The organism is Microbacterium sp. JZ37 (genome assembly GCF_035188445.1).
GTDB lineage: Bacteria > Actinomycetota > Actinomycetes > Actinomycetales > Microbacteriaceae > Microbacterium > Microbacterium barkeri.
The window spans coordinates 1367716-1818964 of sequence record NZ_CP045253.1 but is presented as its reverse complement, the minus strand read 5'-3'; the positions used below and the strand labels follow the sequence as shown (position 1 = coordinate 1818964).

440 protein-coding genes, 16 tRNA genes, 1 other RNA gene, 1 pseudogene and 4 riboswitches (2 of these 462 running past the window's edge) are annotated in these 451249 nt (G+C 71.8%); of the genes and pseudogenes, 193 read left to right on the top strand and 265 right to left on the bottom strand.

What is annotated here, in order from left to right:
• Together GC092_RS08340 and GC092_RS08335 are read left to right on the top strand one after the other, a co-directional pair.
• Positions 1-975, top strand: the 3' portion of a protein-coding gene (locus tag GC092_RS08340) for a DUF885 domain-containing protein (RefSeq protein WP_324011317.1). Its footprint begins 699 nt before the window's first position; 975 of the gene's 1674 nt are visible here — the last part of the coding sequence; its start codon lies off the left edge, out of view; its stop codon occupies positions 973-975.
• 54 nt (positions 976-1029) lie between these two features.
• The gene (locus GC092_RS08335) at positions 1030-2064 is read left to right on the top strand and encodes an LLM class flavin-dependent oxidoreductase (RefSeq protein ID WP_324011314.1); all 1035 of its coding nucleotides are present in this window, start codon (positions 1030-1032) and stop codon (positions 2062-2064) included.
• Positions 2065-2067: 3 nt separating this feature from the next.
• Here GC092_RS08335 and GC092_RS08330 read toward each other — a convergent pair whose 3' ends face one another.
• Positions 2068-3351, bottom strand: coding sequence for an MFS transporter (locus GC092_RS08330; RefSeq protein ID WP_324014881.1), 1284 nt, complete (start codon positions 3349-3351; stop codon positions 2068-2070).
• 122 nt (positions 3352-3473) lie between these two features.
• Here GC092_RS08330 and GC092_RS08325 point away from each other — a divergent pair, with 122 nt between their 5' ends.
• From GC092_RS08325 to GC092_RS08310, 4 genes are read left to right on the top strand one after another with little or no spacing between them, the layout of a single operon-like run.
• The gene (locus tag GC092_RS08325; RefSeq protein WP_324011312.1) at positions 3474-4823 is read left to right on the top strand and encodes an MFS transporter; all 1350 of its coding nucleotides are present in this window, start codon (positions 3474-3476) and stop codon (positions 4821-4823) included.
• Positions 4824-4832: 9 nt separating this feature from the next.
• The gene (locus GC092_RS08320) at positions 4833-5588 is read left to right on the top strand and encodes an SGNH/GDSL hydrolase family protein (protein ID WP_271171821.1); all 756 of its coding nucleotides are present in this window, start codon (positions 4833-4835) and stop codon (positions 5586-5588) included.
• Between the two features lie 47 nt (positions 5589-5635).
• Positions 5636-6658 (top strand): LLM class flavin-dependent oxidoreductase, encoded by a 1023-nt coding sequence (locus tag GC092_RS08315; protein ID WP_324011310.1) that lies wholly within the window; start codon positions 5636-5638, stop codon positions 6656-6658.
• Positions 6659-6677: 19 nt separating this feature from the next.
• Complete coding sequence (locus GC092_RS08310; RefSeq protein ID WP_324011309.1) at positions 6678-6965, top strand: hypothetical protein; 288 nt, start codon at positions 6678-6680, stop codon at positions 6963-6965.
• A gap of 3 nt (positions 6966-6968) precedes the next feature.
• Here GC092_RS08310 and GC092_RS08305 read toward each other — a convergent pair whose 3' ends face one another.
• Genes GC092_RS08305 through GC092_RS08295 form a run of 3 tightly spaced genes read right to left on the bottom strand, consistent with a single transcriptional unit; the run spans position 6969 to position 8365 of the window.
• Positions 6969-7697, bottom strand: a complete 729-nt coding sequence (locus GC092_RS08305; RefSeq protein WP_324011307.1) for an SDR family NAD(P)-dependent oxidoreductase — start codon at positions 7695-7697, stop codon at positions 6969-6971.
• 10 nt (positions 7698-7707) lie between these two features.
• Positions 7708-8049 (bottom strand): DMT family transporter, encoded by a 342-nt coding sequence (locus tag GC092_RS08300; protein ID WP_324011305.1) that lies wholly within the window; start codon positions 8047-8049, stop codon positions 7708-7710.
• A gap of 1 nt (position 8050) precedes the next feature.
• Entirely contained in the window at positions 8051-8365 is a 315-nt protein-coding gene (locus GC092_RS08295) for a DMT family transporter (RefSeq protein ID WP_271171826.1), read from the bottom strand.
• Between the two features lie 10 nt (positions 8366-8375).
• A riboswitch (guanidine-III (ykkC-III) riboswitch) is annotated at positions 8376-8440 on the bottom strand.
• 111 nt (positions 8441-8551) lie between these two features.
• Between GC092_RS08295 and GC092_RS08290 the strand changes: the two genes are divergently transcribed.
• Positions 8552-9226 carry a GOLPH3/VPS74 family protein gene (locus GC092_RS08290; protein ID WP_324011303.1) on the top strand — a complete coding sequence of 225 codons (675 nt, stop codon included), beginning with the start codon at positions 8552-8554 and terminating at the stop codon, positions 9224-9226.
• Between the two features lie 40 nt (positions 9227-9266).
• A complete protein-coding gene (locus tag GC092_RS08285; RefSeq protein ID WP_324014879.1) occupies positions 9267-9995 on the top strand; it encodes a formylglycine-generating enzyme family protein in 729 nt (242 codons plus the stop codon).
• A 2-nt stretch (positions 9996-9997) separates the two neighbouring features.
• Here GC092_RS08285 and GC092_RS08280 read toward each other — a convergent pair whose 3' ends face one another.
• Entirely contained in the window at positions 9998-10909 is a 912-nt protein-coding gene (locus GC092_RS08280; protein ID WP_324011302.1) for a hypothetical protein, read from the bottom strand.
• 31 nt (positions 10910-10940) lie between these two features.
• The gene (locus GC092_RS08275) at positions 10941-11504 is read right to left on the bottom strand and encodes a dihydrofolate reductase family protein (protein ID WP_324011301.1); all 564 of its coding nucleotides are present in this window, start codon (positions 11502-11504) and stop codon (positions 10941-10943) included.
• Between the two features lie 162 nt (positions 11505-11666).
• On the opposite strand from GC092_RS08275, the gene GC092_RS08270 reads away from it, so the two are divergent.
• Positions 11667-12503, top strand: coding sequence for a phosphotransferase family protein (locus GC092_RS08270; protein WP_324011300.1), 837 nt, complete (start codon positions 11667-11669; stop codon positions 12501-12503).
• A gap of 11 nt (positions 12504-12514) precedes the next feature.
• On the opposite strand, the gene GC092_RS08265 is transcribed toward GC092_RS08270, so the two are convergent.
• Positions 12515-12913, bottom strand: coding sequence for a VOC family protein (locus tag GC092_RS08265; protein ID WP_324011299.1), 399 nt, complete (start codon positions 12911-12913; stop codon positions 12515-12517).
• A 73-nt stretch (positions 12914-12986) separates the two neighbouring features.
• On the opposite strand from GC092_RS08265, the gene GC092_RS08260 reads away from it, so the two are divergent.
• Complete coding sequence (locus tag GC092_RS08260) at positions 12987-13562, top strand: TetR/AcrR family transcriptional regulator (RefSeq protein ID WP_324011297.1); 576 nt, start codon at positions 12987-12989, stop codon at positions 13560-13562.
• A gap of 3 nt (positions 13563-13565) precedes the next feature.
• Here the strand turns inward: GC092_RS08260 and GC092_RS08255 are convergent, their stop codons facing one another.
• Entirely contained in the window at positions 13566-14033 is a 468-nt protein-coding gene (locus GC092_RS08255) for an ASCH domain-containing protein (RefSeq protein ID WP_324011296.1), read from the bottom strand.
• A gap of 62 nt (positions 14034-14095) precedes the next feature.
• Between GC092_RS08255 and GC092_RS08250 the strand changes: the two genes are divergently transcribed.
• Complete coding sequence (locus GC092_RS08250) at positions 14096-14572, top strand: GNAT family N-acetyltransferase (protein WP_324011294.1); 477 nt, start codon at positions 14096-14098, stop codon at positions 14570-14572.
• A gap of 232 nt (positions 14573-14804) precedes the next feature.
• Positions 14805-15518 carry a transglycosylase family protein gene (locus GC092_RS08245; protein ID WP_324011293.1) on the top strand — a complete coding sequence of 238 codons (714 nt, stop codon included), beginning with the start codon at positions 14805-14807 and terminating at the stop codon, positions 15516-15518.
• 50 nt (positions 15519-15568) lie between these two features.
• On the opposite strand, the gene GC092_RS08240 is transcribed toward GC092_RS08245, so the two are convergent.
• Both GC092_RS08240 and GC092_RS08235 read right to left on the bottom strand, forming a co-directional pair.
• Complete coding sequence (locus GC092_RS08240) at positions 15569-16324, bottom strand: phosphotransferase (protein WP_324011290.1); 756 nt, start codon at positions 16322-16324, stop codon at positions 15569-15571.
• Positions 16321-17073, bottom strand: coding sequence for a class I SAM-dependent methyltransferase (locus tag GC092_RS08235; protein ID WP_324011289.1), 753 nt, complete (start codon positions 17071-17073; stop codon positions 16321-16323). The genes GC092_RS08240 and GC092_RS08235 overlap by 4 nt, the downstream gene beginning before the upstream one ends.
• Before the next feature lie 115 nt (positions 17074-17188).
• Here GC092_RS08235 and GC092_RS08230 point away from each other — a divergent pair, with 115 nt between their 5' ends.
• Positions 17189-17854, top strand: a complete 666-nt coding sequence (locus GC092_RS08230; protein ID WP_324011287.1) for an HAD family hydrolase — start codon at positions 17189-17191, stop codon at positions 17852-17854.
• Positions 17855-17881: 27 nt separating this feature from the next.
• On the opposite strand, the gene GC092_RS08225 is transcribed toward GC092_RS08230, so the two are convergent.
• Positions 17882-18403, bottom strand: a complete 522-nt coding sequence (locus tag GC092_RS08225; protein WP_324011286.1) for an RES domain-containing protein — start codon at positions 18401-18403, stop codon at positions 17882-17884.
• Positions 18404-18463: 60 nt separating this feature from the next.
• Here GC092_RS08225 and GC092_RS08220 point away from each other — a divergent pair, with 60 nt between their 5' ends.
• Genes GC092_RS08220 through GC092_RS08205 form a run of 4 tightly spaced genes read left to right on the top strand, consistent with a single transcriptional unit; the run spans position 18464 to position 20337 of the window.
• Positions 18464-18697 (top strand): PLDc N-terminal domain-containing protein, encoded by a 234-nt coding sequence (locus tag GC092_RS08220; RefSeq protein WP_271171838.1) that lies wholly within the window; start codon positions 18464-18466, stop codon positions 18695-18697.
• A 16-nt stretch (positions 18698-18713) separates the two neighbouring features.
• Positions 18714-18986 (top strand): GNAT family N-acetyltransferase, encoded by a 273-nt coding sequence (locus GC092_RS08215; RefSeq protein ID WP_324011283.1) that lies wholly within the window; start codon positions 18714-18716, stop codon positions 18984-18986.
• Positions 18987-19001: 15 nt separating this feature from the next.
• Positions 19002-19223, top strand: coding sequence for a GNAT family N-acetyltransferase (locus tag GC092_RS08210; RefSeq protein ID WP_324011282.1), 222 nt, complete (start codon positions 19002-19004; stop codon positions 19221-19223).
• A gap of 31 nt (positions 19224-19254) precedes the next feature.
• Entirely contained in the window at positions 19255-20337 is a 1083-nt protein-coding gene (locus GC092_RS08205) for a DNA polymerase IV (RefSeq protein WP_324011280.1), read from the top strand.
• 52 nt (positions 20338-20389) lie between these two features.
• Here the strand turns inward: GC092_RS08205 and GC092_RS08200 are convergent, their stop codons facing one another.
• The 5 genes from GC092_RS08200 to GC092_RS08180 form a co-directional block, all read right to left on the bottom strand.
• A complete protein-coding gene (locus tag GC092_RS08200) occupies positions 20390-21961 on the bottom strand; it encodes an HNH endonuclease signature motif containing protein (protein ID WP_324011279.1) in 1572 nt (523 codons plus the stop codon).
• 128 nt (positions 21962-22089) lie between these two features.
• The gene (locus GC092_RS08195; RefSeq protein WP_324011278.1) at positions 22090-22683 is read right to left on the bottom strand and encodes a dihydrofolate reductase family protein; all 594 of its coding nucleotides are present in this window, start codon (positions 22681-22683) and stop codon (positions 22090-22092) included.
• A 37-nt stretch (positions 22684-22720) separates the two neighbouring features.
• Positions 22721-23227, bottom strand: a complete 507-nt coding sequence (locus GC092_RS08190; RefSeq protein ID WP_324011276.1) for an HIT family protein — start codon at positions 23225-23227, stop codon at positions 22721-22723.
• Between the two features lie 33 nt (positions 23228-23260).
• Entirely contained in the window at positions 23261-23605 is a 345-nt protein-coding gene (locus GC092_RS08185) for a VOC family protein (protein ID WP_324011275.1), read from the bottom strand.
• A 106-nt stretch (positions 23606-23711) separates the two neighbouring features.
• Positions 23712-24371 (bottom strand): DedA family protein, encoded by a 660-nt coding sequence (locus GC092_RS08180; RefSeq protein WP_324011273.1) that lies wholly within the window; start codon positions 24369-24371, stop codon positions 23712-23714.
• Positions 24372-24478: 107 nt separating this feature from the next.
• Here GC092_RS08180 and GC092_RS08175 point away from each other — a divergent pair, with 107 nt between their 5' ends.
• Both GC092_RS08175 and GC092_RS08170 read left to right on the top strand, forming a co-directional pair.
• The gene (locus tag GC092_RS08175; RefSeq protein ID WP_324011272.1) at positions 24479-25876 is read left to right on the top strand and encodes a sensor histidine kinase; all 1398 of its coding nucleotides are present in this window, start codon (positions 24479-24481) and stop codon (positions 25874-25876) included.
• Complete coding sequence (locus GC092_RS08170) at positions 25873-26529, top strand: response regulator (protein WP_324011271.1); 657 nt, start codon at positions 25873-25875, stop codon at positions 26527-26529. The genes GC092_RS08175 and GC092_RS08170 overlap by 4 nt, the downstream gene beginning before the upstream one ends.
• 92 nt (positions 26530-26621) lie before the next feature.
• Here the strand turns inward: GC092_RS08170 and GC092_RS08165 are convergent, their stop codons facing one another.
• Genes GC092_RS08165 through GC092_RS08145 form a run of 5 tightly spaced genes read right to left on the bottom strand, consistent with a single transcriptional unit; the run spans position 26622 to position 30998 of the window.
• Positions 26622-27080, bottom strand: coding sequence for a pyridoxamine 5'-phosphate oxidase family protein (locus GC092_RS08165; protein WP_324011270.1), 459 nt, complete (start codon positions 27078-27080; stop codon positions 26622-26624).
• A 4-nt stretch (positions 27081-27084) separates the two neighbouring features.
• Positions 27085-29478: an ATP-binding cassette domain-containing protein gene (locus GC092_RS08160; RefSeq protein ID WP_324011267.1), complete on the bottom strand. Its 2394-nt coding sequence runs from the start codon at positions 29476-29478 to the stop codon at positions 27085-27087.
• Positions 29479-29513: 35 nt separating this feature from the next.
• Positions 29514-29924, bottom strand: coding sequence for a VOC family protein (locus tag GC092_RS08155; RefSeq protein ID WP_416383266.1), 411 nt, complete (start codon positions 29922-29924; stop codon positions 29514-29516).
• Between the two features lie 5 nt (positions 29925-29929).
• The gene (locus GC092_RS08150) at positions 29930-30379 is read right to left on the bottom strand and encodes a helix-turn-helix transcriptional regulator (RefSeq protein WP_324011264.1); all 450 of its coding nucleotides are present in this window, start codon (positions 30377-30379) and stop codon (positions 29930-29932) included.
• Between the two features lie 37 nt (positions 30380-30416).
• Positions 30417-30998, bottom strand: a complete 582-nt coding sequence (locus tag GC092_RS08145; protein WP_416383306.1) for an LOG family protein — start codon at positions 30996-30998, stop codon at positions 30417-30419.
• A gap of 81 nt (positions 30999-31079) precedes the next feature.
• Between GC092_RS08145 and GC092_RS08140 the strand changes: the two genes are divergently transcribed.
• Positions 31080-32000, top strand: a complete 921-nt coding sequence (locus tag GC092_RS08140; protein WP_282977739.1) for an AEC family transporter — start codon at positions 31080-31082, stop codon at positions 31998-32000.
• Here the strand turns inward: GC092_RS08140 and GC092_RS08135 are convergent.
• Together GC092_RS08135 and GC092_RS08130 are read right to left on the bottom strand one after the other, a co-directional pair.
• The gene (locus tag GC092_RS08135) at positions 31945-32604 is read right to left on the bottom strand and encodes a DedA family protein (RefSeq protein ID WP_324011261.1); all 660 of its coding nucleotides are present in this window, start codon (positions 32602-32604) and stop codon (positions 31945-31947) included. The two genes, GC092_RS08140 and GC092_RS08135, sit on opposite strands and share 56 nt — an antisense overlap.
• A 149-nt stretch (positions 32605-32753) precedes the next feature.
• Positions 32754-33872, bottom strand: coding sequence for a glycosyltransferase family 4 protein (locus GC092_RS08130; protein ID WP_324011259.1), 1119 nt, complete (start codon positions 33870-33872; stop codon positions 32754-32756).
• A gap of 139 nt (positions 33873-34011) precedes the next feature.
• Between GC092_RS08130 and GC092_RS08125 the strand changes: the two genes are divergently transcribed.
• Complete coding sequence (locus GC092_RS08125; protein ID WP_324011257.1) at positions 34012-36183, top strand: amylo-alpha-1,6-glucosidase; 2172 nt, start codon at positions 34012-34014, stop codon at positions 36181-36183.
• The gene (locus tag GC092_RS08120) at positions 36180-36515 is read left to right on the top strand and encodes a MerR family transcriptional regulator (protein ID WP_271171857.1); all 336 of its coding nucleotides are present in this window, start codon (positions 36180-36182) and stop codon (positions 36513-36515) included. The genes GC092_RS08125 and GC092_RS08120 overlap by 4 nt, the downstream gene beginning before the upstream one ends.
• Here the strand turns inward: GC092_RS08120 and GC092_RS08115 are convergent.
• The 4 genes from GC092_RS08115 to GC092_RS08100 all read right to left on the bottom strand — a co-directional run bounded on the left by GC092_RS08115 (position 36418) and on the right by GC092_RS08100 (position 40530).
• A complete protein-coding gene (locus GC092_RS08115) occupies positions 36418-37608 on the bottom strand; it encodes an acyltransferase family protein (RefSeq protein ID WP_324014878.1) in 1191 nt (396 codons plus the stop codon). The genes GC092_RS08120 and GC092_RS08115 overlap by 98 nt on opposite strands.
• Positions 37609-37922: 314 nt before the next feature.
• A complete protein-coding gene (locus GC092_RS08110; RefSeq protein WP_324011255.1) occupies positions 37923-38591 on the bottom strand; it encodes a response regulator in 669 nt (222 codons plus the stop codon).
• Positions 38588-39766, bottom strand: a complete 1179-nt coding sequence (locus tag GC092_RS08105) for a sensor histidine kinase (protein ID WP_324011254.1) — start codon at positions 39764-39766, stop codon at positions 38588-38590. Before GC092_RS08105 ends, GC092_RS08110 begins: the two co-directional genes overlap by 4 nt.
• On the bottom strand, positions 39763-40530 hold the full coding sequence (locus GC092_RS08100) for an SDR family oxidoreductase (RefSeq protein ID WP_324011252.1): 768 nt from the start codon (positions 40528-40530) through the stop codon (positions 39763-39765). The genes GC092_RS08105 and GC092_RS08100 overlap by 4 nt, the downstream gene beginning before the upstream one ends.
• Before the next feature lie 145 nt (positions 40531-40675).
• Between GC092_RS08100 and GC092_RS08095 the strand changes: the two genes are divergently transcribed.
• From GC092_RS08095 to ppgK, 5 genes are all read left to right on the top strand, one after another.
• Entirely contained in the window at positions 40676-41137 is a 462-nt protein-coding gene (locus GC092_RS08095) for an NfeD family protein (RefSeq protein WP_324011250.1), read from the top strand.
• Between the two features lies 1 nt (position 41138).
• Positions 41139-42068 carry an SPFH domain-containing protein gene (locus tag GC092_RS08090; RefSeq protein ID WP_271171863.1) on the top strand — a complete coding sequence of 310 codons (930 nt, stop codon included), beginning with the start codon at positions 41139-41141 and terminating at the stop codon, positions 42066-42068.
• A complete protein-coding gene (locus GC092_RS08085) occupies positions 42065-42832 on the top strand; it encodes a glycerophosphodiester phosphodiesterase family protein (protein WP_271171864.1) in 768 nt (255 codons plus the stop codon). The genes GC092_RS08090 and GC092_RS08085 overlap by 4 nt, the downstream gene beginning before the upstream one ends.
• Before the next feature lie 94 nt (positions 42833-42926).
• Positions 42927-43307, top strand: coding sequence for an RNA polymerase-binding protein RbpA (locus tag GC092_RS08080; RefSeq protein WP_271171865.1), 381 nt, complete (start codon positions 42927-42929; stop codon positions 43305-43307).
• An 86-nt stretch (positions 43308-43393) separates the two neighbouring features.
• Positions 43394-44149, top strand: a complete 756-nt coding sequence (gene ppgK, locus GC092_RS08075; protein ID WP_271171866.1) for a polyphosphate--glucose phosphotransferase — start codon at positions 43394-43396, stop codon at positions 44147-44149.
• 57 nt (positions 44150-44206) lie between these two features.
• Here the strand turns inward: ppgK and rnpB are convergent.
• From rnpB to GC092_RS16135, 3 genes are all read right to left on the bottom strand, one after another.
• An RNA gene (rnpB, locus tag GC092_RS08070) (RNase P RNA component class A) lies at positions 44207-44575 on the bottom strand.
• Between the two features lie 33 nt (positions 44576-44608).
• A complete protein-coding gene (locus GC092_RS08065; protein WP_324011248.1) occupies positions 44609-46357 on the bottom strand; it encodes a bifunctional 3'-5' exonuclease/DNA polymerase in 1749 nt (582 codons plus the stop codon).
• Complete coding sequence (locus GC092_RS16135; protein WP_374727771.1) at positions 46315-46425, bottom strand: hypothetical protein; 111 nt, start codon at positions 46423-46425, stop codon at positions 46315-46317. The genes GC092_RS08065 and GC092_RS16135 overlap by 43 nt, the downstream gene beginning before the upstream one ends.
• Before the next feature lie 678 nt (positions 46426-47103).
• Here GC092_RS16135 and GC092_RS08055 point away from each other — a divergent pair.
• The 3 genes from GC092_RS08055 to GC092_RS08045 all read left to right on the top strand — a co-directional run bounded on the left by GC092_RS08055 (position 47104) and on the right by GC092_RS08045 (position 47904).
• Positions 47104-47176: transfer RNA gene (locus GC092_RS08055), tRNA-Val, on the top strand.
• Between the two features lie 203 nt (positions 47177-47379).
• A complete protein-coding gene (locus GC092_RS08050; RefSeq protein ID WP_324011246.1) occupies positions 47380-47562 on the top strand; it encodes a hypothetical protein in 183 nt (60 codons plus the stop codon).
• Between the two features lie 66 nt (positions 47563-47628).
• A complete protein-coding gene (locus GC092_RS08045; RefSeq protein ID WP_271171870.1) occupies positions 47629-47904 on the top strand; it encodes a hypothetical protein in 276 nt (91 codons plus the stop codon).
• A gap of 18 nt (positions 47905-47922) precedes the next feature.
• Here the strand turns inward: GC092_RS08045 and GC092_RS08040 are convergent, their stop codons facing one another.
• Positions 47923-48723 carry an MOSC domain-containing protein gene (locus GC092_RS08040; protein ID WP_324011244.1) on the bottom strand — a complete coding sequence of 267 codons (801 nt, stop codon included), beginning with the start codon at positions 48721-48723 and terminating at the stop codon, positions 47923-47925.
• Between the two features lie 200 nt (positions 48724-48923).
• Between GC092_RS08040 and aceE the strand changes: the two genes are divergently transcribed.
• From aceE to GC092_RS08010, 6 genes are all read left to right on the top strand, one after another.
• Entirely contained in the window at positions 48924-51650 is a 2727-nt protein-coding gene (gene aceE, locus GC092_RS08035) for a pyruvate dehydrogenase (acetyl-transferring), homodimeric type (protein WP_282977756.1), read from the top strand.
• A gap of 80 nt (positions 51651-51730) precedes the next feature.
• Complete coding sequence (locus GC092_RS08030; protein ID WP_271171873.1) at positions 51731-52936, top strand: PucR family transcriptional regulator; 1206 nt, start codon at positions 51731-51733, stop codon at positions 52934-52936.
• A gap of 91 nt (positions 52937-53027) precedes the next feature.
• Positions 53028-53936, top strand: a complete 909-nt coding sequence (locus GC092_RS08025) for an ACP S-malonyltransferase (RefSeq protein ID WP_324011242.1) — start codon at positions 53028-53030, stop codon at positions 53934-53936.
• A 20-nt stretch (positions 53937-53956) separates the two neighbouring features.
• On the top strand, positions 53957-54961 hold the full coding sequence (locus GC092_RS08020; RefSeq protein ID WP_324011240.1) for a beta-ketoacyl-ACP synthase III: 1005 nt from the start codon (positions 53957-53959) through the stop codon (positions 54959-54961).
• Positions 54962-55051: 90 nt separating this feature from the next.
• Complete coding sequence (locus GC092_RS08015; RefSeq protein ID WP_271171876.1) at positions 55052-55297, top strand: acyl carrier protein; 246 nt, start codon at positions 55052-55054, stop codon at positions 55295-55297.
• An 84-nt stretch (positions 55298-55381) separates the two neighbouring features.
• On the top strand, positions 55382-56623 hold the full coding sequence (locus GC092_RS08010; RefSeq protein ID WP_271171877.1) for a beta-ketoacyl-[acyl-carrier-protein] synthase family protein: 1242 nt from the start codon (positions 55382-55384) through the stop codon (positions 56621-56623).
• Between the two features lie 88 nt (positions 56624-56711).
• Here GC092_RS08010 and GC092_RS08005 read toward each other — a convergent pair whose 3' ends face one another.
• Positions 56712-57215: a DUF3145 domain-containing protein gene (locus tag GC092_RS08005; RefSeq protein ID WP_271171878.1), complete on the bottom strand. Its 504-nt coding sequence runs from the start codon at positions 57213-57215 to the stop codon at positions 56712-56714.
• Positions 57216-57500: 285 nt separating this feature from the next.
• Positions 57501-58106, bottom strand: coding sequence for a helix-turn-helix domain-containing protein (locus tag GC092_RS08000; protein ID WP_282977759.1), 606 nt, complete (start codon positions 58104-58106; stop codon positions 57501-57503).
• Between the two features lie 77 nt (positions 58107-58183).
• On the opposite strand from GC092_RS08000, the gene GC092_RS07995 reads away from it, so the two are divergent.
• On the top strand, positions 58184-59530 hold the full coding sequence (locus GC092_RS07995; protein ID WP_324014876.1) for a pyridoxal phosphate-dependent decarboxylase family protein: 1347 nt from the start codon (positions 58184-58186) through the stop codon (positions 59528-59530).
• Here GC092_RS07995 and GC092_RS07990 read toward each other — a convergent pair whose 3' ends face one another.
• Positions 59531-60031 (bottom strand): low molecular weight protein-tyrosine-phosphatase, encoded by a 501-nt coding sequence (locus GC092_RS07990; protein WP_282977760.1) that lies wholly within the window; start codon positions 60029-60031, stop codon positions 59531-59533.
• Positions 60032-60139: 108 nt separating this feature from the next.
• On the opposite strand from GC092_RS07990, the gene GC092_RS07985 reads away from it, so the two are divergent.
• Positions 60140-61342 (top strand): NAD(P)/FAD-dependent oxidoreductase, encoded by a 1203-nt coding sequence (locus GC092_RS07985; RefSeq protein ID WP_324011236.1) that lies wholly within the window; start codon positions 60140-60142, stop codon positions 61340-61342.
• Between the two features lie 10 nt (positions 61343-61352).
• Here GC092_RS07985 and GC092_RS07980 read toward each other — a convergent pair whose 3' ends face one another.
• The 4 genes from GC092_RS07980 to GC092_RS07965 all read right to left on the bottom strand — a co-directional run bounded on the left by GC092_RS07980 (position 61353) and on the right by GC092_RS07965 (position 63391).
• Positions 61353-61574, bottom strand: a complete 222-nt coding sequence (locus GC092_RS07980) for a hypothetical protein (protein WP_324011234.1) — start codon at positions 61572-61574, stop codon at positions 61353-61355.
• A gap of 92 nt (positions 61575-61666) precedes the next feature.
• The gene (locus tag GC092_RS07975; RefSeq protein WP_324011232.1) at positions 61667-62056 is read right to left on the bottom strand and encodes a DUF6234 family protein; all 390 of its coding nucleotides are present in this window, start codon (positions 62054-62056) and stop codon (positions 61667-61669) included.
• A gap of 142 nt (positions 62057-62198) precedes the next feature.
• Positions 62199-62272 (bottom strand) — tRNA-Ile (locus GC092_RS07970).
• 15 nt (positions 62273-62287) lie between these two features.
• On the bottom strand, positions 62288-63391 hold the full coding sequence (locus GC092_RS07965; RefSeq protein ID WP_271172181.1) for a DMT family transporter: 1104 nt from the start codon (positions 63389-63391) through the stop codon (positions 62288-62290).
• 66 nt (positions 63392-63457) lie between these two features.
• Between GC092_RS07965 and def the strand changes: the two genes are divergently transcribed.
• From def to GC092_RS07950, 3 genes are all read left to right on the top strand, one after another.
• On the top strand, positions 63458-64024 hold the full coding sequence (gene def / locus GC092_RS07960; protein ID WP_271171882.1) for a peptide deformylase: 567 nt from the start codon (positions 63458-63460) through the stop codon (positions 64022-64024).
• Positions 64025-64157: 133 nt separating this feature from the next.
• Positions 64158-64679 carry a septum formation family protein gene (locus GC092_RS07955; RefSeq protein ID WP_271171883.1) on the top strand — a complete coding sequence of 174 codons (522 nt, stop codon included), beginning with the start codon at positions 64158-64160 and terminating at the stop codon, positions 64677-64679.
• A 47-nt stretch (positions 64680-64726) separates the two neighbouring features.
• On the top strand, positions 64727-66679 hold the full coding sequence (locus tag GC092_RS07950; protein WP_324011230.1) for a glycoside hydrolase family 15 protein: 1953 nt from the start codon (positions 64727-64729) through the stop codon (positions 66677-66679).
• Positions 66680-66683: 4 nt separating this feature from the next.
• On the opposite strand, the gene GC092_RS07945 is transcribed toward GC092_RS07950, so the two are convergent.
• From GC092_RS07945 to dusB, 7 genes are all read right to left on the bottom strand, one after another.
• Positions 66684-68051, bottom strand: a complete 1368-nt coding sequence (locus GC092_RS07945; protein ID WP_324011228.1) for a glucose-6-phosphate dehydrogenase — start codon at positions 68049-68051, stop codon at positions 66684-66686.
• 228 nt (positions 68052-68279) lie between these two features.
• On the bottom strand, positions 68280-70760 hold the full coding sequence (locus GC092_RS07940; RefSeq protein WP_324011227.1) for a family 43 glycosylhydrolase: 2481 nt from the start codon (positions 70758-70760) through the stop codon (positions 68280-68282).
• Between the two features lie 359 nt (positions 70761-71119).
• A tRNA-Asn gene (locus GC092_RS07935) sits at positions 71120-71192 on the bottom strand.
• A gap of 86 nt (positions 71193-71278) precedes the next feature.
• The gene (locus tag GC092_RS07930; RefSeq protein ID WP_271171887.1) at positions 71279-72061 is read right to left on the bottom strand and encodes an ATP-binding cassette domain-containing protein; all 783 of its coding nucleotides are present in this window, start codon (positions 72059-72061) and stop codon (positions 71279-71281) included.
• A gap of 21 nt (positions 72062-72082) precedes the next feature.
• The gene (gene dnaG / locus GC092_RS07925; RefSeq protein ID WP_324011224.1) at positions 72083-73948 is read right to left on the bottom strand and encodes a DNA primase; all 1866 of its coding nucleotides are present in this window, start codon (positions 73946-73948) and stop codon (positions 72083-72085) included.
• Positions 73948-75324, bottom strand: a complete 1377-nt coding sequence (locus tag GC092_RS07920; RefSeq protein WP_271171889.1) for a deoxyguanosinetriphosphate triphosphohydrolase — start codon at positions 75322-75324, stop codon at positions 73948-73950. The genes dnaG and GC092_RS07920 overlap by 1 nt, the downstream gene beginning before the upstream one ends.
• Positions 75314-76468: a tRNA dihydrouridine synthase DusB gene (dusB, locus tag GC092_RS07915; RefSeq protein ID WP_324014815.1), complete on the bottom strand. Its 1155-nt coding sequence runs from the start codon at positions 76466-76468 to the stop codon at positions 75314-75316. Before dusB ends, GC092_RS07920 begins: the two co-directional genes overlap by 11 nt.
• A gap of 66 nt (positions 76469-76534) precedes the next feature.
• Between dusB and GC092_RS07910 the strand changes: the two genes are divergently transcribed.
• Positions 76535-77032 (top strand): glutathione peroxidase, encoded by a 498-nt coding sequence (locus tag GC092_RS07910; protein ID WP_324014813.1) that lies wholly within the window; start codon positions 76535-76537, stop codon positions 77030-77032.
• Here GC092_RS07910 and GC092_RS07905 read toward each other — a convergent pair whose 3' ends face one another.
• The 3 genes from GC092_RS07905 to recO are packed head-to-tail and all read right to left on the bottom strand — an operon-like array spanning position 77033 to position 79299.
• A complete protein-coding gene (locus GC092_RS07905) occupies positions 77033-77713 on the bottom strand; it encodes a DsbA family oxidoreductase (protein ID WP_324014811.1) in 681 nt (226 codons plus the stop codon).
• Positions 77714-77750: 37 nt separating this feature from the next.
• On the bottom strand, positions 77751-78551 hold the full coding sequence (locus tag GC092_RS07900) for an isoprenyl transferase (RefSeq protein ID WP_282977770.1): 801 nt from the start codon (positions 78549-78551) through the stop codon (positions 77751-77753).
• Between the two features lie 19 nt (positions 78552-78570).
• Positions 78571-79299, bottom strand: a complete 729-nt coding sequence (recO, locus tag GC092_RS07895; RefSeq protein WP_282977771.1) for a DNA repair protein RecO — start codon at positions 79297-79299, stop codon at positions 78571-78573.
• A 36-nt stretch (positions 79300-79335) separates the two neighbouring features.
• Between recO and GC092_RS07890 the strand changes: the two genes are divergently transcribed.
• Entirely contained in the window at positions 79336-80106 is a 771-nt protein-coding gene (locus GC092_RS07890; RefSeq protein WP_271171895.1) for a trimeric intracellular cation channel family protein, read from the top strand.
• A gap of 60 nt (positions 80107-80166) precedes the next feature.
• Here GC092_RS07890 and leuA read toward each other — a convergent pair whose 3' ends face one another.
• Positions 80167-81921: a 2-isopropylmalate synthase gene (gene leuA / locus GC092_RS07885; protein WP_324014809.1), complete on the bottom strand. Its 1755-nt coding sequence runs from the start codon at positions 81919-81921 to the stop codon at positions 80167-80169.
• Positions 81922-82146: 225 nt separating this feature from the next.
• Positions 82147-82884 carry a GAP family protein gene (locus tag GC092_RS07880; protein ID WP_324014807.1) on the bottom strand — a complete coding sequence of 246 codons (738 nt, stop codon included), beginning with the start codon at positions 82882-82884 and terminating at the stop codon, positions 82147-82149.
• A gap of 117 nt (positions 82885-83001) precedes the next feature.
• Between GC092_RS07880 and GC092_RS07875 the strand changes: the two genes are divergently transcribed.
• Positions 83002-84201, top strand: coding sequence for a sensor histidine kinase (locus GC092_RS07875; protein WP_324014805.1), 1200 nt, complete (start codon positions 83002-83004; stop codon positions 84199-84201).
• Positions 84198-84836, top strand: a complete 639-nt coding sequence (locus GC092_RS07870; protein ID WP_324014803.1) for a response regulator — start codon at positions 84198-84200, stop codon at positions 84834-84836. Before GC092_RS07875 ends, GC092_RS07870 begins: the two co-directional genes overlap by 4 nt.
• A gap of 8 nt (positions 84837-84844) precedes the next feature.
• Here GC092_RS07870 and era read toward each other — a convergent pair whose 3' ends face one another.
• From era to lepA, 11 genes are all read right to left on the bottom strand, one after another.
• A complete protein-coding gene (gene era, locus GC092_RS07865; protein ID WP_271171900.1) occupies positions 84845-85756 on the bottom strand; it encodes a GTPase Era in 912 nt (303 codons plus the stop codon).
• Entirely contained in the window at positions 85749-87185 is a 1437-nt protein-coding gene (locus GC092_RS07860; RefSeq protein WP_324014800.1) for a hemolysin family protein, read from the bottom strand. Before GC092_RS07860 ends, era begins: the two co-directional genes overlap by 8 nt.
• Positions 87182-87649 carry an rRNA maturation RNase YbeY gene (ybeY, locus tag GC092_RS07855; RefSeq protein ID WP_324014798.1) on the bottom strand — a complete coding sequence of 156 codons (468 nt, stop codon included), beginning with the start codon at positions 87647-87649 and terminating at the stop codon, positions 87182-87184. Before ybeY ends, GC092_RS07860 begins: the two co-directional genes overlap by 4 nt.
• Entirely contained in the window at positions 87646-88734 is a 1089-nt protein-coding gene (locus tag GC092_RS07850; RefSeq protein ID WP_271172182.1) for a PhoH family protein, read from the bottom strand. The genes ybeY and GC092_RS07850 overlap by 4 nt, the downstream gene beginning before the upstream one ends.
• A gap of 4 nt (positions 88735-88738) precedes the next feature.
• Entirely contained in the window at positions 88739-89089 is a 351-nt protein-coding gene (locus GC092_RS07845) for an HIT domain-containing protein (RefSeq protein WP_271171903.1), read from the bottom strand.
• A gap of 23 nt (positions 89090-89112) precedes the next feature.
• Entirely contained in the window at positions 89113-89844 is a 732-nt protein-coding gene (locus tag GC092_RS07840) for a 16S rRNA (uracil(1498)-N(3))-methyltransferase (RefSeq protein ID WP_324014797.1), read from the bottom strand.
• A 5-nt stretch (positions 89845-89849) separates the two neighbouring features.
• On the bottom strand, positions 89850-90956 hold the full coding sequence (dnaJ, locus tag GC092_RS07835; RefSeq protein WP_324014794.1) for a molecular chaperone DnaJ: 1107 nt from the start codon (positions 90954-90956) through the stop codon (positions 89850-89852).
• Positions 90957-91010: 54 nt separating this feature from the next.
• A complete protein-coding gene (gene hrcA / locus GC092_RS07830; protein ID WP_324014792.1) occupies positions 91011-92051 on the bottom strand; it encodes a heat-inducible transcriptional repressor HrcA in 1041 nt (346 codons plus the stop codon).
• Between the two features lie 102 nt (positions 92052-92153).
• On the bottom strand, positions 92154-93371 hold the full coding sequence (gene hemW / locus GC092_RS07825) for a radical SAM family heme chaperone HemW (RefSeq protein ID WP_324014791.1): 1218 nt from the start codon (positions 93369-93371) through the stop codon (positions 92154-92156).
• A complete protein-coding gene (locus GC092_RS07820; RefSeq protein WP_324014789.1) occupies positions 93371-94021 on the bottom strand; it encodes a DUF1990 domain-containing protein in 651 nt (216 codons plus the stop codon). Before GC092_RS07820 ends, hemW begins: the two co-directional genes overlap by 1 nt.
• 27 nt (positions 94022-94048) lie before the next feature.
• The gene (lepA, locus tag GC092_RS07815) at positions 94049-95899 is read right to left on the bottom strand and encodes a translation elongation factor 4 (protein WP_282977780.1); all 1851 of its coding nucleotides are present in this window, start codon (positions 95897-95899) and stop codon (positions 94049-94051) included.
• Positions 95900-96070: 171 nt separating this feature from the next.
• Between lepA and GC092_RS07810 the strand changes: the two genes are divergently transcribed.
• The 7 genes from GC092_RS07810 to rpsT all read left to right on the top strand — a co-directional run bounded on the left by GC092_RS07810 (position 96071) and on the right by rpsT (position 106088).
• Positions 96071-98875: an ExeM/NucH family extracellular endonuclease gene (locus GC092_RS07810; protein ID WP_324014788.1), complete on the top strand. Its 2805-nt coding sequence runs from the start codon at positions 96071-96073 to the stop codon at positions 98873-98875.
• Positions 98876-99116: 241 nt separating this feature from the next.
• A complete protein-coding gene (locus GC092_RS07805; protein ID WP_271171911.1) occupies positions 99117-100100 on the top strand; it encodes an ABC transporter permease in 984 nt (327 codons plus the stop codon).
• A 1-nt stretch (position 100101) separates the two neighbouring features.
• The gene (locus GC092_RS07800) at positions 100102-101046 is read left to right on the top strand and encodes an ABC transporter permease (protein WP_324014786.1); all 945 of its coding nucleotides are present in this window, start codon (positions 100102-100104) and stop codon (positions 101044-101046) included.
• Complete coding sequence (locus tag GC092_RS07795) at positions 101043-102968, top strand: ABC transporter ATP-binding protein (protein WP_271171913.1); 1926 nt, start codon at positions 101043-101045, stop codon at positions 102966-102968. The genes GC092_RS07800 and GC092_RS07795 overlap by 4 nt, the downstream gene beginning before the upstream one ends.
• 173 nt (positions 102969-103141) lie before the next feature.
• The gene (locus GC092_RS07790) at positions 103142-104869 is read left to right on the top strand and encodes an ABC transporter family substrate-binding protein (RefSeq protein WP_324014784.1); all 1728 of its coding nucleotides are present in this window, start codon (positions 103142-103144) and stop codon (positions 104867-104869) included.
• Positions 104870-104947: 78 nt separating this feature from the next.
• Positions 104948-105682, top strand: a complete 735-nt coding sequence (locus GC092_RS07785; RefSeq protein WP_324014782.1) for an alpha/beta fold hydrolase — start codon at positions 104948-104950, stop codon at positions 105680-105682.
• Positions 105683-105827: 145 nt separating this feature from the next.
• Positions 105828-106088: a 30S ribosomal protein S20 gene (gene rpsT, locus GC092_RS07780; RefSeq protein WP_271171916.1), complete on the top strand. Its 261-nt coding sequence runs from the start codon at positions 105828-105830 to the stop codon at positions 106086-106088.
• A 69-nt stretch (positions 106089-106157) separates the two neighbouring features.
• Here rpsT and holA read toward each other — a convergent pair whose 3' ends face one another.
• Positions 106158-107198 (bottom strand): DNA polymerase III subunit delta, encoded by a 1041-nt coding sequence (holA, locus tag GC092_RS07775; protein WP_271171917.1) that lies wholly within the window; start codon positions 107196-107198, stop codon positions 106158-106160.
• 46 nt (positions 107199-107244) lie between these two features.
• Positions 107245-108117, bottom strand: a complete 873-nt coding sequence (locus GC092_RS07770; protein ID WP_324014780.1) for a transposase — start codon at positions 108115-108117, stop codon at positions 107245-107247.
• Between the two features lie 61 nt (positions 108118-108178).
• Here GC092_RS07770 and GC092_RS07765 point away from each other — a divergent pair, with 61 nt between their 5' ends.
• Together GC092_RS07765 and GC092_RS07760 are read left to right on the top strand one after the other, a co-directional pair.
• A complete protein-coding gene (locus tag GC092_RS07765) occupies positions 108179-108595 on the top strand; it encodes a YccF domain-containing protein (protein ID WP_271171919.1) in 417 nt (138 codons plus the stop codon).
• A gap of 96 nt (positions 108596-108691) precedes the next feature.
• Positions 108692-109105, top strand: a complete 414-nt coding sequence (locus GC092_RS07760) for a hypothetical protein (protein ID WP_324014778.1) — start codon at positions 108692-108694, stop codon at positions 109103-109105.
• A gap of 18 nt (positions 109106-109123) precedes the next feature.
• Here the strand turns inward: GC092_RS07760 and GC092_RS07755 are convergent, their stop codons facing one another.
• From GC092_RS07755 to leuS, 4 genes are all read right to left on the bottom strand, one after another.
• Positions 109124-109786, bottom strand: coding sequence for an NUDIX hydrolase (locus GC092_RS07755; protein ID WP_324014776.1), 663 nt, complete (start codon positions 109784-109786; stop codon positions 109124-109126).
• The gene (locus GC092_RS07750) at positions 109783-112149 is read right to left on the bottom strand and encodes a ComEC/Rec2 family competence protein (RefSeq protein ID WP_324014775.1); all 2367 of its coding nucleotides are present in this window, start codon (positions 112147-112149) and stop codon (positions 109783-109785) included. The genes GC092_RS07755 and GC092_RS07750 overlap by 4 nt, the downstream gene beginning before the upstream one ends.
• Before the next feature lie 5 nt (positions 112150-112154).
• Positions 112155-112769, bottom strand: a complete 615-nt coding sequence (locus GC092_RS07745) for a ComEA family DNA-binding protein (RefSeq protein ID WP_324014773.1) — start codon at positions 112767-112769, stop codon at positions 112155-112157.
• Positions 112770-112904: 135 nt separating this feature from the next.
• Complete coding sequence (leuS, locus tag GC092_RS07740) at positions 112905-115457, bottom strand: leucine--tRNA ligase (protein WP_324014772.1); 2553 nt, start codon at positions 115455-115457, stop codon at positions 112905-112907.
• Positions 115458-115567: 110 nt separating this feature from the next.
• Here leuS and GC092_RS07735 point away from each other — a divergent pair, with 110 nt between their 5' ends.
• Genes GC092_RS07735 through GC092_RS07715 form a run of 5 tightly spaced genes read left to right on the top strand, consistent with a single transcriptional unit; the run spans position 115568 to position 120251 of the window.
• Positions 115568-116275, top strand: coding sequence for a DedA family protein (locus GC092_RS07735; protein WP_324014873.1), 708 nt, complete (start codon positions 115568-115570; stop codon positions 116273-116275).
• Between the two features lie 5 nt (positions 116276-116280).
• Positions 116281-117312, top strand: a complete 1032-nt coding sequence (locus GC092_RS07730; RefSeq protein WP_271171925.1) for an App1 family protein phosphatidate phosphatase — start codon at positions 116281-116283, stop codon at positions 117310-117312.
• A 9-nt stretch (positions 117313-117321) separates the two neighbouring features.
• On the top strand, positions 117322-118032 hold the full coding sequence (locus GC092_RS07725; RefSeq protein ID WP_282977794.1) for an SOS response-associated peptidase: 711 nt from the start codon (positions 117322-117324) through the stop codon (positions 118030-118032).
• Positions 118033-118069: 37 nt separating this feature from the next.
• On the top strand, positions 118070-119350 hold the full coding sequence (locus tag GC092_RS07720) for a M18 family aminopeptidase (protein ID WP_324014768.1): 1281 nt from the start codon (positions 118070-118072) through the stop codon (positions 119348-119350).
• A gap of 1 nt (position 119351) precedes the next feature.
• A complete protein-coding gene (locus tag GC092_RS07715; RefSeq protein WP_324014766.1) occupies positions 119352-120251 on the top strand; it encodes a 3-methyladenine DNA glycosylase in 900 nt (299 codons plus the stop codon).
• Here GC092_RS07715 and GC092_RS07710 read toward each other — a convergent pair.
• The gene (locus GC092_RS07710) at positions 120242-121597 is read right to left on the bottom strand and encodes a glycoside hydrolase family 3 N-terminal domain-containing protein (RefSeq protein WP_324014764.1); all 1356 of its coding nucleotides are present in this window, start codon (positions 121595-121597) and stop codon (positions 120242-120244) included. The two genes, GC092_RS07715 and GC092_RS07710, sit on opposite strands and share 10 nt — an antisense overlap.
• Before the next feature lie 173 nt (positions 121598-121770).
• Between GC092_RS07710 and GC092_RS07705 the strand changes: the two genes are divergently transcribed.
• The 4 genes from GC092_RS07705 to GC092_RS07690 all read left to right on the top strand — a co-directional run bounded on the left by GC092_RS07705 (position 121771) and on the right by GC092_RS07690 (position 127164).
• Positions 121771-123405 carry an ABC transporter substrate-binding protein gene (locus tag GC092_RS07705; RefSeq protein WP_324014763.1) on the top strand — a complete coding sequence of 545 codons (1635 nt, stop codon included), beginning with the start codon at positions 121771-121773 and terminating at the stop codon, positions 123403-123405.
• A 66-nt stretch (positions 123406-123471) separates the two neighbouring features.
• The gene (locus GC092_RS07700; protein ID WP_282977801.1) at positions 123472-124554 is read left to right on the top strand and encodes an ABC transporter permease; all 1083 of its coding nucleotides are present in this window, start codon (positions 123472-123474) and stop codon (positions 124552-124554) included.
• 1 nt (position 124555) lies between these two features.
• Positions 124556-125518, top strand: a complete 963-nt coding sequence (locus GC092_RS07695) for an ABC transporter permease (RefSeq protein WP_324014760.1) — start codon at positions 124556-124558, stop codon at positions 125516-125518.
• Positions 125515-127164, top strand: coding sequence for an ABC transporter ATP-binding protein (locus GC092_RS07690; RefSeq protein ID WP_324014759.1), 1650 nt, complete (start codon positions 125515-125517; stop codon positions 127162-127164). The genes GC092_RS07695 and GC092_RS07690 overlap by 4 nt, the downstream gene beginning before the upstream one ends.
• 39 nt (positions 127165-127203) lie before the next feature.
• Here GC092_RS07690 and moaA read toward each other — a convergent pair whose 3' ends face one another.
• Together moaA and GC092_RS07680 are read right to left on the bottom strand one after the other, a co-directional pair.
• Positions 127204-128220, bottom strand: coding sequence for a GTP 3',8-cyclase MoaA (moaA, locus tag GC092_RS07685; protein WP_282977804.1), 1017 nt, complete (start codon positions 128218-128220; stop codon positions 127204-127206).
• Between the two features lie 47 nt (positions 128221-128267).
• Complete coding sequence (locus GC092_RS07680) at positions 128268-129407, bottom strand: ATP-binding cassette domain-containing protein (RefSeq protein WP_324014757.1); 1140 nt, start codon at positions 129405-129407, stop codon at positions 128268-128270.
• 135 nt (positions 129408-129542) lie between these two features.
• Here GC092_RS07680 and GC092_RS07675 point away from each other — a divergent pair, with 135 nt between their 5' ends.
• The 4 genes from GC092_RS07675 to GC092_RS07660 are packed head-to-tail and all read left to right on the top strand — an operon-like array spanning position 129543 to position 132632.
• Positions 129543-130688 (top strand): ThiF family adenylyltransferase, encoded by a 1146-nt coding sequence (locus tag GC092_RS07675; RefSeq protein ID WP_324014755.1) that lies wholly within the window; start codon positions 129543-129545, stop codon positions 130686-130688.
• On the top strand, positions 130685-131923 hold the full coding sequence (gene glp, locus GC092_RS07670; protein WP_324014753.1) for a molybdopterin molybdotransferase MoeA: 1239 nt from the start codon (positions 130685-130687) through the stop codon (positions 131921-131923). The genes GC092_RS07675 and glp overlap by 4 nt, the downstream gene beginning before the upstream one ends.
• The gene (moaC, locus tag GC092_RS07665; protein WP_271171938.1) at positions 131920-132402 is read left to right on the top strand and encodes a cyclic pyranopterin monophosphate synthase MoaC; all 483 of its coding nucleotides are present in this window, start codon (positions 131920-131922) and stop codon (positions 132400-132402) included. Before glp ends, moaC begins: the two co-directional genes overlap by 4 nt.
• Positions 132399-132632, top strand: coding sequence for a MoaD/ThiS family protein (locus tag GC092_RS07660; protein WP_282977811.1), 234 nt, complete (start codon positions 132399-132401; stop codon positions 132630-132632). The genes moaC and GC092_RS07660 overlap by 4 nt, the downstream gene beginning before the upstream one ends.
• A 3-nt stretch (positions 132633-132635) precedes the next feature.
• On the opposite strand, the gene GC092_RS07655 is transcribed toward GC092_RS07660, so the two are convergent.
• Together GC092_RS07655 and GC092_RS07650 are read right to left on the bottom strand one after the other, a co-directional pair.
• Positions 132636-133073: a molybdenum cofactor biosynthesis protein MoaE gene (locus GC092_RS07655; protein WP_324014752.1), complete on the bottom strand. Its 438-nt coding sequence runs from the start codon at positions 133071-133073 to the stop codon at positions 132636-132638.
• Positions 133070-133564, bottom strand: coding sequence for a MogA/MoaB family molybdenum cofactor biosynthesis protein (locus GC092_RS07650; protein ID WP_271171941.1), 495 nt, complete (start codon positions 133562-133564; stop codon positions 133070-133072). Before GC092_RS07650 ends, GC092_RS07655 begins: the two co-directional genes overlap by 4 nt.
• A 47-nt stretch (positions 133565-133611) precedes the next feature.
• On the opposite strand from GC092_RS07650, the gene GC092_RS07645 reads away from it, so the two are divergent.
• Genes GC092_RS07645 through GC092_RS07630 form a run of 4 tightly spaced genes read left to right on the top strand, consistent with a single transcriptional unit; the run spans position 133612 to position 137429 of the window.
• Positions 133612-134334: an NUDIX hydrolase gene (locus GC092_RS07645; protein WP_416383299.1), complete on the top strand. Its 723-nt coding sequence runs from the start codon at positions 133612-133614 to the stop codon at positions 134332-134334.
• 25 nt (positions 134335-134359) lie between these two features.
• On the top strand, positions 134360-135193 hold the full coding sequence (locus GC092_RS07640) for a hypothetical protein (protein ID WP_324014750.1): 834 nt from the start codon (positions 134360-134362) through the stop codon (positions 135191-135193).
• A 52-nt stretch (positions 135194-135245) separates the two neighbouring features.
• A complete protein-coding gene (locus tag GC092_RS07635; RefSeq protein WP_324014748.1) occupies positions 135246-135839 on the top strand; it encodes a DnaJ family domain-containing protein in 594 nt (197 codons plus the stop codon).
• A 30-nt stretch (positions 135840-135869) separates the two neighbouring features.
• On the top strand, positions 135870-137429 hold the full coding sequence (locus GC092_RS07630) for a deoxyguanosinetriphosphate triphosphohydrolase family protein (RefSeq protein ID WP_324014745.1): 1560 nt from the start codon (positions 135870-135872) through the stop codon (positions 137427-137429).
• Here GC092_RS07630 and GC092_RS07625 read toward each other — a convergent pair.
• The 5 genes from GC092_RS07625 to GC092_RS07605 form a co-directional block, all read right to left on the bottom strand.
• Positions 137383-137790 carry a ribosomal maturation YjgA family protein gene (locus tag GC092_RS07625; RefSeq protein ID WP_324014744.1) on the bottom strand — a complete coding sequence of 136 codons (408 nt, stop codon included), beginning with the start codon at positions 137788-137790 and terminating at the stop codon, positions 137383-137385. The genes GC092_RS07630 and GC092_RS07625 overlap by 47 nt on opposite strands.
• A complete protein-coding gene (locus GC092_RS07620; protein WP_324014742.1) occupies positions 137787-138434 on the bottom strand; it encodes an SDR family oxidoreductase in 648 nt (215 codons plus the stop codon). The genes GC092_RS07625 and GC092_RS07620 overlap by 4 nt, the downstream gene beginning before the upstream one ends.
• A gap of 108 nt (positions 138435-138542) precedes the next feature.
• Positions 138543-138989 carry a hypothetical protein gene (locus GC092_RS07615; protein ID WP_324014740.1) on the bottom strand — a complete coding sequence of 149 codons (447 nt, stop codon included), beginning with the start codon at positions 138987-138989 and terminating at the stop codon, positions 138543-138545.
• An 81-nt stretch (positions 138990-139070) separates the two neighbouring features.
• Positions 139071-139967, bottom strand: coding sequence for a formate dehydrogenase accessory sulfurtransferase FdhD (fdhD, locus tag GC092_RS07610; protein WP_324014738.1), 897 nt, complete (start codon positions 139965-139967; stop codon positions 139071-139073).
• 2 nt (positions 139968-139969) lie between these two features.
• Entirely contained in the window at positions 139970-142273 is a 2304-nt protein-coding gene (locus tag GC092_RS07605; protein WP_324014736.1) for an FdhF/YdeP family oxidoreductase, read from the bottom strand.
• Between the two features lie 110 nt (positions 142274-142383).
• Here GC092_RS07605 and GC092_RS07600 point away from each other — a divergent pair, with 110 nt between their 5' ends.
• The gene (locus GC092_RS07600) at positions 142384-142725 is read left to right on the top strand and encodes a hypothetical protein (RefSeq protein ID WP_271171951.1); all 342 of its coding nucleotides are present in this window, start codon (positions 142384-142386) and stop codon (positions 142723-142725) included.
• A 31-nt stretch (positions 142726-142756) separates the two neighbouring features.
• On the opposite strand, the gene GC092_RS07595 is transcribed toward GC092_RS07600, so the two are convergent.
• The 5 genes from GC092_RS07595 to nagE form a co-directional block, all read right to left on the bottom strand.
• The gene (locus GC092_RS07595; RefSeq protein ID WP_282977824.1) at positions 142757-143167 is read right to left on the bottom strand and encodes a four-helix bundle copper-binding protein; all 411 of its coding nucleotides are present in this window, start codon (positions 143165-143167) and stop codon (positions 142757-142759) included.
• A 104-nt stretch (positions 143168-143271) separates the two neighbouring features.
• Positions 143272-144186: a carbohydrate ABC transporter permease gene (locus GC092_RS07590; RefSeq protein ID WP_282977825.1), complete on the bottom strand. Its 915-nt coding sequence runs from the start codon at positions 144184-144186 to the stop codon at positions 143272-143274.
• The gene (locus tag GC092_RS07585; protein ID WP_271171954.1) at positions 144183-145154 is read right to left on the bottom strand and encodes a carbohydrate ABC transporter permease; all 972 of its coding nucleotides are present in this window, start codon (positions 145152-145154) and stop codon (positions 144183-144185) included. The genes GC092_RS07590 and GC092_RS07585 overlap by 4 nt, the downstream gene beginning before the upstream one ends.
• A 2-nt stretch (positions 145155-145156) precedes the next feature.
• Positions 145157-146446 (bottom strand): ABC transporter substrate-binding protein, encoded by a 1290-nt coding sequence (locus tag GC092_RS07580; RefSeq protein WP_324014731.1) that lies wholly within the window; start codon positions 146444-146446, stop codon positions 145157-145159.
• Positions 146447-146678: 232 nt separating this feature from the next.
• Positions 146679-148601: an N-acetylglucosamine-specific PTS transporter subunit IIBC gene (nagE, locus tag GC092_RS07575; RefSeq protein ID WP_324014730.1), complete on the bottom strand. Its 1923-nt coding sequence runs from the start codon at positions 148599-148601 to the stop codon at positions 146679-146681.
• A 164-nt stretch (positions 148602-148765) separates the two neighbouring features.
• On the opposite strand from nagE, the gene GC092_RS07570 reads away from it, so the two are divergent.
• Both GC092_RS07570 and GC092_RS07565 read left to right on the top strand, forming a co-directional pair.
• Positions 148766-149293 carry a MarR family winged helix-turn-helix transcriptional regulator gene (locus tag GC092_RS07570; protein WP_324014727.1) on the top strand — a complete coding sequence of 176 codons (528 nt, stop codon included), beginning with the start codon at positions 148766-148768 and terminating at the stop codon, positions 149291-149293.
• 40 nt (positions 149294-149333) lie between these two features.
• Positions 149334-150092 (top strand): helix-turn-helix domain-containing protein, encoded by a 759-nt coding sequence (locus GC092_RS07565; protein WP_271171958.1) that lies wholly within the window; start codon positions 149334-149336, stop codon positions 150090-150092.
• Here GC092_RS07565 and GC092_RS07560 read toward each other — a convergent pair.
• Positions 150079-150864, bottom strand: coding sequence for a helix-turn-helix domain-containing protein (locus GC092_RS07560; RefSeq protein ID WP_324014724.1), 786 nt, complete (start codon positions 150862-150864; stop codon positions 150079-150081). The genes GC092_RS07565 and GC092_RS07560 overlap by 14 nt on opposite strands.
• A gap of 311 nt (positions 150865-151175) precedes the next feature.
• Here GC092_RS07560 and GC092_RS07555 point away from each other — a divergent pair, with 311 nt between their 5' ends.
• On the top strand, positions 151176-151493 hold the full coding sequence (locus GC092_RS07555; protein WP_271171960.1) for a DUF7882 family protein: 318 nt from the start codon (positions 151176-151178) through the stop codon (positions 151491-151493).
• Positions 151494-151552: 59 nt separating this feature from the next.
• Here the strand turns inward: GC092_RS07555 and GC092_RS07550 are convergent, their stop codons facing one another.
• Entirely contained in the window at positions 151553-152005 is a 453-nt protein-coding gene (locus GC092_RS07550) for an SRPBCC family protein (protein WP_271171961.1), read from the bottom strand.
• 165 nt (positions 152006-152170) lie between these two features.
• Here GC092_RS07550 and GC092_RS07545 point away from each other — a divergent pair, with 165 nt between their 5' ends.
• On the top strand, positions 152171-152806 hold the full coding sequence (locus tag GC092_RS07545; protein ID WP_324014721.1) for a hypothetical protein: 636 nt from the start codon (positions 152171-152173) through the stop codon (positions 152804-152806).
• Positions 152807-152856: 50 nt separating this feature from the next.
• Here the strand turns inward: GC092_RS07545 and GC092_RS07540 are convergent, their stop codons facing one another.
• The 3 genes from GC092_RS07540 to GC092_RS07530 are packed head-to-tail and all read right to left on the bottom strand — an operon-like array spanning position 152857 to position 154620.
• Positions 152857-153420, bottom strand: coding sequence for a DUF3618 domain-containing protein (locus tag GC092_RS07540; RefSeq protein WP_271171963.1), 564 nt, complete (start codon positions 153418-153420; stop codon positions 152857-152859).
• Positions 153417-153836 (bottom strand): phage holin family protein, encoded by a 420-nt coding sequence (locus tag GC092_RS07535; RefSeq protein WP_271171964.1) that lies wholly within the window; start codon positions 153834-153836, stop codon positions 153417-153419. Before GC092_RS07535 ends, GC092_RS07540 begins: the two co-directional genes overlap by 4 nt.
• Positions 153826-154620, bottom strand: a complete 795-nt coding sequence (locus tag GC092_RS07530) for a F0F1 ATP synthase subunit B family protein (RefSeq protein WP_324014720.1) — start codon at positions 154618-154620, stop codon at positions 153826-153828. The genes GC092_RS07535 and GC092_RS07530 overlap by 11 nt, the downstream gene beginning before the upstream one ends.
• Before the next feature lie 191 nt (positions 154621-154811).
• Between GC092_RS07530 and GC092_RS07525 the strand changes: the two genes are divergently transcribed.
• Together GC092_RS07525 and GC092_RS07520 are read left to right on the top strand one after the other, a co-directional pair.
• A complete protein-coding gene (locus GC092_RS07525) occupies positions 154812-155594 on the top strand; it encodes an alpha/beta fold hydrolase (RefSeq protein ID WP_324014718.1) in 783 nt (260 codons plus the stop codon).
• Positions 155591-156271 (top strand): esterase/lipase family protein, encoded by a 681-nt coding sequence (locus GC092_RS07520; protein ID WP_271171967.1) that lies wholly within the window; start codon positions 155591-155593, stop codon positions 156269-156271. The genes GC092_RS07525 and GC092_RS07520 overlap by 4 nt, the downstream gene beginning before the upstream one ends.
• A gap of 4 nt (positions 156272-156275) precedes the next feature.
• Here the strand turns inward: GC092_RS07520 and GC092_RS07515 are convergent, their stop codons facing one another.
• Positions 156276-157157, bottom strand: a complete 882-nt coding sequence (locus GC092_RS07515) for a manganese catalase (protein WP_271171968.1) — start codon at positions 157155-157157, stop codon at positions 156276-156278.
• Between the two features lie 319 nt (positions 157158-157476).
• On the opposite strand from GC092_RS07515, the gene GC092_RS07510 reads away from it, so the two are divergent.
• Positions 157477-158301, top strand: a complete 825-nt coding sequence (locus GC092_RS07510; RefSeq protein ID WP_324014717.1) for a sigma-70 family RNA polymerase sigma factor — start codon at positions 157477-157479, stop codon at positions 158299-158301.
• Positions 158302-158336: 35 nt separating this feature from the next.
• Here the strand turns inward: GC092_RS07510 and GC092_RS07505 are convergent, their stop codons facing one another.
• Positions 158337-159314, bottom strand: a complete 978-nt coding sequence (locus GC092_RS07505) for a glycosyltransferase family 9 protein (protein ID WP_416383298.1) — start codon at positions 159312-159314, stop codon at positions 158337-158339.
• 108 nt (positions 159315-159422) lie between these two features.
• Between GC092_RS07505 and GC092_RS07500 the strand changes: the two genes are divergently transcribed.
• From GC092_RS07500 to GC092_RS07470, 7 genes are read left to right on the top strand one after another with little or no spacing between them, the layout of a single operon-like run.
• Complete coding sequence (locus GC092_RS07500; protein ID WP_324014713.1) at positions 159423-159980, top strand: D-glycero-alpha-D-manno-heptose-1,7-bisphosphate 7-phosphatase; 558 nt, start codon at positions 159423-159425, stop codon at positions 159978-159980.
• Positions 159977-161038, top strand: a complete 1062-nt coding sequence (locus tag GC092_RS07495; RefSeq protein WP_324014711.1) for a glycosyltransferase family 9 protein — start codon at positions 159977-159979, stop codon at positions 161036-161038. The genes GC092_RS07500 and GC092_RS07495 overlap by 4 nt, the downstream gene beginning before the upstream one ends.
• Entirely contained in the window at positions 161035-162069 is a 1035-nt protein-coding gene (locus tag GC092_RS07490; protein WP_324014709.1) for a glycosyltransferase, read from the top strand. The genes GC092_RS07495 and GC092_RS07490 overlap by 4 nt, the downstream gene beginning before the upstream one ends.
• Entirely contained in the window at positions 162066-163316 is a 1251-nt protein-coding gene (locus GC092_RS07485) for a glycosyltransferase (protein WP_324014708.1), read from the top strand. Before GC092_RS07490 ends, GC092_RS07485 begins: the two co-directional genes overlap by 4 nt.
• Positions 163313-163942: a D-sedoheptulose-7-phosphate isomerase gene (locus GC092_RS07480; RefSeq protein WP_282977846.1), complete on the top strand. Its 630-nt coding sequence runs from the start codon at positions 163313-163315 to the stop codon at positions 163940-163942. Before GC092_RS07485 ends, GC092_RS07480 begins: the two co-directional genes overlap by 4 nt.
• Positions 163939-165279, top strand: coding sequence for a D-glycero-beta-D-manno-heptose 1-phosphate adenylyltransferase (gene rfaE2, locus GC092_RS07475; protein WP_324014706.1), 1341 nt, complete (start codon positions 163939-163941; stop codon positions 165277-165279). The genes GC092_RS07480 and rfaE2 (GC092_RS07475) overlap by 4 nt, the downstream gene beginning before the upstream one ends.
• Before the next feature lie 42 nt (positions 165280-165321).
• Positions 165322-166029 carry an SDR family oxidoreductase gene (locus GC092_RS07470; RefSeq protein ID WP_271171977.1) on the top strand — a complete coding sequence of 236 codons (708 nt, stop codon included), beginning with the start codon at positions 165322-165324 and terminating at the stop codon, positions 166027-166029.
• A 48-nt stretch (positions 166030-166077) separates the two neighbouring features.
• Here GC092_RS07470 and GC092_RS07465 read toward each other — a convergent pair whose 3' ends face one another.
• Positions 166078-167247: a glycosyltransferase family 9 protein gene (locus tag GC092_RS07465; protein WP_324014704.1), complete on the bottom strand. Its 1170-nt coding sequence runs from the start codon at positions 167245-167247 to the stop codon at positions 166078-166080.
• Between the two features lie 147 nt (positions 167248-167394).
• Between GC092_RS07465 and GC092_RS07460 the strand changes: the two genes are divergently transcribed.
• From GC092_RS07460 to GC092_RS07430, 7 genes are all read left to right on the top strand, one after another.
• On the top strand, positions 167395-168771 hold the full coding sequence (locus GC092_RS07460; protein ID WP_324014702.1) for an aldehyde dehydrogenase family protein: 1377 nt from the start codon (positions 167395-167397) through the stop codon (positions 168769-168771).
• Entirely contained in the window at positions 168768-170255 is a 1488-nt protein-coding gene (rfaE2, locus tag GC092_RS07455; protein ID WP_324014700.1) for a D-glycero-beta-D-manno-heptose 1-phosphate adenylyltransferase, read from the top strand. The genes GC092_RS07460 and rfaE2 (GC092_RS07455) overlap by 4 nt, the downstream gene beginning before the upstream one ends.
• Positions 170255-171277 carry a glycosyltransferase family A protein gene (locus GC092_RS07450; RefSeq protein WP_324014699.1) on the top strand — a complete coding sequence of 341 codons (1023 nt, stop codon included), beginning with the start codon at positions 170255-170257 and terminating at the stop codon, positions 171275-171277. The genes rfaE2 (GC092_RS07455) and GC092_RS07450 overlap by 1 nt, the downstream gene beginning before the upstream one ends.
• Complete coding sequence (locus GC092_RS07445; RefSeq protein WP_324014870.1) at positions 171195-171365, top strand: DUF2795 domain-containing protein; 171 nt, start codon at positions 171195-171197, stop codon at positions 171363-171365. The genes GC092_RS07450 and GC092_RS07445 overlap by 83 nt, the downstream gene beginning before the upstream one ends.
• Before the next feature lie 69 nt (positions 171366-171434).
• The gene (locus tag GC092_RS07440) at positions 171435-172319 is read left to right on the top strand and encodes a metalloregulator ArsR/SmtB family transcription factor (protein WP_324014697.1); all 885 of its coding nucleotides are present in this window, start codon (positions 171435-171437) and stop codon (positions 172317-172319) included.
• Positions 172320-172360: 41 nt separating this feature from the next.
• Positions 172361-172771 carry an arsenate reductase ArsC gene (locus GC092_RS07435; protein WP_282977859.1) on the top strand — a complete coding sequence of 137 codons (411 nt, stop codon included), beginning with the start codon at positions 172361-172363 and terminating at the stop codon, positions 172769-172771.
• A gap of 103 nt (positions 172772-172874) precedes the next feature.
• Complete coding sequence (locus GC092_RS07430) at positions 172875-173843, top strand: TIGR03557 family F420-dependent LLM class oxidoreductase (protein WP_271171984.1); 969 nt, start codon at positions 172875-172877, stop codon at positions 173841-173843.
• Between the two features lie 31 nt (positions 173844-173874).
• Here GC092_RS07430 and GC092_RS07425 read toward each other — a convergent pair whose 3' ends face one another.
• Together GC092_RS07425 and GC092_RS07420 are read right to left on the bottom strand one after the other, a co-directional pair.
• Positions 173875-174159: a DUF2188 domain-containing protein gene (locus GC092_RS07425; protein WP_271171985.1), complete on the bottom strand. Its 285-nt coding sequence runs from the start codon at positions 174157-174159 to the stop codon at positions 173875-173877.
• A gap of 108 nt (positions 174160-174267) precedes the next feature.
• Positions 174268-174993 (bottom strand): B3/B4 domain-containing protein, encoded by a 726-nt coding sequence (locus GC092_RS07420; protein ID WP_324014694.1) that lies wholly within the window; start codon positions 174991-174993, stop codon positions 174268-174270.
• Positions 174994-175192: 199 nt separating this feature from the next.
• Between GC092_RS07420 and GC092_RS07415 the strand changes: the two genes are divergently transcribed.
• From GC092_RS07415 to GC092_RS07405, 3 genes are all read left to right on the top strand, one after another.
• Positions 175193-176320, top strand: coding sequence for a Gfo/Idh/MocA family protein (locus tag GC092_RS07415; RefSeq protein ID WP_324014692.1), 1128 nt, complete (start codon positions 175193-175195; stop codon positions 176318-176320).
• The gene (locus tag GC092_RS07410; protein WP_324014690.1) at positions 176317-177048 is read left to right on the top strand and encodes a ThuA domain-containing protein; all 732 of its coding nucleotides are present in this window, start codon (positions 176317-176319) and stop codon (positions 177046-177048) included. The genes GC092_RS07415 and GC092_RS07410 overlap by 4 nt, the downstream gene beginning before the upstream one ends.
• 119 nt (positions 177049-177167) lie before the next feature.
• Positions 177168-177467, top strand: coding sequence for a hypothetical protein (locus tag GC092_RS07405; protein WP_271171989.1), 300 nt, complete (start codon positions 177168-177170; stop codon positions 177465-177467).
• Between the two features lie 63 nt (positions 177468-177530).
• On the opposite strand, the gene GC092_RS07400 is transcribed toward GC092_RS07405, so the two are convergent.
• Positions 177531-178547, bottom strand: a complete 1017-nt coding sequence (locus GC092_RS07400; protein ID WP_324014688.1) for a YeiH family protein — start codon at positions 178545-178547, stop codon at positions 177531-177533.
• Positions 178548-178635: 88 nt separating this feature from the next.
• Between GC092_RS07400 and GC092_RS07395 the strand changes: the two genes are divergently transcribed.
• On the top strand, positions 178636-179553 hold the full coding sequence (locus GC092_RS07395; RefSeq protein ID WP_324014687.1) for a LysR family transcriptional regulator: 918 nt from the start codon (positions 178636-178638) through the stop codon (positions 179551-179553).
• A 1-nt stretch (position 179554) separates the two neighbouring features.
• Here GC092_RS07395 and GC092_RS07390 read toward each other — a convergent pair whose 3' ends face one another.
• From GC092_RS07390 to GC092_RS07375, 4 genes are all read right to left on the bottom strand, one after another.
• The gene (locus tag GC092_RS07390; protein WP_324014686.1) at positions 179555-180433 is read right to left on the bottom strand and encodes a sulfurtransferase; all 879 of its coding nucleotides are present in this window, start codon (positions 180431-180433) and stop codon (positions 179555-179557) included.
• Positions 180434-180510: 77 nt separating this feature from the next.
• Entirely contained in the window at positions 180511-181092 is a 582-nt protein-coding gene (gene msuE / locus GC092_RS07385) for an FMN reductase (protein ID WP_324014685.1), read from the bottom strand.
• A gap of 94 nt (positions 181093-181186) precedes the next feature.
• On the bottom strand, positions 181187-181474 hold the full coding sequence (locus GC092_RS07380) for an Rdx family protein (protein WP_271171994.1): 288 nt from the start codon (positions 181472-181474) through the stop codon (positions 181187-181189).
• A 30-nt stretch (positions 181475-181504) separates the two neighbouring features.
• Complete coding sequence (locus GC092_RS07375; RefSeq protein WP_271171995.1) at positions 181505-182092, bottom strand: helix-turn-helix domain-containing protein; 588 nt, start codon at positions 182090-182092, stop codon at positions 181505-181507.
• 100 nt (positions 182093-182192) lie between these two features.
• Between GC092_RS07375 and GC092_RS07370 the strand changes: the two genes are divergently transcribed.
• Complete coding sequence (locus GC092_RS07370) at positions 182193-182813, top strand: class I SAM-dependent methyltransferase (protein ID WP_324014683.1); 621 nt, start codon at positions 182193-182195, stop codon at positions 182811-182813.
• A gap of 18 nt (positions 182814-182831) precedes the next feature.
• Entirely contained in the window at positions 182832-184397 is a 1566-nt protein-coding gene (locus GC092_RS07365) for an MFS transporter (RefSeq protein ID WP_324014682.1), read from the top strand.
• Positions 184398-184461: 64 nt separating this feature from the next.
• On the opposite strand, the gene GC092_RS07360 is transcribed toward GC092_RS07365, so the two are convergent.
• The 3 genes from GC092_RS07360 to GC092_RS07350 form a co-directional block, all read right to left on the bottom strand.
• A tRNA-Ala gene (locus GC092_RS07360) sits at positions 184462-184537 on the bottom strand.
• Between the two features lie 71 nt (positions 184538-184608).
• Positions 184609-184983 carry a ribosome silencing factor gene (gene rsfS, locus GC092_RS07355; RefSeq protein ID WP_374727730.1) on the bottom strand — a complete coding sequence of 125 codons (375 nt, stop codon included), beginning with the start codon at positions 184981-184983 and terminating at the stop codon, positions 184609-184611.
• Positions 184983-185201, bottom strand: coding sequence for a hypothetical protein (locus GC092_RS07350; protein ID WP_324014681.1), 219 nt, complete (start codon positions 185199-185201; stop codon positions 184983-184985). The genes rsfS and GC092_RS07350 overlap by 1 nt, the downstream gene beginning before the upstream one ends.
• Between GC092_RS07350 and GC092_RS07345 the strand changes: the two genes are divergently transcribed.
• Complete coding sequence (locus GC092_RS07345) at positions 185194-185397, top strand: hypothetical protein (protein ID WP_324014680.1); 204 nt, start codon at positions 185194-185196, stop codon at positions 185395-185397. The two genes, GC092_RS07350 and GC092_RS07345, sit on opposite strands and share 8 nt — an antisense overlap.
• 385 nt (positions 185398-185782) lie before the next feature.
• Positions 185783-186172, top strand: a complete 390-nt coding sequence (locus tag GC092_RS07340; RefSeq protein ID WP_324014679.1) for a hypothetical protein — start codon at positions 185783-185785, stop codon at positions 186170-186172.
• A gap of 5 nt (positions 186173-186177) precedes the next feature.
• On the opposite strand, the gene nadD is transcribed toward GC092_RS07340, so the two are convergent.
• The 7 genes from nadD to rplU form a co-directional block, all read right to left on the bottom strand.
• On the bottom strand, positions 186178-186777 hold the full coding sequence (nadD, locus tag GC092_RS07335) for a nicotinate-nucleotide adenylyltransferase (RefSeq protein WP_271171999.1): 600 nt from the start codon (positions 186775-186777) through the stop codon (positions 186178-186180).
• Between the two features lie 10 nt (positions 186778-186787).
• Positions 186788-186988: a hypothetical protein gene (locus GC092_RS07330; protein ID WP_271172000.1), complete on the bottom strand. Its 201-nt coding sequence runs from the start codon at positions 186986-186988 to the stop codon at positions 186788-186790.
• A 43-nt stretch (positions 186989-187031) separates the two neighbouring features.
• Positions 187032-188318 carry a glutamate-5-semialdehyde dehydrogenase gene (locus tag GC092_RS07325; RefSeq protein WP_271172001.1) on the bottom strand — a complete coding sequence of 429 codons (1287 nt, stop codon included), beginning with the start codon at positions 188316-188318 and terminating at the stop codon, positions 187032-187034.
• Positions 188315-189139 carry a glutamate 5-kinase gene (proB, locus tag GC092_RS07320; protein WP_271172002.1) on the bottom strand — a complete coding sequence of 275 codons (825 nt, stop codon included), beginning with the start codon at positions 189137-189139 and terminating at the stop codon, positions 188315-188317. The genes GC092_RS07325 and proB overlap by 4 nt, the downstream gene beginning before the upstream one ends.
• Positions 189136-190644, bottom strand: coding sequence for a GTPase ObgE (gene obgE / locus GC092_RS07315; protein ID WP_324014676.1), 1509 nt, complete (start codon positions 190642-190644; stop codon positions 189136-189138). The genes proB and obgE overlap by 4 nt, the downstream gene beginning before the upstream one ends.
• A gap of 103 nt (positions 190645-190747) precedes the next feature.
• Complete coding sequence (rpmA, locus tag GC092_RS07310) at positions 190748-191002, bottom strand: 50S ribosomal protein L27 (protein WP_271172004.1); 255 nt, start codon at positions 191000-191002, stop codon at positions 190748-190750.
• Positions 191003-191020: 18 nt separating this feature from the next.
• Complete coding sequence (gene rplU / locus GC092_RS07305; RefSeq protein WP_271172186.1) at positions 191021-191329, bottom strand: 50S ribosomal protein L21; 309 nt, start codon at positions 191327-191329, stop codon at positions 191021-191023.
• Positions 191330-191564: 235 nt separating this feature from the next.
• Between rplU and GC092_RS07300 the strand changes: the two genes are divergently transcribed.
• Complete coding sequence (locus GC092_RS07300) at positions 191565-191831, top strand: DUF4031 domain-containing protein (RefSeq protein ID WP_271172005.1); 267 nt, start codon at positions 191565-191567, stop codon at positions 191829-191831.
• Positions 191832-191851: 20 nt separating this feature from the next.
• Here the strand turns inward: GC092_RS07300 and GC092_RS07295 are convergent, their stop codons facing one another.
• A complete protein-coding gene (locus GC092_RS07295) occupies positions 191852-194290 on the bottom strand; it encodes an Rne/Rng family ribonuclease (RefSeq protein WP_324014673.1) in 2439 nt (812 codons plus the stop codon).
• Positions 194291-194575: 285 nt separating this feature from the next.
• Between GC092_RS07295 and GC092_RS07290 the strand changes: the two genes are divergently transcribed.
• On the top strand, positions 194576-195172 hold the full coding sequence (locus GC092_RS07290; RefSeq protein ID WP_324014671.1) for a vitamin K epoxide reductase family protein: 597 nt from the start codon (positions 194576-194578) through the stop codon (positions 195170-195172).
• Positions 195173-195273: 101 nt separating this feature from the next.
• Here GC092_RS07290 and ndk read toward each other — a convergent pair whose 3' ends face one another.
• The 4 genes from ndk to ileS are packed head-to-tail and all read right to left on the bottom strand — an operon-like array spanning position 195274 to position 200807.
• Positions 195274-195687: a nucleoside-diphosphate kinase gene (gene ndk, locus GC092_RS07285; RefSeq protein ID WP_271172008.1), complete on the bottom strand. Its 414-nt coding sequence runs from the start codon at positions 195685-195687 to the stop codon at positions 195274-195276.
• Positions 195688-195727: 40 nt separating this feature from the next.
• Positions 195728-196150: a DUF4233 domain-containing protein gene (locus tag GC092_RS07280; RefSeq protein WP_324014668.1), complete on the bottom strand. Its 423-nt coding sequence runs from the start codon at positions 196148-196150 to the stop codon at positions 195728-195730.
• Entirely contained in the window at positions 196126-197484 is a 1359-nt protein-coding gene (locus GC092_RS07275) for a bifunctional folylpolyglutamate synthase/dihydrofolate synthase (RefSeq protein WP_271172010.1), read from the bottom strand. The genes GC092_RS07280 and GC092_RS07275 overlap by 25 nt, the downstream gene beginning before the upstream one ends.
• Positions 197481-200807, bottom strand: coding sequence for an isoleucine--tRNA ligase (ileS, locus tag GC092_RS07270; protein ID WP_324014666.1), 3327 nt, complete (start codon positions 200805-200807; stop codon positions 197481-197483). Before ileS ends, GC092_RS07275 begins: the two co-directional genes overlap by 4 nt.
• A 269-nt stretch (positions 200808-201076) precedes the next feature.
• Between ileS and GC092_RS07265 the strand changes: the two genes are divergently transcribed.
• Complete coding sequence (locus GC092_RS07265; protein WP_324014664.1) at positions 201077-201733, top strand: pentapeptide repeat-containing protein; 657 nt, start codon at positions 201077-201079, stop codon at positions 201731-201733.
• 15 nt (positions 201734-201748) lie between these two features.
• Here the strand turns inward: GC092_RS07265 and GC092_RS07260 are convergent, their stop codons facing one another.
• Complete coding sequence (locus GC092_RS07260) at positions 201749-202120, bottom strand: endonuclease domain-containing protein (protein ID WP_324014662.1); 372 nt, start codon at positions 202118-202120, stop codon at positions 201749-201751.
• 915 nt (positions 202121-203035) lie between these two features.
• Here GC092_RS07260 and valS point away from each other — a divergent pair.
• Positions 203036-205600, top strand: coding sequence for a valine--tRNA ligase (valS, locus tag GC092_RS07255; protein ID WP_324014660.1), 2565 nt, complete (start codon positions 203036-203038; stop codon positions 205598-205600).
• Positions 205600-205827, top strand: coding sequence for a hypothetical protein (locus tag GC092_RS07250; RefSeq protein WP_324014659.1), 228 nt, complete (start codon positions 205600-205602; stop codon positions 205825-205827). Before valS ends, GC092_RS07250 begins: the two co-directional genes overlap by 1 nt.
• Before the next feature lie 29 nt (positions 205828-205856).
• On the opposite strand, the gene GC092_RS07245 is transcribed toward GC092_RS07250, so the two are convergent.
• A complete protein-coding gene (locus tag GC092_RS07245; protein ID WP_324014658.1) occupies positions 205857-206102 on the bottom strand; it encodes a hypothetical protein in 246 nt (81 codons plus the stop codon).
• Positions 206099-206707 carry a winged helix-turn-helix domain-containing protein gene (locus tag GC092_RS07240; RefSeq protein WP_271172017.1) on the bottom strand — a complete coding sequence of 203 codons (609 nt, stop codon included), beginning with the start codon at positions 206705-206707 and terminating at the stop codon, positions 206099-206101. The genes GC092_RS07245 and GC092_RS07240 overlap by 4 nt, the downstream gene beginning before the upstream one ends.
• Positions 206708-206806: 99 nt before the next feature.
• Between GC092_RS07240 and GC092_RS07235 the strand changes: the two genes are divergently transcribed.
• Complete coding sequence (locus GC092_RS07235; protein WP_324014657.1) at positions 206807-208867, top strand: M3 family metallopeptidase; 2061 nt, start codon at positions 206807-206809, stop codon at positions 208865-208867.
• A 4-nt stretch (positions 208868-208871) separates the two neighbouring features.
• Here GC092_RS07235 and GC092_RS07230 read toward each other — a convergent pair whose 3' ends face one another.
• Both GC092_RS07230 and GC092_RS07225 read right to left on the bottom strand, forming a co-directional pair.
• Entirely contained in the window at positions 208872-209546 is a 675-nt protein-coding gene (locus GC092_RS07230; RefSeq protein WP_282977890.1) for a response regulator, read from the bottom strand.
• The gene (locus tag GC092_RS07225; protein WP_324014656.1) at positions 209543-210631 is read right to left on the bottom strand and encodes a sensor histidine kinase; all 1089 of its coding nucleotides are present in this window, start codon (positions 210629-210631) and stop codon (positions 209543-209545) included. Before GC092_RS07225 ends, GC092_RS07230 begins: the two co-directional genes overlap by 4 nt.
• Positions 210632-210869: 238 nt before the next feature.
• Between GC092_RS07225 and GC092_RS07220 the strand changes: the two genes are divergently transcribed.
• A complete protein-coding gene (locus GC092_RS07220) occupies positions 210870-212684 on the top strand; it encodes an APC family permease (protein WP_324014867.1) in 1815 nt (604 codons plus the stop codon).
• Between the two features lie 51 nt (positions 212685-212735).
• Here GC092_RS07220 and clpX read toward each other — a convergent pair whose 3' ends face one another.
• The 3 genes from clpX to GC092_RS07205 form a co-directional block, all read right to left on the bottom strand.
• Positions 212736-214007, bottom strand: coding sequence for an ATP-dependent Clp protease ATP-binding subunit ClpX (gene clpX, locus GC092_RS07215; RefSeq protein ID WP_271172021.1), 1272 nt, complete (start codon positions 214005-214007; stop codon positions 212736-212738).
• Between the two features lie 147 nt (positions 214008-214154).
• Positions 214155-214820: an ATP-dependent Clp protease proteolytic subunit gene (locus GC092_RS07210; protein WP_271172022.1), complete on the bottom strand. Its 666-nt coding sequence runs from the start codon at positions 214818-214820 to the stop codon at positions 214155-214157.
• Between the two features lie 23 nt (positions 214821-214843).
• Positions 214844-215437, bottom strand: a complete 594-nt coding sequence (locus GC092_RS07205; RefSeq protein WP_271172023.1) for an ATP-dependent Clp protease proteolytic subunit — start codon at positions 215435-215437, stop codon at positions 214844-214846.
• 222 nt (positions 215438-215659) lie between these two features.
• On the opposite strand from GC092_RS07205, the gene glgX reads away from it, so the two are divergent.
• Genes glgX through treZ form a run of 3 tightly spaced genes read left to right on the top strand, consistent with a single transcriptional unit; the run spans position 215660 to position 221864 of the window.
• A complete protein-coding gene (gene glgX / locus GC092_RS07200; protein ID WP_324014653.1) occupies positions 215660-217843 on the top strand; it encodes a glycogen debranching protein GlgX in 2184 nt (727 codons plus the stop codon).
• Complete coding sequence (treY, locus tag GC092_RS07195; protein ID WP_324014651.1) at positions 217840-220143, top strand: malto-oligosyltrehalose synthase; 2304 nt, start codon at positions 217840-217842, stop codon at positions 220141-220143. Before glgX ends, treY begins: the two co-directional genes overlap by 4 nt.
• Positions 220140-221864: a malto-oligosyltrehalose trehalohydrolase gene (treZ, locus tag GC092_RS07190; RefSeq protein WP_324014650.1), complete on the top strand. Its 1725-nt coding sequence runs from the start codon at positions 220140-220142 to the stop codon at positions 221862-221864. Before treY ends, treZ begins: the two co-directional genes overlap by 4 nt.
• A gap of 60 nt (positions 221865-221924) precedes the next feature.
• Here treZ and tig read toward each other — a convergent pair whose 3' ends face one another.
• The 3 genes from tig to GC092_RS07175 all read right to left on the bottom strand — a co-directional run bounded on the left by tig (position 221925) and on the right by GC092_RS07175 (position 223688).
• The gene (gene tig / locus GC092_RS07185) at positions 221925-223373 is read right to left on the bottom strand and encodes a trigger factor (RefSeq protein ID WP_271172027.1); all 1449 of its coding nucleotides are present in this window, start codon (positions 223371-223373) and stop codon (positions 221925-221927) included.
• 70 nt (positions 223374-223443) lie between these two features.
• Positions 223444-223520 (bottom strand) — tRNA-Pro (locus GC092_RS07180).
• Positions 223521-223614: 94 nt separating this feature from the next.
• Positions 223615-223688 (bottom strand) — tRNA-Gly (locus GC092_RS07175).
• A 153-nt stretch (positions 223689-223841) separates the two neighbouring features.
• On the opposite strand from GC092_RS07175, the gene GC092_RS07170 reads away from it, so the two are divergent.
• Both GC092_RS07170 and GC092_RS07165 read left to right on the top strand, forming a co-directional pair.
• Positions 223842-224024 carry a hypothetical protein gene (locus GC092_RS07170; RefSeq protein WP_324014648.1) on the top strand — a complete coding sequence of 61 codons (183 nt, stop codon included), beginning with the start codon at positions 223842-223844 and terminating at the stop codon, positions 224022-224024.
• Between the two features lie 47 nt (positions 224025-224071).
• Complete coding sequence (locus GC092_RS07165; protein ID WP_324014646.1) at positions 224072-226936, top strand: helix-turn-helix transcriptional regulator; 2865 nt, start codon at positions 224072-224074, stop codon at positions 226934-226936.
• Here GC092_RS07165 and GC092_RS07160 read toward each other — a convergent pair whose 3' ends face one another.
• Entirely contained in the window at positions 226937-227482 is a 546-nt protein-coding gene (locus tag GC092_RS07160) for a gamma carbonic anhydrase family protein (protein WP_324014644.1), read from the bottom strand. It abuts the gene before it with no gap.
• 183 nt (positions 227483-227665) lie between these two features.
• Here GC092_RS07160 and GC092_RS07155 point away from each other — a divergent pair, with 183 nt between their 5' ends.
• Positions 227666-228151, top strand: a complete 486-nt coding sequence (locus tag GC092_RS07155) for a Dps family protein (protein ID WP_271172031.1) — start codon at positions 227666-227668, stop codon at positions 228149-228151.
• Between the two features lie 82 nt (positions 228152-228233).
• On the opposite strand, the gene GC092_RS07150 is transcribed toward GC092_RS07155, so the two are convergent.
• From GC092_RS07150 to GC092_RS07135, 4 genes are read right to left on the bottom strand one after another with little or no spacing between them, the layout of a single operon-like run.
• Complete coding sequence (locus tag GC092_RS07150; RefSeq protein ID WP_324014866.1) at positions 228234-229748, bottom strand: amidohydrolase; 1515 nt, start codon at positions 229746-229748, stop codon at positions 228234-228236.
• Positions 229736-230758 carry an Fpg/Nei family DNA glycosylase gene (locus tag GC092_RS07145; protein ID WP_324014641.1) on the bottom strand — a complete coding sequence of 341 codons (1023 nt, stop codon included), beginning with the start codon at positions 230756-230758 and terminating at the stop codon, positions 229736-229738. The genes GC092_RS07150 and GC092_RS07145 overlap by 13 nt, the downstream gene beginning before the upstream one ends.
• A 3-nt stretch (positions 230759-230761) precedes the next feature.
• Positions 230762-231259, bottom strand: a complete 498-nt coding sequence (locus GC092_RS07140) for a ribose-5-phosphate isomerase (protein WP_271172033.1) — start codon at positions 231257-231259, stop codon at positions 230762-230764.
• A 41-nt stretch (positions 231260-231300) separates the two neighbouring features.
• Positions 231301-232503, bottom strand: coding sequence for a ferrochelatase (locus GC092_RS07135; RefSeq protein ID WP_324014639.1), 1203 nt, complete (start codon positions 232501-232503; stop codon positions 231301-231303).
• A gap of 183 nt (positions 232504-232686) precedes the next feature.
• Between GC092_RS07135 and pepN the strand changes: the two genes are divergently transcribed.
• The 3 genes from pepN (at position 232687) to GC092_RS07120 (ending at position 236810) form a co-directional block, all read left to right on the top strand.
• Entirely contained in the window at positions 232687-235236 is a 2550-nt protein-coding gene (gene pepN / locus GC092_RS07130) for an aminopeptidase N (protein ID WP_324014637.1), read from the top strand.
• Positions 235237-235305: 69 nt separating this feature from the next.
• Positions 235306-236391, top strand: a complete 1086-nt coding sequence (locus GC092_RS07125) for a mechanosensitive ion channel family protein (protein ID WP_324014636.1) — start codon at positions 235306-235308, stop codon at positions 236389-236391.
• Positions 236388-236810: a globin gene (locus GC092_RS07120; RefSeq protein WP_271172037.1), complete on the top strand. Its 423-nt coding sequence runs from the start codon at positions 236388-236390 to the stop codon at positions 236808-236810. Before GC092_RS07125 ends, GC092_RS07120 begins: the two co-directional genes overlap by 4 nt.
• Before the next feature lie 18 nt (positions 236811-236828).
• Here the strand turns inward: GC092_RS07120 and GC092_RS07115 are convergent, their stop codons facing one another.
• Positions 236829-237491, bottom strand: coding sequence for a DUF8185 domain-containing protein (locus tag GC092_RS07115; RefSeq protein ID WP_271172038.1), 663 nt, complete (start codon positions 237489-237491; stop codon positions 236829-236831).
• A 121-nt stretch (positions 237492-237612) separates the two neighbouring features.
• On the opposite strand from GC092_RS07115, the gene GC092_RS07110 reads away from it, so the two are divergent.
• Positions 237613-238473 carry an acyl-CoA thioesterase gene (locus GC092_RS07110; RefSeq protein WP_324014864.1) on the top strand — a complete coding sequence of 287 codons (861 nt, stop codon included), beginning with the start codon at positions 237613-237615 and terminating at the stop codon, positions 238471-238473.
• On the opposite strand, the gene sufU is transcribed toward GC092_RS07110, so the two are convergent.
• From sufU to GC092_RS07095, 3 genes are all read right to left on the bottom strand, one after another.
• Positions 238457-238894 carry a Fe-S cluster assembly sulfur transfer protein SufU gene (gene sufU / locus GC092_RS07105; RefSeq protein WP_324014633.1) on the bottom strand — a complete coding sequence of 146 codons (438 nt, stop codon included), beginning with the start codon at positions 238892-238894 and terminating at the stop codon, positions 238457-238459. The two genes, GC092_RS07110 and sufU, sit on opposite strands and share 17 nt — an antisense overlap.
• A complete protein-coding gene (locus tag GC092_RS07100; protein WP_324014630.1) occupies positions 238891-240156 on the bottom strand; it encodes a SufS family cysteine desulfurase in 1266 nt (421 codons plus the stop codon). Before GC092_RS07100 ends, sufU begins: the two co-directional genes overlap by 4 nt.
• 68 nt (positions 240157-240224) lie before the next feature.
• On the bottom strand, positions 240225-240707 hold the full coding sequence (locus GC092_RS07095) for an acyl-CoA thioesterase (RefSeq protein WP_271172041.1): 483 nt from the start codon (positions 240705-240707) through the stop codon (positions 240225-240227).
• 420 nt (positions 240708-241127) lie between these two features.
• Between GC092_RS07095 and GC092_RS07090 the strand changes: the two genes are divergently transcribed.
• From GC092_RS07090 to GC092_RS07080, 3 genes are all read left to right on the top strand, one after another.
• A complete protein-coding gene (locus tag GC092_RS07090; protein WP_324014629.1) occupies positions 241128-242435 on the top strand; it encodes a quaternary amine ABC transporter ATP-binding protein in 1308 nt (435 codons plus the stop codon).
• On the top strand, positions 242435-243382 hold the full coding sequence (locus tag GC092_RS07085; RefSeq protein WP_324014628.1) for an ABC transporter permease: 948 nt from the start codon (positions 242435-242437) through the stop codon (positions 243380-243382). The genes GC092_RS07090 and GC092_RS07085 overlap by 1 nt, the downstream gene beginning before the upstream one ends.
• Positions 243383-243447: 65 nt before the next feature.
• On the top strand, positions 243448-244356 hold the full coding sequence (locus GC092_RS07080) for a glycine betaine ABC transporter substrate-binding protein (protein WP_324014627.1): 909 nt from the start codon (positions 243448-243450) through the stop codon (positions 244354-244356).
• 67 nt (positions 244357-244423) lie between these two features.
• Here GC092_RS07080 and ettA read toward each other — a convergent pair whose 3' ends face one another.
• Entirely contained in the window at positions 244424-246103 is a 1680-nt protein-coding gene (gene ettA, locus GC092_RS07075) for an energy-dependent translational throttle protein EttA (RefSeq protein ID WP_271172045.1), read from the bottom strand.
• Positions 246104-246230: 127 nt separating this feature from the next.
• Between ettA and GC092_RS07070 the strand changes: the two genes are divergently transcribed.
• Complete coding sequence (locus tag GC092_RS07070; protein WP_324014626.1) at positions 246231-247094, top strand: hypothetical protein; 864 nt, start codon at positions 246231-246233, stop codon at positions 247092-247094.
• Between the two features lie 3 nt (positions 247095-247097).
• Here the strand turns inward: GC092_RS07070 and ssb are convergent, their stop codons facing one another.
• Complete coding sequence (ssb, locus tag GC092_RS07065; protein ID WP_324014625.1) at positions 247098-247580, bottom strand: single-stranded DNA-binding protein; 483 nt, start codon at positions 247578-247580, stop codon at positions 247098-247100.
• Positions 247581-247725: 145 nt separating this feature from the next.
• On the bottom strand, positions 247726-248271 hold the full coding sequence (msrA, locus tag GC092_RS07060) for a peptide-methionine (S)-S-oxide reductase MsrA (protein ID WP_271172048.1): 546 nt from the start codon (positions 248269-248271) through the stop codon (positions 247726-247728).
• 66 nt (positions 248272-248337) lie between these two features.
• Here msrA and GC092_RS07055 point away from each other — a divergent pair, with 66 nt between their 5' ends.
• Positions 248338-248604 carry a hypothetical protein gene (locus GC092_RS07055; RefSeq protein WP_271172049.1) on the top strand — a complete coding sequence of 89 codons (267 nt, stop codon included), beginning with the start codon at positions 248338-248340 and terminating at the stop codon, positions 248602-248604.
• Positions 248605-248607: 3 nt separating this feature from the next.
• On the opposite strand, the gene GC092_RS07050 is transcribed toward GC092_RS07055, so the two are convergent.
• Positions 248608-250041, bottom strand: coding sequence for a MocR-like transcription factor YczR (locus GC092_RS07050; protein WP_271172190.1), 1434 nt, complete (start codon positions 250039-250041; stop codon positions 248608-248610).
• A 66-nt stretch (positions 250042-250107) separates the two neighbouring features.
• Between GC092_RS07050 and GC092_RS07045 the strand changes: the two genes are divergently transcribed.
• Positions 250108-250758 carry a membrane protein YczE gene (locus GC092_RS07045; protein WP_324014624.1) on the top strand — a complete coding sequence of 217 codons (651 nt, stop codon included), beginning with the start codon at positions 250108-250110 and terminating at the stop codon, positions 250756-250758.
• Positions 250759-250767: 9 nt separating this feature from the next.
• On the opposite strand, the gene GC092_RS07040 is transcribed toward GC092_RS07045, so the two are convergent.
• The gene (locus tag GC092_RS07040) at positions 250768-250971 is read right to left on the bottom strand and encodes a methyltransferase (RefSeq protein ID WP_309299956.1); all 204 of its coding nucleotides are present in this window, start codon (positions 250969-250971) and stop codon (positions 250768-250770) included.
• Positions 250972-251116: 145 nt separating this feature from the next.
• Between GC092_RS07040 and GC092_RS07035 the strand changes: the two genes are divergently transcribed.
• From GC092_RS07035 to GC092_RS07010, 6 genes are all read left to right on the top strand, one after another.
• Positions 251117-251189, top strand: a tRNA-Arg gene (locus GC092_RS07035).
• A gap of 40 nt (positions 251190-251229) precedes the next feature.
• On the top strand, positions 251230-251856 hold the full coding sequence (gene orn / locus GC092_RS07030) for an oligoribonuclease (protein WP_271172051.1): 627 nt from the start codon (positions 251230-251232) through the stop codon (positions 251854-251856).
• 39 nt (positions 251857-251895) lie between these two features.
• Positions 251896-251971, top strand: a tRNA-His gene (locus tag GC092_RS07025).
• Positions 251972-252072: 101 nt separating this feature from the next.
• Positions 252073-252420 (top strand): metallopeptidase family protein, encoded by a 348-nt coding sequence (locus GC092_RS07020; RefSeq protein WP_271172052.1) that lies wholly within the window; start codon positions 252073-252075, stop codon positions 252418-252420.
• Complete coding sequence (gene clpS / locus GC092_RS07015) at positions 252417-252728, top strand: ATP-dependent Clp protease adapter ClpS (RefSeq protein ID WP_282977914.1); 312 nt, start codon at positions 252417-252419, stop codon at positions 252726-252728. The genes GC092_RS07020 and clpS overlap by 4 nt, the downstream gene beginning before the upstream one ends.
• A 14-nt stretch (positions 252729-252742) precedes the next feature.
• The gene (locus GC092_RS07010; RefSeq protein ID WP_324014618.1) at positions 252743-253219 is read left to right on the top strand and encodes a DUF2017 family protein; all 477 of its coding nucleotides are present in this window, start codon (positions 252743-252745) and stop codon (positions 253217-253219) included.
• Between the two features lie 66 nt (positions 253220-253285).
• Here the strand turns inward: GC092_RS07010 and GC092_RS07005 are convergent, their stop codons facing one another.
• The 6 genes from GC092_RS07005 to GC092_RS06980 form a co-directional block, all read right to left on the bottom strand.
• A complete protein-coding gene (locus tag GC092_RS07005) occupies positions 253286-254830 on the bottom strand; it encodes an HNH endonuclease signature motif containing protein (RefSeq protein ID WP_324014616.1) in 1545 nt (514 codons plus the stop codon).
• Between the two features lie 54 nt (positions 254831-254884).
• Entirely contained in the window at positions 254885-255454 is a 570-nt protein-coding gene (locus GC092_RS07000; RefSeq protein ID WP_324014614.1) for a nucleoside/nucleotide kinase family protein, read from the bottom strand.
• Positions 255438-255758, bottom strand: a complete 321-nt coding sequence (locus GC092_RS06995) for a hypothetical protein (RefSeq protein WP_271172056.1) — start codon at positions 255756-255758, stop codon at positions 255438-255440. Before GC092_RS06995 ends, GC092_RS07000 begins: the two co-directional genes overlap by 17 nt.
• 31 nt (positions 255759-255789) lie before the next feature.
• On the bottom strand, positions 255790-257052 hold the full coding sequence (gene dinB, locus GC092_RS06990) for a DNA polymerase IV (protein ID WP_324014612.1): 1263 nt from the start codon (positions 257050-257052) through the stop codon (positions 255790-255792).
• 92 nt (positions 257053-257144) lie between these two features.
• A complete protein-coding gene (locus GC092_RS06985; protein ID WP_271172058.1) occupies positions 257145-257906 on the bottom strand; it encodes a YebC/PmpR family DNA-binding transcriptional regulator in 762 nt (253 codons plus the stop codon).
• 102 nt (positions 257907-258008) lie between these two features.
• Positions 258009-258911, bottom strand: coding sequence for a L,D-transpeptidase (locus GC092_RS06980; RefSeq protein WP_324014610.1), 903 nt, complete (start codon positions 258909-258911; stop codon positions 258009-258011).
• A gap of 72 nt (positions 258912-258983) precedes the next feature.
• Between GC092_RS06980 and pdxY the strand changes: the two genes are divergently transcribed.
• Entirely contained in the window at positions 258984-259835 is an 852-nt protein-coding gene (gene pdxY, locus GC092_RS06975; protein WP_324014609.1) for a pyridoxal kinase PdxY, read from the top strand.
• Between the two features lie 39 nt (positions 259836-259874).
• On the opposite strand, the gene pdxT is transcribed toward pdxY, so the two are convergent.
• Together pdxT and pdxS are read right to left on the bottom strand one after the other, a co-directional pair.
• Positions 259875-260471 (bottom strand): pyridoxal 5'-phosphate synthase glutaminase subunit PdxT, encoded by a 597-nt coding sequence (pdxT, locus tag GC092_RS06970; protein ID WP_324014607.1) that lies wholly within the window; start codon positions 260469-260471, stop codon positions 259875-259877.
• Between the two features lie 2 nt (positions 260472-260473).
• Entirely contained in the window at positions 260474-261364 is an 891-nt protein-coding gene (pdxS, locus tag GC092_RS06965; protein ID WP_324014606.1) for a pyridoxal 5'-phosphate synthase lyase subunit PdxS, read from the bottom strand.
• A gap of 102 nt (positions 261365-261466) precedes the next feature.
• On the opposite strand from pdxS, the gene GC092_RS06960 reads away from it, so the two are divergent.
• On the top strand, positions 261467-262795 hold the full coding sequence (locus tag GC092_RS06960; RefSeq protein WP_324014604.1) for an aminotransferase class I/II-fold pyridoxal phosphate-dependent enzyme: 1329 nt from the start codon (positions 261467-261469) through the stop codon (positions 262793-262795).
• A 272-nt stretch (positions 262796-263067) separates the two neighbouring features.
• On the opposite strand, the gene GC092_RS06955 is transcribed toward GC092_RS06960, so the two are convergent.
• The 7 genes from GC092_RS06955 to GC092_RS06925 form a co-directional block, all read right to left on the bottom strand.
• Positions 263068-263640 carry an HIT family protein gene (locus GC092_RS06955; protein WP_271172064.1) on the bottom strand — a complete coding sequence of 191 codons (573 nt, stop codon included), beginning with the start codon at positions 263638-263640 and terminating at the stop codon, positions 263068-263070.
• A 1-nt stretch (position 263641) separates the two neighbouring features.
• The gene (gene thrS / locus GC092_RS06950) at positions 263642-265570 is read right to left on the bottom strand and encodes a threonine--tRNA ligase (RefSeq protein WP_324014863.1); all 1929 of its coding nucleotides are present in this window, start codon (positions 265568-265570) and stop codon (positions 263642-263644) included.
• Between the two features lie 135 nt (positions 265571-265705).
• A tRNA-Val gene (locus GC092_RS06945) sits at positions 265706-265777 on the bottom strand.
• Positions 265778-265813: 36 nt separating this feature from the next.
• Positions 265814-265886, bottom strand: a tRNA-Gly gene (locus GC092_RS06940).
• A 1-nt stretch (position 265887) separates the two neighbouring features.
• Positions 265888-265959 (bottom strand) — tRNA-Val (locus GC092_RS06935).
• A 28-nt stretch (positions 265960-265987) separates the two neighbouring features.
• Positions 265988-266058, bottom strand: a tRNA-Cys gene (locus GC092_RS06930).
• Between the two features lie 50 nt (positions 266059-266108).
• Positions 266109-266181 (bottom strand) — tRNA-Gly (locus GC092_RS06925).
• A gap of 197 nt (positions 266182-266378) precedes the next feature.
• Here GC092_RS06925 and GC092_RS06920 point away from each other — a divergent pair.
• From GC092_RS06920 to GC092_RS16130, 3 genes are all read left to right on the top strand, one after another.
• Positions 266379-266454: transfer RNA gene (locus GC092_RS06920), tRNA-Val, on the top strand.
• A 155-nt stretch (positions 266455-266609) separates the two neighbouring features.
• A complete protein-coding gene (locus GC092_RS06915) occupies positions 266610-267269 on the top strand; it encodes a sugar O-acetyltransferase (protein WP_324014602.1) in 660 nt (219 codons plus the stop codon).
• A complete protein-coding gene (locus tag GC092_RS16130) occupies positions 267256-267459 on the top strand; it encodes a DUF2180 family protein (RefSeq protein WP_416383297.1) in 204 nt (67 codons plus the stop codon). The genes GC092_RS06915 and GC092_RS16130 overlap by 14 nt, the downstream gene beginning before the upstream one ends.
• On the opposite strand, the gene GC092_RS06910 is transcribed toward GC092_RS16130, so the two are convergent.
• From GC092_RS06910 to zapE, 3 genes are all read right to left on the bottom strand, one after another.
• Complete coding sequence (locus GC092_RS06910) at positions 267435-268040, bottom strand: type II toxin-antitoxin system PemK/MazF family toxin (protein WP_324014600.1); 606 nt, start codon at positions 268038-268040, stop codon at positions 267435-267437. The genes GC092_RS16130 and GC092_RS06910 overlap by 25 nt on opposite strands.
• A 77-nt stretch (positions 268041-268117) precedes the next feature.
• Positions 268118-269380: an ammonium transporter gene (locus GC092_RS06905; RefSeq protein ID WP_324014598.1), complete on the bottom strand. Its 1263-nt coding sequence runs from the start codon at positions 269378-269380 to the stop codon at positions 268118-268120.
• Positions 269381-269572: 192 nt separating this feature from the next.
• Entirely contained in the window at positions 269573-270595 is a 1023-nt protein-coding gene (gene zapE / locus GC092_RS06900; RefSeq protein ID WP_324014597.1) for a cell division protein ZapE, read from the bottom strand.
• Positions 270596-270706: 111 nt separating this feature from the next.
• Between zapE and GC092_RS06895 the strand changes: the two genes are divergently transcribed.
• Together GC092_RS06895 and GC092_RS06890 are read left to right on the top strand one after the other, a co-directional pair.
• Positions 270707-271612, top strand: coding sequence for a sulfurtransferase (locus tag GC092_RS06895; protein ID WP_324014596.1), 906 nt, complete (start codon positions 270707-270709; stop codon positions 271610-271612).
• A gap of 10 nt (positions 271613-271622) precedes the next feature.
• Positions 271623-272060 carry a SufE family protein gene (locus GC092_RS06890; protein ID WP_324014594.1) on the top strand — a complete coding sequence of 146 codons (438 nt, stop codon included), beginning with the start codon at positions 271623-271625 and terminating at the stop codon, positions 272058-272060.
• A 6-nt stretch (positions 272061-272066) separates the two neighbouring features.
• On the opposite strand, the gene GC092_RS06885 is transcribed toward GC092_RS06890, so the two are convergent.
• On the bottom strand, positions 272067-273272 hold the full coding sequence (locus GC092_RS06885; protein ID WP_271172070.1) for an alpha/beta hydrolase family protein: 1206 nt from the start codon (positions 273270-273272) through the stop codon (positions 272067-272069).
• A 25-nt stretch (positions 273273-273297) separates the two neighbouring features.
• Here GC092_RS06885 and GC092_RS06880 point away from each other — a divergent pair, with 25 nt between their 5' ends.
• The 4 genes from GC092_RS06880 (at position 273298) to GC092_RS06865 (ending at position 278510) form a co-directional block, all read left to right on the top strand.
• On the top strand, positions 273298-273873 hold the full coding sequence (locus tag GC092_RS06880; protein WP_271172071.1) for a DUF3000 domain-containing protein: 576 nt from the start codon (positions 273298-273300) through the stop codon (positions 273871-273873).
• Positions 273870-275084 (top strand): ribonuclease D, encoded by a 1215-nt coding sequence (locus GC092_RS06875; protein ID WP_324014593.1) that lies wholly within the window; start codon positions 273870-273872, stop codon positions 275082-275084. Before GC092_RS06880 ends, GC092_RS06875 begins: the two co-directional genes overlap by 4 nt.
• Before the next feature lie 73 nt (positions 275085-275157).
• Complete coding sequence (locus GC092_RS06870) at positions 275158-276366, top strand: thiolase family protein (RefSeq protein ID WP_324014591.1); 1209 nt, start codon at positions 275158-275160, stop codon at positions 276364-276366.
• A gap of 5 nt (positions 276367-276371) precedes the next feature.
• A complete protein-coding gene (locus tag GC092_RS06865) occupies positions 276372-278510 on the top strand; it encodes a 3-hydroxyacyl-CoA dehydrogenase NAD-binding domain-containing protein (protein WP_324014862.1) in 2139 nt (712 codons plus the stop codon).
• A 60-nt stretch (positions 278511-278570) separates the two neighbouring features.
• Here the strand turns inward: GC092_RS06865 and dxs are convergent, their stop codons facing one another.
• From dxs to dut, 5 genes are all read right to left on the bottom strand, one after another.
• Entirely contained in the window at positions 278571-280532 is a 1962-nt protein-coding gene (gene dxs, locus GC092_RS06860) for a 1-deoxy-D-xylulose-5-phosphate synthase (RefSeq protein ID WP_324014590.1), read from the bottom strand.
• Positions 280533-280638: 106 nt separating this feature from the next.
• Entirely contained in the window at positions 280639-283521 is a 2883-nt protein-coding gene (locus tag GC092_RS06855; protein ID WP_271172075.1) for an aconitate hydratase, read from the bottom strand.
• Positions 283522-283704: 183 nt separating this feature from the next.
• Positions 283705-284430 carry a DUF3159 domain-containing protein gene (locus GC092_RS06850; RefSeq protein WP_324014588.1) on the bottom strand — a complete coding sequence of 242 codons (726 nt, stop codon included), beginning with the start codon at positions 284428-284430 and terminating at the stop codon, positions 283705-283707.
• A complete protein-coding gene (locus GC092_RS06845; protein ID WP_271172077.1) occupies positions 284427-285050 on the bottom strand; it encodes a DUF3710 domain-containing protein in 624 nt (207 codons plus the stop codon). The genes GC092_RS06850 and GC092_RS06845 overlap by 4 nt, the downstream gene beginning before the upstream one ends.
• Positions 285047-285496: a dUTP diphosphatase gene (dut, locus tag GC092_RS06840; protein WP_282977938.1), complete on the bottom strand. Its 450-nt coding sequence runs from the start codon at positions 285494-285496 to the stop codon at positions 285047-285049. Before dut ends, GC092_RS06845 begins: the two co-directional genes overlap by 4 nt.
• A 12-nt stretch (positions 285497-285508) precedes the next feature.
• On the opposite strand from dut, the gene GC092_RS06835 reads away from it, so the two are divergent.
• Positions 285509-286018, top strand: coding sequence for a DUF3093 family protein (locus GC092_RS06835; RefSeq protein WP_271172079.1), 510 nt, complete (start codon positions 285509-285511; stop codon positions 286016-286018).
• On the opposite strand, the gene GC092_RS06830 is transcribed toward GC092_RS06835, so the two are convergent.
• The gene (locus GC092_RS06830) at positions 285993-286286 is read right to left on the bottom strand and encodes a DUF4193 domain-containing protein (protein WP_271172080.1); all 294 of its coding nucleotides are present in this window, start codon (positions 286284-286286) and stop codon (positions 285993-285995) included. The two genes, GC092_RS06835 and GC092_RS06830, sit on opposite strands and share 26 nt — an antisense overlap.
• 231 nt (positions 286287-286517) lie before the next feature.
• On the opposite strand from GC092_RS06830, the gene sepH reads away from it, so the two are divergent.
• A complete protein-coding gene (sepH, locus tag GC092_RS06825; protein ID WP_324014585.1) occupies positions 286518-287555 on the top strand; it encodes a septation protein SepH in 1038 nt (345 codons plus the stop codon).
• Positions 287556-287558: 3 nt separating this feature from the next.
• Here the strand turns inward: sepH and GC092_RS06820 are convergent, their stop codons facing one another.
• A complete protein-coding gene (locus GC092_RS06820) occupies positions 287559-288683 on the bottom strand; it encodes an alkaline phosphatase family protein (RefSeq protein ID WP_324014583.1) in 1125 nt (374 codons plus the stop codon).
• Positions 288684-288782: 99 nt separating this feature from the next.
• Here GC092_RS06820 and GC092_RS06815 point away from each other — a divergent pair, with 99 nt between their 5' ends.
• A complete protein-coding gene (locus GC092_RS06815) occupies positions 288783-291230 on the top strand; it encodes a DNA gyrase/topoisomerase IV subunit A (RefSeq protein ID WP_324014581.1) in 2448 nt (815 codons plus the stop codon).
• Positions 291231-291256: 26 nt separating this feature from the next.
• Here GC092_RS06815 and GC092_RS06810 read toward each other — a convergent pair whose 3' ends face one another.
• On the bottom strand, positions 291257-293338 hold the full coding sequence (locus GC092_RS06810) for a DNA gyrase/topoisomerase IV subunit B (RefSeq protein WP_282977945.1): 2082 nt from the start codon (positions 293336-293338) through the stop codon (positions 291257-291259).
• A 214-nt stretch (positions 293339-293552) separates the two neighbouring features.
• On the opposite strand from GC092_RS06810, the gene GC092_RS06805 reads away from it, so the two are divergent.
• Positions 293553-293768: a DUF7455 domain-containing protein gene (locus GC092_RS06805; RefSeq protein ID WP_271172085.1), complete on the top strand. Its 216-nt coding sequence runs from the start codon at positions 293553-293555 to the stop codon at positions 293766-293768.
• A 60-nt stretch (positions 293769-293828) separates the two neighbouring features.
• Here the strand turns inward: GC092_RS06805 and GC092_RS06800 are convergent, their stop codons facing one another.
• Together GC092_RS06800 and GC092_RS06795 are read right to left on the bottom strand one after the other, a co-directional pair.
• Entirely contained in the window at positions 293829-294863 is a 1035-nt protein-coding gene (locus GC092_RS06800) for an alanine racemase (RefSeq protein ID WP_324014579.1), read from the bottom strand.
• Entirely contained in the window at positions 294860-295543 is a 684-nt protein-coding gene (locus tag GC092_RS06795; protein ID WP_324014578.1) for an alanine racemase, read from the bottom strand. Before GC092_RS06795 ends, GC092_RS06800 begins: the two co-directional genes overlap by 4 nt.
• A 49-nt stretch (positions 295544-295592) precedes the next feature.
• Here GC092_RS06795 and GC092_RS06790 point away from each other — a divergent pair, with 49 nt between their 5' ends.
• On the top strand, positions 295593-296615 hold the full coding sequence (locus tag GC092_RS06790) for a sugar-transfer associated ATP-grasp domain-containing protein (protein ID WP_324014577.1): 1023 nt from the start codon (positions 295593-295595) through the stop codon (positions 296613-296615).
• Positions 296616-296670: 55 nt separating this feature from the next.
• Here the strand turns inward: GC092_RS06790 and GC092_RS06785 are convergent, their stop codons facing one another.
• From GC092_RS06785 to GC092_RS06775, 3 genes are all read right to left on the bottom strand, one after another.
• On the bottom strand, positions 296671-297384 hold the full coding sequence (locus GC092_RS06785) for a coenzyme F420-0:L-glutamate ligase (RefSeq protein ID WP_271172089.1): 714 nt from the start codon (positions 297382-297384) through the stop codon (positions 296671-296673).
• On the bottom strand, positions 297384-298691 hold the full coding sequence (locus GC092_RS06780; protein WP_282977951.1) for an RNA polymerase sigma factor: 1308 nt from the start codon (positions 298689-298691) through the stop codon (positions 297384-297386). Before GC092_RS06780 ends, GC092_RS06785 begins: the two co-directional genes overlap by 1 nt.
• Positions 298692-298901: 210 nt before the next feature.
• Positions 298902-299837, bottom strand: a complete 936-nt coding sequence (locus tag GC092_RS06775; protein ID WP_324014576.1) for a proteasome assembly chaperone family protein — start codon at positions 299835-299837, stop codon at positions 298902-298904.
• 75 nt (positions 299838-299912) lie between these two features.
• Between GC092_RS06775 and GC092_RS06770 the strand changes: the two genes are divergently transcribed.
• The 3 genes from GC092_RS06770 to sucB all read left to right on the top strand — a co-directional run bounded on the left by GC092_RS06770 (position 299913) and on the right by sucB (position 304601).
• A complete protein-coding gene (locus GC092_RS06770) occupies positions 299913-301406 on the top strand; it encodes a leucyl aminopeptidase (protein ID WP_324014574.1) in 1494 nt (497 codons plus the stop codon).
• The gene (gene lpdA, locus GC092_RS06765; protein WP_324014572.1) at positions 301403-302776 is read left to right on the top strand and encodes a dihydrolipoyl dehydrogenase; all 1374 of its coding nucleotides are present in this window, start codon (positions 301403-301405) and stop codon (positions 302774-302776) included. The genes GC092_RS06770 and lpdA overlap by 4 nt, the downstream gene beginning before the upstream one ends.
• 67 nt (positions 302777-302843) lie before the next feature.
• Complete coding sequence (gene sucB / locus GC092_RS06760) at positions 302844-304601, top strand: 2-oxoglutarate dehydrogenase, E2 component, dihydrolipoamide succinyltransferase (protein ID WP_324014571.1); 1758 nt, start codon at positions 302844-302846, stop codon at positions 304599-304601.
• Between the two features lie 45 nt (positions 304602-304646).
• On the opposite strand, the gene GC092_RS06755 is transcribed toward sucB, so the two are convergent.
• The gene (locus tag GC092_RS06755) at positions 304647-305897 is read right to left on the bottom strand and encodes a hypothetical protein (RefSeq protein WP_324014570.1); all 1251 of its coding nucleotides are present in this window, start codon (positions 305895-305897) and stop codon (positions 304647-304649) included.
• Between the two features lie 143 nt (positions 305898-306040).
• Here GC092_RS06755 and GC092_RS06750 point away from each other — a divergent pair, with 143 nt between their 5' ends.
• Positions 306041-306745: a DUF4191 family protein gene (locus GC092_RS06750; protein WP_271172096.1), complete on the top strand. Its 705-nt coding sequence runs from the start codon at positions 306041-306043 to the stop codon at positions 306743-306745.
• Positions 306746-306802: 57 nt separating this feature from the next.
• On the opposite strand, the gene GC092_RS06745 is transcribed toward GC092_RS06750, so the two are convergent.
• The gene (locus tag GC092_RS06745; protein ID WP_282977963.1) at positions 306803-307234 is read right to left on the bottom strand and encodes an RDD family protein; all 432 of its coding nucleotides are present in this window, start codon (positions 307232-307234) and stop codon (positions 306803-306805) included.
• A 138-nt stretch (positions 307235-307372) separates the two neighbouring features.
• Between GC092_RS06745 and glnA the strand changes: the two genes are divergently transcribed.
• On the top strand, positions 307373-308797 hold the full coding sequence (gene glnA / locus GC092_RS06740; protein WP_324014568.1) for a type I glutamate--ammonia ligase: 1425 nt from the start codon (positions 307373-307375) through the stop codon (positions 308795-308797).
• Positions 308798-308875: 78 nt separating this feature from the next.
• Entirely contained in the window at positions 308876-309619 is a 744-nt protein-coding gene (locus GC092_RS06735) for a ParA family protein (protein ID WP_282977965.1), read from the top strand.
• A 22-nt stretch (positions 309620-309641) separates the two neighbouring features.
• Here the strand turns inward: GC092_RS06735 and GC092_RS06730 are convergent, their stop codons facing one another.
• From GC092_RS06730 to GC092_RS06675, 12 genes are all read right to left on the bottom strand, one after another.
• On the bottom strand, positions 309642-312647 hold the full coding sequence (locus GC092_RS06730; RefSeq protein ID WP_324014566.1) for a bifunctional [glutamine synthetase] adenylyltransferase/[glutamine synthetase]-adenylyl-L-tyrosine phosphorylase: 3006 nt from the start codon (positions 312645-312647) through the stop codon (positions 309642-309644).
• A gap of 16 nt (positions 312648-312663) precedes the next feature.
• Positions 312664-314001: a glutamine synthetase family protein gene (locus tag GC092_RS06725; RefSeq protein WP_271172101.1), complete on the bottom strand. Its 1338-nt coding sequence runs from the start codon at positions 313999-314001 to the stop codon at positions 312664-312666.
• Positions 314002-314049: 48 nt separating this feature from the next.
• Positions 314050-314277: an SPOR domain-containing protein gene (locus GC092_RS06720; RefSeq protein WP_271172102.1), complete on the bottom strand. Its 228-nt coding sequence runs from the start codon at positions 314275-314277 to the stop codon at positions 314050-314052.
• Positions 314278-314286: 9 nt separating this feature from the next.
• Positions 314287-315849 (bottom strand): apolipoprotein N-acyltransferase, encoded by a 1563-nt coding sequence (lnt, locus tag GC092_RS06715; RefSeq protein WP_324014564.1) that lies wholly within the window; start codon positions 315847-315849, stop codon positions 314287-314289.
• A gap of 57 nt (positions 315850-315906) precedes the next feature.
• Positions 315907-318348, bottom strand: a complete 2442-nt coding sequence (locus tag GC092_RS06710; RefSeq protein WP_324014562.1) for a DEAD/DEAH box helicase — start codon at positions 318346-318348, stop codon at positions 315907-315909.
• 38 nt (positions 318349-318386) lie between these two features.
• Positions 318387-319202, bottom strand: a complete 816-nt coding sequence (gene tatC / locus GC092_RS06705) for a twin-arginine translocase subunit TatC (protein ID WP_271172105.1) — start codon at positions 319200-319202, stop codon at positions 318387-318389.
• Positions 319203-319208: 6 nt separating this feature from the next.
• On the bottom strand, positions 319209-319469 hold the full coding sequence (gene tatA, locus GC092_RS06700) for a Sec-independent protein translocase subunit TatA (RefSeq protein ID WP_271172106.1): 261 nt from the start codon (positions 319467-319469) through the stop codon (positions 319209-319211).
• A 106-nt stretch (positions 319470-319575) separates the two neighbouring features.
• Complete coding sequence (locus tag GC092_RS06695) at positions 319576-320550, bottom strand: helix-turn-helix transcriptional regulator (protein WP_324014560.1); 975 nt, start codon at positions 320548-320550, stop codon at positions 319576-319578.
• On the bottom strand, positions 320547-321536 hold the full coding sequence (locus tag GC092_RS06690) for a helix-turn-helix transcriptional regulator (protein ID WP_324014559.1): 990 nt from the start codon (positions 321534-321536) through the stop codon (positions 320547-320549). The genes GC092_RS06695 and GC092_RS06690 overlap by 4 nt, the downstream gene beginning before the upstream one ends.
• Before the next feature lie 34 nt (positions 321537-321570).
• Positions 321571-322554, bottom strand: a complete 984-nt coding sequence (locus GC092_RS06685) for an FKBP-type peptidyl-prolyl cis-trans isomerase (RefSeq protein ID WP_324014556.1) — start codon at positions 322552-322554, stop codon at positions 321571-321573.
• A 10-nt stretch (positions 322555-322564) separates the two neighbouring features.
• On the bottom strand, positions 322565-323572 hold the full coding sequence (locus GC092_RS06680) for a tRNA (adenine-N1)-methyltransferase (RefSeq protein WP_324014554.1): 1008 nt from the start codon (positions 323570-323572) through the stop codon (positions 322565-322567).
• 23 nt (positions 323573-323595) lie between these two features.
• The gene (locus tag GC092_RS06675; RefSeq protein WP_282977978.1) at positions 323596-324264 is read right to left on the bottom strand and encodes an HAD family hydrolase; all 669 of its coding nucleotides are present in this window, start codon (positions 324262-324264) and stop codon (positions 323596-323598) included.
• A 72-nt stretch (positions 324265-324336) separates the two neighbouring features.
• On the opposite strand from GC092_RS06675, the gene GC092_RS06670 reads away from it, so the two are divergent.
• Positions 324337-325188: a PAC2 family protein gene (locus tag GC092_RS06670; RefSeq protein ID WP_271172111.1), complete on the top strand. Its 852-nt coding sequence runs from the start codon at positions 324337-324339 to the stop codon at positions 325186-325188.
• Between the two features lie 36 nt (positions 325189-325224).
• On the opposite strand, the gene GC092_RS06665 is transcribed toward GC092_RS06670, so the two are convergent.
• From GC092_RS06665 to GC092_RS06640, 6 genes are all read right to left on the bottom strand, one after another.
• Positions 325225-326058, bottom strand: coding sequence for an undecaprenyl-diphosphate phosphatase (locus tag GC092_RS06665; protein WP_271172112.1), 834 nt, complete (start codon positions 326056-326058; stop codon positions 325225-325227).
• A gap of 107 nt (positions 326059-326165) precedes the next feature.
• Entirely contained in the window at positions 326166-327245 is a 1080-nt protein-coding gene (locus tag GC092_RS06660; RefSeq protein WP_324014550.1) for an AAA family ATPase, read from the bottom strand.
• A 62-nt stretch (positions 327246-327307) separates the two neighbouring features.
• Entirely contained in the window at positions 327308-328603 is a 1296-nt protein-coding gene (locus GC092_RS06655; RefSeq protein WP_324014548.1) for a M20/M25/M40 family metallo-hydrolase, read from the bottom strand.
• A gap of 60 nt (positions 328604-328663) precedes the next feature.
• Positions 328664-328749 (bottom strand) — tRNA-Leu (locus GC092_RS06650).
• 107 nt (positions 328750-328856) lie between these two features.
• Positions 328857-329945 (bottom strand): VIT1/CCC1 transporter family protein, encoded by a 1089-nt coding sequence (locus tag GC092_RS06645; RefSeq protein WP_324014546.1) that lies wholly within the window; start codon positions 329943-329945, stop codon positions 328857-328859.
• A gap of 113 nt (positions 329946-330058) precedes the next feature.
• Positions 330059-331816: a DEAD/DEAH box helicase gene (locus GC092_RS06640; RefSeq protein WP_374727734.1), complete on the bottom strand. Its 1758-nt coding sequence runs from the start codon at positions 331814-331816 to the stop codon at positions 330059-330061.
• A gap of 138 nt (positions 331817-331954) precedes the next feature.
• Between GC092_RS06640 and GC092_RS06635 the strand changes: the two genes are divergently transcribed.
• Positions 331955-332779 carry an SGNH/GDSL hydrolase family protein gene (locus tag GC092_RS06635; RefSeq protein WP_282977987.1) on the top strand — a complete coding sequence of 275 codons (825 nt, stop codon included), beginning with the start codon at positions 331955-331957 and terminating at the stop codon, positions 332777-332779.
• Positions 332780-332782: 3 nt separating this feature from the next.
• Here GC092_RS06635 and GC092_RS06630 read toward each other — a convergent pair whose 3' ends face one another.
• Positions 332783-333610, bottom strand: a complete 828-nt coding sequence (locus GC092_RS06630; RefSeq protein ID WP_324014539.1) for a TrmH family RNA methyltransferase — start codon at positions 333608-333610, stop codon at positions 332783-332785.
• An 88-nt stretch (positions 333611-333698) separates the two neighbouring features.
• Here GC092_RS06630 and GC092_RS06625 point away from each other — a divergent pair, with 88 nt between their 5' ends.
• On the top strand, positions 333699-334565 hold the full coding sequence (locus GC092_RS06625; RefSeq protein ID WP_271172118.1) for a Sir2 family NAD-dependent protein deacetylase: 867 nt from the start codon (positions 333699-333701) through the stop codon (positions 334563-334565).
• Between the two features lie 24 nt (positions 334566-334589).
• Complete coding sequence (locus GC092_RS06620) at positions 334590-335165, top strand: histidine phosphatase family protein (protein WP_324014535.1); 576 nt, start codon at positions 334590-334592, stop codon at positions 335163-335165.
• Positions 335166-335211: 46 nt separating this feature from the next.
• On the opposite strand, the gene GC092_RS06615 is transcribed toward GC092_RS06620, so the two are convergent.
• On the bottom strand, positions 335212-336306 hold the full coding sequence (locus GC092_RS06615; RefSeq protein ID WP_324014533.1) for a polysaccharide deacetylase family protein: 1095 nt from the start codon (positions 336304-336306) through the stop codon (positions 335212-335214).
• A gap of 135 nt (positions 336307-336441) precedes the next feature.
• Between GC092_RS06615 and GC092_RS06610 the strand changes: the two genes are divergently transcribed.
• Complete coding sequence (locus GC092_RS06610) at positions 336442-336915, top strand: Lrp/AsnC family transcriptional regulator (protein WP_271172121.1); 474 nt, start codon at positions 336442-336444, stop codon at positions 336913-336915.
• Between the two features lie 7 nt (positions 336916-336922).
• On the opposite strand, the gene GC092_RS06605 is transcribed toward GC092_RS06610, so the two are convergent.
• Positions 336923-337798, bottom strand: coding sequence for an alpha/beta fold hydrolase (locus GC092_RS06605; protein ID WP_324014531.1), 876 nt, complete (start codon positions 337796-337798; stop codon positions 336923-336925).
• Between the two features lie 67 nt (positions 337799-337865).
• Here GC092_RS06605 and GC092_RS06600 point away from each other — a divergent pair, with 67 nt between their 5' ends.
• On the top strand, positions 337866-338636 hold the full coding sequence (locus GC092_RS06600; RefSeq protein ID WP_324014529.1) for a 3'-5' exonuclease: 771 nt from the start codon (positions 337866-337868) through the stop codon (positions 338634-338636).
• A gap of 3 nt (positions 338637-338639) precedes the next feature.
• On the opposite strand, the gene GC092_RS06595 is transcribed toward GC092_RS06600, so the two are convergent.
• Positions 338640-339869, bottom strand: a complete 1230-nt coding sequence (locus GC092_RS06595; protein WP_282977997.1) for a CDP-glycerol glycerophosphotransferase family protein — start codon at positions 339867-339869, stop codon at positions 338640-338642.
• Between the two features lie 136 nt (positions 339870-340005).
• Between GC092_RS06595 and GC092_RS06590 the strand changes: the two genes are divergently transcribed.
• Complete coding sequence (locus tag GC092_RS06590) at positions 340006-341037, top strand: glycosyltransferase family 2 protein (protein WP_324014861.1); 1032 nt, start codon at positions 340006-340008, stop codon at positions 341035-341037.
• Between the two features lie 4 nt (positions 341038-341041).
• Here the strand turns inward: GC092_RS06590 and GC092_RS06585 are convergent, their stop codons facing one another.
• The 3 genes from GC092_RS06585 to GC092_RS06575 all read right to left on the bottom strand — a co-directional run bounded on the left by GC092_RS06585 (position 341042) and on the right by GC092_RS06575 (position 345288).
• The gene (locus GC092_RS06585) at positions 341042-342472 is read right to left on the bottom strand and encodes a CDP-glycerol glycerophosphotransferase family protein (protein ID WP_324014526.1); all 1431 of its coding nucleotides are present in this window, start codon (positions 342470-342472) and stop codon (positions 341042-341044) included.
• Positions 342469-343731: a CDP-glycerol glycerophosphotransferase family protein gene (locus tag GC092_RS06580; protein WP_324014524.1), complete on the bottom strand. Its 1263-nt coding sequence runs from the start codon at positions 343729-343731 to the stop codon at positions 342469-342471. Before GC092_RS06580 ends, GC092_RS06585 begins: the two co-directional genes overlap by 4 nt.
• A gap of 63 nt (positions 343732-343794) precedes the next feature.
• Positions 343795-345288, bottom strand: a complete 1494-nt coding sequence (locus tag GC092_RS06575; protein WP_324014521.1) for a S1C family serine protease — start codon at positions 345286-345288, stop codon at positions 343795-343797.
• A 107-nt stretch (positions 345289-345395) separates the two neighbouring features.
• Here GC092_RS06575 and GC092_RS06570 point away from each other — a divergent pair, with 107 nt between their 5' ends.
• The gene (locus tag GC092_RS06570) at positions 345396-346622 is read left to right on the top strand and encodes an aminotransferase class I/II-fold pyridoxal phosphate-dependent enzyme (RefSeq protein ID WP_324014519.1); all 1227 of its coding nucleotides are present in this window, start codon (positions 345396-345398) and stop codon (positions 346620-346622) included.
• Here GC092_RS06570 and GC092_RS06565 read toward each other — a convergent pair.
• Together GC092_RS06565 and GC092_RS06560 are read right to left on the bottom strand one after the other, a co-directional pair.
• Positions 346601-347407 (bottom strand): carbon-nitrogen hydrolase family protein, encoded by an 807-nt coding sequence (locus GC092_RS06565; protein ID WP_324014517.1) that lies wholly within the window; start codon positions 347405-347407, stop codon positions 346601-346603. The genes GC092_RS06570 and GC092_RS06565 overlap by 22 nt on opposite strands.
• Positions 347408-347416: 9 nt before the next feature.
• On the bottom strand, positions 347417-347956 hold the full coding sequence (locus GC092_RS06560; protein ID WP_282978004.1) for a DUF6328 family protein: 540 nt from the start codon (positions 347954-347956) through the stop codon (positions 347417-347419).
• 90 nt (positions 347957-348046) lie between these two features.
• Here GC092_RS06560 and GC092_RS06555 point away from each other — a divergent pair.
• Positions 348047-348123: transfer RNA gene (locus GC092_RS06555), tRNA-Met, on the top strand.
• A gap of 244 nt (positions 348124-348367) precedes the next feature.
• Here the strand turns inward: GC092_RS06555 and GC092_RS06550 are convergent.
• Together GC092_RS06550 and GC092_RS06545 are read right to left on the bottom strand one after the other, a co-directional pair.
• Positions 348368-351310: a UPF0182 family membrane protein gene (locus tag GC092_RS06550; protein ID WP_324014512.1), complete on the bottom strand. Its 2943-nt coding sequence runs from the start codon at positions 351308-351310 to the stop codon at positions 348368-348370.
• Between the two features lie 49 nt (positions 351311-351359).
• Complete coding sequence (locus tag GC092_RS06545) at positions 351360-352487, bottom strand: YlbL family protein (protein ID WP_416383296.1); 1128 nt, start codon at positions 352485-352487, stop codon at positions 351360-351362.
• 121 nt (positions 352488-352608) lie between these two features.
• Here GC092_RS06545 and GC092_RS06540 point away from each other — a divergent pair, with 121 nt between their 5' ends.
• Positions 352609-354024: a zinc-dependent metalloprotease gene (locus GC092_RS06540; RefSeq protein WP_324014511.1), complete on the top strand. Its 1416-nt coding sequence runs from the start codon at positions 352609-352611 to the stop codon at positions 354022-354024.
• Between the two features lie 788 nt (positions 354025-354812).
• Here the strand turns inward: GC092_RS06540 and GC092_RS06535 are convergent.
• Together GC092_RS06535 and nudC are read right to left on the bottom strand one after the other, a co-directional pair.
• Positions 354813-356522 (bottom strand): ATP-dependent helicase, encoded by a 1710-nt coding sequence (locus GC092_RS06535; protein WP_324014510.1) that lies wholly within the window; start codon positions 356520-356522, stop codon positions 354813-354815.
• Positions 356519-357409, bottom strand: coding sequence for an NAD(+) diphosphatase (nudC, locus tag GC092_RS06530; protein ID WP_282978012.1), 891 nt, complete (start codon positions 357407-357409; stop codon positions 356519-356521). The genes GC092_RS06535 and nudC overlap by 4 nt, the downstream gene beginning before the upstream one ends.
• 64 nt (positions 357410-357473) lie before the next feature.
• Between nudC and GC092_RS06525 the strand changes: the two genes are divergently transcribed.
• Complete coding sequence (locus GC092_RS06525; RefSeq protein ID WP_282978014.1) at positions 357474-358721, top strand: phosphotransferase; 1248 nt, start codon at positions 357474-357476, stop codon at positions 358719-358721.
• A 6-nt stretch (positions 358722-358727) separates the two neighbouring features.
• On the opposite strand, the gene GC092_RS06520 is transcribed toward GC092_RS06525, so the two are convergent.
• Positions 358728-362222, bottom strand: coding sequence for an ATP-dependent helicase (locus GC092_RS06520; RefSeq protein ID WP_416383305.1), 3495 nt, complete (start codon positions 362220-362222; stop codon positions 358728-358730).
• Positions 362223-362224: 2 nt separating this feature from the next.
• The gene (locus tag GC092_RS06515; RefSeq protein ID WP_324014506.1) at positions 362225-365458 is read right to left on the bottom strand and encodes an ATP-dependent helicase; all 3234 of its coding nucleotides are present in this window, start codon (positions 365456-365458) and stop codon (positions 362225-362227) included.
• 137 nt (positions 365459-365595) lie between these two features.
• Here GC092_RS06515 and GC092_RS06510 point away from each other — a divergent pair, with 137 nt between their 5' ends.
• Together GC092_RS06510 and GC092_RS06505 are read left to right on the top strand one after the other, a co-directional pair.
• A complete protein-coding gene (locus GC092_RS06510) occupies positions 365596-365820 on the top strand; it encodes a DUF3107 domain-containing protein (RefSeq protein ID WP_271172138.1) in 225 nt (74 codons plus the stop codon).
• Between the two features lie 17 nt (positions 365821-365837).
• Positions 365838-366128, top strand: a complete 291-nt coding sequence (locus tag GC092_RS06505; RefSeq protein ID WP_271172139.1) for a hypothetical protein — start codon at positions 365838-365840, stop codon at positions 366126-366128.
• A gap of 22 nt (positions 366129-366150) precedes the next feature.
• On the opposite strand, the gene GC092_RS06500 is transcribed toward GC092_RS06505, so the two are convergent.
• A complete protein-coding gene (locus GC092_RS06500) occupies positions 366151-366885 on the bottom strand; it encodes a ferritin-like fold-containing protein (RefSeq protein ID WP_271172140.1) in 735 nt (244 codons plus the stop codon).
• A gap of 201 nt (positions 366886-367086) precedes the next feature.
• On the opposite strand from GC092_RS06500, the gene GC092_RS06495 reads away from it, so the two are divergent.
• Entirely contained in the window at positions 367087-368505 is a 1419-nt protein-coding gene (locus tag GC092_RS06495) for a DEAD/DEAH box helicase (protein ID WP_324014503.1), read from the top strand.
• A 3-nt stretch (positions 368506-368508) separates the two neighbouring features.
• Here the strand turns inward: GC092_RS06495 and GC092_RS06490 are convergent, their stop codons facing one another.
• Positions 368509-369384 (bottom strand): PHP domain-containing protein, encoded by an 876-nt coding sequence (locus GC092_RS06490; RefSeq protein ID WP_324014501.1) that lies wholly within the window; start codon positions 369382-369384, stop codon positions 368509-368511.
• Positions 369385-369478: 94 nt separating this feature from the next.
• On the opposite strand from GC092_RS06490, the gene GC092_RS06485 reads away from it, so the two are divergent.
• Entirely contained in the window at positions 369479-370507 is a 1029-nt protein-coding gene (locus GC092_RS06485) for an endonuclease/exonuclease/phosphatase family protein (protein WP_271172143.1), read from the top strand.
• A gap of 1 nt (position 370508) precedes the next feature.
• On the opposite strand, the gene GC092_RS06480 is transcribed toward GC092_RS06485, so the two are convergent.
• Positions 370509-370904: a DUF3054 domain-containing protein gene (locus GC092_RS06480; protein WP_271172144.1), complete on the bottom strand. Its 396-nt coding sequence runs from the start codon at positions 370902-370904 to the stop codon at positions 370509-370511.
• Positions 370905-370957: 53 nt separating this feature from the next.
• Between GC092_RS06480 and GC092_RS06475 the strand changes: the two genes are divergently transcribed.
• A complete protein-coding gene (locus tag GC092_RS06475) occupies positions 370958-372370 on the top strand; it encodes an aminopeptidase P family protein (protein ID WP_271172145.1) in 1413 nt (470 codons plus the stop codon).
• Between the two features lie 9 nt (positions 372371-372379).
• Here GC092_RS06475 and GC092_RS06470 read toward each other — a convergent pair whose 3' ends face one another.
• On the bottom strand, positions 372380-373060 hold the full coding sequence (locus tag GC092_RS06470) for an alpha/beta hydrolase family protein (RefSeq protein ID WP_324014499.1): 681 nt from the start codon (positions 373058-373060) through the stop codon (positions 372380-372382).
• Positions 373057-373770: a general stress protein gene (locus GC092_RS06465; RefSeq protein ID WP_324014497.1), complete on the bottom strand. Its 714-nt coding sequence runs from the start codon at positions 373768-373770 to the stop codon at positions 373057-373059. Before GC092_RS06465 ends, GC092_RS06470 begins: the two co-directional genes overlap by 4 nt.
• 131 nt (positions 373771-373901) lie before the next feature.
• Between GC092_RS06465 and GC092_RS06460 the strand changes: the two genes are divergently transcribed.
• Genes GC092_RS06460 through GC092_RS06450 form a run of 3 tightly spaced genes read left to right on the top strand, consistent with a single transcriptional unit; the run spans position 373902 to position 376860 of the window.
• A complete protein-coding gene (locus tag GC092_RS06460; RefSeq protein ID WP_271172148.1) occupies positions 373902-375191 on the top strand; it encodes a magnesium transporter MgtE N-terminal domain-containing protein in 1290 nt (429 codons plus the stop codon).
• Positions 375191-375721, top strand: a complete 531-nt coding sequence (locus GC092_RS06455; RefSeq protein WP_416383304.1) for a DUF1003 domain-containing protein — start codon at positions 375191-375193, stop codon at positions 375719-375721. Before GC092_RS06460 ends, GC092_RS06455 begins: the two co-directional genes overlap by 1 nt.
• Positions 375718-376860 (top strand): Mrp/NBP35 family ATP-binding protein, encoded by a 1143-nt coding sequence (locus GC092_RS06450; protein ID WP_324014495.1) that lies wholly within the window; start codon positions 375718-375720, stop codon positions 376858-376860. Before GC092_RS06455 ends, GC092_RS06450 begins: the two co-directional genes overlap by 4 nt.
• Positions 376861-376866: 6 nt before the next feature.
• On the opposite strand, the gene GC092_RS06445 is transcribed toward GC092_RS06450, so the two are convergent.
• The gene (locus GC092_RS06445) at positions 376867-377262 is read right to left on the bottom strand and encodes a twin-arginine translocase TatA/TatE family subunit (protein ID WP_271172150.1); all 396 of its coding nucleotides are present in this window, start codon (positions 377260-377262) and stop codon (positions 376867-376869) included.
• A 79-nt stretch (positions 377263-377341) separates the two neighbouring features.
• Here GC092_RS06445 and GC092_RS06440 point away from each other — a divergent pair, with 79 nt between their 5' ends.
• Positions 377342-377977, top strand: a complete 636-nt coding sequence (locus tag GC092_RS06440; protein WP_324014492.1) for an O-methyltransferase — start codon at positions 377342-377344, stop codon at positions 377975-377977.
• Positions 377978-378054: 77 nt separating this feature from the next.
• On the opposite strand, the gene GC092_RS06435 is transcribed toward GC092_RS06440, so the two are convergent.
• The 3 genes from GC092_RS06435 to dapE all read right to left on the bottom strand — a co-directional run bounded on the left by GC092_RS06435 (position 378055) and on the right by dapE (position 380620).
• Positions 378055-378225, bottom strand: coding sequence for a DUF3117 domain-containing protein (locus GC092_RS06435; RefSeq protein ID WP_156240919.1), 171 nt, complete (start codon positions 378223-378225; stop codon positions 378055-378057).
• 95 nt (positions 378226-378320) lie between these two features.
• Positions 378321-379562 (bottom strand): hypothetical protein, encoded by a 1242-nt coding sequence (locus tag GC092_RS06430; protein WP_324014490.1) that lies wholly within the window; start codon positions 379560-379562, stop codon positions 378321-378323.
• Positions 379544-380620 carry a succinyl-diaminopimelate desuccinylase gene (gene dapE, locus GC092_RS06425; protein WP_324014488.1) on the bottom strand — a complete coding sequence of 359 codons (1077 nt, stop codon included), beginning with the start codon at positions 380618-380620 and terminating at the stop codon, positions 379544-379546. Before dapE ends, GC092_RS06430 begins: the two co-directional genes overlap by 19 nt.
• A 79-nt stretch (positions 380621-380699) precedes the next feature.
• Here dapE and dapD point away from each other — a divergent pair, with 79 nt between their 5' ends.
• Complete coding sequence (dapD, locus tag GC092_RS06420; RefSeq protein WP_324014487.1) at positions 380700-381653, top strand: 2,3,4,5-tetrahydropyridine-2,6-dicarboxylate N-succinyltransferase; 954 nt, start codon at positions 380700-380702, stop codon at positions 381651-381653.
• 81 nt (positions 381654-381734) lie between these two features.
• On the opposite strand, the gene GC092_RS06415 is transcribed toward dapD, so the two are convergent.
• From GC092_RS06415 to GC092_RS06355, 13 genes are all read right to left on the bottom strand, one after another.
• A complete protein-coding gene (locus GC092_RS06415) occupies positions 381735-382583 on the bottom strand; it encodes an IS3 family transposase (protein WP_324013273.1) in 849 nt (282 codons plus the stop codon).
• Positions 382580-382906, bottom strand: coding sequence for a helix-turn-helix domain-containing protein (locus GC092_RS06410; protein WP_324013271.1), 327 nt, complete (start codon positions 382904-382906; stop codon positions 382580-382582). The genes GC092_RS06415 and GC092_RS06410 overlap by 4 nt, the downstream gene beginning before the upstream one ends.
• Before the next feature lie 253 nt (positions 382907-383159).
• The gene (locus GC092_RS06405) at positions 383160-384455 is read right to left on the bottom strand and encodes a citrate synthase (RefSeq protein WP_271172155.1); all 1296 of its coding nucleotides are present in this window, start codon (positions 384453-384455) and stop codon (positions 383160-383162) included.
• A 180-nt stretch (positions 384456-384635) separates the two neighbouring features.
• Positions 384636-385748 (bottom strand): succinyldiaminopimelate transaminase, encoded by a 1113-nt coding sequence (gene dapC, locus GC092_RS06400; RefSeq protein ID WP_324014485.1) that lies wholly within the window; start codon positions 385746-385748, stop codon positions 384636-384638.
• A 4-nt stretch (positions 385749-385752) separates the two neighbouring features.
• Positions 385753-386073 carry a ferredoxin gene (fdxA, locus tag GC092_RS06395; RefSeq protein ID WP_271172157.1) on the bottom strand — a complete coding sequence of 107 codons (321 nt, stop codon included), beginning with the start codon at positions 386071-386073 and terminating at the stop codon, positions 385753-385755.
• Between the two features lie 47 nt (positions 386074-386120).
• The gene (locus tag GC092_RS06390) at positions 386121-386519 is read right to left on the bottom strand and encodes a histidinol dehydrogenase (protein WP_324014484.1); all 399 of its coding nucleotides are present in this window, start codon (positions 386517-386519) and stop codon (positions 386121-386123) included.
• A gap of 2 nt (positions 386520-386521) precedes the next feature.
• On the bottom strand, positions 386522-388426 hold the full coding sequence (gene typA / locus GC092_RS06385; protein ID WP_282978040.1) for a translational GTPase TypA: 1905 nt from the start codon (positions 388424-388426) through the stop codon (positions 386522-386524).
• A gap of 100 nt (positions 388427-388526) precedes the next feature.
• Complete coding sequence (locus GC092_RS06380; RefSeq protein WP_324014482.1) at positions 388527-389075, bottom strand: PH domain-containing protein; 549 nt, start codon at positions 389073-389075, stop codon at positions 388527-388529.
• Complete coding sequence (locus tag GC092_RS06375) at positions 389072-389617, bottom strand: PH domain-containing protein (protein WP_324014481.1); 546 nt, start codon at positions 389615-389617, stop codon at positions 389072-389074. Before GC092_RS06375 ends, GC092_RS06380 begins: the two co-directional genes overlap by 4 nt.
• Entirely contained in the window at positions 389614-391272 is a 1659-nt protein-coding gene (locus tag GC092_RS06370; protein ID WP_324014479.1) for a dipeptide ABC transporter ATP-binding protein, read from the bottom strand. Before GC092_RS06370 ends, GC092_RS06375 begins: the two co-directional genes overlap by 4 nt.
• Positions 391273-391295: 23 nt before the next feature.
• Positions 391296-392228 (bottom strand): ABC transporter permease, encoded by a 933-nt coding sequence (locus GC092_RS06365; RefSeq protein WP_271172163.1) that lies wholly within the window; start codon positions 392226-392228, stop codon positions 391296-391298.
• The gene (locus tag GC092_RS06360; RefSeq protein ID WP_271172164.1) at positions 392218-393147 is read right to left on the bottom strand and encodes an ABC transporter permease; all 930 of its coding nucleotides are present in this window, start codon (positions 393145-393147) and stop codon (positions 392218-392220) included. The genes GC092_RS06365 and GC092_RS06360 overlap by 11 nt, the downstream gene beginning before the upstream one ends.
• 183 nt (positions 393148-393330) lie before the next feature.
• On the bottom strand, positions 393331-394962 hold the full coding sequence (locus GC092_RS06355) for a peptide ABC transporter substrate-binding protein (RefSeq protein WP_324014477.1): 1632 nt from the start codon (positions 394960-394962) through the stop codon (positions 393331-393333).
• 243 nt (positions 394963-395205) lie between these two features.
• On the opposite strand from GC092_RS06355, the gene GC092_RS06350 reads away from it, so the two are divergent.
• Positions 395206-395967 (top strand): CPBP family intramembrane glutamic endopeptidase, encoded by a 762-nt coding sequence (locus tag GC092_RS06350; protein WP_324014476.1) that lies wholly within the window; start codon positions 395206-395208, stop codon positions 395965-395967.
• Between the two features lie 113 nt (positions 395968-396080).
• Here GC092_RS06350 and GC092_RS06345 read toward each other — a convergent pair whose 3' ends face one another.
• From GC092_RS06345 to GC092_RS06330, 4 genes are all read right to left on the bottom strand, one after another.
• Positions 396081-397010, bottom strand: coding sequence for a hypothetical protein (locus GC092_RS06345; RefSeq protein ID WP_324014474.1), 930 nt, complete (start codon positions 397008-397010; stop codon positions 396081-396083).
• Positions 397011-397221: 211 nt separating this feature from the next.
• Positions 397222-397641, bottom strand: coding sequence for a GNAT family acetyltransferase (locus tag GC092_RS06340; RefSeq protein WP_324014472.1), 420 nt, complete (start codon positions 397639-397641; stop codon positions 397222-397224).
• The gene (locus GC092_RS06335) at positions 397638-398105 is read right to left on the bottom strand and encodes a GNAT family N-acetyltransferase (protein WP_271172169.1); all 468 of its coding nucleotides are present in this window, start codon (positions 398103-398105) and stop codon (positions 397638-397640) included. The genes GC092_RS06340 and GC092_RS06335 overlap by 4 nt, the downstream gene beginning before the upstream one ends.
• On the bottom strand, positions 398102-398710 hold the full coding sequence (locus GC092_RS06330; protein WP_324014471.1) for a GNAT family N-acetyltransferase: 609 nt from the start codon (positions 398708-398710) through the stop codon (positions 398102-398104). Before GC092_RS06330 ends, GC092_RS06335 begins: the two co-directional genes overlap by 4 nt.
• Positions 398711-398759: 49 nt before the next feature.
• On the opposite strand from GC092_RS06330, the gene GC092_RS06325 reads away from it, so the two are divergent.
• Positions 398760-399239: an NUDIX hydrolase gene (locus GC092_RS06325; RefSeq protein WP_324014470.1), complete on the top strand. Its 480-nt coding sequence runs from the start codon at positions 398760-398762 to the stop codon at positions 399237-399239.
• 119 nt (positions 399240-399358) lie between these two features.
• Here the strand turns inward: GC092_RS06325 and gcvP are convergent, their stop codons facing one another.
• The 7 genes from gcvP to thiM form a co-directional block, all read right to left on the bottom strand.
• The gene (gene gcvP, locus GC092_RS06320) at positions 399359-402208 is read right to left on the bottom strand and encodes an aminomethyl-transferring glycine dehydrogenase (RefSeq protein WP_324014468.1); all 2850 of its coding nucleotides are present in this window, start codon (positions 402206-402208) and stop codon (positions 399359-399361) included.
• Positions 402205-402585, bottom strand: coding sequence for a glycine cleavage system protein GcvH (gcvH, locus tag GC092_RS06315; RefSeq protein WP_271173689.1), 381 nt, complete (start codon positions 402583-402585; stop codon positions 402205-402207). Before gcvH ends, gcvP begins: the two co-directional genes overlap by 4 nt.
• Positions 402582-403712 (bottom strand): glycine cleavage system aminomethyltransferase GcvT, encoded by a 1131-nt coding sequence (gcvT, locus tag GC092_RS06310; protein ID WP_324014466.1) that lies wholly within the window; start codon positions 403710-403712, stop codon positions 402582-402584. Before gcvT ends, gcvH begins: the two co-directional genes overlap by 4 nt.
• 10 nt (positions 403713-403722) lie before the next feature.
• Positions 403723-405150 (bottom strand): L-serine ammonia-lyase, encoded by a 1428-nt coding sequence (locus tag GC092_RS06305; protein WP_324014465.1) that lies wholly within the window; start codon positions 405148-405150, stop codon positions 403723-403725.
• Positions 405151-405200: 50 nt separating this feature from the next.
• Positions 405201-405290, bottom strand: a riboswitch (glycine riboswitch).
• Positions 405291-405381: riboswitch (glycine riboswitch) on the bottom strand. It abuts the riboswitch before it with no gap.
• 27 nt (positions 405382-405408) lie between these two features.
• The gene (gene thiD / locus GC092_RS06300; protein WP_324014463.1) at positions 405409-406917 is read right to left on the bottom strand and encodes a bifunctional hydroxymethylpyrimidine kinase/phosphomethylpyrimidine kinase; all 1509 of its coding nucleotides are present in this window, start codon (positions 406915-406917) and stop codon (positions 405409-405411) included.
• Positions 406914-407585 (bottom strand): thiamine phosphate synthase, encoded by a 672-nt coding sequence (thiE, locus tag GC092_RS06295; protein WP_324014462.1) that lies wholly within the window; start codon positions 407583-407585, stop codon positions 406914-406916. The genes thiD and thiE overlap by 4 nt, the downstream gene beginning before the upstream one ends.
• The gene (thiM, locus tag GC092_RS06290; protein WP_324014461.1) at positions 407582-408415 is read right to left on the bottom strand and encodes a hydroxyethylthiazole kinase; all 834 of its coding nucleotides are present in this window, start codon (positions 408413-408415) and stop codon (positions 407582-407584) included. Before thiM ends, thiE begins: the two co-directional genes overlap by 4 nt.
• Positions 408407-408502: riboswitch (TPP riboswitch) on the bottom strand. (Overlaps the previous gene by 9 nt.)
• Positions 408503-408557: 55 nt before the next feature.
• On the opposite strand from thiM, the gene GC092_RS06285 reads away from it, so the two are divergent.
• The 6 genes from GC092_RS06285 to GC092_RS06260 all read left to right on the top strand — a co-directional run bounded on the left by GC092_RS06285 (position 408558) and on the right by GC092_RS06260 (position 415080).
• The gene (locus GC092_RS06285) at positions 408558-409259 is read left to right on the top strand and encodes an NUDIX hydrolase (protein ID WP_271173695.1); all 702 of its coding nucleotides are present in this window, start codon (positions 408558-408560) and stop codon (positions 409257-409259) included.
• Positions 409260-409342: 83 nt separating this feature from the next.
• Entirely contained in the window at positions 409343-410674 is a 1332-nt protein-coding gene (gene nadA, locus GC092_RS06280; RefSeq protein WP_282979524.1) for a quinolinate synthase NadA, read from the top strand.
• On the top strand, positions 410671-412188 hold the full coding sequence (gene nadB, locus GC092_RS06275) for an L-aspartate oxidase (RefSeq protein WP_324014460.1): 1518 nt from the start codon (positions 410671-410673) through the stop codon (positions 412186-412188). The genes nadA and nadB overlap by 4 nt, the downstream gene beginning before the upstream one ends.
• On the top strand, positions 412182-413033 hold the full coding sequence (gene nadC, locus GC092_RS06270; RefSeq protein ID WP_324014459.1) for a carboxylating nicotinate-nucleotide diphosphorylase: 852 nt from the start codon (positions 412182-412184) through the stop codon (positions 413031-413033). The genes nadB and nadC overlap by 7 nt, the downstream gene beginning before the upstream one ends.
• Before the next feature lie 3 nt (positions 413034-413036).
• Positions 413037-414158 (top strand): cysteine desulfurase family protein, encoded by a 1122-nt coding sequence (locus tag GC092_RS06265; protein WP_324014458.1) that lies wholly within the window; start codon positions 413037-413039, stop codon positions 414156-414158.
• Positions 414159-414192: 34 nt separating this feature from the next.
• Complete coding sequence (locus tag GC092_RS06260; protein WP_324014457.1) at positions 414193-415080, top strand: glycosyltransferase family 2 protein; 888 nt, start codon at positions 414193-414195, stop codon at positions 415078-415080.
• Positions 415081-415260: 180 nt separating this feature from the next.
• Here the strand turns inward: GC092_RS06260 and GC092_RS06255 are convergent, their stop codons facing one another.
• A complete protein-coding gene (locus GC092_RS06255) occupies positions 415261-416142 on the bottom strand; it encodes a hypothetical protein (RefSeq protein WP_324014456.1) in 882 nt (293 codons plus the stop codon).
• A gap of 215 nt (positions 416143-416357) precedes the next feature.
• Positions 416358-418232, bottom strand: coding sequence for an ABC transporter ATP-binding protein (locus tag GC092_RS06250; RefSeq protein ID WP_324014854.1), 1875 nt, complete (start codon positions 418230-418232; stop codon positions 416358-416360).
• 151 nt (positions 418233-418383) lie between these two features.
• Between GC092_RS06250 and GC092_RS06245 the strand changes: the two genes are divergently transcribed.
• Positions 418384-419880, top strand: a complete 1497-nt coding sequence (locus GC092_RS06245; RefSeq protein ID WP_324014455.1) for an MDR family MFS transporter — start codon at positions 418384-418386, stop codon at positions 419878-419880.
• 232 nt (positions 419881-420112) lie between these two features.
• Here GC092_RS06245 and GC092_RS06240 read toward each other — a convergent pair whose 3' ends face one another.
• Positions 420113-420256, bottom strand: a complete 144-nt coding sequence (locus GC092_RS06240; RefSeq protein ID WP_271173703.1) for a MetS family NSS transporter small subunit — start codon at positions 420254-420256, stop codon at positions 420113-420115.
• Entirely contained in the window at positions 420253-421818 is a 1566-nt protein-coding gene (locus GC092_RS06235; RefSeq protein WP_324014454.1) for a sodium-dependent transporter, read from the bottom strand. Before GC092_RS06235 ends, GC092_RS06240 begins: the two co-directional genes overlap by 4 nt.
• A 110-nt stretch (positions 421819-421928) precedes the next feature.
• On the opposite strand from GC092_RS06235, the gene GC092_RS06230 reads away from it, so the two are divergent.
• Positions 421929-422912, top strand: coding sequence for a bile acid:sodium symporter family protein (locus GC092_RS06230; protein WP_324014453.1), 984 nt, complete (start codon positions 421929-421931; stop codon positions 422910-422912).
• 47 nt (positions 422913-422959) lie between these two features.
• Here GC092_RS06230 and GC092_RS06225 read toward each other — a convergent pair whose 3' ends face one another.
• The 3 genes from GC092_RS06225 to GC092_RS06215 all read right to left on the bottom strand — a co-directional run bounded on the left by GC092_RS06225 (position 422960) and on the right by GC092_RS06215 (position 424719).
• Entirely contained in the window at positions 422960-423469 is a 510-nt protein-coding gene (locus GC092_RS06225) for a COG4315 family predicted lipoprotein (protein ID WP_324014452.1), read from the bottom strand.
• 63 nt (positions 423470-423532) lie between these two features.
• Positions 423533-424216 carry a zf-HC2 domain-containing protein gene (locus GC092_RS06220; RefSeq protein WP_324014451.1) on the bottom strand — a complete coding sequence of 228 codons (684 nt, stop codon included), beginning with the start codon at positions 424214-424216 and terminating at the stop codon, positions 423533-423535.
• A complete protein-coding gene (locus GC092_RS06215; protein WP_271173708.1) occupies positions 424213-424719 on the bottom strand; it encodes a sigma-70 family RNA polymerase sigma factor in 507 nt (168 codons plus the stop codon). Before GC092_RS06215 ends, GC092_RS06220 begins: the two co-directional genes overlap by 4 nt.
• 83 nt (positions 424720-424802) lie before the next feature.
• Here GC092_RS06215 and GC092_RS06210 point away from each other — a divergent pair, with 83 nt between their 5' ends.
• The gene (locus tag GC092_RS06210; RefSeq protein ID WP_324014450.1) at positions 424803-425282 is read left to right on the top strand and encodes a DUF2231 domain-containing protein; all 480 of its coding nucleotides are present in this window, start codon (positions 424803-424805) and stop codon (positions 425280-425282) included.
• Between the two features lies 1 nt (position 425283).
• Here the strand turns inward: GC092_RS06210 and GC092_RS06205 are convergent, their stop codons facing one another.
• Positions 425284-425901, bottom strand: coding sequence for a class I SAM-dependent DNA methyltransferase (locus GC092_RS06205; protein ID WP_324014449.1), 618 nt, complete (start codon positions 425899-425901; stop codon positions 425284-425286).
• Positions 425902-425953: 52 nt separating this feature from the next.
• On the bottom strand, positions 425954-427270 hold the full coding sequence (locus GC092_RS06200; protein ID WP_324014448.1) for a cytochrome P450: 1317 nt from the start codon (positions 427268-427270) through the stop codon (positions 425954-425956).
• Between the two features lie 136 nt (positions 427271-427406).
• Here GC092_RS06200 and GC092_RS06195 point away from each other — a divergent pair, with 136 nt between their 5' ends.
• Positions 427407-429287, top strand: coding sequence for a penicillin-binding transpeptidase domain-containing protein (locus tag GC092_RS06195; RefSeq protein WP_324014447.1), 1881 nt, complete (start codon positions 427407-427409; stop codon positions 429285-429287).
• Between the two features lie 15 nt (positions 429288-429302).
• Here GC092_RS06195 and GC092_RS06190 read toward each other — a convergent pair whose 3' ends face one another.
• From GC092_RS06190 to GC092_RS06180, 3 genes and pseudogenes are all read right to left on the bottom strand, one after another.
• The gene (locus GC092_RS06190; protein ID WP_324014852.1) at positions 429303-429845 is read right to left on the bottom strand and encodes a mismatch-specific DNA-glycosylase; all 543 of its coding nucleotides are present in this window, start codon (positions 429843-429845) and stop codon (positions 429303-429305) included.
• A gap of 162 nt (positions 429846-430007) precedes the next feature.
• A pseudogene (locus GC092_RS06185) lies at positions 430008-430220 on the bottom strand (putative quinol monooxygenase); the annotation flags it as partial.
• Entirely contained in the window at positions 430220-430837 is a 618-nt protein-coding gene (locus GC092_RS06180) for a TetR/AcrR family transcriptional regulator (protein WP_324014446.1), read from the bottom strand. The pseudogene GC092_RS06185 and the gene GC092_RS06180, both read right to left, overlap by 1 nt.
• Before the next feature lie 58 nt (positions 430838-430895).
• On the opposite strand from GC092_RS06180, the gene GC092_RS06175 reads away from it, so the two are divergent.
• Positions 430896-431825, top strand: a complete 930-nt coding sequence (locus GC092_RS06175; RefSeq protein WP_324014445.1) for an alpha/beta fold hydrolase — start codon at positions 430896-430898, stop codon at positions 431823-431825.
• Positions 431826-431844: 19 nt separating this feature from the next.
• Here GC092_RS06175 and GC092_RS06170 read toward each other — a convergent pair whose 3' ends face one another.
• Positions 431845-432354 carry a pyridoxamine 5'-phosphate oxidase family protein gene (locus GC092_RS06170; RefSeq protein WP_324014444.1) on the bottom strand — a complete coding sequence of 170 codons (510 nt, stop codon included), beginning with the start codon at positions 432352-432354 and terminating at the stop codon, positions 431845-431847.
• Between the two features lie 62 nt (positions 432355-432416).
• Entirely contained in the window at positions 432417-433286 is an 870-nt protein-coding gene (locus GC092_RS06165) for a sigma-70 family RNA polymerase sigma factor (protein WP_324014443.1), read from the bottom strand.
• 88 nt (positions 433287-433374) lie between these two features.
• On the opposite strand from GC092_RS06165, the gene GC092_RS06160 reads away from it, so the two are divergent.
• Positions 433375-433878, top strand: a complete 504-nt coding sequence (locus GC092_RS06160; RefSeq protein ID WP_324014442.1) for a carboxymuconolactone decarboxylase family protein — start codon at positions 433375-433377, stop codon at positions 433876-433878.
• Between the two features lie 57 nt (positions 433879-433935).
• Here the strand turns inward: GC092_RS06160 and GC092_RS06155 are convergent, their stop codons facing one another.
• A complete protein-coding gene (locus GC092_RS06155; RefSeq protein WP_324014441.1) occupies positions 433936-434496 on the bottom strand; it encodes an NAD(P)H oxidoreductase in 561 nt (186 codons plus the stop codon).
• Positions 434497-434594: 98 nt separating this feature from the next.
• On the opposite strand from GC092_RS06155, the gene GC092_RS06150 reads away from it, so the two are divergent.
• A complete protein-coding gene (locus GC092_RS06150; RefSeq protein WP_324014440.1) occupies positions 434595-435029 on the top strand; it encodes a MarR family winged helix-turn-helix transcriptional regulator in 435 nt (144 codons plus the stop codon).
• Between the two features lie 96 nt (positions 435030-435125).
• Here the strand turns inward: GC092_RS06150 and GC092_RS06145 are convergent, their stop codons facing one another.
• The gene (locus tag GC092_RS06145) at positions 435126-436097 is read right to left on the bottom strand and encodes a helix-turn-helix transcriptional regulator (RefSeq protein ID WP_324014439.1); all 972 of its coding nucleotides are present in this window, start codon (positions 436095-436097) and stop codon (positions 435126-435128) included.
• A gap of 105 nt (positions 436098-436202) precedes the next feature.
• On the opposite strand from GC092_RS06145, the gene GC092_RS06140 reads away from it, so the two are divergent.
• Together GC092_RS06140 and GC092_RS06135 are read left to right on the top strand one after the other, a co-directional pair.
• A complete protein-coding gene (locus tag GC092_RS06140; protein ID WP_324014438.1) occupies positions 436203-436619 on the top strand; it encodes a VOC family protein in 417 nt (138 codons plus the stop codon).
• Positions 436620-436722: 103 nt separating this feature from the next.
• The gene (locus GC092_RS06135; protein WP_324014437.1) at positions 436723-437631 is read left to right on the top strand and encodes an alpha/beta hydrolase; all 909 of its coding nucleotides are present in this window, start codon (positions 436723-436725) and stop codon (positions 437629-437631) included.
• Positions 437632-437645: 14 nt separating this feature from the next.
• Here the strand turns inward: GC092_RS06135 and GC092_RS06130 are convergent, their stop codons facing one another.
• From GC092_RS06130 to GC092_RS06090, 9 genes are all read right to left on the bottom strand, one after another.
• Positions 437646-438338 (bottom strand): nucleotidyltransferase domain-containing protein, encoded by a 693-nt coding sequence (locus GC092_RS06130; RefSeq protein ID WP_324014436.1) that lies wholly within the window; start codon positions 438336-438338, stop codon positions 437646-437648.
• A 71-nt stretch (positions 438339-438409) separates the two neighbouring features.
• The gene (locus tag GC092_RS06125) at positions 438410-438952 is read right to left on the bottom strand and encodes a putative immunity protein (RefSeq protein ID WP_324014435.1); all 543 of its coding nucleotides are present in this window, start codon (positions 438950-438952) and stop codon (positions 438410-438412) included.
• A 56-nt stretch (positions 438953-439008) separates the two neighbouring features.
• Positions 439009-439446 carry an HIT family protein gene (locus GC092_RS06120; protein ID WP_324014434.1) on the bottom strand — a complete coding sequence of 146 codons (438 nt, stop codon included), beginning with the start codon at positions 439444-439446 and terminating at the stop codon, positions 439009-439011.
• 53 nt (positions 439447-439499) lie between these two features.
• Complete coding sequence (locus GC092_RS06115; protein WP_416383295.1) at positions 439500-439628, bottom strand: hypothetical protein; 129 nt, start codon at positions 439626-439628, stop codon at positions 439500-439502.
• Between the two features lie 262 nt (positions 439629-439890).
• Positions 439891-440196, bottom strand: a complete 306-nt coding sequence (locus GC092_RS06110) for a hypothetical protein (protein WP_324014432.1) — start codon at positions 440194-440196, stop codon at positions 439891-439893.
• A gap of 236 nt (positions 440197-440432) precedes the next feature.
• Positions 440433-442289 carry a hypothetical protein gene (locus tag GC092_RS06105; RefSeq protein WP_324014431.1) on the bottom strand — a complete coding sequence of 619 codons (1857 nt, stop codon included), beginning with the start codon at positions 442287-442289 and terminating at the stop codon, positions 440433-440435.
• Positions 442282-442758 carry an ABC-three component system middle component 2 gene (locus GC092_RS06100; protein ID WP_324014430.1) on the bottom strand — a complete coding sequence of 159 codons (477 nt, stop codon included), beginning with the start codon at positions 442756-442758 and terminating at the stop codon, positions 442282-442284. The genes GC092_RS06105 and GC092_RS06100 overlap by 8 nt, the downstream gene beginning before the upstream one ends.
• Positions 442755-443852 (bottom strand): ABC-three component system protein, encoded by a 1098-nt coding sequence (locus tag GC092_RS06095; RefSeq protein ID WP_324014429.1) that lies wholly within the window; start codon positions 443850-443852, stop codon positions 442755-442757. Before GC092_RS06095 ends, GC092_RS06100 begins: the two co-directional genes overlap by 4 nt.
• A 238-nt stretch (positions 443853-444090) precedes the next feature.
• Positions 444091-445364 (bottom strand): IS3 family transposase gene (locus GC092_RS06090; RefSeq protein WP_324014851.1). Its coding sequence is split into 2 segments (ribosomal slippage): positions 444091-445094 and positions 445094-445364, totalling 1275 coding nucleotides; the frame shifts between segments, so codons are not numbered across the junction.
• A 64-nt stretch (positions 445365-445428) separates the two neighbouring features.
• Between GC092_RS06090 and GC092_RS06085 the strand changes: the two genes are divergently transcribed.
• The gene (locus tag GC092_RS06085) at positions 445429-446031 is read left to right on the top strand and encodes a TetR/AcrR family transcriptional regulator (protein ID WP_099421948.1); all 603 of its coding nucleotides are present in this window, start codon (positions 445429-445431) and stop codon (positions 446029-446031) included.
• Entirely contained in the window at positions 446028-446612 is a 585-nt protein-coding gene (locus tag GC092_RS06080; RefSeq protein ID WP_324014428.1) for a hypothetical protein, read from the top strand. Before GC092_RS06085 ends, GC092_RS06080 begins: the two co-directional genes overlap by 4 nt.
• A gap of 36 nt (positions 446613-446648) precedes the next feature.
• Here the strand turns inward: GC092_RS06080 and ychF are convergent, their stop codons facing one another.
• Positions 446649-447722 carry a redox-regulated ATPase YchF gene (gene ychF, locus GC092_RS06075; RefSeq protein WP_282979560.1) on the bottom strand — a complete coding sequence of 358 codons (1074 nt, stop codon included), beginning with the start codon at positions 447720-447722 and terminating at the stop codon, positions 446649-446651.
• 111 nt (positions 447723-447833) lie between these two features.
• On the opposite strand from ychF, the gene GC092_RS06070 reads away from it, so the two are divergent.
• Complete coding sequence (locus GC092_RS06070) at positions 447834-448910, top strand: FUSC family protein (protein ID WP_324014427.1); 1077 nt, start codon at positions 447834-447836, stop codon at positions 448908-448910.
• On the opposite strand, the gene GC092_RS06065 is transcribed toward GC092_RS06070, so the two are convergent.
• Both GC092_RS06065 and GC092_RS06060 read right to left on the bottom strand, forming a co-directional pair.
• Positions 448900-450792, bottom strand: coding sequence for a YhgE/Pip family protein (locus tag GC092_RS06065; protein ID WP_324014426.1), 1893 nt, complete (start codon positions 450790-450792; stop codon positions 448900-448902). The two genes, GC092_RS06070 and GC092_RS06065, sit on opposite strands and share 11 nt — an antisense overlap.
• Positions 450789-451249: the 3' portion of a hypothetical protein gene (locus tag GC092_RS06060; protein ID WP_324014425.1), read on the bottom strand. 391 nt of this gene lie beyond the right edge of the window; only the last 461 of its 852 coding nucleotides appear in the window; its start codon lies off the right edge, out of view; its stop codon occupies positions 450789-450791. Before GC092_RS06060 ends, GC092_RS06065 begins: the two co-directional genes overlap by 4 nt.

The window sequence follows — 451249 nt, the reverse complement described above, 5'->3', positions numbered from 1 at the left end:
GGGCGCGAGCTCTACGCCCTCAACTCGCGCCGCTTCCTGGGCGCGACGATCGACCTCGACGAGACGTACGAGTGGGGCATCGAGGAGCTCGCCCGCATGGTCGCCGAGCAGGAGTCGATCGCGCGCGAGATCGTGCCGGGAGCGAGCGTCGCGGAGGCCGTCGCGTTCCTCGAGGCCGACCCGTCGCGGAAGCTCGTGGGGACCGAGGCGCTGCGGGCGTGGATGCAGGAGACGAGCGATCGCGCGGTCGCGGAGCTCGGCCGCTCGCACTTCGACATCCCCGAGCCCGTCCGACGGCTGGAGTGCATGATCGCCCCCACGCAGGAGGGCGGCATCTACTACACGGGCCCGACGGACGACTTCTCGCGGCCCGGGCGCATGTGGTGGTCCGTGCCGGAGGGCGTCACCGAGTTCGACACGTGGCGCGAGCTGACGACCGTGTACCACGAGGGTGTCCCGGGGCATCACCTGCAGATCGGGCAGGCCGTGCACAACCGCGCCGAGCTCAACAGCTGGCGGCGACTGCTGGCAGGCACCTCGGGCCACGCGGAGGGGTGGGCGCTGTACGCCGAGCGGCTCATGGAGCAGCTGGGCTACCTCGACGATCCGGCTGACCGCCTCGGGATGCTCGATGGCCAGCGCATGCGCGCGGCGCGGGTCGTGCTCGACATCGGCGTGCACCTCGGCAAGCCGCGCCCCGACGGCGAGGGCACGTGGGACGCCGATTTCGCGCTCGGGTTCCTGCGCGAGAACGTCAACATGTCCGACGAGTTCGTGCGGTTCGAGGTGAACCGGTACCTCGGCTGGCCCGGCCAGGCGCCCGCGTACAAGGTCGGCCAGCGCATCTGGGAGCAGGTGCGCGACGCCTACGCCGCACAGCGCGGCGACGCGTTCTCGATCAAGGAGTTCCACCGGCGCGCGCTCGACATGGGCGGCGTGGGCCTCGACACGCTCAGGACCGCGCTGCTCGCCTGAGGGAATGCGGCCGCGGTCCGCGCGGTTCATGCGGATGAATAGAGAGGATCCGACATGGACATCGAACTCGGGCTCGACACCTTCGGCGACGTCACGCGCGGCGCCGACGGCGAGCTGATCTCCCACGCCCAGACCATCCGCAACGTCGTCGCGCAGGCGCAGCTCGCCGACGAGGTCGGGCTGCACTTCTTCGGCGTGGGCGAGCACCACCGGCGCGACTTCGCGGTCTCGAGTCCTGAGACGGTCCTCGCCGCGATCGCGGCGACCACGACCCGGATCCGGATCGGCAGCGCCGTCACGGTGCTCTCGAGCGACGACCCGGTCCGGGTGTTCGAGCGGTTCGCGACGCTCGACGCGCTCTCGAACGGCCGGGCGGAGGTCGTCGCGGGTCGCGGCTCGTTCGTCGAGTCGTTCCCGCTGTTCGGCTACGACCTGCGCGACTACGAGGCGCTCTTCGAGGAGAAGCTCGACCTCCTCGTCCGGCTGCTGCGCGAGGAGCCGGTCACCTGGACCGGCACGATGCGCCCCGCGCTCGAGAGCGCGGACGTCTTCCCCAAGACCGAGCACGGCATGCCGCTGTGGGTCGGCGTGGGCGGGTCGCCCGAGTCGGTCGTGCGGGCGGCCCGGCACGGCGCGCGGCTCATGCTCGCCATCATCGGCGGTGCGCCGCGCCGGTTCGCGCCGTTCGTCGACCTCTACCGCCGTTCGCTCACGTCGTTCGAGAAGCCCGACCTGCCCGTCGCCGTGCACTCCCCGGGGCATGTCGCGGAGACCGACGAGCAGGCGTGGGAGGAGGCGTACCCGGGCTTCCAGGCGATGCACGACACGATCGGCGCCGAGCGCGGGTGGCCGCCGTACAGCCGCATGCGGTTCCAGCACGAGGTCGGGCCCGAAGGCGCCGTGTACGCGGGGTCGCCGGAGACCGTCGCCCGCAAGATCGCCGACACCGTGCGCGCGCTGGGCGTGCAGCGCTTCGACCTGAAGTACGCCACCGGCACGATGCCTCACGAGCTCATGATGAAGAGCATCGAGCTCTACGGCACCCGCGTGCTCCCGCGCGTGCGCGAGCTGCTGGCCGAGGCGGGCTGATCCTCAGCGCTCCCCGCGCGGCTTGTCCAGACCCATCCGGATCCGCGTGCGCTTGCGCTCGCGGATGATGAACGCCGCGCCCACGAGCCAGATCGGGATCTGCGTGAGGAACGCGATCCGGAACGCCTCGAGCGAGTAGGCCGAGGGGTCGCTCGCGCCCTGCAGGTCGAGGGCGACGCCGATGAACAGGATCGCGAGGAGGCCGGCGAGGAAGCCTCCGACGTTCGTGATGCCCGTCGCGGTGCTCAGCTGGTGCGAGGGGTTGAAGGTCCGCGCGTGGTCGAACGCGATCATCGAAGCCGGGCCGCCGAGCGCGAGCGCGACGGCGAGCAGGAGGAGCACCGCGAACGGGGCGGGTCCGGGCCACGCGAGCACGGCGATCCATGCGATGAGCTGGATGGCGACGATCGGCAGGACGAGGAGGTGCGAGCGGCGCGTGGGGTTGCGCGAGGACAGGATGCCGATGAGCGGCCCGAACACGATGCCCATGAGCACGAAGACGCTCTGCACCGTCGACGCCTGAGCGGCCGAGAGCCCCTCGCCCGAGGTGAGGAACGGGAAGCCCCACAGCATGACGAACGCCGTGCCCGCGAACGGGGTCGTGAAGTGCGACCAGAAGGCCAGGCGCGTGCCCGGGTTCGCCCAGGCGGCGCGGAGGCCGACGCGCGTGTCGATCGCGCTCGTGACGACCCGGATCGCGCCCGTCTCGGTGTCCACGGACACATCGGCCTCGCGCTCGGGCGGGTGGTTCCGCACGAGCGCCACGATGAGGATCGTGAAGAGCACGGCGAGGCCGGCGAGGCTCCCGAACGCGATCGACCACGACGTGGCATGCAGGAGCGCGGCGAGGGGGAGGATGGCCACGAGCTGGCCCATCTGCCCGACGATGCCCGTGAGCTGCACCATGATCGGGTTGCGCTGGGCGGGGAACCACGTCGCGACGAGACGGAGCGCGCTCGGGAAGATCGCGGCGTCTCCGGCCCCCAGCAGCATGCGCGCGAAGATCGCGACGCCCACGTTGGGGGAGACCGCCATGATGAGCTGACCGGCCGCCATCACGGCCATCCCGATCGCCATGATCGGGCGCGCGCCGAACCGGTCGAGCCAGAGGCCGATCGGGATCTGCATGAGGCCGTAGACGCCGAGTTGCAGCACCGCGAACATCGACAGCGTCGACGCGTCGGCGCTGAAGTGCTCGGCGGCATCGACGCCGACGGCGGACAGCGAGGTGCGGTTCGCGACCGAGAGCACATACGCGAGGACCGCGACGATCCAGATCGTCCACATCCACGCGGCTGACGGGGGCGCGATGCGGGCTCTCACATGTCCTCCGGGTGTTGGGGAAGTCGTCCTCTCAGGCTACTCCTGGCCGCGCGCGCTTCATGTCGAGGTGACACTAACCTGGAGGCATGGCGAACCCCTCTGCGCGTCTGGATGACCTCCCGTTCAACCGGCAGCATGCGCGGCTCCTCACGGGATCCGGCATCGGGTGGGCGCTCGACGCGATGGACGTCGGCCTCATCTCGTTCATCATCGCCGCGCTCACGGCGCAGTGGGGGATCACGGGCGCGGAGGCGGGGCTCATCACCTCGGTCGGCTTCGTCGGGATGGCCGTGGGCGCGAGCCTCGGGGGCCTGCTCGCCGACAAGCTGGGGCGCCGTCAGGTCTTCGCGCTCACCCTGCTCGTCTACGGCGTCGCGACCGGGGCCAGCGCGCTCGTCGGCGGCGTCGCGATGCTCATCGTGCTGCGGTTCTTCGTGGGGCTCGGACTCGGGTCCGAGCTGCCCGTCGCGTCGACGTACGTCGCCGAGTTCGCGCCCGCGCGCATCCGGGGGCGCCTCGTGGTCGTGCTCGAGGCGTTCTGGGCCGTCGGCTGGACGCTCGCGGCGCTCATCGGGACGTTCGTCGTCGGGGCCTCCGACGACGGATGGCGGTGGGCGTTCCTGCTCGGCGCCGTCCCGGCGGCGTACGCGCTCGTCATCCGCTGGGGGATGCCGGAGTCCCCGCGCTGGCTCGAGTCGAAGGGGCGGCACGCCGAGGCCGATGCGATCGTGCGGCGTTTCGAGGCCGCGTCGCGGCGGCCCGCTCCGAGCGCCGCTCCCGCGCCGAAGCCGACCCCGTACGCCGCGGCCCCGCTTCAGGGGGCATCGGCCGTCGGCGCGCTGTGGTCGCCCGCGCTCCGCGTGCGCACGAGCGCGATCTGGCTCGTGTGGTTCTGCGTGAACTTCTCCTACTACGGGGCGTTCATCTGGATCCCGACGATCCTCGTGCAGCAGGGCTACGACCTCGTCCGCTCGTTCGAGTTCACGCTGCTCATCACCCTCGCGCAGCTGCCCGGCTACGCGGTCGCCGCCTGGCTCATCGAGGTCTGGGGGCGCCGCATCACGCTCTCGACGTTCCTCGTCGGATCCGCGGTCGCGGCCATCCTCTACGGCACGTCGGGCGAGCTGTGGCAGATCCTCCTCTACGGCTCGCTGCTGTCGTTCTTCAACCTCGGCGCGTGGGGTGCGCTCTACGCGGTGACCCCCGAGCTCTACCCGACGAGCGTGCGGGCGACGGGCGCGGGATGGGCGGCCGGCGCCGGGCGGATCGCATCCATCATCGCCCCGCTGTTCACTCCGTGGGCGCTGACCGTCGGCGGCGCGGGCCTCGTGTTCACGGTGTTCTCGGCGTTCTTCGCGATCGCGGCGCTCGGGACCATCCCGCTCGCCGACAAGCGCGGGGAGGTGCTCGAGGCCACGCTCGCGGACGCTCGATAGCCTGGGGGGATGACGATCCGCTACGTCGCCATCGGCGACTCGTTCACAGAGGGCGTGGGAGACGAGCTGCCGGATGGCCGCCCGCGCGGGTGGGCCGACATCGCCGCCCAGGGATGGGCCGACAGCCTCGGCGAGCCGATCGAGTACGCGAACCTGGCCATCCGCGGGAGGCTCGCCTGGCCGATCGTCGAGGAGCAGCTCGAGCCGGCGCTCGCCCTGCGCCCCACGCACCTGTCGTTCAACGGGGGCGGCAACGACATGCTGCGCCCGGGCGTCGCGATCGAGAGCATCGCGGACGCCTTCTCGCGCGTGCTCGCGCGCTGCGACGAGGAGGGCGTGCGCCTCATCCTGCTGTCGGGGGCGAATCCGTCGGCCGGGCTGCCGCTGTCGGGCCTCATCCAGCGACGCGGCGACGAGCTGTCGGCGGCGGTGCTCCGCCGGATCGAGGGGCGGGGCGACGTCATCCAGGCACTCAACTGGCCCGATCGCGTGCTGTCGCGGCCCGAGTTCTGGTCTGCCGACCGGCTGCACATGAACGTGCGCGGGCATCACCGTGTCGCGGCGCGCGTCCTCACGGCGCTCGGCGCGGACGCGCCCGAGACCTGGTGGGATCTCCCACACGAGGGCGTCGTGCACCTCGAGCGCACGCGGTACTACCGCGAGCACGTTCTCCCGTGGGTGAAGCGCCGCTTGACGCGCCGCTCGTCGGGAGACGGACGTCAGGCGAAGTACGCGAGCTGGACGACGATCGCCCCCGCGACCTGACCTATTCAATGGAATAAAACGCGCAGCACCCGTGGTTGCATGGTGACGTGAAGCGCATCGGATTCCTCTCCTTCGGCCATTGGACGCCGCACCCCGAGTCGGCGACGCGCAGCGCGGCCGACGTGCTGCTGCAGTCCATCGAGCTCGCACAGGCGGCCGAGGACCTCGGCGCCGACGGCGCGTACTTCCGCGTCCACCACTTCGCGCGGCAGCTCGCGTCGCCCTTCCCGCTGCTCGCCGCCGCGGGCGCGAAGACGAGCCGCATCGAGCTCGGCACGGGCGTGATCGACATGCGGTACGAGAACCCGATGTACATGGTCGAGGACGCCGGAGCCGCCGACCTCATCTCGGGCGGCCGATTGCAGCTCGGCATCTCGCGCGGGTCACCCGAGCAGGTGGTCGACGGATGGCGGTACTTCGGCTACCAGGCGGCCGAGGACGACCCGTCGGGGGCGCAGGCCGCCCGCCAGAAGACCGAGCTCCTGCTCACGCTGCTCGAGGGCCAGGGCTTCGCCGAGCCGAACCCGCGCCCGATGTTCCCGAACCCGCCGGGGCTGCTCCGGCTCGAGCCGCACTCGGAGGGACTCCGGCAGCGGATCTGGTGGGGTGCGGGCTCGAATGCGACGGCGGCGTGGGCGGCCCAGCACGGCATGAACCTCATGAGCTCGACGCTCAAGGACGACGAGAGCGGCGAGCCCTTCCACGTGCAGCAGGCCGCGCAGATCCGGGCGTTCCGCGAGGAGTGGGCGCGTCACGATCACGGGTTCGAGCCGCGCGTCTCGGTCTCACGGTCGATCTTCGCGATCGTCGACGACCGAGATCGCCGCTACTTCCTGGGCAGCGGCGAGCGCGACGACCAGTTCGGCTACATCGACAGCACGCGCTCGGTCTTCGGGCGCTCGTATGCGGGCGAGCCCGACGAGCTGATCGAGGAGCTCGCGGGGGATGAGGCGATCGCCGAGGCCGACACGCTGCTCCTGACGGTGCCCAACCAGCTCGGCGTCGAGTACAACGCGCACGCGATCGAGTCGATCCTCCGTCACGTCGCTCCGGGCCTCGGCTGGCGCTGAGCGGCCGTAGTCTCGGATCATGACGAGTCCCGAGGTCAATGCGCTCGCCTTCAACGTGTCGATCCCCGACCATCTGCGCTGGCGCGACGAACGGCGCGGCGAGGAGTTCGAGCTGCAGAGCATCACGGTGCGGCTGCTGCCGGACGGCTCGCTCGCCGCGAAGGCATACGGTCGGCCCACGGCCGGCGGCCGCGGGGCGTACGTGTCCTTCGCGGTCCGGCGCGATGCCGAGATCGACGCGCTCATCGATGCCGCGGCCGGCGAGGCGGCACGCCTCTGGGCCGGGCATCGCGGGCTCGACGGCTGAGAATCAGCGCCCGCCGGTGACGCGGATGGTCGCGCCGGCCGCGTAGGACGCGTCGGGGGAGAGGGCGAAGGCGACGACTCCGGCGACCTCCTCGGGCCGGCCGGCGCGCCCCAGGGGATGCGCGGCCGCGACGCGCGCCGGGCGCCCGGGGTCGCCCGCATCGGCGTGGATGTCGGTCTCGATCGTTCCGGGCGCGACGCCGATGACGCGGATCCCTCGCGCGGCGGCCTCGATCGCGAGACCCTTCGTGAGGGCGTCGACGCCTGCCTTCGCGGCGGCGTAGTGGACGTACTCGCCGGGCGAGCCGGTCGTCGCCGCCCCGGACGAGATGTTCACGAGGACGCCGCCGTCGGGCAGCTGGGACACTGCGCGGCGCGCGACGAGGACCGCCGCGGTGAGGTTGAGGTCGATGACCGTCCGGATGACGTCGACCGGGGTGTCGACGAGAGGGCCGATGTGGAGCGTCGCGCCCGCGTTGTTGACGACGCCGGTGAGGCGCGCGGGATCGGCGGCCGCGAACAGCGTCTCGATGCCGGTGTCGGTGGTCACGTCGGCCCGCACCACGCGGCACCGCGCGCCGAGATCCTCCATCTCGGCGCGCGTGCGCGCAGCGGCGCCCTCGTCCCGCGTGAAGCCGAGGACGAGATCGTGGCCGTCGGATGCGAGGCGTCGCGCGATCGCGGCGCCGATCCCGCGCGTGCCTCCGGTGATCAGGGTGAGAGGGCGTGACACGCCTCTCACGTTAGTCGTCGGCGGGTTCGGGACGGCCATCCGGGACGAGCTTGAGGCCCACGACCGCGAGGATGATGCCCGCGAGGAAGACGACCTTCCACAGCGACACCGGCTCGACCCCGGTGGCCATGGCCCACACGACGGTGAGGGCCGCCCCGATGCCGGTCCAGACCGCGTAGGCGGTGCCGATCGGGATGCGCTTCACGGCCCAGCCGAGGCCGACCATGCTGAGGACGGCGGAGAGGGCGAAGACGAGAGTCGGGAGCGGCTGTGTGAAGCCCTCGGAGAGGCCGAGCGCCGTCGCCCACACGGCCTCGAGGAGGCCGCTCGCGATGAGGATGAGCCACGCCATGTCAGCTCACCGCCTTGAGGCCCGCGATGCAGGCAACGAGCAGCACGAGGAGGGCGATGCGCGCGGCACTCGCCTTTTCCTGCTTCGTCACGATCGCCCAGACGACCGTCAGCGTCGCGCCCACGCCGACCCAGACCGCGTACGCGGTGCCGGTGGGCAGCTCGTTCATCGCCCACGCGAGGCCGCAGAGGCTGAGCAGCATGGTCGCGAAGAACAGGACTGTGGGCTTCCATCTCCGGAAGCCCTTCGATGCGGCGAGCGCCGAGGCCCATACGGCCTCCAGGACGCCCGAGAGGATGAGGATGACCCAAGCCATTCTCGGCCCTTCTGAGTCCGTCTTGTCGTGGTGCGGGTACGGCTCCCTCGTCCGCGGGCCGGGTGCCGGCCCCGCGAACGAGGATATCGACGGCGTCCGAGCATCCGCTGGGCAGCGGATGCTCCGCGGCGGCAGATCCGTCGGAAGAGGGATGTCCGCCGACAGGGCGAGACGTAGCGTCGGAGCATGCTGATCGTCGAGGAACTCCACCTGCTGCTCACGAACGCCGCCGGCACCCAGGAGCGCCCGGGCACGATGCGCGCCTACGGAGAGGCGGCCGCGCTCATCACGGATCTCGTGCTCGCGGGGCGGGTGAGCCTCACGGACGAGAAGAAGCCTCGGATCCGCGTGCTCTCGGACGCGCCCACCGGCCATCCCGTGCTCGACGAGGCCATGATCCGCCTGCGGGCGAAGGACGGCGCGCGGCTGGAGTCGGTCATCACCTGGTCGAAGCTCGATCCCGAGCGGGAGGTGGTCGCGTCTCTCGTGCAGGCCGGGGTGCTCGAGGTCGGCGAGCGCACCTTCTGGGGGCTCGGCAAGCCGCGCACGCCGGAACGGGACGGCGCGCCGGAGGCGAGCCTGCGGGCGCGGCTCGCGGCCGTCCTCGACGGCGCGGCGGACCCCGGGGTCGCGGACACGACCATCCTCGCCATCCTCCAGGGGCTCGACGTGGCCCGGCACGTGCTCGCCGGCGAGGCGGGCGGGCGGCGCCCGCGGGCGCTCAAGGCGCGCATCGGGGAGATCGTGGAGTCGTCGCCGGCGGGCACGGCAGTCGAGCGGGCGGTGCAGGCGATGAACGCGGCGATCATGACGGCGGCGATCATGCCCGCGATGATCGCCGGGGCGAGCGCCGCGAGCTGAACGCGGCGACAATGGGGGAGTGAGCTCCGTCGACTTCGAGATGGCGTCGATCGCGCCCGGCACCGTCACCCTGCACGATGCGCGCCGGAAGGAGCGCCGCACGGTCGCGCTCCAGCCGTTCGGGATCGGGGTCTATCCCGTGACCGAGGAGCAGCTCGCCGAGCTCCTCGGCGTGACGGCGACGCATCCGCGACGGCCTGCTGTGGACGTGAGCTGGCAGCGCGCCGTCCGCTTCTGCAACGCGGCATCCGAGTGGGAGGGCCTCAACCCCGTCTACACGTTCGACGGGGAAGAGGTGCACTGGGACGTCGGCGCCGACGGCTATCGCCTGCCGACGGAGGCCGAGTGGGAGTTCGCGTGCCGTGCCGGCTCGAAGGGCCCGCACTACGGCGAGCTCTCGGACGTCGCGTGGACCGCCGCGGACGGGGTGACCGCCCCGCAGGAGGTCGGCGGCAAGATGCCGAACCTGAACGGGCTGTTCGACACGCTCGGCAACGTCTGGGAGTGGTGCTGGGACCTGCTCGACCCCGCGCGGTACGACGACTGCCGCGTGTTCCGCGGCGGCGGATTCGCCGACGACGCGTGGAGCGTGCGCGCCTCGGTGCGGCGCGGCGGCGCCCCGCGCATGCACCACGAGGATGTGGGCTTCCGCCTGGCACGCGGCGCGTACGACGGCGAGGACGCTGCCCAGGGATGGTCGGCCGCGGCCGACCGCGAACGGGCCCTCGCGGATGGGCCCCTCCCATCCGGCTGGACGCCGCGTCGCTGACGTCAGGCGGGGACGAGGGCGGAGCTCACGATGACCAGCCCCTCGCCGTGGCGATCGTCGAGCACCTCCTGGAGGCTGCCGTCGTCGTGGACGACGGTGATGCCGACCGTGCCTGCGATCCCGTCGACACCACCGCCGAGAACGCCGGGGCCGTCGATGATCTCCTGGAGGAGCGCCACGAGCTCGGCCTCCGTGCGCTCGGCACGCGTGACGCACAGCATCCCGCCCCACAGGGCCCGGATGGACGCCTCTGCGGCAGCCGGATCGCCCGCGACGGCGACGTTGAGGATCGTATGACGCGGGTCGCTCAACTGCGCCTCGACCGCGGGATCCAGGGGATCCGCGCCCGCTGCCGGGTTGCGGGACATGTCCACCCAGGTCGCCGCATACCCCTCGACCGTGGAAGCGTGCGCGGTGGCGGCGTGGAAGTCGTCGAGAGAGACGCGCGACTCGTCGACGACCCGCCATCCGCCATCCGGCTCCGCGCACGGTGTCCCGATGGGCTCGTCCGAGGGAGAATCCGGCGGCTGGGGAATCTCCGCGGCCGGGACGACCTCGACCGGCGTGAACTGCCCGGCATCGGCGTCATACGAGCCGGTGACGGCGAAGTCGCCCCACCGCACGCCGCCCTGCTCCTCGTATTCACCGTCGAGCGCGCTCCAGTCCCACTCGAGCAGCGGCACACCCGCGCACTGCGGGGGCAGTGACTCGGCGACGCCGCCGAGGCAGAGGTGGGCTCCGTCGCCGCGATCGATGACCGTGACCGCACCGCGCGTCGTCAGCAGCCCGGAAGGTCGGGTCGCCGTCGGCGTCTCCGAGGTCACCGGAGCGGTGGGCGCGGTGGCGCATCCGCCGAACAGGACCGCGCTGGTGGCGACGACGGCGACCGCGAGTTCTCGAGCGAAGGTGGTCATACTCGGGAGTGTCCCACACGACGTGTCCGTCTCAGTGCTGCTGCTCTCGGTCCTCCTGGAGGGGCCCGACGAAGCGATGGCGCGCCATGATGAAGCCGCCGTTGCGGGCGACGTCGAGCAGCTCGAGGTCGTATCGGCGGGGGAGGAGCGGCCGCCCCGCGCCGAGCGTCACCGGAGCGATCGACGAGATGATCTCGTCGAGCAGACCCTCGTCGGCGAACTGCCCGACGAGATCGCCGCCGCCGACGACCCACAGGTCCTTCCCTTCCGCCGCGTCGACCATCTCCTCGTAGACCGCGCGGACGCCGCCGGAGCGGAATCGGATGTCGGCGGCGTCGACCTCGGGCAGCGCGAGCGTGCGCGAGGTCATCACCCACGCGGGCATCGTGTAGAGCCATTGCCCGGGGTGGTGCCGCACGACCCACTCGTAGGTCGTCGAGCCCATGACGATCGCGCCGATCCCCTCGATGAAGGCGTCGTAGTCGTTGGCCCCGCCCTTGTCGAGCGGCTGCCGGAGCAGCCAGTCCAGCGAGTCGTCCGGATCCGCGAGGAATCCGTCGAGCGTGGTCGCTGTGTAGTAGACGAGCTTGGTCATGTGTCCTCCCGGCGTCGATGTCGACCTATCCTGCCGCCCACCTCCGACATCGGCCGGGCGCTCAGCATCGGCTACGGTCGGGGCATGACCTCGCGAATCGCCTGGGAGAGACTTCCGGCTTCACTGCGCCGGGCGATCGAGGAGGCTGCAGGCGCCTCGGTCGTGGCCGCGTCGAGCCAGGCCTCGGGTTTCTCGCCCGGGAGCGCGGACAGAGTGCTCCTCGCCGATGGGCGGCGACAGTTCGTCAAGGCGATCGATCGCGACGTGAACGCCGTCGGTCATGCGCTGCACGCCCGTGAGGCGGAGATCATGCGAATGCTGCCGCCTGCGACGCCCGCGCCCCGCCTTTCGGCTGCGGTCGAGGACGGCGGATGGATCGCGCTCCTGCTCGAGGATGTCGAGGGAGCCCACCCGAGGTCAGAGGATCTCCATCGCGTTCTCGGCGCCCTTGTCGATCTTCCGGAGCCTTCGGCCCAGCTCGCAGGCGACCTGCCGAGGACCTCGAGCGAGCTCGTGGCTGAGCAGGGCGGATGGGATCGTCTGATCGACGCCGACGCGCTCGAGGGCATAGACGCCTGGACCCGGGCACACCTGGATGAGCTTCAGGGAGCGTCGGCGCGCCTGTCCGCCGCCGTCGATGGAGCGCAGATCGTGCACCTGGACCTGCGCACCGACAACGTGCTCATCGACGGCGCAGGTGGCGTGTGGATCGTGGACTGGCCCTGGACCACCATCGGTGCGGGATGGCTCGATGGCGTCACCTACCTGCTCGACGTGCTGATGCACCGTCACGATGTCGATGTCGACGGGGTCGTGCGCTCCCACCCGCTGTTCGCCGACGTCGCTCCGGATGACATCGACGCGGTGCTCGCAGGTCTCGCCGGGGCGTTCCTCGACAAGGCGCGTCAGCCGGCACCGCCAGGCATGCCGACGATCCGCTCGTTTCAGGCGCGGGAAGCGCGCGCCGCGCTCGCTTGGCTTGCGCGTCGTTGGAGTTGACGGCACAGCGCTCAGACCGCGTACGCCTGTGCGAACTCCGGTGAGGGCTCGATCGGCTGGATGACGTCGATGAGCACGCCGTCCGGACCCTCGAGGATGGCGTGCCGCTGGCCGAACGCCTCGTCGCGCAGGGGGAGCACCACGTGGACGTCGGACGGCATCTCGGCCATCACGGCGTCGACATCCGTGACCTCGAGGTTCAGGATCACGCCCGCGGGAGGACGACCGAAGCCACGCGGGATCGTCTCATGCGCGTGATCGAGGATCGCGAGCTCTGCGTCACCGCGGCGGAGGCTGACGTACCAGTCGGCCTCGAACGTCGCCTCGAAGCCGAGGACGCGCCGGTAGAACGCGCTCGTCGTCGCGACGTCGGTGGTCATCAGCACGGGATAGAAGCTCGTCACGGTCATGATGTTCCTTTACGTACAGTGTGTATGTATTGTGCGGCTAGAATACATACGCCACGTACGTAAAGGAAGGGCCATGCCGAGATCATCCGCCGCAGACGCGGCCGCCACCGCCCGGCGGATCCTCGCCGTCGCGACCCGGGCTTTCGCGGCGCACGGGTTCGCCGACGCATCCGTGGACGACATCGCCCGCTCCGCCGACGTGACGCGCGGCGCGGTCTACCACCACTTCGCCTCGAAGCGCGGGCTGTTCGACGCGGCCGCGGCGCGGCTGCAGGAGGACGTCGCGGCCGCCGTCATCACGGCGGCCGAAGCCGCGGGGGAGGACCCCCGCGCCCAGCTCGTCGCCGGCAGTCACGCCTTCGTCGACGCGATCACCGAGGGTGAGGCTGCGCGGGTGCTTCTCGTCGAGGCGCCGGCCGCGATGGGATGGAGCCAGTGGCGCGCGCAGGACGACGCGGCGTCGGGTGTGCACCTTCTCGACGCCCTGCGTGCCTGCGGGCTGCGCGGCCAGGAGGCCGAGGCGCTGGCGCGCCAGCTCTCCGGTGCGATGAACGAGGCGGCGCTGTGGATCGTGGAGAACGGTGGCGGCGCCGCGATCCGACGGCAGGCCCACGTCGCACTCGCGCGCCTGCTCGCGGCCGTCGTGTGAGGCTCAGTCGTCGGCGGCGAACACGAGCTCGAAGCGCTCGCACAGCACCGGCATGTCGGGCGAGAAGGGGCGGCCGCTCTCTCCGTGCTCGGACCAGAATCTCTCGTGGATCGCGCGCCATGCGGCGAGGGTGCGGTCGCCCTCGCCTTCGGCGTGCGCGTGCTCCGCGTCCACCTCGTCGAAGGGCACGACGCGCACGCTCGTGGTCCGGATGACCGCGCGCGGTGCCCCCGAGCCGGCCAGGATGACACTGAGGTCGCCCGCCTGCGGCAGGCGGTCTCCGGTCGCCTCGTAGTCCCAGAGCGCGGAGGCGGTGCCCGTCTTCACGCCGGCCAGCACGAGAGCGAGCAGGCCGTCGGCGTGCTCCGGCGTCGCGCCGAACGCCCAGCTCTCGGTGGGAGCAGCGGGGAGATCCGCGACCGCCCCTCTCGCCCGCTCCCAGAACTCCTCGACGGTCGGCACTGCGCTCATCCTCCGACCCTATCCGCCGTCGGCGCGCCGTCCTTCCGCGCCCGCGCGATAGCGTGACGGGCATGGGCGAACTCGACCTGGACATCCGTGAGATCCGCGAAGAGGACGCGGGAGAGGTGATGACCCTGCAGCGCGCGGCATTCGTCTCGGAGGCGCAGATCTACGGAAGCGCAGACATGCCGCCGCTCACCCAGACCCTCGACGAGGTGCGCTGGGAGCTGCGGGAGAATCTCGGCTGCGTCGCGCTGGACGGCGGGCGGATGGTCGGGGCGCTCCGCGCGCGGATCGACGGCGAGCTCCTGCTCATCGGACGGATCGCGATCGCGCCCGACATGCAGGGACATGGGATCGGGTCGCGGCTGCTCGACGCCGTCGAAGCCAGGGGAGCGTCGGCCGGCGCTCGTGAAGCGGAGCTCTTCACGGGCTCGCTGAGCGAGGCGAACATCCGGCTCTACGAGCGGCAGGGATACCGCGAGACGGAGCGGATCGAGGAGGGCGACGGGACGGCCCAGGTCTTCCTCCGAAAGCGGCTGGGCTGACCGGGACGGAGGAGGGTCGCGACTCGAACGGAACTCAAGAACCCGCTGGCAAGACGCTGGATCGGTTTGTTATCTGTTCGTGATCTCTGCCTAAGGTGGCCACCTTGAACCGCGAAGGATGGCCGTCGAGTCCGCCCCGAGAGTCCTTCGTTCCCTGAAATCGACAGATTCACCGGTCGGGCGGTCGCTGCACGCGAGGTGCGCGCAGCGAGACGGGGCTGCGGAGTTCAGAGTGCACCCGAACAGGAATACCCGACCCGTCGCCCGCACGACCCGACGCCTGCGGGGTGGCTTCGCTGTCGCGGGAGTCGCCGCTGCGGCAGCGGCGGCGACGTTCATCCCGACGGCCGCGAATGCGGCCGACGGCGCCACGTGGGACGCCCTCGCGCAGTGCGAGTCCGGCGGCAACTGGGCGATCGACACCGGCAACGGATACTACGGCGGCCTGCAGTTCTCGATGGAGACGTGGCAGGCGAACGGCGGCACGGGCAACCCGGCCGCTGCGTCGCGCGAGGAGCAGATCCGGGTCGCCGAGAACGTGCTCGCAACGCAGGGCTGGGGCGCCTGGCCCACCTGCTCGGCGCAGATCGGCGCGACCGGCGGCGCCGACACGAGCGGCTCGGAGCAGTCGGCGCCCGCGGCACCGGCCGAGAACACCGCGCCGGCCGAGAACTCGGCACCGGCGGAGGAGTCCGCCCCCGCCGAGACTGCTGCGCCGGCGGAGGAGCCGGCAGCGGCCGCTCCCGCCGAGCCGACGTATGACCTCCCGGACGTCGAGCCGTCGGACGAGACCTACACGGTTCAGGCCGGCGACACGCTCTTCGAGATCGCGGAGGCGAACGGCATCGAGAGCGGCTGGCTCGGCATCTTCGCGGTCAACCAGGACATCCTCTCGAACCCGGACCTCATCGAGGTCGACCAGGAGCTCGTGCTGCCTGCGCAGTGAGGTGACCTATCGGAGGCGCGCGGCCCGACGGCCGCGCGCCTCCGGCGTGCTCAGACGGCGAGCGCGCGCGTCCAGATGTCCACGTGCTCCTCGACGAAGGACGTCACGGTTCGCCAATGCCGGCCGTGACCCTCGACATGCATCGTCGCCCACGGCTCGCGCCCGTCCGCGTGCGCCTCGGCGAGGAGGCGGTGCATGGCCGCAGCGCGAGCGGCCATCGCCTGGGGCAGCGCGTCGCGCAGATCGGCGTCGGCGCCGTACCCGTCGACGAAGGCGCGGAGGCAGGCGGCCGCCTCGAGCGGCGGCTGCGCGGCGTCGTTGAGCGTGAAGGCCTGAGCCGAGTACGCGAGGTCCCACAGGCGCGTGCTCGGGCCCGCGCCGTCCCAGTCGATGAAGACCCATCGCTCGCCGATGACGAGATTCCAGGGAGCGAGGTCGTTGTGGCAGAGGAGATCCGCGTCCGCTGCCGGGATGAGCACATCCCAGTCGTGCGTGCCATCCATCGGGATGGTCGCGCTCGCGTCGTGGATCTCGCGAACCATGCGACCGACTCGAGCCAGCTCGGAGAGCGTGAGCGGATCGCCTTCGAGCGCGGTCGTGCCTCCGATGTACTCCAGGACCATCCGCCCCTGGTCGTCGCGCGGGAGCGGCCGGGGCGCGTCGACACCCTGCGCGCGGAGCCCGGAGAGGAATGTCGCGATGCGTGCGGAGTTCCGCGTCCAGGGCTTGCGCACCGTGTCTCCGACGCGGACGACGTCGCCGGCTGCGTTGCCGCCTGTGAGCGGCACCTCCGTGCACTCTGTCATGCGATCCCGGTGTCGTGCCGGTAGACGTACACCTCAGTGCCCTGGTGCAGGTCGAGGTCCGTTCGACCGCGCGTGCCCGGGTCGTGGTCGAGGATCTCCTCGAGGCGGGAGAGCATGTCGGCGCGCGTGTCCTCATCGGCCGCGCGTGCCGTGCTGACTGTCATCCATCGGGCGAGGTAGTCGTCTCGCGTGATGCGCTCGCTCCACGGGATCCAGGCGGACGTCACGGGGAGGAAACCGGGGAGGGGCGACATCGCGGGCGGGAGGGTCCGCTCGGAGATCTGCTCGGTCCATCCCGGATGCAGGACCCGGGCACAGGCGCGATCCCATGCGCACTCGGGGTCGTAGGTGTTCCACAGGAGGGCCAGCGCACCGCCCGGCCGGAGGACGCGCGCGATCTCGGCGCACGCGAGCGACTCATCGAACCAGTGGAACGCCTGTGCGACCGTCACGAGGTCCTGACTCCGATCGGGCGCGGGGATGTCCTCGGCGGTGCCGACGCGGACGTCGACGGCAGGCAGGATCATGCGCAGCTGGTCGAGCATCGGCTCCGAGGGGTCGACGGCGACGACGCGATCGGCCAGCGGGACGAGCTTGCGGGTGAGCTTTCCTGTCCCCGCGCCCAGATCGAGGACGTCGCCGAGACGCTCCGGGGCGAACACGGCGACCGCGTCGTCCGGGAACCCGGGGCGGTAGCGCTCGTATTCGGCGCCCATGTCGAGGAAAGTGCGTGCGAGCTCCGGCTGCATGCTCCTCATGCTAGGTGCGGATGCACGGCGCGGGGGAGTGCGCCGCATAGGCTCGGGGCATGGGCGACGGGCGAGACGACCGGGTGGGACGCGCGCTCGAGGGGCTGGCGCCGCGATGACCTTGCGCGGCGTGATCTTCGACCTCGACGGCACGCTCCTCGACACGCGGTCGGCGCAGGACGCGGCCGCACGCGCCTGGGCGACGGAGCAGGGAGACACCGCCGCAGACGTGGCGGAGCGGTGGCACCTCATCGCCGAGCGCCATTACCGGCGGTACCAGCTGCGTGAGATCGGGTTCGAGGATCAGCGGCGCGAGCGCGTCCGGGAGTTCCTCGGGATGGAGCTGACCGATGCCGAGGCGTCCGAGCTGTTCTCGACCTACCTCGAGCGGTATGAGGCGGGCTGGCAGCGGTACGCGGACGCCCTTCCCGCTCTGCAGAGAGCGCGTGCGGCCTCATTGCGGATCGTCGTGCTGTCGAACGGCCAGGCGGCCCAGCAGATGCGGAAGCTCGAGCGGTTCGGGCTCGCCGAGGCCATCGATGCCGCCGTGTTCAGCAGCGAGCTTCCGGCCGGCAAGCCTGACCCGCGGGCGTTCCATGCGGCGCTCGGGGCGATCGACGTCGACGCTCGTGACGCGTGGATGGTGGGGGACAACTGGGACGCCGACGTCTGCGGGGCACGAGGCGCGGGGGTGTTCCCGGTGTACCTCGATCGTGAGAACTCGCGGCCGACGTCCCAGTGCCGGAGGGTGACGAGTCTCGCCGAGCTCGAGTTCACCTGAGGAATGACGGACGGGTCAGGCAGCGCTTCAGGAGCGCGAAGCGCCTCCGCCATCGAAGCCGTCCTCCGCACCGAGGGGCTGAACAGACGGGCCGTCTGGCACATTCCAGCGGAAGAGAACCAGGTGCCAGAGGGGCGGTCGCTTTCGTGAAGGGTCGATGAGTCCCTGCGCTCCGGCGGATACGAGGCGGTCTCGAACGTGCCACGACGGCGGCGTCTCGCCGACTTCGACCTTCTCCTGCCATGGGGCTGTCGCGTCAGACGGATCGATGCCGAGTGATTCCATCGCAGAGGTGTCGCGGAGATCGGCGATGCGGGAAGCGGTGACCTCCACGGCCACGATGTCGAGTTGTGCAGCCCGCGCGCCACGGTGCGCGATCATGGCGGCCTCGACGCCTTCGCGGGTAGCGCTGAGGTAGAGCGTCGGCTGGTGGGATCGTGAGTAGCGACCGGGAGCGCGAGAGCCGGCCAGCGCGGCAGCCCGGAATCGTCGGTCGATCGCGCGGTAGAAGATGCCGCGTACGTCAATGAGAACGCTGGTCTCGCCCATGCCCTGATGATCCCATCGGCCGGTACTGGTACGGCTGCGCCCATTGCTACGCTCGGCCAGGTGGATCCACAACTGAACCCGCTGATCCCGGCCTGGACCGACATCGCGTGGTCCTCATGCGTCGCGGCCGCCGTGGTTCTGGCCATCCTCGCACTGGTGTCGATCGCGCGGATGCGGCGACGAGCCCCTGGCTACGGGGATCTCCTGTGGGGTGCGCTCGTCGTCATCGTGCCTGTGTTCGGAGCCATCGCGTGGTTCGTCGTGGGACGACGACGGCACATGCTTCAGCGCTGACTGTCATGATGACGCCATGGAGATGCTGATCCGGCGTCCGCTGCCTGCCGACGCTCCCGTGCTCGCGCGACTGCATGTGCTCACGTGGCGCGAGACGTACGGGCATCTGCTTCCAAGCGACTTCTTCGGTGACGCGCACCTGGAGATGCGTCAGACGATGTGGGAGCGCATCCTCGCCAACCCGCGACCCGAATGGACGGTGCTCACCGCCGCGTTGGGGGATGAGCTCGTCGGCTTCGTCTCCGCCGGACCGGGCAGCGAGAGCGGGACCGACTCCTCTTCACGCTAGCTGTACACGCTCTACGTGCGCTCTCGATGGCACGGAGCAGGGATCGGGCAGGCGCTCTTCGACGCCGCGGTCGGCCACGATGCGTGTGTTCTGTGGGTGGCGAAGGAGAACCCGCGAGCCATCGCGTTCTACCGCAAGAACGGGTTCGAGTTCGATGGCCAGGAACAGGCCGATGATGCCGTTCCTGGGATCGTCGAGGCGCGGATGCGCCGCGCGTCGCGGGACGCAACGGGGTGACATCCTCGTCGCGGCGCGACACACTCGTTCCATGACTCCGGTTCCCTGGGTGCTGCACGTCGACATGGACCAGTTCATCGCCGCGGTCGAGGTGCTGCGACGTCCGGAGCTCGCCGGAAAGCCGGTCATCGTCGGCGGGCGGGGCGACCCGACTGAGCGCGCCGTCGTCTCGACGGCCTCGTACGAGGCACGGAAATTCGGGATCGGGTCGGGGATGCCGCTCAAGATCGCGGCGCGAAAGGCGCCCGAGGACGCCGTCTTCCTCCCCGTCGACCACGCTGCCTATGAAGCGGCGTCGGAGGAGGTGATGAGCACCCTTCGCGGCCTTCCGGGTGTGGTGCTCGAGGTGATCGGATGGGACGAGTGCTTCCTCGGGGTCACGAGCGATGACCCCGAGAGGGTCGCTCGAGAGGCACAGGCTGCGGTGTTCGAGGCGACATCGCTGCACTGCTCGGTAGGTATCGGCGACAACAAGGTGCGCGCGAAGATCGCAACGGAGTTCGGGAAACCGCGCGGGATGTTCCGGCTCACGGCCGAGAACTGGTTCGAGGTGATGGGGGAGAAGCCCACCCGGGACCTCTGGGGCGTCGGACCGAAGGTGCAGAAGCGCCTCGCCGATCACGGCATCGAGACGGTGCGTCAGCTCGCCGATGCGGATCGTCAGGAGCTCGTGACGGAGTTCGGCCCGAAGATGGGCGTCTGGTATCACGAGCTCGGGTCGGGGCTCGGTCCAGCGGTGGTCGATGACACGCCCTGGATCGCGCGCAGCCACAGCCGGGAGACGACATATCAGCACAACCTGACCACGCCGGACGAGGTGGAGTCGGCGTTGCGCGAGCTCGCGGCCGAGGCGTTCGCCGACTGCGAGGCCGAAGGGCGCGCCGTGACCCGTGTGAACCTGAAGGTGCGCTACGCGCCATTCATCACGAAGACGTTCGGCCGGAAGCTGGCAGAGCCGACGCTGGATCGCGACGTCGTCGTCGCCGCGGCGGTTGCGCTCGGTGAGACGCTGGACCACGAGCGCGAGGTGCGCCTTCTCGGCGTGCGCGCTGAGATGGTCATGCCCGAGGGAGGCGACCCCGTCGAGCGGACTCCCGTCCGCGGTCGCATCTGACCCGTCCCGGCACACACGAACCTGCCCCCGGAGTCGGCCTCTCGGCCCGCGGTCAGAAGGGTGGTGGTTCGTCGTCGGGTGGGGTGAAGCGGGCGACGGGTGGTGGGGTGTCGGTGTAGACGCGCCCGTTCGGGGACGTCCATTCGAGCACGCCGCCGGGGCCCTGGGTGACGGTCCATTCGGTCATCTGCTCGAGCATGTGATGTGTCTCACAGAGGTACTCGAGGTTGGCCACGTTTGTGGGGCCGCCGCGGGAGTGGGGGTGGGTGTGGTCGACGTCGACGTAGTGCTTGCGGATGGCCTGCCGGCATCCGGGGAACCGGCACCGCTCATCCCGCGCCTTCAGGAACCGCCGCTGCGCCATCGTGGGGAACCTCTGATCCACGGTGAGGAGCACCCCGGTGTGCGCGTCGGTGAACGCCCGGTTCCAGATCGTCGCGTCCGCGGCGATCTCCTTGGCGTCGATGATCGGGATCGGGCCTGCCCCGGCGAGGGTGGCGCCTTCGGTTCTGTGGGTGGGGTCGGCGAGCGCCGTGGCGGGGATGGTGATGTGCACGCTCCCGCGGATCGCCCCGAGCCCGACGGGCTTCGGGGCCGGGCCGAACGCCGAAACCGCGCCAGAGCCCGAGCCCGTGCAGGGCGCGGCGCCCGCGCCGGCACCGGCGTCGGCCGTGGCGCCCGTCGCGCCGAGTCCGACATCCCCGCCCTTCGCGTCCGCGGCCGCGGCGCCTGCGCCGTCCGCGGTGGCGCCGAGTCCGACATCGCCGGTCTTCGCGTCTGCCCCTGCGTCGGGCGTCTGGGGGAAGGTGGCGCCGTAGAGGTGGTCGTGGCCGGTGGGGGTGCCGGTGAGGGTGAGGTCGGTGAAGATGTCCGCCCGGATCTCATCCAGCGAGCGGTCATCCGCGAGCGCGACCGGGTCGCCGGCCCGGCGGGCCGCGGCGCGGGCGGCGATGACGGTCTTCGCCATCTGGTCGATGCGGTCCATCATCCCGACCCCGAGCACGTTCGCGACCTCCGCGTCGAACGCGCCCATCGCGTCCTCCCCGGGACGGAACCCCACCCGCCGCCTCCGCCTGGCGGCCTTGTGGCGGTCGCTGATCGAGACCGGGTCCAGTTCCTGCGCGATCTTCCGCGCCACCTCCGCCAACGCGGCCGCGGTCATCGGCACCCGGTCCAGCCGCTCCAGCACCCGCACCTCATACGTCGCCCGCACGGCAGGGTCGTCGATGCGGTCCCCGCACAGCACGATCACCCGCGCGTGCGGGAGCGACACCGTCCCCGCTGCGAGCCGGTCCCGCACGACCGGGAACCGGGAGACGAGCACCGTCGCGTCGTTCATCTGCCGCTCCACCGACCGGCCCGGGGTGTGCGTGGCCGCGGCGATCTCCTCCGCGATCGCCCGATGCGCCCACGCCCGCGACGAGCCCCCGGCCGCGACCTGCCGCTCATGCTGCGCCCACGCCACCTGCGACGCCGACGCCAACGCCATCTGACGCGCCGCCTGCGCATGAGCGATCACCCTGTCCGCCGCCCGGATCGCCTCGATCGCCGACTCCACCGCCGCACGCTCCGAAGCCGTCGGGCACGGACCATCCCCTTCACCCCACACAGCCCCATCGCTCATGAAACCAGTGTCCCGCCCACCACCGACATTCGAAGACCCCTACGAGCCCGACGGCCACGGAAAAGGTCACAGAACAATAACGACTCTGCCTTGGTGTGACCGAGCGCAAGCGCTGGGGGAGGGGAGCGTCAGCGTGTCCGGCGATAGCGCTCGTAGATCACGCGGGAGTCGAACGTGCGCGTCTCGATGAGGTCGAGGGGGAGCGGTTGGGCGAGCGGGGGAAGGAACGGCGGACCACCGCCGACGATGATCGGGTACCGGAAGATCCGGATCTCGTCGATCAGGTCGAGTTCGAAGGCGTGAGCGGCGAGATCCGCGCCGCCGATCTCGACGTCCTTGGGTGTGGACTCGATGACCGCCGCGACCTCCTCGGCCAAGGTGCCCTCAGCGAGTCGGGCGTTCCCTTCGACGCCCTCGAGCGTGTGGCTGAACACGACCTTCGGAAGGGCGGTCCAGACGTCGGCGAAGGCGTTCGCATCAGGAGAGTCGCGGAACGACGGATCGGTCTCCCAGACCCGCATCGTCTCGTACAGGCGACGTCCGAGGAGTGTGGCGCCGAGTTCGCTGACCCGATCGAGGTGGAATCGGAACAGGTCATCGCTCGGCACCGACCAGTCGAACGATCCGAAGCGGTCGGCGATGAACCCATCGACCGACACACCCATCGAGTAGATCAGCATGCTTGAAGGGTTCCATGGCGCCGAGGAGTGGGCAAGAGCCATTCGCACTTGTCGATGTGCGGCCATCCGCTCGTCATGATCACCGACCCGGCCGCTCGTCGAATCGCACGGGGAGCGACAGGGCCCCGCGCAGCGTTGCCGCATAGGCAGCGCGCGCGTCGTCGCCGACCCAAGATGAATCTCGGTGGCGGAGGTACAGCTCGTCGCCGGCATAGCGGGGGAAGACGTGAACATGCAGATGCCACACGTCCTGGTCGCCGGCGGGTTCGTTGTGCTGCCGGATCGAGGTGCCCTCGGCGCCGTAGGCGAATCGGATCGCGGTCGCCACCTGCTGGGTGAGATCCCACACGGCGTGGCCATCCTCTGGCGCGAGGGCGTAGATGCTCTCGACGTGTGCACGCGGCATCACGAGCGCAGAGCCCGCGTTGCCCGGCCACCACTTGGGCGCAATGCGCGCATAGGCCCGCTCGGTCACCGCGACGATGTCGGAGGACCGGTTGTGCTCGTCCTCGATTCCCCGCTGGAGACGACAGAACGGGCACGCGTAGCCGCCGGGCGCGTAGGACGGGGCAGGATGTCCGTTCATGCGCTGGTCCGCGCAGGCACACGGCTCATCGCGTCAGGCGTCCCTGCAGACATCGACGATCAGGCCGCCGGGGCCGCGGAGGTACGCCGCCTCGGTGCCCCAGTCCGTGAGCAGAGGGCCGCGCAGCAGCTCGGCTCCGGCGGCGACAGCGCGCGAGGTGGCTGCGGCCACGTCCTCGACGTAGTGATGCAGGATGACGCCATCCGTCCTGCCCCAGGGCACCATCGCATCGCGAGACAGCATGACCCGGAGCCCTCCCGCGTCGAGCTCGCCGAAGTGCGGGCCGTCCGTGAGCACGGTCCATCCGTATGCCTCGGACAGCAGTCTCGTCGCCGCCGGGACGTCGTCCACCTGGATGTCGATCGCTTGCACGCCCATGGCGAGAGGCTATCGCGGCGGGGGTCCGTTGCCGGCGTCCTTCTCCCCGACGCCCTGCGCTGGCTCTGGAGCGACGTGCGCCGGTGAGCGAGCGACCCGCACAGGATCAGTCCTGGACGACCGGATCCTCCAGCTGTGCACGATTCTCGTCCAGCGACTCGGCGTCGCGAGCGAGGAAGCGCCGGAGAATCGCGTCGATGACAGCACCGACCGCCGTCGCGACGCACACAGCCAGAAGGATGGCGACGAGCGGCTGGTCGTGCAGCCATCGCCCCGCGACGATGCCGAAGAGCGCGGAGTACGCGGCCCACGCGGTTCCGGCCGCGACGGAGAGCGGCACGAAGCGCCGCGCCGGGTAGCCGGTGGCTCCTGCGGTCATGTTCACCGCGATGCGCCCGACCGGGATGTAGCGGGCCGCGAAGATGAGGAGTGCCGCCCGATCCCGCAGGCCGCGGCGAGCCCATCCGATCGCGCCCGCGACGCGAGGGGTGCGCATCCATCGGAAGCGTGTCGTGCCGATCGCTCGCCCCAGCTGATACGCGACGTTGTCGCCGGCGATCGCGCCGAGTGCGGCAGTCGCGATGAGAAGCAGCAGATGCGGCTCGCCGGAAGCGACCGAGATCGTCGCTGCGCCGACGACGACCGTCTCACTGGGCACGGGCGGGAAGAAGCCGTCGATGAAGCACACGCCGAACACCACGAGGTACACCCACGGCGATGCGGCGAGGTCGGTCACCAGCGCGGTGAGGAGGTCGATGAAGTCCATGCAGGCGACGCTATGGATCGGCTTTCGCGAGCGAATCGGTCGAACGGCAGGAGGAGTCCTTACTTTCGTCAGGTCTGCGCGCGACACCCGCTCCCTACGATGAATGCATGCGGCGCATCACCGATCACGTGCGACAGTCGTGGCCGAATGCCCTCGGGGTCGCTCTCCTCGGCGTGGCGGTCGCGACGTCATTGCCGGTGGCACGCTGGGGTGATTCCGCCGTCGTGCTTCTCCTTCTGCCTGCCTCGGTGTGCGCGTACCTCGCCGGTCGTCGCATGCGATCGCTCGCGGCAGCCATCCTCACCATCGCGGTGACGCTCGTCGCGCTCTTGCCGCTCGCGATCATCCTGCCCGGAGGGTCTGCCGGCGATTGGATGGCAGCGTCGCTCATCACCATCCTGACGGCGGTCGGTCCCTGGTGGATCGGGCGATATCGGCGGCTGCGCGCCGAGCAGCGCGAGTCCGACGCGCGGGTGCTGGCCGAGCGCGCCCAGGCCGAGGAGAGGGCTCGCATCGCGGATGACCTGCACGACACCATCGGCCATGAGCTCGCTCTCATCGCGGTCCAGGCGGGTGCGCTCGAGCTCGGCCGGGTACTGGATGACGCGCAGCGGGAGCGATTCGCTGAGCTCCGGGAAGCGGCGGTGCGTGCGAGCAGCCGGCTTCACGACGTCGTCCGCATGACGCGACCGGCTTCCAGTGGTCGGCTCGAGCCCCTCGGCAAGGACGACATCGCGGCGCTCGTGAATGGGGCGCAGCAGGCCGGCGTTCCCGTCGAGGCGCGCCTCGACTCGTCCGTGCTCGACCGCCTGCACCCCCTGATGATCGAACTCACGGCGCGCACGCTGCGTGAGGGTCTCACGAATGCCTCGCGCCACGCACCCGGAGCGGCCGTCCAGGTGGAGCTCGCTGCGGATGGCGCTGAGCACCTCGACCTGAAGGTGCGGTCGGGCGCGCCATCCCGGCAGGGGACGCAGGGGAGTGGGCACGGGATCCCCAGTCTCCAGCGGCGTGCGGCCCTGCTCGGCGCGTCGGTCGAGGCGGGAGCGGTCGCAGACGGCTTCGAGCTGCGGCTCCGGGCGCCCCTCCGTCCTGAGCCGCGGACGGACACGAACGACCGCGTGTGGGATGCGGCACTGATCTCGAACTCGCAGGAGACCCGCCGACGGATCCTGCAGTCGGCTGTGGTTCCTGCGTCCGTCCTCGGGCTCGCCATCGTCGGCATCCTCGTCGTGCAGGCGGTCACCGTGACTCAGACGGCGATCCCGTCGAGCGTCTACGAGCAGATCGAACTGGGCGTCTCCCGTTCGGAGCTCGCACCCCGCTTGCCCGCGGGCATCCCCGCGCCGCCGCCGATCGTCGTGGAGGAAGACGCGCCACCGAGCGGGGCTCGGTGCGAGTACTTCGCGGCACGCGACGGGTGGCTCCACTTCACCGACGCGGTGTATCGCCTCTGCTTCGATGACGGCGTGCTCGTCGAGAAGACCCTCCTGGGTGCGTCGTGATCCGCGTCCTCCTTGCGGACGACGAGCCCATGATCCGGGCAGGGGCGCGGGCGATCCTCGAGTCCGACGCTGGAATCGAGGTCGTGTTCGAGGCAGGGGATGGCCGGAGCGCGATCGACGGCGTGCGGCAGCATCGTCCGGACGTCGCGATCCTCGACATCCGCATGCCGGGCGTGGACGGACTCACCGCGGCCGCGGAGATCGCGCGGGCGGCACCGAGCACGAGGGTCGTGATCCTCACGACCTTTGGCGAGGACGAGTACGTCGAGCGCGCGCTGGGCGAGGGCGCGCTGGGCTTCCTCGTCAAGGCCGCTGATCCGCGAGAGCTCATCGCGGGGGTCCGTGCCGTCGCCGACGGGGGAGCGTACCTGTCGCCGACGATCGCCCGAAGGGTCATCGCGCCCTACCGCGGAGGAGAGCGGATGCGCGACGCGGCCGCGCGGGAGGCGCTTGCGGGATTGACCGAGCGGGAGAAGGCGGTGCTCGCGCTGCTCGGCGCGGGCGCGTCGAATGCAGAGATCGGCGCGCAGCTGCATCTCGTCGAGGGAACGGTGAAAGGCCACGTCAGCGCGATCCTCGGCAAGCTCGGCGCGCGCAATCGTGTCGAAGCCGCGGTGATCGCACATCGCGCGGGGCTGGTCGCCACCGAGTGAGGGGAGCCGCGCGCATCTCGCCGCGGACCATCCCTCAACGTAACCTGACATAATGTGCATTATCGGATGATCTCGTTCGCGCGGCGCCGCTCTCAGATCAGCCACTCGCCATCCGTCATGAGCATCCGTCCGGGGAACTCGTCCACTTCGCGCCAGGACTGGATGCGCGTCGGGCGCAGCACGAGGAACACGTAGCCTGCGAGGCCGCGGGGGTCCCAGTCCGCCTGCGCGGCATACGCGGGCCCGATGCTCTCGACGTCGTCGACGCCGTGCGTCGCGTCGAGCGACGCGTCGATCAGCACGACATCTCTCGTCTGGCCGACACCGAGCCGCGCGACGCCCGAGGACGCGATATTCCGCGCCGTGAGAGACGAGCCCTCGAGCGCGACGATGATGCGATCGTCCGCCCACGCGATCGACAGCGGGACGAGATGGGGTCGCCCGTCCGGCGACGCCGTCGCCACCCATCCGTCCGCCGCAGGTGCGGTCAGCTGGCGGAGCGCATCGGCCTTGCGCGTCGCGCGGTCGCGCGGCGGCGCGGAGCCGCTCACCGCGTCAGCCTGCTTCCGTGACAGCCGGCGCGCCGACGTACTGCGCCAGATGCTCGCCGGTGAGCGTCGACCTCGCGGCGACGAGCTCGGCCGGCGTGCCCTCGAAGACGATGCGCCCGCCGTCGTGGCCGGCCCCGGGCCCGAGATCGATGATCCAGTCCGCATGAGCCATCACCGCCTGGTGGTGCTCGATCACGATCACGGTCTTGCCGGCGTCGACGAGCCGATCCAGCAGCCCGAGGAGGTTCTCGACGTCGGCGAGGTGGAGACCCGTCGTCGGCTCGTCGAGCACGTAGACCTCGGCCTTCTCCCCCATCTCGTTCGCGAGCTTGATCCGCTGACGCTCGCCGCCCGACAGCGTCGAGAGCGGCTGGCCGAGCGTCAGGTAGCCGAGGCCGACATCCTCGAGCCTGCCCAGGATGGCCGCGGCAGCGGGGATCCGCGCCTCGCCCTCGGAGAAGAACGCGCGTGCCTCCGCGACGGGAAGCTCGAGCACCTCGGTGATGTCGCGCCCGCCGAGCTTGTAGTCGAGCACGCCCGCCTGGAACCGCTTGCCGCCACAGTCCTCGCACGGCGTCTCGACGGTCTCCATGAACCCCAGCTCGGTGACGATGACGCCAGCGCCCTTGCACGTCGGGCATGCGCCCTCGGAGTTCGCGCTGAAGAGCGCTGGCTTGACGCCGTTCGCCTTCGCGAAGGCCTTGCGGATGGGATCGAGGAGGCCTGTGTAGGTGGCGGGATTGCTGCGCCGCGATCCGCGGATCGCACCCTGGTCGATCGAGACGACGCCCTCGCGTCGCGCGACCGCTCCGTGGATCAGCGAGCTCTTGCCCGACCCCGCGACGCCCGTGACGACCGTGAGGACGCCGAGCGGCACGTCCACGTCGACATGCTGCAGGTTGTTCTCGCTCGCACCGCGCACCTCGATGGCGCCCTTCGGCTCCCGAACGCTCGGCTTGATCTGCGCGCGGTCGTCGAGGTGCTTCCCGGTCAGGCTTCCGCTGGCCTTCAGCCCGTCGACCGTCCCCTCATAGCAGATCGTCCCGCCGGCGCTGCCCGCGCCGGGACCGAGATCGACGACGCGGTCGGCGATCGCGATGGCCTCTGGCTTGTGCTCCACGACGAGCACCGTGTTCCCCTTGTCGCGCAGCTGCAGCAGGAGTGTGTTCATGCGCTGGATGTCGTGCGGGTGCAGGCCGATCGTCGGCTCGTCGAACACGTACGTGACATCGGTGAGCGCGGAGCCGAGATGACGCAGCATCTTGATGCGCTGCGCCTCGCCACCCGACAGCGTGCCGGATGGCCGGTCGAGGCTCAGATAGCCCAGGCCGAGGGTCACGAACGCGTCGAGATTCGCGCCGAGCGCCGCGAGGAGCGGGCCTGCGCCGGGCTTGTCCAGCCCGCGCACCCATTCGGCGAGGTCCGTCACCTGCATACGGCACGCGTCGGCGATGCTCACGCCGTCGATCTTCGAGCCGCGCGCCGCCTCGGTCAGACGGGTGCCGTCGCACTCCGGGCACGTCGCGAAGGTCGCCACGCGCTGCACGAAGGCGCGGATGTGCGGCTGCAGCGCGTCGATGTCCTTCGAGAGCATCGACTTCGTGATCTTGGGGATGAGCCCCTCGTACGTCATGTTGATGCCGGCGATCTTGACCTTGGTCACCTCGCCATAGAGGAACGTGTGCCGCTGCTTCTCGGTGAACTGGGCGATCGGCTTGTCCGACGGGTAGAACCCCGACTGCGAGAACCCCTTCACCATCCAACCGTCCGGCGTGTAGCCGGGCACCATGATCGCGCCCTCATCGAGCGACTTCGACTCGTCCACGACCTGCGAGAGGTCGATGTCGGACACCGCTCCCCTCCCCTCGCACCGCGGGCACATGCCGCCGAGGTACACGACGTCCTTGACGATGGTCTTCTCCCCCGTCGCCGACGTCATCACGCCGCTCGCCTTCTGCGTGGGGATGTTGAACGAGAACGCGGTCGGGCCGCCGATGTGCGGCTCCCCCAGCCGACTGAACAGGATGCGCAGCATCGCGTTCGCGTCGGTGACGGTGCCCACGGTCGAACGCGGATTCGCTCCGAGCCGCTCCTGGTCCACGAGGATGGCCGTCGTGAGCCCCTCCAGGACGTCGACGTCGGGGCGCGGCACCGACGGCATGAACCCCTGCACGAACGCGCTGTAGGTCTCGTCGATGAGGCGGCGCGACTCGGCGGCGATCGTGTCGAACACGAGCGAGCTCTTGCCCGACCCCGAGACGCCCGTGAACACCGTCAGCCGCCGTTTCGGGATCTCGATGCTGACGTTCTTGAGGTTGTTCTCCCGCGCGCCCTGCACGCGGATGACGTCGTGCGTGTCGGCGACGTGAGCGGAGGTGCTGTCGGAGGCTGCGGTCATCGTCTCTCCAGGTCGGCAGAAGGGGCTCGGGGCGGTCAGGGGCGCTGCTGCAGGCGGATCATGTTGCCCGCCGGGTCGCGGAACGCCGCGTCGCGAACGCCGTACGGCTGGTCCATGGGCTCCTGCACGACGTCGACGCCCAGGGCCTCGAGCCGCGCGAACTCGGCGTCGACGTCGGGCGTCGCGAGCAGGAGGCTCGCATACGTGCCCTTCGCGATCATCTCGAGGATGGTGCGGCGCTCGTCATCGGTGATCCCGCTCTCGACGGCGGGCGGGTAGAGCACGATGTTCGTGTCGGGCTGGTCAGCCGGGCCCACGGTGAGCCAGCGCAGCCCCTCGTAGCCCACGTCGTTGCGCACCTCGAAGCCGAGGGCGTCGCGGTAGAAGCCCAGAGCGGCTTCAGGGTCGGTCTGCGGCAGGAAGCTGGAGTGGATCGTGATGGTCATGTCGCTCACGCTATCCGCGGGTCGGATGGTCGCGCTTCTCGATTCCTGATCGGTCGCGTCACGTGCTTGGTGATGAGGGTGGGAACGCCCGCGAGGTCGCCCTCGGACCGTCGCCGGTACTCGCTCGGCGGCATTCCCACGAGCTCGGCGAAGCGCGTGCTGAACGTGCCGAGCGATCCGAAGCCGACCTCGAAGCAGATCTCCGTGACGGTCAGATCGCCGCGTCGCAGGAGCGACATCGCCCTCTCGATCCGCCGCGTCATGAGGTAGGAGTACGGAGACTCCCCGTACGCGAGCTTGAACTGCCGGCTGAGGTGGCCAGCGGACATGCCCACGCCGCGCGCGAGGGCCTCGACGTCGAGCGGCTGGGCGAACTCGCGGTCCATCCGGTCTCGCACCCGGCGGAGGAGGGCGAGGTCCCGAAGCCGGTCTGCGGGGTCGGGTGGGCTCGTCACGTAGGCGATCCTGCCATGCCCCGCCGACGTCGCCGGGTCAGGGGCGCGGCGCGGGCGACCCCCACTTCGGTGCCGGCGGCTCCCAGGTCTCGAGGGCGTCGAGCAGCGCGCCCGCGTCGTCCGCCACGATCAGGGTGTCGCGGAACGCGGAGCGGACGAAGCCCTCCGCCGTCATGTGGTCGAGGGCATCGAGCAGCGGGCGCCAGAAGCCGGCGACATCGAGGAGGGCGACCGGCTTGCGGTGGATCCCGAGCTGCAGCCAGGTCCAGGCTTCGAAGAGCTCCTCGAGCGTGCCCGCTCCCCCGGGCAGCGCCACGAAGGCGTCGCCGAGCTCGGCCATGCGCAGCTTGCGCGCGTGCATGTCGGGCACGATCTCGAGAGCGGTCAGCCCCGGGTGCGAGATCTCGGCGTCCACGAGGTCCTGGGGCATGACCCCGATCGCCTCTCCGCCCGCCTCGGATGCGGCGTCGGCGACCGTGCCCATGAGCCCGACCCGCCCGCCGCCGTAGACGAGCCCCGTGCCCCGCGCCGCGAGCGCACGGCCGAACGCGGTCGCGGCCTCCGCGTAGTCCGGCCGCACACCCGTCGCCGACCCCAGGAACACCGTCACGCGCTCGATTCCGCTCACCCCGCGAGCCTATCCAGCGCACGGCGCGGGTCGCCGCGGGGCGTAGGTTGGAGGGGTGAGAGAGACCCCCGCATGATCGACGTCCTCACCGGCTTCGCGGTCGTCGGCGTGGCGATCCTCACCGGCTACGTCGTCGGGCGCGTCGACCTCCTCGGGCCGCAGGGCCGATTCGTGCTCAGCCGACTCTGCTTCTTCGTGCTGAACCCGTTCCTGCTCTTCACCGTGCTGGCAGAGGCCGATCTCGGCGTGCTGTTCTCGGCTCTGCTGCCCGTCTCCGCGCTCGCGGCCGCGGCGATCTTCATCCTCTACGGCCTCGTGGCCCGGCTCGGCTGGCGTCGCGGCTGGGGCGTCACGGCTGTCGGCGCGCTGGGCGCCGGCTACGTGAACGGCAACAACATCGGCATCCCGATCGCCACCTACGTGCTCGGCGACGCCGCGTACGCCGCGCCCATCCTGCTCCTCCAGCTCCTCGTGTTCACGCCGATCGTGCTCGCCATCCTCGACGGCTCGTCATCGGGAGAGGCGTCTTTCGGGGCGATCGCGCGGCGGACGCTGCGCAACCCCATGATCATCGGCGCGGCCCTCGGGGTTCTCGTGGCGCTCCTCGACGTCGAGCTCCCGCCCATCGTCATGGACCCGCTGCGGCTGCTCGCGGGCGGAGCCGTGCCCGTGCTCCTCATCAGCTTCGGCATGTCGCTCTACGGCCAGCGCGTCCTCACGCAGGTCGGCACGCGCCGCGACATCGCCCTCGCGACGGTCTGCAAGCTCGCGCTCATGCCGCTCGTGGCATGGGCGATCGGCCGATTCGCCTTCCAGCTCGACGACCACGCGCTGCTCGCGGTGGTCGTGCTCGCCGCGCTCCCCAGCGCGCAGAACGTCTTCAACTACGCGCAGCGCTACGAGGTCGGCGAGGTGGTCGCCCGCGACACCGTGTTCCTCACGACGCTGGGATGCCTGCCGGCTCTGTTCGCGTGCGCTCTGCTTCTGGGCTGAGCGAGCGCTGACGCAGGGCGATCACGCGATCGATCGCGATCCCGAGCACGATCGCGATGCCTGCGCCGATCGCGGCGCCCAGGATCGGCTGCTCGCGGAGCCAGGTGCCGGCGATGAGGCCGATGCCGACGGAGTACGCCGCCCAGGCGGCCGCCGCGACGAGCGCGAGCGGCACGAAGCGGCGGGGCGGATAGCGCGTCGCGCCGGCGGTCAGGTTCACGGCGACGCGCCCCACGGGGATGTAGCGCGCGATGAGGATGAGCGAGGCGCCGCGCCGACCGAGGCCCGCCTGCGCCCACTCGATCGTCCGCCGCACGCGCCCGATCCGCATCCATCCGAAGCGCTCGGTCCCGATCGCGCGCCCCACGAGGTAGGTGAGCCCGTCGCCGACGAAGGCGCCGCACGCCGCGAGGAGCGCGATGAGCCAGGGCACCGGCTCCCCCGTCGCTGCGCCGATCGCCGCAGCCGACACGATCACCGTCTCGCTCGGGACGGGCGGGAACAGCCCGTCGACCGCGCACACGGCGAACGCGACGAGGTAGATCCAGGGCGAGGCCGCGGTGTCGAGCAGCACCGTGGCGACGAGGTCGAAGAACGCGGTCATGGGGATCCCTCCGGGTCGCTTACGACGCTACGGAGGGGCGTGTGGCGCGTCGTCACCCCGTGGGTGCGTTCCCATCCCCCTGGAGGATGACTCGTGTCCGTCCGGGACGGCCGCGCGAGCGATGCGCGGCCGTCCCGGACGGGCTCGGCTCAGGCAGCGGCGGCCGTGAGAGAGCGGATGGTCTCGCTCCCCTCGGCGAGGACGCGGTAGACCCGCTCGTACCCCTCGGCCATCACCGGCAGATCGAACCGCGTCTCCGCATCGCGGCGGCAGGCCGCGGGATCGAGATCGCCCGCGCGCTGGATCGCCTGCGCGAGGGCGTCGAGGCCGTCGACGACGAACCCGGTCTCGCCGTGCCGGACGATCTCGGGCACGCTGCCGCGCGGCGTCGCGACGACGGGCGTGCCGCACGCGAGCGCTTCGGCCATCACCATGCCGAACGGCTCCTCCCACTGGATCGGGAAGACGAGGCAGGCGGCGCTCGCGAACAGCTCGCGCTTCACGCTCGCGTCCGCCTCGCCCACGTACTCGGCGTCTCGGCCCAGCAGGGGGCGCACGGCGTCGGCGAAGTACTCGCGCTCGGCGGTCTCGTTGAGCTTGCCGGCGAGCACGATGCGACGCCCCGCACGCCGCGCGGCCTCGATGGCGAGATGCGCCCCCTTGTCGGGGCTGAAGCGCCCGATCCAGAGCACGTGATCCTCCTTGTGCGGGCGGAACGGAAAGCTCGGCACGTCGATCGCGTTGTGCACCGTCCCGACCCAGTTCAGATCAGGAGCCTGACGGCGCTGGGCGTCGGAGATCGCGACGAGGTCGACGCTCGACCCGAGCCGGCGGTAGTAGTCGCCGTTGTCACCCGTCACCGGCCCATGCATCGTCACGAGCGTCGGGATGGCGCGCGAGCGGGCGAGCAGGGGCCCCGCCGCGGAGTTGTCGTGGACGATGTCGAGCTCGCGCTCGTCGAGCGAGCGCGCCGCCTCGGCCGCGAGCACGACCTCGGGCATGACGCTCGACCCCAGCAGGTGCGAGGGCGGCTCGTCGTACACCCGCACGTGGCGCTGCGCGCGTGTGCGGCGCTCCCCCGAGGCGACGAGGGTCACCTCGTGTCCGCGGGCGACGAGCTGGTCCACGAGGGCCGCGACGACGGCCTCGGTTCCCCCGTAGCCGCGCGGCGGGAGCTCGAACCACGGCGGCGCGATCATCCCGATCCGCAGCGGGCGCGTGGCCACCTCGTCCTCCGGTGTGCCCTCTCGTTCGACGATCAGCGACATGCGCGTACCTCCTCCTCCATCGGCGCTATCGCAAGGTGGGGTGAAGAGCTCGACGTTGAGCCGTCGCTTGTCAGGTTATTGAGAGGAAACCTACGATTGCAAGTGAAGGTTTTCAGAGCGCCCGTCAGAGAGGAGCACCGTGACCGACATCGTGTCGTCCCCCGTCGAGACCGCAGACGACGTGGAGCCGCGGACCTCCCGGCCGCCCATCGACGACGATCGCACCCGGCCCCGAGGACTCGGCACCGTGCAGCAGCCGCAGGCATCCGTGACCCTCGTCGAGGGATCGTCGTTCTGCGTCTCCCGCCCCGATGGCGACATCGTCCCTCGTCAGGCCGATGGCCTCTTCGTGCAGGACACCCGCGTGCTGTCTCAGTGGGAGCTGCGCATCGACGGCCATGCGGTCGAGCCTCTCGGGATCATCCCGGCAGAGCCCTTCGAGACGCGTTTCATCGGCCGCGTTCCGGCCCGCCCCGGCAACATCGAGCCGACGATCATCGTCGAGCGGCGCCGGCTCGTCGGCAGCGGCATGCGCGAGGACCTCGCGATCTCGAACTACGGGAGCGAGCCGGCGGGTCTCGACGTCGTCCTCCACGTCGACGCGGACTTCGCCGACCTCTTCCAGGTCAAGGAGCGCCGGGCCGAGCGGCCGGCGGGCGTGACGGGCGGGTTCGACCGGGACGGACTCCACTTCCGCCTGGAGGGCGAGGGGACGGCCCAGCGGGGCGTGCGCGTGTCGGCGCCCGGAGCGCAGGCCGCCTCGGGAGCGCTCGCCTTCCGCATCGTCGTCGAGCCGGGCGGCACGTGGCGGGGCAGCATCGAGGTTCGACCGGCCGTGGACGGCAGCGAGCTGGCCGCGTCCTTCCCGCTCGGCGACCCGGTGGAGGGCACGCAGCCGGCGCTGCGCATGCGCGGGTGGCACGACGCGACACCCTCGATCTCGGTGGCGAACACGGTGCTGGCGGCCGCACTCGCGACAAGCGAGCGCGACCTCGGTGCGCTCCGCATCGTCGACCCGTCCCATCCCGAGGACGAGGTCGTCGCGGCGGGAGCGCCGTGGTTCATGGCACTCTTCGGCCGGGACTCTCTGCTCACCAGCGCGATGATGATGCCCTTCGCGCCGAGTCTCGCACTCGGGACCCTGCGCGCCCTCGCTCGGCTGCAGGGCGCGCGCGAGTCGGCGATGACGGAGGAGCAGCCCGGGCGCATCCTCCATGAGGTGCGGCTGGGAGCGGACCTGTCGCTCGCCCTCGGCGGCGATCGGGTCTACTACGGATCGATCGATTCGACCCCGCTCTTCGCGATGCTCGTCGGCCAGGCGCGGCGCTGGGGAGCTCCCCGCGAGGCCATCGAGGAGCTGTGGCCGCATGTCCGACGCGCCATCGCGTGGATCGACCGCTTCGGCGACCGCGACGGCGACGGGTTCGTCGAGTACCAGCGCAGCACCGACCGCGGGCTCGCGAACCAGGGATGGAAGGACAGCTCGGATGCCATCGCCCACCGCGACGGCACCGACGCGCAGGCGCCCATCGCGCTCGCCGAGGTCCAGGGCTACTGCTACGCGGCGCGGCTCGCGGCCGCCGAGATCGCGGAGACGCTGGGCGAGGCGGCGTACGCGGCCGAGCAGCGCTCGCGGGCCGCTGATCTGCAGGCGCGCTTCCACGAGGCGTTCTGGCTGCCCGACGAGGGCTTCTACGCGCTCGCGCTCGACGCGCGCAAGGAGCCGGTGCGCGTGCTCTCCTCGAACGTCGGGCACTGCCTCTGGACCGGCATCGTGCCCGACGAGGTCGCCGACCGGGTGATCGACCGCCTGCTGCAGCCCGATCTCTTCACTGGCTTCGGCATCCGGACCCTCTCGTCGCGGTCGCGGCGATTCAACCCCGCGAGCTACCACAACGGGTCGGTCTGGCCGCATGACACCGTGCTCGCGGCCGCAGGCATGGCCCGGTACGGGCGCCGGGATGCCGCGGTCGAGGTCGCGACCGGTCTCCTCGATGCGCTCGAGGCGTTCGACGGGCGTCTCCCCGAGCTCTTCTGCGGCTTCGCGCGCGACGACAAGCCCCTGCCGGTCCCCTACCCGACGTCGTGCTCCCCGCAGGCGTGGGCCGCCGCGACGCCGTTCGAGATCCTCCGGATCTGCCTCGGGCTGGATGCCGACGTTCCCGAAGGCCGCCTCGACATCCGATCCGTGCCGCCCGCGATCGGCCGCGTCGAGATCACCGGCCTGCCGATCGGGCCGTGGCGGCTCGACCTCCGCGCAGATGAGACCCGAGCCGAGGTCTCCGGACTGCCTGAAGGGATGGGGACATGAGCGATGACGCCGAGACGAGCGACGGCGAGCCTGCGTCGCCCCTGGACGACCAGACCGCGCCGTTCTACACGATCGGGCAGGTCTCGTCGCTGCTCGGGATGCCGCAGGCTGCGCTGCGTCGCCTCGACGACCAGGACATCGTCTCGCCCGAGCGCTCCGAGGGCGGCCAGCGCCGGTACTCGCGGAACGAGGTCGATCGACTGCGCGAGGTGGCGACGCTGACGGAGGAGGGTGTCACCCTGCCCGGCGTGCGGAAGGTGCTCGCCCTCCGGCGCCGCGTCGAGGCCCTCGAAGAGGAGATCGCCGACCTCCGCGCGCGCCGGCCGGAGTGAGGCCTCGGGGCAGGATCGGGCCGGCCGCCGACAGCCGCACGGCGAGCGCGGAGAGGAGCGCGGAGAGGACGGCCGTCGCGGGGCCGAGTCCGAGCGCGAGCACCGCGGCCACCGCGGCCGCCCCCGTGAGGGTCGCGAGGGCCGCGCGCCCTGCCTGCTCGGTGACCGGCTCCGCACCCGAGCGCGCGTGCCGCGTCTCGAAGCGGCTCGCGGCCCAGGCCACCGCGCCCACGACGACCGTGCCGAGCACGAGCCACGCCGGGCGGTCCAGCCACCATGCGGGAGATGCGGGCGCCGGAAGGTCGGCGCCGGTGACGAGGGCGCTCCCCGCGACGGCTCCCGCGAGCGCCACGAGCGCCGGCATGTGCCACAGGTAGACGGTCATCGCGCGGCCGCCGATCGCATCCACCGCTCGTGCGACCGGCGGCCGCCCTGCCCACCGGCGCAGAGCCTGGCGCGCGAGCGTGAACAGGGTGACCTGCGCGAAGGCGAACAGCGCGAGCGCGACCGTCGGCGGATTGAGGTTCACGTACATGTCCGCCGCGTAGGCGCCCGACACGACGAGGATGAGGAGCAGGCCGACGGCGCCCGCGGCCATCCGCCAGTGCACGCGCGCCGCGATCGCGTCAGCGCGGCCATCCTCGATCCAGAAGCCGAGCTGCTGCACCGTGAGCCACACGGAGGCGAGACCGAGCAGGCCGAGAGCCTCGATGCCGCTCGTCATCCGGAGGACGTCGCCGGCGACCACGGCCGCGGCGAGCACGGCGAGCGTGACGACGGGAGCGCGATCATGCGCGGCGACCAGTGCGGGCACGAGCACCTGCGCGAAGACGAACACCCCGAGGAACCACAGCGGCTGCGACATCCGGAATCCCGCGACCGCGACGAGATCGCCCGGGACCCCCGCGACGAGCAGCGCGGAGAGGCCCGCCGCCAGGACGAGCATGACGAGCGGGAGGGGCCGCAGGAGACGCCGCACGCGGGTGGCGGCGAACGCCGCACGGGAGGCCCCGCGAGCGCGCGAGCGTCGGAAGGAGCGGGCAGCGGTGAATCCCCCGCCGCGAAGAACAGGGGCATCACCTGCACGAGCCAGCTCCAGGGAGCGAACCCGTCGATGTCGAGCGCGTTCGAGAACACGGGGCGACCGCCCTGCACGTCGATGCCGACCATCGTGGCGTGCAGGAGCACGACGACGACGAGGGCGCCCGCGCGGGCGAGATCGATGCTGCGGTCCCGATCGGGACCGGGAAGCGGTGGGGCGGATGGTGCGGTGGCGGCGGGCGCGGACATGCGGGTCTCCTCGACGGTCGGTGTCGGGGAACCGTACGGAGGCGACCGCGCCCAGCGGATCACCCCGGGGGTCGATCTGCGCGGCGGCGCTGCCCTCCCTCGGGGTGAGCGCGGACGTCAGGCCGGGGTGACGAGCCCCGCGTCGTAGGCGAAGATGACCGCGTGCACGCGGTCCCGCGCGCCGAGCTTCTGGAGGACCCTCCGCACGTGCGTCTTCACGGTCTGCTCGGCGATGAAGAGCGCGCTCGCGATCTCGCGGTTCGACAGACCGCGGCCCATGAGCGTGAGCACCTCGCGCTCCCGCTCGGTGAGCCCGGCGAGGTCGAGCCGTGCGCGCGTGGGCGGGGCGGGTCGCCGGGTGACGACGTCCTCGATGAGCCGTCGCGTGATGCTCGGCGCGAGCAGTGCATCGCCGGCGGCGACGACGCGCACCGCCTGGACGAGCTCGTCCGGCCGGGCGTCCTTGAGGAGGAATCCGCTCGCCCCCGCGCTCAGCGCGTCATAGACGTACTCGTCGATGTCGAACGTCGTGAGCATGATGACGCGCGGCGGCGATGGCCGCGGGTGCCGCGGCTGCAGGATCGCGCGCGTCGCCTCGATCCCGTTCTGCACGGGCATCCGCACGTCCATGAGGACGATGTCGGGGTGCGTCTCGTTGACGAGCCGAACGGCCTCCTCGCCGTCCCCGGCCTGGCCGACGACGCGGAAGTCGGGCTGAGCGGCGAGGATCGCCGCGAATCCTGCGCGCACCATGGCCTGGTCGTCGACGACCGCGATCGTGATCATGCCTCGCCCCTCTCGCCCGCGACGTCGACTGGGAGCTCCGCGTGCACGCGGAAGCCGCCCTCTGCCGTGGGGCGGGCGTCGACCGTGCCGCCGACGAGCGCGGCGCGCTCCCGCATCCCCCGGAGCCCGAGGCCGGCGCCTGGAGACGCCTCGACCGCGGCGGCCGGCCGCGAGTTCTCGACCTCGATCACGAGCATGCCGCCATCCTCCCGCACCGTCACGGTGGTCGCGCTCCCCGGTGCGTGGCGGAGCGCGTTGCTCAGCGCCTCCTGCACGATCCGGTACGCCGCGAGCTGCAGCGAGGCGGGCAGGTCGTCGGCATGCGCGTCGCTGCGCAGCGTGACCGCCGCGCCGGCGTCGACCGCGTCGCGCGCGAGTGCGGGGATGTCCGCGAGGCTCGCGACGGGCGCGAGAGCCGCCTGCTCGTCGCCTGAGCGCAGCACGCCGAGCAGACGGCGCATCTCGCCGAGCGAGCGGCGTGCGGCACCGCCGATCTCCTCGAACTCCGCCGCGGCCGCGTCGTCGAGCTCGGGGAGCCGGAAGCGCGCGGTCGCGGCCTGCACCTGGATGAGCGACAGGCCATGCGCGACGACATCGTGCAGCTCGCGTGCGATCCGCTGACGCTCCTCGACCTGAACGCGCGCGGCGTGCTCGTCCTCGGCGATCGCGCGCTCGCGGGCGAGGGCGGCGCCGAGCGCGCGTCGCTCGCCGAGCAGGGCGGCGACGCCCAGTGCCCCGGCCCCGATCGAGAGCGCCACGATCACGTTCGCCGGCACCGCGTCACCGCGCGCCGTGAGCACGTGCGACGACACGAGCGCCCCGGGGAGCACCAGCGCCCAGATGCCCGTGCGCCAGCCTCGGCGGAGAGCCACGAGCCCGCACAGCAGCGCGAACCCGATGATGCCCGTGACCGACCAGGGCCACGGCACGCCGACCGGGGGCGCCCACAGGGCGAGTGCCGCGGACGCGCAGGCGAACGCGACGATGGCCGGCCACGGCGTGACCGGCGCCACCGCGATCGCGCCGGCCTGCAGGAGGGCGAGTGCGAGCGCCCAGCCCGGCGGGACGCCGTGCACGGCGGCCTCGAACGGCGCGCTGACGGCCGCGAGAGCGGCGCTCGCGAACCCGATGGCGACCCACCAGGCAGGCGAGAGCCCCCGCGCGCTGTCGGTCACTCCGTGCCGCGGAACCCGCTGATGTCGCCGACGATGCGCTCGTTGTCCGCGGGGATCGGGTCGACGATCGCCTGCGCGATCTCGGCGGCGAACTCCGAGACGTTGTAGAGGCGACCCGCCTCCTCGCGCCGCGCCGCGATCGCGCCGGGGTTCACGCGCTCCAGGAGCGTCGCGGTGATCGTGCCCTCGATCATGTCGCCCGAGACCACGACGAAGTCGACGCCCTTCTCGGTGAGGGCGGGGATGCGCTCGCGCAGCGCGTCCTCGCCCGCGCGCTTCGACAGGGCCACGGGCTCGTACGCGTCCATCGTGGGCGTCGTGCGGATGAAGTGCGCCTGGTGGCTCGTGACGAACACGACGCGTCCGCCCGCGGGGATGATCGGCAGCGCGGTCTCGAGGACGTTCACCTGGGCATCGCGGTTGAGTCGGAGCGCGTAGTCCTCGCCGACGCCCGTCTCCATGCCGCCCGAGGCGTTGAGCACGAGCACGTCGAGCGACCCGAACTCCTCCTTGACCGCGTCGATCATCGCCGAGACCGAGCCCGGGTCGGTCAGGTCCGCGCCGACGACGAGCGCCTTGACGCCGAGCTCGCGCACCTCGGCGGCGAGCTTCTCGGCGCGGGGGGCCTTGTTGCGGAAGTTGATGACGACGTTCGCCCCCGCCTGCGCCGCGTAGCGCACGGTGTCGGCGCCGATCCCCCGTGACGACCCCGTCACGAGGACGGTCTTGCCGGCGAGGGACTGCGGTGCGAGAGGCTGCGACACGAGGACTCCGAGAGCGTGGGGACGGGAACCGTCCGACCCTACCAAGTGCGGTCTGCGCGCGGGAATCGCAACGCGATATCCCGGGCGGATCAGACGTCGCGCGTGCGTGATAGGTTCCGAGCAGAGCCCGCCCCGAGGAGGTCCCATGGAAGCGATCGTGCAGTTCGCCTGGATCGGATGGCTGGCGCTCATCGCGATCTTCCTCGCGGTCGAGATGGTCTCGGGCGAGCTCACGTTCCTCATGCTCGGCCTCGGCGGCGTGTTCGGCCTCGGATCGGGGCTTCTGGGCGCGCCGCTGTGGCTCCAGGTGATCGTCGCGGCCGCCGCGGCCGTCGCCCTGCTCGTCTTCGTGCGCCCGCCGCTTCTGCGGCGCCTGCGCCGCGGCGCCGACCCGAAGTCGTTCAACGTCGACGCCCTCGTGGGGCTGTCCGGCGTCGTGACCGAGACGGTCACCGCGATGTCGGGCCGCGTCAAGCTCGTCAACGGCGACTCGTGGTCCGCGCGCGTGCGCGGCGACCGGTCGCTGGCCCCGCAGACCCCGATCACCGTCGAGTCCATCCAGGGCGCGACCGCGTTCGTCACGACCCGCACGCCCGAGGAGAGCTGAAATGGACGACAGCAACGTCATGGCGATGGTGCTCACCTGGATCCTGGTGATCGCCGTCGTCATCTTCGTGATCACCATCCTGGTCCGGTCCATCCGGATCGTGCCGCAGAGCGACTCCGTCATCGTGGAGCGCCTCGGCAAGTATCACCGCACCCTGTTCGGCGGGCCGCACCTCATCGTGCCGTTCATCGACCGCGCACGCACGCGCGTCGACCTCCGCGAGCAGGTCGTCACCTTCCCGCCGCAGCAGGTCATCACCGAGGACAACCTCTCGGTGGCCGTCGACACGGTCGTCTACTTCCGCGTCACCGATCCGCGCTCGGCGACCTACGAGATCGCGAACTACCTCGGCGCGGTGGAGCAGCTCACCATCACCACGCTGAGGAACGTCGTCGGAAGCCTCAACCTCGAGGAGGCGCTCGTGAGCCGCGACGTGATCAACGGCAAGCTCAGCGCCGTGCTCGATGAGGCGACCGGGCAGTGGGGCATCAAGGTGAGCCGCGTCGAGCTCAAGGCGATCGATCCGCCCGCGACGCTGCAGGACGCGATGGAGAAGCAGATGCGCGCCGAGCGCGACCGTCGCGCGGCCATCCTCACCGCCGAGGGCCAGAAGCAGTCGCAGGTGCTTGTCGCGGAGGGCGCGCGGCAGGCCGCGATCCTCAAGGCCGAGGGCGACAAGCAGGCGCAGGTCCTGCGCGCCCAGGGCGAGTCGGAGGCGATCACGACGGTCTTCCATGCGATCCACGAGGGGCGCCCCGACGACAAGCTGCTCGCCTACCAGTACCTGCAGACCCTGCCGAAGATCGCGGAGGGCGAGGCGAGCAAGCTCTGGATCATCCCGAGCGAGCTGACGGAGGCCCTCAAGGGCATCTCGGGCGGTTTCGCCGGACGGATCCCGGGGCTGGGCGACCGCACCCCGCCGCCCGCGTGACGCATCCGTACCTGGCGGGCACGCGCCATCCGCGCGTGCTCGCCCATCGCGGACTCGTGACGGCCGACATGGCCGCCGACGGCATCGTCGAGAACTCGGTCGCGGCGATCGCGGCCGCGCACGCGGCGGGCGTCGAGTACGTCGAGTCCGACTGCCATGTCACGGCGGATGGCGTCGTCGTCCTCTTCCACGACGACACGCTCGAGCGCGTGACGGGAGACCCGCGCGCGATCGCCGACGTGACGCTGCGGGAGCTCGACGAGATCATGGCGCCGCGCGGCGGCCTCGCGCAGCTCGCCGATGTGCTCCGGGACTTCCCGTCGACGCGCTTCAACATCGACGTGAAGGCCGCGGCCGCCGCCGAGGGCGCCGGCCGCATCGCCGCCGAGCACGCCGACCGCGTTCTCCTCACGAGCTTCGACGAGGCGCGGCGCGTGGCGGCCATGGCCGCTGCGTTCCCTGCGCGGCCGGCCACGAGCGCGAGCTCGGCGATCATCGCGCGCCTCGTTCTCGCGGCCGCGCTCGGTGCACGGCGGCGCGCACGGCGCCTGCTCGCCGGAGTCGACGCCCTGCAGATCCCCGAGCGGCGCGGCATCGTGCCCGTGCTCACCCGCCGGCTCGTCCGCTGGGCGCATGAGGAGGGGGTCGAGGTGCACATCTGGACCGTCGACGATCCCGCGCGGATGAGGGCGCTCGTGCGGCGCGGGGTCGACGGGATCGTCACGGATCGCGCCGACCTGGCGCTGGCCGCTCTGACGCCCTGAACGTCGCCTGGGAATAGCGCATCCGGCGCCGTCCGTTCGGATGATCCGCTCAGCCGGACGCGTTACAAATGGTGACCGACGAGAGGACTTCACCATGGCAGATCGCAGCCTTCGTGGTATCCGACTCGGCGCCCAGAGTCTTCAGAGCGAAGAGGGCGTCGTGTTCATGGAGCGCAAGGAGCAGACGTACGTCTGTGCTGCCTGCGGGCGCGAGACGACGCTCATGTTCGCAGCGGACGCCGAAGCTCCCGAGACGTGGGAGTGCCGCACGTGCGGCGGCGAGGCGCTGCTCAAGCTCGAGAAGGGCACGGTCGAGGTCGACCACTCCGGCGACAAGGCCGCGCGCACGCACTGGGACATGCTCCTGGAGCGCCGTTCGATCGAGGAGCTCGAGGAGATCCTCGCCGAGCGCCTCGCGTTCATCCGCGAGCGCCGCGGAGCGGGCCAGGACCCGACGCGGGTCAAGAGCGCGTAACGCGCACGTCTGCAGACGCCGGTCTCGATGAGGCCGGCGTCTTCTTCGTGTCCGGAGGCTCCGCGCGCTCCCAGTAAGCTGTCAGCATGGCGAAGACTGTGGATCGTGCTGTCGGAATCGACATCGGCGGGACCGGCATGAAGGCCGGCATCGTCGACCTCTCGGAGGGCACGCTGCTGAGTGACCGGGTGCGCATCGACACCCCCAAGGGCGCGCACCCGAAGGACGTGCTCCAGACCGCGCACGACCTGCTCGAGCTCCTCGGCGAGGACGCGGCCGGGCTCCCCCTCGGCGTCTGCTTCCCCGCCATCGTCAAGGACGGCCGCACGCTCTCCGCGGCCAACATCTCCGACGAGTGGATCGACTTCGAGGCCGAGAAGTTCTTCCAGGACGGCCTCGGCCGCGACATCCACTTCGTGAACGACGCCGACGCCGCCGGCCTCTCGGAGGCGCGCTTCGGCGCGGCGAAGGGCCAGAAGGGCCTCACGATCCTCACGACCCTCGGCACGGGCATCGGCTCGGCGTTCATCTACGACGGGGTCCTCATCCCGAACACCGAGCTCGGCCACCTCATCTGGAAGGGCGAGTCGATCGAGCGCTACGCCGCCGCGACGGCGCGCGAGCGCGAGGGCCTCTCGTGGGAGAAGTGGGGCCACCGCCTCCAGAAGTTCTACGCGCACGTCGAGTTCCTCTTCTCCCCCGACCTCCTCGTCGTGGGCGGCGGCGTCTCGAAGAACCCCGAGAAGTTCATGCCGTACATCACCACGCGCGCGAAGATGGTCACCGCCGTGCACCGCAACAACGCGGGCATCATCGGCGCCGCCTCGCTCGCGAACGCCTGACCCCTCGACCGCACAGCGCCCCGGCTCCGCATGGAGCCGGGGCGCTTCTCGTCCAGGCGAATGGGCCGGCCTGTACGCCGGGTTCTGTTCCGGGGCTCGCGCCCCATCGACGGCCATCTCTCTCGGCGACACGTTGCCGTGCCGCTCCAGCGGTCTACCCGAGGACTCGGCGGGCCGCGTCATCATCCTCTGTCTGACCTTGCTCCGGGCGAGGTTTACCTGGCGGGCCATGTCGCCATGGCCCCCGGTGGTCTCTTACACCGCCGTTTCACCCTTACCGGGACGGATCCCGGCGGTCTGTTCTCTGTGGCACTGTCTCGCGGATCGCTCCGGGTGGGTGTTACCCACCGCCCTGCCCTGCGGAGCCCGGACGTTCCTCGGCGCGAGGCGGCGAACCGCTCGCGACGCGACCGTCCGGCCGACCCATTCGCCCCTCCATTCTACGGCGGCTGGGCGGGATCACTTCGCGGCGGACTCGTCGATGCGCACGTCGAGCGGGAAGTCGATGGGGAACGTCCCGAACAGCAGCCGACCCGCGGCATCCGCAGCGGAGCGGATGGCCGCCGCCACGTCGTCGGCGAGATCGGCCGGCGCATGCACGAGGACCTCGTCATGCAGGAAGAACGCCAGGTGCGGACGTCGGGAGAACACCGGGCCCGACGCCGAAGCCGATCGGTCGGCGCCGACGGCTCCGAGCGCGGCGAGGCGCAGGCGCAGGTCGGCGAGCCACGCGAGCGACCACTCGGCCGCCGTGCCCTGCACGACGAAGTTGCGGGTGAAACGCCCGCGGTCGCGTGCCGCGCGCCGCGCCCGCGTCTCGTCGGCGGCCGAGGCATCCGAACCGCTCGCCCGGGCCTGCTGCTGCACCCACGCCGGATCCGGCGCCGGGGAGGTGCGCCCCAGCCACGTGCGCACCACTCCCCCGTCCTCGCCCGTGCGCGCCGCGGCATCGACGAGCGCCATCGCCGCCGGGAACACCTTGCGAAGCCGCGGCACGAGGCGGCCCGCGTCGCCCGTCGTCGCACCGTACATCGCGCCGAGGACGGCGATCTTGGCCTCCGCGCGGGTCGCGACCGCCCCGCTGGCCACGATGCCCTCGTAGAGGTCCGCGCCTGCGGCGGCCCGGGCCATCCGCTCGTCGCGTGCCATGCCCGCGAGGACGCGGGGCTCGAGCTGAGCGACAGCGGCGGAGACGATGCGCCACCCCGCGTCGGCCCTGACCGCGCCGCGCAGCGCGCGCGGGATCTGCAGGGCGCCTCCTCCGGAGGACGCCCACCGGCCGGTGACGACGCCGCCCGGCACATAGACCGGTCGGAAGCGGCCGTCGTGGACCCACTCGTCGAGCCAGGACCATCCGTTGGCGGTGAGGAGGCGCGCCATGCTCTTGTACTCGAGCAGCGGTGCGACGACGGGATGATCGTGCTCGGCCAGCTCCCACTTGCTCGTCGAGTCGACGTGCACGCCCGCATTGCGGAGCGCGCGCAGAAGACGCGACGGCGAGTCGAGGCTCGCGCGCGGATCGCCCAGCGCCTCGCGGACGCGCGCGGCGGTCTCCTCCATGCGCGCAGGGAGGCCGCCGCCGCGTCGTGGGCCGAGCGCCTCCGTGAGGATGGCGTCGTGCCGGCGGACATCCCAGGGCAGGCCGGCCGCCCGCATCTCAGCGGCCACGAGGGCGCCCGCCGACTCCGCGGCGAGGAGGAGCCGCATGCGCGACGGATCCTCCGCGCGCGCGAGGAGGCCGTGCTGCGCGTGCGCCTCGGCGACGGTCGCGGCGAGGTCGTGCATCGACTCCCCCGCGACGCGCGTCGGCTCGACGTCGAACAGCGCCGGCTGCGTCGCGACTTCGGACTCGGCCGGTGCAGCGTCCCACGGGTGGGCGGAAGCATCGGGGGTGACGGCGTGATGGAGGATGCGGTGACGCAGGCGCAGGTCGTCGCAGCGCGCGACCCGCACGCCCTCCGCGAGCAGACGCGGGTACCACTCCGCGGTGTCCGACCAGACCCAGCGCGGGGCGTCCGCCTCCTCGCGTGCGGCGACCCACCGAGCGAGCGCGGCGTCGTCGCCCGCCCGTGCGATGCGCTCGGCGTCGCCCTCCGCGATCGCGTCGGCGTCACGCGCGACCGCGACGATGTCGTCGCCCGCGCGGCCGAGGACGACGGATGGCGTCAGAGCCCGGACTCCTCGGTGCGCACGAGGATGCACCCGCACTCGGGGCAGTTCGCCACCGCATCGGCGGGCACCGAGCGGAGCGCCTGCAGATCGCTCGGCGCGAGCATCACATGGCACCCTCCGCACGCACCGCGCGTGAACGGCGCGGCGGCGACGATGCCCCGGGCCGCCAGGCGGTCGTAGGCGGACACGAGTGGGTCGGGGATGCGCCCGGCGACGGCGCCGCGGTCGCGCGTGAGCGTCTCGATCTCGCGGCCGGCCGCCTCGACCTGGGCCTTGCCCTCGGCGCTCAGCCGCTGGCCCTCGGCCGTCGTCTCGTTCAGGATCGCCTGCTGCTCGGCGACCGACGCCTCTGCGGCCTCCAGGCGCTCCATGAGCTCGAGCTCGGCATCCTCGAGCGCGCTCAGCCGCTGGGTGAGCGCGGCGATCTCGCGCTCGAGCGCCTGCGCGTCCTTCGCGTTCGCCGAGCCCTCGAGGCGCGCCCGGTCGCGGTCGCGCCGCTGCTGCGCGAGCGCGACATCCGACTCGATGCGAGAGACCTCGGCCTGCAGCTCGTCGCGCGCGCCGACGCGCACGGCGAGCTCATGGCTCTGCGCGGTGCGCTGCGCGACGAGCTCCTGCACCCGCGCTGCCTGCGGCGGGTTGCGGCGCGCGGCCTCCGCCTGCCGAAGTCGGCGGTCGAGGTCGGCGAGGTCGAGGAGGAGGCGCTGGTCGGCGGGGCTGGCGTTCACCTCTCCAGCCTACGGTCGGATGGCGACATCCCGTGCGCCTAGAATCGTCGGGAGGGGCCTTTAGCTCAGCTGGTAGAGCGCCACGTTTACACCGTGGATGTCGTCGGTTCGATCCCGGCAGGGCCCACCGTCCCGCCTCCCGCCGAATCCCCCGACCGCTCGGTGCCATCGCGGCATGGCCCGCGGTCGCAAGATCTCCTCCCCCGGCGCCTCGGTCGTGCGCGCCCTGCTCGCCGGCGACTAGCCAGAGCGGAGCCCTCGGTCAAGCGCCTGGGCTGCCTCGCCCGCCGCCCCTAGCGTGAGCAGCACCTCACGCGAAAGGACGAGACCATGTCGAACCCCTACCCCGCTCCTTACCCTCTGCCCGACGACGGCGAGAGCCGCGACGACCTGCCCACGACCGAGGTCGACGGCGACGAGGTGCTCGACCCCGATGCGAACGACGACCTCATCGACAGCGCCGACGCCGACCGTCTCGCGGCGGGCGACGACGACGTCGACGACGAGGTCTGAGCACCGCGCAGACCCGCTCGGGGGCCGGGTCTACCGCCTGTCGGCGCTCCTGAGTACAGTGCGGATATGAGAGCCTTCGACCGCGATTTCATCGACGCCGCCATCCAGACGACGCAGCTCGTGACCGTGGGCGGCAGTCTCTACTCGTTCGAGCCGACGCCGGTCCAGAGCACCATCTGGTACCCCGACCTGCGCGTGAAGCGCGACCGGCGACCGTGGGGCTGGGTCGTCGCCGAGGGCGACGGCTCGTACGCGATCCACGTCGCCGAGCAGCCCGGCGACATCCCGGCGAAGGTGGGCCGCGGCGCGACGGTCGAGCAGGCGATCCGCGCCGCGCTCTGAGCCGTCACGTCGAGCAGCTCAGTCGAGCAGCTCCACGCTGTCGCCGAGGCGGATGGTGCCGCCTCCCTCGGCGGGCAGCAGCAGGATGCCGAGGGTGGGCTCCGCCTGGCCGAAGACGCGGGTGAGGGTCTTCAGGAGCGGGGCGTCCCGCTCTCCCGAATCGGGGTCGGCGTGGATCGCGAGGCAGCGGATGATCGGGCGCTGCACCGCGAAGATCACCTCCCCGATCCGCACGCGGCCACGCCAGTCGAGCTCGCTCCACGGCTCGAGACCGTCGACGACGATGTTCGAGCGGAAGCGGCGGTCGTCGACGACGGCGTCCGGAGTGACCTCGTCGACCGCGCGCACCGACGGGCGACCGTGCAGCGACACGAAGCCGCGCGGCCGATCCTGGAAGCGCGACGTCCGGCCATCCCCCACGAGGACGAGCGGCAGGCGGCCACCCCGCTCCAGGCGCCGCCCGTCGGGCGTCGACAGGACGAACCGCGCGATCCGCTCGGAGGCCTCGCGTCGCCCCTCGGCATCCAGCGTCGTCTCGAGCACGAGCTCGTCATCCAGGCGGACGGAGAGCCGGCCGAGGTCCTCGTCGAAGCGCAGGCGGAGGCGCGCGAGGGAGGGGAAGTCCATGAGCGCGAGACCCTTGGACTTCGGCCAGTAGTCCAGTCCGTCATGCTCCTCGGGCGTGGCTGCGTCCGCGAAGCGGAAGGCCAGCACGCGGTCGCCCTCGATGCGGCCGTCGTCCTGGACGACGAGCGCCTCGCGCTCCTCGGCGGTGAAGCCCTTGACGGGATGACGGTAGAGCGCGGAGACGTGGGGCACTCCCTGATTCTGCCGCGTCCGGACGAGGGCACGCGACCGGAGAGCGCTTGCCGAGAGTCGACGCCACCCTGGCCGCGCGTGCCCGCCCCTCCTCGGAAGGACTAGGCTGTCCCCGATACGCGTGCATCGGCCCGACCGGGCTCCGGCACGCCTCGTCCCGTTTCCGCGGCACGATCTGCCCGCCAGACGAAAGGTCACCTGTGGCTGTTCACGACCAGGATCCGTACTCGCAGGGTGCGCACGACAGCGACCCGGAGGAGACCAGCGAGTGGCAGCAGTCCCTCGACGAGCTGGTGGACGTCAAGGGCCACCAGCGCGGCCGCGAGGTCATGCTGAGCCTCCTCCAGCGCTCGAAGCAGCTGCGTCTCGGTGTGCCCATGGTGCCGACGACCGACTACGTCAACACCATCGCGCCCGAGGACGAGCCCGAGTTCCCCGGTGACGAGGAGCTCGAGCGCCGGTACCGCCACTGGATCCGCTGGAACGCCGCGATCACCGTGCACCGCGCGCAGCGCCCCGGCATCGGCGTCGGCGGGCACATCTCGACGTACGCGTCGGCGGCGTCGCTCTACGAGGTCGGGTTCAACCACTTCTTCCGCGGCCAGGACCACCCGTCCGGCGGCGACCAGATCTTCTACCAGGGCCACGCCTCGCCCGGCGCCTATGCGCGCGCCTACCTCGAGGGTCGCATGAGCGAGGCGCAGCTCGACGCGTTCCGCCAGGAGAAGTCGGGCGCGCCGAACGGCATCCCGTCGTACCCCCACCCGCGCATGATGCGCGACTTCTGGCAGTTCCCCACGGTGTCGATGGGCCTCGGCCCGATCAACGCCATCTACCAGGCGATGACGAACAAGTACCTCGCCAACCGCGGGATCAAGGATGTCTCGGACTCGCACGTCTGGGCCTTCCTCGGCGACGGCGAGATGGACGAGGTGGAGTCGCGCGGTCAGCTCCAGGTCGCCGCGAACGAGGGCCTCGACAACCTCACGTTCGTGATCAACTGCAACCTCCAGCGTCTCGACGGCCCGGTCCGCGGCAACGGCAAGATCATCCAGGAGCTCGAGAGCTTCTTCCGCGGCGCCGGCTGGAACGTCATCAAGGTCGTGTGGGGCCGCGAGTGGGACGACCTGCTCGCGCGGGACACCGACGGCGCGCTCCTGAACCTCATGAACGTGACGCCGGACGGCGACTTCCAGACCTACAAGGCGGAGTCGGGCGCCTACGTGCGCGAGAACTTCTTCGGCCGCGACCCCCGCGCGCTCGAGCTCGTCAAGGACCTCTCCGACGATGACGTGTGGCGCCTGCGCCGCGGCGGCCACGACTACCGCAAGGTGTACGCGGCCTACAAGGCGGCCATGGAGCACAAGGGCCAGCCGACGGTCATCCTCGCGAAGACCGTCAAGGGCTACGGCCTCGGCCCGCACTTCGAGGGGCGCAACGCGACGCACCAGATGAAGAAGATGACGCTGGACGACCTCAAGCTGTTCCGCGACACGATGCAGATCCCGGTGTCCGACGCTCAGCTCGAGGCCGACCCGTACCGCCCGCCGTACTACCACCCGGGTGCGCAGGACGAGACCATCCAGTACATGCTCGAGCGCCGCCGCGCGCTCGGCGGCTTCCTCCCCGAGCGCCGCAGCACGCACATCCCCCTCAACATGCCCGAGGACAAGGACTACGCGTTCCCGAAGAAGGGGTCGGGCAACCAGGAGGTCGCCACGACGATGGCGTTCGTCCGGATGCTCAAGGACCTCATGCGGGTCAAGGGCTTCGGCAACCGCATCGTGCCGATCATCCCCGACGAGGCGCGCACGTTCGGCATGGACTCGTACTTCCCGTCGGCGAAGATCTACAACCCGAACGGCCAGAACTACACCTCCGTCGACCGCGAGCTGCTCCTGGCCTACAAGGAGAGCCCGCAGGGCCAGATCATGCACGTCGGCATCAACGAGGCCGGCGCCGCCGCGGCCTTCACCGCGACCGGAACGTCCTACGCCACGCACGGCGAGCCGCTCATCCCGGTCTATATCTTCTACTCGATGTTCGGGTACCAGCGCACGGGCGACGCGTTCTGGGCGGCCGGCGACCAGCTCGCGCGCGGGTTCATCATCGGCGCGACCGCGGGCCGCACGACGCTCACGGGCGAGGGCACGCAGCACGCGGACGGCCACTCGCCGCTCCTCGCGTCGACGAACCCCGCGACCCTCACCTACGACCCGGCCTTCGGCTACGAGGTGTCGCACATCGTGCAGGCCGGTGTCGAGCGCATGTACGGCGGATCGCACCCCGACCCCGACGTCATGTACTACATCACGGTCTACAACGAGCCGATGCGCCAGCCGGCTGAGCCGGCCGACGTCGACGCAGAGGGCATCGTCAAGGGCATCCACCGCGTCTCGGTCGGCACGGGAGACGGTCCGCGCGTCCAGCTCCTCGCGTCGGGCGTGGGCGTGCCGTGGGCGCTCGAGGCCCAGGAGCTCCTCAAGAGCGACTGGGGCGTCGTCGCCGACGTGTGGTCGGTGACCTCGTGGTCGGAGCTGCGCCGTGACGGCCTCGCCGCCGACGAGCACAACTTCCTCCACCCCGAGGAGGAGCCGCGCACGGCGTACCTCACGCAGAAGCTGCAGGGCGCCGAGGGGCCGTTCATCGCGACGAGCGACTACATGCACGCCGTGCAGGACCAGATCCGGCAGTGGATCCCCGGCCCGTACTACACGCTCGGCGCCGACGGCTTCGGCTTCGCCGACACGCGCGCCGCGGCTCGCCGGTTCTTCAAGATCGACGGCCCGTCGATGGTCGTGCGCGCGCTGCAGTCGCTCGCCGACCAGGGCGCCGTCGACCGCTCGGTCATCGGGCAGGCGATCGAGAAGTACCGCATCCACGATGTGACGGCCGGCACGTCCGGCAACGCAGGCGGAGATTCCTGAACCGCGTGAGCGGAACGGCAGACGGCGGGGCCCCCGGCAGGCGGGGCCCCGCCCCTGTGTCGACGGAGGAGAGGGCGACGATGGACAAGGCGGCGACCCTGGCGTGGCTGCGCCGCATCTCCGGCGACGTCGCCACCGCCGTGCTGCAGCGCCTCGAGGAGTCGCTGCCCTGGTACACCGAGATGCCTCCGGCCCGTCGGTCGGCCGTCGGGCTCGTCGCGCAGGCCGGGATCAGCTCGTTCATCGAGTGGTACGAGGATCCGACGAGCACACCCTCGATCGCCGCGGACATCTTCGACGCGGCCCCGCGCGAGCTGCTGCGCAGCGTCAGCCTCCAGCAGACCCTGCAGCTCGTCCGCGCGACCGTGGATGTCATGGAAGAGCGCGTCGTCGGACGCGGCGAGCAGCTGCGCGAGTCGATCCTCCTCTATTCGCGGGAGGTCGCGTTCACGGCGGCCGACGTCTACGCCAGGGCCGCGGAGTCGCGCGGACTCTGGGATGCCCGACTCGAGGCGCTCGTGGTGGACTCGATCCTCACGGGCGAGACCGATGAGGAGCTCCCGAGCCGCATCGCGGCACTCGGCTGGCACGGACACGGCGAGGTGTCGGTGCTCGTGGGCACCACTCCCCCGCTGTTCGACGTCGACCAGGTGCGGCGCACGGCGCGCAAGCTCGGGGTCGACGTGCTCATCGGCGTGCAGGGCTCGCGCCTCGTGCTCGTGCTCGGCCGTGCGCACGCCCCCGGCAAGGAGCAGTCGGAGCCGAACGGCGAGCTGAGCTTCGTGGAGATCGCCGATGCGCTGGAGCCCTGCTTCGGCGCCGGGCACCTCGTCCTCGGCCCGGCCGTCCCGGCCCTCGTCGACGCGAGCCGCAGCGCCCGCGCAGCCCTCGCCGGGTTCGCCGTCGCACGTGCGTGGCGTCATGCGCCGCGCCCGGTCGAGGCGGATGACCTCCTTCCGGAGCGCGCGCTCGCGGGCGACCCGCTCGCGAAGCAGACCCTCATCGAGCGGATCTTCCGCCCGCTCGAGGCGCACTCGACCGACCTCGTCACGACGCTGTGGAGCTACCTCGACAACGGGCGCTCGCTCGAGGCGACCGCGCGGGAGCTGTTCGTGCACCCGAACACCGTGCGCTACCGCCTCAAGCGCGTGAGCGACGTGATCGGCTGGGACGCGACCGGCCCGCGTGAGGCGCTCATCCTGCAGACGGCGCTCATCCTCGGCTCGATCGGCCCCAAGGATGCCGTCCGGCGCCCGGTCCGCCGTCCGCGCGACGGGCGACGATGACCATCCGAGGTGTCCGCCACGCACAACGGATCCGGGGATTCTTGTGACGATCTCGCCAGCGAGCCGCCGTTCCGGTTGGCATGATGGTCAGGTGATCGTCGCCGCATTCCCCGGACAGGGGTCCCAGACGCCCGGATTCCTCAGCCCCTGGCTCGAGCTCGACGGGGTGCGCGAGCGCCTCGAGGCCGCCTCCGACGCCGCTCAGGTCGACCTCATCGCGGCCGGAACGGAGTGGGACGCCGACCGCATCCGCGACACGCGGGTCGCTCAGCCGCTCATCGTCGCAGCGAGCCTCGTCTCGTACGAGGCCCTGCAGGCGCGCGCGTCCGCCCCGGGCGGGGTGGCCGGCCACTCGGTCGGCGAGATCGGCGCGCTCGTCGCCGCCGGCGTGATCGGATTCGAGGACGGCATGCGGCTCGTCGGCCTGCGCGGCCGCGCGATGGCCGAGGCGGCCGCCCAGGCGGAGACGGGCATGAGCGCTGTCGTGGGCGGCGTCGAGGAGCAGGTGCTCCAGGCGATCGCCGACGCGGGCCTCGAGCCCGCCAACTACAACGGCGGCGGGCAGATCGTCGCGGCCGGAGCGACGGACGCTCTCGCCGCCCTCGCCGCGTCCGCTCCGCGTGGAGCGCGGGTCATCCCGCTTCAGGTGGCCGGCGCCTTCCACACGTCGTACATGGCTCCCGCCACGGGCCCGCTGCAGGAGGCCGTCGAGGGGATCGCCGAAGTGGGCGATCCCGCGCTGCCGCTCTGGACCAACAGCGACGGCACGACGGTGGCGACCGGGCGCCGTGCGCTCGAGCTCATCGTCCACCAGGTGAGCCACCCGGTGCGGTGGGACCTGTGCATGACATCGTTCGCCGACCCGGAGATCGCGGGCCTCATCGAGCTCGCGCCCGCGGGCGCTCTCGTCGGGCTCGCGAAGCGCGGGCTCAAGGGCGTGCCGACGGTCGCGGTGAAGACCCCGGATGATCTCGACGCGGCAGCGGCGCTGCTCGCGTGAGTGAGGAGAAGAAGAGCAGGATGACGACCCCCACGCTGAAGGAAGCCACCGGCAGCGCCCACTCGCGCATCTACGCCTACGGCGCCGCGCGCGGCCAGTACGCCGTGCCCAACGACGACCTCGTCGGGCCGATCGACTCGAGCGACGAGTGGATCCGCCAGCGCACCGGCATCATCACGCGCGTGCGCGCCGACAAGGCGACGACGGCCGTCGAGCTCGCGGCCGACGCGGCGACCGAGGCCATCCAGCGCTCGGGCGTCGATCCCTCCGAGATCGACCTCGTCATCGTCGCCACGATCAGCAACCCGCGGCAGACGCCATCCGTCTCGGCGATCGTGGCCGACCGCGTCGGCGCGAACCCGGCCGCGGCGTACGACATCAACGCCGCGTGCGCGGGCTTCTGCTACGCGGTGGCGCAGGCCGACGCGCTGATCCGCTCGGGCGCGGCGCGGTACGCGCTCGTCATCGGCACGGAGAAGCTCAGCGACATCGTCGATCCCACCGATCGCTCGATCTCGTTCCTCCTCGGCGACGGTGCGGGTGCCGCCCTGCTCGGCCCGAGCGAGACGCCCGGGGTGTCCCAGACCCTGTGGGGCTCCGACGGGTCGAAGTCGGAGGCCGTGCGCATGAACGCGACGCTCACGGCGTTCCGCGACGGCGAGGCGGAGTGGCCGACGCTGCGCCAGGAGGGCCAGACGGTCTTCCGCTGGGCGGTGTGGGAGATGGCGAAGGTCGCCAAGCAGACGCTCGAGGCCGCAGGCGTCGAGCCGTCGGACCTCGCGGCGTTCATCCCCCACCAGGCGAACATGCGGATCGTCGACGAGTTCGCCAAGCAGCTCGGGCTGCCCGACACGGTCGCGATCGCTCGTGACATCGCCGACACGGGCAACACGTCTGCCGCGTCCATCCCGCTCGCGACGCATCGCCTGCTCGAGGAGAACCCCGAGCTCTCGGGCGGTCTCGCGCTCCAGATCGGCTTCGGCGCGGGGCTCGTCTTCGCCGCTCAGGTCGTCGTCCTGCCCTGACGTTCCACGGATCGGGCCGCCTCCGCCTCTAGACTGATGGGCGGTTCCCGACCCGGATTCTGATCACCCAACCCTGAAAGAGAGAAACCCATGGCATTCACGAACGACGAGGTCCTCGCCGGACTGGCTGAGCTCATCACCGACGAGACCGGCATCGACGCTTCCGAGGTCGCCCTCGAGAAGTCGTTCACGGACGACCTCGACATCGACTCGATCTCGATGATGACGATCGTGGTCAACGCCGAGGAGAAGTTCGGCGTGACCATCCCCGACGAGGAGGTCAAGAACCTCAAGACGGTGAAGGACGCCGTCGACTTCATCACCGCCAACCAGTGATGCTTCCGGGCGTCACGCCGCGCGGCCGCGCCGACTCGGCGTGACGCCCGATCTGCACTTCCGAGGAACACAGGGAACCAAGCCATGACCAAGCGCATCGTCGTCACGGGCCTCGGCGCGTCGTCCGCCATCGGCGGCAACGTCGAGGACAACTGGCGCAATCTCCTCGCAGGCGTCTCCGGCGCCCGCACGCTCGAGCACGACTGGGTCGAGAAGTACCAGCTCCCGGTGACCTTCGCCGCTGAGGCGATCGTCCGGCCCGAGGAGGTGCTCCCCCGCCACGAGGCCAAGCGCCTCGACCCCTCGACGCAGTTCGCGCTCATCGCGGCACGCGAGGCCTGGGCGGACGCCGGAGAGCCCGAGGTCGCGCCCGAGCGCCTCGGCGTCGACTTCGCGACCGGCATCGGCGGCGTGTGGACGCTGCTGGACGCATGGGACACCCTTCGTGAGAAGGGCCCCCGCCGCGTCATGCCGCTCACGGTGCCCATGCTCATGCCGAACGCGGCTGCCGGCAACCTCTCGCTGCAGTTCAACGCGAAGGCGTACGCGCGCACGGTCGTGAGCGCCTGCGCATCGAGCACGGAGTCGCTCTACAACGCCTACGAGCACCTCCAGCAGGGGCTCGCCGACGTCGTCATCGCCGGCGGCGCCGAGTCGGCCATCCACCCGATCACGGTGGCCTCCTTCGCCTCCGCGCAGGCTCTCTCGCGCCGGAACGACGATCCCGCAACGGCATCGCGTCCGGGCAGCATCGACCGCGACGGCTTCGTGATGGGCGAGGGCGCGGCCGCGCTCGTGCTCGAGACCGAGGAGCACGCGAAGGCCCGCGGTGCGCGGATCTACGCGTACCTCGTGGGAGGCGGCGTCACCGCGGACTCGTATCACATCACGGGCAACGACCCCGAGGGCTGGGGTGCGGCGCGCGCCGTGCAGCAGGCTCTGGAGGTCGCGGGCGCTCAGCCCGACGACGTCACTCACATCAACGCGCACGCGACCTCGACGCCGGTCGGCGATCCGAACGAGTACGTCGCCCTCAAGCGCGTGTTCGGCGACCGCATCGACGAGATCCCCGTCTCCGCCACGAAGGCGTCCACCGGGCACCTCCTCGGCGGCACGGGCGCTCTCGAGGCGGTCTACACGGTGCTCGCGCTGCGCGACCGCGTCGCTCCGCCGACGATCAACATCACCGAGCAGGACCCCGAGGTGCCGTTCAAGCTGTCCGGTCAGCCTCAGCCGCTCGGCGACGGCCCCCAGCTCGCGATCAGCAACTCGTTCGGCTTCGGCGGACACAACGCGGTCATCGCGTTCGCCTCGTACGACGGCTGATCCCACAGCGGACAGCGAGACGCCCCAGGAGTTCTCTCCTGGGGCGTCTGCAGTCTGTGGACGGCGGGACGCGGCTCCCGCCGCGGGCTCAGCCGACCTGGTGCAGCCACACGACCGGCGAGTCGTCGCCGGCGGTGCGGAAGGCCTCGAGCTCCTGATCCCATGCGCTGCCGAGGGCGACGTCCAGCTCGCGACGGAGCTCGAACGGGTCGGAGCCCGCGATCTCCATCGCGTAGCGCACGCGATCCTCGGGGATCACGACATTGCCCGCCGAGTCCATCTGCGCGTAGTGGATGCCGAGATCGGGCGTGTGCATCCAGCGGCCGCCGTCACTGCGCGGAGTGGGATCCTCCGTGACCTCGAACCGGAGGTGCTCCCATCCGCGGATGGCGGTCGCGAGGGCGGCGCCGGTGCCGGCGGGACCCTCCCAGTAGTACTCCGTGCGACGCGCGCCGTGCAGCACCGGCTGGTCCTGCCACTCGAAGTTGACGGCTCGGCCGAGAGATCGGCCGACCGCCCACTCCAGGTGCGGACACAGCGCTCGTGGCGCCGAGTGGATATAGACCACTCCGCGCGCGATGGGTGTCGCCATGATCTTCTCCGTTCGTCAGGTGCGTCTTCCCCTACGACCTGACCGGGCGATCCGGCGATTCCTCTTCAGTTCTCCCTGCATTATGACCCGCCCGCGCGTCAAATCACAAGCGTGTCGTTCCATCCGCCCGCCTCGCTGTCACTGATGGTCCCACGCGCATCCGGTGATGCACTGCTGTGCGCGGAGTGCGCACTGCCGTGCTCTATAGTGGGCGGAGCTTTCGAAGGGAGCTGTTCAATGACGAATCAGGCTCGGTCGCGCGCCGTCGCCGTGCGCGCCGGTAGGTCAGTCGCCGTGCGTCTCGGAGGCCTTCGGCGATCCGACGCCCGGCTCGAAGACGGAAAGCGTGAACCGCGCCGGGGCCGAGCCGGGGTTGGCGTACGCATGCGGCGCGTCACCCGAGAAGGCGATGACGTCTCCGGTCGCGAGCGGGTGAGTCTGCTCGCCGACCGTGACCTCGATGTCGCCGTCGAGCACCTGCAGGAGCTCCTTCGTCCCGGTCGCGTGCTCCTCGCTCTCGTGCCGTTCTCCGGGCTGCAGCGTCCAGTCCCAGAGCTCGAGCACGTCGGGCGACTCGGTTCCCGACAGCAGGACACCCACCCCTCCCCTGTCGCCGCGCCAGAGAATCGATCCCTCGCCCCTACGCGTGACCTTCACGGCGGCGACCTGCGGATTCTCGACGAGGGCGGGCAGCCCGATGCCGAGCGCCTGACTGATCCGGAGCAGGATCCCGACGCTCGGGTTGGTCGCGCCCTGCTCCACGTTCACGAGCATGCGACGGCTCACGCCGGCGGTCTCAGCGAGCGCGTCCAGAGTCCAGCGGCGGGCCTGCCGCTCCTGGCGCACGCGCGCGCCGATCGCCGCAGACAGGGCCGTCGTCGTCACATCCATACCGTGCACCATACTGCACCGAAGCCCCATTCCCTCGACAAGGAGCCACATTGAGCACCTCGACATCCGCGACGCGCATGCACGAGATCACCGCCGAGAACCGCAAGGTCGTCGACCTCGTGCTGAGCTACTCCCGCGAGCGACTCCTCGCAGAGGACACTCCCCTCGACAAGCCGCAGACCGAGGCGGCACTCGACGCCCTCGTCGGACAGACGATCAGCGAGGAGGGCCTCGGCGCCGAGCAGGCCCTCGCGCACTTCACGGAGACGCTCGCGCCGGCGTGCATCACGACAGACGACCCGAGCTACCTCTCCTTCATCCCGTGTGCGCCGACGAAGGCGGCCGCCGCATTCGACGTCGTCGTGTCGGCCAGCGGGCTCTACGGAGGGTCCTGGCTCGAGGGCGCCGGCGCCGTCTACGCCGAGAACCAGGTGCTGTCGTGGCTCGCAGCGGAGTTCGGCCTGCCCGCGACCGCCGGCGGGGTCTTCGTGCAGGGCGGCACGCTCGGCAACCTCTCGGCACTCGTCGCCGCTCGCGAGTCTGCGCGCTCGGCGGGGCGCACGGTTGCCCGCTGGAAAGTCGTCTGCAGCGAGGAGGCGCACTCCTCGATCGCATCGGCGGCCCGGGTGATGGACGTCGACGTCGTGGGTGTCGCGCCCGATTCCGACGGAGTCCTGCGCGGCGACGCCGTGCGGGCGGCGCTCGACGAGCACGGCGAGAGCGTGTTCGCCGTCGTCGCCACGACGGGCTCGACGAACTTCGGCATCGTCGACGATGTGGCGTCGATCTCCGAGGTGACACGCGCACGGGGCATCTGGCTCCACGTCGATGGCGCGTACGGTCTCTCGGCGATGCTCGCGCCATCCCATCGCCACCTCTTCGCGGGCGTCGAGCATGCGGATTCGGTGATCGTCGACCCGCACAAGTGGCTCTTCGCGCCGTTCGACGCGTGCGCGCTGATCTACAGCGACCCCGAGAAGGGGCGCCGTGCGCACACTCAGCACGCCGCGTACCTCGACACACTCACCGAGAAGGCCGACTGGAGCCCGTCGGACTTCGCCGCCCACCTGACGCGCCGCCCGCGCGGGCTCCCGCTCTGGTTCTCGCTCGCCTCCTACGGCGCCGCCGCCTACCGCTCGGCCATCTCCGCGTCCCTCGAGCTCGCGCAGGAGATCGCCGACGAGATCGAGCGGCGTCCGTATCTCACGCTCCTGCGCCGCCCGCAGCTCTCGGTCGTGGTGTTCGAGCGCGACGGATGGTCGAAGGATGATTACGAGGACTGGTCCGCTCGCCTGCTCGACGAGCAGCGGGCCTTCGTCACGCCGAGCGGGCATGAGGGGCGGACGAACGCCCGCTTCGCCATCATCAACCCGCGCACGACCATCGAGGCGCTGCGCGGCATCCTGGATTCGATGGCGGGCTGATCACTCCGCCGGCGCGACCGCGCGAGACTCCCGGACGAGATCCAGGATGGCCGGTGCTCCCGCTTCGATGAGCGAGAGTGTCTCCTCGAAGTCGGAGCGGTCGCCGTACCAGGGATCCGTGACATCGCGAGTCTCGGCACCGGGGACGAACTCCATCCACAGACGGGTGCGCGCGGGGTCCGCGCCCTGGCGCAGAAGCGACGCGCGGTGAAGCTCCGTCATCGCGAGCAGCAGGTCGGCGTCGAGGTCGTCATGGCTCACGACCTGCGCGGTCCGGGTCGGGACCGGATAGCCGCTCTCGGCGAGGACGGATGCCGCGCGCGGGTCGATCGGGTTTCCGAGCTCCTCCGCGCTGATGCCGGCTGAGCGCAGCGTGACGTCGATCCCGGCGGATGCGAAGCGGTCGCGCAGCACGACCTCCCCCATCGGCGACCGGCAGATGTTCCCCGTGCACACGACGACGATCGTGCGGATCATGCGACTCGCTGTCTCTCGGCTCACGACGCGAATCTAGTGGATGCGCGGCGGCTCCGTTCGCGGATGCTCGCCGCGCCGCGCGGAGACGTCAACCCCATCGACACATCCCGCGGTGTCCTCGACCCTCGAGACATGGCAGAGACGGTTGCTCGGAGCCCGCGACGTCACGACGTCATCGTGATCGGCGGCGGAAACGGGGGCATGTCGCTCGCTGCGCGACTGCGGAAGCGCGGATGCCCGGACGTCGCGCTCATCGAGCCGTCGGCGCACCATGTCTACAAACCGCTGCAGAACTACGTCGCGGGCGGTCTCGCTCGGCGTGACGAACTCGTGCGTGCCCAGACCTCGCTTGTCCCCCAGGGCGTCCGCCTCTATCCGTCGACGGCGCAGCGGGTCGATGCGGGCCGCCGGGAGGTCATGCTCGCGGACGGCACGGTCCTCGTCGCTGGGGATGTCGTCATCGCGTGCGGCGCCGAGACCGACTGGGAGTCGCTGCCGGGCGCGCGGCGGGCGCTTCGAGACGGCATCGCTTGCACATCGTTCGAGCTCGAGCATGTCGAACGCACCTGGGACAGGATCCGCGCTCTCGACCGCGGGACGGCCGTGTTCACGCTGCACGGGCAGCCCGCCTCGGGTCGGGAGACCGCGCTGAAACCTCTCTTCCTGGCCTGCGATCACTGGCGACGCCGGGGCGTTCTCCGCGACCTCCGGGTCGTGCTCGTGCACGACGCCGACCGCCTCCATCCCGTCGATGAGATCGCTGCGGCCATCCGGACGGCGATCGACGACTACGGAGTCGAGGTCCTCGCCTCGACGCGCGTCGAGAGCATCGAACAGGACACGCTGGCCGTCGACGGACCAGAGGGAACAGCTCGGATCGCAGCGGACCTCATCCATCTGCTCCCGCCGTACCGCGCTCCCGCCTTCGTCGGCGAATCGGGGCTCGCCGGTGAGCAGACGCAGGGATTCGTCGACGTGGACCCACGCACCCTGCAGCACCGCGACCATCCGCACATCTGGGCGCTCGGCGACGCGGCCGACCTCGGCGATGCCCGCACGGGCGGCGCACTCCGTCACCAGGTCAAGACGGTGGTCGAGAACATCCCGCGGCGCCGCTCCGGTCGGCCGCTCCTCGAGTACGACGGCTATACCGTCGCACCCATCACGACGTCGCGGCGCGCGCTCGTGTTCGGCGAGTACGACAGCCGCACTCACCGCGTCATGCGGACCATCCCGCTGCTCGACCCGCTCCGGCCGCGCCCGTGGTGGTTGGCACTCGATCGGTGGGTGCTCCCCCAGCTGTACTGGCACGGCATCGTCCGCGGGAGAGTCTGAGCGCCATCCGTCACACGCCGCCGCCGGCGTTCGCGCCAGTCCCGCCGGTGTACCCCTGCGACGCGCGGATCTGGGCGATATCCACGTCGTACTTCGTCCGGACGTCCTCAGCGAGCGGCTGCTCGTCACCGGGAAGCGAGGCCGACCTGCGCTCGCGCACGAGCACCCAGATGAAACCCCCGACGATCGGCGCCGCGATCAGCGCGACCAAGGTCCATTCGATCCAGGTCATGGCACCCCCTCCTGCGTCGTTCTCGAAGGGTAGCGCGGGTCGAGCGTCGAGCGCTTGCGGCCAGACGCACGGCGCTTCGTTCGTCGTTGCCCTCAGCCGGCGGCGCAGTTCGGGTCGCCCTCGCCATAGCACGGGAGGTAGTCGCCGGGGAGCTCGTGTGTCGCCGGCGCCGGCGCAGGCGCCCATCGGAGATGAGGGACCGCGAAGACGTACGCGGCCCCGAGCACCAGCACCGCGAGGAGCATCGCGACGACGACTCGCCAGGCCGATTCTCGGAAGACAGCTGCGGCACCTGCGACGACGGCGGCGACGACGGCGATCCCGGCGGCTAACTCGTACGCGATGATCTCATCCGACGTCGGCGACGGGGCGGGGCCGCCCAAGGAGAAGTACACCGAGAAGTAGATGCAGAACAGGAATGGAATGGCCAGCGTCGCGACGATGGAAGCGATGGCGAACACACGCGAGCTGCGCGTCCGCACGCTCCGATCGGAGCGATCGGCCCAGGCGCCCCCGTTCCACATAGGGGAACCATACGCAACGGCGGACGCTCGTGCCATCGGCCGTTTGGGGGACAGACGCCCCGCCCACAGGGAGGGCGCACATCGCCACGGTCGAGAACGGTAGGGCGGGTCGGACTTGAACCGACGATCGTTGGGTTATGAGCCCACTGCCTTAACCAGCTTGGCCACCGCCCCGTACAGCCCTAGAGCCTATCGCGCGTCGAGGCCCGAGCCCTCGTCGCCGTCTCGCGGCCCGTTGCGCCGCGAGAGGAGATCCTCGGGGTCGCGCGCCGCGCGCAGCGCGTCCAGCGCCGACGACCCGCTCTGGCCATCCGCTCGGTCGCCGTCCTCGCCATCCGAGCCGCGTCGGATCGACAGCTCCTGGCTCTCGCTGACGACCTGCGGATGGTGCCGCGCGAGGAGGAAGACGCCGAGCGACGCGACCGCGCCGACCACGACGAAGACGATGAGCGCCCACAGCGGGGCGTTCGCCGCCTCGCCGAGGACGATCGCGCCGATGAGCACCGCGACGATCGGGTCGATCACCGTGAGGCCGGCGATCACGAGGTCGGGCGGCCCCGACGCGTACGCGGTCTGCACGAAGTACCCGCCCGCGGCAGCGGCGGCGACGAGCGCGACGATGCAGAGCCAGACGGTCCAGTCCACGTCGCCGGCCTGGAAGCGCTTGATGACGATCTTCGCGAGCGTCGCGACGAACCCGTAGAGCGCGCCGGCCGCCGTGATGTAGAAGAGCGCGCCGATCCGGCGGCGCAGGATGAGCCAAGCCGCGCCGAGAAGGATGATCACGGCGAGCAGGATCGCGAGCACCACGAGCAGCTCGAAGTCGGTGATCGAGCGCTCGGTCGCGAAGAGCGCCGCGACGAGCACGAAGACGAGGATGCCGCCGACGCACAGGCCGATGGCGGTGATCGAGTTCCGGGTCGGCATGTGGCCCGTGATCTGCGCGTTCAGCAGGGTCGTGATGACGAGCGAGATCGCTCCGAGCGGCTGCACGACGATGAGCGGCGCGACGGCGAGAGCGCTCAGCTGGCAGATGATCGCGACGCCGAGCAGGATCGTCCCGATGATCCACGACGGGCGGGACATGAGGCGCAGGAGGTGCGCGGCCCCGAGGCCTGCGCGGCCCTCGGCGCCGGCGAGCCGCTCGACCTTCTTCACGCCGCGGCTCTGGTACTGGGCGCCGAGCGACATGAAGACGGCACCCGCGATCGCGAGCGGGATGCCGAGCAGCAGGCCGGGGTTCTCGAATGCGCCGACGAGCTGCTCGCCGATGTCCGCCGCTGCCAGGCTCATGGCCTCCGAGGTTCCCCAGGTCACCCACCGAGACTAACGCCCGATCGCGCCGACTACCCTGAAGGGATGGCCGTTCTGCCGATTCGCATCTGGGGCGATCCCGTCCTGCACGCCCCCGCTTCGCCCGTCGACGAGATCACCGACGAGATCCGCACGCTCGTCCGCGACATGTACGAGACCATGGACGCCGCGCCCGGTGTCGGGCTCGCGGCGCCGCAGGTCGGCGTCGGCCTGCGCATCTACACCTACACGTACGAGGACGACGACGGGAACCCTTGGCGCGGCGAGATCATCAACCCCGAGCTCTGGATGGTGCCGCTCGAGCCGGGCGACCCCGACGAGGACCTCGAGTCAGAGGGCTGCCTCTCGTTCCCCGGCGAGCGCTTCCCGCTGCGCCGTTCCGACCGGGTCGTCGTCACGGGGATCGACCTCGAGGGTGCTCCGGTCCGCATCGAGGTCGACGGATGGCGCGCGCGCATCATGCAGCACGAGTTCGACCACCTCGAGGGCGTCGTCTACGTCGACCGCCTCTCCGAGCGGGACTGGAAGACGGCGCAGAAGATCTCGAAGAAGCGCGGGTGGGGCCGTCCTGGCGTGAGCTGGATGCCCGGCGTCGACGACCTCGACGCCTGAGCGCCGCCGCGCGGAAGGGCTCTTTTGAGCCTGCTCGCTTTGCGCGAGGATCGAGGCGACGCGTAGCGTTCTGAGTGGGGTGCGGGCGTGAGGCTTCTGGTGCCCCGACCTACGCACACAGGAGAGTGACCCCATGATTCGCACCAACCCGACCCGTCGCGTCCTCGTCGCGGGTGCCGCCGTCGCCCTGGCCTTCTCGCTCGGCGGGTGCTCGAGCATCGCCAACCTGCTCAACGGCGAGACCGCCGCGCGCGACGAGGAGACGCAGGAGGTCACCGAGGGTGGCACGGTCGACGTCTTCTCGCTCGAGGTCGGCGACTGCACCGGCGCCACTGCCGAAGGCGAGGTGACCGACATCGAGGTCGTCCCGTGCGACGAGCCTCACGACTCCGAGGTCTACCACGAGTTCGAGATGGAGGACGGCGAGTGGCCCGGCGAGGCCGCCGTCGACACCGCGGCGGAGGAAGGTTGCACGGGCGAGGCGTTCGAGGCCTTCATCGGGCTCCCCTACGACCAGTCCGAGCTCTACGTGACCTACCTCACGCCGCTCGAGGACACGTGGAGCGACCCCTCGGTCGCCGACCGGCTCATCCAGTGCATGGCCTACATGCCCGGCGAGGAGCTCACCGGAACGCTGCGCGACTCCAACCGCTGAGCGCAAGGGCGTTTCGCTCGCCCCCGTGCCCGCCTACGGTGGGGCGCATGGCCTCGCACCATCCGCGCCCGCCGCAGGCGGCACCATCCGCCCCCATCGAGGACTACGCACTCGTCGGCGACCTCCACACCGCGGCGCTCGTCTCGCGGACGGGCAGCATCGACTGGCTCTGCCTGCCGCGCTTCGACTCCTCATCTCTGTTCGCCGCGCTCCTGGACGACGAGCGCGCGGGCCGCTGGTCTCTCCGCCCTGTCGACGAGACGGCGACGTCGAGACGCTCGTACATCGACGACACCTTCGTTCTGCGGACCACCTGGCAGACTCCCGGCGGCGAGGCCGAGGTGCTCGACTTCATGCCGCTCGGCGACAGCCGGCCCAATCTCGTGCGGCGCATCCGCGGGCTGCGCGGCTCGGTCGCGTTCACGGAGCGGTTCGCGGTGCGATTCGACTACGGCGCCGCCCTTCCCTGGGTCCGTCAGATCGAGTACGGAGACCGACCCGCGATCCTCGCGACAGCGGGGCCCGACTCGATCATCCGGCGCGGGCCGCGCGTGCGGGCGCAGGGGCTCGAGCACCGCGGTGAGCACGCGGTGTCGGAGGGGCAGACGATCGACATCGTGCTCACGTGGTACCCGTCGCATCGTCGTCCGCCGAAGCCGCTCGACGTCGACGCAGCGCTCGATCTGACACTCGACTGGTGGCGCGAGTGGGCGCGACGCAGTGCGCCGCCCGCCCCGTACGCGCAGGAGGTGCGACGCTCGCTGCTCGTCCTCCGGGCGCTCACCGACGAGGACACCGGCGGCATCTCGGCGGCCGCCACGACGAGCCTGCCCGAGACCGAGGGCGGCGTGCGCAACTGGGACTACCGGTACGTCTGGCTGCGCGACGCGGCGCTCACGATCGCCGTGCTGCTGACGCACGGCTACCGCGAGGAGGCGGAAGAATGGCGCGGATGGCTGCTGCGCGCCATCGCCGGGGATCCCGCGGATGTCCAGATCATGTACGGGATCGGGGGCGAGCGCCGCCTGCCGGAGTTCGAGCTCGAAGGACTGCGCGGCCATGGCGGCGCTCGACCGGTGCGCATCGGCAACGGCGCATACCGGCAGCGTCAATGGGACATCTTCGGCGAGGTCATGGTGGCGCTGCACGGCGCTCGCGTCGCAGGCCTTGAGGAGACAGCCGCGTCGTGGCCGCTGCAGCGGGCGCTGCTGGCGTTCCTCGCCGACAACTGGCAGCGGCCCGATCACGGGATCTGGGAGATCCGCGGCGACGAGCGGCACTTCACGCACTCCCGCGCGATGGTCTGGGCCGCCTTCGATCGCGGGGCGCGCGGTGTGCGCGAGTTCGGCCTGCCCGGTGACGCGGACCGGTGGCAGGAGCTCGCCGACACCATCCGCGCGGAGATCGTCGCGCGCGGATTCGACGAGCGGCGCGGCTCGTTCCGGCAGCACTACGACACCGACGAGGTCGACGCCGCGCTGCTCCAGCTGCCGCAGATCGGATTCCTCGCTCCGGACGACGAGCGCATGACGGGCACGGTGGCCGCGATCGAAGAGGACCTCATGGCTAACGGACTGCTGCTGCGCTATCGGACCTCGTCCGGGGTCGACGGTCTCGCGGGTGAGGAGCATCCGTTCCTCGCGTGCTCCTTCTGGCTCGTCGAGCAGTACGCGGGATCGGGGCGCCTCGAGGACGCCGAGGCGCTCATGGCACGAGCGCTGGAGGCCGTCAACGATGTGGGCCTGCTCGCCGAGGAGTACGACCCCGTGCGCCGTCGGCAGATGGGCAACACCCCGCAGGCGCTCTCCCACCTCGCGCTGGTCCGCGCCGCAGACGCGATCGACATCGCGCGACGCGGGCGCGCCGACCTGGCCCCGCACGTGCGCGGCGAGAGCGAAGGCGATGCGGAGGCGACCGGCACGCGCGAGAAGGAGCCGACGCCCGCCGAGGCGCGCGAGAGCTCGGGGACGCCTCTGCCCGCTCGCGACCCGGTCGAGTGACGGGTCAGCCCGCCGCGGTCCCCCATCCGTCGGGGCCTGCGCTGCCGGCCGCATAGTCCTCGAGCGGCACGCGCCCCTCGCGCCACGCTTCAAGAACCGGGGCGACAATGCGCCAGCACTCCTCCGCGATGTCTCCGCGGACCGAGAGCAGCGGGTCGCCGTCGAGGATGCCCTCGAGCACCTGCCCGTACGGGAGGAGGTCGCCCGGGGCCTTGTCGGTGGACAGGCGCGTCTGCTCGAGAGTGAACGGATCGCCGCTCCCGTTCATGGAGAGGTCGAGGGCGACCTCGCCCGAGAGCAGGTCGAGCACGATGCTGTCGCTCTTCGGCTCGCCGATGAAGCCCGGGATCTCCGGCGCCGGCTTGAAGCGGACGGTCACCGTGGTGCGATCGGCCGAGATGGCCTTTCCCGACCGGAGGACGAACGGCACCCCGCGCCAGCGCGGCGTGTCGACGGCGCACGTGATCTGAGCGAGCGTCTCGGTCTCGCGGGCCGGGTCCACACCCTCTTCGTCGACGTAGGACGGGAGGTCCCGCTCCCCCACGCGCCCGGCCGTGTACCGCGCGCGCTTCGACGCGCCGACGGGGTCGTCGTCCCAGACGCGGGTGCTGCGCAGCACCTGCGCGATGTTGGAGCGGAGCTCGGCCTGGTCGAGTCGCGGGAGCGGCTCCAGCGCGACGAGCGACAGCACCTCGAGCAGGTGGCTCTGGAGCATGTCGACGAGGGCGCCCGCGCTGTCGTAGTACCCGCCACGGCCCTCGAGCGCGAGCGTCTCGTCGAAGACGATCTCGACGCGTTCGACGTGCTCGGCACGCCATGCGCCCTCGAGCACGCGATTCGCGAACCGCAGGCCCAGCACGTTCAGCACCATCGACATCCCGAGGAAGTGGTCGATGCGGAAGATCTGCTCCTCGGGGACGAGCAGCGTGAGCAGGCGATTGAGTCGCCTCGCGCTCTCGAGGTCGGTGCCGAACGGCTTCTCGAGAGCGAGTCGTGTGCCCTCGGGCAGCTCGACCTCGCGCAGCGCCTCGCAGACCTTGGCGCTCACCGCGGGCGGCAGCGCGAAGTAGATGACGGGCGTGTGCGCGCACGCATCGAGGAGGCGCTTCAGGTCCTCGGCGCTCGTCGCGTCGGCGGGGATGTACGCGGTGGAATCGAGGAGCGCGTCGGGGTCGGCTCCGACGTCGGCGGCCTCGAAGCTCGTGCGGACGATCTCGTCCCACACATCGCTGCGGTCGTCGAGGCCCGCCCCGATCACCTGGACGTCGTACTCGCGTCGGGTGAGAAGGCTCGCCAGCCCGGGCAGCAGGAGCCGCCTCGTGAGATCGCCGCCTGCACCGAGGATGAGGATGCTCGCACTCGTCTTGGTCATGCCTGCGACGCTATCGAGAGCGCGCCAAGCGCGTCGAGGGGTTGCATGAGCGTGTCGGTTGACGCCGAGCGTGTTCGCTGGCGCCGAGCGGGTTCGCTGGCGCCGAGCGGGGCGGCGTCGGTGCGGCGCTCGGCGCGGGTTCGGCACATGGAGCGGGCGTGCGGCGCTCGGTGCGACGGCACGGGGCCGGCCGGAGACTCCCGACCGGCCCCGCATCCGCGCGCGACGTCAGCCGCAGCTGGCGGCCTCGGTCGGGATGTCGCGCTGCACCTCGACCTGCTCTCCGTCCACGGTCGCCGTCGCCGTGACCGTCAGCGAGCCCGCGTCGACCTGCGAGTGTCGCGTGTTGATCGCGGCCGACCTCGCGGCACCGGGATCGACCGCGCCCAGCTCACGCCGTCCGAACGGCGACTCGACGACGAAGGTCGCCGCGACATCGTCCTCGTTCACCACCCGCACGGTCTGCATGATCTGCTTGCCGGCCAGGCAGCGGTCGAGCACCTCGACGGAGAAGGCGAGCGCGTCGTCCGCCGCGAACGCCCAGTTGTCCACCTCCAGCAGATCCGCGTCCGCTGCCGCGCCATCGGCCCCGGCGAAGACGAAGAACACGTCGTGCTCGCCGGTCGCACCGGTGACCGGCGCCTCGACCGTCGTCCACTCCCCGAGCGTGCCGTCGACGGGGATCTCCGCGACGACCTGTCCGTCGACATCGTCCAGGCGCACCTGGACGCTGGCGCCTTCGACGAGTGGCTTCACCCGTGCGGACACGGTCTTCGCCCCGTCGCCGAAGTCCACGCCGGCGACCGCGGCGAAGTCGCCGTCATTCACGTCGGCGAGCAGCATGTTGCCGCCGCCGTTGTGCTCGGGGAACTCCACCGACGGGGCGTCGGCCTGCTCGGTGCTGATGCCGAGCTGCCACGCGAGCGTCTCCGCCTCGAACGTGCGATACGGATCGAAGCTCTCGACCTGATCGACGCCCGCGCGCGTGCCCTGGACCGGCTTGATCGTGCCGTCCTCGTTGAACTCGAGCTTGTCGATGTGGACCGAGCGGTATCCCTGGGTGGCACCCGGCGTGCCGAGCGCCGCGGCCCACGCGGCACCGCGGGTCTGGGCGTGGTAGGTGAGGTACGTCTCGCCCTTGAACGTGAACATGTCGGAGTGGTTGTTGCCGCCGTTGCCCGCGCCGAAGTGCACGGCGGGGTTCTGGAACGCCACACCCGCGTACTTCGCGGAGGACAGGTCCATCGGATCGTCCGTCATCATGTATGCGATCGCTCCGCGCTCGGGGTACTTGCCGGGCTCTGGCGTCACCTGGAAGTTCGACGAGTACGAGTAGTAGTACCGGCCATCGTGCTTGAACATGCTCGAGGCCTCGAAGATGCCCGGGGCGTCGATCTCGACGGGGTCGCCGGCGAGCGTCACCATGTCGTCTTCCAGCTTGGCCACGCGCGTCGACTTCGGGTTCTGGGGCCCCTGCTGGTTGGGGCTCGTGCCGATGACCGAGTTGCCGCCGAAGTACAGGTACCCCTGACCGTCGTCGTCGATGAACACCTCGGGGTCGAACAGCCACATGCCCGCGGGGAAGCCGCCGTTCGCGATGTACTCGGGCGAGACCGTGTCGGGAATGATCTTCTTGCCCACCGGGTCCGTCCAGGGGCCGAGCGGCGACCCTCCGACGACGACCGCGGTCCCTGTGCCGCTGTCGCAGAAGTAGAGGTAGACCTTGCCATCCTTCTCGATGGCGGCGGGCGCCCACGAGTTGCGCGCCCACGGAGCCGCACCTCCCTCGCGCGCGATCGGAACGCTGCCGTGGTCGACCCAGTTGACCATGTCGCTGGTCGACATGACGTTCAGACGGGTGATCGCTCCGTAGCCGTTCGGCTGAGTCGGGAGTCCGTTCGCGTCCTTGCTGTTCGCCTCGTACTGCTGGGTGTCGTCCGTGGAGTAGATGTAGAGCCGGCCGTTGTAGATCAGGTGGTGCGGATCGGCCCCGAACTTGTGCCCCACGAGGGGGTTGTGGTCGCCGATCGGCTTCGTCTGGACCGACTCCAGGTTCGTGTACGCCGGCGCCTCGGGAGCGTCGGCGATCTTCACCAGCGAGAGCTCGTCGACCTTGAAATCCTGAAGGGCCGACGACCCCCACGGCGTCTCGACGAAGAACCACGACGCCGCGACGTGACGATCCTCGGCCGTGAACTCCCGTGTGAACGTGCCCCACTGGCCCTTGGTGAACGAGTTCCCGTAGTCGACGCACCCGTTGAAGTTCGACGGGCAGAACGTGAAGTTGAACTGCTGTGCGGCGGCGCCCTCGTCGTACTTGAGCTTCCCGGTCATGCGGTACGTCGCGCCGAGCTCGAGCTTCCCCGCGACGTCGGCGAACGGACCCGACTGGGTGTTCTCGCGATCGGTCACCGAGAGGGAGTGCGCGCCGCTCGCCGCGTCGTCGCTGAGGGCGAGCGTGCCACCGCGCTGGCTGGTCCAGCCGGAGGCATCCTCCACGAATCGCCCATCCGGCAGGAGGCTGCCGGGAACGGCGGGCGGCTCCGGCGCGGTGCCGAGTTGCGCAGGGACGGGCGCCGCGACGGCCTCCGGTGCCGCATAGGCGACCTGGCCGGCCAGCGTGACCGACGACGCGATCAGCGTCGCGATGCCGAGAGCCGCCGCTGCGCGGCGTCGCGGCCCGCGGGGACGGATGTGTCGTGATCTCACTTGCTGCACTCCTTTGTCCATGGTGGATGTCACGGGGGTCGTGCCTCGCGCATGGCCCGAGAAGGCGCACGAAGGCAGCGGGATCCGGAGATCCCGCAAGCGGTTCAGGCGCCGTAGTGACCCTCGCGACGGATCGATATCGTTTTCGTTGATGGCACTTCTGCACCCTCCTCCTCGAGGTGCACACGACCGCGCCGGCGCCTGCCTGGATGTTACCGGGAACAATGCGCGCGGAGCAAGCCTCGAACAATGCGCGCGGAGCAAGCCTCCGCGACGCCGATTCCCCTGGGATGCGGGTCACATGCTGAAGCGCCGGGGGCAAAGGGAAAGGGCCCGTCCGATGGACGGGCCCCTCTCAGCTCCCCGGCTTGGACTCGAACCAAGAACCTGCCGGTTAACAGCCGGCTGCTCTGCCAATTGAGCTACCGAGGATCACTCGCCGCCCCGCGGGGCAACTCCCCTAGCTTAGCAAACGCGCGAGCGCACACGGAAACCGAGCCGTGCACGCGGGCGTGTCGTCACGCGATGAGCAGCGTCTCGGTGCTCTTCATGCCCGGCGTCCAGTCCAGATGCTCCGCGTCGCCGGCGGCCACCACGTGCCCCGAGCGCAGGATGAGGCGATCGGCGTCGAGCTCGCGCGCGAGGTCCGCATCGTTCGTCACGAGCAGCGCGGCCATCCCCCACTCCTGCTGACGGCGGATGATCGCGTCGAAGATGACGTGCCGCACCTCGAGCCCGATGTTGGCGAGCGGCTCGTCGGCGATGAGCACCCGCGGATCGAGGATGAGCGCGCGCGCGAACGCGACGCGCTGGCGCATGCCGGCGCTCAGCTCGTACGGGAACTTCGAGGCCGCGCCGAGCGGCAGGTGCATCTCGTCGAGCAGCGCAGCCACGCGCACCGCGAGGGCCCGCTGATTCACGCGCCGGTCGCGTGACGTGATCGGCTCCGTGATGACCTCGGAGACGGTCAGGCGCGAGGGCAGGGCGGCTCCCCCGCCCTGCGGCACGTAGCCCGTGCGATACGTCAGCACGCGGTGCGCGCGACCGGGGCGGCGCACCGAGATGCCCGTGACGAACGCGTCGCCTCCCGACACGGCGATCGAGCGGTCGCGCGTCCCGGCGAGGACGGACGCCAGGCTCGACTTGCCCGAGCCGGTCGGGCCCGAGACGCACAGCGTCCCGCCGACGGGAAGCGTCGCGGTCACGCCGTCCACGGCGCGGATGGCCTGGCCGCGGCCCGAGCGGGACACGCTCAGGTCGACGCAGCGGACGGCGTTCTCGGTGTCGTCGGGCACGCGCATTGTTCCATCCTGCCTTGCCGTCTAGGACTCGTCGAGCAGCTGGCGCCGCTCGATGTCGAGATCGCGCAGCCGCACGCGCACGGCGCGGCCCTCCTCGGACTCGGGAGCCACGCGCTGCACCGCGCCGAGCAGCTCGTTCTTCTCGGCATCGATCGCCCGCAGGACGATGCGGCGGCACAGATCGTTCACGGAGAGCACGGCGCGCTCCTCGTTGAGCGCCGGGAAGTCGCGCGTGATGAGCTCGGCCGCGAGCGAGCGGTAGGGCTCCCGCACCATCTCGACCGCGGCGACCGACCATCCGATCTTCGTGCGGTCGACGGCCTCGACCGCCACCCGCACCGCCTCGAGAGCCGGCGTGCGGAACGGCAGCGAGAGCGCGCGATGCAGGAGATTCGGCTCGACGCGGTGCCCGTACTGGAGGATGCCCGTGAGCGCGTCGCGCTCGATGGCGGTGTCGGTGCCGCGTGGCAGCGTCGCGAGCGACACGCGCACTACGGGCGCGGCCTCGCTCTCGGGCACCTCGGCCCTGGCGGGCTCCGGGCGGCGCTGCGGGTCGCCCGACGTCTGCCGTGCGGCGCGCTCGACCTCCCCGTGGACATCGGTCGGGTCCATGCCCAGTCGCCGCGCGAGGACGCGCTCGTAGCCGGGGCGCAGAAGCCGGTCGCGGATCTCGGCCACGATGGGCGCTGCGGCGCGCAGGGCGCCGACACGGCCCTCCACCGTCCCGAGGTCGAACCGCGAGACGGCGCGGTCGATCACGAACTCGAACATCGGGACCTTGTGGTCGACGAGACTGCGCACGGCCCCGTCGCCTCTCTGCAGGCGCAGGTCGCACGGATCGAGCCCGTCGGGTGCGACCGCGACGAAGGTCTGCGCGTTGAAGCTCTTCGCGTCGGTGAAGGCGCGGATGGCGGCCTTCTGGCCAGCGGCGTCGCCGTCGAAGGTGAACACCACCTCGCCCGAGGCAGAGGAGTCGCCCATGACGCGGCGCAGCACCGTGACGTGCTCGGCCCCGAAGGCCGTGCCGCACGTCGCGATCGCGGTCGTGACGCCCGCGAGGTGGCACGCCATGACGTCGGTGTAGCCCTCGACGACCACGACCCGCCGAGGGTCGCCGCGCGAGATGTCGCGCTTCGCGAGGTCCAGGCCGTAGAGCACCTGCGACTTCTTGTAGATGGGCGTCTCGGGGGTGTTGAGGTACTTCGGGCCCTGGTCGTCGTCGTAGAGCTTGCGCGCGCCGAACCCGACGGTCTGGCCGGTCACATCCCGGATGGGCCAGATCAGGCGCCCGCGGAACCGGTCGTAGACGCCTCCGCGCTGATTCGTGGAGACGAGCCCCGCCGTCGTCAGCTCCTCGCGCGTGAAGCCCTTCGCCGTGAGCGCGTCGAGCATGTGGTCCCAGCCCTTGGGTGCGTATCCGACGCCGAAGTGCGCCGCCGCGCCCGCATCGAACCCGCGCTCTCCCAGGAAGCGGCGCGCGGCATCCGCTTCGGGCGACATGAGCTGCGCGCGGAAGAACTCCGCAGCGGCGGCGTTCGCGGCGAACAGGCGTGCGCGGCCGCTCGTCTCGGGCGCGGGCCCGCCGTCCTCGTAGTGCAGCGTGTAGCCGATGCGCGCGGCCAGCTTCTCCACGGCCTCCGTGAACGAGACGTGGTCCATCTCGCGCAGGAAGGTGTAGACGTCGCCCGACTCGCCGCAGCCGAAGCAGTGGTAGAAGCCCACCTGAGGGCGCACGTGGAAGCTCGGGCTCTTCTCGTCGTGGAAGGGGCAGAGCCCCTTGAGCGACCCCACGCCCGCGGACTTCAGCGCGACCCGCTCCCCGATGATGTCGGCGATGTTCGTCCGGGCCTTGACCTCGTCGACGTCGGCCTGCCGGATGCGCGGCATCAGGCCACCTGCGACGCGCGCGCGGCCTTCGAGGGCGCCCCGCGGCGCGCGTGACGAGGGGCCCAGATGCCGACCTCGGCGGGGTCGACCTCGCCGACGAGCCGGTTGTGCCACGCGACGGCGGTCTGATCGGTCAGGGAGGCGACCTGGTCCACGACCACGCGGGTGCGCGCGGCGTCGCTGTCGGCGGCGAGGAAGTCGGCCGCGAACGCCGGCTCGAGGGCGTCGGCGCCGGTCGACCACAGCGCGTCCGTCGAGACCAGGGCGTCTGCGATGCGCTTGAGCACGCGCCGCTGCTCGGCGTAGATGTGCCGGCGCTCGTCGATCGTCACGATCGTCGCGCCCATGAGGCCCTTGAGCACGGCGATCTCGACCTCGATCTCGCGCGGAACGACGACGTGGCCGCCGTATCGCGTGAGCGACGCCGCGGGGTACGCCGCACGCGTCGCGTCCACCGCGGCGCGGGCGAACCGGCCGATGAGATCGCTCGTGAGGTTCTTCAGACGGGCGAGGTCGCGCCGTGAGCGGTCGAAGGCGCGCATCCACATCGGGATGCGCGTGAGGCGGTAGAGGGCGTCGGCGAGCTCGTCGCGCGGGTAGTCGTATCCGACCCACTGCTGCACCTGGCCGATGAGCGGATGGTGCGCGACCGGATCGCTGACGTGGGCGAGATCGAGGTACCCGTTCACCACCGCGTCCTCGAAGTCGTGCACGGAGTACGCGATGTCGTCGGAGAGGTCCATCACCTCCGCCTCGATGCAGCGCTCCTTGGCCGGGGCGCCCTCGCGCAGCCAGCGGAACACGTCCTCGTCCTCGGGGTACACGCCGAACTTCAGGCGCCCGCCAGGATCGGCCACCGGGTCGGCGACCGTCCACGGGTACTTGCACGCGGCGTCGAGCGTCGCGCGGGTCAGGTTGAGCCCGTACGAGCGCTCGTCGTCGAGCACCTTCGACTCGAGCCGGGTGAGGATGCGCAGGCTCTGCGCGTTGCCCTCGAACCCGCCGATCTCGGACGCCCATTCGTTGAGCGCCTTCTCGCCGTTGTGCCCGAAGGGCGGATGACCCAGGTCGTGGCTGAGGCATGCCGCGTCCACGACGTCCTCCGCGAGCCCGAGCGCGGTGCCGAGCTCGCGCCCGACCTGCGCGACCTCGAGCGAGTGGGTGAGGCGGTTGCGCGCGAAATCCGCGGGACTCGCGGGACTGAGCACCTGCGTCTTCGCGGCGAGCTGCCGCAGCGCGGCGGAGTGCAGCACGCGCGCACGGTCGCGCGCGAAGTCATCGCGCTGCGAGCGATGCGTCTCGCGGTGGAAGCGCTCGGCATCGGCGTCCGTGTAGCCGGCGGGGCGGGGCGCGGCGCCCGTGCCCTCAGCCGCCACTGGTGTCCAGCTCCGCTTCGCGCAGCTCGCAGCTCGCGGCCTCGCCCAGCTCGCGCGAGTCGAGCCATCCCTCGGGCAGCACGGGGCGCTTGGGCGTGCCCGCGCGACCGCGCTGGCCCTCCGCGGCCTCGCCCGGATACGGTGCATCGTGGTCGAGCTCGGCGAGCAGGTCGTCGATCTCGGCGAGACTCGACGCCGTCGCCAGTCGCGCACGCAGGTCACCGCCCACGGGGTAGCCCTTGAAGTACCAGGCGACGTGCTTGCGGATGTCGCGGCATCCGCGATCCTCGTCGTCGAAGAACTCGACGAGCAGCTCCGCGTGGCGGCGGAAGGCCTGCGCGACGAACCCGAGGGTCGCGTCGACCTCGACGCCCTCGCCCCCGAACGCGCGCGCGAGGTCGCCGAACAGCCACGGACGCCCGAGGCACCCGCGCCCGACGACGACCCCGTCGCACCCGGTCTCGTCCATCATCCGCACGGCGTCGTCGGCCGACCAGATGTCGCCGTTGCCGAGCACGGGGATGCTCGTCACGGCCTCCTTGAGCTTCGCGATCGCCGACCAGTCGGCGTGGCCCGAGTAGAACTCCGACGCCGTCCGCGCGTGCAGCGCCACGGCGGCGGCGCCCGCGTCCTCGGCGATGCGGCCCGCATCGAGATACGTGAGGTGATCGGCGTCGATGCCCTTGCGCATCTTCACCGTGAGCGGGATGTGGCCGGCGGCCTCGACCGCCTGCTCGACGATGTCGCGGAACAGGCCGAGCTTCCAGGGCAGAGCGGACCCGCCGCCCTTGCGCGTGACCTTGGGCACCGGGCAGCCGAAGTTCAGGTCGATGTGGTCGGCCCTGTCCTCCTCGGCGATGATCCGCGCGGCGGCCGCGATCGTCTGGGGGTCGACGCCGTACAGCTGGATCGAGCGCGGCTTCTCGGACTCGTGGTGCCGGATGAGGCGCATCGTCGCGGCGTTGCGCTCGACAAGCGCGCGCGACGTGATCATCTCGCTGACGTAGAGGCCGCCGCCGTACTCGCGGCACAGCCGGCGGAACGCCGTGTTGGTGATGCCGGCCATGGGGGCGAGCACGACGGGCACGCCGATGTCGAGCGGGCCGATCCGCAGCGTGCGCGCAGGGGTGAGGACGGTGGTCACCCCTCGATTCTTCCAGACCCCAGCCGAGGCGGAGCCGAGTGTGCACAGCCGTCTTAGGCTGGGGCCATGACCGCCCCCGATGATCTCCGCCGTATCCCGTTCCGCGACGCCGACGGCGTCGAGAAGACGCTCGCCGACTACGGCGACGGTGTCCTGCTCGTCGTCAACGTCGCGTCGAAGTGCGGCCTCACGCCGCAGTACGAGCAGCTCGAGGCGCTCCAGCGGACCTACGGCGACCGGGGCCTGACGGTGCTCGGCTTCCCGTGCAATCAGTTCCTCGGCCAGGAGCCGGGGTCGCTCGAGGAGATCCTCGACTACTGCGCCACGACGTGGGGCGTCAGCTTCCCGATCCACGAGAAGGTGAACGTCAACGGCGCGCATGCCGCTGCGCTCTACAAGGCGCTCAAGAAGACCCGCGACGGCGTGGGCCTGGCCGGGCCGGTCGCCTGGAACTTCGAGAAGTTCCTCGTGCTCCCCTCGGGAGAGGTGCGCCGCTTCCGGCCGCCGGTCAAGCCGGACGCGCCCGAGATCGTCGAGGCGATCGAGGCCGCGCTCCCCCGCTGATCAGGCGGCGGGCTCTCCCGCCGCACGGCGCTCGGCCCACACCTGGCGTGCGACCTGCGCGAACGCCTGCGGCGGCTGAGCGCCGCTCACGCCGTACTTCCCGTCGATGACGAAGAACGGCACGCCGTTGATGCCGTATGCGCGGGCCTGCTCCTGGTCCCGACGGACGTCGGGCAGGTGGCGACCCGACTCGAGGGCCTCGCGCGCGCCATCCGCATCGAGCCCCGCCTCCGCCGCGATGTCGACGAGGTCGTCGATGCGCCCGACGTGGCGCCCCTCCGTGAAGTAGGCCTGCATGAGGCGCTCGGTCACCTCGAGCTGCCGCCCGTTCGCCTTCGCGTGGTGGATGAGCTCATGCGCCTTGACCGTGTTCGTGTGCTGGAGGATGTCGAACCGGTACGCGAGCCCCGCGCCCGCCGCGACATCCGTCACGCGCTCGAGCATCTGCTCGACCTGCTCTCGCGCCATGCCCTTGTGGCCGACGAGGAAGTCGAGCTCGGAGCCGTCGAAGTCCACGGGGGTGTCGGGCGCGAGCTCGAACGAGTGGAACGTCACCTCGACGCGCGGCGCGTCGTCGTCGCCGGCCACCTCCGCGAGCCCGGTCTCCAGGTTCCGCTTGCCGATGTAGCACCAGGGGCAGGCGATGTCGCTCCACACGTCGATCTTGATCGCATCCGTCACACCGGATGCAACGGGCCGCGACGCCTCGGCATTCCCCTCACGCCTTCGGCGCGTCGACCGCCCCGCCATACCGCCGGTCGCGACTGTGGAAGATGCGGATGGCCTCCCACAGGTCCTCGCGCGTGAAGTCCGGCCAGAGGCGGTCGAGGAAGACCATCTCGGCGTACGCGGCCTCCCAGAGCATGAAGTTCGACGTGCGCTGCTCTCCGCTCGAGCGGACGAAGAGGTCGACGTCCGGCATGTCGGGCACGTAGAGCCGCTTCGCGATCGACTTCTCCGAGATCGCCGACGGCTTGAGCCGCCCAGCCCTGACCTCCTCCGCGAGCTCGCGCACGGCGTCGACGATCTCGTACCGGCCGCCGTAGTTCACGCACATCGTGAAGGTCATCGTCTTGTTGGAGGCCGTGAGCTTCTCGGCTTCCTGCAGATCCTTGATGACGGAGCCCCACAGTCGCGGCTTGCGCCCGGCCCAGCGGATGCGCACACCCCACTCGTTGAGCTGGTCGCGGTAGCGGTGCAGCACGATCCGGCTGAAGTTCATGAGGAAGCGCACCTCCTCGGGCGAGCGCTTCCAGTTCTCGGTGGAGAACGCGTAGACCGACAGGTGCTTCACCCCCGCCTGCACCGCGCCCGCGACGACGTCGAGCAGCTGCTCGATGCCCTGTCGGTGACCCTCAACGCGCGGCAGGCCCTGCCGGTTCGCCCAGCGGCCGTTGCCGTCCATGACGATCGCGACATGGTGCGGCACGGGACCGGCGAACGCCGGCGGCTGGAGCCCCGTCCAGTCGAGGGGCTTGTACGGCTCGGCGTCGGGGTGGGTGTAGGGCTTGGGGCTCATGTGCTCTCTCGCGGGGTCGTCAACGGTGCTTCTCGACGTGGCTGAACGAGCGGATGGCGCGCTCGAGGTGGAACTGCGCGTACGCCGCGACGAGACCGGAGGCCGCGGACAGCTCGCCCGCGGGCGTGGCGTCCACGCGCTCCCAGTCGCCCTCGAGAAGCGCCGCGAGGAGGCTCAGGGTGGCCCGGCTCACGCGGGGGCTGCCGGCCGGCGCGCACGCCTCGCACACGACGCCGCCCAGCTGCGCGACGAACCGGTCGTGCGGCCCCGCCGCGCCGCAGCGCGCGCAGTCCTCGAACGAGGGGGCCCATCCGGAGAGCGCCATCGTGCGCAGCAGATACGAGTCCATGATCGCGTTCGGAGCGTGCTCGCCACGGGACAGCGAGCGCAGCGCGCCCACGAGCAGGAAGAACTGCTGCGGCGTCGACTCCGCCTCGTTCACGCGGTCGGCCGCCTCGACCATGGCGCTCGCGGCCGTGTAGCGCTCGTAGTCGGCGACGATGTCGGCACCGTAGGCGCCCAGCGAGTCGGCCTGCTGCACGATGTCGAGGCTGCGGCCGATGTAGAACTGCGCGTCGACCACCATGAACGGCTCGAGGCGCGCACCGAACTTCGACGAGGTGCGGCGCACGCCCTTCGCGACGGCGCGCACCCGCCCGTGCTGCTTCGTCAGCAGCGTGACGATGCGGTCGGCCTCGCCCAGCTTGTGGGTGCGGAGCACGACGGCTTCGTCTCGATAGGTGGGCACCGTTCGATTATCGAGCCTGTGCGCGAGGATGGACGCGTGACCGAGCCGCTCTTCGTCATCCCGCTCTGGGCCGACCTCCTCGCCGTCGGCCTCGGCGGCATCCAGGGCGCGCTGTTCGCGTCGGGCTTCCGCGGGCGCGCGCGACTGGACCTCCTCGGCGTCGCGATCATCGGCACGATGATCGGGATGGGCGGAGGGATCATCCGCGACATCCTGCTCGGACTCGCCCCCGCGACCCTCCAGAACAACTGGTACCTCGTGACCGCCGTGGGCGCCTCGCTCGTCGGCATGCTGCTCGCGGGCATCTTCGACCGCCTGAACAAGGTGATCGTCATGCTCGACGCGGTCGTGATCGGGATGTTCGGCGCGTTCGGCACGGCGAAGGCGATCGCGAACGGCATCCCGCTCATCCCCGCGATCTTCATCGGCGCGTGCGCCGCGGTCGGCGGCAGCGTGATCCGCGACATCGCGATGGGGCTCCCGGTCGCGATCATGCACGTCGGGTCGCTCTACGCGGTCGCCGCGGTCGTCGGCAACGCCGCGCTCGCGGTCTCGTACGCGCTCGGCCTGCCGATCGTCGCCGCCGCGATCCTCGGCATCGTGCTCACGACGATCATCCGCGTCCTCGCGGTGGTGTTCGACCTGTCGCTGCCGGAGCAGCGGCGCCTCAACCGCCGCCGGGTCGCTCTCGAGACGCGCGAGATCCCCGTCATCTCCGCCGGCGACATCCCCGCGGCGGCCGATCTCGGGCACACCGGCGCGATCATCCTGCCCGACGACATCACGAGGCCGCGCGAGGACGACTGATCCCGCACATGCGGAGCGGGTCGGGCCCCGAAGGACCCGACCCGCTCCGATGTCGCCGGATCAGGCGCCGACGAGCTCGCCCTCGCGGGCGCGGATCGAGCGGTTGACGGCCGAGATGATCGCCTTGAGCGATGCCGTCGAGATGTCGCCGTCGATGCCGACGCCCCACAGGCGCTCGCCGTCGACCTGCAGCTCGACGTAGGCGGCCGCCTGGGCGTCGGCCGAGGCGCTCATCGCGTGCTCGACGTAGTCGTAGAGCGTGACGTCGATGCCCTGCTCGCGCACGATCTCGAGGAACGCGGCGATGGGTCCGTTGCCTGCGGCAGACGCCTCGACCGTCGCGTCGCCGTCGCGGAGCGTCACCGAGAGCGTGCCCTCACCCGACGCGTCGCGGTTCGAGCGGGTTCCGAGCAGCTCGAACCGGCCCCAGCGCTGCTCGTCGACGGGCGACGGCAGGTACTCGTCCTGGAAGATCGCCCAGATCTGGTCGCTCGTGACCTCGCCGCCCTCCTGATCGGTCTTCGCCTGGACGACGCCGGAGAACTCGATCTGCAGCTTGCGCGGCAGGTCGAGCGCGTGGTCGGCCTTCAGGAGGTACGCGACGCCGCCCTTGCCGGACTGCGAGTTGACGCGGATGACGGCCTCGTAGGAGCGCCCCAGGTCCTTCGGGTCCACCGGCAGGTACGGGACGGCCCACTCGATCTCGTCGACCGAGACGCCCTGGGCCTTCGCCTGCGCGACCATCGCCTCGAAGCCCTTCTTGATCGCATCCTGGTGCGATCCGCTGAAGGCGGTGAACACGAGGTCGCCGGCCCACGGGCTGCGCTCGGGAACCGGCAGCTGGTTGCAGTACTCGACCGTGCGCTTGACCTGGTCGATGTCGCTGAAGTCGATCTGGGGGTCGATCCCCTGCGTGAACATGTTGATGCCCAGTGCGACGAGGTCGACGTTGCCCGTGCGCTCGCCGTTGCCGAACAGGCAGCCCTCGATGCGGTCGGCGCCCGCCAGGTAGCCCAGCTCGGCCGCCGCGACGGCCGTCCCGCGGTCGTTGTGCGGGTGCAGCGACAGGATGACGTTCTCGCGATTGTGGAGGTGGCGGCTCATCCACTCGATCGAGTCGGCGTACACGTTCGGCGTCGTCATCTCGACCGTCGCCGGCAGGTTGAGGATGATCTTGCGCTCGGGCGTCGGCACGAGCACCTTCATGACCTCGTTGCAGATCTCGACGGCGAACTCGAGCTCGGTGCCGGTGTACGACTCGGGCGAGTACTCGTAGTAGACCGTCGTCTCGGGAACGGTCTGCTCGTACTGCTTGCACCAGCGCGCGCCGGCCAGCGCGATGTCGATGATGCCCTGCTTGTCGGTGCGGAACACGACCTCGCGCTGGAGCACGCTCGTCGAGTTGTAGAGGTGCACGATCGCCTGCTTCGCGCCCTTGATCGCCTCGTAGGTGCGGGCGATGAGGTGCTCGCGTGCCTGCGTGAGGACCTGGATCGTCACATCGTCGGGGATGAGATCCTCCTCGATGAGCTGGCGCACGAAGTCGAAGTCGGTCTGGCTGGCCGACGGGAAGCCGACCTCGATCTCCTTGTATCCCATCTTGACGAGGAGGTCGAACATCACGCGCTTGCGCTCGGGGCTCATGGGATCGATGAGCGCCTGGTTCCCGTCGCGCAGGTCGACGGCGCACCACCGGGGCGCCTTCTCGATGCGCTTGCCCGGCCACGTGCGGTCCGGGAGGTCCACGGCGATCTGCTCGTGGAAGGGCCGATAGCGGTGGATCGGCATGGCGCTGGGCTTCTGGTTGTTCTTCATGATCGATGCTTCTTCCGGGTTCTGCAGACGAGATCGGGCCGACAGAAAGCTCCGCGACGAGGGGCCCTAGATCGAGATCTCGTCGCGGCAGCTAAGAAGAAGCAGACCGCCACAGCGCATGCATCTACCGTAACACGCAGAGTGCACAGTCAGAGCCGCGGCTTTCCCCTCTTCCCTGAGCACTCTGATCTACCACGACGCGACTTGCCGAGCAGGCTGCTGCACTCAGCCCGCGACGATGCCGGGCAGGCGCTCGAACACGTCGCTCACGCCCCCGAAATGGCTCGTGCCCGCGCGCACGAGGAGGAAGCCGATGATCCCGACGATCCAGGCGGTCATCTCGCCTGCCTGCCGGGTGAGCCAGGCGTTCACGCGACGCAGGAGCGGCTCCACCGCGGCATGCGCGACCACGCGCAGCACGAGGAGCACGAGCGCGGGGGCCACCATGACGAGGCAGTAGGCGGCGAGCAGGCCGAGGTGCGCGGCGGGCGGCAGCCGGGCGGCGTCCATGATCCCGATCGCCATGAGGTACGGCAGCAGGGTGGCGATCTCGATCGCCGTCGCGGCGAGGGCGAGCAGGATGAGCGGGCGGATGGGCCCGTCCTCCGCTCCGACGGCGCGCTCGCGCCAGGCGAGCAGGCGCGGCGACGGACCGGCGTCCTTCCTCGTCCCGGTGAGGATCGCGCCGGCGAGCAGCACGCCGCCCACGGCGAGCATCGCGATCGCGCCGCCGTCCGACGCGAGCCAGGACCGGATCCCGTCGAGGAGGAGGCGGGCCCCGATCGACAGCAGGACGCCCATCGCCAGGTAGAACCCCGCGACCGTCGCGAGATAGGCGAGCATGCGCGAGGGGCGGGGCCGCGAGCTCGCGAGCAGCAGCCAGAGGGGGATGAGCAGTGTGCCGAAGCTCGTCGAGTCGGCGAGGGCGAGCAGCGCGAGGGTGCCGATCGTCGTGATGTCCATGTCGACAGCGTCGCGTGACGCCCGCAGGCGCGCATCGGCCGAAGGTGGCGGTCTCCGCGCCGCCGTCTCCGTCTTTCGGAGGAGGGCGAGCCGCCGGATCGATGCTGGGATAGGAGCATGGCGCGCGCTCCCTTCGACGAGTGGGTCCTCCCCTTCGTCCGCTACCGCTCGACGGCGGGCGACCTCGCGAACGCGGGCATCGTCCTCCTGCTCGGCGCCGTCGCCTCCTGGGCGGGCGTCGTCCCCGGCGGCGACGGCGACCGCCCACTCGGCCAGCCCTGGATGCCGTGGGTGCTCGCCGTCGCGTGCCTCGTCCCGCTCCTGCTCAAGCGGCGTCTGCCGACGGTCTCCGTCGCCACGGCGGGCGCGATCCTCGTCGTCAGCGTGCACCTCGTGTCGGGATCGATCGCCTTCGTGCCGACCGTCGCCATGTTCGACGCGCTCTACGCGGCCGCGCTCCTGCTCGATGCGCGTCGCATGCGCGTCGTGCTCGCGATCGCCGTCGCAGTCCTCGCCGCGCTGGCGATCGCCGCGCCGATCGAGGGCCTCGTCGCGGTCATCCTCACCTACGGCGCGCTGCTCGGCCTCCCGATCGCGTGGGGCACATCGGTGCGCCAGCGCGACGCGCTGGTCCGCCTCGAGCGCGAGCGCGCCGACGCCGTCGCCCACGCCGCCGAGCTCGACCGGACCGCGGCCGTGCGCGCCGAGCGCGCCCGACTCGCGGCCGCGCTGCATGACGAGATCGCCGCGCGCCTCAGCGCGATCTCGCTCCAGACGAGCGCGCTCGGCGCGCGGGGAGGCCTCGACGCGCGCACCGGGGCATCCGTCGACGCGGTGCGTGCCGCGAGCCGCGAGGCGCTCGCCGAGCTCCGTGCGCTGATCTCCCTGCTCGCCGCTGACCGCGAGGAGCCGGCGCTGCCGCCTGCCGACGACCCCGTGCGAGCCCTTCAGCGCACCGCCGACGCCTTCGGCGTCGCGCTCCGCGTCGCCTCCGACCGCCCGCCTCTCGCGCCCGACGTCTCGGCCGCGCTCGCGCAGATCGGCCGAGAGGCGATCGTCAACGCCGCCCGCCATGCGCCGGGCGCTCCCGTCGACGCGTCGCTGCACGCAGACGGCTCCGTCGTCGTGCTGGAGATCGAGAACCCTCTCGTCGGCGCGCCGTCGACGGGTGCTCGCGGACTCGGGCTCGCCCTGATGGAGAGGCGCTGGTCGGCGATCGGCGCGCGCGGCTCGGCCGGACCCACCGACGCGCGCTGGCGGGTGCGGGTGGAGGCGCCGCTGTCGGCGACAGCCGGGACGACGGGGGCGCCCGCATGACCATCCGCGTCCTGGTCGCCGACGATCATGCAGCGGTGCGCGCCGGCATCGCGGCCGTCCTGTCCGCCGCCTCCGACATCGAGGTCGTCGGCGAGGCCGCCGACGGTCAGGTGGCCATCCGGCAGGCCGCGGCGCTCGAGCCCGACGTCGTGCTGATGGACGTGCGGATGCCGCGTGTCGACGGCATCGAGGCGACCGCCGCGCTGACCGCACGCGGGTTCCCCGTGCTCGTGCTCACGACGTTCGCGGTGGACGCCTACGTCGACGGCGCCCTCGCGGCAGGCGCCTCCGGCTACCTCCTGAAGACCGCGGAGGCGGACGAGATCATCGCGGGCGTCCGCCGTGTGGCGGCCGGCGAGGGCGTCCTCGCGCCCGAGGTGACGCTGCGGGTCATCCGGAGCGTCGGACGCGCACCGGAGCGGCCCGAGCCTCCCGCCGAGCTCGACCTGCTCACGCCGCGCGAGCGCGAGGTGCTCGTCGGGCTCGGCGCCGGCCGGTCCAACGCCGAGATCGCGCGCGAGCTGCACGTGTCGGAGACGACCGTCAAGAGCCATGTCTCGCACGTGCTCGCGAAGCTGGGCGTCGCGAGCCGGATGGGCGCGGCCGTGATCGCGCGCGACGCCGGGCTCGCGTAGCGATCGCGTCAGAAGCCGAGGCGCCTCAGCTGCTTGGGGTCGCGCTGCCACTCCTTCGCGACGCGCACGTGAAGCGAGAGGAACACCCGCGTGCCGAGCAGCGGCTCGAGCTGCGCTCGCGCGCGCGAGCCCACCTCCTTGAGACGCGTGCCCTTCCGGCCGATGATGATGGCCTTCTGACTGTCGCGCTCGACCACGAGGTCGGCCCAGACGTCGGTCAGCTCGGGATTGTCCTCCCGCGGGGCGATGTCGGAGATCGTCACGGCGATCGAATGCGGCAGCTCGTCGCGCACGCCCTCGAGCGCGGCCTCGCGGATGATCTCGGCGACGCGGTCCTCGGTCGACTCGTCGGTGACGACGCCGTCGGGGTAGAGCGCAGGGCCCTCGGGCATGAGGGCGAGCAGCTCATCCGTCAGCACGTCGAGGCGCTCTCCGGTGATCGACGACAGGGGGATGACCGCGGCCCAGTCCTCGCGGAGGGCGTCGACCTCGAGGAGGCGCTCCATGATCTGCTCGTGCGACGACGCGTCGGTCTTCGTGACGATGGCGACCTTCTTCGCGCGAGGATAGCCGTCGAGCGATTCGGCGATCCGGCGGTCGCCCGGACCGACCTTCTCCTGCGCGGGCACGCAGAAGGCGATGACGTCGACGTCGCCGAGCACCGATTCGACGAGGTCGTTCAGACGCTGGCCGAGGAGCGTGCGCGGGCGGTGGATGCCCGGTGTGTCGACCACGATGAGCTGACCGCCGGGGCGGTTCAGGATGCCGCGGATGGCGCGGCGCGTGGTCTGCGGCTTCTCGCTCGTGATCGCGACCTTCTCGCCGACGAGCGCGTTCATGAGCGTCGACTTGCCCACGTTCGGCCGGCCGACGAAGGTCACGAACCCGCTCCGGCTCGTGTGCTCCGGGGAATCAGTCATGGGGTTCGTCCTTCCTCGCGGCGTCCTCCGAGCGGCCGCCGTTCCTCTTCGCCGCGGACTTCCGGCCGCCGCTCTTCTTCGCCGGCTCGCGCACGGTCGGCACCTCCACCGTCACCGGCAGCGCGAGCTCGCCCGTGCGCGGATGACGGCCGCGCACCTCGTCGACAGCGCGCAGAGCAGGGCTCCGGTCGACGAACACGGTCGCGATCCCCCGTCCGCGGCCGCGCGACGTGCCGCCGGTGAGGATGAGGCCCTCGACCTCGGCCATGTCGCCCGGCTGCGGCACGCGGCCGATGTGCTTGCCGAGGAGCCCGCCGATCGAGTCGACGTCGTCGTCCTCGAGCTCGATGCCGAACAGCTCGCCCACCTCGTCGAGCCCGAGGCTCGCGCTCACCCGGAAGGTGCCGTCCGGGAGATCGACGATCTCCTTCGACGGCTGGTCGTACTCGTCGGAGATGTCGCCGACGAGCTCCTCGATGAGGTCCTCGAGGGTGACGAGGCCCGCGACGCCGCCGTACTCGTCGACGACGATGCAGACGTGCACGGCGTCGCGCTTCATCTGCTGCAGGAGCGTCTCGGCGCGCATCTGCTCCGGGACGAACACGGCAGGTCGCGCGAGGGCCCGCGCGGTCGTGCCCTCGTGCCACGCGGCGCCCTCGCGGAACGCGTGCAGGACGAGGTCCTTCAGATACAGGACCCCGACGACGTCGTCGATCTCCCCGTCGACCACCGGCAGGCGCGACATGCCGCGCTGGAGGAAGATCGTCATGGCCTCACGAGCGGTGGCGTCGGCCTCGACCGTGACCATCTCGGTGCGCGGCACCATGACGACGCGCACGACCTGGTCGGTGAAGTCGAACACCGAGTGGATGAGGTCGCGATCGTCGGCCTCGATGAGGTCGTTCGAGGCGGCTTCGTCGACCATGCTCAGCAGCTGGTCCTCCGACTCGAAGCTGCGCCGGCCGCCGCCCGGCGTGATCGCGTTGCCGACCGCGACGAGCGCCTTCACGAGGGGGCCGAGCACGATGCGCACACCGCGCACGAGCGGAGCGAACCAGGACAGCAGCGCCTCCGCATGCCGGCGCCCCGCGGAGCGCGGACTCGAGGCGACCGCGACGAACGAGAAGCCCGTCATGACGACGACCGTCGCGAGCACGGCCCACCAGACGCTGTCGAACAGCAGGATGAACGCGACCGTCGCGAACACGGCGGCGCCGGTCTCCGCGAGCACCCTCAGGAAGCCGATCGCGTTCGCGTGGCTGTCGGGGTCGTCGGCGATGTGGGCGAGCGCCCGCGCGTTGCGGCCCTCGGTCGCGAGGTCGACGAGGTCGGCCCGCGAGCTGACCGACAGCGCGGCGTCCAGTGCGGACATGAGGCCCCCGACCGCGACGAGCACGACGGCCCCGATCAGCAGCAGCGTCTCGATCATGTGCGCGGGCGTCTGCGTTCCTCGGCGGCGAAGCTCGCGATGAGCCGATCCTGGAGCCCGAACATGACGCGGTGCTCCTCCGGCTCGGCGTGGTCGTACCCCAGCAGGTGGAGCAGCCCGTGGGTCGTGAGCAGGATGAGCTCGTCCATGAGCGAGTGGCCGGCCTTCTCGGCCTGGCCTTCCGCGACCTGCGGGCACAGCACGATGTCGCCCAGGAGTCCCGCGGGCGTCGGCATGTCGTCGGTGCCCGGTCGCAGCTCGTCCATCGGGAAGCTCAGGACGTCGGTCGGGCCGGGCTCGTCCATCCACTGCACGTGCAGCGCCTCCATGGCGCCCTCGTCGACGAGGACGATCGCGACCTCGGCGTCGGGGCTGACGTGCAGCTGCGCGAGGTTGTGCTGCGTCACACGCAGCAGGACGCTCTCGTCGACCGCGATGGCGGACTCGTTGTTGATGTCGATCATCGGATCCCCCGCTTCGGCTTGCGGTCGCGCGGACCGCCCGTGCGCGACGCACCGCGCCGCTCGGCGCGGTTCGCGAACTCGCGCGCCTCGTCCAGCTCTGCTCGATGCGCGGCGCGCTTCTCGTCGTACTCGCTGTAGGCGTCGACGATGCGGCCCACGAGCGTGTGGCGCACGACGTCATCGCTCGAGAGCCGTGCGAAGTGGATGTCGTCGACGCCGTCGAGGATGCGCGTCACGAGCCGCAGCCCCGACGTCCCACCCGGCAGGTCGACCTGCGTGATGTCGCCCGTGACGACCATCCGGGTGCCGAACCCGAGGCGCGTGAGGAACATCTTCATCTGCTCGGGGGTCGTGTTCTGGGCCTCGTCGAGGACGACGAACGAGTCGTTGAGCGTGCGCCCGCGCATGTACGCGAGCGGCGCGACCTCGATCGTCCCGCTCGCCATGAGCTTCGGCACGAGCTCGGGGTCCATCATCTCGTTGAGCGCGTCGTACAGCGGCCGGAGGTACGGGTCGATCTTGTCGGTCAGCGTTCCCGGCAGGAAGCCGAGCCGCTCCCCCGCCTCGACCGCGGGGCGCGTGAGGATGATGCGGTTCACCTCGCGGCGCTGCAGGGCCTGCACGGCCTTCGCCATCGCGAGGTAGGTCTTCCCCGTGCCCGCAGGGCCGATGCCGAAGACGATCGTGTTCTCGTCGATCGCGTCGACGTACTTCTTCTGGCCGAGGGTCTTCGGGCGGATGACCTTGCCGCGGGTCGACAGGATCGCCTCGCCGAGCACCTCGCTCGGGCGCGGGCCGCCCTGCTCGAGGATGCGGTTCGACGTCGCGATGTCGGCGGGGCCGAGGTCGTGCCCCTCGCGCGTGAGCTGCAGCAGCTCGTCGACGAGGGCGCGCGCGGCGCGCACGGCGGAGGCTGACCCGCGCAGGGTGATCTCGTTGCCGCGCACGAGGACGTCGACGGCGGGGTGCTCGCGCTCGACCATGCGCAGGAGGCGGTCCTGCGGTCCGAGGAGCTGCACCATCGCGACGCCGTCGGCGTGGATGGTCTGGGTGACGACGTCGTCGTCCGGCTGGGCGGCGCCCATGGGGTCAGTGGCCAACGAGGCTCTTCTCCTGGAGTTCTCCGGCGAGCACGTGCGCGTGCACGTGGAACACGGTCTGGCCCGCGTCTGCGCCGGTGTTGAAGATCAGACGGAACTGCCCGCCGGCGTGGTCCTCGGCGACCGCCTTCGCGGTCTGGACCATCTCGGCGAGGAGCGAGGGGTCGCCCGCCGCGAGCTCGACGACGTCGCGGTACTCCTGCGTCTTCGGGATGACGAGGAGGTGGACGGGCGCCTGCGGGCTGATGTCCTGCAGCACGAACACGCGCTCGGTCTCGGCGACGATGGTTCCCGGGATCTCGCCCTGCAGGATGCGCGTGAAGATCGACGGCTCGCTCATGCCGTCGAGTCTATCCACCGCGGTCACCAGCGCCCGAGCTTCGCGTTGAGGACGGCGAGGGCCGCCGGGCCCGCGGTCGAGGTCCTCAGGATGGTGTCGCCGAGGCGCACGCGCTCGGCGCCGGCGGCCGCGAGGCGCTCCAGCTCGTCGGGCGCGATGCCGCCCTCGGGGCCGACGACGAGCACGAGATCGCGGGCGTCGTCGACGTCGATCGAGGTCAGGGCGGCCTGCGCGGTCGGGTCGAGCACGAGCACGCGCGCCGACGCCGCGCGCTCTGCGACCTGCGCCGTCGTCGCGATCGGCGAGACCTCCGCGATCCACGCCCGGTGCGCCTGCTTCGCGGCCTCGCGGACGATCGAGGCCCAGCGGGCGCGGCCCTTCTCCGCCTTCGGCCCCTGCCAGCGCGAGACGCTGCGCGCCGCCTGCCACGGCACGACCTCGTCGATGCCGAGCTCGGTCGCCGCCTGCACCGCGAGCTCGTCGCGGTCGCCCTTCGCGAGCGCCTGCACGAGCACGAGCCGCGGGGACTGGGGCGGCAGATCCTGGCGCGAGGCGATCCGCACGACGACGCGCTGCGGCGAGACGCTCTCGCACATGCCCGCGAGCCACGCGCCGCGGCCATCCGTGACCGTGACCTCCTCGCCGACGCGCACGCGGCGCACGGATGCGGCGTGGTGCGCCTCCGCACCCGTGAGCTCGAGCTCGCCGCCGGGCGAGACCGCCCCCGCGCGCTCGTCGTGGAAGTGCAGCGCCATGGGCCCTAGCCGCGGAACCGGTCGCGGAGCTTCGAGAACAGCCCCTGGTGGAACTCGGCCAGGCGCGGCGCGGGCGCCTTCGTGCGCCGCGCGAGCTCCTCGAGGAGCTGACGCGTGCGATGATCGACCTTCGTCGGCGTGACGACCTGGACGCCCACGCGCAGGTCGCCGCGACGCGAGGTGCGCAGCCCCGTGATCCCGCGCTCCTTGATCGTCAGCACCTCGCCCGACTGGATGCCAGGGCGCACCTCGACCTCGACCTCGCCGTCGAGCCCGGCGATGGTCGTCGTCGTGCCGAGGATGGCGTCGGTCATCGACACCTCGAGGGTTGCGAGCAGGTCGTCGCCGTCGCGGCTGAACACCCGGTGCGGGGCGACCGTGACCTCGACGTACAGGTCGCCGTTCGGGCCGCCGGCGGGGCCCACCTCGCCCGAGCCCGGCAGCTGCAGACGCAGGCCCGTCTCGACGCCCGCGGGGATGTCGAGCGACACGGTGCGGCGCGAGCGCACGCGGCCCTGGCCGCCGCAGGTCGCGCACGGGTGCGGGATGACGGTGCCGTAGCCCTGGCACGCGCCGCAGGGCTGCGACGTCACCATGTTGCCGAGGAGGCTGCGCACCTGGCGCTGCACGTGGCCCGTGCCGCCGCAGATGTCGCACGTCGCGGGGCTCGTCCCCGGCTGGCAGCAGGACCCCTGGCAGGTCTCGCAGAGCACAGCCGTGTCGACCTCGATGTCGCGGTGCGTGCCGAACACGACATCGCCGAGCTCGAGCGTCACGCGGACGAGCGCGTCCTGTCCGCGCTCTCGGCGCGAGCGCGGCCGACCGCCGCGACCGCCGCCCGAGGCGCCGAAGAACGTCTCGAAGATGTCGCCGAATCCGCCGAAGCCCGCGCCGCCGAACGGCGACTCGTCGCCGCCCATGTCGTAGCGGCGGCGCTGCTCGGGGTCGCTGAGCACGTCGTACGCGTGCGTGACCGACTTGAACTCCTCCGCGGCCTCGGGCGCGGGGTTCACATCCGGGTGCAGGCGACGCGCGAGCTTGCGGTACGCCTTCTTGATGTCCTCCTGCGACGCGTCCTTCGACACGCCGAGGGTCTCGTAGTGATCAGCCACATCAGCCTTCCTGCGGGCGTCGTGCGCCCGTGTTCCGATCCGTCGGGCGACGCGTCAGCGCCGGCCCTCGTCCTCGTCCAGCAGCCTCGTCAGGTAGCGGGCGACCGCCCGCGCCGCAGCGAGGTTGCGGGGGTAGTCCATGCGCGTGGGCCCCATGATGCCGATGCGCGCCGCGCCGACGGCCGAGTCGTACTCGCTCGCGACGATCGACGCCTCGGAGAGCCCGAAGGCCGCGTTCTCGCGGCCGATGCTCGCCGAGAGACCCTGCTCGTCGGCGACCATCTCGCTCATGAGCCGCAGCAGCGTCACCTGCTCCTCGATCGCCTCGAGGAGCGGATGGATGCTGCCGCGGAAGTCCTGCTCGCGCTTCGCGAGGGTCGCCGAGCCCGCCAGCACGAGGCGGTTCTGGCGGAACTCGTCGAGCTCCTCGGCTGCCGCCTGCGCGATCCTGTGCAGCGCGCGATCGACGGCGCTGACGGGAGCGGCAGCGAGCTCGGCGCCGCGCTGCAGCTGCTCGGCCGCGTCGGCCACGGAGCGGCCGGCGAGGAGGGGCACGAGGCGCGCGGCGACCCGCTCGATCGACTCCGCGTCGAGCTCGTCGGCAAGGCTCGTGATGCGCTGCGACACGCGACCGGTGTCGGTCACGATGATGACGAGCACGCGGCGGCCGTCGAGCGGCACGAGCTGCACGTGCGTCACGCTCGCCCGGGCGAAGGACGGGTACTGCACGAGCGCGACCTGTCCGGTGAGCTGCGTGAGGAGGCGGACGGTGCGCGCGAGGAGGTCGTCGAGGTCGGCCGGGTCGCCCAGGAACGACGCGATCGCCGACCGCTGGGCCGATGACAGCGGGCGCAGCTCGGCGAGGTGGTCGACGAAGACGCGGTAGCCCTTGTCCGTCGGAACGCGGCCCGACGACGTATGCGGTTGGGCGATGAGCTCCTCGTCCTCGAGGAGCGCCATGTCGTTGCGGATGGTCGCCGCCGAGACGCCGAAGGAGTGCCGCTCGACGATGGAGCGGCTGCCGACCGGCTCGTGCGTGTCGACGTAGTCCTGCACGATGGCCCGGAGCACCTGCAGTCCGCGGTCGCTGACCATGTGCGCGCTCCTCTCCTGGCACTCGATGTCTCGGAGTGCCAGTCTACCGACCCGAGGCCGGGAACGGCATGCGCGCCGGCCGCCTGCGGGGCTCGGCCGACCTCAGTCCGTGAGTGCCCGCACCACGGCGTCCGCGAGAAGGCGGCCGCGGAGGGTGAGCACGATCCGCCCGCGGAGCGCCGCCCCGGGCTCGATGAGGCCGTCGGCGATGAGGCCGGCCACCGCACGCCGCGCGTCATCCGGCAGCGCGTCGATCGCGAGCCCCTCGCGGATGCGGCTGTGCAGCAGCACGCGCTCGAGCTGCTGCGCGGCCGCGTCGGGGCGCTCCCGACCGGCGGCCGGCGACTCCCCCGCGGCGAGCCGCTGCGCGTACGCGGCGGGATGCTTGACGTTCCACCAGCGCAGACCCGCGACGTGGCTGTGCGCACCCGGACCGAAGCCCCACCAGTCGGCGCCGCGCCAGTACGCGAGGTTGTGGCGCGAGCGACGGCCGTCGCCGCGCGCCCAGTTCGACACCTCGTACCACGCGAAGCCCGCGTCGGCGAGCATGCGGTCGGCGAGCTCGTACATGTCGGCCTGGAGGTCGTCGTCGGGCGCGGGCACCTCGCCGCGGCGGATCTGCCGCGCGAGCTTCGTCCCGTCCTCGATGATGAGCGCGTACGCCGAGATGTGGTCGGGTTCGAGCGCGAGCGCGGCCTCGAGCGACGCGCGCCAGTCGTCGATCGACTCGCCGGGGGCGCCGTAGATGAGGTCGACGCTCACGTCGAGCCCGACCGAGCGCCCTGCCTCGACCGCCGTCCGCACGTTCGACGGCGTGTGCGTGCGATCGAGCGCCGCGAGCACGTGCGGCACGGCCGACTGCATGCCCACCGACATGCGGGTGACCCCCGCCCGCGCGAGCTCCTCCGCGACCGCGGCAGTCACCGTGTCGGGGTTCGCCTCGACGGTGATCTCCGCGCCGTCCGCGATGCCGAACGCGCCGCGCACGCCCTCGAGCATGCGCGCGAGGTCGCCGGCGGGCAGCAGCGTCGGCGTGCCGCCGCCGAAGAACACCGTCTGCGCGGGACGCAGCGCGCCCGCCTCGGCGAGCACGTCGCGCGCGAGCGCGACCTCGCGCAGGAGGACGTCGGCGTACTCGTCCTGTCGGGCTCCGCGCAGCTCCTCGGAGGTGTAGGTGTTGAAGTCGCAGTACCCGCAGCGCACCCGGCAGAACGGCACGTGCAGGTAGACGCCGAGATCCGTCGCCGGATCGATCGGGAGATCGCGCGGGAGGCGGCCGTCGGCGGGAGCGGGATCGCCGACGGGGAGGGCGCCGGCCATCAGGAGCCGGTGTGGAACAGCGGCGAGATCGCGCGGAGGTACCCCGCGAAGAGCGCCTTGCGACGGCGGCGCACGAGCGTCTTGAACAGGCGGTTCCAGAAGGTCATGGGGCGGTCGAACGCGCGCACCTCGAACCACACCTCGTCGTTCTCGCGCCACTCGATCATGAACGACTCCTCGCCGCTCACGACCGAGTCGCCGACCGTGCCGAGCGCGAAGCCCACGCGACGCGCCTCCTCGATCACGAAGATGACCCGCAGCTCGGCGTCCGCGCGCGAGCCGCCCACCTTGCCGTGCACGGTGACGGTCGTGCCGGCCCCGACGTACGGCGTTCCGTCCGCGTCGAACCGCTGGTCGGCATCCGATCGGCTCGGCGCGACGGCGTTGCCCGCCTCGTCGAAGCTGACGCCCGTGTAGGTCGGGCCGGGAGCGGGCCGGACGTCGCTCAGCGTGAGCCCCGCGCCCTTCAGCGCACCCCACGACAGAAGGGCGTCGACCGCGGTGCGGAAGCGCTCCTCGCCGCTGCCGATCCGCCAGGCGGATGCCGCGGGGATGCTGTGCTCCGGCGGGTACTGGAGCAGGTCAGGAGCCTGCGTCGCCCCGACGGCGGCATAGTCGACCGTCTCGTCTCGGAAGGTCTCCCGGCGCATGGTGTCCACCCTAACCGCAGCCCCTGGCTACTTCCCGGCCTTCGACTCGACGTCTCCGGAGAGCGCGGCGATGAAGGCCTCCTGGGGCACCTCGACCCGGCCGACCATCTTCATGCGCTTCTTGCCCTCCTTCTGCTTCTCGAGCAGCTTCCGCTTGCGCGAGATGTCGCCGCCGTAGCACTTCGCGAGGACGTCCTTGCGCATCGCGCGGATGTTCTCGCGCGCGATCACGCGCGCGCCGATGGCGGCCTGGATGGGCACCTCGAACTGCTGGCGCGGGATGAGCTTGCGCAGGCGCTCGGTCATCGTCGTGCCGTAGGAGTAGGCCTTCTCGCGGTGGACGATCGCACTGAACGCGTCCACGCGCTCGCCCTGGAGGAGGATGTCGACCTTCACGAGGTCGGCCTCCTGCTGGCCCTCGGGCTCGTAGTCGAAGCTCGCGTAGCCCTGCGTGCGGCTCTTGAGCTGGTCGAAGAAGTCGAACACGATCTCGCCGAGCGGCATCGTGTACTTCAGCTCGACGCGCTCCTCGGAGAGGTAGTCCATGCCGAGCATCGTGCCGCGGCGCTGCTGGCACAGCTCCATCACGGTGCCGACGTACTCCTTGGGCGCGAGGATCGAGGCCTTGACGATCGGCTCGGACACTGCCCCGATCTTGCCGTCGGGGTACTCGCTGGGGTTCGTGACGACGATCTTCTCGCCGGTCTCGGTCGTGACCTCGTAGACGACGCTGGGCGCCGTCGTGATGAGGTCGAGACCGAACTCGCGCGAGAGCCGCTCGGTGACGATCTCGAGGTGCAGGAGCCCCAGGAAGCCGCACCGGAATCCGAAGCCCAGGGCGACGGATGTCTCGGGCTCGTACGCGAGCGAGGCATCCGAGAGCTTGAGCTTGTCGAGCGCCTCGCGGAGGTCGGGGTAGTCGCTCGCGTCGATCGGGTAGAGCCCCGAGAACACCATCGGCTTCGGGTCGGTGTAGCCGGGAAGCGGCTCGGTCGCGGGAGTGCGCTGGTTGGTGACCGTGTCGCCGACCTTCGACTGGCGGACGTCCTTCACGCCGGTGATGAGGTACCCGACCTCGCCGACGGAGAGGCCCTTCGAGGGCGTCGGCTCGGGGCTGGAGACGCCGATCTCGAGGAGCTCGTGCGTCGCGCGCGTCGACATCATCTGGATGCGCTCGCGCGGAGAGAGGCGCCCGTCGACCATCCGCACGTAGGTGACGACGCCGCGGTAGGCGTCGTAGACGGAGTCGAAGATCATCGCGCGGGCGGGTGCGTCGGCGTCGCCCCGGGGTGCCGGGATCTCGGCGACGAGGCGGTCCAGCAGCTCCTCCACGCCCTGACCGGTCTTGCCCGACACGCGCAGGACGTCGGCCGGGTCGCCGCCGATGAGGTCTGCGAGCTCCTTGGCGAAGCGGTCGGGGTCGGCCGCGGGGAGATCGATCTTGTTGAGCACGGGGATGATCGTGAGGTCGTTCTCGAGCGCGAGGTAGAGGTTCGCGAGCGTCTGCGCCTCGATCCCCTGCGCGGCGTCGACGAGCAGCACCGCGCCCTCGCACGCCGCGAGCGAGCGCGAGACCTCATAGGTGAAGTCGACGTGCCCCGGCGTGTCGATCATGTTCAGCGCATAGGTGTCGCCGTCGAGCTGCCACGGAAGCCGCACCGCCTGGCTCTTGACGGTGATGCCGCGCTCGCGCTCGATGTCCATCCGGTCGAGGTACTGCGCGCGCATGTCGCGGTCGGACACGACGCCGGTGAGCTGCAGCATGCGGTCGGCGAGCGTCGACTTGCCGTGATCGATGTGAGCGATGATGCAGAAGTTGCGGATGCGCTCAGGCGGTGTCGCGGCAGGCGGGAGCGGAGTCGTGGCACGAGGGGACATATCCGTCTGATTCTACGGGCCGCGCGCCGTCGCGCGTGCCCGGGTCGCCGCGCGACGCGCCGCCGCTTCCGCGCGAGATCCCGGTAACCGGCCGTTCATGCGACGACGATTGCCTGACATCCTCCCGTGCGGCGACCGCCGCGCCCTCCTGCACATCCGAAGGAGACCATCGTGCAGCAGTCCTCTCCCCCGCGCCGCACCCGGCGCCTGTGCGCCGCGGCAGCGACCGCATCGGTCGCGGCCGCGCTGCTCGCCCCCGTCGCGGCTCATGCCGCCGTCTCTCCCGGCGACGGCGTCCTCATCAACGAGGTGTACGGCGGCGGCGGCAACAGCGGCGCCGCATTCAGCCGGGACTTCGTCGAGATCGTGAACACGACCGACGCCCCGCAGAGCCTCGCCGGCTGGAGCGTCCAGTACGCCTCGGCGACGGGCGCGACGTGGCAGGTCACGCCGCTCGGCGATGTCGTGCTGCCGCCCGACGAGACGCTCGTGGTCGGGCAGGCCTACGGCTCGAACACCGCCCTCCCCGACGTGGAGGCGGATGTCGACGGCGGCATCGCGATCAGCGGATCCCAGGGCAAGGTGGCGCTCGTCTCGCAGGTGACGCCGCTGTCGGGCGCGACCGGCCTCGCGACGGCCGCGCCCGTCGTGGACTACGTGGGCTGGGGCGGCGCGACCGACTTCGCCGGCTCCGCAGCGCCCGCCACGACGAACGCGACGGCGATCGCCCGCACGGGAGGCGCGAACACGGCCGACAACGGCGCGGACTTCGTCACGGGTGCGCCCACGCCCGAGCCGCTCGGCGGCGACACGACGCCCACTCCCACTCCCACGCCCACTCCGACGCCCGGGGAGCCCGTCGAGATCGCGGAGATCCAGGGCACCGGCGACGCCTCGCCCCTCGTCGGCCAGACGGTGACGACGACGGGCGTCGTCACGGCCCACTACCCGACGGGCGGGTTCGACGGATACGTCATCCAGACCCCCGGCACCGGCGGCGAGCTCGACCCGGCCGCGCATGTCGCGTCGGACGCGATCTTCGTCTACTCGGCCGCCACCGTGGGCGCGGTCGCGATCGGCGACACCGTGCGGGTCACCGGCGAGGTCAAGGAGCACTACGGCCTGACCGAGCTCGTCGTCGGCGCGGGAGGCGCCGAGATCGTCGCCGACGCCGCACCGGTCGAGCCCGCCGTCGTGGGCTGGCCCGCGACCGACGCGGAGCGCGAGCGCCTGGAGTCGATGCTCGTCGCGCCCGCGGGCGAGTTCACCGTCTCCGACACCTACGCGACGAACACGTTCGGGGAGGTCGTGCTCGCCGCGGGCCCGGATCCCCTGCGCCAGCCGACCGACGTCGCGCGCCCCGGCTCGCCCGAGGCAGAGGCCGTCGCGGCCGACAACGCCGCGCGGCGCGTCGCCCTCGACGATGGATCGACCGCGAGCTTCTCGCGCAACCGCGACCTCACGCCCGCGTACATCTCGCTCGTCGAGCCCATCCGGGTCGGTGCGTCCGTCGCGTTCGCGGAGCCCCACATCGTCGACTTCCGCAACGACGCATGGAAGCTGAACCCCACGGAGCCGATCGTCGCCGACGGATCGGGTGTCGACGGCGTCGTGTTCGAGAACACCCGGACCGCGGCCCCCGAGCCGGTGGGCGGCGACGTGTCGGTGGCCTCGTTCAACGTCCTGAACTACTTCACGACCCTCGGGATCGAGGACCCGTCGTGCGTGCCGTACCGCGACCGCGAGGGCGACGGCGTCACGGTCGACGAAGGCTGCGATCAGCGCGGCGCGTGGGACGCGGAGGACTTCGGCCGCCAGGAGGCCCGCATCGTCGCCGCGATCGAAGGGCTCGACGCGAGCGTCGTCGGGCTCATGGAGATCGAGAACTCCGCGCGTCTGGGCGAGCCCGCCGATGAGGCGCTCGCCACGCTCGTCGCCGCACTGAACGAGGCCGCGGGCACCGAGAAGTGGGCGTTCGTGCCCTCGCCCGCGAACCTGCCCGACGCGAGCGAGCAGGACGTGATCACGTCGGCGATCATCTACCAGCCTGCCCTCGTCTCCCCGGTCGGCGCCTCCGCCGCGCTCGACACGAGCGACGACGAGATCGACGCGTTCCAGAACGCGCGCGAGCCCATCGCGCAGACCTTCGCTCCGGCCGCGGGCGGCGAGCCCTTCACGGTCGTCGTGAACCACTTCAAGTCGAAGGGGTCCGCAGGGCCGTGGCCTGGGGACGCGGACCAGGGCGACGGACAGGGCGCATCCACGCAGTCGCGCGTCTATCAGGCGCAGGCCCTCGCGGACTGGATGGCCGGTGACCCGACGGGAACGGGCGCCGAGGCAGCGCTGCTCGTGGGCGACTTCAACTCCTACACGCAGGAGGACCCGATGCAGGTGCTCTACGAGGCGGGCTACGTCGACGCCGAGAGCGCGTTCGGGTCGACCGAGAGCAGCTACGTGTACCAGGCGCTCTCGGGCTCCCTGGACCACGTGCTCCTCAACCCGGCGGCCGCCGAGCTCGCGACCGGTGCGGACATCTGGTCGATCAACAGCGGCGAGGCCGTCGCGCTCGAGTGCAGCCGCTACAACAGCCACGGCACGCTCTTCTACGCGCCCGACGCCTACCGCTCGAGCGACCACGACCCGGTCATCGTCGGGCTCGATGCCGTCGCCGACGCCCCGGCGACGGAGACCGTCACGACGCTGCGCACGACGCCTCCCGGCCAGGCGAAGAAGGGCGCGCCGAACCTGCTCACCGCCACCGTCCGGACGGTCGACGGCGCCGCGGCGACCGGCGAGGTCGAGTTCCTCATCGACGGCGCTTCCGCGGGTGCGGCTGTGCTCGACGGCGGCTCTGCCGTGCTCGAGGTGCCCGCCGACCTGGCCCGCGGCAACCACCGCGTCGTCGCCGTCTTCGCGCCGGATTCCGCGAGCATGCTTCCCTCGGAGAGCGGGGAGCGCACGCTCATCCTGCGCTGACGCGACTGCGCAGGATGGCCAGGAGGGGCGGACCGCGGTCCGCCCCTCCTTGGCATTCTGCCCATCGTCCAGAAATCCCGACGCAACTTCCGCCAAGACCAGCACAGATCGATAACGCTTTTCGGCACGGTGCGCCCGGGATGGTCGACTTGAGTCAACCGGGGGTAGAGTCGACGCTCAACGTGTGCGATGACCGCGCCAGAAGCGCGCGATCGCAGTCCGAAGAAGGAAATCCACGACCTTGATCCGATACCTGCTCCGCCGCATCCTGGGGTGGCTGCTCATCATCGCCGTGGCGACGAACCTGACGTACTTCCTCGCGTGGCTCTACCTCGACCCGCGCAGCAACTACGTCGGCCGCCGCCCGCCGCTGTCCGAGCAGCAGATCGTCGCCCTGCTCGAGCCGCGCAACCTCAGCGACACCGTCCCGCTCGTCGAGAGGTGGTGGACCTGGCTCTCCGCGATCATCACGCGCTGGGACTGGGGCGTGAGCCCGACGGGCGGCTCGGTGAACGAGCAGGTCGCCTATCGGATGTGGATCTCCGCGGAGCTCGTGCTCGGTGCGACGATCCTCACCGCGGTCGTCGGCATCGCGATCGGCGTGTACACGGCATCCCGCCAGTACAAGCTCGCGGACCGGATCGGCCAGGCGACGTCGATCATCACGATGAACATCCCCGTGGTCGTCGCGGCGCTCGGCATCGTGCTCCTCGCGATCTCGATCAACCAGGCTGTCGGCACGCGTGTGTTCTATGTCACCGGCTCGGCGAGCCTCGGCGTCGAGGGCTTCTTCCCGATGCTCGTCGACGTCGTCCAGCACCTCACGCTGCCGACCCTCGGCCTCGTGCTGACCGGCTACGCGGGCTACCACTTCCTGCAGCGCTCCCTGCTGCTCGACAACATCAGCGCCGACTACGTCCGCACGGCGCGCGCGAAGGGCCTGACGAAGTCGCAGGCCATCCGCCGGCACGCGCTGCGGACGTCGCTCATCCCCGTGACGACGCAGGTCGCGTTCAACATCCCCGCCGCCTTCACGGGCGCGATCCTCACCGAGACGATCTTCGGCTGGAGCGGCATGGGGCAGTACTTCTCCCAGACGATCGCGACGAACGACATCCACGGGACCGTGGCGACGGCCGCGTTCGGCGCCTTCATGACCTTCATCGGCGCGATGCTCGCGGATGTCGCGGTCGTCGCCCTCGACCCTCGAGTGCGGGTGAGCTGACATGACGATGCAGACCGATATGCGCGACCCGCTCGAGCACGGCGACAACCCGCCGCCGAGCGAGACGGTGCTGACCGCAGGCCGCAGCAAGCCGATGCGGAAGTCCGCGCTCTACACTCGGCGCTTCATGCGCAACAAGCCCGCCGTGGGCGGCCTCGTGATCTTCGTGCTCCTCGCGCTGTTCGCGGTCGTCGGGCCGGTGTTCCAGAAGTACGACCACATCGAGCTCGACTTCCTGGCGCTGTCCGATCCGCCGAGCGCCGAGCACTGGTTCGGCACGAACAACTCGGGCAACGATCTCTACGCGATGGTCGTCGTCGGCCTCCAGCGCTCGCTGATGATCGCCGTGCTCGTGTCGATCGGCACGACGGTCATCTCGGCGCTCGTCGGCGCCACCGCGGCCTACTTCGGCGGCTGGTACGAGCGCGGGGCGCTCGCCGTCATCCACTTCCTCATGGCCGTGCCCACGTTCCTCATCATCGCGATGATCTCGAACGACTCGGGTGGCGACTGGAGGATGATCACGATCATCCTCATCCTGACGAACTGGTTCATCGCGGCCCGCACGATCTGGACGCTCTCCCTGTCGCTGCGCGAGCGCGAGTACATCCAGGCGGCCCGCTACATGGGCGTCAGCGGATTCCGCATCGTGCTGCGTCACATGATCCCGAACATCGGCTCGCTCCTCGTCATCAACTTCACCCTCGGCGTCGTGAGCGCCGTGATGCTCGAGACCGGCCTGTCGTTCCTCGGCTTCGGCGTGAAGCTCCCCGATGTCTCGCTCGGCTCCCTCATCGGAACCGGCTCGGGGATCATCACGAGCGCACCCTGGATGTTCTACTTCCCCGCCGGCGCCCTCACGCTGCTCACCGTCTCCATGGCGCTCGTCGCCGACGGACTGCGCGACGCCCTCGACCCGACTTCGGCGGCTGGAGGCCGCGCATGACCGAACCCGTTCTCTCCGTCCGCGACCTCCGGGTCAGCTTCGCCTCCGAGGCGGGAAGGGTCGACGCCGTGCGCGGCGTCTCCTTCGACCTCCTCCCCGGCCAGACCCTCGGCATCGTCGGCGAGTCCGGCTCGGGCAAGTCCGTGACCTCGCTCGCGATCATGGGCCTCCTCGCCGAGACCGCTCACGTCACCGGATCGATCGTCTTCCAGGGCGATGAGCTCATCGGCAAGACCGACAAGCAGATGTCCGCCATCCGCGGCAACGGCCTGGCGATGATCTTCCAGGACCCGCTCACGTCGCTCACGCCGGTCTACACGATCGGCGACCAGCTCGTCGAGGCGCTCGTCGTGCACAACGCGGGGATGGGCCGCAAGCGCGCGTGGGAGCGCGGCATCGAGCTCCTCACGCTCGTCGGGATCACCGATCCCGAGCGCCGCATGAAGGCCTTCCCCCACGAGTTCTCGGGCGGCATGCGCCAGCGCGTCGTCATCGCGATCGCCATGGCGAACAATCCGAAGCTCATCATCGCCGACGAGCCCACGACGGCTCTCGATGTGACGATCCAGGCGCAGATCCTCGATCTGATCCGCACGGCGCAGCGCGAGACCGGTGCCGCGGTCATCATGATCACCCACGACATGGGCGTCGTCGCGAACATCGCCGATGACGTGCTCGTCATGTACGCGGGCAAGCCGATCGAGCAGGCGTCGGCCGTCGACCTCTTCGACGACACGCGCATGCCGTACACGATCGGCCTCCTCGGCGCGATCCCGCGCGTCGACAAGAAGGAGAAGCAGCCGCTCGTCGCGATCAAGGGCAATCCGCCGCTGCTCATCGACCTGCCGGATGCGTGCCCCTTCGCCGACCGCTGCCCGATCGTGCTCGATGCGTGCCGCGTCGGCGAGCCCGAGCTTCTCCAGGTCAGCGGCGACGCGGACCACCGCGCCGCGTGCATCCGTGCCGACGAGATCCATGCGGGGCTGATCGGCGGTCGCCCCGTGTACCCCGTGCCGGTGATCCCCGAGAGCGACCTGGTGCGCACGCCCCGCGAGGAGCGCAAGACGGTCCTCGAGGTGTCGCACCTGTCGAAGACGTTCCCGATCCTCAAGGGCATCCTCAAGCGCAAGGTCGGCGAGGTGCAGGCCGTCAAGGACATCTCGTTCGACATCAAGGAGGGCGAGACCCTCGCGATCGTCGGCGAGTCGGGCTCGGGCAAGACCACGACGCTCCTCGAGATCATGGAGTTCGCGGCGCCCGAGGGCGGCGACATCCGGATCAACGGAACGAGCGTGCGCGAGCTCAAGGGACGCCATCGTGAGCGCGCGGCCCGCCGCGACATCCAGATCGTCTTCCAGGACCCGATGGGCGCCCTCGACCCGCGCATGACGGTGTTCGACATCATCGCGGAGCCGCTGCAGACGATCGGCACCTCGAAGGAGCGCACGCACGAGCGCGTCGACGAGCTCATGGGGCTCGTCGGACTGAACCCCGCGCACAGCGATCGCTTCCCGCAGGCGTTCTCGGGCGGTCAGCGCCAGCGCATCGGCATCGCCCGCGCGCTCGCGACCGAGCCGAAGCTCGTGGTGCTCGATGAGCCGGTCTCGGCGCTCGACGTGTCGATCCAGGCCGGTGTGCTGAACCTGCTCGACGAGCTGAAGATGCGGCTCGGCATCAGCTATCTGTTCGTCGCGCACGATCTCTCGGTGGTCCGGCACCTCGCCGACCGGGTGGCGGTCATGTACCGCGGCGACTTCGTCGAGTTCGGCGACGTCGACGACGTGTTCGACACCCCGCAGCACCCGTACACGCAGGCGCTGCTGTCGGCCATCCCGATCCCCGATCCGAAGGTGGAGCGCGGCCGGACGCGCGTCGAGCTCGACCACGACCTCCTCAGCCGCGGGCAGATGTCCACCGGCTGATCCATCGTGGGGTCACGGCGCGTCGTGCGAAGACGACGGCGCGCCGCGCCCCGCTCGGGACGAGACCCGCAGGTCACGGCTCGCTCACGTTCTCACAAGCGCGCGCGGCCCGCGGTTAGCCTCGATCTCATCTCTCCCATATCCCGACGCCTACAAGGCGCGAAAGGAGCACCATGAAGAAGCAGCAGAAGTGGATCGGGGCGGCGGCCGCAGCCGGCGCGCTCGCCCTCGTCCTCGCGGGCTGTGCCGGTGGCGGCAACGACGGCGGCAACGGCGGCGGGTCCGGCGGAGGCAACGAGGGCGCCACCGAGATCACCGGTGCCGACTACAACCCGCAGCCCCGCGAGAACCTCCAGCAGGGCGGCGAGGCGGTCTTCCCGATCACGGAGATCCCCGAGCAGCTGAACGCGAACCACTCGGACGGCTCGGTCGACACGGCGACCCTGTGGGAGTGGTACAACCCCCAGACGATCCTCATGACGCCCGAGGGCGAGGCGTACGCCAACCCCAACTACCTCACCGACTGGACGACCGAGGAGGTCGACGGCAAGACGGTCGTCACCTACACGATCAACCCCGACGCGGTCTGGAACGACGGCACCCCGATCACGTGGGAGGCCTACAACCAGACCTGGATCGCCAACCGCTCGCTCGACGAGGGCTACATCCCCAACTCGACCGACGGCTACTCGCTCATCGAGTCCGTCGAGCAGGGTGAGGACGAGCGCCAGGCGGTCGTGACCTTCAAGCAGGTCTACCCCTGGACGGACGGCCTCTTCTGGCACCTCGTCAACCCGGCGATCAACACGCCCGAGCTCTTCAACGAGGCGTACGTCAACCAGGTGCACCCCGAGTGGGGCGCGGGCCCGTACACGGTCGACGAGTTCGATGCGAACGGCGGCACGATCACGTTCGTCCCGAACGAGAACTGGTGGGGCGACGAGCCCCTCCTCGACAAGGTGACCTTCCGCGTGCTCGACGACACGGCCGAGATCAACGCGTTCCGCAATGGCGAGATCGACATGGCGCTGACCAACACCGAGGACCGGCTCGCTCAGGTCGCCGACATGGAGGGTGTCGTCACCTACCGCGCGCAGCGGACCGCGACGAACCTCATCCAGATCAACGCGGAGCGTGAGCAGTTCGCCGACCTGGAGGTGCGCAAGGCGCTCTTCATGGCGATCGACCGCGAGCAGATCAAGGAGGTCGTCTGGAACGGTCTCGACTACACCGAGCCCGACGCCGGATCGCTGATGCTCTTCCCGTTCCAGGAGGGCTACACCGACGCGCTGACCGAGGCGGGCTGGGAGTACAACGTCGACGAGGCGAACGCGATCCTCGACGAGGCCGGCTGGGTCATGGGCGAGGACGGGGTGCGCGAGAAGGACGGCGTCCGGCTCGAGGGCGTGCTCCCGCTCTTCGGCGACGACCCGATCGTCGAGGCGCGCGGTCGCATCGTCCAGACGCAGCTCGCCGAGGTGGGCGCCGCGATCACCCCCGAGGTGCGCCCGTCGTCCGACTTCTCGAACGACCTCACGACGAAGAACTGGGACCTCGTCATGCTCGGCTTCTCGTCGAGCGACCCGTACGGCGTCGCGTACATGTGCCAGGTCTACTGCTCGGACAGCGGCCTCAACCTCTCGTCCACGAGCACGCCCGAGATCGACGAGCGCATCGCGAACGAGGTCTCGGCGCTGCCGACGGCGGAGGAGCAGACCGAGGCGGGCATGAAGCTCGAGGCCGAGATCATGGCCGAGACATGGGGCGTGTTCCCGCTCTACGCCGGCCCGCAGATCATGACGGTCAAGGAGGGTCTGGCGAACCTGACCCCCGAGACCTACACGGGCCTCGACCTCTTCGGCCTCCAGCCGGTGGAGAACGTGGGCTGGGAGAAGGAGTGATCCTCCCTCTCTGACCCGAAGGGGCCGGCGGCTTTCGAAGCCGTCGGCCCCTTCGCCTGTCCGGATACGATGGCGCGCATGAGCGGTGTCCAGGTCGTCCTCGTTCACGGCATCCGGACATCCGCCACCATGTGGCGCACGCAGGTCCTCCATCTGCAGGGGCGCGGCGTCGACGTGCACGCGCTGGACCTGCCCGGCCACGGCTCGCGCATGGACGAGGAATGGTCGCTCGAGGAGGCCTTCGCGACGCTGGATCGCGCCCTCCGCTCGGCCGGCGAGGCGGGCCCGGTCCTGCTCGTCGGGCATTCCATGGGCGGCATCCTCTCGACGGCGTATCTCGCGCGAGACGACGCCGCTCCCGTCGCCGCCTTCGTCGCCGTGGGCGCGACCGCGCTCCCCCGCGGCGCCGGGCTCGCGTTGTACCGGATGCTCCTGCGCGGCATGCAGCGGATGCCCGGCAACGGCATGTGGCTCGTGCAGCGGATCCTCCGCGCGACGCTCCCCGAGGAGACGCGAACCGACCTCGGCGCGGGCGGCTATGCCCTCCGCTCCGAGGACGCGGCCCTCGCGAGCCTCGCGACCCTGGACATCCGCACCGCGCTCACGCGTCTGACGATGCCCGTGTGGTTCGTCAACGGCGAATGGGATCAGCTCCGCCTGCACGAGCGGGTGTTCACGCGCCTCGTGCCCCATGCGGAGCTCATCGTCGTCCCGCGGTCGACGCACCTCGTGACGACGATGCGCCCCGCGGCCTTCTCGGCCGTGCTGGATCTCGCGATCGCGGTCGTCGAGAGCACGGCCGCCCAGGCATGACCTGGTAGCATTGACCCTTGGCTTGCGTGTGGGGCCACCCACACAGCCGTACGACGCCCCTCTCTCGTCACGCGGCAACTGAAGAAGCACACTCGGATGGCCGTCATACGACCATCCGAATCACTCCGAACGAAAGTCATTCGACGTGGCAAACATCAAGTCGCAGATCAAGCGCATCAAGACCAACGAGAAGGCGCGCGAGCGCAACAAGGCCGTCAAGAGCGAGCTGAAGTCGCTCGTCCGCAAGACGCGCGAGGCCATCGCCGCCGGCGACAAGGCCGCCGCCGAGGCCGCCCTCGCCAAGGCGTCGAAGAAGCTCGACAAGGCCGTGAGCAAGGGCGTCATCCACAAGAACCAGGCCGCGAACCGCAAGTCGGGCATCGCGAAGCAGGTCTCGTCGCTCTGAGCCGCGTGCATGTCGAAGGCCCGTCCCGCGTCAGCGGGGCGGGCCTTCTGCTGTACGCGGCGTCCTGCCTCAGCGCCCGAACGGAGCGCGCGTCGCCACGACCGTGACCATCCGCTCGAGGGCGAAGACGGGGTCGCGCGACGCGCCCTTGACCTCGGCATCGGCCCGCGCGATCGCCTGGATGGCCAGCGCGAGCGCGCGGTCGTTCCAGCCCGACTGGAGATCGCGGCGCGCGCGGTCGACCTGCCAGTCCTTCATCCCGAGCCGGTTCGCGAGCTGCCGCGACGGCTCGCGCGAGCCCGCGACGCGCGCCATCGTGCGCACCTTCATCGCGAACGCGGCGACGAGCGGCACGGGATCCGCCCCGGAGTCGAGGGCGTGCCGCAGCGCGACGAGCGCCTCTCCGTAGCGTCCGGCGATCGCGGTGTCGGCGACCGTGAAGGCGTTCGTCTCGACGCGTCCCCCGTAGTAGCGCGACACGACATCCTCGGTGATGTCGCCCTCGACGTCCGAGATGAGCTGCTGGCACGCGGCCGCGAGCTCGGCCAGCTCGCCCGTGAACGCCTGCGTGAGCGCCTGGAGGGCCTTCGGGGCGATGCGCCGTTCGGCGGCCTTGAACTCCCCCGCCGCGAAGTCGAACCGGTCGGCGTCGCGCTTGACGGCCGGGCACGGAACCTCGACCCCGCCCCCGACGCCCGAGCGGATGGCGTCGAGCAGCTTCTTGCCGCGGACGGTCGCGCCGTTGTGGCGCAGGATGAGCGTCGCGCCCTCCTGCGGCGCCTCGATGTACGCAAGCGCCTCGGTGAGGAACGCGTCGCTGCACTTCTCGACGCCGGACACCCGCACGAGGCGCGGCTCGCCGAAGAGCGAGGGCGAGGTGACCGCGAGCAGCATGCCGGACGTGTAGTCGGACGCGACGATGTCGGTGATCTCGAGTGACGGATCCTCGGCCTTGAGGTAGTCGCGCACACCCGCGATCGCGCGCTCGGCGCAGACCTCCTCGGGGCCGGACACGAGCACGATCGGCGCGGGCTCCGGACGCCGCCACGGCAGCTGCGGGATGGCCGTCTTCGTCGCCTTCGCGGGGGTCTTGCGGGGTGCAGCGGCCATTCATCCAGCCTACCGGCGTGTGCCGACACCGACCCGGGAGCGACCGCTACTCGGGGAGGTCGGCACGGGCCGCATCGACCGCGGCCTGAGCCTCTGCGTCGCGCTTCTCGGCGTCCGCCACCTGGGCGTCGAGGTCGTCGATCCGCTCGAGCGCCGCGGCAAGATCCCGCTCGGCCGATGCGAGATCGCGGCGCAGCTTCTCCACGCGCTCCTCGAGCGCGTCTGCCTTCTCGTGCGCGCGCTCGCGTCGCTCGGTGGCCTCGGCGAGAGACCGAGCTGACGCCGCGGCGTCCTTCTCGGCCGCACGGACGGCCCGCTCGGCCTTCGCCCGCGACCGCGCGACGGCGGCGCTCTCCTTCGCGGAGCGCGGCGAGTCCTTCCGCGGCGGCGAGACGGGCGCATCCGCTGCCCTACCCGCGATCGCTCCCTCGAGGTCGACGGAGAACCCACCCGACGCCTCGAGCGGGCGCGTCAGCCGTCCCGACGCGACGGCGGCCGCGGCATCCGCGTCGAACACCGCCGCGTTGAGCGTCTCGCGCACGGCCTCGACCGTGCTCGGTGAGAGCCGCTCCCCGCGAGCCTCCGCCAGCTGCGAGACGAGCTCCGTCAGCTTCTCGACGACGCTCCGGCGCTCCCGTCCGAGCTCCGCCAGCCGGCGGGCGTCCAGAGCCGATTGCGCGTCGCGGAGCGCCGAAGCCACCTCGAGAAGCCGGTCGAGCTCCGCACGCCGCTCCTGAGCGAGCACATTGACGGCCCACGCGGCGAGAACGGGCTTGCGCAGCGCCTTCACGTCGGACGCGAGCACCCGGTCGTCGATCTGCTTCGCCCGGGCCGCGCGCGCGGAGACGAAATCCCGTGGCGGGACGACCGAGAGCTCGGCCGCGATCGCGTTGAGGGTCGCGTCGGAGTCCGCGGGCATGGAGCCATTGTGCCGGACACCGGACGGCCGCGGCCGGGGGCGCCTCTGTCATGATGGGGCCATGGCCCTGCTTCGCGTGATCCTCAACGTCATCTGGCTCGTGCTCGCGGGCCTGCCGCTCGCGATCGGCTACTTCCTCGCGGGCATCCTCTGCTGCATCCTCATCGTGACCATCCCGTGGGGCATCGCCTCGTTCCGCATCGCGAACTACGTGCTGTGGCCGTTCGGGCGCACGGTCATCGATCGCCCCACGGCCGGTGTCGCGTCGACGATCGGAAACGTGATCTGGATCCTCGTCGCGGGCATCTGGCTCGTCATCGGGCACATCCTGAGCGCCGCAGCGCTCGCCGTGACGATCATCGGCATCCCGCTCGCGATCGCGGAGATCAAGATCATCCCCGTGACGCTCACGCCTCTCGGCAAGCGCATCGTGCCGAGCGACCAGGCCTTCGCGACGCTCGGCTCGATGCGGATCTGAGCGAGCGCCCGGACCTGGCCCTGCGCCCTGCGAGCCGACGTGGAACCGCGCACCCAGCCCACGACGCGGCGGTCAGCGGCCGCCAGGGTCATTCGAGTGCCGGCCCTTCTCCTCTCGGCCATCGCCGTTGTCGCCGCAGGCGTCACCCTGTACTCGAGGATCGTCAACGAGGAGCACTTCGCCCGCCCGAGCGCGGCCTTCGACGCGCTCACAGACCGGATCGGATCGCTTCCGGGCGTCGTCGCCGTCGAGAAGGAGCGCTGCGCCCTGCCCCGACTTCGGATTCGACGCCGTGCGCGTCGTCGACGTGCTCGATCGCGTCGCACCGGGCCTCGCGCTCCAGCCCATTCGGTCACGAGCTTCTGGGCGGATGACAGCGGCACGCAGGTCGACGGCGTCGAGCGAGTGCAGATCGCCGCTCCCACTGACGACCGGGGAGAGATGGAAAGGGCCCTCCGCGCCTCGGGCCTGGCCATCGCCGACCTGCCCGTGCGATTCCTCGCGCAGTGAGGCATCTGAGGCCGCAGCTCAGTTCGACGTCATGCCCTCGGCCGCCGCGGGCTCGCGCATGCCGCGATCCAGGGCGTCGATGACGGCGGCACCGCCGTCCGTCGCGATGAGAACAGACAGCAGGCCCCGTGAGAGCGTGCCTGCGTCGGTGGAGTCGCCTTCCACGACCTTCCGCAGGAACTCCCCGACAGGCACTTCGCGGACACGACCGAGCTCCTCGGGCTCGCGGCTTGTTGCGCCGTCCCGTCGAGCCGACAGCGCAAGCACCAGGTGCTTCCTGCGGTTCGCGTTCGCTGCAAGCCACTCGGAGCCCAGGTACACGAGCCTCTCGGCCACATAGCCCGTCTCCTCGAGGAGCTCACGCCGTGCAGCGTCCAGGGGCGACTCGCCCTCATCGACGTAGCCCCCCGGAACCTCGTCGAGGACGACGCCTGCACCGACCCGGAACTGCTCGAAGACCACGACCCGCAGCTCCGCCGTGAGCGCCAGGACCGCGACCGAGTCGGGGCTCACGACGACGTCCCAGTCCGACACGCGGCCATCCGGGAGTTCGTAGGTGCGCCGGTCGACCTTCGTGAATCCGTCGTACGCGCGACGGGTCGCGACGAGCGTCCATTCCCCGACCCGCTCCGGCTCGTGCTCCGTCATCGCCGCCTCGACTTCCTCTGCGCGGTTCTTCATCTTCTCTCGCGAGAACGTGCACTGACATCATCGTCCAGGGGTTCTGCGGGCTCCGACTCGCGCGGCCGTTCCCGCCACACCCAGGGCACACCGTCCTCGCGCTGGCCGACGAGAACCAGACCGTCCTCGTCGGTGCGAGCCACGGTGGCGCCGACGGCCCGCAGCTCCGCGAGGATGCTCGCGGCCGGATGGCCGTAGTCGTTGTCCGCGCCCACGCCGATGAGCGCGAGCGCGGGACGCGCGATCCAATAGAGCTCGGCGTCCTGATCCGCGCTGCCGTGGTGCGCGACCTTCACGACGTCGTACCTCCCCGACACGCCGCCGGTCGCCCGCAGCGCCGACTGCGACGACGCGCCGAGATCGCCGAGCAGAAGCGATCGCGGGATGCCGCCTCCCGCGATCTCGAGCACCACGCTCGCATCGTTCCCCTCGGGGAACGCGCGGCTCTCGGGCTGAGGCCAGAGCACCCGCCATGCGGCGCCGCCGAGCACGCCGCTCATCCCGTTCGATGCGTCGACGAGGCGCGCTTCATCCACGTGCGCGAGCCACTGCGCCCCATCCGCTCCGAGCGGGCCGTGAAGGGCCGTGTCCACGCGCCCGCTCACGGCCGCGATCCCGCCGACGTGATCGAGATCGAAGTGCGTGACGACGAGCAGGTCGATCCGCCCGACGCCCAGACGACTCAGGCATGAGGCGAGACGTTCGGGTTCGGGCCCGGTGTCGACGAGCGCAACGGCCCCCTCCGAGCGCAGCAGCACGGCGTCGCCCTGGCCGATGTCGCACAGGGCGACACTCCATCCCGTCGGCGCCGTGAGCGGCCCGGCGACGCCCGTGAGCGCCGTCGAGCCGGACACGACGCCCACGACGACCGCGAGCGATGCGCCGGCAGCGCGCCGCAGTCGCGCGGGAACAGTCTCGGGACGCACGAGCACGATGACCACGCACACGCCGACCAGCGCGAGCGAGGCGAAGCCGGCAGCGCCGCCCCACCATGGCACGGAGGCCGTCGGCAGGCCCGAGAACAGCACCGCGGTCTGCGCGATCCAGGCGGAAGGCACCCAGGCGATCGCGGCGAGCCCGTCGGCGACCACCGGCACACCCTGCAGGACGCACGCGAGCATCCCGACCACCGTCGCAAGCGGGGCCGCTGGCGCCGCGATCATGTTCGCCACGACGCCGTACACGGGCACCGCGGGCGCGAGCAGGACGATGACGGGTGCGCATGCGATCTGCGCGGCGAGCGGCACCGCGATCCCCAGGGCGAGCGCGCGAGGCAGCCAGCGCTCGAGCCCGCGTGCGAGCGGCCCCGCGAGCAGCAGCAGCGCACCCGTCGCGAGCGCCGAGAGCACGAACCCGAACGACGTCGCGAGCCACGGGTCGAGAAGCAGCAGGACGATCGCGGCGCCTCCCAGTGCCGCGGCGCCCGCGCCCGCGCGGCCCAGGAGCAGCCCGAGCATCGCGATCACGGCCATCGTCGCCGCCCGCACCACGCTCGGCTCGGGCGTCACGAGCAGCACGAACCCGCCCAGCGCGGCGAGCGCCGCCCCGACGCGAGCCCACCGAGGCAATCGGATCAGCGCCGCGAGTGCGAAGGCGAGCCCGGTCACGATCGCGCAGTTCGCCCCGCTGACCGCGGTCAGATGCGTGAGCGACGAGGCCTTCATCGCGGCGTCGAGGTCGGCCGACACCGCGCGGGTGTCGCCGACCGCGAGGCCGGGGAGCAGCCCGGCGCCCGGCTCGGGAAGTCCCGCCGCGACGTCGTGGACGAAGCCGTCGCGCAGGTCGCTCATCACCCCGAGCACGTGCGGCGGGCCGCGCACGACGGAGCCGCGGTCGGCGAACAGGACGAGCACAGCCCGGTCGCCCGGGTCGGCGGCCCGAGCGCCTCCCCGCAGCGCGACGGTCGACCCCAGGTCGAGCGCAGGGCCCGCGAGCGCGTCGCGCTCGACCGAGACCGTCACGGTGGCGGCCGCCGCGTCCTGCTCCCTGCCCACGCGGATGGCGGTGGTCTCGACCTCGAACCACAGCGCGTCCCGCAGGGGCCGGACCTTGCTCGACACGACACCGTCGATCTCCACGACGCGGCCCGCTCGCGCGACGAGAGCGGTCAGCTCGCCGCGTGCGGGGGCCGCGAGCCCGACGTGCGTCGAGACGGCGGCTCCCAGGGCGAGAGCGATCGCGAGCAGGGGCACCGCCGCGCGACGCGCCCTTCGTCCGCGAGCCGCGCACAGCCATCCGCATGCCGTGGCCGACACGCACCAGAGCGCGACCGCGATCGCGGTCGCGGCGTCGGGCCACAGCACGCTCGCGAACGCCGCACCCCACACGGCCCCGGCGATCACGAGGAGTCGCACGTCGCGCACGCCCGTCACAGCGTCACCAGCGGTCGCAGCGTCTCGAGCATCTTGTCGCCGATCCCCGGCACCGCGAGCAGGTCCTCGATCGCCGTGAACGGGCCGTTCTCGTCGCGCCACGCGATGATGCGCTCGGCGAGCGCAGGGCCGATGCGCGGCAGCGTCTCGAGCGCGGCCTGGTCCGCGCTGTTGAGCGACACGAGCGCGCCTGTGCCGCCCGGGGCGGCCGTGCCTCCGGGCGGCGGCACGGGAGGGGCCTCGCCGACGACGGGCACCGCGAGCTGCTCGCCGTCGGCGAGCGGACGCGCGAGGTTCACCGCCCCCGAGTCCGCATCGTCGGCGAAGCCGCCCGCGGCGGAGATCGCATCGACGACGCGCGCCCCCGCCTCGAGCACGTACAGGCCGGGTTCGGCGACCGCGCCGTGCACATGCACGTACAGCTGCCCGGGCTCGACCGCGACGGCGCTCGCGCTCGGAGCGGGGGTGACGACGACCTCCTCGACGGGCGAGGCCGCGCCGCGCCACACGCCGAGAGCGACCGTCACCCCGAGAGCGCCCAGCACCAGCAGGACGACCGCGCCGGCGCCGAGACGGGCGCGCGGCGAGCGGAAGCCCGTCTCTGCCGTCACTCCGCCACGCTACGGCGGCCGATTCGGCGTACTTGGGGCGACCCCCGCCTCCTCCCGCGACGCGCCGCACGCACGACCCTGTGCACACGACGAGGCCGGCACCCCGCCTGGGATGCCGGCCTCGTCGGACGCGTCCTACTTCGTCGAGAAGCTCACGACCTTCGGCGGACGGACGATCGCGCGCGTGATGGCGCGGTCGCCGAGCGCGCGCGTGATGCGCTCGTCCGAGCGTGCGAGGTGCTCGAGCGACGGCCCGTCGATCTTGGCCGGCACCTCGAGCGTCGCGCGCACCTTGCCGTCGATCTGCACGACCGCGGTGACCTTGTCCTCGACGAGGAGCGTCGGGTCGGCGTTCCGCCACGTGACGAGTCCCACCGAGGGCTCGTACCCGAGGATCTCCCACATCTCCTCCGCCGTGTGCGGAGCGAAGAGGTCGAGGACCATCGCCGTGACCTCGGCCGCCTCGCGGACGGCCGGGTCGGCCGCGCCGGCACCTGAGTCGATCGTCTTGCGGATGGCGTTGACGAGCTCCATGAGGCGCGCGACGACGACGTTGAACTTCGTCTGCTCGACGAGCGTCGGCGCCTCCGCGAGCAGGCGGTGCGTGACCCGGCGCAGCGCGACGTCGCCCTCGGCCCAGACGACGTCGGTCGGGCTCGACACCTCGTGCGCGATGCGCAGCGCGCGCTGCAGGAACTTGTGCGCGCCGGTCGTCGAGACGTCCTTCCAGTCCTTGTCGTCCTCGACCGGGCCCGCGAACGCGAGCGCGACGCGCAGGACGTCGGCGCCGTGCGCGGCGAGCTCGTCGCTGAAGAGCACGAGGTTGCCCTTCGACTTCGACATCTTGGCGCCGTCGAGGATGACCATGCCCTGGTTGATGAGCGACGAGAACGGCTCGGTGAAGTCGACCCTGCCCATGTCGAACAGCACCTTCGTGATGAAGCGCGCGTACAGCAGGTGCAGGATGGCGTGCTCGACGCCGCCGATGTAGGCGTCCACGGGCGCCCAGCGGTCGGCGTCCTGCGGGGCGAATGGAGCGTCCTGCAGACCCGGCGACAGGAACCGCAGGAAGTACCACGAGCTGTCGACGAACGTGTCCATCGTGTCGGGGTCGCGGAGCGCGGGCGCGCCCGTCTCGGGCTCGGTCGTCGTCACCCACTCGGTCGCGGCGCCGAGCGGCGACTTGCCCTTCGGCTTGAGGTCGAGGCCCTCGGCGCTCGGCAGCCGCACCGGCAGCTGGTCCTCGGGCACCGGCACGACGCGGCCGTCCTCCGTGTGCAGCATCGGGATGGGCGTGCCCCAGTACCGCTGACGCGAGATCAGCCAGTCGCGCAGGCGGTACTGCTTGGCCGCGCGCCCCGTTCCCGCGGCTTCGAGCTGCTCGATGACGCGCGTGATCGCGTTGCGCTTCGACAGGCCGTCGAGCGCTCCCGAGTTGATGAGACGGCCCTCGCCCGTGAGCGCGACGCCCGTCTCCTTGGGGTCGTCGAGCGGCATGGGGTCGATCGGCACGCCATCCTCGTCGACCTCGATCACGGGGATCGCGCCGGTCACGGGCGCCGTGGTGTCGACGACCACCCGCACGGGCAGGTCGAAGGCGATCGCGAAGTCGAGGTCGCGCTGGTCGTGCGCGGGCACGGCCATGACGGCGCCGTGCCCGTAGTCGGCCAGCACGTAGTCGGCGGCCCAGATCGGCAGGCGCTCCCCGTTGACGGGGTTGATCGCGTAGCGGTCGAGGAAGACGCCGGTCTTCGGCCGGTCGGTGTTCTGACGCTCGATCTCGGTCTGCTTGCGCACCTGGTCGAGGTAGTCCTGGAAGGCCATCCGCACCTCGGGCGACGAGCCGGCCGCCAGCTCGGCGGCGAGGTCGCTGTCGGGCGCGACGACCATGAAGGTGGCGCCGTGCAGCGTGTCGGGGCGCGTCGAGAAGACGGTGACCTTCTCGTCACGGCCCTCGATCTCGAAGTCGATGTCGGCGCCGACCGAGCGGCCGATCCAGTTGCGCTGCATCTGCAGCACCTTGTGCGGCCAGAATCCCTCGAGCTGGTTCAGGTCGTCCAGCAGGCGATCGGCGTACTCCGTGATCTTGAAGTACCACTGCGTGAGCTTCTTCTTCACGACCTCGGCGCCGCAGCGCTCGCAGTGGCCGTCGACGACCTGCTCGTTCGCGAGCACCGTCTGGTCGTTGGGGCACCAGTTGACCGGGCTCTCCTTGCGGTAGGCCAGGCCGCGCTCGTGCAGCTGCAGGAACAGCCACTGGTTCCAGCGGTAGTAGTCCTCGTCGCTCGTGTGGAGCACGCGGCTCCAGTCGAACGAGACGCCGTACGCCTTCAGGCTCTCCCGCTGCTGCGCGATGTTGTCGTACGTCCAGCGGCTCGGGTCGGCCCCGCGCTGGATGGCCGCGTTCTCGGCGGGCAGGCCGAACGAGTCCCAGCCGATCGGCTGCAGGACGTTGTAGCCGCGGTGACGCCAGAAGCGCGCGACGATGTCGCTGTAGAGGTAGTTCTCGGCGTGCCCCATGTGCAGGTCGCCCGAGGGGTACGGGAACATCGCGAGCACGTACTTGCGCGGACGGGTGTCGGCGTCCCCGCCGGCGAGGAACGTCCCGTGGTCGTTCCAGTAGCGCTGCCACTTCGCCTGGACGGCGTGGATGTCGTTCTCGGGATGCTCTGCGGGGTTCTGCGACACGGTGCGATGAAGCCAATCGGAATCGAAACGCGCCGCGCGGGGAGCCGCGCGGCGGGAGATCGGGAGACTCCAGGTTAGCGCGCGCCGTCGTCTCGTATGCTCGGCACGTGATCAACGAGATCCTCCTGTGGATCCTGGACGTCGTGGGGTCGGTCGACCCCGTCCTGAGAACCGCGCTCGCGGGGCTCGCGATCATGCTCGAGACGAGCGTCCTCGTCGGGCTCGTCGTCCCCGGCGACACCGTCGTCATCGTCGCCGCGACCGCGGTCGCCTCGCCCGTCGAGGGGGTCCTCCTCGGCGCCGCCGTCGTGCTCGGCGCGCTCATCGGCGAGAGCATCGGCTTCGCTCTCGGGCGCTGGCTCGGGCCGCGCATCCGGCACTCCTGGCTCGGCCGGCGCATCGGCGAGCGCAACTGGCAGCGGTCGGAGCGCTATCTGCGCCGGCGCGGCGGAATCGCGATCTTCCTCTCGCGGTTCCTGCCCGTCCTGCACTCCCTCGTCCCCCTCACGGTCGGGATGAGCGGCTACGGCTACCGGCGCTTCATCGCGTGGACGCTGCCCGCCTGCGTCCTGTGGTCGTCGCTCTACGTCTCGATCGCGGCGGGCGCCGCGACCGGCTTCCGCGAGATCGCCGACCAGGCGCACTACGCGGGCTACCTCTTCGTCGGCGCGATCGCGGTGTTCCTCCTGCTCGTGCTCCTCGGGAAGCGGATCATCGCGCGCCTCGAGCACCGCCACCTCCACGCGGGCGACGACGACCCATCCGGGGACCACGCCGGGCCCGGCGCCGACGGAGCACCCGGGCGCATGGAAGACTGAGGGCGATGCCCTCCACGACGCCCGCCCCAGGCAAGATCCACTGGGTCGCCCGCCTCGAGCGCCGCTTCCATGCGTGGCGCGAGCGCGTCGCGCGCCGGAAGGGCCGCACGCCGACCGCTGTCCCCTTCTCCGGCTACGGCGGGGAGGGATGGATCCGGGTCGTCGGCCGCGTGCTCATCGTCCCCGCGCCCAAGCACACGCCCGAGGGCGAGGCGGCGAGCGTGCGCGGCTGGCGCTCGTTCGCGGGCATCCCCATCGCGTTCGCGCAGGTGACGGTGACCGTGGGCGGCGAGACGCACGAGGTGGTCGCCGACCGCGGCGGCGTCGTCGACGCGGTCATCCCCGCCGACCTCCCGTCGGGATGGCAGACCTTCCACATGTCGGTCGAGGGCGGCACGCCCACCCCGGGCAGGGTCTTCGTCGTCGACCCCGCTGTCCGCTTCGGGATCGTGTCCGACATCGACGACACCGTCATGGTCACCGCGTTGCCGCGCCCCCTGCTCGCGGCGTGGAACTCGTTCGTCCTGCACACGCACGCGCGCCAGCCCGTGCCCGGCATGGCGGTGCTGCTCGAGCGCATCGTGCGCGAGAACCCGGGCTCCCCCATGCTCTACCTCTCGACGGGCGCGTGGAACGTCGCCCCGACCCTGACGGGCTTCCTGTCGCGTCATCTCTTCCCGCCCGGCGCCATGCTCCTCACCGACTGGGGGCCGACGCACGACCGGTGGTTCCGCAGCGGCACCGACCACAAGCGCACGAACCTGCGCCGGCTCGCCGACGAGTTCCCCGACATCGCGTGGCTGCTCATCGGCGACGACGGGCAGCACGACGACGAGATCTACACCGAGTTCACGCGCGAGCATCCCTCATCGGTCTCGGCCGTGGCCATCCGCCGGCTCTCGCCCGCTCAGGCGGTGCTCGCGGGCGGCCGCACGGTCGTCGATGACCACAGCGCGGCCGGCGTGCCGTGGGTGACGGCCGACGACGGTGCGGGGCTCGCCGAGCGGCTCGAGGCCGTCGGCATCCTGAAGGCGTAGCCTGCCAGCGTGTGCGGACGCTTCGTGGTGGCCCGGGTGGGCTCGGAACTGGTCGGCCAGCTGCGCGTGGACCTCGTGTCCGACGACCTGCCGGCGCCCTCCTTCAACGTGGCGCCCACGGCGCGCGCCGCGATCGTCCTCGACTCCGCGAAGACCGACCCGCCGACGCGGAGACTCGAGCCGGCGCGCTGGGGCCTCGTGCCCTCCTGGGCCAAGGACCCGTCGATCGGCTCGCGCGCCTTCAACGCGCGCGCCGAGGAGCTCGAGGAGAAGCGGATGTTCGCTCCCGCGCTCCAGAAGCGGCGCGCGGTCGTCCCGGTGAGCGGCTACTACGAGTGGCAGGTCACGGAGGACGGCAAGATCCCGCTCTTCATCCACCCGTCGGACGATGAAGCTCTGCTGCTCGCCGGCCTCTACGAGTGGTGGAAGGATCCGTCGAAGGCGGACGACGACCCCGCCCGCTGGATGCTGAGCTTCACGATCCTCACGCGCGACGCGATCGGCCAGCTCGGCTCCGTCCACCAGCGGATGCCCGTCTTCCTCGACGCCGACCACGCCGACGCGTGGCTCGACACCGACGTGGACTACCCCCTCGACATCCTCGACGCGGCGCTCGACGACGCGCCGCGCGTCGCAGAGGGGCTCTCCTTCCACCGCGTGAGCGCGGCCGTGGGCAACGTGCGCAACGACTCGCCCGAGCTCATCGAGCCGGTCGACTGACGACCGCCGGCGTCGAACCGGTCGATACCCTGGAGGGATGACCGTCCCCGCCGCCGCACGCGCCCACATCGAGGATCTCGCCGCCTTCGTCACGGCTTCGCCGTCGTCGTATCACGCCGCCGAGGAGATCGCCCGCCGCCTCGTCGCGAGCGGGTTCGCTCGACTCGCGGAGACGGATGCGTGGGACATCGCGCCCGGCGGGCGGTATGTCGTCGTGCGGGACGGCTCCGCGATCGCGTTCGCGGTGCCCGAGGCCGCCGGCGCCACGACGCCGTTCGCGATCGTGGGCGCCCACACGGACTCCCCCGGCTTCAAGCTCAAGCCGAAGCCCACGACCTTCGGACCGGGCGGATGGTGGCAGCTCGGCGTCGAGGTCTACGGCGGGCCGCTCCTCAACTCCTGGCTCGACCGCGAGCTCGAGCTCGCGGGGCGGGTCGTGACGTCGGATGGCGACGAGCACCTCGTGCGCACCGGCGCGCTCCTGCGCATCCCCCAGCTGGCCGTGCACCTCGACCGCTCGGTGAACGATGGCCTCGCCCTCGACAAGCAGCGCCACACCCAGCCCGTGTGGGGCTTAGGCGACCGCGAGAGCGCCGACATCCTCGCAGCGCTCGCGTCGCTCGCCGGCACGGCGCCCGACCGCATCGACGGGTACGACCTCGTCGTCGCCGACACCCAGGAGCCGCGCGTGTTCGGCGCCGACGGCCGGCTGTTCGCGTCGGGCCGTCTCGACAACCTGCTCTCGGCGCACGCCGCCCTCACGGCCATCCGCGACGCCCGCCCCGTCTCCGCGATCGCGATGCTCGCCGCGTTCGACCACGAGGAGATCGGCAGCGCCTCCCGCTCGGGAGCGGCCGGCCCGTTCCACGAGGAGGTCCTCGTGCGCATCTCGACCGCGCTCGGAGCCGGCCCCGAGGAGAGGGCGCGCGCCTACGCGGCGTCGCTGCACGTGTCGAGCGACGTGGGTCACGCCGTGCACCCCAACTACGCCGAGCGCCACGACCCCGCGAACCAGCCCGTGGTCGGCGGCGGCCCCATCCTGAAGATCAACGCGAACCAGCGCTACGCGACCGACGCGCACGGCGCCGCGGCCTGGGCGGCCGCGTGCCGCACCGCGGGCATCCCGACGCAGGAGTTCGTCTCGAACAACGCCATCCCCTGCGGCTCGACCATCGGGCCCATCTCGGCGACCCGACTGGGCATCCGCACGGTCGACGTCGGCGTGCCCATCCTCTCGATGCACTCGGCCCGCGAGCTCGCCGCGGTCGTCGACCCCTGGTACCTCTCCCGCGGCATGGCCGCCGTCCTCGCGCGCTGACATGCCCGCCGTCGCGACCGCCGCTCCCGCGCGCCTCTCGCGCGCGCAGTGGCGCGCGCGAGAGGAGGCGCATCGGGAGCGCGCCGATGCCCTCACCGCCGCGCACCGCCAGCGCGCGATCCGCGGAGAGAAGCACCCCGTGTGGGACTTCCTCTTCACGTACTACTCGTACAAGCCCGCTGTGCTGAGGCGCTGGCACCCCGGCGCGGGTGTCGAGCTCGACGACGCGGCCGCCGACGAGCGCGCGCAGTGGCGCTGGTACGCCGCGGGGGCGCATCCGGGCGGGCTCGTCGTCGACCGCGCGGGGTTCGAGGCGGCCAAGCCCCAGCTCGTCGGGCTCATCGACGCGATCCTGCGCCGCACCGCGGCACGCCCGGGGCAGTTCGGCTGCTTCGGCCTCCACGAGTGGGCGATGGTCTACCGGCAGGGTGCGCACCGGCATCCGCAGCCCCTCCGGCTCGGCCAGGACGGCACCGACGCCGTCGTCGACGCGCACGAGCTGCGCTGCACGCACTTCGACGCGTTCCGGTTCTTCACTCCCGAGGCCGTTCCGCGCAACCGCGAGGCCCTCACGCGCGACGGGCAGCCCGAGCGCGAGCAGCCCGGCTGCCTGCACGCGGGGATGGACGTCTACAAGTGGGCGATCAAGCTCGGCCCGCTCGTGCCCGGCGAGCTCCTGCTCGACGCCTTCGAGCTCGCCAGAGACATCCGGCGTCTCGACATGGAGGCGTCGCCGTACGACCTCGCGGACTGGGGCTTCGAGCCCGTGCCGATCGAGACGCCCGAGGGCAAGGCGGAGTACGTGCGACGCCAGCGCGCGTTCGCGGAGCGCGGGAACGCGCTGCGCCGCCGGATCCTGGAGGCGTGGCAGGGCGCGCCTGCGTCATCCGATCAGCTCTGAGGCGCCGCGCACTCCCCCTCGCACGGCAGGAACGACCGCCCGGAGCCGGCGACCTGCAGGCGCAGCGCGACGACGCGCGTGGCCGCCTCGGCGAGCCGCTCCTCGGGGAGCGTTCCCGCCGCGACCGCCGCGGCGATGCCCGCAGCCATGTCCGGAGCGGTCTGCGCGTTCGAGCTCGCGACGCTGAGGACGAGGTCGGCCCCGGCGGAGATCGCCGTGACCGCGTTCTGCACGGGGTCCTGGTACGCGGGGACGCGGCTCTGGACGAGCATCCCCAGGTCATCGGTCACCGCGACGCCCTCGAAGCCGAGCTCCTCGCGGAGGATGCGGTACCACTCCGGCGAGAGCGACGCGGGCGCCGCGTCGATCGCCGTGTAGGCGAGATGCCCGGTCATCACGAGCGGCACCTGCGCCGAGATGCCCGCGGAGAACGGACGCGCGTCGCGCGAGCGCCACTGCGACAGCGTCGTGTCGGTCGTGGGGATGGTGAAGTGCGAGTCCTCGCGGACGGCCCCGTGACCCGGGAAGTGCTTGAGCGCCGAGAGCGCATACGGGGCCTCGCCCGTCACCGCAGCGGCCACACGCGAGGTCGCGTCGCTCGGCGTCTCGCCGAGCACACGGCGCCAGATGAACGACCCCGTGTCGGACGTCGTGTCGGCGACGATGCCGAAGTTCACGCCGATGCCGGCACGCGCCACGAGGGCGCCTCGCGTCGCGAACGCGTCCTCGGTCGCGCCCGGCGACTCGTCGCGCAGCGCCCGCGCGGAGTCGGCGCGATCCCAGTAGAGCCGCGACACGGAGCCGCCCTCCTGGTCGACGGCGATGAGCGGCGGCAGAGCGGGGTCGACGACCATGGCGTCGGTGAGCGAGCGGACCTGCTCCTCCCAGCCGACGTTCGCGCCCATGAGCAGGAACCCGCCGAGATCGCTGTCGGCGAGATAGGCGCGCACGGTGTCGGCGTCGCGCGAGGGGATGTGCCCCATCACCACCGTGCCGGCGCGCTGCTCGGGGGTCATGTCCGCGACGATCTGCGCCGCTCGCTGCGTGTACGCGTCGGCATCGGCCGCCTCGACGCGGACGGTCTGCTCCGCGGGCGGCTCCGGTGCCTCGGTGGGCGCTTCGCTCGGGCTCTCCGAGGGCGCGGGGGTCGCGCCCTCCTCGGCGGGCGCGTCGGTTTCCGACGGCGCCGCGGTGCCGTTCGGCGACGCCGTCGGCGTCGGCGTCGGCGCGGTCGAGGGCGCTGCGGTCGCGGGCGCCGCGCCGAGCAGGATCGCGGTGAGGGCGATGGCGGCCGCCGCTCTCGTGAGCCCCTGAATCCCGCCGCGCCCGCCGTGTGCCATCCCCATAGCGCAATGCTAAGCCGGGCCGCGGTTTGTGACGGTCTTGTAAACACCCGCGGCGGCTCACTTCCCAGGTCCCGGCGCTGTGAAAACCCTGTGCGAGGATTCTCGGGTCAGCGCCGACGAACCCGTTCGGCGCTCCTTTCGATGTGCGAAGCATCAGGAAAGAGGAAAGTTCCATGACGACTGTCCACAACGGCGTCCGACGTCGAGCCTGGATCACGGCGGTCCCCGCCGTCGCGGCGATCGCCCTCGCGGGCTGCGCGGGCGGCCAGGGCGGCGGCGGCGAGGAGCCCGCAGCGGGCGAGAACCAGATCCTCGTCGGCACGACCGACAAGGTCACGACGCTCGACCCGGCAGGCTCCTACGACAACGGGTCGCTCGCGGTCCAGACGCAGGTGTTCCCGTACCTCGTGAACACCGCACCCGGCAGCACGGAGGTCGTGCCCGACCTCGCCGAGAGCGCCGAGTTCACGTCGCCGACGCAGTACACGGTGACCCTGCCCGAGGGCCTCGAGTTCGCCAACGGCAACCCGCTCACCTCGAGCGACGTGAAGTTCTCGTTCGAGCGCCAGATCGCGATCGCCGACCCGAACGGCGCCTCGTCGCTGCTGTACAACCTGGAGTCGATCGACACCCCCGACGAGACGACCGTGGTCTTCAACCTGAAGACCGAAAACGACCAGGTGTTCCCGTACATCCTCACGAGCTTCCCCGGCGCGATCGTCGACGAGGACGTCTTCGCCGCCGACGCGCTCACGCCCGACGAGGACATCGTCGAGGCCGAGGCGTTCGCGGGACCGTACTCGATCACGTCCTACACGTTCAACGAGATCATCGAGTTCACGCCGAACGAGGCCTACCAGGGCCTCATCGACGCGCCCGCGAACGACGGCGTCATCCTGAACTACTACGCCGAGTCGTCGAACCTCAAGCTCGCGGTGCAGCAGGGCGATGTGGACGTGGCGTACCGCAGCCTGTCCCCCGCCGACGTCGCCGATCTCTCGGGCGACGACGCGCTCACGGTCCACGAGGGCCCGGGCGGCGAGATCCGCTACATCGTGTTCAACTTCCACACGCAGCCCTACGGCTCGGAGACGGAGGACGCCGACGAGGCCAAGGCGCTCGCCGTGCGGCAGGCGGTCGCGTCGCTCATCGACCGCGACGAGCTGAGCGAGCAGGTCTACAACGGCACGTACACGCCCCTCTACTCGTACGTTCCCGAGGGATTCATCGGCGCGACCGAGGTCCTGAAGGACCTCTACGGCGACGGCGACGGCGGCCCCGACGCGGCGAGCGCCGAGCAGATCCTCTCCGACGCGGGGGTGGAGACGCCCGTCGCGCTGAGCCTGCAGTACAGCCCCGATCACTACGGGCCGAACTCGGGCGACGAGTACGCCCTCATCGAGAAGCAGCTCGAGGCGGACGGCCTCTTCGACGTCTCGCTGAACTCGACCGAGTGGACGCAGTACTCGGAGGACCGCGTCGCCGACGTGTACCCCGCGTACCAGCTCGGATGGTTCCCCGACTACTCGGACGCCGACAACTACCTCACGCCGTTCTTCCTCACGGAGAACTTCCTCGTGAACCACTACGAGAACCCCGAGGTCAACGACCTCATCCTCCAGCAGGCCGTCACGCCCGACGAGGGCGAGCGCACGGCGCTCATCGAGCAGATCCAGGCGATGGTCGCCGAGGATCTCTCGACCGTGCCGTACCTCCAGGGCGCGCAGACCCTCGTCAGCGCGTCCGACATCGAGGGCGTGCTCCTCGACGCCTCGTTCAAGCTGCGCTTCGCACCCCTGACGCGCTGATCGCCGAGGAGAGGGCGGGCCGGACGACCTCCGGCCCGCCCTCTCCGGCATGATGGAGAACCTCCTGTGACCGACACCCTCACTCCGCCGGAGGCGACCACAGCGTCGCTCGTCCGGCGTGCGAGCGGAGGGCACGGCCTCTGGCGCTACGTGCTCGTCCGCTTCCTGCTCATCTTCCCGACCGTCCTCATCCTCGTGACGACCGTGTTCGTGCTCATGCGCGCGACCGGCGATCCGATCACCGCCGCGCTCGGCGGCCAGCTCACGCCCGCGCAGCTCCAGGAGCGCATCGAGGCGGCCGGCTACGACCGGCCCATCCTCGTGCAGTACCTCGAGTACCTCGGCCGCATCGCGGTGGGCGACTTCGGCACGACGCTCGACAACCAGCCCGTCGGCGACGTGCTGCTCCGCTACGGCGGCGCGACGCTCGAGCTCGCGGTCTATGCGCTCATCGTGGCGTTCGCGGTCGGCATCCCGCTCGGCATGATCGCGGCGGCCGTCCGCGACCGCTGGGGCGACGCCGTGCTGCGCGTGTTCGCGATCCTCTGCTACGCGACGCCCGTGTTCTTCGCGGGGATCCTGCTCAAGCTCGTCTTCTCCGTCTGGCTCGGCGTCCTGCCGACCTCGGGTCGCGCGTCCCCGCGCGTGGAGATCGGGCTCAACCGCCTCGACGGCGCGACCGGGATCTACACGATCGACGCCATCCGCAGCGGCAACCCCGCCTACATCTCCGACGTGCTCTCGCACGCGGTGCTGCCGGGCCTGGCGCTCGGGCTCCTCACCGCGGGCGTGTTCCTCCGCCTCGTGCGGACGAACGTCATCGGCACGCTGTCGATGCCGTACATCGACGCTGCGCGCTCCCGCGGCGTCCGCGAGCGGCGCCTCGTCGCGACGCACGCGTATCGTCCTGCGCTCATCCCGATCGTGACGGTCATCGGCCTCCAGATCGCGATGCTCCTCGGCGGCGCCGTGCTCACCGAGACGACGTTCGAGTGGACGGGCCTGGGCTTCCAGCTCGCCGAGTTCCTCCGGGCACGCGACTTCGTCGCGGTGCAGGGCATCGTCGCCCTGCTGGCCGTCATCGTCGCGCTGTCCAACTTCATCGTCGACATCATCGCGGCGTTCATCGACCCGAGGGTGAGGTACTGACATGGCGAAGGAATCCCTCTTCGCGCGTCTCCCCGTCGTCCGCTCGTACCGGCAGTCGGTGGGTCTCCAGCGGGGCATGCTCACCGCGGGCCTCGCGATCTGCGCGCTGTTCCTCCTCACGGCGATCCTCGCGCCGGTGCTCGCCCCGTACGGCTTCTCGCAGCTGTCGGATGCCGACGGCACCTTCGGCGCGCGACAGGCGCCGAGCGCGGAGCACGTCCTCGGAACGACCGCCGGCGGCTTCGATGTGCTGTCCCGCGTCATCTGGGGCACGCAGACCGCGCTGTTCGCGATCGTCGTCTCGGTCGCGATGTCGATCTTCATCGGCATCCTGCTCGGCGTGGTCTCCGGCTATCTCGGCGGCTGGCTCGACCGCGTGCTCGTCGTGATCTGCGACGCGATCTACGCGTTCCCCACGCTCCTGCTCGCGATCGTCGCGGCGATCGTCATCTCGGGCGGTCAGTCGAGCCTCGTCGGCGGCGTCTTCGCCGCCGCCATCTCGATCACGGTCGTGTTCATCCCGCAGTACTTCCGCGTCGTCCGAGCGGAGACCGTGCGCATCAAGTCGGAGGCGTTCGTCGAGTCGGCGAAGGTCATCGGCGCGTCGCCGTGGCGGATCATGATGCGCCACGTGCTGCGCAACGCGACCCGCACGCTGCCGCTCATCTTCACGCTCAACGCGTCGGAGGCCATCCTCACGCTCGCGGGGCTGGGCTTCCTCGGGTTCGGCATCGAGCCGACAGCGGCGGCCGAGTGGGGCTACGACCTCAACCGCTCGATCGAGGACGTCACGAGCGGCGTGTGGTGGACGTCGATCTTCCCCGGCGTCGCCATCGTGCTCGTGGTGCTCGGCATCACGCTCGTCGGCGAGAGCCTCAACGACCTCGCCGACCCGCGACTGCGCACGCGCCGTGCGGTCGCGAAGAGGGCCGCCGTGGCGGCCGAAGGAGGAGTGAGCGCATGACGCAGGAGCAGTCCGCGGTCCGCATCCAGGGTCTCGACGTCACGTTCGCGACCGATGGCGGCGACGTCCACGCGGTGCACGGCATCGACCTCGACGTCCGCTCCGGCGAGGTGCTCGCCGTCGTCGGCGAGTCGGGCAGCGGCAAGACCGTCACGGCGCGCGCGATCCTCGGGCTCCTGCCCGAGACCGCGCGCGTCGACGGCGCCGTCGTGCTGTCGGGGCAGGATGTCGTGGCGCTGTCGCCCGATCGCCTGCGCGCGGTGCGCGGCACCGAGGCGGCGATGATCTTCCAGGAGCCGATGACCGCGCTCAATCCCGTCTTCACGGTGGGATGGCAGATCGCCGAGGGCATCAGGGCCCACGAGCGCATCGGGAAGAAGGAGGCGCGCGAGCGAGCCGTCGAGATCCTGCGCAAGGTCGGCATCCCCGACCCCGAGCGCCGCGTCGACGACTACCCTCACCAGTTCTCGGGCGGGCAGAAGCAGCGCATCGTGATCGCGCAGGCCCTCGTCCTGGGCCCGAAGGTGATCATCGCCGACGAGCCGACGACGGCTCTCGACGTGACCGTGCAGGCCGAGATCCTCGACCTCCTGCGCCGGGCCCGCGACGAGTTCGGCACCGCGATCGTCCTCATCACCCACAACATGGGGGTCGTGGCTGATCTCGCCGACCGGGTCGCCGTCATGTACCGCGGCGACATCGTCGAGACCGCGCGCGCGGTCGACCTGTTCGCCCGCCCTCAGCACGCGTACACGCAGCGCCTGCTCGCGGCCGTGCCGCGCCTCGCCATCGCCGATCGCCCGTACACGGGCGACGCCGACGCCGAGCCCGTCGTCCGCGCCGAGGGACTCGAGATCGAGTACCCCGGCCGCTTCGGGGCGCGCGGCTTCCGCGCGGTCGACGGCGTGAGCTTCGACATCCGCCCGGGCGAGGTGCTCGGGCTCGTCGGGGAGTCGGGATCGGGCAAGACGACGATCGGCCGGGCGATGGCCGCGCTCGCTCCCGTCACGGGCGGCTCGCTGCGCGTGCTCGGGGCGGAGCTCAACGGCATCCGCGAACGGGACTTCCGGGCGCGTCGGAGGGAGATCGGCTTCGTCTTCCAGGACCCGGCGTCGAGCTTCAACCCGCTGCTCACGATCGGCGCCTGCGTCGCCGAGCCGCTGCGCGTGCACGGCGTCGGGCAGAGCGAGGCCGACGACCGCGTCGCCGAGCTGCTCGAGGCGGTGCACCTGCCACCCGAGGTCGCACGGCGGTTCCCGCACGAGCTCTCTGGCGGCCAGCGGCAGCGCGCGAGCCTCGCGCGGGCGCTCGTGCTCGAGCCCAAGCTCGTGATCGCCGACGAGCCGACGAGCGCGCTCGACGTCTCGGTCCAGGCGCGCGTGCTCGAGCTCTTCACGGAGCTGCAGGAGCGATTCGGCTTCGCTGCCCTGTTCATCACGCACGACCTCGCCGTGGTCGACCTGCTCGCGCATCGCGTCGTCGTGCTCCACAGGGGCCGCATCGCCGAGCAGGGCCGCACCGCCGACGTGCTGGGCGCGCCGCAGGATCCGTACACCCGCCGGCTCATCGCGTCGCTGCCCGTGCCCGACCCCGTGCTGCAGGCGCAGCGGCGCGCGGAGTGGGAGCGCGTCGCGGCAGCGGGCTGACCGCTCCCGGTCGCCGGGCTCCGGCTCGGCGACCGGGACTCAGCCGCCGATCGCGTTCATCCCGCGTGCGGGCTGCAGGAACGACGGATCGTCGATCGCGTGGCCGGGCAGCTTGCGGATGATGCAGCCGCGCAGCATCGCGTCGAGGTGCTGCTCCTCGACGCCCGGCGCGTGCCCCGCGCGCAGGATCGGCAGCAGGTCGAACTCGGTCGTCGAGAAGAGGCAGTTGCGCAGCTGGCCGTCGGCCGTGAGCCGCAGCCGGTCGCAGGTGCCGCAGAACGGCGCCGTGACCGAGGCGATGACGCCGACCGAGTGCGGCCCGCCGTCGAGCAGCCAGGTCTCCGCCGGCGCGCCCCCGCGCCCGGGCACGGGTGTGAGCTCCCATCGCGCGGACAGCGCGTCGAGGATCTCCTCGCGCGTGACCATCCGCTCGCGCGACCACGTGTGGCCCGCGTCGAGCGGCATCTGCTCGATGAACCGCATCTGCGCGCCGTGGCCGACCGCGAACGCGACGAGGTCGACGAGCTCGTCGACGTTGACGTCGCGCATCGCGACGGCGTTCAGCTTGAGCGGACGCAGCGGCGACGCCGCGGCCGCCGCGATGCCCTCGAGCACGTCGCCGAGGCGATCCCGGCGCGTGAGCTCCCGGAACCGCTCGCGGTCGAGCGTGTCGATCGAGATGTTCAGGCGGCTCAGCCCCGCCGCGACGAGACCGGGCAGGAACTCCGGGAGGCGGATGCCGTTCGTCGTCATCGCGATCTGCACGGGGCCATCCGGGCCTTCGAGCCGTGCGAGCCGCCGCACGACCTCGACGATGTCGGAACGCAGCAGGGGCTCCCCGCCCGTGAGGCGGAACGTGGTGATGCCCGCGGCCGCGGCCACCGCCGCCACGCGCTCGATCTCGTCGAGGGAGAGGATGCTCGTGCGCGCGAGCCACTCGTTCCCCTGTTCGGGCATGCAGTACGTGCAGCGCAGCGAGCAGCGGTCGGTCAGCGAGATGCGCAGGTCCCGGTGGACACGGCCGTGCGTGTCGACGAGAGGCGGTGAGCTGCGCATCCGTCCAGCGTAGGCCCGCTGCGGCGTGCGGGGGCGCGCCGTAGCGGTCAAGCCGGCCGCACGCGGACGTCGGACGGGTCGACCGAGAGCCAGATCGGGTCGTCGCGCTGCAGGCGCAGCTCCGCGAGGCGGGCGGATGTCAGGTCGACCGCGATCTCGGGAGCGCTCGTGCGCACGCGGCCGCCCACGGGCAGGGGCTCGATCCGCGCGACACGCGAGAGCCAGCGGCCGGGCGACGCCGGGCTGTCCCCCGCCACGCGCACCGCGCCGGTCCAGGTGCTCTCTGCCGTGTGCTCGACGCGGACCGACCGCATCGGGAAGATCGCCGCGGCCGGGGCGCCCTCGGCGACATGCGTGCGGTGGGACGACGCGAGACGAGGCCCGGGGCCGGATTCGCGCGGCGTCCAGTGGCCGTCCGCGAACACGCCCTCGAGCCGGTTGAGTCCCGCGACCTCCGCGACGTAGGCGGTCGCGGGCGCCGCGAGCACGGCGGGGATTCGGTCCGACTGCGTCACGCGCCCCCGCTCGAGGACGACCATCCGCTGCGCGAGCGCGACGGCGTCGACGAGATCGCGCGTGACGACGAGCGCGGTCGTCAGGGTCGCCGCGAGCTGCTCGCGGAGCATCTGGCGCACGTCGTCCGCCTCGCGTGCGTCGAGCCGCGCGAGCGGGTCATCGAGGAGGAGCACCCGCGGTGCCGCCGCGAGGGCGCGCGCCACCGCGACCCGCACCCGGCCGCCGGGCGAGAGCTCGCGCGGGTGATGGTCGCCGGCTCCGGGGAGCCCGACGTGCCACAGCCACTCGTCCGCCTCCTGGCGAGCAAGACCGCGCGGGATACCCCGATGCCGAAGCCCGTCGGCGACGATGTCGCGGAGGCGGAGGTGCTCGGGCAGGTCCGGTGCGCCGGCGACGAGCGCGATGCCCCGCCGCGCGGGGCCGAGGTGCCGACGGCGGTCGATCCGGATGCCCGCATCGAGCTCGATCGAGCCGTCGGACAGGCGGATGGTCCCGGCGAGCGCGGCGAGGAGCGTCGAGGCGCCCGAGCCGCGGGGTCCCATCACCGCGACGACCTCGCCGTGGTGCAGCTCGATCCGCGCGTTGAGCGCGAGCGCGCGGCTCCGGTCGACGCGCACATCCGCGCGGAGCACGGGCGGGCTCAGCCGCAGAGCGCCGGTGTCGACCGGCACGGTGTGCGCGCCTCTGCGCATCCGGACCGATTCCCCCATGAGCCCCCTCCCCCTTCCGATCCTGCCTCGGCGATGCCCGGAAGGGAATGGATCGCCCGAGAATCGCGGGCGACGCGGACGCCGTACCCTGATCCCATGCCGTTCCCGCCGCTCGTCGAGCCCGTCCCCGCGCTGAGCGCCGCCGAGCAGCGGCGCACGGCCCGCCACCGCTCGCTCGCTGCGCTCGGCGATGACGGGCAGCGCCGGCTCGCTGCGGGGCACGTCGCGATCGTCGGCGCGGGCGGGCTGGGCTCCCCGGCCGTGCTCGCCCTCGCCGCCGCCGGTGTCGGGACGCTCACGGTGATCGACGACGACGACGTGGAGCTGACCAACCTGCAGCGGCAGGTCATCCACCGCCTCTCCGACGTCGGGGCGCCGAAGGTCGACAGCGCCGTGCGCGTCGCGGGCGAGATCGCACCGGAGGTGCGGGTGCGGGCCGTCCGGGAGCGCCTCACGGACGACAGCGCGGCGCGCCTCCTCGAGGGCGCCGACGTCGTGCTCGACGGCTCCGACCTCTTCTCGACGCGCTCGGCCGTCGCGGCGGCCTGCGCGACATCGAGCACGCCGCTCGTCTGGGGCACCGTCCAGGAGACCGACGCGCAGCTCACGGTCTTCTGGTCGCGCCCTCCCGCGGGCGTCGCACCCGTCGTGCTCGACGACCTCTACCCGGCTGATCGCGTCGGCGAGCCGCCCACGTGCGCCGCCGTGGGCGTGCTCGGGCCCCTCTGCCTGCAGCTCGGAGCCCTCATGGCGACGCAGGCGATCGCGCTCCTCGCGGGCGTCGGCAACCCGCTCGTCGGCCGCCTGCTGCTCATCGACGCGCTCGGCACGCGCTTCCGCGAGATCCCGCTGCGCGGCGCGGCGCAGTCGCGCGAGGGCGGGGCGACCAGCCGACCGCGCACGGTGACCGCGTCCGGCTCTCCCGCGCACCCGGTCGAGATCGTGCCGGTCGACGCCGCGGCTGCCGAGCTCGCGAGCCCCGCCGCTCCGATCGTGATCGACGTGCGCGAGGCCGAGGAGCTCGAGGCGGGCGTCGTGCCCGGCTCGCGCCACATCCCCCTCGCCGAGCTGCTCGACGCGCCCGAGCGCGTCGCCCGCGAGGTCGGCGACCGCCCCGTGCTCATCGTGTGCCAGATCGGGGGCCGAGCGCGGCGGGCGGCGACGGCCCTCGCACCCTTCACGCGAGCGAGGGTGCTCGATGGCGGCTACGCGGCATGGCGCGAGAGGGAGGACGCGCGGTGAGCGGCCGCCTGCGCACCGTGGAGGAGCATCTCGCGGCCATCCTCGCGGAGGTCCGCGCCCTCGACCCGGTCGAGGTCCCGCTCGCCGCAGCGGGCGGGCGCGTGCTCGCCGAGGCGCTGCGGGCGCACGTCGACATCCCGGTGTTCGACAACTCCGCGATGGACGGCTTCGCGGTCCGCTTCGACGACGTCGCCGACGCGAACCTGGAGCGCGCCGTCACCCTGCGCGTCGTCGCCGATCTGCCCGCCGGCGACCCTGCCGACCCGGCGCTCGGCGCAGGGGAGGCCATCCGCATCATGACCGGGGCGCCCGTGCCGACGGCTGCCGACGCGATCGTGCCGTTCGAGCACACGCGCGACGGCCTCGCCGCGTCGCTCGGCGAGATCGCGGTGCTCCGGGCGCCGCGCCGCCGCGGCGCTCACATCCGGCGACGGGGCGAGGACCTCCGCGCGGGCGACGAGGTGCTCCCGGCCGGGACCGTGCTCACTCCCCATGCCCTCGGCGCCGCGGCCGCCGCCGGCATCGGCGGTGCGGTGCGGGTGCACCGCCGCCCTCGAGTCGTGGTCCTCTCCACCGGCAGCGAGCTCGTGCCGGCGGGCGAGCCCCTGGCCCGCGGCCAGATCCCCGAGTCCAACTCGACCCTGCTCGCGGGGCTCGCCGCGGCGGCAGGGGCCGAGATCGTGCGCGTGGCCGTGTCGTCCGACGATGAGCAGGCGTTCGCCGAGCTCCTGCACGCGGCACACGACGCGGATGCGGTGATCACCTCCGGCGGGGTCAGCGCGGGCGCGTACGAGGTCGTGAAGAACGCGCTCGCCGGGCAGGTCGCCTTCGTCAAGGTCGCGATGCAGCCCGGCAAGCCGCAGGCCTTCGGCCGGCTCGCCGACGGCCCGCTGCTGTTCGGCCTCCCGGGCAATCCCGTGAGCGCCGCGGTGTCGTTCGAGGTGTTCGTGCGCCCCGCGCTGCGCGCGATGCAGGGCATCCGGGACACCGCTCGCCCCGTCCTCCGGCTGCCCGCCGCGGTCGGATGGCGCACGCCCGCCGGGCGACGCCAGTACCTGCCGGCGATCGTGGACACATCGGACCCCGCGCGCTGGTCGGTGCGCCCGGCCGCACCGGGCGGATCGGGCTCTCATCTCGCGGGGAGCCTCGCCGCGGCGACGGCGTACGCGGTCGTGCCCGCGGAGGTCGACGCTGTCGCGGCGGGCGACCCCGTGGATGTCATGCTGTTGTCATGACCTTCACGCACCTGGATGCCGCGGGCCACGCCCGCATGGTCGACGTCACGGCCAAGCAGCCCACGGTCCGCTCCGCGACAGCGCGCGGCTTCGTGCGCTGCGCACGCGCGACGGCCGACGCCCTGCGCGACGGCGCCGTGCCGAAGGGCGACGTCCTGGCTGTCGCGCGCATCGCGGGGATCCAGGGAGCCAAGCGCTGCGCCGAGCTCCTGCCGCTCGCGCACGTGATCGGCGTGCACGGTGCACGCGTCGACCTCGCCGTGGAGGACGAGGGCGTCGCGATCGAGGCGGAGGTCCGCACCGCCGACCGGACGGGCGTCGAGATGGAGGCCCTCACGGCCGTGACGGTGGCGGCGCTCGCTGTCGTCGACATGATCAAGGGCATCGACCGATCCGCGGCGATCGAGAGCGCGCGCATCGTCGCGAAGTCCGGCGGGCGCTCCGGCGACTGGATCCGCGACGGCGAGGCGCCGGCATGACACGTGTGCGCTACTTCGCCGCCGCCGAGGAGGCCGCGGGCGTCGCCGAGGAGGAGCGCACGGAGGCGACGCTCGACGCGCTCCGCGCGGCGCTCGTCGCCGACCACCCGGCCCTCGGGTCCGTGCTGCCGCGCTGCGCCGTCCTCGTCGACGGCGAGCGCCGCGACGACGACGCTCCGCTCGCGGGCGCTGTGCACGTGGACGTGCTGCCGCCGTTCGCGGGCGGGTGAGCCTCAGCCCCCGATGCCCTTCCAGGCGGCCGTGCCGTCGGCCTCGACCTGGCGCTTCCACACGGGGAGCTCGCGCTTGATGTCCTCGATGAGCTGACGGCACGCCGCGAACGCCTCGGCTCGGTGCGCCGACGCGGCCGCGATGACCACCGCCGCGTCGCCCACGCCCAGGCGCCCGACGCGGTGGCTCACGGCGACCGTCGCGCCGTGGTCAGCGGCGGCCCGCTCGGCGAGCGATGCGAGCACGCGCTCGGCGTCCGGATGCGCGGTGTACTCGAGCGCCACGACCGCTCCCCCGGCGTCCGGGTCGTGGTCGCGCACACGGCCGACGAACGACGTCTCCGCGCCCGCGCGCGGGTCGTCGACGGCCGCGAGGTGCGCGGCGACGTCGAGCGGCTCGGCGCTGATGCGCGCGATCGCGACCCGACCGGCGCCGGTCACGCGTGGTCTCCGCCGTCGAGCTGCGACACGACGTGCCCGGCGACCGAGAGCACGACCGGCATCCCGCTGTCCACGGCTCGCGGCGCACCGGGCAGGTTCACGACGAGCGCTGCCCCGGCGATGCCCGCGAGGCCGCGGGTCAGCATGCCGGCCGGCTTCTCCTGCGCGCCGCGACGGCGCAGCTCCTCGGCGATCCCGGGCACCTCCCGATCGAGCACCGCGCGCGTGCCCTCGGGCGTCCGATCGCGCGGCCCGACGCCCGTGCCGCCCGTCGTCACGACGAGGCGCGCGCCGTCTGCGACCGCCTGCCGCAGGGCCGCCGAGACGGAGGCCTCGCCATCCGGGACGACCCGCGCGGGCTCGCACCGCCATCCCGCGGCACGCAGGGCGTCGACGGCCCGCGGGCCCGCGGCGTCCTCGCGCTCCCCCGCCGCCGAGCGGTCGCTCACGGTCACGACGACCGCGAGCGGCGGCGTCTTCTCGTCCGACATCACAGCGACCAGCCTAGGGCGCGATGCGGCGCGATACGCTCGTGGCCATGTCGTCCGCGCACGCACAGCTCCCGGCGTCGACGGCGCGCGCGCAGCTCGAGGCGCTCGCGGCCGACCCGGCTTTCGAAGGCCCGTGGGCGCGCGAGCGGGCGCAGCTCATGGCGGGCGCCACTCGGCCCGCGGCCGTGCTCGTGCTGTTCGGCGTCCTCGACGCGCTCCCCGCATCCGCCGGGCACGATCGCTGCGCCGTCTCGAGCGACCTCGACGTGCTCCTGCTCGCGCGCGCGACCACGCTGCGCTCCCATGCAGGGCAGATCGCCTTCCCGGGCGGCCGCGTGGAGCCCGGTGACCGCGACATCGTCGCGGCCGCTCTGCGGGAAGCGCGCGAGGAGACGGGGCTCGACCCCGCCGGCGTCGACGTTCTCGGCGCGCTCCGCGAGATCCCCGTGCCGGTCTCGGGCCACCTCGTGACCCCCGTGCTCGCCTGGTGGCGGCGCCCCTCGCCGGTTCGCGCGGTCGACGCAGCCGAGTCGTCGTCCGTGTTCCGCGCTCCGGTCGCGGATCTCCTCGCGCCTGAGAACCGCCGCACCTCCGTCACCCGCCGCGGCGGCCGCGAGTGGCGCGGCCCCGCGTTCGTGCTCGCGGATCCGCGCACGCGCGAGGAGCGCATCGTGTGGGGCTTCACGGCGGGTGTGCTCGACGCGATGTTCGATCGGCTCGGCTGGACCGAGCCGTGGGACGAGGGCCGGATCATCGACGTGCCGGTGTGACCCCGCGATCGGGGAGGATGGAGCGGTGACCCTCGGACTCCTCCTCGACGTCGACGGCCCGCTCGCGAGCACCGTCACCCGCACCCTGCGCGTGCCATCGATCGCGCCCGACCTCGTCGCCCTCGCTCATGCGGGTGCGCCCGTGGTGTTCAACACCGGGCGCTCGCACGCCTTCCTCGTGGAGCGGGTCATCCCGGCGCTCGCGGATGCGGGGCTCCGCGCCGACGCCCCGGTCTGGGGCGTCGGAGAGAAGGGCGCGACGTGGTTCGCGCTCGACGCGTCCGCCGAGACGCCGCGCGCCGGGCAGGTGCACGCCGACGAGGCGCTGCGGCCGCCGCAGGAGCTGCTCGACGCCATCCGCGCGCTCGCCGAGCGCGAGCGCGACCTCATGTTCTGGGACGACACCAAGCGGACGATGATCTCCGTCGAGCAGAACGTCGACACAGCCAACGCCGACTACCTCGCGGCGCAGCCCGCGTTCGTCGCGGCCTGCCAGGCCGTGATCGACGAGCTGGGGCTCGCCTCCGACTTCCACATCGTCCCGACGATCATCTCGGTCGACATCGAGCATGTGACGGCGGGCAAGGCCCTCGGCGCCGAGCGCGCGCTCGGCCTCATCGAGGAGCGGATGGCCGCGCCGCGCCGCTGGTTCACGGCGGGAGACTCCCCGAGCGACTACGACATGGCCGCCTGGCTGCACGCGCGGGGCGACGAGGTCGTGCACCTCGACGTGCGCCCTGCGGGCGGCGTCCCCGCCGTCGGGTTCGAGGTCATCCGCGACATCCCGACCGCGGAGCGCGCCGAGGACGACCTGACCGCCGCGCACCTCACGCGCCTGCGCGGCGACCTCGGCGCCTGACGGCCCCTCTGCTCCCCGCGCGACGTAGCCTGGTGACGCGGAGGTGATGGCGATGGCAGCACGCGAGCGCGAGCAGCCCGACGACCCGCGGCTCGCGGCCGCCCAGTACCGGATCGACCGCATCCGCGAGGAGCTCGGCGAGCCGGCGGATGAGGACGAGCGCCGCAGCAGCGCGGGCTCCACGACCCCGGCCGATCGGCATGCCTACGTCGAGATGGTCATCCAGCAGGCGATGCGCCGCGGCGAGTTCGACGACCTGCCGGGAGCGGGCCGCCCGATCGAGGGACTCGGGACGTCGCACGACCCGGACTGGTGGATCCGCCGCAAGATCGAGCGCGAGGGGCTCACCGGGATCGGCCCGCCCGCTCTCCAGCTGCGCACCGAGCATGCCGCCTTGCACGAGACCCTCGACGGCTTCTCGCGCGAGGCCGACGTGCGCGCGCATCTCGACGACTTCAACCGCCGCGTCAGGCTCGCCCGCATGCAGCTGCTCGGCGGGCCTCCCGTCGTGACGCCCATGGTCGACATCGACGCCGAGGTCGCGGCGTGGGCGGAGCGCCGCGACGAGCGTCGTCGCGCCGCCGCGCGTCCGGCAGCTCCCGAGGAGCCCCCGCGCCGGGGCTTCCTCCGCCGTCGCCGCACCTGACTCCTCCTCCGGTCTCGTAGCATCGTCCCGATGACCGATGCACCTTCCGGCGGCCCCACGGCCGGCGCACACGATCCCCGCACCGCCCGGCGCGTGCCCGAGGCGCTCGACGCGTACCAGCAGCGCGAGCGGAACCCGGAGTACCGCGTCGACGTCGAGCGGATCCGCTTCTCGCCGTACTACTCGCGGCTGTCGGCCGTGACGCAGGTCATCGCGCAGGCCGGCGCCGGCCTCGCGGTGCACAACCGGCTCACGCACTCGGTCAAGGTGGCCGCCGTCGCCCGCGGCATCGCCGTGCAGCTCGCGAACGGCGAGCATGCCGCGCTCGTGGATCGGCTCGGCGGATGCGACCCCGTCGTGGTGCAGGCCGCCGCTGCGGCCCACGACCTCGGCCATCCGCCCTTCGGGCACCTCGGCGAGCAGACCCTCGACCGGCTCGCGAAGGACCGCTTCGGCCTCCGCGAGGGCTTCGAGGGCAACGCCCAGACGTTCCGCATCATCACGCGCCTCGACGAGTACGACCGCGCGGGAGCAGGGCTCAATCTCACGGCGGCCGTGCGCGCGGCCGTGCTGAAGTACCCGTGGCTGCGGGGCGAGGGCGACGACTGGTTCGGCCGCGACGAGGCTCCGCGCGGGATCACGCCCGCGAGCCCCGGCACGGGCGCGTACAAGTTCTCGGCCTTCGCGCTCGACGTGCACGAGATGCACGAGGCCCGCACGGCGTACCCCGAGATCGCACCCCTCCAGCAGACCGTCGAGTGCTCGGTCATGGACATCGCCGACGACATCGCCTACTCGCTCCACGACCTCGACGACTTCTACCGTGCCGGTCTGCTCAACCAGTCCACGATCTCGGCCGAGTTCCGGGCATGGCGCCGTGAGCGCGCCGAGCTGCACGCCGCCGAGCAGGGCGATCTCGTCCTCTCGCAGCGTGCTCCGGGCCGCGCCCTCGAGCTCCTGTGGCGCCGTCTCGCCGCGAAGGATCCGTGGATCGCCGACGAGGACGCGTTCGCGGACGCGGTCGCGCGCGTGAACGACGAGGTCATCGACGGCCTGCTCGCGGTCCCCTTCGACGGCTCGATGCTCACCGAGCGCACGCTCTCGCAGTTCACGGCCGCGTGGATCGCGCGCCTGCAGCACTCGATCGCGGTCACCGCGACCCCGCCCATCCGCTCGGGTCACGTGAGCCTCGACCGCACCGCGTGGCACGAGGTCGCTGTGCTGAAGTTCCTGCACCAGCGGTTCATCCTCGAGCGGCCCGATCTCGCGCTGTACCAGCGCGGACAGGCGAGCGTGCTCGAGCGACTCGTCGACGGCTTCGCCGCGTGGCTCGACGATCCGCGCGACGTGCGCCGGGCGCCGCGCCGTCTGCTCGATCTCGTCGATCTCGCGGCAGAGGACTACGCGCGGGTGCGCCGCGAGGCGCCGGAGCTCGCCGACGCGTCGGATGGCGCCGAGCTCCGGCGGCGCGCCACCGGGCGCGGGATCGTCGACTACGTCGCGTCGCTCACCGACGCCCAGGCCATGCACATCGACGCGCTCATCAACGGCTCCCCCGAGCGCCTGTGGGACGCCGGCCAGGGGCTCTGAGCGCCCGCAGCGCGGCGTCCGCGCCCGCGGCGATCGCGACGCCGGCCGCATACCAGGCGAGGTCTGCGGCCGAGAACACCGTGCCGAGCACGAGCAGGAGGGGCGGGAAGGCCGCGCCCCAGCGCGCGGGGAGCCCGGTCAGCTGCAGCAGCTCGACGGCCGTGCACCAGGCGAGAGCCGCTGCCGCGACGACGAGCAGGCGCGCACGGGGAGCCGCGAACGCCGCGAGCAGGTACACGAGCACCGCGTAGAGCGCGTCGCCCGCCGCGTCGGACGCCGCGGTCTCGGGCAGAGCCGTGTGCACGAGGAGCCCCGCCGCGACCGTGAGCGCCCCCACGACGGCGAGCGCGACGCGCCTCACCGCGCCGCGAGCGCCTCGTCGATGGGCGTCGCTCCGTTGCCGAACGGGATGGAGCGCCCCGCCGTCGCGTCATCGCTCAGCACGGCCGCGGCGACCGCCGCGACGTCGCCTCGCGTCACGCGCCCCGTGCCCGGCTCCGCCGTCTCGATGAGACCGGTCGGCTCGTCGAGCGTGAGGGGCCCCGGCTGGAGGATCGTGTACGCGAGCCCGCTCGCGCGCAGGTGCTCGTCGGCGGCGGCCTTCGACTCCGCATACGCGAAGAACGGCTCGTCCCGCGGCACGCCGTGATCGGGTCGTGAGCCGAGATACGACACCATGACGTAGCGGTCGACGCCCGCCGCACGTGCGGCGTCCATCGAGCGGATGGCCGCGTCGCGGTCCACCGCGTAGGTCCGGGCCGGATTCCCGCCGCCGGCTCCCGCCGACCACACGATCGCGTCGTGGCCGCGCACGAGCTGCGCGAGCGCATCGACGTCGAGCGTCTCGACGTCGGCCACGCGGGGCTCCGCGCCGGTCGCTGCGACCTCGTCGGCGTGCGCGGGATTGCGGATCACGCTCGTCACCTCGTCTCCGCGGCCCGCGAGGAGCGGCGCCAGCAGGAGCGCGACCTTGCCGTGCCCTCCGAAGATCAGGATGCGGGCCATGGGATCCCCTTCCGTTCGCGTCCTCCCACCCTACGGTCGCGCGGGGCCGCCGGCGCGGAGACGCCGAGAGCCCGTGCCGGTCGGCACGGGCTCTCGCGAAGCGGCGGCTCAGGCGCCGCAGACCTCACGAAGCTCGCCTTCAGCCTCGGTGAGCGCGGTCGACGCGGCCGTCATGTCCTCGCTCACCTTGGTCATCGCCTCGGTGTCGGTCATGTCGAGCTCGCCCATGCCCTCGATCTGCGTCGTGAGGTCGCCGAACGCGCCCGCGAACTTCTCGTAGACCGGGGCGACCTCCTCGTTGGTGACCTTCTCGCCGAGGGCCGCGACCTCGTCGTTGATGGCCGAGACCTGCTCGCTGAGCGCCTCGGTGTCGCCGCTCGTCATCGCGGTGGAGAGCTCGCTCATGCTCGACTGGAGGCTCGCGTTGCCGCCCTGGATGAGCTCGCACGCGTCGGCGACCGACTGCCCGCCGGCGCCGCAGGCGGCCAGGCCGGGAAGGAGGGCGAGCGCGGCGGCTGCGGCGAGGACGGTCTTGGTGGTGCGGCGGATGGCCATGAGTGCTCCTGTCGTCGTGTGCGGCGAGCCGCGCAGACGACACCACGCCGAGCACGATGCCGGCGACCCCCGCGATCGACCCTATCGGACGCGGTCGGCGCCGCGGGAGTCGCCCGGACGCCCGGGCGTGGGGACAACTCCCCCGTCGAGATCGACGCGCTCGGCCCCTGCGTACACGTTCATCGTGTCGCCTCGGAGGAACCCGACGAGCCCGATGCCCCGGCTCGCGGCGAGCTCGACCGCGAGCGACGACGGCGCCGACACGGCCGCGAGCAGGGGGACGCCGGCCATCGCGGCCTTCTGCACGAGCTCGAAGCTCGCGCGCCCCGACACCATGAGCACGGTGCCGCGCAGCGGCAGCATCCCCCGCGCGAGCGCCCATCCGACGACCTTGTCGACCGCGTTGTGGCGCCCCACGTCCTCGCGCACGACGAGGGGCTCGCCGCCCTCGGCGGGGAACAGCGCCGCCGCGTGCAGGCCGCCTGTCCGGTCGAAGAGCGCCTGCGCGGATCGGAGGCGGTCGGGCAGGGTCGCGAGAACCGGTGCCGCGACGCGCGTCGGGTCCGAGCGGATGTCGAACGCCGACACGGTCTCGACGGCCTCGATCGAGGCCTTGCCGCACACGCCGCACGAGCTCGTCGTGTAGAAGCCGCGTGCGACGGGAGGACGGATCCCGGGCGCGAGGGCGACATCGAGCACGTTGTAGGTGTTCTCGGTGCCCCCGGTCCCTGGCCCTCCGCAGTGGATGGCCGCGCGCACGTCGTCCTGCGCATGCACGGCCCCCTCCGAGACGAGGAAGCCGGAGGCGAGCTCGACATCATGGCCCGGGGTCCGCATCGTGACGGCGACCGGCTCGCCCGCGACGCGGATCTCGAGGGGCTCCTCGACGGCGAGCGCGTCGGGCCGTCGCGCGGCCGACGCGCCGTCGTCCCCGAGACGGACGCGGACGACCGGGCGGTGCGCCGTGAGGCGGCCCATGCTCAGCGCGCCTCGAGCCGCACGACGACGGCCTTCGACGTGGGGGTCCCGCTCGTGTCGGCGACCGAGTCGAGCGGCACGAGGACGTTCGTCTCGGGGTAGTACGCGGCCGCATTGCCGCGCGGCGTGTCGTAGGCGACGAGCCGGAACGCCTCGGCGCGACGCTCCTCGCGGCCGAGCGGGCCATCCCACTCCGAGACGAGATCGACGATGTCTCCCTCCGCGAACCCGAGCGCGCGGATGTCGTCGGCGTGCGCGAAGACGACGCGACGCCCGCCGCGGATGCCGCGATAGCGGTCGTCGTGGCCGTAGACCGTGGTGTTGTACTGATCGTGCGAGCGGAGGGTCTGCAGCAGCAGCCGCCCCTCCGGGATGCGCGGGTGCTCGAGCGCATTCGCCGTGAACACCGCCCGCCCCGTCGGGGTGTCGAAGCGGCGCGCGTCGCGCGGCCCGTTCGGCAGCAGGAAGGTGCGGCCCTTCTCGATGCGGCGCTCGTAGTCGTCGAACCCGGGCACGACGCGCGCGATGTGCGCGCGCACGCGCGCGTAGTCGTCCTCGAGCGCGCGCCAGTCGGCGCGAGGCGCGTTCGGCCGGTCCGCGAACACGCGCTCCGCGAGGCGCGCGATGATCGCGACCTCGCTGAGCAGGTCGCCGCTCGGCGGGGCCAGGCGTCCGCGCGAGGCGTGCACCGCGCCCATCGAGTCCTCGACGGTCACGCGCTGCTCGCCGCGCCCGCGGTGGTCGCGGTCGGTGCGGCCGAGCGTCGGCAGGATGACTGCACGGCGGCCGTGCACGACGTGCGACCGGTTGAGCTTGGTGGACACGTGCACGGTGAGGTCGACGCGCGACATCGCCGCCTCGACGACGGCGGTGTCGGGCGTCGCCGAGACGAAGTTGCCGCCCATCCCGAGGAACACCCGCACGCGTCCGTCCCGCATCGCGCGGATCGCCGCCACCGTGTCGTGCCCGTGCGCGCGCGGGGCGCGGAACCCGAACTCGGCGTCGAGCGCCGCGAGGAACGTCTCGGACGGCTTCTCGTAGATGCCCATCGTCCGGTCGCCCTGCACGTTCGAGTGGCCGCGCACGGGGCAGACGCCCGCTCCGGGACGCCCGATGTCGCCGCGCAGGAGCAGCACGTTGACGACGTCGCGCAGTGTCGCGACGGAGTGCTTGTGCTGCGTGAGGCCCATCGCCCAGCAGACGATCGTGCCGCGCGAGCGCCGCACGCGCTCCGCCGTCGCCCGGATCGTCCGCTCGTCGAGCCCCGTCGCCTCCTCGATCTGCGGCCAGCCGACCTCCGCGACCGCCGCGGCGTACGCGTCGAAGCCCGTGGTGAAGCCCTCGATGAAGGCCCGGTCGAGGACGCCGCCCTCCTCCGCCTCGCGCTCGAGCAGGTGCTTGCCGATGCCCTGGAACAGCGCCTGGTCGCCGCCGAGCCGGATCTGCAGGAACTCGTCGGCGATGCGCGTGCCGCCGAGCACGAGTCCGTGCGGGGTCTGCGGATTGCGGAACCGGATGAGCCCGGCCTCGGGCAGCGGGTTGACGGCGATGATCGTCGCGCCGCGCCGCTTCGCCTTCTCGAGGGCCGACAGCATCCGGGGGTGGTTCGTGCCGGGGTTCTGCCCCGCCACGATGAGCAGGTCGGCCTCGTGGATGTCCTCGATCGAGACGGTCCCCTTGCCGATGCCGATGGTCTCCGTGAGCGCCGACCCGCTGGACTCGTGGCACATGTTCGAGCAGTCGGGGAGGTTGTTCGTGCCGAGCCCCCGCACGAGCAGCTGATAGAGGAAGGCCGCCTCGTTCGATGTGCGCCCCGACGTGTAGAAGACCGCCTCGTCCGGGTCGTCCAGGCTCGTCAGCGCGCCCGCGACGAGATCGAGGGCCTCGTCCCACCCCGCCTCCCGGTAGTGCGTCCCGCCCTCGTCGAGCACCATCGGGGTCGTCAGGCGGCCCTGCTGGCCGAGCCACCAGTCATCGTGGCCCCGGAGCTCGTCGACGGAGTGCTCGGCGAAGAACGACGGCTCGACGCGGCGCAGCGTCGCCTCCTCGGCCACCGCCTTCGCGCCGTTCTCGCAGAACTCCGCGACATGGCGCCTGTCCTCCTCGGGCCATGCGCAGCCGGGGCAGTCGAAGCCGTCCTTCTGATTCACGCGCAGGAGCGTCCGCGCGCTCCGGACGACGCCCATCTGCTCGAGCGACGTCTTCATCGCGTGGTACACGCCCGGCACGCCGACCGCGGAGGTCTCCCGCTCCCCGACGACCAGCCGCGTCTCGTCGATCTCCGCCCGGGGTGCCCTCTTCGCCATTCCGCCATGCTACGGCGGGTTTCCCTGCGTTACACGGCGGCGTGACGGGCGCGGCGAGGGACCGTACCGTGGTCGAAACGCCCGACCGCACCCGTCGACAGGAGCATCCCGTGACCAGCCCCCTCCGCGTCTCCGCCGAGCACACCGTCGTGTGCCTGCACGAGGCCGGCGCCCTCTGCGCCGAGGTCGGACCGGGTCACGACATGCACCTCATCCAGCGGCGCATCGTCGCCGCGACCCCGAGCCGCTGGATCGACGCGATCGCGGGCGCCGTGGACGCCGACGGATGGCTCGAGCTGCGCGATCTCGAGGGTCGCGCGCTCACGCGCGTGTGGCACCACGCGCCGCTGGCGTCGATCGTGGCGCCCGGCGAGCCCGTCGCCCTGCACGCCGGCTACCACGTGCTCTCGGCAGCGGGCAGGTGGCTGAACGTGCGCGACGAGCGCGGCTGAGCCGCGCCCGTCGCATCCGGCCCGCCGCGCCTCACATCGAGGCCGAGCTCATGCTCTTCATCATGGCGTCGCACGCGTTCGCGCAGTCCATGCACGCCTGAGCGCACATCCGCATCGCCTCGCTCGTCTCGGCGTGCTTCATGCACTCGTCGTAGCACGCCATCGCCATGGTCTTCATCGCCTCGTGCATGGCCATCATCGCGCCCATGTGCATGCCCATGGGGCGGAGCATCATGCGCATCATCGTGTGGCACATGTCGGCGCAGCTCATGCACATGCTGCGGCACATCGACATCTCGGCGCCCGACTCCATGTCAGCGGCCATCGTGCACGCCTGCTCGCACGCCATGCACGCCTCCATGCAGGCCTGCATGACGTCGTGGTCCATCGGCATCATCGTGTCCGAATCGGCCATCATGTCGGTCATGGTCTTCATGTCCATGTCAGCTCGCTCCCTGCGCTTCGCGCGAGCCGACGGCCGACCCGGTGGACGCGAAGCGCCTCCTTGTGGGCGATGCTACGACCGCTCCCCCGCCGTGTCGATGCTCACTTGAGCCCGGTCGTCGCGATGCCCTGGACGAGGTACTTCTGACCCGCGATGAAGAACCCGACGATCGGCAGGAGCGACACGACCGACATCGCGAACATCGGCCCCCACGACGCCTGGCCCTCCGAGTCCATGAACTGGCGCAGCGCGAGCGGCACCGGGTACAGGTCGGTGTCCGTGATGTAGATGAGCGGCGAGAAGAAGTCGTTCCAGGTCGCGATGAAGGTGAAGATCGCCGTCGTCGCGAAGGCGGGCGTGCACAGCGGGAGGATGATCCGCCAGAAGATGCCGAAGGTCCCGCATCCGTCGATGCGCGCGGCGTCGTCGAGCTCCCGCGGCAGCGCACGCATGAACTGCACCATGAGGAAGGTGTAGAACGCGTTCGATGCGAGGAAGTGCGGCACGACGAGCGGCAGGTACGTGTTCACCCATCCGAGCTCGGCGAAGATGATGTACTGCGGGATGAGCAGCACGTGGCCAGGGAGCATGAGCGTTCCCAGCGTGAGCGCGAACATGAGGCGCCGCCCCGGGAAGTTCAGCCGGGCGAACGCGAACGCCGCGAGCGCGGTGGACACGAGGGTGCCGATGATGCTGAGGACCACGATGATGAGCGAGTTCACGAGGTACACGTCGAACGGATGCTCGAGGGCGTTCCAGCCGTCCGTGTAGTTCGCGAGATCCCACTCGGCGGGCCACAGGCCCTGCTCGGTGAAGATCCTGTCGTCGGGCTTGAAGGAGCTCGAGAGCATCCACAGCAGCGGGTAGAGCATGAAGAGCCCCACCCCCGCGATCACGACGTGCCGGAGGAAGCGCGAGCGGGCGGTCGCGCGACGGCGGCCGACCGCGCGGACATCCTGCGGGGGCCGGCTCCAGCGACGGGGCCGGACGACGGTCTGGACCTCGGTGACGGTCATCGCTCCTCCGCGTCCTCGTAGAACACCCAGTGCTTCTGGGCGATGAAGTTGACCGCGGTGAGCGCGGCGATGATGAGCAGCAGCAGCCATGCGAGTGCCGACGCGTACCCCATGTTGAAGCGTCCGAATCCCTCGATGTAGAGGTTGAGATTGAAGAAGAGCGTCGATCCGGCCGGGCCGCCCGACCCGTTGCTCATGACGTAGCCCTGCGTGAAGGTCTGCAGCGACCCGATGATCGACAGGACGAGGTTGAAGAAGATGATCGGGCTGATGAGCGGCACGGTGATGTAGCGGAACTGCCACCACTTCGTCGCTCCGTCGACCGCCGCGGCCTCGTAGTACATGGCGGGCACCTGCCGGAGTGCCGCGAGGAAGATCACCATGGGCGACCCGAACGTCCAGATGTTCAGCATGATGAGCACGCTGAGTGCGGTGTCGGGATCGGACACCCAGGCGGGGCCGTCGATCCCGAGCCAGCCGAGCGCCGTGTTCACGACGCCGCGCGTGCCGAACAGCTCGCGCCACAGCATCACGATCGCGACGCTCGACCCCAGCAAGGAGGGCAGGTAGTAGATCGCGCGGTAGAACGAGAGGCCGCGCAGACCCTGGTTGAGCGCCATCGCGACGCCGAGCGCCGCGACGAGCGACAGCGGAACCGACACGAACGTGTAGACGAAGGTCACGATGAGCGACTGCCCGACCCGGGGATCCGACAGCATCTCGGCGAAGTTCTCGAAGCCCACGAAGACGGGGGCGTTCAGGAGGTTGTAGTCGGTGAAAGCGAGGTACAGCGAGGCGCCGAACGGGATGATCGTGAGGAGCATCCCGCCGTACCACGGGATGAGGAAGAGGTAGCCGGACCAGTCGATCCGGCCGGCCCTCGTCGGCTTCCGCCGACGGCGCACGACCGGCGCCGTCGGCGGAAGGGTGCGCTCGCCGCGGGGCGGCGCATCCACGGTGGCGACCATCGTCAGGCCTGCCCGAGGGCTTCGCTCGCCGCGGCCATGACCTGCTTCGCGGCCTCCTGAGCCGTGATGCGGCCGAAGGTGACCTCGGTCGCGATGTCGGTCAGCGCATCCTGCACGGCCTGGCCTCCGATGGGGTCGGGGCGCGAGTCCGGCAGCTCCTCCTCGGCGAGGGCCGTGATGTACGCGATCGAGCGCTGGTCCTCGGGGGTGAGGGAGTCCGCGATCGCCTCCGCGACGACCGTGCTCGCCGGGAGGCCGCGGGTCGCGCCGACGGCCTCGTTGCCCTCGACGCTGTTGACGATGAAGTCGAGCAGCTCGAGCGCCATCTCCTGATTCGGCGACTCCTGGCCGATCGACCAGTACATCGACGTGTCGATCGACATGCCGCGCCGAGCGCCCTGGACCTCGCCCGGCATGCGCAGCAGCTCGAGCGCGCCGCCCGACGCGTCGTTGTAGGCCTTGAGGTTGTTCGTCGGGATGACCTGCCCCGCGACGAGACCGGCGGCGAGCGGCGACTGCTCGGCCGAGCTGCCGACCGTCTCGATGTGCCCGGCCGGCGCGAGCGCGCCGGCCGCGCGCTGCTCGACCGACATCGCGAACCAGTCCGTGAGCGTCTTCTCGCTCGCGCCGAACGAGCCGTCCTCGTTGTAGAGCTCCTCACCCGTCTGACGCACGAAGACGACGAGGTTCTGCACGGTGTCGAAGGCCATGTCGACGCCGTAGACCTGACCGCCCGACGCGTCGGTGACCGCCTTGCTGAACGCCCAGAGGTCGTCCCACGACCACGTGTCGCCGTCGGGGATCTCGACGCCGTACTGGTCGGTGAGGTTCCGGTTGATGACGAAGCCGACCGCGTTGAGGCCGGCGGGGATGCCGTAGAGCGCGTCGCCCACCACGCCGAGCGGCGCCGTCTTGGGGACGTCGTCGAGGTTCAGCACGTCGAGGTGCTGGTTGAGGTCGAGCAGCGCGCCGCGGTCGGCGTACTCGCGCAGGCTGTCACGGCGCTGGTTGAACAGGTCGGGGATGTCGCCGGCCGCGAATCGGGTCGCCATCTTGTCGGCGTAGGGGCCAGAGTCCTGGTACTCGGTCTTGATCGTGAGGCCGTCGTGCTCCTTCGTGAAGACCGCGAGCATCGCCTCCGTCGCCTCGGCGCGGGCCGCGTCGCCCCACCAGATCATGTTGAGCGTGGACGCCGCCGCCGACGGCTCGGTGCTGATGCCGAAGCGGTTGCAGCCGGCCAGCATGAGCGCCGTGGCGCCCAGTCCGAGCCCGAGGAGTGTCCGACGGCTCATCTCCACACGTGATGCGCTCACTGTCTTCCCTTTCGCGTCGTTGCGAGGACGAGAACCGGAGAAACCGGTTTCTGGCATCATAGGCGCACCCTCGGGGGTCGTGTCAAGCACGACGGGCGCCCGGGTCATCCTGCCTGTCGACCACCTTCTTTGCAACGTGGGAACACGAGGCGCGCGCAGACGGCGAGGCGCCCCGCAGGCGTGCCTGCGGGGCGCCTCGCGCGGGTCGCGGTCAGATGAGCTCGATCACGGCGCTCTCGTTGTTGAGGACGATCACGAGCGTCACGGTGGGATGGCCGGCCGCGCGGATGCGGTCGAGGTCGACGCGCAGCAGCGGGGTCCCCGCGGTCACGCGCGCCCCGGCCTCGACGAGGGTCTGGAAGCCCTCGCCCTTCATCGCGACGGTGTCGATGCCGACGTGGATGAGCAGCTCCGTGCCGTCGTCGAGCACGAGGGCGATCGCGTGCCCCGTCTCGAAGACGTGCCCGACGGTCGCGTCGACCGGGGCGACGACCGTGTCACCGGTCGGCTCGATCGCGACGCCCGGGCCCATGATGCCCTGGGCGAACGTGGCATCGGGCACCGACGAGAGCGGCACGACGGCACCCTCGATCGGCTGACGCAGCCGCACCGTCGCGGGAGCGGCGACCGCGGTCGCCGTCTGCGGCGGGGCCGCGACCGGCTCGGCGGTCGGCGCGGACGGCGCCGGCGCCTCGGCGCGCCCCGACATGATCTGCTCCATGGCGTCCTTCACGAACTGCACGTTGAGGCCGTAGATCACCTGGTACGAGCGCCCGCCGGGCTTCATCACGCCCGCCGCGCCTGCGCGCTTGAGCGCGGCCTCGTCGGCCTTCGCGACGTCACCCAGCTCCATCCGGAGCCGGGTCGCGCAGTTCTCGAGCTCCATGATGTTGTCGCGTCCGCCGAGCGCGTCGATGAAGCGCGCGGCCGTCGCGAGGTAGCCCCCGTCGGCCGTCGTCGCGTCGGCCCCGTCGAGCGCGACGTCGTCGTCCTCACGGCCCGGCGTCTTCAGGTTGAACCGCAGGATGACGAATCGGAACACGAGGAAGTAGACGACGAACCAGAACACGCCCATGACGAGGATGAGCCACGGGTTCTGCGCCATCGGGTTCACCCATCCCAGGAGCAGGTCGATCCCGCCGCCGGAGAAGCCGAAGCCCATCCGGACCGGGAGGATCGCGCTGACGGCGAGCGAGATGCCCATGAAGACGGCGTGGATGAGGTAGAGGACCGGGGCGAGGAACATGAACGCGAACTCGAGGGGCTCGGTCACGCCGACGACGAACGACGAGATCGCGCCGGAGAGGAGCAGGCCCGCGGCGACCTTCTTGCGCGTGCTCTTCGCGGTGACGTACATCGCAAGCGCCGCACCGGGGAGGCCGAACATCATCACGGGGAAGAAACCGGTCATGTACTGGCCGGTGACGCCGTACTCGCCCGTGCCCGAGAGGAAGTTGTTGAGGTCGTTGATGCCGGCCACGTCGAACCAGAACACCGAGTTCAGCGCGTGGTGCAGCCCGAGCGGGATGAGCAGGCGGTTCATGAAGCCGTAGATGCCCGCGCCCACCGGGCCGAGCGTCGCGATGAACTCGCCGAACGCGACGAGACCGCTGTACACGAACGGCCAGATGAAGAAGAGGAGGATCACGACGAGGAGCGAGATGCCGGCGGCGACGATCGCGACCGAGCGCTTGCCCGAGAAGAAGGCCAGGGCGTCGGGCAGCTTGACGTCCTTGAAGCGGTTGTACGCGAACGCGCCGATGAGGCCCGCGATGATGCCGACGAAGACGTTGTTGATGACGCCGAAGGCCGGGTTGACCTCGGCGGCCTCGACCCCCTGGAAGAGGGCGACGGTGTCGGTGCTCAGGAGCGTCGTGATCGTGAGCCACGAGACGAGGCCCGCGAGCGCCGACGTGCCGTCGGTCTTCGTCGCCATGCCGAGTGAGACGCCGATCGCGAAGAGGATCGGCATGTTGCCGAGCAGCGCACCGCCCGCGCCGTTGAGGAACGTCACGGCGATGTTGTCGCCTGCGACGTTCTGGATCCAGTACCCGACGCCCATCAGGATCGCGGCGATCGGGAGGACGGCGACCGGCAGCATGAACGACCTGCCGAGCCTCTGGAAGAACTTCATCGGTACCTCCTGGAAGGGGCGCACTTCGGGCGTGCGCGTGCTGTGATGCGCATGACGGTACACGCTCGCGGATGCCGCGCCAAGCTAATCGTTAAAATCCCTTACAAATCCGCGCGGGGCGTCGTGACGCGGATCGGAGAGCGCGCGGTCCTATGCTGTGGGAGGTGGCAGGCACGGAGATCTCACAGTCCGGCGATGACGAGGTGGACCTCATCATCGACGCGTGGTCGACGATCCTCCCCGACGTGGACCTCTCCCCTCTCGACGTGATGTCGCGCCTGCGACGCGTGGCGCGCGATCTGCAGCGCGTCCGCGAATCCGCCTTCTCCGCGTCGGGTCTGCGCGCATGGGAGTTCGACATCCTCTCCCTCCTCCGCCGCTCCCCCGACGACCTGTCCATGACGCCGTCGCAGCTCGCCGCGTGGACGACGGCGACGAGCGGCACGATCACGTACCGGATCGAGCGCCTCGAGGATCGCGGCTACGTCGCGCGCACCGACAACCCCGCCGACCAGCGCAGCCGCATCGTCACCCTCCTCCCCGCGGGTCGCGAGCGCGTCGAGTCCGCCATGCGCACCCTCGTCGCGGCCGAGGCGCGCCTGCTCGAGGGCCTCTCCTGGAACCAGGTCGCGGCGCTCATCGACGCGCTGCGCACGGTCGGCGCCTCCGCCGAGCGCGACGCGCGACCGTGACGCGCTCGCGCCGGAGCGTCCGCGGGAGGATGCTGACACCATGAGCCTTCGCCACGCCCTCATCGCCGAGCTGCTGCGCGGCCGCCGGGCAGAGCTGCAGCCCGAGGACGTCGGGATCCCCCGCGGCGACGGCCGCCGCGTTCCGGGCCTCCGCCGCGAGGAGGTCGCCGAGCTCGCCGGGATCAATCGCGACTACTACATCCGCCTCGAGCAGGCGCACGGGCACCTCCCGTCGCCTCAGGTCGTCTCGGCGCTCTCGCGCGCCCTGCAGCTGGATCCCGACACCACCGAGTACTTCCAGCAGCTCGCGCAGACGAGCGCGACGCGCGCCCTGTCGACGCGCGAGGGCCTCCCGGCCGGCGCGTTCGCCATCCTGCGCCTCGTCGAGCCGCACCCGGCCTACATCACGAACGGCGTCCACGACGTGCTCGTCGTGAACCGCTCGTGCGCGGGCATCGCGAAGGGATTCCTGGACGAGGGGCGGAACCTCCTGATCGAGGTCTTCGAGCACGAGCACGAGGCGCCGTCCGCCGAGGAATGGCGCGCGACGGCGACGCGCCTCGTCGACTCGATGCGCTTCCACACAGCGCCCGACGAACCGCGGTTCCAGGAGCTGCTCGCGCTCCTGCGGCGCCGGTACCCCGCCTTCCGGGAGCTGTGGTCACGCCAGCGCGCGCGGAAGCTCACGTTCGGCACGAGCCTCTTCTACGACGCCGAGCACGGCTGGCAGCGCGCGACCTGGCAGACCCTCATCGTGCCGGATCACCCCGACTCGCTGCTGACGATCATCCATCCGTGACGCGCGCGGCCTCGGCCGGCCCGGAGCGCCGTCGAAGCAGCTTGAGCGCGACGTGGAGCACGCTCCTGCGCACGCCGTCCGCGAGCTCCGCGCGGACCGGCTCTGGCAGGTTATCGAGACGGTAGTAGAGGGTCGTGCGATGGAGGTGCAGCCGCCGGCAGGCCTCGGAGACGCGCGCACCCGCGTCGAGATACGCCTCGACCGTGTCGAGCTGCTGGCGATCCCCGGCACGCCACAGCGCGAATGCACCGGGCGACGCGCGTCGGATGAGGTCGATCGGCACGGGGAGCTCGTCCAGGAGCGCCCGGATGCCCGCCGGCGTGACGTGTTCGGGGTCTTCGAGGAGAAGCCGCGCCTCCCGCACGGCGGGCCGGATGTCGTCCTCGTCCGGCGCGACGGCCGCGGTCGCGAAGCGCGCGGCGGGATGGCCATGGCGGTGAGCTGCCGACGCGAGGACGTCCTCGACGTCGCCGTCGAGCCTGCTCCGGGAGACGACGAGGACCGGATGGTCGGCGAGATCGCCGATATGCCACGTCGCGCCGCGCCCGTCGGACTGGATCGCCGTCGCGAGACGGCGCCGCTCGTCGTCCGATCCGACGGTGTCGAGGAGCGCGACGACGAGGCCCTCCGAGCGGTCGAGCCAGCGGCGATCGGCCGCCTGGGCGAGCGCGCGCACGCGCACGGCGCGCTCGTCATCGAGGAGCCTCCGGAAGACGTGGACGCGAGCGCCTGACGTCGCGTCCCCTGAGATGTGCTCGATGCCTTCGCGCAATCCTCGCGTCTGAGACGTCACTGCCACTCCGCCATGTCCTGCTCACCTCACGCCGCGCGCACGCGGCGCTGTCCTTCCCCTCGACGGTAGGACGACGCGACGGCCCGGCGCGTGCCCTTGACGCACCCACCCCGGCGTCCGCGCGGTCCGCGACGGCGCTTTTCCGACGATCGTCGGAAAAGCGCGCGCCTCCCGCGTCGGTGTGTCGCGGTCGTCCCCCGCGCCACGAGCGGGAGCGCGCCTTTCCGGCGGTCCGCCGCGCGGCCGCGCGGGCCGAGCGGTGTGCGACGGCCCGGTCTAGCGTGACCGCCATGGGAGTGCTCTACTACGGCGCGAACGCCTCCGCCATCCACATCGACGACCGTGCGCTCGCGCACATCAAGGTCGTCATCATCAGCAAGCTGCGCCGTGACGAGAGCTTCTCGGTCTCGTGGCGACACCCCGACGAGCGCGAGGGCGGCCGCAGCACGATCTGGATCCACCCCGCGATCCCGCTGCGCTTCGAGTTCGACGAGGCCGATGCGCCGACGCTCAACCGCGAGTGGCTCGAGGAGCTCGCGGTCTCCGCGAACGCCCTCGGCGGCATCCAGCTCGTCGAGGAGCACATCCGGACGCCCGAGAAGCGCTGACGGCGCGACACGGCCCCCGCACTCCGATCACCGGAGCGGCGGGGGCCGATCTGCGCGGATCAGTCGATGTCGCCGCGCCACGCACCGGTCTCGGTGCCGCGGGACTCGATGAACTCCTTGAACTTCCGCAGGTCCTTCTTGACCGCGTGGTCGTCGATGCCGAGGGCTGCGCCGACCTTCTCGGTGAGGTCCGTCGGCTCCCAGTCGAGCTGCACGGTCACGCGCGTGCTCGCGTCGCCGAGCCGGTGGAAGGTCACGACGCCGGCGTGATCCGCCTCACCCGCGACGCTCGTCCACGCGACGCGCTCGTCGGGGTGCTGCTCGGTGATCTTGGCGGTGAACTCGCGCTCGGCGCCGCCGATGTTCACCTTCCAGGCGAGCGTCTCATCGTCGATCTGCCGGATCGACTCGACGAAGCTCAGGAACTGCGGGAACGTCTCGAACTGCGTCCACTGGTCGTACGCCGTCGTGACGTCGACGTCGACATCGATGCTCTCCGTGATGCGAGCCATGGGGGTGTCCTTCCGATCGTTGGGTTGGGCTCCATCGTGTGCCGCGCTCGGATGACGCGTCACGGGGGTTGCCACATCGCGAGCCCTCGGGTATCGGGCGTCCCGCCGCACGCGGGCCCTCGTAAGCTGTCGGCAGGACGCACGTCTCGAGGAGGGTGAGGACGCATGGCGCTTCCCGACCGGATCGGGCCCCGCGACGAGGATGCGCGCCGCGCGGTCTTCGCGTTCGACCAGGCCGTCGACGCGCTCGCCGAGGAGTCGGCGTTCCTGTCCGTCGGCCCCGACCGCCAGGCGGCCCGCTACCTCGCGGACGCGCATCGGACGCTCGACGGCGTGCGCACCTCGATGCACCGCATCGCGGCACGCGCCTCCGACGCGGGCCTCCGCAAGGGAGCGCGGCGGCGCCTGCAGGCCCTCGCGGCGGATCTCGCCCAGGCCGGGCTGCGCGACGCCGAGCACGCGCGGGCAGCGGCGCAGCGGCTGCGCGCCACCGCCGTCGCGCCGACCGGCGGCTGGGGTGCGACCCTCAGGCACCAGACCGCGCGGGCGACCGCGTGGGGCGTCGAGAAGTGGACGGGCTCGCCGCTCGCGCCGGTCGAGCTGCGCAGCACGAAGGCGGCTGCGCTCGCCGAGTCCTCGGCCGACGCGATCGCGCAGCGCGGCCTCGCACCCGCGCGCTCCCGCGTGCGGACGTGGCTCATCGTCGCGGGGTCGGCCGCCGCCGCAGCGGTGATCGGCGGCGCCTCGCTGGCCGTGTACGGCGCCTGGAGCCTCATCGGGCTCCTCTTCGGCGCGGGCTGACGCAGGACGGCGGGCGGGCTCCGCGGAGCCCGCCCGCTGTCCTGCCGGAGTCAGCTTCCCTGCACGTTGTCGCGCGCCTCCTGGGCGCGCCCGGCCACCGCGTCGGCCGAGCCCTGAGCCTCCGACTTCACATGCTCGGCGGCCTCGGTCGCGGTGTCCCTGATCGACTCCGCCGCCTGCTGGGCAGGCTCCCTGAGGTGCGCGCCGACCTCCTGTGCGACGTCCTTGACCTCGTCGACGAGCGGCTGAGCCTGCTCCCTGACATCCTGCGCGATCCGCTTCTCCCTGCCGGACGCGGGGATGAGCGACGAGGCGAGCAGCCCCACGCCGAAGGCGATGAGGCCGACAGCCATGGGGTTGCCCTCGGCCTTCGCCGCGGCGCGGTGCGTGGCGTCGGCGACCGTCTCACCGGCGTCGTGCAGGCTCGAGCCGGCGTCGTCGGCCGCTCCCATCACACGCTCGCGCAGCGATCCGAAGGCCCCCTTGAGCCTGCTCGTCTGCCTGTCCATGATCTTCGAAGGCGTCACCTTGTCGACGAGGGCGTCGGCGTCGCGGCCCAGCTCGCGGCGCGTGCGCTCGATGTCGGCGCGGATGGCGTCGGGTGAATCGGTCATCGGTTCTCCTCATCTCTCCCCAGAGCGCCGGGGATCTTCTTGAGCGACTCCACGGTCTGCGGAGCGCCCTTCACGTTCTTCAGGTCCTTGCGGCCGATCGCGAACATCACGGCCGCGGCGATCGCCCAGAGGACGGCGACGATGACGGCCGACCACCCGAGGCCCGTGAGCAGGCCGATGGCCCACCACAGCGCCACGGACAGGAAGAACACCGCCATGAGCGCGGAGTACGCGGCGCCGCTCAGCAGGCCGGCGCCCTTCCCCGCGCGGGTCGCCGACTCCCGCAGCTCCGCCTTGGCGAGCTCGAGCTCCTGCCTCATCAGCAGGGACATGTCGCTCGTGACCTCGGACAGGAGGTCGCCGAGCGAGGTCGTCGCCGCCTTCTGCTCCGACGGGGTCGGCTGGTCAGAGGTCATTCCCGATCCCCTCCCCCGGGCGCGCGCGCTCGGCGCGCGAGCGGTCGTAGACGGGCGTGCCCTCCTCGCGCGACGGCGGAAGGTCCGACGGCGTGGCGAGCGGGTCCGACACCGGCGCGCCCGGCGCGCCTGGCTCGCCGTATCCGCCCGGGGCTGCCGCCGACGGCGTGCCGTCGCCCGCGGTCGTCGTCGGTGCGGCGGCCGGCACGGCGGGAGCCGTCGGAGCCGCGGCGACGTCGTCCGTGCGCTCGGCCGACGCGCCCTGCGCGCTCTCCGCACCGCTCTCCGCGAGCGCGCGCGTGAGGCGCCCGGCGGCGAGCCCCGCGAGCAGCGCGCCCGCGATGAACACGCCGGGGCGACGGCGCGCGAACGAGGTGACCTCGTGCATGAGCGAGCCGGGGTCGCGGTCGTCGAGCCAGGTGGACGCGCCCTTCAGACGGGTCGAGGCCTGACGCACGATGCCCGTCGCGACGCCGGGATTCTCGGAGCCCGCGGCGAGCGACTCGAGCTCGTCGCCGACCGAGCGGAGCCCCTCGGCGACGCGCCGCTGCTGCGCGGCGGCCTGATCGCGCAGCTCGCGCTGGGTCTGGCTGTAGACGTCCTTGAGCTGCGCCTTCGCCTCGTGGGCGACATGCGACGCCTCCTGCTTGGCGGTGTCGACGACGTGGCCGGCCTCGGCCCTGGCCGTCTCCGTGACGTCGGCGGCCTCCTGTCGCGCCGTGTCGACGGCGCCCGTGGGGCGGCTGTCCGCCTCGGTCGGCACCTGACCAGAGAACTGAGACATGGGGGACTTCCTTTCCGTTACCGCTGCGGATGGATTCACCGGCGATGCAACACCGTCCCGCGTCCGATTTCGCGAGGGTTGACGGACCCCCTCCGCGTGTGGCACGCGCGGCGCGCGATCGAGAGGTCGCCGCCTCCGGCCGCCCGCGTCAACCCCGAGACACCGTCCGCCCGCAACGGGAGACTGGGTCCATGACGACCGACCGACTCGTGCGCGTGGCCGATGCGACGTTCCGCGTGCGCACGCGCGGGCGGCCCGGCTCCGGCCATCCGCCGATCGTGCTCGTGCACGGGATCGGCATCTCGCACCGCGCCTTCTCCCGGCTCGCCGAGGTGCTCGCCGCAGACGACGTCGTGCACGTCCTCGACATGCCGGGCTTCGACGACCTGCCGCATCCCGCGCACTCCCCCGACGTGCCCGCGATGGCCGAGCTGCTCGCCGACGTGATCGCCGGCCTCGGCGACGGCCCGTTCGCGGTCGTCGGCAACTCGATGGGCACGCAGTGGGCGATCGAGCTCGCCTGCCGGCACCCCGGCCTCGTGTCGCGCGTCGTCGCGATCGGGCCGGTCGTCGACGAGCGGCGTCGCTCCGCCGCGCGGCAGGCCCTGGCTCTCGCCCACGACTGCCTGCGCGAGACCGTCTCCGCGAACGCGATCGTGCTGAGCGACTACGTGCGCTGCGGGCCGCGCTGGTACTTCCGCCAGCTCCCGCACATGCTCGCGTACCGGCCGGAGGAGCGCGTGACCGCTCTCCGTCGGCCGCTGCTCATCGTGCGCGGAGAGCGCGACCCGGTCGCCCGACGGGCGTGGTGCGTGCGCCTGCGCGACGCCGCGCAGAACGGCAGGCTCGTCGAGATCGCCGGCCAGCCCCACCTCGTGCAGCACACCGCACCCCGCGCCGTCGCCGCCGTGCTGCGGCCGTTCCTCGCCGCCGACCGGGAGCCGTCGCGTGCGGGGGACGCGGAGGGCCCGTGATCGGGCCGCTGCGGCGGCTCGCCTGGTGGGCGGCCGACTACGCCTACGCGGCCCTCGCTCAGCTGCGCGCCCTCACACGGCGTCGCTCAGCGGCCGAGTTCCGCTCGGGCTCCCTCGCACCCGTGGTCGTGATCCCCGGGGTGTACGAGTCGTGGCGATTCCTCACCCCGCTCGTCGTCGCCCTGCACGCACGCGGCCATCCCGTGCACGTCGTCGAGCCGCTCCGGCACAACCGCATGCCGTTCTCGGCCGGAGCGGACCTCGTGGCCGAGCTCCTCGAGACGCGCGAGCTGCGCGACGTCGTCCTCGTCGCGCACAGCAAGGGCGGGCTCATCGGGAAGCGCGCGATGTCGCTTCCCGCCGCCGCCCGGCGCGTGCACGGGATGGTCGCGGTCGCGACGCCGTTCGGCGGCTCGCGCTATGCGCGCTTCCTCGCCGCCCCCACTCTCCGCGCATTCTCGCCGCGCGACGCGGCCCTCCGTGCGCTCGCGCAGGCGACCGAGGTCAACGCGCGGATCGTGTCGGTGTACGCGCGCTTCGACCCGCACATCCCCGAGGGCAGCGAGCTCCTCGGTGCGCGCAACGTCGTGCTCGAGACGGGCGGCCACTTCCGGGTGCTCGCGCATCCGCGGGTCATCGCGGAGGTGGCCGCCCTCGCCGAGACGGCGGATCGATGAGCGCCTACTCGCGGTGCAGCCTGTCCTGCGCCGCGCCCGCGATCCGCTCGACCGTGTTCGGGACGTCCGTCGTGCCGTAGAAGCGCGCGTCCGGGTGCGTGGGCGCCGGCATCGGAGCCGTCGTCGTGGGCCCGTCGTGGTAGGTGAACTCGCCCTTCCCGTCGGGCGTCGGGCCCGACGCCCACGATCCGTCGCGGGCGGCCGCGCCGTCGCTGAAGTTCAGGTACTGGTAGGAGACCTCGCGGTCCTCCTTCGCCAGCGGGAAGTTGCTCGGCACGGGAAGCTCCTCGATCCCCTCCGACTTCAGCTCCTCCGCCGCCGCGAGCCACTGGTTCTGGTGCATCGTGTCGCGCGCGAGGAGGAACGCGAGCAGGTCCCGCACGCCGTGGTCATCCGTCATGTGGTACAGCCGCGCGACCTGCAGCCTGCCCTGCATCTCGGCGTTGGCGTTGGCCGTGAAGTCGGCGAGCAGGTTGCCGCTCGCGGTGATGTACGAGCCCGACCACGGGTTGCCGTTGCTGTCGACGGGGCGCGCGCCGGCGCCGGCGACGATGCCCTGCTGGACGTCGGTGCCGCCGACCACCGCCGCCACCGTCGGGTCGCTCTGCACGGCGTCCTCCGTGATCCCGAGCGGCGACTTCTCGAGGAGCTGCGCGATCATCACCGCGAGCATCTCGACATGGCCCATCTCCTCCGCGCCGATGCCGAAGACGAGGTCGCGGTACTTGCCGGGCATGTGCATGTTCCATCCCTGGAACTGGTACTGCAGGGCGACGGTGATCTCGCCGTACTGGCCGCCGAGCACCTCCTGCAGCTTCCGCGCGTACACCGCGTCGGGAGCGTCTGGCTTGGCTGCGTGCTGGAGTTCCTGCCTGTGGAGAAACATGGATCGCCTTCCGTGTGTCGTCGGTTTCGGGCGCCAGTCAAGCTCGCGCGCACCGTCGGCGACACGGGGTTCCGGATGGCCCGGCCACGTGACACAATCACGCTCCGCTCGGAGGGGCGGCCTCGCTCGCGCTGCTTCTACTCCTCCTTCTCCTTCTCCGCAAGCCACTTCTGACGGGCGCCCCTCCTTCGCTTCAGTGGGAGCCAGACCTCTCCGCGAGCACTGCTCCGGAGCCGCAGACACCGCCCGCGCCACGGGCCGCACGCGTGCAGACGCGGTGCCCGAGCGCGCCCTCGCAACGCTTCGAAAGAGGTGCCCCATGCCCATCTCCGCCATCGCTCCGACACCGGCTCCCGCCCGCCGCGCCCCGCGAGCGCAGGAGGATCGCAACGCCCGTGCGGTCGCGCTCCTCGAACGCGCGCGGTCCGCGCCCGCGGCCGAGCGGACGCGGCTCCAGCAGCAGGTGGTCGTGGAGTACCTCGACGTCGCCGACGCGGTCGCGAGCCGGTACGTCTCGCGACCGCAGGACGCGGGCGACGTGCGGCAGGTCGCGTATCTCGGCCTCACGAAGGCGGTCCAGCGCTTCGCGCCCGACCGCGGCGCGGACATCGTGTCCTTCGCCGTCCCGACGATCGCGGGTGAGATCAAACGGCATCTGCGCGACACGAGCTGGGTGGTGCGCCCGCCCCGGCAGCTCCAGGAGCTGCACGCAGAGCTCCGCACGGCCGTCCCCCGCATCGCCCAGCAGCTCGGGCACGACCCGTCTCCCGCCGAGATCGCCGCGGAGACGGGGTTCGCGGTCGAGCACGTCGTCGAGGCGATCGACTGCGGACAGGGCCGCCAGCCGGCCTCGCTCGACGCGCCGCACGCCGCGACCCCGGACGGGTCGCTCACCCTGGGCGACACGCTGCACGCGAGCGGCGCCGACTTCGCCCGCGCGGAGGTGAGCGCCGCGCTCGCCGCCGCCTGCCGCACCCTGAGCCCGCGCGAGCGGAGGATCCTCTACCTGCGCTTCTTCCACGAGCAGACGCAGGCGGAGATCGCGCGGGAGTGCGGGGTCACGCAGATGCAGATCTCGCGCCTTCTGACCAAGATCCTCTCGACCCTGCGCGGGCAGCTGACCCCCGACCTCCTCGCGGCCTGAGGAGAGCGCGAATGGCGGCCGGACTCCCCTTCCCCTCAGCGACGCACCGAGCGGGCCGCGGCGATCACCTCGTCTGCCTGGACCGCGAGCAGCGCAGGGTCGGGGGTCGCCGCGAACGCGTCGCCTCGGCGGACCGCCGGATCGGTGAGGGCGATGTGCGGCCCCTCCGGCGGCCCCCATTCCTCGACCGGAGCCGGCCCGAACACGACGACCGACGGCGTGCGGTATGCGGATGCGAGATGCGCCGCGCCGGTGTCGGCGGACACGACGACCGACGCGTCGGCCACGAGGGCCGCGAGCTCATCGAGGCGCGTCCGGTCCGCGAGCACCGCGTCCTCGTCGAGACCCGCGGCCGACGCGACGGCCTCCGCGCGCTCGCGGTCGGCCGCGCCGCCGGTCAGCACGATCCGGAGGCCGTCCGACCGGAGTGCGCGCGCGACCGCGGCGAACCGATCGACGGGCCACTGCCGCGATCCGTAGAACGCGCCCACGTGCAGCACCGCGGCGCCCGGGGCGGGCGATGCCGTCGTCGGGAGGGCGATGGCGACGTCGTCCTCATCGGCGGTCGCTCCGTACGCCGAGACGAGTCGCGCCCAGCGGCGTCGTTCCAGGATCCCGTCGAGCCACTCGGGGCCGTCCGGGTCGCTCGGCGAGCGGTGCACGATCCGGACGCGGGCGCCCAGCGCGTCGATCAGCGCCCGCGATTCCGGGCCGTTGCCATGGAGGTTCGCGGCCACGTCGACGACTCCCGCGTCGAGCGGCAGGGGGTCGTCGAGGCCCGGCGTCGGCAGCAGCGCATCGACGCTGCCGACGAGCGCGGCGACCGGCGCCAGCCACCCGGGAGCGGCGAGCACGACCTCGTGGTCGGGGTGCGCACGCCGCAGACCGTGCAGCGCGGGCACCGCGACGAGCAGGTCGCCCAGCTTGAGGGCCCGCAGCGCGAGGACGATGGGGCGATCGGACGGCTCGGTGAAGATGCGCACCAACCCATCGTGAACCGGCTCGCACGCCATCCGAACCCGCTTGCGCCGCGGCCAGGGCGGATGGCAGGAGCGCGGGACGCGAGGAGAAGTTCGCACCGGGGCGTTTGCCTCGCGGTGCGCGGGGGAAGTGCTTCTCGTATGGACGACCGTGACCGACCGCTCCGCGCGATCCTCTTCGATCGCGACGACACGCTCGTCGTCGACGTGCCGTACAACGGCGACCCCGACCGGGTCTCCCCCATGCCGACCGCTGTCGAGGCGCTGCGTCTCGTGCGCGCCCGCGGCCTGCGCACGGGGGTGGTCAGCAATCAGTCCGGCATCGCCCGCGGCATGCTGTCCGCCGACGAGGTGCGCCGGGTCAACGCGCGCGTGGACGAGGTGCTCGGCCCCTTCGACGTCTGGCGGTTCTGCCCGCACGGGCCGGACGACGGCTGCGCGTGCCGGAAGCCGCGGCCGGGCCTCGTCCTGTCCGCGGCCGACGCGCTCGGCTTCGCGCCGGCCCAGCTCGCGGTGATCGGCGACATCGGCGCCGACATGGGCGCCGCCGCTGCCGCCGGGGCGCGTGCGGTGCTCGTGCCGACCGCCCGCACGCTGCCCGACGAGATCGCCGCGGCGCCGCGGGTCGCGCCGGATCTGGCCGCGGCCGTCGCCCTCCTGCTCGGGGAGCCGGTGCCCGCAGGGAGGGCGGCCTCATGAGGCGGCGCGTCCTCGTCGCGCGGCTCGACAGCATGGGCGACGTCCTGCTGGCGGGGCCGGCCGTCCGCGCCGTCGCGCGCGAGGCCGAGGTCATCATGCTGTGCGGGCCCCGGGGCGCCGCGGCGGGAGCGCTTCTGCCGGGTGTGCGCGACGTCATGGTCTGGGACGCCCCGTGGATCTCCGATCCGGCGCCCGCGGTGACCGGTGGACGCATCGACCAGCTCATCCACCGTCTGCGCACCGCGCGCATCGACGAGGCCGTGATCCTCACGTCGTTCCATCAGTCTCCGCTCCCCCTTGCCCTCCTCCTCCGGCTCGCGGGCGTGGACCGGATCGCGGGGGCCTCCGTCGACTACCCGGGCTCCCTCCTGGACGTCCGCCTGCGCCCCGGAGAGGACCTTCCCGAGGACATCCCCGAGGTGGACCGCGCGTGCGCGATCGCCGAGGCCGCCGGCTTCCCGGCCGAGGCCGACCGGCGCCTGCGCGTGCGCGACGTGGCCGACGCGTCCGCCCTCGTCGGCGACGGGCGCTACATCGTCCTCCACCCGGGAGCGGCCGTGAGCGCGCGCCGGTGGCCGGTCGAGGGGTTCGCCGGAGCGGCGCGGCTCCTGGCCGAGTCAGGGCGCCGGGTCGTCGTGACCGGCGCGGAGGGCGAGCGCGACCTCACGGCGCTCGTCGCGAGGACGGCCGGGCCGCACGCCGTCGACCTCGCGGGAGCCTGCGACCTGCGGCTGCTGGCCGGCGTGCTCGCCGGCGCCGACGCCGTCGTCGTCGCGAACACCGGGCCCGCTCACCTCGCCGCAGCGGTCGGGACGCCGGTGGTGAGCCTGTTCTCGCCCGTCGTGCCGGCCGTCCGCTGGGCGCCGTACGGCGTGCCCGTCGCGCTGCTGGGCGATCAGGACGCGCCCTGTCGCGGGACGCGCGCCCGCGACTGCCCCGTGCCCGGCCACCCGTGCCTCGCCGGCGTCGCCCCCGCGGAGGTCGCGACGGCGGCCATCCGCCTCGCCGACGCTCGCGAAGCCCACCCGATCGACACGAAGGACGGAGCGATCAGATGAGGATCCTGGTCTGGCACGTGCACGGCGGATGGATGAACGCCTTCCTCCGCGGGACGCACGAGTACGTCGTGCCCCGCCCAGACGACGAAGCGACGCCTCCGCACCTGCCGGAGCGCGCGCGGGCGGTGGCCGAATCGGCGCTGCGCGGTGAGGAGGTCGACCTCGTCGTGCTGCAGCGTCTCGAGGAGCTGGAGGCCGTCGAGCGCCTCCTCGGGCGCGTCCCCGGCCGCGACGTGCCCGCGGTCTTCGTCGAGCACAACACGCCGAAGGAGCGGCCGATCGACCAGCGTCACCCGCTCGCGGAGCAGCGCGCCATCCCGATCGTGCACGTCACGCACTTCAACCGGCTCGTCTGGGACAGCGGCGACGCGCCCACAGCGGTCATCGAGCACGGCGTGCCCGATCCCGGTGCCCTCTACACGGGTGCCCTCCCCGCGCTCGGCGTGGTGGTCAACGAGCCCGTGCGGCGCGGGAGGGTCACCGGGACGGATCTGCTGCCGGCCTTCGCCGAGATCGCGCCGCTGCACGCGTTCGGCATCGACACGGACCTCCTCCCAGGCGCTCTGGGCCTCGGTCCGGACCGGCTGCAGGTCGTCGGCGACCTGCCGACGCCCCTCCTGCACGGCGAGCTCGCGCGGCGGCGCGCGTACCTCCACCCGCTGCGGTGGACGTCGCTCGGCCTCTCCCTCCTCGAGGCGATGAGCCTCGGGATGCCCGTGCTCGTCCTCGCGACCACCGAGGCGGCGCGCGCCGTGCCGCCCGAGGCGGGTGCGATCTCGTCGGATCCGGACGGCCTGCGCGCCGCCGCGCGGACGCTCATGGACGATCCGGACGAGGCGCGCCGCCGCGGGCTCGCCGCACGCGCGTTCGCCCGCGCGCACTACGGCCTCGAGCGCTTCCTGCAGGACTGGGACGCGCTGCTCGAGGAGCACGTCGCGGCGCACGCCGCGGCGCGACGCAGACGAGCGCGCTCGCTCGCGGGTGCCACGCAGCCCGCGCTCGTCTCGATCATGGAAGGAACGGACCGATGAAGATCTCGATGGTCTCCGAGCACGCGAGTCCTCTGGCCGCGCCGGGAAGCGTGGACGCGGGCGGACAGAACGTCCACGTCGCCGCGCTCTCGCGAGCGCTCGCGCGGCGCGGGCACACCGTGACGGTCTGCACGCGCCGCGACGACCCCTCCCTGCCCCGTCGGGTCCGGCTCGATGACGGCGTCGAGGTCGTCCACATCGACGCGGGCCCTGCCGAGCACGTCGCGAAGGACGATCTCCTGCCGTTCATGGGCGAGCTCGCCGCCGGCCTCGCCGAGGAATGGCGGGACGACCGCCCCGACGTCGTCCACAGCCACTTCTGGATGTCGGGGCTCGCCGCGCTCGACGGCGTCGCCGCCCTCCGCGGCGCAGCTGCTCCGCCGCCCGTGCTGCACACCTTCCACGCCCTCGGGGTCGTGAAGCGCCGCCACCAGGGCGCGGCCGATACGAGCCCGCCCGAGCGGGAATGGCTCGAGCCCCGGGTCGGCCGCGAGGTCGACATGGTCGTGGCCACCTGCTCGGATGAGGCGTTCGAGCTCCGCGCGCTGGGCGTCCCGTCGCGACGCATCTCGATCGCGCCCTGCGGCGTCGACCTCGACCTCTTCCGGCCGCAGGGCTCGGTCGAGGAGCGCGGAGCCCGCCATCGCGTGCTCAGCGTCGGGCGGCTCGTGCCCCGCAAGGGCGTCGACCTCGTGGTGCGGGCGATCGCCCGCCTCCGCGCCGAGGGGATCGACGACGTCGAGCTCGTCGTCGTCGGCTCCGACGGCGCGGCAGGCGCCGCCGATCCCGAGGCGGCTCGACTGCGGGCGCTCGCGGCCGACCTGGGCGTCGCCGACCGCGTCGTGTTCCGAGGCCAGGTGAGCCGCGACGGCATGCCGGCTCTCCTGCGATCGTCCGACGTCGTCGTGTGCGCGCCCTGGTACGAGCCGTTCGGCATCGTGCCGCTCGAGGCGATGGCGTGCGGCACCCCCGTCATCGCGGCATCCGTCGGCGGACTCATCGACACGGTCGTCGACGGCGCGACCGGGCTGCACGTGCCGCCGCGCGATGCCGACGCGATCGCCGTCGCGCTCCGGCGCCTGCTGCCCGACCGCGATCTCCTCCGCGCCTTCGGCACGGCGGGGCGCGAGCGCGTCGAGGCGCGCTACTCGTGGGATCGGGTCGCCGCGCAGACCGAGCGCATCTATGCGAGCACGCTGTCCCGCGCCCGCCGAGCGGGCGGCCGACTGGAAGGAGCGGCGCTGTGACCATCGCCGAGACCCGAGGCGCGGCGCGCGTGGGCGCCCCCGCGCGTGTCGACCCCGTCCGCGACCACCTCCGCGGCCTCGGCGCGGCCCTCGCGTCGGCGGAGCGTCATGCCGAGCAGCTCGAGGCCTGGGGCGTCGAGCTCGCCGCCCGACTGCGGCGCGGCCAGCGCGTGCTCGTGGCGGGCAACGGCGGCTCCGCCGCCGAGGCGCAGCATCTGACCGCGGAGCTCGTCGGCCGCTACCGCGAGGAGCGTCCGGCATACTCTGCGATCGCCCTCAACGCCGAGACCTCGAGCGTGACGGCGATCGGCAACGACTACGGGTTCGACGAGGTGTTCGCGCGGCAGGTGCGCGCGCACGCCCGCGCAGGCGACATCGTGCTCCTGCTGTCCACGAGCGGCGCGAGCCCGAACCTGCTCCACGCCGCCCGCGCGGGTCGCCTCGCCGGCGCGGCCACCTGGGCGCTCACCGGCCCCGGCCCGAACCCGCTCGCGGAGGTGTGCGACGAGGCCGTCTGCCTCGATGGACCGTCGCCGCACGTCCAGGAGTGCCAGCTCGCCGCGATCCACGCGGTGTGCCGCGTGTTCGACGCGATCGTCATGGATGAGGAAGGACGCAGCTCATGAACATCGTCGTGGTCGGGGACGTGCTCCTCGACGAGGACGTCGACGGCGCGTCGACTCGGATGTCGCCGGACGCCCCGGTGCCGGTGATCGACGTCGCGTCGCGCACGCAGCGGGCCGGCGGGGCAGGACTCGTCGCGACGCTGCTCGCGCGCGACGGGCACGACGTCGCCCTCGTCACGGCGCTGTCCGACGACCCCTCCGCCGACCGCGTGCGCGCGTGCCTCGCGGGTGTCCGGATCGTCGCGGGCGCCTCGCACGCGCCGACACCCATGAAGTCCCGCATCCGCGCCAACGGCCATCCGATCGCGCGGCTCGACGACGGCTGCGGGCCGGCCCCGGAGCCCGAGGTCACCGACGAGATGCTCACGGCGATCGCGGAGGCGGATGCGATCGTGGTGGCCGACTACGGCAGGGGGCTCGCCGCGCGCGCGCCGCTGCGGAGCGCGCTCGCGCGCCGCGCCGCGCACGCGCCGCTCGTGTGGGACCCGCATCCGCGCGGCGCGCAGCCCGTGGCGCAGGCCCGCCTCGTCACGCCGAACCTCGCCGAGGCGACGAGCGCATCGGGTGAGGGCGATCCCGAGGACGCGGCACGCCGTCTCCGCGATCTCTGGGGATGCGCGGCCGTCGCCGTGACGGCGGGTGAGCAGGGCGCTGTGCTCGCGACGGGCGACGGCGCGATCCGGCTGCCCGCGCTGCCCGTGGCGACGAGCGATCCGTGCGGAGCGGGCGACCGGTTCGCCGCGACGGCAGCCGTGGCCCTCGCCCGCGGCGACGATGAGCGCACGGCCGTCCGCGCGGCGGTCGACGCGGCGGGGGCCTTCCTCGCGGCGGGCGGCGTGTCGACGCTGGACGCGGCCGCCCTCTCCCGTCTTCCCGACGGCCGACGCGACGCGCGCGCGGTCGCCGAAGCGGTGCGGAGCCGAGGCGGCACCGTGGTCGCGACGGGCGGCTGCTTCGACCTCGTCCACGCGGGCCACGTGCGGACCCTCGAGGCGGCGCGCGCCCTGGGCGACTGCCTCATCGTCTGCCTCAACTCCGACGCCTCCGTCCGCCGACTCAAGGGTCCGCAACGCCCGATCATCGGCGAGAGCGACCGCGTCGAGCTGCTCAGCGCCCTGGCGTGCGTCGATGCCGTCGTCGTGTTCGACGAGGACGGTCCCGAGCGCGCGATCGAGGGCATCCGGCCCGACCTCTGGGTCAAGGGCGGCGACTACAGCGCCGAGAGCCTTCCCGAGGCGCGCATCCTCGAGCGCTGGGGCGGCCGCGCTCTCACGCTCCCGTACCACCTCGGCCGTTCGACCACCGCGCTCGCCTCGGCGCTCGCGAAGGTCGGCTGAGCCATCCCGATCGCCGGCGTCAGCCGGAGAAGGAGGAACCACATGCAGGACACCTATCCGCGCCCCCTCGGCCGCGTGCTCGTGACCGGAGGCGGCTCGGGCCTCGGCGAGGCCGTCGTCCGCGCCGTCGCCGACGGCGGCGGAACGCCGGCCGTCATCGACCGGGATGTCTCGGGGATCGTCGGCGCGATCACGACCCGGCAGGCGGATGTCTCGGACCGGCTCGCGGTCGAGCGCGCGGTCGCGGAGATCGCCGAGGAGCTCGGCGGCATCGACGCGGTCGTGACGGCCGCGGGAATCGACCGCTGCGGACGCCTCGACGCCGTCGCCGCCGAGGAGTGGGAGCGCGTGATCGGCGTCAATCTGCTCGGCACGGTCTCCGTGGTCCGCGCCGCGCTGCCGCACATCGAGCGGGCCCACGGACGCGTCGTGACGGTGGCGTCGTCGCTCGCGCTGCGGGCGCTCCCCGATGCCACGGCGTACTGCGCATCGAAGTTCGGCGTGCTGGGATTCTCCCGGGCGCTCGCCGCGGAGACGCGCGGTCGCATCGGGGTCACGACGCTCATCCCGGCGGGGATGCGCACGCGCTTCTTCGACGACCGCGACGAGCAGTATCGGCCGGGTCCCGACGCGCAGCTCAACGACCCCGCCGAGGTGGCGCGCACGGTGGTCTTCGCGCTGCAGCAGCCGCGGGGCTGCGAGGTCCGCGAGCTCGTCGTCTGCCCCGAGGAGGAGCCGTCGTGGCCGTGATCCGGTGAGACCCGCCGGGCCCCGCTGACCGGAGGGGCCCGGCGGGTCTCACCGCGCGCGCTCCGCCGCGGCGTCCTCGAGGAGGCGCAGCGCGTCGTCGCGCACGGCGGCCACCGGCACATCGGCGACGAACGAGACATCGTGCGCGCACCGCTCGGCGGTCCATCCGACCTGTGTCGCGTCTCGCCCGCACACGGGGCAGTGCGTCGTCCACCCCAGCTGCACGCGGTGACGTCCCCGGCCGAGAGGCCCCGCGTTCACGACGTTGCCGAACCAGTACACCGCGGCGGTCCGGGCGCCGACCGCCTGCGCGAGGTGGCGCGGGCCGCTGTCGTTCCCGATCACGACCGCGGCGTGGGCGAGGACGCCGGCGAGCGCGCCGAGATCGAGCGCGCCGGACAGGTCCCGCACGCGGTCGGACGGCGCGTCGACCGCGGCGGCGATGCGACCGCACAGATGGGCGTCCTCGCCATCGCCGACGAGGACCACGCGGGCTCCCGCGTCCACGAGCGCGGCGGCGACCGCGGCGAAGCGCTCGGCGGGCCATCGGCGTCGCGGGTCCGTCGCGCCGGGATGGATCACGGCGACGGGGCGATCCGCTCCGCACCGCTCCGCGGCGTGGGCGCGCTCGCGCGCGGACGTGCCGAGGCGCGGCTCGAGAGCCACCGGCGCGGCGCCGGCGAGGCCGGCGACCTCGAGGCCGCGGAGCATCTCGTGCTGGTAGTAGACGTAGTCGATCGTGCGCTCGAGGGGCGCGGCATCATCCGTGCGCGTGCCGACCGTGTGCCGCGCTCCGAGCGACAGCAGGAACGGGTTGGAGAAGCGCCCTCCCCCGTGCAGCTGGACGGCCAGATCCCACCCTTCCTCCCGCTGCTCGGCCGCGAACCGCTCGATCTCCCGGACATCCGCCGCGGCGTCGGGCGCCGCGCCCACGCCCGGGATCGCCGGGAGGACGCGCACGCGATGCGGCGCGCCGTCGCGCCCCGGCAGGAGGGCGCGCGCGACGGGCGCGCCGAGCAGCGTCACCTCGGCCTCGGGATACGACGCCATGAGTGCCTGCATCGCCGGCACGGCGAAGAGGAGGTCGCCGAGGCCGCCCGCGCGCAGTACGGCGATGCGCCGCACGCCGGCGAATCGGTCGCGCGGCGGCGCGACCGCCGGAGCGGGTGCCGCGGGGCGGGTGCCCAGCGGATCGGCGAGCGCTGTCTCCGGCGTCATGTGCGGCTCCTTCTCGTGCGGCAGGGTTCCTCTCCTCCTTCCGTTCCCCCGCGCCGCGCACGGCAAACCCCGGCGAGCGCGGTGTGTGAACGCGCGGCGCAGTGGGTACGTGGGGAGGAGGAGCACGCGAGCGGAAGGAGCAGGACGATGAGCGACGACACAGCCATCCGGACGCGAGACGAGATCGTGATCAGGGATCCGCGCGACGGAACGGTGACCGGGTCGGTGCCCGTCGCCGATGTCGCGGAGGTCCGTGCCGCCGTCGCGAGGGCGAGGGCCGCGCAGCCCGCCTGGCGCGCGACCCCGGCCGCCGAGCGAGGTCGAACGCTGCGGGCCGCCGCGCACGCGCTCGCTGAACGCGGCGCGGAGCTCGCGGAGGTCGAGCAGCGCGACAACGGGCGTCTGCGCGCCGATGCCGACGGCGGCATCGCGGCGGCCGTGGACACGCTCCTGCAGTATGCCGAGAGCGCTCCGCTCCACCGCGGCCGCAGCCTCCGCGGCGCCCCCGACGCGCTCGACCTCACGCGCGCGGAGCCGCGCGGCGTGGTGGCCGCCGTCACGCCGTGGAACGATCCCATCGCCGTGGCCGCCGGCCTCATCGGCGCCGCCGTCGCGACGGGCAACACCGTCGTCCACAAGCCGAGCGAGCGCTGCCCGCACGCCGGGCGCCTGCTCGGCGAGATCCTCGCCGCCGCCCTTCCCCCCGATGTGCTCGTGACCGTGCTCGGGGGCGCCGACGTGGGCGAGGCGCTGGTCAGCTCGCCCGGGGTCGACGTCGTGGCGCATGTCGGGTCGACGGCTGCGGGCGAGCGCATCGCGCGCATGACGGCGCTGACGGGCGCGCACCTCGTGCGCGAGAACGGCGGCAACGACGCGCTCATCGTCGACGCCGACGTCGACCCGCGCTGGGCGGCGGCCCAGGCGGCACTCGGGGCGTTCGCGAACAGCGGCCAGATCTGCACGGCCGTCGAGCGCATCTTCGTGCACCGTGCGGTCGCACAGGAGTTCACGAGCGCCCTCGTGGCGGAGGCGGAGAGCCGGACCCTCGCGCCGCTCGTCGACGCGCGGATGCGCGACGAGGTGCATGCGCAGGTGACGGCGTCGCTCGCCGACGGCGCCCGGGCCCTCACCGGCGGGACGATGCCGGACGGCCCGGGCTTCCGCTACCCCGCGACCGTCCTCGTCGGCTGCACGCCCGACACCGCGGTCTTCCGCCAGGAGACCTTCGGCCCGGTCGCCCCGGTCATGGTCGTGGACGACTTCGACTCGGCTCTGCGCCACGCCGTGCAGGACGCGTACGGTCTGGCCGCGACCGTGCTCACGGGCGACATCGCGCACGCGCATCGCGCGATCGACGCGCTGCCGGTCGGCACCGTGAAGATCAACGCCGTCTTCGGCGGAGCTCCGGGCGGCTCCGCCCAGCCGCGCGGCCGCAGCGGCTCCGGCTTCGGGTACGGACCGGAGCTCCTCGACGAGATGACGAGCGTCAAGGTGGTCCACATGGCACCGGCGGTGACGCGGTGACCGCGCTCGACGCCCTCGCCGCGATCCGCGACCGTGCGCCGCGCGTGACGGTCATCGGCGACTTCCTCCTCGACGGCTGGTGGAGCGGCGACATCTCGCGGCTCGCCCGCGAAGCGCCGGCCCCGGTCGTCGAGGTCGCCGAGCGCGCCTGGGCGCCCGGCGGCGCCGCCAACACCGCGATGAACCTCGCCGCGCTCGGCGCCCGCGTGAGCGCCGTGGGGCTCATCGGCGCCGACCACGCAGGACGACTGCTGCGCGAGCGGCTCGCCGCGGCCGGCATCGACACGGCGCGACTGCGCGAGGTGGCCGATGCGCGGACGACGACGAAGATCCGCGTCGTGTCGGGCGATCAGGTGATGCTGCGTCTCGACGAGACCCAGGTTTCACCGTGGCCGGCGGATGCCCTCGCTCGTCTCGTCGAGGACGCGCGCCACGCGAGCGCGGGCGCGGACGCGCAGCTCATCTGCGACTACGCGTCGACCCTCCTCGCCGACGAGGTCGTCGAGGCGCTGGCTCGGCTGCCGCGGCCGCCTCTGCGCGTCGTCGACGCGCACGATGCGGCGCGCTGGCGGCGAGCCGAACCGGACGTGATCACGCCCAACGCGGCGGAGGCCGAGCGCCTCGTCGGAGCGGAGCTCGGCACGGGCGAGGAGCGGGTCGAGCGGGCCGCCGCCGTGGCCGACCGGCTGCGCGCGGCGGCGGGCGCGGGCGCCGCTGTCGTCACGCTCGACCGCAGCGGGACGGTGCTCCTGCGCCCCGGCCATCCGCCCGTCCGCACGCGCGCGCACCCGACGCCGGAGAAGCAGGCGTCGGGCGCAGGCGACGTGTTCGTGGCCGCGCTCACGGTCGCCGTGGCCTCGGGAGCGCCCCTGCCCGTCGCGACGGAGCTCGCGCAGGCCGCGGCCGACGTCGCGGTGAGGAAGCCCGGGACCTGCGTGTGCTCCCTCGACGAGCTCGCGGCCTGGGCGGGCCGCCCGTCGGATGCGGCTCTCGATGCCGACGAGCTCGCCGAGCGCATCGCGGCGCACCGGCGAGCCGGCGAGCGGGTCGTCTTCACCAACGGGTGCTTCGACGTCCTGCACCGCGGCCACACGAGCTACCTCCGCCAGGCCAGGCGCCTCGGCGACGTGCTCGTCGTGGCGGTGAACGGCGACGCGTCCGTGCGACGGCTCAAGGGGCCCGGCCGCCCGGTCAACAGCGCCTCGGACCGCGCGAACGTCCTCGCCGCGCTCGAGTGCGTCGACTACGTGACGGTCTTCGACGAGGACACGCCCGCCGCGCTCATCCGGCGTCTGCGCCCGGACGTGTACGCGAAGGGCGGCGACTACACACCGGAGATGCTGGCCGAGACCGCCGACGTGCACGCGGTCGGCGGAGAGGTCGCGATCCTCGACTACGTCTCCGATCACTCGACGACCGAGATCATCGGGCGGATCCGGTCCCGCCCCGCGCCGGCGGATCTGGCTCGCGAGGGGCGGCGCTGATGCGGAGCAGACGCGGAGCGGCGCGGTGGGCCCTCGCCTCGCAGCCCGCGCCGCCGGCCGTCGACGTGCTGGTCCCCACCGCAGGCCGCACGTCGGCGCTCGCCGTGACGCTCGCCGGCCTCGCCGCGCAGGACGACCCGGCCTTCCGGGTGATCGTGAGCGACCAGTCGCCCTCCGCGCCTGTCGACGCAGACCCCGCCGTGCGCGCGATGTTCCGCGTCCTCCGGGCCCAGGGGCGCGAGGTCGTGCTGCTTCGTCACCTCCCCCGCCGCGGGATGGCAGAGCAGCGCCAGTTCCTGCTCGACGCGTCCCGCGCGCCGCGGGTGCTCTTCCTCGACGACGACGTATGGCTCGAGCCGGGCGCGCTGGAGCGGCTCGACGCCGCGCTGACCGAGTCGGGCGGCGGCTTCGCGGGGTACGCGGTGCAGGGACTGTCGCATCTCGACGACGTGCGCCCGCACGAGCGCGAGGCGTTCGAGCCGTGGGGGCCCGCGGGCGTGCGGCCCGAGCGGATGCGCCGCGGCGCACCGGGCTTCGAGCGGTGGCGTCTGCACAACGCCGCGAACATGGCGCACGAGGCCGCCGATCGCGGGCTCGACGACGACGCGCGGCTGGCCTACCGCATCGCATGGGTCGGCGGGTGCGTGCTCTTCGAGCGCGCGGAGCTGCTCGCCGCCGGCGGGTTCCGCTTCTGGCGCGACCTGCCGGCGGCGCACGCGGGCGAGGACGTCGTGGCGCAGTGGCGCGTCATGGAGCGTGCGGGCGGCGCCGGCGTGCTGCCGAGCGGGGCCGTCCACCTCGAGGCCCCCACCACCGTCGTCGACCGCGGGACGGAGGCGAGCGAGATCGTCTTCGCGGGCGAGTCGGCGCAGCAGGGCCCCGCGGGGCCCGAACGAGAGAGGAGAGAGAAGGATGAGCGAGACGCCCAACCCCATCCAGGTGCAGAAGTTCCTGGGCGGCATCGACTATCCCGCGAGCAAGGAGGACATCCTCGCATCGGCGCGGGACGCGGGCGCGGATGATGCCGTGCTCGATGCGCTCGGCCGCATCCCGGATCGCGAGTACGACGCGCCGACGGCCGTCAGCTCGGCCGTGAGCGACGCGCAGTGACGAGAGGGGGCGCCGGCCGACGCCGGCGCTCCCTCTCCGCTCGGCCCCATGAGGCATAGACTGCGATCTATGCCCGCCGCGACCTCCCCCGCTCTCCTCGCGACGGTCGCCGACCCGACGCGCGCCCGGATCATCCGGCTCATCCTCGACTCCCCCGAGGGCCGCGTGAGCGTGACCGAGCTCGCCGTCGAGCTCGGACTGCGCCAGCCGACCGTCAGCCACCACATGCGCGCGCTCGCGTCGGCGGGCGTCGTCGAGCGGCGGCAGGAGGGACGCCGCGCGTGGTTCTCGCTCGCACCGGGTCGCGCCGATGAGGTGATCGGCCTCGTGGGCCAAGCCCCCGCCGCCGGCCCGGACCTCGAGCGCATCGCCGCGGACCTCACCGAGCGGTACCAGGGCGTGCACGGCGCCGAGACCGTATCGCTCTTCGTTCGGACGAGCCATGAGCTCCTCCGCCGACAGGAGCGCACGCCGGCCCGCCTCGCCTCGCGGGTGTCGGCCCTCGCCGTCGAGCGCCTCGACGCGCTCACGCGCTCCCGATCCGTCAACCGCGGCGTGCCCGAGGTGCTCTTCGTCTGCGTGCGCAACGCGGGCCGCTCGCAGCTCGCCGCGGCGATCCTGCGGCATCTCGCCGGCGACCGGGTCCGCGCCCGCACGGCCGGCTCCGAGCCGGCCGAGGAGGTCAAGGCGCACGTCGTCGCGGTGCTCGACGAGATCGGCGTGCCGCTGGGAGACGAGTTCCCCAAGCCGCTGACCGCGGAGGCCCTGCGCGCGGCCGACGTCGTCGTCACGATGGGCTGCGGCGATGCCTGCCCCGTGCTCCCGGGCAAGACCTACCTCGACTGGCCGCTCGACGATCCCGCCGACCAGCCGCTCCCGCGCGTCCGGGCCATCCGCGACGAGATCGAGCGCCGCGTGCGCAGTCTTCTCGGGGATCTCCTTCCCATCACATAGACAACGGTCTATGCTTTGAGGCGACCCGACCCGGAGGAGCCATGACCGAGACCACCCGCCCCGCCGTCCTCTTCGTCTGCGTGCACAACGCGGGCCGCTCGCAGATGGCCGCGGGCTATCTGCAGGCGCTCGCGGGCGACCGCATCGACGTGCTCTCCGCGGGCTCGGAGCCCAAGGACCAGATCAATCCGGTGGCCGTCGCCGCCATGGCCGAGGAGGGCATCGACATCTCGGCGGCCACCCCGAAGGTGCTGACCGTCGACGCCGTCCGGGAGTCCGACGTCGTCATCACGATGGGCTGCGGCGACGCCTGCCCGATCTTCCCGGGGAAGCGCTACGAGGACTGGCAGCTCGACGACCCGGCCGGGCAGGGCATCGAGGCGGTCCGGCCGATCCGGGACGAGATCCGGGCGCGCGTCGAGAGCCTCGTCGCGGAGATCGCGCCCGCCTGAGAGCGGGCATCATCGAGGACCTCCCGGCCCGCGGCAACCCCCTGTTCGCGGTGTTCCCCCGCGCCTAGTGTGCGGGGGAACGCCGACGACACAGGAGGTCCACATGACGCGCTTCGGATACACGCTGATGACCGAGCAGAGCGGCCCGCGAGAGCTCGTCGCCTACGCGCAGGCCGCGGAGGCGGCGGGGTACGACTACCTCGCGTGCAGCGACCACTACTCCCCGTGGCTCGTGAGCCAGGGCCACGCCCCCTACGCGTGGACGGTGCTCGGCGCGGTCGCCCAGGCCACGTCGCGCGTCGAGCTCATGACGTATGTGACGTGCCCCACGATGCGGTACCACCCCGCCGTGGTCGCGCAGAAGGCCGCGACGATGCAGGTGCTCTCGGACGGGCGGTTCACGCTCGGACTGGGATCGGGCGAGAACCTCAACGAGCACGTCGTGGGCGAGGGATGGCCTGCTGTGCACGCGCGCCAGGACATGCTCGCGGAGGCGATCGAGATCATCCGCGCGCTGCACACGGGCGACCTCGTGACCTACGAGGGCGAGTGGTTCCGCGTCGACTCCGCACGCGTGTGGGACGCCCCGGACGGCGGCGTGCCGATCGGCGTCGCGGTGTCCGGAGACAGCTCGGTCGCGGAGTTCGCACCGCTCGCCGACCACCTCATCACGACCGCTCCCGACGCCGACCTCCTCGCCTCCTGGGACGAGGCTCGGGGAGGCCGCGCATCCCGCAAGATCGGGCAGATCCCGATCTCCTGGGACCCCGACCGAGACGCGGCCGTCGCGCGAGCGCACGAGCAGTTCCGCTGGTTCGCAGGCGGCTGGGCCGTGAACGCCGACCTGCCCACGCCCGCCGGCTTCGAGGGGGCCAGCGCGTATGTGCGCCCCGAGGACGTCGCGGCCTCGATCGCGTGCGGACCCGACCTCGACGCCCTCGCGGAGAGCGTGCGCCCGTTCGTCGACGCCGGCTTCACGGATGTCGCGATCGTCCAGGTGGGAGACGCTCAGCAGGAGCGCTTCCTCGCCGAGGTCGCGGAGCCGCTGCTCGAGCGACTCCGCGCACTCTGACGGTTCCCCGGCAGCGCGGGGCCGGCGCGGATCAGCCTGACGGGTTGTCGAGCGGCATCCCCCGCTCGTCGGTGGTGTCCGGCAGCATCTCGTCGGCCACCTCGGCCGCGTCGGCCCCGCTCTGCTCGTCGCTCGCGACCCCCGTCGGCTCGCTGTCGACGACCCGGTGCGGCACCCCGAGGCGCTCGGCGAGCGCGCGCCCGGCCTCGATGGCCTCCTCCCTGCTCGCCGAGCTCTGCGAGAGCTCAGTGTCGCCGGCGACCCGGCTGATCCACTGCCCGCGCTTGGCGAACGTCTCCACGTGCGTTCCGGTCATGCTGCGTCCTCCCTCGTCGATGTCGGGAGCGACGCTACGACGGGCGCCGGGATGACGACAGGGGGTTGCGCCCTGGCCCGGTGCGGCCCACGCCGTGCGCGAGCAGCGTCAGCCGAGAGCGGAGTCCGACCCTGCGAGCAGGCGTCGCGCGACCGTCGCGCCCGCGCCGAGGTGCTCGACGAGCGCGTCCGCGGCGGCCTCCAGCTCGGCATCCGACGTCGGCGCGAGAGCGTCGAGGATGAACAGGGCCGTGCGCGTGCCGTCGGTCAGCCGCGTGCGGCGGCCCTGACGCCAGTTCCATCGGCGGCACGTCACGCCCTCGCCGTCGCACCAGACGACCTCACCCGGGTCGGGGTGCTCGACGACCGGGTCTCCGCCGGCCACCGTGTCGAAGGGCTCCGACCCGGTCGCGCGCACGAGGCGCGGCGCACCCACGTACCGGTCGAGATCCTCACCGCCGAGCGGGAGCCCATGGAGGACCGAGATGGCGTTGTACACGTCGGTGAGGCGATTCACTCGCGGCAGCGCATCCGCCGCACGGCGGGTGAGCGCTTCGAGGCTGTTGCGCGTCCGCTGCGGCTTCGCCCCGAACGCCCGGTAGGCCTCTCGCCACGACGCGATGTGCGGCTCATCCTCGATCGGCCCGGCGGCGACCAGGCGCCGGGCGTGCTCCTCGGCACGGACGAGCAGCGCCTCGCTCTCCGCGTCGCCTGCCGCCGGAGCGATCCCCTCGATGACGACGAGCATCGCCCGGTAGTCGGGGCGGAGGGCGAACACCTCCTCGTGGACGAAGCTGTCCTCGAGGATCCTGTCGATCCGCGTCGTTCCCGCCATGAGCTCCTCCTCGGTCTCCCGTTCCCCCCGAGCATAGTGCACGAAACTGCACTGGATGGCCAGGCTCCGAGAAACCGGTATCGACGCGCCCGCAGGGGGGTGATTGACTCTCCGGGAGATGTCTCCTACGGTCGAGACACGCATATATTTAGATACTCAATCATCCGGGCGTCGATGCCCGGAGAGAGAACGAGGAACAGTGACACAGCAGTCCTCCCCCACTCCCGCTCGTCGCATCCGTGCAGGCGTCGTCGGAATCGGATGGGCCGGCCAGCAGCACATGGCGGCGTACGCCGCCCGCCCGGACGTCGACCTCGTCGCGATCGCCGGGAAGGAAGACGACGTCCGCGCGCAGCTCGCGGAGACCTACGGCATCGACGAGACGTACGCCGACTGGGAGGAGATGATCGGCCGCGGCGACCTCGACGTCGTCAGCGTCGCGGTGCCGACCTTCCTCCACGCGCCGATCAGCATCGCGGCGCTGCGCGCCGGCGCGCACGTCCTGTGCGAGAAGCCGATCGCCCGCACGGGCGACGAGGGCCAGAGCATGGTCGACGCCGCGCGCGAGGCCGGGCGCATCCTCGAGATCACCTTCAACCACCGCCGCCGCGGCGACATCGAGGCGATCCGCGCGGCCGTCGACGACGGCACGATCGGTCGCCCCTACCACGCGCGCGCGATGTGGCTGCGGCGCTCGGGCATCCCGGCTCTCGGGAGCTGGTTCACGAACGCCGAGATGTCGGGAGGCGGGCCGCTCGTCGACCTCGGTGTGCATGTGCTCGACTGGACGCTCCACCTCATGGGAGAGCCCCGCGTGACCGCGGTGTCCGCCGTCACGCACTCCGAGCTCGGCCCGCGCGGCCTGGGCGGCTCGGGAGGCGTCAAGCACGGGACCGGTCACGCGTACGAGGTCGAGGACCTCGCCACCGCGCTCCTGCGCCTCGAGGGCGGCGGGTCGATCGTGCTGGAGACGAGCTGGGCGTCGCACCGCTCGACCCCCGATCAGTTCGGCATCGCGCTGTACGGCACCGACGGCGGCGCCGACCTCTCCGTCGTGGACTACGCCCCGTCGGGCGAGCTGACGATCTTCACGGGCGATGGCGCGTCGCGCCAGGACACCCCGATCCAGGCGCCCGCAGGTCGCGGGCACGCCGCCGTCGTGGAGACGTTCCTCGACCACGTCGCCGATCCCGCCACGTGGGCCGAACACGACGGGAGCGTCGGGCTCAGCCGCGCGCGCCTCGTCGACGCCTGCTACGCGTCGGCCGCCGCCGGGCGCGAGATCGCCCTCGACACCGACCTCAACATCATCGGAGGAACAGCATGACCATCCGCGCCCTCGTCTGGAACGAGAACGTCCACGAGACGACGCAGGACGACATCCGCGCCATCTATCCCGACGGGATCCACGGCGCGATCGCGCAGGGCCTCGCCGAGCTGCTCGGCGACGACGTCGCGGTGCGCACGGCGACGCTCGCGGAGCCCGAGCACGGCCTGACGGAGGATGCCCTCGCGGCCGCGGACGTGCTCCTGTGGTGGGGCCACATCGCGCATGATCAGGTGGCGGACGAGGTCGTGGCGCGCGTGCAGCGCCATGTCCTCGGCGGGATGGGCCTCATCGTGCTGCATTCCGGCCACTTCTCGAAGATCTTCACGCGACTGCTCGGCACGACGTGCTCCCTCGCCTGGCGCAACGACGGAGAGCGCGAGCTGGTCTGGACGACCGCGCCCGGGCATCCGATCGCGGAGGGCGTCGAGAATCCGATCGTCATCGCGCGACAGGAGATGTACGGCGAGCACTTCGACATCCCGAACCCCGACGACCAGGTCTTCATCAGCTCGTTCGAGGGCGGCGAGGTGTTCCGCTCGGGCGTGACCTTCACGCGCGGCCGCGGGCGGATCTTCTACTTCAGCCCCGGCGATCAGGAGTACCCCGTCTACTTCCACCCTCAGGTGCGCCGCGTGCTCGCGAACGCCGTCCGCTGGACGGCCCCGACGCCGGGCGAGCGCCGACAGCCGGAGGTGAGCAACCCCGCGCGGAGGACGTGGTCCTGACGCCGTCTGCCCGATCGCGGCGACCGTGTCAAGCCTCGAGCCCCGTCTTGGAGAGGAGGCGGCGCGGTCGGTAGACATCTTCTATCGCCGCACCCCGCGGCACCGAGAACGGAGGACAGATGTCGCTGATCGCAGAGACAGCCCCGCAGGCCCCCGCACGCACCGCGTCGACCATGAGGACCGGTCACCCGAGCCTCGGACGCGCGCCGGAAGCCGTCCTCATCCCCATCAGCCTCACGTGCTACCAGGTGGCGCTCGCAGACCAGGTGAAGGGGTACATCTGCGTCAAGGGACGCGAGTGGGAGTGCTTCGCCGGCGCGCACATGGCCGACGCGCGCTCGATCGGGACCCGCGCGAGCCTCACCGTCGCCATCCGCGATCTCGTCACCGACATCCCGCACGGTCTCACGGCCGTGTGACCGATCGCGACGAGGAGGCGCCGCCCGGATCGCCGGGCGGCGCCTCCTCGTCTGTGCAGACCCTCAGGCGAGAGCGCCGAACGCGGACATCACGGCCAGCGCGGTGCCCGCCACGACCGCGGAGAGGATCGCGCCGAGCCCCAGCGGGCGCCACCCGGCTCGGAGCACGGCTCGGATGTCGGTCGAGAGGCCCACACCCGCGAGCGCGGCCGCGATGAGGAACCCGCTCGCCTGCGAGATCACGTCCTGCATCCCGGCCGGGATCCACCCGGCCGACCGGGCGAGCGCGAGGAGCGCGAACCCGATGAGGAACCACGGCACGAGCGCCGCGGCCCGGCTCGGGGTCAGCGGGCTCCCTCCCCCGCCCCGTCGGCTCTCGCCGATCGAGAGCGCGATGCTCAGCGGGATGATCGCGAGCGTGCGGACGAGCTTCACGGCGACCGCCACGGCGAGTGCGCCTCCGCCGAACACCCCCGCCGCCGCGATGACTGAGCTCGTGTCATTCACGGCGGTGCCCGCGAGCACCCCGAACGCGTGCGCGTCGAGCCCCAGCGCGTGCCCGAGCACGGGGAACACGACGACAGCGAGGAGGTTGAAGAGGAAGATCGTCGACATCGCGTAGGCGATCTCGGCGCTCGAGGCGCCGATCACGGGGGCGATCGCGGCGATGGCGGACGCGCCGCAGATCCCGGTGCCCGCGCCGACGAGGGTCCGCAGTCGCCGCCCCACGCCGAGCACCCTGCCGACGACGACCGTCGCGAGCGCGCACGCCCCGAGCGTGGCGGCCATGACCGGAAGCGCCTCGGCACCGGCCGCGACGACGCTCTGGATCGGGAGGCCCGCGCCGAGGAGCACGATGGCGACCCGCAGGCCCGGGCCGCTCGCCCACGCCATCCCGGGGTGCAGCGCAGGCCCCGGAGCGCGGAGCACCGCGCAGCCGACGCCGAGGGCGATCGCGGGCGCCGCGCTGCCGACCGCGGGGGCTGCGCGGCCGATCACGAGGGAGACGAGGGCGATCGCGCCGCAGGCCGCGAGGCCGGGGGCCGCCCGCATCGTGCGGTGCAGAAGGAGCTGGGGCATGCTCCCACGGTCGCCGGAGCACGGGGCGCGCGGTATCCGGCTGGCGTGCGTGGGGGTACAGGGCCAGACTGTAGGGACCATGCGACACGTGCCCTCGATCGACGCCCTCGAGCTCCTGAGCGCCGTCGCGCACCACGGCTCGATCTCGGCCGCGGCCCGCGAGACCGGCTGCACGCAGCAGTCCGCGTCGGCGCGCATCCGCTCGCTCGAGCGCACGCTCGGCCTCGAGCTCGTGACGCGCTCCCCGCACGGCGTGGCACTCACCGCGAGCGGACGCCGGGTGCTGACCTGGACCGACGACCTGCTCGCGGCCGCTGAGCGGTTCCGCGCGGGCGTCGAGCGGCTGCGCGGGGAGAGCACGCGCGCGCTCGTCGTCGCCGCGAGTCAGACGGTCGCCGCGCACATGCTGCCCGCGTGGCTCCTCGCCCTGCGCGCCGCGCAGCTCGAGGACGGCAGGGAGCCGACCTCGGTTCGCCTCGTGACGGCGAACAGCGACGAGACGGCCGAGCTCGTGCGCACGGGCAAGGCGGACCTCGGGTTCGTCGAGAGTCCGGACATCCCGGACGACCTGTCGAGCTCGACGGTCGCGGACGATGTGCTCGTCCTCGTCACGGCGCCCTCGCACCCGTGGACCGACCACGGGAGCGTGTCGCTCGACGACGTCGCCGACACCGCGCTCATCGCGCGCGAGGACGGCAGCGGCACGCGGAGGGCGTGGGAGTCCGCGGTCCGCAAGCGGCTCGGACGCACGCCGGTCGCGCCGGCCATGGTCCTGTCCACCTCGGCGGCGATCCGGTCTGCGGTCGCCGAGGGCATCGCCCCCGCCGTTCTGAGCGACCTCGTCGTGGCGGACGATGTGCGCCTGGCGCGTCTGCGGCGGATCGCGATCGCCGGGCCCGCCATCTCGCGCCCGATCACGGCGCTCTGGCGCGGCACACCGCGCGACCTCGCACCGACGAGCCGCGACCTGCTCGAAGCCGCGGTTCGGCGCGGCATCCCGACCTGAGTCACCGGGCGAGCGCAGAGCTCCGCAGGTGCCCGACGACCCGCCCGGCCGGCGTCGGGCCGACGGCGATGGGCCGCCCCGGGCTCTGCACCCACCGGCTCCACGAGCCCGAGAAGACCCGCGCCTCGATCCCCGCTGTCGCGAGGGCGAGGGCACTGTGGGCGGATGCGACGCCCGACGCGCAGTACAGCCCGATCTCGCGGCCCGGTCGAGCCCCGGTCCGCGCGAAGGCCGTGAGGATCTCGGCCGGCGTGCGCAGCGTGCCGTCCGGTCGGATGTGCGTCACGGCGGGGAGGCTGACGGCGCCCGGGATGTGGCCGGCCGTCGGATCGGCTCCCGCGTGCGCACCGCGGTATCGCTCAGGGGACCGCACATCGACGAGCACGCCGCGGCTCGGCAGGGTCGCCGCCTCGTCGATCGGCAGCTCCCCGGGATCGACGTCGCGCAGCGTCGCGTCACCACGGGGCGGAGCGACGTCGCCCGTGTCGAGGAGATGTCCGGCGGCGATCCACGCGCGCAGGCCTCCGTCGAGGACGCGGACCTCGAGCCCGGTGCGCCGGAGCAGCCACCACGCCCGCGCGGCGGCGACCGAGTCATTGTCGTCGTAGACGACCACGAGGTCGCCGCGGCGCACGCCCCATCGGATGGCCGCGCGCTCGAGATCGCGGTGGGCCGGACGCGGATGCCGGCCCTCCTCCGGATGCCCGCGACGGGCGAGCTCGGTCTCGAGGTCGACATACACCGCGCCGGGGAGGTGACCCGAGAGGTAGGCGGGTCGGCCCTCCGGGAGGTCGAGGCGCCAGCGGACGTCGAGAAGGCTCACGCGTGCGCCCCCGGAGAGCCTTTCGTGCAGGTCGGCAGCGGAGATGAGAGGCGACATGAGGCCATCCTCACCCCGCGCACGGCATTCCCGATCATTCCGATAGGGAATATGACGTCGTGCGTCGTCGGCGGGCGCTACACGCCCGCGGCCACCGGGGACGACGTGGCGAGAGCCGCGCGCACCGACGGCAGCCCCCGACGCACCGTGAGCTCGAGCCGGTCGTGCAGAGCCGCCGAGGCGATGCGACCGTCCGTGAAGTCGGTGTCCCGCGCGTAGACCGAGAGCGGGAGCGTGAGGGACTGGAAGAACGCGAAGAGCGGGCGGAACTGATGCTCGAGCGCGAGGGCATGCCGATCGCTCCCGCCGGTCGCGGCGAGCTGCACGGGCGTGTCGACGAGGGCGTACTGGTCGACGAAGTCGAACACGTGCTTGAACAGCCCCGTGAACGAGGCGCGGTAGACGGGGCTCGCGACGACGAGGAGGGACGCGCTCTCGATGCGGCGCAGGGCCTCTTCCGCGCGCACCGACAGCTCATCGCGGCGCAGCGCGCCGCTGAACTCGCGACCGAGTTCGCTGAGCTCGATCACGTCGGTCGTGACGAGATGCTCGTCGCCGAGGGCGTCGGCGTACGCGGTGAGGATGTCGCGCGCGAGAACGCTCGTGCGCGAGGGCGACTGGAGGCTGCCGGAGACGGCGACGAGGGAGACGGTGACCATGCGAGCACGCTACGAGCGCATCCGCGTCGTCGGGGCCGAGCGCGTAGCCGGGCGACGAACTCGGTAACACGACGTCACCGGCGCACGTCGCGGCTCAGTCCCCCGCGGCGCGATCCGCGTGCCCGAGCGACTTGCCCGGCGCGATGAGGTCGCGCACGCGCCGCTTCAGGTCAGCGATCTCCGGGAAGCCGCCGTCGCGCTTCCGGTTCCACACGTGCACCTCGCCGACGTCGATCCGGAACACGCCGCCCGTCGCCGGCACGAGCGCGACCTCGCCGATCTCGTCCTCGAACGACTGGAGGAGCTCACCCGCGTACCACTGGGCGCGCAGCAGCCAGCGGCACTGGGTGCAGTAGGTGATGACGATGCGAGGGGAGGCCATGCACCCACGGTATCGACTCGTCGGCGGAGGCTACGGCGTCGCGGCGCCCCCGTGCACGTGCGCGCGCTGCCCATGACGGCCGACGAGGCTCAGGTACTCGACGGCTCCCGCGCTCGTCGCACCGAACCAGTGCGGGGTGCGCGTGTCGAACTCCACCGCCTCGCCCGCGTGGAGAAGGAGGTCCTGGTCGCCGAGGACGAGCCGGAGCGTCCCGTTGAGGACGTACGCCCAGTCGTGCCCCTCATGCGAGCGGAGATCGGGAGCTCGGTCGTCCCGGTCGGCCGGCAGCACGAACTTGAACGCCTGCACCCCACCGGGGCGCCGGGTGAGCGGGATGATGACCGAGCCGTCGCCGCAGGAGATCGGGCGCAGGTCCACCCGCGGGTCGGCCGTGCGCGGGGCGTCGACGAGGGAGTCGATCGTGACGCCGTAGTACCGGGCGAGGGGCAGGAGCTGCTCGAGGGTGGGCCGGCGCAGACCGGCCTCGAGCCGCGACAGCGTGCTGACGGAGATCCCGGTCGCCTCCGCGAGCGCCGTGAGCGTGATGTCGCGCCGCAGCCGAAGGTGCTTGAGCCTCGGCCCGACCGCGTCGAGAGTCTGGTCTGCAGATGGTCGCATGGCACCAGTTTGCCATTCGGCAAGAATATTTGCCACCGTGGGCTCCGGGATGGGACGCTCTTCCCGCACCCCGCTCACGGTCGGGGAGAAGGAGATGAGCATGCACGACTTCGACAAGGCCTTCTGGGAGGATCACTGGTCCGCCCACGCCCCTTCGGATCCCGGGCTCGACGCACCCCACCCGTACCTGGACAGGGAGATCGGCGGCCTCGCGCCCGGCACGGCGCTCGACGCAGGGTGCGGGACCGGGGCCGAAGCGGTCTGGCTCGCCGAACGAGGATGGCAGGTCACCGGCGTCGACCTCTCCGCGAACGCACTGGCATCGGCCGCGCGTCGCGCCGCCGCTGCGGGGGTCGCGGACCGGATCGACTGGGTCGAGGCGGACATCGCACGATGGCGACCGAGGCGGACGTGGAGCCTCGTCCTGACGAGCTACGCGCACGCCGACATCGGCCAGCTCGACCTCTTCCGCCTCCTCGCGTCACAGGTCGCACCGGGCGGCACGCTCCTCGTCGTCGCCCACGCGCCTTCGCCCGCCCACGGGCATGGCACCGTCCCGCATCCCGCGCACGCGACCGCCTCCCCCGGCGACATCGCGTCGCTGCTGACCGCGCCCGAATGGCAGGTCGACAGCCGGTACACGTCGTCCCGGGCGCTGACGATCGGCACCCACCGGCAGCATCTCCGCGACGTCGTCGTGCGCGCTCATCGTGTCCACTGAACCGGAAAGGCCCGCTCCATGACCTCGACCTCCCCCGTCCGCGTCCATCCGCCGTCCCTCGTCGTCGACGATCCGCGGCGACGCCGGGCGATCCTCTGGGCTGTCGGCATCGCGCTCATGGCCGTCGTCGCGTCGGTCTCCGGGCTCAACGTCGCGCAGCCGCAGCTCGCGAGCGCGTTCGACGCGTCGCAGGGCGACGTGCTCTGGATCATCAACACCTACACGCTCACGCTCGCGGCCCTCCTGCTTCCTCTCGACGCCGCAGGAGACCGACTGGGACGACGCCGCGTGCTCCTGCTCGGGCTCGCCCTCTTCGGGCTCGCCAACATCGCCGGCGCTCTCGCGCCCGTGCTCGAGGCGATGCTCGCCGCGCGGCTCCTGGCGGGGGTCGGCGCCGCGATGATCATGCCGGTGACGCTCGCGGTCATCACCGCCACCTTCCCCGAGGGCGAGCGCTCGCGCGCGATCGGCATCTGGAGCGCGGTCGCGGCGAGCGGCGGCCTTCTCGGCATGTACCTCTCGGCCCTCCTCGTCGACCTCGCCTCGTGGCGATGGCTCTTCGCGCTGCCCATCGCACTGACGATCGCGGCGCTCCTCGTCGCCATCCGAGCGGTGCCGGACTCGCGCGAGGTCGCGAGCGGCCGTTTCGACCTCGTCGGCGCCGTGACCTCGGTCGTCGCCGCCGTGGGATTCACGTTCGCGCTGCACGAGGCTCCGACGCACGGCTGGACCGATCCGGTCGTGCTCATCGCACTCGCGGCGGCCGCGCTCGCCGCCGTCGCGTTCGCGGTGTGGGAGCTCCGCGCGGACGACCCCCTGCTCGACCTGCGGTTCTTCCGCCGGCGCGGCCTCTCCTCCGGGTCCGCGATCCTCCTCGTGCTGTTCGGCGTGCAGGGCGGCGTCTCGCTGATGCTCTATCCGTTCCTCCAGGTCGCGCTCGGGTGGAGCGGCCTCCTCGCCACGCTCGGCCTGATGCCGCTGGCGCTCATGATGATGCTCGCGTCCGGCCTCGCTCCGCGGTTCGCTGCGCGCGTCGGCACACGGACTGCGATGGTCGCGGGCCTCGGGATGTCGGCGGCGGGTCTCGCGCTCATGGCGGGTCTCGTGTCCGCGGACGGAGGCTACCTCAGCGTTCTGCCGGGCCTCGTCGTCCTGGGCGTCGGCGCAGGGCTCGCGATGACCCCGTCGACCGAGGCGATCACCTCCTCGCTTCCCGAGGAGCGTCAGGGAGTCGCGTCCGCCGTCAACGACCTCGCACGCGAGCTCGGCGCGGCCCTCGGCATCGCCCTGCTCGGCGGGCTCCTCGTCGCCGGCTACCGCGACGCGATCTCGGTGCGGCTGGACGGCGTCCCGGCGGAGTGGGCCGGCGCCGCGAGCGAGGGCATCGCGACCGCCGCCGCGATCGCGACGGAGGCCGGTCCCCGTGCGGCGCAGATCCTCGATGCCGCCCGCGTCGCGTTCGTCGTGGGCTGGCAGCAGACGATGTGGGCGGGCGCCGCGGTGCTGGGCGCGGTCGCCATCGCCATCCTCGTGCGCGGACCGGTATCCGCTGTCGACCGCTCGCCGTCCGCGGACGCGAGCTGAGCCGGGACCTCGCCGCACAACGCGAGAGCGCCCCGTCTTCCGACGGGGCGCTCTCGCTCTTCTCTGGTGGACCTGAGGGGACTCGAACCCCTGACCCCCTGCATGCCATGCAGGTGCGCTACCAGCTGCGCCACAGGCCCAGACGCTGTCCGGTAGAAGCCCCGGACAACTCCTTTAGCTTACATGACGGTTTCCGCGCGGTGAAATCCGCTCAGTCCGCCGGGCGCGTCGCGGGGAGGTCGATCGGCACCACGGGGCAGTCCTTCCAGAGGCGCTCGAGCGCATAGAACGACCGCTCCTCCTGGTGGAAGATGTGCGCCACGAGGTCGCCGAAGTCGAGGAGCACCCAGCGCGCCTCCGAGCGGCCCTCGCGGCGCAGGCACTTGTGGCCCGCCTCGAGGAGCTTGTCCTCGATCTCGTCGGCGATGGCCGCGACGTTGCGCTCGCTGCGCCCCGTCGCCAGGAGGAAGATGTCCACGAGCGGAAGGGGCTGCGAGACGTCGAGCGCGACGAGATCCTCGGCGCCCTTGGAATCCGCCGCGGCGGCGGCGATCTGCAGCATGTCGATGGACGACTGTGTTGCCATCAGCCGAATACTCCTGTCGCGTAGGCGATGACGACGGCGGCGACGACGGCGATGCCGAGGCCTCCTGCGGTGATGCCGAGCGTCAAGATGAGCTTGTGGTTCTTCTCGGGCGCGGGAGGGCGGATGACCTCTCCCGGGCTCTTCGAGGTCGACACCGCGTCGCTCGCGGCGATCGGCGTCGGGGACGAGGAGAGCGGGATCTCGCCGTCGATGAGCACCGCGTCGACCTCGCGGCCGTCGGTCGTGCCCTTCGCGGCGCCGCTCGAGCCGAAGCCCTCGGGGAGCTTGTGCGAGCTCGTGATGAGCAGCTCGCCGGTCGCCGTGATCGGCGCGCTGAGCGCCGCGGTCGCCGGGATCTCATCGAGGACGAGGGTGCTCGGGGCCGAGCTGGAGCCGCTCGTCTCCTGCGGCTGAGTGAGGAGCTCGTCGAACGACGCCGGCGAGTGCGTGATCGCCTCGACCTCGACGCCCTCTCCGAAGTCCGGACGGAGCGTGGCCTGCTGCTCCCCGCGTCCTCCGCGGTCGGCGCCTCGGACGACGCGCGCGGGGTCGGCGACGCGGCAGGGGCCTCATCCTCGACGGGCGCTTCCTCCACGGGCGCTTCCGGAGTCTGCTCCACGAGCTCGACGTCGACCGTGGCGGGCGCCGCCGTCTGCGGCACCTCGTCGGTGACGATGGTGGCCTCGATCGTCTCCGGCTCGGCCTGCGTCTCCGGCTCGGCCTGCTCGGCGTTCACCGTGGGGGTCGCGTTGGTGCGCAGACGCTCCTGCTCGCGCAGCTGACGGCGCGTCAGGACCGGGTGAGCGGGAGCGGGCGACGGGGCGCTCTCCCCCTCGGACGATGTCCGGTCGTCGGGCGTCGCCGACGCAGTGGGCTCAGCTGGCTCGTCCACGGCGTCAGCGTCCACGGGCTCAGCGGGCTCGGCGTCCGCGGTCTGCGCCTCCTCGCGCTCCTCCTCGGCGACGGCCGGCACGACCTCGAGCTCCTCGACCTCGTCGGTCGCCTCGCCGTCGTCCGACGCGGGGGCGGGGTTCTCGTCGGACGGCTCGTCGATCGCGGGCGCTGCCGCCTCCTCCTCGACGGCTCTCGCGTCGCGGTCGGCCGCGATGTCGTCCTCGGTGAGGATCGGCGTCTGTCCGGTCTGGCGCAGCTCACGCAGCTGACGTCGTGTGAGGGGACGACCGTCTGATGTGCTCATGACTTGCTCCGATACAGATGATGCTTCGCGATGTACTGCACCACGCCATCCGGCACGAGGTACCAGACGGGAAGATCGCGTCTCACGCGGTCCCGGCAATCGGTGGAGGAGATCGCCAGTGCGGGGATCTCCAGGCGACTCACGCCGTCGTCGGGCAGTCCATCCGTGCTGAGCACGTGACCGGGACGCGAGACGGCGACGAAGTGGGCGAGCTCCCACAGCTCATGATGGTCCCGCCAGCTGAGAATCTGCGCCACGGCATCGGCGCCGGAGATGAAGAACAGCTCGGCATCGGGGCGCTCGGCTTTCAGGTCGCGCAGCGTGTCGACCGTGTAGGTGAGCCCTCCGCGGTCGATGTCGACGCGGCTGACCGTGAAGCGCGGGTTCGACGCGGTCGCGATGACCGTCATCTCGTACCGCGCCTGCGCGGGCGACACCTTCTCCTTCTGCCACGGCTGCCCGGTCGGCACGAAGACGACCTCGTCGAGGTCGAACGACGTCGCGACCTCGCTCGCGGCGACGAGGTGACCGTGGTGGATGGGATCGAACGTCCCGCCCATCACCCCGATCCGAGGAGCACGCGTCGTGGTCGTCACCTTCCGAGGCCTAGTGGCCGTGCCCTGCTTCGCCGTCGACGTGCTCGCTCGCGTCGGCGTGGCGGTTGGCGACGTTGCGGTACGACGCGGCCACGAGCGCGAGGACGCCGAAGATCCCGAAGGCGACGAGTCCGAAGGGCAGGGTCTCCAGGGCGACGTTGCCGTGCTCGGATTCTGCGGCGAGGGTCGCGATCGCGGTGGCGAAGTGCATAGATGTTCCGTTCTACGGTCGGGCGGACCCTTCCAGCTTACCGTCAGCCCCGCACCTGGCCGGAGCCACGCCCGACCCACTTAGTGCTGGTCAGCTCGGGAAGGCCCATCGGTCCCCGCGCGTGCAGCTTCTGCGTCGAGATGCCGACCTCGGCGCCGAACCCGAACTCGCCGCCGTCCGTGAAGCGCGTCGACGCGTTCGCGAAGACGGCCGCCGAGTCGACCTCGTCGAGGAAGCGCTCGGCGTTGCGCACGTCGGCCGTGACGATCGACTCCGTGTGGCCCGTGCTGTACCGGCGGATGTGCGCGATCGCGTCGTCGAGCGTGTCGACCACGCGCATCGCGATGTCGAGGCTGAGGTACTCGGTCTCCCAGTCCTCCTCCGTCGCGGGGACGATGCCGGACGCGAGCGCCGCGACGGCCTCGTCGCCGTGGACGGTCACGCCCTCCGCCTGCAGCGCCGCGACGACCGAGGGGATGAGCCGGTCGGCCGCCTCGCGGACGACGAGCACGGTCTCCGCCGCGTTGCACACGCTCGGCCGCTGCACCTTGGCGTTCACGACGATGTCGCGGGCCCAGTCCTCCGGGGCCGACGCATCGAGCACGACGTGCACGTTGCCCGCGCCGGTCTCGATCACCGGCACGATCGACTCCGTGACGACCGTCTCGATGAGACCTGCGCTCCCGCGCGGGACGAGGACGTCGACCAGCCCGCGGCCGCGCATGAGGGCGCGCGCGCCGTCGCGCCCGAAGTCATCGACCGTCTGCACCGCGTCGCCCACGACGCCCTGTGCCTCGAGAGCGCGGCGCATCACGTCGACGAGGACCGTGTTCGACGACCGGGCGGCGCTGCCGCCGCGCAGGACGACGGCGTTCCCCGACTGCAGCGCGAGCGCCGCGATGTCGACGGTGACGTTGGGGCGCGCCTCGTAGATCACGCCGACGACGCCGAACGGCACACGGCGCTGCTCGAGCAGCACCCCGTTGTACATCCGCTGCCCCCGGACGAGCTCGCCCACGGGGTCGGGCAGCGCGGCGACCTGACGCACGGCGGCCGCGAGCGCGTCGATGCGCGCCTCGTCGAGGCGCAGGCGGTCCAGGAGCGATGCGCCGATCTGCTGCTCCTCGCCGCGGCGCAGATCCTCGGCGTTCGCGGCGATGATCTCCGCGCGGTGCGCGATGAGCGCATCCGCGATCGCATGCAGCGCGGCCTTCTTCTCGTCGCTCGTCAGACGCGCCACCGCGCGCGACGCCTCCTTGGCGCGCCGCAGGCGGTCCTCGGGGACCTCGACCGCGGTGTGCTCGGGGGCGATGAGTGCGTCTGTCGTCATCCGCCCATTCTAGCGAGCGGGCCGGTCGCGACGGCCCCTCCGTCGGACGGCGCGAACCACGTGCCGACGGGCGCGCCCGCGAGGGCGTCGGCGACCTGGTCGGCGCTCGTGACGAGCACGCCGATGCCGGCGCTCGAGGCGAGACGCGCGGCCGAGGCCTTGGTCGCCGCTCCCCCGGTGCCGACGCTGTTGACGACCTTCGAGCCGAAGGCGTACGACGACAGATCGTCGTCCGGCTCGATGACGTGGATCGGCTCGGCCCCCGGCTCCCCCGGCGGACGCGTGTACAGCGCCGTGATGTCGCTCAGGAGAACGAGCGCGTCGGCTCCGACGAGACGCGCGACGAGGGCGGCCAGGCGGTCGTTGTCCCCGAACCGGATCTCGTGCGTGGCGACCGTGTCGTTCTCGTTGATGATCGGGAGGATGCGCAGTCCGAGCAGGCGCTCGATCGCGCGGCGCGCGTTGCTGCGGTGCGTCGGGTCCTCCATGTCGTGGGCGGTGAGCAGCACCTGCCCCGCCATGATGTCGAAGGGGCGCAGCGCCTCGAGGTAGCGGTACACGAGGACGTTCTGGCCGACGGCGGCGGCGGCCTGCTGCGTCGCGAGGTCGTGCGGGCGGGACTCCAGGTCGAGGAACGGCATCCCCGTCGCGATCGCCCCGGACGAGACGAGGAGCACCTCGGCGCCGCGCGCGTGCGCGGCCGCGAGAGCTTCGACGAGGACCGGGATCCGCCACGCGGCCTCGCCGCTGATCGACGACGAGCCGACCTTCACGACGATGCGACCCGCGGTCGCCAGCTCGCTCCTGTGCCGCACCGTCATTCGGCGTCGTCCTCCTCGTCGTCGCGACGCGCCCGGCGGCGCTCCTCCTCCATCGCCCGCTCGAGCGTGCGGGCATCCTGACGGGCGTAGTACTGCTCGCGCCGCTCGGCCGTCGTGCGCCGGCGGTTCGGGTCCAGACGCGGATCGAGGCCGCGCGGCGCCTGGATGAGCTCCGCCGCCGACGCGATCGACGGCTCCCAGTCGAACACGATGCCGGCGTCCCCGCCGATCACGACCGTGGAGCCGGGCACGGCGCCGAGCCGGAACAGCTCGTCCTCGACGCCGAGCTTCTCGAGGCGGTCGGCGAGGAAGCCCACGGCCTCCTCGTTCTGGAAGTCGGTCTGCTGCACCCAGCGCAGGGGCTTCTCGCCGAGCACGTGGTACACGTTCCCGTACGTTCCGCCCTCGACGCGCACCGTGAACTCCTTCTCGGAGCCCTTGGGGCGGATGACGACCCGTTCCCGCGGAGGCTCGACCGGCGCGGCCTTCCGGTGCTCGTCGATGATCTCGCCGAGGGCGAAGGTCAGCTCGCGGAGCCCGCGCCGCGCGACCGTCGAGATCTCGAACACGCGGTAGCCGAGCGCCTCGAGGTCGGGCCGCACGAACTCGGCGAGCTCATGCGCCTCGGGCACGTCGACCTTGTTGAGCACGACGATCTGCGGGCGCTCGAGGAGCGGCACCTGGCCGTCCGCCACCGGGTAGTTCGCGAGCTCCTGGCGGATGGTCTCGAGGTCGGTGATCGGGTCGCGTCCGGGCTCGAGCGTGGCGCAGTCGAGCACGTGGACGAGCGCGGTGCACCGCTCGACGTGGCGGAGGAACTCCAGGCCGAGCCCGCGCCCCTCGCTCGCGCCCTCGATGAGGCCGGGCACGTCGGCGACCGTGTAGCGGATGTCGCCGGCCTGGACGACGCCGAGATTCGGGTGCAGCGTCGTGAAGGGGTAGTCGGCGATCTTGGGCCGCGCGGCGGAGATCGCCGCGATGAGGCTCGACTTGCCCGCCGACGGGAACCCGACGAGCGCGACGTCGGCGACGGTCTTCAGCTCGAGGACGACGTCGCCCTCCCAGCCGGGGGTGCCGAGGAGCGCGAACCCCGGCGCCTTCCGCTTGGGCGATGCGAGCGCCGCGTTGCCCAGCCCGCCGCGGCCGCCGGGGGCCGCGATGAAGCGCATCCCCGGCTCGATGAGGTCGACGAGCACCTCGCCGTCGGGCGACTTCACGACCGTGCCGACCGGAACCGGCAGCTCGAGGTCCTCGCCCTGCGCGCCCGATCGGTGGTCGCCCATCCCGAAGCCGCCGTTGCCCGCCGAGCGATGCGGCGAGTGGTGGTAGCTCAGGAGGGTGGTCGTCTGCGGATCGGCGACGAGCACGATGTCGCCGCCGTCTCCGCCGTTGCCGCCGTCGGGCCCGCCGAGCGGCTTGAACTTCTCACGGTGCACCGAGACGCAGCCGTTGCCGCCCTTGCCTGCGCGCAGGTGCAGCGTCACCTCGTCGACGAACGTGACCATGTCGGTTCCTGACCTCTCGCGGGAGCGTCCCGGACGAACCGGGGGAAAGAGAACGGGGCGGGCCGAAGCCCGCCCCGTCCAGATGCATGTGCGTCTGCGGTGATTACTCGCCCGCGACGATGTTGACGACCTTGCGGCCGCCCTTGGTGCCGAACTCCACGGCACCGGCAGCGAGCGCGAAGAGCGTGTCGTCGCCGCCGCGGCCCACGTTGGCGCCCGGGTGGAAGTGCGTGCCGCGCTGACGGACGAGGATCTCGCCCGCGTTGACGGTCTGGCCGCCGAAGCGCTTGACGCCGAGGCGCTGCGCGTTCGAGTCGCGGCCGTTGCGGGTGGAGCTTGCGCCCTTCTTATGTGCCATCTCTGGAGCCTCTTCCGCTTACTTGATGCCGGTGACCTTGACGCGCGTCAGGTCCTGACGGTGACCCTGGCGCTTCTTGTAGCCGGTCTTGTTCTTGTACTTCTGGATGACGATCTTGGGGCCGCGCAGGTCGCCGAGGACCTCGGCGGTGACCTTGACCTTCGCCAGCTTCTTGGCGTCGGTCGTCACGGTGTCGCCGTCGACGAAGAGGACGGCGGGCAGCTCGATCGTCTCACCCTCGGCAGCCTTGAGGCGGTCGAGCGTCACGATGGTCCCGACCTCGACCTTCTCCTGCCGGCCACCGGCGCGAACAACTGCGTAAACCACGTTCATACCTGTTTCATTGGGGAAGCCGTGCGGCTTCCGAATCTCACGGGAAGACTTCGCTTGCGGGTCGCACCGGATGTGCGAGGTGCGTCTCGGGCAAGACTTTCGTCGCGCCGCCAGTGGGAGAGCGCGCGACAGGGGACGCACCAAAGGAATACTTTACCCGATGTCGGGCGGTTCGGCCAAAAGCGGCGACGCGGCGCGTCGGGCGCGGATGTCCGTAGGCTGGATGGCCATGACCGTTCTCGTCGACCAGGCGATGTGGCCCGCGCACGGGCGCCTGTGGGCCCATCTCGTGAGCGACGAGAGCCTCGCCGAGCTGCATGCCTTCGCAGCGGCGAACGACATCCCACGGCGGGCGTTCGACCGCGACCACTACGACGTGCCGGAGGATGCGCTCCCCCGGCTCGTCGCGGCGGGCGCCACGGCGGTCTCGGCGCACGAGCTCACGCGCGCCCTCATCGCCTCCGGCCTGCGGGTGCGCGCTCGGGACCGCCGCTGAGGCCCCGAGCGCGCGTGACGTCACTCCCCGTCGCGGGTCGCGGGGTTGACGGTGACCGCTGTGCCGAGCAGTGCGGCCGTCGTGACACGACGGCGGGCACGGCCCTGGCCGGGCGCCTTCGGCTCGGGCAGCGCCTCGAGCACGGAGTCGAGCAGCTGGGCGGCCTCCGACGTCGGCGCGACCGACGGGGGCTTCTCGACCGAGCGCTTCTTGCGCGGTCGCCGCGGACGCTCGCGCTCCTCGCTCTGGGCGCCACCGCGCGGCCCCTCGGGGAGCTCGATGCCGAGTGACGCGAGGTCGGCCGGCTGCTCCGCGCGCGCGGGCTGCTCGGGGCGCTGCGGCTCCGACGCCTCGGACTCCGGCTTCGCGATCGTCGACGCGGCGATCTGCGCGAGCGCCGACTTCACGCCGTCCGTGATGACGTGCGCGGCCGACGACGGCTGCGCGGGCGCCGCGCTCTGGGACGACTGTCCGCCGCGCGAGCGACGGCCGGAGCCGTTCGAGCCGTTCGAGCCTGCGCCGTTCGAGCGGTGCTTGACCACCGGGTCGTGATGGACGATGACGCCGCGGCCCGCGCACACCTCGCACGGCTCGCTGAACGTCTCGAGCAGGCCCAGACCGAGCTTCTTGCGGGTCATCTGCACGAGGCCGAGCGAGGTGACCTCGGCGACCTGGTGCTTCGTCCGGTCCCGGCTCAGGCACTCGATGAGACGCCGCAGGACGAGGTCGCGGTTGGACTCGAGCACCATGTCGATGAAGTCGACGACGATGATGCCGCCGATGTCGCGCAGCCGGAGCTGGCGGACGATCTCCTCGGCCGCCTCGAGGTTGTTCTTCGTGACGGTCTCCTCGAGGTTGCCCCCCGAGCCGACGAACTTGCCCGTGTTCACGTCGACGACCGTCATCGCCTCGGTGCGGTCGATGACGAGCGAGCCGCCCGACGGCAGCCAGACCTTGCGGTCGAGCGCCTTCTCGATCTGCTCCGTGATGCGGTACTCGTCGAAGGGGTCGCGGTCGCCCTCGTAGTGCTCGACACGGTCGAGCAGGTCGGGCGCGACGCCCGTGAGGTAGTCGACGATCGTCCGCTGCGCCTCCGCGCCCTGGATGAGGAGCTTCGTGAAGTCCTCGTTGAAGACATCGCGGATGATCTTGACGAGCAGGTCGGGCTCGCTGTGCAGCAGCGCGGGTGCGTTGCCCTTCTGCACGAGCTCGTTGATGTGCGCCCACTGCGAGGTGAGGCGGTTGACGTCGCGGGTCAGCTGCTCCTCGGTGGCCCCCTCCGCGGCGGTGCGGACGATGACGCCCGACGACTCGGGGAGCACCTCCTTGAGGATCTTCTTGAGGCGCGCCCGCTCGGTGTCGGGCAGCTTGCGCGAGATGCCGTTCATGGCGCCGCCCGGCACGTACACGAGGTAGCGGCCCGGGAGCGAGATCTGGCTGGTCAGACGCGCGCCCTTGTGGCCCACGGGGTCCTTCGTGACCTGCACGAGGACGCGGTCGCCCTGCTTGAGCGCGAGCTCAATGCGACGCGGCTGGTTGCCGGTCTCGACGGCATCCCAGTCGACCTCGCCCGAGTACAGCACGGCGTTGCGGCCGCGGCCGATGTCGACGAACGCGGCCTCCATGCTGGGCAGCACGTTCTGCACGCGGCCGAGGTACACGTTGCCGATGAGCGATGCGTCCTGGTTGCGCGCCACGTAGTGCTCGACGAGCACGTTGTCCTCGAGCACGGCGATCTGGATGCGTCCGTTCTTCGAGCGGACGATCATCTGGCGGTCCACCGCCTCGCGGCGGGCGAGGAACTCGGCCTCGGTCACGACGGGGCGACGGCGGCCCGCCTCCCGGCCGTCCCGACGGCGCTGCTTCTTCGCCTCGAGGCGCGTCGAGCCCTTGATGCGCTGCGGCTCGGTGATCACCTCGACGACGCGCTGCCGGCGGCGCGGCTCGTCCTGCGGCGCCTCGTCGACCCCGTCGGATCCGCCGCGACGGCGCCGACGGCGCGACGAGCGCCCGCCCTGCTGCTCCTCGGGCTCGGGCTCGGGGAGCGCGGGCAGCGGCGTGATGTCGGGCGCGTAGAAGTGCAGGTCCGTCGTGACGCGCGAGACGAAGTCGGCCGGGAGGAGGCCGAGGCTCACCGCGGTCACCGGCTCGGGCTCAGGCTCCTCCGCCGGCACCTCGTCCTCTGCCGGCGCGTCGGAGTCCGCCGACGCGTCGGAGTCCTCGGAGTCCGCGGATCCGGCTTCCGAGCTCTCACCCTCGGGCGCGTCGGTCTCGGCGGCCGGCTCCGCGCCATCCGATGCCTGCTCGACCTTCTCGACGTGCGGTGCGTCTGGCGCGTCCGGCGTCTCGTCCGCGGCGCTCTCGCGCTGCGCGTCGGGCTGCGTCGTGGGCTCGACAGCCGCCTCGTCGCCTCCGTTCGCGTCGAAGGTTCCGTCTGTGTCGTTGTTCACTTCAGCCATCGCTGGCGTACTCCCTGCGGGGCGGAGGTCCGCCCGAGAATCTCGTGCGGCCCCGCATCGCGCGGCCGCGAACTCCATCGGCATGCGACCGGCACTTCGCTCTGGTCGCGCGGGGCAGCCGTTGCCCCGAAGTCTTGTCACTCGACGGCTCCCCGACCTCGCCGGGGTGCACGTCGGGACCATTATCTCACTACCTGCTGTTCACCCGCACCCTGAGGCGCGAGGGAGGGTGCCCGGGCGCGCCGCGCGGACGGCGCGCGCAGGCCGCGATGCGATAATCCGACCATGCCCGAGACTCGCACGCGCCCCACCGCTCTGGCCATCTGGCTCGTCGTCGCCGGCGTCATCGGCTGGTGGGCGGCGTTCTCGCTCACGGTCGAGAAGTTCCACCTGCTGGAGAACCCGAGTGCGGCGCTCGGCTGCGACTTCAACGTGCTCGTCCAGTGCGGGAAGAACCTCGACGCCTGGCAGGGCTCCGTGTTCGGCTTCCCGAACCCGCTGCTCGGGGTCACCGGATGGGTCGCCCCGGTCGTCGTCGGGATGGCGCTCCTCGCCGGCGCGCGCTTCTCCCGCTGGTTCTGGGCCCTGTTCACGCTCGGGATGGCGTTCGCGTTCGGCTTCGTGTGCTGGCTCATCGGCCAGAGCATCTTCGTCATCGGGACGCTGTGCCCGTGGTGCATGGTGACGTGGGTCGTCACCATCCCGTCGTTCTACGCGGTGCTGCTCCACGCCATCCGGATCGGGGCGATCCCCCTCCCGCGTCCTGTGCGCAGGGGCGCCGACGCGCTCATCGGCTGGCTGCCGCTCCTCGCCGTGCTGAGCTACGTCGCCATCGCGGTCATGGCCCAGCTGCGCCTCGACGTCCTCGGGATGCTGTTCTAGGCCGACGCACGCAGAGAGCCGGCATCGGGAGCGTTCCCGATGCCGGCTCTCTGCGTTGTCATCGCTGAGTGCGTTTCGACTCGCCCCGCTCGCCGAGCGGTCTAGAACCAGATCTCGAGCTCGCGGGCGGCGGACTCGGGGCTGTCCGAGCCGTGCACGAGGTTCTGCTGCACGGCGAGGCCCCAGTCGCGGCCGAGGTCGCCGCGGATGGTGCCCGGGGCGGCGGTCGTCGGGTCGGTCGTGCCGGCGAGCGCGCGGAAGCCCTCGATCACGCGGTTCCCGGCGACGCGGATCGCGACGACGGGGCCCGACAGCATGAACTCGAGGAGCGGCTCGTAGAACGGCTTGCCCTCGTGCTCGGCGTAGTGCCGGGCGAGCAGGTCGCGGCTCGGCTCGACGAGCTTGATGTCGACGAGCGAGTAGCCCTTCGCCTCGATGCGGCGGAGGATCTCGCCGGTGAGGCCGCGGGCGACGCCATCGGGCTTGACGAGGACGAGGGTCTCTTCGGTGGCCATGGGAGTGCCTTTCTCGTGGAACGGGTGGTGCGGGTGCCGGTCAGTCGGTCTCGGACTCGGCCGCGGCGCGCTGCGCGGAGACGCGCCGCTCGATCCGCGCCCCTCCGATCGTCGCATACGCCCACATGCCGCCGAACACGAGCGTGACGAGCAGGATCGCGGGCACGAAGAGCGCGCCCAGGGCGGTCGCGACCTGGAGCGCCCATCCGACGGCGAACGCCCAGCGGTGCCGGAGCAGGCCGCTCGTGAGCACCATCAGGATGGCGACGACGGCGCCCGCGACGATCCCCCACCACGAAGCGATCGGCTCGGGAAGGGCGCGGAGCCCGTAGATCGACAGGCCGGCGAGGAACACGACGACCGCCTCGAACACGAGGACGATCGAGCCGATCTTCTCGGGCAGGGCGCGGTAGCGCGGCGCCCGGCGCGCGGCGCCCGTCACGCTCCGCTCACCGGCTTCCACTCCTCCTCCTGCGCGAGCAGGACGGCCTCTCCCGCGAGCACGACCGAGCCCGCGATCGCGACCGCGCGCCGCGGCGCCTCCTGCGCCCACGCGCGAGCCGCCTCTGCCGCGTCGTAGACGCCGGAGTGCACCGTGACGCGGAGGCCCGCGGCCTCCGCGATGTCGGCGAGTCGATCCGCGTCGCTCGCGCGGTCCGACGACGGAGCCGTGGCGAAGACGTGCGCGGCGACCGGGGCGAGCGCGGCCACGATGCCCGCGGCGTCCTTGTCGTCGAGGACGCCGAGGACGACGCCCCACTCGTCGAAGTCGAACGACTCCTTCAGCGCGGCCGCGAGGGCGCGCGCGCCGTGCGGGTTGTGCGCGGCGTCCACGACGACGGTCGGCTCGATGCCGACGAGCTGGAGCCGACCCGGCGAGGTCGCCTGCTGGAGCCCGTCGGTGAGCACGCCAGACGCGATCGCCTGGCTGCCCGCGCCGATCAGCGCCTCGACCGCCGCGATCGCGACCGCGGCGTTCTGCCCCTGATGACGCCCGTAGAGCGGGAGGTACTCCTCGTCGTACGAGCCGGCGAGGCCCTTGACGGAGATGAGCTGGCCGCCGACCGCGAGCCGGTCGTCGACGAGGGCGAAGTCCTGCCCCTCGAACGCGACGGTCGCGTTCCTCTGCGCGGCGACCCGGCGGATGACGGCCTCGGCCTCGGGACGCTGGACGGCGGAGACGACCGACGCGCCGTCCTTGATGATGCCGGCCTTGACCTCGGCGATCTCCTCCACGGTCGATCCCAGGCGGCTCACGTGGTCGATGTCGATGGGCGTGAGCACCGCGACGTCGCCGTCGGCCGTGTTCGTGGAGTCCCAGCTGCCGCCCATCCCCACCTCGAGCACGAGCACGTCGACGGGCGCGTCCGCGCACGCGACGAACGCGAGCACGGTGAGGAGCTCGAAGAACGTCAGGCGCGCGTCGCCGCGGGCCTCGAGCTCGGCGTCGACGATCCCGACGAAGGGCTCGATCTCGTCCCAGGCGTCGGCGATCGCCGCATCCGCGATCGGCTCGCCGTCGATGAGGATCCGCTCGGTGAAGCGGGTGAGATGCGGGCTCGTGAACAGCCCCGTGCGGAGGCCGTGCGCGCGGATGAGGCTCTCGATGATGCGCGCCGTCGAGGTCTTCCCGTTCGTCCCCGTGATGTGCACGACCCGGTAGGTGCGCTGCGGGTCGTCGAGGAGCTCGAGGATGCGGCCGACGCGCTCGACACGCGGCTGCACCCACTGCTCCCCCGCCCTCGCCAGCAGCGCGTCGTAGACGGCGTCGGCCCTGGCCCGGTCGTTCGCGCTCACGCGGCGCTCCCCACTCGCGAGACGGCGACGGCGAAGTCGCCCGCGTTCGCGTAGGTTCCCGCGGGCACGGTCGCCGTGTGCTCCGCGGCGTCGGTCGTCGAGCCCTCGACGACCGCGTGCTCGACGGCGAGGGTCTCCCCCGCGACGTCGGCGACATCCCACGCGCGGCGCACGGCAGCGGCGTCGTCGGCCGACGCGAACGCGAGCTGCAGGCGGATGCGGTCGCTCACCTCGAAGCCCGCGGCCTTGCGCGTGTCCTGCACGGCGCGCACGACGTCGCGGGCGAGGCCCTCGGCCTCGAGCTCCGGCGTCGTCGTCGTGTCGAGCAGCACGAAGCCGCCCGACGGCAGGGTCGCGATCGCCTCGCCATCCGGCCGGCCCGACGTGTCGAGTGCGAGCTCGTACTCCCCCGGCTCGAGGGCGATGCCGTCGGCGGTCACGACGCCGTCCTGCTCGGTCCAGGCGCCCGACTTCGCGGCGCGGATGACCTGCTGCACCTGCTTGCCCAGACGCGGCCCCGCGGCACGCGCATTGACCGTGAGGCGGTGCGAGATGCCGTACTGGGCCGCCGTGTCGTCGCCGAGCTCCACGAGCTCGACGGCCTTCACGTTGAGCTCGTCGCGCAGGATGTCGTCGAACTGCGCGAGCGCCTCTGCGTTCGCGGTCACCACGGTCAGCTTGGCGAGCGGAAGGCGCACCCGCAGCCCCTCCTTCTTGCGGAGCGCGTTCGCGACGCTCGAGGCCTCGCGCACGGCGTCCATGGCCGTCCGGATGTCGGCCGCATCGGCGAACTCGGCGGCATCGGGCCAGTCCTCGAGGTGCACGCTGCGTCCGCCCGTGAGCCCCTGCCACACGCGCTCGCTCACGAGCGGGATGAGCGGCGCCGCGACGCGCGTGAGCGTCTCGAGCACGGTGTAGAGCGTGTCGAAGGCCTCGCGGCTGCGCGGGTCGTCCGTGACGCCGAGCCAGAAGCGGTCCCGCGAGCGGCGGATGTACCAGTTCGTGAGGACCTCGGCGAAGTCGCGCAGCCGCGCCGAGGCCGTCGTGGAGTCGAGCTGGTCGAGGTCGGCCGCGACGTCGCGCACGAGGTCGCCCGTGAGCGCGAGGATGTAGCGGTCGAGCACATCCGTCGAGTCCGTGCGCCGCGTGGCCTCGTAGCCCGCGCCATCCGGGCCCGCTGCGGCGTTCGCGTACGTCGCGAAGAAGTACCACGAGTTCCACAGCGGGAGGAGGAACTCGCGCACGCCCGAGCGGATTCCCTCCTCGGTCACGACGAGGTTGCCGCCGCGCAGCACGCTCGACGACATGAGGAACCAGCGCATGGCATCCGACCCGTCGCGGTCGAAGACCTCCGACACGTCGGGGTAGTTCCGCAGCGACTTCGACATCTTCTGGCCGTCGTTGCCGAGCACGATGCCGTGGCACGAGACGCCCGTGAAGGCGGGCCGGTCGAACAGCGCGCCCGACAGCACGTGCATGACGTAGAACCAGCCGCGCGTCTGCCCGATGTACTCGACGATGAAGTCGGCCGGGGCGTGCGTCTCGAACCAGTCCTTGTTCTCGAACGGGTAGTGCACCTGCGCGAACGGCATCGAGCCCGAGTCGAACCAGACGTCGAAGACGTCCTCGATCCGGCGCATCGTGCTCTTCCCCGTCGGGTCGTCGGGGTTCGGGCGCGTGAGCTCGTCGATGTACGGGCGGTGCAGGTCGACCTCGCCCTTCTCGTTGCGCGGGAGGCGGCCGAAGTCGCGCTCGAGCTCCTCGAGCGAGCCGTAGGCGTCCACGCGGGGGTGATTCGGGTCATCCGACTTCCACACGGGGATCGGCGAGCCCCAGAAGCGGTTGCGGCTGATCGACCAGTCGCGCGCGCCCTCGACCCACTTCCCGAACTGGCCGTGCTTGACGTTCTCGGGCGCCCACGTGATCTGCTCGTTCAGCTCGACGAGGCGGTCGCGGAAGTCGGTCACCCGGATGAACCAGCTCGACACGGCCTTGTAGATGAGCGGGTTCCGGCAGCGCCAGCAGTGCGGGTACGAGTGCTCGTACGACTGCAGGCGCAGGAGCCGCCCGCCCTGGCGCAGCAGGCGCACGAGCGGGGTGTTCGCGTCGAGCCAGAGCTCGCCGGCGACGTCCGGGACGATGTCGAGGAACCGGCCGTCGTCGCCGAGCGACACGATGGTGGGGATGCCCGCGGCGTCGTTGAGGCGCTTGTCGTCCTCACCGTAGGCGGGAGCCTGGTGGACGATGCCCGTGCCGTCGCCGGTGGTGACGTAGTCGTCGACGAGGATCCGCCACGCGCGCTGCGTGCCCCAGGTCTCGGCGTCGGCGAAGTAGTCCCACAGCCGCTCATAGGCGACGTCGCGGAGCTGCTCACCCGTGACGCGGACGCGCACGGCCTCGCGCGCAGCGGCCGCGTCGTCGTAGCCGAGGTCCTTGGCGTAGCCGCCGAGGAGGTCCTCCGCGAGCAGGAACTCCGCGCCATCCGCCGCCTCGCCGGCCCCGTTCGGACCGACCGGGACGACCGCGTAGACGATCTCCGGGCCGACCGCGAGGGACATGTTCGTCGGCAGCGTCCACGGGGTCGTCGTCCAGGCCAGGGCGCGCGCGCCCTCGATGCCCAGCGCCGCTGCCTTCTCGCCGACGAGCGGGAAGGTCACCGTGACCGACGGGTCCTGCCGCATCTTGTAGACGTCGTCGTCCATGCGCAGCTCGTGGTTCGACAGCGGCGTCTGGTCGCGCCAGCAGTACGGGAGCACGCGGTAGCCCTCGTAGGCGAGGCCCTTGTCGAACAGCGTCTTGAACGCCCAGAGGACGCTCTCCATGTACGTCGTGTCGAGCGTCTTGTAGCCGCGCTCGAAGTCCACCCAGCGCGCCTGGCGGGTGACGTAGTCCTCCCACTCGCGCGTGTAGGCGAGCACGGAGTCGCGGGCCTTGGCGTTGAACGCGTCGATCCCCATCTCGAGGATCTCGTGCTTCTCGGTGATGCCCAGCTGCTTCATCGCCTCGAGCTCGGCGGGGAGCCCGTGGGTGTCCCAGCCGAACACGCGGTCGACCTTGCGCCCGCGCATCGTCTGGAAGCGCGGGAAGAGGTCCTTCGCGTACCCGGTGAGGAGGTGCCCGTAGTGCGGCAGGCCGTTCGCGAACGGCGGCCCGTCGTAGAAGACCCACTCCTCGGCGCCCTCGCGCTGCGCGATCGACGCACGGAAGGTGTCGTCCGCGGCCCAGAAGTCGAGGATCTCGCGCTCGATCTCGGGGAAGCGGGGGCTCGGCACGACGGTGCTCTTGTCGGCGGCGGGGCCGAACGAGGACTTCGGGTAGGTCATCTCACTCCAGCAGTTCCAAGGGGACTGCGAGGACGACCTCCGCCGACGAGACGGCAGGAGCCGCGGTACCACCCCGCGTTGCGCCGCATGCGACGCCGCTCTCACTGCGGCTGTGACGGGCCTGCCCCGCGCGGTTCTAGTGAGGTCCTTGCGTTCCCGTTCTTCCGCGAGCTCCCCGGTGATGGCCGGATCGGTGCCGATGCCCCCATCCTACCGCCGCCGGGCGCCAGTGCGCACGGCGTGTCGGCGCGGGCGCGTAGGGTCGACGGATGGCCAGGAAGCAGGATCGCCCGATCGCCCCGCGCGTGAGCGCACCGGATCTGCCGGACGCCCTCGAGGACGCCGTCCCTCGGCGATACGCGGACCTGCAGCGGTCGCGCCTGGCGGGTCTCGCGGGCGACGTCGACCTCGAGCACGCGTCGCTCGAGGAGTGCGTCATCGCCGCTCCGTCGGTCGAGACCCTCGCCCTGCGCGGCGCGACGCTCATCGACGTCGAGATCTCCGACATCCGCGCCGTCTCCGTCGTCGCCCGCGACGCGACCATCCGTCGGCTGCGCATCGCGGGCGGACGCATCGGGACGCTCGACCTCGCGGACGCGGGCGTCGCGGAGCTCGAGCTGCACGACGTGCGCGTGGACTACCTCTCGTTCGCGGGCGCACGACTGGAGGATGTGCGCATCGTCGACAGCACCATCCGCGCGATCGATCTGCCGCAGGCGCGCCTGACGCGGGTGGCGTTCGAGGGCTGTCGGGCCGACGAGGTCGACCCGCGCGGCATGCGCGCCGCCGACCTCGACCTGCGCGGGCTCGACGCGCTGTCCTACCTCGACGTGCTCGCCCTGCGCGGCGCCACGCTCACGGACGACCAGGTGCGGATGCTCGCTCCCGCGTTCGCGGCGGCCGCGGGGATCGACGTGAAGGGCTGAGGCGGCGGGTTCTCGTCATCCCCGCGGCGCGCGATGGAGTCCCTGGGCGACGGCGCGCATGACGAGGTCCTGCACGGTCGCCCAGTCGTCGAGGATCTGCCTTCGCCCGACGCGGATCACGTGGTAGCCCATGAGCCGCAACGCCGCATCGTGCTCGTTGTCGATCATCCGCTGCGCGTCGACGTGGGTTCCGCCGTCGATCTGCAGGACGAGTCGCTCCCCGATGAGCAGGTCGACGCGGTGACCGGCGATCCAGATCTGACGGCGCATCGGGAGCCTCAGCCATCGCAGGCGCGGGATGACGATCGTCTCGAGGCCCGAATCGGCGAACGGCATCATGAGCTCGCACAGCTCGCGCGCCGCGGGTCGGAGTGGGTAGCCAGACATCGTCTCGCGGTCGACCAGGCCCCTGCTGAGGGCCGATTCCCAGATCGCCAGGGCGTGCTCGCGAGGCTGGCGCGGCGACGAGTGCGAGGACGTTCTCGATCGAATCCTCGAACACGCCGGGCGGTCGCGGTACGAGCGGCGTCGACCAGTGCACGTGCGCGTCGGTCTGCTGAAGCAGCGCGGTGTGCGGCGCCGCAGCGACATGCCACCGACTCGAGGGATGCGTCCAGAGCTCGAGACGCCTCGCTTGCGAGACGCACGAGACGATCACTCCGATCCGCGCTGCGGCGATCAGCGCCGGGTCCGCCCCCTTCTGGGCGATCCACCCCCGTCGGGGCGACTGCACCTCTCCTGCGGCCACGGCGCGACGTATCCGCGATCGCGGCACACCCTCGGCGACGAGCGATGCCGAGCGCGCGATGCCGCCGTGCCGCGCCAGTGCCTCGTGCAGGTCCATCCTCCGAGCATCGACAGATGGCCGTCGCCATGGGCGTGAGGCACTGCCGATCGTGCGGGACGCGCCGACCGAAGCCGCCTGTGCACGCGACGACGGGCACCCGGGCCGGGGCGCGGCGTCCGGGTCCGGCGGGACGGCGCCCTGACCGTGCGGGCACGGCGGCCCGTGTCGGCGCAAGGGCGGGCATCGACGCCGTCGCCGTCACCGTCGCCAGGAGGATGACGCTTTCCCAGGGCGATTCCCGTCGTATCGTCCTGGGAAAGCGTCATCCTCCTGGCTTCGCGCTGCGACACGGGTGCCTGCCCCGCCCCGGCCCCGGCCCACCCCGCCGGCCCAGGCCCCGCCGGCCCCGCCCGCCCGGCCCTCCCGGGCCACTCCTCCCCGCCCCGGTACACTGGTCGCGCACCCACACTCAGGCACGCAGACACCGTGCCGTACATAGCGCGCGAGGAGATCCCATGGCCGCCATTCCCGACAAGCCCGCACTCGAGGGTCTCGAAGCGAAGTGGGGTGAGTCCTGGGAGCAGCAGGGCACCTACCTCTTCGACCGCGACGCCGCCCGCGCGAAGGGGCGCGCCGGCGTCTTCTCGGTCGACACCCCGCCGCCGACCGCGAGCGGCAGCCTCCACATCGGCCACGTGTTCTCGTACACGCACACCGACGTGAAGACCCGCTACGAGCGCATGCGCGGCAAGACGGTGTTCTACCCGATCGGCTGGGACGACAACGGCCTGCCCACCGAGCGCCGCGTGCAGAACTACTACGGCGTGCGCTGCGACCCGTCGCTCCCCTACGACCCCGACTTCACGCCGCCGTTCGAGGGGACGACGAAGACGATCAAGGCCGCCGACCAGATCCCGGTGAGCCGCCGCAACTTCATCGAGCTGTGCGAGAAGCTCACGGTCGAGGACGAGAAGACCTTCGAAGACCTGTGGCGCACCCTCGGGCTCTCGGTCGACTGGACGCAGACCTACCGGACGATCTCGGACGACACGATCCGCACGAGCCAGCTCGCGTTCCTGAAGAACCTCGAGCGGGGCGAGGCCTACCAGGACCTCGCTCCTACCCTGTGGGACGTCGACTTCCGCTCCGCGATCGCGCAGGCGGAGCTCGAGGATCGCGACCAGCAGGCCGCCTACCACCGCCTCGCGTTCCACCGGACGGATGGCTCAGGCGACATCCACATCGAGACGACGCGTCCCGAGCTGCTCGCGGCGTGCGTCGCCCTCGTCGCCCACCCCGACGACGAGCGCTACCAGCCCGTCTTCGGCTCGACCGTGACGACGCCCGTGTTCGGCGTCGAGGTCCCCGTCCTCGCGCACCCGCTCGCGCAGCCCGACAAGGGCTCGGGCATCGCGATGATCTGCACGTTCGGCGACGTGACCGACATCATCTGGTGGCGGGAGCTCGACCTCCCCAACCGGACCATCATCGGCAAGGACGGCCGCGTCGTCGCCGACGCGCCCGAGGCGATCACGACGGATGGCGGCAGGGCCGCGTTCGCGGAGATCGCCGGCAAGACGGTCTTCAGCGCCAAGAAGCGGATGGTCGAGCTGCTGGAGGAGTCCGGCGAGCTCACGAGCGTGTCGGCCCCGTTCACGCATCCCGTGAAGTTCTTCGAGAAGGGCGACCGACCGCTCGAGATCGTCTCGACGCGCCAGTGGTACATCCGCAACGGAGCGCGCGACGCCGAGCTGCGCGAGCGGCTCCTCGCGCTCGGCCAGGAGATCGAGTGGCACCCCGAGTTCATGCGGGTCCGCTACGAGAACTGGGTGAACGGCCTCACGGGCGACTGGCTCGTGTCGCGTCAGCGCTTCTTCGGCGTGCCGATCCCGGTCTGGTACGGCCTCGACGAGAACGGCGAGCGCGACTACGCGCGCGTCCTCGTGCCCGACGCCGCGAGCCTCCCGATCGACCCGTCGAGCGACGTCCCGCCGGGATACACCGAGGACCAGCGCGGCGTGCCGGGCGGATTCGAGGCGGAGACCGACGTCTTCGACACGTGGGCGACGTCGTCGCTGACCCCGCAGCTCGCAGGCGGATGGCAGCGCGACGAGGATCTGTGGAGCCTCGTGGCGCCGTTCGACCTGCGCCCGCAGGGCCAGGACATCATCCGCACGTGGCTCTTCTCGACCCTGCTGCGCAGCGCTCTCGAGGACGACCGTGCGCCGTGGGCGCACGCCGCGATCTCCGGCTTCATCGTGGACCCGGACCGCAAGAAGATGTCGAAGTCGAAGGGCAACGTCGTCACGCCCGCCGACATCCTCGAGAAGCACGGGTCCGACGCCGTCCGGTACTGGGCCGCGTCGAGCCGCCTCGGGACGGATGCCGCGTTCGACCCGCAGAACCCGACGCAGATCAAGATCGGACGCCGCCTCGCGATCAAGGTCCTCAACGCCGCGAAGTTCGTGCTGGGCTTCGAGGCGCCCGAGGGCGCCTCGGTCACCGAGCCGCTCGACCTGTCGATGCTCGCCGCGCTCGACGACGTCGTGGTGCAGGCGACGGCTGCGCTCGACGCGTACGACCACGCCCGCGCGCTCGAGCTCTCGGAGTCGTTCTTCTGGACGTTCTGCGACGACTACCTCGAACTCGTGAAGGAGCGCGCGTACGCGGGCGGCGACGCGGGCGCCTCGGCGGCGGTCGCGCTGCGCACCGCGCTCTCGACGCTCCTGCGCCTGCTCGCGCCCGTCGTCGTCTTCGCCGCGGAGGAGGCGTGGTCCTGGTTCGAGAGCGGCTCCGTGCATCGCGCGGCCTGGCCCGAGCCGACCGGGCTCGGCGGCGACACGGCCGTGCTCGCCGCCGCGAGCGAGGCCCTCATCGGCATCCGCCGCGCGAAGACCGAGGCGAAGGCCTCGCAGAAGACGCCCGTCGCCCGCGCAGTCGTCGCGGCTCCCGCCGAGCGCGCAGCCGCCCTGCGGCTCGCCGCCGACGATCTCAAGGCCGTCGGCCGGATCGCCGCGCTCGAGATCGAGGACGCCGACGCGTTCGCGGTCACCGACATCCAGCTGGCCGAGGAGGCCTGATGCAGCTCGGAACGCGCTGGTCGGCCGGCTCGGAGCCGCCGGCCAGCGTGCCCGCCTCGCTGCGCGCGGAGATCTCGCGCGTCGAGGCGGACCTGCCGGATGACGCTCCGCGGCCGTCGTGGACGCTCACGTGGCTGGAGGGACGGCCGATCGCCGAGCTCGACACGGGGATCGAGGTCGTCATCGGCCCCGACGGGGTCGCGATCTCGCGCCCGTTCTCCGACTGAGAGGCGCCGCCGACGTCGTCGGCGGCGCCTCACCAGCGCAGCGCTCCGACGCCGTTCACGGCCGCGGCGCGATCGCCGGCGCGCCGCGACTCGGCGATGAGCCCCTCGCGGGCGAGATCCGCCGCGATGCGCGCCGTCCGCGCGGCCGCGCGCCGATGCACGCGCGCCTGGAGGCCCTCGGCGACGCGCAGCGCCAGCCGCTCCCCCGCGCCGAGCGCGAGCGGCGGCGCCGCGTCGGGCATCGTGACCGACAGCGTCACGGTGAGCGTGGTCATGATCCTGCTCCTCTCTGCGGAAGAGGGAAGAGGTCGGCGCGCAGAGACACGCTCCGCACGCCCTCGCCCTCCTGCCCGCGGTAGCGGTCGACGTACTCGCTGAACAGCGCGTCCGCGCGCTCGGCGAGCTCCTTGAGCTGCGCCGCGGTGAGGTGGGCGGTCGACGTCGTCGAGACGCTCGCGTCGCGCCACTCCTCGGGCTCGTCGTCGTACCCGCCCGTGAAGTAATCGAACATCTCCTGGAAGCGCGCCCGGTGGTACTCGGCGACGGCCACCTGGAGCACGGCTCTGCCGGCCGGCGAGTCGCCGACCGACTCGCTGCCGAAGGCGATCCGGCCGCGGGGCCGCTCCCACCACCGCTCCCGGCCGCCGCGCCCCGCGACCTCGCGGACGAGATCGTGGCGCGCGAGCATCCGCAGGTGGTAGCTCGTCGAGCCGGATGACTCGCCCGTGAGCGCGGCGAGCGAGCTCGCGGTCTGCGGGCCCTCCCTGCTCAGCAGGTCGAGGATGCGCACCCGCAGCGGATGTGCGAGCGCACGCAGCGCCGCCGTGTCGAGCACGCGCGTCTCGCGCTCCTCGGACACCTTCGCCTGTTCGTCGGTCATAACGCAAAGATATCTTTGCAAACGGCTCTTTGCAACCATCTCTTTGCATCACGCGGCGCGTGCCGCGCCCAGCACGACGGCCCTGGATAGGCTGACGGGATGACCGCGCCCGTGTTCAACCCCCTGCTCGCGCCCTCGCCCCTCCCCTACGGACTGCCCGACTACGCGGCCATCGAGCCCGGTCACTACCTGCCCGCGTTCGAGCGCGCCTTCGCCGAGCACCGCGCCGAGATCGACGCGATCACGGCCAACCCGGACGCCCCGACCTTCGAGAACACGCTCGAGCCGCTCGAGCGCTCCGGCGCGCTTCTCGACGCGGTCTCGCGTGCGTTCTACACCGTGAACTCGGCACACGCGACGGCGGAGATCCAGGAGATCGACGAGCAGCTCGCACCGCTCATGTCGGCGCACTCCGACGCGATCGAGCTCGACGCGGCGCTGTACGCGCGGATCGGTTCCGTCCGCGACCGGCTCGACGAGCTCGACCTCACCGCGGAGCAGCGCCGCCTCGTCGAGCGACGCCACACCGAGATGACGCGCGCCGGCGCCGCCCTCGACGACACGGCCAAGGAGCGGCTCACCGAGCTCAACGCGCGCCTGTCGACCCTCACCACGCGATTCGAGAAGAACCTCCTCGCCGACACGAACGACCTCGCGGTCGTCTTCGACAGCGCAGAGGAGCTCGAGGGCCTCGCGCCCGGCGAGCTGTCCGCCGCGGCCGAGGCCGCCCGCGAGCGAGGGCTCGATGGGCGCTATGCGGTCACCCTCACGCTCTTCACGGGCCATCCGCACCTGTCGTCCCTGGTCCGCAGAGACGCGCGCGAGCGCATCCTCGCCGCCTCCCGCGCCCGGGCGTCGCGCGGCAACGCGAACGACAGCTCCGAGGTCGTCCGCGAGATCGTGCGGCTCCGCGCCGAGCGCGCCGCGCTGCTCGGGTACCCCTCGCACGCCGCGTACGTGACCTCCGACGAGACCGCCGGATCTCCCGAGGCCGTGCGCGCTCTGCTGCGCCGCCTCGCCGGGCCGGCGGCGCGCAACGCGCAGCGTGAGAAGGCCGCGCTCCAGCGCATCGTCGACGAGACGGAGCCCGAGCCGTTCCCCCTCGCAGCGCACGACTGGGCGTTCTACACGGAGAAGGTGCGTCAGGCCGAGTACGACATCGACACGGCGGCTCTGCGGCCCTGGTTCGAAGCCGAGCGCGTCCTCCGCGACGGGGTGTTCCACGCGGCGCACGAGCTCTACGGGCTCTCCTTCCGCGAGCGCGCCGACCTCCCGAGCTACCACCCGGACGTGCGCGCCTTCGAGGTCCTCGACGCCGACGGCACGCCCCTCGGCCTCTACCTGCTCGACCTCTACACGCGCGACACGAAGCGCGGCGGCGCCTGGATGAACTCGCTCGTCGCGCAGTCCGCGCTCCGCGGCACGAAGCCGGTCGTCGTGAACAACCTCAACGTCGTCAAGCCGGCCGCCGGCGAGCCGACCCTCCTCACGCTCGACAACGTGACGACCCTCTTCCACGAGTTCGGGCACGCCCTGCACGGGCTCTTCGCGCGCGTGACGTACCCGCACTTCGCGGGCACGGCCGTCCACCGGGACTTCGTCGAGTTCCCCAGCCAGGTGAACGAGATGTGGATCCTCTGGCCCGAGGTGCTCGCGAACTACGCGGTCCACCACGAGACCGGCGAGCCCCTCCCCGCGGACGTCGTCGAACGGCTCCGCGCGAGCGAGACGTTCAACCAGGGCTTCGAGACGAGCGAGTACCTCGCGGCCGCCTGGCTCGATCAGGCGTGGCACGCGCTGTCGCCGTCGGAGGCGGCGGCGGTGACCGACGTGGCGGCCTTCGAGGCCGCCGCGCTCGCCGACATCGGCCTGGACGAGCCGACCGTGCCCACGCGGTACTCCTCGACCTACTTCCAGCACATCTTCGCGGGCGGGTACAGCGCGGGGTACTACTCCTACATCTGGGCCGAGGTGCTCGATGCCGACACCGTCGAGTGGTTCCGTGAGAACGGCGGGCTCTCGCGCGCGGGCGGCGACCGCTTCCGCGCGCGGCTGCTCGGCGTGGGCGGTGCGAAGGATCCGCTCGAGGCATACCGCGACTTCCGCGGGCGCGACGCCGAGATCGCCCCGCTGCTGAAGCGGCGCGGCCTCGACATGTGACGCCTCAGGGCCGGTAGCGGTACCCGAGCCCCGGCTCCGTCAGCAGATGGCGGGGCCGGGCCGGGTCCGCCTCGAGCTTGCGCCGCAGCTGGCTCATGTAGAGGCGGAGGTAGGCGTCCTCCCCCGTGTACGCCGGGCCCCAGACGGCCGTGAGGAGCTCGCGCTTCCCGACGAGGCGGCCCACGTTGCGCAGCAGCACCTCGAGCATCGACCACTCGGTCGCGGTGAGGTGCACCGGCTCACCGTCGCGCGTGGCCGTGTGCGCAACGAGGTCGATCTGGGAGGGGCCGATCGCGTGCCGATCGGCCTCCTCGGATGGCGCGGGCGCGGTCCGCAGGAGGGCGCGCACGCGCGCGAGCAGCTCATCGACCGCGAACGGCTTCGTGACGTAGTCGTTGGCGCCCGCGTCGAGCGCCGCGACCTTCTCCGCCGTCTGCGACCGTCCGCTGAGCACCAGGATGGGCATCCGGTGCGCGCCGCGCACCGTGGTGATGACCCCCACGCCGTCGAGCGCGGGCAGCCCCAGGTCGAGGATGACGAGAGCGGGCTCGTTCCGAGCGATCTCCCTGACCGCTTCGGCGCCGTCCGCCGCCTCGCGCACCTCGTACCCGCGCGCCTCGAGGTTGAGGGCGAGCGTGCGGCGGATCGCCGCATCGTCCTCGACGATGAGGATGGTCATGCGACGCCCCGATCCCGCGGCGCGACAGGGGCGATGGGCAGCTCGAGCACGCACGTGAGCCCTCCGCCCTCCGACGGGCGCAGGTCGAGCGTGCCGCCCATCGCCTCCGCGAACCCGCGCGAGAGGGAGAGACCGAGCCCCGCGCCGGACCCGCTGTCGTCGAGGCGACGGAATGCGCGGAACGCCTCCTCGCGCGACGCGGCCGGGATCCCCGGGCCGTGGTCGACGACCGCGAGCTCCACGCGCGCCCCGGCCGTGCGGATCCTCACCGCGACGTCGCCGCCGGCGTGGCGGAGAGCGTTGCCCACGAGGTTCGCGACGATCCGCTGCACGAGCACGGGATCGGCGAGCGCGTCCGGCACCCCGGGCGCCACCGTGACGGCGACGGCGCCCTCGTCGCCCAGCTCGTCCAGCGCGAGCGCGGCGGCGTCCTCGACCCGCATGGGCTCGATCGAGACCGGCAGCACGCCCGCGTCGAGCCGCGACGAGTCGAGCAGGTCGTCGAGCAGCCGCTCGAGGCGAGCGAGCGAGGCGATCGTCGTGCCGAGGAGCTCGCCCCGCTGGTCGGGCGTCCAGACGACGTCGGAGCTGGCGAGGCTCGTCGCCGCGGCCGATGCGGCGGCGAGCGGAGTGCGGAGGTCGTGCCCGACGGCCGCGAGGAGGGCGCTGCGCAGCCGGTCCGCCTCCTGCGCGGCGTCGGCTCGGCTCTGCGCCTCGAGCGCCTGACGCGCGAGCAGGAGGCGCGCCTCCGACTGCCCGACGACGAGGCTCACGATCACGCCCGCCGCGACGAACACGCCGATCGCGACGAGCTGCGCGCCGTCGGTCACGTGCAGGGTGTGCACGGGCTCCGCGAAGAAGTAGATGAGGAGCGGCCCCGCAGCGATCGACGCGACGAGGGCGACGACGATCCCACCCAGCACGGCGCCCACGACGACGATGAGCAGGTACAGGAGCGCCGCGACCACGAGGTCCTGCGCGTCGACCGACGCGGCGACCGCCGCCGTCGCTCCCACGAGCGCCGCCGTGACCACGGCCGCGGCGGCGAGCTGCCGTCGCACGGGGAGCATCGCGAACCGCTGCACAGAGGAAGTCTCGCGGCTCCGGTCGGGCTGACGACGGCGGCGCGCGCGGGCGGCGGAAATCCTGACGGAATCCTGACGCGGAGACGGGTCCCGCGCGCCGCGACGGGACTAGCGTCGTCCGGTGTCCAGATCGAGAGGCGGAGAAGAGATGCTCGTCGAGAGCGCAGTGCCCCCGGACGTCACCGGGGAGTCCACATCGGAGATCGACTCCGGGAGGGGCGCGCCGTGGTGGCGCGTCATGTGCCTCACGGGCGTCGACTACTTCTCGACCCTCGGCTACCAGCCGGCGATCGCAGCCCTCGCCGCGGGCCTTCTCTCCCCCATCGCGACGCTCGTGCTCATCCTCGTCACGCTGCTGGGCGCCCTGCCGGTCTATCGACGCGTGGCGAAGGAGAGCCCGCACGGCGAGGGGTCGATCGCCATGCTCGAGCGCCTCCTCCCCTGGTGGGGCGGGAAGCTCCTCGTGCTCGTCCTGCTCGGCTTCGCCGCCACCGACTTCATGATCACCATCACCCTGTCGGCCGCCGACGCGACGGCGCACATCGTCGAGAACCCGTTCGCCCCGGACGAATGGGAGGGGATGGAGATCCCGATCACCCTGTTCCTCGTGGCGCTCCTGGGGGCGGTGTTCCTCAAGGGCTTCCGCGGCGCGATCTCGATCGCGGTGGCGCTCGTCGGGGTCTTCCTCGCGCTGAACGCGGTGGTCGTGCTCGTGTCCTTCGCCGAGGTGGCCGCACGTCCCGAGGTCGTCGGCGACTGGACGGCCGCGCTCACCACCGCGCACGGGAGCCCGCTCGCGGCCATCGCCGTGGCGCTCCTCGTCTTCCCGCAGCTCGCGCTCGGCCTCTCCGGCTTCGAGACGGGCGTCGCCGTGATGCCGCAGATCCGCGGCATCCGCGGCGACACGGAGGCGCGGCCGGTCGGCCGCATCCGCGGGGCCCGCAAGCTGCTCACGGCCGCCGCGCTCACGATGAGCGCGTTCCTGCTCGGCTCGAGCGTCGTCACGACGCTGCTCATCCCCCAGGAGGAGTTCGCGCCCGGCGGCTCGGCGAACGGCCGGGCGCTCGCGTACCTCGCCCACGACCTGCTCGGGGAGGGCTTCGGCACCGCCTACGACATCGCGACCGTGCTCATCCTCTGGTTCGCGGGCGCGTCGGCGATGGCGGGCCTGCTGAACCTCGTGCCCCGCTACCTGCCGCGCTACGGCATGGCCCCGCGGTGGGCGGCCGCCACGCGCCCCCTCGTCATCGTGTTCACGGCGATCGCGTTCGCCGTCACGCTCGCCTTCGAGGCCGACGTCGACGCCCAGAGCGGCGCCTACGCGACCGGCGTGCTCGTGCTCATCACCTCGGCGTCGATCGCGGTGGCGCTGTCCGCGCGTCGGCGGCGGCACCCGCGCGCGGCCGCCGGCTACGCGGTCATCGCCGCCGTGTTCCTCGCCACGACCGCGGTCAACGTCGTGGAGCGGCCCGACGGGGTCAAGATCGCCGCGCTGTTCATCCTCGGCATCGTGACGGTGTCCGTGCTGTCGCGCATCCCGCGGTCGTTCCAGCTCCGCGCGCGCTCGGTCGTCTTCGACGAGGCGGCCCTCGCGTTCCTCCGTCACGACGCGGAGCACCACGGCGCGATCCGCGTCGTGCCCAAGGAGCCGGGCTCCGGGACGGCGGCCGAGTTCGCCGACAAGCTCCGCAACGAGCGGCGCTTCAACGGCATCCCCCGCTCGGCGCAGGTGGTGTTCCTGCAGGTCATCCTCGGCGACTCGTCGGACTTCGAGGACGACCTCGTCGTCCGCGGCGAGGAGCACGCGGGGCACCGCATCCTCAGCGTCCATGCCACGAGCGTGCCGAACGCGATCGCCGCTGTGCTCCTCGCCATCCGGGACGAGACCGGCGTCGTCCCCGACGTCTACTTCGAGTGGAGCGAGGGCAATCCGGCGTCGAACATGCTGCGCTTCCTCGTCTTCGGGACGGGCGAGATCGCGCCGGTCACGCGCGAGGTGCTGCGGCGCGTGGAGCCCAAGCGGCGGCTCCGCCCCGACGTCCACGTGGGCTGAGCGGCTCCGGGCCGAGGATCCTCGATCCCCGGCCCGGAGGCGTCCGCTCGGCTACGCGCTCTTCTTGCGCTGCCGCAGCACGACCGTGGGGGGCGCGCCCTCCTCGACGGCGGCGCGGGTGACGATGACCTTCGCGACGTCGTCGGTGGACGGGATCTCGAACATGATCGGCCCGAGCACCTCCTCGAGGATGGCACGCAGCCCGCGGGCTCCCGTCTTGCGCCCGACGGCGAGGTCGGCGATCGCGCGCAGCGCGTCCTCCTCGAAGTCGAGCGCGACGCCGTCGAGCTCGAACATCCGCTGGTACTGCTTCACGAGCGCGTTCCGCGGGACGGTGAGGATCTCCATGAGCGCCTCCTGGTCGAGCGCGCCGACCGACGCGATGACGGGAAGGCGGCCGATGAACTCCGGGATGAGCCCGAACTTGTGGAGGTCCTCCGGGAGCACCTCCGCATAGAGCCCGCCGTCGTCGCGCTTGTCCTGGAGCGGGGCGCCGAACCCGACGCCGTGGCGCCCGACGCGCGCCGAGATGATGTCCTCGAGCCCGGCGAACGCGCCGGCCACGATGAACAGCACGTTCGTCGTGTCGATCTGGATGAACTCCTGATGCGGGTGCTTGCGCCCGCCCTGCGGAGGGACGGACGCCACCGTGCCCTCGAGGATCTTCAGGAGCGCCTGCTGCACGCCCTCGCCCGACACATCGCGCGTGATCGACGGGTTCTCCGCCTTGCGGGCGATCTTGTCGACCTCGTCGATGTAGATGATGCCGGTCTCGGCGCGCTTGACGTCGAAGTCGGCGGCCTGGAGGAGCTTGAGGAGGATGTTCTCGACGTCCTCGCCCACGTAGCCCGCCTCGGTGAGGGCCGTCGCGTCGGCGACGGCGAACGGGACGTTGAGCCGCTTCGCGAGCGTCTGCGCGAGGTAGGTCTTGCCCGACCCGGTCGGCCCGAGCATGAGGATGTTGCTCTTGGCGATGTCGACGTCCTCGGCCTTCTGCTCGGCCGTCTTGATCTCGCCGCGCGCGCGGACGCGCTTGTAGTGGTTGTACACCGCCACCGCGAGCGCGCGCTTGGCGGGCTCCTGGCCGACGACGTACTCCTCGAGGAACCCGAAGATCTCCCGCGGCTTCGGCAGGTCGAACTCCGCGACCCCGCCGTCGGCGTTGGACTCGGCCATCCGCTCTTCGATGATCTCGTTGCAGAGCTCGACGCATTCGTCGCAGATGTAGACGCCGGGTCCGGCGATCAGCTGCTGGACCTGCTTCTGGCTCTTCCCGCAGAAGGAGCACTTGAACAGGTCGGCACTCTCACCGATGCGAGCCATGGTCCTTCTCCTCCTGGGTCCCGGAAGGGGGTCTTCTTCGAGCCTAACCGCTGCCGCCGACACCGACGCCGTCCGACGCGGCATGGATGCGGGATGCCCCGGCCGTGCGAGCGCGCGACCGGGGCATCCTGCAGGATCCTGCTCGTCCTACTTCGTCAGCGGCGTGCGCTTGCGCGACGTGAGGACCTGGTCGACGAGGCCGTACTCGACCGCCTCGGTGCCACCCAGGATCTTGTCGCGGTCGATGTCCTTGTGGACCTCGGCCTGCGACTTGTTCGAGTGCTTCGCGAGCGTCTCCTCGAGCCACGTGCGCATGCGCAGGATCTCGGCCGCCTGGATCTCGATGTCCGACGCCTGCCCGTGGCCGGACTCGCCGACCGCGGGCTGGTGGATGAGGATCCGCGCGTTGGGCAGCGCGAGGCGCTTGCCCGGCGCGCCGGCCGCGAGCAGCACGGCCGCCGCCGAGGCGGCCTGACCCAGCACGACGGTCTGGATCTGGGGCGAGATGTACTGCATCGTGTCGTAGATCGCCGTCATGGCCGTGAACGAGCCGCCGGGCGAGTTGATGTACATGATGATGTCGCGGTCGGGGTCCTGGCTCTCGAGCACGAGCAGCTGCGCCATGACGTCGTCCGCCGACGCGTCGTCGACCTGGACGCCCAGGAAGATGACGCGGTCCTCGAAGAGCTTGTTGTACGGGTCCTGGCGCTTGTAGCCGTATGCCGTGCGCTCCTCGAACTGCGGCAGGATGTAGCGGCTGCTCGGGAGCTGGAAGCCCTGCGGGGTCGCCGCGCCGGTGTAGGGGGTGTTCATCGTGTGCGTCCTCGTCTCTCGGCTCACTGCGCGTCGCGGTCGGTGCCGCCCGCGCCCGTCACGTCCGCCGCATGCTCGCGGATGTGGTCCACGAACCCGTACTCGAGCGCCTCGTCGGCGGTGAACCAGCGGTCGCGGTCACCGTCCTCGTTGATCTGCTCGACGGTCTTCCCGGTCTGCGCCGCGGTGATCTCGGCGAGGCGGTTCTTCATCGAGACGATGAGCTCGGCCTGCGTCTGGATGTCGCTCGCGGTGCCGCCGAAGCCGCCGTGCGGCTGGTGCAGCAGGACGCGTGCGTTGGGCGTGATGTACCGCTTGCCCTTCGTCCCGCTCGTGAGCAGGAGCTGCCCCATCGAGGCGGCCATGCCGATGCCCACCGTGACGATGTCGTTGGGCACGAACTGCATGGTGTCGTAGATCGCCATGCCGGCCGTGATCGAGCCGCCGGGCGAGTTGATGTAGAGGTAGATGTCCTTCTCGGAGTCCTCCGCGGCGAGAAGGAGGATCTTCGCGCAGATCTCGTTCGCGTTCTCGTCGCGCACCTCCGAGCCCAGCCAGATGATGCGGTCCTTGAGAAGCCTGTCGAAGACACTCTGTGCCATCAGCGGTTCGGCCATGAAATCACTCCATTTCGGTGATGCGTCGAGATCGACCCTACCGGCGCCGTTTCAGCGGTCCGGTCGTGTTCGCCCTGGGCATATCGGGTGTCGCATGCCCTGTCGGACCGCCCTTCCGCAAGCCCTTCCCTCCGGCACGTCGCGCCCGTTAGCGTGGCGGCATCGGCGCGGATCAACGGAGGGGTCCGCCCCGGGAGCCTCCGGACCGCGAGGAAGGCGCGCATGAACACCTGGCCCGGAAACCCCTACCCCCTCGGAGCGTCGTACGACGGCGACGGGACGAACTTCGCCCTCTTCAGCGAGGTCGCCGAGCGCGTCGAGCTCTGCCTCTTCGACGATGCGGGGGCCGAGACCCGCGTCGAGCTCACCGAGGTCGACGCGTTCGTCTGGCATGCGTACCTCCCGGATGTCGGCCCCGGCCAGCGCTACGGCTACCGCGTGCACGGGCCGCGCGACCCCGCCCAGGGGCTCCGGTGCAACCCGCACAAGCTGCTCGTCGACCCGTACGCGAAGGCGCTCTCCGGTGCGGTCGACTGGGACGCGTCGCTCTACGACTACGACTTCGACGACCCGGAGAAGCCGAACGAGGCCGATTCCGCGGGCCACACGCTGCTCGCGGTCGTCGTCAACCCCTACTTCGACTGGCGGGACGACCGGCCGCCGTCCGTCCCGTACGACCGCACGCTCATCTACGAGGCGCATGTGAAGGGCCTCACGGCGCTGCACCCCGACGTCCCCGAGGCGCAGCGCGGCACCTACGCGGGCATCGCCCATCCGAGCGTCATCGCCCACCTGCGCAAGCTCGGCGTGACCGCGATCGAGCTCATGCCGGTCCATCAGTTCGTGCACGACGGCCATCTCATCGAGCGGGGCCTGCGCAACTACTGGGGGTACAACACCCTCGGCTTCTTCGCGCCGCACAACGAGTACTCCTCATCCGGCGACGCCGGCGCGCAGGTCCAGGAGTTCAAGGGGATGGTCCGCGCACTGCACGCGGCCGGCATCGAGGTCATCCTCGACGTCGTCTACAACCACACCGCGGAGGGCAACCACCTCGGCCCGACCCTGTCGTTCCGCGGGATCGACAACCGCGCGTACTACCGGCTCGTCGACGACGACCCGTCCTTCTACATGGACTACACCGGCACGGGCAACAGCCTCAACGTGCGCAACCCGCACGCCCTCCAGCTCCTCATGGACTCGCTCCGGTACTGGGTCACCGAGATGCACGTCGACGGCTTCCGCTTCGACCTCGCGGCGACGCTCGCGCGCGAGTTCTACGACGTCGACCGGCTGTCGAGCTTCTTCGACCTCGTGCAGCAGGACCCGGTCGTCTCGCAGGTCAAGCTCATCGCCGAGCCGTGGGACGTCGGACCCGGCGGCTACCAGGTCGGCAACTTCCCTCCGCAGTGGACGGAGTGGAACGGCAAGTACCGCGACACCGTGCGCGACTTCTGGCGCGGCGAGCCGGCGACGCTCGGCGAGTTCGCGTCGCGCATCACCGGGTCGGCCGATCTCTACGAGACCTCGGCACGGCTCCCGTCGGCCTCGATCAACTTCGTCACGGCGCACGACGGGTTCACGCTCAACGACCTCGTGTCGTACAACGAGAAGCACAACGAGGCCAACGGGGAGGGCGGGCGCGACGGCGAGTCCCACAACCGCTCGTACAACCTGGGAGTCGAGGGGCCGACCGACGACCCCGCTGTCCTCGAGCTGCGCGCGCGCCAGCAGCGCAACTTCCTCGCGACCCTCCTGCTCTCGCAGGGCGTTCCCATGCTTCCTCACGGGGACGAGCTCGGACGCACGCAGCGCGGCAACAACAACGGCTACGCGCAGGACAGCGAGCTCACGTGGGTGCACTGGGACGAGGCGGACGGCCCGCTCATCGAGTTCACGGCCGCCGTGTCGCGCCTGCGCCGGCGGCACCCGGCGTTCCGACGACTGCGGTTCTTCGACGGGCGGCCCGTCCGCCGCGGCAAGGGCGACCCCCTGCCCGACATCGTGTGGCTGCGCCCCGGCGGCGACCCCATGGAGCCCGAGGACTGGGAGACAGCGTACGCGCGCTCGCTCGGCGTCTTCCTGAACGGGCAGGGCATCGGCGGCCGCGGCCCGCGCGGCGAGCGGATCGTCGACGTGCACTTCCTCATCTGCTTCAACGCGCATGACAGCGAGGTCGAGTTCACGCTGCCGCCCGACGAGTACTGCCCCCAGTGGGAGATCGTGCTCGACACCGCGGACGGCGCAGATCCGACGCCGCGCGCGGCCGGGTCGTCGCTCGCCGTGACGGCCCGCTCGATGCTCGTGCTCCGCGAGCACCGTGCACCGGAGGAGTCGCCCGATCACTCCCCCGCCGCATCGGTGCGGCTCCGGCTCGAGCGCGCCGCGGAAGAGGACGGCGCGTGACCCCGCGAACGCCGCGCTCGACGTACCGTCTGCAGATCAGCGCGGACTTCGACCTCGATGACGCGGCGGGTGCCGTCGCGTATGTGCACGCACTCGGGGCAGACTGGCTCTACCTCTCGCCCCTGCTCACGGCGGAACCCGGCTCGAACCACGGCTACGACGTCGTCGACCACACGCGCGTGGACCCGCTGCGCGGCGGAGCCGACGGGCTCGCCCGTCTCTCCGCGGCCGCACGGGAGGCCGGGCTCGGCGTGCTCGTCGACGTCGTCCCGAACCACATGGGCGTCGCGACGCCGGCGAACAACCCCTGGTGGTGGGATGTCCTCGCGCACGGCCGGGCGTCCCGGTGGGCGGATGCGTTCGACATCGACTGGGCCGCGGGCGGCGGACGCGTGCGCCTGCCCGTGCTCGGCGACGACAGCCCGCCGCTTCGGATCGAGGACGGCGAGCTGCGCTGCGGCGATCAGAGATTCCCCCTCGCCCCGGGATCGGCCGACGACGGCGCCGATCCCGAGACCGTGCACGGCCGCCAGCACTACGAGCTCGTCGACTGGCGGCGCGGCGACGCGGAGCTGAACTACCGCCGGTTCTTCGCGGTCTCCTCGCTCGCGGCGATCCGCGTCGAGGAGCCGTGGGTGTTCGACGCATCGCACGCCGAGATCCTCCGCTGGCTCCGCGACGGCCTCGTGGACGGGCTCCGCATCGACCATCCGGACGGCCTCGCGGACCCGGGAGGGTACCTCGCGCGCCTCGCGGACGCGACCGGGGGCCGCTACGTCGTCGTCGAGAAGATCCTCGAGGCCGGAGAGCACCTGCCCGCGCACTGGGCGACGGCCGGCACGACCGGGTACGATGCGCTCGGAGACGTCGATCGCGTGCTCGTCGACCCGGCCGGCCGCGCCCAGCTCGACGCGCTCGAGGAGGAGCTGCGCGGCTCGCGCGCCGCGTGGGACGACCTCGTCCACGACGGCAAGCGCGCCGCGGCCGACGGCATCCTCGCGTCCGAGATGCGTCGGCTCGTGCGGCTCCTGCCGGACCGGGCCCTGCCCGGCGGCGCGGACGCCGCCGACGCGCTCGCCGAGATCCTCGCCTGCTTCCCCGTGTACCGGTCGTATCTGCCCGCCGGAGCCGAGCATCTCCACGCCGCCGTCGCCGAGGCGGCGCGGAGGCGGCCCGACCTGGCTGCGGCCGTCGAGGCGCTCCTCCCGGTCCTCTCCGACCCCGCGGAGCCCGTCGCGGCGCGCCTCCAGCAGACCTCGGGCGCCGTGATGGCCAAGGGCGTCGAGGACACCGTGTTCTACCGCGTCGCGCGCCTCGCCTCGCTTGCGGAGGTGGGCGGTGATCCCTCGGAGTTCGCGATCGACGTCGCCGAGTTCCATCGGCGCCAGATCGAGCGTCAGGCGCGCACGCCCGCATCGCTCACGACGCTCTCGACGCACGACACGAAGCGCGGCGAGGACACCCGCGCGCGGATCGATGCGCTCGCCGAGGTGCCGGAGCTCTGGCGCACGACCCTCGCGACGCTTCTCGCGCGCGCTCCCCTGGGCGACGCCCCGCTCGCGGCGCTCCTGTGGAGCACGCTCGCGGGCGCGTGGCCCGTCTCCCGCGAACGCGCTCACGCCTACGCGGAGAAGGCCGCACGGGAGGCCGCGACCGGCACATCGTGGCGCTCTCCCGACGCGGACTTCGAGGGGCGGCTCCACGCCCTCGTCGACGCGGCATTCGACGACCCCGAGGCGGCCGCCGCCCTCGAGGGCCTCGTGGACGCCATCCGCCCGGCCGGCTGGTCGAACGGCCTCTCCGCGAAGCTGCTGCAGCTCGCGATGCCCGGCGTGCCCGACGTGTACCAGGGCGCGGAGCTGTGGAACCGCTCGCTCGTCGATCCCGACAACCGGCGCCCCGTCGACTTCGGCGAGCGGCGCGCGCTGCTCGCGCAGCTCGATGCCGGACCGCCGCCGCCCCTCGACGAGAGCGGCGCGGCGAAGCTGCTCGTCACCTCGCGCGCGCTGAGGGCGCGACGCGATCGACCCGAGCTCTTCACGCGCTACGCGCCGCTGACTGTGATCGGCGACGCGGGGCGGCACGCGATCGCTTTCGACCGCGGCGGGGCCGTCGCGATCGCGACCCGCCTCCCGATCGGCCTCGCCCGCGCCGGCGGATGGGGCAGCGCATCCGTGCTCCTGCCTCCCGGCCGATACGCGGACGCCCTCACCGGCGCCGAGACCGAGGGCGGTGCCGTCCCCCTCGCCGAGCTTCTGCGCACCTACCCCGTCGCCCTGCTCCTGAGGCAGGCGCCGTGAGCTTCGAGGTGTGGGCGCCGCACGCGCGGACCGCAACGCTCCTGCTCGACGGATCGCGGCTCGCGATGCGAGCAGCGCCCGACGGATGGTGGACGTCCGACGCCGAGCCGCGGCACGGCGCCGCCTACGGCTACCTGCTCGACGACGACGACACGCCCCTGCCCGATCCGCGCGCGCGCTGGCAGCCCGACGGGGTCGACGGGCTCAGCCGCGTGCACGACCCGTCGGCACACGCATGGCAGGACAGCGGATGGACGGGCCGGCAGCTCGCGGGCGGCCTCATCTACGAGCTCCACGTGGGCACGTTCACGCCCGAGGGGACGCTCGACGCCGCCGCGGCGCGTCTGCCGCACCTCGTCGACCTCGGCGTCGACTTCGTCGAGCTCCTGCCCGTGAACGCCTTCGACGGCCCGCGCAACTGGGGCTACGACGGCGTCCTCTGGTACGCGGTCGACGAGAGCTACGGCGGCCCGGACGCCTACCAGCGGTTCGTCGACGCCTGCCACGCCGCGGGCGTCGGCGTGATCCAGGACGTCGTCTACAACCACCTCGGGCCGAGCGGCAACCACCTCCCCCGGTTCGGGCCGTACCTGCGCGAGGACGACGAGAACACGTGGGGCGCAGGCGTCGACCTGCGCCTGCCCGCCGTGCGCGCGCACATCGTCGAGAACGCGCTCATGTGGCTGCGGGACCACCATGTCGACGCCCTCCGGCTCGACGCCGTCCACGCGCTCGTCGACGACAGCCCGACGCACATCCTCCAGGAGCTCGCCGAGGAGGTCGACGCGCTCAGCGCGCACCTGCGTCGGCCGCTCACGCTCATCGCCGAATCGGACCTCAACGATCCGACCCTCATCTCGCCCCGAGAGGCGGGCGGGTACGGCGTGCACGCGCAGTGGAGCGACGACTACCACCACGCTGTCCACGTGGCGCTCACGGGCGAGACGCACGGCTACTACGCCGACTTCGCTCCGCTGTCGGCCCTCGCGAAGGCGGCGACCCGCGGATTCTTCCACGACGGCACGTGGTCGTCCTTCCGCGGACGCGCGCACGGCCGCCCCCTTCCGCCGGGCACTCCCGCGTGGCGGCTCGTCACCTACACGCAGAATCACGACCAGATCGGCAACCGCGCGACGGGCGATCGCCTGGCCGCCGCGCTCGACGAGGACCTGCTCGCCGTCGCGGCGCTCCTCTGCCTCGCGTCGCCGTTCACGCCGATGCTCTTCATGGGCGAGGAGTGGGCAGCGTCCACGCCCTGGCAGTTCTTCACGTCGCATCCCGATCCGCAGCTCGGGGAGGCGACCAGGGAGGGGCGCAGGGAGGAGTTCGCGCGGATGGGATGGGAGCGCGAGACCGTGCCCGACCCGCAGGACCCTGCGACGTTTGCGCGCTCGCGGCTCGACTGGAGCGAGCCCTATCCCGCGGATGGGGCCCCGACGCGGCACACGCGCATCCTCGCCGTCCATCGCGCGCTCGCGCGCCTGCGCAGGGCGGAGCCGGACCTCGTCGATCCGCGCCTCGAGCGGGTGTCGGCGGAGTGGAGCGATGACGAGCGCTGGATCCGGCTCCGACGGGGCGGCCTGGAGATCGTCGTCAACCTGGCGGACGAGCCGCTGCGCATCCGGCCGGCCGCGGACGTCCTCTTCGCGACGGCGCCGCTCGATGAGGATGACGGCGCGATGCTCCTGCCGCCGCGCGCGGGAGCCGTCGTGCGGATCTGAGTCGGCAGACGCGAGGAGGGCGGGTGCCGAAGCACCCGCCCTCCTGAGGATCCGCTGAGATCACTCGGCCTCGTCGGCCGCCTTCGCGGTCTTGCGCGTGCGCTTGGGCTTCTTCTCGGCCGCGGGAGCCTCCTCGGCCGGGGCCTCCTCCGCAGCGGGGGCCTCCTCGGCCGCACCAGCCTCGTCGGCCGGAGCCTCCTCCGCAGCAGCCTCTTCGGCCTCGGGCTCGTCATCGACGGCCGCGAAGTCGCTCACGTCGACCGGGTTGCCCGCGGTGTCGACGACGGACACCTTGCCGAGGACGATCGCGATCGCCTTGTTGCGCGCGACGTCGCCCATGAGAGCCGGCAGCTGGTTGCCCTGCTGGAGCGCCTGCACGAAGTCCTGCGGCGACATGCCGTACTGGCCCGACGCCTGGATGAGGTACTGCGTGAACTCGTCCTGCGAGACCTGCACGTCGAGCTTCTCGGCGATCGCGTCGAAGAGGATCTGCGTGCGGAACTGCTTCTCGCTCGCCTCGGTCACCTCGGCGCGGTGCTCGTCGTCCTCGAGGCGGTTCTCCTGCTCGAGGTGACGGTGCACCTCGTCCTCGATGAGGCTCGCGGGAACCGGGATCTCGACCGCCTCGAGCAGCGTCTCGACGAGCTTGTCGCGCGCGGCGGAGCCCTGCGAGAACGCTCCGCGCGTCGCGGCCGTCTCCTTGAGCGACTCGCGCAGCTCGGCGATCGTGTCGAACTCGCTCGCCATCTGCGCGAAGTCGTCGTCGGCCTCGGGAAGCTCGCGCTCCTTGACCGCCTTGACGGTCACGGCGACCTCGGCCTCCTCGCCCGCGTGGTCTCCGCCCACGAGCTTGGAGCGGAACGTGGTCTCCTCGCCGGCGGTGAGCGACTCGACGGCCTCGTCGATGCCGTCGAGCAGCTCGCCCGAGCCGACCTCGTACGACACGCCCTCGGCGCGGTCGATCTCCTGGTCGTCGATCTTGGCGACGAGGTCGAGCTCGACGAAGTCGCCCTTCGCGGCCGGGCGGTCCACGGGCACGAGCGTGCCGAAGCGGGCGCGCAGGCTGTCGAGCTCCTCGTCGATCTTCGCGTCGTCGATCTCGACGGCGTCGACCGTGACGGTGAGGCCCTCGTAGGCGGGGATCTCGAACTCGGGGCGCACGTCGACCTCGACGTCGACGACGAGGTCGCCCGAGAAGTCCTTGTCGCTCGGCCACTCGACGATGTCCGCCTGCGGGCGCCCGAGGATCTTCACGTCGTTCTCGGCGACGGCGGCGCGGAAGAACCCGTCGAGGCCCTCGTTGACGGCGTGCTCGATGACCGCGCCGCGGCCGACGCGCTGGTCGATGATCGGAGCGGGAACCTTGCCCTTGCGGAAGCCGGGGACCTGCACGTCGCGCGCGATGTGCTCGTACGCGTGCTGGATGCTCGGCTTGAGGTCTTCGGGGCTGACCGTGATGTGAAGCTTCACCCGCGTCGGGCTGAGCTTCTCGACGGTGCTGTTCACCATGCTGGTTCGTTTCTCCTTGTGACGGACCCGCACGCCGGTCGCGACGCGGGCTGAGGTCTGGATGGGCCGTTGGTCGGGGCGACAGGATTTGAACCTGCGGCCTCCCGCTCCCAAAGCGGGCGCTCTACCAAGCTGAGCTACGCCCCGCGGATATCCCCGCGCACGGGAACACGAAACGGCCTCGGAAAGTCTAGCCGACCGATCGGGCGGGACTCGCCACCCGGGGCGGCGAGAGAGGACATGGAGGGGATGACGGGAATCGAACCCGCGTGACCAGTTTGGAAGACTGGGGCTCTACCATTGAGCTACATCCCCGGAACTGCGTCCGGCAGCGTGAACGATCCTATCCCACGCGCGCACGTGCTTCCGACACGGCACGGTCTGAGGTACCTCATCCGGCTCGTCCGGCCCCGGGAATACGGCGTTCTGCCGATGCTCGGGCGCCGCCTCAGGGACGACCGTGGAGTCATGTTCATCGATCCTCTCCACAGCCTCTCCGTCCACCGCGCCGAGATCGAGGAGGCCGAGCGCCGTGCGGCTCGCGAGCGCTCGATCCGCGAGCGACTCGAGGCCGACGCCGCACAGGGCGATCGGATCCCGACTCGGCGCGCACCCCGGGCGCGTCGGCTCCTCCCGCGCCTCTCGTCGTGACGTCCGCCGTCCGCCGCGATGTCGACGGTCCGTGTGATGATGACGCGGTGACGATCAGGACCAGTCCGCGCACGGTCGGGCGCGAGAGCGAGCACGCTCAGCTCGTCGCGCTCTTCGAGGCCGCCGAGCGCGGCGAGCCCGCGCTCGCGCTCGTCTCGGGCGAGGCCGGCATCGGCAAGTCGCGGCTCGTCTCCGATCTCGCGGCCGCGGTCGGCGGCCGCGCGCGCGTCCTCGTGGGCCACTGCGTCGACCTCGGTCGCGTCGGCGAGGCGTACACGCCCTTCACCGCCGCGCTGCGGGTGCTCATCGCCGACCTCGGCGTCGACCGCGTGCGCGAGCTGGCGGGCCCCGGGGCCGCCGCCCTCTCGGGCATGGCGCCCGCGCTCGCGAGCGAGGCGGAGCCGACCGGCCAGCAGCCCTACGAGGCGCTCGCCCATCTGCTCGAGACGGCGAGCCGCGAGCAGCCGGTCGTGCTCGTCCTCGAGGACGTGCACTGGATGGACAGGGCGAGCCTCGGCGTGCTCGCCTACCTCGCGCGGGTCTCGCTCGACGCCCGTCTGCTCGTCGTGGCCACGTACCGGCCCGAGGACATCGGACGCACGCACCCCGCGCGCGATCTGCTCGGCGAGCTGGCGCGCAGCCGCGCCACGACGCGCGTCGAGCTGGGCCGCCTGGACCGCGAGGACGTCCGCGCGCTCGTCGGCGAGCTGACCGGCACGGCGGTCGCGGGGCCGCAGCTCGACGCGATCGCCGCCCGCAGCGACGGCGTGCCCTTCTATCTCGAGGAGCTCGTCGCCGTGGAGGGCTGCGACGACGAGCGCGCCCTCCCCGGCGGCCTGCGGAGCCTGCTGCTCGCGCGGTACGAGCGGCTGTCCGATCCGGCACGAGCGCTTGCGCGCGCTCTCTCGGTCGGCGGGCTGTCCGTCGCGCACGCGCTCCTCGAGAGGGTCGACGGCCTCGACGCGACCGCGCGCGACGCCGCCCTCCGCGAGGCCCTCGACGCGGGCCTCCTCGTCCTCACGGACGACGGCTACGCGTTCCGGCACGCGCTCGTGCGCGAGGCCATCCTCGAGGACGCCCTTCCCGGCGAGCGCGAGCGCCTCCACGAGCGCTACGCCGAGGCGCTCGAGGAGCGTGCCGCATCCGGCGCGCGCGTGGCAGCGGCCGTCGCGCACCACCTGGCGTCGACGCGAGACGCCGCGCGGGCGTTCCCCGCCTCGATCCGCGCGATGCAGGAGGCGCGGGCGAGCTCCGCCTACGCGTCCGCCGCGCAGCACGCCGAGCAGGCGCTCGCGATGTGGGATGCCGTGCCCGACGCCGAGAGCACGGCCGGGATGCCGTGGCTCGAGCTCATGGGGAGGGCCGCGACCTACCTCCGCAACGCCGGCGAGACCGAGCGCAGCATCGCCGTGTCGCGCTCCGCGCTGGCCGCGTGCCCTCCCGACTCCATCCACCACGTCCGCCTCACGCGCAATCTCGCGCGCGCCCTCTCCAACGCCGCCCGTCCGGGCTCCATCGAGGCGTATCGCGACGCCCTCGCGACCGTCGAGCGGATCGGCGGGCACGAGGAGCTGCGCGTCGATCTGCTCATCTCCCTCGCCGGGCGGCTCATGCTGGCCGGCGAGCGCGCCGATGCCCGCCGCCTCGCTCTCGAGGGCGCCGCCGTCGCGGAGCGGCTCGGAGCGACCGCGCTCGTGTCGAACGCGATGAACGTCGCCGGGCTCTGCCTCGCGCACGGCGGCGACCTCGCAGCGGGGTGGGCGGAGCTCGAGCAGGCACGGCAGCTGGCAGGCGACGATCGCGCCGCGCGCCTGCGGTACTGGGTCAACGCGTCGGATCTCGCGCAGCGGGCCGGAGACCCGGATCGCGCGCTCGAGCTCGCCCGGCTCGGGATGGCCGAGGCTCAGGCCTACGGCCTCGAGCGCACCTCGGGCACCGTCCTCGCGTCGAACGCCGCCGACCCGCTCGCGAGCCTCGGCCGGTGGGACGAGGTCGACGCCCTCATCGACCGCGCTCTGGCCGCCTCGCCCCCGTCGGTCAACGTGACGTACCTCGCGGTCGTCCGCGCGTGGTCCCTCGTCTGGCGGGGCGATCTCGCCGCCGCGGCCGCGACGCTCGAACCGCACCGAGCCGTGCTCCGCTCGACCGCCGAGAACGAGATCCAGGCCCTCCTCACCGTGGCGCGCGTCGAAATGGAGCTCGCGCTCGCGGACGGGCGGCCCGAGGTCGCGTGGGACGCGGCCGCAGGCGTGCGGGCCGTGCCCGTGGAGCGACTCGCGCTGAACTCGGGCAACGCGGTGCCGCTGGCCTGGTCGTTCGCCCGCGTCGCGCGCCTCGCCGGAAGGCGCGGCGGACACGCGTTCGGGCAGGAGGCTGGCCGGCTCGCCGAGCGCCTGATCGACCAGTTCGCGGGCTGGCCGACGCACGGCGTGTGGAGTGCGCTCACCCGCGCCGAGCTCGCCGACGACGAGCCGTCATGGCGCGCGGCCGCGGCCGCAGCGGAGGGCCGCGAGGCGCCGGTCGGGCTGCTGCCCTACGCGCTCGCCCAGCAGGTGCGCGCACGGGTCGAGGCCGGAGACCGCGCGGGCGCCCGGGCTCTCGTGCCGTCCGCACGCGCGGCCGCGCGTGAACGCGGCGTCCTCGGCGTCCTGCGCGACCTGGACGCGCTGGCCGACGAGGCCGGTCTCCAGGGGCGCGACGGGCACGCCGATCCGGTGCTCACGGCGCGCGAGCTCCAGGTCCTCGAGCTCGTCGCCGAGGGCCTCAGCAACGGCCAGATCGGGCAGCGCCTGTTCATCAGCACGAAGACCGTCAGCGTGCACGTGTCCGCGATCCTCCGCAAGCTCGGAGCGGCGACGCGCACGGAGGCCGCACACCGGGCGGCCGACCTGCTCGGCGCGACCGCGCCCTGATCAGCGCTCGCCGTCGCGGAGCGCCGCCTCGTGGCGCGCCGCGTGCGCGAGGTAGTTCTCCGCGTTCCGGAGGAGTCCGGCGACCTCCTCGTCCGTGAGTGCGCGGCGGACCTTCGCGGGCACTCCCGCGACGAGACTCCGCGGCGGCACGACCGTGCCCTCGAGCACGACCGCTCCCCCGGCGACGAGGCACTCGGCCCCGATCTCGGCGCCCTGCAGCACGACGGCGCCCATGCCGATGAGCGACCGGTCGCCGATACGGCAGCCGTGCACCACGGCGTTGTGCCCGACCGACACGTCGTCGCCGATCTCGGTGTCGAAGCCGCCGCCGACGTGCACCGAGACGCTGTCCTGGAGGTTGCTGCGCGCGCCCACGCGGATGGCGCCGGTGTCGCCCCGGAGGACAGCGTTGTACCAGACGCTCGTCTGAGGGCCGAGCGCGACGTCGCCGACGACGCGCGCTCCGTCGGCGAGGAACGCATCGGGCGGGACGACCGGCCGCACGCCGTCGAGAGGCAGGACCGTGGCACGGGGCGAGACGCTCATGGTCCGACGATACGTCCGCGCGCTCCCTCTCGCTTTCGATGCCAGGTTCGGCAAGCCTAACTTTCGCCCGATCATCTGCGATTTAGCCGAGCCTCTGCTTGCTTGCGGAATGCCAGCCGACGAGTAGCGTTGTCTTCAGCGACAGGGCGCGACACGCGCCCGGCAAGACGAAGGAGAATCCTCATGAGCGACGCACAGACCATCTCCGCGACCGCCGCCGACCCGACCGTCGCCGCCGGCTCGGCCCAGTTCCTCTCTCCCGTCGTCCTCGGCCTCCAGGCTCTCGGCGTCAACGGCAAGCAGGCGCACTGGCACGTGCGCGGCGCCAACTTCATCGGCGTGCACGAGTTCCTCGACACGCTCGTCGACCACGTGCAGGAGTGGGCGGACCTCGCCGCCGAGCGCATCGTGGCCCTGGGCCTCCCCATCGACGCGCGCCTCGCCGCCGTCGCCGGCAAGGTTCCGACGACCGGTGCGCCCGCGGGCTTCGCCCAGTCGGACGCCGTCATCCGCGGCATCGTCTCCGACATCGACGCCGTTCTGGCCGACCTCCAGGCCGCCATCGACGGTCTCGACGAGGTCGACCTCACGAGCCAGGACGTCGCCATCGAGATCAAGGCGGGCCTCGAGAAGGACCGCTGGTTCCTGGTGGCGCACATCGCCGAGTGACCCTCGCTCTCCTCGTCAGAAGGCCTCGCTCCGCTCGGAGCGAGGCCTTCGACGTGTCACGGCGCGGTGGGCGCGCGAATCCCTAGCCGAGGTGCGTGAGGCGCCCGTCGACGAGGGTCGCGTGCACCGGCATGGCACGCAGCGCGTCGGCTCCCGCCGTCAGCGGGTCGTGCCCGACGAGTGCCAGGTCAGCCGGCTCGCCGGGCAGGACCCTCGCCGGATCCGCCGTGCCGCCGTCGGTCGAGGCGGCGAGAGCCGTGCGGGCGTCGAGAGCCTGATCGACCCGCCAGGGCTCGCTCGCGTCGCGGGTGCGGAAGACCGCGGCCGCCATCTGGACCCACGGGTCGAGGGGCGAGACCGGCGCGTCGGACCCGAGCAGCAGGCAGGCTCCGGCCTCGACCAGCTCGCGGAGCGGATAGGCGACTGCGGTCTGCGCAGCCCACTCGACGCCGGCGAGCTCGCGATCGTCGAGGGCATGCTCGGGCTGCACGCTGGCTTCGACGCCGAGGCGGGCGAACCGCGCGATGTCGGTGCGCGCGACGAGCTGGACGTGCTCGATGCGCCCGGGCACGTCGGCGGCCGCGAACGCGTCGAGCGCGTGCCGGGCCGCGACGTCTCCGATCGCGTGGATCGTCGTCGCGATGCCCGCGCTCGCGGCGCGCGCCACGAGCTCGATGAGCGCGCGCGGCTCGACGTTCAGGCGCCCGCGGCTGACGCCGTCGGCGTACGGGGCGCTCGTCGCGGCGGTCCGCGTGCCGAGCGACCCGTCGGAGATGACCTTGAGCATCCCGAAGGACACGCGGTCTGATCCGTCGAGCGCCTCGCCGGTCGACAGCCCCTCCGCGATCGCCCGGTCCAGGTCGTCGGGATACACGTCGAAGCGCACGCGGACGCGCTCGTCACCCCGCGCCATCCGCCGTCGCCACCGATCGGCGTTCCACCCGATCTCGAGGTCCTGCACGCCGACGACGCCTCTCGCGGCGGCGGCCGCGAGCATCCGGTCCAGCGCGGCGTCCTCGTCCGCCGGGGCGAGCTGCTTGAGACGCTGCTCGACGAGGAAGGCGGCGCCCTCGCGCACGAGACCCGCGGCGTCGGCCGCGAGGCCCTCACGCCGCGCGGCGGCCGAGTTCAGCCAGACGCCGTGGAGATCGGAGCTCACGAGATAGGTCGGGATGTCGCCGGTCACCTCGTCGAGGAGGCCCAGGTCGGCGGCATCCGTCCAGAGGCCGTCACGCAGGCGCGCGACGACCCGGCGCCCGTCTGCTCGGACCGGGGCGGCCGCGGCCGCGCGCGCGGCCTCCTCGGCGGACGCGGCGTGCTCGACCGACGGCGTGCCCTGCGCGAGCGCGCACTCGAGCGTGTGCACGTGATGGTCCCAGAGGCCGGGGACGAGCCATCCGCCCGCGCCGTCGAGCACCGCGCCGCTTCGGCGGATCGCGCCAGCGGGCGCGATGTCGGCGATCCGTCCGTCCGCGAGCCACACGTCGTACACGCCGTCGACGTCGTACTCGGGGTGGGCGAGCAGCTCGCGCCCCTCGCCCCCGATGCGGACATCTGCAATGACGTCGACCCGGTCGCCTCGGCTCAGCGCTGGCATGTCGGGCACCAGTAGAGCTTGCGCGCCTGCATCTCCTCGAGCACGATCTCCGTGCCGCAGACCCGGCAGGGCAGGCCCGCGCGGTGGTAGACCCAGTGGCGGTCGTCCCTGCTGGCCATCGCGCGACGCCAGGCGTCGCCCTCGAGCCCGTCCATGGTCATCATCTGCCCTGTCTCGACGCCGATGCGCAGGAGCACGACCCAGTCGCGCCACAGCCCGCGCACCGTCTCCTCGGGGATGTCCTTCCCCGGCGTGTGCGGGTCGAGCCCCGCGCGGAAGAGCATCTCAGCGCGGTAGACGTTGCCGATGCCGCTCACGACCGACTGGTCCATGAGCAGCTGGCCGATCGCGACATTCCGGCGGCGGACCGCCGCGAGGAAGCGCTCCTCGCCCTCACCGACGTCGCCGACGAGCGGATCGGGGCCGAGCTTGGCGATCACGCGGGCGATCTCGTCCGGCCGCTGCACGACGCATGCGGTAGGTCCACGGAGGTCCGCGCAGGTCGTCTCCGTGAGCAGGCGGACGCGCACCTGGCCGACGACGGGCGGCGGCCACTCGGCGTCGGAGGCGGCCAGGCCGTCCGGCTCGTCGAGCCCTCGCGTCTGCTCGGACATCCGCACGCGCACGCGCGTGCGACGCGGGGCGCCGATCGACGCGAGGGAGTTCTCGCCGGCGTCGTCGAACACGCGGTCGGCGTCGGAGAGGTCGGTGCCGCGCTGATTCGTCTGCCCCATCCGCCCGTTCGCGGACGCGATCGTCGGGTCGACGAGGATCTCGCCGGCGAAGTCCCACGCTCCGTACAGGCCGAGGTGCACGCGCAGCCAGACATCCTCGTCGAACTCGAGGAACATCTGCTTGCCGACCGCCTCGGCGCGCGTCATCGTGCGACCGTCGAGGATGGCCGCACCCTCCGCGAAGCGCCCCTGCGGGCTCGTCGCCCCGACCGGGCGGCCGACGAAGTTGCGCGCGAACTGCCGCGCGATCCGGTGGACGGAATGACCCTCGGGCATCCGCTAGGACATCGTGCGCGGAGCGGGCCCGTCGACGAGGGCGCCGTCGCGCTCGTAGGCGCCGATCTGCGCGATCCGGCGGACGTGACGCTCGTCGTTCGAGAACGGCGTCTGGATGAAGCGGTCGATGAAGCGCGTGACGTCCTCGAACGTGTGCTGGCGCGCGCCGATGGCGATGACGTTCGCGTCGTTGTGCTCGCGCGCGAGCTCGGCGGTCGAGAGGTTCCACACGAGCGCCGCGCGGATGCCCTCGACCTTGTTCGCCGCGATCTGCTCGCCGTTGCCCGAGCCGCCGAAGACGACGCCGAGCGCGGGGACGCCGGCGCGCTGGTCGTCGACGACCGCCTGCGCCGCGCGGATGCAGAACGCGGGGTAGTCGTCGAGCGGGTCGTACTCGACCGGCCCGTGGTCGATGACCTCGTGGCCCTGGGAGGCGAGGTGGTGCTGCAGCTGGGTCGAGAACTCGAGACCCGCGTGATCGGTCGCGATGTGGATGCGCATGGAGACGATTCTCCCCTACCTGCGGGGGTGCCCGTGCACGGTCAGGGCGCGACGCCCGCCGCGGCCGGCAGGAAGCCCAGCCGCGCGTTCTCGCAGTCGCCGGGGCGCGCCACGTCGTACCAGGGCCCCAGGTCGGTCAGGTGCGGCCGCTCGCTCGCGGGCGTTCCGTGCAGGCGCTCCTCCACGAGGTCGACGAGACCCGCCACGAACGCCGGATGCGTGCCGGGCGTGCGGGTGCGGACCGCGCGGATGCCCGCCTCCGCGGCCGACGCCATCGCCTCGTTGTCGAGGTCCCAGAGGACCTCCATGTGGTCGCTCACGAAGCCGAGCGGCACGATCGCGACGGCCTCGACACCCTGCGCGGGCAGCCCGGCGATCACGTCGTTGACGTCGGGCTCGAGCCACGGCTGCGACGCGGGGCCCGATCGCGACTGGAAGACGAGGTCCCATCCGGTCCTCGCTGCGGCCGGGATCTCGTCGGCGAGGCGCTGCATGATGTGCGCCGCCACGGCCCGGTGCTGCGCCGCGTACGCTCCCCCCTCGGGCCAGGAGCGGTCGCGCGGACCGGAGCGGTCGGCGTCGGCGGTCGGGATCGAGTGCGTCGAGAACAGCACGCGCACCGCCCCGGCGCCCACGCCATCCGCGAGGAACCCGGCGACCGCGTCGCGCACGCCCTCGTAGAAGGGCTCGACGAAGCCGGGGTGGTCGAAGAACAGGCGCACCTTGTCGATCGTCACGGGGTCGTCCCCCGTTCCCAGGCCCGTCTCGGCGAGGACGCGTGCGTAGTCCTCGCGGTACTGACGGTCGCTCGAGTACGAGCTGTAGGCGCTCGTGGCGATCGCGAGCAGGGTGCGGTGTCCGTCGGCGTGAGCGGCCCGAACGGCGTCATCGAGGTACGGCGCCCAGTTGCGGTTGCCCCAGTAGACCGGCAGGTCGAGGCCCCGCCGGGCGATCTCGGCCTCCAGCGCGGCCTTGAGCGCGCGGTTCTGGGCGTTGATCGGGCTCACGCCGCCGAAGTGACGGTAGTGGACGGCGACCTCCTCGAGACGCTCGTCGGGGATCCCCCTGCCGTGCGTCACGTTGCGCAGGAAGGGCATGACGTCGTCCTGCCCCTCGGGGCCGCCGAAGCTCGAGAGCACGATCGCGTCGTAGGCGACGGGGACCTCGACGAACGGGTCTCCCCCGGCCGCGGCCGGGGAGGCGAAGGGGACCGCTGACTGCGTCGGGGTGCTGCTCGTCGTCACCCCTCCATCTTCGCACCCGCGTAGAAATCAGGGTGTTCAGGCGGCGTTCAGGGTCCCGTCACGGGCGGTCCCGCCGCGATTCCCGCGAGCGGAGCCCGTCGAGCACGTAGGCTGTTCAGGTTGCCGCAGGCGTCACCCGCGCGCCCGGAGATCTTTCGTCCCCTACCCCATGGGAGTGAAACAGTGCCTGGAGAGAACCTCACCCGCGTCGAGGCGCAGGAGCGCCGCGCGATCGTCGAGACGCAGACGTACGAGATCGCGCTCGACCTGACCAAGGGCGCAGAGGTGTTCGGATCGCGCAGCGTGGTGCGATTCGCCGCGACGCCGGGAGCGAGCACCTTCATCGACCTCATCGCGCGCGACGTGCGGGAGATCACCCTGAACGGCCGCGAGATCGACCCGTCATCCGCCTACGCCGACGCGCGCATCCGACTCGACGACCTGGAGGCCGAGAACGAGCTCGTCGTCGACGCCGACTGCCTGTACACGAACACGGGCGAGGGCCTCCACCGCTTCGTCGACCCCGTCGACGGCGAGGTGTACCTCTACTCCCAGTTCGAGGTGCCGGACTCGCGGCGCGTCTTCGCGGTGTTCGAGCAGCCGGACCTCAAGGCGACGTTCCAGTTCACGGTGACCGCGCCGGCATCGTGGAAGGTCGTGTCGAATCAGCCCACGCCCGAGCCCATCCCGCACGACGACGGCGTCAACGCGACGTGGGGCTTCGAGCCCACCCCGCGCATCTCGTCCTACATCACGGCGCTCATCGCGGGCCCGTACGAGGAGACCCGCTCGGAGCTGACGTCGGCGTCCGGCCGCGTCATCCCGCTGGGCATCTTCGCCCGCAAGAGCCTGTGGCAGCACATGGACGCCGACTACGTCTTCGAGAAGACCCGTCAGGGCTTCGCGTACTTCGAGGAGAAGTTCGGGTACCCGTACCCGTTCGCGAAGTACGACCAGCTCTTCGTCCCCGAGTTCAACGCGGGCGCGATGGAGAACGCGGGAGCGGTCACCTTCACCGAGACGTACGTGTTCCGCAGCAAGGTCACCGACGCCGTGAGGGAGCGTCGCGTCGTCACGATCCTGCACGAGCTGGCCCACATGTGGTTCGGCGACCTCGTGACCATGAAGTGGTGGAACGACCTGTGGCTCAACGAGTCGTTCGCCGAGTGGGCGTCGACGATCGCCACGGCCGAGGCCACCGAGTGGACCGAGGCGTGGACGACGTTCAACGCCATGGAGAAGACCTGGGCGTACCGCCAGGATCAGCTCCCCTCGACGCACCCGATCGTCGCCGAGATCAACGACCTCGAGGACGTCCAGGTCAACTTCGACGGGATCACGTACGCCAAGGGCGGCTCCGTCCTCAAGCAGCTGGCCGCGTGGGTCGGCATCGACGCGTTCTTCCAGGGCGTCGGCGCCTACTTCCAGAAGCACGCGTACGGGAACACCACCCTCTCCGACCTCCTCGTCGAGCTCGAGAAGACGAGCGGCCGCGATCTCGCCCCGTGGTCTCGCAAGTGGCTCGAGACGGCAGGCGTCAACACGCTCTCCCCCGTCGTCGACGACGACCACGACGGCCGCATCACGCGCTTCGCGATCACGCAGACGGCCCCGGCGGACTACCCGACCATCCGCCCGCACCGCCTCGGCATCGGCTTCTACGACCTGCAGGACGGCGCCCTGACGCGCACGCACAGCGTCGAGATCGACGTGGACGGCGACCTCACCGAGGTGCCGCAGCTCAAGGGCATGCGCCGCCCCGCCCTCGTCCTCCTCAACGACGGAGACCTCGCCTACGCGAAGATCCGCCTCGACGACCGCAGCCTCGCGACGGCGATCGACCACCTCGCCGACATCGCGGACCCGCTCGCGCGCTCGCTCGTCTGGGGCGCAGCGTGGGATCAGACGCGCGACGCCGAGACCGCAGCGAGCGACTACGTCGACCTCGTCCTGCGCAACATCGGCCGCGAGACCGAGTCGACGACCATCCGCACGACCCTCGCCCAGCTCCAGCTCGCGGCGAACAGCTACGTCGCGCCCGAGTCGCGCACCGAGACGCGCCGCAAGGTCGCCGACGGCCTGTGGGCGCTCCTGCAGGACGCCGAGCCCGGCAGCGACCTCCAGCTGCAGCTGACGACGGCCTTCGCCTCCGCCGCCTCCGAGCCCGCGCACTGGGATCGGGTCCGCGCGCTGCGCGACGGCGAGATCGTGCTCGAGGGGCTCGAGATCGACACCGACCTCTCGTGGCAGCTGCTCGTCTCGCTCGCGGCCGGCGGCCGCGCCGACGACGCGGCGATCGACGCGGCACTGGCCGCCGACAACACGGCCAAGGGCGCCGAGTCCGCCGCCCAGGCGCGCGCCGCGCTCCCGACTGCCGAGGGGAAGGCCGCCGCGTGGGCGTCGCTCATCGACAGCGACGCGCTTCCCAACACCGTCATCCGCTCGGCGGCGCTCGGGTTCGTCCACCCCGCGACGCGCGACCAGCTCGAGCCGTTCGTCGAGAAGTACTTCGAGATGCTGATCCCCGTGTGGGAGTCCCGCACGTTCCAGATCGCGTCGTACCTCATCGAGCTGCTGTACCCCGCGCCGCTCGCGAACGCCGACCTGCGCAAGGCGACGCGCGCGTGGCTCGGCGAGCACGCCGATGCGCCCGCCGCGCTGCGCCGGATCGTCGCCGAGAACCTCGCCGGCGTCGAGCGCGCGATCGCCGCGCAGGAGCGCGACGCCGAGTAGCCCCCGCTCACAGCGAGCCCCGGTGCGATCCAGAGGATCCACCGGGGCTCGCGCCGTACGATCGAGGTGATGATGAAGACCGAGACAGCGGACCCTACCGACCTCAGCTGGTGGCAGGATCGCCTCGTCGAGCTGGGGCAGTTCGGCTGGCTCCTCGTGCAGGCCGCCATCGCCGTCCTCGCGTGCGTGATCGTCGCGTGGATCCTCCGCCTCGTCATCCGACGCGTCGTGAAGCGCATCGTCGAGGGCGCGAAGAGCAAGGCGAAGGTCGACGACACGCGCGCGCTCGAGCGGTCGCCGCTCGCATCCGTGCGCGTCGTGCAGCGCACGCGCACGCTCGGCTCGATCCTCACGAACGTCGTCAACATCGCGATGGTCGTCGTCGCGCTCGTCCTCGTCGCCTCGATCCTCGTGCCGGACGTGCTGGCGTCGCTCTCGCTGCTCACCGCCGCCGTCGGCGCGGGCCTCGGCTTCGGCGCGCAGAACATCGTCAAGGACGTCCTCAACGGCATCTTCATCGTCGCGGAGGACCAGATCGGCATCGGCGACGTCGTCGACCTCGGCCTCGCGACCGGTGTCGTGGAGTTCGTCAGCGTGCGCATCACGCACGTCCGCGACGTCAACGGGGTGCTCTGGTACGTCCGCAACGGCGAGATCACGCGCATCGGCAACATGACCCAGGGATGGTCGCGGGTCGTCCTCGACCTGACCCTCCCGAAGGACATCGTGATCGAGGATGTCGAGAGCCTCATCGCCGACACCTCGCTCGGACTCGCGCACGATCCGCGCTGGCGCTCGCGCGTCATCGGCGAGCCGGAGGTCTGGGGCCTCGAGTCGCTCGAGGGCGAGACGCTCGTCGTCCGCCTCGTGATCAAGGCCAAGCCGACCGCGAAGGACGACGTCGCGCGCGAGCTGCGCGAGCGCCTGCGCGCGGTCCTCCTCACCGAGGGCATCGACGTCACGGGCATCGCCCGCGCGACGCTCGAGGGCGCGGAGGGCGCCCTCCGCGTGCGCGGGGCGAACCCGCCGACGATCACGAGCGAGCTCCCCGAGAGGCCGACGTGGCGACCGCGACCGCGCGACGAGAAGAGCCCGACGGCGCCCGCGGGGCGCCAGGAGGGCGGACAGGACGAGGAAGAGGGAGCCGACACGTGAGCGAGCCGAAGAGCCTGCGCCCCCTCGGCGTGGGGACGTTCTACGAGCAGGTCGGCGGGCGCCCGACATTCCAGAGGCTCGTCGCCGCCTTCTACCGCGGCGTCGCGGACGACGAGGTGCTGAAGCCGATGTACCCCGAGGAGGACCTGGGCCCCGCCGAGGAGCGCCTGCTGCTCTTCCTCGAGCAGTACTGGGGCGGTCCGACGACGTACAGCGAGACCCGGGGCCACCCGCGCCTGCGCATGCGGCACGTCGGGTTCCACATCGACCCCGAGGCGCGCGACCGATGGCTGGCCCACATGCGCGCAGCCGTCGACGAGCTCGGCCTGTCGCCCGTCCACGAGGCGACGCTCTGGGACTACCTCGAGCGCGCCGCGCACGCCATGGTGAACACGTTCGAGCCCCAGCCCGGTCGCTGACGGGTCAGCGCTCTCGGGTCAGCGCGCGCCCGTCTCCCGGACCGGCGTGAGGCCGACCGCCGCGGGCCCGCGGGTGAGGATGTGACCGCGCTCGAGCGTCACGCGGGTCCAGCGGCCCGCGGTCGACACCCGCGCCTCCTCCTCGCCGCCGATGAACCCGAACGAGAACGCGGCGAACGCGACACCCCGCGGCAGACCGCCGAGCTCCTCGTCCGGCTCGCCCCAGACGCTGCCGCGCACCTGGCGGACGACGTCCTCCCCCGGCTGATCCGGGAGCGCGTGCGCGACCGCGGCGATGCCCCACTGCGCGCGGCTCGCGAGCGACGCGGCGGCGATGCCGCCCGTGCGGGTCCAGCCGCCGCGAGGCGGCGACACCCCTGCCCACGCGGGCGCGAGCGCGGTGTCGGGCAGCGCCAGGGCGCGGGGGTCCTCGGTCTCCGTGAGCGACGCCACGGTGAGGTCGCACTGCAGCTCGGGATCGGCTCGCAGGACCCGCATCGCGAGGACGGTCGGCGTGCGGTCGAGCAGTCCCTGAGGCGCCAGCGCGGCCGAGGACATGACGAGGACGCCCTCCGACGCCTGCAGCCGCACGCCCTCGTCCCCGATGCGGGAAGCGCGACCGGCGAAGGTCAGCGCATCGCGGGCGGTCTGGTCGTCGGCGAGCACGAGGCGAGCGGTCACCCGCTCTAAACTAGCAAGGCACGCCTCGGCTGCGTGCGCTCGCGCTCACGAGGCGCGGGCGGAGCGGCGAACGGAGACCCGAGTGACCATCGACGCACGGACCGACGACCCCGTCCAGACGATGCTCGACGTGATCGAGCTCGAGCGGATGGAGGCCCGCACGCACGAGGACATCTTTCTCGGCCGCTCGCACTTCATGCCGAGCGGGCGCGTGTTCGGCGGCCAGGTGCTCTCGCAGGTGGTGTCCGCCGCCGCGCGCACGATCGCCGACGACCGCCACGTGCACTCGCTCCACGGCTACTTCCTGCGGCCGGGCGACATGCGCAAGGACATCACCTTCGGCGTCGACCGCATCCACGACGGACGATCCTTCGCCCGCCGGCGCGTGCAGGGATATCAGGACGGCGTGCCGATCTTCTCGGGCATCCTCTCCTTCCAGGACGAGGACGAGGGGGTCGAGCATCAGCTGCCGATGCCCGAGGTCCCCGCGCCCGAGGACCTGCCCGATCCGCTCCGGGAGCTCGACCGCCATCCGCACTCGCAGCGTCTCCTCGCGGCGAATCCGATCGAGGTGCGGCACGTCGAGGGAAGCCTCCTCGTGGAGCCGACGGGCGGCGCTCGACCGACGCAGGCCGTCTGGACGCGCGTGCGGCGCCCGATCGGCGACAGCCGCCTGCTCCATCAGGCCGCTCTCGCCTATCTCAGCGACTACACGATCCAGGAGCCGTCGATGCGCGGCGCGGGCGTCGCGTGGTCGACGACCGGACTGAAGGTCGCGAGCCTCGACCACGCGATGTGGTGGCATCGGCCGGCGCGCGCCGACGAGTGGCTGCTCTACGTGCAGGAGTCGCCGGGAGCGCAGGGCGGCCGCGGTCTCGCGTTCGGCCGCCTCTACACGCGCGACGGCGCCCTCGTCGCGTCGGTCGCGCAGGAGATCATGCTCCGCGTGCCGGCGTCCGAGGCGGTCAGCCCGCCTGCCTGAGATCGGCCTCGAGCGCGACCCAGCCGAGCATGGCGCACTTGATGCGCATGACGTACTTCGCGACGCCCTGCAGGGCCGCGGCATCGCCGAGCGCCTCGGACGGCGCGATCGACCCGCGCGAGCGCAGCATGGTCCGGAACTCGTCGATGCGCGCGAGCGCCTCCTCGCGCGTGGCGTGCTCGAGCAGCCCCGTCATGATCGACGCCGAGGCCATCGAGATCGAGCAGCCGTGGCCATCCCACACGATCGAGGCGATCGCGTCGTCGTCGTCGAGGCTCACGCCGACCGTGATCTCGTCTCCGCACGACGGATTGAGCTCGTGATGCGTGTAGTCGAGCGGCGTCGGGTCGCCCTTGCCCTCGGGATCGCGCGCGTGGTCCAGGATCAGCTCCTGGTACAGGCTCTGCAGGTCTGCGCTCATCGGTCCGCTCCGAAGAATCCGCGGACCTCGCGCAGCGCGTCTCGCAGCGCCGCGATCTCGTCCGACGTCGTGTAGAGATAGGCGCTCGCGCGCGTCGTCGCCGCGACCCCGAGACGACGGTGCAGCGGCTGGGCGCAGTGGTGCCCCGTCCGCACCGTGATGCCGCGGTCGTCGAGGAACTGGCCGACGTCGTGCGCGTGCACGCCGTCGACGATGAAGCTCGCGAGCGCGGCGCGCTCGGCTCCGGGCTCGGGGCCGACGAGCCGCACGCCGGGAACCGACGCGACGGCGTCGACGAGCTCGCCCGCGAGCTGCGCCTCATGCGCGTGCACGGCGTCCATCCCGATGCCCGCGAGGTAGTCGACGGCTGCTCCCAGGCCCACGACCTGCGTGACGGGCTGGGTGCCGGCCTCGAAGCGCTGCGGTGCGGGAAGGAACTCGGCGTCCTCCATCGTGACGGTCGTGATCGTGGAGCCGCCCGTGCGCGCGGGGGGCAGCTCGTCGAGGAGCTCGGCGCGCCCGTACAGCACCCCGATGCCGTTCGGGCCGAGCATCTTGTGCCCCGAGAACGCCGCGAAGTCGACGCCGAGCGCGCCCAGGTCGAGCGGCAGATGCGGCGCCGACTGGCACGCGTCGAGCACGCTGAGCGCGCCGACGTCACGCGCGAGCGACGCGATCTCGGCCGCCGGCGCGATCATCCCGGTGACGTTCGACACGTGCGCGAACGCGACGACCCTGGTCCGCGCGGTCAGCTGCGCGCGCAGGTCGTCGATCGTCCAGAGGCCGCGGTCGTCGACCGGCACCCAGCGCAGCGTCGCGCCCGTCCGGCGCGCGAGTCGCTGCCACGGGATGAGGTCGGCATGGTGCTCGGCCTCGGTGACGAGGATCTCGTCGCCGGCGCGCAGCGCGAAGCGCTCTCCGCCGAGGCCGGCCGACGCGTCCGCGATCCCGAGCGCGACCATGTTGAGCGCGTCGGTGGCGTTCTCGGTCCAGACGACCTCGCGCTCCCCCGCGCCGACGAACGCCGCGACGCGCTCGCGCGCGGTCTCGAAGGCGAACGTCGCCTCGCCGGTCGCGAGGCTCGATCCCCGGTGCACGGCCGCGTAGTCGCGGCGCGCGAAGTCGGCCTCGGCGGAGATCACGGCCTCCGGACGCTGCGACGTCGCGGCCGAGTCGAGGTACACGCGGTCGGGGCGTCCCGAGATCCCGGGGAAGTCCGCACGGACGTCCTCGCGGACGGGTGCGGGCGTGACGTCTGGCATGGATGGCTCCCTGCAGGGGTGGAGGAGGGCGTCTTCCAGTCTCTCATCCGCAGGGCCGGTCGTCTCCGTCACCGACGGGTGAAGGCCACCGGCTCCTCCAGGAACGGCTCCCATGCGGCGCGCATCTCGGGGGTGAGCCGCACCGGTCGGCCGGTCGCGATGTCGACGAGCACGACGACGGCGTCGGCTCGCGCGTATACGACGCGCTCCTCCTCGCCGACCGCGCTGTGCACCTCGTAGCAGACGTCGATGCTCGACCCGCCGATGCGCCCGAGCCAGAGCTGCACATCGAGTGGGCGGTGACGGTACGGCACGGGCCGCAGGTACTCGATGCTCTGCCGCGCGATCAGCGTCACGACCCCCGTGGGCGACCCGAGGACCTCGGGATCGAACACGGCGGTCGGCGGGATGTCGTCGTCGGAGTCCTCAGCGCGGAAGAACGCGCGGCACCGGGCTTCCTCGAGCAGGCGCAGCATCGAGGCGTTGTTGACATGGCCGAAGGCGTCGAGGTCGCCCCAGCGCAGCTGGATGGGCACGTGCACGCGGGTCATCGGGCTCCTCTCCGGCCCGGACGCACCGCGGCCGGTAACGATACGGTCACGGTCGCGACCGGTCATCCTCGTCCGACGATACCCCGTCCTTCCGCATGATCACGCGGATCGCGGCGGAGCGGTCGACGTGGGAGCGCGCCCGCGGCGCCGTCGACCGGCTTGCTAGGGTGACCGAGGTCGTCCTGCCGCAGCGCGGGACGCGCCTCACACCGCCGGCGACGCGTCCGACACGACCGGGGTGTTCCGCCCAGGACCGCGGATGCCGCCACGTCGCGGCATGCGTATGGCAGACGATCCAGTCGTCAACCCGGACGACTGCGCCAGGAGCCTCGTGCCCGGCCCGTCGCCTGCCCGGACCGCAACCGATGACCGAACGCGGATCGCGCTGCCCTGAGTCTCCGCGCTCGGCACAGGGGACACGTGACCGAGAACGACACTTCCATCGCCCTGCGCGCGGAGGGCCTCTACAAGGTCTTCGGGCGCCGACCGCACGACGCCGTCGAGCGGCTGCGCGCCGGAACCCCGCGCGATGAGCTCGACGGCGCCACGGCCGCCGTGATCGACGCCTCCTTCGAGGTCCGCCGCGGCGAGATCTTCGTCGTGATGGGGCTCTCCGGCTCCGGCAAGTCGACGCTCATCCGCATGCTCAACGGCCTGCACGACATCACCGCCGGGACGATCACCGTGAACGGGGAGCCGATCGCGGGGATCCCGGCGAGTCGGCTGCGCGCGACCCGGCGCGAGCACGTCTCGATGGTGTTCCAGCACTTCGCCCTGCTCCCCCACCGCACGGTGGCCGCGAACGTCGCCTACCCGCTCGAGCTCAAGGGCGTCGACCGCCGCTCTCGCGAGGCGAAGGCGACCGAGATCCTCGCCATGGTGGGCCTCGAGGGATGGGGCGACAAGCTCCCCGCCGAGCTCTCCGGAGGCATGCAGCAGCGGGTCGGCATCGCGCGCGCTCTGGCCGCCGACACCGACATCCTGCTCATGGACGAGGCGTTCAGCGCCCTGGACCCGCTCATCCGCCGGGAGATGCAGGACCAGCTCATCGAGCTGCAGCAGCGCCTGCAGAAGACGATCGTCTTCATCACGCACGATCTCAATGAGGCCATGTACCTGGGCGACCGCATCGCGGTGATGCGCGACGGCCGCATCGTCCAGATCGGCACACCCGAGGACATCCTCACCGACCCCGCGAACGACTACGTCGAGCAGTTCGTCCAGGACGTCGATCGTGCCCGCGTGCTGACCGCCGGCAATGTCATGGAGCGCCCTCGCCCCGTCGTCGCGGAGGGCGCCGGTCCGCGCACGGCGCTGCGCACGATGCGCGACGCCTACATGTCGGCGGCCTACGTCGTGGGCCGCGATCGTCGCCTCGCCGGGATGATCACCGACCGCGACGCGATGAAGCTCATCCGCCGCGGCGAGAGCGCGCTCGCGTCGATCCTGAAGCCGGTTCCGCAGGCCGTGAGCCAGGACGACGTCCTGATGGACCTGTTCGTGCCCGCCGTCGAGTCGCCGCTCCCACTCGCCGTGACCGATGACACGGGTCGCCTCGTGGGCGTCATCCCCCGTGTCACCCTGCTCGCTGCCCTCGGGCCCGGCCCCGGATCCACCGAGGAGATCACCGTGCTCCAGCCGCCCATCCCCTCGGCCGTGATCGATCAGGTGCTCGCGGAGGCCGATGCCGCCGCGGCGGCCGCCGCCGACTCCGAGGAGGTGCGCTGATGGACGGGTTCCGCCTCCCGATCGGCGACGCGGTCTCCGCCGCCGTCGACTGGGCCAAGGACAACCTCGAGGGCCTCCTCGACGTCGTCGCGCTCGTCGTGCGCACCCTCGTGGACGGCCTCACCGACGCGCTCGTCGCGACGCCGTTCCCCGTCACGATCGCGGTCGCCGCGCTCCTCGCGTGGCTCGTCCGCTCGTGGCAGCTCGCGGTCGGCACGGCGATCTCGTTCGCCGTGATCGTCGGCATGGACCTCTGGGAGCCCGCGATGCAGACGCTCGCGCTCGTGGTCGTCGCCGCGTTCGTGGCGGTTCTGATCGGCGTGCCGCTCGGCATCTGGTCGGCGCGCAGCGATGCCGTGCGCGCCATCCTCAAGCCCGTGCTCGACTTCATGCAGACGATGCCGGCGATGGTGTACCTCATCCCCGCGATCGTCTTCTTCAGCATCGGCGTCGTCCCCGGCCTCGTCGCGACCGTGATCTTCGCTCTCCCTCCCGGCGTGCGCCTCACCGAGCTCGGGATCCGCGGCGTCGACGCCGAGACGGTCGAGGCCGGGCACGCGTTCGGCGCGACACCCGGGCAGATCCTGCGAGGCGTCCAGCTCCCGCTCGCGATGCCGACCATCATGGCCGGGGTCAACCAGGTGATCATGCTCGCACTCTCGATGGCCGTGATCGCCGGGATGGCGGGAGCCGACGGCCTCGGGAAGATGGTCGTGCAGGCGATCTCCACCGTGAACACCAGTCAGGGAGTCGAGGCCGGGCTCGGCGTCGTCCTGCTCGCCGTCTTCCTCGATCGCTTCACCGCGGCCCTCGGCACGCCGAGCGAGTACCCGTCCTCGCTTCTGGGTCTCCTGTCGCGCCGACGCGCGGCGCAGCGCGCGGCGACATCGGACGACGCCGCGATCGCGCATGCCCCCGACGCCCGCTCCGCCGTGCCCACGCCATGACCATCCGCACCCATCGACCATCCGAAACGCACGACATCACACGCAACGAGAGAAGGAACGCGAACATGACGAAGCGATGCATCACGGCCGTCCTGGCCCTCGGCGCCACCACGGCCCTGGCCCTCGCGGGCTGTGCGAGCGGCGACGGCGACGGCGATGCCGCAGGCGAGGGAGACAAGGGCACGATCACGCTCGGGTTCCTGCCCGCCTGGACGGATGGCCTCAGCACGGCCTACCTGCTCCAGGATCAGCTCGAGAAGCTCGGCTACACGGTCGAGATGCAGACGCTCACCGAGGCCGGCCCGCTGTACGCCGGACTCGCGCAGGGCGACGTCGACATCTACCCCTCCGCCTGGCCCGAGCTCACGCACCGCGACTACATGGAGCAGTACGGCGACGACATCGAGGATCTCGGCGCCTACTACGACAACGCGAAGCTCACGATCGCGGTGCCGACCTACATGGACGACGTGAACTCGATCGAGGACCTCGCGGGTCAGGCCGACCGCTTCGACGGCAAGATCTACGGCATCGAGCCCGGCGCGGGCCTGACCAAGCAGACGCAGGAGGTCATGATGCCCGAGTACGGCCTCGATGCCGACTACGAGCTCGTGACGTCGTCGACCGCGGCCATGCTGACCGAGCTCGGCAGCGCCATCGACGCGCAGGAGGACATCGCGGTCACGCTGTGGCGTCCGTTCTGGGCGAACGACGCCTACGACATCAAGGATCTCGAGGACCCGAAGGGCGCGATGGGCGCCCCCGAGGCGCTGCACTTCCTCGGCACCGCCGGCTTCGCGGAGGAGTTCCCCGAGGCGGCGGAGCTCATCGCCGGCATCCAGCTCGACGACGCCGAATACGGCTCGCTCGAGGACCTCGTCGTGAACGAGTTCGGCGAGGGCAAGGAGGCGGAGGCCGTCGACGCATGGCTCGAGGAGCACCCCGACGCCTTCGACACGATCGTCGCCGACTGACGGACGCCCACGATGAAGCCGCCCCGGGAGAACCCGGGGCGGCTTCGTCGTGTCGGCGCGACGCCGCTCAGTCGCGCGTGAGCTTGCGGTGCGTCGTGCGGTGCGGGCGCGCGGCGTCCGGACCGAGCCGGTCGATCTTGTTCGCCTCGTACGCCTCGAAGTTGCCCTCGAACCAGTGCCAGTTGGCCGGGTTCTCGTCGGTGCCCTCGTACGCGAGGATGTGCGTGGCGATGCGGTCGAGGAACCACCGGTCGTGGGTGATCACGACGGCGCAGCCGGGGAACTCGAGCAGCGCGTTCTCGAGCGAGCCGAGGGTCTCGACGTCGAGGTCGTTCGTCGGCTCGTCGAGGAGCAGCAGGTTGCCGCCCTCCTTGAGCGTGAGGGCGAGGTTGAGTCGGTTCCGCTCGCCGCCCGAGAGGACGCCCGCCTTCTTCTGCTGGTCGGGGCCCTTGAAGCCGAACTTCGACACGTAGGCGCGCGAGGGGATCTCGGTCTTGCCGACCGTGATGTAGTCGAGCCCGTCCGAGACGACCTCCCAGAGCGTCTTCTCCGGGTCGATGTTCGCGCGCGACTGGTCGACGTAGCTGATCTTCACCGTCTCGCCGATCTTGAGGTCACCGCCGTCGAGCGGCTCGAGGCCCACGATCGTCTTGAAGAGCGTCGTCTTGCCGACGCCGTTCGGGCCGATGACGCCGACGATGCCGTTCGGCGGGAGGCTGAAGCTGAGGCCGTCGATGAGCGTGCGCCCGTCGAAGCCCTTCTGCAGGTTCTTCGCCTCGATCACGACGTTGCCCAGACGCGGGCCGGCGGGGATCTGGATCTCCTCGAAGTCGAGCTTCCGCGTGCGCTCGGCCTCGTTCGCCATCTCCTCGTAGCGCGCGAGACGCGCCTTCGACTTCGCCTGGCGGCCCTTCGCGTTCGAGCGGACCCACTCCAGCTCCTCCTTGAGGCGCTTCTGGAGCTTCGCGTCCTTCTTGCCCTGCACCTCGAGGCGCTCTGCCTTCTTCTCGAGGTAGGTGGAGTAGTTGCCCTCGTACGGATAGAGACGCCCACGGTCGACCTCGGCGATCCACTCCGCGACATGGTCGAGGAAGTACCGGTCGTGGGTGATCGCGATCACGGCGCCCTTGTAGGACTGCAGGTGCTGCTCGAGCCACAGCACGCTCTCGGCGTCGAGGTGGTTCGTGGGCTCGTCGAGGAGCAGGAGGTCGGGCTTCTGCAGCAGGAGCTTGGCGAGCGCGACGCGGCGCTTCTCACCGCCGGAGAGCGGCGCGATGGCGGCATCGGCAGGCGGCGTGCGGAGAGCGTCCATGGCCTGCTCGAGCTGGGAGTCGAGGTCCCAGCCGTCCGCGGCGTCGATCTCCTCCTGCAGCGCGCCCATCTCGGCGAGAAGCGCGTCGAAGTCGGCGTCGGGCTCGGCCATGAGGCCCGAGATCTCGTTGAACCGGTCGAGCTTCGCCTTGATCGCGATGCCGTCCTGGATATTCTCGATCACGGTCTTCGACTCGTCGAGCTCGGGCTCCTGCATGAGGATGCCGACGGAGTACCCGGGGGTCAGGGTCGCGTCGCCGTTCGACGGCTGATCGAGCCCCGCCATGATCTTGAGGATCGTCGACTTGCCGGCGCCGTTGGGGCCCACCATGCCGATCTTGGCACCGGGCAGGAACGCCATCGTGACGTCGTCGAGGATGAGCTTGTCGCCCACCGACTTGCGGGCGCGCACCATTTGATAGATGTATTCAGCCATTTGGCATCCAGTCTAGGGGCCGCTCCCGCGGCGGACCGAGAGCCTCGCACGGGTTCTGAGACGATCCTCCGGTTCGCGGACACCCGACAGTGAGAGATGCACGCCGACGACGATGCTGGAGGCCGACATGCGCACCCCCGACCGCGAGTTGACGACCATGGGGATTCCCCGCCGCCGAGGAGGCCGCACGGCCGGCGGATGGGCCGCGGCGGTCGCGTGCGCCGTCCTCCTCTCTGGCTGCGCGACGCCGGGAGCCCGGCCGGGCCCCGATGCGGACGGCGACCCGTCGCCGTCGGCGACCATCCCGGCCTACGACGTCGAGCCGGGCCAGACGCTCCGCTGCGGTGGCCTCTCGTTCTCGTCCGACGCGCTGGTGAAGCCCGTCCCCCTCTCCCGCGCCGATGAGCGCGTCCGCGAGGCCGTGGAATCCGCGGCCGACGATGCGGGCATGCCGGTCGCTGCGGCCGAGGCGCCCGAGACCTGGCTGGTCGCGAGCGCGGACGACCGTCAGATCGCCCTTCTCCATCCGCGTGCCGATGCCGAGGGCTCGGCATCCGCCTTCGAGCAGGTCACCCTGCTCTGGCACGAGGCGGGATCCGACCGGCCCGCCGAGTGGACCGTCGCGTCGTCGGGGCCGTGCGCGCCGCGCGCAGACGCGGGCGAGCTGAACGCGGCCGCCATCGCTCTGGACCCCGAGCAGCCGCCGGCTCCCTCGGACACGACCGTGCACCTGCTCGTGACGGAGCTCGCCTGCCATGGCGGCGAGGACGCCGAGGGCCGCGTCGAGCTCGCGAGCCTCATCGAGACGGACGAGTCGGTCGAGATCGTCATCGGAGTCCGACCGGATGAGACCGCCGACGCCTGGACCTGTCAGAGCAACCCGGCCACCCCGTTCGCGCTCGAGCTGGACGCGCCCCTCGGCGAGCGCGACATCGTCGACGTGGGGGTCGTTCCCGCGCAGACCCTCGAGCCCGTCGACACCGCGGGCTGACGCTCAGAACGGCGTCGCCGCGGGCTCTCCCTCCGGAACGGTGACGACCTCCCAGGCGGCATCGGACGAGGCCTCATCGGCCGCGCTGTCGTCGCGTGTGTCCCGCTGTCCGCGGCTGTCGCTGCCCGCGAAGCTGTTGCGCGACACGCTGGCCGTCGCGAACTGGAGGTCGATGCCGATCGCGTCGGCGATGATCTCGATCCCCGTGCCCTTGCCTCTGTCGTTCTCCCAGGAGCGGACGCGCAGCCGGCCGCAGACGACCACCCGCATGCCCTTCGCGAGCGACAGGGCGCCGTTGGCGGCGAGCGACCGATAGGCGCTCACCGAGTAGAAGTTCGCCGCCTCCTCGACGTACGCGTCCTTCTCCCGGTCGAAGCGCCGATGATTCGTCGCGAGCCGGAAGCTCAGGGCAGCGGTCCCGGATGGCAGCGTGCTCGACGTCGGGTCGGTCGCGATGTTCCCGACGACGGCGATCTGGTCCTTCATGGCGATCCCTCCTGCCGGGGGCTGTCCCCGGCGTGATCTCACCAGGACAGCGGCTCCCTCCTGCCGGCGGAGCAGGACCAGCGCATCTGTGGATGCGCAGAGCCCCTCCGCGCCGCTGTGCACACGGCGTCGGAGGGGCTCGGCGTCAGACGGCGTACTCCGCGAAGCGCGCGCGCACCTTGTTCACCTTCGGAACGGCGACCGCGAGGCAGTACCCCTGCGTCGGGTTCTTCGCGAAGAAGTCCTGGTGGTAGTCCTCGGCGTCGTAGAACTCGCCCAGGGGCTCGAGCCGGGTTACGATCGTGCCCTCCTCCTCCCCGATGGGAGCATCCCAGATCTCGGCGGCCCGCTCCCGCGCGGCCGCGAAGAGGGCCTTCTGCTCCTCGTCGGCGTAGAACATCGCGCTGCGGTACTGCGTGCCGCGATCGGCGCCCTGATGGTTCAGCTGGCGGGGGTCGTGCATCGTGAAGAACGCGTCCAGGATGACGTCGGGCGCGATCACCTCGGGATCGAACGAGATCTTCACCGCCTCGGCGTGACCGGTCGCGCCCGTGCACACCTGCTCGTAGGTCGGGTGCGGTCGCTGCCCTCCCGTGTAGCCCGACACCACGGACTCGACGCCCCTCAGGGCGCGATATGCGGCGTCGAGGCACCAGAAGCAGCCTCCCGCGACGACGAACGTCTCTGTCATGTGCACTCCTCAGAACGGATGTCGGTGCCCCCTCCTATCGTCGCAGAGGACACGGAAGGAGCACTGATGTCGAACGCCGCCGCACTCATTGCCATTCCCCTCGCGACGCCGCGCCTGGCGCGTGCACGGGCGCGCCTCACGCGAGCGGGAGCATCCCTCTGGCGGGTCGTCGGCCTCGACGAGCGGGTCGCAGGCCACCTGCGCGCGGTCGAGTCGGAGCTCGGAATGCGGTACCGCGCGGAGCGCTTCCACCCCGCGTCGGGCGCCCTGCTTCCGATCGGCGAGTTCTGGACGCCCGATGAGGCCGTGGAGACGCTCCTGCTGTCTCGGTGAGCGTCACACGAGCGCGTCCGACATCCGCTCGGCGAGCGCCGCGGTCGGCTCGTCGACGACCTCCGCCCACGCCTCCTCGAGGATGCCCGCACCCCGCTCGAGCACCTCCGGCGCGGCCGTGAAGGGGATGCGCAGATGGCGCTCGTGACCGCCGCCCACCGAGAACCGCGGGCCCGCCGAGAGGAGCAGTCCGCGACGGCGCGCGGCGAGCACGAGCGCGGAGCTGCGCGCAAGCCCGAGCTCGACCCACAGGGCGACACCGCCCTGTGCGGCGTGCACGCGCCACTCCGGGAGCCGCTCGGAGAGCGCGGAGACGAGCGCGTCGCGCCCCGCGCGAAGCGACTCCGCGCGCTGAGCGACGATCTCGGGCATGAGCGGGATGAGCCGTTCGACGACGGACTGCTCGAAGTCGGGGGTGCCCAGGTCGCCGACGGGGCGCGCCGCGAGAAGCCGACGGATCGTGTCCTCGTCCGCTCGGATCCAGCCGACGCGCAGTCCTCCCCACACCGTCTTGCCGGTCGACCCGACGGTGATGATCTCCGCGCCCGACGGAGCGGCAGCGGCGAACGGCACGGCAGCCCCGCCCCGATCGATGTCGAGCTCCGCCGTCGTCTCGTCGATGACGAGCACGGTTCCCGAATCCCGTGCCACGCCGGCGATGTGAGCGATCTCGTCGCGCGACATCGACTCGCCCGTGGGGTTGTGGAAGTCGGGCATCAGATACGCCATGACGGGGGCGGCGCGGCGGAACGCGTCCTCGGCCCGGTCGAGGTCCCAGCCGGAACCCGGCGTCACGGGAATGCCCACCAGCCGCGCTCCCGCGGCGGCATAGCATTCGGCGGCGTGCGGGTAGGTGGGCGTCTCGATGATCACGCGGTCGCCGCGCGACACGAGCAGCCGGGCGGTGAGGGCGATCGCGCTCTGCGCGCCGTTGACCACCATGATCTGCTCGGCGGAGGTGGGGAGCCCGCGCGCGGTGTACCGATCCGCGAGCGCGGCACGGAGACTCCGCAGGCCGTGCATCTCGTAGCCCGAGCGTGCGACGAGGCGCGGGGCGTCGGCGGCGGCCTCGGCGTACACGGCGGGCAGCCCCGGCCACGCGGCAGGGCTCGCCTGCTGCAGGTCGAGCGCGCCATCGACGTCGCTCGCACGGCCCAGATCCCGCCGCCCGAGCGCCAGGGTCACACTGCCGGAGCCGCGGATGCTCTCGATGTGCCTGCTCTCTCGCAGACTGCGGTATGCCGCCGCGACCGTGGTCCGACTGACCCCGAGACGTGCCGCGAGCTCGCGCTCGGCCGGCAGGGCCGTCCGCGGCGCGATCCGGTTGTCGAGGCAGAGCAGGCGGATGGCGTCGGCGAGCGCCTCGTACGCGGGCTCGCGCGTCCGCCACGGGCCGAGGCGGTCGCTCAGCGCCCTCGCGCTGAGCCGTGAGTCCATCATGCGGACCACCGTAGCAGGATTGGCATCTTGCGAGCAGTCCACTTCTCGGGTGGCATGGAGGGCATGCCACCCGCACGCCACCCTCTCACCGTTCGCCTGGCCCGACTTCTCGTGGGCCTGCCTCTCTACGGGGTCGGATGCGCCCTCACCGTCGCCGCCGGCCTGGGCGTGGACCCCTGGACCGTGCTCGCGGAGGGGATCTCGCTGCGCACGGGTCTCGGCGTCGGGTGGGTGACGAACGCGCTCGGTGCGCTGATCCTCCTCGCGTGGATCCCGCTGCGCCAGCGCCCCGGCATCGGAACCGTGCTCAACGTGCTCCTCGTGGGCACGAGCATGCAGATCACCCTCGACCTGCTCCCGCCCGTCGAGCATGTGCTCCTGCGCATGCTCGCCCTTCTCGCGGGCATCGCCCTCGTGGCGGTCGCGTCCGGCATCTACCTCGGCGCCGCTCTCGGCGCCGGCCCGCGCGACGGCCTCATGACGGGAGTCAGCCGGCGGACCGGATGGCCGGTGTGGCGGTCCCGCGCCGGCGTCGAGCTGACGGTGCTCGCGCTCGGATGGGTGCTGGGCGGGACGGTCGGCGTGGGCACGATCGTCTTCGCGCTCGGCATCGGACCCGCCGTGCATCTCGCGATGCGCCTCCTCGCTCCGGGTGCGCGCGAGAGCGGCTCCCGCGCGGTCGAGAGCGTCCCGGCCGCGCGGGCGGCGCGGTGACCCGGCGCGTCAGTGGCGCCGGAACTCGGGGCGCTCGGCGCCCGGCTTGAGGTGAGCGTGCAGCGCGCGCTTGGCGATCTCCAGCTCCGGGTACGTGCCGACGGGCTCGTCGACTCCGACCATCCGGACCTCGAAGCTGCCGTCGACCTCCCTGATCGAACCGACCGCTCCCACGGCGCCGTGCGCCACCCACAGGCGACTCGTCTGCGTCATCGTCATCCTCGACTCCCTCCACTGGTCCCCCTGTCGACGACGGTACGTCGCCGGCCGCCGAGAAGCCAGACCTTGACAGGGCCACCCGCGGCTGGTGGGGCCCGAGATGATCCGCCGAGGCGAACCCGGTAACCTGAGGGCACCGCCCCCAGTAGCTCAGTGGATAGAGCAACGAACTTCTAATTCGCAGGTCGCACGTTCGAGTCGTGCCTGGGGGACCGATACGGCGACGTCCCACCCCCTCGATAGGCTGGGGGGATGGTAGGCGCCTCCGAGAACGACCGGCTCGTCTGGATCGACTGCGAGATGACGGGTCTCGACCTCACGGTCGACGAGCTCGTGGAGATCGCGATCGTCGTGACCGACTTCGAGCTCCGCATCCTCGACCCGGGATTCCAGGTCGTCATCAAGCCCTCGCAGGCCGCCCTCGACCACATGGGCGACTTCGTGACGGAGATGCACCGCAGCTCCGGCCTGCTCGACGAGATCCCCCACGGCGTCTCCCTCGAGGAGGCGGAGCGGCAGTCCCTCGAGTACATCCGCCGGTTCGTGCCGCTCGAGCGGAAGGCGCCCCTCGCGGGCAACACGATCGGGACGGATCGGATGTTCCTGGCCCGGTACATGCCGAGCGTCGACAGCCACCTGCACTACCGCAACGTCGATGTGTCCAGCGTCAAGGAGCTCTCGCGACGCTGGTACCCCCGCGCCTACTTCCAGGCGCCCGGAAAGGACGGCGGACACCGCGCGCTGGCCGACATCCTCGAGTCGATCCGCGAGCTCGAGTACTACCGTCGTGCGGTCTTCGTCGCCGAGCCCGGACCCACCTCCGACGAGGCGCGCGACATCGCGACCCGCGTCGTGTCGTCATTCGCTCCGAACGTATGACAGAATAGAGAAGTTGCCCCGGCAGGCCGGGGAGACATGGTGGCTATAGCTCAGTTGGTAGAGCACCTGGTTGTGGTCCAGGGGGTCGCCGGTTCAAGCCCGGTTAGCCACCCCAGCCCGCACGAGGCCCGGGGTTCCCGCAAGGGGAGCTGCCGGGCCTCGTGCCTTTTCCACGGCCGCCGACCGCGATGCGCACGCGACTAGACTCGGAAGCCGATGATGGACATGGATGCCGACGCCTTCGAGGCGCTCGTCGTGGATGAGCTCGATCAGCTCCCCGATGAGATGGTCGACGGCCTCGACAACGTGATCTTCGTCGTCGAGGACCGCTCCGAGGACGGTGAGGACCTCCTCGGGCTGTACGACGGCCTCGCGCTCACCGAGCGCGGCCGGTACGGCATGGGCGAGCTTCCCGACCGCATCATCGTGTACCGGGAATCCCATCTCGCGCGATGCGAGACCGAGAGCGAGCTGCGCGACGAGGTCCACACGACCCTCGTGCACGAGATCGCGCACTTCTACGGCATCGACGATGAGCGTCTCCATGAGCTGGGGTGGGCATGACCACCGCGCACACGGTCTTCGCGTCGACGGCGGTCGAGGAGGAGCTGGACCGCGTCGAGGCACCCGCGCACGCGACCCCGTGGCAGACCGTCGTGTGGGACGACCCCGTCAATCTCATGAGCTACGTCGTCCGTGTCTTCCGCGAGTACTTCGGCTACGACGAGGAGCACGCCACGCGTCTCATGCTCGCCGTCCACAACGAGGGGCACGCCGTCGTCGCCGAGGGCGCGCGCGAGCAGATGGAGCTGCACGCCCAGGCCATGCACGACTACGGACTGTGGGCGACCGTCCGCAGAGCGCCGATGTGAGGACACCGCACCCCATGACCGAACGACTCGTGATCCTCACTCTGACGCGCATCGAGGCCGCGCATCTCCGCGACCTCGTGACGCAGTTCGCGACCCTGGTCGAGAGCACGCCGACGGCGGCGGATCCGGCGCTCGAGCGCCTCACCCCCGACGCGTACCCGGACGATCCCGACGCGGCGGACGACTTCCGCAGCGTCACGCGCGGGGACCTCCTCGGCCGCCGCTCACAGGACGCGGCCACCGTTCTGCGCGACCTCTCCGCGATCGAGGAGGCGCCGCTCGAAGACGCGCTCTCCCCCGTCGACGTCTCCATCGCCGGCGACGCGCTCGAGGCATGGCTGCGGACGCTCGCCGCCGTGCGCCTCGTGCTCGCGAGCCGACTCGGCATCGAGAGCGCGGAGGATCACGACGACGAGGACCCGCGCTTCGCCCTCTACGACTGGCTCGGCTACCGTCTCGACGGACTGCTCCAGGCCGCCGACGGCGCCTGACCAGGCGCCCTCACCCGCACCGCCTGCGCGAAGGCGCGCGTGGCGGATGGTGGGGGCTGGGTTGTCTCAGAAGGGTGGGGGTTCGGGTGGGGGCTGGGGGTCGTGGATGGCGTGGTGTCGTCGTCGGGGTTCGGGCTCGGTGACGTACACGTGCCCGAGCGGGCTGGTCCACTCGATGCCGCCGTCCTCGAGCGCCCGCGGAGACCACCTCGTGTGATGCCGCAGGTAGTGATGCGGCCGGCACAGGGCCTCGAGGTTCTCCGCGCTCGTCGGGCCGCCGCGGGAGTACTCCCGGACATGGTCCTTCTCGCACCCCGGGGCCGGGCGCGAGCAGCCCGGGAACCGGCAGCACTCGTCCCGCAGCTCGACCAGACGACGGATCGCCGCGGTCGGCTGGTAATGATCGACGGTCAGCAGAGCACCGGTGTCGGGGTTCTGGAAGATCCGCTCCCACCCCGGCGCATACCGCGCGAGCCGGCGGGCGGTCTCCGCCGGGACCGGCCCGTACCCCGCCAGCATCGCCGGCCCGTCATCCAGCCCGACCAGACTCGTCACCGGCACCGTCACCGCGACCGTCCCGCGCACCCCCGCCAGCCGCTCCGGATCCCCGTCGATCGGATACCCCGTCGGCGCCCCCGTCAGCAGCAGGTTCCCCGCCAGATCCGCCCGCCGCTGCGTGCGCGTCACCCGCACCCGCTCCGCCTCCCGAGCCCCCTCCCCCGCCGCGCACCGGCCCGGGAACAGCCCCGCATCCCGCACCGCCAGCCCCGGATCGACCGCCGACACCACCGGGTCCGGGGCACCGCCAGGCACCCGCACCGCGCCCTGGTCGATCCGGTTCCCCTCCCGATCCACCCGGAACCCCAACCCGTCCCTCGTCACCCCCACCGCCGCATCCGCCGCATCCCGCGCCGCCTGTGCTTCCCGGTCCGCGCGGCGCTCATCGGCCTCGACCAGACGCGCCATCTGATCCAGCCGGTCCGCGACCGCCGCGATCACCAACGCCTCGTCCCGCATCACGAACTCACCCAGCCCACCCGGCAGAGCCCGCGTCCACGTGCCCCGCTTCTCCCGCACCGCCGCCTGACCCTCCGCCACCGGAACCGGATGCAGCACACCCGCCAGCTCGCTCGCGAACACCCGCAACTGCCGCGGCGTGGCCTCCTCCGCGAACCCCAGCACCCGCCGCAGGAACTCCCCCAGCACCGCATCCGGCAACCCCTGCGCGACCTCCCGGATCACATCCGCATGCTTGCGCGTGATCCGCCCCGCCGACAGCGCCACCCGCACCTGAGGCAACCGCGCCTCCAGCAGCTCCGCATCCGCCATCCGCGCCTCCACCTCCCCCACCGGCACATGCAACGCCACCGCGAGCTCAGCCGCGACCGCCCGCCACGGGAACGCGAACTCCGAATCCGACCCCGACCGCTCCATCTGCGCCCGCGCCACCCGCGCCGCCACCGCGAACGCCTGCACCTCCGCCGCCGCAGCCGACGCCACCGCCCGCCGGAAACCCGTCAACGTCTCCCGCACATTCGACAGCACCCACCGCTCCTCCACCGTCGCATCCCACGACAGCGGATCCACAAACCGCGGCTTCCTGCTCGTCACACCCCCATCATCAACCCCACCACCGACATTCGAACGGGATGCGCGTGCCCCTGATCAGCGGGTCAGGAGGGCGAGATCCGCGCGCGCCTCGGGCGCCTCGCTCGCGATGTGCGCGTCCTCCTGCGCAGCCCACATGTCCCAGTAGGGCGCGAAGCCGTCGCCGTCGCGCGCGAGAGCGCGCTCGCGACGCAACGCGGCCTCGGCATCGAGCCAGACGCTCGCATCCGCGACCTCTGCGGAGGCGGGTGTGAGCGCGCCGCATCCCTCCACGACGAGGGGCCGATCCGGATCGACACGGACCTCGGCGCCCGCGAACGTGCCGAGGGCCCAGTCGAAGCGCCGGTACCGTCCGACGGAGCCGGCGGCGTGCGGAGCGAGCACGAGGGCGCACGCGAGCGCCGCGCCCTCCCGCAGTCCGCCCCACCCGGGGTAGAGCTCGTCGAGCGAGACGAGCTGCGCTCCCGGCCACGCCTCCACGACGAGCCGCGCGAGCGTCGTCTTCCCGGCGCCGCTGCGGCCGTCGACGACCACCCTCCGCGCCGCCCTCGCGTCGATGAGCGCGCGCACGTGGTGCGCCGCCTCCGAGATCGCGACCTCGGCGCGCTCGCTACTTCTTGAGGGCACGGATGAGCTTGGCGAGCACGCGGCCGGTGACCCACACGAGCGGGATCGCGACCGCGAGCGTCGCAATGAGGTTCGGCTCGAAGCGCAGCTCGCCGTCGCGTCGCACGTACGCGCCCACGGGCGCCGAGAAGCCGCCGCCTCCGCCTCCGCCGTTGCCGGCCTCGTCGGAGCCGCCGCCGAAGCCGGTCCACGTCGCCGCGACGGGGACGAAGCGCTCGCCGTCGAGCTCCTGGGGCTCGCCGTAGGCGGCGGTGACGCCGAGGTTCGCGGAGATCTTGCCGATTTCGAGGGCGATGTTGGGCATGTCCCCACGCTACCGGGGCGAGCCGCGCCTGTCAGTCGGAATCCTCCGGCGGGCGCGGCGTGCGGGGCACCTCCGGATGCCGCTCCGCGCGCCCGAGGAAGGCCGCGCGGGTCACAGCGCCGTCGCCGAAACGGCTCACGGCGTCGTCGAGCGTGCCCTCCACGCGCTTCCAGTCGGCGTCCTCATCCCACAGGGCGAGGGCCGACGAGCCCGCCTCGCGGAGGCGCTCGGCGCGGACGCCGATGAGACGCACGGCCTGGCGCAGCTCGACCGCCCCGAGCAGCTCGCGCGCGACCTCGCCGATCCGCTGGCCGAGCGCGGTCGGCTCGGCCAGCGCCTGGGAGCGCGTGATCGTCGCGAAGTCGGCGAAGCGCACCTTGATCGCGACGCCGCCCGCCTCCACGCCGCCGCGGCGCAGCCGCACGGCGACCCGATCGGCGAGGCGCAGCAGCTCGGCTCGGAGCAGCTCCACGTCGGAGACGTCGCTGTGGAACGTCTCCTCGTGCGAGATGCTCTTCTCGACGCGCGTCGTCTCGACCTCTCGTGCGTCCTCGCCGCGCGCGAGCGCGTGCAGCCTGTGGGCGGACGCCTGCCCCAGGGCGCGCGCGAGGACGGGCAGCGGCGTGTCGCGCAGATCGGCGATCGTCCGGATGCCGCGCCCTTCCAGCACCTCGGCCGCCTTCGGCCCCACGCCCCACATCGCGCGCACGGGCCGCGCCCCGAGGAACTCGAGGGTCCGGTGCCCGGGGACGACGAGCATCCCGTCGGGCTTCGAGATCGTCGATGCCATCTTCGCGACGTGCTTGGTCGCGGCGACGCCGACGCTGCACGTGATGCCCGCCTCGTCCTTCACGCGCGCGCGGATGAGCTGCGCGATGCGCCCCGGGCTCCCCCAGAGCCGGCGGGCGCCGCGCACGTCGAGGAACGCCTCGTCGATCGAGAGCTGCTCCACGAGCGGCGTGAAGCTGCGGAAGATCTCCATCACCTGGGCCGAGACGGCCCGGTAGCGGTCGAAATGGGGTGGCACGATGAGCGCGTGCGGGCACAGGCGGATGGCCTGGCTCACGGGCATCGCGGACCTCACCCCGTAGCGGCGCGCCTCGTACGACGCGCTCGAGACGACCGAGCGGCCATCCGGAGCGCCGATGATGATCGGCTTGCCCGCCAGGGTCGGGTCGTCGAGCACCTCGACCGCCGCGTAGAACGCGTCCATGTCGACGTGCAGGATCCCGGTGCCGCTGTCGTCGGCCCCGTCGGCCGACACGAGCCTGCCCGTGCCGTCTGCCCGCCCCATGCGTCCATCCTCCCCGTCACCGCCGACATCCGCCCCGGACGGAGCGAGGGCGGAGGCTCGCGCCTCCGCCCTCGCTCACCGGGATCCGGTCGTCACTCGTCGTCTTCCTCGAGCTCGGCCTGCACCTCGGGCGTCAGGTCCATGTTCGTGAAGACGTTCTGCACGTCGTCGCTGTCCTCGAGCGCGTCGATGAGGCGGAACACCTTGCGCGCGGTCTCGGCGTCGACCTCGACCTTGAGGTTCGGCACGAACTCGGCGTCGGCCGACTCGTACTCGATGCCCGCCTCCTGCAGCGCGGTGCGGACGGCGACCATGTCGCTCGCCTCGGTGATGATCTCGAATCCGGCGGGGTGCGGCTCGATCTCCTGCGCGCCGGCCTCGAGCGCGGCCAGCATGACGTCGTCCTCGCTGACGCCCTCCGAGGAGGCGACGATGACGCCCTTGCGCTCGAAGTTGTACGCGACGCTGCCGGGGTCGGCCATGTTGCCGCCGTTGCGCGTCATCGCCGTGCGCACCTCGGCGGCCGCGCGGTTCTTGTTGTCGGTGAGGCACTCGATGAGCATCGCGATGCCGCCGGGCGCGTAGCCCTCGTACATGATCGACGTGTACTCGACCGCCTCGCCGCCGATGCCGGCGCCGCGCTTGATCGCGCGGTCGATGTTGTCCTTCGGGACCGACGTCTTCTTCGCCTTGAGGACGGCGTCGAAGAGGGTCGGGTTGCCCTGCAGGTCGGGGCCGCCGAGCTTGGCCGCGACCTCGATGTTCTTGATCAGCTTGGCCCACGACTTGGCACGCTTGGCGTCGATGACCGCCTTCTTGTGCTTGGTCGTGGCCCACTTGGAATGCCCGGACATAGATCTCCCGCTCGTCTGACTGCGCGACCGCGCGCTGCGCGCGCCGTCCAGGACGATTCTATTCGCTCGCGCCGAACTGCTCGTGCGGGCGGCGCACGGCGCTCACTCGCGGATGTAGACGGGGGTCCCCGCGGGCAGCTCGGCCAGGCGCGCGATCGCCTCGCCGCCCAGGCGGATGCATCCGTTCGAGATGGGCCCCGACCGCACGTCGTGGTAGTGGAACGCGGTCACGGCGACGCTCTGCCCGTCGAACCCGTCGAGCGTCGGCGACTGCGCCGACAGGTAGACGATCGGCAGCCCCGCCGTGTACGCCAGCTCCGGCACGGCCCGCGTGAGCATGATGAAGGAGCGCCCGAGAGGCGTGGGCGTCGCCGTCGTCCCCGACGCGAAGTCCGTCGCGACGCGCTCGGCGCCATCCGGCGTGACGATGTCGATCGTGCGGTCGCCGAGGTCGACCTCGACGCGCGCGGCGTTCGCGCTCAGCTCGACGTCGGCCATCCGCAGCCATCCCGCGACCTGGCGCGCGTCGCCCTGCGACGGCGTGCTCTGGCGCCCGACGAGGAGCACCTTGACCCAGTGCTCCTCTCGCTCGACGACCGGGACGACCGTGCCTTCGAAGGGCAGCTCGCGCGCGAGCGCCGCGACCGGCTCGCCCTCGGGATCCGCGAAGACCGGGGCGCCCTCGCCGAGCGGACGAGCGGACAGCGACGCGGTCTCGCCGTCGGGGTCGTCGTCCAGCGGGAGCTCGGGGATCACCGCGAAGACGTCGAGCGCCGGCAGCGCCCCGAGGTCGTACTCCTCGGTGTTCGCCGGATGCCCCGTGGGCGTCGGAGTCGGAGTCGGCGTGGGCGTGGGCGTCGTCGAGACCGACGCGGATGGCGTCGGCTGCGCGGCCGGCTCGGCCTGCGGCTGCAGGACGGACCAGAGGAACACCGCCACGAGGCCCAGCACCACGAGCCCGATCGCGCTCCACGCGATCGCGACCCCGCGTCGACGCCCGTCCACGGCTTCCCCCCTCGTCCGCGTCCATTCCACCACGCCGATCGGACGCGCGGGCGGCGATGAGATGATCTCAGGATGAAGATCCTCTCGATCCAGTCGGCCGTCGCGTACGGGCACGCCGGCAACTCCGCCGCCGTCTTCCCCATGCAGCGCATCGGCGTCGAGGTGCTCCCCGTCTACACGGTCAACTTCTCCAACCACACCGGCTACGGCGCGTGGCGGGGCCCGCTCATCCCGCCGGCCGACGTGGCCGAGGTCATCCGCGGCGTCGAGGAGCGCGGCGCCTTCGCGTCGCTGGACGCGGTGCTCTCGGGATACCAGGGCAGCGAGGGCATCGCCGATGTGATCATCGACGCCGTGGCACGCGTCAAGGAGGCCAATCCCGCGGCCGTCTACGCGTGCGACCCCGTCATGGGCAACGCGAAGTCGGGCTGCTTCGTCGCCCCGGCGATCCCCGACCTCCTGCGCGAGAAGGTCGTGCCCGTCGCCGACATCATCACGCCCAATCAGTTCGAGCTGGGCTTCCTGACCGGCACGGCGCCCGACACGCTCGAGTCCACGGTCGCAGCGGCCGACGCCGCGCGCGACATGGGCCCCCGCACGGTGCTCGTCACCTCGGTCGAGCGCCCCGACCGGCCCGAGGGCACGATCGAGATGATGGTGGTCGACGACGACGGCGCGTGGGTCGTGCAGACGCCGCACCTCCCCATGAAGGCGAACGGCTCCGGCGACGTGACGGCCGCCCTCTTCACCTCGCACTATCTCGCGACGCGGTCCGCGCCCGATGCGCTCGCGCGCACCGCGTCGAGCGTCTTCGGCCTTCTCGAGCAGACGCTCGCCGCGGGCGACCGCGAGCTCCAGCTCGTGCAGGCGCAGGAGCACTTCGCGCATCCGCGACTCGAGTTCGCGGTTCGCCAGGTGCGCTGACGCCGCAGCGGCAGGGCCGCCGTGCGGACCCTGCCGCGCTCAGGCCGCGCGCTGCACGCGAGCGAGGAAGCGGCGGTGCAGCCGCTCCTCCCCCGAGACCTCCGGATGGAAGGAGATGCCGAGGAGGCCATCCTGCTCCACCGCGACCACGCGGCCGTCCGGGAGCGCAGCGATCGCCTCGGCGTGCGCGCCGACCTGCTCGACCACCGGCGCGCGGATGAACGTCGCGTGCACGGGAGGCGCGCCGAGCACCGGAATAGACAGCTCCGTCTCGAACGACTCGACCTGTCCGCCGAACGCGTTCCTGCGCACGGTGACGTCGAGCCCGCCGAACGTCTGCTGACCCTCGATGCCGTCGCTGATCCGGTCGGCGAGCAGGATGAGCCCCGCGCACGTCCCGAATGCGGGCATCCCCGCGCGGATGGCCGCCACGAGCGGCTCGCGGACGTCGAAGGCGCGCGCGAGCTTGTCGATCACGCTCGACTCGCCACCGGGGAGGACGATGCCGTCGATCTCGTCGAGCTGCTCGGGCCGACGCACGCGCACGACGTGCGCGCCGAGGTGCTCGAGCACGGCGACGTGCTCGCGCACATCCCCCTGCAGCGCGAGCACGCCGACGCGCGGTGCGGTGGGCACGGCTACCAGCCGCGCTCGGCGAGGCGATGCGGCGCCGGCAGGTCGGAGACGTTGATGCCGACCATGGCCTCGCCGAGGCCGCGCGACGCCTCGGCGACCACCTTGGGGTCGTCGTAGAACGTCGTGGCCTTGACGATCGCCGCCGCGCGCTTGGCCGGCTCGCCCGACTTGAAGATGCCGGAGCCGACGAAGACGCCGTCCGCGCCGAGCTGCATCATGAGGGCCGCGTCGGCGGGGGTCGCCACCCCGCCGGCCGTGAAGAGCACGACCGGCAGCTTGCCCGTCTCCGCGATCTCCGCGACGAGCTCGTAGGGCGCCTGCAGCTCCTTGGCCGCGACGTAGAGCTCGTCCTTGGTCTTCGAGCGGAGCACGTTGATGTCGCTCGTGATCCGGCGGATGTGCTTGGTCGCCTCGGAGACGTCGCCCGTGCCGGCCTCGCCCTTCGAGCGGATCATCGCCGCCCCCTCGGTGATGCGGCGCAGCGCCTCGCCGAGGTTCGTCGCGCCGCACACGAACGGCACGGTGAATCCCCACTTGTCGATGTGGTTGACGTAGTCGGCCGGCGAGAGCACCTCGGACTCGTCGATGTAGTCGACGCCGAGCTTCTGCAGCACCTGCGCCTCGACGAAGTGCCCGATGCGCGCCTTCGCCATCACCGGGATCGAGACGGACGCGATGATCTCGTCGATGAGGTCGGGGTCGCTCATGCGGGCGACGCCACCCTGCGCGCGGATGTCTGCGGGCACGCGCTCGAGCGCCATGACGGCGACCGCTCCCGCGTCCTCGGCGATGCGCGCCTGCTCGGCCGTCACGACGTCCATGATGACGCCGCCCTTGAGCATCTCGGCGAGTCCGCGCTTGACGCGCCCGGTTCCAGTGGTGGCAGTGGCCACGGTGCTTCCTTTCACGTCGTCGCCGTCCGGCGACAGTCGGGTACATTCGGGCTTTTGACCTAGGTCAAACCGTAGCATGGTGCGGGCCGTAGACTCGGCGGAATGGAACAGGGCGTCATCGAGATCACGGGCCGCTCCGCGTCGGACATCGCCGACAGCGTGCGCGCCCTCCTCGAACGCGGCCGGCTCCGGCCCGGCGACGCCCTTCCCCCGGTCCGCTCGCTCGCCGAGCATCTCGGCGTGAACCGCAACACCGCCGTCGCCGCGTACCGTCAGCTCGCCCAGGCGGGGATCGTCCTCACGCAGGGGCGTGCGGGCACGCGGATCGCCGACCGCTCCCCCGTCGCTCAGGAGGGCTATGCGACCGACAGCGTGCTGCGCGACGTCGGGACGGGCAATCCCGATCCCGCTCTGATCCCCGACATGTCGCACGCGCTCGCCTCGCTCGCCGGCCGCCCGGTGCTCTACGGAGAGCCCGTCATCGACCGAGAGCTCGAGGAGCGCGCCCGCACGTGGATGAGCCAGGACCTCGCACCGGCAGGCCCTCCGCGTCTCACGATCACGAGCGGCGCCGTCGACGCGGTCGAGCGCCTCCTCGCACAGGCCCTCATGCGCGACGACGCGGTCGCCCTCGAGGACCCGTGCTTCCTCGCGAGCATCCAGACCGTCCGACTCGGCGGCTACCGCGCGGTGCCCGTGCCGGTCGACGCCGAGGGGATGACGGTCGACGGACTGCGTCACGCGCTCGAGCAGGGGGTGCGCGCCATCGTCTGCACCCCGCGCGCGCAGAACCCGACCGGCGCCGGGCTGTCACCCGCGCGCGCAGCGGACCTCCGCGCCGTGCTGTCCGACCATCCGTACGTCCTCGTCATCGAGGACGACCACTTCTCTCTTCTGTCGCGCAGGCCGTACCACTCGATCATCGGCCCCGCGCACCGGCGCTGGGCGCTCGTGCGCTCGGTCTCCAAGTTCCTCGGGCCCGACATGTGCCTCGCGGTGACCGCGTCCGACCCCGAGACGGCGGACCGTCTCGCGCTGCGGCTGAGCCCCGGGACGACGTGGGTCAGCCATCTCCTCCAGCGTCTGACCATCGCGCTCCTCACCGACCCGGTCGCGCTCGCGACCATCGAGCGCGCCGGCGCGCACTACGCCGAGCGGAACGCGGCGTTCGCGCGGCGCCTGTCGCGCCACGGCATCGAGGTCGACCCCGGTGATGGGCTGAGCCTCTGGGTGCCGCTCCCGGCGCCGGCCCGCGCCGTCTCCGAGCAGCTCATGCGCCGCGGCTGGCTGGCGCGGACGGGTGACGACTTCGTGCTCGACGACGCCGCGACGCCGTCGCACCACCTCCGCCTGACGGTGCACGGCCTCGCCGACGACGATGCCGAGGCGCTCGCCCGAGACCTTGCCGCCGCGTGCCGGGCGGCGCGCTGACCGGGCGCTTGCGTTTCGACTCGCTCCGCTCGCTCAACGACCGGGGGCGGCTCGCTGCGCTCGCTGAGTCGCGTTTCGACTCCTCGCTGGCGCTCGTCGCTCAACGACCGGGGGCGGCTCGCTGCGCGCGCTGAGTCGCGTTTCGACTCCTCGCTGGCGCTCGTCGCTCAACGACCGGGGGCGGCTCGCTGCGCGCGCTGAGTCGCGTTTCGACTCCTCGCTGGCGCTCGTCGCTCAACGACCGGGGGCGGCTCGCTGCGCTCGCTGAGTCTCTAGTGGTACTCGGGCCAGGCGCCGGCGATGGCCGAGCGGACCTCGCCGAGGAGCTGCGGGAGCGCCTTCGTCTTCGCGATGATCGGGAAGAAGTTCGCGTCGCTGGCCCAGCGGGGCACCACGTGCTGGTGGAGGTGCTCCTCGACGCCCGCGCCCGCGACGTGGCCCTGGTTCATCCCGATGTTGAAGCCGTCGCACCGGGACACGGAGCGGAGCACGCGCATCGCCGTCTGCGTGAGATAGGCGATCTCAGCCGTCTCGTGCGGGTCCGCCTCGTCGTACAGGCCGATGTGGCGATACGGGCACACGAGCAGGTGCCCCGAGTTGTACGGGAAGAGGTTGAGCAGCACGAAGGCGTGCTCTCCCCTGTGCACGATGAGGGCGTCCTCGTCGCTCTTGCCCGGCGCCGCGCAGAACGGGCAGCCCGTGCCGCGGTTCGCGTCCGCGCCCGCGTTGATGTACGCCATCCGGTGCGGCGTCCAGAGTCGCTGGAACGCATCGGCCGACGACGGGAAGTCAGACGACGGCTCGAGGCGCGCGAACTCCTCGCGCGCCTCGTGCTCCTCGGTCATGTCAGAGGTCCTCGTCCGTCAGGATGAGCTTCTTCTCGGCGATCGCGCCCGTGACGAGGCGCACCGCCTCGTCGATCGGGACGCCGTTGCGCTGCGATCCGTCGCGGAAGCGGAACGACACCGTGCCGGCCGAGCGGTCCTGCTCCCCCGCGATGAGGATGAGCGGAACCTTGCCGGTCGAATGCGTCCGGATCTTCTTCTGCATGCGGTCGTCGGAGCGATCGACCTCCACGCGCACGCCCTCGACCCGCAGGCGCTGGGCGACGTCCTCGAGGTAGGGCGCGAACTCATCGGCCACGGGCACGGCCACGACCTGCTGCGGCGCGAGCCAGACCGGGAAGTCGCCCGCGTAGTGCTCGAGGAGGATCGCGAAGAAGCGCTCGATCGAGCCGAACAAAGCTCGGTGGATCATGATCGGCCGCTGCTTCGACCCATCCGCCGCGGTGTACTCGAGGTCGAAGCGCTCCGGGAGGTTCGGGTCGACCTGGACGGTCGACAGCTGCCACACACGGCCGATCGCGTCGCGCGTCTTGAGGTCGATCTTGGGACCGTAGAACGCGGCCTCTCCGGGGACCTCGGTGAGCTTGAGCCCGCTCGCGACCGCGACATTGCGCAGGGCGTTCGTCGAGTACTCCCAGAACTCGTCCGAGCCGATCCACTTGGCCTTCTCGTCATCGCGCATCGACAGCTCGAGCTCGAAGTCGTCGAGGCCGAAGTCGCGCAGCATCGAGATGATGAACTCGAGCACCTTCGTGACCTCGGCCTCGAGCTGCTCGGGGGTCACGAAGAGGTGGGAGTCGTCCTGCGTGAAGCCGCGCACGCGCGTGAGGCCGTGCAGCGCGCCGGACAGCTCGTTGCGGTAGACCGTCCCGTTCTCCGCGAACCGCAGCGGGAGGTCGCGGTAGCTGCGCGCGCGCTCCTTGTAGATGAGGATGTGCATCGGGCAGTTCATGGGCTTCAGGTAGTAGTCCTGGCCCTGCTTCGTGATGTTGCCGTCCTCGTCGCGCTCCTCGTCCATGACGATCGGCGGGAACATCCCGTCCTTGTACGTGACGAGGTGGTTCGAGGTGAGGAACAGGTCCTCCTTCGAGATGTGCGGCGTGTAGACGTAGGTGTAGCCGCCCTCGATGTGAAGTCGACGCGCGTGCTGCTCCATCTCGCCGCGCACGATCCCTCCGCGCGGGTGCCAGACCGACAGGCCCGACCCGATCTCGTCGGGGAACGAGAAGAGGTCGAGCTCCTTGCCGAGCTTGCGGTGGTCGCGACGCGCGGCCTCCGCGAGGCGGTCCTGATAGGCCTTCAGGTCATCCTTGGTGGGCCACGCCGTGCCGTAGATGCGCTGGAGCTGCGGGTTCTTCTCGCTGCCGCGCCAGTACGCGCCCGCGACCCGCACGATGTCCCAGCCGTTGCCGAGCAGGCGCGTGGAGGGCACGTGAGGGCCGCGGCAGAGGTCCTTCCACTGCGTCTCGCCGCTCTTCGCGTCGACGTTGTCGTAGATGGTCAGCTCGCCGGCGCCGACCTCGACGCTCGCCCCCTCCGCGGCCTCCTTCTTGCCGCCCTTGAGGCCGATGAGCTCGAGCTTGAACGGCTCGTTGGCGAGCTCGGCCTGCGCCTCCTCGTCCGTGACGACCCGGCGGACGAACCGCTGGCCCTCCTTGACGATGCGCTGCATCTCCTTCTTGATCGCCTTGAGGTCGTCGGGGGTGAACGGCTCGTCGACGCCGAAGTCGTAGTAGAAGCCGTCGGCGATGAACGGGCCGATGCCGAGCTTCGCGGCGGGGTTGATCTTCTGCACCGCCTGCGCGAGCACGTGCGCGGTGGAGTGGCGCAGGATGTTCAGTCCGTCGGGGCTGTCGATCGTCACCGGCTCCGTCGTCTGCGTCTCCGCGACCTCGGCTGCGAGGTCCTTCAGCTCACCGTCGACGCGCATGGCGACGACGTTCTTCTCGGGGTACAGGTCGAATCCGGTGGTCACTCGACCATCCTAGTTGCGCCGCCTCCGTGGGCTCGCACCGCGTGCACCCGCGAGAACGACGAAACCCCCGCCGAAGCGGGGGTTCTCGAGTGGGCGATACTGGGATCGAACCAGTGACCTCTTCCGTGTCAGGGAAGCGCGCTACCGCTGCGCCAATCGCCCAAAGGAACAGGGCCCCACGAGGGGGCCCTGTGCGCGAGCGGATGACGAGACTCGAACTCGCGACCCTCACCTTGGCAAGGTGATGCGCTACCAACTGCGCTACATCCGCGTGCGCGATACTGGGATCGAACCAGTGACCTCTTCCGTGTCAGGGAAGCGCGCTACCGCTGCGCCAATCGCGCTCATCAAGAGCTATTCAGTTGTCGAGCGAGGTGGCGACGGGATTCGAACCCGTGTAAACGGCTTTGCAGGCCGGTGCCTCGCCTCTCGGCCACGCCACCGCGGGGATCGAACCCACGTGCCTGGATCCCTTTCGGAACCCCTGCACTCGAGCGGATGACGAGACTCGAACTCGCGACCCTCACCTTGGCAAGGTGATGCGCTACCAACTGCGCTACATCCGCATTTCGCCCCCGGAGTCTCGCTCCGGGCACTTGCACCACTTTAGCCCACGTTCCACGACCGGCCAAACCACGACCCGGATCCGGGCGTGTCACCGACCGTTCACGTGCGACACGCGAGACGGGCGACCGGGTTCGCCTGGGCCGAGCCGATCCGGTATGCTCGACACCTGTGCCGCTGAGGCACGACAACTCCACATGGGCGATTGGCGCAGTTGGTAGCGCGCTTCCTTCACACGGAAGAGGTCATCAGTTCGAGTCTGGTATCGCCCACCATGAGAAGCCCCCGGTCCCGCCGGGGGCTTCGTCGTCTTCCCCGCCCGCGCGGTACGCGAGCAGGGCCGCGCGGTGACCGGCATCGCATGAGAGACCATTGCCCTCCCTCCGGAGCATGCTATATGTTGGCACTCCCAACCAATAGGAGGCCTCCCATGGACCGCATCGCCGAACCGCCGCCCACGATGCCCGTGCTCGCCGCGCAGGACGAGGACGTGCGCAGTCTGCTCTCGGGCGGGTGGATCCGGTATCGGACCTCTCCCGCTCTCCAGGACCTCTCGTGGAGAGCGCACGCGCTGTGCGCGCGGATCGGACAGATCTACCACGACGATCTCGACGAGGCTCGCCGTCTGTTCCGCGAGCTCGTGCCGGGCGCCGGAGACGGGATCGACTTCCGGCCGCCGCTGAGCATCGACTACGGCGAGCGGCTCGTGATCGGCGACCGCACGTTCATCAACGCCGACTTCCTCGTCGTCGGAGGCGGACTCGTCACGATCGGCGAGGACACGCTCATCGGCCCCCGCTGCGCGATCTACACCCCCAACCACGCGGAGGACATCGCGAGCAGGGTCGAGGGGTGGGAGCTGCCAGAGCCCGTGACGATCGGCAGCAGGGTGTGGCTCGGAGGCTCCGTCACGATCACCCCTGGCGTCACGATCGGGGACGACGCCATCATCGGGGCGGGATCCGTCGTCACCCGCGATATCCCCGCCGGCGTCGTCGCCGTCGGGAATCCGTGTCGCCCGGTTCGCGAGATCACGACCGCCCGGCGTGCGCCCGGCTCAGCTCAGGAGACGGCCGATGCGCTGTCATGACTGCGACGCGGTCGGCGTCGAGAGCGTGGCACTCGCGGTCTGCACCGAATGCGGCGCGGGCCTGTGCTCGGCCCACGCGCACGAGCTCACCACCGAAGTGCAGCCCCTCACCCTGGGGAACCCGACGGTGCGCACGGTGCGCCGGCTCCGGTGCGGGCCGTGCGCCTACTCCCCCGTGCGCCAGCCGTAGCGGCGCACGAGCTCCTGAGCGACGCGCTCGAACCGCCGACGGTCGAGCTCCGCCGCCTCGCGCCGCATCCCGTCGACGTGGACGCTGTAGAGCTGATCGAGATCGACCCAGGACTCGCGGCCCTGGGCATCCCACTCCCCCGAGCCGATCGAGACGTACTCGCGGTCGCCGTCGTGCGACTTGCTCGTGAGCTTCACGGCGTACGAGCGATCGGACGAGTGCCGGCCGAGGACGAGGACGGGCCGGTCCTTGCCTCTCCCGTCGTTCTCGGCGTACGGCACCCAGGTCCAGATGATCTCGCCGCCGTCGGGCGCGCCGTCGCGATCGGGAGCGTAGGTGAGGACGAGGTCTCGGACATCGCCCGGATCCACCTCGACCGTCTGCACGCCGGAGCGCGCGTCGGCCGCCTGCGGCGGGACCTCGCGCGCCGCCTCGCGCGCGGGGCGCGGCGCCCGCGGGGCCGAGGGCCGGTCGTCGTCGCGCTTCCGCGCGGACCCTGCCTTCCGCTGAGGCTTCGTCGCCTGCGCGAGGACGTCGAGCGCGATGCCGGCGAGCATGCCGAGGAATCCCTGTCTTGCCACGCCGTCACCCTACCGGTGCCGACGCGCACGAGGACGCCCCGACCATCCGGCCGGGGCGTCCTGGAGAGGAGATGGGATCAGCGCACGTCGAGGACGTACCCCTCCTCGCCGTGCAGAACGGTGTCGATGCCGGCGACCTCGTCCTCGTTCTTCACGCGGAAGCCGATCGTCTTCTCGATCGCGAAGCCGATGATGTAGGCGAGCACGAAGGAGTAGATGAGGACGGCGACCGCCGCGATCACCTGGACGAGCAGCTGCGCGCCGTTGCCGCCCATGAACAGGCCGGTCTCGTTCGCGAAGAAGCCGAGGTAGATGGTTCCGATGAGGCCGCCCACGAGGTGGATGCCCACGACGTCGAGCGAGTCGTCGAAGCCCCAGCGGTACTTGAGCTCGATCGCGAGCGCGCACACCGCGCCCGAGATGAGGCCGAGCAGGATGGCCCAGATCGGGTGGACCGACGCGCAGGCCGGCGTGATCGCGACGAGGCCCGCGACGGCGCCCGAGGCAGCGCCGACCGAGGTCGCCTTGCCCTCCTTGATCTTCTCGACGACGAGCCAGGCCAGGAGCGCGGCGGCGGGTGCGGCGATCGTGTTGACGAAGGCGAGGGCGGCGGTGCCGTCCGCGGCGAGCTCGGAGCCCGCGTTGAAGCCGAACCAGCCGAACCACAGCAGCCCGGCGCCGAGCAGCACGAACGGCGGGTTGTGCGGAACGTGCGCGCCCTTCTGGAAGCCGACGCGCTTGCCGAGCACGAGCGAGAGCGCGAGGGCCGCGGCGCCCGCGTTGATGTGCACGGCGGTGCCGCCCGCGAAGTCGATCGCGCCGACGCCGAACACCTCCTGCATGCCGTAGGTGATCCATCCGCCGTATGCGAACGAGCCGTCGTCGGCGAGACCGAAGTTGAAGACCCAGCTCGCGACCGGGAAGTAGACGACGGTGGCCCAGATGCCCGCGAACGTCATCCACGCGCCGAACTTCGCGCGGTCGGCGATAGCGCCGGACACGAGGGCGACCGTGAGGATGGCGAACGTCGCCTGGAACGCGACGAACGCGAGCGGCGGGTACGCCGCGTCCTCGGGCGTCTCGAGCAGGCTGTCGAGGCCGAGCGCCGTCCAGTCGATCGACCACGGTGCGACGAGGCCCTCGGCGCCGGGGAACGCCACGGCATAGCCGTAGAGCACCCAGAGGACCCCGATGAGGCCCATCGCCCCGATGCTCAGCATCATCATGCTGATGACGCTCTTGGCCTTCACGAGTCCGCCGTAGAAGAACGCCAGCCCGGGCGTCATCAGCAGGACGAACGCCGCGGCGATCAGCATGAACGCTGTGTTGCCTTGATCCATGTGCTTCTCCAGATCGAGTGTGGGGACCCCGGCGAGCCGTCGGGTCGAGAGGTTCGCTCGACCGGGTGGACTCAGTGTCCCGACAGCGCGTTACCCGTCTGGTGCGGCTGGTGTTTCCGATGTGTTACGAGGATCGGCGTTCCGTAAACATCGTGTTTCGGCGCCCTGGGGAGGACCTCGGGCAGCAGCGCGTCACGCGTGCGTCGACGCGACCAGACGCGAGATCGCGCGGAGGTACTTCTTGCGGTAGCCCCCTGCGAGCATGTCGGCGCCGAACACGTCCTCGAGCGGTGCGCCCGTGGCGCGGATCGGCAGCTCGGCGTCGTAGACGCGGTCGACGAACGCGACGAAGCGCAGCGCCTCCGACTGGTCGGTGAGCTGGCGCACGTCGCGCAGGCCCACGGCGCTGAGGCCGTCGATGAGGCGGATGTAGCGCGACGGGTGGACGCGGGCGAGGTGCGAGATGAGCGCATCGAAGCCGTCGTCGGAGGCCGAGCCGCCCGCGCCCGCGAGCGCCGCGTCGTACTCCGCGTCGTCGAGGACGACGGCGTGCCCGTCGAGGGATCGCTGGCGGAAGTCGACGCCGTCGATCCTCAGGGTGCGGAAGCTGTCGGACATCGCGTGGATCTCGCGGAGGAAGTCCTGCGCGGCGAAGCGCCCCTCGCCGAGCGCGTTCGGCGGGGTGTTGCTCGTCGCCGCCAGACGCGTCCCCGACGCCACGAGCTCGCCGAGGAGCCGCGTCATCACCATCGTGTCGCCCGGGTCGTCGAGCTCGAACTCGTCGATGCACAGCAGCGCCGATCCGCGCAGCAGCTCGACCGTGTTCTTGTAGCCCAGCGCGCCGACGAGGGCGGTGTACTCGATGAACGAGCCGAAGTGCTTCCGCCGGGCGGGGACCGCGTGGTAGATCGCGGCGAGCAGGTGCGTCTTGCCGACGCCGAACCCGCCGTCGAGGTACACGCCGGGCTTGGTCTCCGGGAGCTTGGGCCTGCGCGAGAAGAGCCCGCCGCGCCGCGCGGGCTGGGCCCCCGTCGCGAACCGCTCGAGCTCCTCCTTCGCCTCCTGCTGCGAGGGATAGTCGGGGTCGACGCGGTACGACGCGAACGTCGCGTCGTCGAACTGCCGCGGCGGCACGAGGCTGGCGAGCATCTCCTCGCCGGACAGCTGCGGATGGCGGTCGGCGAGGTGGACGATCTCGGTCGCGGTGGAGGTCATGGGTCCTCAGATGTCTGTCGGTTACGCGCCCCGGCCGACAGGCCGAGCCGCACCGTGCTCGCGGGCCGTAGGCTCGAAGACGGGTCCCCACAACGATAACGAGGAGCAGCCATGGCCGTCGCACCGGATGAGTCGCAGGAGAAGTTCGCCGCGTACGCCGAGCCGTGGCGGCTGGTCTCGACCCAATGGCTCGAAGAGCACCGCGGCGAGCCGGGTCTCGTGGTCGTCGAGTCGGACGAGGACGTCCTCCTCTACGAGACCGGCCACATCCCGGGCGCCGTCAAGATCGACTGGCACACGGAGCTGAACGACCCGGTCGTGCGCGACTACCTCGACGGCGCGGGCTTCGCCGAGCTCCTCGGCCGCAAGGGCATCTCCCGCGACGACACGGTGGTGATCTACGGCGACAAGAGCAACTGGTGGGCCGCCTACGCCCTCTGGGTGTTCTCGCTCTTCGGGCACGAGGACGTCCGTCTCCTCGACGGAGGGCGCGATCGCTGGATCGCCGAGGGCCGTGAGCTCACGACGGAGCGCACGGTGCGCGCGGCCGTCGAGTACCCCGTCGTCGAGCGCGACGACGCCACCCTGCGCGCGTTCAAGGACGACGTCCTCGCGCATCTCGGCGCGGGTCCGCTCGTCGACGTGCGGTCCCCCGAGGAGTACACCGGCGAGCGCACGACCGCTCCCGCGTACCCCGAGGAGGGAGCGCTCCGCGCCGGCCACATCCCCACGGCCCGCAGCGTGCCGTGGGGGCGCGCCGTCGCGGAGGACGGCGGCTTCCGCCCGCGCGCCGAGCTCGAGGCGATCTACCGCGACGAGATCGGCCTGCAGGACGACGACGACATCGTCGCGTACTGCCGCATCGGCGAGCGCTCGAGCCACACGTGGTTCGTCCTCAAGCACCTCCTCGGCTTCCCGAAGGTCCGCAACTACGACGGATCCTGGACCGAGTGGGGCAGCGCCGTCCGGGTGCCGATCGCGACGGGCGGCGAGCCAGGGGCGCTCCCCGCGCAGTAGTCTGGGGCGGATGACCGACCACGCGCTCCCCGACGCCCTCGCGGAGATCCGCGACGAGTTCCTCGCGCTCGATGAGCCCGAGCGTCTCCAGCTCCTCCTCGAGTTCGCGAACGAGCTCCCGGAGATCCCCGCGCGCTACGCCGATCACCCGGAGCTCACCGAGCGCGTCGCGGAATGCCAGTCGCCCGTGTTCATCGTGCTCGAGGTCGATGCCGATCGCCGCGTCGCGATGCACGCCACCGCGCCCGCAGAGGCGCCCACGACGCGCGGCTTCGCGAGCATCCTCGCTCAGGGGCTCACGGGCCTCACCGCCAACGAGGCCCTCGCGGTGCCCGATGACTTCCCGCAGACCCTCGGCCTCACCCGCGTCGTGTCGCCGCTGCGGATCTCGGGAATGACCGGGATGCTCCTGCGCGCCAAGCGGCAGATCCGCTCGCGTCTCGTCTGAGGCGGCTCAGGCCCCGCCGACGTCGGGCACGAGCGCCTGAGTGCGCAGCCAGGAGCGGATCGCGCTGTTCCAGCGGTGCTCGTCGAAGTTCCACAGCTTCGTGTGGCGCGCCGTGTGGAAGCGCTCGAGCGTCACGAGGTCGGGGCGCTCGGACGCGAGCCGGTGCGAGGCGTCGGACGGCACGAACCCGTCGTCGTCGCTGTGCAGGAGCAGGATCGGATGCCGCAGCTCCTCCGCGCGGGACACGATGTCGAGGTCGTCGAGCGAGATCGGGTCGCCGTGGCGCACGACCCGCGACGTCCACTCCTGTCCGAGCGCGCCCATCGCGAGCCGGGTGAAGGGCGACGGGACGCGCAGCTCGCGCGCCTGGAATCCCAGCACGAGCCGCCAGTCCACGACCGGCGACTCCAGCATGACGCCCGCGATCGCGTCGGCGTGCGCCGAGTTGAGCGCGACCTGAAGGACGATCGCCCCGCCCATCGACCACCCCATCAGGACGATCCGGCGGGCTCCGCGCCGCAGCGCCCACGCGACGGCGGCGTCGACGTCGCGCCACTCGGTCGCGCCGAGACCGTACCGGCCCGAGCGGCTGCGCGGCGCCTCGCCGTCGTTCCGGTACGAGACGCACAGGACGGGGAGCCCCTCCTCATGGAGGACGGGAACCGCGCGGAGCACCTCGGCGCGGGTCGTCCCGCGCCCGTGGACCGCGACGACCCACGTGTCCGCATCTGGATCCTCGGCCGGGAAGTACCACGCGGGGCACGGCCCGACCGGCGCGCCGATGAACTCGGTCGTGAACGGGAGGTGGAGCTCCTCGGCGCGCTCCCAGTACCAGCCGCTGAAGGCGGCGTACGGCCCGATCTGCGAGCTCGAGTCGACCTGCGTGAGCAGCTTCCTCCGCACGCGCTGCCCGTCCTCCGCGAGGACCGCACCGAGCTTCAGGTAGTGCTCTGATCCGCCCGTGAAGAGCCCGTATCGCCCGGGGAGGACCGTATCGGGCGTGCGCGAGAGCGTGATCGTCTGCGCGCCGGTGTCGAACCCGTGGACGGCGACGTCGGCCACGCGCGGGCCGGGCGTGACCGCCTTGCGCGCGATCCGCAGCGAGACGTAGGCGACGGCGCCCGCCACGCCGGCGAGCATGGCGGCGAGCACGGTGAGAGCGGAGCGGAGACCGATGAGGACCGGGGATGCGGCGCGCCTGGGGGTGTTCATGGCACCCTCACTCTAATCTGTCGACGTGACGGGAGATCGGGCGCGCTCAGACGCCTTCGCGGAGGCGGAGGCGGCCGTGCGCTCGGCGACGTTCCGGGGCGATCTCACCGTGCGCGACATCCCGTCGCCGCAGGGTCTGGCGCCCTTCAGCATCGCCCTCGCCGCCGATGTCCGACCCGACGACCACGGCGACTCGCCGTACGGGACCGGCCGGCTCATCCTGCTCCACGACCCCGACGGGCAGGAGTCATGGGGCGGCAGCTGGCGCATCGTGACGTTCGCCCAGGCTCCCCTCGAACCCGAGATCGGGACCGATCCGCTCCTCGCGGATGTCACCTGGTCGTGGCTCGTCGACGCGCTGGAGACCCGCGGGGCGCCGTACCACTCCCCCTCCGGCACCGCGACGAAGATCCTGTCGAAGGGGTTCGGGGCACTCGCCGCCGAGGGCGACGGCGCGCAGATCGAGCTGCGCGCCTCGTGGTCGCCCGTCGGATCGTTCCGCTCCCACGTCGAGGCCTGGGCCGAGCTCGTCTGCATGCTCGCCGGCCTCCCGCCGGGGTCGGAGGACATCGCCGTGTTCGGCGCCCGGAGGCCCAGATGACCGACCAGCAGCCGGCAGCGGACTTCCCCGTGATCGACGACCCCGCGGTCTTCGCCGAGGCTGTCGAGCGCCTGGCCGCGGGCACCGGCCCCGTGGCCGTCGACGTCGAGCGCGCCTCCGGTTTCCGCTACTCGCAGCGCGCCTACCTCGTGCAGCTCTACCGTCGCGACGGCGGCGTCCTGCTCGTCGACCCGATCGCGGTTCCCGACGTGACGGCCATCCAGCGCCTCCTGGGCGACGAGGAATGGGTGTTCCACGCGGCGAGCCAGGACCTGCCCTCCCTCCGCGAGCTGGGGCTCGACCCTCGACGCATCTTCGACACGGAGCTCGCCGCCCGCCTCCTCGGCTGGGAGCGCGTCGGCCTCGGCGCCGTCGTCGAGGCCGCGCTCGGGATCGAGCTCGCGAAGGCGCACTCGGCCGCCGACTGGTCGACCCGGCCCCTCCCGCGCGCGTGGCTCGAGTACGCGGCGCTCGACGTCCTCCACCTCGTCGACGTGCGCGACCGGCTGGAGGCAGAGCTCAAGGCGTCGGGCAAGGCCGAGTTCGCCCGTCAGGAGTTCGAGGCGACGCTCGCGCGCGAGCCGAAGGCGCCGCGCCCCGACCCGTGGCGGCGCCTGAGCGGACTGCACAAGGTGCGCGGCCGTCGCAATCTCGCGGTCGCTCGTGAGCTGTGGCGCGCGCGCGAGGAGCTCGCGCAGGCTCAGGACGTCTCGCCCGGTCGACTCGTGCCCGATCGCGCGCTCGTCGCCGCGGTGCTGGCCATGCCGCGCACGAAGCAGGCCCTCGCCGGCATCCGCGAGTTCACCGGCCGCGCGAGCCGGACCGAGCTCGACCGCTGGTGGAACGCGATCGTCGCCGGACGCGAGAGCGACGACCTCCCTGCCGAGCGGGTCCCGAGCGATGCGCTGCCGCCACATCGGGCATGGGCCGACCGCAACCCCGAGGCCGACCAGCGGCTCAAGCAGGCTCGGCCCGACGTCGAGGCGAAGGCCGCCGAGCTGTCGATGCCCACGGAGAACCTCCTCACCCCCGAGACGCTGCGCCGGGTGGCGTGGGAGCCGCCCGCCGTCGTGGATGCCGCCACGGTCGGCGACGCCCTCCGCACACAGGGAGCCCGCCCCTGGCAGATCGAGGCCACCGCCGACCTCATCGCCGCCGCGTTTGTGCGCGCCGCGCAAACGCCCGGAGAGCAGGGCGATCCGGCTTCGTAGGTTCATCCCAATCGATGCGGAGACGCGCGCCCGCCCGTGCCTAGGCTGAGGTCAACTGACACAGGGAGGCAGAGTGGCCGAGCTTTCGGATGTCTACTTCGTCGATGGCGTGCGGACCCCGTTCGGGCGCGCCGGCGAGAAGGGCATGTACGCCAACACCCGAGCCGACGACCTCGTCGTCAAGGCGATGATCGGGCTCATGGAGCGCAACGGCGGCGTCCCCGCCGACAGGATCGACGACGTCGCCATCGCGGCCACGTCGCAGACAGGAGACCAGGGCCTGACCCTCGGCCGCACCGTGGCCATCCTCGCGGGACTCCCGCAGACCGTGCCGGGCCTCGCGATCGAGCGGATGTGCGCGGGCGCGATGACGGCGGTCACCACGATGGGCGCGTCGATCGGCGTCGGCATGTACGACCTCGCCATCGCGGGCGGAGTCGAGCACATGGGCCGGCACCCCATCGGGTCGAACGCCGATCCGAATCCACGCTTCGTCGCCGAGAAGCTCGTCGATCCCGGCGCGCTCAACATGGGCGTCACCGCCGAGCGCATCCACGACCGGTTCCCGCACCTCACGAAGGAGCGCGCCGACCGCTTCGGCATGCTGAGCCAGCAGAAGGTTCAGGCGGCCTACGACGCCGGGCGCATCCAGCCCGATCTCGTCCCGGTCGCGGTGGCGCGCCCTGACGGAGCGTGGGCGCTCGCCACCGAGGACGAGGGACGCCGCCCCGAGACGACGATGGAGGGCCTCGCCTCGCTCAAGACGCCGTTCCGGCCGCACGGGCGCGTCACCGCGGGGACGTCGTCGCCGCTCACCGACGGCGCGACCGTGAGCCTGCTCGCCGGGTCGGCCGCGGTCAAGGAGCTCGGCCTCGCGCCCAAGATGCGGATGGTCTCCTTCGCGTTCGCGGGCGTCCAGCCGGAGATCATGGGCATCGGCCCCATCCCCTCGACCGAGAAGGCCCTCGCGAAGGCGGGGCTCACGATCGACGACATCGGCCTGTTCGAGCTCAACGAGGCCTTCGCGATCCAGGTGCTCTCGTTCCTCGACCACTTCGGGATCGCCGACGACGACCCGCGGGTCAACCCCTGGGGCGGCGCCATCGCGGTCGGGCATCCCCTCGCGGCATCCGGCGTGCGCCTCATGATCCAGCTCGCTGCGCAGTTCGCCGAGCACCCCGAGGTGCGCTACGGCCTCACCGCGATGTGCGTCGGGCTCGGTCAGGGCGGCAGCGTCGTGTGGGAGAACCCGCACTACACCGGCAAGAAGAAGCGGAAGTGAGCACGATGACCGACTACTCCTCCATCGACTTCTCCGGGCTCGAGGCGCTCACGGCCGACGAGGTCGTCACGCACTCCCTCGTCAGCGACATCCGCACGCGCGGGGGTCGCACGATCGCGCTCATCACGCTCCACAACGGGCGCGACCACAAGCGGCCGAACACGATCGGCCCGCGCACGCTCGCGGAGCTCGACGGCGTGCTCGAGACGCTGCGGGCGCGCGCCGCGGCCGGCGAGATCGATGCGGTGGCGATCACGGGCAAGCCGTACATCTTCGCCGCAGGGGCCGACCTGTCGCAGATCAGCGCTCTGCGCGAGCGGAAGGACGCGCTGCTCATCGCGCAGCAGGGCCACCACGTCCTCGGCAAGCTGTCGGACCTCGGCGTGCCGTCGTTCGCGTTCGTGAACGGGCTGGCGCTCGGCGGCGGGACGGAGATCGCCCTCAACTCCACCTACCGGACCGTCGACTCGTCGGCCGCCGCGATCGCGCTGCCCGAGGTGTTCCTCGGGCTCGTCCCCGGCTGGGGCGGCGCCTATCTCCTCCCGAACCTCATCGGGATCGAGAACGCGCTCGAGGTGGTCATCTCGAACCCGCTCAAGCAGAACCGCACGCTCAAGCCGCAGCAGGCGTTCGAGCTCGGCATCTTCGACGCGATCTTCCCGCCCGCGAACTACCTCGAGGACTCTCTCGCCTGGGCCGACGGCGTGCTCGCCGGGACGATCAAGGTCGAGCGCAGGAACGCTCCGGGAAAGATCGAGCGCCTGACGAAGTGGCCCGTCGCGATCAAGGTCGCGCGCGGGATGCTCGAGAGCCGCATCGGCACGGTCCCCCGCGCGCCCTACCGCGCGCTCGATCTGCTCGACAAGGCGCGCTCCGGCACCCGCGCCGAGGGATTCGCGCGCGAGGACGAGGCGCTCGCCGACCTCATCGCGGGCGATCAGTTCGCCGCGTCGATGTACGCGTTCGACCTCGTGCAGAAGCGCGCGAAGCGGCCCGTGGGCGCCCCCGACCGCTCGCTCGCCCGCAAGGTCACGAAGGTCGGCGTCATCGGCGCGGGCCTCATGGCGAGCCAGTTCGCACTCCTGTTCCTGCGTCGGCTCGAGGTGCCCGTGCTCATCACCGACGTCGATCAGGCGCGTGTCGACAAGGGTCTCGCGTACATCCACGAGGAGATCGCGAAGCTCGAGCAGAAGGGGCGGCTGGACGGCGACGCCGCGAATCGCCTCCGCGCGCTCGTGCACGGCACGATCGACAAGGCCGAGTACGCGGACTGCGACTTCGTCATCGAGGCCGTGTTCGAGGAGACGAAGGTCAAGCAGGACGTCTTCGCCGAGATCGAGCGGATCGTCTCGCCGGAGGCGATCCTCGCGACGAACACGTCGTCGCTCTCGGTCGAGGAGATCGGCTCGGTGCTCGCGCACCCCGAGCGCCTCGTCGGCTTCCACTTCTTCAACCCGGTCGCGGTCATGCCGCTCATCGAGGTCGTCCGCACGCCGCAGGCGAGCGTGGAGGCGCTCGCGACGGCATACGCGGTCGCGAAGGACCTCCGCAAGAACGCGATCGGCTCGGCGGACGCTCCGGGCTTCATCGTCAACCGCCTGCTCGCGAAGGTCATGGGCGAGGCTGCACGCGCGATCGACGAGGGCACGCCGCTGATGACGGTCGAGCGCGCCTTCGCGCCCCTCGGCCTTCCGATGACGCCGTTCCAGCTCATCGACCTCGTGGGCTGGAAGGTCGCAGCCCACGTGCAGGACACGATGGTGTCGCACTTCCCCGACCGCTTCCACGCCTCGGCGAACCTGCACGCTCTCGCCGACCTGCCGCAGGCGGTCGAGAAGGACAGGTCCGGTCGGGTCACCGGCTGGACGAAGGACGCGCAGAAGGCGCTCTCGGTCGGCTCCTCCCCTGTCTCCGAGCAGGAGATCCTCCGTCGTGTCGAGGACGAGCTCGCGCGCGAGATCCGGATCATGCTCGACGAGGGCGTCGTCCCCGAGGTCGAGGACATCGACCTCGCGCTCATCCTGGGCGCCGGATGGCCGTTCATCGACGGCGGCGCCTCGGTCTACCTCGACCGCGTCGGCGCATCCGAGCGCGTGTTCGGCGGCACGTTCCACGATCCCGTGATCCGCGGCGTCGACGCCTGAGTCGGCGATCGAGGCGACGACAGCGGGGCGCACCGACACGGTGCGCCCCGCTGTCGCGTCTCAGGAGCTGTTCGCGATGCGGCCGATCTGTCCGGTCACGGTCGGCACGCCGCGGCCGTCCTTCTCCGGCCGCGCGACGGGCACGCGGGTGCCGAGCACCTGCGCGACGACGTCCTGGGCGATCTTCGCGGGCGTGAGGCCCGCATCGGCGAGCACCTGATCGCGCGAGGCGTGGTCGATGAAGGCGTCGGGAAGTCCCAGCTCGTCCACCGCGGTGTCGACGCCCGCCTCGCGCAGCACCTGGCGCACGCGCGTCCCGATGCCGCCGACGCGGATGCCGTCCTCGAGGGTGATGACCAGTCGGTGACGCGAGGCGAGCTCGACGATCGACGCGGGAACCGGGACGACCCACCGCGGGTCGACGACGGTCGCGCCGATGCCCTGTGCCCTGAGCCGCCGTGCGACGTCGAGCGCGGTCTCGGCGAAGGTGCCGATCGCGACGATGAGGACGTCCTCCTCGTCACCGCGCGCGAGCACGTCCACGCCGTCGGCAAGGCGCTCGATCGCGGGGATCTCCTCGCCGACCGCCCCCTTCGGGAAGCGGACCACGGTGGGCGCGTCATCGACCGCGACGGCCTCGCGCAGCTCCTCGCGCAGCCGCTCCCCGTCGCGGGGTGCGGCGAGCCGGATGTGCGGGACGATGTGCAGGAGCGCGAGGTCCCACATGCCGTGGTGGCTCGGCCCGTCGGGGCCGGTGACGCCTGCGCGGTCGAGGACGAACGTCACCCCGGCGCGGTGCAGGGCGACGTCCATGAGGACCTGGTCGAATGCGCGGTTCACGAAGGTCGAGTACAGGGCGACGACGGGGTGCAGGCCGCCGTAGGCGAGCCCCGCAGCTGACGCGACGGCGTGCTGCTCGGCGATCCCGACGTCGTACACGCGATCGGGGAAGCGCTCGGCGAACGGAGCGAGTCCCGTCGGCCGCAGCATCGCGGCCGTGATCGCGATCACCTCGGGGCGCTCCTCGCCCACCTGCACGAGCTCGTCGGCGAACACCTCGGTCCAGCCGCGGCCAGCGGAGGCGCCGATCGGGTCGCCCGTGGCGGGGTCGATGCGCCCGACGGCATGGAACTGGTCGGCCTCGTCGTCGAGGGCGGGCTGGTACCCGCGCCCCTTCTCGGTGATCGCGTGCACGATCACGGGCGCGCCGAACGCCTTCGCGAGCTCGAGCGTCTCGATGAGCGCAGGCAGGTCGTGGCCGTCGACCGGGCCGAGGTACTTGATGTCGAGCTGCGAGTACAGCTGACTGTTGTTCGTGAGACGCGACAGGAAGCCGTGGGTCCCCCCGCGCACGCCGCGATACAGTGCGCGGCCGGCCGCGCCGAACTTGCCCGCGAGCCGACCGGACTTCTCGCCGAGGTCGCGGTACACCTCGCCCGTGCGCACGCGGTTCAGGTAGCGGGCCATGCCGCCGATGGTCGGTGCATACGACCGGCCGTTGTCGTTCACGACGATGACGAGGTTGCGCTCGTTGTCGTCGGTGATGTTGTTGAGCGCCTCCCAGGTCATGCCGCCCGTGAGCGCGCCGTCGCCGACGACGGCCACGACATGCCGATCGCTGCGGCCCGTGCGCTGGAACGCGCGGGAGATGCCGTCCGCCCAGCTCAGCGAGCTCGACGCGTGGGAGGACTCGACGACGTCGTGCTCGCTCTCCGAGCGCTGCGGGTAGCCCGCGAGGCCGCCTCGGGAGCGGAGGCCGGAGAAGTCCTGCCGACCGGTCAGGAGCTTGTGCACGTAGGACTGGTGCCCCGTGTCCCAGATGATCGGGTCGCTCGGGGAGTCGAAGACGCGGTGCAGCGCGATCGTCAGCTCCACGACGCCGAGGTTCGGTCCGAGGTGGCCGCCGGTGCGCGCGACGTTCTCGATGAGGAACGCGCGCACCTCCTCCGCGAGCGTCGCGAGCTCATCGTGCGAGAGCGCGTCGAGGTCGCGGGGCCCCCGGATGCGGTCGAGCAGAGTCATGCTCCGAGCCTACGCCGGGCACCTGGGAGACGGCGCGCGACGGGCCCGGCGACGACGACGGCCCCGGGATCGCTCCCGGGGCCGTCGATGCGCGCGACGCGATGCGTCAGACGAGGCTGCGCAGCACGTACTGCAGGATGCCGCCGTTGCGGTAGTAGTCGGCCTCACCGGGGGTGTCGATGCGGACGACCGCGTCGAACTCCACGGTCTCCTTGCCGGGAGCGGAGTGCTCGCTCGGCGCGGCGGTGACCTTCACGGTCTTCGGCGTGACGCCCTCGTTGAGCTGCTCGAGGCCCTCGATCGAGACGATCTCGGTGCCGTCGAGGCCGAGCGACTCCCAGCTCTCGCCGGCGGGGAACTGCAGCGGGACGACACCCATGCCGATGAGGTTCGAGCGGTGGATGCGCTCGAAGCTCTCCGTGATCACGGCCTTCACGCCGAGCAGGCGCGTGCCCTTGGCCGCCCAGTCGCGCGACGACCCGGAGCCGTACTCCTTGCCGCCGAAGATGACCAGCGGCGTGCCCTGGGCCTGGTAGTTCTGGCTCGCGTCGTAGATGAACGACTGCGGACCCTCGGGCTGCGTGAAGTCGCGCGTGTAGCCGCCCTCGATCTGCTGGCCGTCGTTGACCGCCTTCACGAGCGCGTTCTTCAGGCGGATGTTCGCGAACGTGCCGCGGATCATCACCTCGTGGTTGCCACGGCGCGAGCCGTACGAGTTGAAGTCGCGCTGCGCGACGCCGTGCTCGGTCAGGTACTGCGCGGCCGGCGTGCCGGCCTTGATGTTGCCCGCGGGGCTGATGTGGTCGGTCGTCACGGAGTCGCCGAGCGTCGCGAGCACGCGAGCGCCGGTGATGTCCTCGACCGGCGTGAGCTCCATCGTCATGCCGTCGAAGTACGGGGCCTTGCGCACGTACGTCGAGCTCTCGTCCCACTCGAAGACCGGGCCGGTCGGAGTGGGCAGGTTCTTCCAGCGCTCGTCGCCGTCGAACACCGTGGCGTACTGCTTGATGAACTGCTCGCGGGAGATCGACGAGTCGATGATCTCCTGCACCTCGTCGGGCGAGGGCCACACGTCCTTGAGGAAGACGTCGTCGCCGTTCTCGTCCTTGCCGAGCGGGTCGGTCTCGAAGTCGAAGTTCATCGAGCCGGCCAGAGCGTAGGCCACCACGAGCGGCGGGCTCGCGAGGTAGTTCATCTTCACGTCGGGGCTGATGCGGCCCTCGAAGTTGCGGTTGCCCGAGAGGACGGCCGTGACGGCCAGGTCGTTCTCGTTGATCGCCGCGGAGACCTCCTCGATGAGCGGTCCCGAGTTGCCGATGCAGATCGTGCAGCCGTAGCCGACGGTGTAGAAGCCGAGGCCCTCGAGGTCCTTGTCGAGGCCCGACTTCTCGTAGTAGTCCGTCACGACCTTCGAGCCGGGGCCCAGCGTCGTCTTCACCCACGGCTTGCGGGTGAGGCCCTTCTCGCGCGCCTTGCGGGCGAGGAGGCCTGCGGCGATCATGACCGACGGGTTCGAGGTGTTGGTGCACGACGTGATGGCGGCCAGGGTGACCGCGCCGTTGTCGAGGAGGTACGACTCGCCCTCGGGCGTGGTCACCTTCACCGGCTGCGACGCCGCGTGCCGCTCGCCGCTCGCGAGCAGGCCGGCCGCCGCGTGCTCGGCGTGCGCCGCGTGCTGCTCCTCGTGCTGGTGCGACACGCCGTTGGCGGGCACGTGCTCGTGCTCCACGCCGGGGGTGCTGCCGGGGTCGGACGCCGGGAAGGTGCCCTCGACCTCGACCGTGTCCTCGGGGAGCGAGGCGTAGTTGAGGATGTCCTTCTGGAACTGCGGCTTGGCCTCCGACAGCAGGATGCGGTCCTGCGGGCGCTTCGGACCCGCGATCGAGGGCACGACGGTGCCGAGGTCGAGCTCCATGTACTCGCTGAAGACGAGCTCGCGCGACGGGTCGTGCCAGAGGTGCTGCTCCTTGGCGTACGCCTCGACCAGGGCGACCGTCTGCTCGTCGCGCCCGGTGAGGCGCAGGTAGTCGAGCGTGACGTCGTCGATCGGGAACATGGCCGCCGTCGAGCCAAACTCGGGGCTCATGTTGCCGATGGTGGCGCGGTTGGCCAGCGGCACCGAGGCGACGCCCTCGCCGTAGAACTCGACGAACTTGCCGACCACGCCGTGCTTGCGCAGCATGTCGGTGATCGTGAGCACGACGTCGGTCGCGGTCACGCCGGCGGGGATGTCGCCCGTGAGCTTGAAGCCCACGACGCGCGGGATGAGCATCGACACCGGCTGGCCGAGCATGGCGGCCTCGGCCTCGATGCCGCCGACGCCCCAGCCCAGCACGCCGAGGCCGTTGACCATGGTGGTGTGCGAGTCGGTGCCGACGCAGGTGTCGGGGTACGCGCGCAGCACGCCGTCGACGGTGCGGTCGTAGACGACCTTCGCCAGGTGCTCGATGTTCACCTGGTGGACGATGCCGGTACCGGGGGGAACGACCTTGAAGTCCTGGAACGCGGTCTGGCCCCAGCGGAGGAACTGGTAGCGCTCGCCGTTGCGCTCGTACTCGATCTCGACGTTGCGCTCGAGGGCGTTCTCGGTGCCGAAGAGGTCGGCGATGACCGAGTGGTCGATGACCATCTCGGCGGGCGAGAGCGGGTTGATCCTGTCGGGGTCGCCGCCGAGGGCGGTGACGGCCTCGCGCATGGTCGCGAGGTCGACGATGCAGGGCACGCCCGTGAAGTCCTGCATCACGACGCGCGCGGGCGTGAACTGGATCTCCGTGTTCGGCTCGGCATTCGGGTCCCACGAGCCCAGGGCGCTGATCTGCTCCTTGGTGATGTTCGCGCCGTCCTCGGTGCGAAGCAGGTTCTCGAGGAGGACCTTGAGGCTGAAGGGGAGCTTCTCGAAGCCGGCGACCGCGTCGAGGCGGAAGATCTCGTAGTCGGTGCTGCCGACCGTCAGGGTGCTCTTCGCACCGAAGCTGTTCACCGTGGACACGGGCTGTCTCCTCCTGGTCGACCGCGCACTTACGCCCCCATCATGCTCGCCGCTGAGCGCGTCGGCTAGGAAGGCGGACCTTACCGGCCGCGGCCGGGCGACAGGTTCCCCGAAGTGCGCAATTTATCTCGATGTCAAGATAAATCTACCACGCGCCCGCGGTCGGTCCCCGTCGCGCCGCGCTCAGCCGTCGCGTCGGCCGTACAGCGCGCGCACGGCGAGCCAGGTGACGGCGACCATGGGCGCGAACAGCGGCAGCCCCATGATGATCTTGAGGGTGCCGAGGGCCGTGACGTCGCCCGCGAAGTAGAGCGGCAGCTGCACGGCGAGCCGCGCGAAGAAGAGCGCGGCCCATGCGATGCCCAGCCAGAAGAACACCCGCCGCTTGCGCCGGTCGGCGCGCCACGCCGTCCCCTCGCCCATCAGGAAGCCGGCCGCGAGGCCGATGAGCGACCAGCCGACGAGCGCCGAGACGAGCAGCGCCGTGCCGTAGAGGCCGTTCGTCAGGAACCCCGGGACGAAGTTGTCCTCGCCGCGCCCCGTCCACAGCGCGAGCGCCGCCGCGGCGGCGGCCGCGACGAGGCCTCCGAGCGCGGCGGAAGGGGGCGACTTCTGGACGAGACGCACGACCGTGAACACCGCCGCGACGCCGACCGAGACCCCGAGCGCGAGAGCGAGGGCGTCGGGCCGCAGCGTGAAGAGGACGACGAAGGCGAGGCTCGGCAGCACCGACTCGAGCACGCCGCGCCAGCCGCCCATCGCCTTCCAGACGACGTGGCCGGTGCTCCGCTCCTCAGCGGGGTCCAGCCCCATGCGGCGCGCGGCGTCGCCGAGTGCCGCTCCGAGTGCGTCGGACGCGCGCGGCGGCTCGAGGGGCGTCTCGTCCCCCCGGTCGTCCTGTCCGGTCACGCCGCGCCCGGCGTCTGCGGCATCTTGAGCGGGATGAGGTCGCGCGGCGGCATGGGAGCGCCGCCGCGCACGACGACGATCGAGCGGAAGAGGTCCTCGATCCGCTCCGCAGCCTCGGGGTCGCTCGTCGCGCGCCCGCCCACGACGCCACGCAGGAACCAGCGCGGGCCGTCCACTCCGATGAAGCGGGCGAGGCGCTTCTCCGCGCTGCCGCCGCCCGCGACGACCGGCACCTCGGCGAGGAGCTCGGGGCCGAGGGGTCCCTCGCGCTCCTCGACTCGCCCGCCCTGCTGACGCACCTGGTCGCGGATCTGGTCTCGCGTCTCATCCCACAGTCCGCTGGACCGCGGCGCCGCGAACGGCTGGACCTGGAGCGTGGACTCGGCGTAGTCGAGCCCGACCGCGACGATGCGCTTGGACTGCTCCTCGACCTCGAGCCGGAGGTTGAGGCCCTCGCGCGGCAGGATCTTGATGCCGCCGAGATCGATGTACGGGCGGACCGGGTTGGCCTCGCTCTCGTCGAACGGCCCCTCCTCGGCGCGGTTGCGGGTCGTCGCGGGCGCGGCCTCGCCCTCGGGGACGGCGATCTCGTCGTTCTGCGGCGCGCTCTCGTCGCTCATGCCACTCCTCGTGTCTCGTAGCCGGTCGAGCCGAATCCGCCGACCCCGCGCACGGAGTCGGGCAGCTCGTCGACCGGGATGAATCGGGCGCGCGGGACGGGCATCAGGATGAGCTGAGCGATGCGGTCCCCCGCGGTGATCTGGTACGCCTCTCGGGCGTCGGTGTTCAGGAGGGCGACCTTGATCTCGCCCCGGTAGCCCGCATCGATCGTGCCCGGCGCGTTCACGATCGTGATGCCGTGCTTGGCCGCGAGCCCGCTGCGCGGGACGACGAACGCGGCGTAGCCCTCGGGCAGCGCGATGCGCACGCCGGTGCCGACGAGCGCACGCTCTCCCGGCTCGAGGAGCACCGACTCGCTCGCGACGAGGTCCGCCCCGGCGTCGCCGGGGTGCGCGTACGCGGGAGCCTCTGATGCGACAATGGGGACGTCAACGATATCGGTCACGCAACGAGGGTAATGCAGAACACAGTGTCGTCCCCGAACAGCGCGTCGGCCGCGGGCGCCGCCGCCGTCTACCGCGAGCGGCTCTCCCCGTCGCTCTGGCTGCTCGCGTCGGCCGCGATCGCCGCGCCCATGGTGTCGCTCGTCTTCGTGCGCCTCGATCCGTCGATCGCCCTCGCGCTGGGGGCGATCGTGGCCGTCGGCGTCATCGCCCTGCTCATCGCATCGTCGCCCGTCGTGGAGGTGCGCGACGGCATGCTGCGCGCAGGGCGGGCGCGCATCGAGGTGGAGCTCCTCGGCGAGCCGGCGGCGCTCACGGGCGACGAGGCGAAGGCGGCGCGGGGAGCCGGGCTCGACCCGCGCGGGTGGTATCTCGTGCGAGGCGGGATCGACCCGGTCGTCGTGGTCCCGGTCATCGACCCGGACGATCCCGTCTCGTCGTGGACGATCTCCACGCGCACCCCCGACCGCCTCGCGGCGGCCGTGGTGCGCGCGCAGATCACGCAGCGCAGTCGCGGCAGATAGGCCCGTCGGCGCCGTCGTGGTCGAGCTGCGAGCGGTGCTTCACGAGGAAGCAGCTCATGCAGGTGAACTCATCCTCCTGCGGCGGGAGCACGACGACATCGAGCTCGACATTGGACAGGTCGGCGCCCGGCAGGTCGAAGCTCGACGGGTTGTCCGCGTCCTCCGAGTCGATGGATCCCGCGTTGTCGGGGCGGCGCGCCTTGAGCGCCTCGATCGACTCGTTGTTGTCGTCTTCGCTCTTGCGTGGGGCGTCGTAGTCGGTTGCCATCGGAGGGCGTCACTTCTTTCGTCATCGGGTGTTGCACATCCCCGCCATCGGGCGGGGCGGCGATAGTTTGCACGACGCCCGCGGCTTTCGCAAATGCTCAGCGCGTCGCCGTCGGGCGTCCGTCCGTGCTCGCGATGAAACTCGCGGCGCGCCCGCGGTATTCCCGCCTGCGAGCCACCGCGCGTGAAACCATGTCGGGACACCGATTGTCATCGTGTGAGGAGCAAGAGCATGGATCAGCTCACGATCGTGGGGACCGAGGACGGCAAGCTCGTCCTGGCGAACGAGTCGGGGCAGCGCTTCACGCTCCCCGTGGACGACCTGCTGCGTTCCGAGCTGCGCCGGATCGACCGCGCGGCGCATCGCGAGGAGTCCCACGCGCCGACCGCGAGCCCTCGCGACATCCAGCAGCACATCCGCGCGGGACTCACGGCCGAGCAGGTCGCGGATCTCCTCGGCGCGCGCGTCGAGGACGTCCGCCGCTTCGAGGGCCCCGTGCTCGCCGAGCGCGAGCACATCGTGGGCCGTGCCCTCGCCGTTCCCGTGCTCATGGGGGTCGACCTCGCCGGCGACCAGAATCCGACCTTCGGCGAGGCCATCCGCTCGAAGCTCGCGGACCTCGACGCCTCGGGCGAGCGCTGGACGAGCTGGAAGGACGAGACCGGCTGGATCGTCAAGCTCGAGTTCTCGGCCGCGGAGGTCGACCACGACGCCCGGTGGAGCTTCGACCCGCGGCGCAGCGCCCTCGCTCCCCTCAACGGCGACGCCACGCAGTTGTCGCGTCAGGGCCCGCTGCCGGAGGGGCTCATCCCCCGCCTGCGCGCGCTCGAGGTCGTCGAGACGGCCGACGAGGATCGCTTCGACTCCGGCGCCTTCGGGCCTCGCAGGCTCCCCGAGCAGGACGCGGCGACCGACGGCATGACCCGGTCGATCCCGTCGGTGCGCGAGGCCGCGACGAAGCGCGCGCCCAGCGCGGAGGGACCGAGCTCCGAGACCGCCGACCTCCTGGAGGCGCTGCGCCGCCGCCGGGGCCAGCGCGAGAGCGCTCCCGTCCTCGAGATGGAGGAGACGCCGCCGGCCGAGGCCGATGGCGAGGATCACGGGCCCGCTCCGGTCGCGCTCTTCGATGCGCTCGAGCCGGGCTACCGCTCGGAGTCGGAGCCGGAGCAGCCCGCACCGCAGCCCGAGCCGGAGACCCCGCGTCGTCGAGGGCGCGCGTCCATGCCCTCGTGGGACGAGATCGTCTTCGGAGCCCGTGCGGACGACTGAGCCTCAGCGCGCGTAGGAGCCGAGGCGGATCAGCGGCACGGTCATCTCCTCGGGGGTCGTCGACCCGTGCTGACCCACCATGTCCTGCGGACGCTTGTCGTCCAGGCGGTCGTCGTAGAACGCCCACGTCCCGCGCGCCGCGACGAGCACGTCGCCGATGCGCGCCTCGACATCAGGATGGACGTCGCCGAAGAGACCGGAGGCGATCGCCTCCGCACGCGTGGCGATGTCGGCGGTCCCCTCGTCTGCGCGGCGCCAGACGTCCGCGACCTCGTCGGCCCGCGCGTCGTCCTCGAGGTAGAGATGCAGCAGGCGCGGCTCGCCGCCGACGAGCGCCACCCCGTCGAGTCGCGGGTCTCCGTCGCGGAGGAGGATGTGCCGGTGCCGGGGCACGTCGATCATCCCGTGGTCGGCGGTCACGACGACGCCGACGCCCGCGGGGACGGGCGCGGCGAACGCGGCGTCGACGTCCTCCAGGGCGGCGACCCACGCGTCCGAGGCGACGCCGTGCCGGTGGCCGGCCTTGTCGACCTCGGGCAGGTAGCAGTAGACGACCGAGCCGGGGTGAGCGCTCGCGAGCCCGTACGCGGTCGCGAGGCGCGCCCGGACGCCGTCCTCCGCGATGTAGCGCGCGCCGCGCAGGACGGCCGCGGTGAAGCCGCTGCCCGCGAACTCGGCGAGCCCGACCGCGAACGCCGCGCGGCCGTCGGCGTGCGCGCGCTCGAAGACGGTCGTCGCGCGCTGCCACGTGACGGGGTCGAGGCCGTCGCGCTCGTAGCCGTTCAGCTGGTTGGCGAGCACTCCCTGCGCGGGGTCGAGGACGCGGTAGCCGACGAGTCCGTGCTCTCCCGGCCAGGCGCCGGTGAGCGTGCTCGTGAGCGCCGCGGCCGTCGTCGACGGGAACACGCTGCGCGCGACATCCTTCTTGGCCATGGCGCCCGCGAGACGTCGCGCGTGCCCGGCATGGGCTCGCAGCTGGATCGATCCGAGGCCGTCGACGACGACGATGACCGCGGAGGTCGCGGCGGGCAGCCACTCCCCTCCTCCGTCGAGCGATCGCAGGGACTCCTGCGCGACCTCGGTGAGGCTCCGGGCGTTCAGGGGGCCCGCCGGTACGATGAGGGACATCCGGGCCAGTCTCCCACAGCGGAGCTGCGCGCCGTCGCCCTCCGCCCGCGGGCGCGCGCCGCACGGCCCGGGATCCGTCCCACCCGAGGAGAGGGCTGAATGGCGCGCAAGCAGGCATCCGACGCCACGCCGGTCGAGGAGCGCATCGAGGACATCGACCTCGAGTCGGAGATGCAGGGGTCGTACCTCGAGTACGCCTACTCCGTCATCTACTCGCGCGCCCTGCCGGATGCGCGCGACGGCCTCAAGCCCGTGCAGCGCCGCATCCTCTACCAGATGGCCGAGATGGGGCTGCGCCCCGACCGCGGCCATGTGAAGAGCGCGCGCGTCGTCGGCGAGGTGATGGGAAAGCTCCACCCGCACGGCGACACCGCCATCTACGACGCCCTCGTGCGCCTCGCGCAGGACTTCGCGCTGCGCGTGCCGCTCGTCGACGGGCACGGCAACTTCGGCTCGCTCGACGACGGCCCCGCGGCGGCCCGGTACACCGAGGCGCGCCTCGCGGCCGCCGCCATGGCGATGACCGAGAACCTCGACGAGGATGTCGTCGACTTCATCCCCAACTACGACGGGCAGTTCCAGCAGCCCGACGTCCTGCCGGCCGCCTACCCGAACCTCCTCGTGAACGGCACGACGGGGATCGCCGTCGGCATGGCGACGAACATGGCGCCGCACAACCTCACCGAGGTCGTCGCGGCCGCCAACTTCCTCCTCGAGAACCCCGACGCGACCCTCGACCAGCTCATGGAGTTCGTCCCGGGGCCGGACTTCCCCTCGGGCGGCATCGTCGTCGGCCTCGACGGGATCCGAGACGCGTACGAGACGGGCCGCGGCGCGATCAAGGTGCGGGGGAAGGTGTCGATCGAGCAGATCGGCCCGCGCCGCACGGGCATCGTCGTCACGGAGCTGCCCTACATGGTCGGGCCCGAGCGCGTGATCGAGAAGCTCAAGGACGCCGTCCAGTCCAAGAAGCTCCAGGGCATCAGCGATGTCACCGACCTCACCGACCGCAACAACGGCCTGCGCATCGTCATCGGGGTGAAGACGGGCTTCGACCCGCAGGCCGTGCTCGAGCGGCTCTACCGCCTCACGCCGCTCGAGGACTCCTTCAACTTCAACAACGTCGCCCTCGTCGGCGGGCGGCCGCACACGCTCGGCCTCGTCGAGCTCCTGCGGGTCTACGTCGAGCACCGCCTGCAGGTGGTCACGCGCCGCAGCCGCTTCCGCCTCGCGCGGCGTCAGGAGCGCCTGCACCTCGTGCGCGGCCTGCTCGTGGCCATCCTCGACATCGACGAGGTCATCCAGGTCATCCGCACGTCCGACGACTCCGAGCAGGCCCGCACGCGCCTGTGCCAGGTGTTCGATCTCGACGACGTGCAGGCCGAGTACATCCTCGAGCTGCGCCTGCGCCGCCTCACGAAGTTCTCGCGCATCGAGCTCGAGAAGGAGCGCGACGAGCTGCTCGCCGAGATCGCGCACCTCGAGGAGCTCCTCGGCTCCGATGCGCTGCTGCGCAGGCAGGTGGCGGCGGAGCTGGACGCGGTCGTCGACAAGTACGGCACGCCGCGGCGCACGCTCCTCATGAACGCGAAGCCCGCCGCGGCGCGCACGCGGCAGACCTCGGATGTCGACCTCCAGATCGCGGATGGCCCCACGCTCGTGGCGCTGTCGACGACGGGGCGGGCGGTGCGCGTCGAGGTCCCGGAGGGCCAGCAGCTCGCGGCGCCGTCTCGGCGGAGCAAGCACGATGCGATCCTCTCGACGGTCCAGACGACCGTCCGCGGCGAGGCCGGCGCGCTCACGAACCGCGGGCGCATCGTGCGGTTCCACCCCGTCGACCTGCCGTCGGTGCCGCCGAACGCGGTGCAGCTGGGCGTGGGCGTCAAGCTGCACGACTACATCGGGCTCGCCGACCGGAGCGAGCGGATCCTCGCGCTCGTGAAGCTCGACGACGACGCTCCGGTCGCCATCGGCACCGCGCAGGGCGTCGTGAAGCGGATCGTCCCGTCCGCGCTGCCGGCGAAGCCCGAGCTCGAGGTCATCGCGCTCAAGCCCGGCGACGAGGTCGTGGGCGCGGCCTCGGCACCCGACGACGCCGAGCTCGTCTTCATCACGACCGACGCGCAGCTGCTGCGCTTCGCCGCCTCCTCCGTGCGCCCCCAGGGGGCCGCGGCAGGCGGAATGGCCGGGATCAAGCTCAGTGCGAAGGGCGCCGTGCTCTTCTTCGGCGCGGCGACCGGCGACGACACGGTCGTCGTCACGGTGTCGGGCGCCGAGGGGATGCTCGCGGGCGCCGACACGGGGCGGGCGAAGATCTCGGACTTCTCGGAGTTCCCCGGCAAGGGCCGCGCGACGGGCGGCGTCCGGGCGCACGCCTTCCTCCGGGGCGAGGACCGGCTGACGCTCGCGTGGGTCGGCCCCGACCCCGCCCTCGCGGTGGACGCGAACGGGTCGGTGCGGAAGCTCCCGCAGACCCTCTCGAAGCGCGACGCGTCGGGGCAGCCGCTCGATTCCGTCGTCGCCTCGATCGGCCGGACGCTCGTCTAGGACGGGCGCTCGGCCGAGCGCGCGTCCTAGACGTCGATCGACTCGCGGTCCAGGCGGTCGGCGGAGTCGATGATGAACTCGCGGCGCGGGGCGACCTCGTTGCCCATGAGCATCTCGAACACGCGGCCCGCGGCCTCGGCGTCCTCCATGCGCACGCGGCGCAGGAGGCGGCCGTCGCGCTGCATCGTCGTCTCCGCGAGCTGGTCCGCGTCCATCTCGCCGAGTCCCTTGTAGCGCTGGATGGGCTCCTGCCAGCGCTTGCCCTGCTTCTGCAGCCGCGCGAGGAGGCGCGTGAGCTCGGCGTCGCTGTAGGTGTAGATCGTCTCGTTGGGCTTGGAGCCGGGGTTCATGACGATCACGCGGTGCAGCGGAGGAACGGCCGCGTACACCCTGCCGTGCTCGATGAGGGGCCGGAGGTACCGGTAGAAGAGGGTCAGCAGCAGGGTGCGGATGTGCGCGCCGTCGACGTCGGCGTCGCTCATCATGATGACCTTGCCGTAGCGCGCGGCGTCGATGTCGAACGTCCGCCCGGAGCCCGCGCCCACGACCTGGATGATCGATGCGCACTCGGCGTTCGAGAGCATGTCGCCGATCGAGGCCTTCTGCGTGTTGAGGATCTTCCCGCGGATGGGCAGAAGGGCCTGGAACTCGCTGTCGCGAGCGCGGCGGGCCGTGCCGAGCGCCGAATCGCCCTCGACGATGAACAGCTCGGAGTTCGACACGTCGCTCGAGCGGCAGTCGATGAGCTTGGCCGGGAGCGACGAGCTCTCGAGCGCGTTCTTGCGGCGCTGCGTCTCCTTGTGGGCGCGCGCCGACACGCGCGCCTTCATCTCGGCGACGACCTTGTCGAGGAGCATCGACGTCTGGTTCTTGTCGTCGCGGCGCGTCGAGGTGAAGCGCTCCTTGAGGCCCTCGCGGACGACCTTCGCGACGATCGCGCGGACGGCGGGCGTCCCGAGCACCTCCTTCGTCTGGCCCTCGAACTGCGGCTCCGGCACCGACACCGTGAGGACCGCCGTGAGACCGGCCAGCACGTCGTCCTTCTCGATGCGGTCGTTCTGGCCGACCTTGAGGCGCCGTGCGTTCTTCTCGACCTCCGCGCGCAGCTGCTTGAGCAGCTCCTGCTCGAAGCCCTGCTGGTGCGTGCCGCCCTTGGGCGTGGAGATGATGTTGACGAACGAGCGGATGATCGTGTCGTACCCCGTGCCCCAGCGCAGCGCGATGTCGACGCTGCACTCGCGCTGGACATCCGTGGATCGCATCGATCCGTCGGGCTGCAGCATCGGCACCGTCTCGGTGTACGTCCCGGAGCCCTGGAAGCGCCAGTCGTCGGTCACGGGCGCGTCGGTCGCGAGGAAGTGCACGAACTCGGAGATGCCGCCGTCGAAGCGGTACGACGTCTCCGTCGGCTCGTCTCCGCGCTCGTCGCGGATCACGATCTCGAGCCCCGGCACGAGGAACGCCGTCTGCCGCGCGCGCGTGACGAGCTCGTCGACCTGGAACGCCGCGTCCTTCGTGAAGATCTGCCGGTCGGCCCAGTACCGCACACGCGTGCCGGTGACGCCCTTGGCGACCTTGCCGACGACGCGCAGCTCGCTGCGCTCCTCGAAGGGCGTGAACGGCGCCTCGGGCGTCGGCTCGCCGGTGTCCGCGAAGCGCCCGGGCTCGCCGCGGTGGAACGACATCGCCCAGGTCCTGCCGTCGCGGTCGACCTCGACGTCGAGGCGCTCGGACAGGGCGTTCACGACCGACGCGCCGACGCCGTGGAGTCCGCCGGAGGCGGCGTACGAGCCGCCGCCGAACTTCCCGCCCGCGTGGAGCTTCGTGTAGACGACCTCGACGCCGGACAGGCCCGTGCGGGGCTCGACGTCGACCGGCACGCCGCGGCCGCGGTCCTGGACCTCGACGCTGCCGTCGCCGTGCAGGATGACGTCGATGCGCGTGCCGTTGCCGGCGACCGCCTCGTCCACGGCGTTGTCGATGATCTCCCACAGGCAGTGCATGAGGCCGGGCGATCCGTTCGACCCGATGTACATGCCGGGGCGCTTGCGGACGGCCTCGAGGCCTTCCAGCACCTGGAGATGATGAGCGGAGTACTCGGAGGTCACGATCTTCGATCATACTTTCGACGTGCCCGGAAGAGCCTGCGACACTCCCCCGATGCGCGCTCCCACGAGGACATCCGGCGCGCTCGCGTCCAGCCCGTACGCGCAGAGCGAAACATGCGGCCATGCGGGCATGATTCCGAGGTCCCCGTGGTTTCATACAGTGAATCGGAAGAGTCGAGACCGAGATCGACAGGTTCGAACAGGGAGGCAGACCATGACCGCGACATCCACACCCGAAGCCCCTGTCTCGTACCGTCTCACCGCGGCCGACCGCTGCGACAGCTGCGGGGCGCAGGCGTACATCGCCGCCGAGGTCAACGGCAGCCAGCTGCTCTACTGCGCCCACCACGGTCGCAAGTACGAGGAGAAGCTGCGCGCCGTGGCGACCTCGTGGCTCGACGAGACGGCCCGTCTCGCCGAGACGGACTGACACCAGGCTTCCGAGGCGCCCGTCCCCGCGAGGGGGCGGGCGCTTCGCCGTTCCCGCTCCTCAGACGTACACGCGCGGGATGAGGGGCGACACGCGCAGGAGGGGCTCCTCGCCGACCGTGCCGATCGCCTCGGCGATGGTCGTCGACGTGCTCTCGCCGCGATCGCCCGCGCCGAACAGCACGACCTCGTCGCCGACGGCCGCGCCGTCCCATCCGTCGATCGTCGACGTCGTCTCGCGCACCGCGCGCAGCCGACGCGCGCCCGCGGGCGTGCCCACCGACATCCGCCCGGCGAGCGTCGAGAACAGGCCGTCGAGCGAGCCGACGCCCGCCTCGACCGTGTCGCCGTGCACGGCGGTCACCTCGCTCACGAGGGAGGCGGATGGCGCGGTGCCGGGGATCTCCGGCCCCTCGGCCGAGCGGATGCCGTAGCAGAAGGCGCCGACCCGGACGAGGTCGCACCGGAACTCCACGCGATGCCACGCGGCCGCGCTGGCCGCGAGGTGGCGCACCTCGGGCCGCAGGCCGGCCGCTCGCGCCGCCGCGACCGCCTCGTCGAAGAGAGCGCGCGCGGCGTCGTCCTCCTCGTCGCTCGCCTCGGCGATGTGGCTCCAGATCCCGGCGACCCGCACCGCGTTCTCCGCCTCGAGCGCGGCCGCGCGGGCCGCGAACGCCGGCCACGCCTCGACGCGCACGCCGTTGCGGTGGAGACCCGTGTCGATCTTGAGGTGGACGACCGCGGTCTCGCCGCGTGCGGCGGCCACGCGGCCGACGCGCTCGAGATAGCCCGCGTCGCCCACGCCGAGCTCGACGCCCGCCTCGAGAGCCTCCGCGATCTCGCCCTCGTCGACGGTCAGCCACGAGAACACCCGCGCGCGGTCGCCGGTCACGGCCTTGGCGCGCACGCCGGTCGCGATGTCGAATGCGCCGAGCCAGCGCACGCCCTCCGCGGCGGCCGCGTCCGCGATGGCCTCCACACCGTGGGCGTAGGCGTCGTCCTTGACGACGACCATGAGGTCGGCCGGCGCGACGCGGGCCCTGACGGCGCGCACGTTCTCCCGGAACCGGCCCAGATCGATCCGCAGGGCGCTCACGCGACGACCTCCCTCTCCACGCCGAGGCCGACCCGCGCCACCAGCTCGGCCGCGGTCAGACCCGTCACCGTCGTCCACTCCGCGATCTCGTCGCGCACGGCGCCCGATCCGAAGAAGACCACCTCGTCGCCCGGCTCCGCGCCATCCGCCCCGCCGACGTCCACGACGCACACGTCCATCGCGACGCGCCCGACGATCGCGCAGCGGCGTCCGCGGATGTCGACGTGCGCGCGGCTGCCGAGCGCGCGCACGACGCCCTGCGCGTACCCGCCGGGGACGAGCGCGACCTGCGTGTCGGCGGGCGCGCGGTGGACGAAGCCGTACGACACGCCCTCGCCCGCGAGGAGCGGCTTCGTCGACAGGACGCGCGATGCGAGCGACAGGACCGGCTGTCCGCCGGAGCCGGGAAGGCCCAGGACGCGGGCCATGGGCAGCGTCGGCTCGTCGGCGGTCGCGACGAGGCCGAGATCCTCGACGATCGCGACATCCGGCGCGTCCGCGCGCACCGCGCGGACACCCGCCGCGTGCAGGGCGCGCGCCACGGTCACGAGGCCGTGGCCCCACGCATCGCGCCGGACGTCGCCGATCGCGTCGGGCGGCGTGTCACGCAGGTTCGCGGCCAGGGCCGCTGCCGACACGCGCGCGCGGGGCGCGGACGTCCGAAGGCGCTGCGAAGTCACCCGATCTAGACTAGCCAGGCCCATCGCAAGCGACCTGGAGGACGCCCGTATGCCCTCGACCGGCCTGAGCCTCGGCCCCAAGCTCCGCTACCTCGTGGAGCGCGCGCGCCGCATCGACGTCGGGTCGGTGATCGAACGCGCCAAGGAGGTGCACGAGCAGCACGGCAAGGCGGTCCCGCTCGTCGTCGCCGACATGCTGTGGTCCGCCGCACGGCGCGACGTCGCGTTCCAGGACTACGTCGACTACGACTTCGCGATCCTCACGCGCGAGGAGCGGGCGACGTTCATGACCCACCCGGTGTCGATGCAGCTCGCCGCGAAGTACGCGCACCCCGACCACCGCGTCCTCTTCGAGAACAAGATCGAGTTCAACCGGCGCTTCGACCGCTTCCTGCGGCGCGAGTGGCTCGTCGTCGAGGCGGGGAACGCGGACGCGGTCCGCGCGTTCGTCGAGAAGCACGGCACGATCGTCGCCAAGGTGCCCGTGAGCCACATGGGGCTCGGAGTGCACCGCTACCACGCCGAGGAGGTGCAGGACTGGGCCGCGTTCCACCGCGGTCTCCTCGAGCGCGACGAGATCCTCCTCGAGGAGGTCATCGTGCAGCATCCCGACCTCGCCGCCGTCTGCCCCGGAACGGTCAACACGACGCGCATCACGGCGTTCAACGACGGAAGCGACGTGCACATCCTCGCGATCGCGCAGAAGTTCGGCCGCGGAGCGGTGAGCGACCAGATGTCGTTCGGCGGCTTCTACACGATGCTCGACGACGCGGGTCACGCGATCGGCGCGGGGTACGACTCCCACGGCCACGTCCACGAGAAGCACCCCGACACGGGCTTCCCGATCGCGCAGTTCCAGCTGCCGTTCATGGAGGAGGTGCGCGCGTTCATCGACCAGGTCGCGCGCATCGTGCCGCAGGTGCAGTACGTGGGCTGGGACGTCGTCGTCTCCCCCGACGGCCCCGTGCTCGTCGAGGGCAACTGGGGCGCCGGCGTCTACGAGAACAAGCCGTCCGTGACGGGCATCCGCACGGGGCACAAGCCCCGCTACCGCGCGGCGATCGGCTTCTGACGGAACGCAGAACGGGCCGGACCCCGAGGGGTCCGGCCCGTTCTCGCGCGTCTGATCAGCGACCGGCCGGCGCGGTGACCTTCCGGATGATGCCGAGCGGGGTCGACTGGTGCCCCTGCCCGAGCGGGTTGTCGCCGAGGATGCGCACGAGGCGCTTCTCGCCGGCCTTGTCGAGCGTCGAGCCGAGGATGTTCCCGCCGATGTCGTTGATGTCGACCACGGCGACGTCGGCGTCCACCCCGAGCAGCGAGCGCACGTGCTCGGCGACCTCGCGCGGACGCTCGGGGCCGAGCACGACCGCCCGGTTGTAGGGCGGGATGGTGCCGGGGGTCGGCCCGTCGATCGCGCGCGCCTTGTCTCCCGCGATGCGGTAGAAGTCGCCGCGGCGGCCGAGGAGCTTCGTCACGGCCGACACGGCGGCCGCGAAGAGGATGCGCGGCGTGCCGACCTCGCGCAGCGCCATCTCCATCGTCTCGGGGATGCCCAGGCCGATGCCGTACGCGGTCTTCGTGACGTACTTCGAGAGGAAGGTCGCCAGCTTCCGCGGCCGGATCTCGTCCATCATGTACGAGCGGCCCTGCGTGATCGCGACGATCTTCTCCGTCACGAACAGGAGGTCTCCCGGCTCGACGGCGTCCTTCGCGTACTCCGCGATGATCGCGTCGATCTCGTCATCCGGCATGACCACCTTCGTGCGCAGGGGGATGCGCGCGTAGCGGACGCCGTCGACCTCGACCTCGAGGTGCTTGCCCTCGTTCGCCTCCGCCATCACTCGAGGTAGTCCCGGAGCGACTGCGAGCGGCTCGGGTGGCGCAGCTTCGCCATGGTCTTCGACTCGATCTGGCGGATGCGCTCGCGCGTCACGCCGAAGGTGTCGCCGATCTGGTCGAGCGTCTTGGGCTGCCCGTCGCCGAGACCGAAGCGCATGCGGATGACGCCCGCCTCGCGCTCGGAGAGCGAGTCGAGCAGGCTCTCGAGCTGACGCTGCAGCATCGTGAAGCCCACCGCGTCCGCGGGGACCACGGCCTCGGTGTCCTCGATGAGGTCGCCGAACTCGCTGTCGCCGTCCTCGCCGAGGGGCGTGTGCAGCGAGATGGGCTCGCGACCGTACTTCTGGACCTCGATGACCTTCTCGGGGGTCATGTCGAGCTCCTTGGAGAGCTCCTCGGGCGTGGGCTCGCGACCGAGGTCCTGCAGCATCTGCCGCTGGACGCGGGCGAGCTTGTTGATGACCTCGACCATGTGGACCGGGATGCGGATGGTGCGCGCCTGGTCGGCCATCGCGCGCGTGATCGCCTGGCGGATCCACCACGTCGCGTAGGTCGAGAACTTGAAGCCCTTGGTGTAGTCGAACTTCTCGACCGCGCGGATGAGACCGAGGTTGCCCTCCTGGATGAGGTCCAGGAACTGCATGCCGCGGCCCGTGTAGCGCTTCGCGAGCGAGACGACGAGGCGCAGGTTGGCGCCGAGCAGGTGGCTCTTCGCCCGCTGGCCGTCGCGCGCGACCCACTGGAGGTCGAGGCCGAGCTGGCTCGACTTCTCGGCGGCCGACATCTTGGAGAGCTTCTCCTCGGCGAACAGACCGGCCTCGATGCGCATCGCGAGGTCGACCTCCTCCGCCGCGTTGAGGAGGGGCACCTTGCCGATCTGCTTCAGGTAGTCCTTGACGGGGTCGGCCGTCGCGCCCGTGATCTGCGTCGAGTAGACGGGAACGTCCTCCTCGTCGCTCGAGCTGATGACGATCGCGCCGGTCGGAAGCGGCTCGACGGCCGGCTTCTTCTCGTCCTTCTCGTCGCCCTTGGCGTCGTCCTTCACCTCGTCGGCGTCGGTCTCCGCGTCGGCGTCGACGTCGATGTCCTCGACGTCGACGTCCTCCTCGATCTCGGCGTCCTCGTCGGACCCCTTCTTCGCTGTGCTCTTGGCCGCCTTCGTCTTCTTCGTCGACGCGGTCTTCGCTGCGGTCTTCTTGGTCGTCTTCTTCGCCGTGGAGCCCTGAGCCGTCTCCTCGACGACCTCTTCCGCGGCGGCTTCGTCCTTCTTCGCGGTACTCCGCGAAGCCTTCGTGGCAGTTGTCACGTTCTCGCCTTTCACCGACGGCGCTGCGCGCGTCGCCCCCGGGTGTCTTCGGGCACTAGTAAGACCCTTGTCAAGTCCCGCGCCTCGACAGCACGGACTCGACAACGGGTCGTGCACTCATTCTCTCATACCTGAGCCGCGTCCTCCGCCGCGGCTCGATCCGCTCCGATGAGGGAAACAGCCCGGCCCCCGCCCACATTCCCGGCGGGGTCAGTTCGGCTTGTCCTCGTCGCCGTTCGGACGGGAGGCGAGGTACCGCTCGAGCTCGGCGGCGAGCTCGTCGGCGCTCGGGATGTCGCTCTCGTGGATGAGGCCGGCCGAGCTCGGCGCTCCGCCGTCCGACAGATTGGCCATGTAGGCGTCGTATCGCTCCTCGAGCCCCGTCACCATCCGCGCGAGCTCGTCGTTGCCGTGGATCTGCTCCTCGACCTTCGCGAGGTACTCGAGGTTGTCGTCGCGGAGTCCGTCGAGATCGAACACGCGCCCCGTGGACGACGCGATCCGGTCGATCGCCGACAGCGTCGCCGCGGGGTAGTCGGTCTCGGCGAGGTAGTGCGGCACGAGGAGGACGAACCCGGCCACGAGCAGCCCGGCGGCCGACGCGCGGTACTCCAGGAGGTGCCCCGCGGTCGCCGGCACCTGCGTGCGGGGCTGCCAGATCGACTGCGCGGCGATCAGCTCGGTGCGGTTGCCGCTCACGGTGACGCCCAGCTCGCGGGTGTGCGGGACCGGCATCGCGATCGCGTGCACCCAGGTGAGCCCCGACACGTCGAATTCGCGCGCGAAGGCGATCACGGTCTCGGCGAACGCGTCCCACACGAAGTCGGGCTCGTACCCGGACAGGAGGAGGAAGGGCTGGCCGAGCGCGTCGTGGACGAGGGAGAGCTCGAGACGCGGCGGGCGGAACTCGGTGAGGTGGTCCTTGTCGAAGGTGACGATCGGGCGACGCGCCCGGTAGTCGAGGAGCACGTCGTTCGAGAACACCGCGATGACGTGCGGATCGAGGTCCTCCCGCATGTAGTCGATCGCGCCCGACACGGCGCCGCCGGCGTCGGTGAACCCGGTCAGGAGCACGACGAGCGGCAGGCCACCGGGAACCACGGGGGCGTCGGCGAGTCGTTCGAAGAGATCTCGATGAGCGGGCATTCCTCCATGCTACGAGTCGCACGGCCCGCGCGGGCGGTCGTCGGGGTCGGGCGAGCGCGAACCTAGGATGGAGGAATGCCTCACCCCGAGATCGAGCTGTCCGCAGCCACGTTCCCCGCAGAGGGCGCCGATGCCCTCGTGATCGCGATCCCCGATCTGACGGGCGACGGGCCGGGGCCGGCCGGGCTCGCCGACCTCCTCCCCGCGCTCGATGCCATCGGCTTCACGGGGGCCCGCAACGCGTTCGCGCGGGTCTACGCGCCGGGCTTCTCGGACACCCCGCTCGCGGTGGTCGGCCTCGGGCGGCGGCCCGACGCGGACGCCGTCCGCGACGCCGTGGGGACGGCCATCCGCTCGTTCACGGGCTTCGACACGATCGCCGTCTCCGTCGCCGCCGAGGTGGAGGACGGATGGCGCGCGGCCGCCGAGGGCGCGGCGCTCGGTGGATACGCGTTCGCGGGATACAAGTCCGACTCGCAGGACAAGAAGGACAAGCGCCGTCGGGCGTCGCGCGTCGTCGTGCACGCGCCGGAAGGCGCGGACGACGCGGCCCTCGCCGTGGTGCGTGCGGGTGCCGAGGCCGTCGCCCTCGTGAAGGACCTCGTGTCGACGCCCGCCGAGTGGCAGAGCCCTGCGCAGCTGGCCGACACGGCCGTCGAGACGACGCAGGGTCTGCCGATCGACGTCACCGTGTGGGACGAGAGCGGTCTCGCGGAGGCCGGCTTCGGCGGCATCCTCGGCGTCGGGAAGGGATCCGACCGGCCGCCGCGCCTCGTCCGCCTCGACTACGCCCCGGCGGGCGCGGAGCGCCACATCGCGCTCGTCGGCAAGGGCATCACCTTCGACACGGGCGGGCTCTCGCTCAAGCCCGCGGCGTCGATGGTCGGCATGCAGGAGGACATGACGGGCGCCGCCGAGGTGCTCGCGGTCGTCCGCGCCGCCGCCCAGCTCGAGCTTCCCGTGCGGGTGACGGCGTGGATGTGCATCGCGGACAACATGCCGTCCGGTCGCGCGACGCGCCCCGGCGACGTGCTCGTGATGGCCGACGGCACGACCGTCGAGGTGACCAACACCGACGCGGAGGGGCGGCTCGTGCTCGCCGACGGCCTCATCGCCGCGAGCAGGGAGAACCCCGATGTCATCGTCGACGTCGCGACCCTCACCGGGGCGATGATCGTTGCGCTCGGCACGCGCCACACGGGCGTGATGGGGCACGGCGACGCGGTCGACGCGTTCCTCCGCTCCGCCGATCGGACCGGCGAGCTCGCGTGGGCGCTCCCCCTGCCCGAGCACATCGCCGAGGAGCTCGACTCGCGTGTGGCCGACATGCGCAACGCGAACGTCGGGAACCGCGCGGGCGGCGCGCTCTTCGCGGGGCTGTTCCTGCAGCGCTTCGTGGGCCGGACCGGCGAGGGAGACGACGCCCCGCGCATCCCGTGGGTGCACCTCGACATCGCGGGCTCGTCGATGAGCACCGGCAGCGCCTTCGGCTTCACGGACAAGGGTCCGACCGGCGCCACCGTCCGCGCGCTCATCGACTTCGTCGCGGCGGGCGGTGAGGTGCGATGACCGAGCAGGTCTTCGACGTCGTCGTCCTCGGCGGCGGCAGCGGCGGCTACGCCGCCGCGCTGCGCGCCGCCGAGCTCGGCAAGCGCGTGGCGATCGTGGAGAAGGACAAGGTCGGCGGCACGTGCCTGCATCGGGGGTGCATCCCCACGAAGGCGCTGCTGCACGCGGCGGAGGTCGCCGACACCGTGCGCGGCGCGGCCGAGTTCGGCGTGACCGCCGAGCTCTCGGGCATCGACGCCGCGCAGGTGGCGGCCTACCGCGACGGCATCGTGGCGAAGAAGCACAAGGGCCTCGAGGGCCTCATCAAGGCGCGCGGCATCACGGTCGTCGCCGGCGAGGGGCGTCTCGAGGCGGGCCCGGCCGTCCGCGTCGGCGACGATCTCCTGCGTGCGCAGGACGTCGTCCTCGCGACGGGCTCGTACAGCCGGACGCTGCCCGGGCTCGAGCTCGGGGGCCGGATCATGGCGAGCGAGGGCGCCCTCGCCCTGGATGAGATCCCGTCGAGCGCGATCATCCTCGGCGGCGGGGTGATCGGCGTCGAGTTCGCGAGCGTCTGGCGGTCTTTCGGCGCCGAAGTGACGATCGTGGAGGCCCTCGAGCATCTCGCGCCCAACGAGGACATCGCGCTCAGCAAGGGTCTCGAGCGCGCCTACCGCCGTCGCGGCATCCGCACCTCGCTCGGCGTCCGCTTCGCGTCGGCGTCGCAGACCGCCGACGCCGTCACCGTGACGCTCGAGAACGGCGAGACGCACACGGCCGATGTGCTGCTCGTGGCCGTCGGTCGCGGCCCCGCGACCGACGGCCTCGGTCTCGACGAGGCCGGCGTCCGGCGGGATCGCGGCTTCGTCGTCGTCGACGACGAGCTGCGCACGAGCGCACGCGGCGTGTGGGCCGTGGGCGACATCGTGCCGGGCCTGCAGCTCGCGCACCGCAGCTTCCAGCAGGGCATCGCCGTCGCCGAGCGCATCGCGGGTCTCGCGAGCGCCCCGGTTCCCGATGCCCAGCTCCCCCGCGTGACCTACTCCCACCCCGAGCTCGCCTCGGTCGGCGCGACCGAGGCGCAGGCGATCGCGCAGCACGGCGTCGACGGGATCGAGACCGCCGAGTTCAATCTCGCGGGCAACGCGAAGAGCGAGATCATCGGGACCGGCGGACTCGTGAAGGTCGTGCGCCGCAAGGACGGCCCCGTCCTCGGCGTGCACCTCATCGGCGACCGCGTCGGCGAGCTCATCACGGAGGGCCAGCTGGCCGTCGCGTGGGAAGCCCACCCCGACGACCTGGCGCCCCTCATCCATGCGCATCCGACGCAGAGCGAAGCGCTCGGCGAGGCCTTCCTGGCGCTCGCGGGCAAGCCGCTCCACGCGCTGTGACGCCGCCCCCGGACCCCAACAACACTAAGCTAGACAAGAATTCGACATTCCGAAGGAGACTCCTGACATGAGCACTTCCGTCGTCCTCCCCGCTCTCGGAGAGAGCGTGACCGAGGGTACGGTCACCCGCTGGCTGAAGCAGGTCGGTGACACCGTCGCAGCGGACGAGCCGCTTCTCGAGGTGTCGACCGACAAGGTCGACACCGAGATCCCCTCGCCGGTGAGCGGCGTCCTGGAGACCATCCTCGTGCAGGAGGACGAGACGGTCGAGGTCGGTGCTGAGCTCGCCCGTGTCGGCGACGGCTCCGGCGCGGCCGAGGCTCCCGCGGCACCGGCCGCCGAGGCGGCGCCCGCCGAGGCCGCCGCCGCCCAGGCTGCCCCCGCGGAGGCTCCCGCCGCCCAGGCTGCGCCTGCCGCGGAGGCTCCCGCTGCCGCGCCCGCCGCGAGCGGCGACTCCTCCGACGTCGTGCTCCCCGAGCTGGGCGAGAGCGTGACCGAGGGCACCGTCACCCGCTGGCTCAAGCAGGTCGGCGACTCCGTCGAGGTCGACGAGCCGCTGCTGGAGATCTCCACGGACAAGGTCGACACCGAGATCCCGTCGCCGGTCGCCGGCACGGTCCAGGAGATCCTCGTCCAGGAGGACGAGACGGTCGAGGTCGGGTCGGTGCTCGCTCGCGTCGGCAGCGGAGCCCCGGCTGCTCCCGCCGCCCCGGCTGCCGCCCCCGCGGCTCCCGCCGAGGCCGAGGCGCCTGCGGCCCCCGCGGCTCCGGCGCCGGCTGCTGCGGCCCCGGCTGCTGCGGCCCCGGCTGCTCCCGCCGCCCCGGCTGCTCCCGCTCCGGCCGCTGCGCCCGCCGCCCCGGCTGCTCCGGCTGCTCCCGCCGCCCCTGCGGCGCCGGCCGCGCCCGCCGGCGAGGACGAGAAGCTCTACGTGACGCCGCTCGTGCGCCGTCTCGCGGCGCAGAACAATGTCGACCTGTCCACAGTCAAGGGCACGGGCGTCGGCGGCCGCATCCGCAAGGAGGACGTTCTGAAGGCCGCGGAGGGCGCTGCCGCCGCTCCGGCTGCCGCGCCGGCTGCCGCTGCGGCGGTCAAGCCCGAGCCGTCGCCGCTGCGCGGCACGACCGCCCCGATGTCGCGCCTGCGCAAGGTGCTGGCGTCGCGCGCCGTCGAGTCGATGCAGAAGACCGCTCAGCTGACCACGGTCGTCGAGGTCGACGTCACGAAGCTCGCCGCCTTCCGCGACGAGGTCAAGGGCACCTTCCTCGAGAAGACCGGCGACAAGCTGTCGTTCCTGCCGTTCTTCGCCCTCGCCGCCGCCGAGGCGCTGCAGGCGTACCCGATCGTCAACGCGACGGTCGACGGCGAGAACAACATCGTCTACCCGCCGACGGAGAACCTCTCCATCGCGGTCGACACCGAGCGCGGTCTCCTCACCCCGGTCGTCCGCGACGCCGGGTCGAAGAATCTCGCGCAGATCGCCCACGAGATCGCCGACCTCGCCGCGCGCACGCGCGACAACAAGCTGAAGCCGGACGAGCTCTCGGGCGGCACCTTCACCCTGACGAACACCGGATCGCGCGGCGCGCTGTTCGACACGCCGGTCGTGTTCCTGCCGCAGTCGGCGATCCTCGGCACGGGCGTCGTCTTCAAGCGCCCCGGCGTCGTGAAGGTCGACGGGGTCGAGGCCATCGGCATCCGCTCGTACGTGTACCTCGCGCTCTCGTACGACCACCGCACGATCGACGGCGCGGACGCCGCCCGCTTCCTGTCGGCGGTCAAGGCGCGCCTCGAGGCGGCGGACTTCGCGGGCGACCTCGGCATCTGAGGTCGACGCGCCCCGCGCGAAGGGGGCCGGCTGGACGCACCGCGTTCATCCGGCCCCCTTCGCCGTGTCGTAGACCTGGCGCAGGCGCCATGCGCCGTCGACCCGCTCGAGCACGACGTGCCGGGTCTCGCCGTCCACCACGGCGCGGGTGACGGCGACATCCCCGAAGTCGTCGAGAAGGGCCACGGTGGCGTCATTCGCCCCCTCGACGAGCCGCGCCGTCGCCTGCTCGGGCGTCTCGTCGTCGGCCCCTTCCGCCTCGGGGCCGTGCTCGCTCTCGGGCGCGCCCGCGGCATCCGCCGGCTCGGCAGCCGCGGCCGGCTCCTCTGCGGCGCCCGCGCCGGGCGACGCGTCCGACGGCCACAGGGCTCCGGCGAGGAGGACCGCGGCCGCGCATGCGCCTCCGACGAGAAGCGGAGCGCGACGCGAGCCCGTGCGCGCGCCGCGCGGCCGCAGACGGGCTCGGATGAGCGCCGCCCCCTCGCGCAGCCCCTCCCACGCACGCGTCGCCAGCATCCCCACGCCCGCATCGACGTGCCGGTCGATCCAGTCGCTCCAGGCTGGCATCGCCGCGCGGTCCGGCTGGTCCGCGCCCTGACGCCGTTCGGGCGTCGCTGCCGCGTCCGAGCTCTCGGCGCCGTCGTCCGCTCGGAGCAGAGGTCGCGGCGCGCAGGCGTCGAAGAGCCGCGACTCGAGCTCGGGGAGCGCGCGGTGGAGCCCGCGCGGGCGCTCGAGCGCGGTCGCGCACTCGTCGAGCGCGCGCCGCACGACGCGGTCGCCCGATGCCTCGCTCACGGTCGCCAGCACGCGCCGTGCGGAGGCCTCGGCGGCATCCCCGGCCCCGAGAGCGAGCACCGGGCGCGCCTCGTCGGTGAGCCACCACTCGCCGCTCGGCCCGTGCTCGTCCCCCGCGCGGCCCGCCCAGGCCTCCTGCACGCCGCGGAGGACGCTCACCGCAAGCGTCACGATCTCCCCGCCCGCGAGCGCCGGCCCGCGTGCGAGCCGTCCGGCGAGCCAGGTCTCCAGGCGCGCGACGCACCACGGCAGCGCGAGCGCGTGGCCATCCGGAAGCCGCACGATGTCGACGGGAGCGAGCACGTGCTGCGCGCCGGCGGCACGCCATCCGTCCCATCCTTCCGCCGCTTCGGTCCGCACGAGCTGGACCACATCGTCGCCGGCAGCCGCGAGCTCGCCCGCGAGCGGCGCGCCGGGAGGAGCCACGTGTCGGATCAGCCGATACGCGCCTGTCCCCTCGGAGATGCCCGGCTCCCCCGAGATCACGTCGTCCCACCCCATGCGCCCACTCTCGCCCGCAGGAGCCGGGAGCCGCGCGGCGGATCGCGCCGACGCGCCCGACGCGCCGTCCGGAGGCGCCTGTGCACGCGTCGTCGGCCGCTCAGCGGCACTCGGGCGCACCCGCGCGCCGGTAGGCTTGTCCCATGGCACGCAGCACTTCCGCCGAGAAGCGACCCGGCTTCTTCTCGCAGATCAGGTCACTGTTCACGTTCACCCGTGAGGCCTTCCCCTGGCTCGGCTGGCTGCTCGCCGGGATCGTGGTGCTCGGCGTCGCCCTCGGCGTCGTCGTCGGCTTCCTGCTGCAGCCGCAGTGGTGGGGCATCCTCCTCTGGGGCATCACCGGACTCATGGTGGGCGCGCTCGCTGCCATGATGACCATGACGCGCTTCTCGACGCGCGCGATGTACCGCAAGCTCGACGGCATGCCCGGCGCCAGCGGCCACGTCCTCTCGAACATGCTCGGCCGCAACTGGCGCGGCGAGGAGATGCCGGTCGGCATCAACCCCAAGACGCAGGAGGCGGTCTACCGCGCCGTGGGCCGCGGCGGCATCGTCGTCGTCGGAGAGGGCTCCAAGGGCCGGCTCACGCGCCTCATGCGCGACGAGCGGATGCGCGCCCAGCGTGTGGCGTCGGGCGTTCCGGTCCACGAGTTCTACGTCGGCCACGGCGAGGGCGAGGTGCCGATCGACCAGCTCGCGAAGACGATCAAGGCCCTGCCGAAGGCGATCGACCGCGCCACGATGGGCGCCGTGCTGCAGCGCATCGAGTCGGTGTCGCAGTCGATCACGTCGCTGCCCATCCCGAAGGGCATCGACCCGACGAAGGTCCGCTCGCAGCGGCCGCGCTGATCCTCTGACATGACGATGCCCTCGCCGCGCGGCGAGGGCATCGTCATGTCAGGGGCGTCACGCGCGCAGGAGGACCGTCCCGGCGGCCTTGTCATGCAGGCCCCGCTGGTCCTGGTCCCACACGACGGCCGGGATCACGAGCATGAGGAGCGCGGTGCGCACGATCGGCCGCCAGACGCCCGTCCACGCGCCATCCGCTCGGACCAGGCGCATCCCGACGAGCCGGTGCCCTGGGCTCCCGCCGAGCATGGGGATGAAGAGCACCTGCAGCGCCGCGAACACCATGAGCGGCGTGAACATCGTGAGACCGGCCTCGCTGGGCAGAGCGAACTGGTCGTACCCGAAGAAGGCGGATGCGATGAGGGTCGCCGCCGCGTAGTCGATCGCGAGCGCGGCGATGCGGCGGCCAGGACGGGCGATCGAGCCGGCGCCCGATGCCGGCAGGCCCAGGCTGGCCCCCGGGTGGTCGGCGTGGGTGGGGGATGTCACCCGACGAGCCTAGAGGAACCGGGCTGTGTAACATGCCGGAAACATAAGGGACATGACGAGGCAACGCCGGAGCCGTAGGTTTGCCGCGTCGTCCGTTCCACGGATTGCCCCACCCGAGATCCCACAACTGGAGCCTCAATGTTCAAAGATTCCTCCGAGGTCCTGAAGTTCATCAAGGACGAGGACGTCAAGTTCCTCGACATCCGCTTCACGGACCTTCCCGGCGTCCAGCAGCACTTCAACATCCCGGCTTCCACCGTGGACGAGGAGTTCTTCACGGTCGGCCAGCTCTTCGACGGCTCCTCGATCCGCGGGTTCGCGAACATCCACGAGTCGGACATGCAGCTCATCCCCGACGTGTCGACGGCATACCTCGACCCGTTCCGCGAGGCGAAGACGCTCGTGATGGTCTTCGACATCTACAACCCGCGCAACGGCGAGATCTACGCGAAGGACCCGCGCCAGGTCGCCAAGAAGGCCGAGAAGTACCTCGCCTCCACCGGCATCGCCGACACCGCGTACTTCGCTCCCGAGGCCGAGTTCTACATCTTCGACGACGTGCGCTACGAGGTGAAGCAGAACGCGAGCTTCTACTCGGTGGACTCCGAGGAGGGCGCGTGGAACACGGGCCGCGCCGAAGAGGGCGGCAACCTGGCCAACAAGACCCCGTACAAGGGCGGCTACTTCCCGGTGTCCCCCGTCGACAAGACGGCTGACCTCCGCGACGACATCAGCCTCAAGCTCATCGAGGCCGGCCTTGAGCTCGAGCGCGCGCACCACGAGGTGGGCACGGGCGGCCAGCAGGAGATCAACTACCGCTTCGACACCATGGTGCACGCGGCCGACGACATCCTGAAGTTCAAGTACATCGTCAAGAACACGGCCGAGGAGTGGGGCAAGGTCGCGACCTTCATGCCCAAGCCGCTCTTCGGCGACAACGGCTCCGGCATGCACACGCACCAGTCGCTGTGGGCCGACGGCAAGCCCCTCTTCTACGACGAGACCGGCTACGGCGGCCTGAGCGACATCGCCCGCTGGTACATCGGCGGCATCCTCGCGCACGCTCCCGCGGTCCTCGCGTTCACGAACCCGACGCTGAACAGCTACCACCGTCTCGTCAAGGGCTTCGAGGCTCCCGTGAACCTCGTCTACTCCGCCGGCAACCGCTCCGCGGCCATCCGCATCCCGATCACCGGCTCGAACCCGAAGGCCAAGCGCATCGAGTTCCGCGCCCCCGACGCGTCGGGCAACCCGTACCTCGCGTTCGCCGCGCAGCTCATGGCCGGCCTCGACGGCATCAAGAACCGCATCGAGCCGCACGAGCCGGTCGACAAGGACCTGTACGAGCTCCCCGCCGAGGAGGCCAAGGGCATCCCCCAGGTCCCGAACTCGCTGCAGGACTCGCTCGACGCGCTCCGCGAGGACCACGCGTTCCTCCTCGAGGGCGGCGTGTTCACGCAGGAGCTCATCGACACCTGGATCGAGTACAAGGAGGAGAACGAGATCAAGCCGCTCGCGCAGCGTCCTCACCCCTTCGAGTACGAGCTGTACTTCGGCGTCTGAGCCGCGCACAGCGATGCTGAGGAGCGCCCCGGGGACCTGTTCCCCGGGGCGCTCCCGCGTCCGTGGAAGGATGGCGCCATGAGCGACTCGCGCGTGATCGCCGTCTTCAGCACGAAGGGCGGCGTCGGGAAGACGACGACCGCCGTGAACCTCGCCTGGCAGGCCGCAGCGGACGGGCATCGCGTCCTCCTGTGGGACCTCGATCCGCAGGCGGCAGCGACGTGGCTGCTCGGTGTGCGCCAGAAGCTGCGCGGCGGCGCGGAGGCCGTCCTCTCGGGCGAGCGGTCGGCCGCCAAGGCCATCCGGGAGACGTCGGTCGACGGGGTGGACGTCCTGCCCGCCGACGCCTCCTACCGCGACCTCGACATCGCCCTGGACGCGACGAAGAAGTCGGGGTCGCGCCTCGCGCGCGTCCTGAAGCCGCTGCGCGACGACTACGACGTCGTGATCCTCGACTGCCCGCCGGGCGCATCGCTCGTCGCCGAGAACGCCCTGCGTGCGGCCGACGTCGTGCTCGCGCCGCTCGCGCCGTCGCTTCTCTCGCTGCGGTCCTTCGACCAGGTGCGCGACCTGCTCGCCGAGGACGGTCGCGACGCCGCGCTCGTGGCGTTCCTCACGATGGTCGACCGGCGCAAGCGCAGCCACCGCGACGCCGCTGACGAGCTGCCGTCGCGCGTCGCCGAGATCACCGACATCGTCGTGCCGTTCACGGTCGTCGCGGAGCGCATGGGCGAGAAGCACGCGGCGATCGGCGCCTTCGCTCCGCGCTCAGAGGCCGCGAAGGCCTACGCGGCGCTGTGGCACCGGGTCGCGCGCGCCTGACGGGCCCTCCGCCCCTCGGCCGCTAGGCGGGATCGCCGTAGAAGAGGCGCTCGAACACCTTCCGCGACCGTCGCGACGCGCGCAGCCAGTCCTCCTCGACGTCGTTCGCCGAGTACGGCGGGTACTCGAGGATGCGTCCGATGCCGTCGAGCGCGCGACGGTCCGTCGGCAGCACGTCGCTCGTGTTGCCGGAGTACAGCGTGTTCGCGGAGCGCAGGCGGGCGGCGAGCCGCCACGCCGCCGCCAGCTGCTCGGCGTCGGCCTCCGACACGAGGCCTGCCTCCCTGGCCGCCGTGAGCCCCGCGATCGTGGACGTCGTCCGCAGCTCGGGGCGCGCGTGGCCGTGCTCGAGCTGCAGCAGCTGGACGAGCCACTCGACGTCGCTCAGGCCACCCGGACCGAGCTTGAGGTGCCGGGTGCGGTCGATCCGCTGCGGCATGCGCTCGTTCTCGACACGGGCCTTGATCCGCTTGATCTCCCGCGTCGAGGCGAGGTCGATGCGCTCGGGGTACCGGATCTCGTCGGCCATCGCCATGAAGTCGCCGATGAGCTTCGCCGAGCCGGCCACGCCGCGCGCGCGGAGCAGCGCCTGCGCCTCCCACGAGAGCGACCAGCGCCGGTAGTACTCGGCGTACGCGTCGAGCGAGCGCACGATGGGGCCGCTCCTGCCCTCGGGGCGCAGCTCCGCGTCGAGATCGAGCGGCAGCCGGAAGTCCTCCGACACGCGACGCAGCTCCGACACGATCCGCGCAGCGAGGTCGTGCGCGCGCGTGGGATCGACCTGCTCGGGCCGGTACACGTAGAGCACGTCCGCGTCCGATCCGAACCCGAGCTCGGCTCCGCCGAAGCGGCCCATCCCGATGATCGCGAAGTCGAGCGAGTCGTCCTCCGGCGGCACGACGTCCCGCCGCACGGCACGCAGCGTCGCCTGGATCGTGACCTCCGTGATGGTGGTCAGCGCGTCGCCCAGCTCCTCGATCGTGATCGCGCCGAGCACCGCGCCCATGGCGGTTCGCAGCATCTCGCGACGGCGGAGGGCGCGCACGGCGGCCATCGCCTCCTCGAGCCCCGCATGGCGGTCCTGGATGGCGCGCGCCTCCGCCCGCAGGACGTCGCCGGCTCGCGGGCGGAGGCGCTCCTGATCGTCGAGCCACGCGACCGACTCGGGGATCCACTCCATGAGATCGCCGATGTACCGCGACCCCGACAGCATCTTCGTGAGCCCCTCGGCGGCACCCGTCGAGTCGCGGAGCATGCGCAGGAACCACGGGGTGTCGCCGAGGCGCTCGCTGATGCGCCGGTACGAGACGAGGCCGTGGTCGGGGTCGACGCCGTCCGCGAACCAGCGGAGCATGACCGGCATGAGGTGGCGCTGGATGGTCGCCTTCCGGCTGAGACCCGAGGTGAGCGCGCGGATGTGCCGCAGCGCGCCGCCCGGGTCGCGGAGGCCGATCGCGGCGAGGCGGGCGTGCGCCTCGTCGGCCGTGAGGCTGCGCTGATCCTCGGGGAGCGCCGCGACCGCGGACAGAAGCGGACGGTAGAACAGGCGCACGTGCACGTCGCGCACCTCGCGCTTGATGCGCTCCCAGAGGCGCTGGACCCCCTCCCCCGTGTCGGCGAGTCCGCTCGCGCGCGCGAGCACGCGCAGGCCCTCGTCCGTGCGCGGCATGAGGTGCGTGCGCGTGAGGCCGATCAGCTGGAGACGGTGCTCGAGCAGCCGGAGCATGCGGTAGTCGCGCGCGAACGTCGCGGCGTCCTGTCGCCCGATGTACCCCTCGGCGACCAGCGCGTCGAGGGCGTCGAGCGTTCCCGCGATGCGGATCGTCGTGTCGGCGACACCGTGGACGAGCTGGATGAGCTGGACCGTGAACTCGACGTCCCGGATGCCGCCGGGGCCGAGCTTCAGCTGGTAGGGGACGTCAGCGGGCGGGATGTGCTCCATGACGCGCTCGCGCATCCCCTGCACGCTGTCGACGAAGTTCTCCCGCCCCGCGCTCGCCCAGACCTTGGGCTGCGTCCCCGCGACGTACGCGGCGCCCAGGTCGCGGTCTCCCGCGAGCGGACGCGCCTTGAGGAGGGCCTGGAACTCCCACGAGTGCGCCCATCGATCGTAGTAGGCGAGGTGCGAGGCGAGGCTGCGCACGAGCGCGCCCTGCTTGCCCTCGGGGCGGAGATTCGCGTCGACCTCCCACAGCGGGGGCTCGACCTCCATCTCCGAGATCCCGCGCATCGTCTGGACCGCGAGGCGGTGCGCGATGTCGAGGGCCCGCGCCTCCGAGATCTCGGCGTCGTCGGCGACTCCCCCGACGAAGATGACGTCGACGTCGGAGACGTAGTTGAGCTCGCGCGCCCCCGCCTTCCCCATCCCGATCACGGCCAGGCGCGTCTGCGCGACCTCGCCGCGCGGGAAGAGGCCTGCCCCGGCCGCGCCCGTCGCCGCGCGCACACGTGCGACCGCGAGAGACGCCTCGAGAGCGGCGCCCGCGGCGTCGGCGAGCGCCGCCGAGACATCCCTCACGGCGTCGACCGGGTCCTCGGAGAGCAGGTCGTAGGCCGCGATGCGCGCGAGCTGCTCGCGGTAGGCGACGCGCAGCGCCACCCACGCCGACTCGTCGGCGGTCGCGGCGAAGCCGTCCTCCGCGCCGACCGCGCCGAGCAGGGCGCCGCGCAGCGCAGCATCGTCCGGGAGCACGTCGCCCGCGTCGACGAGCGCCGGGAACGACCCGGGCCGTCGCAGGTAGAAGTCGGCGAAGCCGCGGGACGCCCCGAGCAGACGCCACGCGACGGCCCTGCCGTGCGGATCCGCGAGAGTGGCGGCGACCTCCTCGGGTGCTCGACGGGCGATCCGGAGGAGGCCGTCCAGCGCCTCGTCCGGATCGGCTGCGCCGCCCGCATGCTCGAGCACCGCCTCACGCGGCAGACCCGCGAGCTGCGACAGCTCCGAGATCTCCGCGTCGGCGCGCTCGAGACGGCTGAACCCCATCCGCGCGAGCCCGGTCAGACCGGTGGCGCGGCTGCCCGTCGTCATCGCGATGCGCCCGGCGTCAGATGACGTCGAGCGTCGACTTCAGCTCGTACTGCGTCACCTGCGCGCGGTACGCGTCGTACTCGCGGCGCTTGTTCGCGAGCACGTAGCGGAACACCTGCTCGCCGAGCGTCTCGGCGACGAGCTCGCTGTCCTCCATGAGCTTGATCGCGTCGTACATGCTCGTCGGGAGCGACTGGTACCCGAGGGCGCGGCGCTCGGCGCTCGAGAGCGCGCCCACGTTGTCCTCGGCCTCGGGAGCGAGCTCGTACTCCTCCTGGATGCCCTTGAGGCCCGCGGCGAGCATGAGCGAGTACGCGAGGTACGGGTTCGCCGCGGAGTCGATCGCGCGGTACTCGACGCGCGCCGAGCCGCCCTTGCCGGGCTTGTAGAGCGGCACGCGGATGAGCGCCGACCGGTTGTTGTGCCCCCATGTGACGTAGCTCGGCGCCTCGTCCCCGCCCCACAGGCGCTTGTACGAGTTGACGAACTGGTTCGTGACGAGAGCGATCTCGTTCGCGTGGCGCATGAGACCCGCGATGAACTGTCGCCCGACCCGGGAGAGCTGGTACTGCGCGCCCTCCTCGAAGAACGCGTTCACGTCGCCCTCGAAGAGCGACATGTGGGTGTGCATGCCGCTGCCCGGCTCGCCCGCGAGCGGCTTGGGCATGAAGGTCGCGTGCACGCCCTCCTCGATCGCGACCTCCTTGACGACCGTGCGGAAGGTCATGATGTTGTCCGCCATCGTCAGCGCGTCGGCGTAGCGCAGGTCGATCTCGTTCTGCCCGGGGCCGACCTCGTGGTGGCTGTACTCGACCGAGATCCCGAGGTCCTCGAGCATGCGCACCGCACGGCGGCGGAAGTCGTGCGCCGTTCCGCCGGGCACGTTGTCGAAGTAGCCGGCCCGGTCGACGGGCTCAGGGCCCTCGGCGCCGAAGCTGCTCGACTTGAGGAGGTAGAACTCGATCTCCGGGTGCGTGTAGAACGTGAAGCCCGCATCGGCAGCCTTCGCGAGCGTGCGCTTCAGGACGTTGCGCGGCTCAGCGGGAGCGGGCTGGCCGTCGGGCGTCGTGATGTCGCAGAACATGCGCGCCGTCGGGTCGACCTCGCCGCGCCACGGCAGGATCTGGAACGTCGACGGATCCGGGAACGCGAGGAGATCCGACTCGTACGAGCGGGTCAGGCCCTCGATCGCGGAGCCGTCGAAGCCGATGCCCTCCCGGAAGGCGCCCTCCACCTCGGCCGGCGCGATCGCGACCGACTTCAGGGTGCCGAGCACATCGGTGAACCACAGGCGCACGAACTTGACGCCGCGCTCCTCGATCGTGCGGAGCACGAAGTCCCTCTGCTTGTCCATCGGATCCTCTCTGCGACCTGACGTCCGCTCGCGCGGCGCGTTCTCAGACTACTGGTCCGCCGAGCCGTCTCGACGCGCCGACCAGTCGTCCTCGCGCGCGTCCTCCTCGGCCCATGCGCGCGAGCGCGCTTCGAGCACCTCGGGAGCCTTCGCTGCCTCCTCGGCGGTGTCGAACGGGCCTGCCCGGTCGACGGCCGGCGAGACGAGGCCGAACTCCACCTCGCCCGTGCGCAGGTTGTACCAGTACTTCTTCTCGGGGTCGTCGTCGAAGCTCATGTCCCGATCCTAGGCACGTCGGCGACGGCGGGCCAGGAGCCCGGCCGCGGCGACGAGGACGAGCCCGAACGCCATGGCGCCCTGCACCCACGGCCCCACGACGACGCCGGCCGTCGTGCCCTCGCGCAGCTCGACATCGGCGATCATCGCCCCCGCCTCGTCGATCGGCAGCGCGTCGACCACCGAGCCGTCGGCCGCGATGATCTGGCTCGTGCCCGTCGTCGACAGGTTCACGACGCTCCGGCCCGTCTCGATCGCGCGCATGCGCGCGAACGCGAGCTGCTGCAGATTCTCGTCGGTCCCCCGGAAGTCGGCGTTGTTCGTCTGGAACATGAACACCTCGGCGCCGTCTGCGATGCCCTCCGCGATGAGGGAGTCCGAGATCACGTCGAAGCAGATCGCGAGGCCGATGCCCACGCCGCCGACGTCGAACACCGGCGAGTCGTCACCGGGGGTGTACTCCCGCTGGATGAGCCCGATGAGGTCGGGGGCGAGTGCCTCGAAGAGCGGTCGGTCGGGCACGTACTCCCCGAACGGCACCGGATGGCGCTTGGAGTGCAGCTGCGTCGCGCCATCCTCGGTCCACAGCATCGACGTGTTGTAGATCGGGTCGTCGCCCGAGGTGGGATCTCCCCCGCGGGCGGACGCGGCGTTCATGAGCAGCGGCGCATCGAGCGCACCCACGACGGTGTCGAGATAGAGCGCGGTCGTCTCGTTGTAGAGGGGGTCGCTGTCGACGCCGCCCTCGGGCCACAGCACGACGTCGACATCGGCGTCCCGCAGCGGCTCCGACGCCGTGATCTGCGCGTTCAGCACGTCATACGGCTCCCGTGCGTCGAGATAGGCGGCCGGGCCGTTCCCCTGCACGGCCCCGACCGAGATCTCCCCCGCGGGCGCGGTCGGGAACGGCGGGACGAGCATGAGCACACCGAGCAGCGCAGCGGGCGCGACGAGGGCCAGCACGCGCCGGCCCGCGCGATGAGCCGAGCGCGCCATCCGCACGGCCTCGATCGCGAGGGCGCACACGAGGACGATGACGAAGGTGATCCCGCTCACGCCGATCCACGACGACAGCGGCGCGAGCGGGCTCTCGGACTGGCTCATGCCGACGCGCCCCCACGCGAATCCCCCGTACGGCCACGAGCCGAGGGTCGCCTCGCGCCACGTCCACAGCATGGCGACGGCGACGGGCAGCACGACGAGGCGGACGGCCCCGGCGCGCGACGCGCGCGGGAGCCATCGGTAGGCGAGGGCGAGCGGGATGGCGCCGATCGCCATGAGCGCGGCCTCCACGACGGCGAGCGCGACCCACGGCACCCAGGCGAACGGGTTGTCGCCGAGGAACCCCGCGGCCCACGAGACGTGCGGCAGGTAGAACGCGAGCGCGAAGACGAAGCCCACGAGCAGCGCCGAGGCGATGCGGCGTCCGACGAGGGACGCGAGCGACAGGGCGACGGCGGGGAACGCGAGCGGCCAGATCCCGACCGCGGGGAAGGCGGCGTCGAGGGCGAGCCCGCCCGCGGCCGCCGCGACGGCCGCCGCCCACAGCGGCAGCAGGGGGCGTTCGGGCATAGGCGACAGCCTATTGCCCGCGCCTCGGCGACTGCCTGGACGAGGCGCGGGCCGCGCTCACACGGAGCTGTAGGCCACGATGCCCCGTCGCACGGCGTCGAGCGCGGTCCGCGCAGTGCGCGCGAGATCGCCCTCCGCGACGATCGACAGCTGGTCGAGCAGGTCGATCGTCTGCTTGGCCCAGCGCACGAAGTCGCCTGCCGCCATGTCGGCGGCCGTCAGCACCCGATCGAGGGCCTGGCCGCGCGCCCACATGTGCATGGCGGTCGCGAGCGCGGTCGCGGGCGGGTTCGATCCCGGCAGCCCGTGATCGCGCTCGAGGTCGTCGAGTCGGCTCCAGAGCTCCTCGGTCGCGGCGAGGGCCTCCCGGAAGGCTCCCCGTGGCAGGCCGTGCGCCTCGGGCGCCTCGTCGCGCCGCGGCTCGTAGACGAGCGCACAGGCGAGGGACGCGAGGCCCGCGGCGTCGAGCCGGCTCCAGAGCCCCTGCCGGAGCGACTCCGCCACGAGCAGGTCGCGCTCGCCGTAGATCCGCCGCATCCTGCGGCCGGCGGCGGTCAGCGCGAGGCCGGCCTCGCCCGGCTCGACGTACTCGAGCTCCGCGAGCACGTCGAGGATGCGGTCGAACTGGCGCGCGACGCTCCCCGTGCGCCCCTCGATCTGACGACGAAGCTTCGTGACGTCGCGACGCAGTCGCCAGAACCGCTCGCCCCAGCGCGCGTGCTTCTCCCGGTCGGGGCACTGGTGGCAGGGGTGCCGCAGCATGCGCTTGCGCAGACTCTGGATGCGGTCCAGGCGCTGCTGACGCCGAGCGCGCGACGCGCTCACGTCCTTGCGGTCGGCCTTCTCGAGGTCGCTGAGCTCGCGCCGGATCCCCGCGTACTCGGCGAAGTCGCCGCGATCGCACGCCATGGCCTTCTCGTATCCGGCGAGGGACTCCTCGGCCTCCTTGACCTGCCGTGCGAGGCCCACAACGGCGCGGTCGGCCTGGAACTGGGCGAAGGACGACTCCAGGATCTCCCGTGCGCGCTCCTTGCCGAACTGGTCGATGAGGTTGACCGCCATGTTGTACGTGGGGCGGAAGCTCGAGTTGAGCGGATACGTGCGCCGCGACGCGAGCGACGCCACCGCCTGCGGGTCGAGTCCGTCGGTCCACTGCACGACCGCGTGGCCCTCCACATCGATCCCGCGGCGGCCCGCCCTGCCCGTCAGCTGGGTGTACTCCCCCGACGTGATCGGCACGCGGGCCTCGCCGTTGAACTTCTCGAGCTTCTCGAGCACGACCGTGCGCGCGGGCATGTTGATGCCGAGCGCGAGCGTCTCCGTCGCGAAGACGGCCTTCACGAGCTTGCGCTGGAAGAGCTCCTCGACGACCTCCTTGAAGGCCGGCAGGAGGCCCGCGTGGTGCGCCGCGACCCCGCGCTCGAGATCCTCGCGCCACTCCCAGAACCCGAGGACCCCGAGGTCCTCGTCGGGCAGGCTGGCCATCCGCTTGTCCACGATGCGCCGGATCTCGGCGCGCTCGTCCTGCGTCGTGAGCCGCACGCCCGATCGGCGCACCTGCTGCACCGCCTGGTCGCAGCCCATCCGGCTGAAGATGAAGAAGATGGCGGGGAGCAGGTTCTGGCGCCCGAGCAGCTCGATCACCTGCGGCCGGTCGATCCGCTCCATGCGCCCGGCGGGCCCCGGCCGCCGGTACGACGGCCGCCGACCGCGGCGCCGCTTGTCGAAGAAGTCCTCGTTGGCCCGATGGCTCTGCGCGAACGACGAGCGCACGCGCATGAGCTCCTGGTTGACCTGCGCGGCCGCGGCACCCGCCCTCTCGTCGAACAGCGGCAGGAGGTCGCCGCGCACGAGGACGTGCTGCTCGAGCGGAACGGGCCGCGTCTCGGACACGATGACCTCGGTGTCGCCGCGCACGGTGTCGAGCCAGTCGCCGAACTCCTCCGCGTTCGACACGGTCGCGCTGAGGGAGACGAGCCGCACGCCCTGCGGGAGGTGGATGATGACCTCCTCCCACACCGCGCCGCGGAACCGGTCGGCGAGATAGTGCACCTCGTCCATCACGACGTAGCGGAGCCCGCGCAGCGCCGAGGAGCCGGCGTAGATCATGTTGCGGAGCACCTCGGTCGTCATCACGACCACGCGCGCGTGCGCGTTGATGTTCGTGTCGCCCGTGAGCAGGCCGACCTCGTCCTCGCCGTAGACCTGCTGCAGCTCGCGGAACTTCTGGTTCGACAGCGCCTTCATGGGCGTCGTGTAGAAGGCCTTCTCCCCCGGCGTCCGCATCGCGAGGTGCACGGCGAACTCGCCGACGATGGTCTTGCCCGCGCCCGTGGGCGCGGCGACCAGCACGCTGCGCCCGTCTTCGAGCGCCTGGCAGCCCGCCACCTGGAACGGGTCGAGCTCGAAGCGCTGCGCCTCAGCGAAGGCCGTCGTGATCGGGTGCCGACGGCTCTCGCGGGCTGCGGCGTAGCTTTCGGATGGGCTCAGGCCGCTCATGCTCGAAGACTATCGCGCGCGCATGCGGCTGGCGCCGCTCACACCTCGGGGTCGACGAACATCTCCGGATGGCGCTTGCGCTTGCGCCGGTCGAACAGCATCGACAGGAGCCCCGCGAGCACGTACAGGACGATGAGGATGCCCGCGAGCAGGAGCATGGACGTGATGTCGGCCGCGGGCGTCGAGATCGCGGCGAACGCGGTCGCCACGACCACCGCCACCCGCCATCCCTTGAGGATGGCCTTGCCCGTGATGATTCCCGCGAGATTGAGCGCCACGAGGAACACGGGGCTCACGAACGCGACGCCCAGGACGAGCAGGAGCTTGAAGACGAAGTCGTAGTAGTAGTCGTACTTGTAGAACTGCGCACCCGCCTCGGGCACGAAGGACGCCATCAGCTCGATGATGTGGGGCATGATGACGAGGCCCACGTAGCAGCCCGCGAAGAAGAGCGGGATCGCCGTGGCCATGAAGCCGACCGTGTAGCGGACCTCCTTGCGCGTGAGGCCCGGCATGATGAACGCCCAGATCTGCCACAGCCAGACCGGCGCCGACATGAGCAGACCGAGCGCGAACGCGATGCGCATGCGCATGTCGAACCCCGCCGTGACGGAGTCGAAGTTCAGTTGCGCGAAGTCGTCTCCCCGCCTCTCAGCGACCAGCGCGATCGGCTGTGTGAGGAGGTGGATGACGGGATCGGTGATGAGGAAGGCCACCACCATGCCGACGACGAGCGCGGCGGCCGCGATCATGAGCCGCTTGCGCAGCTCGAGCAGATGCGCCGCGAGGGTCATCTTGCGGTCGCGGTACGGCCCGTCCTCCGGCATGGCGACCTCCGTGTCGGTCGTCGCCATGCGCGGCTAGCTCTGCGGCGTGCTGCCGGCGGAGCCATCCGCCTTCGGCCGCTCGACGGTCTCGCCGTTCAGCGTGTACCCCGGCTCGGCGGCCTTCTTCGTGTCGTCCTCCCCGCTCTCCTCCTTCATCTGCTTCATCTCGCCCTTGAAGACGCGCGCCGACTGGCCGACGCTCTTGGCGAGGGCAGGGAGACGTGCCGCGCCGAAGAGGAGGAGGATGACGGCCAGCAGGATGAGCAGGTGCCAGCCGTTGAGATTGCCGAGCATGAGGGGTCTCCATCGATCGGAAGTCTGGGTTCGAGGCGATTCTAGCCCGTCGACCCGACGCGCCGAGGTCGGCCCGGCGATCGGAAACTGTTTTCCTCGAGGACGCTCAGCTGACTCCGTACAGCGCGAGCCCCGCGCGGGCCCACTCGGCTGCCGCGCGGCGCGCCTGCGGCGGCGACACGATCTCGAGCCGCCCGCCGAGCCGGGCGGCGAGTCGGCGCAGCGTCTGCGCGTCCGCGATGCGGATGCGGGCGGTCGCGGTGCCGCCCTCCTCGGACACCTCGGCGTGCCTGAGGTAGTCGCCGAGGAGCGCAGCGGCATCCGCGGGGTACCGCACGACCGCGATCTGATCGCCGTCGACCTGCCCGAAGCCCGCCTCCCCCGCGCGCTCGTCGCGATGCTCGATCGGGATGTCGGTCAGGCGCGCCTCGCTCACTCGGTCGAGATGGAACGTCCGCACCGCGCGCCGCAGGTGGCACCACCCCTGGAGGTACCACTGCCCGTTCGTGATGAGGACGCTCATGGGGTCGACGGTGCGCGTCGTCGGCCCGGCGTCAGGTGCGCGGTAGGTGAACGACAGCGCGACCCGCACCGTGAGCGCGCGCGAGACGAGCGATCGCACCTCGTCGACCGGCTCGGGCGCGACGACGAGCTCGGCGGGTGCTCCCGACGCACCGCGCGCGAGCTTCTCGACGAGGCGGGCGTACACCTCGGTGTCGGCGACCCCGGGGATGCCGCGGGCGAGCTGCAGACCCGCGAGCAGCGCGGCGGCCTCGCGCGCGGTGAGCCGCGGCGCGCGGTCGAGCGCGACCTTCTCCTTGATGAGGATGACGTCGTGCTCCTCGAGGAGGTCCCAGTCGATGTCGAACATCTCGTTCGGCATCTGGTACCAGCCGTCCTCGCCGGGGAGTCCGATGAGCGGCAGGCGCCGCACGAGCCGGCGCATCTGCGCCGGCGTCACGTCGAACTCGGCCGCCGCGTCGTCGACGGACACCTCGCCGCGCTCGAACAGGAACGGCACGAGCGTCAGGAGGATGCGGACCTGGTCGCTCGCGAGGAGGTTCGGTCGCTGGACGGTCATCGGGCCTCCCCCTCGTGCAGCGCGGCGACCGCGCGCAGGCGCTCGATGACGGCCTCGCGCAGGTCCGCGGGCTCCACGACGCGCACCTCGGGACCGTACGAGGCGAGCTCGTCGGCGAAGATGTGCCGGTCGACGTAGGGGACGCGGTAGCCCTGCACGGCGGGCTCCGCGCGGCGCAGCAGGCGGAGGGCGCCCTCGCTGCCCGGCGTCACCTCGACGAGCGCGCGCTGCCTCGCCGCGACCTCCTCGAGCCCGGACAGGGCGCGCTCGCCCGCTCCCTCGCGTGCGGATCGGTCGAAGGTCTCCGCCGTCGTCTCGGCGTCGCCCGTGATGCGGCTGAGGAGGAACGTCCGGTCCGCGTCCGCGTCGAGGTCGCGGCCGTAGACGTGCCAGCGCCCCTCGTACTCGACGAGCGCGAGGGGTGCCAGCCGCCGGCGGCGTGCGCGCTCCTCCCCCGGCTTGAGGTACGCGAACGTCACGGTGCGGGATGCCTCGATGGCCGACTGGAGCGGCGCGAACGCGGGCTCGTGCGCCGTGAGCCGTGGCGCGAAGCCGAGGATCGGCTCATCCACGTCGATGCCGAGCGCGCGGATCTTCCGCAGCCCGGAGCGCGCCTCGGCCGACAGCGATCCCGAGCTCCACACCTCGCCGGCGAGGCTCAGCACGGCGAGCTCCGACGGCGAGAACGAGATGTCCTCGGGGAGGTGGTACTCCGACTTCGGGATGCGGTACCGGGCGTCGCGGAGGTCGTTCGGGTCCGTGCTCGAGGGGATGGTCTCGAGGGGAACACCGAGCGCGCGGAGGTCGTCCTTGTCGCGCTCGAACATCTTGTCGAGCGCGTCGGACCGCGCGCCGGCGCGCTGCCGGTACCCCGACACGCTGTCGAGGATCTGCTGCTTCGTGAGGCCGATCTCGGTCGCCACGAGGGCGACCACGAGATTCATCAGTCGCTCTTCCGCTGGGATCCGCTCGGCCACGAGAGCCATCCTAGGGATCCCCGCGGGGCGAGGGGCGCACCCGCTACGGGGTGGGCGCGTCCTGCACGCCGAGGATGTCCACGACGAACACGAGCGTCGCGCCGCCGGGGATCGTCCCCTGGCCCTCGTCGCCGTATCCGAGCTCCGGGGGCACGACGATCATGACCTGCGAGCCGATCGTCTGGCCCACGAGGCCCTTCGTGAAGCCCTCGATGACGCCGTCGAGCGGGAACGGGACGGGCGATCCGTTCTCCCACGACGAGTCGAAGACCGTCTTCTCGTCCCACAGGACGCCCGTGTAGTGCACGAGCGGCGTGTCGTCGGCGGTCAGCTTCTCGCCGTCGCCCTTGATGAGCGTCTGGACGACGAGCTCCTCGGGCGCGGGCGCGTCGGGGACGACGATGCCCGGGCGTCCGTCGGGATCGCGCACGACGCTCGGCAGGCCGAACCCGTCGTTGTACTGGAGCGTCCCCGAGGCGGCTGCCGGGTAGACCTTCCGCACGTCGACCACCGCGACGATCGAGCCCTCCTGCGGGAAGCCCGCCTGGGCGTACGTCTGCCGCGCCTCGGGGGCCACGTCGTCCTCGGCGAGCGCGGCGATCACGCGCGAGCCCTCGGTCGCGCATTCGAGCGCGTCCTCGAGGCCCGGGAACTGCGTGGTCCACTGCGACAGGGCGCCGACGCTCGAGAGGTCGCCCGAGTACGACGTGCCGATGATCATCTCGCCGGTCGTGCCGTCGTAGAGGGTCATGTCGAGCACACCGGCCTGGTCCATCGTCGCGATGGCGGGGCCGTCGCCCACCTCGACGTCGGCATACGCCGTCTCGTCGACGTGGAACGGCGACCGCATGTCGACCTGCGGCGCCTCGTCGAGTGCTCCGTCGACCTGGACGAGGTCGGGAAGCGTCGGGTCGGCGCCCTCTGCACGGTCGCACGACGATGCGCCGGATCCTCCGACGGGGCTGCAGCCGGCCAGGGCGAGCGTGGTCAGGGCGGCGACGGAGAGGAGAGCGGGGGTCTTGCGCACGGGCATCAGTCTAAGCATCCTGCTCGCCCTCCCCCGACACCGCACCGGCCGCGAGGCGAGCGCCCTCCGCCGCGCGCTGCGCCTCGCGCACGCGCTTGCGGAGGTTCTTGTCGGTGATGTCGCGGTCCCCGACGGCGCCGGGGGTCCAGATCTCGAGGTCCTCGTCGGTGTAGCTCTTCTTCGACGCCCTGCGCTTCACCTCGGGGGGCACGACGCCCGGGGCGAGGCGGCGCGCCGTGATGAGGAAGCCCGTGTGCGCGACCATGCGGTGATCCGGTCGCACCGCGAGCCCGTCGACGTGCCATCCGCGCACCATCGTCTCGCTCGCCTCCGGCTCCGTGAAGCAGCCCAGCCCGCGCAGGAACTCGGCCACGCGCGACAGCTGCGTCGCGGTCGCGACGTAGCAGATGACGACGCCGCCGGGAGCGAGCGCGTCGGCGACCGGCTCGAGCACCTCCCACGGTGCGAGCATGTCGAGCACGACGCGGTCGACGCTGCCCCGCTCGACCGCGCCGGGGAGCGCCTCGGCGAGATCGCCCTCGACGACCGACCAGTGCGCAGGGCGCTCGCCGAAGAAGGTCTCGACGTTCGCCATCGCGACCTCGGCGAACTCCATGCGCCGTTCGAACGAGATGAGCCGTCCGGACGCTCCCACCGCACGCAGCAGCGACAGCGACAGCGCTCCCGAGCCGACGCCGGCCTCGACGACGACCGCGCCGGGGAAGATGTCGGCCTGCGCGACGATCGCCGCCGCGTCCTTGGGGTAGACGATCGCGGCGCCGCGCGGCATCGACATCACGAAGTCGCGGAGCAGGGGCCGCAGCGCGAGGTACTCGTGTCCGCTCGAGTTCTCCACGACCGACCCGTCGGGCTGGCCGACGAGCTGCTCGTGCCGGAGCACGCCGTGATGGGTGTGGAGCTCGCCGCGTTCGCGGAGCGTGATGGTGTGCATCCTGCCCTTCGGGCCGGTGAGCTGCACACGGTCGCCGAAGCGGAAGGGGCCGCGAGGCGCGGTCATGGGTGTCCTCCGGGAGATGGGGGTCAGGAGCGGTGGGCGCTGTACAGCGCGGTGATGTCGGCGATGCCGCGGCCCTCGAGGGTCGGCCACAGCTCGTGTGCGCCGACGCCGTCGAGACCGACGAAGTGCGGCACGCCGAGCGACACGGCGCCCGACGAGACGGCGGCGCGCAGGCCGTTGGGCGAGTCCTCGATCGCGACCGTGTGCGCGATGTCGACGTCGAGCAGCTCGGCGGCGCGCAGGTACGGGTCGGGGTGCGGCTTCGGCATCGGCACGTCGTCTCCGCCGAGCACGAGGTCGAAGGCGTCGAACTCGAGCAGCTCGACGATCGCGGCCGCCATGCGGTGCATCGACATCGTGACGAGCGCGGTCTTCACGCCGGCCGCGCGCAGCTCGCGCAGGAGCTCCTGCGCGCCAGGGCGGAACGGGACGCCGAGCTCGCCCATCTGGCGCAGCACGTCGTCGGTGAGGTGCTCGACGATCGCGTCGACCTCCATCCGCACGCCCGCTCCCTGCAGGACGCGCGCGGCGTCGTGCAGGCCGAGGCCCACGAGCTGCAGAGCCTGCTCGTGGTCCCACGTGCCGCCGAAGCTCTCCACGAGCGGCGTCTCCGCGGCCATCCAGTACGGCTCGGAGTCGATGAGGGTGCCATCCATGTCCCAGAGCACGGCGTGGGGCTGCTTCACTGTCACCGGTTCAGCCTACTGGGGCGGCATCCGGGACTAACCTGGACGGACACCCGCGCTGCGGGAGGAGGGAACCCGGTGCAGACACTCGGACGCAGGATCATCGTCGCCGCCTTCGACGGCTGGAACGACGCCGGAGAAGCCGCCACGGGAGCCGTGCGGCAGCTGCGCGAGGAGGCCGACCTCAGACCCGCGTTCTCGGTCGACCCCGAGCTCTACTTCGACTACCAGTACACGCGGCCGCAGATCGAGTCCGACGGGGAGGGCGGCCGCAGCCTCCGCTGGCCCGAGGCGACGCTGCACCGCCCCGAGCAGGGCACCGGCGACGTGTGGTTCTGGACGATCACGGGAAGCGAGCCGGCCCGCGCGTGGCGCTCGTTCGCGAGCGAGTTCGTCGACCGCGCGCTCACGGAGGGCATCACGGGCCTCGTGACGCTCGGATCGATGATGTCGGATGTGCCGCACACGCGGCCGATCTCGGTGTTCGCAAGCAGCGAGAACGCCGAGGTCCGGGCGCAGCTGGGCCTCGAGCGCTCGACGTACGAGGGGCCGGTCGGCATCCTGACCGTGCTCGGCGACGCCGCCGAGCGGGCGGGCATCCCGACGCTGTCGCTGTGGGCGAGCGTCCCGCACTACGTCGCAGGCGCGACGCCGTCGCCCAAGGCGACGCTCGCACTGCTCACGCGACTCGAGGAGCTCACGGGCGCGATCGTCCCCAAGGGGACCCTCGCGACCGACGCCGCCGCCTGGGAGGCCACGATCGACGCGGCGGCCGCGGACGACGAGGAGATGAGCGAGTACATCCGCCAGCTCGAGCAGACGCGCGACACCGTGGACTCGCCCGACGCATCGGGCGACGCGATCGCGAAGGCGTTCGAGCGGTACCTCCACCGCGACGACCCGCGCGACGGACGCGACGGCCGCCGCTGAGCGGAAGGGGCGCCGCACCTGGGCGCCCCTTCCCGATCAGTACGCGGTGAGGACGCCGGTCGCGAGCAGGGCGAACAGCACGAGGCCGAGGCCCACGCGGTACAGCACGAACGGCAGGAAGCTGCCGCGCTTGAGGTACCGCATGAGGTACGCGATGACGATCCAGCCCACGACGAACGCGATCACCGTCGCGACGAGCGTCTCGGCCATCCCGTAGCCCTGCTCGCCGGGCTCGGTGAGCGCGTGCATGAGCTCGTAGAGGCCGCTGCCGAAGACCGCGGGGACGGCGAGCAGGAAGGAGAACTCGGCCGCCGCCGTGCGGTTGTAGCCGAGCGCGCGAGCGGCGGTCGTCGTGGCCCCCGAACGCGACACGCCGGGGATGAGCGCGAGCGCCTGCGCGACGCCGAGCGTGAGCCCGTGCGGATAGGTGATGTGCGCCATGTCGCGCTCGCGACGCCCGTAGCGGTCGGCGAGACCGAGGATGATGCCGAAGACGATGAGGACGGTCGCGACGAGCCAGAGGTTGCGGAAGACGTCGCGGATGACGTCCTGGAAGAGGAAGCCGAGCACGCCGATCGGGAGCGTGCCGATGATGACGAGCCATCCCATCCGCGCGTCCGGGTCGTTGCGCGGCACGCGTCCGGACAGGGACAGGGCCCACTGCTTCACGATGTGGACGATCTTCTTCCAGAAGTACACGAGCACCGCGAGCTCGGTGCCGATCTGGGTGATCGCGGTGAAGGTCGCTCCCGGGTCCGATGCAGACGGCAGGAACTCGCCGACGACGCGGATGTGCGCGCTCGAGGAGATCGGGAGGAACTCGGTCAGGCCCTGCACGAGCCCGAGGATGATGGCTTCGATGAACGACATGGGGTCTTTCTCTCGCGATGCCGCGGCGGAGCGCGCGACGTCACGACTTTAGGCGACGGCTGCTGATGATCGCGTCAGACTCCCGGATGACCGGGGAGCGCGGGCTCCTACGTGCGGATGAGGTCGGCGATCCAGTCGGCGACCTCCTCAGCCCGAAGGTCGGTCGTGTCGATCACCTCCGCTCCCGTCTGCCTCGCCGACGGATCGCGCGATTCGCGGATCGCCCTCTCCACGCCATCCCGGATCGCTGCGGCGCCCAGTCCGCGGCGATGATCACCCACCAGAGGAGGCCCTTCCCCACGCGCCCGCGCGTGATGCCGCGACGCGAGAGCCCGGTCGGAGGCATCGAGCCAGACGACCCGCACTCCCGAGGTCAGGGCGGCCACCTCGTGGACAGTCCGCGGATCAGCGGTCATCACGACGTGGCGGACCCCTCGCCGCGCCATCGACGACGCGAGCCGCACTGCGTTCGTCGCACGCAGCGCCGACCCGGCGGGCGGATGCGCGCTCTCGCCGAGGAAGCCGAGTTGATGGCTGTCGATGTACCCGACGGCGGCGCCTGCCCATGCGAGTCTCAGGTAGGCGAGGAACCCGCTCGTCGAGAGGCCGACGCCGCCGGGACCGGTGAGCACGGTCATCCGCGGCGGCTCGCCCGCCTCGCGCGGGCTCCGGCCATCCGTCTCCGGGGGCGGAGCCGCGATGAGGTCCATGCCTGCGAGCTCCTCCGCGACGTCGGCCGCGTCTCGGCTCGTCGTGTCCACGACGGCGTCGACCCAGCGTGTGTCGAACCGACGAGCGTATGCGACGGACTCCGGGCCGAGCTCGACATTCCACCCGCGTCGCTCCACGCGCGAGAGGACCTCCCCGTCCGACGCGCGGAGATACACGACGCGGGCCTGCCGGCGCTCCCGTCCTGGAAGAAGGCGCTCGAGGTGCTCCGGGTCGTCGACGATACCGGCGACGATGAGGAGGGATGCTCCCGCAGCCCGGAACCCGGGTTCCACGGAGCGGAGCCCGTCCGCGATGAAGTCGTCCTCGGTTGCGTCGACTCCGGACGCGTTGCGCAGCTGGTCGGCGTCGATGAACGCAGCGTCGATCCCCCGCTGACGCAGTGCTCGTTGGAGAAGCCATCCGACAGTGGACTTCCCGACACCCGATGTGCCGCACAGCCAGAGCAGCGGAAGCATATCGGCGAAGCTAGCAGGTCAGACCGACGGCTGGAGGACCACCGGTGGCGACGGAGCGCGGCCTAGTACGTGCGGATGAGGTCGGTCAGCACCCGCTGGCCGAACTCCAGGGCGTCGACCGGGACGCGCTCGTCGACCCCGTGGAACATCCCCGTGAAGTCGAGGTCGCGCGGCAGCCGCAGCGGGGCGAAGCCGTAGCCGGCGATGCCGATCGTCGAGAGCGCCTTGTTGTCCGTGCCCGCGCCGAGCAGGTAGGGCAGCACGGGGACGCCGGGATCGTGCCGCCCGAGGGCGCCGACCATGGCCTCGACGAGGGGGCCCTCGAACGGGATCTCCATGCCGATGTCGCGCAGGAACATCCGGATCTCGATGTCGGGGCCGACGATGCGCTGGACCTCTGCGAGGACGGCGTCCTCCGATCCGGGGAGGACGCGGATGTCCACGGTCGCGGAGGCCGCGTCGGGGATCACGTTGTGCTTGTACCCGGCGGTGAGCCCCGTGGGGTTGGCGACCGTGCGGAACGTCGACTTCACGAAGGCCTCGGCCGGCCCTGTGTGCGCAGCGAGCGCGTCGGGATCGCGCGTGGGGTCGCCCGTGATCTCCCCGATCCCCTCGAGCAGGCGGCGGGTCGTCTCGGTGAGCTCGACCGGCCAGGTGCGCGCCCCGAGGGCCGCGACGGCCTCGGCCAGCCGCGTGACGGCGTTCTCGGGGTGGAACCTGCTGCCGTGCCCTGCGCGTCCGCGGGCGACCAGCGTGACCCACATGAGGGCCTTCTCGCCGACCTGCAGGAGATAGGCGCTGCGGTCACCCACGGGGATCGAGTACCCGCCGACCTCGCTGATCGCCTCCGTGGCGCCGTCGAACCACTCGGGGCGGTCGCGCACGACGAGCTGGGACCCCTCGACGCCGCCGTTCTCCTCGTCGGCGAAGAACGCGAGCACGAGGTCGCGCTCCGGCTGCTCCCCCGCGCGCAGCAGCTCGGCGACCGACGTGAGGATCATCGCGTCCATGTTCTTCATGTCGACCGCGCCGCGACCCCAGAGCATGCCGTCGCGGATCTCGCCCGCGAACGGATCGACCGACCAGTCGTCGGCCATCGCCGGCACGACGTCGAGGTGCCCGTGCAGCACGAGCGCCGGCTTCTCGGGATTGCGCCCCCGCACGCGCGCGCAGACGTTCGTGCGGCGCGGGATCGGCTCGTGGTACGCGGTCTCGAGGCCGAGGCCCTCGAGGTAGGCGCCCACGTACTCGGCCGCCTCGCGCTCGCCCCTCGCGTCGCCGCCGCCGAAGTTCGTCGTGTCGATCCGGATGAGATCGGCGGCGATGCGGGCGACTTCGGGGATCTCGGCTTCGGGCATGCGCTCCACGCTACCCGGAAACGGCGAAGGCCCCGGTCTCTCGACCGGGGCCTTCCGCTGTGCGCGAGGGGGGACTTGAACCCCCACGCCCTAATACGGGCACTAGCACCTCAAGCTAGCGCGTCTACCTATTCCGCCACCCGCGCATAGGGTGTGATCCGTTCTCCGGAGCTTCTCATTCCGTTTCCCGAACCGAGAGACAACATTACCACCCCTCCGGGACCCCAACGAACCGGGGTGCACCCCGGGCGCGTCACCCGAGCGACACGCCGAACAGGAGACCGAGCAGATACGTCACGGCGGCAGCCCCGAAGCCGATGCCGAGCTGCCGCAGGCCGCGCCGCAGCGGCGATCCCCCGGACAGCAGGCCGACCGTCGCACCGGTCAGCATGAGCGCGATCCCGACGAGCACGAGGGCGAGCAGCACCGCGGGCAGTCCGCCGAGCCCGAGCAGCCACGGCAGGACCGGGACGATCGCACCCGACGCGAAGAAGAGGAAGCTCGAGAGCGCGGCCCGCCACGCGCCGCCGACGACCTCGTGGGCGTCGCCGTGCCGCGCGCGGGCGGGCATGCTGCCGCGCTTCGCATCCTCGATGACGGTGCGCGCGCGCTCGAGCGCCTCCTGCTCCCCGAGGCCGCGCGCCCGGTAGACGAGCGCGAGCTCGTTCGCCTCGAGGTCGAGATCGGGCAGCCCTCCGTCGGCGTAGCCGCTCGGCTCCGTCGACTCGAGCAGCTCGCGCTGCGAGCGGACCGACACGAACTCGCCGGCGCCCATCGAGAGCGCCCCCGCGAGGAGCCCCGCGATGCCGCTCAGCAGCACGAACTCGGGGGCGACCCCTGCCGCTCCGATGCCGAGGACCAGGGCGAAGTTGCTGACGAGCCCGTCGTTGGCGCCGAAGACGGCCGCGCGGAACGTGCCGGACAGCCGACGGCGCCCCTTCGCGGCGAGGCCGCGCACGACCTCGTGGTGGATCTTCTCGTCGGCGCGCATCGCCGCGGTCGCCGACGGCTCGCTGTCGTAGGGCGAGCGCGCCTCGGCGTTCTGCGCGAGGGCGAGGACGAACACCGAGCCGAAGCGCCCGGCCATCCACCCGAGCAGGCGCGTGCGCACGCTCGCGGACGGCAGCTTCGCCGGCTCGCCGCCCAGCAGCTCGACCCAGTGCGCCTCATGGCGCCCCTCGGCCTCCGCGAGGGCGAGGAGGATCTCCCTCTCCTCACCCGAGCGCCGCCGCGCGAGCTGCTCGTAGACGGCGGCCTCCGCACGCTCGTCGACGAGGTACTGCGCCCACCTGCGGCGGTCTGCGGGGGTCGGGGCGAGCGGATGGTCGGAGGGCGCGGCCAACGTCGGGCTCCTTCGTGGAGAGGTGAGGGGGGATGCCTCCACGCTAGTTCGCGGCCCGCCGCGTCACCGCGTCAGGACGCGGATTGACAGCATTTCGGAGCGCCGAACGAGCCTCAGCTGTGCACGCGCCGGCGGAGCGTGTCGATGCGCTTCTGCAGCTGCGCGACGGTCGCCTGCGCGACGGCCGGACCCCCGCACGTCTTCCGGAGCCAGGCGTGGATCGCGCCATGCGGCTCGCCGGACTGACGCGCGTAGACGCCCACGAGGCTGTTCAGCAGCTGGCGCTGCTCCTTGAGGGTGCGGTGCAGTGGAGCGGGGAGGGTCGTCTCCTCCCCCGTCGACTGCGTGCGCGCCTCGCGCGCCTCCCGGTGCTTCGACTGGCGGCTCTGCCGCTGCATGAGCAGCTCGTGCACGTGCTCGGGCTCGAGCAGCCCGGGCAGCCCGATGAACTCGAGCTCCTCGTCGGTTCCCGGTTCCGCGAGCTGCCCGAACTGCTGCCCCTCGAACACGACGCTGTCGAAGTGCGCGACGGAGCCGAGCGACTGGAACTCGAACTCCTGCGTGAGCGCGTCGGACGCCTTGTCGCCGCGCTCCGCCGCCTCGAGCAGCGCGTCGTCGAGCCCGTCCTCGTCCTTCTCGCCGCGGTCGAGGACGTGGTCGCGCTGCCGCTCCATCTCGGTCGCGAGGGCCATGAGCACGGGGATGTTCGGCAGGAAGACGCTCGCGGCCTCTCCCCTGCGGCGAGCGCGCACGAAGCGCCCGATCGCCTGCGCGAAGAACAGCGGGGTCGACGACGACGTCGCGTAGACCCCGACCGCGAGCCGCGGCACGTCGACGCCCTCCGACACCATCCGGACCGCGACCATCCAGCGCGTGGTGTTCGCGGAGAACTGCTCGATGCGGCTCGATGCCTCGGCCTCGTCGGAGAGCACGACCGTCGGGCGCTGGCCCGTGATCTCATGCAGGATCTTCGCGTACGCGCGGGCGTTCGTCTGGTCGGTGGCGATGACGAGGCCGCCCGCATCGGGCACGTGGTGCCGGATCTCGGTGAGCCGCTTGTCCGCGGAGCGCAGGACAGCGGGCATCCAGTCGCCGTTCGGATCGAGCGCCGTCCGCCACGCCTGCGACGTGATGTCCTTCGTGTTGTCCTGGCCCAGGTGCGCCTCGAGCTCGTCTCCGGCCTTCGTGCGCCAGGTCATGTGGCCCGAGTAGACGTGGAAGAGCACGGGGCGCACGACGCCGTCGGCGAGCGCGCGGCCGTATCCGTAGCTGTAGTCGGTGATCGAGGTGCGCAGGCCCTGCGCGTCGGGCGCGTACTCGACGAACGGGATGGGCGCCTCGTCGCTGCGGAACGGCGTTCCGCTGAGGGAGAGGCGCCGGACCGCGGGCGTGTACGCCTCGCGGATGCCGTCGCCCCAGCTGAGGGCGTCACCGCCGTGATGCACCTCGTCGAGGATGACGAGCGTGCGCGCGCTCTTCGTGAGCTCGCGATGCACCTCAGGCTTCATCGCGACCTGCGCATAGGTCACGACGACCCCGTGATAGTGGCGCGCCGGCTGCCAGTGGCTGTTCTTGAACTCGGGATCGAGGCGGATGCTCACGCGCGCCGCGGCGTCGGCCCACTGCGTCTTGAGGTGCTCGGTCGGGCACACGACGATGATCCGATCGACCTCGCCGCGATGGCGCAGCTCGTTCGCGAGGGTCAGCGCGAAGGTCGTCTTGCCGGCGCCGGGGGTGGCGGCGACGAGGAAGTCACGGCGGTCGGGCTGCGCGAAGTAGATGTCGAGCGCCTCCTGCTGCCACGCGCGCAGCTTGCCCGCCGTCCCCCAGGGAGCTCTCTGCGGATAGGACGGACTCAGCACGGGGATCAACCCTAGACGGTGCCGCGGACACGATCTCCAGCGTTCGTCGAGACTAGCCCCGGGCGCCGAAACCGGTGCGGGGTGCGCTGGTCTCGACGACCGGGACTAGTCTCGATAGGCGCGGACGAGGCACGGAGGCGAGGGACCATGGCGACGGGCGACGAGACGCGGATGGCGGCGGCCGACAACGAGGGAGTCCACCCCTGGCGGCGCTATGTCGCGCTCGGCGACTCGTTCACCGAGGGGATCGGCGACCCGGATCCTGCGGCGCCGGGCGGCCATCGCGGATGGGCGGATCGCGTCGCCGAGGTGCTCGCGACGCAGGTCGACGACTTCGCCTACGCCAACCTCGCCGTGCGCGGGCGCCTCATCGGCCAGATCGTCGACGAGCAGGTCGAGCCGGCGATCGCGCTGCGCCCCGACCTCGTGACGTTCTGTGCGGGCGGCAACGACGTCATCCGCCCCGGCACCGATCCCGACGCGATCGCCGCCCAGTTCGAGGCAGCCGTCGAGCGCCTGGGCTCTCAGGGCGCGACGATCGTCGTCTTCACCGGGATCGACGTCGCCTGGACGCCGGTCTTCCGCCCGTTCCGCGGCAAGATCGCGATCTACAACGAGAACATCCGGGCGATCGCCGACCGCCACGACTGCGTCGTCGCCGACCAGTGGGCGCTCAAGGAGATCCAGGATCCGCGCTTCTTCGCGGCCGATCGGCTGCACATGAACCCGCTCGGGCACCACGAGGTCGCCCGCATGGTGCTGCGCGCGCTCAACGTCCCGAACGACCTGCAGCCGCTCCAGCCCGACCCGCGGCCCGCGACCTCCTGGCGCGCGGCGCGGCAGAACGATCTCGTGTGGGCCCGCAGCCACCTCGTCCCGTGGGTGCTGCGGCGGCTCCGCCATCAGTCCTCGGGAGACTTCGTCTCGGCGAAGCGCCCGCAGCCCGGCCCGGTCTCGATCGCGGAGGACTGACCGTCAGCCCGCGGGCGGGTGCTGCAGCGCCCACAGCGCGACCGCGGCCGCCGATGCGACGTTGAGCGAGTCGACGCCGCCCGCCATGGGGATCGTCACGACGGTGTCGGCCGCGGCGAGCGCGCGACGGCTGAGCCCGTCGCCCTCGGAGCCCATCGCGAACGCGACCCGCTCCGGGCGGCGGGCGGCAAAGGCATCGAGCGGCACCGCGTCGTCGGCGAGCGCCATGGCGGCCAGGTGGAAGCCCGACGCGGTGAGCAGCTCGCGCGCGCCCACGCCCTCCCGAGGCGCCCACTCCGGCAGCCGCGTCCAGGGCACCTGGAACACCGTTCCCATGCTCACCCGCACGCTGCGACGGTAGAGGGGGTCCGCGCACCGCGGCGTCACGAGCACGGCGTCCGCGCCGAGACCCGCGGCCGCGCGGAAGGCGGCGCCCACGTTGGTGTGGTCGACGATGTCCTCGAGCACGAGCACTGTCCTCGCGTGAGCGAGCACGTCCGCGACCGCGGGCGGCTCAGGACGCTGCATGGCCGCGAGCATGCCCCGGTGCACCGCGAACCCCGTCACCTGCTCGGCGACCTCGTCGGGGACGACGTACACCGGGACATCCCGATCGCCCACGAGCCGCTCGACGTCCGGAAGCCACTTGCGCGCCGTGAGCACCGACCGCGGCGCGTGGCCCGCGGCGAGCGCACGGCCGAGCACCTTCGCGGACTCGGCCATGTAGAGGCCGCGCTCGGGCTCGCTGACGCGGCGCAGCGCCACGTCGGTGAGGTCGCGGTAGTCGGCGAGGCGCTCGTCGGCGGGGTCGTCGATCGGGTGCAGGATCATCCGTCCATCGTCCCATCCGGGCGCGGGATGAGCCGTCCGTAACCTCCGCGAAAGACAGCGCGCCTAGACTCGGCCACGAGGAGGCTCCATGGTTCTCACCGAGCGGATCGACGCGGGCGCGGCCGCCGGCGTCCGGCAGGCGATCGAGGTGCTCGCGGGGCGCCGCATCGCCGTGCTGACCGGTGCCGGCGTGTCGACGGACTCCGGCATCCCCGACTACCGAGGCGAGGGTGCGCCCCGCCGCACGCCGATGACGGCGCAGACGTTCCTCTCCGACGAGGCGGCGCGGCGGCGCTACTGGGTCGGATCGCACCTCGGCTGGAAGGCGTTCGCGGCCGCCGAGCCCAACGCGGGGCACGCCGCGATCGCCGCCCTCGAGCGCACGGGCGTCGCCACGGGCGTCGTCACCCAGAACGTCGACGGGCTCCACCTGCGCGCGGGATCGCGCAGGGTCGTCGAGCTGCACGGCACGATGCGCCGGGTTCTCTGCACGCACTGCGGGCAGGTGTTCGACCGCCGCGACGTCGGCGAGCGCCTCGAACGGGAGAACCCGTGGATCACGGTGCCGGACCGCGTGCAGCTCGGGCCGGACGGCGATGTCCTCCCCGCGTCGTCGGAGGGCTTCGTCGTCCCGGACTGCACGGTGTGCGGAGGCGTCCTGAAGCCCGAGGTCGTGTTCTTCGGCGAGTTCATCCCCGCGGAGAAGTTCCGGGAGGCCGAGCAGCTCGTGGCCACGAGCGGGGCCCTGCTCGTGGCGGGCTCCTCGCTCGTCGTAAACTCGGGCATCCGGCTCGTCGAGCGCGCACGGCGTCGTCGGATCCCCGTCGTGATCGTCAACCGCGGGGAGACCCGCGCCGACCGGCGCGCGACGGTGAAGGTCGACGCGGGCACGAGCGAGGTGCTCGCCGCGCTGGCCGACGAGCTGCCGGCCCTTCGAGGATCCGGCGCTCTCTGAGGCACGTGCCCCTAGGCTCGAGGGGTGACCGTCATCACCCTCGTCCGCCATGGGCAGACCGACTGGAACATGCTCGGCCGCGTGCAGGGCCGCACCGACATCCCGCTCAACGACACCGGACGCGCTCAGGCGCGCGAGGCCGCTGAGGCGCTGCGCCACGGCGGATACGCAGCGGTCGTGTCGAGCCCGCTGAGCCGCGCACGAGAGACCGCCGAGATCATCGCCGGCGTCCTGGGGGTGCCGGGGCCCGCCCTGTACGACGGGCTCGTCGAGCGCGACTACGCCTCGGCCGAGGGCATGACCTCGGAGGACCTCTGGAAGCTCCAGCGCCGCGCCATGGGTCCTGACGCCGAGAGCGACGAGGCGGTTGCGACCAGGGCCGTGGCCGCGCTGCGCGACGCCGCTGCGGCGCACGCGCATGTCGACGGACCGCTCATCGCGGTCGCGCACGGGTCGCTCATCCGGGTGCTCATCGCCCTCGCTTCGGACGGCGAGTTCCCCCGCCCCGGCGAGCGCGTCGAGAACGGGTCGCAGCACGCGTTCCGCCTGGACGACGAGGGCCTCTCGCTCCTGTCGTACTCCGCTGTCCCTGCCGACTGACGCACGCGTCTCTCCCACGGCAACCGAGACACGCCGATCTGGCGTCTCAGCTCACGGCGTCGATGAAGGCCTCGAGGCCCATCCCGTAGTCGATCCGCACGCGCGGGAGGGCGAGCTTGTCGGCGCCGGGACGGACGAACCCCGGCTCGATCGTCACCGCCATCTCGAAGCCCGCGTCGGCGACACCCTGCTTGCTCCGCTCGTCGTAATGGCCGAACGGGTAGGCGACCACCTCCGCCGCCCCGAGGATGTCCGCCGACGTGCGCAGATCCGCGGCGATCTCCTCGGGGGTCCAGTTGACCATCCGTCCGCGCCCGTCCGCACCCGGATCGTGCATGTCGTGCGTGTGCGAGCGCTGCAGCACGTACGGCGACGGCGTCGGCTCCGAACGCCACTTCGTGATGACGAACGACGTCGCGAGCACGCCGTGCTCGTCGAGCACGGGCACCGCGAGGTCGAACCAGGACGCGTGCGCGTCGTCGTCCGTGACGATGACCGAGCGCTCGGGCAGCCGCAGCCGCCCGTCGATGAACGCCGACAGCTCGCGCCAGCTCGGCAGGTAGTAGCCCTCGTCGGCGAGATAGGCCATGTGCTGCTCGAAGTCGCCCGCATACGCCCAGTTGAGCCGGAGGGGGTCGTCCACGCCGGCGGGGTCGGCGGTGAACTGGTGGTACATGAGGATCGGCACCCCGACGTCGGCGGCTGCCGTCTCCTCGGGGGTCGTCCACGCGGCGTGCAGCGGGAGCCTGCGGTCCTCGTCGCATGAGACGACGTCGGCGATGTTCACGCGCTGCGTGACGTCGAGGGCCGCCGCCGCCTCGGCGTCGAGGTACCAGCCGGCGAACACCGCGCCCTCGCGCTCCGGCAGCGGCAGCTCGGCGACGTGCGCGCCCTCGGTGGCGAGAACGGGATCGAGCGCGATGCCCTCCCCCGCGAAGGTGACAGCGCACGCGGCAGGGTCGCCGGCCTCCTCGAGCAGAGCTGCGGCCGCATCGGGCGCTGCGGTCGGGCTCGAGGGGGCGGATGCACCGGGCGCGGATGGCGAGGACGAGGACGGCGCGGATGGCGCGCATGAGAGCACGAGGACCGCTGCCGCGGCGACGACGGGAAGCGCGAGGAGGCGGCGGCGGGAGGCTCTCATATCCCGGTCAGGATAGCCGCTCGCGCAGTCACGGCCGTGTCGGCCGGGGTTCCGGACCAGCACGCGCAATCGATCCGATAACGACTGAGCAGGATGCGCAATCGCGCGACGGCCCGGGTGCTACCGTCTCTCTCTATGGCCTCCCTCGATCACGTCGATCTCGAGCTCCTCGCCGCGCTCTCCGAGGACCCGCGGGCGACGGTCGTCGCGCTCGCGGAGCGCCTTCGCCTCTCCCGCAACACCGTCCAGGCCCGCATGGCGCGCCTTGAGCGCGCGGGCGTGTTCCACTCGTTCGAGCGCGCGATCTCGACCGAGGGCCTGGGCTTCCCGCTCCAGGCGTTCCTGTCGATCGGCGTGCGCCAGCCCGAGCTCCCTGCGATCACGGACGAGCTGCGGCGCATCCCCGAGGTCATCCAGGTCTACGGCGTGAGCGGGCAGGTCGACCTGCTCGCGCTCGTGGCGTGCCGCGACGCGCGCCACCTCTTCGACGTCGACGCCCGCATCCTGTCCGTCTCGGGTGTCGAGCGCACCGAGACGTCCCTCGTGATGAGCGAGGCCATCCCCTACCGCGTGAGCGGCCTCATGGAGCTCGCGCGCCGCGAGCGCTGAGCGCGCCTCACACGAACGAGCGGATGGCCTCGGCCGCTTCCGCGGGCCTCTCGTAGTGGATGAGGTGGCCGACGTCGGCCAGCTCGACGAGCCGCGCATCGGGGAACAGCCCGCGCAGCGCGCGCTCGGCCTCGATCGGCGTGATGTCGTCGCGGTCGGCGGCGATGAGCAGCGTGGGCTGGGCGATGCGCGGGGCGAACGCGCGCACATCGTGCGACACGCTCGTGACGAACGCCTCGCGCAGCGCCTGCCGGTCGGCGAACCCCGAGAAGAAGCGATCATGCTGGTCGTGGATCCAGCGGCGCAGGGCCCTGTCGCGCGTCTTCGCCATCGCGATGCTCATGATCCGCACGATCACCGGCCAGCGCAGGAGCCACGTGCCGACGGGATCGGGCAGCCGAGCGCCCGCCGCGTAGTAGAGCACCGCCAGGCGCGTCAGCACGCCCCGGGGCCCCTCGAGCGCGGGCGCGCCGATCGGGTTCACGAGGATGAGCCGCGGTGTCGGCAGTCCGCGGGCGACGGCCGCGGACGCGACGATCGATCCGAACGAGTGCCCGAGCACGACGGCGCCCGGCGCGACCTCGGCGGCGAAGGCGGTGAGCCACGCGACGAACGCATCCAGGTCGAGGGGCCGGCCCGGCACGGGCGGCGTCTCGCCGAAGCCCGGCAGGTCGGGCATGACGACGCGCACGCCGGGCAGATGCGCGACGACCGGCTCGAGCCCGTGGTGGTCCCCGCGGAACCCGTGCACCGCCAGGATGCTCGTCTCGGCGTCGTCAGGCCCGTACACCCAGTAGGCCGTCCGCGTGCCCAGGACCTCGACCTCCGCGCGGCGGACGGGGATGCGGGCGAGGCGGGACGCGTACGGGGAGGCGACGGGCACCGCACGAGTCTACGTTCGCCGGGGTGGCATACGCGGGTTTGTCCCCGCTGCGCCCTACATTCTCCCTATGGCGACATCATGGCCGGATCCGCCGCCCCTGTTCGAGCTCGACGACGCGGGCGAGCGCCCCACCTGGTTCGCCGCGCCCGGCGGGCGCCTGGATCGCCTCGGGGTGTTCGACCTCGAGACGACGGGCGTCGACGTCGAGTCCGACCGCATCGTCACGGCCTACGTCGGACTCCTCTCGGCCGACGGCACGGTCCTGCGGTCGCGTCACTGGATGGCCGACCCGGGCATCGACATCCCCGAGGGAGCGACCGCGGTCCACGGCATCACGACCGAGCGGGCGCGCGCGGAAGGGCGGCCGGCAGCCGAGGTCGTCGCCGAGGTCGTGTCGGCGCTCCGCGCGATCTTCGCCGAGGGCGTGCCGATCGTCGCGTACAACGCGCCCTTCGACTTCTCCCTGCTCAAGCACGAGGCCCTGCGCCACGGCGTCGAGCCGATCGCGTCGCCCACCCCCGTGCTCGATCCGCTCGTCGTCGACAAGACGTGCGACCGGTATCGCCGCGGCAAGCGCACGCTCGCGACCGTCGCGGCGCACTACGACGTGGTCCTCGAGGCCGCGCACGACGCGTCGGCCGACGCCGTGGCCGCGGGGCGGCTCGCCTTCGCGCTCGTCGAGCGCTACGCGGGGATGCTCCCCGAGGATGTCGCGGAGCTGCACGACCGGCAGATCGGCTGGGCGCGCGAGCAGGCGGAGAGCCTCACCGAGTACTTCGTGAAGATCGGCCGGCTCGACCCCGCCGACGCGCTCGACGGCAGCTGGCCGATCCGCTGAGGATCAGGACGACGAGCGCGCGCGCCACTCCTCCCAACTCGCCATGAGCTGCTCGATGGCGGCGTGGAACTTCGCCGTGGCGACCCCCGGCGTCGTGTCGCCGAAGTAGTGAGCGACCCAGTGCGCGAGGCGCTGCGCTGCCTCAGGATCCTCGCGCACGCGCTCGACGTGCGCGACGATGTCCGGGGCGTCGGCCGGCTCGAGCCATTCGCACGCCGACAGGTAGCCGCCCTCGTCGATCTCCGCAGCGGGGTCGGCGGGCCTCGTGATGAGCAGGGGCTTGCCGACCGCGAGCCGGTCGTAGACCATCGCCGAGATGTCGACGATCGCGACATCGGCCGCCGCGAGCTGCCATCCGAGCTCCGGCCGATCGTCGTAGACGTGCTGCGCGGACGGGTCCTTCTGGTTGGCCGCGCGGATGGCCTGGATGATCCGCTCGTTCGCCTCCCCGAACGCCGCGTTCACGACACCACTGCGCGGATGCGGACGGTAGATGACGCGGTGGCGGCCGGTCGCGAGGAGCGCCGCGACGAGCGCCTCCCCGTGCGAGGCCACCGAGCCGTAGCGCGCGGCGGGGCGGTCGCCCTCCCAGGTCGGCGCGTACAGCACGACCGTGCGCTCGTCGGGCGTGTAGGGCAGCTCGCCCGAGTAGTGATCGGCCTGCGGGCGGCCGATCTCGATCGTGCGCGCATCGACGTCGTAGTCCCACAGCACGCGGGAGAGGCGGTCGCGCGCGGCCTGGCCCGCGACGAGAGCGCGGTCGTAGGCCTTGTACTGATTGGTCGTCATGTACATCTTGTCGGACTCGCCGTGGTTGATGAACACGTGCCAGCGCTCGCCGTACCGGAACATCTGGAAGTTGCGCGTGTTCTGGTTCACGTAGAGCACGATGCGGATGTCCTGCGCCTCGAGGAACCGCTCGATGCTCGTCACGCTCGGGGTGAACGCCACCGGCAGCGCGCCGTCGTCGAGAAGCGCCTGCGCCCCGAGCGAGTTGCGCGCCATGACGACGACCGGCCAGCGCTCGGCGAGCTCCTGCAGCGGTCGGTACCACTGGCGCATCTGGTACATGTTGACCGCGCCGTCGGCGAAGTACACCGCGATCCGGAACCTCCGCGGCGTGAGCGGGGGCCGCGTGGCGAGCGTGCGGCGCACCGTCCTGTGTGCGTTCCGCGTCGCGACGGCCTTCCGGAGGAGCTTGATCGCCTTCTTCACATCGCGCGTCACACCCACCCGACCAGGCTACCGGGGGCTTTCCCGGCGGCCGTCATGGGATGATCGTCGAATGCGTAACGATCCCCTGCCGGGCCCCCGCGCGCCTCGGAGGGACGCGCCGTCGGTCCCGCTCGACGCGGGTGTGTCGTTCGTGATGCCGGTTCTCAACGAGGCCCCGTACCTGCGCCGCGCGGTCGAGTCGACCCTCGCGCAGGAGATCCCCGGGCCCGTCGAGCTCGTCCTCGCGCTCGGACCCTCGTCCGACGGCACGACCGAGCTCGCGCGCGCTCTCGCGGAGGAGGATGAGCGCATCCTCCTCGTCGACAACCCCGCCGCCGACATCCCGGTCGGGCTCAACGCGGCCATCCGCGCGAGCACGCACCCCACGATCATCCGCGTCGACGCCCACTCGGAGCTCACGCCGGGCTACGCGGCCCGCGCTCTGGAGACGCTCGGTCGCACCCGCGCGGGCAACGTCGGCGGCGTGATGCGGGCAGACGGACGGACGCCGTTCCAGCGCGCAGCCGCCTGGGCGTACAACTCCCCCGTGGGGCTCGGCGGCGGCGCGTACCACGGAGGGTCGCGCGAGGGCGAGGCCGAGTCGGCGTACCTCGGCGTCATGCGACGCGCCGTTCTCGAGGAGGTCGGGCTCTTCGACGAGACCATCCGCCGCGGCGAGGACTGGGAGCTCAATCTGCGCATCCGCACGGCGGGCTACCGCGTCTGGTTCGATCCCGCGCTGTCGGTGACCTACTGGCCGCGCGAGCGGTGGACGCGCCTCGCGCAGCAGTTCCTCGCCACCGGCCGCTGGCGCGGTGAGCTCTTCCGCCGCTACGGACGCCGCAACTCGCTCAAGTACTTCGCGCCGCCCGCGCTCGTGATCCTCGTGGCGCTCGCCGCGATCAGCGGGGCACTGCAGCTCGCCGGCGTGCCCGCTCCCGGTCTCGCCGTCGCGACGTGGGCCCTGTGCGCACCGCTCGTCGCCTACGCCGCGCTCGTCGCGGCGGTCGCGATCGGCGCGCGGGCGCCCGGGCCGTTCGGATGGCGGGAGCGGGCATGGCTGCTCGCGGTGCTGCCGACCATGCACCTGTCGTGGGGAACGGGGTTCCTCACGGGCGCCGTGCGCGGCGCGCACGACACCGTCGACACCTCGCGCCTCTCCGGACGCAACACGCCGCTGCCGTAGCGGGTCAGCCGACCGGCAGGAGCCCCTGGTCGATGAGGCGCGCGACCACGCGCTCGGCGGCACGGCCGTCCTCGCGCGCATTGAACGCGCGTCGCCACGCCGCGTAGCGCTCGGCGTACTCCGCGGGATCCGCCGCGAGCGCGGCGAGGAGGCCGTCCATGTCCTGCACGAGCGGGCCGGGGGCGCGCGCGGCGAGGTCGAAGTAGAACCCGCGCAGAGCGCCCCGGTAGTGGGCGAGATCGGGCACGAGGAAGTACATGGGCTTGCCCGTGACGCTGAAGTCGAACATCACCGACGAGTAGTCGGTGATGAGCGCATCGGCGGCGAGGAGGAGCTCTGACGTGTCGGGGTACGCCGTGACGTCGACGACCCGCGGACCCGCGACGTCGCGCCCGGGGATGAGGGTGCGCGAGTGCCCGCGGACGAGCACGACGGCGTCCGCCTCGACCGCGAGTCGCGCCGGGTCGATGAACGCCACGATCTCGTCGCGGTCGTCGCGCCAGGTCGGCGCGTACAGCAGCACGCGCTCCCCCGGCTCGATGCCGAGGCGCTCGCGCACGGCGAGCGGGTCGCCCGTGACGAGCGCGTCGTTGCGCGGGTAGCCCTCGACCCAGACGGGCTTGCGGAAGAAGGCGTAGGCGCGCGCGAGGATCCTCGCGGCGTACGGATTCTGCGCGAGGAGCACGTCCCACCGGCGCGACTCCTTGATGACCGCTCCCCATCGGCGCGGCGCGAACCCCTTGCGGTGGAGGGCGAGGCGCTTGAGCGGCGTGCCGTGCCAGGTCTGCAGCACGCGCTGGCCATCACGGCGGGCGAACGCGCGGCGGAGCCAGTCGTTGACGATCACGAGCTTCGCGACGCTCCGGGCGCGCCACCACTCGGGGCTCCCCTCGACGACCGCGACCGCGCCATCCGGGACCGCCACGGAGAGATCGACCACGCTCCAGTAGCGGGTGACCCCCGGGGCGCGGAGCGCGATCTCCCGGTCGAGCGCGAGCGGGTTGCAGCTCGCGCTGCGCCCGTAGAAGCTCTCGAAGAAGACCGCGTCCTCGAGCGGCGCGGTGTGCGAGAGGTAGCGGCGCTCGAGCGAGCCCTGCGCCTCTCCGCCGTCGTACACGGGGTCGACGGGCGGGCCGACGAGCACCGTGTCGCCGTCGAGCTGCGCGCGCAGCGTGCCCAGCATCTCGACCGGCAGGGTCGCATCGAGCTCGGCGCCGGCGACGGCCACGCGATAGCGTCCGGACGGGAGCGGTCGCTCGGGCCCGCCCCAGCGGGCCGCGACGAGCGCGAAGCGCACCGACCATCCGCCCCCGCTCGCGGAGACCGCGCCCTCGACCGCCGCGCGCGACCCCTCGAGGCGCGCCGAGGCGGGCGCGTCGCCCTCTCCCTCCACGACGAGGGCGGGGCCGTCCTGCTCGAACCGGGCGGTCGTCATCGGTTTCCTCTCCTCGGGCCCCTGGCCCGCGCGCGTCGAGCGACGATCGCATCGTGCACACGCCGGGCGCTGCCGCCGTCGCGGAACGCGTGCACGCGCTCGCTCAGTCTCGCAGACCGCGCGGTGCGATCTGCGAGCGCCGCGGGGTCGGAGGCGACCTCCGTCAGCTGCGCGACGAGGCCGGGCCAGCCGGTCGCGTAGTCCTCGCCGGCGACGTCCTCGTATCGGCCGTAGAAGCCCCGTCGCGCGCGGTACGCCTCCAGATCGGGGGCAAGGTACAGCACGGGCAGGGGCACGAGGCCCGCGTCGTACGCGAGCGACGAGTAGTCCGTCACGAGGACATCCAGTCCGGGGAGCGCCGCCGTGACGTCGCGCAGCCGATCGGAGCCGAGGTCGCGCACCCGGTCCGTCGGGAAAGGCGGCACGTACGCGCCCGCCCCCAGGCGGTGCGAGCGGACGAGCAGCACGAGGTCGGCCGCGGCGAGCGCGTCCACGATCTCGCGCCACTCCTCAGCCGTGGGAACGGCCGGGTCGGGCTCGCCGTCGCGCCAGGTCGGGGCGTAGAGCACGAGACGCGCGCCGTCGGGAAGATCGCCGACCGCCGCACGCAGGAGCTGCCGCGCGCGAGCGCTGCGCTCGTCCGCGGTGCCCGCGCTCAGCACGTCGACCCGGGGCTCCCCCGTCACCGCCACGCGGTCATCCGGCAGCGCGAACGCCGACTCGAGGCGCCCCCGCACGAGGTGCGACGCGGCAGGGAGCAGCCGGATCCGGTGCTGCGCTCCCCGATACAGCCGGGCCAGCAGCCCGCGGACGAGCATCGAGTCGGGCAGCAGCGCCGAGCGGACCGTCTCGGGCGAGTCGAGGCCGATGCGCTTGAGCGGGATGCCGTGCCAGAGCTGCACGAGGAATCCGCCCGACACGGCATACGGGTTGACATCGCCCGTGCCGTAGGACACGACGAGGACGCCGCCGCGCGCGGTCGCCCAGAACCCGCGCCAGGAGAGCTTCGGGAGGGTCGGGATGCCCCGCGCGGCCGCCTCCTCCGCCTCGCGCGAGTCCGACGTCAGCCACACGGCCCGGTGCCCCTCGGCGGCCGCCACCTCCCACAGCGCGAGCGGCCCGTCGCCGACGCCCGCGCCGCATCCGAAGACCCAGCGGTCGCCGCGTGGGATCGCGAGCGTCGCGATCCTCCCCAGCGCATACAGGGGCAGGCGCAGGAGCTTCGCCGCGTTGCCCGCACCGAACGAGAAGGACGCCACCCCACGAGCGTACTGGTGGGGCGGCGTCCTTCCGGTCAGCCCGCTCTCACGGGCGCGGGGTGGTCACTCGAGGGTGCCGAGCTTGACCGTCGCGGTGTGCTCCTCGCCGTCGCGGACGTAGACCACCTCTGCCTCGCTGCCGCCGGCGGCCGCGCGGACCTGGGCGGTGAGGTCGACGGCGTCGTTGATCTTGGCGCCGTTGAACCGCGTGACGATGTCGCCCTCCTGCAGTCCGGCGGCCTCGGCGGCACCGCCCTCGACGACCTCGGCGATGTACGCGCCCGTGATGGTCGCGCCCTCGACCTGGCTCGAGGGCTGCACGCTCGCGCCGAGGAGGCCGTGCGTCGCGGTGCCGTTCTCGATGATCTCGTTCGCCACCCGCTCGACGACGTTCGACGGGATCGCGAAGCCGACGCCGATCGATCCGGACTCCGACGAGCTCTGATCGGCCGTCGCGATCGCGACGTTCACGCCGATGAGCTTGCCCTCGCTGTCGACGAGCGCGCCGCCGGAGTTGCCAGGGTTGATCGCGGCGTCGGTCTGGATGACCGAGATCGCGATGGACTCGCTCGCCTGCGCCTGCTGGTCCTCCTGGCCGGGGATGTCGAAGAACCAGGGACTCGATCCCTCTCCCTGCCCCTCGTCCTCGCCCTCGACGCTGTCGCCCTCGGGCGCCGCGGCCGACGCGATCTCGATGCTGCGGTTGAGCGCGCTCACGATGCCGGTGGTGACCGTGTTGGCGAGTCCGAGGGGCGCGCCGACGGCGACCGTCGTGGCGCCCACGTTGAGCTTCGACGAGTCGGCGAACTCGATCGGCGTGAGACCGGACGCGCCCTCGAGCTTGATCACCGCGAGGTCGTACGTCGGGTCGGTGCCGACGATCGTGGCGTCGTAGATGCGGCCGTCGCTCGCCGTGACCCGCACGGTCGCGTCGGCCGCCGTGCCGCCCAGGGTCACGACGTGCGTGTTCGTGACGACGTAGCCGTCCTCGCTGATGACGACGCCCGATCCGCTGCCCGACGACTGCCCGCCGGCCACCTCGATCGTGACGACGCTCGGCAGCACCTCGGTCGCGACCGCCGTGGCCTCGTTGACCGACCCGGGGTTGTTCACCGTGATGTTCGACGGCGCGCTGCCCGACTCCGCGACCGATCCGCCGCCGGCCGTCAGGGAGTTCGAGACCCAGCCGCCGCCGAAGCCCGCGCCGCCGCCGACGAGAGCGGCCACGAGGATGGCCGCGGCCACGCGGCCGCCGCCCTTCGACTTCCGCTCCTCCGCGCGCGGCTGCGGCGCCCACACGGCCTGCGGCGCGCCGTCGTGCGGAAGCGGCTGCGTGGGCTGCGTCGCGCCGAACGCCGCGCCCTGCGCCTCGCCATGCGCCTCGTACGCGCTCTGCGCGCGGTAGGGAGCCCCCGGGTGACCGGGAGCGGCGTGCGGCGGAGCGGCGTGCGGCGGCGTCGGCTGCGCGGGAGCCTCCTGCGGCCGCCCGTAGCCCGTCGGCGGCGCCGGCCGCGGCGGGATGTTCAGAGGGGTGTCTTCGGAACGCTGCTCGTCCATGGGTGCTCCTTCTTCCACGTCCTCTTCAGGGTGATCCCGCAGTCTGTGTGCTTCCTATGATGCGCGTATGCCGCGGGCGTGACTTCGCGCGCGGGTAGCCTGAGCGGATGCGACACGTCAGCGGCGCCTGGAGGCGCACCGCCGCAGGAGCCGGGCTGCTCGGAGCCGACGGCTCGCCCGCCCCCACGATCTTCGCCGAGATGTCGGCCCTCGCGACCGCCACGGGCGCCCTCAACCTCGGGCAGGGCTTCCCCGACGAGGATGGCCCCGCCGAGGTGCTCGACGCGGCGCGGGCGGCCATCGCCGGGGGCCGCAACCAGTACCCGCCGGGGCGCGGCGTGCCCGAGCTGCTCGAGGCGATCGCCCAGCACCAGCGCCGCTTCTACGGGCTGGAGCTCGATCCCGCGCGGGAGGTGCTCGTGACGGCCGGCGCGACCGAGGCGCTCGCCGCGACTCTGCTGGCGCTCGTGGACGGGCCCGACGACGAGGTCGTCGTCTTCGAGCCGCACTACGACTCCTACGCCGCGTGCGTCGCGCTGTCCGGAGCCCGCCTGCGCACCGTGCCGCTGCGCTGGCCCGACTTCCAGCCGGACCTCGACGAGCTCGAGGCGGCCGTCACCGACCGCACCCGGATCATCCTCGTGAACGATCCGCACAACCCCACGGGAGCGGTGTTCTCGCGGGAGGCACTCGAGCGGATCGTGGCGCTGGCCGACCGCCATGACGCCGTCATCGTCACCGACGAGGTGTACGAGCATCTCGTGCACCACGGTCCGCATGTGCCGATCGCGACGCTGCCCGGCGCCGCAGCGCGCACGCTCACCATCTCGTCGGCGGGCAAGACCTTCCGGACGACCGGGTGGAAGATCGGCTGGGTCTCGGGGCCGGCCGAGCTCGTGGACGCGGTTCTCGCCGTCAAGCAGTTCCTCACGTACGTCAACGGCTCGCCGTTCCAGCCCGCCATCGCGGTCGGCCTTCGCCTGCCCGACGCGTTCTTCCGCGGGGTGTCCGCCGACATGCGACGCAAGAGCGAGATCCTCGGCGAAGGGCTGCGCGCGGCGGGCTTCGACGTCTCGACCCCGGCCGGCTCGTACTTCACCGTCGCGGATGCCGCGGCTCTGGGCGCGAGCGACGCGGCGGAGTTCTGCCGCGCGCTCCCCGAGCGCGCGGGCGTCGTCGCGATCCCCCTCACCGCGTTCGCGACGCGGGAGCGGCGCGACGAGTACCGCACGCTCGTGCGCTTCGCCGCCTGCAAGCGGGACGAGGTCCTCCAGGACGCGGCGACCCGCCTGAGCACGCTGCGGACTGAGGCTCAGCGCGGGGCCACGCGGTAGCGCCGGAGCGCGAGCGCCGGGTTGACCCGCCGCACGTTGTCGATCGCCGACCGCTCGGCGAACGCCACGGCGACGTCGGTCGTCGTGCCCACGCTCGCGACCGCCGTCCCCTGCGGGTCGACGATGAGCGAGCTGCCGACCGCGAGCGGAGGCGTGTGGTCGGCCGCGGCGACGTACATCGTATTCTCGATCGCGCGCGCGGTGACGAGCGTCCGCCAGTGATGCTCCTTGAGCGGACCGCGCACCCACTGCGCGGGAACGAGCGCGACGTCGACACCCGCATCCGCGAGGACGCGCGCCGACTCGGGGAAGCGCAGGTCATAGCAGGTCATGAGGCCGCACACGAGGCCGTCGACCTCGAACGTCTCGGGCTCCGTCAGCGCCCCCGGCTCCACCCAGTCGGACTCGCGCTGACCGAACGCGTCGTAGAGGTGGGCCTTGCGGTACGTCGCGCGCACGCCATCCGCGTCGACCGCGACGACCGTGTTGCGCACGCGACGCGGGTCGTCGGCGCGCTCGAGGAGCCCCGCCACGATCACGAGGCCGTGGTCGGCGGCGACGCGGGCGAGGTGCTGCGCGAACGGGCCGTCGAGCGTCTCCGCGCGCTCGACGAGCGTCTCGTCGAAGGGGTGGATGAAGCTGCTCGCATACTCGGGGAAGAGGACCACTCTCGCCCCTCGCTCGGCGGCGCGCTCGGCGAGCGCCGCGATGTCCTCGCGGTTGGCGCGGGGCTCGGCGCCCGGCGAGAACTGGGCGACGGCGACTCCGACGGCGTGCTCCGACATGCCGCCAGCCTATTGCGCCGGTCGCGGGGCGGCGTCGGCGGGTGCGCCGCTCTCCCCCGGTCGCGGAGGGCGCGTGCGCAGCAGGAGCGGCAGCGCGACCCAGAGGACCAGCATCACGCCGCCGAGGATCCCTCCCGCGAGCCAGGCGGCCTGATCGCTCACGACGACGTCGAAGATGAAGCCGACCACGCCGACGAGGAGGACGGAGACGACGACGAGCGCCGACAGGAGCGCGATGTGCCCGAAGCGCACGGTGAGCCCCTTCCTCCCCTCGCGGAAGAGCACGCGGTGCAGCGCGACGGGCGCCAGCGCGATCACGGCGCTCACCGCGGAGAGCACGACGAGCACGAGGTAGAACACCCGCTGGCCGCCGGTGAGGTCGGCGAAGGCCGGCTGGAACGCGAGGGCGAGGAGGAAGCCCGTGATGATCTGGGTGCCGGTCTGCAGGACGCGCAGCTCCTGGAGCACCTCGTTCCAGTTGCGGTCGAAGCGCTCCGCCGCGCTCTCCCCCGGACGCAGTCCCGCCGCCCGTGCCGTGTCAGCCGTCATGCCCTCCATCATTCGCGCCACGCCCGGGGCGCGCAAAGGGGGCCGCTCGATTCGCCCTCTCCGCGACGCCGTGTTAGGCTGTTCATGTGCCGCGGGGTGGAGCAGTTCGGTAGCTCGCTGGGCTCATAACCCAGAGGTCGTAGGTTCAAATCCTGCCCCCGCAACCAAGTGAAGGCCCGGATCCGAGAGGATCCGGGCCTTCTGCCTTTTCTGCATACGCTGCCTGCCCGGCGCTGGCCATCCTTCTCGTCACGCGAGCGCAGGAGGATCCGCCCGCTGCAGGACGCCGATCCCCGCCGCCGTCCTGCAGCCATCCGATTCTCCTGCTGCGGGCGGCGCACACGACCGGAGACGCGGAGCGGCCCCGCAGGATCGCTCCTGCGGGGCCGCGTGCGTGCGCGCTGCGCCGGCTTACTCGGCCGGGGCCTCCTCGGCCGCACCCGTGTCATCGAGGAACGCGAGCAGGCGCTCGACGGCCTCGGTGAGGTCGGCGTCGGCCTCCGCGTACGCGACCATGTCGCCCTCCTCGAGCGCGGCCTTCTTGGCCTCGATCGCCGTCTGCGCATCGGCGAGCGCCTGCTCGTAGGTGTCGCTCGACGGCGGCGTCGGCTGCGTCGGCTCCTCCGGCTGCTCGGGCTCGGGCTCGGTCGGCTGCTCGGTCTCCGGGTCGACGGGCGTGACATCCTCATCGCCCGTGTCGGCACCCGAGTCGCCGCCGAACAGCTCGTCGAGCGCCTCGGCGAGGGTGTCCTCGAAGGCGAGCTGGTCGCCGAACGCGACGAGCACCTTGCGCAGGAGCGGGTACGACGTACCGCCGGTCGACTGCACGTAGACGGGCTGCACGTAGAGCAGGCCGCCGCCGACGGGCAGTGTCAGCAGGTTGCCGAGGCTCACATCCGACGCGCCGATGGTGAGGATGTTCATCTCGTTCGCGATCTGCGAGTCCGAGTTGAACGAGTTCTGCACCTGACCCGGCCCCGGCACGGTCGTGTCGGCCGAGATCTCGAGCATCGTCAGCTTGCCGTAGTCCTCGCGCACGCTGCCCGCGTCGGCGCCCGCGTCGGAGTCGACCGCGAGGTAGCCCATGAGCACGTTGCGCGTGCCGCCGTCGGGGATGAACGTCGTGAACATCGAGAACGTGGCCTCGTCCTGCCCCGGCATCCGCATCGACAGGTAGTACGGCGGCTGCAGCTGCTGGTCGCTGGTCGGGTCGTTCGGCGTCGTCCAGGCGTTGTCGCGCTGGTAGAACGCCCGGGCGTTGTCGACGTGGTACGTGCCGAGCATCGCGCGCTGGACCTTGAAGAGGTCCGTCGGGTAGCGCACGTGGCTCATGAGCTCGCCCGACATCTCGTCGATCGGCTTGATCGTGTTCGGGTAGATCTTCTGCCAGGTCTCGAGGACCGGGTCCTCCTCGTCCCACGCGTACAGCGTGACGCTGCCGTCGTAGGCGTCGACCGTGGCCTTGACCGAGTTGCGGATGTAGTTGATCTCGTCGATCAGCAGGTTCGGCGTCGGGTTGGTCGAGTCGCTGATCGCCTGCGACAGGCTGACCTGCGACGAGTAGGGGTAGGTCGCGCTCGTCGTGTAGCCGTCCACGATCCACACGATCCGGCCGTCGACGACGCTCGGGTACGGGTCGTTGTCGAGGGTGAGGTACGGCGCGGCCTTCTGCACGCGCGTGAGCGGATCGCGGTCGTAGAGGATCTGCGACTCCTCGTTCACGTAGTCCGAGAAGAGGATCTGCTCGGACTGGAACTTGAGCGCGTACAGCACGCGGTTGAAGAAGCTGCCGACGCTCGGGCCGCCGTCGCCGGAGAACGTCGTGTTCGTCTGCGACGCGCCCTCCTCGCCGGCGGGGTAGTCCAGCTCGACGGGGTCGGCGCCCTCGGGCGCTCCGACGATCGAGTACTCCGGGTTGTTCTCGCCGAAGTACACGCGCGGCTCGTACTCGAGGTCGCTCAGCGCGCCGCTGGACGGGATGCCGCCCTCGATGAAGACCGGCTCGCCCTCGTTCGTGCGCTCGTTGCCCTTGGCGGCGACCATGCCGTAGCCGTGCGTGTAGACGAGGGTCGTGTTGTTCCAGGTGCGCGCGTCGGCGTCGAGCTCGTCCATGTCGAGCTCGCGCACCGCGACCACGGTGTCCTGCGTCTCGCCGTCGACCTCGTAGCGGTCGACATCGAGCGTGTCCTCGAAGCCGTAGTACGCGCGGTACTGCTGCAGCTGCTGGACGGTCGGGCCGATGATGGCCGGGTCCATGAGGCGGATGGACGCCGTCGTGTCCGCGTCGTCGCGCAGCTGACCGGCGGCCGCGTCGGTCTCGGCCGCGAACGGCACCTTCTCGATGCCGTCGAGGCCGTACGCGGCGCGGGTCGCGTCGACGTTGCGCTGGTAGTAGTCCATCTCGAGCGCCTGCTCGTTGGGGCGGACCTGGAAGGTCGTCACGGCCCACGGGTAGCCGACGCCGATCACGAGCGAGGTCACGATGAGCAGGGCGGTCGCGATGAGCGGGTAGCGCCAGCGGCCGATGACCGCGGTCACGAAGAAGAGGATGGCCACGAGAGCCGCCACGATCGAGAGGATCGTCTGCGCGGGGATCACGGCGTTGACGCCCGCGTAGCCCGGGCCCGTGATGCGGCTGCCCTGCTCGACCATCGTGAAGTAGCGGTCGAGCCAGAGGCTGGCCGCCTGCACGAGGAGGTAGACGCCGGCCGTGATCGCGAGCTGGATCCGCGCGGGCTTCGAGATGCGCAGCTCGCCCTGCCCGATGCGGACCGACCCGTAGAGGTAGGCCACGAGCGCGGTGACGAGCAGGCTGATGAGGACGGTCGCCGATGCGAACCCGACGACGCCCGCGTAGAACGGCATCGCGAACATGTAGAAGCCCGTGTCGAGCCCGAACAGCGGGTCGGCGTCGCTCGTCGGCGTGCCGTTGGCCCACAGCCAGGCGGTCTCCCACTGCGACGAGGCCGCGAAGCCCGCGAAGAAGCCGAAGAACACCGGGATGCCCCACATCGCGAGGCGGCGGAGCGGCTCGACGACCTCCTGGTACCGGTCGAGCTGCGAGCTCAGGCGCGCATAGACCGGGCGCAGGCGGTAGGCGAGGAAGATCGCGAGCCAGACCGGCACCGCCATCCCCGCGAAGCCCACGACGAACATCACGACCCGAGCCGTCCACTGCGTCAGCAGCACCGACTCGAAGCCGAGCTGATCGAACCAGAGGAAGTCGGTGTAGAGCGATGCGAACACGAAGAAGGCGACGACGAGCGCAGCGATGACCGCGAGCGAGATCGTGACGATTCTTCGGAACGGAGACGGGGTCGTGGCCGGAGTCGGCGCTGAGGTCGAGGTCACCATTCCATCCTAGGCATGCGCATCACGCGCATCGCCCGGTCATGGGGAATGCTCAGCCGGCCGTGCACGTGGGCAGGTCGCCCGTCTCCCCCTGCGCGATCGCCTCGACGGCCGTCATGGCGTCGTCGAGCGTCTCGATCGAGAAGACCTCGAGACCCGCCGGGACATGTCCCACGACCTCGTCGCAGTTCGACGCCGGCGCGAGGAAGAAGTCGGCGCCCGCGCCGCGCGCCCCGTAGAGCTTCTGCCGGATCCCGCCGATCGGGCCGACCGTCCCCGCCGCGTCGATCGTGCCGGTGCCGGCGATCTCCTCGCCGCCGGTGAGCGAGCCGGGCGTGAGGGTGTCGATGATGCCCAGCGCGAACATCGTGCCGGCGCTCGGGCCGCCGACGTCGTCGAGCTGGATCGTGACGTCGATCGGGAAGTCGAACGTCGTCGTGAGGTAGACGCCGATCAGCCACGTCGTCCGGCCGTCGACCTCGCCCTCCTCCGGCGTGATCTCGAGGTCCTCCTCCGCGCCGTCGCGCTGGACGGTGAGCGTCACGGGAGCGCCCTCGCCCTCCGCGACGATCTCCTTGAGCCGATCGATGTCGGCCACGTCCTCGCCGTTCGCGGCGACGATCACGTCCCCCTCCTCGACGACGCCGCTCGCGGGCGAGTCGTCGCTCGTGGGCCGCACGACCTCGAGGCGGGCGCCGACGTCGTAGCCCAGCTGCGAGAGCGCGGCGGCCGTCGCCTCGGCCTGCGAGTCGACCATGAGCGCGGCGTTCTGCTCCTCGCGCTGCTCGCTCGTCTGCCCCTCGGGGAACACCGCGTCGATCGGCACCACCGCGCGCGAGCCGTCGAGCCACGCGAGTGCGAGCTCGAACCACGACGGCGTGCGCTCGCGGTTGCCGACGACCTGCACGGTCGTGAGGTCGAGCGATCCCGACGTCTCGTACGTCTGCGCCCCCTCGACCGAGATGAGCGGCTTCTCCTCGCCGCCGTGGTCGGGCGCCGTCCCGATCGTGTCGTACACGGGCCCCGGCTGCTGGATGACGTACGACGTCGGCAGGAAGGTGATCGCGACGAGGGCGACGAGGGCGACCACGAGCGCCCAGATGCCCGCGACGGTGCGCCGCGACGCGGGCGAGGACGGCGTGCGGGCAGACCGGGAGTGCGGGGCGTCGATGAGTGTCACGGGGATCCTTCCGCCGTCGTTCGCGGGTGGCGTAAGCGCATCCGCCTCACTGCGGGAGGAGCACGGACCGGCGCGATTAGCCTAGATCGCACGGACCGAGACCGGCTGAAAGGCGGCTGACGTGGCTGACGACGACAGGACTCCCGACGACGACCTGCAGGAGCTCCTGCGCCGCCTCATGAACGGCGGCGCGATCGACCCCGAGCAGCTGTCGCGCATGGCGGGCATGCCCGTCGACCCGGCGACGCTGTCGCAGATGATGCAGCAGTTCCAGGGCGTGTTCGCCGGCGCGCAGGACGGCTCGATCTCGTGGGACGCGACGAAGCGCCAGGCGCTCCACATCGCCAATCAGGACGGTCTCGGCGTGACGGACGGGCAGCGCACCGATCTCGACCAGGCCTTCGCTCTCGCCGGGCTGTGGCTCGGCGAGGTGACGACCCTCTCGCCGACCGCCGAGCTGCCGCGCGCGATCACGCGCGGCCAGTGGGTCGAGCAGACGCTGCCCGTGTGGCAGGAGGTGGCGGAGCCGGTCGCGACGAGCATCGCGGACGCGCTCACGGAGGCCCTGCGCTCGCAGGTGCCCGAGGAGATGCAGGACATCGTGCAGAGCGCGGGGCGCCTCATGCGCGGGGTCGGCGGCACGCTGTTCGCGACGCAGCTCGGCCAGGTCGTCGGCAAGCTCTCCCTCGAGGTCGTGAGCGGCGCGGATGTGGGGATCCCGGTGATCCCGGCCGGCAGCGCCGTGCTCCTTCCGCAGAACTTCGCGGAGCTGGGGGCCGGCCTCGAGATCCCGGAGGATCAGCTCGCGCTCTACATCGCGGCCCGAGAGCTCGCCTCGGCGCGCCTGTTCCGGCACGCGAAGTGGCTGCGCCTGCACATCCTCTCCCAGATCGACGACTACGCGCGCGGCATCAGCGTCGACACGGACGCGCTCGAGGAGATGGCGTCGCGCCTGGATCCCTCGAACCCGGAGGAGCTCCGCCAGGCGCTCGAGAGCGGCGCTCTGCTCCCCCAGCAGTCCGAGGCGCAGAAGCTCGCCCTCGCCCGCCTCGAGAACCTCCTCGCGCTCGTCGAGGGCTGGATCGACGTCGTGACCGCCGACGCGACCGCGCGCGTGCCGCATCTCGAGCGCATCGCCGAGGCCATCCGCCGCCGCCGCGCCGAGGGCGGGCCGGCCGAGGACGCGCTCGGCGCGCTCGTCGGGCTGCGCCTGCGTCCCCGGCGACTGCGCGAGGCGGCCGCCATGTGGCGCGCCGTCGGGGACGCCGTGGGCATCGCCGCGCGCGACAGCCTGTGGGACTACCCCGACCTCATGCCCACCTCGGAGGACATCGACGATCCGGCCGGTCTCATCGCGAGGCTCGAGGCGCAGGCCCGCGGCGAGCAGCCGGAGGCCGACGACATGGACGACGCGCTCGCGCGCCTGCTCGCCGAGGAGGCCGAGCGCACCGAGGGCGAGGCCGACCGCGATGCGCCGGCGCCGCCGTCCGACGACGACGAGGGCCATCCGCGGCCCGAGGGCGACCAGCCCGTGTGACGTCTCCTCCACAGGCGGCCCGACCTGCGCGCGCAGGTCGGGCCGCCTGTGGACAGTCCGCTCGCGCCGGCGTCGCGCGGAGCAGAATCGCGCTATGGCGCACCTCAGCCTCGACCCCGCGCGGCTCCCGCTCTGGCGCGACGCCGCGACGATCCAGCTCGGACTCGACGGCGGCGTCCGGATCCGCGAGCCGGCGCCCTGGCAGGAGCGCCTCCTCGTCCGGCTCGCGGACGGCGTCGACGAGCACGACGACCTCGCGGGTGCGGTCGGCGTCGACGAGGTGCGCCTGCGGACGTTCCTCGCGCACATCGCCCCCGCGCTGCGGCGCGAGGAGGACCCCGGGCTCCTGCACATCCTCACCGCCGACGGCGTCTCCGCGGCGACGGTCACGGCGCTGTGCGACGCCCTCGCCGCGTGCGGATGGGCGCCGGAGTGGGTCACGCTCGCGGCCGTGAGCGCGCACGTCCCCGTCGCGCTCGTCGCCCATCACGCCGTCGCGCCAAGTGCGTGGGTGCCGCTCGTGCGCGACGACGTCGTCCATGCGCCGATCGTCTTCGCCCGCGAGAGCGCCGAGGTGGGGCCGCTCGTCCGCCCCGGCGCGACGCCCTGCCTCGGCTGCCTCGCAGCGCATGAGCGCGAGCGCGACCCGGCCTGGCCCGTGCTCGCGCTGCAGCTGCTCGCGCGCCGCCCGCCCGAGACGCCGTCGCCCCTCGTCGCGGCGACGGCGACGCTCCTGACCGAGCTCCTGCGCGCCCCGGCGGGCGACGACGCCGCGCGGTCCGCGCGCGTCAGCGGCGACGGGCGCCGGCAGTGGCGGAGCCACCGGCACCACGCAGAGTGCCTGTGCCGATCTCCGCGAGGAAGCGCGACGGCTCTCGCTGCAGCCGACCCGACGCCGACGCGCGAGGCCACGACAGCGACAGCGATCGCCCTGCGCGCGTGATGCCGACGTACGCGAGGCGCCTCTCCTCGTCGACCCCGTCGAGCGACGTCGCGTACGAGATCGGCAGGAGCCCCTCGGCGAGCCCGAGGAGATGCACGTGCGGCCACTCGAGGCCCTTGGCGGCGTGCAGGGTCGAGAGGGTCACCGTCTGCAGCGTGGGCTCGTGCTGGTCCTTCGCGCGGGCGAGAAGCCCCTCCGTGAACGCGCGGAGGGTCGTGCCCGGCGGGGCCTCCTCGGCGAGGCGCAGGATGGCGGCGCGCGCCTCCCACGCGTCGCGCAGGGCGCCGCCCGCGGCGGGCGGCTCCTCGGCGTGGCCGAGGCTGCGCAGCACGTCGCGCACGAGGTCGGCGAAGCCCTGATCGGTCGGCGCGACCGACGCCCCGCGGAGGGCGAGCAGCGCCTGGCGCACCTCGGGCATGTCGAAGAAGCGCCGCCCGCCGAGGACGGTCGTCGGGATCCCCCGCCGCGCGAGCGCGTCCTGGATCTCGGCGGACTGGGCATGCGAGCGGTAGAGCACGGCGATGTCGGACGGCGGCACCGACTCGAGCTGACGGGCGATGGCGTCGGCCACGCCCTCGGCCTCGAAGTGCTCGTCGTGGTAGCCCGTGACGACCGGCATCTCACCGGATGTCGCCGCGGCGGACGCCTCGAGCCGGAGCGCACCGGGACGACCGCGCATGAGCGCGTTCGCGACATCGACGATCGCCGGCGTCGAGCGGTAGTTGCGCTCGAGACGCACGACCGTCGCATCCGGGTACCGGCGCTCGAAGTCGAGCAGGAAGCGCGCCTCGGCGCCCGTGAACGAGTAGATCGTCTGGCTCGCGTCGCCCACGACGCAGATGTCGCGGCGATCGCCGAGCCACAGCTCGAGGAGCCGGTTCTGCAGCGGCGAGACGTCCTGGTACTCGTCGACCGTGAAGTGGCGGTACTGCTCCCGCACGGCCCGCGTCACCTGCGGCTCCGCCTCGAGCATGCCCGCGCACGCGAGCAGGACGTCCTCGAAGTCGAGCTGCCGCCGTGAGTCCTTGAGCTTCTCATACGCGCGCATGAGGTCGACGAGCGCCGACGGGCGGATGCTGCCGACCGAGCGCTGCAGGGTCGCGTACTGCTCGATCGAGCGCATCGTGACCTTGCGCCACTCGATCTGCGCCGCGATGTCGCGCAGCGTCGCCTTGTCCGGACGCAGGCGCAGCTCGTCGGCGGCGTGCGCGAGCAGGCGCACCTTGTTGTCCACGATGGTCGGGGCGACGTCGCCCGTCACGGTCGGCCAGAAGAAGTTCAGCTGCGCGAGCGCCGCCGCGTGGAAGGTCTTGGCCTGCACGCCCTCGACGCCGAGCGCCCGCAGCCGCCCGCGCAGCTCGCCGGCAGCCTTGGCCGTGAAGGTGAGCGCCATGACGCGCTGCGGCGTGTACGCGCCCGTGTCGACCCCGTGCGCGATCCGGTGCGTGATGACGCGCGTCTTCCCGGCGCCGGCTCCCGCGAGCACGGCGACGGGGCCGCGCAGGATCGACGCTGCCCTGCGCTGCTGCTCGTCGAGGGCGTCGAGTGCGCTCACGCGGCCTCGTACCAGGCTCGGATGAGGCGGTGCGCGATCGAGACCGCGCCGGGCAGGGCGACGGGGCCGCGCCCGGCCAGGCCCTCGCCGATCTCCTCGCGGGTGAACCAGCGGACATCGAGGATCTCGGTGCCGTCGGCGCGCGCCTCGGCGTCGTCGACGGCGGCCGCGTGGAACCCGAGCATGAGGGAGCGCGGATACGGCCACGGCTGCGAGCCGAGGTAGCGGATGCCGTCGACGCGGACGCCGGCCTCCTCGCGGATCTCGCGGTGGATCGTCGTCTCGAGCGACTCCCCCGCCTCGACGAATCCCGCGAAGCAGGAGTACATCCGCCCCTGCCACGAGGCGTTCGCGCCGAGCAGGAGGCGCTCTCCGTCGGCGCTCGTGATCGCGACGATCACCGCGGGGTCGGTGCGCGGGAAGTGCTCGCGGCCGCAGCCGGGGCACAGCCGCGACCATCCGGCCTGACGCACCTCCGTGCGCGAGCCGCAGGCCGGGCAGAACGGCGCGTCCACGAGCCAGCGGCCGAGGGCGACCGCGACGACGAGGACGTCGAGCTGTCCGGCGGGAAGGAGCGCGCCGGACGTCCGGATGGTGCTCCACTCCGCGTCCACGAGCAGGGCGTCGGCATCCTGCGGGAACGCGGCCAGGAGCACCGCCGCGCCCGACGCATCGCGCCCGAGGAAGGCCCAGGTCGCGCCGTCGCGGACGTCGCCCGGCTCGACGAGCGCGAGCGCAGGCGCGGGGTCCGCGGCGACCGGGGCCGCGTCGCCGCGGACGGCGAGGACGCGCGTCGCGGGATCGGCGATCGCCGTCTCGAGCAGGCCGGGCGCGTCGCGCTCCTCCGCGCTCCTGTCGATCCTCGCAGGGGCGGAATGAACGGGCATCCGGTACCTCTCTCGCGGGCGTGGCGCGGTGGGACGAGCACGGCGGCGACCTAACCTGGTACCCATGCCACGCTCACTCCTCACTCTAGCCGCGGCCGCGACGGCCGCCGTGCCCGGTGCGGAGGTCACGGGCGTCAGGTCCCTCACGGCCGGCGGCGCCGGCCGCTTCGACGCGGCGGTCGCGACGCTCGCCGACGGGCGCGAGCTCGTCGTCCGCGTGCCCGTCGACGAGGCGGCCGAGCGCGAGATCTCGGCCGAGATCGTGGCGCTGCGCGCGCTCACGTCGGGCGTGCGCGAGCTCCTCGGCTTCGACGCCCCCGAGTTCCACGGCGCCGTGCCGTTCGACGGGACGAGCGCGGTGGTCACGGGCTACGTGCGCGGCTACCAGGTCGAGGCGAGCGAGATCCCGCCCGGGCGCGGGGTCGCGGAGTCGCTCGGCCGCGCGATGGCCGTGCTGCACGCGCTGCCCGGCTCGGTCGTCCGGTCGGCCGGGCTCCCGGTGCGCACGCCGGACCAGTCGCGCGCCGACATCGAGCGGGTGCTCGACGCCGCGGGCGCGAGCGGGCGCGTCCCCGTCCGGCTCATGGTGCGCTGGCGCGAGGCGGTCGAGGACGACCGGCTCTGGGCGTTCGAGTCGTCCGTGTGCCTCGGCGGAACGCAGTCCACCTCGTTCGTGCTGACCGACGACGTCGCGGGCGTCCCGCGCGTCGCAGGCGTGCTCGACTGGCACGGACTGTCGATCGACGACCCCGCCGTCGACCTGCGCTGGGTGGCGTCCGCGCCCGACGCCGCCGAGGACATCCACGAGGCGTACGCGGCGGCCGCGCACCGCGCGCCCGACGCCGCGCTGCGGGTGCGCGCCCGACTGCACGCCGAGCTCGAGTTCGCCCGGTGGCTCGTGCACGGCCTCGAGGCGCACCGTCCGGACGTCGTCGACGACGCGGCGGCCCTGCTCGAGTCGCTGTCGGACGGCGTGCGCGACGACCGCCTGCTCGCGGGCCTCGGCGCCGCCTCGTCGGACGTCGACGACGCCCTCGCGGCGATCGGCCGAGTGCCCGAGACGACCCCGGCGGCGGTCGACACCTCGATGCAGACCGACGCGTACGACCCCGCTCAGCTCTCCCTCGACGGAGACGGCCACTGGGGCGAGCGGTGGGACGACGCGGACGCCGCCGACGCCCGGATCACGACCGACACCGTCCCCGAGGTGCGCCTCCCGACGGCGCAGCCGGCGGACGATCCGTCGGGCGCGACGGTGCCGCTCGACATGGAGGCGTATATCGCCCAGGAGCGCGAGCAGCGCGGCGACTGACCAGCGCTAGCCGACGCGCGCCGCCGTGCGCCTTTGAGTCTCCTGCCAGCGGGCCGCGAGCTCCTCGGCGGTGTACACGCGGTCGCCCCGCAGGACGAGGTCGTCGGCGACGTAGTACAGCGCCACGTCGATCTCCTCCAGGGGCACTCCGTGCCGCCGGTGGTAGGCGAGCCGGTAGAGCGCGAGCTGCAGCATCCGCTCGTCGCGCTCGGCCGCCGTCTGCGGGGCTCGTCCGGTCTTCCAGTCGACGATCTCGATCCGCCCCCCGCGATCCTCCCGGCGGTAGACCGCGTCGAGCTTGCAGATCACGATGTGCTGCGGCGCGGTGCCGAGGGCGGGAAGGGGGAAGTCGATCTCCGTCTCGACCTCGAGGGGGCGCAGCGACGCCCACTCGCTGCGCAGGAACGTCTCCCGGAGTCGCTCGAGCGCCGCCTCGTCCTCGGCGGACACCTCGGTGCCCGCCGCGTCGTGATCGCTCCACAGCTCCTCGTCGCTCTCCCAGAGGGCGTCGTCGACGGACGATCCGGCGCCGGCCGCACCGGAGCGCGCCTCGACCCACTGATGGAACAGCGTCCCGATACGGGTCTGCTGGTACGGCCGCTCGGGCATGGGCCGCGCGATCTGCGACACCGTCTCCGAGAAATCGGACACGTAGTCCTTGAACCGCGACGCCGGCACGCGCGTGGGCACGCCGAACCGGCGCCCGCGCTCCCGCTCGGCGCGCTCGGCCAGCAGCAGGGCGAGCTCGTCCGAGGGCTCGGCGCTCGTCGCCGCGGCCACGGCCGCCGCGGCCGCCGCGACCCGTCCCCTCCGCGAGCCGAGCGGATCCATGGGCCAGGTCCTGGTCATCGACGCGCCCTCGTACGGGTTGTCGTCCGGATCGACGTCGCCGATCGGGTCGAGGCCCTGCTCGTCGATGATCTCGAGCAGGTAGTCGCTCGGCGTCCGCGGCGTCTTCTGACCCGCCCAGTGCGAGCCGGTCAGCAGCAGGTCGCCGCGTGCGCGCGTGATCGCCACGTACGCCAGGCGCCGCTCCTCCTCGCGCTGATAGTCGCCGTTGGCTCTCTTGAACGCGGTGATCGCCGTCGCGAGCGCCTTCTCGGCGGCCCTGAACCGCTTGGCGGGGTCGTCTCCCGCTGACTCCATCGCGGCCTGAGGATCCCAGGCGAGCTGCGGAAGCGCCGTCCGGTCGCCGCGCAGGGCGAACGGCAGCACGCCGAAGCCGAGCCATCCGGAGGCGTCGGTCACGCGACTGGGCAGCTCGTCCTTCACGAGGCGCACGACGGCCACCGCGTCCCACTCGAGACCCTTCGAGCCGTGGATCGTCAGCAGCTGCACGACCCCGGGCTCTGGCGGCTCCGGCCGCGGCACGAGCTCGTCCGTGCGCTCGGCCTTGTCGAGCCAGGCGAGAAGGCTCCCGATCGTGCCCCGCTCATCGGCGGAGAGGAACGCGCGCACCTCGTCGCCGAAGGCGCGCAGCTGGGTGGCCGCGACGCGCGCCGGTCCGCGCGACTCGTTCGCGGCGAGCTCGATGTCGAGACGCAGCTCGAGCTCGATGAGGCGGATGAGCTCCGGGATCGGCTGGCCCGCGGCGCGACGGAGTCGCTCGAGCATCTCCCCGGCCGCGCGGAGCCGCGCGCGCCCTTCGGGGCTGATGCCCTCGAGCAGGCGGTAGTCGTCGCGGGCCGTGCGGATGAACTCGACCGCGTCGACGATCGACACCGCCTCGTCGGCCCCGCGCGACGCCCGAAGCCGATCGCGGACGTCGTCCGGCAGCGGGTTCAGCGAGCCGTCCCGCTGCGCGAGGGCGGTCGCGAGGTCGTGGAGCGCCGCCATGTCGGCGACGCCGACCGCGAAGCGCGGGCCGACGAGCAGCCGGATGAGCGGGGAGCCCGATGTCGGGTCGTGGATGACCCGCAGCACCGAGACGACGTCGGTGACCTCCGGTGTGGAGAGCAGTCCGCCGAGCCCGAGGATGCGGTGCGGGATGCCGCGGCGGCCCAGCGCGGACGCGAACGTCTGCATGTGCCGCTTGGACCGGAAGAGGATGGCCCCCGTGTGCGGGCGATCTGCTCCCGACGCGGCGTGCTCGGCGCGCACCGCGTCGAACCAGGCGGCCACCTCGTCGGCCTCGTCGTCGACGGTCTGGGCGAACCGCACGCCGACGCGGCCCTCGCCGGCGCCCGGCCGCGCCTCGAGCGCCGGCACCGCGAACGTCCCTGCGCCCTGCAGCGGGCGGAGCACGCGGTTCGCGGCGTCGAGGATGCGACGGTCGTTGCGCCAGCTCGTCATGAGGCTGTACGACGTGGCCGCGCTGTCGCGGGCGAACGCGCGCGCGAACGCGTACAGGTTGTCGGCGCTCGCGCCGCGCCATCCGTAGATCGACTGGTGCGGGTCGCCGACGGCCATCACCGCGCTGTCGCGGAAGAGCTCGGCGAGGAACCGGGTCTGGATGACCGAGGTGTCCTGGTACTCGTCGAGGAGGACGACGCGGTACTGCTCGCGCAGCTGCGCGCGCACGTCGGGGGCTCCCTCGACGATGTCGTACGCACCGCCCACCTGGTCGGCGAAGTCCAGCACGCCTCGGCGCGTCTTCTCGGCCATGTACGCCCTGACGAGCTGCACGAGCACGGGCATGGCGCGCAGATGCCGCCACGCCTTCTCGATGTCGCGGTCCTTCGTGTCGTCGACGTACGGCGCGATCGCCGCCTCCTCCGCCGCGCACACGCGCTCGAGCTCGTCGAGATCGACCCGGTGGTCGAGCACGTCGGCGGCGAGGCGCTGCACGGCGTCGATGAGCGTCGAGAGCGCCTTGTCGATGTCCTCGAGGCCGTCGATGTCGGCACGCAGCACGACCGCACGCGCGATGAGCCACGACGCCGACTGGCTGAGCATCGCGGCGTCGGGATCGCGGCCGATGCGCGCGGCGTGCTCGCGGACGATGGAGTCGGCGAACGCGTTGTACGTCGCGACCCGGGGCCGGATCATGAGGTCGTCCGCCGTGCGGGGCGCGAACGGATCCCAGCCGGTGGCGAAGCGCGCCGCGAGCTCGTCGAGCACCTGCCGCCGGATCGTCTCGCGCTGGCGCGGCGCGACGGCCGTCTCGACGCGCGCGAGCGCTCCCTCGGCGACGATGCGCGGCAGGTGCGGCAGCAGCCCCCTGCGGCCGAACTCGTCGATCACGGCCAGGCGCGCCGCGATCCGCTCCGCCAGCTCGCCGGCCGCCTTCCGCGTGAAGGTGAGCCCGAGGATCTCGTCGCGGCGCACGTGGCCGTTCGCGACGAGCCAGACCACGCGCGCGGCCATCGTCTCGGTCTTGCCGCTGCCCGCGCCTGCGACGACGAGCGCCGGAGTCTGCGGCGCCTCGATGACCCGCTGCTGGGCAGGCGTCGGCGTCGGCTGTCCGAGCGCCGCCGCGATGTCGGTCGCGCTGATGCCGTGCCCGCCCGGCCATCCGCCGGCCCGGCGGGTGTCGTCGGCGTGCAGGGTCTCGACGCCCATCGTCATGAGCTCACCGCCTCGATCGTGTGGATGCGGCACGGATGCACGCGCTGCTGGGTATCGGCGCAGTGCGCCTCGACCTGGGCGGTGAAGCTCGCGGCCGACATGCCGCGCGCCGCCTCGGCGACCCGGCGGAGGAACGCCGCGCGCGTCTCGGGTCCCAGTGCGTGCTGATGCGCGACCCGGTAGTCGCTCTTCGCGAGCGTCTGGGACACGATCACGAGCCGAGCTCCGCCGAGGGCGTCCGCAGGGGCGCCGTCGACGAGCCCCTCCTGCACCGCGATCTGGTAGGCCGCGAGCTGCGCGTGCTCCACGACGGCCGAGTCCGACGGCTTCTCGCTCTTGCCGGTCTTGAGATCGACCACGACGACGCTGCGCTCGGACGCGGCCTGGCGCATGGGCTCCCAGCCTCGGGCGCGCGCCGGGGCATGCTCGCCCGCTCCGGGCGGGTAGGACTCCACACGGTCGATGACGCCGCTCACGACCGCGCGATGCGGCGCCGCGATGTCCTCGCCCACGTGCACGGCGGGCGCGTCGTCCGCCGCGCGCGGCGACGTCTCGACCGCGAAGCGGAACGGGGCCTCGGACGCGATGACGTCTCCCCCGTCCGCGCGCACCCCGCGCAGGTAGGCGTGGAGGCGGTCCACGTAGAGGTCGGCACGGCGCCGCTCCTTCGCCGCGATCCAGGGTGTCTCGAAGTCGAGCTCGGGCCAGTGCTCCTCGACGACGGCGCGCAGCACGGCGAGGTCGCCGTCGGGCGCGCGCTCCATCGCCTCGTGCAGGATCGTCCCGATGCCCGCCGACGGGGGCGCGACGGTGTCGCCGCCGAGGGCCGCGATCACCCAGCCGAGACCGCACTCCTCGAACGCCTCGACGCGCGAGGGCGAGACCCGCGCGGGGCCGGCCGCGAGATCGCGCAGCGGCGCATCCGTCGAGGGGGCGAGCATGCCGTACCACTCGTGCGGGTCGGCGCCCGGGACGCCGGCTTCCGCGAGCACCCTGAGCTGCCCGGCCGCCGCCGCGCGGGCGGCCTCGTCGGCATCGTCGGTGAGCGTCCGCCGATGCCGGGCGACGAGACCCCTCAGCGTGAGCGGGTGCTCCGCGCGCTCGCCGTCGTCGTCGCGCGGCGGAGGGAGGAAGGAGAACAGCGCGCTCGGCCCGGTGTCGTCGTCGTCGACGGCGGTCACGAGCAGATGACGCCGAGCGCGCGAGATCGCGCGGACGAACAGGCGCAGCTCGTCGTGCAGTGCCGCGCGCCGCCGGTCGAGCACCCCGAGCGCATCCGCGCGGGTGCGTCCGGCGCGGTGCGCCTCGACCGCCTCCGCCAGCCGCCACGTGTCGAGGAGCCCGCCGCGCAGCCGCACGTTCGGCCACACCCCGTCCTGGACACCCGCCACCACGACCGCGTCGAACTCTGCGCCGAGCGCGTTCGCCGGCGTGAGCAGGGTGACGGCGTCGTCGCGCTCGGGGGCCGAGAGGGTGTCCTCCGGGACGTCGCTGTCGAGGATCTCGCGGATGAAGGGCAGCGGCCCCTCCTGCGGGTTGCGCTCGATCGCCCGCTTGGCCGCGTCGAACAGCGCGACGAGGCCGTCGAGCGCGCGCCCCGCCTCCGCTGCGAGAGGGCCCTGTCCGAGCGCGAGGCCGCGCCACGCGCGGTCGAGCCGGCGTCCGTCGCCCGTGCGCGCGCGGTCCCACACGGTCCACAGGAGCTCGTGCACGGTCGCGCCGCGCGCGCCCTCGTCGTGCACGATCGAGAGCGTGCGCGCGAAGCGGGCGGCAGTGCGCCCCTCCGGGGTGTCGAGGAGGTCGAGGAGCACGGGCTGCGCGAGCGCCTCCCGCAGGAGGACGCGCGCCGGCCGACTGCCGCCCTCCGAGAGCTCGGCGTGACGCAGACGCGCGCGCAGCCGACGCAGCCCCACGCCGTCGAGACCGCCGAACGGCGAGCGCAGCGCCTCGAGCAGCTTGTCATCATCGCGGTCCTGCGCCTCCTGCAGGCCGAGGCGGACGATCTCGACGATGTCGCGGACGACCGCCTCGGCGCCGAGCGGGCGCTGCACCCCGGCCGCGCGCGTGGGCACCTCGCGCGCCGCGAGCTCGGCCTCGAGCGACGTGATCTGCCGCGTGTCATGCGCGATGACGGCCATCCGCTCCCACGGCACCCCCTCGACGAGGTGCCACTCCCGGAGCGCACGCGCGATGCGGTCGGCCTCCTCGTACGGCGACGCCGCATGGCAGGTCTCCACCGTCCCGTCGGACGGCTCCTCGGGGCCGGGCGGCCTGCGGTGGTCGATCACGCCGGCCGCCCCGATCGCCTGGGTCACGCTGCGCGCGAGCCGCGTCAGCGCCGTCGTGCCCCGATGCGCCTCGTCGAGGACGTGACGCGGGCCCAGCGACGCCGCGAGGCGCGCGAACAGCTCGGGCGTCGCGCCGCGGAACGCCCCGGAGCCGATATCGGGATCGCCGAACGCGAGCACCGCTGCGCCCTGCGCGTGCAGGGCCTCGACGAGGGCGACGCCGCCGCGCGTGAGCTCCTGCGCGTCGTCGACCAGGACGACCCGCAGGCGCTCGAGCCCGGGCACGCGCGCCCCGTCGCGCACGGCGGCCGCGGCCTCCGCGTACAGCTCCGAGACGTCGCGATGCGGAGAGCGCATGCGATCGAGGACAGCCCGGTAGTCGCGGAGGAACCCGGCCACCGCCGTCCACGCATCGACGCCGAGCCGCGCCAGCTCGGCGGGCGTCGTCCCGAGTTCGGTCATCTCGGCGATGAACGCGCGCAGTTCCGAGCGGAACCCCTTCGTCGCGCGCACGGGCGCGCCGAGATGCGCGGGCCACCGCGATGCTCCGTCGCGCTCGTCCTCCTCGTCGCCGAGCAGGATGTCGGCGATGATGCGGTCCTGGTCGGCGCCGGTGAGGAGCTTGGGCGGCTCCCCGCCCCGCCGCACGGCGTCGGCTCTGACGACCTGGTACGCGAACGATCCCACCGAGCGCGCGAGCGGCCCGGGGCTCGCGACATCGACGCGGAGCCCGAGCTCGTCCCGCAGACGCGTCGCCGACGCGCGCGTGGGCGTCAGGACGACGAGCTCGTCCGGCGCGACGCCGGCCGCGACGAGGGCGGCGATCCTGCCGACGAGCACCGCCGTCTTGCCGGTGCCGGGCGCCCCGACGACCGTGCCGGATGCGCCGTGGGGCAGCTCCACGACAGCGCGCTGCGCGTCATCCCATCCCGTGCTCGGCATGGACTCCACGGTACCCAGCGCCGCCGACATCCTCGGTCGGAGGCGCGGGCGTTCGCCCTGAGCGTTCGCGCGGCCGGGCGCATCCCGCCGTGCCGTAGGCTTTCGATGCAACGAACCGCAGACGAAAGGCAGTCACCGTGGAGATCCGAATCGGCATCACGAATTCCGGCCGCGAGCTGACCTTCGAGACGACCGAGAGCGCGGACGCCGTGAAGTCGGCCGTCGCCGCAGCCCTCGACGAGGGCGCGAGCCACCTCTCCTTCACCGACGTCAAGGGCAACTCGTACTTCGTCCCGTCGGCGAACCTCGCGTTCGTGGAGATCGGCACGGGCGAGACGCGCCGCGTCGGCTTCGTCGGCTGAGCCCGGGCGGGACGGCCGTGTACATCCTGCTCGCGATCATCGCCGCCGCGGCGATCGGCGTCGCGGCGCACTACGCGCTCCCGCACCGGGAGCTGCGCGGCGTCGCGCTGGTCCCGGCGGTGGGAACGGCCGTCGCCGCCGCTCTCTACGCGATCCTGACCTGGGCCGGGCCCGGCGAGGCCAGCCCCTGGCTGTGGATCGCCGTGCTCGCGGCCGGGGCGGTCGCGGCCGTCGCGACGGCGCTCGCATCCACGCGCATCCGCGCCCGGTCCGACGCGGCGGCCGCCGCGGCAGCCGGGATCCGCTGACCGCGCGCCGCGGCACTCCCGCTCAGGCCGCGAGGCCCAGCGCGTCCATGCGCCGCGCGTGCGCGGCCATGAGCGCGGTGAAGACGGGCTCGACGACCTTCTCGACGTCCTCGCCCCCGCGGGCCTGTGCGTCGGCCATCCCGCCCCGCAGCGCGCTGCGGGCCACGAGCAGCGTGTCGCCGACGAGGCGGCGCGCCCACATCGACAGCAGAGCCCGCCACTCGTCGTCGCTCTCGATCGTGCGCACGAGGAGCTCGGCGATCTGCTGGCGGTCGTGGTCGGCGCGGAGCACCTTCGCGACCCTGCGCCCGCGCTCGCCGTAGCTCGAGGCGAGCGCGAGGTAGAAGTCGTCGAGCATGCCGGCGGTGATGTGCACGGTCAGCATGGTCTCGCGAGGCCGGGCCCCGAGCGTCTCGCGCCGGAAGGCGTCGAGAGGCTCCTGGAACGGCGCCATGAGCGCGGTGGGGTCGTCGCCGCCCTCTCGGATGATGTCGACGAGGCCGAGGTGCTTGCGCAGCGCCGCGCCCGCGGCCAGCGAGAGCGCCTCCTTCTCGTGCAGATCGGGCGTCGCCCGGATGAGCCGCGTGAGCGTCTCGAAGTAGCCGAGCTGGAGGTAGGCCGCCTGGCCGAGGAACGTGCGCACATCGGGCGCCAGCTCCTGGAAGTCGACGCGCACCGCGTCGGAGAGCTCTCCGCGCGGTCGCAGGCGGAGGATCCGCGCGGGCGTGGGCCGCTTCCAGAACTGCCAGTTCACCACGCCGAAAGCCTACGTCCTGCTCCCCTGCCCCGCCGCCATCCTCGCCTCCACGCGCCGCGGAGCCGCTGGCGCTAAGGTGGAGACGGCCCCGACGACGGCTCGGGGCACCGCGCCTGTGGCTGAGAAGGGCGTGGACGCATCCAGCGGCGCGGCCCCGTCCGGCATCCGCCGACCGGCCCGCCGAGACAGGCACACAACTCCATGACGTCATTCGCCGAACTCGGCATCGACCAGGACATCGTCGACGCGCTGGCCGCCAAGGGCATCGTCGACACCTTCCCCATCCAGGAGCAGACGATCCCCCTGTCCCTCCCGGGTCAGGACGTGATCGGCCAGGCCAAGACGGGAACGGGCAAGACCTTCGGCTTCGGGATCCCCGTCGTCCAGCGGCTGGGCCTCGACCCCGAGCCCGGAGTCAAGGCCCTCATCGTCGTGCCGACGCGCGAGCTCGCCGTGCAGGTCTACGAGGACATGGACCTGCTCACGTCCGGCCGCTCCACGAACGTCGTCGCGATCTACGGCGGAAAGGCCTACGAGGGCCAGATCGAGCAGCTCAAGGCGGGCGCGCAGATCGTCGTCGGCACGCCGGGCCGCCTCATCGACCTCGCGGGGCAGCGCCTGCTCGACCTCTCGCACGCGACCGAGGTCGTGCTCGACGAGGCCGACAAGATGCTCGACCTGGGCTTCCTCCCCGACATCGAGAAGATCTTCCAACGCGTGCCGGCCAAGCGCCACACGCAGCTCTTCAGCGCGACGATGCCGGGCCCGATCATCGCGCTCGCGCGCCGCTTCATGGTGAACCCCATCCACATCCGCGCAACCGACCCCGACGAGGGCCTCACGCAGGCCAACATCCGCCACATCGTCTACCGCGCGCACGCGCTGGACAAGGTCGAGATCGTCGCGCGCATCCTGCAGGCCGAAGGGCGCGGAAAGACGGTCATCTTCACCCGCACGAAGCGCGCGGCGCAGAAGCTCGTCGACGAGCTGAACGACCGCGGCTTCAACGCCGCGGCCGTCCACGGCGACATGGGCCAGGAGCAGCGCGAGCGCTCGATGGCCTCGTTCAAGACGGGCAAGAAGGACGTGCTCATCGCGACGGATGTCGCCGCGCGCGGCATCGACGTCGACGACGTCACGCACGTCATCAACCACACGATCCCCGAGGACGAGAAGGCCTATCTCCACCGCGTGGGGCGCACGGGCCGCGCCGGCCGCACGGGCATCGCCGTGACGTTCGTCGACTGGGACGACCTGCACAAGTGGGCGCTCATCAACCGGGCACTCGACTTCGGGCAGCCCGAGCCCACCGAGACGTACTCGTCGAGCCCGCACCTCTACACGGACCTCGACATCCCCGCCGGCACGAAGGGCCGCCTGACGAAGGCGCCCGCCACGGGCGCCGTCCGCACTGCCAAGGCCGACGGCGAGGGCGCATCGCGCCCGCGTCGCCGCCGGCGCGCCGAGGGCGACGCACCGCGCGAGGGCGCGGCGCACGAGGCCGGCGAGGGGCGCGGCACGCACGACGGAGCCGGCAAGGAGCATCACGACGGCAAGCCCGCTCCTGCGCGCCGCCGTCGCCGGCGCCGCGCGTCAGGTCAGCCGCAGCAGGGAGCCTGAGGCTCAGGCCCGCACAGGACGGGAGCCGACGCCGGCCGCGATGATCCGCTCGACCATCGCGGCCGGCGTCGTGTTCTCGCCAGGGAGGTTGGGCTTGCCGAGCCCGTGGTAGTCGCTCGATCCCGTCGCGATGAGGTCGCGCTCGGCCACGAGCCGCTGGAGCACCTCCCTGCCGTCGGCGGTGTTCTCGCGGTGGTCCACCTCGAAGCCGGCGAGCCCGGCGTCGACGAGATCGTGCAGCGTGCGCAGGGGGATCATCCCCGACCGCCCGGATGTCGCGGGGTGCGCGATCACGGGGACGCCGCCGGCCGCGCGCACGATCTCGATCGCGCGGAACGTGTCGGGCGCGTAGTGCGGAACGTAGTAGCCCTCGCGCGGGTGGAGGATGCCGTCGAAGGCCTCTCCGCGGTCGGCCACGATCCCCCGGGCAACGAGCGCGTCGGCGATGTGCGGGCGCCCGACCGTCGCGCCCGTCTGGGTCTGCGCGACGACGTCGTCCCAGACGAGGTCGTAGTCGCGCGAGATGTTCGCGACGATCCGCTCGGCACGGCCCATGCGATCGCCGCGCACCTCCTCCATCTGCGCCCGCAGCGCCGGGTCGTCGGGATCGAAGAGGTAGGCGAGCAGGTGCACGCTGCGCCAGTCGAGGCGCGTGGAGAGCTCGGCTCCCGGCAGGAACGTCATCCCGAGCGACACCGCCGCGTCGGCCGCCTCGGCCCACCCCGCCGTCGTGTCGTGGTCGGTCAGCGCGAGAGTGCGCACGCCGTGCGCGTGCGCCGAGCGGACGACCTCGGCGGGCGGCTCCGTCCCATCCGATCGGTTCGAGTGGAGGTGCAGGTCGGCCGGCTCCTCCACGCGGCGCGCACCCGAGACATCCATGGACCTCATCGTACGGCGTGCACGGAGGTCGCTCTCGGCCCCCACGGCGCCTGCTCGCGACGCTTTCCCAGCGGGTGCGCCTAGGGTCGGATCCGTGCTGCGCTTGCTCGGGATCCTCGTGACCGTGCTGTTCGCGATCGCGACGGCCGTCCTCACGTGGCCCGGCTTCTTCCGCCTCGAGCAGACCTTCCCGATCGCTCAGCTCGCCGCCCTCCGGGGGCTCGTCGTCGTCGCTCTCGCGATCATCACGATCCTCTTCCTGCTCGTCGCCTTCATCCGCCCGATGCGCGGCTTCGCGCTCTCGATGGCGCTCGTCTCGGCCATCGGCGCGATCTCGGGCGGCGTCGTCCTCGGCATGCGCGGCTACGGCACGGACGCCCTCCCCGCGGCGACCGACACGAGCGTGCGCGTGATGACCTGGAACACGGCGGGCAACGCCATGGGCGCCGACGAGATCGCGGAGACCGCCGTTGCCATGGGCGTCGACATCGTGGCGCTCCCCGAGACCGCGGACTTCGTCGGCGAGGAGGTCGCCGTCGCGATGCGCGACCTCGGCAGCCCCATGTGGGTGCATCACGTCGCGCTGCGGCCCGACGTCGAGGACGGGCCGCAGGCGTGGCAGACCACGCTGCTCATCTCGCCCGAGCTCGGCGACTACTCCGTGATCGAGGCGTCGAGCGACCTCACGAGCAACACCGAGGTCGTGCCGAGCGTCGTCGCGATGCCCGTCGACGGCCAGGGCCCGATCGTCGTCGCCGTGCACGCCGTGTCTCCGCAGCCGGAGTACATGGACGAGTGGGCCGACGACCTGCGCTGGGTCTCTGACCAGTGCGTCGACGGCAACGTCATCCTCGCGGGCGACTTCAACGCCACGATCGACCACATGGCCTCGCTCGGGGTCGACGGCGCCGACCTGGGCTACTGCTCAGACGCCGCGGCGACCACCGGGAACGGCGCGGTGGGCACGTGGCCGACCGACATCCCGGCCCTCCTGTCCGCGCCGATCGACCACGTCATGCACTCGGCGTCCTGGAAGGCGACCGGCTCCCTCGTGCTCACGAACCTCGACGACGCCGGCAGCGATCACCGGCCGCTCGTCGTGCAGCTCGAGCCCGCCGGCTGACTCACTGCGCTGACGGGCGCCTCCGGGCGCGCGCCGAGCGCAGGGCGTGCACGGCGAGGCGCCAGCCGACGAGGAAGACGAGCAGCACGATCGCCGTCACGACGACGAACGGGATCGCCGCGCCGCCGCCTGTGATCACGCGCAGCGCGAGGCCGCCGAGCGCCGTCATCGCCCACAGCGGGAGGCCCTTCCGCACGGGAGCAGAGGGATCCGTCCAGACGCGCAGCGCGAGCCATCCGGCGAGGAGCGCGACCGCGAACGGCCACGCGACGCGCACGAGGCCGGCGGGGTCCACGGCGCCCTCGTGGCTGGCCAGCCCGAGCGCCGCGAACACGATCACGAGCACGATGTCGGCGGCGAGGGCGGCAGGGGCGGAGGAGGACGTCGAGCGGGCCATGGTCATCCACCCTACGGGCTTCCTCCGCCGAGCCGCGGTGAGAGACTGGTGCCATGACCACCGGCGAGACGAACACCCAGGCAGAGGCCCAGAAGGCCGCCGACTCCAACACCAACCGTCGCCAGCCCTACCCCCAGGGCTTCCTCGACGTGATCTCGAGCGGATGGGCCGAGCGCCCCGAGCCCCTGCCGGAGCCGCGCGCCCAGGCGCCGTTCGCGGCGCGACGGCGCGACGCCGTCTCGGCCGCGTTCCCCGGGAAGCGCCTCGTCATCCCCGCCGGCTCGTTCAAGCAGCGCAGCAACGACACCGACTACCCGTTCCGTGCGCACTCGGCCTTCGCGCACCTCACGGGCTGGGCGGTGGACGCCGTGCCCGACTCCGTGCTCGTGTTCGAGCCGGCGGGCGACGGCCACGACGTCACGCTCTACCTGCGCGATCGCGCCACGAGGGAGACGCCCGAGTTCTACCGGGACGCGACGATCGGCGAGTTCTGGGTGGGTCCGCGCCCCTCGCTCGCGCAGGTGTCCGCCGACCTCGGCATCCGCACCGCCCACGTCGACGCGTTCGCGCGCTCCGATGAGGACCTCGTGCTCGAGGAGGACGAGGAGCTCACGCGCTTCGTCTCCGAGCTGCGCCTCGTGAAGGACGCGTACGAGATCGAGCAGATGCGGCTCGCGGTCGAGGTGACGGCCGCGGGATTCGACGACATCGTCCGGGAGCTGCCCCGCATCGTCGAGCACCCGCGCGGGGAGCGCGTGGTCGAGGGCGTCTTCCACCAGCGCGCCCGCAGCGACGGCAACTGGGAGGGCTACGACACCATCGCGGCGTCGGGCCCGCACGCCTGCTACCTGCACTGGACGCGCAACGACGGCGCGGTCGTCCCGGGAGATCTCATCCTCATCGACGCGGGGGTCGAGGTCGACAGCCTCTACACCGCCGACATCACGCGCACTCTGCCCGTGAGCGGGACGTTCACCGACATCCAGCGGAAGATCTACGAGGCCGTGCGCGAGGCGGCCGACGCGGCGTTCGCGGCCGCGCGCCCCGGCGTCCGCTTCCGCGCCGTGCACGAGGCCGCGATGGAGGTCATCGCCGCGCGCACGGCCGAGTGGGGGCTGCTGCCGGTGTCGGCGGAGGAGGCGCTCGACGCCGACCGCGGCGGCCAGCAGCGCCGCTACATGGTGCACGGCACGAGCCACCACCTGGGCATCGACGTGCACGACTGCGCGCAGGCGCGCCGCGAGATGTACTACGACGGAGAGCTCGCACCGGGCATGGTGTTCACGATCGAGCCCGGGCTCTACTTCCAGATCGACGACCTCACGGTGCCGGAGGAGTACCGCGGGATCGGCGTGCGGATCGAGGACGACATCCTCATGACCGAGGACGGCCCGGTCAACCTCTCGGCGGGCATCCCCCGCACCGCCGACGAGGTCGAGGCCTGGATCGCGCGTCTGCGCGGCTGAGCCGAGCGGTCAGCCGCCCGAGCGCTGCCGGATGAACCGCACGACGGGGTCGGCGAGCGACGCGCCGATCTCGTCGGCGGGCCGCCGCCGGCCCTTGACCTCGAAGGCGTGGGTGCCGCCCGCGATCCACTCCACGGTCGCGTCGTGACAGGAGGCGACGGCGTCGTCGAACTGCGCGCGGGGCTGGATGAACGGGTCGTTCTCGCCCTCGACGAACAGCTGCGGCGGTGCGACAGCGGGCAGATGCTCCGCGCGCGGCTTCTCGGGCCTGCCCGGCGGGTGGAGCGGGTACGCGAGGTACACGAGCCCCGCGACGTCGAACGCGCCCTCCGCGGCCGCCATCGACGCCATCCGCCCGCCGTACGACTTGCCGCACGCCCACAGGGGCGCGGGCAGGCTCGCCGCGGCGAAACCCGCCACCGCGCGCCACGCGGCGATCGCGTGGGCGGCGGGCCCTGGCATCCGCCGGCCCGCGACGATGTACGGGAAGTCGAACCGCACGGTGGCGATGCCGGCGTCGCGGACCGCGGCGGCGAATCCGACGAGGAACGGATGGTCCTTGCCCGCTCCGGCGCCGTGCGCGATCGCGAGCGTCGCCCAGGCTCCGTCGAGGGCGCCGACGGCGGCGGGCAGCTCGACGGCCCCCGCGGGCAGCTCGACGCGGATGGCGGCGGCGCGCTCCTCGGTCACGCGCGCTCGTCGGGATGCGCGGGCCGGTCCGACTCCGCGCTCTGCGGTTCGGAGGACGCCGCATCAGCCGGCGGCGCCGGCTCCGCGGACGGCTGCGCGGGCGACGCCGGCTCGGCGGAGGCCGGCGCGGGCGACGCGGCGTCGGCGGATGCCGGCGCGACCGGCGCGCCCGTGCGCGGGTCGATGCGGACGCCGAACCGCGGCGGCTCCGTGAGCGAGACCGGGTCGATCCGCTCGGTCTGCGTCGGCGCGGTGCCGAGCACCTGGCGCGCCTTCGCGACGCTCGCGCGCTCGACCGCGACCTCGTAGTGGTCGGCGGTCACCTGCATGACGCTCGCGAAGTCGCGGCGGCGGCGCACGATCATGTAGTTGACGAGGCCGAAGACCATGCCCATCGCGACGCCGAGCAGGAGCATGCCGACGAACGCGCCCATCGGGAGGGCCGGCGTCCAGATGACGACCATCGCCCCGAGGAGCAGGCCGAGGAGCACGCCGTTGAGGGCGCCGGCCCACGCGGCCTGCGCCCAGCCGAGTCGACCCGTGACCTTCTCGATCGAGCGCAGCGCCGTGCCGACGATCGCGATGTCGCGCGCCGGGACCTCCGCGGCGATCAGCTTCGACACCGCCTTCAGCGCGCCGTCGTAGTCGCGGAAGCTCGCGACCGTCTCGCCGACCTCGGGGGCTCGGCCCCGCCCGCTCCACATGCTCATGTCGGCATTCTCCCATGCGGCCGCGCGCCTCAGCCTGTGCCCTGGCGATGCGCCGCCTGTGAGGGCGCGGCTCCCCTGAACATCGCGTGACGCCCGCGTCGCGGGAGGAGCGCGCGCATTACGCTGGGTGGGTGAGTACGCAGAGGGTTTTCGTGGCGCGCCTGGCCGGCTGCCCCGTGTTCGACCCCACGGGCGACCGTCTCGGCAGGGTCCGCGACGTCGTCGTCGTGTACCGAAGTACCGCGGCCCCGCGCGTCATCGGCCTCGTCTGCGAGATCCCGGGCCGTCGCCACGTGTTCGTCGCGATCGGACGCATCACCTCGATCGCCCAGGGCCAGGTCATCACGACCGGTCTCATCAACGTGCGCCGCTTCCAGCCCCGCGCCGACGAGGTGCGCGTCATGGCCGAGCTCGTCGGGCGCCGCGTCGACTTCAAGGACGGCTCCGGGTCGGCCGTGATCGAGGACGTCGCGATCGAGCCGAACCGCATCGGCGAGTGGGCCGTCGGGCAGCTGTTCCTCCGCAAGCCGAAGACGAGCGCCTCCCCCTTCGCGAAGGGTCCGACGACGTTCGCGACCTGGAGCCAGGTGCGCGAGCACCGCGCTCCGGGCGAGGCGCAGTCGGCCGAGCACCTCGCCGCGAGCTACGCCGAGCTGCGCGCGGCCGACCTCGCGAACACGCTCCTCGACCTCCCGGAGGAGCGGATGATCCAGGTCGCCGGCGAGCTCTCCGACGACCGCCTCGCCGACGCCCTCGAGGAGATGCCCGAAGAGGACCAGGTCCACATCCTCGAGCGCCTGGGCGACGAGCGAGCGGCGGACGTCCTCGACGCGATGGATCCCGACGACGCCGCCGACCTCCTCGCCGAGCTCGCGCCGCAGCGCAGCGAGGAGCTCCTCGACCTCATGGAGCCCGAGGAGGCCGAGGACGTCCGCATGCTCCTCCGCTACGGCGCCGACACGGCGGGCGGCCTGATGACCACCGAGCCGATCATCCTCCCCGCCGACGCGACGATCGCGGAGGCGCTCGCGCTCATCCGCCGGCACGAGCTGCATCCCGCCCTCGCCGCGAGCGTGTACGTGACGCTGCCGCCCTACGAGACGCCCACGGGCCGCTTCCTCGGCGCCGTGCACTTCCAGCGCATGCTGCGCTACCCGCCCCACGAGCGGATCGGCGCGATCATCGACGAGACCATCGAGCCGGTCCCCGTGACGGGCTCGGCCTCGGAGGTGGCGCGCCGGCTCGCGAGCTACGACCTCGTCGCCCTGCCCGTGACCGACGCGGCGCACCGTCTCGTCGGCGCCGTGACGATCGACGACGTGCTCGACTACCTGCTCCCCGAGGACTGGCGCTCGCAGGACGCGGATGAGGAGATCCCGCGCGATCCCACGACGGGCGCGATCCGGACGGTGCGCGGATGATGGCCCGCGCCTCGGAGCTGCGCGGTCGGCGGCCGCGGATGGACACCGCGGGCGGGGCGCGCGATCGCGACCGGTTCGGGCGCGCGACCGAGTGGATCGCGCGTGCCATGGGGACGCCGTGGTTCCTCATCGGGCTCACGCTGTTCTGCGTCGCGTGGATGGCATGGAACTCGCTCATGCCCGAGCAGTGGCGCTTCGACTCCGCCGCCCTCGGGTTCACGGCGCTCACCCTCATGCTGTCGCTGCAGGCCTCGTACGCGGCCCCGCTCATCCTCCTCGCGCAGAACCGCCAGGACGACCGCGACCGCGTCGCGATGGAGCAGGACCGCCAGCGCGCCGAGCGAAACCTCGCCGACACCGAGTACCTCGCACGCGAGATCGTCGCACTCCGGATGGCGCTGACCGAGGTCGAGGAGCGGATCGTCTCCCGCGACGCCCTGCGCGAGGAGCTGCGGGCCCTACTCGAGCGCCTCGACGAGCGCGACGCCGAGCGCGGCGGCGAGCCGCGAGCGACGGCGGGCGACGCATGACCGGCCTGCCCGCCGAGGTCGTCGACGCGGTCCGCTCGGCCGTCGGCGCCGTCAGCGACCCCGAGCTGCGGCGGCCGCTCGCCGACCTCGACATGGTGCGCGACGTGCGTGCCGACGGCGATGCCGTGCGCGTCGAGATCGACCTCACGATCGTCGGATGCCCCGCGGCCGACCGCATCGAGCGCGACGTGCGGCGGGCGGCCGAGAGCGCAGCGCAGGGCGCCGCCATCGTGCTCGAGATCGGCGTGATGTCGCCCGCCCAGCGCAAGGCCCTCACGGAGCGCCTGCGCGGCGGAGCGGCCCGCGTCATGCCGTTCGGCCCCGACTCGCTCACGCGCGTGATCGCCGTGACGAGCGGCAAGGGCGGCGTCGGCAAGTCGACCGTCACGGCCAACCTCGCGGTGGCTCTCGCCGCCCGAGGGCTCAAGGTCGGCCTGATCGATGCCGACGTGCACGGCTTCTCGATCCCCGCGCTCCTGGGGCTCGTCGAGGGCGGCGTCGCGCCGTCCCCCACCCAGGTGGGCGACCTCATCCTGCCGCCCGTCGCGCACGGCGTGAAGGCGATCTCGATCGGGATGTTCCTGCGCAGCGGCGAGGAGGTCGTCGCGTGGCGGGGGCCCATGCTCCACCGCACGGTGCAGCAGTTCCTCACCGACGTGTTCTTCGGCGACCTCGACGTCCTCCTCATCGACATGCCGCCCGGCACGGGCGACATCGCGATCTCGGTGGGCCAGCTGCTCCCCCACGCCGACGTCCTCGTCGTGACGACGCCGCAGGCCGCGGCCTCCGACGTCGCCGTGCGCAGCGGCCTCGTCGCACGGCAGACCGGGCAGCGGGTCATCGGCGTGATCGAGAACATGGCCGCCCTGACCCTGCCTGACGGAACGTCGCTCGCGCTCTTCGGCGAAGGCGGCGGCGCCGCGGTGGCCGCGGCGCTGTCGGCAGATGGGCACGAGGTGCCGCTGCTCGCGTCGGTGCCGCTCAGCCCCGCCCTGCGCGCGGGCGGCGATGCCGGCGACCCGGTCGTGGTGTCGCACCCCGAGGATCCCGCGGCGCACGCGATCGCAGCGGTCGCTGCCCGCCTCGCGACCGAGCCGCGCCGCCTCGCGGGGCGGAAGCTGCCGGTCTCGCTGGCCTGACGCGGGTCAGGTCGCCTCGGAGTCGAACGGGGGCGGCGTCTCCGCCGTGAAGGTGCGGCGCGCGAGCGGCGTCGTCCGCGGCTGCCGGACGGGCGCCTGCGGAGCCGACGACGCGGATGGTGCGGGTGACGCCGGCGCGACGGGCGCGTCCTCGAGGAGGGCCTCGCGGATGATCCGGCGCGGGTCGTACTGCCGCGGGTCGAGCTTGCGCCAGTCGACGTCGTCGAGCTCGTCGCCCATCTCCTCCTTCATGCGCGTGCGCGCCCCCTGCACCCACTCGCGGGTGCGGCGCGTGAACTGCGCGAGGGTCTCGGCGTAGCGCGGAAGGCGCTCGGGCCCGATGATGAGCGCCGCGATGACGCCGATCAGCATCACCTTCTCGATCGTCAGGCCGAAGAACATGATCTCAGGGTACCGGGCCTCGTCGTGCGGTCCCGGCACGGGCGGCGGCTTAGGCTGGAGAGATCGTCAGGAGGAACCCATGAGCGAACTGGACGCCGTCGCGCGCTTCGCCCGAGAGACCGTCGTCGAACCCGATCACATCGCTCGCGCCCGTCAGCACGCCCTCGAGCTCGGCGCCGCTCCGATCAGTCCCTCGATCGGAGCGCAGTGCGCCGTCATCGCGGCCGCGACGGGCGCCCGGTCGATCATCGAGATCGGCACCGGGGCCGGCGTGTCCGCCCTGTGGCTCCTGCACGGCGCCCCGCACGCGACCCTGACCACGATCGACAGCGAGCCCGAGCACCTCTCCGCCGCGCGCACCGCCTTCCAGAGCGCGCGGCTCCCCGTCGCCCGCACGCGCCTCATCACGGGGCGGGCGGCCGATGTCCTGCCCCGTATGAACGATGCGGCATACGACATCGTCCTCATCGACGCCGACGCGAAGGGCGTCATCGACTACGTCGAGCACGGCCTGCGCCTCGCCCGACCGGGCGGGACCGTGCTCGTGCCGCGCGTGCTCCACGGCGGCAGGGTCGCCGACCCCGTGCAGCGCGACGAGATCACGCGCACGTACCGCACGCTCCTCCAGGAGACGCAGGCGTCGAACGCCGTGATCGCCGCCCTCTCGACCGTGAACGAGGGCCTCCTGCAGCTGCACGTCTCACCTCGCCTCTGACGCGTCCGCACATGAGAAGAGCGGATGGTCGGAGTCGTTCCCGACTCCGACCATCCGCTCTGTGACGGTCGTGATCGCTAGGCGTTCACGACGTCGCCCAGGACGCCGTACAGCTCCCGAGCCTCCTCGTCATTGACGGAGACGACCAGGCGCCCGCCCCCCTCGAGCGGCACGCGCACGATGATGAGGCGCCCCTCCTTCACGGCCTCCATGGGTCCGTCTCCGGTTCTCGGCTTCATCGCTGCCATCGCGGCATCCTTTCCGTTGTGGTCAGATGTCCAGTTTATCGGTCGACTGCACGCCCACCGACACGCGAGACGCGCGATGTCGCGCGCAGATCGCGTCACGGGATGAGCCAGAAGGTGTTCCCGAGGCCGTACATGCCGTGGATCCAGGCCCACTGCCCCGCGAGGCAGAGCGCGAGGGAGGCGAACCGGTACCCGCGGCCGCGCGGAACCGCCAGCGCCGCGCAGGCGAGCGGTGCAAGCGGCAGGAGCAGGCGGAAGACGCTCGACTGCGGGAAGAACACCGCGAGGAGGTAGACGAGGTAGCTGAGCGCCCACAGCTGCAGCTCGCCGCCCACGCGGCGCGCCTGTGGCGCGAGCAGGATGGCCGCGACGGCGCCCACGACGAGGACGACGAGCAGGGCGTAGCCGGCCCAGGCCGGGATCCCCCAGATGCCCGCCCACACGGCCGCGGCCTGCGGCCACCCCTCGAACGGGATGAACCCGCCGGAGTCCCCCGTCCACGACCGTCGCCACGCGAGCTCGGTCGCGAGGTACGCGCCAGGGTCGCCCGTCACGACGCCCGCGATGTGCTGCCAGGAGAAGCCGACCGCGGTCGCGATCGCCCCCAGCGCGATGATGTGCACGACCTCCCAGCGCGTCGGTCCCCCGAGCGTGCGCCGCCGCTCGGGCGCGAGTCGCCAGAGTCCGTAGAGGCCGAGGAACAGCGCGAAGGCGAGGACGCCGGGGCGCGTGAACCCCATCAGCGGCACGAGCAGGTACAGGCCGCGCCACTGCCGCCGGACGACGCACAGCAGCGAGGCGATGAGGAGGAGGAGGAACAGCGACTCGGCGTAGCCGACCTGGAACAGCGCGGCGAGCGGGCCGGAGGCGAGCAGGACGACGCCCCACATCGCCTGGTCCTCGTCGAGGCGCTCCCTGAGGAGCGCGTGGAGCGCGACGCACGCGCCGTATCCCGCGGCGAGCGAGACGAGGAGGGCGCCCACCCACCAGGCTCCCGCCCCGAAGACGTTGCCGGCCAGGCGCGCGAGGTGGGCGTAGACCGGCATGAACGCCCACGCGTTCTGCGCGACCTCGCCGGTCTCGGTGAGCGGCAGCTCCGCCGGGTAGCCGCTCACGGCGACCGTCCAGTACCACTGGGCGTCCCATCCGAGGATGTAGTCGACGAGCGTCGGGTCGGGCCCGTGCCGCGAGGAGGACGGCGACTGCTGCGCCGTCAGCAGCATGAGCGCCGTCGTCACGAGCCGCGCCGCGAGATAGACCGCGGCCACCCGCGCGGGTGCGGGCCATGCGCGCCAGCCTGCCGCGGGTGCGGTCTCGGTCACCCCGCCGTGAGCCATGCGCGCAGGCTCCGCTCGCAGCTCTCGATCTGGGCGACCGCGACGCGCTCCTCGTCGTGGTGCGCGAGGCTCGGGTCGCCCGGCCCGTAGTTGACCGCAGGCACCCCGAGCGCCGAGAAGCGAGCCACATCGGTCCATCCGTACTTCGGCTGCGGGACCGCGCCCACCGCCCGCACGAAGTCCTGGGCGATCGGCGAGTCGAGCCCGGGGCGCGCGCCCTGCGCGAGGTCGGTCACCTCGACCTCGAAGCCGTCGAAGACCTCGCGCACGTGATCGGCGGCCTCGGCGGCGGATCGGCTCGGCGCGAACCGGAAGTTGACCTCGACCTCGCACAGGTCGGGGATGACGTTGCCCGCGACTCCGCCCGAGACGCGCACCGCGTTCAGGCCCTCGCGGTAGGCGAGGCCGTCGACGACGATCTCCTGGGGCTCGTACGCCGCGAGGCGGGCGAGCACGGGCGCCGCGGCGTGGATCGCGTTGACGCCCATCCACGCGCGTGCGGAGTGCGAGCGCCGGCCATGCGTGCGGACGACCGCCCGGAGCGTCCCGTTGCAGCCGCCCTCCACCTGCCCGTTGGACGGCTCTCCGAGGATCGCGAAGTCGCCCTCGAAGAGATCGGGCCGAGTCGCGGCGAGGCGCGTGAGCCCGCTGCGCGACGCCTCCACCTCCTCGTGGTCGTACCAGATCCACGTGATGTCGACGACCGGGTCCGACAGCTCGGCGGCGAGCTTCAGCTGCACCGCCGTGCCCGCCTTCATGTCCACCGTTCCCCGCCCCCAGATGAAGGGCTCGCCGTCGACCTCGATGTCGCGCGTGGGGAGGTTGCCGTTGAGCGGGACGGTGTCGATGTGGCCCGCGATCACGACGCGCTGCGCGCGCCCGAGCGCCGTGCGCGCGACGATCGTGTCGCCGTCGCGATGCACCTCGAGGTGCGGGAGCGGGCGGATGGCCGCCTCGATCGCGTCGGCGAGCATGCGCTCGTCGTCGGAGACGCTCGGGATGTCGCAGATCGCGCGGGTGATGTCGGCGGCGGACAGGGACAGGTCGAGCGTCGGCATGCCGTCGAGTCTATCGAGCGCGTCCGCGCGGCCCTCCGTCCGGGGAGGCCGGTCCCGCTCGCCCGATAGCCTGGTGTGCATGAGCGATGAACGAAAGGTCTGGGGCGTCGGCCTCGCGACCACCGCCGGCGATGGCACGGTTCTGGACACCTGGTACGGCGAGCTGGGCACGGGCGCGGCCGACGAGTCCGCGGTCGCGACCGCCCTCGAGCGCGTGGCCGCCTCGGCGGGCCCCGACGAGCGCCGCAACGTGACCGTCGACGCCGTGCGCGTCGAGATCGACCTCGACGAGGCGCCCGCGTCCACATCGGACGCGTACCTCCGCCTGCACGCCCTCTCTCACCGCCTCGTGAAGCCCAACGAGCTGAACCTCGACGGGATCTTCGCGCACCTCCCGAACGTCGCATGGACGACCGCAGGCCCCATGCATCCCGACGACCTCACCCGGCTGCGTCCCGCGCTCCAGCGCGCGGCCATCCAGGTGCAGTCCCTCGACAAGTTCCCGCGTCTGACCGACTACGTCCTCCCGCCCGGCGTGCGCATCGCGGACACCTCGCGCGTGCGCCTCGGGGCGCACCTGTCGCCGGGGACGACGGTGATGCACGAGGGATTCGTGAACTTCAACGCCGGCACGCTCGGCGCCTCGATGGTGGAGGGCCGCATCTCCCAGGGTGTCGTGGTCGGCGACGGCAGCGACGTCGGCGGCGGCGCCTCGATCATGGGGACGCTGTCGGGCGGCGGCACGCACCGCGTGTCGATCGGCCGGCGCACGCTGCTCGGCGCGAACGCCGGCATCGGCATCTCGCTCGGCGACGACTGCGTCGTCGAGGCGGGCCTCTACGTCACGGCGGGCACGAAGGTGCTGCTCGTCGACGAGCCGCCCACCGCCGACGGCACGCCCCGTGTCGTGAAGGCCGCGACGCTGCACGGAGCCGACGGCATCCTCTTCCTCCGGAACTCGACGACCGGGGCGATCGAGGCCCGACGTCGCAAGGGCGTCGGCGTGACGCTCAACGAGGCCCTGCACGCCTGAGCGGGGCCTCGCCGGAACGCGAAGAGGGCCGGACGTCGCACGTGAACTGGTCCGCGTTTGTTGGACTGGTCTAGTTGAAGCCTAGGCTGCGAGGGTCTGGGTCCGGTGTTGCGCCGGGCTCAGGCCCTCGAGTCGTTCGGTGATGCGGTCGTTGTTGTACCAGCGGATGTAGTCGTGCAGTGCGGTGTCGAGGGCTTCGATGCTGAGGTAGCGGACGTGGTGGAAGCACTCTTCCTTGAGGTGGCCGAAGAAGTTCTCCATGACCGCGTTGTCGAAGCAGTTGCCCTTGCGGGACATCGACTGTGTTGCGCCGGCGTCGGCGAGCAGCGCCCGCCAGGAGCGGTGCTGGTACTGGAATCCCTGGTCGGAGTGCACCAGCGGGTGCTGCCCGGGCTCGAGTGTTGCGATCGCCGCGGACAGCGAGCTGTTCGTCAGGTTCAGGTTCGGGGACCGGCTGGTCGAGTACGCGATGATCTCCCGGTTGCAGAGGTCCATCACCGGCGACAGGTAGAGCTTCTCGTCGCCGACGCGGAACTCGGTCACATCCGTGACCCACTTCTCATTCATCGTCTCGGCCGTGAAATCACGGTCCAGGATGTTCTCGGCGATCTGCCCGACCTCGCCCTGGTAGGACACATACCGCCGTTTCCGGCGGGATGTGGAGGCCAGACCGAGCTGACGCATCAGCTTCAGCACGGTCTTGCGATCGATCTGCCACCCGTCGTGCACCAGCACACGGTGCACGCGCCGATACCCGTAACGGCCCTTGTTCACGGTGAACACGTCCGTGATCGCGGCCTTCAGCTCCGCATACGGGTCCGGGGCGTCGCGGCGGGCCTGGTGATAGAAGAACGTCGACCGGGCAAGCCCGGCCGCGGCGAGCAGGTCGGTGAGGGAGTGTTCTGCCTTGAGGGTCACGACGGCGTTCACTTTGACCGTCGTTGCTGCTCCATCAAGGCCCGCAATTTTCCCAAGTACGCGACCTGCGCCTGCAGCCGCGCGTTCTCCCGCCGCAACCGCTCCAGCTCAGTCGCCTCGCTCGGGTCAGCGTTCCGTTCGGGTGGTCTGCCCGTGCGTTTGGGGCGCAGCGCGTCCTCGCCCTCGTTCCGGTATCTCCGCGCCCACGTCTCGATCAGCTTCGGAGACGACAGATCGAACTCGCGAGCCAGTTCCGCCTTGGTCTCGCCGGCGAGGAACCGGGTGACGATCTCGAGTTTGCGTTCGAACGAGTACGACGCCTTCGTCGGCTTCATCAGCAATGTCCTACCCTCACGCACCCGCCACCGGTCATAGAGCCGGCGCACCGGATTCAGACGCGATTCGAGTCGCGTGGCGACCGCATCCGGACCCCACCCGACCTCGAACAACGCTACCGCCGCCTCCCGCTGGTCATCGGACAGTGAACTACGTGGATGCATGAAACTGCTCCCTGGAAGTCGGAACTGAATTCAACAGTCCAACTTCCAGGGAGCAGTTCACACGACGTCCGGCCCTCTTCGCGTTCCGCTACGCGGTCGGGTACTGCCGCTCGGGCGAGCCCGTGAAGAGCTGCTGGGGGCGGCCGATCTTCGTCTTCGGGTCGAGCGTGAGCTCGCGCCAGTGGGCGAGCCAGCCCGGCAGGCGCCCGATCGCGAACAGCACCGTGAACATCCGCGTCGGGAAGCCCATCGCCTTGTAGATGACGCCGGTGTAGAAGTCGACGTTCGGGTAGAGGCGGCGCTCCTTGAAGTAGTCGTCGTTGAGGGCGATCTCCTCGAGCTCCTTCGCGAGGTCGAGGAGCGGATCGGTCACGCCCAGCGCCGTGAGGACCTCGTCCGCCGACTCCTTGACGAGCTTCGCGCGCGGGTCGTAGTTCTTGTAGACGCGGTGACCGAAGCCCATGAGCTTCACGCCGTCTTCCTTGTTCTTGACGCGCTCGACGAAGCGCTGCACGCTCTGACCGGAGTCGCGGATCTGCGCGAGCATCTTGAGCACGGCCTCGTTCGCGCCGCCGTGGAGCGGCCCCGAGAGGGCGTGGATGCCGGCCGACACCGACGCGAACTGGTCGGCGCCCGTCGAGCCGACCAGGCGCACGGTCGACGTCGACGCGTTCTGCTCGTGGTCCTCGTGCAGGATGAGGAGGCGCTCGAGAGCCCGCGACATGACCGGGTTCACCTCGTACGGCTCGCTCATGACGCCGAAGTTCAGACGGAGGAAGTTGTCGACGAAGCTCAGCGAGTTGTCCGGGTACAGGAACGCCTGCCCGATCGACTTCTTGTGCGCGTAGGCCGCGATGACGGGGAGCTTCGCGAGCAGGCGGATGATGTTGAGCTCGACGTGCTCGGGGTTCGCCGGGTCGGACTGGTGCTCGTAGTAGGTCGAGAGGGCCGAGACCGCCGACGAGAGGACGGCCATCGGGTGGGCGCCGTCGGGCAGCGCCGAGAAGAAGCGCTTGAGGTCCTCGTGGAGGAGCGTGTGACGGCGGATGCGGTCGTCGAAGTCGGCCAGCTCGGACGCCGAGGGCAGCTCGCCGTAGATGAGCAGCCAGGCCACCTCGAGGAAGCTCGAGTTCTTCGCGATCTGCTCGATCGGGTAGCCCCGGTAGCGCAGGATCCCCTGGTCTCCGTCGATGTACGTGATGGCAGACGCAGTCGAGGCGGTGTTGACGAACCCGTAGTCGAGGGTCGTGTGTCCCGTCTGACGCATGAGCGTCGAGATGTCGATGCTCGGGAGTCCGGACCTGCCCTGCAGGACCGGGAACTCCGCCGTCTTGTCACCGATCGTGAGGGTGGCCTTGTCGGCCGGGATTCCCGCGTCGCTCACAGCGCCTCCTGGCGGATCGTCTTCGCGACTTCTTCGGTCGCCTTGGATCTCGGTCGGCCGCCGGTCAGGCGGCACGGCACATGCTCGGTCGAGTGCGCGAGCCCTGTGCTTCTACAGCCTATCGGTCGTCCCGCCTACCTGTGAAAACTCCCAAACGGCCGGGCGATGCGTGGAGGATTCCTACGAAGACGCGCGGGTGAGACGACGCGCCGCGGCGGCGATGCGCTCGTCGCTCGCCGTGAGCGAGAACCGGACGTGCTGCGGGAAGTGCGGGCCGTAGAAGACGCCGGGGCCCGCGAGGATGCCGAGATCCGCCAGCCGGCCGATCGACTCCCACGCGTCGCGCCCCTCGGTCGCCCAGAGGTAGAGCCCGGCCTCGCTGCGGTCGATCCGGAAGCCGGCCGCCTCGACGGCGGGGCGGAGGATGTCGCGACGGGAGCGGTAGCGCGCCTTCTGCTCCTCGACGTGCGCGTCGTCGCGGAGCGCGACGGCCATCGCGTGCTGCACAGGCGCGGGCGGCATCAGCCCGAGGTGCTTGCGCGCGGTGAGGAGCTCGCCCACGATGCGCCCGCACCCGGCGATGAAGGCCGCGCGGTAGCCGGCGAGGTTCGACTGCTTGCTCAGCGAGTACACGCTGAGCAGACCGGCGCGGCTGCCGCCCGTGACCCGGGGGTCGAGGACCGACGGCACGGGCTCGCTCGCCCACGGGCCGTCCCAGCCGAGCTCGGCGTAGCACTCGTCGCTCGCGAGCACGGCGCCGATCTCGCGGGCGCGGCGCACGGCGGCCGCGAGCTCGTCCACGGTCCACGTGCGCCCGTCGGGGTTGCCCGGGGTGTTGATCCAGATGAGCTTCGCGCCCTCCGGCCATTCGGCGGGGTCGTCGACGGCGACCGGCGTCGCGTTCGCGACGCGCGCGCCGACCTCGTACGTCGGGTACGCGGCGCGCGGATGCACGACGATGTCGCCCTCGCCGAGGCCGAGCAGCGTCGGCAGGAGCGCCACGAGCTCCTTCGACCCGATCGTCGGCAGGACGTTGCGGGGTGCGAGGTCGGGCACGCCGCGGCGGCGCGCGTACCACTCGACGATCGCCTCGCGCAGCGCGGGGGTGCCCACGGTCTGCGGGTACGCGTGCGCATCGGTGGCCTCCGCGAGCGCGTCGCGGACGATCGCGGGCGTCGGGTCGACGGGCGAGCCGATGGAGAGGTCGACGAGCCCGTCGGGGTGAGCGGCAGCCCGCTCACGATACGGGACCACGGCGTCCCAGGGGTAGTCGTCGAGGTCGCGGACGCCCATCCGCTTACTCGCCCTGGGGCGGGAGGGCGGCGATGAGGGGGTGGTCCTTCTCGATCACGCCGACCTTCGACGCACCGCCGGGCGACCCGATGTCGTCGAAGAACTCCACGTTCGCCTTGTAGTAGTCCTGCCACTCGTCGGGCAGGTCGTCCTCGTAGTAGATCGCCTCGACCGGGCACACCGGCTCGCACGCACCGCAGTCGACGCACTCGTCCGGATGGATGTACAGCGACCGCTCGCCCTCGTAGATGCAGTCGACCGGGCACTCATCGATGCAGGCGCGGTCCTTGACGTCCACGCAGGGAAGGGCGATCACGTAAGTCACGCCCTCAATCCTACGCGCGCGCGAGGCCCGTCGCCCGGAAGGCGAGCCTAAGCCGAGCCGGACGCCATCCGGCGCAGCTTCGCCATGTCGGGCCACGCGACAGCGACGAGGACGATCCCCGCGAGGAGGAAGGTCCACACATAGCCGAAGGGGAACTCCCCCTCCGCCGGCATCGGGACGACGACGGAGCCGCCGGGGCCTCGCCCCGAGTAGATCGTGAGCGCTCCGAGCATGCCGATCCCCGCCGCGAGAGCCGACCACCGATCATCCGTCAGGAGCCGCAGCGACGTGAGCAGCCCGCCGCACGCGATCGCGGCCAGCACCATCCCGACGGGCACGGCGCCCCACGTGAAGGAATGGGCGATCGTGCTCGCGACGCCGAACACCGCGCCCGCGCAGAGGGCAACGAGCCACATGACGACGTGCGCGAGACGATCGCCCCTCATGCTCAGCCCTGGCGCTTGAGGCGCGAGGCGGCGCGGGCGCGCTCGGTGGCGTCGAGGATCACCTTGCGGATGCGGACGGCCTCGGGCGTCACCTCGACGCACTCGTCCTCGCGCGCGAACTCGAGCGACTCCTCGAGCGAGAGCAGACGCGGGGGCGTCATGGACTCGAACGAGTCGGCCGTGGAGGAGCGCATGTTGGTGAGCTTCTTCTCCTTGGTGATGTTCACGTCCATGTCGTCGGCGCGCGAGTTCTCGCCCACGACCATGCCCTCGTACACCTCGTCGGTCGGCTTGACGAAGAACGTCATGCGCTCCTGCAGCGCGATCATCGCGAACGGCGTCGCGACACCCGCGCGGTCGGCCACGATCGAGCCGTTCTGACGCGCGACGATCTGCCCGGCCCATTCGCCGTAGCCGTGCGAGATCGCGTTGGCGATGCCGGTTCCACGGGTGATCGAGAGGAACTCGGTGCGGAAGCCGATGAGACCGCGCGACGGCACGATGAACTCCATGCGGATCCAGCCGGTGCCGTGGTTGATCATGTTGTCCATGCGGCCCTTGCGGTTCGCCATGAGCTGCGTCACGGCGCCGAGGTGCTCTTCGGGGACGTCGATCGTGAGGTGCTCGTAGGGCTCCTCGACCTTGCCGTCCGCGCCCTTGCGCGTGACGACCTGGGGCTTGCCGACCGTGAGCTCGAAGCCCTCGCGGCGCATGTTCTCGACGAGGATGGCGAGCTGCAGCTCGCCGCGGCCCTGCACCTCCCAGGCGTCGGGCTTGCCGATGTCGAGCACGCGGATCGACACGTTGCCGATGAGCTCGCGGTCCAGGCGGTCCTTGACCATGCGCGCGGTGAGCTTGTGGCCCTTGACCTTGCCGACGAGCGGCGAGGTGTTCGTGCCGATGGTCATCGAGATCGAGGGCTCGTCGACCGTGATCTGCGGCAGCGGGCGCACGTCCTCCGGGTCGGCGATCGTCTCGCCGATCATGATGTCGGGGAAGCCAGCGATGACCGCGATGTCGCCGGGACCGGCCTCCTCGGCCGGGTACCGGTCGAGGGCCTTCGTCATGAGCAGCTCGGTGATGCGCGCGTTCTGCGTCGTGCCGTCCTGACGCACCCAGGCGACGGTCTGGCCCTTCTTGAGGGTCCCGTTGAACACGCGCAGCAGCGCGAGGCGGCCGAGGAACGCCGACGAGTCGAGGTTCGTGACCCACGCCTGCAGGGGCGCCTCGTCGTCGTACGACGGAGCCGGCACGTGCTCGAGGATCGCCTCGAACAGCGGCTCGAGGTCGGCGTTGTCGGGCAGCGATCCGTCGGCCGGGCGGTTGCGCGACGCGGCGCCGGCACGGCCCGAGGCGTAGACGACCGGGACGTCGAGGAGCGCGTCGACGTCGAGGTCGGGGACGTCGTCCTGGAGGTCGCTCGCGAGCCCGAGCAGGAGGTCGTGCGCCTCCTCCTCGACCGCCGCGATGCGCGCGTCGGGGCGGTCGGTCTTGTTCACGAGGAGGATCACGGGGAGCTTCGCCTCGAGCGCCTTCCGCAGCACGAAGCGGGTCTGCGGAAGGGGACCCTCCGACGCGTCGACGAGGAGGACGACGCCGTCGACCATCGACAGGCCGCGCTCGACCTCGCCGCCGAAGTCGGCGTGGCCCGGGGTGTCGATGACGTTGATGGTCACGGGCACGTCGGTGTGCGCCCCGTTGTAGGTGATCGCCGTGTTCTTGGCGAGGATCGTGATGCCCTTCTCGCGCTCGAGGTCGTTCGAGTCCATCGCGCGCTCTTCCACGTGCGCGTGCTCGCCGAACGAGCCGGTCTGGCGCAGCATGGCGTCCACGAGGGTCGTCTTGCCGTGGTCGACGTGCGCGACGATCGCGACGTTGCGGAGATCGGAACGGTGGGCGAGCGCCATGAAGGGATCCTTCTGATGTGGGGGTTCCGCCCCGAAAGCGGGGCGTTCCATCCTATAGCGCGCTCGCGAGCGGGCGCTCAGGCTGCTCGGAGGCGGCCGGTCAGCCGGTGACGATCCCGCCCGTGACGCTGAGCGACCAGGCAGCCCACGCCGCGATCCCGGCGAGGATCAGCAGCGTCGGGATGTGCCATCCGCGGCGGACAGGGAGATCGGTCGGCCGCGCCCGCTCCCGGAAGAGCTCGAGCGTCGCGGCCTGGTCGTCGCCGGGCTGCTCGCGGCGGTTGATGTGCAGGTGACGGCTGGCCGCGCCGGTCGCCGCGACGACCGTTCCGTCGTCGAGCGCGATCTCGAGCTGCCAGCGCATCCGGATGGCCCGCACGCGCGACCACGGGATCTCGACCACCCTCAGGCCGCCGCGCACGCGAAGGAGATCGTCGGTCGCGGTGACGCTCGGGGCGGCGAGGAGCACGTAGACGCCCCAGCAGAGCGCGAGGAGCCACGGCGCCACGAGGAGCGCGTCGAAGGGCCGCCCCCGCAGGACCGCGTCGCCGAGGAGGAGCACCGTCAGCAGGGAGGCGCACGCGAAGGCGACCCAGCCCGACGGGCGCCGGAACGAGACGCGGTACTCCGAGTCGCTCGAGCCGCTCATCGGGTCACCGCGACCGACACGGCCGCCCAGATGAGGATGGCCGCGAGCAGGCCGATCTCGCGCGCGTTCCACGACGTGCGCACCTCTCCCCCGTCAGCCGGCGCCGCGCCATCCGTCGCGGCCTCGCGCAGCTCGCGGAGGATCTCGAGCTCGCGCTCGGCGGGCTGCGGGGTGTGGGCCCTGCCGCTCGGGCGCTTCGCGGCGGCTGCCCACGCCTGCAGCTCCCCGCCATCCGCGAGGACGAAGGCGATCTGCCAGCGCAGCACGATGTCGCGCACGGCGCTCCAGGGCGCGCGCGTCGTGCGCAGCGGGTTGCGCACGACGACGCCGTCCTCGTCGGCGTGGACGCTCGGCGCGAAGAGGAACGTCCAGACGAACCAGACCGGCAGGAGCAGCCAGGGCGCGATGAGCACGGCGTCGGCCGCGCTCCCGCGGACGACGACGTCGCCCAGCAGGAACACGACCACAGCCGACGTGGCGAGGAGCCAGACGATCCCGGCGCTGCCGCGGATCGTCCGGCTCCTCTGCTCGGGAGGCGTCATCGGCCACCGAGCTCGACGGTCTGGCCGGGGATCGCGTCGAGGAGGCGACGCGTGTACTCCTGCTGCGGGTCGGCGAAGATCTGGTCCACGGCGCCCTGCTCGACGACCCGCCCGTGCTCCATGACGCACACGAGATCGGCCGCCACGCGCACGACCGCGAGGTCGTGGGTGATGAACAGGTAGGTGAGCCCCAGCTCCGACTGCAGCTCGGCGAGCAGCTTCAGGATCTGATCCTGCACGAGCACGTCGAGCGCCGAGACCGCCTCGTCGAGCACGACGATGTCGGGCTTGAGCGCGAGGGCGCGCGCGATCGCGACACGCTGACGCTGGCCGCCGGACAGCTCGTTGGGGTACCGCCATGCGAGCTCGCGAGGCAGGGCGACCTGCTCGAGCAGCTCGAACACGCGGTCCCTGCGCGACGCGGCGTCGCCCACCTTGTGCACGCTCAGCGGCTCGGAGATGAGCGCGCCGATCGAGCGCAGGGGGTCGAGCGACCCGTACGGGTCCTGGAACACCGGCTGCATCCGGCCGCGCAGCGAGAAGATCTCGCGCGAGGACAGCGTCGTCGCGTCCACCCCGTCGATGAGGATGTGCCCGCTCGTCGCCTGCTCGAGCTGGAGCACCATCTTGGCGACGGTCGACTTGCCCGATCCCGACTCGCCGACGAGGGCGAGCGTCTTCCCCTTGGGGATCTGGAACGAGACGCTGTCGACGGCCCGGAACGGCTCGCTGCGGAAGCCGCCGCGCCGGATGCGGTAGTCCTTCACGAGATCGCGCACCTCGACGACCGGCGCTGCGGCGTGCAGCACCTGGGTCGTCGTCTCGATGCCCCGGTCCTCGACGCTCGCCTGGATGCGCTGCGACGCGAGGCTCGGAGCCGCGGCGACGAGACGCTGCGTGTACGGGTGCTGCGGGTCCTCGAGGATCTCGCGGCTCGGCCCCGACTCGACGATCTCGCCCTGGTTCATCACGACGATCGTGTCGGCGCGATCGGCGGCGAGGCCGAGATCGTGCGTGATGAAGAGGACCGAGGTCCCCTTCTCGCGCGTGAGCGAGGCGAGGTGGTCGAGGATGACCCGCTGCACCGTGACGTCGAGCGCGCTCGTCGGCTCGTCGGCGATGAGGAGCGCGGGGTCGGCCGCGAGGCCGATGCCGATGAGCGCGCGCTGGCGCATGCCGCCCGAGAACTGATGCGGGAACTGGTGCAGGCGCCGCTCGGCGTCCGCGAGTCCCGCCTGCTTCAGCACCTCGATCGCGCGCTGCTCGACCTCCTTGCGGCCGGTGGCGATGCCGTTCGCGCGGATCGCCTCCTTCACCTGGAAGCCGATCGACCAGACCGGGTTGAGGTTCGACATCGGGTCCTGCGGGACGTAGCCGATGCGGCGTCCGCGGATGTCCTCCATCTCGCGGCGCCCGATCTTGGCGAGGTCGACGCCCTCCAGCTCGATCGAGCCGGCGGTGACCTTCCCGGTGCCGGGGAGGAGGTCGATGATCGCCGTCGCGGTCGTCGACTTGCCCGACCCCGACTCGCCCACGATCGCGACGGTCTCGCCGCGGTGGATGTCGAGATCCACGCCGTGGACGACCTCGCGCTGCTTCTTTCCGGTGCCGAACGCGACCTTCAGCCCGCGCACACGCAGGAGAGGCTCGGTCATGGGTGTGCCCTTCGTGAGATCGGTCATCGCTGCGCCCTCGCCTTCGGGTCGAGCGCGTCGCGCAGCAGCTCGCCGAGCGTGATGAACGCGAGCACCGCGATCGTCAGCGCGAGCGACGGCCAGAACAGCGCCATCGGCGAGGTGCGGATGGAGGTCTGCGCCTGGCTGATGTCGTTGCCCCACGACATGGTGGTGCCGCCGAGGCCGACGCCGAGGAACGACAGGGTCGCCTCGGCGACGATCGCCTGCCCGAGGCTGATCGTCGCGACGACGATCACGGGGGCCATGGCATTCGGCAGGACGTGCACGAGGAGCGTCTTGAACCGCGACAGGCCGAGGGCGATGGAGCCCATCACGTAGTCCGCCTGCTTCACGCGGAGCACCTCCGCGCGCATGATGCGCGCGGTCGACGCCCATGAGAACCCGCCGATCGCGAACGCGAGGACGAGCTCGTTGCGCTGCTCCTGGAGCACCGTCATCACGACGATCGCCGCGACGATGTAGGGGATGGTGAAGAAGATGTCGCCGATGCGCGACAGCAGCGAGTCGAGCCATCCGCCGTAGAACGCCGCGAGCGCGCCCATGATGACGCCGATCACGGTGCCGATGATCGTGGCGAGCAGACCGACGACCATCGACGTCCGGGTTCCCCACACGAGCCGCGACCAGATGTCGCAGCCCTGGCGGGTGAATCCGAGCGGGTGCCCGGCGGTCGGGCCGCCGTTGCTGTTGGCGAGCTCGCACCCGAGGTAGGGCGAGGTCTGCGTGAAGAGGGTGGGCCAGGCGGCGATGAGCACGATGAGCGCGCTCACCGCGAGCGCGACCCAGAACGACGGCCGACGGCGCAGGTCGCGCCATGCGTCGAGCCAGAGGTTGCTCTTCCTCTCGTCGACGCGGACCGCGTCGACGACGATGGTCTGCTTCACGGGGGCGACGAAGCGCGTGTTACTTGACATAGCGGATCCTCGGGTCGAGCAGACCGTAGAGCAGGTCGACGAGCAGGTTGATGAGCACGTACACCACCACGAAGATCGTCACGAACGAGACGACCGTGGGCGTCTCGTGCCGGATGATCGCCTGGAAGAGCGTGTTGCCGACGCCGGGCACGTTGAAGATGCCCTCCGTGACCGTCGCGCCGACCATGAGGATGCCGAACTGGGTCGCGGTGTCGGTCACCATGGGGATGAGCGAGTTGCGCAGCACGTGAACGGGGATCACGCGTCGTCGCGGGAGCCCCTTCCCGTAGGCCGTGCGGACCCAGTCCTGACCGAGGGTCTCGATCATCGACGAGCGCGTCAGGCGCATGCTCGCGGCGTAGATGCTGAAGCCGAGCACGAGCGCGGGCAGCCAGAGGTCTCCCCAGTCGTTGTTCGCGCCGACGGTCGGCTTGAACCACGCGAGCTGCACGCCCAGGAAGTACTGCGCGATGAACGAGAGGACGAAGATCGGCACCGCCACGAAGACGAGCGCGATGACGAGCATGAGGTTGTCGTACACGCCGCCCTTGAGCAGGGCCGATGTGGCGCCGACCACGATCGACAGCACGAAGGCGATCGCGACCGCCATGACCGCGAGCCGCAGCGTCACGGGGAACGTGCGCGCGAGCACCGTCATCACGTCCTGACCGGAGAACGTCACGCCGAAGTCGAGGCGGAGGATGCCGCCGAGGTAGTTGAGGTACTGGACGATGAACGGCTGGTCGAGCATGTACTGCCGACGCAGGTTCTCGATCACGGCGTCCGGCGGCTGCTTCTCGCCGAAGAGGGCCGCGATCGGGTCGCCGGGCATGGCGAAGACCATGAAGTAGATGAGCAGGGTGGCGCCGAGGAACACCGGTATCACCTGCAGGAGCCGTCTGAGGACGTAGCTGGCCATCCTCTTCCTTCCTGTGGATTGAGAGATCCGTGTCGGGTCACGGAAAAGGCACCGATCATTCGGTGCCGGAGTCGGGCCCCATCATCGCCCGGCGCCTCTGAGAGCGCGCTGAGGCGATGCATGGGGCGAGGCGGCGACGGTGACCGTCGCCGCCTCGCGGGGAGAGAGCCTGCGGCTCTCCCGTCACTCGGCCTTGGTGATCTCGCTGTAGATCGGGACCGAGTTCCAGCCGAACTCGACGTTGTCGACGGTCTCGCTCCAGCCGCCGGTCACGTTCGAGTACCACAGGGGGATGGCGGGGAGGTCGGTCAGCAGGACGGTCTGCGCCTGCTGGAAGATCTCGTTCGCCTCTTCGGGGTCGGTGGCGCTGATGCCCTCGGCGATCAGCGAGTCGAACTCCTCGCTCGAGTAGTCGCCGTCGTTCGAGCCGGCGCCGGTGGCGTAGAGCGGGCCGAGGAAGTTGTACAGACCCGGGTAGTCCGCCTGCCATCCGGAGCGGAAGGCGCCGACCTGCTTGTTGTCGCGCGCGTCGAGGTACGTGGCGAAGTCGGGGTACGGCTCGCCGATCGCGGTGATCCCGAGCGTGTTCGAGATCGAGTTCGCGACCGCGTCGACCCAGGCCTGGTGGCCGCCGTCGGCGTTGTACGAGATCGTGAAGTCCTCGCCGCTGTACGGGCTGATCTCGTCAGCCTGCGCCCAGAGCTCCTTCGCGAGGTCGGGGTCGTACTCGAGCACCTCGCCGCCCTCGAGCGACTCGCTCCAGCCGTCGATCACGGGCGACGTGAAGTCGCTCGCGGGCGTGCGCGTGCCCTGGAAGATGACGTCGGTGATCTCCTCGCGGTTGATCGCGTGCGAGATCGCCGCGCGGCGGAGGCGCCCCTCCTCATCCGTGGCGAAGTGCTCCTGCCACTCGGGGATCGTGAGCGACTGGAAGATCGCGGCCGGCTGGTTCACCCAGCGGTCGGGCAGGTCGCTCTCGAACGTCTCGAGCGCCGAGTCCGGGATCGCGTCGAGCACGTCGACGTTGCCCGCGAGCAGGTCCTGGTAGGCGGCGTCCTGCGTCGCGTAGAAGACGATGTTCAGGCCGCCGTTCTTCGCAGCGCGGGGGCCGTCGTAGTCGGGGTTGACGACGAGGTCGATGCCCTCGTCGTGCTGCCACGCGTCCTCGCTGGCGAGCATGTAGGGGCCGTTCCCGATCGGGCTCTCGCCGAACGCCTCCATGTCCTCGAACGCGACGTCGGGGAGCGGGTAGTACGCCGAGTAGCCGAGACGCTGTGCGAAGTCGGCCGCAGGCTTGTTGAGCGTGATGGTGAACGTGTAGTCGTCGACCTGCTTGAGACCGGTGAGCTCGGAGTCCTCGTCCCAGCTGAAGCCCTCGATGTCCTCGAAGAAGTACGAGGCGTTCTGCGCGTTCGACAGCAGCGCGCCGTAGTTCCAGGCCTTGATGAAGTTGTCGACAGTGACCTCTTCGCCGTTCGTGAACGTCAGGCCCTCGCGGATCTTCACCGTGAGCTGCGTGGGCGAGTCGACCGTGATCTCCTCGGCGACGTCGTTCACGACGGAGCCGTCGGCCTCGTACGAGATGAGGCCCGCGAAGATCGAGTCGACGATCTTGCCGCCACCGGTCTCGTTCGTGTGGGTCGGGAGCAGCGGGTTCTGGGGCTCCGAGCCGTTGGTCGTGATGACGGCGGTCGATGCGCCGTCCGTCGGCGTCTCCTCGCCGGTGTCGCCGGATCCGCTTGCGCAGCCGGCGAGCGTGATGCCGCCGACCGAGAGCAGCGCGAGCCCCGCGAGGGCGATCTTGTTGCGCTTCACAGTGTTTCCTCCGATGGAAGGGGTTGTAGGTGCCTTCACGAAGCCTCGGGAGTCTCCGTGAATGCGATGAGTGAAATCTAGGCTCCGATGCGGTCTGTGACAAACCTTCAGCGGAACCGTTACAGACCCTTTACTGGAGGGGCTCTCGATTTGGCAATCTGCGCCAACACGCCGTCGACTTCATGCACATGCATCGACGGCGTTTCGCACGGTCGCATCCCCGCGCTGTGCGAGTCTCGTGGTATGAGCGCTTCCCTCCCTGCCGCGCGGCCTTCCCGACGTCGCCTCGCCTGGGAGGTCGCGATCGTCCTCGCCCTGACCCTCGGGCAGTCGGCCCTCTACTCGGTGCTCTCGCTCGTGCGCGCTCTCCTGCGGCCGGTCGCGCTCGCCGACCAGTCGGCGGCTCTGAATCCCGCTCGCGCCGAGGAGCCGCTGTGGGACGCGGTCTACCGGATCCTCGACGTCTTCTTCGACCTCGCCCTCGTCGCCCTGGTGGTGTACCTGCTCTGGGAGCCGGGGCGGAGCGCCCTGCGGCGCATCGGGCTCGATCTGCGCGCTATCCCCCGGGATCTCGGCCGTGCGGCCATCCTGCTCGTGGTCATCGGTGTGCCCGGCCTCGCGCTCTATCTCGGCGCCCGCGCGCTCGGCCTCAACGTCGACGTGCAGGCGTCGTCGGGCGTCGAGGGATGGCTCGTCCCGATCCTCGTGCTGTCCGCGGTGCGCGCGGGGCTCCTCGAGGAGGTCATCCTGAACGGATATCTCGTCGACCGGCTCGCGCGCCTGGGCTGGCGCCCCTGGTCGGTCATCCTCGCCGTGGCCGGCCTGCGCGCTGCTTACCACGCGTATCAGGGGTTCGGCGCGATCGTCGGGAACTTCGCGATGGGCGTCGTGTTCGTCTGGTGCTACCGCCGCTGGGGGCGGGTCATGCCCCTCGTCATCGCGCACGCGCTCATCGACGTCATCGCGTTCGTCGGCTATCCGCTCGTCGCACCCTACCTGCCGTAGGTGCCCACCCGCCCTCGGTGAGACTAGTGCCCGTCGTCGAGACTGGCGCTTCGAGCACCGGTTTCGACGACGGGAGCTAGTCTCAACGACGCACTGGTCTCGCGGGCCGTTCGTCACCGCGAACGCGGGTTGCGCACCGCCGCGAAGACCTCGGGCGACCGCGGCCTGACGCGCGGGATGCCCGCGGCGACGAGGATCCGCTCGAACGGCTCGACGCGCACGACGTCTGACCATTCCCACCGGATCACCCGCCCTGCCGCGATCTGGAGCGCGTTCTCCCGGCGCCGTTCCTCACGCAGCACGAGCGCGGTCGACGAGTCCGTCGGCTGCGCGTACTTCGCGCGCCCGTCGGCTTCGCCGATGACCCGGACGGACCTCCACCACGCGTCGACCCGGCGAACTCTCCCGTTGACGACGAACTCGACCTGCGGTTCGGGCGACTCGAACCCGAGGAGCTCCAGGACCACGCGGCTGACGCTCTCGAGAACCGACTCCGATCTCGCGTCGGCCGCCTTCAGGGCAGCGCGGCCGAGGCGAGCGCCGCGCCGGTTCGGCAGCTCGCGAATGCGCCGCTCGAGGTCGTCCGACGTCAGTCCAGACCGCAGCGCGGCATCGACGACCGCAACGCCGAACGCGAGCGGCAGCACGCGCGCGAGGTCGATCGCGGTCTCGAGCTTCGACGTCATCCGCACGCCGTCGACCCGGACGATCTCCCGCTCCGCCATGCTCGTGTGGGCGAGAACGTCTCCCCGTCGATACGAATGCCCTCGGCCCATATGCAGCAGATGGATGTCGCGCGGCTCGCCGAACACGGGGAGGGCATGTCGCACGGCAGCCGACTCGAAGCACAGCACGGGATCGCGCAGCGCCGAGACGGCCGCGCTGACCCTCCGCGCATACCGCTCGTACGGGGCCAGCCGCGTCCAGTCGTCGGCCGCGACGTGCAGCCCCCGTCGCATCGGCACGGTCTGCCCCACCTGCCGGCGCAGCGCCCGCACGCTGGCGTCACGCCCTGTCCTGTGCAGCTCGTCGCGGTCGGCCATGGCTCCAGCTTCGCGAAGCGGTTCCACGAGCGTGCGACGTCGACCGTCTTCTGGACAGACACGCGGAACAGGTCGACCTGTGCACGCGCCGTCGCCGCGATCCGCGCCACCGCTGCCTTCGGACTAGCGCTGGTCGTCGAGACCGGTGCTCCGGGCAGCAGTCTGGGCGACCAGCGCTAGTCTCACGAGTGAGGGGACGCGCCGGGCGCCGCTACACGTCCGGGATCAGGCGCTTCCCGAGGACGGCGACGTCGTCGCGGGCGTACTCGAGCTCCGCGTAGTAGTCGATGACGCCGCGGTTCTCCGCACGGACCATCAGCATGACCTTGGGGCATCCGAGCGCGAGGAGCCGTCGCTCGGCCTCCGCCACGAGCGCGCGGCCGATCCCCTCGCCGCGACGGGCGCTCGCGAGGTACGAGAGCCAGCCGCGGTGCCCGTCGTAGCCCGCCATCACCGTGCCGACGACCGCGCCGTCGTCGTCTGCCACGAGAAGCAGCTCCGGCCAGACCTCCCGCGCGCGGCGGATGTCCTTGTGCGGGTCGTTCCAGGGCCGAGTGAGCCCGGCCGCCGTCCACAGCGCCACGACCGGCGCGACGTCCGCATCCACGAGCGGGCGGATGGCGATGCTCACGATGCGAGCTCCGCGAGCGACCGCGACCAGGCCACCTCGCGATCGAGCTGCCCCGTCTCGCGGAAGAGGCGCACCTGGTGCGTGTCGGCGAGGGCCGCTGCCAGCTCCGCCCGGTCGGCCGGGACGAAGCCGAGCTTCTGCCAGAACGGCCCGGACCGGCGGGAGAACAGCCACGCCGTCGTGGCACCCGCCTCTGCCGCCCGCGCGAGCGCGAAGCGCGCGAGAGACGTCCCCGTGCCGGCCGCGCGGCCATCCGGATGCACGGCGACACTGCGGATGAGCGCGTGGCCGCCGTCGGCGCTCGCCTCGTAGCCGGTCGTCTCGACGATGCGGCCGGCAGCGTCGCGGCGGAGCCAGATGCGCACAGACGGAGCGTCGAGGCCGCTCGTCGTGAGGTCGACCAGGCGCAGGAACGCCTCGACGTCGCCCGAGTCGGCGGCCGCCATCGGGACGAGAGCGGTCATGCGCGAGCCGCCTCCCGGTGCCGCTCGAGTCGCGCCTCGAGGCCGAGCCGCACAGCCGCCCACTCGTGCGGCAGGATCGAGAAGACCACCGTGTCGCGCACGTGCCCGTCGGGGAAGATCGCGTGGGCCCGCAGCACGCCGTCCTGCCGGGCGCCGAGACGGGCGATGGCGGCGCGCGACTGCTGGTTGTGCCAGTGGGTGCAGAACTGCACGCACACGCAGTCCAGCTCGTCGAACGCACGCTCGAGCAGCAGCAGCTTCGCGGCCGGATTCACGCCGGTCCCCTGCGCCGAGCGCGCGAGCCACGTGTACCCGATCTCGACCCGGCGGTTCGGCGCGTCGATGTTGCAGTAGGTCGTCATGCCGAGCGCACGCCCCGTCCGGACATCCACGACGGCCCAGGGCGCCATCCGCCCGGCCGCCTGCTCCCCGAGCCGCCGGTCGATCTCCGCGGCGACCCCGTCGGGCGAGGGGATGCGCGTGTACCAGGTCCGCCAGAGGTCGCCCTCCGCGACGGCCGCCGCCAGGTCGTCGTGATGCGTGGAGCTCAGCGGCTCCAGACAGACGATGTCGTTCTCGAGCACGGGGTTCGCAGCGAAGTCCACCGATCCACGCTATCGGTCGCCGCGACATCCACCCGCATAGGATCGCCTCATGGCGACCCCCGACTTCATCCTGCGACTGCGCGAGAGGATCGGGACCGACCCCCTGTGGCTCACGGGCGTGACCGCGGTCGTGCTGCGCGGCGACGGCGCAGAGCGCGAGGTGCTGCTCGTCCGGCGCGCGGACAACGCGCGCCTCACGCCGGTCACGGGCATCGTCGATCCCGGGGAGGAGCCCGCGGTGTCGGCCGTGCGCGAGGTGCTCGAGGAGGCCGCCGTCGTCGCCGAGGCCGAGTCGCTCGCGTGGGTCCACGCGACGCGGCCGATGACGTACGCGAACGGCGACCAGGCACAGTACCTCGACCTCGTCTTCCGCTGCCGCTACGTCTCCGGAGAGCCGCACCCGGATGACGGGGAGAACACCGAGGCGTTGTGGCGCCGACTCGACGATCTGGGCGACGTCGACGCCGAGATGCGCGAGCGGATCCGGATGGCCGCCGCCGGCCATCCCCACGCGCGCTTCGAGACCTGATCCCGCCCCGCCCTGGCCCGCCCCGTCCCGTCCCATCCGTCGGACTAGCGCCCGTCGTCGAGACCGGCGCGGGGAGCGCTAGCCTCGACGACGGGCACTAGTCTCGACGACCGGTGCTCCTAGGCGAACGCCTCGATCGGCGGGCACGCGCACACGAGGTTGCGGTCGCCGTAGGCCTGGTCGATGCGGCGCACGGGCGGCCAGTACTTCGCCGGGCCGACTCCCGCGGGGTAGACCGCGGTCTCGCGCGTGTACGGATGGTCCCACTCGCCGGCGATCGCGGCCGCGGCGGTGTGCGGGGCGTTCACGAGCGGGTTGTCCTCCACGGGCCACTCCCCCGCGCCCACGCGCTGCGCCTCGGCGCGGATCGCGATCATCGCGTCGACGAAGCGGTCGAGCTCGGCGAGGTCCTCCGACTCGGTCGGCTCGACCATGAGCGTGCCCGCCACCGGGAACGACATGGTGGGCGCATGGAAGCCGTAGTCGATGAGGCGCTTGGCGACGTCGTCCACGCTCACCCCGGTCTCGGCCTTGAGCGGCCGGAGGTCGAGGATGCACTCGTGCGCGACGCGGCCCTGCTCGCCCGTGTAGAGCACGGGATAGTGGTCGGCGAGGCGCGCGGCGACGTAGTTCGCCGCCACGACCGCCGCGTCGGTGGCGTGTGTGAGCCCCTCGAGGCCCATCATGCGCACGTACGCCCACGAGATCGGCAGGATGCCGGCCGACCCGTACGGCGCGGCCGACACGGGGCCGATCCCCTCGGTGTCGCCGTCGCCCTGCGCGAGGGCGTGCGAGGGCAGGAACGGCGCGAGATGGGCCTTCGCCGCGACCGGGCCGACGCCCGGCCCGCCGCCGCCGTGCGGGATCGCGAACGTCTTGTGCAGGTTGAGGTGCGAGACGTCGCCGCCGAGGTCGCCGAACCGCGCGTGCCCGAGCAGCGCGTTCAGGTTCGCGCCGTCGATGTAGACCTGGCCGCCCGCATCGTGGACGGCCGCGGTGATCTCGAGCACGTCGTGCTCGTACACCCCGTGCGTCGACGGGTACGTGATCATGAGCGCGGCGAGCGCATCGGCGTGCTGCGCGATCTTCGCGCGCAGGTCGTCGAGGTCGACGTTGCCGGCCTCGTCGCACGCGACGACGACCACGCGCATGCCCGCGAGCACGGCGGACGCCGCGTTCGTGCCGTGCGCGGAGGACGGGATGAGGCACACGTCGCGGTGCACATCGCCACGCGAGCGGTGGTACCCGCGGATGGCGAGGAGGCCGGCGAGCTCGCCCTGCGACCCGGCGTTCGGCTGGAGCGAGACGGCGTCGTACCCGGTGAGATCGGCGAGCCAGCCCTCGAGCTGATCGATGAGCTCGAGGTAGCCGGTCACGTCCTCCCGCGGCGCGAACGGGTGGATGCGCCCGAACTCCGGCCACGTGATCGCGGCCATGGCGGTCGCGGCATTGAGCTTCATCGTGCACGAGCCGAGCGGAATCATGCCGCGGTCGAGCGCGTAGTCCTTGTCGGCGAGGCGCTTGAGGTAGCGCATCATCGCCGTCTCGGAGCGGTGGCTCGAGAACACGGGGTGCGTGAGGAACGGCTCCGTCCGGACGAGCTCCTGCGGGATCGCGATGGCGCCCGCCCCCTCGCCGCGCGCGCCTCCGAAGGCGCCCGCGACCGCGGCGAGCTCCGTCGACGTCGTCGCCTCGCCCACCGAGATGCCGACGGTGTCGGCGTCGACGCGGTGCAGGAGCACGCCGGCGTCGTGCGCCGCCGCCACGACGGCGTCCGCGCGGCCCGGCACGCGCACGCGGAGCGTGTCGAAGAACGCGCCGTCGACCACGTCGGCGCCCGCGTCCTCGAGCCATCCGCGCAGCTGGGCGGCCTTCTCATGCACGCGGGTCGCGATCTCCCGGAGGCCGTCAGGCCCGTGGTAGACGGCGTACATCGCCGCCATGACGGCGAGGAGCACCTGAGCGGTGCAGATGTTGCTCGTCGCCTTCTCGCGGCGGATGTGCTGCTCGCGCGTCTGGAGGGCGAGCCGGTACGCGAGCTGCCCGTCCGCGTCCTTCGAGACGCCCACGAGCCGGCCCGGGAGCTGGCGCTCGAGGCCCTGGCGCACGACCATGAATCCCGCGTGCGGGCCGCCGAACCCGAGCGGCACGCCGAAGCGCTGCGACGACCCCACGACGATGTCGGCGCCGAGCGAGCCCGGCGACGCGATGAGGGTGAGCGCGAGCAGGTCGGCCGCGACGACCGCCTGGCCGCCCGCGACGTGCACGGCGTCGATGACGCCCTGCGGGTTCCAGATGCGACCCGACGCGCCCGGGTACTGGATGAGCGCGCCGAAGACCGACTCGGGCAGCGCCGCGCCGCCCGCGAGGTCGAGCTCCACGAGCTCGATGCCCACGGCCTCGGCGCGCACGCGGAGCACGTCCTTCGTCTGCGGGAGCGCGTCGGCGTCGACGACGAACACGTCGGAGCCGCCGCGCACCGCGCGGCGCGCCACGAGCATGCCCTCGACGGCGGCGGTCGCCTCATCGAGCATCGACGCGTTCGCGACCGGGAGCCCCGCGAGGTCGGCGACCATCGTCTGGAAGTTGAGCAGCGCCTCGAGTCGCCCCTGCGAGATCTCGGGCTGGTAGGGCGTGTACGCCGTGTACCAGGACGGGTTCTCGAGCACGTTCCGCTGGATGACCGACGGCGTGAGGGTGTCGCTGTAGCCGAGCCCGATCATGGGGGCCAGCACCCGGTTGCGCGCGGCGAGCGAGCGGAGCTCGGCGAGCGCCGCCGCCTCCGACACGCCCTCGCGCGGGATGGCCGAGCCCGCGGAGCCGAGATCGCGGATGACCGCGGGCACGGCCGCCGACAGGACGGCGTCGACCCTGCCGTCGAAGCCGATGACCTCCGCCATCCGCTCCTGGTCGGCGCCGGTCGTGCCGATGTGGCGCGCGGCGTACGCTCCGAAGCCCGCGGCGCTCACGCCTCGGCACCCGTGAGCGCGGCGTAGGCGGCGCGATCGAGGAGGCCGTCGACGTCGCCGGTCACGCGGACGCGGACGAGCCACGCGTCCTCGAACGGCGACTCGTTCACGAGCCCGGGGTTCTCGTCGACCGCGCTGTTAACCTCGACGACCGTCCCGTCGACGGGCGCGTACAGCTCGGACACGGACTTGGTGGACTCGATCTCGCCCATGACCTGGCCCGAGGCGACGGACGCGTCGGCGGCGGGCAGGTCAACGAAGACGACGTCGCCGAGCTGCTCGGCGGCGTAGTCGGTGACGCCGATCGTGGCGATGTCGCCGTCGATGCGGATCCACTCGTGCTCGGCGGTGTAGAGCAGCGCGTTGAGGTCGGTCATTTCTTCCTCCGGTAGAAGGGCGGGGTGGTCGGGGTGGCGGGGATGCGGGTGCCGCGGACGTCGACGGTCAGGTCGTCGGCGTCCCTGGCCTCCTGGTCGACGTACGCGAGGGCGATCGGATGGCCGAGGGTCGGGCTGAGCGCGCCGCTCGTGATCTCGCCGACCTGGTGGTCGCCGCGGAACACGCCGTAGCCCGCGCGCCCGGCGCGGCGGCCCTCCATCGTGAGGCCGACGAGCACGCGCTCGCCCGGCCGCGCGTCGAGCGCCCGCGCGCCCACGAAGTCGCCCTTGTCGGCGGCGACGACGCGGCCGAGCCCAGCCTGCGACGGGAAGATGTCGCGCGCGAGCTCGTGCCCGTACAGGGGCATGCCCGCCTCGAGACGCAGCGTGTCGCGCGCGGCGAGTCCGGCCGGCACGAGGCCGTGGGGCGCTCCGGCCGCGAGCAGCGCGCGCCACAGCTCGACGGCGCGGTCGGCGTCGATGCAGAGCTCGAAGCCGTCCTCTCCCGTGTAGCCGGTGCGCGCGACGAGCAGCGGCGTGCCCGCGAACTCCGCGTCGGTCCACGCGTAGTTGCGCAGCTCGTCGAGCGGCAGGCCGAAGCCGCCCACCTCCGGCGCGCTCTCGAGGATGGCCTGGGCGCGCGGCCCCTGCAGGGCGATGAGCGCGAGGCGATCGGAGGCGTCCTCGAGGTCGGCGTCGAAGCCCGCGATGCGCGCCGACACCTCGGCGGCGACGGTGCGGCGGTTGCCCGCGTTGGCGATGATGAGGAACTCGTCGTCGGAGAGCCGGTACACGACGAGGTCGTCGATGATGCCGCCGTCCTCCGCGAGCATCATCGTGTACTTCGCGCGGCCGACCGCGACGGCCGACAGCCGCCCGGCGAGAGCGTAGTCGAGGAACGCGCCGGCGCCCGCGCCGCGCACGAGGATCTCGCCCATGTGCGAGATGTCGAACAGCCCTGCCGCCTCGCGCACGGCGCGATGCTCGGCGAGATCCGACGTGTAGCGCACGGGCATCCACCACCCGCCGAAGTCGGTGAACGACGCTCCCTGCGCCTCGTGCTCCGCCTGCAGCGGCGACCGCCGCAGGCCCTCCGAGGCGGAGGCGGTCGATTCGTCTGTGCTCACGCGGTTCTCCTCAGCATTCGACCACGTTGACGGCCAGGCCGCCCCTCGCGGTCTCCTTGTACTTGTCGCTCATGTCGCGGCCGGTCTGCCGCATGGTCTCGATGACGGCGTCGAGCGAGACGCGGTGCGTCCCGTCGCCCCACATGGCCATCTTGGCGGCATTGACCGCCTTTCCGGAGGCGATCGCGTTGCGCTCGATGCACGGGATCTGCACGAGGCCGCCCACCGGGTCGCACGTGAGACCGAGGTTGTGCTCCATCGCGATCTCGGCCGCGTTCTCGACCTGCTCCGGCGTGCCGCCGAGCACGGCGGCGAGAGCGCCCGCCGCCATCGACGACGCCGAGCCGACCTCGCCCTGGCAGCCGACCTCGGCGCCCGAGATCGAGGCGCGCGCCTTGTAGATCGAGCCGATCGCCGCGGCCGTCAGCAGGAACTCGACGGCCACATCGTCGCGGTGCCTCCCCGCGGCGACCGCGGGCGTGTAGTGCGTCGCGTAGTGCAGCACGGCGGGGATGATGCCCGCGGCGCCGTTCGTCGGCGCGGTGACGACCCGCCCGCCCGCCGCGTTCTCCTCGTTCACGGCGAGCGCGACGAGGTTCACCCACTCCTGGGCGTACGCGGGGCTGCGGTCGGGGTCCTCCTGGAGAAGCCGTGCGTGCCACTGCGGAGCGCGGCGACGGACGCGCAGGCCCCCTGGCAGCTCTCCGTCGGCGCGCGTGCCGGCCGCCACGCACTCGTCCATCGCGTCGCGGATCCGCAGGACCCCCTCGCGGACGTCGTGCGCGGACCGCAGTGCGCACTCGTTGCGCAGCGCGATCTCGGCGATGCCCGCCTGCTCGGCCGCGCAGATCGCGAGCAGCTCCGACGCGGTCGAGAACGGATGCGGAACGGGCGTCTCGGACGCCGCGGCCTCCTCGCCCTCGCGGACGATGAATCCGCCGCCGACCGAGTACCACGTGCCGTGCGCGAGCGTGCGACCCGCGGCATCCTTCGCCGTGAAGCGCAGCGCGTTCGTGTGGCGGGCGAGCACGGTGAGCGGCGCGAGGCGGATGTCGCGCGCACGCAGCGGGACCGACCCCGTGCCGCCCAGGCGGACGACGCCGTCGTGCTCGATGCGCGCCGCGCGAGCGGACACCTCGTCGGCCCGCACGACGTCAGGGCGACACCCCTCGAGGCCGACGAGCACGGCCGTGAGCGTCCCGTGGCCGGCGCCCGTGGCGGCGAGCGAGCCGAACAGCTCGACCTCGAGGGCCGCGACGAGCGGGATCCGCTCGGCGAGCTCGTCGGCGAACGCCGCGGCCGCGCGCATCGGCCCCACGGTGTGCGAGCTCGACGGCCCGATGCCGATCGTGAAGAGGTCGAAGACCCCGACGAACGGCGCCCGGTCGCCGAGGGCGGTTCCGGCACGGCCGACGTCGTCGTCTGTCGTGTGCACCATCGAGGAACTCCCGTCTTCGGCACCCTCGCCGTGAGGGTGCGCCGAGTTCCTCCCGCTCTGTCATAGGCCTGAGAGTTTCCGCGGCGCCGCAGCTCCGCTTGCCCCGTCGGCGGGCGCGTGTGCGCCGCTTTCCAGAGTGACCTGCCGCCACGGTACGTGGGCCTGAGAGATTCCGGGAGGGGTTGCTCCTACGGCAGCCGCGCGAGCGCGGCATTCTCCCGTGACGGGTGGACGGTCGTTCAGTTGTGTGTGCCGATCCTACCCGGCGACCGCACCCGCCCGCGACTGCTCCCGCGCGACGGCATCGCGCCGCTGAGCGAAGAACGCGAGCTCGTGCCGGGCCGACACGTCGAAGGCCGTGCGCATGCGCGCGAGGCGCGCGTCGTCCGCGACCCTGGCGTGCTCCTGCGTCCAGCGGATGGCCTCGCGCGTGGCGAGGTCGAACGCGTCGGATGCGTACATCTCGAGCCAGTCGGCATACGGATGGCCCGGGCGATTCGCGGCCGCGAGGCGCGCGCCGATGTCCTGGTAGAGCCAGAAGCACGGGAGCACCGCGGCGACGAGCACCGCGTGGTCGCCGGCCGCTGCCGTCGCCTGCAGATGATCCAGGTACGCCATGGTCTCGGCGGACGGCGTCGCCGGGGCGTCGGCCGGCGCATCGTCCAGCCGGGCGCGGTGCAGGGAGAGCTCGGTCTCCAGGCAGCTGTGCGCGGATGCCGCCCAGAAGGCCTGCTCCTCGAGCGTCGGCGCGAGCTCCGCGGCCCGGCTCAGCACGCGCGCGTACGTGCGCAGGTACAGCGAGTCCTGCGCGAGGTAGTGCGCGAAGTCGTCCCGATCGAGCGAGCCGTCCGCGAGTGCGCGCACGAACCACACGTCGTCGATGCCGGCGCGCAGCGGTGCGATGTCCTCCCACCAGGCGTCGAGCTCGGCGTCGCGGCGCGGGAGGCCTCCCGTCCGCCACAGGCCCGCGAGATGGTGGAGCGGGCCGTGCCCTCCCGGGCGGCCCACCTCGAGCTCGGAGCCCGACGCGATCGCGTCGCGCAGCCATCCGCGGGCGAGGCGCGCCGCCCAGGTCCAGCCGCCCTCGCGCGCGCGGAGCGTGGCGAGCGCCGCGGACAGGGAGCACCCCGTGCCGTGCGTGGCGGTCGTCTCGATCCGCGCGTCCGAGTACTCGGCGATGAGGCCATCCGGCCCCACCAGCGCGTCCGGGCACGCCGGGCCGTCGAGGTGCCCGCCCTTCGCGAGCACGAGCACGCCGTGGCTACGCGCGAGCGCGGCCGCCTGCGCGAGCGCGTCCGTCCACGATCCGATGGCCGCGACACCGGTGAGCACGGCCAGCTCCGGGAGGTTCGGCGTCACGACGTCGGCGAGCGACAGGAGATCGTGCAGCGCGCGCTCGGCCTCGGCGTCGATGAGGCGATCCCCGCTCGTGGTGATCATGACGGGGTCCAGGACCACCGGCGGGCGCGTGTCGAGGCCGCGCAGCCAGTCCGCCACGACAGCGACGATCTCCGCCGTGCCGAGCATGCCGATCTTGACGGCGTCGATGCGGATGTCGGCCGCGAGCGCGTCGAGCTGCTCGCGCAGGAACGACGCGGGCGGCACGTGCACGCCCGAGACGCCCTGCGTGCTCTGGGCGGTGAGCGCCGTGATCGCGGCCATGCCGTAGCCGCCGCACGCGGCGATCGACTTGAGGTCGGCCTGGACGCCCGCCCCTCCCGACGGGTCGGAGCCGGCGATCGCGAGGATGTTCGGCACGGCGGTCATGCGACGACCTCGGCGTCCGCCCACTCGAACCGCAGCGCGGCCGCCGCCGCGGCGGGGAACTCCGCCGAGCAGATGGCGCGGACGACGGCGATCCCGGCGGCGCCCGCGCGCCGCGCGTCGCGCGCGTCGCCCGGGCCGACGCCGCCGATCGCGACGCACGGGAACTCGTGCGCGAGCTCGGCGAAGGCCGCGAATCCGGTCCATCCGATCGGGGTCGGATGGTCCTTCTTCGTCGGGGTGGCGCGCACCGCGCCCACGCCCAGGTAGTCGACCGTGCCGGCGGGGAGGCGCCGCAGCGCCTCGAGCTGGCGCGGCAGGCTCGCGCTCAGGCCGATGATCGCGTCGTCGCCCACGAGGCCGCGCACGCGGTCGGCCGGCAGGTCGGTCTGCCCGATGTGGACGCCGTCGACGGATGCTCCCGCGGCCTTCGCGGCCAGGTACACGTCGACGCGGTCGTTCACGAGCAGCGTCGCACGGCCGCGCGTATGCGCGGCAGCGGCCTCGACGAGGGCGAGGAGATCGGCGGCGGACAGGTCCTTGCCGCGGATCTGCACGGTCGATGCCCCTCCGTCGACCGCCTGGGCGACGACGTCGACGAGCGAGCGGCCGGCGATCGTCGCGGCGTCCGCGACGAGGTAGAGGGAGAGGTCGAGAGGTCGCGCGGTCATGCCGGCACCTCCGTCGCGAAGCGCTCGGGCTCGGACACGTCGACCGCATCGACCCCCGCGAGCGCGTCGAGGAACGCCACCGCGAACGAGCCGGGGCCCGTCGCAACGGCCGCCGCGCGCTCGGAGGCGGCCGCGTAGACGGCGTGCGCCGCGATCGTGCCCGCGAACGCGGCATCCGGGCCATCCGCTGCCGCGACGCAGGCGGCCACGACCGCTCCGAGCGAGCAGCCGCCTCCCGTCATGCGGGTGAGGAGCGCGCTCCCGCCCGCGATGCGCTCCGTGCGCGCGCCGTCGGTGACCGCGTCGACCGCGCCCGACACCGCGACGACCGCGCCGGTGCGCTCGGCGAGCGCGCGGGCGGCGTCGAGCGCCGCATCGACCTCGTCGGCCGCATCGACCCCGCGCCCGCCCGAGCCGGCGCCCGCGAGCGCGAGCACCTCCGAGGCGTTGCCGCGGATCACGGTGGGCCGGTGCGCGAGCAGGTCGCGCGCGACGCCGGTGCGCAGGCCGAGAGCGCCCACGCCCACGGGATCGAGGACCCACGGCGTGCCGGACGCGCGTGCCGCGGCGACCGCGGCGGTCATCGCCGCGCGCTGCTCGGCAGTCGGCGTCCCGAGGTTGACCAGGAGCGCCGACGCGAACGCCGCGCACTCCCCGGCCTCCTCGGGGATGTCGGCCATCACGGGCGCCGCGCCCACCGCGAGCAGCGCGTTGGCCGTGACGTTCACGACCACGGAGTTCGTGATGCACTGCACGAGCGGTGCGGTCTCGCGCAGTCTCGACAGCACGGCCCCCGGGCCATCGGATACCGACAGGTGCGCGTCACTCATCAGCGACATCCCTCCGCTCGTCCTAACGAGATCAGGTGCATACGGGTGTGATCTCAGTCCCGGATGGGGACACCCCGTGTCACTGCGAGCGAGCATAGCGGGTCCGCGATGGCCCGCGCGCCGGGTCGCCTACGCTCGAAGGGTGACCTCCCCTTCCGCGACCGAGAGCGCCGGCATCCGCGTCGCCGTCTCGACCGTGATCTTCTCGCTGCGCTCGCGGCCCGGGGCCGACGCGCTCATGATCCCGCTCGTGCGCCGCACGCGGGAGCCGTTCGAGGGCGCGTGGGCGCTCCCGGGCGGATGGCTCGACGAGCGGGAGGGGCTCGACGACGCCGCCGCCCGCACGCTCGCCGAGACGACCGCGCTCAGCCCGAGCTACCTCGAGCAGCTCTACGCCTTCGGCGACGTCGACCGCTCCCCCACGCGCGTCGTGTCGGTCGTCTACTGGGCGCTCCTGCGCTCCGACCTCGTGGATGCGCAGCGCGCCGCGGAGGACGCGCCCGAGAACGTCGAGTGGTTCGACGTGGACGACCTGCCGGCGCTCGCCTTCGACCACAACCGGATCGTCGACTACGCCGTGTGGCGGCTGCGCAACAAGGTCGGCTACAGCCGGATCGCGCACGGCCTCCTGCCCGATGAGTTCACGCTGACCGAGCTGCGGGAGGTCTACGAGGCCGTGCTGGGGCGCCGCCTCGACCCGTCGAACTTCCGCCGCCTCCTCGAGGGCTCCGAGGCGCTCCTGCCGACCGAGTCGTTCCGCACCGGCAAGCATCGCCCGGCGCGCCTGTACCGCTACAACTCGGAGGTCGAGCTCGCCGATCGCGGACCGCTCGGACCGGCCTGAGGAGCCCCGCTCGCCTTTGTGGTCAACCTGACTTAAAGTGGTGTCGACGACTTAGAGTCGAATCGACACGAACAGGGGTCCCCATGGCCGCGACCAGCATCACCCTCACCGCCCGCGACGCGAGCGTCGACCACGAGATCCAGGCGATCGTCTCGGGCGGCGCCGCGGGCTCGACGTGCTCGACCGACCTCGCCGCGGGGCCCTGGAGCTTCGACGCCGTCGCCGGGTACGGCCCGGGCGCCTCGATGGGCGACGTGATCCCGACCGACGCCCCGCGGCAGGGCGAGCTCCCCCGCGCCTACCGCGAGGCCCCGGAAGCCGAGCTGCACGATCGCATCCGGGCGGCGAAGGCGGCGCTCGGCGACCGCGTCGTCGTCCTCGGCCACTTCTACCAGCGCGACGAGGTCGTCCAGCACGCCGACTACGTGGGCGACTCGTTCCAGCTCGCGGGCGCGGCGAAGGCGCACCCCGAGGCCGAGGCGATCGTCTTCTGCGGCGTGCACTTCATGGCCGAGACCGCCGACATGCTGTCCCGCCCGGAGCAGTCCGTCATCCTGCCGAACCTCGCCGCGGGCTGCTCGATGGCCGACATGGCCGACATCGACCAGGTCGAGGAGTGCTGGGAGCAGCTCGCGGACGTGTACGGCCCGCTCGACGTGCCGGACGCGGACGGCCGCGTGCCGGTCGTCCCGGTGACCTACATGAACTCCTCCGCGGCGATCAAGGGCTTCGTCGGCCGCAACGGCGGAATCGTGTGCACGTCGTCCAACGCGCGCACCGTGCTCGAGTGGGCGTTCGCCCGCGGGCGCCGCGTGCTCTTCTTCCCCGACCAGCACCTCGGGCGCAACACCGCCAAGGCGATGGGCGTGCCGCTCGAGCGCATGCCGCTGTGGAACCCTCGCGCGCCGTACGGCGGGTCGTCCGAGGAGACGCTGCGCGACGCCGAGGTCATCCTCTGGCACGGCTTCTGCTCCGTGCACCGCCGCTTCACGGTCGACCAGATCGAGACCGCGCGCGCCGAGCATCCGGGCGTGCGCGTCATCGTGCATCCGGAGTGCCCCATGCCCGTCGTCGATGCCGCCGACGAGGCGGGATCGACCGACTACATCCGCAAGGCGATCGAGGCGGCGACCGAGCCGACCACGTTCGCGATCGGCACCGAGATCAACCTCGTGCGCCGGCTCGCCGCCGAGCACCCGCAGCACACGATCTTCTGCCTCGACCCCGTCGTGTGCCCCTGCTCGACGATGTACCGCATCCACCCCGGCTACCTCGCGTGGGTGCTCGAGGAGCTCGTCGCGGGGCGCGTGGTCAACCGGATCGGCGTCGACGACGCGGTGGCGGACCCGGCGCGCGTCGCGCTCGAGCGGATGCTCGCGGCCAAGCCCCTGCCGACGGGAGGCGCGCGCGCATGACCGGGGTCATCGTCGTCGGAAGCGGCGCCGCGGGCCTCGCGACGGCGCTGCACCTCGCGCGCGGCGGGGCGGATGTGCAGCTGGTCACGAAGGCGGGGACCGCCGACGGCAGCACGCGGCACGCGCAGGGCGGCATCGCGGCCGCGCTCTTCCCCGATGACAGCGTCGAGAGCCACGCGGCCGACACGCTCGCCGCGGGCGCCGGTCTGTGCGACCCCGCCGCGGTCGACGTGCTCGTGTCGGAGGGGCCGGCGCGCGTGCGCGAGCTCATGGACCTCGGCGTCGCGTTCGACCGAGACGCCTCGGGCGCCCTGGCGCGAGGACTCGAGGCCGCGCACGCGCATCCGCGCATCCTCCACGCGGGCGGAGACGCGACGGGCCTCGCGATCGAGATCGCGCTCATCGCGGCCGCGCTCGAGGCGGGCGTCCGCCTTCGCGAGCGGACGCTCCTCGCCGACCTCCTCGTGGAGGACGGACGCGTCGCGGGAGTCGAGCTGCTCGCCGACGGGCGCCCTGAGGCGCTCCGGGCGGATGCCGTCGTGCTCGCGACCGGCGGAGCGGGGCGGCTGTGGGCGCGCACGACCAACCCCGACGTCGTGACCGGCGACGGCATCGCGGCCGCCCTGCGGGCGGAGGCCGCGGTCGTCGATCTCGAGTTCGCGCAGTTCCACCCCACCGTGCTCGCCGAGGGCGCGCCGTTCCTCGTCTCCGAGGCGGTGCGCGGCGAGGGCGCCGACCTCATCGACCTCGACGGACGGCGCTTCGTGCTCGACGACCACCCCGACGGCGAGCTCGCGCCGCGCGACGTCGTCGCGCGATCGATCGCCCGGCGGATGGCGGAGCAGGGCGGGCGCCCCGTCCTCCTGGACGCGACGCGCATCGGCCGTCGGCGACTGGAGGCGCGCTTCCCGACGATCGCGAGGGCGCTGGCAGCGCGCGGGCTCGACTGGGCCGCGCACCCGATCCCCGTCGCGCCGGCCGCCCACTACCTCATGGGCGGGATCGCGACCGACCTCGACGGGCGCACGAGCCTGGCCGGCCTCCTCGCCGTCGGCGAGTGCGCGCGCACGGGCGTGCACGGCGCCAACCGCCTCGCTTCCAACTCCCTTCTCGAGGGCGCGGTCTTCGCCGCGCGCGCGGCCACGGCCATCCTCGCGGGCGAGGTCGATGCGGCGCCCGCGCTCCCCTCCGCGCCCGGCCCGGAGTCGCCGTCGGCGCTCGCCGCCGTCCCGCCCTTCTCGCGCGCCGCCCTGCAGCGGCTCATGTGGGATCACGTGGGGCTCCTCCGCGACGGCGCGGGCCTCGCGCACGCCGTGGCGGTGCTCGCCGCGTGGCAGGACGCCCTCCCCCGTCCGCAGACGGTCGCCGCGCATGAGGACGCGGGGCTCGTGCGCGTGGGCCTCGCCGCGGCGAGCGCCGCTCTCGCCCGGCCGGGCTCGGTGGGGTCGCATTTCCGGACGGACGACGCCTCCGCGCACGCGCGCGAACTCGTCTCGGCGGGTGCCGCATGCTGACGGCGTCAACGATCGAGCGCGCGGTGCGCGCCGCCCTCGAGGAGGACGCGCCGTGGGGAGACCTCACGAGCGAGGCGTTCCTTCCCGCATCCGCTCACGCGCAGGCATCGCTCGTCGCGCGCGAGGACGGCGTGTTCAGCGGCGGCGAGGTCTTCCGGGCGGCGTTCGCCCTCACGGATCGCGCGACCGAGGTCGACCTCCGCGTGGCGGACGGCGCGCCCTTCGCCGCGGGCGACGTGCTCGCGACCGTCGCCGGGCCGGCCCGCGCGGTGCTCACCGCAGAGCGCATCGGGCTGAACTTCACCCAGCGGATGTCGGGCGTCGCGACGCTCACGGCGCGGTTCGTCGCCGAGGTGGCGGGCACCCGCGCGCGGATCGTCGACACCCGGAAGACGACGCCGGGGCTACGCGCGTTCGAGCGGCATGCCGTCCGCTGCGGCGGCGGGCACAACCACCGGCACTCGCTGTCAGACGCGGTCATGGCGAAGGACAACCATCTCGCCGTGCTCCAGGCCGGCGGCGCCGACCTGACGACCGCCCTCCGCGCGGGCATCGCGCGTCTGCCGCACACGGCGCACGTCGAGGTCGAGGTCGATCGCATCGACCAGATCGAGCCCGTGCTCGCGGCCGGAGTCGACACGATCATGCTCGACAACTTCTCTCTCGACGACCTCCGTCGCGGCGTCGGGATCGTCGGCGGGCGCGCGATCGTCGAGGCGTCGGGCGGCGTCGACCTCGGGACGGTGCGGGGCATCGCCGAGACGGGCGTCGACGTCATCTCGGTCGGCGCGCTGACGCACTCCGCCCGCGCGCTCGATCTCGGTCTCGATATGCGCGTGAGCTGAGCCGTGCTCTACCTCGACAACGCCGCGACGACGCCCGTGCGGCCCGAGGTGCTCGCGGCCATGGAGCCCCACCTGACGCGCGCATTCGGCAACCCGTCGAGCCACCACACGGTCGGCGAGCGAGCCGCGCGCGCTCTCGAGGACGCCCGCGCCAGGGTCGCGGCCGTGCTCGGGATGCGCCGAGGCGACATCGTCTTCACCTCGGGCGGAACCGAGGCGAACAACCTCGCGGTGAAGGGGATCGCCCTGGGCGCTGCGCCGCGTGCACGGCACGTCGTGACGACGCCGATCGAGCACGAGTCGATCCTCGCCTCGGCCGATTACCTCCGCCGCCTCCACGGGTTCGAGGTGACCCTCCTCCCCGTCGACGCGGACGGCCTCGTCCGGCCGGACGACGTCGCCGCAGCCCTCCGCGACGACACCGCGCTCGTGTCGATCGGGCTCGCCAACAACGAGATCGGCACCGTGCAGGACGCGCGGGGCATCGCCGATGCGCTCGCGGGGCGCCGCGTCCCCCTGCACCTCGACGCCGTGCAGGCGGCGGGATGGCTGCCGCTGGCCGACACGGGCGCCGACGCGATCGCGCTCGCCGGCCACAAGATCGGGGCACCGCCCGGCACCGGCGTGCTCGCCGTGCGCGGACGCATCCCGATTGAGCCGCTCCTCCACGGCGGCGGCCAGCAGCGCGGTCGCCGCAGCGGCACCGAGGCGGTCGCGGATGCCGTCGGATTCGCGACGGCGCTCGAGCTCGCCGACGCCGAGCGCGCCGAGAGCGCTCGGCGCGTGGCGGCCATCCGCGACGCCTTCATCTCACGGGTGCTCGCGCTCGTGCCCTCGGCGCGCCTCACGGGCCATCCGACCCGGCGCCTCCCCGGCACGGCGAGCTTCACCTTCGCGGGCACGAGCGGCGAGGCCGTGCTGCTCGAGCTCGAGCGCCGCGGCGTCGTGTCGTCGAGCGGGTCGGCCTGCGCCGCGGGAAGCGACGAGCCGTCGCACGTCCTCGTCGCGCTCGGGGTCCTGCCCGAGGAGGCGCAGACCGCGGTCCGCTTCACGCTCGCGCACCGCCACGAGGGCTCGCTCGACGCCGTCGCCGACGCGGTCGCCGCTGCGGTTGCGGCGGTCTGACCCCGGTGTCCCCGTGCGCCGATAGTCTCATCCGGTGACCACCGCTCCCCTCGTGACCGTCGTCGTCCCGGGCTTCGACATCGAGGGATACATCGCCGAGGCGCTCGACTCGCTGCGCGCGCAGACCCTGACCCGCTGGCGCGCGATCCTCGTGGACGACGCGTCGACCGATGGCACGGGCCGCGTGCTCGAGGAGTTCGCCGCGCGCGACGATCGCTTCCGGGTCATCCGGCATCCGCGACGCAAGGGGCTGGGCGCCGCGCGCAACACGGCGCTCGCGCACGTGGACACGCCGTACCTGGGCTTCCTCGACGGCGACGACATCATGCTCCCGCGCGCCCTCGAGACGCTCGTCGGCTCACTCGAGGCATCCGGAAGCGACCTCGCGGTGGGGGCGTACGTGCGCCTGTGGCCCGAAGGAGGGTCGTACACGGCGGGAGAGGTGCAGCCGTGGGTCTCCGCCTCGACGAGCCCGCGGCGCGTCGGCGTCACGCTCGACGCCCACCCCGAGGTCACCGGGAACGTCGTGGCGTGGTCGAAGGTCTCGCGCACGGGCTTCTGGCGTGCGCACGACCTGCGGTTTCCCGAGAACGCGCTCTACGAGGACCAGGCGATCGCTCAGCGGATGTACACGGCCGCGCGTGCGATCGACACGGTCCCCGACGTCGTCGTCCAGTGGCGCGTGCGCGCCGACGGGAGCTCGATCACGCAGCACGAGGCCGACCCCCGCGTCTTCCGCGCGTGCCTCGCCGCGATGCGCGACGGCCTCGCGGTGCTCGCCGGCCACGGCGCCGCGCAACGTGCCCGGGCGGGTCAGATCCTGCGCATGGACATCCCTCGACTCTCCGCGATCGCGGACGCGTCCACCCGCTCCGACCTCGACGCGTTCGCCGCCGAGGTCGAGGCGCTGCACCGGACATAGCACCCTTCCGTCCCGTCCCCCTCCCCCGGCCCGTCCCCTCGCGCCTTCCCCCTTTCCCCATCCCCGGCCCTTCCCCATGTCTCACCTCCCGCGTTCTTCGGCCGGGTCCGTGCCGCGCGTGGCCGCCATCCGCCCCTCTCACCGGCCGATCGAGGCAGAAGCCCGAAGGGACGTCGCCTCTCACCCACGCCGCGCGACCGCGGCGCGCAGGTCCGCGAGGAGGTCCGCGGGGTCGGAGAGGTCGGCCTGGGTCACCGGGAGGTAGATCCAGCCGAGTGCCTCGAGACGACGCCGCCGCGCGAGGTCTCGGCGCCACTGGTCCCGGTCGCGGTGATGGTCGCCCTCGTATTCGACGGCGATCCGCTGCGCGGGCAGTGCGAGGTCCACGCGCGCGATGAAGCGGCCGGACGCATCGCGCACGACGAAGTTCGCCGCGAAGGGCCCGAATCCCGCCCGGACGAGCAGCAGCCGCAGCTCGGTCTCCTTGGGCGACTCGGCACGGTCGTCGATGAGCTCGACCGCATCGCGGAGGACGCGCGACTGCCTGTTCCGAGGACGCTGCGCGAGCTCCGCCTCGATGGCGGCCGCCCCGTGGTCGTGGGCGACGCGATCGCCGACCGCGACGAGATCGTCGAGGTCGAGGATCTCCGACAGGTCGCAGAAGGTGCGCGACGGCGACGTCAGCGGCAGACCGCGTCGCTGCCGGACCTGGTCGGCCGCGAGCTCCCGCTGGTGGCCGATGATGAGGCGGCCGCGCCGGGCGCGCGTGCCCGTCGGGGTCGTCACGTGCACGGTGCGCTCGGCCTGCTGCCCGAGCGGAAGCGGAAGCCCCCAGAGGACCGCCGCGGTCGTGTGACTGAACGCCGCCCCCGCGGGAAGCGAGAGCGCGATCGCCTGGCAGATGCTCGCCGGCCCCTGCTGGCCGATGGGCAGGCGCGCGCCTCGAACGGGCGTCCACAGATCCGACGCGCGGGACCGGCGACGCGACACCTCGGGTGCGTCCGCGACGCGGAACGCACGTCCACGGAGGCGGTTCGGGAGATCGGATGGTCGTGAGCTCACGGAGCGAGGCTCGCGCACGACGGAGTGGTCGGATGCGCGCATCCACACCCTCCGGCACCGCCGGACCGCCCTCCGCCCCCTGTGCACGAGCCGTGACGGGGCACGGCCGGGGCCCGCCGCCGTCCTTGCCGCGGCCGGCCGCCATCCGGCCCGCTCACCGGCCTCTCGCGGCAACAGCCCGTTCGCGCTCGCGGCCGAGCACGCGAGCCCTGGCTTCATTCCTCCAGGACGCGGGTCGCGGCGAGCTGCTCGGCGGCGAGCTCGGCGTAGAGGCCGCCTGCCGCGACGAGCTGCGCGTGCGTGCCCGACTCCACGATGCGGCCGCCGTCCACGACGTGGATGGTGTCGGCGTCGATGACGGTGGAGAGGCGGTGGGCGATCGAGATGGTCGTCCGGCCGCGCGCCGCATTCTCGAGCGCCTCCTGGACGATCCGCTCGGAGACGGTGTCGAGCGCGCTCGTCGCCTCGTCGAGGAGGAGCACGGGCGGGTCCTTGAGGAGCACGCGGGCGATCGCGATGCGCTGCTTCTCACCGCCCGACAGACGGTAGCCGCGCTCGCCCACGACGGTCTCGTACCCGTCCTCGAAACCGGCGATGATGTGGTGGATGTTCGCCTGCCGGCACGCGTCCTCGATCTCCTCGTCCGTCGCATCCGGGCGCGCATAGCGCAGGTTCTCCCGCACCGTCGCGTGGAAGAGGTACGTCTCCTGCGACACGATGCCGACGTGGTCGACGATGGACTCCTGCCTGAGCCGGCGCACGTCCTCGCCGGCGAACAGCACCTGGCCATCCGTCGCCTCGTAGAACCGCGGCGTGAGGTAGAGCACGGTCGTCTTGCCTGCGCCCGACGGGCCGACGAATGCCACGTGCTCGCCCGGCTCCACCGCGAACGACACGCCCTGCAGCGTCGGGCGGGTGTCGCCCGCCGCGTCCGGATAGCGGAACGAGACATCGCGGAACTCGACGCGGCCGACCGGGCCCGGGGCGTCCTCCACGTCGACGGCGTCGGCCGCGTCGGCGATCGCGGGCTTCAGGTCGAGGTACTCGAAGATGCGCGCGAAGAGCGCGAACGATGTCTGCACGTCGAGCGCGACCCGCATGAGGCTCGTGAGCGGCTGCAGCAGCCGTGCCTGCACGTTCGTGAAGGCGACGATCGTGCCCGCCGTGATCATTCCGGCGTCGCCCGCGACGAGGAAGCCCGCGACGAGGTAGATGACCGCGGGCACGGAGGCCATGAGCACGTGCACGACCGCGAAGAACCCCTGCCCCGTCATCGCCTGGCGGATCTGCAGGCGGATCTGGTTGGCGTTCTCCTCGGCGTAGCGAGCGGACTCCGTGCGCTGGCGGTTGAACGACTTCGACAGAAGGATGCCCGAGACGCTCAGCGTCTCCTGCGTGATCGCGGTCAGCTCGGACAGCGACTGCTGCGTCTGCGCCGCGATGCGTGCGCGCACCTGGCCCACGCGGCGCTGCACGACGACGAGCACCGGCATGATGACGAGGGCGATCAGGGTCAGCCGCCAGTCGATGAGGATCATCGCGACGAGCGACGCGATGACCGTCACGGTGTTCCCGAGGATGCTCGTGAAGGTGTTCGTCAGGACGCTCGAGACGCCGCCCACATCGTTCTGCAGGCGCGACTGGATGATGCCCGTCTTCGTGCGCGTGAAGAAGCCGAGCTCCATCGCCTGGAGGTGATCGAACATCCGGACGCGCAGGTCGCCCGTCACGCGGTTGCCGACATTGGAGGTGAACCACGTCTGCGCGACGCCGACGATCGCGCTCAGGAGGTAGAGGCCGATCATGAGGGCGACGAGGCGCACGAGGAGCGGGATGTCGACGGGCTCGCCGTCGACGGGGAAGAGCGCATCGTCGAACACCCGCTGGATGACGAGGGGCGGCACGACGCCGAGCGCCGCGCCGACGATCACGAGGACGGCGGTCGCGGCGATGCGACCGCGATACGGGCGGAAGAGCGCCACGACGCGGCGCCCGAGTCCGGGCACGCGCGGCGCCTGCGCGTTCAGTCTCCGCTGCGCCGCCTCGTCGATCGGCTTGCCGCCGCCGCGCCCGCCCATGCCCCGCCCCATACTCATGTCAAAGAGCATACATATGCTCGGAGCGGGTGGATCCGATCGGATCGGGAATGGCAACGGGAATGTCGCCGTTAAGCTGTAACGTTCGCGCGGAGACCCTTCTCCCCTCCGCCTCCGGCCTTCCTCTTCTCTCTCCAGGAGTCTCATGACGTCTACCGACACCGGCGCCATCCGCGCACAGCAGCAGGAGATCGATCCGAAGGGCATGCGCGTCATCTGGCTGCTGCTGATCGCAGCCTTCACGGCGATCCTCAACGAGACGACGATGGGCATCGCCATCCCGCACCTCAATGCGGACCTCGGGCTCGCGCCCGAGCTGGGCCAGTGGCTCACGAGCGCCTTCATGCTCACGATGGCCGTCGTCATCCCGACGACCGGCTTCCTGCTCCAGCGCTTCACGACGCGCCAGATCTTCCTCGCGGCGATGATCGCGTTCTCGCTCGGAACGCTCGTGTGCCTCATCGCGCCCGGCTTCGTCGTGCTCCTCCTCGGACGCGTGATCCAGGCAGCCGGCACGGGCATCATGATGCCGCTGCTCATGACGACGATGATGAACGTCGTCCCGCCGCAGTCCCGCGGCCGCATGATGGGGCGCGTGGGGATGGTCATCTCGCTCGCACCGGCGATCGGCCCGACCCTGTCGGGCGCGATCCTGACGACGCTCAGCTGGCGCTGGATCTTCGGGATCGTGCTGCCGATCGCGCTCGCGTCGCTCCTCATCGGCGCGAAGTGGATGACCAACCTCGGCGAGACGCGCAAGGCGCCGATCGACGTGCCGTCGGTCATCATGTCGGCGATCGCCTTCGGCGGGATCGTGTACGGCCTCAGCCAGTTCGGCGGGGGCGCCCACGGCGCGGCCGCAGACGGCGGCGCGAGCATCTCGCCGATCGCGTCGGGAGCCATCGCGCTCGTCGTCGGCCTGGTCATGCTCGCGGTCTTCGTGACGCGTCAGATCAAGCTGCAGCGCATCGACGACGCGCTGCTCGATCTGCGCGTGTTCCAGTCGCGCAACTTCACGATCTCCATCGTGATCATGGCGCTCATCGCCCTCACGATGTTCGGCTCGCTCACCCTGCTGCCGCTCTACCTGCAGAACGTCGTGGGCCTCGACGCGCTGCAGTCGGGTCTCATCCTCCTCCCGGGCTCCGTGCTCATGGGCCTCCTCGGGCCGATCATGGGACGGATCTACGACGCGAAGGGCCCGCGCACGCTGCTCGTGCCCGGCACGATCATCGTGGCTGCCGCGATCTTCGTGTACGCGACGGTGAGCGAGCACACCCCGTGGTGGCTGCTCATGGCGGTGCAGACGGCCATGTCCGTCGGCATGGCGATGTCGTTCACGCCGCTGTTCTCGGCCTCGCTCGGATCGCTCGAGCGCCACCTCTACTCGCACGGCTCTGCCGTGCTCAACACGCTGCAGCAGGTCGCCGGCGCGGCGGGCGTCGCGATCCTCATCGCGACCTACTCGAGCATCCTCCATGCGGGCGAGGAGGCGGGCGTGCCCGCAGCCGCAGCCGGCGCCCCCGGCGCGCGGACGGCCTTCCTCATCGCGGCGATCATCTCGCTCGTCTCGGTCGCGCTGTCGTTCTTCGTGCGCAAGCCCGAGGAGCAGGAGGGCATGCCCGGCGGCCACGGCCACTGAGCTCCCTCGCACACAAGAGGAGAGGGCCCGCGACCATGGTCGCGGGCCCTCTCCTCTTGTGCGCTCAGGTCAGGACGACTGCGCCCCCGGCCAGCCGCATGCGCCGTCGGCGCATGCGGGGGCGTCCTCAGCGGACGCGGTCAGCAGCGGGACGAGCGGCGTCGCCCTGGTCTCCTCGGTCGTGGACATGCCGACCATGCTACGCCCGCGAGAGGACCCGGGCTCCGGAGCGTCAGTCATCGCCCTCGTCGTCGACAGCGCCGTCCGGATACGCCGGCACCTCGGGCTTCGACGAGAGGAAGACGATGCTCGCGACGAGCCCGCCCCAGATGAGGACGGCGGCGATGATGAAGAACAGCGTCGCGATGGCGGTCATCGCAGGTCTCCCTTCAGCGACACGGCGTCCGTCGCCGGCCACGGCTCGAACTTGTCCGGATCATGGCGCCACCGTGCGCCGGTGAGCGCGATCGCCCCGACGACCATGAGGACGATGGATCCCCAGCCGACGATGCCGAGGTACGCGCCCGGATAGCCGCTGTACCCGTTGACCGCGAGATCGACGATCTTCGAGACGAGCATGTAGGCGAGGACCACGGGCGCGACGATCGAGACGAGGAAGAGCCACACGCGGCCGACCTTGAACGTCGAGAGCACGCTGAGGTGACGCGCCAGCTCGGGTCCGGCCCGCCGGACCCAGATGACGATGATCGACACGATGATCGCGGATGCGACGATCCCGATGTTGTTGGCCCAGTTGTCGATCGTGTCGAGCGCCGTGAGTCCCGAGGTCGTGCCGAACAGGATGATCGAGACCACCGCGAGGACGCCGCCGAAGCCGTAGACGACCTGCGCCCGGGTGAAGCCGAACTTGTCGCGGAAGGCCGCGATGATCACCTCGAGGATCGAGATGAGCGAGGTGAGGCCGGCGAGCACGAGCGCGCCGAAGAAGAGGGCGCCGAACCACTCGCCCCCCGGCATCTGCGACACGATCGCCGGGAAGGTCATGAACGACAGCGCGACGCCGGTCAGCCCCTCGAGCTCCGCGACCGGGATGCCCTGCTCGAACGCGAAGAACCCGAGCGTCGCGAAGACGCCGATGCCGGCCAGCAGCTCGAAGGACGAGTTGCCGAACGCGACCACGAGCCCGGGCGTCGTGAGGTTCACGCGCCGACGACGGTACGACGCGTAGGTGACCATGATCCCGAAGGCGACCGAGAGGGAGAAGAAGATCTGGCTGTAGGCCGCGATCCACACCGACGGGTTGGCCAGGGCCGCGAAGTCGGGCGTGAAGAACGCCGTCAGGCCGTCGATCGCGCCCGGGAGGAACAGCGCGCGGATCACGAGGATGAGGAAGCCGATGACGAGGAGCGGGATGAAGATCACGTTCGCGCGCTGGACGCCCTTGACCACTCCGGCCCCGAGGATCACGAGCGACACGATCCACATGAGCACGAGAGGGATGAGCACACCCGGCACGAAGTCGAAGGTGATCGGCGATCCGGACACCTGGAGGTACTCGCCGACGAAGAACGCCGTGGGGTCGTCTCCCCAGCCGAGGTTCCAGGAGAAGACGAAGTAGCTCGACGCCCAGGCGAGGACGGCGGTGTAGTAGATCGCGATGAAGACGCAGATCATCACCTGGAACCAGCCGACGCTCTCGCCCAGGCGCCCCGCGAGACGTCGGAAGGCGAGCGGGGCGGAACCGCGGAAGCGGTGGCCGATCGCGTAGTCGAGGAAGAGGATGGGGATGCCGGCGGTCAGCAGCGCGACGAGATACGGGATGAGGAAGGCTCCTCCCCCGTTCTCGTAGGCGACGCCGGGGAAGCGCCAGATATTTCCGAGGCCGACAGCCGACCCGAGCGCGGCGAGGATGAAGCCGATCTGACCGGTCCACACCTCGCGTGCCGGAACGGCGCCGGCCGTGTTCGTGCGAGACATTCTGTATCCCTTCACTGGGCGGTTGTCACGCCATCTCAGTATCGAGCGAGCGTAGCAACATGCTCAGCAGACGCACAGGTGGCTCACCTGGATATGGCAGATTTGACCGGATGAGCCAGCCGACTGCATCCTCCGCTCCCGACCGCGCCGCACGGCGCGCGGTCACGGTCTTCCCGATCCTCGTGCTGGTGGCCGGGGTGATCGGATTCCTCCTGCCGGGAGCCGCGCCCGTGCTCGGGCCCGCGGTGCCCTGGCTGCTCGGATTCATCATGTTCTGCATGGGCCTCACCCTGACGCTCCCCGACTTCGCGCGCATCGCGAAGCGCCCGTGGATGGTCCTCGTGGGGGTCGTGCTGCAGTACCTCATCATGCCGCTGACCGCGTGGCTCATCGCCTTCGCGCTCGGCCTCCCGCCCGAGCTCGCGGCGGGCGTCATCCTCGTCGGCTGCGCCCCCGGCGGGACGGCGTCGAACGTCGTGACCTACCTGTCACGCGGCGACACGGCGCTGTCGGTCACCGTGACGACGTGCTCGACGCTGCTCGCGCCGATCATGACCCCGCTGCTCACCCTGTGGCTCGCCGGCACGTTCCTCGAGGTGCCGTTCGGCTCGATGATGGTGTCGATCCTGCAGACCGTCCTGCTGCCGATCATCGCCGGCCTCGTCGTGCGCCTCTTCCTGCGCGCGTTCGTGGAGCGCGTGCAGGCATGGTTCCCGTGGCTCTCCACGATCGCGATCTCGCTCATCGTCGCGGCCGTCGTGGCGGGCAGCGCGGATCGGATCGTCCAGGCCGGCCTCATCGTGTTCCTCGCGGTCGTGCTGCACAACGGCCTGGGGCTCCTGCTCGGCTACCTCGCCGCGATCGCGCTCGGGATGACCCAGCGCGAGCGGCGCGCGATCTCGATCGAGGTCGGAATGCAGAACTCCGGGCTGGCCGCATCGCTCGCGGCCGCGCACTTCTCGCCGCTCGCGGCGCTGCCCGCGGCGGTGTTCTCCGTCTGGCACAACCTGTCGGGTGCGCTGTTCGCGATGGTCATGGGCCGCCGACCCGTGACCGACGAGCCGTCAGCGCCCGAGCCCGTGCGCGAGCGCTGACGATCCGCGCGCTGGCGGGAACCGCCCCGCCAGCGCGCGGCCGTCCGCTACTCGGCCATCCGCTCACCCGCGGGAGACAGCACCCACCACACGTCGTTGACGCCCTGGCCGTTCACGTCCCCGGCTGCGGCATCGCCCGCGAAGTAGTAGAGCGGCCAGCCGTTCAGCGTCACCTGCGTCTCGCCGTCGACGCCCTCGATGGTGCCCACCTCGCCGGTGACGCCCTCCACCTCCGGCAGGTCGCCCTCGACGGTCACGGCAGGCCAGTTCTCGGCGCACTGCCCCTCGCAGGTGCTGACCCCGGCGCCCTGGGTGTCCTGGTCGAACATGTAGACGGTCATGCCCTCGCCGTCGACGACGATCTCGCCGAGCGGCGACTCGGCCACCATGAGGGTCGTGCCGTCGCCGGTCATCTCATCGGGCGAGGTCATGGGTTCCGAGGACTCCGACTCGGACGGCTCCTCCTCGGGCTCGGCGGCGGGCGCCGAGCAGCCGGCGAGCGCGAGCACGAGCACCCCTCCCCACGCGGCCGACCTGATCACGTGCTTGCGGAACATGGCGATCCTCCGTTCACGACTGCGGTTCAGTCACCGGGGACACGATCCGCAGGCGCGTCGGGTTCACTTCCCCTTCAGCGGCGCAGCGCGCATGAGCACGTCGCCCGTCGTCGACGAGCGGATCTCGATGCTCGCGATCTCGTCGGGGGCGAGGGCCGTGCCGGCGCTGAGGCGGGCCGTCGATCCGGCTGTGGCCCGCCAGGTCGACAGCGCGCTCTCCGTGCCGTCTGCCGCCGTGACGACGAGGGTGTAGCGCCACTCGCGGTCGGACGGGCCGTGTCCGTACGCGCACGTCATGTCGATGCGCGTGCCCCACGCCACCTCCGTGAGCTCCACCGACGCCTCGAGCGGCGCCGATCCGACGGGCGCCATCGCGACCACCGTGCTCTGCGGCTGCGTGACGGTCACCACGACGGGCACTGCGACGAGCACAGCGGCGAGCGCGGCGACGACCGCGACGCCCGCGCGCCGGCGCCGTCGCGAGCGGCGTGCGCCGAGCGCGACGAGCTGCGCGCGACGAGCGGCGTCGGGCCCGTCGCTGACGCGCTCTGCCTCGATCAGACCTCGGCCTCGGTCGGGTTCCACCCGAGACAGGAGCCCGACGATCGGAGCGAGGTCGGCGATCGCCGCCCGGCAGCGCTCGCACTCGACGAGATGGGCCTCGAACGCGGCGCGGTCGGCCGAGCTCAGCGCGCCCAGCACGTAGGCGGCGTCCCACTCGGCGAACCTCTCGTGATCGGCGTTCATCGCGTCACCCCTCTCTCCTGCAGCGCGAGGCGCAGCGCCCGCAGCCCGTAGTGCAGCCGGGACTTGACCGTGCCCTCCGGGATGCCGAGGTCCGCGGCGATCTCGACGGTCGACAGGCCGCCGAAGTACGCGCGGACGACGACGTCGCGATGCGCATCCGAGAGGACGCCGAGCGCCTCCTCGATGAGCAGGGCGTCGAAGATCGCGTCGGTCGCGTCCCGCACAGCCGATTCCGGCGTCTCGGCGACCGCGATCTCACGGCGATGCCGCGCGCTGCGCGCCTCGTCGATGACGATGTGCCGCGCGACCGTGTACATCCACGAGCGGGCCGTCTCCGGATCCTGCGCGAGGATGCGCGGCGTGCGCCAGGCGCGCAGGAGCGTCTCCTGGACGACATCGTCGGCGCCCGCGCGATCTCCCGTGAGGTGGACGACGTAGCGCCACACCGGGGCCGCGTGCGCGTCGAACAGCGCACCCAGTCGTGTCGCGTCATCGCCCGGCATCGCACACCTCCCCACTGAGGCAACGAGATGCGCGGTGCCCGGGTTCATCTGAACCGCTCGCCCCGCCGTCCCGTGTTCCGAGTATGAACCCGTTCGAGGTCGCCGGCCTCCCCCTCCATCCGCTCGTCGTGCACGGTGCGGTCGTGCTCGTGCCCCTCACGGCTCTCGCGCTCGTGCTGGGTGCGATCCTCCCGTCGGCGCGTCGACGACTCGGCGCCGTGACGCCCCTCGCGGCCGTCGTGACCGTCGTGCTCGTGTACGTCGCGGTCGTGTCGGGCGGAGCGCTCAAGGAGGTCGTCGGTCCGCTGCCTCAGGTCGCGCGCCACGAGGCGCTCGCGGTGCTCGTCCCTCCCTGGACGATCGGGATGGCCGTGGTCGCGGTCGCGCAATGGCTCTGGTTCCGGCGGCGCCCGGCGGATGGCGCGAGCACGCGCGAGGCCTCTCGTCGCGATCGCGTCGTCGGCGTCACGATCGCTGGTCTCGCTCTCGTCACCGCATCGGGAGCGACGGTCTCGGTCGTCCTCGCGGGCGAGGCGGGAGCGCGCGCCGTCTGGGGCGGCTGAGTCAGCGCCGCGGGCGCACGGCGACGATCGCCGCATGCGGCCTCGCGCCCGGATCGGCCCGCTGCTCGATGTCGGTGACCGCGAACCCGGCCGCCTCGAGAGCGCGCCGCATCTCGGCGGCCGGCCACCGGTGCGCGGTCACGACCTTGTGCGGGAACGGCTCGATGTCGGCCCCGTCGAAGAGCCCGATGAGCAGCGAGCCTCCCGGCGTCAGAGCGCGCTCGAACTCGGCGAGGACCGCCGGGATCTCCGCGGGGTCGAGATGGATGAGCGAGTACCACGCGAGGATGCCGCCGAGAGAGCCGTCGTCGACGCGGAGGTCGCGAAGATCCCCGCGCCGGAAGGTCACGTCAGGGAAGCGCTCGCGCGCGCTGCGCACGAACGCGTCGACGAGATCGACGCCCTCGAGCGTGCACCCGATATCGTGCAGGTGCTTCGTCCAGTGACCGGGCCCGCAGCCGGCGTCCACGATCCGGCCATCGACAGACCGCGCCCAGGCGGTGATGCGCCGCTCGTCCGCGGGCGCCATGGCGTCCACCGATCCGAGCAGCCGCACGTACTCGTCCGCGCGCGCGGTGTACGCGTCGCGGACCGACGCATCCGACGGCATCACGGTCATCCGGCTCCTCCTCTCGCGCGAGCCGCCCGGCGGTGCCCGGCCTCGATCGAGGCTACGCCGGCCCGGGTCCCGCCGCGCCGGAGTGGAACGGGCAGCGCCGGACGCGCCCGCCCGACGCGGGCATCGTCGGGAGCCTCCTCCGATTGACCTCCAGTCCGGAGCCGAGGATGGTCACCTGCGGGTCGCTGAGAGCGGCGATCGCGGTCGCGAGACCGGCGATCGCGAGCTTCTCACCGGGGCACCGATGCCCCGTCGCGACATCCGCGCCGCCGTGCGGCACGAACGCGGCGAGGGCCTCGTAGTCCTCGACGCCCGCGAACCGCTCCGGATCGAACTCGTCGGCGCGCTCCCACGAGCGCTCGTCGGTGTTCGTCCCGAGGATGTCGAGGACGACGCGTCCGCCTGCGGCGACGCGGCGGCCGTCGAGCTCGACGTCGGCGATGGCCCAGCCAGGGAGCATCGGCACGAACGGCGCGGTGCGCCGGATCTCCTGCGCGAACATCGTCGCGAGCGGGCCGCCCACGAGCGAGCCCCGCTCTCGCGTCTCCTCGGCGACGCGCTCGCGCCACGCGGGTCGGTCGTGCAGCTCCTTCGCGGCGAACGCGACGAACCGCGCGACCGCGATCATCGGCCGCATGCTGTTCTGCAGCTCGATGCCGGCCGTGCGCGCAGGCAGGAGCGCGCCATCCCGATCCCGGTGGTCCGCCCACGCGCGCAGCGCGGTGTCCGTCTCGGCTTTCAGCTCGCCCGCGCGGACAGCCGCGATCAGCCGCTCGGCATGGCGATCCGACCAGAGCCGGTTCGCGAGCGCGAGCAGATAGGCAGGCGAGTAGGGCGAGCCGAACCCGTCGACGATCTGGGCGAGCCGCCCCGCCCACCGCGTCTGGGCGTCGGCCGTGCCGGGCAGACCCGCCCATCGCATCGACGCACGCCCGAACGCGCCGACCGCGGCATCGTAGGCCGAGCGCGTGCCGCCATCGCGCCATGCCTCGAGCTCGCTGCGCCACTCGCGCTCGAGGTGCGGGCCGAACCTCTCCACCTGCGCGTCCTCGTAGGCGACGTCGACGAAGGTCGCCTTGCGATGCCGGTGCGCCTCGCCGTCGAGACTGTGCACGGAGCCGTGCCCGAAGAGCGACTCCTGCACGATCGCGGGCATCGCCCCGTGCCGCGCGATGCGGCTCTCGTCGTAGAAGACCGCGACGCCCTCGGGGCCGCGCACGAAGAGCGTCTCGTCGCCGAGGAGCCGCATCGGCGCGGACCGCGCACCGTCGCGCACGCGGCTCCAGATGTGCGAGCCGAAGTCGTACCCGTGCAGGAGGAAGGACAGGGAGTCGTCGTGCAGCAGGTTGCCGAGTCGAGATGTCCGCATGCTCCCACCGTCTCAGGGATCAACGCGCCCCTCCAGGGGGCGGCGCCGAGCACGGCGGTGTGCTATCGGAGGACGCGTCATATCCACATGGCAGGATGACGGAGGACGCCCGCTCGCTCGGAAGGACCACTGCTCCATGCCCCTCTCCCCGAAACGCGGCGCCGCCGTTGCGCTCCTCGCGTTGCTGCTCCCTCTGGCCGCGTGCACGAACGGCGCCGAAGACGCCGCCCGCGCCGCGGCGGACGACCTCGCCCAGGCCCTGTCCGGGCGGACGCTCGACGGCGTCGCGCTCACGGAGCCGGACGCGGCCGCCGCATTCGACGAGCAGATCGCCCCGCTCGCGGACTACGCGGTGAAGGTGTCCGCCGACGAGGTCGAGCGGGACGGCGCCGAGGCGACCGTCGCCCTGCACTGGAGCTGGGATGTCGACGGCCACGAGTGGACCTACGACACGACGGCCGCCCTCGTGGAAGGCGAGGACGAATGGGCCGTCGACTGGACGCCCGAGACGCTCATCCCCGAACTCGGACCGGATGATCGGATCGAGATCCAGCGCACCTTCTCCCCGCGCGCCGAGGTCCTGGGAGGTGACGGAGCCCCCATCGTCACCGACCGCCCGGTCGGCCGGTATGGCCTCGACAAGACCGCGATCCCGGCGGAGGAGGTCGGCGCCTCGGCGGAGCGGATCGCGTCCGCCGTCGGCATCGATCCCGCCGCCTTCCGGGCATCCGCGGAGAGCGCCGGCCCTGAGGCCTTCGTGCAGGCGATCGTCGTGCGCGAGGGCGAGGAGGATCAGCACGTCGATCCCGCCTTTTCGAGCATCCCCGGCGCACTCGTCGTGCCCGACGAGATCCCGCTCGCGCCGACGCGCACGTTCGCGCGCGAGATCCTCGGCACCGTCGGCGAGGCGACGGCCGAGATCGTCGAGGACTCCGAGGGCGCCGTGCGAGCCGGCGACCAGGTCGGGCTCTCCGGCCTGCAGGCGCAGCACGACCGTCAGCTTCGCGGAACGCCGACCACCGTCATCGAAGCGGTCGGCGCCGAGGACGAGCGGCGCACGCTCGCGGAGTGGCCCGGCGAGGACGGCGAGCCGCTCGCGCTCACCCTGGATCCCGCCATGCAGATGCACGCCGAGGAGATCCTCGGCGGCCTCGGCGGCGAGGACGCGCCGGGGAGCGCGATCGTCGCCATCCGCCCGTCCACCGGCGAGATCCTCGCGGCGGCGAATGGCCAGGGCAATGCGGGCCTCAATCTCGCGACCACCGGCGAGTTCGCCCCGGGCTCGACCTTCAAGCTCGTGACGTCGCTCGCTCTCCTGCGATCCGGCGTCGCTCTCGACGACGTGCTGTCCTGCCCCGAGACGATCGAGGTCGACGGCTTCACGTTCAAGAACTACGACGACTACCCGGATTCGGCGCTGGGCGACGTGACCTTCCGCACCGCGATCGCGAACTCCTGCAACACGGCGCTCATCGGCGCTCGAGACCGGATCGCCGACGGCGCGCTCGCCTCCGTTGCCGCGTCCCTCGGGCTCGGCTCCGAGATCGACCTCGGCTACCCGGCCGGGCTCGGCCGGGTTCCCGAGCCCGAGAGCGAGACGGAGCGCGCGGCCGACCTCATCGGACAGGGGCGCATCATCGCCACGCCCCTGGCCATGGCGACGGTCGCCGCGTCCATCCAGGCCGGCGAGACCGTCGTGCCGCATCTGATCGCGGACCGGACGGGCGACGCGGAGCCGGCGGATCCGCTCACGGCGGACGAGGCGACCGCGCTGCAGACCCTCATGCGCGCGGTCGTCACCGAGGGCTCGGCGACCTTCCTGAACGGCATCGGCGAGGTCGGTGCGAAGACGGGCACGGCGGAGTACGGCGAGCCCGGCGAGGATGGCTCGCACCCCACGCACAGTTGGATGGTCGGCACGCACGGCGACCTCGCGGTCGCCGTGTTCGTCGAGGACGGGACGTCGGGCGCCGAGACCGCCGGACCGCTGCTTCAGGCCTTCTTCGAGCGCTGGTGACCCGCGGCGGCCCGATCAGGCTCGGGCCGCCGCGGCCCACACCTCGCGCCACTTCGACGCGAGCGAGTCGGTCGTCTCGTGCGCGTTGAGCCCGCTCGGCTGAGGAACGACCCAGAGCGCCACGCCGTCGGGCCATCCCCGGGCGAGGGGCGGGTCCTGCGCGCCGAGCCTGGCCTTCGGCAGCGAGAACGCCGCGCGAAAGGCCGTGATGCCCGCCACCGCGACGACGCGGGGCCGGAGGCGCGCGACCTGCGCGACCACGCGGCGACCGCCCTCCCTCAGCTCGTCACGGCTGAGCTCGTCCGCGCGGGCGGTCGCGCGGCCGACGAGGTTCGTGATGCCGATCCCGCGCACGAGCAGCTGCTGCTCGTCTTCACCCGACAGCCCTGTCGATGCGTCCACCACGCGGTCCGTGAGACCGGCGCGCTGCAGAGACGGCCAGAACCGGTTGCCCGGACGGGCGAACGGCGCGTTGACCGCAGCGGTCCAGAGGCCCGGGTTGACTCCGACGATGAGCATCCGCAGGGTCTCTGGGGCCACCGGCAGGACATCGTCCATCGCCCGCGGGTCATCCGCGGCGAATCGCCGCAGGTCGTCCGCACGCGGCCGCCGCCCGCCGAGCGGCGACGGACGCCTCGGCTCCCCGAGCACGGGCGGCACGCCGTCGCGCGTGACGTAGCGGCGTTCGATCCCCGCGGTCGCGCGCGCCCAGGTGCTCTGGGCCATCCGCGCCTGATGGGCGGCGAAGGCGCTCTCGTCCGCGAACACCTCGTCGACCTGCCACGCGAGGGGGTCCGCGGTCGGGCGCACGTGGAACGCGAGGCACCCCGGCTCCGCGCGGGTCGCCGCGAGATGCGCGGGAAGGTGGCGCTCGACGCGCTCGGCCTCGGCGGGCGTCGCGCAGAGGAGGTGTCCCGTGAGGACGATGGGCATCAGGCCCCCCGGCCAGTCGGGCGCGCGTCCGCGACGCGCGCCCGCGGGGCTGCGATGCCGCGGACGCAGACCGCGAGCGCCGTGCGCCAGGCCTGCTCCCCCTGCAGAGCGCGTCGGCGCTCGAGCGCCGCGAGCCCCTCGCAGAGGGCGTGGAACGCGCGGACCTGCGCCCCCAGTTCCGGTTCGTCGACCGAGCCGCCAACCCGCGCGACGCGTGCCCGGAGCTCGGCGAGCGCCTCACCCCGCGCCGCTTCCGCCGACGGCGCGTCGTCTGCCGTCGGGCGGTCGAGACCGAAGGCGAGAGCGTAGAGGGCCGGATGACGCGCGGCGAACGCGCGAAGCGCCAGTCCGGCCTCGACGAGGTCTGCTTCCGGATCGTCGGTGACGGGCAGCTCGGCCACGCGGCGCCCGAGCAGGTCGAATCCTCGCACAGCGAGCCGCGCGAGGAGGTGGCCCTTGGAGGTGAACACGCTGTAGATCGCACGCGTCGTGACGCCGGTCCGCTCGGCGAGGGCGCGCACCGACAGAGCCGCGAGCCCGCCCTCCTCAAGCACCTGCTCGGCCGCCTCGAGCAGGTCCGCCTCGGTCTCGGCGCCGTACCGTCTGGGTCGTCCCACCTTGACAGACTATCGTCACATCGTTACGTTACGTTGTAACGAAACTCGGGAGGTCATCGTGGACCCCGCTCTCGCTCCGGTCGGACAGCACGCCTTCGGCGGGCGCCTCGAGCGCTTTCGCCTCCTCCGGCGCGAGCTCTTCGCGCGTCGCGGTCTCGAGCTGGACGAGCACCAGGTCATCCGCAGAGACGGGAGCCGCATCCATCTCCTGTCATCCGGCGGCGGCGACGACGAGGTCACCGTCTTCGTCCACGGCGGCGTGGGGAACAGCGCGGAGTGGGCGGACGTCGCGCCGCGCGTCACGGGTCGGGTCGCGATCGTCGACACCCCGGGCTTCGGCCTCTCGGATCCGCTCCCCTCCCCGATCGACGACTGGGGTCGCGCCTGCGCGAGCTGGCTGCTCGACGTCGTCGACGCCATCGGGGCGGCTCGCGTCCGCCTCGTCGGCTGCTCGATGGGCGGCTTCGCGGCGATCCGGTTCGCAGCCGCTCACCCCGATCGCGTGACGGGGCTCACGCTGGCGGGAAGCGCCGGCGGGCTGTTCGCGGACATCGGGCTCTTCCTGCGCCTGTGGACGGTCCCCGGCGTGGGCAAGGCGGTCTCGCGCCTGCCCCTGCGCGATCCGGAGGCCGTGCGGAGAAGGATGTTCGGGCCCTACGTGGCCGACCCCGCGCGGATCGCCGACGATGTGCTCGCGGTCGCCCTCGCGGGCGTGAACCTCCCGGGCGCGAGAGAGGCGAGCCGAGCGGTGATCCGCTCCGTCGCCGACGCGCGGGGCTGGAAGCCGGCGGCGCGCGTGGACGCTCTCCTGGTCGCCGCGGACGTGCCGACCGCCTTCGTGTGGGGCGATGCCGACATCCATGCTTCCCCCGACGTCGCACGCGCCCTCGCCGCGCAGATGAGCGCGGCCCGCGTCGTCGTCGTGCCGGCCGCCGGGCACATCCCCCACCTCGACCATCCCGACGCCGTCGCGGACGCCATCCGCTGATCGGCTCGCGGCGCGCCGCTCACGCCGCCGCGATGCGCCACTCCCCGCCGGGATCGCGCACGAGGCGGGCCTGCGCGAGGCCGAACGGCGGTGGTGTGACGCGTCGCCGCGCGTCCCAGAGCTCGATCTCGAAGGGGACGCACCGGACCACGACGAACGCGGGGTCGTCCGGTCCTGCCGACCAGAAGGCTCGCCAGAACGGCATGAACCAGCGGCGGCGGGCGGCCGCGTCCTCGAGCATCTCCGCCGCGCATCGGACGGTGACACAGGCACCGTCGCGTTCACGGAGGTACGAGAGGCCGACTCTTCCGCTCCGGCGGATCTCGGCAGCCTTCCGGCTGTGCGGCGACGTCCCGAAGTGCACGACGAGGTCGGCATCGGGCCGGAAGGGCTGCACAGCGCGGGCCCGCGGCCCACCCGGCGCGTCGGTGATGCACAGGCAGTAGCGAGCGCGCATCGTCGCGCGGGCGACGTCGAGCCAGACGTCGACGGATGCGCGGTGCGCGCGGATGCCCCGGCGGCGCACCACCGCGCCGATCCACTCGAGGAGAGCGCGCCGGGCTCGCCGGGCGCGCGAAGTGGACCGCGCGCTCACCGGGGCAGCTCGATTCGCGCGAGACGAGCGGGCCCCGCGTAGGCGTCGATGGCGACGATGCGCTCGCCGAGCACCGAGAAGGCCATCACCGAGACCGCACGCTCCCCCACCTCGATGACGACGCCCGGCCGTCCGTCGACGAGCACGGGCACGAGCCGCGCGTCGGGGTTCGCGAACATCATCGCGTTGCCCGCGACCGCCTCGGCGCCGCGCACCACACGGAGGGGCGAGGTCGCCGTGTCCGCGCGGAGGACGACGTCGGGATCGAGCACGGCGATGAGACGCGGCAGGTCGCCCGAGCGGGCCGCCGCGAAGAACGCATCGAGCACGGTCCGCTGCCGCCGCGGGTCCGCGTCGCCACCTCCTCCCGCCGCCTGCACACGACGCCGTGCACGGGACGCGAGCTGGCGCACCGCCGCGGGAGACCGCTCGAGAAGCTCCGCGATCTGCTCGAAGGGGACGTCGAAGGAGTCGTGCAGCACGAAGGCGACGCGCTCCGCGGGGCTGAGCCGATCGAGGACGAGCATGAGAGCGGCGCCGACGGCGTCTGACAGCTGCGCCGCGACATCCGGAGCGCCCTCGGGAGTGTCCGTGTCCACGACGGGATCGGGCAGACCCTGCTCGTACGCGATCTCGTTCCGGGTCGCGCGAGCGCGCAGCGCATTCAGACACACGCGCGATGTCACGGTCGTGAGCCAGCCGCCGAAGTTGTCGACGTCATCGTCGCCTGCGCGTGACACGCGAAGCCACGTCTCCTGGACCGCGTCGTCGGCGTCTGAGGCGGATCCGAGCATGCGCTGGGCGAGCCGTGCGAGCCGCGGTCGGTGCTCCTCGAAGCGGATGGCGAGGTCGTTCTGATCGGTCATGTCACATTCCCTCTGTTCGGCGGGTCACTCTACTGACCGCCCGAAACGCGGCGGTGTGACAGCACAGATGCGATACGAGGAGACCACCATGACCGACACCGCTCTGCTCACCCCCGCCGACGCCGACGCCGTCGTGGCGCACAAGGCGCGCATGCCCCATCCTGCCTTCCTCCTGGAGGGCGGGCTCGATGCCCTCACCGGGCTGAACCGCGTCGCCCGCTCGGCAGGACTGCCCGAGCCCCTCCTGCATCTGCTCTGCCTGCGCGCGAGCCAGATCAACGGCTGCAGCTGGTGCGCGGTTGACCACGCACGCGAGATGAGCGAGGACGGCGCATCGCCCGAGCGGATCCACTCGGTCGCCGCCTGGCGCGATGCGCCGTACTTCACCGAGCGAGAGCGGGTCGCGCTCGAGTTCACGGAGGCGATCACCCGCCTCGCCGATCACCACGACCCGATCTCGGACGAGCTCTGGTCGCGCATGACCGAGCTGTTCGACGCTCGCCAGATCTCGGCGCTCCTGTTCGAGATCGGCGCGATCAACGTCTGGAACCGGATCAACGCAGCCATCCGTCAGCCCGCAGGGCGGCGCTGAGCACGCCGGGCCGCGCCGCGTGAACGGCGGCGCGGCCCTGACCTGCGGCGCATCCCCCTACGCGGCGAGCGCGGCGGACGAGACGATCTCATCCCCGCGCGCCGCGTCGGGCTCCTCGAGGGTGTCGTAGATGAGGTGGACACGGGCGTCACGGATCCCGCAGAACTCGGAGATGCCGACCCGCAGCTGGACATCGAGCGCCGTGTCGAATCCGTGGCGCGCGTAGTACGCCGACGAGGCGCCGGCCAGGCCGATCCAGAGCATGCGCGTGCCGTGGAGAGTCGACGGCTCGTAGGCGAACCCCCGGTTCCACACCCGATCGACCCAGCCCTTGGCGATCGCAGGCAGACCGAACCACCACACGGGGAAGACGACGACAACGAGGTCCGCGGCGGCGATGCGAGCCATGTGCGCCCGGACCTCCGCCGAGTACTCCTTCGTGTGGTCGGCCCAGTCGGGCTCGTCCGCGGTGCGCAGCGACGGATCGAAGCCCTCCGCATACAGATCCAGGACGTCCACCGTGCTGCCCTCGGCGCAGAGCGTGTCCCGAACGCGCGCCGCCGTGGCGGCGGTCAGCGAATCACGGCGTGGATGTGCGACGACGACGAGCGCGTGCATCGATCTCGACTCCCTTCGGCGGTGGCACCGCATACTTGATCGGCTCAAGCATTACCGTGGCACATTTGCTTGATTGGATCAAGTGTTATGCTCGGCGCATGGCAGCTCCGTCAGGACCCGTGTCGGCATCGACGGACGCCGAGCGCGCGATGTTCGACTTCGTCGACGCCTACGACAGGGCCTATGAGATCGCGGCCGCGCAGCACCAGATGAGCGTCGCCCAGGCCTGCGTGCTCGGACGCATCTCCAGCCCGCGCGGGATGCGCGAACTCGCCGACGAACTCGAATGCGACGCATCGAACATCACGCAGATCGTCGGCCGACTCGAGGCGCGAGGACTGGTGGAGCGCCACGCGAATCCCGACGACCGCAGGTCTCGACTGCTCATCCGCACGCCGTCCGGCGACAGCCTCAACGCCGCCTTCGAGCAGAGCTTCGCGTTCGCGAGGACAGCCGCCTCCCGACTCAGCGCTGACGAGCAGAGCCAGCTGGCCCAGCTCCTGCACAAGGCACTCGGACGAGCCTCGGCCTGACGCCGCGCGGGCTGAGACGGCGGCGTGGCCCGAGGATTCGTCACGTCGCACCGGCAGGAGCCATCCACCCCTCCCCGGCTCACGACCCGACAGAGCTCAGCCCGTCGCCCGCGACATCCTCGCCGCTGCAGCCCGGACGCGGTCGCGCAGCTCGTCCGGGCCGTCGATCGTCACCTCGCAGTCGAGGGCCGCGATCACGGGCGGCAGCCAGTCCAGGCTCTCGGCATGGATCTCCGCCCGATACCAGGGCAGGCCGTCCTCGGACGCACCCTCTCCGTCGTCCAGCCGCTCGAGCCGGGCCACGCTCCGCGGCAGGTGAGGTCGGATGCGATCCTCGGTCGCCCGGATGCGCAGCACCACCTCCCACCGGTAGTCCGCGCCGGCGAACCGATCGAGCAGGCCCTCGGCATCCGGCCGGCGCGGCGGAGCGAAGGTCTCGCGCAGAGATCGAGCTGACCGAACCCTGTCGACGCGGAAGGTCCGCTCCTCCTCCCGATCCGTATCGAAGGCGATGAGATACCACCGATCCCCGTGCGCCACCAGGCCATGCGGATGGACCACTCGTCGGGAGAGCGCGCCGTGACGGTTGACGTACCGGAGATCGAGCGCCCGCCGAGACGCGACGGCCTCCGCCAGGGTCAGCGTGATGGCAGGGTCGGGAGCAGCGGTACCGGCCTGAGGGGTGCGCATCGTCGCACCGAGAAGGGCGTCGACCCGCTCCGCCTCCGCGGCCGGGAGTGCTCGCCGGATCTTGGTGAGGGCCGTCTGCGCGGCGATCTCGGGCTCACTAGACGCCGCCTGGGCGCGGACGAGCCCGAGATAGACAGCCACCGCCTCCTCGGCGCTGAACATGAGCGGGAGGACCCGCTCGCCCGGCGCCAGTCGATAGCCGCCATAGCGTCCCCGCAGCGTCTCCACGGGCAGCCCGAGATCGACCAGCCGCGCCATGTCCCTGCGGATGGTCCGCTCATCGACGCCGAGCCGATCGGCCAGCTCGCCGACAGTGCGCTGGTGCGCGGACTGCAGGAGGTCGAGCAGGCGCAGGGCGCGAGCGGTCGTGTCGGCCATCCATCCATTGTCCTCCGCATACAGGACACTTTGCGCCCGGTATCGCTCGTAGCGTCATGTCCGTGGCCGAGTGCGTCGGCCACGGACAGGACAGAAGGAGAAGGCATGGAGCTGGCAGCCACCCGCATCATCACCGACGACGTCGACGCTCTCGTCAGGTTCTACGAAGCAGTCACCGGAGCAGCCGCCGAGCGGCTCCACCCGATGTTCGCCGAGCTTCGGACGCCATCCGGCACGCTGGCCATCGCGAGCTCCGCCACCGTGCACCTGCTCGGAGACGGTGCCGCCGAGGCCCACGCGAACCGCAGCGTCGTGCTGGACTTCCTCGTCGACGACGTGGACGCGACCTACCGGGCCGTTCAGGACGTCGTCGAGGTGTTCGTCAACGCGCCGACGGACATGCCCTGGGGCAACCGGTCGCTGCTCGTCCGCGACCCGGACGGCAACCTCATCAACCTCTTCACGCCGATCAGCGAAGCGGGCCGGCGGCGCTTCGCGAAGGACGTCGCCGCCGAGCGCTGAAGGCGCGCCTCCTCCGTCGGCGCGGAACGCCACCACGGGCGCTATGCTCGGCGCCGAGCGCGGAAGCCGCGTTCTTCCGGCGCCTCGTCCGATCGGAGAGCTCATGACCACCACCTCGGCCACCGGCGACGCACCCGCCGCGTCCGCGCAGCACGGGATGACGCCGATCCCCATCCCCGAGCAGCCCGACGCCATCGAACTCGGGACGGGACAGCCGCCGGGGGCTTCAGCACCCGAGGCGTGGCACAGCCAGTACGGAAGCATGTTCGCTCGCAATGTCAGCACCGCCACCCTCACGCCGTTCCTGCCCGACCCGGCCACGGCGACGGGCACCGCCGTGATCGTGGCTCCGGGCGGCGGATTCATGTCCCTGTCCATGGAGAACGAGGGGTGGGACGTCGCTCGCGCACTCGCGAACCGTGGCGTCGCCGCCTTCGTGCTGAAGTACCGTCTCAAGCCGACTCCAGAGGATCTGGACGACTTCGACGCGGCGATCAGGGCGATGCTGGCCGCACCGCGCCTGTCGGACCGGCATGACCCGGCCACGGCGCTCCGCGGGCTCGATGCGCAGATCGCCGACGCTCGCGCCGCATTCGCGCTCGTGCGAAGCCGCGCGGACGAGTGGATGATCGATCCCGCGCGCGTCGGCATGGTCGGCTTCTCCGCGGGTGCGATGCTCACGGTCGCAACGGCCCTTGTCGGCGGGGATGCGAAGCCGGCGTTCATCGGCGATGTCTACGGCCCGCTCACGGCCTTCGACGTCCCTGAGGACGCGCCGCCGCTGTTCATCGCGCTTGCCGCGGACGATGGCCTGATGGACCCGAGCGGATTTCCCCTCGTCGAGAGCTGGCGCGCTGCGGGGCGGCCCGTCGAACTCCACTTCTATGAGCGGGGCGGCCACGGGTTCGGCATGTATCCCAAGGAGACGACCAGCACGGACTGGTTCGGCTCGTTCGTGAGCTGGATGAGGATGCACGGTCTGCTGGAGCGCACCGAGCCGACGTCTCGCTGAGTGCTGCGACTGCCCTACAGGCTGCTCGGCTTCTCGCCCCTGATGAAGCCGTCCTGCAGGTATCCCCCCACGGAGTCGAGCACTGCGCGGCACTTGCCTGCAAGCGCGGCGTGATCATCCGCCCCGTTGTCGACCCAGGCGGCAAGACCGAAGGGATCCTGGTTCGCGCGCAGCTCGCGCAGGAGCCACTTCCCGGTCCCGACCCAGGCGGGCATCGAGCGCAGGGCCAGCTCAGCCGCCTCCCGCCACGCTGTCGCCATGACCACACGGAGGGTTCCCGAGTCTGCCGCGTCCTCCAGATCATCGACGAGCGCCGAGAGACTGTACCGGCGCGCTCGAAGCTGATCCCTGTCGATGGGTGCTGGCCCAGCAGCGAGCGTCGCGCGCGACGCGGAGACCAGTTCGTCCGCGATGTCGCCTTCGATCAGCGACACCCCTGCCCCGATGAGCCGATCCAGAACGGGACGAGCATCATCGCGCCCTTTGTCCAACCAGTCGTGCAGCGCGTCCGGCCCATAGACGAAGGCCTCCACCAGTCGCCCGTTGTGCGTGGTGGTCTGGACGAACGCCGTCGTCGACCATTCGCCGGGCAGCACCACGAGAATGTCCAGGTCCGAGGTCTCGGTCGCCGTCCCGGACGCAGCGCTCCCCCGAGGAACGCCGCAGACGCCTGCGGGTAGTCGGCGCGCACGAAGGCTCGTGCGCATTCAACGAAGTCCGTCACAACAGCCACTCTGGCACGACGGCCACGGGAGGCCGAGACGCGTCGTACGGGAACTCACCTCACGGTCTCGCCGAGCTGCGCTTGGATCTGGCGAATCGTGGATCCGAGCACGCCGCGGGACAGAAGGCCAGGTGCGAGCGGACCTGACGGATCGGCGCCGAGGGGCGGAAGCAGACGCAGCGCCTCACGCTCGCGCTCGCTGAGGTCCGCCACTTGCCAGCGCACCTCCTCCTGCACCAGCTCCGGCTGCTCGGGGTGCGCAAGCGAGACCGCCTTCGCGGCGTACGCCGCCGCGCCCAGCGCGTGAGCGGCCATGTGGGCGACAGCCGCCGCCTGGCCGACGGCGCGAGCGGCCGCCACTCCGGCGGAAGTGGTCGCTGCCCGTGCCGCTTTCAGAGCGACGAGGCGCTTTCGGATCTCCTGCCCAGCGCTGCTGTCCCCGGCGCTGTAGGCGCGGGTGCGGGCGACGGCATCGAGGATCTCACCTCGCGCCACGTCGTCGGCATCGAACAGCGGGAGCACCCGCTCAGCGCAGGACAGCGCCCACCGCGCCAGCACGCGCCGGTCCGAGTCGCTCAATGTCTGATTCGACACCACGCGGCGAGGATATCCGACGCGGAAGCTCAGGCTGGCCAGTGCTCAGGACGCCGCGTCTACACGTTGAAGCGGAACTCCACCACATTCCGTAGCCGGATAATCTCTGCCGTCAGTTCCGCCCGCAGGTCGTCATGCTCGCCGTTCAGAGAGAATTGCGGATCCGTCCAGTGATCAGGCGAGTACAGCCACACAGGTTTCGCGACGAGGTCGGGCGGCTCCCATTCGTACCGCGGCCAGACGTGCGCGTGAAGGAACGCATCATGATTCCCAAGGATCTCGACGTTGACGCGCCGAAACGCCTCGTCGCGACGACGGCAGACGTTCTCGACTGCCGTGGCGACCAGGTCGACGTCCGCGAGGTAGCGGATCCGGTCTGCGCGCGGCAGATCGCTCAGGCGATCCACGCCCGGCACCTTGGTCAGCGCGAGTGAGTACCCCGGGAGCCATTGGACGTCTCCGACGACGGCGAATGCCGCATCGAGCTCAGCGAGCACCGTGGGATTCATCCCTGCAAGCGCCGACCGGACTCGGTCCTCATGCCAGGCGGTCACGCTACCTGCAGCGGGGTGATCGCGGCGATCTGCTCGGCCGCGCGACCCTCGGCGAGGTCGAGGTCGTACTGCGACTGCAGGTTCAGTTTGTTCTGTGCGATACCGAAACCTCTGATGAAGTCCATGACGACCTCCCCCGGGTGGATCGGCGGATAGAGCTTGTCAGTGATAGTCAACGATCTCGACCCCCTCGAGACCGGCGTCGGTCCACGTGAAGCAGATCCGCCACTGGTCGTCGGTCCTGATGCCGTGCGACCTGATCGCCTTTGACCAGGACAGCACGCACCGCTTCATGAGCGCCTAGACGTTGAAGCGGAACTCCACCGAGTTACGGTACAGACCGACCTCTGGCAAACGGCGCAGCGAACCGCTTCAACCTCCTGCTTGTCAGGCGCGCCAGAGCACCGCGTCTTCCACTCCATCCGTGGCGAGCAGCGCTGGGAGGTCGGGCACCCGCAATGGGCGATGTATCGGCAGATGGTCCACCACCGAGTCCCAGCTCGGGCTCCCTTCGGGGATCTCGAGGAAGTCACCGTTCATGAGTTCGACGATGATCTGCAGATAGGACTCGGCAACGGTGAGACCGCCGACCGTCACGCCCGGTTCGCGTGCCAGCACAACAGATCGGACGTCCGACCACGGCGTGAGGATTCCGAACGTCACAATGCCCTCGGCGATGATCCTGTACTCCATCCGGAGACCGTCCCTCCGCTCGTTTTCGCCCACTCGACAGTACGACGTGAGATCCTCACCCCGCGACGGCCTATGGGCTGGAGGTGGGCCGCGCCTTGCTCACAAATTGAATCTCCACTCCACCACGTCGCCACGGTTAGGAACCGCGCATGCGACTCGCGCGGACGGGCGCGCGGGACTCGAACGGGACTTGTTACCGTTCGGTCACCGGGGAAGCTGTTGACGGTCGGTGCCGGCTAGACCTGAGGTGGATAGAACCCTGCCCGCTCGCTAGTCGTCGCTGAGCCTCCGAAGAAGTACTCTCGGCTTCCGTCTGGCAATGGCGAGACGGGCGACTTGTTCTCGAGAATGATCGACTGTCCAGAGAACTGGTTCTGAAGATAGGTGTAAAACGCGTCGACGACATTGGTACTGATCGTTTCATCCTCGCCACCGAGTTCCGGGTCCCCCGGCTGTCGGTACGTCACGATCGGCGAATCGAGGATGACGAACCCGGGGTGCCGGTACTCACGCCGGAGGCAGTACTCCGCAAGAGCCACGTTGAACAGGGCGCGGAGGATGGAGCGGACGCCCTTGCCACGCACCCGGCGGACGCGTTGGTCGACGACCAGGTCGCGCTCGCTAGTGGAGTAGTGGACGGTGCTATCGGGTGAGAAGGACCACTGCCGAAGTATCTCCTGTGCCACTACGTCGAACTGATGCAAGTCGCCCGACACGATCGGGACTTCCGTCGATGTCTTAGGCTTCTCGACTCGAGCAGTCGCGTTCCGCAAAGTGAGGAGGTTCAGAAGGCGGTTGTGATTGTCGATTTCTCTCTCGACCCGAGACCGGGCCTCGAGAAGCGATGACAGGTCGCCACCCGGCGTCTTGATCTCGCTATCGAGGCGTCGAATGTCGCTGTTGAGTTGCAGGTTGTCTTCCGACAGCGCTGCCGCACGCGCGGCGATGGTTTGTCGCTCTATCTGGATCGACCTGATCGTCTCGTCGAGGTTGGCGCGCAGCGCCAAGATTTTCGCTTGTTCGGATGCGATCGAAGCTGCGAATGTCGCCGGCTCGTCCGTGCCGAGCGGGAACTCCGGCCAGTGCTGATGCAACGGCTCCGCGCCGCAGAAGGGACACGCACCGTCTCCGTCGACCGCAAGCACGTCAGAGGCCTGCGAGAGCATCTCCAGACGTGAACGGTCGGACTCATACTGACTGCGAAGCAGACCGAATCGCGCTTCGAGGCTGCCGAGTTCGTCGTTGCGTTCGACAAAGCTGGCCAGTCTTTCAGTGTTTGACGCGCGACGAAGCACGAGCTCGTCGCGCTGGGAGCTCACGTCGTTGAGCGCTCTAGTGGCAGCTGTCAGCGATCCGTTGAGACGCGCGAGTTGTTCGCGGAGTTGATCGACCGGTGGGGATTCAGCCAGCTCCTGCTCAAGCTCCGCGATCACCTGGTCGAGAACCTCGAGCTTGTTCGCCGAGATCTTCTTCAGCTCGGCAGCCTTGGGGACTGGCGTCAATCCGGAGTCGTCGTGCCCCTCAATGAACATACGGAAGATCGCGGCTTCGACAGGGCGATCGGCATACTGGCCGAACTCGATGGGCGATCGCTTCGTGAGAATCGTCTCCTCGTCGACGGCCGCAAGTCGGACTACATCCCGCCACTGCAGCGGACGCGTCTCGTTGTGTTGATTCTTACGAACCACAGATTCGTCCAAATCCGTGAGCGCGAGCAGAACACGAGAGACGCTCCGCGGATCCTTCGAAACATGCTGCGGCGCCAGGTACTCAGGAGCCGGGACGGTCATTAGTTCGCGAAGATCTTCCTCGACCAGCCCGACCTTTCCGCCGGTCAGGTCACGAACGAGCGTGACGACTTTACCCTCCGTAGTGCGAACGCCGAGGTGCACGTATTGATACCCTTTGGCCTCGTCTGGGAGCTCAATCGTCTGAGCGAGACCGAATGAGTAGCTCAGAAGATCAAAGATGTGGGATTTTCCGGTATCCGACGCACCGTGAATGACGGTGAGGCGGTTGCCGAACTCGATCGTGGCCGGAACGACGTCCTTGCCGACGGCGGTGAGGTGAACGAGGTGTAGTCGATTAGCCATGATGGTCCTGCCCGTTCAGCTGTGCGAACTCTTCAGCCCAGCTTCCGAAGACGGCACCGAGCCTTGCCCTGATCTCGTCGTCATTAAGAGCCCCGAACGTCGACGCCGCCCAGGTGCATCGCGCTCGTAACCGTGTGAGGTATACCGCATCCATTGAATCGAGGAAGGGACGCGCATCCTCGCTGGCGCTAAAATAGATCCCCGCCGTCGTCAGGTCGCGGACGATCAGTCCGCGAGCCCCCATGAGAGAAATCCCCTCGCGGATGAGCTCTCGTTTGACCCCCAGTTCGCCGACACGTCCCGGGATCTCCGGATGGAGGCTGCTCGCACCTGCGAAGTCACCGCTGTGAAGCACGACATGGTCGAGGAGTACAACTCGAGCAAGGTCAGCGCGCGCAGGATACAAAGCGGTGAGAAGCGCGACGACACGAATGCCGATCTCAAGCGGACTATTCAGCAGTTGCGTCATTTGTCAGCGACCCACGTAAGCCGGTCGTCGTTAGCGAGCTGATGGCAGATACCTCGTCTATCGGCAGGCTCGGTAACTTGGATGAGCGCATTGGTGCTCAATTGTGCGTTTACGGCTTGTTCCAGCGTGCGGCGAAGACGTTCCAAGCCGTCGGGGTGTTCGGCCTCCGCAGTCTCGATGACCGCGTCGAAAAGTTCATTTTGGAGGCCTTCGAACGTGTTGGGGAGCACACGATCGCGGGCGAACGTGCGGAGTGCCTCCGCGCGAAAGAAGCTCTCCCGCTGTCGCTGGAGATGCACCCCCGCTTTGTCGTGTACCTCCGCAGAGGCGATGGTCGCGACCGTTGAGTAACGCTCCTGGTAGGCATGGACAAGTTTTGTTAGGTAGACGAGTTCCTGAGGGCCAACTTCCTGCGGTGGGCCTTCAGACGCGGGGCGAGCGGGGAGCCCACCTCCGAATCGAGCGGAGTGGTAAGGAGTCATCCTGTGTTGATCGATGAGGGCCAAAACCTCGACCGAGCCGAACATCGAGAAGTCAGTCGCGGTGGCAAGCGCGCGCACGGCGCTTCGATCCTTGGAATCGAGTTCCCTGAAGGGCTTCGCAGTACTGGATTCTACCTGTTCGAGGAACTTCGCTCGCAGTTCGGTCGGCGAAGACACCAGGTGGGCCAGGTGGGTTCCCAGCCCGCGAGGCGCGATGAAGCTGTAACTCGACGGCAACTTGTACGCCGGTGTGCGGACGGGAAGCAGGAAGACTTTGAGCATCTCCGGCCACGCAATCGAAGGTGTCAGGCTCTTGTCGTAGTGCTTGCCTTGGAAGCAGTCCCACTCGCCTTCGAAGCCTCGATCAGTCTTGAAGCCGGCGACGTCAACGCCACGGTCGCCGGATCCACCGAAACGCTGAACACGGACGTACTTGGACGACAGTCCATTCGCCCACTCTTCAATGAAGATCTCCCATTCGTCCGGGTCGTAGGTCTGAATGACCTTTCGAGGGGCAAGACGAGGGCCGTGCTCAGCCTGAGAGGCGGTCAGCGCCGAGGCTGGATACGGGATCTGGAGGTCACGCACGCTGACGCGATTCCCATCTTCCATGTGCCCACGTTAGCGGAATCGCGGAGTCCGCCCGGTACACGACAGACGGCACGGGCGGCGAACAAGACCCAGATGGTGGCGAGACGCCCGCGTCGCCGCGAGCCACAAGGTTGCAAAAGTAGGCCTACTAGGTCAAGTAGGCAGAGAACGTGAGGCTTCCCCACCAGAGAGACAAAAGGCTCCTTTCTCCGCCGATTGATACATTGAACCGTGAACCGTCCCCGGTTCTCTGCCGCTCCTATGCGGGTGCCAGCACCGGGTGGGATGGCGTTTCGAGGTCAGCGTAGTGGACGGCTTCGAACTCCTCGGGAGGGACGTCCCCGAGCGTGGAGTGCAGGCGTCGATGGTTGTACCAGTCGACCCATTCTGCGGTGACCCATTCCACGTCGTCGACGGTCCGCAGCGGCCCGTTGCGGAATGGGGAGTCGTCGCGGATGGCTTCGTTCTTGAACAGCCCGATCGTCGACTCGGCGAGGGCGTTGTCGTAGGCGTCGCCGATCGACCCGATGGACGCGGCTATGCCCTCGAGGGCGAGGGTCTCGGCGAAGCTGATCGAGGTGAACTGGCTGCCGGCGTCGGAGTGGTGCACGAGCCCGTCACCGGCGGGGTGACCGGCACGGTCGCGCCGCCAGAGACCCATCCGCAGCGCGGTGGTCACCAGCGGGGTCGTCTTGCTCGTGCTGGTATACCAGCCCACGATCGTCCGGGAGAAGCAGTCGATCACGAAGGCCACGTAGACGAACCCGGCCCAGGTGCGCACATACGTGAAGTCCGCGACCCAACGCCGATTGGGTGCCTCGGCGGAGAAGTCCCGCTCCAGCAGGTCCGGCGCACGCTGCGCGTTCCGATCTGGGATCGTCGTCCGCACGCGTTTGCCTCGCACGAGCCCGCCTATGCCGAGTTGCCGCATCAGCCGGTCCACGCGCCGCTTCGACACGGCCAGACCGCGTCGCCGCAGGAGCGCGGTCATCTTCCGCCGGCCATACGTCGACTCCGGCGTCGCCTTCCCGTTCTCGTCGACGCGAGCGGCGAGGATCGCGTCGATCACCGCCGCGTCCTCCAGATCGCGGTTGCTGGGCTGGGCAGTCTTCCAGGACCGATAGGTTCGCGCGGCGACCTGCACGCCCTGCTCCCGCAGGACATCGCAGTTCGACTCGACCGCGCGGCCCTTGGCGCGCTGCTCGTCGATGAACGAGACGATCAGCGCTTTCGGGGGTCGAGCTCCCCGGCGAAGAAAACCGCCGCGTCCCGCAGGATCGCGTTGGCCTCACGCAGCTCTCGGTTCTCGCGCTCGAGCTTGCGGATCCGCTCCGACTCGGTCGTGCTGACCCCCTGCCGGTCGCCGGCGTCGACCTGCGCCTGCCGCACCCACCGGCGCAAGCTCTCAGCGCCGAAACCGAGCCGCTTCGACACCGTCTCGCACGCGGTCGTGAGGTTCGGGTACTCATCGAGGTGATCGAGCACGAGCCGGATAGCGCGCTGCTTCGTCTCCTCCGGAATCCTCTTCGGCATGATCATCATCTTCCTTCCAGACTCGAAAGGAAGCGGCATCAAACCGGGGACGGTTCATTAGGAGGTGCCAGTGAGCCGAGGTGTGGGGCGGGACCACGAGACAGTGCGCGGCGCTATCGCTGCCGCAGCGTGCGTACTGGTGGCGGAGGAAGGTGCCGGCGCGTTGACGGTGCGACGAGTTGCTGCCGCTGCTGGGGTCTCGCCCGGCCGGGTTCAGCACTACTTCCCCGACCGCACTGCTCTGATGCTCGCGGCCTTCGACTCGGTACAGCACGCCGTTGCCGCAGAGGTGGCCACGGCCGTCGGGGAAGCCGCCGCGCCGGAACAGGTGTTGACCGCCGTCCTGCGCGCGATGATTCCCACCGACGACACAGCGATGCGACGACTGCGGGTGGTGGCGCAGTTCGAGTCGCTGGCGCTCACGGAGGACATCCTGGCGACGAGGATCCGCGAGGGGCACGCCGAACTTCTCGCCTTCCTCGAACGCCTCCTGGAATCCAGCAGGATCCGCCTCGACTCGAACAACACCGAAGGCACTCTTCAGGGACTCCTTGCTACGGCCGAAGGGCTCAGCGGGCAGGTTCTCCTCGGCCAGTCCTCGCCCGATCGGGCGCTCGCGCTGCTGCAGACATCCATCGACGACATGTTTCGAGGAGTCGCATCGTGACCACGCAATCATCAACGACGCTGAGGCCCCTCCGGTGGGGAGCCGGCCTCATCCGGGGGAGATTCGAGGTGCACCGGAACGGACATCGCTACGTCGTCGACTCCGGGTACCTCGATCTCGATGAGCGCATCTCCCTGTACCACGACGGTCGCCTCGTCGACACAACGCGACGCAAGGCCTCCTTCGCCATCGAAGACGGCGCGCACATCGAGGCAGCTGTCACAAAGCTCGGGATGAAGTACGTACGCATCCGCGAGGCGAAGGCACGGGAGACCCAGCCGCTGACCCCTGCTGCGGGCACCGCCGAGGCTTGGCGAGCGAACCTCGACCGCCAGCACCCCGCAACCAGTCGAGCAGTCGGAATCGTCGCCACCCTCATCGTCGTGGGGGTGCTTCTGCTCGAGCTTCCTCAGCTGATCAACCTCGTCGGTCTGCTGACGTCGTACGTCGGGCTCCCAGTATTCGAGATCCCGGCGATCCGCCTCGCGGGTTGGCAGAACCTCCTCGTCATCATCGCCGGAGGCCTCGCGGCGATCGAACGAGGGCTGAGCATGAGATACAACCCACTCTTGGACGACTGAACCCCCGCTGGTCAACGCGATAGGCAGCCAATCGCCTCACACATTGAAGCGGAACTCCACCACGTCGCCGTCCTGCATGACGTAGTCCTTGCCCTCGATCCGCACGCGGCCCTTCGCCTTGGCCTCGTTCATCGAACCGGCCTCGTCGAGGTCGGCGAACGAGACGATCTCGGCCTTGATGAAGCCGCGCTCGAAGTCGGTGTGGATGACCCCGGCGGCCTGCGGTGCCGTCCACCCCTTGCGGATGGTCCACGCGCGCGCCTCCTTGGGCCCCGCGGTGAGGTAGGTCTGCAGCCCGAGCGTCTCGAAGCCGACGCGCGCGAGCTGGTCGAGCCCCGACTCCTCCTGGCCGAGCGACTGGAGCAGCTCGAGCGCCTCGGCCGGCTCGAGGTCGATGAGCTCCGACTCGACCTTCGCGTCGAGGAACACGGCCTTGGCGGGCGCGACGAGCGCCGCGAGCTCCGCCATCCGCTCGGCGTCGGTGAGGACGCCCTCGTCGACGTTGAACACGAACAGCGTCGGCTTGGCCGTCAGCAGGCCCAGCTCCTTGATCGGCGCGACGTCGAAGCCGGCCTGGAACAGCGTCTTGCCCGTGTCGAGCACGGCCTTCGCCTCGAGGGCGGCGGCGTGCACGGCCGGGTCGGTCTTCTTCCCCTTGACCTCCTTCTCGAGACGCGGCAGCGCCTTCTCGAGGGTCTGGAGGTCGGCGAGGATGAGCTCGGTGTTGATCGTCTCCATGTCGCTCGCCGGATCGACCTTGCCGTCGACATGCACGACATCCGTATCGGCGAATCCGCGCACGACCTGCGCGATCGCGTCGGCCTCGCGGATGTTCGCGAGGAACTGATTGCCGAGGCCCTCGCCCTCGCTCGCCCCGCGCACGATGCCGGCGATGTCGACGAACGACACCGGCGCCGGGAGGATCCGCTGCGAGCCGAAGATCTCGGCGAGACGATCCAGGCGCGCGTCCGGCAGCTCCACGACGCCGACGTTCGGCTCGATCGTCGCGAACGGGTAGTTCGCCGCGAGCACCGTGTTCTTGGTCAGGGCGTTGAAGAGGGTGGACTTGCCGACGTTGGGCAGGCCGACGATTCCGATAGTGAGAGCCACGGGCATCCATCCTACGGCGCGGCGCCTGCGAGGCCGCCCCGCGGATAGACGACGACCCCGGGCGCTGTCCACCCGTTCCGCGAGCGCATGGCGACCGGTACCGTCTCGATCATGACGTGGCGCTCGCGGTGGGAGGCGCTCAAGCGCCGCAGCCAGGAGCTCGAGGGGCCGGGGCGCGGCCTCCTCGCCGCCAAGACCGCGGTGGCGTGCGGTCTCGCGTGGTACCTCGCACCCTGGGTGCCCTTCGCCGAGAACGAGTACTCCTACTACGCTCCCCTGGGCGCCCTGGTGAGCATGTATCCCACCCTGATGCGCTCGGTGCGCACGGGCCTGCAGACGCTCGCGGGCGTCGGCATCGGCATCGCGCTCGGCGCCGCGGGGCTCGCTCTCGTGCACGCGGGCGGTCCGGCCGTGGTCGCCCTCGGGGGCGTGGTCGGCGTCGGCGTCCTCGCCGGGGCCACGCGCTTCCTCGGGGCGGGCGGCGACTGGGTCGCGATGGCCGGGATGTTCGTCCTGCTCCTCGGCGGGGCCGACGCCGACCAGTTCTCGATCTCGTACATCGTCACGCTCGCGTTCGGCGTCGTCGTCGGCGTCGCGGTCAACCTCGCGATCGTGCCGCCGCTGCACCTCGGGTATGCGAGCCGGCGCCTCTCCCAGCTGAGGGATGCCGCGGCAGGGTCGCTTCGCGATCTCGCGGACCTCCTCGAGCGCGGCACCGGGCCCCGCGAGGAGATCGACACGATCGTGAGCGGGCTCCGTCGCACGGCCTCCGCGGTCGCGGCCGACGTGCTCGATGCCGACGAGAGCGCCCGGGGCAACCCGCGCTCGCGCGGCCACCGTGAGGAGCGCGCCGTCAACGACCGGCGCCGCAGGGCTCTCGAGCACACGGTGTTCTCGATCCGCGACCTCAGCGACGCGCTCTTCCGCTCGGGTGGCGAGGACGACGGCGAGCCCACGGTCGACCGCACGGCGCATGAGCCGCTCGTCACGGCGATCCGCGCGTGCGCCGACCTCGTCGCGGCGCCCCTCGAGTCCGAGGACGCCGACGATCTCGTGTCCGCTGCCGAGGACGCGGTCGCCGACTACCTCTCGACCGTGCGCGACGCCGGGGCTCCGAGTCCCGAGGCCGCGACGGTCGGGTTCTGCCTCCAGCGCATCCTCGAGAGCGCCCGGCCGATCACCCGATGAGGGATGGCCGGAGGTCGCGCAGCGTGCGGCGTCGCGTCATCCGGAAGGTCACGACGAAGGCCGCGAGCAGAGCGCCGACGAGCCACAGCCCGAGGAACCCCGCGTCCGCCCAGGCGCGCGCGAAGTCCCCTCCGTACATGAGCTGTCGGATGCCGTCGACCGCATGGCTCATCGGCAGCGCCTCGTGCAGCGTCCGAAGCGGTGTCGGCAGCGTCTGATACGGGAACGTCCCGCCCGCCGTGACGAGCTGGAGCACCATGAGCACGAGCCCGAGGAACTGCCCGACGCTCCCCAGCAGGACGTTCAGCGTGAGGATGATCGCCGCGAAGGTCGCGGAGGTGAGGGCCATGAACCCGAGCATCGGCCAGGGCTGCGCCACGGCGTACCCGAGGGCGAATGCGACGACGCAGAACACGACGGCCATCTGCAGGATGCCGAGCGCCGCAGGCGTCGTCCATGCCGCGAGCGTGATGGGCAGGGGTCGCCGCAGCGCCGTGACCGCGCGCTTCGAGTAAGGCTTGACGATGAGGAACAGCGCGTAGATCCCGATCCATGCCGCGAGGCTGATGAAGAAGGGCGCCATTCCCGCACCGTACGACGACGCCTCCGTGATCGCATTCGACGACACGTGCACCGGGTCGGCGATCATCGCGGCGGCCGTCTTCCGCTCGTCCTCTGACTGGTCGGGGATCTGCGTGACGGCGTCGGCGAGTCCGTCACGCAGCTGCACGGCGCCGTCGTCGATCTTGACGAGGCCATCCGCGAGCGACGACGCGCCGTTGGCGAGCTGCCGCACTCCGGTCGACAGGTCCGACGCGCCGGACTGGGCGCTCGAGATCCCGTCGACCAGCGCGGGCATCCCGTCCGCGAGCTTCTGCGTGCCCTCGGCGACCTGCGCGCTGCCGTCGGCGAGCGCCTGGATGCTGCCCGCGGCATCCTGCACCTGCGCGTTCGCGCTCTCGAGATCCGTCCGCACGGGCGAGACGATTCCGAGCACCGTCTGGATCTGCGTCTCGTCGAGGCCGGCCTCCTGCAGGCGGCCCCGGATGTCCTCCTCCGTCGGGAGGTTCGCCACCGCGTCGCCGATGCGCTGCGCGACCGGCTGAACCGTCGCGGAGAGCTGCGCGTTGCCCGCTGCGACCTGGTGCGCGCCGTCGTTGAGCTGGCGCGTCTGGTCGGGCAGGGCCGCGGTCGAGTCGCGCAGCGTCGTCAGGCCGTCCGTGAGCCGCGAGGCGCCGTCGGCCGCCGTGCCGGCGCCATCCGCGAGCGTCGCCGATCCCGTCCGCGCCTCGCCCGTCCCGTCCGCGAGCTCCCGCGCGCCGTCTGCGGCGTCGACGAGGCCCGATCGCACGGTGGCGAGCCCGTCGAGCAGCTTCTGCGCGGCCTCCCGGCCGACCTCCTGCGTGAGGCTCGAGCGCACCTTCTCGCCGACCTGATCCGCGATCGTGCCCGCGAGGTAGCTGTTGGAGTCGTTCGTCGTGACCTCCACGACGGCCTGCTCGGGGTCATCCCCCGCCGCCGAGGTGAGCGCTCGCGAGAAGTCCGGCCCGAACGTCACGATGAAGTCGTACTCCCCCGAGCGGATCCCGTCTGCGGCCTCCTGCGACGTCGTGACGCGCCAGTCCATCTCGGCGTCCTCGACGAGCTGGTCGCGCACCTGATCGCCGTAGTTGACCGTCTCGCCGTCCTGCGTGGCCCCTTCGTCTGCGACGACGAGCGCGACCGGCACCTGATCGAGGTTCCCGTACGGGTCGTCGTTGCCCCAGAGATAGAGGCCGGCGTAGAGCACGGGCACGAGCATGAGCGCCGCGAGCGCGAGCTTGGCCATCGGCGTGGCCGTGAGGCGCTTGAGCTCGGTGCGCACGAGGGTGAGGAAGGTCATCGTTCGGTCTCCTCCGCGTCGGGTCGCGACGCGATCGGGTCGGGGCAGGCGGATGCGGCGGCGGATGGCTCCGCGTCCGCGATGTCGGATGGCGCGGTGTCGTATGGTGCGGACGGAGCCGGGGTCTCCCGCTCGCCCTCGACCGGGACGTCGGTCTCGGAACGCAGGACGGTGACGGGCGGCGCGACCGGCAGCGGCGCGGTCTCGGCCGCAACCGGCTCGCGGACGACGTCGTGGACCTGGGCGTGCGCGTCCCGCTCGAGTGCCATGAGCGCCCCGACGGCCTCGACCGATGCGCCGCCGGCGAGCACGATCACGAGGAGCCCGCGGTCTGCCCACGACCGCGCGACCTCGTACCATCCACGTGGGTCGCCGCCGTGGCGGTCGGGCGAGACGATGACGAGCGCCTCGACTCCGCGGCGACGCGCCGCCGTCTCGGTGAGGACGCGCACCCTCA

Coding starts and splice junctions, on each gene's coding strand:
- GC092_RS06845 (WP_271172077.1), bottom strand. CDS start 285,050: ATGAGCGACGAGAGCGCGCCGCAGAACGACGAGATCGCCGTCCCCGAG.
- GC092_RS08045 (WP_271171870.1), top strand. CDS start 47,629: ATGAGAGCCTTCGACCGCGATTTCATCGACGCCGCCATCCAGACGACG.
- fdhD (WP_324014738.1), bottom strand. CDS start 139,967: ATGGGCCGCCTCACGGCGCACCGCCCGGTCGTCCGCGTCCGTCTCGGG.
- GC092_RS06915 (WP_324014602.1), top strand. CDS start 266,610: ATGGACCGCATCGCCGAACCGCCGCCCACGATGCCCGTGCTCGCCGCG.
- GC092_RS07515 (WP_271171968.1), bottom strand. CDS start 157,157: ATGTTTCTCCACAGGCAGGAACTCCAGCACGCAGCCAAGCCAGACGCT.
- GC092_RS07765 (WP_271171919.1), top strand. CDS start 108,179: ATGGCCCTGCTTCGCGTGATCCTCAACGTCATCTGGCTCGTGCTCGCG.
- GC092_RS06410 (WP_324013271.1), bottom strand. CDS start 382,906: ATGAAGCCGACGAAGGCGTCGTACTCGTTCGAACGCAAACTCGAGATC.
- lnt (WP_324014564.1), bottom strand. CDS start 315,849: ATGCCCGAACGCCCCCTGCTGCCGCTGTGGGCGGCGGCCGTCGCGGCG.
- GC092_RS07435 (WP_282977859.1), top strand. CDS start 172,361: ATGACCGAGACCACCCGCCCCGCCGTCCTCTTCGTCTGCGTGCACAAC.
- GC092_RS07050 (WP_271172190.1), bottom strand. CDS start 250,041: ATGGACTCACGGCTCAGCGCGAGGGCGCTGAGCGACCGCCTCGGCCCG.
- clpS (WP_282977914.1), top strand. CDS start 252,417: ATGACCACCGCGCACACGGTCTTCGCGTCGACGGCGGTCGAGGAGGAG.
- GC092_RS06730 (WP_324014566.1), bottom strand. CDS start 312,647: ATGACGACGGGCAGCCGCGCCACCGGTCTGACCGGGCTCGCGCGGATG.
- GC092_RS08280 (WP_324011302.1), bottom strand. CDS start 10,909: ATGACCACCTTCGCTCGAGAACTCGCGGTCGCCGTCGTCGCCACCAGC.
- GC092_RS07550 (WP_271171961.1), bottom strand. CDS start 152,005: ATGGCTCGCATCACGGAGAGCATCGATGTCGACGTCGACGTCACGACG.
- GC092_RS07720 (WP_324014768.1), top strand. CDS start 118,070: ATGACCGTCCCCGCCGCCGCACGCGCCCACATCGAGGATCTCGCCGCC.
- GC092_RS06165 (WP_324014443.1), bottom strand. CDS start 433,286: ATGACCGATCAGAACGACCTCGCCATCCGCTTCGAGGAGCACCGACCG.
- GC092_RS07675 (WP_324014755.1), top strand. CDS start 129,543: ATGCCGTTCCCGCCGCTCGTCGAGCCCGTCCCCGCGCTGAGCGCCGCC.
- GC092_RS06375 (WP_324014481.1), bottom strand. CDS start 389,617: ATGACGCCTCCCGAGCAGAGGAGCCGGACGATCCGCGGCAGCGCCGGG.
- GC092_RS06380 (WP_324014482.1), bottom strand. CDS start 389,075: ATGAGCGGCTCGAGCGACTCGGAGTACCGCGTCTCGTTCCGGCGCCCG.
- GC092_RS06495 (WP_324014503.1), top strand. CDS start 367,087: ATGACGTCATTCGCCGAACTCGGCATCGACCAGGACATCGTCGACGCG.
- tatA (WP_271172106.1), bottom strand. CDS start 319,469: ATGCTCGGCAATCTCAACGGCTGGCACCTGCTCATCCTGCTGGCCGTC.
- GC092_RS06735 (WP_282977965.1), top strand. CDS start 308,876: ATGAGCGACTCGCGCGTGATCGCCGTCTTCAGCACGAAGGGCGGCGTC.
- GC092_RS07205 (WP_271172023.1), bottom strand. CDS start 215,437: ATGGCCGAACCGCTGATGGCACAGAGTGTCTTCGACAGGCTTCTCAAG.
- GC092_RS06465 (WP_324014497.1), bottom strand. CDS start 373,770: ATGAGCATGTGGAGCGGGCGGGGCCGAGCCCCCGAGGTCGGCGAGACG.
- GC092_RS07210 (WP_271172022.1), bottom strand. CDS start 214,820: ATGAACACCCCCTACACCGGCGCGGCGACCCCGCAGGGCTTCCAGCTC.
- GC092_RS06680 (WP_324014554.1), bottom strand. CDS start 323,572: ATGACCGCGCCTCGCGGCCCCTTCCGCTTCGGCGACCGTGTGCAGCTC.
- GC092_RS08155 (WP_416383266.1), bottom strand. CDS start 29,924: ATGACCATCACGATCCACTCCAGCTTCCTGCCGCAGACCGACCCTGAA.
- GC092_RS08050 (WP_324011246.1), top strand. CDS start 47,380: ATGTCGAACCCCTACCCCGCTCCTTACCCTCTGCCCGACGACGGCGAG.
- GC092_RS06370 (WP_324014479.1), bottom strand. CDS start 391,272: ATGACCGAGCCTCTCCTGCGTGTGCGCGGGCTGAAGGTCGCGTTCGGC.
- GC092_RS07580 (WP_324014731.1), bottom strand. CDS start 146,446: ATGAGCCGTCGGACACTCCTCGGGCTCGGACTGGGCGCCACGGCGCTC.
- clpX (WP_271172021.1), bottom strand. CDS start 214,007: ATGGCTCGCATCGGTGAGAGTGCCGACCTGTTCAAGTGCTCCTTCTGC.
- ndk (WP_271172008.1), bottom strand. CDS start 195,687: ATGGCCACCGAAGAGACCCTCGTCCTCGTCAAGCCCGATGGCGTCGCC.
- GC092_RS08250 (WP_324011294.1), top strand. CDS start 14,096: ATGGGCGAACTCGACCTGGACATCCGTGAGATCCGCGAAGAGGACGCG.
- GC092_RS08160 (WP_324011267.1), bottom strand. CDS start 29,478: ATGACCGCAGCCTCCGACAGCACCTCCGCTCACGTCGCCGACACGCAC.
- GC092_RS06775 (WP_324014576.1), bottom strand. CDS start 299,837: ATGCCCGCTCATCGAGATCTCTTCGAACGACTCGCCGACGCCCCCGTG.
- GC092_RS06115 (WP_416383295.1), bottom strand. CDS start 439,628: ATGGACTTCATCAGAGGTTTCGGTATCGCACAGAACAAACTGAACCTG.
- GC092_RS08335 (WP_324011314.1), top strand. CDS start 1,030: ATGGACATCGAACTCGGGCTCGACACCTTCGGCGACGTCACGCGCGGC.
- GC092_RS06360 (WP_271172164.1), bottom strand. CDS start 393,147: ATGGCCAGCTACGTCCTCAGACGGCTCCTGCAGGTGATACCGGTGTTC.
- GC092_RS08020 (WP_324011240.1), top strand. CDS start 53,957: ATGACGACCCCCACGCTGAAGGAAGCCACCGGCAGCGCCCACTCGCGC.
- GC092_RS06570 (WP_324014519.1), top strand. CDS start 345,396: ATGCGACACGTCAGCGGCGCCTGGAGGCGCACCGCCGCAGGAGCCGGG.
- nudC (WP_282978012.1), bottom strand. CDS start 357,409: ATGCCCGTTCATTCCGCCCCTGCGAGGATCGACAGGAGCGCGGAGGAG.
- dapE (WP_324014488.1), bottom strand. CDS start 380,620: ATGCCGACGCTCGACCTGTCCCTGTCCGCCGCCGACATCACCCGCGCG.
- GC092_RS07240 (WP_271172017.1), bottom strand. CDS start 206,707: ATGACCGACGAACAGGCGAAGGTGTCCGAGGAGCGCGAGACGCGCGTG.
- GC092_RS06625 (WP_271172118.1), top strand. CDS start 333,699: ATGGTTCTCACCGAGCGGATCGACGCGGGCGCGGCCGCCGGCGTCCGG.
- GC092_RS07850 (WP_271172182.1), bottom strand. CDS start 88,734: ATGGGCGCCGCCCAGCCGGACGACGACGTCGTCACCCAGACCATCCAC.
- GC092_RS06490 (WP_324014501.1), bottom strand. CDS start 369,384: ATGGATGTCTCGGGTGCGCGCCGCGTGGAGGAGCCGGCCGACCTGCAC.
- GC092_RS06220 (WP_324014451.1), bottom strand. CDS start 424,216: ATGAACGCCGATCACGAGAGGTTCGCCGAGTGGGACGCCGCCTACGTG.
- GC092_RS06455 (WP_416383304.1), top strand. CDS start 375,191: ATGGCCCGCGCCTCGGAGCTGCGCGGTCGGCGGCCGCGGATGGACACC.
- GC092_RS07995 (WP_324014876.1), top strand. CDS start 58,184: ATGCACGAGATCACCGCCGAGAACCGCAAGGTCGTCGACCTCGTGCTG.
- GC092_RS06210 (WP_324014450.1), top strand. CDS start 424,803: ATGAACCCGTTCGAGGTCGCCGGCCTCCCCCTCCATCCGCTCGTCGTG.
- GC092_RS08120 (WP_271171857.1), top strand. CDS start 36,180: ATGAGCGATGACGCCGAGACGAGCGACGGCGAGCCTGCGTCGCCCCTG.
- GC092_RS07875 (WP_324014805.1), top strand. CDS start 83,002: ATGGCGCGCGCTCCCTTCGACGAGTGGGTCCTCCCCTTCGTCCGCTAC.
- GC092_RS08290 (WP_324011303.1), top strand. CDS start 8,552: ATGCTGATCGTCGAGGAACTCCACCTGCTGCTCACGAACGCCGCCGGC.
- GC092_RS06960 (WP_324014604.1), top strand. CDS start 261,467: ATGGAACAGGGCGTCATCGAGATCACGGGCCGCTCCGCGTCGGACATC.
- GC092_RS07910 (WP_324014813.1), top strand. CDS start 76,535: ATGACCGCCCCCGATGATCTCCGCCGTATCCCGTTCCGCGACGCCGAC.
- GC092_RS07900 (WP_282977770.1), bottom strand. CDS start 78,551: ATGAGCCCCAAGCCCTACACCCACCCCGACGCCGAGCCGTACAAGCCC.
- GC092_RS07235 (WP_324014657.1), top strand. CDS start 206,807: ATGACCGCGCCCGTGTTCAACCCCCTGCTCGCGCCCTCGCCCCTCCCC.
- GC092_RS07300 (WP_271172005.1), top strand. CDS start 191,565: ATGACCGTTCTCGTCGACCAGGCGATGTGGCCCGCGCACGGGCGCCTG.
- GC092_RS06450 (WP_324014495.1), top strand. CDS start 375,718: ATGACCGGCCTGCCCGCCGAGGTCGTCGACGCGGTCCGCTCGGCCGTC.
- pdxY (WP_324014609.1), top strand. CDS start 258,984: ATGAAGATCCTCTCGATCCAGTCGGCCGTCGCGTACGGGCACGCCGGC.
- GC092_RS06150 (WP_324014440.1), top strand. CDS start 434,595: ATGGCAGCTCCGTCAGGACCCGTGTCGGCATCGACGGACGCCGAGCGC.
- GC092_RS07930 (WP_271171887.1), bottom strand. CDS start 72,061: ATGCGCGTGCCCGACGACACCGAGAACGCCGTCCGCTGCGTCGACCTG.
- GC092_RS06895 (WP_324014596.1), top strand. CDS start 270,707: ATGGCCGTCGCACCGGATGAGTCGCAGGAGAAGTTCGCCGCGTACGCC.
- GC092_RS07985 (WP_324011236.1), top strand. CDS start 60,140: ATGGCAGAGACGGTTGCTCGGAGCCCGCGACGTCACGACGTCATCGTG.
- era (WP_271171900.1), bottom strand. CDS start 85,756: ATGACTGATTCCCCGGAGCACACGAGCCGGAGCGGGTTCGTGACCTTC.
- GC092_RS06885 (WP_271172070.1), bottom strand. CDS start 273,272: ATGAACACCCCCAGGCGCGCCGCATCCCCGGTCCTCATCGGTCTCCGC.
- GC092_RS07785 (WP_324014782.1), top strand. CDS start 104,948: ATGAGCGGTGTCCAGGTCGTCCTCGTTCACGGCATCCGGACATCCGCC.
- GC092_RS07040 (WP_309299956.1), bottom strand. CDS start 250,971: ATGACGCAGACGAGTCGCCTGTGGGTGGCGCACGGCGCCGTGGGAGCG.
- GC092_RS06365 (WP_271172163.1), bottom strand. CDS start 392,228: ATGTCAAGTAACACGCGCTTCGTCGCCCCCGTGAAGCAGACCATCGTC.
- GC092_RS07860 (WP_324014800.1), bottom strand. CDS start 87,185: ATGATCGAGACGCTGCTGCTGATCGGGGCCGTCGTGCTCGTCGCGGTC.
- GC092_RS06725 (WP_271172101.1), bottom strand. CDS start 314,001: ATGGACAAGCAGAGGGACTTCGTGCTCCGCACGATCGAGGAGCGCGGC.
- GC092_RS08265 (WP_324011299.1), bottom strand. CDS start 12,913: ATGACCGTGACGAGCTTCTATCCCGTGCTGATGACCACCGACGTCGCG.
- GC092_RS07170 (WP_324014648.1), top strand. CDS start 223,842: ATGTTCATCGATCCTCTCCACAGCCTCTCCGTCCACCGCGCCGAGATC.
- GC092_RS08015 (WP_271171876.1), top strand. CDS start 55,052: ATGGCATTCACGAACGACGAGGTCCTCGCCGGACTGGCTGAGCTCATC.
- GC092_RS07495 (WP_324014711.1), top strand. CDS start 159,977: ATGAGGCGGCGCGTCCTCGTCGCGCGGCTCGACAGCATGGGCGACGTC.
- GC092_RS06690 (WP_324014559.1), bottom strand. CDS start 321,536: ATGGCTCTCGTGGCCGAGCGGATCCCAGCGGAAGAGCGACTGATGAAT.
- GC092_RS06665 (WP_271172112.1), bottom strand. CDS start 326,058: ATGTCGTTCATCGAAGCCATCATCCTCGGGCTCGTGCAGGGCCTGACC.
- GC092_RS07150 (WP_324014866.1), bottom strand. CDS start 229,748: ATGCCAGCGCTGAGCCGAGGCGACCGGGTCGACGTCATTGCAGATGTC.
- GC092_RS07505 (WP_416383298.1), bottom strand. CDS start 159,314: ATGGCGTGCGAGCCGGTTCACGATGGGTTGGTGCGCATCTTCACCGAG.
- GC092_RS08110 (WP_324011255.1), bottom strand. CDS start 38,591: ATGATCACGATCGCGGTCGTCGACGACCAGGCCATGGTGCGCGCAGGA.
- GC092_RS07690 (WP_324014759.1), top strand. CDS start 125,515: ATGACGCAGGAGCAGTCCGCGGTCCGCATCCAGGGTCTCGACGTCACG.
- GC092_RS06390 (WP_324014484.1), bottom strand. CDS start 386,519: ATGAGGGGCGATCGTCTCGCGCACGTCGTCATGTGGCTCGTTGCCCTC.
- GC092_RS06205 (WP_324014449.1), bottom strand. CDS start 425,901: ATGACCGTGATGCCGTCGGATGCGTCGGTCCGCGACGCGTACACCGCG.
- thrS (WP_324014863.1), bottom strand. CDS start 265,570: ATGCGCGTCGACGGTGAGCTGAAGGACCTCGCAGCCGAGGTCGCGGAG.
- GC092_RS07295 (WP_324014673.1), bottom strand. CDS start 194,290: ATGGCTGAAGTGAACAACGACACAGACGGAACCTTCGACGCGAACGGA.
- GC092_RS06325 (WP_324014470.1), top strand. CDS start 398,760: ATGGCGACCCCCGACTTCATCCTGCGACTGCGCGAGAGGATCGGGACC.
- GC092_RS07220 (WP_324014867.1), top strand. CDS start 210,870: ATGTGCCTCACGGGCGTCGACTACTTCTCGACCCTCGGCTACCAGCCG.
- GC092_RS06525 (WP_282978014.1), top strand. CDS start 357,474: ATGCCACGCTCACTCCTCACTCTAGCCGCGGCCGCGACGGCCGCCGTG.
- moaC (WP_271171938.1), top strand. CDS start 131,920: ATGACCTTCACGCACCTGGATGCCGCGGGCCACGCCCGCATGGTCGAC.
- GC092_RS06610 (WP_271172121.1), top strand. CDS start 336,442: ATGGCCTCCCTCGATCACGTCGATCTCGAGCTCCTCGCCGCGCTCTCC.
- sufU (WP_324014633.1), bottom strand. CDS start 238,894: ATGAGCGCAGACCTGCAGAGCCTGTACCAGGAGCTGATCCTGGACCAC.
- GC092_RS06140 (WP_324014438.1), top strand. CDS start 436,203: ATGGAGCTGGCAGCCACCCGCATCATCACCGACGACGTCGACGCTCTC.
- GC092_RS06655 (WP_324014548.1), bottom strand. CDS start 328,603: ATGCCCGAAGCCGAGATCCCCGAAGTCGCCCGCATCGCCGCCGATCTC.
- GC092_RS07705 (WP_324014763.1), top strand. CDS start 121,771: ATGACGACTGTCCACAACGGCGTCCGACGTCGAGCCTGGATCACGGCG.
- GC092_RS06820 (WP_324014583.1), bottom strand. CDS start 288,683: ATGTCCCTCATCGTACCGGCGGGCCCCCTGAACGCCCGGAGCCTCACC.
- gcvH (WP_271173689.1), bottom strand. CDS start 402,585: ATGACCGACCTCAACGCGCTGCTCTACACCGCCGAGCACGAGTGGATC.
- sepH (WP_324014585.1), top strand. CDS start 286,518: ATGGATCAGCTCACGATCGTGGGGACCGAGGACGGCAAGCTCGTCCTG.
- dapC (WP_324014485.1), bottom strand. CDS start 385,748: ATGGGCGTCCGCGACCTCGACGACTACCCCTGGGACGCCGTGGTCCCG.
- GC092_RS07630 (WP_324014745.1), top strand. CDS start 135,870: ATGACCGATGCACCTTCCGGCGGCCCCACGGCCGGCGCACACGATCCC.
- GC092_RS06710 (WP_324014562.1), bottom strand. CDS start 318,348: ATGAGCGGCCTGAGCCCATCCGAAAGCTACGCCGCAGCCCGCGAGAGC.
- GC092_RS07820 (WP_324014789.1), bottom strand. CDS start 94,021: ATGCGCCGGGAGACCTTCCGAGACGAGACGGTCGACTATGCCGCCGTC.
- GC092_RS07460 (WP_324014702.1), top strand. CDS start 167,395: ATGAGCGACGACACAGCCATCCGGACGCGAGACGAGATCGTGATCAGG.
- leuA (WP_324014809.1), bottom strand. CDS start 81,921: ATGAAGAACAACCAGAAGCCCAGCGCCATGCCGATCCACCGCTATCGG.
- GC092_RS06235 (WP_324014454.1), bottom strand. CDS start 421,818: ATGTCTCGCACGAACACGGCCGGCGCCGTTCCGGCACGCGAGGTGTGG.
- GC092_RS07730 (WP_271171925.1), top strand. CDS start 116,281: ATGCCCTCCACGACGCCCGCCCCAGGCAAGATCCACTGGGTCGCCCGC.
- typA (WP_282978040.1), bottom strand. CDS start 388,426: ATGGCGCTCGCCCACCGTTCCGATCTCCGCAACGTCGCGATCGTCGCG.
- GC092_RS07965 (WP_271172181.1), bottom strand. CDS start 63,391: ATGAGCCTGGCAGCGGCGGACATCGGCGAGCAGCTCGTCGGCGCATTC.
- nagE (WP_324014730.1), bottom strand. CDS start 148,601: ATGAAGTTCTTCCAGAGGCTCGGCAGGTCGTTCATGCTGCCGGTCGCC.
- GC092_RS06805 (WP_271172085.1), top strand. CDS start 293,553: ATGACCGCGACATCCACACCCGAAGCCCCTGTCTCGTACCGTCTCACC.
- GC092_RS07755 (WP_324014776.1), bottom strand. CDS start 109,786: ATGAAGAACCGCGCAGAGGAAGTCGAGGCGGCGATGACGGAGCACGAG.
- GC092_RS08285 (WP_324014879.1), top strand. CDS start 9,267: ATGGCGTCGATCGCGCCCGGCACCGTCACCCTGCACGATGCGCGCCGG.
- rfaE2 (WP_324014706.1), top strand. CDS start 163,939: ATGAACATCGTCGTGGTCGGGGACGTGCTCCTCGACGAGGACGTCGAC.
- GC092_RS07370 (WP_324014683.1), top strand. CDS start 182,193: ATGCACGACTTCGACAAGGCCTTCTGGGAGGATCACTGGTCCGCCCAC.
- GC092_RS06065 (WP_324014426.1), bottom strand. CDS start 450,792: ATGACCTTCCTCACCCTCGTGCGCACCGAGCTCAAGCGCCTCACGGCC.
- GC092_RS07980 (WP_324011234.1), bottom strand. CDS start 61,574: ATGACCTGGATCGAATGGACCTTGGTCGCGCTGATCGCGGCGCCGATC.
- GC092_RS07645 (WP_416383299.1), top strand. CDS start 133,612: ATGTCGTCCGCGCACGCACAGCTCCCGGCGTCGACGGCGCGCGCGCAG.
- GC092_RS08175 (WP_324011272.1), top strand. CDS start 24,479: ATGCGGCGCATCACCGATCACGTGCGACAGTCGTGGCCGAATGCCCTC.
- GC092_RS07390 (WP_324014686.1), bottom strand. CDS start 180,433: ATGTCGCCTCTCATCTCCGCTGCCGACCTGCACGAAAGGCTCTCCGGG.
- GC092_RS07620 (WP_324014742.1), bottom strand. CDS start 138,434: ATGGCCCGCATCCTGATCTTCGGAGGGCACGGCAAGGTCGCGCTCCTG.
- GC092_RS07530 (WP_324014720.1), bottom strand. CDS start 154,620: ATGTCTCAGTTCTCTGGTCAGGTGCCGACCGAGGCGGACAGCCGCCCC.
- GC092_RS07790 (WP_324014784.1), top strand. CDS start 103,142: ATGAAGAAGCAGCAGAAGTGGATCGGGGCGGCGGCCGCAGCCGGCGCG.
- GC092_RS08205 (WP_324011280.1), top strand. CDS start 19,255: ATGACTCCGGTTCCCTGGGTGCTGCACGTCGACATGGACCAGTTCATC.
- thiE (WP_324014462.1), bottom strand. CDS start 407,585: ATGACCGCGCGACCTCTCGACCTCTCCCTCTACCTCGTCGCGGACGCC.
- nadB (WP_324014460.1), top strand. CDS start 410,671: ATGACCGGGGTCATCGTCGTCGGAAGCGGCGCCGCGGGCCTCGCGACG.
- GC092_RS07450 (WP_324014699.1), top strand. CDS start 170,255: ATGCGGAGCAGACGCGGAGCGGCGCGGTGGGCCCTCGCCTCGCAGCCC.
- GC092_RS07510 (WP_324014717.1), top strand. CDS start 157,477: ATGCCCATCTCCGCCATCGCTCCGACACCGGCTCCCGCCCGCCGCGCC.
- GC092_RS06350 (WP_324014476.1), top strand. CDS start 395,206: ATGAGCGCTTCCCTCCCTGCCGCGCGGCCTTCCCGACGTCGCCTCGCC.
- GC092_RS08275 (WP_324011301.1), bottom strand. CDS start 11,504: ATGACCAAGCTCGTCTACTACACAGCGACCACGCTCGACGGATTCCTC.
- GC092_RS07770 (WP_324014780.1), bottom strand. CDS start 108,117: ATGCCCGCGGACTCCGACGCGACCCTCAACGCGATCGCGGCCGAGCTC.
- GC092_RS07070 (WP_324014626.1), top strand. CDS start 246,231: ATGCGCACCCCCGACCGCGAGTTGACGACCATGGGGATTCCCCGCCGC.
- GC092_RS07055 (WP_271172049.1), top strand. CDS start 248,338: ATGTCGAACGCCGCCGCACTCATTGCCATTCCCCTCGCGACGCCGCGC.
- proB (WP_271172002.1), bottom strand. CDS start 189,139: ATGACGGTGCGGCACAGGAGCGAGCTGGCGACCGCGGGTCGCATCGTC.
- GC092_RS07465 (WP_324014704.1), bottom strand. CDS start 167,247: ATGACGCCGGAGACAGCGCTCGCCGATCCGCTGGGCACCCGCCCCGCG.
- moaA (WP_282977804.1), bottom strand. CDS start 128,220: ATGCGCAGCTCACCGCCTCTCGTCGACACGCACGGCCGTGTCCACCGG.
- GC092_RS07125 (WP_324014636.1), top strand. CDS start 235,306: ATGATGAAGACCGAGACAGCGGACCCTACCGACCTCAGCTGGTGGCAG.
- GC092_RS06130 (WP_324014436.1), bottom strand. CDS start 438,338: ATGCGCACGAGCCTTCGTGCGCGCCGACTACCCGCAGGCGTCTGCGGC.
- GC092_RS07535 (WP_271171964.1), bottom strand. CDS start 153,836: ATGACCTCTGACCAGCCGACCCCGTCGGAGCAGAAGGCGGCGACGACC.
- ybeY (WP_324014798.1), bottom strand. CDS start 87,649: ATGATCGACATCAACAACGAGTCCGCCATCGCGGTCGACGAGAGCGTC.
- GC092_RS07375 (WP_271171995.1), bottom strand. CDS start 182,092: ATGCGACCATCTGCAGACCAGACTCTCGACGCGGTCGGGCCGAGGCTC.
- GC092_RS07695 (WP_324014760.1), top strand. CDS start 124,556: ATGGCGAAGGAATCCCTCTTCGCGCGTCTCCCCGTCGTCCGCTCGTAC.
- GC092_RS07020 (WP_271172052.1), top strand. CDS start 252,073: ATGATGGACATGGATGCCGACGCCTTCGAGGCGCTCGTCGTGGATGAG.
- GC092_RS07290 (WP_324014671.1), top strand. CDS start 194,576: ATGCCCGAGACTCGCACGCGCCCCACCGCTCTGGCCATCTGGCTCGTC.
- sucB (WP_324014571.1), top strand. CDS start 302,844: ATGAGCACTTCCGTCGTCCTCCCCGCTCTCGGAGAGAGCGTGACCGAG.
- GC092_RS07795 (WP_271171913.1), top strand. CDS start 101,043: ATGACCGAACCCGTTCTCTCCGTCCGCGACCTCCGGGTCAGCTTCGCC.
- GC092_RS08295 (WP_271171826.1), bottom strand. CDS start 8,365: ATGGCTTGGGTCATCCTCATCCTCTCGGGCGTCCTGGAGGCCGTATGG.
- GC092_RS08200 (WP_324011279.1), bottom strand. CDS start 21,961: ATGAGCGATGGGGCTGTGTGGGGTGAAGGGGATGGTCCGTGCCCGACG.
- GC092_RS07540 (WP_271171963.1), bottom strand. CDS start 153,420: ATGACCGATTCACCCGACGCCATCCGCGCCGACATCGAGCGCACGCGC.
- GC092_RS08255 (WP_324011296.1), bottom strand. CDS start 14,033: ATGAGCGCAGTGCCGACCGTCGAGGAGTTCTGGGAGCGGGCGAGAGGG.
- GC092_RS06230 (WP_324014453.1), top strand. CDS start 421,929: ATGAGCCAGCCGACTGCATCCTCCGCTCCCGACCGCGCCGCACGGCGC.
- GC092_RS07420 (WP_324014694.1), bottom strand. CDS start 174,993: ATGGCGGGAACGACGCGGATCGACAGGATCCTCGAGGACAGCTTCGTC.
- GC092_RS07615 (WP_324014740.1), bottom strand. CDS start 138,989: ATGGCCATCCGCCGCACCACCAAGACCGTCCTCGCCGCAGCCGCCGCG.
- GC092_RS06135 (WP_324014437.1), top strand. CDS start 436,723: ATGACCACCACCTCGGCCACCGGCGACGCACCCGCCGCGTCCGCGCAG.
- orn (WP_271172051.1), top strand. CDS start 251,230: ATGGTAGGCGCCTCCGAGAACGACCGGCTCGTCTGGATCGACTGCGAG.
- GC092_RS07800 (WP_324014786.1), top strand. CDS start 100,102: ATGACGATGCAGACCGATATGCGCGACCCGCTCGAGCACGGCGACAAC.
- GC092_RS07945 (WP_324011228.1), bottom strand. CDS start 68,051: ATGACCAAGACGAGTGCGAGCATCCTCATCCTCGGTGCAGGCGGCGAT.
- GC092_RS07840 (WP_324014797.1), bottom strand. CDS start 89,844: ATGGCGCTGCACTTCCACGACGAGCGCGCGGGGGCGGTCTCGCCCGGC.
- GC092_RS06830 (WP_271172080.1), bottom strand. CDS start 286,286: ATGGCAACCGACTACGACGCCCCACGCAAGAGCGAAGACGACAACAAC.
- GC092_RS07490 (WP_324014709.1), top strand. CDS start 161,035: ATGAGGATCCTGGTCTGGCACGTGCACGGCGGATGGATGAACGCCTTC.
- GC092_RS07590 (WP_282977825.1), bottom strand. CDS start 144,186: ATGACCGTCACCGAGGTCCAGACCGTCGTCCGGCCCCGTCGCTGGAGC.
- nadC (WP_324014459.1), top strand. CDS start 412,182: ATGCTGACGGCGTCAACGATCGAGCGCGCGGTGCGCGCCGCCCTCGAG.
- GC092_RS07140 (WP_271172033.1), bottom strand. CDS start 231,259: ATGCGCATCCACATCGCGACCGATCACGCGGGTCTCGAGTTCTCGACC.
- rsfS (WP_374727730.1), bottom strand. CDS start 184,983: ATGGCAACACAGTCGTCCATCGACATGCTGCAGATCGCCGCCGCCGCG.
- GC092_RS07265 (WP_324014664.1), top strand. CDS start 201,077: ATGGCCAGGAAGCAGGATCGCCCGATCGCCCCGCGCGTGAGCGCACCG.
- GC092_RS06590 (WP_324014861.1), top strand. CDS start 340,006: ATGCCGGTTCTCAACGAGGCCCCGTACCTGCGCCGCGCGGTCGAGTCG.
- hemW (WP_324014791.1), bottom strand. CDS start 93,371: ATGGCCGGCGCCCTCCCCGTCGGCGATCCCGCTCCCGCCGACGGCCGC.
- GC092_RS07160 (WP_324014644.1), bottom strand. CDS start 227,482: ATGAGCGTCTCGCCCCGTGCCACGGTCCTGCCTCTCGACGGCGTGCGG.
- GC092_RS06100 (WP_324014430.1), bottom strand. CDS start 442,758: ATGACGCAACTGCTGAATAGTCCGCTTGAGATCGGCATTCGTGTCGTC.
- GC092_RS06240 (WP_271173703.1), bottom strand. CDS start 420,256: ATGACCGCCATCGCGACGCTGTTCTTCATCATCGCCGCCGTCCTCATC.
- GC092_RS08195 (WP_324011278.1), bottom strand. CDS start 22,683: ATGGCTCTTGCCCACTCCTCGGCGCCATGGAACCCTTCAAGCATGCTG.
- GC092_RS08005 (WP_271171878.1), bottom strand. CDS start 57,215: ATGGCGACACCCATCGCGCGCGGAGTGGTCTATATCCACTCGGCGCCA.
- zapE (WP_324014597.1), bottom strand. CDS start 270,595: ATGACCTCCACCGCGACCGAGATCGTCCACCTCGCCGACCGCCATCCG.
- GC092_RS06335 (WP_271172169.1), bottom strand. CDS start 398,105: ATGACCGCTCTCGTCCCGATGGCGGCCGCCGACTCGGGCGACGTCGAG.
- GC092_RS16130 (WP_416383297.1), top strand. CDS start 267,256: ATGCGCTGTCATGACTGCGACGCGGTCGGCGTCGAGAGCGTGGCACTC.
- GC092_RS08090 (WP_271171863.1), top strand. CDS start 41,139: ATGGACGACAGCAACGTCATGGCGATGGTGCTCACCTGGATCCTGGTG.
- GC092_RS06200 (WP_324014448.1), bottom strand. CDS start 427,270: ATGCGGACATCTCGACTCGGCAACCTGCTGCACGACGACTCCCTGTCC.
- GC092_RS06835 (WP_271172079.1), top strand. CDS start 285,509: ATGCAGAACACAGTGTCGTCCCCGAACAGCGCGTCGGCCGCGGGCGCC.
- GC092_RS06750 (WP_271172096.1), top strand. CDS start 306,041: ATGGCACGCAGCACTTCCGCCGAGAAGCGACCCGGCTTCTTCTCGCAG.
- GC092_RS06985 (WP_271172058.1), bottom strand. CDS start 257,906: ATGTCCGGGCATTCCAAGTGGGCCACGACCAAGCACAAGAAGGCGGTC.
- GC092_RS06215 (WP_271173708.1), bottom strand. CDS start 424,719: ATGCCGGGCGATGACGCGACACGACTGGGTGCGCTGTTCGACGCGCAC.
- hrcA (WP_324014792.1), bottom strand. CDS start 92,051: ATGGTCAGCGACCGCGGACTGCAGGTGCTCCGGGCCATCGTGCAGGAC.
- GC092_RS07045 (WP_324014624.1), top strand. CDS start 250,108: ATGCCACCCGCACGCCACCCTCTCACCGTTCGCCTGGCCCGACTTCTC.
- GC092_RS06195 (WP_324014447.1), top strand. CDS start 427,407: ATGCCCCTCTCCCCGAAACGCGGCGCCGCCGTTGCGCTCCTCGCGTTG.
- GC092_RS06560 (WP_282978004.1), bottom strand. CDS start 347,956: ATGACGGCTGACACGGCACGGGCGGCGGGACTGCGTCCGGGGGAGAGC.
- GC092_RS07545 (WP_324014721.1), top strand. CDS start 152,171: ATGGCGCTTCCCGACCGGATCGGGCCCCGCGACGAGGATGCGCGCCGC.
- GC092_RS07500 (WP_324014713.1), top strand. CDS start 159,423: ATGGACGACCGTGACCGACCGCTCCGCGCGATCCTCTTCGATCGCGAC.
- GC092_RS07095 (WP_271172041.1), bottom strand. CDS start 240,707: ATGACCCGCGTGCACGTGCCCATCCAGCTGCGCTGGGGCGACCTCGAC.
- GC092_RS06695 (WP_324014560.1), bottom strand. CDS start 320,550: ATGACCGTCCAGCGACCGAACCTCCTCGCGAGCGACCAGGTCCGCATC.
- thiD (WP_324014463.1), bottom strand. CDS start 406,917: ATGACCGCCGTGCCGAACATCCTCGCGATCGCCGGCTCCGACCCGTCG.
- GC092_RS07650 (WP_271171941.1), bottom strand. CDS start 133,564: ATGTCGGACGAGAAGACGCCGCCGCTCGCGGTCGTCGTGACCGTGAGC.
- dapD (WP_324014487.1), top strand. CDS start 380,700: ATGAGCGATGAACGAAAGGTCTGGGGCGTCGGCCTCGCGACCACCGCC.
- GC092_RS06565 (WP_324014517.1), bottom strand. CDS start 347,407: ATGTCGGAGCACGCCGTCGGAGTCGCCGTCGCCCAGTTCTCGCCGGGC.
- GC092_RS06095 (WP_324014429.1), bottom strand. CDS start 443,852: ATGGAAGATGGGAATCGCGTCAGCGTGCGTGACCTCCAGATCCCGTAT.
- GC092_RS06105 (WP_324014431.1), bottom strand. CDS start 442,289: ATGGCTAATCGACTACACCTCGTTCACCTCACCGCCGTCGGCAAGGAC.
- GC092_RS07080 (WP_324014627.1), top strand. CDS start 243,448: ATGACGAAGCGATGCATCACGGCCGTCCTGGCCCTCGGCGCCACCACG.
- GC092_RS07410 (WP_324014690.1), top strand. CDS start 176,317: ATGACCATCCGCGCCCTCGTCTGGAACGAGAACGTCCACGAGACGACG.
- GC092_RS06755 (WP_324014570.1), bottom strand. CDS start 305,897: ATGGGGTGGGACGACGTGATCTCGGGGGAGCCGGGCATCTCCGAGGGG.
- GC092_RS07485 (WP_324014708.1), top strand. CDS start 162,066: ATGAAGATCTCGATGGTCTCCGAGCACGCGAGTCCTCTGGCCGCGCCG.
- GC092_RS06305 (WP_324014465.1), bottom strand. CDS start 405,150: ATGGTGCACACGACAGACGACGACGTCGGCCGTGCCGGAACCGCCCTC.
- dxs (WP_324014590.1), bottom strand. CDS start 280,532: ATGACTCTGCTCGACCGCATCCGGGGGCCCCGCGACCTCGACGCGCTC.
- GC092_RS07710 (WP_324014764.1), bottom strand. CDS start 121,597: ATGGGGATGGCACACGGCGGGCGCGGCGGGATTCAGGGGCTCACGAGA.
- GC092_RS07715 (WP_324014766.1), top strand. CDS start 119,352: ATGCCCGCCGTCGCGACCGCCGCTCCCGCGCGCCTCTCGCGCGCGCAG.
- GC092_RS06770 (WP_324014574.1), top strand. CDS start 299,913: ATGCCTCACCCCGAGATCGAGCTGTCCGCAGCCACGTTCCCCGCAGAG.
- GC092_RS08300 (WP_324011305.1), bottom strand. CDS start 8,049: ATGGCGTGGCTCATCCTCATCGCGAGCGGCCTCCTCGAGGCCGTGTGG.
- GC092_RS08240 (WP_324011290.1), bottom strand. CDS start 16,324: ATGACAGAGTGCACGGAGGTGCCGCTCACAGGCGGCAACGCAGCCGGC.
- dnaG (WP_324011224.1), bottom strand. CDS start 73,948: ATGCCGCGCATCCGGCAGGCCGACGTCGACGAGGTCAAGGCCCGGACG.
- GC092_RS08310 (WP_324011309.1), top strand. CDS start 6,678: ATGACGAGTCCCGAGGTCAATGCGCTCGCCTTCAACGTGTCGATCCCC.
- GC092_RS16135 (WP_374727771.1), bottom strand. CDS start 46,425: ATGCTCGCGCCGAGCGATCTGCAGGCGCTCCGCTCGGTGCCCGCCGAT.
- GC092_RS07260 (WP_324014662.1), bottom strand. CDS start 202,120: ATGTCTGGCTACCCACTCCGACCCGCGGCGCGCGAGCTGTGCGAGCTC.
- GC092_RS08010 (WP_271171877.1), top strand. CDS start 55,382: ATGACCAAGCGCATCGTCGTCACGGGCCTCGGCGCGTCGTCCGCCATC.
- GC092_RS07440 (WP_324014697.1), top strand. CDS start 171,435: ATGCCCGCCGCGACCTCCCCCGCTCTCCTCGCGACGGTCGCCGACCCG.
- valS (WP_324014660.1), top strand. CDS start 203,036: ATGGCCGCCATTCCCGACAAGCCCGCACTCGAGGGTCTCGAAGCGAAG.
- GC092_RS08140 (WP_282977739.1), top strand. CDS start 31,080: ATGATCGACGTCCTCACCGGCTTCGCGGTCGTCGGCGTGGCGATCCTC.
- GC092_RS06520 (WP_416383305.1), bottom strand. CDS start 362,222: ATGGGCGTCGAGACCCTGCACGCCGACGACACCCGCCGGGCCGGCGGA.
- msuE (WP_324014685.1), bottom strand. CDS start 181,092: ATGGTCACCGTCTCCCTCGTCGCCGTCTCCGGCAGCCTCCAGTCGCCC.
- GC092_RS06815 (WP_324014581.1), top strand. CDS start 288,783: ATGGCGCGCAAGCAGGCATCCGACGCCACGCCGGTCGAGGAGCGCATC.
- ppgK (WP_271171866.1), top strand. CDS start 43,394: ATGGCGAAGACTGTGGATCGTGCTGTCGGAATCGACATCGGCGGGACC.
- ettA (WP_271172045.1), bottom strand. CDS start 246,103: ATGGCTGAATACATCTATCAAATGGTGCGCGCCCGCAAGTCGGTGGGC.
- ssb (WP_324014625.1), bottom strand. CDS start 247,580: ATGAAGGACCAGATCGCCGTCGTCGGGAACATCGCGACCGACCCGACG.
- GC092_RS06720 (WP_271172102.1), bottom strand. CDS start 314,277: ATGAGCTTCGACGACGACCCCGAGAAGAAGTACTGGTACAACCTGCGC.
- GC092_RS07405 (WP_271171989.1), top strand. CDS start 177,168: ATGTCGCTGATCGCAGAGACAGCCCCGCAGGCCCCCGCACGCACCGCG.
- GC092_RS08230 (WP_324011287.1), top strand. CDS start 17,189: ATGACCTTGCGCGGCGTGATCTTCGACCTCGACGGCACGCTCCTCGAC.
- GC092_RS06160 (WP_324014442.1), top strand. CDS start 433,375: ATGACCGACACCGCTCTGCTCACCCCCGCCGACGCCGACGCCGTCGTG.
- GC092_RS08215 (WP_324011283.1), top strand. CDS start 18,714: ATGGAGATGCTGATCCGGCGTCCGCTGCCTGCCGACGCTCCCGTGCTC.
- GC092_RS08260 (WP_324011297.1), top strand. CDS start 12,987: ATGCCGAGATCATCCGCCGCAGACGCGGCCGCCACCGCCCGGCGGATC.
- GC092_RS07660 (WP_282977811.1), top strand. CDS start 132,399: ATGACACGTGTGCGCTACTTCGCCGCCGCCGAGGAGGCCGCGGGCGTC.
- GC092_RS06250 (WP_324014854.1), bottom strand. CDS start 418,232: ATGGGGCGGGGCATGGGCGGGCGCGGCGGCGGCAAGCCGATCGACGAG.
- ileS (WP_324014666.1), bottom strand. CDS start 200,807: ATGACCTACCCGAAGTCCTCGTTCGGCCCCGCCGCCGACAAGAGCACC.
- GC092_RS08095 (WP_324011250.1), top strand. CDS start 40,676: ATGGAAGCGATCGTGCAGTTCGCCTGGATCGGATGGCTGGCGCTCATC.
- tatC (WP_271172105.1), bottom strand. CDS start 319,202: ATGGCGACGACCGACACGGAGGTCGCCATGCCGGAGGACGGGCCGTAC.
- GC092_RS07250 (WP_324014659.1), top strand. CDS start 205,600: ATGCAGCTCGGAACGCGCTGGTCGGCCGGCTCGGAGCCGCCGGCCAGC.
- GC092_RS07230 (WP_282977890.1), bottom strand. CDS start 209,546: ATGACCATCCTCATCGTCGAGGACGATGCGGCGATCCGCCGCACGCTC.
- GC092_RS08235 (WP_324011289.1), bottom strand. CDS start 17,073: ATGCAGCCGGAGCTCGCACGCACTTTCCTCGACATGGGCGCCGAATAC.
- GC092_RS07605 (WP_324014736.1), bottom strand. CDS start 142,273: ATGGCGAAGAGGGCACCCCGGGCGGAGATCGACGAGACGCGGCTGGTC.
- GC092_RS08325 (WP_324011312.1), top strand. CDS start 3,474: ATGGCGAACCCCTCTGCGCGTCTGGATGACCTCCCGTTCAACCGGCAG.
- GC092_RS06875 (WP_324014593.1), top strand. CDS start 273,870: ATGACCGACCAGCAGCCGGCAGCGGACTTCCCCGTGATCGACGACCCC.
- GC092_RS07145 (WP_324014641.1), bottom strand. CDS start 230,758: ATGCCCGAGGGTCATTCCGTCCACCGGATCGCGCGGCAGTTCGCGCGC.
- GC092_RS07085 (WP_324014628.1), top strand. CDS start 242,435: ATGGACGGGTTCCGCCTCCCGATCGGCGACGCGGTCTCCGCCGCCGTC.
- lpdA (WP_324014572.1), top strand. CDS start 301,403: ATGACCGAGCAGGTCTTCGACGTCGTCGTCCTCGGCGGCGGCAGCGGC.
- GC092_RS06550 (WP_324014512.1), bottom strand. CDS start 351,310: ATGGTGACCTCGACCTCAGCGCCGACTCCGGCCACGACCCCGTCTCCG.
- GC092_RS06345 (WP_324014474.1), bottom strand. CDS start 397,010: ATGGCCGACCGCGACGAGCTGCACAGGACAGGGCGTGACGCCAGCGTG.
- GC092_RS07845 (WP_271171903.1), bottom strand. CDS start 89,089: ATGAGCGAGCCGTCGATCTTCACGCGCATCCTGCAGGGCGAGATCCCG.
- GC092_RS06190 (WP_324014852.1), bottom strand. CDS start 429,845: ATGGACGATGTCCTGCCGGTGGCCCCAGAGACCCTGCGGATGCTCATC.
- GC092_RS07585 (WP_271171954.1), bottom strand. CDS start 145,154: ATGGTCGCCACCGTGGATGCGCCGCCCCGCGGCGAGCGCACCCTTCCG.
- GC092_RS06615 (WP_324014533.1), bottom strand. CDS start 336,306: ATGAGAGCCTCCCGCCGCCGCCTCCTCGCGCTTCCCGTCGTCGCCGCG.
- GC092_RS08080 (WP_271171865.1), top strand. CDS start 42,927: ATGGCAGATCGCAGCCTTCGTGGTATCCGACTCGGCGCCCAGAGTCTT.
- GC092_RS08330 (WP_324014881.1), bottom strand. CDS start 3,351: ATGTGGACGATCTGGATCGTCGCGGTCCTCGCGTATGTGCTCTCGGTC.
- GC092_RS06480 (WP_271172144.1), bottom strand. CDS start 370,904: ATGGCCCGCTCGACGTCCTCCTCCGCCCCTGCCGCCCTCGCCGCCGAC.
- GC092_RS06585 (WP_324014526.1), bottom strand. CDS start 342,472: ATGACGACCGCCCGGTTCGAGCAGGACGGCCCCGCCCTCGTCGTGGAG.
- GC092_RS07380 (WP_271171994.1), bottom strand. CDS start 181,474: ATGGCCTCCCCTCGCATCGTCATCACCTACTGCACCCAGTGCCGCTGG.
- GC092_RS08185 (WP_324011275.1), bottom strand. CDS start 23,605: ATGGGCGTGCAAGCGATCGACATCCAGGTGGACGACGTCCCGGCGGCG.
- GC092_RS07595 (WP_282977824.1), bottom strand. CDS start 143,167: ATGGACATGAAGACCATGACCGACATGATGGCCGATTCGGACACGATG.
- GC092_RS08180 (WP_324011273.1), bottom strand. CDS start 24,371: ATGGACTTCATCGACCTCCTCACCGCGCTGGTGACCGACCTCGCCGCA.
- GC092_RS07955 (WP_271171883.1), top strand. CDS start 64,158: ATGATTCGCACCAACCCGACCCGTCGCGTCCTCGTCGCGGGTGCCGCC.
- GC092_RS07870 (WP_324014803.1), top strand. CDS start 84,198: ATGACCATCCGCGTCCTGGTCGCCGACGATCATGCAGCGGTGCGCGCC.
- GC092_RS08320 (WP_271171821.1), top strand. CDS start 4,833: ATGACGATCCGCTACGTCGCCATCGGCGACTCGTTCACAGAGGGCGTG.
- holA (WP_271171917.1), bottom strand. CDS start 107,198: ATGGCCGCTGCACCCCGCAAGACCCCCGCGAAGGCGACGAAGACGGCC.
- GC092_RS07325 (WP_271172001.1), bottom strand. CDS start 188,318: ATGACGACAGACGCACTCATCGCCCCCGAGCACACCGCGGTCGAGGTC.
- tig (WP_271172027.1), bottom strand. CDS start 223,373: ATGGTGAACAGCACCGTCGAGAAGCTCAGCCCGACGCGGGTGAAGCTT.
- GC092_RS06905 (WP_324014598.1), bottom strand. CDS start 269,380: ATGGATCAAGGCAACACAGCGTTCATGCTGATCGCCGCGGCGTTCGTC.
- GC092_RS07555 (WP_271171960.1), top strand. CDS start 151,176: ATGGGAGTGCTCTACTACGGCGCGAACGCCTCCGCCATCCACATCGAC.
- GC092_RS06890 (WP_324014594.1), top strand. CDS start 271,623: ATGACCGACCACGCGCTCCCCGACGCCCTCGCGGAGATCCGCGACGAG.
- glnA (WP_324014568.1), top strand. CDS start 307,373: ATGTTCAAAGATTCCTCCGAGGTCCTGAAGTTCATCAAGGACGAGGAC.
- GC092_RS06245 (WP_324014455.1), top strand. CDS start 418,384: ATGACGTCTACCGACACCGGCGCCATCCGCGCACAGCAGCAGGAGATC.
- GC092_RS06110 (WP_324014432.1), bottom strand. CDS start 440,196: ATGGAGTACAGGATCATCGCCGAGGGCATTGTGACGTTCGGAATCCTC.
- msrA (WP_271172048.1), bottom strand. CDS start 248,271: ATGACAGAGACGTTCGTCGTCGCGGGAGGCTGCTTCTGGTGCCTCGAC.
- GC092_RS06785 (WP_271172089.1), bottom strand. CDS start 297,384: ATGGCGGAGGCGAACGAGGGCAAGCACCTCGAGGTCGAGGTCGACGGC.
- GC092_RS06070 (WP_324014427.1), top strand. CDS start 447,834: ATGACGTGGCGCTCGCGGTGGGAGGCGCTCAAGCGCCGCAGCCAGGAG.
- GC092_RS08030 (WP_271171873.1), top strand. CDS start 51,731: ATGGACAAGGCGGCGACCCTGGCGTGGCTGCGCCGCATCTCCGGCGAC.
- obgE (WP_324014676.1), bottom strand. CDS start 190,644: ATGGTCACGTTCGTCGACGAGGTGACGCTGCACCTGCGCGCAGGCAAG.
- def (WP_271171882.1), top strand. CDS start 63,458: ATGGCCGTTCTGCCGATTCGCATCTGGGGCGATCCCGTCCTGCACGCC.
- dinB (WP_324014612.1), bottom strand. CDS start 257,052: ATGGGGCGGGCAGACGGCACGGGCAGGCTCGTGTCGGCCGACGGGGCC.
- GC092_RS08130 (WP_324011259.1), bottom strand. CDS start 33,872: ATGTCGCTGATCGTCGAACGAGAGGGCACACCGGAGGACGAGGTGGCC.
- GC092_RS06955 (WP_271172064.1), bottom strand. CDS start 263,640: ATGACCGAGGAGCACGAGGCGCGCGAGGAGTTCGCGCGCCTCGAGCCG.
- GC092_RS07880 (WP_324014807.1), bottom strand. CDS start 82,884: ATGGACATCACGACGATCGGCACCCTCGCGCTGCTCGCCCTCGCCGAC.
- GC092_RS08135 (WP_324011261.1), bottom strand. CDS start 32,604: ATGACCGCGTTCTTCGACCTCGTCGCCACGGTGCTGCTCGACACCGCG.
- GC092_RS07100 (WP_324014630.1), bottom strand. CDS start 240,156: ATGCCAGACGTCACGCCCGCACCCGTCCGCGAGGACGTCCGTGCGGAC.
- GC092_RS06145 (WP_324014439.1), bottom strand. CDS start 436,097: ATGGCCGACACGACCGCTCGCGCCCTGCGCCTGCTCGACCTCCTGCAG.
- GC092_RS06995 (WP_271172056.1), bottom strand. CDS start 255,758: ATGCCCAACATCGCCCTCGAAATCGGCAAGATCTCCGCGAACCTCGGC.
- GC092_RS08000 (WP_282977759.1), bottom strand. CDS start 58,106: ATGGATGTGACGACGACGGCCCTGTCTGCGGCGATCGGCGCGCGCGTG.
- glgX (WP_324014653.1), top strand. CDS start 215,660: ATGAACACCTGGCCCGGAAACCCCTACCCCCTCGGAGCGTCGTACGAC.
- thiM (WP_324014461.1), bottom strand. CDS start 408,415: ATGAGTGACGCGCACCTGTCGGTATCCGATGGCCCGGGGGCCGTGCTG.
- GC092_RS06515 (WP_324014506.1), bottom strand. CDS start 365,458: ATGCCGAGCACGGGATGGGATGACGCGCAGCGCGCTGTCGTGGAGCTG.
- GC092_RS07365 (WP_324014682.1), top strand. CDS start 182,832: ATGACCTCGACCTCCCCCGTCCGCGTCCATCCGCCGTCCCTCGTCGTC.
- GC092_RS07345 (WP_324014680.1), top strand. CDS start 185,194: ATGAGCACCGCGTCGACCTCGCGGCCGTCGGTCGTGCCCTTCGCGGCG.
- GC092_RS06155 (WP_324014441.1), bottom strand. CDS start 434,496: ATGCACGCGCTCGTCGTCGTCGCACATCCACGCCGTGATTCGCTGACC.
- GC092_RS06575 (WP_324014521.1), bottom strand. CDS start 345,288: ATGGACGAGCAGCGTTCCGAAGACACCCCTCTGAACATCCCGCCGCGG.
- GC092_RS07245 (WP_324014658.1), bottom strand. CDS start 206,102: ATGACCACGCTCACCGTGACGCTGTCGGTCACGATGCCCGACGCGGCG.
- GC092_RS06225 (WP_324014452.1), bottom strand. CDS start 423,469: ATGTTCCGCAAGCACGTGATCAGGTCGGCCGCGTGGGGAGGGGTGCTC.
- GC092_RS06445 (WP_271172150.1), bottom strand. CDS start 377,262: ATGTTCTTCGGCCTGACGATCGAGAAGGTGATGCTGATCGGCGTCATC.
- lepA (WP_282977780.1), bottom strand. CDS start 95,899: ATGTCCCCTCGTGCCACGACTCCGCTCCCGCCTGCCGCGACACCGCCT.
- GC092_RS07010 (WP_324014618.1), top strand. CDS start 252,743: ATGACCGAACGACTCGTGATCCTCACTCTGACGCGCATCGAGGCCGCG.
- GC092_RS07155 (WP_271172031.1), top strand. CDS start 227,666: ATGAGCGACGCACAGACCATCTCCGCGACCGCCGCCGACCCGACCGTC.
- GC092_RS08225 (WP_324011286.1), bottom strand. CDS start 18,403: ATGGGCGAGACCAGCGTTCTCATTGACGTACGCGGCATCTTCTACCGC.
- GC092_RS06600 (WP_324014529.1), top strand. CDS start 337,866: ATGGCGACATCATGGCCGGATCCGCCGCCCCTGTTCGAGCTCGACGAC.
- GC092_RS06865 (WP_324014862.1), top strand. CDS start 276,372: ATGACCGACTACTCCTCCATCGACTTCTCCGGGCTCGAGGCGCTCACG.
- rpmA (WP_271172004.1), bottom strand. CDS start 191,002: ATGGCACATAAGAAGGGCGCAAGCTCCACCCGCAACGGCCGCGACTCG.
- GC092_RS07525 (WP_324014718.1), top strand. CDS start 154,812: ATGACGACCGACCGACTCGTGCGCGTGGCCGATGCGACGTTCCGCGTG.
- GC092_RS07330 (WP_271172000.1), bottom strand. CDS start 186,988: ATGCACTTCGCCACCGCGATCGCGACCCTCGCCGCAGAATCCGAGCAC.
- GC092_RS07400 (WP_324014688.1), bottom strand. CDS start 178,547: ATGCCCCAGCTCCTTCTGCACCGCACGATGCGGGCGGCCCCCGGCCTC.
- GC092_RS06635 (WP_282977987.1), top strand. CDS start 331,955: ATGGCGACGGGCGACGAGACGCGGATGGCGGCGGCCGACAACGAGGGA.
- GC092_RS07430 (WP_271171984.1), top strand. CDS start 172,875: ATGACGCGCTTCGGATACACGCTGATGACCGAGCAGAGCGGCCCGCGA.
- nadA (WP_282979524.1), top strand. CDS start 409,343: ATGGCCGCGACCAGCATCACCCTCACCGCCCGCGACGCGAGCGTCGAC.
- GC092_RS06660 (WP_324014550.1), bottom strand. CDS start 327,245: ATGCTTCCGCTGCTCTGGCTGTGCGGCACATCGGGTGTCGGGAAGTCC.
- GC092_RS06440 (WP_324014492.1), top strand. CDS start 377,342: ATGAGCGAACTGGACGCCGTCGCGCGCTTCGCCCGAGAGACCGTCGTC.
- GC092_RS07635 (WP_324014748.1), top strand. CDS start 135,246: ATGGCAGCACGCGAGCGCGAGCAGCCCGACGACCCGCGGCTCGCGGCC.
- GC092_RS07110 (WP_324014864.1), top strand. CDS start 237,613: ATGCTCGACGTGATCGAGCTCGAGCGGATGGAGGCCCGCACGCACGAG.
- GC092_RS07950 (WP_324011230.1), top strand. CDS start 64,727: ATGGCCTCGCACCATCCGCGCCCGCCGCAGGCGGCACCATCCGCCCCC.
- GC092_RS06430 (WP_324014490.1), bottom strand. CDS start 379,562: ATGGCTCACGGCGGGGTGACCGAGACCGCACCCGCGGCAGGCTGGCGC.
- GC092_RS07425 (WP_271171985.1), bottom strand. CDS start 174,159: ATGACCGGAACGCACGTGGAGACGTTCGCCAAGCGCGGGCAGTGGATC.
- GC092_RS07470 (WP_271171977.1), top strand. CDS start 165,322: ATGCAGGACACCTATCCGCGCCCCCTCGGCCGCGTGCTCGTGACCGGA.
- GC092_RS07565 (WP_271171958.1), top strand. CDS start 149,334: ATGAGCCTTCGCCACGCCCTCATCGCCGAGCTGCTGCGCGGCCGCCGG.
- GC092_RS06630 (WP_324014539.1), bottom strand. CDS start 333,610: ATGATCCTGCACCCGATCGACGACCCCGCCGACGAGCGCCTCGCCGAC.
- GC092_RS06475 (WP_271172145.1), top strand. CDS start 370,958: ATGACCACCGGCGAGACGAACACCCAGGCAGAGGCCCAGAAGGCCGCC.
- GC092_RS06435 (WP_156240919.1), bottom strand. CDS start 378,225: ATGGCAGCGATGAAGCCGAGAACCGGAGACGGACCCATGGAGGCCGTG.
- GC092_RS08190 (WP_324011276.1), bottom strand. CDS start 23,227: ATGAACGGACATCCTGCCCCGTCCTACGCGCCCGGCGGCTACGCGTGC.
- GC092_RS06790 (WP_324014577.1), top strand. CDS start 295,593: ATGCCCTCGACCGGCCTGAGCCTCGGCCCCAAGCTCCGCTACCTCGTG.